Source organism: Nocardia sp. XZ_19_385 (genome assembly GCF_015355755.1).
Classification (GTDB): domain Bacteria; phylum Actinomycetota; class Actinomycetes; order Mycobacteriales; family Mycobacteriaceae; genus Nocardia.
The window spans coordinates 675,519-1,108,175 of record NZ_JACVEE010000003.1; the positions used below are offsets into that span (position 1 = coordinate 675,519).

410 protein-coding genes, 4 pseudogenes and 1 riboswitch (1 of these 415 cut by a window edge) are annotated in these 432,657 nt (G+C 67.1%); of the genes and pseudogenes, 197 read left to right on the top strand and 217 right to left on the bottom strand.

Going from position 1 to position 432,657, the window contains the following annotated elements; translation table 11 throughout:
• From IBX22_RS26865 to IBX22_RS26880, 4 genes are all read right to left on the bottom strand, one after another.
• Positions 1–622: the 5' portion of a hypothetical protein gene (locus tag IBX22_RS26865; protein ID WP_309234804.1), read on the bottom strand. It extends 305 nt beyond the left edge of the window; 622 of the gene's 927 nt are visible here — the first part of the coding sequence; the start codon lies at positions 620–622; its stop codon lies beyond the left edge, outside the window.
• The gene (locus IBX22_RS26870; RefSeq protein WP_194818476.1) at positions 615–1,229 is read right to left on the bottom strand and encodes a hypothetical protein; all 615 of its coding nucleotides are present in this window, start codon (positions 1,227–1,229) and stop codon (positions 615–617) included. Before IBX22_RS26870 ends, IBX22_RS26865 begins: the two co-directional genes overlap by 8 nt.
• Before the next feature lie 200 nt (positions 1,230–1,429).
• Positions 1,430–1,693, bottom strand: a complete 264-nt coding sequence (locus IBX22_RS26875) for a hypothetical protein (RefSeq protein ID WP_228539464.1) — start codon at positions 1,691–1,693, stop codon at positions 1,430–1,432.
• 15 nt (positions 1,694–1,708) lie between these two features.
• Positions 1,709–2,245, bottom strand: coding sequence for a sigma factor (locus IBX22_RS26880; protein ID WP_194818477.1), 537 nt, complete (start codon positions 2,243–2,245; stop codon positions 1,709–1,711).
• A 246-nt stretch (positions 2,246–2,491) separates the two neighbouring features.
• Between IBX22_RS26880 and IBX22_RS26885 the strand changes: the two genes are divergently transcribed.
• A complete protein-coding gene (locus IBX22_RS26885; protein WP_194818905.1) occupies positions 2,492–3,184 on the top strand; it encodes a TetR/AcrR family transcriptional regulator C-terminal domain-containing protein in 693 nt (230 codons plus the stop codon).
• A gap of 9 nt (positions 3,185–3,193) precedes the next feature.
• Here IBX22_RS26885 and IBX22_RS26890 read toward each other — a convergent pair whose 3' ends face one another.
• Entirely contained in the window at positions 3,194–3,934 is a 741-nt protein-coding gene (locus IBX22_RS26890; protein ID WP_194818478.1) for a TetR/AcrR family transcriptional regulator C-terminal domain-containing protein, read from the bottom strand.
• 443 nt (positions 3,935–4,377) lie between these two features.
• On the opposite strand from IBX22_RS26890, the gene IBX22_RS26895 reads away from it, so the two are divergent.
• Both IBX22_RS26895 and IBX22_RS26900 read left to right on the top strand, forming a co-directional pair.
• Positions 4,378–5,676, top strand: coding sequence for an aromatic acid/H+ symport family MFS transporter (locus tag IBX22_RS26895; protein WP_309234805.1), 1,299 nt, complete (start codon positions 4,378–4,380; stop codon positions 5,674–5,676).
• A 75-nt stretch (positions 5,677–5,751) separates the two neighbouring features.
• Positions 5,752–6,603 carry a PaaX family transcriptional regulator C-terminal domain-containing protein gene (locus IBX22_RS26900; RefSeq protein WP_194818480.1) on the top strand — a complete coding sequence of 284 codons (852 nt, stop codon included), beginning with the start codon at positions 5,752–5,754 and terminating at the stop codon, positions 6,601–6,603.
• 49 nt (positions 6,604–6,652) lie between these two features.
• Here IBX22_RS26900 and IBX22_RS26905 read toward each other — a convergent pair whose 3' ends face one another.
• Positions 6,653–7,051 carry a RidA family protein gene (locus IBX22_RS26905; protein WP_194818481.1) on the bottom strand — a complete coding sequence of 133 codons (399 nt, stop codon included), beginning with the start codon at positions 7,049–7,051 and terminating at the stop codon, positions 6,653–6,655.
• Between the two features lie 130 nt (positions 7,052–7,181).
• On the opposite strand from IBX22_RS26905, the gene IBX22_RS26910 reads away from it, so the two are divergent.
• Genes IBX22_RS26910 through IBX22_RS26940 form a run of 7 tightly spaced genes read left to right on the top strand, consistent with a single transcriptional unit; the run spans position 7,182 to position 15,558 of the window.
• Positions 7,182–8,072: a fumarylacetoacetate hydrolase family protein gene (locus tag IBX22_RS26910; protein ID WP_194818482.1), complete on the top strand. Its 891-nt coding sequence runs from the start codon at positions 7,182–7,184 to the stop codon at positions 8,070–8,072.
• A complete protein-coding gene (locus IBX22_RS26915; protein ID WP_194818483.1) occupies positions 8,065–8,499 on the top strand; it encodes a cupin domain-containing protein in 435 nt (144 codons plus the stop codon). The genes IBX22_RS26910 and IBX22_RS26915 overlap by 8 nt, the downstream gene beginning before the upstream one ends.
• 30 nt (positions 8,500–8,529) lie before the next feature.
• Positions 8,530–10,140 carry an AMP-binding protein gene (locus tag IBX22_RS26920; protein WP_194818484.1) on the top strand — a complete coding sequence of 537 codons (1,611 nt, stop codon included), beginning with the start codon at positions 8,530–8,532 and terminating at the stop codon, positions 10,138–10,140.
• On the top strand, positions 10,137–10,586 hold the full coding sequence (locus tag IBX22_RS26925; RefSeq protein WP_194818485.1) for a thioesterase family protein: 450 nt from the start codon (positions 10,137–10,139) through the stop codon (positions 10,584–10,586). Before IBX22_RS26920 ends, IBX22_RS26925 begins: the two co-directional genes overlap by 4 nt.
• 7 nt (positions 10,587–10,593) lie before the next feature.
• The gene (locus IBX22_RS26930) at positions 10,594–12,993 is read left to right on the top strand and encodes a bifunctional salicylyl-CoA 5-hydroxylase/oxidoreductase (protein WP_194818486.1); all 2,400 of its coding nucleotides are present in this window, start codon (positions 10,594–10,596) and stop codon (positions 12,991–12,993) included.
• A complete protein-coding gene (locus IBX22_RS26935) occupies positions 12,990–14,612 on the top strand; it encodes an amidohydrolase (protein WP_194818487.1) in 1,623 nt (540 codons plus the stop codon). The genes IBX22_RS26930 and IBX22_RS26935 overlap by 4 nt, the downstream gene beginning before the upstream one ends.
• Positions 14,613–14,652: 40 nt before the next feature.
• Positions 14,653–15,558, top strand: a complete 906-nt coding sequence (locus IBX22_RS26940; protein ID WP_194818488.1) for an acyl-CoA thioesterase II — start codon at positions 14,653–14,655, stop codon at positions 15,556–15,558.
• A gap of 52 nt (positions 15,559–15,610) precedes the next feature.
• Here IBX22_RS26940 and IBX22_RS26945 read toward each other — a convergent pair whose 3' ends face one another.
• From IBX22_RS26945 to IBX22_RS26965, 6 genes are all read right to left on the bottom strand, one after another.
• A complete protein-coding gene (locus IBX22_RS26945) occupies positions 15,611–16,915 on the bottom strand; it encodes a cytochrome P450 (RefSeq protein ID WP_194818489.1) in 1,305 nt (434 codons plus the stop codon).
• Positions 16,908–17,018 carry an FAD-linked oxidase C-terminal domain-containing protein gene (locus tag IBX22_RS38580; RefSeq protein ID WP_339401802.1) on the bottom strand — a complete coding sequence of 37 codons (111 nt, stop codon included), beginning with the start codon at positions 17,016–17,018 and terminating at the stop codon, positions 16,908–16,910. Before IBX22_RS38580 ends, IBX22_RS26945 begins: the two co-directional genes overlap by 8 nt.
• A complete protein-coding gene (locus IBX22_RS38585) occupies positions 17,015–18,727 on the bottom strand; it encodes a peroxidase family protein (RefSeq protein ID WP_194818906.1) in 1,713 nt (570 codons plus the stop codon). The genes IBX22_RS38580 and IBX22_RS38585 overlap by 4 nt, the downstream gene beginning before the upstream one ends.
• A 2,276-nt stretch (positions 18,728–21,003) precedes the next feature.
• Entirely contained in the window at positions 21,004–21,228 is a 225-nt protein-coding gene (locus tag IBX22_RS26955; RefSeq protein ID WP_194818490.1) for a hypothetical protein, read from the bottom strand.
• 113 nt (positions 21,229–21,341) lie between these two features.
• On the bottom strand, positions 21,342–21,692 hold the full coding sequence (locus tag IBX22_RS26960) for an HNH endonuclease (RefSeq protein ID WP_309234806.1): 351 nt from the start codon (positions 21,690–21,692) through the stop codon (positions 21,342–21,344).
• A 73-nt stretch (positions 21,693–21,765) separates the two neighbouring features.
• Complete coding sequence (locus IBX22_RS26965) at positions 21,766–22,311, bottom strand: hypothetical protein (protein ID WP_194818491.1); 546 nt, start codon at positions 22,309–22,311, stop codon at positions 21,766–21,768.
• 248 nt (positions 22,312–22,559) lie between these two features.
• On the opposite strand from IBX22_RS26965, the gene IBX22_RS26970 reads away from it, so the two are divergent.
• The 3 genes from IBX22_RS26970 to IBX22_RS26980 are packed head-to-tail and all read left to right on the top strand — an operon-like array spanning position 22,560 to position 33,401.
• Positions 22,560–23,750, top strand: coding sequence for a pyridoxal phosphate-dependent aminotransferase family protein (locus IBX22_RS26970; protein WP_194818492.1), 1,191 nt, complete (start codon positions 22,560–22,562; stop codon positions 23,748–23,750).
• 28 nt (positions 23,751–23,778) lie between these two features.
• Positions 23,779–31,866 carry a type I polyketide synthase gene (locus tag IBX22_RS26975; protein ID WP_194818493.1) on the top strand — a complete coding sequence of 2,696 codons (8,088 nt, stop codon included), beginning with the start codon at positions 23,779–23,781 and terminating at the stop codon, positions 31,864–31,866.
• The gene (locus IBX22_RS26980; RefSeq protein WP_194818494.1) at positions 31,863–33,401 is read left to right on the top strand and encodes a PfaD family polyunsaturated fatty acid/polyketide biosynthesis protein; all 1,539 of its coding nucleotides are present in this window, start codon (positions 31,863–31,865) and stop codon (positions 33,399–33,401) included. Before IBX22_RS26975 ends, IBX22_RS26980 begins: the two co-directional genes overlap by 4 nt.
• A 5-nt stretch (positions 33,402–33,406) precedes the next feature.
• Here the strand turns inward: IBX22_RS26980 and IBX22_RS26985 are convergent, their stop codons facing one another.
• The 4 genes from IBX22_RS26985 to IBX22_RS27000 form a co-directional block, all read right to left on the bottom strand.
• Positions 33,407–36,157: a LuxR family transcriptional regulator gene (locus IBX22_RS26985; RefSeq protein ID WP_194818495.1), complete on the bottom strand. Its 2,751-nt coding sequence runs from the start codon at positions 36,155–36,157 to the stop codon at positions 33,407–33,409.
• Positions 36,158–36,193: 36 nt separating this feature from the next.
• On the bottom strand, positions 36,194–37,480 hold the full coding sequence (locus IBX22_RS26990; protein ID WP_194818496.1) for an aminotransferase class I/II-fold pyridoxal phosphate-dependent enzyme: 1,287 nt from the start codon (positions 37,478–37,480) through the stop codon (positions 36,194–36,196).
• A gap of 1 nt (position 37,481) precedes the next feature.
• A complete protein-coding gene (locus tag IBX22_RS26995; protein WP_194818497.1) occupies positions 37,482–43,817 on the bottom strand; it encodes a type I polyketide synthase in 6,336 nt (2,111 codons plus the stop codon).
• Between the two features lie 99 nt (positions 43,818–43,916).
• Positions 43,917–46,571, bottom strand: a complete 2,655-nt coding sequence (locus tag IBX22_RS27000) for an AAA family ATPase (protein WP_228539469.1) — start codon at positions 46,569–46,571, stop codon at positions 43,917–43,919.
• Positions 46,572–46,866: 295 nt separating this feature from the next.
• Here IBX22_RS27000 and IBX22_RS27005 point away from each other — a divergent pair, with 295 nt between their 5' ends.
• A complete protein-coding gene (locus tag IBX22_RS27005) occupies positions 46,867–48,669 on the top strand; it encodes an APC family permease (RefSeq protein ID WP_194818499.1) in 1,803 nt (600 codons plus the stop codon).
• Positions 48,670–48,704: 35 nt separating this feature from the next.
• Here IBX22_RS27005 and IBX22_RS27010 read toward each other — a convergent pair whose 3' ends face one another.
• The 7 genes from IBX22_RS27010 to IBX22_RS27040 all read right to left on the bottom strand — a co-directional run bounded on the left by IBX22_RS27010 (position 48,705) and on the right by IBX22_RS27040 (position 57,302).
• A complete protein-coding gene (locus IBX22_RS27010; protein ID WP_309234807.1) occupies positions 48,705–49,358 on the bottom strand; it encodes a DUF305 domain-containing protein in 654 nt (217 codons plus the stop codon).
• 1 nt (position 49,359) lies between these two features.
• The gene (locus IBX22_RS27015) at positions 49,360–50,934 is read right to left on the bottom strand and encodes an LVIVD repeat-containing protein (protein WP_194818500.1); all 1,575 of its coding nucleotides are present in this window, start codon (positions 50,932–50,934) and stop codon (positions 49,360–49,362) included.
• 101 nt (positions 50,935–51,035) lie between these two features.
• A complete protein-coding gene (locus IBX22_RS27020; protein WP_309234808.1) occupies positions 51,036–52,145 on the bottom strand; it encodes an epoxide hydrolase in 1,110 nt (369 codons plus the stop codon).
• A gap of 76 nt (positions 52,146–52,221) precedes the next feature.
• Entirely contained in the window at positions 52,222–53,079 is an 858-nt protein-coding gene (locus IBX22_RS27025; protein WP_194818501.1) for a 3-methyladenine DNA glycosylase, read from the bottom strand.
• Positions 53,076–54,140, bottom strand: a complete 1,065-nt coding sequence (locus IBX22_RS27030) for a hemolysin family protein (RefSeq protein WP_194818502.1) — start codon at positions 54,138–54,140, stop codon at positions 53,076–53,078. The genes IBX22_RS27025 and IBX22_RS27030 overlap by 4 nt, the downstream gene beginning before the upstream one ends.
• Entirely contained in the window at positions 54,133–55,614 is a 1,482-nt protein-coding gene (locus IBX22_RS27035; RefSeq protein WP_194818503.1) for a hemolysin family protein, read from the bottom strand. The genes IBX22_RS27030 and IBX22_RS27035 overlap by 8 nt, the downstream gene beginning before the upstream one ends.
• A gap of 251 nt (positions 55,615–55,865) precedes the next feature.
• Positions 55,866–57,302: a GuaB1 family IMP dehydrogenase-related protein gene (locus IBX22_RS27040; RefSeq protein WP_194818504.1), complete on the bottom strand. Its 1,437-nt coding sequence runs from the start codon at positions 57,300–57,302 to the stop codon at positions 55,866–55,868.
• 118 nt (positions 57,303–57,420) lie between these two features.
• Here IBX22_RS27040 and IBX22_RS27045 point away from each other — a divergent pair, with 118 nt between their 5' ends.
• Positions 57,421–57,951: a hypothetical protein gene (locus tag IBX22_RS27045; protein WP_194818505.1), complete on the top strand. Its 531-nt coding sequence runs from the start codon at positions 57,421–57,423 to the stop codon at positions 57,949–57,951.
• Positions 57,952–57,955: 4 nt separating this feature from the next.
• Here IBX22_RS27045 and IBX22_RS27050 read toward each other — a convergent pair whose 3' ends face one another.
• Entirely contained in the window at positions 57,956–58,798 is an 843-nt protein-coding gene (locus IBX22_RS27050) for a DMT family transporter (protein WP_194818506.1), read from the bottom strand.
• A 1,258-nt stretch (positions 58,799–60,056) separates the two neighbouring features.
• On the opposite strand from IBX22_RS27050, the gene IBX22_RS27055 reads away from it, so the two are divergent.
• Positions 60,057–60,350 (top strand): hypothetical protein, encoded by a 294-nt coding sequence (locus IBX22_RS27055; RefSeq protein ID WP_194818507.1) that lies wholly within the window; start codon positions 60,057–60,059, stop codon positions 60,348–60,350.
• Positions 60,351–60,990: 640 nt separating this feature from the next.
• On the opposite strand, the pseudogene IBX22_RS27060 reads toward IBX22_RS27055, so the two are convergent.
• The 6 genes and pseudogenes from IBX22_RS27060 to IBX22_RS27085 all read right to left on the bottom strand — a co-directional run.
• Positions 60,991–62,304: pseudogene (locus IBX22_RS27060) on the bottom strand (DEAD/DEAH box helicase); the annotation flags it as partial.
• 161 nt (positions 62,305–62,465) lie between these two features.
• The gene (locus IBX22_RS27065; RefSeq protein ID WP_194818509.1) at positions 62,466–63,404 is read right to left on the bottom strand and encodes a M56 family metallopeptidase; all 939 of its coding nucleotides are present in this window, start codon (positions 63,402–63,404) and stop codon (positions 62,466–62,468) included.
• A gap of 41 nt (positions 63,405–63,445) precedes the next feature.
• Positions 63,446–63,823, bottom strand: coding sequence for a BlaI/MecI/CopY family transcriptional regulator (locus IBX22_RS27070; protein ID WP_194818510.1), 378 nt, complete (start codon positions 63,821–63,823; stop codon positions 63,446–63,448).
• 99 nt (positions 63,824–63,922) lie between these two features.
• Positions 63,923–64,750, bottom strand: a complete 828-nt coding sequence (locus IBX22_RS27075; protein WP_194818511.1) for an ABC transporter ATP-binding protein — start codon at positions 64,748–64,750, stop codon at positions 63,923–63,925.
• Entirely contained in the window at positions 64,747–65,796 is a 1,050-nt protein-coding gene (locus IBX22_RS27080) for an iron chelate uptake ABC transporter family permease subunit (RefSeq protein WP_194818910.1), read from the bottom strand. The genes IBX22_RS27075 and IBX22_RS27080 overlap by 4 nt, the downstream gene beginning before the upstream one ends.
• Positions 65,797–65,996: 200 nt before the next feature.
• Positions 65,997–67,043, bottom strand: a complete 1,047-nt coding sequence (locus IBX22_RS27085; RefSeq protein WP_194818512.1) for an iron ABC transporter permease — start codon at positions 67,041–67,043, stop codon at positions 65,997–65,999.
• A gap of 107 nt (positions 67,044–67,150) precedes the next feature.
• Here IBX22_RS27085 and IBX22_RS27090 point away from each other — a divergent pair, with 107 nt between their 5' ends.
• From IBX22_RS27090 to IBX22_RS27140, 11 genes are all read left to right on the top strand, one after another.
• Positions 67,151–67,867, top strand: coding sequence for a hypothetical protein (locus IBX22_RS27090; protein WP_228539472.1), 717 nt, complete (start codon positions 67,151–67,153; stop codon positions 67,865–67,867).
• A 165-nt stretch (positions 67,868–68,032) separates the two neighbouring features.
• Positions 68,033–68,476 carry a PaaI family thioesterase gene (locus IBX22_RS27095; RefSeq protein WP_194818513.1) on the top strand — a complete coding sequence of 148 codons (444 nt, stop codon included), beginning with the start codon at positions 68,033–68,035 and terminating at the stop codon, positions 68,474–68,476.
• A 56-nt stretch (positions 68,477–68,532) separates the two neighbouring features.
• The gene (locus IBX22_RS27100; RefSeq protein WP_194818514.1) at positions 68,533–68,835 is read left to right on the top strand and encodes an urease subunit gamma; all 303 of its coding nucleotides are present in this window, start codon (positions 68,533–68,535) and stop codon (positions 68,833–68,835) included.
• A gap of 5 nt (positions 68,836–68,840) precedes the next feature.
• Positions 68,841–69,152, top strand: coding sequence for an urease subunit beta (locus IBX22_RS27105; protein WP_194818515.1), 312 nt, complete (start codon positions 68,841–68,843; stop codon positions 69,150–69,152).
• Between the two features lie 23 nt (positions 69,153–69,175).
• Positions 69,176–70,897, top strand: a complete 1,722-nt coding sequence (locus IBX22_RS27110; protein ID WP_194818516.1) for an urease subunit alpha — start codon at positions 69,176–69,178, stop codon at positions 70,895–70,897.
• A 90-nt stretch (positions 70,898–70,987) separates the two neighbouring features.
• Positions 70,988–71,470, top strand: coding sequence for a hypothetical protein (locus IBX22_RS27115; protein ID WP_194818517.1), 483 nt, complete (start codon positions 70,988–70,990; stop codon positions 71,468–71,470).
• A 290-nt stretch (positions 71,471–71,760) separates the two neighbouring features.
• Positions 71,761–71,910, top strand: coding sequence for a hypothetical protein (locus tag IBX22_RS27120; protein ID WP_194818518.1), 150 nt, complete (start codon positions 71,761–71,763; stop codon positions 71,908–71,910).
• 87 nt (positions 71,911–71,997) lie between these two features.
• Positions 71,998–72,540, top strand: coding sequence for a DUF3558 domain-containing protein (locus IBX22_RS27125; RefSeq protein WP_194818519.1), 543 nt, complete (start codon positions 71,998–72,000; stop codon positions 72,538–72,540).
• 16 nt (positions 72,541–72,556) lie between these two features.
• Positions 72,557–72,931 carry a hypothetical protein gene (locus IBX22_RS27130; protein ID WP_194818520.1) on the top strand — a complete coding sequence of 125 codons (375 nt, stop codon included), beginning with the start codon at positions 72,557–72,559 and terminating at the stop codon, positions 72,929–72,931.
• Positions 72,932–72,946: 15 nt separating this feature from the next.
• The gene (locus IBX22_RS27135) at positions 72,947–74,266 is read left to right on the top strand and encodes a hypothetical protein (RefSeq protein WP_194818521.1); all 1,320 of its coding nucleotides are present in this window, start codon (positions 72,947–72,949) and stop codon (positions 74,264–74,266) included.
• Positions 74,263–75,036: an ESX secretion-associated protein EspG gene (locus tag IBX22_RS27140; RefSeq protein ID WP_194818522.1), complete on the top strand. Its 774-nt coding sequence runs from the start codon at positions 74,263–74,265 to the stop codon at positions 75,034–75,036. The genes IBX22_RS27135 and IBX22_RS27140 overlap by 4 nt, the downstream gene beginning before the upstream one ends.
• A 117-nt stretch (positions 75,037–75,153) precedes the next feature.
• On the opposite strand, the gene IBX22_RS27145 is transcribed toward IBX22_RS27140, so the two are convergent.
• Both IBX22_RS27145 and IBX22_RS27150 read right to left on the bottom strand, forming a co-directional pair.
• Complete coding sequence (locus IBX22_RS27145) at positions 75,154–75,999, bottom strand: SGNH/GDSL hydrolase family protein (protein WP_194818523.1); 846 nt, start codon at positions 75,997–75,999, stop codon at positions 75,154–75,156.
• 151 nt (positions 76,000–76,150) lie between these two features.
• The gene (locus IBX22_RS27150; protein ID WP_194818524.1) at positions 76,151–76,543 is read right to left on the bottom strand and encodes a DUF4377 domain-containing protein; all 393 of its coding nucleotides are present in this window, start codon (positions 76,541–76,543) and stop codon (positions 76,151–76,153) included.
• Between the two features lie 130 nt (positions 76,544–76,673).
• On the opposite strand from IBX22_RS27150, the gene IBX22_RS27155 reads away from it, so the two are divergent.
• Complete coding sequence (locus IBX22_RS27155) at positions 76,674–77,339, top strand: O-methyltransferase (RefSeq protein WP_194818525.1); 666 nt, start codon at positions 76,674–76,676, stop codon at positions 77,337–77,339.
• Here the strand turns inward: IBX22_RS27155 and IBX22_RS27160 are convergent.
• Positions 77,336–78,004: a TetR/AcrR family transcriptional regulator gene (locus tag IBX22_RS27160; RefSeq protein ID WP_194818526.1), complete on the bottom strand. Its 669-nt coding sequence runs from the start codon at positions 78,002–78,004 to the stop codon at positions 77,336–77,338. The genes IBX22_RS27155 and IBX22_RS27160 overlap by 4 nt on opposite strands.
• A gap of 92 nt (positions 78,005–78,096) precedes the next feature.
• Between IBX22_RS27160 and IBX22_RS27165 the strand changes: the two genes are divergently transcribed.
• The 5 genes from IBX22_RS27165 (at position 78,097) to IBX22_RS27185 (ending at position 82,661) form a co-directional block, all read left to right on the top strand.
• Positions 78,097–79,575, top strand: a complete 1,479-nt coding sequence (locus tag IBX22_RS27165) for an MFS transporter (protein WP_194818527.1) — start codon at positions 78,097–78,099, stop codon at positions 79,573–79,575.
• 39 nt (positions 79,576–79,614) lie between these two features.
• Positions 79,615–80,493, top strand: coding sequence for an SDR family NAD(P)-dependent oxidoreductase (locus IBX22_RS27170; RefSeq protein ID WP_309234809.1), 879 nt, complete (start codon positions 79,615–79,617; stop codon positions 80,491–80,493).
• Between the two features lie 127 nt (positions 80,494–80,620).
• On the top strand, positions 80,621–81,241 hold the full coding sequence (locus IBX22_RS27175; RefSeq protein ID WP_194818528.1) for an urease accessory protein UreF: 621 nt from the start codon (positions 80,621–80,623) through the stop codon (positions 81,239–81,241).
• A 30-nt stretch (positions 81,242–81,271) separates the two neighbouring features.
• Positions 81,272–81,988, top strand: coding sequence for an urease accessory protein UreG (gene ureG / locus IBX22_RS27180; RefSeq protein ID WP_194818529.1), 717 nt, complete (start codon positions 81,272–81,274; stop codon positions 81,986–81,988).
• A complete protein-coding gene (locus IBX22_RS27185) occupies positions 81,978–82,661 on the top strand; it encodes an urease accessory protein UreD (protein WP_194818530.1) in 684 nt (227 codons plus the stop codon). Before ureG ends, IBX22_RS27185 begins: the two co-directional genes overlap by 11 nt.
• Before the next feature lie 109 nt (positions 82,662–82,770).
• On the opposite strand, the gene IBX22_RS27190 is transcribed toward IBX22_RS27185, so the two are convergent.
• Both IBX22_RS27190 and IBX22_RS27195 read right to left on the bottom strand, forming a co-directional pair.
• Positions 82,771–83,529, bottom strand: coding sequence for a hypothetical protein (locus tag IBX22_RS27190; RefSeq protein ID WP_228539474.1), 759 nt, complete (start codon positions 83,527–83,529; stop codon positions 82,771–82,773).
• Between the two features lie 202 nt (positions 83,530–83,731).
• The gene (locus tag IBX22_RS27195; protein ID WP_194818531.1) at positions 83,732–85,162 is read right to left on the bottom strand and encodes an NAD(P)/FAD-dependent oxidoreductase; all 1,431 of its coding nucleotides are present in this window, start codon (positions 85,160–85,162) and stop codon (positions 83,732–83,734) included.
• A gap of 143 nt (positions 85,163–85,305) precedes the next feature.
• Here IBX22_RS27195 and IBX22_RS27200 point away from each other — a divergent pair, with 143 nt between their 5' ends.
• Entirely contained in the window at positions 85,306–86,757 is a 1,452-nt protein-coding gene (locus tag IBX22_RS27200; RefSeq protein ID WP_194818532.1) for a cytochrome P450, read from the top strand.
• A gap of 138 nt (positions 86,758–86,895) precedes the next feature.
• Here IBX22_RS27200 and IBX22_RS27205 read toward each other — a convergent pair whose 3' ends face one another.
• Together IBX22_RS27205 and IBX22_RS27210 are read right to left on the bottom strand one after the other, a co-directional pair.
• Positions 86,896–87,789: a tat pathway signal sequence gene (locus tag IBX22_RS27205; protein WP_194818533.1), complete on the bottom strand. Its 894-nt coding sequence runs from the start codon at positions 87,787–87,789 to the stop codon at positions 86,896–86,898.
• Positions 87,790–87,888: 99 nt separating this feature from the next.
• Positions 87,889–88,095 carry a hypothetical protein gene (locus tag IBX22_RS27210; protein WP_194818534.1) on the bottom strand — a complete coding sequence of 69 codons (207 nt, stop codon included), beginning with the start codon at positions 88,093–88,095 and terminating at the stop codon, positions 87,889–87,891.
• Positions 88,096–88,271: 176 nt separating this feature from the next.
• Here IBX22_RS27210 and IBX22_RS27215 point away from each other — a divergent pair, with 176 nt between their 5' ends.
• A complete protein-coding gene (locus IBX22_RS27215; RefSeq protein WP_194818535.1) occupies positions 88,272–91,859 on the top strand; it encodes an exodeoxyribonuclease V subunit gamma in 3,588 nt (1,195 codons plus the stop codon).
• A gap of 136 nt (positions 91,860–91,995) precedes the next feature.
• On the opposite strand, the gene IBX22_RS27220 is transcribed toward IBX22_RS27215, so the two are convergent.
• Positions 91,996–92,301 (bottom strand): hypothetical protein, encoded by a 306-nt coding sequence (locus IBX22_RS27220; protein WP_194818536.1) that lies wholly within the window; start codon positions 92,299–92,301, stop codon positions 91,996–91,998.
• Between the two features lie 306 nt (positions 92,302–92,607).
• Between IBX22_RS27220 and IBX22_RS27225 the strand changes: the two genes are divergently transcribed.
• From IBX22_RS27225 to IBX22_RS27235, 3 genes are all read left to right on the top strand, one after another.
• Positions 92,608–96,075: a UvrD-helicase domain-containing protein gene (locus tag IBX22_RS27225; protein WP_194818537.1), complete on the top strand. Its 3,468-nt coding sequence runs from the start codon at positions 92,608–92,610 to the stop codon at positions 96,073–96,075.
• Positions 96,075–97,961 (top strand): exodeoxyribonuclease V subunit alpha, encoded by a 1,887-nt coding sequence (recD, locus tag IBX22_RS27230; protein WP_194818538.1) that lies wholly within the window; start codon positions 96,075–96,077, stop codon positions 97,959–97,961. The genes IBX22_RS27225 and recD overlap by 1 nt, the downstream gene beginning before the upstream one ends.
• Positions 97,962–98,052: 91 nt before the next feature.
• Positions 98,053–98,631, top strand: coding sequence for a pyridoxamine 5'-phosphate oxidase family protein (locus IBX22_RS27235; protein ID WP_194818539.1), 579 nt, complete (start codon positions 98,053–98,055; stop codon positions 98,629–98,631).
• A 6-nt stretch (positions 98,632–98,637) separates the two neighbouring features.
• Here the strand turns inward: IBX22_RS27235 and IBX22_RS27240 are convergent, their stop codons facing one another.
• A complete protein-coding gene (locus tag IBX22_RS27240; protein ID WP_194818540.1) occupies positions 98,638–99,522 on the bottom strand; it encodes an amidohydrolase family protein in 885 nt (294 codons plus the stop codon).
• Positions 99,519–100,580 carry a nucleoside hydrolase gene (locus tag IBX22_RS27245; RefSeq protein WP_194818541.1) on the bottom strand — a complete coding sequence of 354 codons (1,062 nt, stop codon included), beginning with the start codon at positions 100,578–100,580 and terminating at the stop codon, positions 99,519–99,521. The genes IBX22_RS27240 and IBX22_RS27245 overlap by 4 nt, the downstream gene beginning before the upstream one ends.
• A gap of 98 nt (positions 100,581–100,678) precedes the next feature.
• Here IBX22_RS27245 and IBX22_RS27250 point away from each other — a divergent pair, with 98 nt between their 5' ends.
• The gene (locus tag IBX22_RS27250) at positions 100,679–101,254 is read left to right on the top strand and encodes a TetR/AcrR family transcriptional regulator (RefSeq protein ID WP_194818542.1); all 576 of its coding nucleotides are present in this window, start codon (positions 100,679–100,681) and stop codon (positions 101,252–101,254) included.
• Between the two features lie 31 nt (positions 101,255–101,285).
• On the opposite strand, the gene IBX22_RS27255 is transcribed toward IBX22_RS27250, so the two are convergent.
• The 3 genes from IBX22_RS27255 to IBX22_RS27265 all read right to left on the bottom strand — a co-directional run bounded on the left by IBX22_RS27255 (position 101,286) and on the right by IBX22_RS27265 (position 104,755).
• A complete protein-coding gene (locus IBX22_RS27255) occupies positions 101,286–101,639 on the bottom strand; it encodes a nuclear transport factor 2 family protein (RefSeq protein ID WP_194818543.1) in 354 nt (117 codons plus the stop codon).
• Between the two features lie 32 nt (positions 101,640–101,671).
• The gene (locus tag IBX22_RS27260) at positions 101,672–103,213 is read right to left on the bottom strand and encodes an MFS transporter (RefSeq protein ID WP_375540289.1); all 1,542 of its coding nucleotides are present in this window, start codon (positions 103,211–103,213) and stop codon (positions 101,672–101,674) included.
• 195 nt (positions 103,214–103,408) lie between these two features.
• Positions 103,409–104,755 (bottom strand): CoA transferase, encoded by a 1,347-nt coding sequence (locus tag IBX22_RS27265; protein ID WP_309234811.1) that lies wholly within the window; start codon positions 104,753–104,755, stop codon positions 103,409–103,411.
• 84 nt (positions 104,756–104,839) lie between these two features.
• Between IBX22_RS27265 and IBX22_RS27270 the strand changes: the two genes are divergently transcribed.
• The gene (locus IBX22_RS27270; protein WP_309234812.1) at positions 104,840–105,595 is read left to right on the top strand and encodes an alpha/beta fold hydrolase; all 756 of its coding nucleotides are present in this window, start codon (positions 104,840–104,842) and stop codon (positions 105,593–105,595) included.
• Between the two features lie 123 nt (positions 105,596–105,718).
• Here IBX22_RS27270 and IBX22_RS27275 read toward each other — a convergent pair whose 3' ends face one another.
• From IBX22_RS27275 to sigJ, 4 genes are all read right to left on the bottom strand, one after another.
• A complete protein-coding gene (locus tag IBX22_RS27275; RefSeq protein WP_194818546.1) occupies positions 105,719–105,874 on the bottom strand; it encodes a hypothetical protein in 156 nt (51 codons plus the stop codon).
• 73 nt (positions 105,875–105,947) lie between these two features.
• A complete protein-coding gene (locus tag IBX22_RS27280) occupies positions 105,948–106,331 on the bottom strand; it encodes a DUF2784 domain-containing protein (protein WP_194818547.1) in 384 nt (127 codons plus the stop codon).
• 21 nt (positions 106,332–106,352) lie between these two features.
• Complete coding sequence (locus tag IBX22_RS27285; RefSeq protein WP_194818548.1) at positions 106,353–107,783, bottom strand: SDR family NAD(P)-dependent oxidoreductase; 1,431 nt, start codon at positions 107,781–107,783, stop codon at positions 106,353–106,355.
• Positions 107,784–107,959: 176 nt separating this feature from the next.
• Positions 107,960–108,844 carry an RNA polymerase sigma factor SigJ gene (sigJ, locus tag IBX22_RS27290; protein WP_194818549.1) on the bottom strand — a complete coding sequence of 295 codons (885 nt, stop codon included), beginning with the start codon at positions 108,842–108,844 and terminating at the stop codon, positions 107,960–107,962.
• 98 nt (positions 108,845–108,942) lie between these two features.
• Between sigJ and IBX22_RS27295 the strand changes: the two genes are divergently transcribed.
• Both IBX22_RS27295 and IBX22_RS27300 read left to right on the top strand, forming a co-directional pair.
• The gene (locus IBX22_RS27295; RefSeq protein ID WP_194818550.1) at positions 108,943–109,530 is read left to right on the top strand and encodes an NADPH-dependent FMN reductase; all 588 of its coding nucleotides are present in this window, start codon (positions 108,943–108,945) and stop codon (positions 109,528–109,530) included.
• A gap of 10 nt (positions 109,531–109,540) precedes the next feature.
• A complete protein-coding gene (locus tag IBX22_RS27300; protein WP_194818551.1) occupies positions 109,541–110,008 on the top strand; it encodes a nuclear transport factor 2 family protein in 468 nt (155 codons plus the stop codon).
• A gap of 667 nt (positions 110,009–110,675) precedes the next feature.
• Here the strand turns inward: IBX22_RS27300 and IBX22_RS27305 are convergent.
• The 3 genes from IBX22_RS27305 to IBX22_RS27315 all read right to left on the bottom strand — a co-directional run bounded on the left by IBX22_RS27305 (position 110,676) and on the right by IBX22_RS27315 (position 113,984).
• Positions 110,676–112,190 carry a hypothetical protein gene (locus IBX22_RS27305; protein WP_194818552.1) on the bottom strand — a complete coding sequence of 505 codons (1,515 nt, stop codon included), beginning with the start codon at positions 112,188–112,190 and terminating at the stop codon, positions 110,676–110,678.
• Positions 112,187–112,402, bottom strand: a complete 216-nt coding sequence (locus IBX22_RS27310) for a hypothetical protein (protein WP_194818553.1) — start codon at positions 112,400–112,402, stop codon at positions 112,187–112,189. Before IBX22_RS27310 ends, IBX22_RS27305 begins: the two co-directional genes overlap by 4 nt.
• A 661-nt stretch (positions 112,403–113,063) precedes the next feature.
• Positions 113,064–113,984: an alpha/beta fold hydrolase gene (locus tag IBX22_RS27315; protein WP_194818554.1), complete on the bottom strand. Its 921-nt coding sequence runs from the start codon at positions 113,982–113,984 to the stop codon at positions 113,064–113,066.
• A 185-nt stretch (positions 113,985–114,169) separates the two neighbouring features.
• Between IBX22_RS27315 and IBX22_RS27320 the strand changes: the two genes are divergently transcribed.
• From IBX22_RS27320 to IBX22_RS27335, 4 genes are all read left to right on the top strand, one after another.
• A complete protein-coding gene (locus IBX22_RS27320) occupies positions 114,170–114,868 on the top strand; it encodes a TetR/AcrR family transcriptional regulator (RefSeq protein ID WP_194818555.1) in 699 nt (232 codons plus the stop codon).
• Positions 114,869–114,961: 93 nt separating this feature from the next.
• On the top strand, positions 114,962–115,189 hold the full coding sequence (locus IBX22_RS27325) for a hypothetical protein (protein ID WP_194818556.1): 228 nt from the start codon (positions 114,962–114,964) through the stop codon (positions 115,187–115,189).
• Between the two features lie 12 nt (positions 115,190–115,201).
• Entirely contained in the window at positions 115,202–116,308 is a 1,107-nt protein-coding gene (locus IBX22_RS27330; RefSeq protein WP_194818557.1) for a flotillin family protein, read from the top strand.
• 36 nt (positions 116,309–116,344) lie between these two features.
• Positions 116,345–116,737, top strand: a complete 393-nt coding sequence (locus IBX22_RS27335; protein ID WP_375540280.1) for a cold-shock protein — start codon at positions 116,345–116,347, stop codon at positions 116,735–116,737.
• Between the two features lie 29 nt (positions 116,738–116,766).
• Here IBX22_RS27335 and IBX22_RS27340 read toward each other — a convergent pair whose 3' ends face one another.
• Positions 116,767–116,940: a hypothetical protein gene (locus IBX22_RS27340; protein ID WP_194818558.1), complete on the bottom strand. Its 174-nt coding sequence runs from the start codon at positions 116,938–116,940 to the stop codon at positions 116,767–116,769.
• A 257-nt stretch (positions 116,941–117,197) separates the two neighbouring features.
• On the opposite strand from IBX22_RS27340, the gene IBX22_RS27345 reads away from it, so the two are divergent.
• Positions 117,198–118,280 (top strand): ATP-dependent DNA ligase, encoded by a 1,083-nt coding sequence (locus IBX22_RS27345; RefSeq protein ID WP_194818559.1) that lies wholly within the window; start codon positions 117,198–117,200, stop codon positions 118,278–118,280.
• Positions 118,277–119,338 (top strand): DNA polymerase domain-containing protein, encoded by a 1,062-nt coding sequence (locus IBX22_RS27350; RefSeq protein WP_194818560.1) that lies wholly within the window; start codon positions 118,277–118,279, stop codon positions 119,336–119,338. The genes IBX22_RS27345 and IBX22_RS27350 overlap by 4 nt, the downstream gene beginning before the upstream one ends.
• On the opposite strand, the gene IBX22_RS27355 is transcribed toward IBX22_RS27350, so the two are convergent.
• A complete protein-coding gene (locus IBX22_RS27355; protein ID WP_194818561.1) occupies positions 119,335–120,084 on the bottom strand; it encodes a hypothetical protein in 750 nt (249 codons plus the stop codon). The two genes, IBX22_RS27350 and IBX22_RS27355, sit on opposite strands and share 4 nt — an antisense overlap.
• A gap of 178 nt (positions 120,085–120,262) precedes the next feature.
• On the opposite strand from IBX22_RS27355, the gene IBX22_RS27360 reads away from it, so the two are divergent.
• The gene (locus IBX22_RS27360) at positions 120,263–120,634 is read left to right on the top strand and encodes a hypothetical protein (RefSeq protein WP_194818562.1); all 372 of its coding nucleotides are present in this window, start codon (positions 120,263–120,265) and stop codon (positions 120,632–120,634) included.
• A gap of 1 nt (position 120,635) precedes the next feature.
• Here IBX22_RS27360 and IBX22_RS27365 read toward each other — a convergent pair whose 3' ends face one another.
• The 11 genes from IBX22_RS27365 to IBX22_RS27420 form a co-directional block, all read right to left on the bottom strand.
• Positions 120,636–121,265: a TetR/AcrR family transcriptional regulator gene (locus IBX22_RS27365; protein ID WP_194818563.1), complete on the bottom strand. Its 630-nt coding sequence runs from the start codon at positions 121,263–121,265 to the stop codon at positions 120,636–120,638.
• Positions 121,249–122,394 (bottom strand): acyl-CoA dehydrogenase family protein, encoded by a 1,146-nt coding sequence (locus IBX22_RS27370; RefSeq protein WP_194818564.1) that lies wholly within the window; start codon positions 122,392–122,394, stop codon positions 121,249–121,251. The genes IBX22_RS27365 and IBX22_RS27370 overlap by 17 nt, the downstream gene beginning before the upstream one ends.
• Positions 122,395–122,480: 86 nt before the next feature.
• Complete coding sequence (locus IBX22_RS27375) at positions 122,481–123,809, bottom strand: nitrate/sulfonate/bicarbonate ABC transporter ATP-binding protein (protein WP_194818565.1); 1,329 nt, start codon at positions 123,807–123,809, stop codon at positions 122,481–122,483.
• Positions 123,810–123,838: 29 nt separating this feature from the next.
• The gene (locus IBX22_RS27380; RefSeq protein WP_194818566.1) at positions 123,839–125,575 is read right to left on the bottom strand and encodes an ABC transporter permease subunit; all 1,737 of its coding nucleotides are present in this window, start codon (positions 125,573–125,575) and stop codon (positions 123,839–123,841) included.
• A 3-nt stretch (positions 125,576–125,578) separates the two neighbouring features.
• The gene (locus IBX22_RS27385; protein ID WP_194818567.1) at positions 125,579–126,292 is read right to left on the bottom strand and encodes an MgtC/SapB family protein; all 714 of its coding nucleotides are present in this window, start codon (positions 126,290–126,292) and stop codon (positions 125,579–125,581) included.
• 233 nt (positions 126,293–126,525) lie between these two features.
• Positions 126,526–126,697: riboswitch (M-box (ykoK) riboswitch) on the bottom strand.
• 46 nt (positions 126,698–126,743) lie between these two features.
• Positions 126,744–127,367, bottom strand: a complete 624-nt coding sequence (locus tag IBX22_RS27390; RefSeq protein WP_194818568.1) for a TetR/AcrR family transcriptional regulator — start codon at positions 127,365–127,367, stop codon at positions 126,744–126,746.
• 68 nt (positions 127,368–127,435) lie between these two features.
• Entirely contained in the window at positions 127,436–127,792 is a 357-nt protein-coding gene (locus tag IBX22_RS27395; RefSeq protein ID WP_194818569.1) for a hypothetical protein, read from the bottom strand.
• Positions 127,793–128,022: 230 nt separating this feature from the next.
• Positions 128,023–129,345 carry a pyridoxal-phosphate dependent enzyme gene (locus IBX22_RS27400; protein ID WP_194818570.1) on the bottom strand — a complete coding sequence of 441 codons (1,323 nt, stop codon included), beginning with the start codon at positions 129,343–129,345 and terminating at the stop codon, positions 128,023–128,025.
• Positions 129,345–130,979 (bottom strand): decarboxylase, encoded by a 1,635-nt coding sequence (locus IBX22_RS27410; RefSeq protein WP_228539480.1) that lies wholly within the window; start codon positions 130,977–130,979, stop codon positions 129,345–129,347. The genes IBX22_RS27400 and IBX22_RS27410 overlap by 1 nt, the downstream gene beginning before the upstream one ends.
• The gene (locus IBX22_RS27415) at positions 130,976–132,241 is read right to left on the bottom strand and encodes a heavy-metal-associated domain-containing protein (RefSeq protein ID WP_194818571.1); all 1,266 of its coding nucleotides are present in this window, start codon (positions 132,239–132,241) and stop codon (positions 130,976–130,978) included. Before IBX22_RS27415 ends, IBX22_RS27410 begins: the two co-directional genes overlap by 4 nt.
• Positions 132,238–133,488: an aminotransferase class V-fold PLP-dependent enzyme gene (locus IBX22_RS27420; RefSeq protein ID WP_228539482.1), complete on the bottom strand. Its 1,251-nt coding sequence runs from the start codon at positions 133,486–133,488 to the stop codon at positions 132,238–132,240. Before IBX22_RS27420 ends, IBX22_RS27415 begins: the two co-directional genes overlap by 4 nt.
• Positions 133,489–133,600: 112 nt before the next feature.
• On the opposite strand from IBX22_RS27420, the gene IBX22_RS27425 reads away from it, so the two are divergent.
• Positions 133,601–134,032, top strand: coding sequence for a pyridoxamine 5'-phosphate oxidase family protein (locus IBX22_RS27425; protein WP_194818572.1), 432 nt, complete (start codon positions 133,601–133,603; stop codon positions 134,030–134,032).
• Here the strand turns inward: IBX22_RS27425 and IBX22_RS27430 are convergent.
• The 4 genes from IBX22_RS27430 to IBX22_RS27445 form a co-directional block, all read right to left on the bottom strand.
• Positions 134,029–134,463 (bottom strand): CBS domain-containing protein, encoded by a 435-nt coding sequence (locus tag IBX22_RS27430; RefSeq protein WP_194818573.1) that lies wholly within the window; start codon positions 134,461–134,463, stop codon positions 134,029–134,031. The genes IBX22_RS27425 and IBX22_RS27430 overlap by 4 nt on opposite strands.
• A gap of 98 nt (positions 134,464–134,561) precedes the next feature.
• Positions 134,562–135,842, bottom strand: a complete 1,281-nt coding sequence (locus IBX22_RS27435; RefSeq protein ID WP_309234813.1) for a helix-turn-helix domain-containing protein — start codon at positions 135,840–135,842, stop codon at positions 134,562–134,564.
• Positions 135,843–136,011: 169 nt separating this feature from the next.
• The gene (locus IBX22_RS27440) at positions 136,012–136,242 is read right to left on the bottom strand and encodes a hypothetical protein (protein WP_194818947.1); all 231 of its coding nucleotides are present in this window, start codon (positions 136,240–136,242) and stop codon (positions 136,012–136,014) included.
• 220 nt (positions 136,243–136,462) lie between these two features.
• Positions 136,463–137,260 (bottom strand): SAM-dependent methyltransferase, encoded by a 798-nt coding sequence (locus IBX22_RS27445; protein ID WP_194818574.1) that lies wholly within the window; start codon positions 137,258–137,260, stop codon positions 136,463–136,465.
• A gap of 321 nt (positions 137,261–137,581) precedes the next feature.
• On the opposite strand from IBX22_RS27445, the gene IBX22_RS27450 reads away from it, so the two are divergent.
• Together IBX22_RS27450 and IBX22_RS27455 are read left to right on the top strand one after the other, a co-directional pair.
• Entirely contained in the window at positions 137,582–137,806 is a 225-nt protein-coding gene (locus IBX22_RS27450; protein ID WP_194818575.1) for a DUF397 domain-containing protein, read from the top strand.
• A gap of 89 nt (positions 137,807–137,895) precedes the next feature.
• On the top strand, positions 137,896–138,783 hold the full coding sequence (locus tag IBX22_RS27455) for a helix-turn-helix transcriptional regulator (protein WP_194818576.1): 888 nt from the start codon (positions 137,896–137,898) through the stop codon (positions 138,781–138,783).
• A gap of 403 nt (positions 138,784–139,186) precedes the next feature.
• Here the strand turns inward: IBX22_RS27455 and IBX22_RS27460 are convergent, their stop codons facing one another.
• Complete coding sequence (locus IBX22_RS27460) at positions 139,187–139,414, bottom strand: hypothetical protein (RefSeq protein WP_228539484.1); 228 nt, start codon at positions 139,412–139,414, stop codon at positions 139,187–139,189.
• Between the two features lie 478 nt (positions 139,415–139,892).
• A complete protein-coding gene (locus IBX22_RS27465; protein WP_194818578.1) occupies positions 139,893–140,366 on the bottom strand; it encodes a DUF2599 domain-containing protein in 474 nt (157 codons plus the stop codon).
• 104 nt (positions 140,367–140,470) lie between these two features.
• Here IBX22_RS27465 and IBX22_RS27470 point away from each other — a divergent pair, with 104 nt between their 5' ends.
• From IBX22_RS27470 to IBX22_RS27480, 3 genes are all read left to right on the top strand, one after another.
• On the top strand, positions 140,471–141,592 hold the full coding sequence (locus tag IBX22_RS27470) for a lipase family protein (protein WP_228539487.1): 1,122 nt from the start codon (positions 140,471–140,473) through the stop codon (positions 141,590–141,592).
• Positions 141,593–141,719: 127 nt separating this feature from the next.
• The gene (locus tag IBX22_RS27475) at positions 141,720–142,952 is read left to right on the top strand and encodes a lipase family protein (RefSeq protein ID WP_375540281.1); all 1,233 of its coding nucleotides are present in this window, start codon (positions 141,720–141,722) and stop codon (positions 142,950–142,952) included.
• Positions 142,953–143,156: 204 nt separating this feature from the next.
• The gene (locus IBX22_RS27480; protein ID WP_194818579.1) at positions 143,157–144,542 is read left to right on the top strand and encodes a lipase family protein; all 1,386 of its coding nucleotides are present in this window, start codon (positions 143,157–143,159) and stop codon (positions 144,540–144,542) included.
• 19 nt (positions 144,543–144,561) lie between these two features.
• Here IBX22_RS27480 and IBX22_RS27485 read toward each other — a convergent pair whose 3' ends face one another.
• A complete protein-coding gene (locus IBX22_RS27485) occupies positions 144,562–144,774 on the bottom strand; it encodes a hypothetical protein (RefSeq protein WP_194818580.1) in 213 nt (70 codons plus the stop codon).
• Between the two features lie 311 nt (positions 144,775–145,085).
• The gene (locus IBX22_RS27490) at positions 145,086–146,636 is read right to left on the bottom strand and encodes an acyl-CoA carboxylase subunit beta (RefSeq protein WP_194818581.1); all 1,551 of its coding nucleotides are present in this window, start codon (positions 146,634–146,636) and stop codon (positions 145,086–145,088) included.
• A gap of 380 nt (positions 146,637–147,016) precedes the next feature.
• On the opposite strand from IBX22_RS27490, the gene IBX22_RS27495 reads away from it, so the two are divergent.
• Together IBX22_RS27495 and IBX22_RS27500 are read left to right on the top strand one after the other, a co-directional pair.
• Positions 147,017–147,967, top strand: coding sequence for an acyl-ACP desaturase (locus IBX22_RS27495; RefSeq protein ID WP_194818582.1), 951 nt, complete (start codon positions 147,017–147,019; stop codon positions 147,965–147,967).
• A complete protein-coding gene (locus IBX22_RS27500; protein WP_194818583.1) occupies positions 147,964–149,016 on the top strand; it encodes an alpha/beta hydrolase family protein in 1,053 nt (350 codons plus the stop codon). The genes IBX22_RS27495 and IBX22_RS27500 overlap by 4 nt, the downstream gene beginning before the upstream one ends.
• On the opposite strand, the gene IBX22_RS27505 is transcribed toward IBX22_RS27500, so the two are convergent.
• Both IBX22_RS27505 and IBX22_RS27510 read right to left on the bottom strand, forming a co-directional pair.
• Positions 149,011–149,970, bottom strand: coding sequence for a MaoC family dehydratase N-terminal domain-containing protein (locus IBX22_RS27505; protein WP_194818584.1), 960 nt, complete (start codon positions 149,968–149,970; stop codon positions 149,011–149,013). The genes IBX22_RS27500 and IBX22_RS27505 overlap by 6 nt on opposite strands.
• Positions 149,971–149,984: 14 nt before the next feature.
• The gene (locus IBX22_RS27510) at positions 149,985–150,581 is read right to left on the bottom strand and encodes a YdcF family protein (RefSeq protein WP_228539489.1); all 597 of its coding nucleotides are present in this window, start codon (positions 150,579–150,581) and stop codon (positions 149,985–149,987) included.
• Between the two features lie 302 nt (positions 150,582–150,883).
• Here IBX22_RS27510 and IBX22_RS27515 point away from each other — a divergent pair, with 302 nt between their 5' ends.
• Positions 150,884–152,101 (top strand): triacylglycerol lipase, encoded by a 1,218-nt coding sequence (locus IBX22_RS27515; protein ID WP_194818586.1) that lies wholly within the window; start codon positions 150,884–150,886, stop codon positions 152,099–152,101.
• A 213-nt stretch (positions 152,102–152,314) separates the two neighbouring features.
• On the top strand, positions 152,315–153,370 hold the full coding sequence (locus IBX22_RS27520; protein ID WP_194818587.1) for an alpha/beta hydrolase family protein: 1,056 nt from the start codon (positions 152,315–152,317) through the stop codon (positions 153,368–153,370).
• A 1-nt stretch (position 153,371) separates the two neighbouring features.
• Here IBX22_RS27520 and IBX22_RS27525 read toward each other — a convergent pair whose 3' ends face one another.
• From IBX22_RS27525 to IBX22_RS27540, 4 genes are read right to left on the bottom strand one after another with little or no spacing between them, the layout of a single operon-like run.
• Positions 153,372–154,760 carry a condensation domain-containing protein gene (locus IBX22_RS27525; protein WP_194818588.1) on the bottom strand — a complete coding sequence of 463 codons (1,389 nt, stop codon included), beginning with the start codon at positions 154,758–154,760 and terminating at the stop codon, positions 153,372–153,374.
• 34 nt (positions 154,761–154,794) lie between these two features.
• Positions 154,795–156,372, bottom strand: a complete 1,578-nt coding sequence (locus IBX22_RS27530; RefSeq protein WP_194818589.1) for a glycosyltransferase family 39 protein — start codon at positions 156,370–156,372, stop codon at positions 154,795–154,797.
• Positions 156,369–157,817, bottom strand: a complete 1,449-nt coding sequence (locus IBX22_RS27535) for an MFS transporter (protein WP_309234814.1) — start codon at positions 157,815–157,817, stop codon at positions 156,369–156,371. The genes IBX22_RS27530 and IBX22_RS27535 overlap by 4 nt, the downstream gene beginning before the upstream one ends.
• A 16-nt stretch (positions 157,818–157,833) precedes the next feature.
• Positions 157,834–164,220 carry a type I polyketide synthase gene (locus IBX22_RS27540; protein ID WP_194818590.1) on the bottom strand — a complete coding sequence of 2,129 codons (6,387 nt, stop codon included), beginning with the start codon at positions 164,218–164,220 and terminating at the stop codon, positions 157,834–157,836.
• A 415-nt stretch (positions 164,221–164,635) separates the two neighbouring features.
• Between IBX22_RS27540 and IBX22_RS27545 the strand changes: the two genes are divergently transcribed.
• Complete coding sequence (locus IBX22_RS27545) at positions 164,636–166,777, top strand: MMPL family transporter (protein ID WP_228539491.1); 2,142 nt, start codon at positions 164,636–164,638, stop codon at positions 166,775–166,777.
• The gene (locus IBX22_RS27550) at positions 166,774–167,772 is read left to right on the top strand and encodes an alpha/beta hydrolase family protein (protein WP_194818592.1); all 999 of its coding nucleotides are present in this window, start codon (positions 166,774–166,776) and stop codon (positions 167,770–167,772) included. The genes IBX22_RS27545 and IBX22_RS27550 overlap by 4 nt, the downstream gene beginning before the upstream one ends.
• On the opposite strand, the gene IBX22_RS27555 is transcribed toward IBX22_RS27550, so the two are convergent.
• Positions 167,773–168,993: a CdaR family transcriptional regulator gene (locus IBX22_RS27555; RefSeq protein WP_194818593.1), complete on the bottom strand. Its 1,221-nt coding sequence runs from the start codon at positions 168,991–168,993 to the stop codon at positions 167,773–167,775.
• Positions 168,994–169,301: 308 nt separating this feature from the next.
• Between IBX22_RS27555 and IBX22_RS27560 the strand changes: the two genes are divergently transcribed.
• Both IBX22_RS27560 and IBX22_RS27565 read left to right on the top strand, forming a co-directional pair.
• Positions 169,302–169,778, top strand: coding sequence for an HAD-IIIC family phosphatase (locus IBX22_RS27560; protein ID WP_194818594.1), 477 nt, complete (start codon positions 169,302–169,304; stop codon positions 169,776–169,778).
• A 119-nt stretch (positions 169,779–169,897) separates the two neighbouring features.
• On the top strand, positions 169,898–170,248 hold the full coding sequence (locus IBX22_RS27565) for a DoxX family protein (protein ID WP_194818595.1): 351 nt from the start codon (positions 169,898–169,900) through the stop codon (positions 170,246–170,248).
• Between the two features lie 78 nt (positions 170,249–170,326).
• On the opposite strand, the gene IBX22_RS27570 is transcribed toward IBX22_RS27565, so the two are convergent.
• Positions 170,327–171,205 (bottom strand): sigma-70 family RNA polymerase sigma factor, encoded by an 879-nt coding sequence (locus IBX22_RS27570; RefSeq protein WP_194818596.1) that lies wholly within the window; start codon positions 171,203–171,205, stop codon positions 170,327–170,329.
• Positions 171,206–171,306: 101 nt separating this feature from the next.
• Here IBX22_RS27570 and IBX22_RS27575 point away from each other — a divergent pair, with 101 nt between their 5' ends.
• From IBX22_RS27575 to IBX22_RS27590, 4 genes are all read left to right on the top strand, one after another.
• Positions 171,307–171,654, top strand: coding sequence for a DoxX family protein (locus IBX22_RS27575; RefSeq protein WP_194818597.1), 348 nt, complete (start codon positions 171,307–171,309; stop codon positions 171,652–171,654).
• Positions 171,655–172,042: 388 nt separating this feature from the next.
• Positions 172,043–173,626 carry a GMC family oxidoreductase gene (locus IBX22_RS27580; protein WP_194818598.1) on the top strand — a complete coding sequence of 528 codons (1,584 nt, stop codon included), beginning with the start codon at positions 172,043–172,045 and terminating at the stop codon, positions 173,624–173,626.
• A 337-nt stretch (positions 173,627–173,963) separates the two neighbouring features.
• Entirely contained in the window at positions 173,964–174,836 is an 873-nt protein-coding gene (locus IBX22_RS27585) for a DUF559 domain-containing protein (protein WP_194818599.1), read from the top strand.
• A gap of 1,024 nt (positions 174,837–175,860) precedes the next feature.
• Positions 175,861–176,610, top strand: a complete 750-nt coding sequence (locus IBX22_RS27590; RefSeq protein WP_194818600.1) for an SDR family oxidoreductase — start codon at positions 175,861–175,863, stop codon at positions 176,608–176,610.
• A gap of 39 nt (positions 176,611–176,649) precedes the next feature.
• Here IBX22_RS27590 and IBX22_RS27595 read toward each other — a convergent pair whose 3' ends face one another.
• Genes IBX22_RS27595 through IBX22_RS27620 form a run of 6 tightly spaced genes read right to left on the bottom strand, consistent with a single transcriptional unit; the run spans position 176,650 to position 182,295 of the window.
• Positions 176,650–177,243: a TetR/AcrR family transcriptional regulator gene (locus IBX22_RS27595; protein WP_194818601.1), complete on the bottom strand. Its 594-nt coding sequence runs from the start codon at positions 177,241–177,243 to the stop codon at positions 176,650–176,652.
• A gap of 11 nt (positions 177,244–177,254) precedes the next feature.
• Positions 177,255–178,739: an FAD-dependent oxidoreductase gene (locus IBX22_RS27600; RefSeq protein ID WP_194818602.1), complete on the bottom strand. Its 1,485-nt coding sequence runs from the start codon at positions 178,737–178,739 to the stop codon at positions 177,255–177,257.
• A gap of 13 nt (positions 178,740–178,752) precedes the next feature.
• On the bottom strand, positions 178,753–179,160 hold the full coding sequence (locus tag IBX22_RS27605) for a carboxymuconolactone decarboxylase family protein (protein WP_194818603.1): 408 nt from the start codon (positions 179,158–179,160) through the stop codon (positions 178,753–178,755).
• Between the two features lie 31 nt (positions 179,161–179,191).
• On the bottom strand, positions 179,192–180,067 hold the full coding sequence (locus IBX22_RS27610; RefSeq protein WP_194818604.1) for an NAD(P)-dependent oxidoreductase: 876 nt from the start codon (positions 180,065–180,067) through the stop codon (positions 179,192–179,194).
• Complete coding sequence (locus IBX22_RS27615; RefSeq protein WP_194818605.1) at positions 180,064–180,813, bottom strand: SDR family oxidoreductase; 750 nt, start codon at positions 180,811–180,813, stop codon at positions 180,064–180,066. The genes IBX22_RS27610 and IBX22_RS27615 overlap by 4 nt, the downstream gene beginning before the upstream one ends.
• Positions 180,814–180,825: 12 nt before the next feature.
• Positions 180,826–182,295 (bottom strand): aldehyde dehydrogenase, encoded by a 1,470-nt coding sequence (locus IBX22_RS27620; RefSeq protein ID WP_194818606.1) that lies wholly within the window; start codon positions 182,293–182,295, stop codon positions 180,826–180,828.
• 300 nt (positions 182,296–182,595) lie between these two features.
• On the opposite strand from IBX22_RS27620, the gene IBX22_RS27625 reads away from it, so the two are divergent.
• From IBX22_RS27625 to IBX22_RS27660, 8 genes are all read left to right on the top strand, one after another.
• On the top strand, positions 182,596–183,801 hold the full coding sequence (locus tag IBX22_RS27625; RefSeq protein WP_194818607.1) for a cytochrome P450: 1,206 nt from the start codon (positions 182,596–182,598) through the stop codon (positions 183,799–183,801).
• Complete coding sequence (locus IBX22_RS27630) at positions 183,802–184,587, top strand: SDR family oxidoreductase (RefSeq protein ID WP_194818608.1); 786 nt, start codon at positions 183,802–183,804, stop codon at positions 184,585–184,587.
• The gene (locus IBX22_RS27635; RefSeq protein WP_194818609.1) at positions 184,584–184,790 is read left to right on the top strand and encodes a ferredoxin; all 207 of its coding nucleotides are present in this window, start codon (positions 184,584–184,586) and stop codon (positions 184,788–184,790) included. Before IBX22_RS27630 ends, IBX22_RS27635 begins: the two co-directional genes overlap by 4 nt.
• Positions 184,790–185,338: a nuclear transport factor 2 family protein gene (locus IBX22_RS27640; protein ID WP_194818610.1), complete on the top strand. Its 549-nt coding sequence runs from the start codon at positions 184,790–184,792 to the stop codon at positions 185,336–185,338. Before IBX22_RS27635 ends, IBX22_RS27640 begins: the two co-directional genes overlap by 1 nt.
• 73 nt (positions 185,339–185,411) lie before the next feature.
• Complete coding sequence (locus tag IBX22_RS27645) at positions 185,412–186,644, top strand: hypothetical protein (RefSeq protein WP_194818611.1); 1,233 nt, start codon at positions 185,412–185,414, stop codon at positions 186,642–186,644.
• 19 nt (positions 186,645–186,663) lie between these two features.
• Positions 186,664–188,247 (top strand): acyl-CoA synthetase, encoded by a 1,584-nt coding sequence (locus IBX22_RS27650; RefSeq protein ID WP_194818612.1) that lies wholly within the window; start codon positions 186,664–186,666, stop codon positions 188,245–188,247.
• 92 nt (positions 188,248–188,339) lie between these two features.
• A complete protein-coding gene (locus IBX22_RS27655) occupies positions 188,340–189,920 on the top strand; it encodes a succinic semialdehyde dehydrogenase (RefSeq protein ID WP_194818613.1) in 1,581 nt (526 codons plus the stop codon).
• Positions 189,921–189,955: 35 nt separating this feature from the next.
• Positions 189,956–191,182 (top strand): cytochrome P450, encoded by a 1,227-nt coding sequence (locus IBX22_RS27660; protein WP_194818614.1) that lies wholly within the window; start codon positions 189,956–189,958, stop codon positions 191,180–191,182.
• Positions 191,183–191,233: 51 nt separating this feature from the next.
• Here the strand turns inward: IBX22_RS27660 and IBX22_RS27665 are convergent, their stop codons facing one another.
• The 5 genes from IBX22_RS27665 to IBX22_RS27685 all read right to left on the bottom strand — a co-directional run bounded on the left by IBX22_RS27665 (position 191,234) and on the right by IBX22_RS27685 (position 196,887).
• Positions 191,234–192,598, bottom strand: coding sequence for a cytochrome P450 (locus tag IBX22_RS27665; protein WP_194818615.1), 1,365 nt, complete (start codon positions 192,596–192,598; stop codon positions 191,234–191,236).
• 110 nt (positions 192,599–192,708) lie between these two features.
• Positions 192,709–194,145 (bottom strand): MFS transporter, encoded by a 1,437-nt coding sequence (locus tag IBX22_RS27670; RefSeq protein WP_194818616.1) that lies wholly within the window; start codon positions 194,143–194,145, stop codon positions 192,709–192,711.
• A gap of 115 nt (positions 194,146–194,260) precedes the next feature.
• Entirely contained in the window at positions 194,261–195,064 is an 804-nt protein-coding gene (locus IBX22_RS27675; protein ID WP_194818617.1) for a HEAT repeat domain-containing protein, read from the bottom strand.
• Positions 195,065–195,121: 57 nt separating this feature from the next.
• Positions 195,122–195,739 carry a class I SAM-dependent methyltransferase gene (locus IBX22_RS27680; RefSeq protein ID WP_194818618.1) on the bottom strand — a complete coding sequence of 206 codons (618 nt, stop codon included), beginning with the start codon at positions 195,737–195,739 and terminating at the stop codon, positions 195,122–195,124.
• Between the two features lie 38 nt (positions 195,740–195,777).
• Positions 195,778–196,887: an NADH:flavin oxidoreductase gene (locus IBX22_RS27685; protein WP_194818619.1), complete on the bottom strand. Its 1,110-nt coding sequence runs from the start codon at positions 196,885–196,887 to the stop codon at positions 195,778–195,780.
• Between the two features lie 208 nt (positions 196,888–197,095).
• On the opposite strand from IBX22_RS27685, the gene IBX22_RS37645 reads away from it, so the two are divergent.
• The 3 genes from IBX22_RS37645 (at position 197,096) to IBX22_RS27700 (ending at position 198,876) form a co-directional block, all read left to right on the top strand.
• Positions 197,096–197,542, top strand: coding sequence for a MarR family winged helix-turn-helix transcriptional regulator (locus IBX22_RS37645; protein WP_194818620.1), 447 nt, complete (start codon positions 197,096–197,098; stop codon positions 197,540–197,542).
• A 166-nt stretch (positions 197,543–197,708) separates the two neighbouring features.
• Positions 197,709–198,077 carry a hypothetical protein gene (locus IBX22_RS27695; protein WP_194818621.1) on the top strand — a complete coding sequence of 123 codons (369 nt, stop codon included), beginning with the start codon at positions 197,709–197,711 and terminating at the stop codon, positions 198,075–198,077.
• Positions 198,078–198,597: 520 nt separating this feature from the next.
• Positions 198,598–198,876, top strand: coding sequence for a hypothetical protein (locus IBX22_RS27700; RefSeq protein ID WP_194818622.1), 279 nt, complete (start codon positions 198,598–198,600; stop codon positions 198,874–198,876).
• Between the two features lie 5 nt (positions 198,877–198,881).
• Here IBX22_RS27700 and IBX22_RS27705 read toward each other — a convergent pair whose 3' ends face one another.
• Together IBX22_RS27705 and IBX22_RS27710 are read right to left on the bottom strand one after the other, a co-directional pair.
• The gene (locus IBX22_RS27705; protein WP_309234815.1) at positions 198,882–199,487 is read right to left on the bottom strand and encodes an HAD family phosphatase; all 606 of its coding nucleotides are present in this window, start codon (positions 199,485–199,487) and stop codon (positions 198,882–198,884) included.
• A gap of 4 nt (positions 199,488–199,491) precedes the next feature.
• Complete coding sequence (locus tag IBX22_RS27710) at positions 199,492–200,250, bottom strand: DeoR/GlpR family DNA-binding transcription regulator (protein ID WP_194818623.1); 759 nt, start codon at positions 200,248–200,250, stop codon at positions 199,492–199,494.
• Positions 200,251–200,323: 73 nt separating this feature from the next.
• Here IBX22_RS27710 and IBX22_RS27715 point away from each other — a divergent pair, with 73 nt between their 5' ends.
• Positions 200,324–201,487, top strand: a complete 1,164-nt coding sequence (locus tag IBX22_RS27715; protein ID WP_228539494.1) for an MFS transporter — start codon at positions 200,324–200,326, stop codon at positions 201,485–201,487.
• Here the strand turns inward: IBX22_RS27715 and IBX22_RS27720 are convergent.
• The 3 genes from IBX22_RS27720 to IBX22_RS27730 form a co-directional block, all read right to left on the bottom strand.
• Complete coding sequence (locus IBX22_RS27720; RefSeq protein WP_194818625.1) at positions 201,466–201,837, bottom strand: hypothetical protein; 372 nt, start codon at positions 201,835–201,837, stop codon at positions 201,466–201,468. The two genes, IBX22_RS27715 and IBX22_RS27720, sit on opposite strands and share 22 nt — an antisense overlap.
• A 2-nt stretch (positions 201,838–201,839) precedes the next feature.
• Positions 201,840–202,211, bottom strand: coding sequence for a hypothetical protein (locus tag IBX22_RS27725; RefSeq protein WP_194818626.1), 372 nt, complete (start codon positions 202,209–202,211; stop codon positions 201,840–201,842).
• A 137-nt stretch (positions 202,212–202,348) separates the two neighbouring features.
• Positions 202,349–204,466 carry a DUF6461 domain-containing protein gene (locus IBX22_RS27730; protein ID WP_194818627.1) on the bottom strand — a complete coding sequence of 706 codons (2,118 nt, stop codon included), beginning with the start codon at positions 204,464–204,466 and terminating at the stop codon, positions 202,349–202,351.
• Between the two features lie 247 nt (positions 204,467–204,713).
• Between IBX22_RS27730 and IBX22_RS27735 the strand changes: the two genes are divergently transcribed.
• The gene (locus IBX22_RS27735) at positions 204,714–205,634 is read left to right on the top strand and encodes a helix-turn-helix transcriptional regulator (RefSeq protein ID WP_194818628.1); all 921 of its coding nucleotides are present in this window, start codon (positions 204,714–204,716) and stop codon (positions 205,632–205,634) included.
• A 122-nt stretch (positions 205,635–205,756) separates the two neighbouring features.
• Here IBX22_RS27735 and IBX22_RS27740 read toward each other — a convergent pair whose 3' ends face one another.
• Positions 205,757–206,983 carry a lipase family protein gene (locus tag IBX22_RS27740; RefSeq protein WP_194818922.1) on the bottom strand — a complete coding sequence of 409 codons (1,227 nt, stop codon included), beginning with the start codon at positions 206,981–206,983 and terminating at the stop codon, positions 205,757–205,759.
• A gap of 261 nt (positions 206,984–207,244) precedes the next feature.
• On the opposite strand from IBX22_RS27740, the gene IBX22_RS27745 reads away from it, so the two are divergent.
• Both IBX22_RS27745 and IBX22_RS27750 read left to right on the top strand, forming a co-directional pair.
• Complete coding sequence (locus IBX22_RS27745) at positions 207,245–207,772, top strand: hypothetical protein (RefSeq protein WP_194818629.1); 528 nt, start codon at positions 207,245–207,247, stop codon at positions 207,770–207,772.
• Positions 207,773–207,958: 186 nt separating this feature from the next.
• Entirely contained in the window at positions 207,959–208,711 is a 753-nt protein-coding gene (locus IBX22_RS27750) for a hypothetical protein (RefSeq protein WP_194818630.1), read from the top strand.
• A 6-nt stretch (positions 208,712–208,717) separates the two neighbouring features.
• On the opposite strand, the gene IBX22_RS27755 is transcribed toward IBX22_RS27750, so the two are convergent.
• Positions 208,718–209,695 carry a lipopolysaccharide assembly protein LapB gene (locus IBX22_RS27755; protein WP_194818631.1) on the bottom strand — a complete coding sequence of 326 codons (978 nt, stop codon included), beginning with the start codon at positions 209,693–209,695 and terminating at the stop codon, positions 208,718–208,720.
• A gap of 466 nt (positions 209,696–210,161) precedes the next feature.
• Here IBX22_RS27755 and IBX22_RS27760 point away from each other — a divergent pair, with 466 nt between their 5' ends.
• The 3 genes from IBX22_RS27760 to IBX22_RS27770 all read left to right on the top strand — a co-directional run bounded on the left by IBX22_RS27760 (position 210,162) and on the right by IBX22_RS27770 (position 211,520).
• Positions 210,162–210,482 carry a GNAT family N-acetyltransferase gene (locus IBX22_RS27760; RefSeq protein ID WP_255526502.1) on the top strand — a complete coding sequence of 107 codons (321 nt, stop codon included), beginning with the start codon at positions 210,162–210,164 and terminating at the stop codon, positions 210,480–210,482.
• 270 nt (positions 210,483–210,752) lie between these two features.
• Positions 210,753–211,130, top strand: a complete 378-nt coding sequence (locus tag IBX22_RS27765) for a hypothetical protein (protein WP_194818632.1) — start codon at positions 210,753–210,755, stop codon at positions 211,128–211,130.
• A 42-nt stretch (positions 211,131–211,172) separates the two neighbouring features.
• Positions 211,173–211,520, top strand: a complete 348-nt coding sequence (locus tag IBX22_RS27770; RefSeq protein ID WP_194818633.1) for a hypothetical protein — start codon at positions 211,173–211,175, stop codon at positions 211,518–211,520.
• 38 nt (positions 211,521–211,558) lie between these two features.
• Here the strand turns inward: IBX22_RS27770 and IBX22_RS27775 are convergent, their stop codons facing one another.
• Entirely contained in the window at positions 211,559–211,861 is a 303-nt protein-coding gene (locus IBX22_RS27775; RefSeq protein ID WP_194818634.1) for a hypothetical protein, read from the bottom strand.
• 267 nt (positions 211,862–212,128) lie between these two features.
• On the opposite strand from IBX22_RS27775, the gene IBX22_RS27780 reads away from it, so the two are divergent.
• The gene (locus IBX22_RS27780; protein ID WP_194818635.1) at positions 212,129–213,292 is read left to right on the top strand and encodes an IS110 family transposase; all 1,164 of its coding nucleotides are present in this window, start codon (positions 212,129–212,131) and stop codon (positions 213,290–213,292) included.
• Between the two features lie 101 nt (positions 213,293–213,393).
• On the opposite strand, the gene IBX22_RS27785 is transcribed toward IBX22_RS27780, so the two are convergent.
• On the bottom strand, positions 213,394–214,947 hold the full coding sequence (locus tag IBX22_RS27785) for an adenylate/guanylate cyclase domain-containing protein (protein ID WP_194818636.1): 1,554 nt from the start codon (positions 214,945–214,947) through the stop codon (positions 213,394–213,396).
• Between the two features lie 365 nt (positions 214,948–215,312).
• Here IBX22_RS27785 and IBX22_RS27790 point away from each other — a divergent pair, with 365 nt between their 5' ends.
• Together IBX22_RS27790 and IBX22_RS27795 are read left to right on the top strand one after the other, a co-directional pair.
• Complete coding sequence (locus IBX22_RS27790; protein ID WP_194818637.1) at positions 215,313–215,987, top strand: MspA family porin; 675 nt, start codon at positions 215,313–215,315, stop codon at positions 215,985–215,987.
• Positions 215,988–216,044: 57 nt separating this feature from the next.
• A complete protein-coding gene (locus IBX22_RS27795) occupies positions 216,045–216,710 on the top strand; it encodes an MspA family porin (RefSeq protein WP_194818638.1) in 666 nt (221 codons plus the stop codon).
• Positions 216,711–216,779: 69 nt separating this feature from the next.
• Here IBX22_RS27795 and IBX22_RS27800 read toward each other — a convergent pair whose 3' ends face one another.
• The 4 genes from IBX22_RS27800 to IBX22_RS27815 all read right to left on the bottom strand — a co-directional run bounded on the left by IBX22_RS27800 (position 216,780) and on the right by IBX22_RS27815 (position 223,093).
• Complete coding sequence (locus IBX22_RS27800) at positions 216,780–218,129, bottom strand: family 1 glycosylhydrolase (protein WP_194818639.1); 1,350 nt, start codon at positions 218,127–218,129, stop codon at positions 216,780–216,782.
• 181 nt (positions 218,130–218,310) lie between these two features.
• Entirely contained in the window at positions 218,311–220,221 is a 1,911-nt protein-coding gene (locus IBX22_RS27805) for a VWA domain-containing protein (protein WP_194818640.1), read from the bottom strand.
• A gap of 146 nt (positions 220,222–220,367) precedes the next feature.
• Positions 220,368–222,095: a GMC oxidoreductase gene (locus tag IBX22_RS27810; protein WP_194818641.1), complete on the bottom strand. Its 1,728-nt coding sequence runs from the start codon at positions 222,093–222,095 to the stop codon at positions 220,368–220,370.
• Between the two features lie 68 nt (positions 222,096–222,163).
• The gene (locus tag IBX22_RS27815) at positions 222,164–223,093 is read right to left on the bottom strand and encodes an NAD-dependent epimerase/dehydratase family protein (protein WP_194818642.1); all 930 of its coding nucleotides are present in this window, start codon (positions 223,091–223,093) and stop codon (positions 222,164–222,166) included.
• A 154-nt stretch (positions 223,094–223,247) separates the two neighbouring features.
• Here IBX22_RS27815 and IBX22_RS27820 point away from each other — a divergent pair, with 154 nt between their 5' ends.
• A complete protein-coding gene (locus IBX22_RS27820) occupies positions 223,248–223,946 on the top strand; it encodes a TetR/AcrR family transcriptional regulator (RefSeq protein ID WP_194818643.1) in 699 nt (232 codons plus the stop codon).
• Positions 223,947–224,094: 148 nt separating this feature from the next.
• Positions 224,095–226,128: a CocE/NonD family hydrolase gene (locus tag IBX22_RS27825; RefSeq protein WP_194818644.1), complete on the top strand. Its 2,034-nt coding sequence runs from the start codon at positions 224,095–224,097 to the stop codon at positions 226,126–226,128.
• A 46-nt stretch (positions 226,129–226,174) separates the two neighbouring features.
• Here IBX22_RS27825 and IBX22_RS27830 read toward each other — a convergent pair whose 3' ends face one another.
• From IBX22_RS27830 to IBX22_RS27855, 6 genes and pseudogenes are all read right to left on the bottom strand, one after another.
• Complete coding sequence (locus IBX22_RS27830) at positions 226,175–226,513, bottom strand: hypothetical protein (protein ID WP_194818645.1); 339 nt, start codon at positions 226,511–226,513, stop codon at positions 226,175–226,177.
• A 786-nt stretch (positions 226,514–227,299) separates the two neighbouring features.
• The gene (locus IBX22_RS27835; protein ID WP_194818646.1) at positions 227,300–228,625 is read right to left on the bottom strand and encodes a family 1 glycosylhydrolase; all 1,326 of its coding nucleotides are present in this window, start codon (positions 228,623–228,625) and stop codon (positions 227,300–227,302) included.
• Between the two features lie 1,087 nt (positions 228,626–229,712).
• Entirely contained in the window at positions 229,713–230,531 is an 819-nt protein-coding gene (locus IBX22_RS27840; RefSeq protein WP_194818647.1) for a class I SAM-dependent methyltransferase, read from the bottom strand.
• Between the two features lie 182 nt (positions 230,532–230,713).
• Positions 230,714–231,550 carry a hypothetical protein gene (locus IBX22_RS27845; protein WP_194818648.1) on the bottom strand — a complete coding sequence of 279 codons (837 nt, stop codon included), beginning with the start codon at positions 231,548–231,550 and terminating at the stop codon, positions 230,714–230,716.
• Between the two features lie 189 nt (positions 231,551–231,739).
• Positions 231,740–233,890: pseudogene (locus IBX22_RS27850) on the bottom strand (MMPL family transporter); the annotation flags it as partial.
• 349 nt (positions 233,891–234,239) lie between these two features.
• Positions 234,240–234,707, bottom strand: coding sequence for a MarR family winged helix-turn-helix transcriptional regulator (locus IBX22_RS27855; RefSeq protein WP_194818650.1), 468 nt, complete (start codon positions 234,705–234,707; stop codon positions 234,240–234,242).
• Positions 234,708–234,799: 92 nt separating this feature from the next.
• On the opposite strand from IBX22_RS27855, the gene IBX22_RS27860 reads away from it, so the two are divergent.
• Entirely contained in the window at positions 234,800–235,129 is a 330-nt protein-coding gene (locus IBX22_RS27860; RefSeq protein ID WP_194818651.1) for a rhodanese-like domain-containing protein, read from the top strand.
• Between the two features lie 475 nt (positions 235,130–235,604).
• Here IBX22_RS27860 and IBX22_RS27865 read toward each other — a convergent pair whose 3' ends face one another.
• Positions 235,605–236,219 carry a GNAT family N-acetyltransferase gene (locus IBX22_RS27865; protein WP_194818652.1) on the bottom strand — a complete coding sequence of 205 codons (615 nt, stop codon included), beginning with the start codon at positions 236,217–236,219 and terminating at the stop codon, positions 235,605–235,607.
• 93 nt (positions 236,220–236,312) lie between these two features.
• Between IBX22_RS27865 and IBX22_RS27870 the strand changes: the two genes are divergently transcribed.
• The gene (locus IBX22_RS27870; protein WP_194818923.1) at positions 236,313–237,143 is read left to right on the top strand and encodes a TetR/AcrR family transcriptional regulator; all 831 of its coding nucleotides are present in this window, start codon (positions 236,313–236,315) and stop codon (positions 237,141–237,143) included.
• Between the two features lie 363 nt (positions 237,144–237,506).
• On the opposite strand, the gene IBX22_RS27875 is transcribed toward IBX22_RS27870, so the two are convergent.
• From IBX22_RS27875 to IBX22_RS27885, 3 genes are all read right to left on the bottom strand, one after another.
• Positions 237,507–238,013, bottom strand: coding sequence for a GNAT family N-acetyltransferase (locus tag IBX22_RS27875; RefSeq protein WP_194818653.1), 507 nt, complete (start codon positions 238,011–238,013; stop codon positions 237,507–237,509).
• On the bottom strand, positions 238,010–238,513 hold the full coding sequence (locus IBX22_RS27880; protein WP_194818654.1) for an SRPBCC family protein: 504 nt from the start codon (positions 238,511–238,513) through the stop codon (positions 238,010–238,012). Before IBX22_RS27880 ends, IBX22_RS27875 begins: the two co-directional genes overlap by 4 nt.
• 102 nt (positions 238,514–238,615) lie before the next feature.
• Positions 238,616–239,359: an AAA family ATPase gene (locus IBX22_RS27885; protein ID WP_194818655.1), complete on the bottom strand. Its 744-nt coding sequence runs from the start codon at positions 239,357–239,359 to the stop codon at positions 238,616–238,618.
• A 191-nt stretch (positions 239,360–239,550) separates the two neighbouring features.
• Here IBX22_RS27885 and rox point away from each other — a divergent pair, with 191 nt between their 5' ends.
• From rox to IBX22_RS27915, 6 genes are all read left to right on the top strand, one after another.
• Positions 239,551–240,981, top strand: a complete 1,431-nt coding sequence (gene rox / locus IBX22_RS27890) for a rifampin monooxygenase (RefSeq protein ID WP_194818656.1) — start codon at positions 239,551–239,553, stop codon at positions 240,979–240,981.
• A gap of 15 nt (positions 240,982–240,996) precedes the next feature.
• Positions 240,997–241,410, top strand: coding sequence for a VOC family protein (locus IBX22_RS27895; RefSeq protein WP_194818657.1), 414 nt, complete (start codon positions 240,997–240,999; stop codon positions 241,408–241,410).
• A gap of 75 nt (positions 241,411–241,485) precedes the next feature.
• On the top strand, positions 241,486–241,857 hold the full coding sequence (locus IBX22_RS27900) for a DUF5655 domain-containing protein (protein ID WP_228539499.1): 372 nt from the start codon (positions 241,486–241,488) through the stop codon (positions 241,855–241,857).
• Positions 241,858–241,864: 7 nt separating this feature from the next.
• Positions 241,865–242,500, top strand: coding sequence for a hypothetical protein (locus IBX22_RS27905; protein ID WP_194818658.1), 636 nt, complete (start codon positions 241,865–241,867; stop codon positions 242,498–242,500).
• 757 nt (positions 242,501–243,257) lie between these two features.
• A complete protein-coding gene (locus IBX22_RS27910) occupies positions 243,258–244,178 on the top strand; it encodes a hypothetical protein (RefSeq protein WP_194818659.1) in 921 nt (306 codons plus the stop codon).
• 51 nt (positions 244,179–244,229) lie between these two features.
• Positions 244,230–244,829, top strand: a complete 600-nt coding sequence (locus IBX22_RS27915) for a GNAT family N-acetyltransferase (protein WP_309234816.1) — start codon at positions 244,230–244,232, stop codon at positions 244,827–244,829.
• Positions 244,830–245,138: 309 nt separating this feature from the next.
• On the opposite strand, the gene IBX22_RS27920 is transcribed toward IBX22_RS27915, so the two are convergent.
• On the bottom strand, positions 245,139–246,116 hold the full coding sequence (locus IBX22_RS27920) for a glycoside hydrolase (protein ID WP_228539501.1): 978 nt from the start codon (positions 246,114–246,116) through the stop codon (positions 245,139–245,141).
• A 57-nt stretch (positions 246,117–246,173) separates the two neighbouring features.
• Positions 246,174–247,763, bottom strand: coding sequence for a carboxylesterase/lipase family protein (locus IBX22_RS27925; RefSeq protein WP_228539504.1), 1,590 nt, complete (start codon positions 247,761–247,763; stop codon positions 246,174–246,176).
• A gap of 148 nt (positions 247,764–247,911) precedes the next feature.
• On the opposite strand from IBX22_RS27925, the gene IBX22_RS27930 reads away from it, so the two are divergent.
• Positions 247,912–248,697, top strand: coding sequence for an N-acetylmuramoyl-L-alanine amidase (locus IBX22_RS27930; RefSeq protein ID WP_194818661.1), 786 nt, complete (start codon positions 247,912–247,914; stop codon positions 248,695–248,697).
• A 158-nt stretch (positions 248,698–248,855) separates the two neighbouring features.
• Positions 248,856–250,547 (top strand): dihydroxy-acid dehydratase, encoded by a 1,692-nt coding sequence (gene ilvD, locus IBX22_RS27935; protein ID WP_194818662.1) that lies wholly within the window; start codon positions 248,856–248,858, stop codon positions 250,545–250,547.
• A gap of 1 nt (position 250,548) precedes the next feature.
• Here the strand turns inward: ilvD and IBX22_RS27940 are convergent, their stop codons facing one another.
• On the bottom strand, positions 250,549–250,692 hold the full coding sequence (locus IBX22_RS27940; protein WP_194818663.1) for a hypothetical protein: 144 nt from the start codon (positions 250,690–250,692) through the stop codon (positions 250,549–250,551).
• 134 nt (positions 250,693–250,826) lie between these two features.
• On the opposite strand from IBX22_RS27940, the gene IBX22_RS27945 reads away from it, so the two are divergent.
• Positions 250,827–251,441, top strand: coding sequence for a bifunctional 2-polyprenyl-6-hydroxyphenol methylase/3-demethylubiquinol 3-O-methyltransferase UbiG (locus IBX22_RS27945; protein ID WP_194818664.1), 615 nt, complete (start codon positions 250,827–250,829; stop codon positions 251,439–251,441).
• 103 nt (positions 251,442–251,544) lie between these two features.
• On the top strand, positions 251,545–251,985 hold the full coding sequence (locus IBX22_RS27950) for a nitroreductase family deazaflavin-dependent oxidoreductase (protein WP_309234817.1): 441 nt from the start codon (positions 251,545–251,547) through the stop codon (positions 251,983–251,985).
• A gap of 3 nt (positions 251,986–251,988) precedes the next feature.
• Here IBX22_RS27950 and IBX22_RS27955 read toward each other — a convergent pair whose 3' ends face one another.
• The 5 genes from IBX22_RS27955 to IBX22_RS27975 all read right to left on the bottom strand — a co-directional run bounded on the left by IBX22_RS27955 (position 251,989) and on the right by IBX22_RS27975 (position 256,150).
• Entirely contained in the window at positions 251,989–252,300 is a 312-nt protein-coding gene (locus IBX22_RS27955) for a hypothetical protein (RefSeq protein WP_194818666.1), read from the bottom strand.
• Between the two features lie 27 nt (positions 252,301–252,327).
• Positions 252,328–253,047 (bottom strand): M23 family metallopeptidase, encoded by a 720-nt coding sequence (locus IBX22_RS27960; RefSeq protein WP_194818667.1) that lies wholly within the window; start codon positions 253,045–253,047, stop codon positions 252,328–252,330.
• Positions 253,048–253,128: 81 nt separating this feature from the next.
• Positions 253,129–254,319, bottom strand: a complete 1,191-nt coding sequence (locus IBX22_RS27965; RefSeq protein WP_309234818.1) for a site-specific integrase — start codon at positions 254,317–254,319, stop codon at positions 253,129–253,131.
• 36 nt (positions 254,320–254,355) lie between these two features.
• Positions 254,356–254,967: a DUF998 domain-containing protein gene (locus IBX22_RS27970; protein WP_194818669.1), complete on the bottom strand. Its 612-nt coding sequence runs from the start codon at positions 254,965–254,967 to the stop codon at positions 254,356–254,358.
• Positions 254,968–255,268: 301 nt separating this feature from the next.
• Complete coding sequence (locus IBX22_RS27975) at positions 255,269–256,150, bottom strand: SDR family NAD(P)-dependent oxidoreductase (RefSeq protein WP_228539705.1); 882 nt, start codon at positions 256,148–256,150, stop codon at positions 255,269–255,271.
• A gap of 211 nt (positions 256,151–256,361) precedes the next feature.
• Between IBX22_RS27975 and IBX22_RS27980 the strand changes: the two genes are divergently transcribed.
• The gene (locus tag IBX22_RS27980; RefSeq protein WP_194818671.1) at positions 256,362–256,799 is read left to right on the top strand and encodes a hypothetical protein; all 438 of its coding nucleotides are present in this window, start codon (positions 256,362–256,364) and stop codon (positions 256,797–256,799) included.
• 141 nt (positions 256,800–256,940) lie between these two features.
• Entirely contained in the window at positions 256,941–257,318 is a 378-nt protein-coding gene (locus IBX22_RS27985; protein WP_194818672.1) for a hypothetical protein, read from the top strand.
• Here the strand turns inward: IBX22_RS27985 and IBX22_RS27990 are convergent.
• Positions 257,301–258,446 (bottom strand): RNA polymerase sigma factor, encoded by a 1,146-nt coding sequence (locus IBX22_RS27990; RefSeq protein WP_194818673.1) that lies wholly within the window; start codon positions 258,444–258,446, stop codon positions 257,301–257,303. The two genes, IBX22_RS27985 and IBX22_RS27990, sit on opposite strands and share 18 nt — an antisense overlap.
• Before the next feature lie 6 nt (positions 258,447–258,452).
• Positions 258,453–258,860 carry a YciI family protein gene (locus IBX22_RS27995; protein WP_194818674.1) on the bottom strand — a complete coding sequence of 136 codons (408 nt, stop codon included), beginning with the start codon at positions 258,858–258,860 and terminating at the stop codon, positions 258,453–258,455.
• A gap of 135 nt (positions 258,861–258,995) precedes the next feature.
• Between IBX22_RS27995 and IBX22_RS28000 the strand changes: the two genes are divergently transcribed.
• Positions 258,996–260,144: a DUF5925 domain-containing protein gene (locus tag IBX22_RS28000; RefSeq protein WP_194818675.1), complete on the top strand. Its 1,149-nt coding sequence runs from the start codon at positions 258,996–258,998 to the stop codon at positions 260,142–260,144.
• 58 nt (positions 260,145–260,202) lie between these two features.
• On the opposite strand, the gene IBX22_RS28005 is transcribed toward IBX22_RS28000, so the two are convergent.
• A complete protein-coding gene (locus tag IBX22_RS28005; protein ID WP_194818676.1) occupies positions 260,203–260,568 on the bottom strand; it encodes a hypothetical protein in 366 nt (121 codons plus the stop codon).
• Positions 260,569–260,622: 54 nt separating this feature from the next.
• The gene (locus IBX22_RS28010) at positions 260,623–260,823 is read right to left on the bottom strand and encodes a hypothetical protein (RefSeq protein WP_194818677.1); all 201 of its coding nucleotides are present in this window, start codon (positions 260,821–260,823) and stop codon (positions 260,623–260,625) included.
• Positions 260,824–261,389: 566 nt separating this feature from the next.
• Between IBX22_RS28010 and IBX22_RS28015 the strand changes: the two genes are divergently transcribed.
• The 9 genes from IBX22_RS28015 (at position 261,390) to IBX22_RS28055 (ending at position 270,518) form a co-directional block, all read left to right on the top strand.
• Entirely contained in the window at positions 261,390–262,337 is a 948-nt protein-coding gene (locus IBX22_RS28015) for a hypothetical protein (protein ID WP_194818678.1), read from the top strand.
• A gap of 1,089 nt (positions 262,338–263,426) precedes the next feature.
• A complete protein-coding gene (locus tag IBX22_RS28020) occupies positions 263,427–264,020 on the top strand; it encodes a DUF308 domain-containing protein (protein WP_194818679.1) in 594 nt (197 codons plus the stop codon).
• Between the two features lie 90 nt (positions 264,021–264,110).
• Complete coding sequence (locus IBX22_RS28025; protein WP_194818680.1) at positions 264,111–265,499, top strand: S8 family peptidase; 1,389 nt, start codon at positions 264,111–264,113, stop codon at positions 265,497–265,499.
• A gap of 481 nt (positions 265,500–265,980) precedes the next feature.
• Positions 265,981–266,736, top strand: a complete 756-nt coding sequence (locus IBX22_RS28030; protein WP_194818681.1) for a prolipoprotein diacylglyceryl transferase — start codon at positions 265,981–265,983, stop codon at positions 266,734–266,736.
• Positions 266,737–266,828: 92 nt separating this feature from the next.
• Entirely contained in the window at positions 266,829–267,068 is a 240-nt protein-coding gene (locus tag IBX22_RS28035; RefSeq protein ID WP_194818682.1) for a hypothetical protein, read from the top strand.
• Positions 267,069–267,503: 435 nt separating this feature from the next.
• Positions 267,504–267,806, top strand: a complete 303-nt coding sequence (locus IBX22_RS28040) for a hypothetical protein (RefSeq protein WP_309234819.1) — start codon at positions 267,504–267,506, stop codon at positions 267,804–267,806.
• 23 nt (positions 267,807–267,829) lie between these two features.
• Entirely contained in the window at positions 267,830–269,380 is a 1,551-nt protein-coding gene (locus IBX22_RS28045) for a radical SAM protein (protein WP_194818683.1), read from the top strand.
• An 82-nt stretch (positions 269,381–269,462) separates the two neighbouring features.
• Complete coding sequence (locus IBX22_RS28050) at positions 269,463–269,735, top strand: hypothetical protein (protein WP_194818684.1); 273 nt, start codon at positions 269,463–269,465, stop codon at positions 269,733–269,735.
• 45 nt (positions 269,736–269,780) lie between these two features.
• On the top strand, positions 269,781–270,518 hold the full coding sequence (locus tag IBX22_RS28055; RefSeq protein WP_194818685.1) for a VOC family protein: 738 nt from the start codon (positions 269,781–269,783) through the stop codon (positions 270,516–270,518).
• Positions 270,519–270,667: 149 nt separating this feature from the next.
• Here the strand turns inward: IBX22_RS28055 and IBX22_RS38035 are convergent, their stop codons facing one another.
• Entirely contained in the window at positions 270,668–270,796 is a 129-nt protein-coding gene (locus tag IBX22_RS38035) for a hypothetical protein (RefSeq protein ID WP_255526503.1), read from the bottom strand.
• A gap of 212 nt (positions 270,797–271,008) precedes the next feature.
• On the opposite strand from IBX22_RS38035, the gene IBX22_RS28060 reads away from it, so the two are divergent.
• Positions 271,009–271,527 carry an alpha/beta hydrolase gene (locus IBX22_RS28060; protein ID WP_194818686.1) on the top strand — a complete coding sequence of 173 codons (519 nt, stop codon included), beginning with the start codon at positions 271,009–271,011 and terminating at the stop codon, positions 271,525–271,527.
• Between the two features lie 412 nt (positions 271,528–271,939).
• On the opposite strand, the gene IBX22_RS28065 is transcribed toward IBX22_RS28060, so the two are convergent.
• Positions 271,940–272,413 (bottom strand): hypothetical protein, encoded by a 474-nt coding sequence (locus IBX22_RS28065; RefSeq protein WP_194818687.1) that lies wholly within the window; start codon positions 272,411–272,413, stop codon positions 271,940–271,942.
• A 376-nt stretch (positions 272,414–272,789) separates the two neighbouring features.
• On the opposite strand from IBX22_RS28065, the gene IBX22_RS28070 reads away from it, so the two are divergent.
• The 3 genes from IBX22_RS28070 (at position 272,790) to IBX22_RS28080 (ending at position 276,447) form a co-directional block, all read left to right on the top strand.
• Positions 272,790–274,187 (top strand): three-helix bundle dimerization domain-containing protein, encoded by a 1,398-nt coding sequence (locus tag IBX22_RS28070; RefSeq protein ID WP_309234820.1) that lies wholly within the window; start codon positions 272,790–272,792, stop codon positions 274,185–274,187.
• 180 nt (positions 274,188–274,367) lie between these two features.
• Positions 274,368–275,129 carry a hypothetical protein gene (locus tag IBX22_RS28075; protein ID WP_194818688.1) on the top strand — a complete coding sequence of 254 codons (762 nt, stop codon included), beginning with the start codon at positions 274,368–274,370 and terminating at the stop codon, positions 275,127–275,129.
• A 112-nt stretch (positions 275,130–275,241) separates the two neighbouring features.
• Positions 275,242–276,447: a DUF418 domain-containing protein gene (locus IBX22_RS28080; protein ID WP_194818689.1), complete on the top strand. Its 1,206-nt coding sequence runs from the start codon at positions 275,242–275,244 to the stop codon at positions 276,445–276,447.
• A gap of 68 nt (positions 276,448–276,515) precedes the next feature.
• Here IBX22_RS28080 and IBX22_RS28085 read toward each other — a convergent pair whose 3' ends face one another.
• The 3 genes from IBX22_RS28085 to IBX22_RS28095 all read right to left on the bottom strand — a co-directional run bounded on the left by IBX22_RS28085 (position 276,516) and on the right by IBX22_RS28095 (position 280,141).
• Positions 276,516–277,697 carry a cation:proton antiporter gene (locus IBX22_RS28085; RefSeq protein WP_194818690.1) on the bottom strand — a complete coding sequence of 394 codons (1,182 nt, stop codon included), beginning with the start codon at positions 277,695–277,697 and terminating at the stop codon, positions 276,516–276,518.
• Positions 277,698–277,700: 3 nt separating this feature from the next.
• Positions 277,701–278,183, bottom strand: coding sequence for a cation:proton antiporter regulatory subunit (locus IBX22_RS28090; RefSeq protein ID WP_194818691.1), 483 nt, complete (start codon positions 278,181–278,183; stop codon positions 277,701–277,703).
• A 188-nt stretch (positions 278,184–278,371) separates the two neighbouring features.
• The gene (locus IBX22_RS28095) at positions 278,372–280,141 is read right to left on the bottom strand and encodes a hypothetical protein (protein ID WP_309234821.1); all 1,770 of its coding nucleotides are present in this window, start codon (positions 280,139–280,141) and stop codon (positions 278,372–278,374) included.
• Between the two features lie 173 nt (positions 280,142–280,314).
• Here IBX22_RS28095 and IBX22_RS28100 point away from each other — a divergent pair, with 173 nt between their 5' ends.
• From IBX22_RS28100 to IBX22_RS28110, 3 genes are all read left to right on the top strand, one after another.
• Entirely contained in the window at positions 280,315–280,635 is a 321-nt protein-coding gene (locus tag IBX22_RS28100; protein WP_228539506.1) for a GNAT family N-acetyltransferase, read from the top strand.
• 148 nt (positions 280,636–280,783) lie between these two features.
• Positions 280,784–281,521: an SDR family NAD(P)-dependent oxidoreductase gene (locus tag IBX22_RS28105; protein ID WP_194818692.1), complete on the top strand. Its 738-nt coding sequence runs from the start codon at positions 280,784–280,786 to the stop codon at positions 281,519–281,521.
• A gap of 249 nt (positions 281,522–281,770) precedes the next feature.
• On the top strand, positions 281,771–282,283 hold the full coding sequence (locus IBX22_RS28110) for a DUF664 domain-containing protein (RefSeq protein ID WP_194818693.1): 513 nt from the start codon (positions 281,771–281,773) through the stop codon (positions 282,281–282,283).
• A 335-nt stretch (positions 282,284–282,618) separates the two neighbouring features.
• Here the strand turns inward: IBX22_RS28110 and IBX22_RS28115 are convergent, their stop codons facing one another.
• The 3 genes from IBX22_RS28115 to IBX22_RS28125 all read right to left on the bottom strand — a co-directional run bounded on the left by IBX22_RS28115 (position 282,619) and on the right by IBX22_RS28125 (position 285,935).
• A complete protein-coding gene (locus IBX22_RS28115; protein ID WP_194818694.1) occupies positions 282,619–284,091 on the bottom strand; it encodes a HEAT repeat domain-containing protein in 1,473 nt (490 codons plus the stop codon).
• A 19-nt stretch (positions 284,092–284,110) separates the two neighbouring features.
• Positions 284,111–285,268, bottom strand: coding sequence for a pyridoxal-phosphate dependent enzyme (locus tag IBX22_RS28120; RefSeq protein WP_194818695.1), 1,158 nt, complete (start codon positions 285,266–285,268; stop codon positions 284,111–284,113).
• Between the two features lie 70 nt (positions 285,269–285,338).
• Positions 285,339–285,935 carry an NAD(P)H-dependent oxidoreductase gene (locus IBX22_RS28125; protein ID WP_194818696.1) on the bottom strand — a complete coding sequence of 199 codons (597 nt, stop codon included), beginning with the start codon at positions 285,933–285,935 and terminating at the stop codon, positions 285,339–285,341.
• Between the two features lie 113 nt (positions 285,936–286,048).
• On the opposite strand from IBX22_RS28125, the gene IBX22_RS28130 reads away from it, so the two are divergent.
• Entirely contained in the window at positions 286,049–286,804 is a 756-nt protein-coding gene (locus IBX22_RS28130; RefSeq protein WP_194818697.1) for an SDR family oxidoreductase, read from the top strand.
• On the opposite strand, the gene IBX22_RS28135 is transcribed toward IBX22_RS28130, so the two are convergent.
• Positions 286,801–287,448: a pentapeptide repeat-containing protein gene (locus tag IBX22_RS28135; protein WP_194818698.1), complete on the bottom strand. Its 648-nt coding sequence runs from the start codon at positions 287,446–287,448 to the stop codon at positions 286,801–286,803. The genes IBX22_RS28130 and IBX22_RS28135 overlap by 4 nt on opposite strands.
• A gap of 352 nt (positions 287,449–287,800) precedes the next feature.
• On the opposite strand from IBX22_RS28135, the gene IBX22_RS28140 reads away from it, so the two are divergent.
• The 7 genes from IBX22_RS28140 (at position 287,801) to ligD (ending at position 294,391) form a co-directional block, all read left to right on the top strand.
• Positions 287,801–288,364 carry a GNAT family N-acetyltransferase gene (locus IBX22_RS28140; RefSeq protein WP_194818699.1) on the top strand — a complete coding sequence of 188 codons (564 nt, stop codon included), beginning with the start codon at positions 287,801–287,803 and terminating at the stop codon, positions 288,362–288,364.
• The gene (locus tag IBX22_RS38040; protein WP_255526504.1) at positions 288,361–288,492 is read left to right on the top strand and encodes a hypothetical protein; all 132 of its coding nucleotides are present in this window, start codon (positions 288,361–288,363) and stop codon (positions 288,490–288,492) included. The genes IBX22_RS28140 and IBX22_RS38040 overlap by 4 nt, the downstream gene beginning before the upstream one ends.
• Positions 288,493–288,539: 47 nt before the next feature.
• Positions 288,540–288,725, top strand: a complete 186-nt coding sequence (locus tag IBX22_RS28145; RefSeq protein ID WP_194818700.1) for a hypothetical protein — start codon at positions 288,540–288,542, stop codon at positions 288,723–288,725.
• A gap of 93 nt (positions 288,726–288,818) precedes the next feature.
• On the top strand, positions 288,819–289,790 hold the full coding sequence (locus tag IBX22_RS28150) for an aldo/keto reductase (protein WP_194818701.1): 972 nt from the start codon (positions 288,819–288,821) through the stop codon (positions 289,788–289,790).
• Between the two features lie 466 nt (positions 289,791–290,256).
• Positions 290,257–291,495 carry a cysteine--1-D-myo-inosityl 2-amino-2-deoxy-alpha-D-glucopyranoside ligase gene (mshC, locus tag IBX22_RS28155; protein ID WP_194818702.1) on the top strand — a complete coding sequence of 413 codons (1,239 nt, stop codon included), beginning with the start codon at positions 290,257–290,259 and terminating at the stop codon, positions 291,493–291,495.
• A 793-nt stretch (positions 291,496–292,288) separates the two neighbouring features.
• Complete coding sequence (locus tag IBX22_RS28160; protein ID WP_194818703.1) at positions 292,289–293,347, top strand: MBL fold metallo-hydrolase; 1,059 nt, start codon at positions 292,289–292,291, stop codon at positions 293,345–293,347.
• Between the two features lie 72 nt (positions 293,348–293,419).
• Positions 293,420–294,391, top strand: a complete 972-nt coding sequence (ligD, locus tag IBX22_RS28165; RefSeq protein WP_375540282.1) for a non-homologous end-joining DNA ligase — start codon at positions 293,420–293,422, stop codon at positions 294,389–294,391.
• 13 nt (positions 294,392–294,404) lie between these two features.
• Here ligD and IBX22_RS28170 read toward each other — a convergent pair whose 3' ends face one another.
• Both IBX22_RS28170 and IBX22_RS28175 read right to left on the bottom strand, forming a co-directional pair.
• Complete coding sequence (locus IBX22_RS28170) at positions 294,405–294,578, bottom strand: hypothetical protein (protein ID WP_194818704.1); 174 nt, start codon at positions 294,576–294,578, stop codon at positions 294,405–294,407.
• Positions 294,579–294,669: 91 nt separating this feature from the next.
• Positions 294,670–295,221, bottom strand: coding sequence for a TetR/AcrR family transcriptional regulator (locus IBX22_RS28175; protein WP_194818705.1), 552 nt, complete (start codon positions 295,219–295,221; stop codon positions 294,670–294,672).
• A 124-nt stretch (positions 295,222–295,345) separates the two neighbouring features.
• Here IBX22_RS28175 and IBX22_RS28180 point away from each other — a divergent pair, with 124 nt between their 5' ends.
• Entirely contained in the window at positions 295,346–295,888 is a 543-nt protein-coding gene (locus IBX22_RS28180; RefSeq protein ID WP_194818706.1) for a hypothetical protein, read from the top strand.
• A 40-nt stretch (positions 295,889–295,928) separates the two neighbouring features.
• Positions 295,929–297,146, top strand: coding sequence for an NAD(P)/FAD-dependent oxidoreductase (locus tag IBX22_RS28185; RefSeq protein WP_375540283.1), 1,218 nt, complete (start codon positions 295,929–295,931; stop codon positions 297,144–297,146).
• 145 nt (positions 297,147–297,291) lie between these two features.
• Here IBX22_RS28185 and IBX22_RS28190 read toward each other — a convergent pair whose 3' ends face one another.
• Positions 297,292–297,513, bottom strand: a complete 222-nt coding sequence (locus tag IBX22_RS28190; RefSeq protein WP_194818708.1) for a hypothetical protein — start codon at positions 297,511–297,513, stop codon at positions 297,292–297,294.
• Positions 297,514–297,731: 218 nt separating this feature from the next.
• Between IBX22_RS28190 and IBX22_RS28195 the strand changes: the two genes are divergently transcribed.
• Positions 297,732–298,286, top strand: a complete 555-nt coding sequence (locus tag IBX22_RS28195) for a dihydrofolate reductase family protein (protein ID WP_194818709.1) — start codon at positions 297,732–297,734, stop codon at positions 298,284–298,286.
• 586 nt (positions 298,287–298,872) lie between these two features.
• On the opposite strand, the gene IBX22_RS28200 is transcribed toward IBX22_RS28195, so the two are convergent.
• From IBX22_RS28200 to IBX22_RS28210, 3 genes are all read right to left on the bottom strand, one after another.
• Entirely contained in the window at positions 298,873–299,517 is a 645-nt protein-coding gene (locus tag IBX22_RS28200) for a class I SAM-dependent methyltransferase (RefSeq protein ID WP_194818710.1), read from the bottom strand.
• A gap of 260 nt (positions 299,518–299,777) precedes the next feature.
• Positions 299,778–300,377 carry an isoprenylcysteine carboxylmethyltransferase family protein gene (locus tag IBX22_RS28205; protein ID WP_194818711.1) on the bottom strand — a complete coding sequence of 200 codons (600 nt, stop codon included), beginning with the start codon at positions 300,375–300,377 and terminating at the stop codon, positions 299,778–299,780.
• Between the two features lie 390 nt (positions 300,378–300,767).
• Complete coding sequence (locus IBX22_RS28210; protein WP_228539510.1) at positions 300,768–301,982, bottom strand: alpha/beta fold hydrolase; 1,215 nt, start codon at positions 301,980–301,982, stop codon at positions 300,768–300,770.
• 74 nt (positions 301,983–302,056) lie between these two features.
• On the opposite strand from IBX22_RS28210, the gene IBX22_RS28215 reads away from it, so the two are divergent.
• Together IBX22_RS28215 and IBX22_RS28220 are read left to right on the top strand one after the other, a co-directional pair.
• Positions 302,057–302,656: a TetR family transcriptional regulator gene (locus IBX22_RS28215; protein WP_194818712.1), complete on the top strand. Its 600-nt coding sequence runs from the start codon at positions 302,057–302,059 to the stop codon at positions 302,654–302,656.
• A 70-nt stretch (positions 302,657–302,726) separates the two neighbouring features.
• Positions 302,727–303,158, top strand: coding sequence for a hypothetical protein (locus IBX22_RS28220; protein ID WP_194818713.1), 432 nt, complete (start codon positions 302,727–302,729; stop codon positions 303,156–303,158).
• 148 nt (positions 303,159–303,306) lie between these two features.
• On the opposite strand, the gene IBX22_RS28225 is transcribed toward IBX22_RS28220, so the two are convergent.
• A complete protein-coding gene (locus IBX22_RS28225; RefSeq protein WP_194818714.1) occupies positions 303,307–304,281 on the bottom strand; it encodes a YafY family protein in 975 nt (324 codons plus the stop codon).
• Between the two features lie 135 nt (positions 304,282–304,416).
• Between IBX22_RS28225 and IBX22_RS28230 the strand changes: the two genes are divergently transcribed.
• The 5 genes from IBX22_RS28230 to IBX22_RS28250 all read left to right on the top strand — a co-directional run bounded on the left by IBX22_RS28230 (position 304,417) and on the right by IBX22_RS28250 (position 308,918).
• On the top strand, positions 304,417–304,812 hold the full coding sequence (locus IBX22_RS28230; RefSeq protein ID WP_194818932.1) for a RidA family protein: 396 nt from the start codon (positions 304,417–304,419) through the stop codon (positions 304,810–304,812).
• A gap of 58 nt (positions 304,813–304,870) precedes the next feature.
• Complete coding sequence (locus IBX22_RS28235) at positions 304,871–305,356, top strand: DUF488 domain-containing protein (protein ID WP_194818715.1); 486 nt, start codon at positions 304,871–304,873, stop codon at positions 305,354–305,356.
• A gap of 542 nt (positions 305,357–305,898) precedes the next feature.
• Positions 305,899–307,389: a phosphatase PAP2 family protein gene (locus IBX22_RS28240; protein WP_194818716.1), complete on the top strand. Its 1,491-nt coding sequence runs from the start codon at positions 305,899–305,901 to the stop codon at positions 307,387–307,389.
• Between the two features lie 52 nt (positions 307,390–307,441).
• On the top strand, positions 307,442–308,149 hold the full coding sequence (locus IBX22_RS28245; protein ID WP_194818717.1) for a TVP38/TMEM64 family protein: 708 nt from the start codon (positions 307,442–307,444) through the stop codon (positions 308,147–308,149).
• 61 nt (positions 308,150–308,210) lie between these two features.
• Entirely contained in the window at positions 308,211–308,918 is a 708-nt protein-coding gene (locus IBX22_RS28250) for a dienelactone hydrolase family protein (protein WP_194818718.1), read from the top strand.
• 3 nt (positions 308,919–308,921) lie between these two features.
• On the opposite strand, the gene IBX22_RS28255 is transcribed toward IBX22_RS28250, so the two are convergent.
• Positions 308,922–310,784: a Na+/H+ antiporter gene (locus IBX22_RS28255; protein ID WP_228539716.1), complete on the bottom strand. Its 1,863-nt coding sequence runs from the start codon at positions 310,782–310,784 to the stop codon at positions 308,922–308,924.
• Positions 310,785–310,941: 157 nt separating this feature from the next.
• Between IBX22_RS28255 and IBX22_RS28260 the strand changes: the two genes are divergently transcribed.
• From IBX22_RS28260 to IBX22_RS28285, 6 genes are all read left to right on the top strand, one after another.
• Complete coding sequence (locus IBX22_RS28260) at positions 310,942–311,880, top strand: alpha/beta fold hydrolase (protein ID WP_194818720.1); 939 nt, start codon at positions 310,942–310,944, stop codon at positions 311,878–311,880.
• A 101-nt stretch (positions 311,881–311,981) separates the two neighbouring features.
• The gene (locus IBX22_RS28265; protein WP_309234822.1) at positions 311,982–312,590 is read left to right on the top strand and encodes a TetR/AcrR family transcriptional regulator; all 609 of its coding nucleotides are present in this window, start codon (positions 311,982–311,984) and stop codon (positions 312,588–312,590) included.
• Between the two features lie 205 nt (positions 312,591–312,795).
• Positions 312,796–313,602 carry an MBL fold metallo-hydrolase gene (locus IBX22_RS28270; RefSeq protein WP_194818721.1) on the top strand — a complete coding sequence of 269 codons (807 nt, stop codon included), beginning with the start codon at positions 312,796–312,798 and terminating at the stop codon, positions 313,600–313,602.
• 23 nt (positions 313,603–313,625) lie between these two features.
• Positions 313,626–314,045, top strand: coding sequence for a nuclear transport factor 2 family protein (locus IBX22_RS28275; RefSeq protein WP_194818722.1), 420 nt, complete (start codon positions 313,626–313,628; stop codon positions 314,043–314,045).
• 145 nt (positions 314,046–314,190) lie between these two features.
• The gene (locus tag IBX22_RS28280) at positions 314,191–315,009 is read left to right on the top strand and encodes a class I SAM-dependent methyltransferase (protein WP_194818723.1); all 819 of its coding nucleotides are present in this window, start codon (positions 314,191–314,193) and stop codon (positions 315,007–315,009) included.
• Between the two features lie 56 nt (positions 315,010–315,065).
• Positions 315,066–315,464, top strand: coding sequence for a hypothetical protein (locus IBX22_RS28285; RefSeq protein WP_194818724.1), 399 nt, complete (start codon positions 315,066–315,068; stop codon positions 315,462–315,464).
• 149 nt (positions 315,465–315,613) lie between these two features.
• Here IBX22_RS28285 and IBX22_RS28290 read toward each other — a convergent pair whose 3' ends face one another.
• Entirely contained in the window at positions 315,614–316,549 is a 936-nt protein-coding gene (locus IBX22_RS28290; RefSeq protein WP_194818725.1) for an alpha/beta fold hydrolase, read from the bottom strand.
• Positions 316,550–316,669: 120 nt separating this feature from the next.
• Here IBX22_RS28290 and IBX22_RS28295 point away from each other — a divergent pair, with 120 nt between their 5' ends.
• Positions 316,670–317,011, top strand: coding sequence for a helix-turn-helix transcriptional regulator (locus IBX22_RS28295; protein WP_194818726.1), 342 nt, complete (start codon positions 316,670–316,672; stop codon positions 317,009–317,011).
• Between the two features lie 83 nt (positions 317,012–317,094).
• On the opposite strand, the gene IBX22_RS28300 is transcribed toward IBX22_RS28295, so the two are convergent.
• From IBX22_RS28300 to IBX22_RS28310, 3 genes are all read right to left on the bottom strand, one after another.
• On the bottom strand, positions 317,095–319,263 hold the full coding sequence (locus tag IBX22_RS28300; RefSeq protein WP_194818727.1) for a molybdopterin oxidoreductase family protein: 2,169 nt from the start codon (positions 319,261–319,263) through the stop codon (positions 317,095–317,097).
• A 167-nt stretch (positions 319,264–319,430) separates the two neighbouring features.
• Positions 319,431–319,712 (bottom strand): hypothetical protein, encoded by a 282-nt coding sequence (locus IBX22_RS28305; RefSeq protein ID WP_194818728.1) that lies wholly within the window; start codon positions 319,710–319,712, stop codon positions 319,431–319,433.
• Positions 319,713–319,727: 15 nt separating this feature from the next.
• Positions 319,728–320,015: a hypothetical protein gene (locus IBX22_RS28310; protein WP_309234823.1), complete on the bottom strand. Its 288-nt coding sequence runs from the start codon at positions 320,013–320,015 to the stop codon at positions 319,728–319,730.
• Between the two features lie 158 nt (positions 320,016–320,173).
• Here IBX22_RS28310 and IBX22_RS28315 point away from each other — a divergent pair, with 158 nt between their 5' ends.
• Positions 320,174–320,941, top strand: coding sequence for a GNAT family N-acetyltransferase (locus tag IBX22_RS28315; RefSeq protein WP_194818730.1), 768 nt, complete (start codon positions 320,174–320,176; stop codon positions 320,939–320,941).
• 94 nt (positions 320,942–321,035) lie between these two features.
• Here IBX22_RS28315 and IBX22_RS28320 read toward each other — a convergent pair whose 3' ends face one another.
• On the bottom strand, positions 321,036–321,665 hold the full coding sequence (locus IBX22_RS28320; RefSeq protein ID WP_194818731.1) for a hypothetical protein: 630 nt from the start codon (positions 321,663–321,665) through the stop codon (positions 321,036–321,038).
• A 243-nt stretch (positions 321,666–321,908) separates the two neighbouring features.
• Between IBX22_RS28320 and IBX22_RS28325 the strand changes: the two genes are divergently transcribed.
• On the top strand, positions 321,909–322,625 hold the full coding sequence (locus IBX22_RS28325; RefSeq protein ID WP_194818732.1) for a metal-dependent hydrolase: 717 nt from the start codon (positions 321,909–321,911) through the stop codon (positions 322,623–322,625).
• Between the two features lie 603 nt (positions 322,626–323,228).
• Here IBX22_RS28325 and IBX22_RS28330 read toward each other — a convergent pair.
• Positions 323,229–324,323: a hypothetical protein gene (locus tag IBX22_RS28330; protein WP_228539514.1), complete on the bottom strand. Its 1,095-nt coding sequence runs from the start codon at positions 324,321–324,323 to the stop codon at positions 323,229–323,231.
• Between the two features lie 161 nt (positions 324,324–324,484).
• On the opposite strand from IBX22_RS28330, the gene IBX22_RS28335 reads away from it, so the two are divergent.
• Both IBX22_RS28335 and IBX22_RS28340 read left to right on the top strand, forming a co-directional pair.
• Positions 324,485–325,282, top strand: coding sequence for a HugZ family protein (locus IBX22_RS28335; protein ID WP_194818733.1), 798 nt, complete (start codon positions 324,485–324,487; stop codon positions 325,280–325,282).
• 124 nt (positions 325,283–325,406) lie between these two features.
• Entirely contained in the window at positions 325,407–326,279 is an 873-nt protein-coding gene (locus IBX22_RS28340) for a TIGR03619 family F420-dependent LLM class oxidoreductase (RefSeq protein ID WP_194818734.1), read from the top strand.
• A gap of 3 nt (positions 326,280–326,282) precedes the next feature.
• On the opposite strand, the gene IBX22_RS28345 is transcribed toward IBX22_RS28340, so the two are convergent.
• Together IBX22_RS28345 and IBX22_RS28350 are read right to left on the bottom strand one after the other, a co-directional pair.
• Positions 326,283–327,053, bottom strand: coding sequence for a helix-turn-helix domain-containing protein (locus tag IBX22_RS28345; RefSeq protein WP_194818735.1), 771 nt, complete (start codon positions 327,051–327,053; stop codon positions 326,283–326,285).
• A gap of 78 nt (positions 327,054–327,131) precedes the next feature.
• On the bottom strand, positions 327,132–327,764 hold the full coding sequence (locus tag IBX22_RS28350) for a TetR/AcrR family transcriptional regulator (RefSeq protein WP_194818736.1): 633 nt from the start codon (positions 327,762–327,764) through the stop codon (positions 327,132–327,134).
• A 123-nt stretch (positions 327,765–327,887) separates the two neighbouring features.
• Between IBX22_RS28350 and IBX22_RS28355 the strand changes: the two genes are divergently transcribed.
• Together IBX22_RS28355 and IBX22_RS28360 are read left to right on the top strand one after the other, a co-directional pair.
• Positions 327,888–328,676 (top strand): SDR family oxidoreductase, encoded by a 789-nt coding sequence (locus IBX22_RS28355; RefSeq protein ID WP_194818737.1) that lies wholly within the window; start codon positions 327,888–327,890, stop codon positions 328,674–328,676.
• 28 nt (positions 328,677–328,704) lie between these two features.
• On the top strand, positions 328,705–329,769 hold the full coding sequence (locus IBX22_RS28360; RefSeq protein WP_194818738.1) for a diacylglycerol kinase: 1,065 nt from the start codon (positions 328,705–328,707) through the stop codon (positions 329,767–329,769).
• 21 nt (positions 329,770–329,790) lie between these two features.
• Here IBX22_RS28360 and IBX22_RS28365 read toward each other — a convergent pair whose 3' ends face one another.
• A complete protein-coding gene (locus IBX22_RS28365; RefSeq protein ID WP_194818739.1) occupies positions 329,791–330,135 on the bottom strand; it encodes a hypothetical protein in 345 nt (114 codons plus the stop codon).
• Complete coding sequence (locus IBX22_RS28370) at positions 330,132–331,403, bottom strand: hypothetical protein (protein ID WP_194818740.1); 1,272 nt, start codon at positions 331,401–331,403, stop codon at positions 330,132–330,134. The genes IBX22_RS28365 and IBX22_RS28370 overlap by 4 nt, the downstream gene beginning before the upstream one ends.
• A 329-nt stretch (positions 331,404–331,732) precedes the next feature.
• On the opposite strand from IBX22_RS28370, the gene IBX22_RS28375 reads away from it, so the two are divergent.
• On the top strand, positions 331,733–333,466 hold the full coding sequence (locus IBX22_RS28375) for a pyruvate dehydrogenase (RefSeq protein ID WP_194818741.1): 1,734 nt from the start codon (positions 331,733–331,735) through the stop codon (positions 333,464–333,466).
• Positions 333,467–333,472: 6 nt separating this feature from the next.
• Here IBX22_RS28375 and efeB read toward each other — a convergent pair whose 3' ends face one another.
• The 5 genes from efeB to IBX22_RS28400 form a co-directional block, all read right to left on the bottom strand.
• Complete coding sequence (efeB, locus tag IBX22_RS28380) at positions 333,473–334,795, bottom strand: iron uptake transporter deferrochelatase/peroxidase subunit (protein WP_194818742.1); 1,323 nt, start codon at positions 334,793–334,795, stop codon at positions 333,473–333,475.
• 33 nt (positions 334,796–334,828) lie between these two features.
• A complete protein-coding gene (gene efeO, locus IBX22_RS28385) occupies positions 334,829–335,980 on the bottom strand; it encodes an iron uptake system protein EfeO (protein WP_194818935.1) in 1,152 nt (383 codons plus the stop codon).
• Between the two features lie 83 nt (positions 335,981–336,063).
• Positions 336,064–336,954 carry an iron uptake transporter permease EfeU gene (efeU, locus tag IBX22_RS28390; RefSeq protein WP_194818743.1) on the bottom strand — a complete coding sequence of 297 codons (891 nt, stop codon included), beginning with the start codon at positions 336,952–336,954 and terminating at the stop codon, positions 336,064–336,066.
• Between the two features lie 186 nt (positions 336,955–337,140).
• Positions 337,141–338,757, bottom strand: a complete 1,617-nt coding sequence (locus tag IBX22_RS28395) for a molybdopterin-dependent oxidoreductase (RefSeq protein WP_194818744.1) — start codon at positions 338,755–338,757, stop codon at positions 337,141–337,143.
• Positions 338,758–338,768: 11 nt separating this feature from the next.
• Positions 338,769–339,416 carry a fasciclin domain-containing protein gene (locus tag IBX22_RS28400; protein ID WP_194818745.1) on the bottom strand — a complete coding sequence of 216 codons (648 nt, stop codon included), beginning with the start codon at positions 339,414–339,416 and terminating at the stop codon, positions 338,769–338,771.
• A 296-nt stretch (positions 339,417–339,712) separates the two neighbouring features.
• Between IBX22_RS28400 and sigK the strand changes: the two genes are divergently transcribed.
• Together sigK and IBX22_RS28410 are read left to right on the top strand one after the other, a co-directional pair.
• Entirely contained in the window at positions 339,713–340,363 is a 651-nt protein-coding gene (gene sigK / locus IBX22_RS28405; protein ID WP_194818746.1) for an ECF RNA polymerase sigma factor SigK, read from the top strand.
• Complete coding sequence (locus IBX22_RS28410) at positions 340,356–341,072, top strand: anti-sigma factor domain-containing protein (RefSeq protein WP_194818747.1); 717 nt, start codon at positions 340,356–340,358, stop codon at positions 341,070–341,072. Before sigK ends, IBX22_RS28410 begins: the two co-directional genes overlap by 8 nt.
• 1 nt (position 341,073) lies before the next feature.
• Here the strand turns inward: IBX22_RS28410 and IBX22_RS28415 are convergent, their stop codons facing one another.
• Positions 341,074–341,586, bottom strand: a complete 513-nt coding sequence (locus tag IBX22_RS28415; RefSeq protein WP_194818748.1) for a DUF1772 domain-containing protein — start codon at positions 341,584–341,586, stop codon at positions 341,074–341,076.
• A 114-nt stretch (positions 341,587–341,700) separates the two neighbouring features.
• Between IBX22_RS28415 and IBX22_RS28420 the strand changes: the two genes are divergently transcribed.
• On the top strand, positions 341,701–342,291 hold the full coding sequence (locus IBX22_RS28420) for a TetR/AcrR family transcriptional regulator (protein WP_194818749.1): 591 nt from the start codon (positions 341,701–341,703) through the stop codon (positions 342,289–342,291).
• On the opposite strand, the gene IBX22_RS28425 is transcribed toward IBX22_RS28420, so the two are convergent.
• From IBX22_RS28425 to IBX22_RS28435, 3 genes are read right to left on the bottom strand one after another with little or no spacing between them, the layout of a single operon-like run.
• Positions 342,176–343,036 carry a helix-turn-helix domain-containing protein gene (locus IBX22_RS28425; RefSeq protein WP_228539515.1) on the bottom strand — a complete coding sequence of 287 codons (861 nt, stop codon included), beginning with the start codon at positions 343,034–343,036 and terminating at the stop codon, positions 342,176–342,178. The genes IBX22_RS28420 and IBX22_RS28425 overlap by 116 nt on opposite strands.
• Before the next feature lie 25 nt (positions 343,037–343,061).
• Positions 343,062–343,427, bottom strand: a complete 366-nt coding sequence (locus IBX22_RS28430) for a DUF4345 family protein (RefSeq protein ID WP_194818751.1) — start codon at positions 343,425–343,427, stop codon at positions 343,062–343,064.
• Positions 343,424–343,837, bottom strand: a complete 414-nt coding sequence (locus tag IBX22_RS28435) for a hypothetical protein (protein WP_228539517.1) — start codon at positions 343,835–343,837, stop codon at positions 343,424–343,426. The genes IBX22_RS28430 and IBX22_RS28435 overlap by 4 nt, the downstream gene beginning before the upstream one ends.
• 696 nt (positions 343,838–344,533) lie before the next feature.
• Here IBX22_RS28435 and IBX22_RS28440 point away from each other — a divergent pair.
• Positions 344,534–345,916 carry a hypothetical protein gene (locus IBX22_RS28440; protein ID WP_194818753.1) on the top strand — a complete coding sequence of 461 codons (1,383 nt, stop codon included), beginning with the start codon at positions 344,534–344,536 and terminating at the stop codon, positions 345,914–345,916.
• 91 nt (positions 345,917–346,007) lie between these two features.
• A complete protein-coding gene (locus IBX22_RS28445; protein WP_194818754.1) occupies positions 346,008–346,811 on the top strand; it encodes a thioesterase family protein in 804 nt (267 codons plus the stop codon).
• A 22-nt stretch (positions 346,812–346,833) separates the two neighbouring features.
• Here IBX22_RS28445 and IBX22_RS28450 read toward each other — a convergent pair whose 3' ends face one another.
• Together IBX22_RS28450 and IBX22_RS28455 are read right to left on the bottom strand one after the other, a co-directional pair.
• Positions 346,834–347,946, bottom strand: coding sequence for a HAMP domain-containing sensor histidine kinase (locus IBX22_RS28450; RefSeq protein ID WP_194818755.1), 1,113 nt, complete (start codon positions 347,944–347,946; stop codon positions 346,834–346,836).
• Positions 347,943–348,650, bottom strand: coding sequence for a response regulator transcription factor (locus IBX22_RS28455; RefSeq protein ID WP_194818756.1), 708 nt, complete (start codon positions 348,648–348,650; stop codon positions 347,943–347,945). The genes IBX22_RS28450 and IBX22_RS28455 overlap by 4 nt, the downstream gene beginning before the upstream one ends.
• On the opposite strand from IBX22_RS28455, the pseudogene IBX22_RS28460 reads away from it, so the two are divergent.
• Positions 348,649–349,149: pseudogene (locus tag IBX22_RS28460) on the top strand (LLM class flavin-dependent oxidoreductase); the annotation flags it as partial. The gene IBX22_RS28455 and the pseudogene IBX22_RS28460 sit on opposite strands and share 2 nt — an antisense overlap.
• 112 nt (positions 349,150–349,261) lie before the next feature.
• Positions 349,262–349,516 (top strand): DinB family protein, encoded by a 255-nt coding sequence (locus tag IBX22_RS28465; protein WP_339401901.1) that lies wholly within the window; start codon positions 349,262–349,264, stop codon positions 349,514–349,516.
• Positions 349,517–349,534: 18 nt separating this feature from the next.
• Here the strand turns inward: IBX22_RS28465 and IBX22_RS28470 are convergent, their stop codons facing one another.
• The 4 genes from IBX22_RS28470 to IBX22_RS28485 are packed head-to-tail and all read right to left on the bottom strand — an operon-like array spanning position 349,535 to position 352,668.
• Positions 349,535–350,344: an SCO1664 family protein gene (locus IBX22_RS28470; protein WP_194818757.1), complete on the bottom strand. Its 810-nt coding sequence runs from the start codon at positions 350,342–350,344 to the stop codon at positions 349,535–349,537.
• 1 nt (position 350,345) lies between these two features.
• Positions 350,346–350,930 carry a DUF3090 domain-containing protein gene (locus IBX22_RS28475; protein WP_194818758.1) on the bottom strand — a complete coding sequence of 195 codons (585 nt, stop codon included), beginning with the start codon at positions 350,928–350,930 and terminating at the stop codon, positions 350,346–350,348.
• A gap of 60 nt (positions 350,931–350,990) precedes the next feature.
• Positions 350,991–351,713, bottom strand: coding sequence for a histidine phosphatase family protein (locus IBX22_RS28480; protein ID WP_194818759.1), 723 nt, complete (start codon positions 351,711–351,713; stop codon positions 350,991–350,993).
• 13 nt (positions 351,714–351,726) lie between these two features.
• On the bottom strand, positions 351,727–352,668 hold the full coding sequence (locus tag IBX22_RS28485; RefSeq protein WP_375540284.1) for an undecaprenyl-diphosphate phosphatase: 942 nt from the start codon (positions 352,666–352,668) through the stop codon (positions 351,727–351,729).
• 234 nt (positions 352,669–352,902) lie between these two features.
• Between IBX22_RS28485 and IBX22_RS28490 the strand changes: the two genes are divergently transcribed.
• From IBX22_RS28490 to IBX22_RS28510, 5 genes are all read left to right on the top strand, one after another.
• Positions 352,903–353,898, top strand: coding sequence for an aldo/keto reductase (locus tag IBX22_RS28490; protein WP_194818760.1), 996 nt, complete (start codon positions 352,903–352,905; stop codon positions 353,896–353,898).
• Positions 353,899–353,941: 43 nt separating this feature from the next.
• Positions 353,942–354,958, top strand: a complete 1,017-nt coding sequence (locus IBX22_RS28495; RefSeq protein ID WP_194818761.1) for a hemin ABC transporter substrate-binding protein — start codon at positions 353,942–353,944, stop codon at positions 354,956–354,958.
• Positions 354,959–355,368: 410 nt separating this feature from the next.
• Positions 355,369–356,385 (top strand): iron ABC transporter permease, encoded by a 1,017-nt coding sequence (locus tag IBX22_RS28500; RefSeq protein WP_194818938.1) that lies wholly within the window; start codon positions 355,369–355,371, stop codon positions 356,383–356,385.
• A 160-nt stretch (positions 356,386–356,545) separates the two neighbouring features.
• Complete coding sequence (locus tag IBX22_RS28505; RefSeq protein ID WP_194818762.1) at positions 356,546–357,385, top strand: heme ABC transporter ATP-binding protein; 840 nt, start codon at positions 356,546–356,548, stop codon at positions 357,383–357,385.
• Between the two features lie 507 nt (positions 357,386–357,892).
• Positions 357,893–358,390, top strand: a complete 498-nt coding sequence (locus IBX22_RS28510; protein WP_194818763.1) for a hypothetical protein — start codon at positions 357,893–357,895, stop codon at positions 358,388–358,390.
• Positions 358,391–358,394: 4 nt separating this feature from the next.
• Here the strand turns inward: IBX22_RS28510 and IBX22_RS28515 are convergent, their stop codons facing one another.
• From IBX22_RS28515 to IBX22_RS28540, 6 genes are read right to left on the bottom strand one after another with little or no spacing between them, the layout of a single operon-like run.
• Complete coding sequence (locus tag IBX22_RS28515) at positions 358,395–358,778, bottom strand: YrdB family protein (RefSeq protein ID WP_194818764.1); 384 nt, start codon at positions 358,776–358,778, stop codon at positions 358,395–358,397.
• Between the two features lie 11 nt (positions 358,779–358,789).
• Complete coding sequence (locus IBX22_RS28520; RefSeq protein ID WP_194818765.1) at positions 358,790–360,916, bottom strand: MMPL family transporter; 2,127 nt, start codon at positions 360,914–360,916, stop codon at positions 358,790–358,792.
• Between the two features lie 6 nt (positions 360,917–360,922).
• Positions 360,923–361,453, bottom strand: coding sequence for a hypothetical protein (locus IBX22_RS28525; RefSeq protein WP_194818766.1), 531 nt, complete (start codon positions 361,451–361,453; stop codon positions 360,923–360,925).
• Positions 361,454–361,460: 7 nt separating this feature from the next.
• Entirely contained in the window at positions 361,461–361,817 is a 357-nt protein-coding gene (locus tag IBX22_RS28530) for a hypothetical protein (protein ID WP_194818767.1), read from the bottom strand.
• Positions 361,818–361,865: 48 nt separating this feature from the next.
• Positions 361,866–363,548 carry an aspartate-alanine antiporter gene (gene aspT, locus IBX22_RS28535; protein ID WP_194818768.1) on the bottom strand — a complete coding sequence of 561 codons (1,683 nt, stop codon included), beginning with the start codon at positions 363,546–363,548 and terminating at the stop codon, positions 361,866–361,868.
• Positions 363,549–363,577: 29 nt separating this feature from the next.
• On the bottom strand, positions 363,578–365,212 hold the full coding sequence (locus IBX22_RS28540; RefSeq protein ID WP_194818769.1) for a bifunctional aspartate transaminase/aspartate 4-decarboxylase: 1,635 nt from the start codon (positions 365,210–365,212) through the stop codon (positions 363,578–363,580).
• 161 nt (positions 365,213–365,373) lie between these two features.
• Between IBX22_RS28540 and IBX22_RS28545 the strand changes: the two genes are divergently transcribed.
• The 5 genes from IBX22_RS28545 (at position 365,374) to IBX22_RS28565 (ending at position 370,574) form a co-directional block, all read left to right on the top strand.
• Complete coding sequence (locus tag IBX22_RS28545) at positions 365,374–366,528, top strand: asparaginase (RefSeq protein WP_194818770.1); 1,155 nt, start codon at positions 365,374–365,376, stop codon at positions 366,526–366,528.
• Between the two features lie 186 nt (positions 366,529–366,714).
• Positions 366,715–367,713 (top strand): hypothetical protein, encoded by a 999-nt coding sequence (locus tag IBX22_RS28550; RefSeq protein ID WP_194818771.1) that lies wholly within the window; start codon positions 366,715–366,717, stop codon positions 367,711–367,713.
• Between the two features lies 1 nt (position 367,714).
• Positions 367,715–367,963: a DUF5703 family protein gene (locus IBX22_RS28555; RefSeq protein WP_194818772.1), complete on the top strand. Its 249-nt coding sequence runs from the start codon at positions 367,715–367,717 to the stop codon at positions 367,961–367,963.
• 5 nt (positions 367,964–367,968) lie between these two features.
• Positions 367,969–369,045, top strand: coding sequence for a quinone-dependent dihydroorotate dehydrogenase (locus tag IBX22_RS28560; protein WP_194818773.1), 1,077 nt, complete (start codon positions 367,969–367,971; stop codon positions 369,043–369,045).
• 56 nt (positions 369,046–369,101) lie between these two features.
• Positions 369,102–370,574 carry a PfkB family carbohydrate kinase gene (locus IBX22_RS28565; protein WP_194818774.1) on the top strand — a complete coding sequence of 491 codons (1,473 nt, stop codon included), beginning with the start codon at positions 369,102–369,104 and terminating at the stop codon, positions 370,572–370,574.
• Between the two features lie 94 nt (positions 370,575–370,668).
• On the opposite strand, the gene IBX22_RS28570 is transcribed toward IBX22_RS28565, so the two are convergent.
• Positions 370,669–371,028, bottom strand: a complete 360-nt coding sequence (locus IBX22_RS28570) for a hypothetical protein (RefSeq protein WP_194818775.1) — start codon at positions 371,026–371,028, stop codon at positions 370,669–370,671.
• A gap of 17 nt (positions 371,029–371,045) precedes the next feature.
• The gene (locus IBX22_RS28575) at positions 371,046–371,312 is read right to left on the bottom strand and encodes a hypothetical protein (protein ID WP_194818776.1); all 267 of its coding nucleotides are present in this window, start codon (positions 371,310–371,312) and stop codon (positions 371,046–371,048) included.
• Positions 371,313–371,819: 507 nt separating this feature from the next.
• Here IBX22_RS28575 and IBX22_RS28580 point away from each other — a divergent pair.
• From IBX22_RS28580 to IBX22_RS28590, 3 genes are all read left to right on the top strand, one after another.
• A complete protein-coding gene (locus IBX22_RS28580; protein WP_194818777.1) occupies positions 371,820–373,373 on the top strand; it encodes a PfkB family carbohydrate kinase in 1,554 nt (517 codons plus the stop codon).
• 128 nt (positions 373,374–373,501) lie between these two features.
• On the top strand, positions 373,502–374,278 hold the full coding sequence (locus tag IBX22_RS28585) for a GTP cyclohydrolase II (protein WP_194818778.1): 777 nt from the start codon (positions 373,502–373,504) through the stop codon (positions 374,276–374,278).
• 159 nt (positions 374,279–374,437) lie between these two features.
• Positions 374,438–376,270 carry a long-chain fatty acid--CoA ligase gene (locus IBX22_RS28590; RefSeq protein WP_194818779.1) on the top strand — a complete coding sequence of 611 codons (1,833 nt, stop codon included), beginning with the start codon at positions 374,438–374,440 and terminating at the stop codon, positions 376,268–376,270.
• A gap of 60 nt (positions 376,271–376,330) precedes the next feature.
• Here the strand turns inward: IBX22_RS28590 and IBX22_RS28595 are convergent, their stop codons facing one another.
• From IBX22_RS28595 to IBX22_RS28615, 5 genes are all read right to left on the bottom strand, one after another.
• Positions 376,331–376,858: a YbhB/YbcL family Raf kinase inhibitor-like protein gene (locus IBX22_RS28595; RefSeq protein WP_194818780.1), complete on the bottom strand. Its 528-nt coding sequence runs from the start codon at positions 376,856–376,858 to the stop codon at positions 376,331–376,333.
• 24 nt (positions 376,859–376,882) lie between these two features.
• The gene (locus IBX22_RS28600) at positions 376,883–378,244 is read right to left on the bottom strand and encodes a M20/M25/M40 family metallo-hydrolase (protein WP_194818781.1); all 1,362 of its coding nucleotides are present in this window, start codon (positions 378,242–378,244) and stop codon (positions 376,883–376,885) included.
• 110 nt (positions 378,245–378,354) lie between these two features.
• Positions 378,355–378,507, bottom strand: coding sequence for a hypothetical protein (locus IBX22_RS28605; RefSeq protein WP_194818782.1), 153 nt, complete (start codon positions 378,505–378,507; stop codon positions 378,355–378,357).
• A 176-nt stretch (positions 378,508–378,683) separates the two neighbouring features.
• Positions 378,684–379,217, bottom strand: a complete 534-nt coding sequence (locus IBX22_RS28610) for a hypothetical protein (RefSeq protein WP_194818783.1) — start codon at positions 379,215–379,217, stop codon at positions 378,684–378,686.
• Between the two features lie 137 nt (positions 379,218–379,354).
• Positions 379,355–379,828 carry a carboxymuconolactone decarboxylase family protein gene (locus IBX22_RS28615; protein WP_194818784.1) on the bottom strand — a complete coding sequence of 158 codons (474 nt, stop codon included), beginning with the start codon at positions 379,826–379,828 and terminating at the stop codon, positions 379,355–379,357.
• Positions 379,829–379,999: 171 nt separating this feature from the next.
• Between IBX22_RS28615 and IBX22_RS28620 the strand changes: the two genes are divergently transcribed.
• Complete coding sequence (locus IBX22_RS28620; RefSeq protein WP_194818785.1) at positions 380,000–380,452, top strand: nitroreductase/quinone reductase family protein; 453 nt, start codon at positions 380,000–380,002, stop codon at positions 380,450–380,452.
• Between the two features lie 52 nt (positions 380,453–380,504).
• Here the strand turns inward: IBX22_RS28620 and IBX22_RS28625 are convergent, their stop codons facing one another.
• Both IBX22_RS28625 and IBX22_RS28630 read right to left on the bottom strand, forming a co-directional pair.
• Positions 380,505–381,083, bottom strand: a complete 579-nt coding sequence (locus IBX22_RS28625; RefSeq protein ID WP_194818786.1) for a hypothetical protein — start codon at positions 381,081–381,083, stop codon at positions 380,505–380,507.
• A gap of 188 nt (positions 381,084–381,271) precedes the next feature.
• Positions 381,272–382,111, bottom strand: a complete 840-nt coding sequence (locus IBX22_RS28630; protein ID WP_194818787.1) for a phytanoyl-CoA dioxygenase family protein — start codon at positions 382,109–382,111, stop codon at positions 381,272–381,274.
• Between the two features lie 47 nt (positions 382,112–382,158).
• Here IBX22_RS28630 and IBX22_RS28635 point away from each other — a divergent pair, with 47 nt between their 5' ends.
• On the top strand, positions 382,159–382,737 hold the full coding sequence (locus tag IBX22_RS28635; protein WP_194818788.1) for a TetR/AcrR family transcriptional regulator: 579 nt from the start codon (positions 382,159–382,161) through the stop codon (positions 382,735–382,737).
• 7 nt (positions 382,738–382,744) lie between these two features.
• On the opposite strand, the gene IBX22_RS28640 is transcribed toward IBX22_RS28635, so the two are convergent.
• Genes IBX22_RS28640 through IBX22_RS28650 form a run of 3 tightly spaced genes read right to left on the bottom strand, consistent with a single transcriptional unit; the run spans position 382,745 to position 385,264 of the window.
• Positions 382,745–383,911, bottom strand: coding sequence for an oxygenase MpaB family protein (locus tag IBX22_RS28640; RefSeq protein ID WP_194818789.1), 1,167 nt, complete (start codon positions 383,909–383,911; stop codon positions 382,745–382,747).
• 32 nt (positions 383,912–383,943) lie between these two features.
• Positions 383,944–384,993 carry a polyprenyl synthetase family protein gene (locus IBX22_RS28645; protein ID WP_194818790.1) on the bottom strand — a complete coding sequence of 350 codons (1,050 nt, stop codon included), beginning with the start codon at positions 384,991–384,993 and terminating at the stop codon, positions 383,944–383,946.
• On the bottom strand, positions 384,983–385,264 hold the full coding sequence (locus IBX22_RS28650; RefSeq protein ID WP_194818791.1) for a polyprenyl synthetase: 282 nt from the start codon (positions 385,262–385,264) through the stop codon (positions 384,983–384,985). Before IBX22_RS28650 ends, IBX22_RS28645 begins: the two co-directional genes overlap by 11 nt.
• Before the next feature lie 230 nt (positions 385,265–385,494).
• Here IBX22_RS28650 and IBX22_RS28655 point away from each other — a divergent pair, with 230 nt between their 5' ends.
• Together IBX22_RS28655 and IBX22_RS28660 are read left to right on the top strand one after the other, a co-directional pair.
• Positions 385,495–386,295, top strand: a complete 801-nt coding sequence (locus tag IBX22_RS28655) for an alpha/beta fold hydrolase (protein ID WP_194818792.1) — start codon at positions 385,495–385,497, stop codon at positions 386,293–386,295.
• 13 nt (positions 386,296–386,308) lie between these two features.
• Positions 386,309–387,148, top strand: a complete 840-nt coding sequence (locus IBX22_RS28660) for a MerR family transcriptional regulator (protein ID WP_194818793.1) — start codon at positions 386,309–386,311, stop codon at positions 387,146–387,148.
• A 39-nt stretch (positions 387,149–387,187) separates the two neighbouring features.
• Here the strand turns inward: IBX22_RS28660 and IBX22_RS28665 are convergent, their stop codons facing one another.
• Positions 387,188–388,300 carry a helix-turn-helix transcriptional regulator gene (locus tag IBX22_RS28665; protein ID WP_194818794.1) on the bottom strand — a complete coding sequence of 371 codons (1,113 nt, stop codon included), beginning with the start codon at positions 388,298–388,300 and terminating at the stop codon, positions 387,188–387,190.
• A gap of 159 nt (positions 388,301–388,459) precedes the next feature.
• Here IBX22_RS28665 and IBX22_RS28670 point away from each other — a divergent pair, with 159 nt between their 5' ends.
• A complete protein-coding gene (locus tag IBX22_RS28670) occupies positions 388,460–389,923 on the top strand; it encodes an FAD/NAD(P)-binding protein (RefSeq protein ID WP_194818795.1) in 1,464 nt (487 codons plus the stop codon).
• Between the two features lie 72 nt (positions 389,924–389,995).
• On the opposite strand, the pseudogene IBX22_RS28675 reads toward IBX22_RS28670, so the two are convergent.
• A pseudogene (locus IBX22_RS28675) lies at positions 389,996–390,538 on the bottom strand (response regulator); the annotation flags it as partial.
• On the bottom strand, positions 390,502–391,560 hold the full coding sequence (locus IBX22_RS28680) for a sensor histidine kinase (RefSeq protein WP_194818797.1): 1,059 nt from the start codon (positions 391,558–391,560) through the stop codon (positions 390,502–390,504). The gene IBX22_RS28680 and the pseudogene IBX22_RS28675, both read right to left, overlap by 37 nt.
• Before the next feature lie 139 nt (positions 391,561–391,699).
• On the opposite strand from IBX22_RS28680, the gene IBX22_RS28685 reads away from it, so the two are divergent.
• Both IBX22_RS28685 and IBX22_RS28690 read left to right on the top strand, forming a co-directional pair.
• Positions 391,700–392,128, top strand: coding sequence for a DUF6220 domain-containing protein (locus tag IBX22_RS28685; RefSeq protein ID WP_309234824.1), 429 nt, complete (start codon positions 391,700–391,702; stop codon positions 392,126–392,128).
• On the top strand, positions 392,125–394,083 hold the full coding sequence (locus IBX22_RS28690) for a multicopper oxidase family protein (protein ID WP_194818798.1): 1,959 nt from the start codon (positions 392,125–392,127) through the stop codon (positions 394,081–394,083). Before IBX22_RS28685 ends, IBX22_RS28690 begins: the two co-directional genes overlap by 4 nt.
• A 9-nt stretch (positions 394,084–394,092) precedes the next feature.
• Here IBX22_RS28690 and IBX22_RS28695 read toward each other — a convergent pair whose 3' ends face one another.
• The 4 genes from IBX22_RS28695 to IBX22_RS28710 are packed head-to-tail and all read right to left on the bottom strand — an operon-like array spanning position 394,093 to position 399,096.
• Positions 394,093–395,559 carry a GntP family permease gene (locus IBX22_RS28695; protein ID WP_194818799.1) on the bottom strand — a complete coding sequence of 489 codons (1,467 nt, stop codon included), beginning with the start codon at positions 395,557–395,559 and terminating at the stop codon, positions 394,093–394,095.
• A gap of 13 nt (positions 395,560–395,572) precedes the next feature.
• Positions 395,573–396,181 (bottom strand): bifunctional 4-hydroxy-2-oxoglutarate aldolase/2-dehydro-3-deoxy-phosphogluconate aldolase, encoded by a 609-nt coding sequence (locus IBX22_RS28700; protein WP_194818940.1) that lies wholly within the window; start codon positions 396,179–396,181, stop codon positions 395,573–395,575.
• A 14-nt stretch (positions 396,182–396,195) separates the two neighbouring features.
• A complete protein-coding gene (locus tag IBX22_RS28705; RefSeq protein ID WP_194818800.1) occupies positions 396,196–397,809 on the bottom strand; it encodes an amidohydrolase family protein in 1,614 nt (537 codons plus the stop codon).
• A gap of 12 nt (positions 397,810–397,821) precedes the next feature.
• A complete protein-coding gene (locus IBX22_RS28710; RefSeq protein ID WP_194818801.1) occupies positions 397,822–399,096 on the bottom strand; it encodes an amino acid deaminase in 1,275 nt (424 codons plus the stop codon).
• A 178-nt stretch (positions 399,097–399,274) separates the two neighbouring features.
• Between IBX22_RS28710 and IBX22_RS28715 the strand changes: the two genes are divergently transcribed.
• The 3 genes from IBX22_RS28715 to IBX22_RS28725 are packed head-to-tail and all read left to right on the top strand — an operon-like array spanning position 399,275 to position 401,450.
• A complete protein-coding gene (locus IBX22_RS28715; RefSeq protein ID WP_309234825.1) occupies positions 399,275–400,282 on the top strand; it encodes a sugar kinase in 1,008 nt (335 codons plus the stop codon).
• Complete coding sequence (locus tag IBX22_RS28720) at positions 400,279–401,040, top strand: IclR family transcriptional regulator (RefSeq protein ID WP_194818802.1); 762 nt, start codon at positions 400,279–400,281, stop codon at positions 401,038–401,040. The genes IBX22_RS28715 and IBX22_RS28720 overlap by 4 nt, the downstream gene beginning before the upstream one ends.
• A gap of 2 nt (positions 401,041–401,042) precedes the next feature.
• A complete protein-coding gene (locus IBX22_RS28725) occupies positions 401,043–401,450 on the top strand; it encodes a RidA family protein (RefSeq protein WP_194818803.1) in 408 nt (135 codons plus the stop codon).
• Between the two features lie 2 nt (positions 401,451–401,452).
• On the opposite strand, the gene IBX22_RS28730 is transcribed toward IBX22_RS28725, so the two are convergent.
• Complete coding sequence (locus IBX22_RS28730; RefSeq protein WP_194818804.1) at positions 401,453–401,827, bottom strand: hypothetical protein; 375 nt, start codon at positions 401,825–401,827, stop codon at positions 401,453–401,455.
• Positions 401,828–401,830: 3 nt separating this feature from the next.
• Entirely contained in the window at positions 401,831–402,487 is a 657-nt protein-coding gene (locus IBX22_RS28735) for a hypothetical protein (protein WP_194818805.1), read from the bottom strand.
• A gap of 263 nt (positions 402,488–402,750) precedes the next feature.
• On the opposite strand from IBX22_RS28735, the gene IBX22_RS28740 reads away from it, so the two are divergent.
• A complete protein-coding gene (locus tag IBX22_RS28740) occupies positions 402,751–403,632 on the top strand; it encodes an NAD(P)-binding domain-containing protein (protein ID WP_194818806.1) in 882 nt (293 codons plus the stop codon).
• Positions 403,633–403,703: 71 nt separating this feature from the next.
• Here IBX22_RS28740 and IBX22_RS28745 read toward each other — a convergent pair whose 3' ends face one another.
• On the bottom strand, positions 403,704–404,300 hold the full coding sequence (locus IBX22_RS28745; protein WP_194818807.1) for a TetR/AcrR family transcriptional regulator: 597 nt from the start codon (positions 404,298–404,300) through the stop codon (positions 403,704–403,706).
• A gap of 30 nt (positions 404,301–404,330) precedes the next feature.
• On the opposite strand from IBX22_RS28745, the gene IBX22_RS28750 reads away from it, so the two are divergent.
• The 6 genes from IBX22_RS28750 to IBX22_RS28775 all read left to right on the top strand — a co-directional run bounded on the left by IBX22_RS28750 (position 404,331) and on the right by IBX22_RS28775 (position 408,312).
• Entirely contained in the window at positions 404,331–404,714 is a 384-nt protein-coding gene (locus IBX22_RS28750) for a DUF6463 family protein (protein ID WP_228539519.1), read from the top strand.
• A complete protein-coding gene (locus IBX22_RS28755) occupies positions 404,707–405,627 on the top strand; it encodes an alpha/beta fold hydrolase (RefSeq protein ID WP_194818809.1) in 921 nt (306 codons plus the stop codon). Before IBX22_RS28750 ends, IBX22_RS28755 begins: the two co-directional genes overlap by 8 nt.
• 87 nt (positions 405,628–405,714) lie before the next feature.
• Positions 405,715–406,248, top strand: a complete 534-nt coding sequence (locus IBX22_RS28760; RefSeq protein WP_194818810.1) for a DUF4442 domain-containing protein — start codon at positions 405,715–405,717, stop codon at positions 406,246–406,248.
• Positions 406,249–406,528: 280 nt separating this feature from the next.
• Positions 406,529–406,915 carry a hypothetical protein gene (locus IBX22_RS28765; RefSeq protein ID WP_194818811.1) on the top strand — a complete coding sequence of 129 codons (387 nt, stop codon included), beginning with the start codon at positions 406,529–406,531 and terminating at the stop codon, positions 406,913–406,915.
• 208 nt (positions 406,916–407,123) lie between these two features.
• Complete coding sequence (locus IBX22_RS28770; protein ID WP_194818812.1) at positions 407,124–407,708, top strand: HIT family protein; 585 nt, start codon at positions 407,124–407,126, stop codon at positions 407,706–407,708.
• 52 nt (positions 407,709–407,760) lie between these two features.
• Positions 407,761–408,312, top strand: coding sequence for a dihydrofolate reductase family protein (locus IBX22_RS28775; protein WP_194818813.1), 552 nt, complete (start codon positions 407,761–407,763; stop codon positions 408,310–408,312).
• A 228-nt stretch (positions 408,313–408,540) separates the two neighbouring features.
• Here IBX22_RS28775 and IBX22_RS28780 read toward each other — a convergent pair whose 3' ends face one another.
• The 3 genes from IBX22_RS28780 to IBX22_RS28790 all read right to left on the bottom strand — a co-directional run bounded on the left by IBX22_RS28780 (position 408,541) and on the right by IBX22_RS28790 (position 410,003).
• Complete coding sequence (locus IBX22_RS28780) at positions 408,541–409,077, bottom strand: DUF6882 domain-containing protein (protein ID WP_228539522.1); 537 nt, start codon at positions 409,075–409,077, stop codon at positions 408,541–408,543.
• Positions 409,078–409,175: 98 nt separating this feature from the next.
• Complete coding sequence (locus IBX22_RS28785) at positions 409,176–409,388, bottom strand: hypothetical protein (protein ID WP_194818814.1); 213 nt, start codon at positions 409,386–409,388, stop codon at positions 409,176–409,178.
• 198 nt (positions 409,389–409,586) lie between these two features.
• Positions 409,587–410,003: a DUF6892 domain-containing protein gene (locus tag IBX22_RS28790; RefSeq protein ID WP_228539524.1), complete on the bottom strand. Its 417-nt coding sequence runs from the start codon at positions 410,001–410,003 to the stop codon at positions 409,587–409,589.
• 425 nt (positions 410,004–410,428) lie between these two features.
• Here IBX22_RS28790 and IBX22_RS28795 point away from each other — a divergent pair, with 425 nt between their 5' ends.
• Positions 410,429–410,791 carry a hypothetical protein gene (locus tag IBX22_RS28795; protein WP_194818816.1) on the top strand — a complete coding sequence of 121 codons (363 nt, stop codon included), beginning with the start codon at positions 410,429–410,431 and terminating at the stop codon, positions 410,789–410,791.
• Between the two features lie 39 nt (positions 410,792–410,830).
• On the opposite strand, the gene IBX22_RS28800 is transcribed toward IBX22_RS28795, so the two are convergent.
• The 3 genes from IBX22_RS28800 to IBX22_RS28810 form a co-directional block, all read right to left on the bottom strand.
• Positions 410,831–412,204 carry a DoxX family protein gene (locus IBX22_RS28800; protein WP_194818817.1) on the bottom strand — a complete coding sequence of 458 codons (1,374 nt, stop codon included), beginning with the start codon at positions 412,202–412,204 and terminating at the stop codon, positions 410,831–410,833.
• Between the two features lie 456 nt (positions 412,205–412,660).
• Positions 412,661–412,870, bottom strand: coding sequence for a hypothetical protein (locus IBX22_RS28805; RefSeq protein ID WP_194818818.1), 210 nt, complete (start codon positions 412,868–412,870; stop codon positions 412,661–412,663).
• A gap of 543 nt (positions 412,871–413,413) precedes the next feature.
• Complete coding sequence (locus tag IBX22_RS28810) at positions 413,414–414,022, bottom strand: TetR/AcrR family transcriptional regulator (RefSeq protein WP_194818819.1); 609 nt, start codon at positions 414,020–414,022, stop codon at positions 413,414–413,416.
• 186 nt (positions 414,023–414,208) lie between these two features.
• Between IBX22_RS28810 and IBX22_RS28815 the strand changes: the two genes are divergently transcribed.
• Together IBX22_RS28815 and IBX22_RS28820 are read left to right on the top strand one after the other, a co-directional pair.
• Positions 414,209–415,225 (top strand): oxygenase MpaB family protein, encoded by a 1,017-nt coding sequence (locus IBX22_RS28815; protein WP_194818820.1) that lies wholly within the window; start codon positions 414,209–414,211, stop codon positions 415,223–415,225.
• Entirely contained in the window at positions 415,222–415,785 is a 564-nt protein-coding gene (locus tag IBX22_RS28820; RefSeq protein WP_194818821.1) for an AhpC/TSA family protein, read from the top strand. Before IBX22_RS28815 ends, IBX22_RS28820 begins: the two co-directional genes overlap by 4 nt.
• A 48-nt stretch (positions 415,786–415,833) precedes the next feature.
• On the opposite strand, the gene IBX22_RS28825 is transcribed toward IBX22_RS28820, so the two are convergent.
• Positions 415,834–417,579: an ankyrin repeat domain-containing protein gene (locus IBX22_RS28825; protein ID WP_194818822.1), complete on the bottom strand. Its 1,746-nt coding sequence runs from the start codon at positions 417,577–417,579 to the stop codon at positions 415,834–415,836.
• Between the two features lie 360 nt (positions 417,580–417,939).
• Between IBX22_RS28825 and IBX22_RS28830 the strand changes: the two genes are divergently transcribed.
• Entirely contained in the window at positions 417,940–418,845 is a 906-nt protein-coding gene (locus IBX22_RS28830; protein WP_194818823.1) for an alpha/beta hydrolase, read from the top strand.
• Between the two features lie 424 nt (positions 418,846–419,269).
• The gene (locus IBX22_RS28835; protein ID WP_228539526.1) at positions 419,270–420,355 is read left to right on the top strand and encodes an LLM class flavin-dependent oxidoreductase; all 1,086 of its coding nucleotides are present in this window, start codon (positions 419,270–419,272) and stop codon (positions 420,353–420,355) included.
• A 12-nt stretch (positions 420,356–420,367) separates the two neighbouring features.
• Here the strand turns inward: IBX22_RS28835 and IBX22_RS28840 are convergent, their stop codons facing one another.
• From IBX22_RS28840 to IBX22_RS28850, 3 genes are all read right to left on the bottom strand, one after another.
• Complete coding sequence (locus tag IBX22_RS28840; protein ID WP_194818825.1) at positions 420,368–420,796, bottom strand: hypothetical protein; 429 nt, start codon at positions 420,794–420,796, stop codon at positions 420,368–420,370.
• 194 nt (positions 420,797–420,990) lie between these two features.
• The gene (locus IBX22_RS28845; RefSeq protein ID WP_194818826.1) at positions 420,991–421,584 is read right to left on the bottom strand and encodes a hypothetical protein; all 594 of its coding nucleotides are present in this window, start codon (positions 421,582–421,584) and stop codon (positions 420,991–420,993) included.
• Between the two features lie 89 nt (positions 421,585–421,673).
• A complete protein-coding gene (locus tag IBX22_RS28850; protein ID WP_194818827.1) occupies positions 421,674–422,498 on the bottom strand; it encodes a ribosome recycling factor in 825 nt (274 codons plus the stop codon).
• Between the two features lie 205 nt (positions 422,499–422,703).
• On the opposite strand from IBX22_RS28850, the gene IBX22_RS28855 reads away from it, so the two are divergent.
• A complete protein-coding gene (locus IBX22_RS28855) occupies positions 422,704–423,360 on the top strand; it encodes a GNAT family N-acetyltransferase (RefSeq protein ID WP_228539528.1) in 657 nt (218 codons plus the stop codon).
• A 158-nt stretch (positions 423,361–423,518) separates the two neighbouring features.
• Here the strand turns inward: IBX22_RS28855 and IBX22_RS28860 are convergent, their stop codons facing one another.
• From IBX22_RS28860 to IBX22_RS28875, 4 genes are all read right to left on the bottom strand, one after another.
• The gene (locus IBX22_RS28860) at positions 423,519–423,953 is read right to left on the bottom strand and encodes a YdeI/OmpD-associated family protein (RefSeq protein ID WP_194818828.1); all 435 of its coding nucleotides are present in this window, start codon (positions 423,951–423,953) and stop codon (positions 423,519–423,521) included.
• Between the two features lie 168 nt (positions 423,954–424,121).
• A complete protein-coding gene (locus tag IBX22_RS28865; protein ID WP_228539530.1) occupies positions 424,122–424,781 on the bottom strand; it encodes a glyoxalase in 660 nt (219 codons plus the stop codon).
• 169 nt (positions 424,782–424,950) lie between these two features.
• Entirely contained in the window at positions 424,951–425,361 is a 411-nt protein-coding gene (locus IBX22_RS28870) for a hypothetical protein (RefSeq protein ID WP_194818830.1), read from the bottom strand.
• A 208-nt stretch (positions 425,362–425,569) separates the two neighbouring features.
• On the bottom strand, positions 425,570–425,911 hold the full coding sequence (locus IBX22_RS28875) for a DUF5713 family protein (protein ID WP_194818831.1): 342 nt from the start codon (positions 425,909–425,911) through the stop codon (positions 425,570–425,572).
• A 315-nt stretch (positions 425,912–426,226) separates the two neighbouring features.
• Between IBX22_RS28875 and IBX22_RS28880 the strand changes: the two genes are divergently transcribed.
• Entirely contained in the window at positions 426,227–426,601 is a 375-nt protein-coding gene (locus IBX22_RS28880) for a hypothetical protein (protein WP_194818832.1), read from the top strand.
• Positions 426,602–426,723: 122 nt separating this feature from the next.
• On the opposite strand, the gene IBX22_RS28885 is transcribed toward IBX22_RS28880, so the two are convergent.
• The 8 genes from IBX22_RS28885 to IBX22_RS28920 form a co-directional block, all read right to left on the bottom strand.
• Complete coding sequence (locus IBX22_RS28885; protein ID WP_309234826.1) at positions 426,724–428,067, bottom strand: IS110 family transposase; 1,344 nt, start codon at positions 428,065–428,067, stop codon at positions 426,724–426,726.
• 149 nt (positions 428,068–428,216) lie between these two features.
• Positions 428,217–428,888, bottom strand: a complete 672-nt coding sequence (locus IBX22_RS28890; RefSeq protein ID WP_194818833.1) for a hypothetical protein — start codon at positions 428,886–428,888, stop codon at positions 428,217–428,219.
• 187 nt (positions 428,889–429,075) lie between these two features.
• Positions 429,076–429,369, bottom strand: coding sequence for a hypothetical protein (locus tag IBX22_RS28895; protein ID WP_194818834.1), 294 nt, complete (start codon positions 429,367–429,369; stop codon positions 429,076–429,078).
• 148 nt (positions 429,370–429,517) lie between these two features.
• Complete coding sequence (locus IBX22_RS28900) at positions 429,518–429,832, bottom strand: hypothetical protein (protein ID WP_194818835.1); 315 nt, start codon at positions 429,830–429,832, stop codon at positions 429,518–429,520.
• A 192-nt stretch (positions 429,833–430,024) separates the two neighbouring features.
• Positions 430,025–430,474, bottom strand: a complete 450-nt coding sequence (locus IBX22_RS28905; RefSeq protein WP_194818836.1) for a hypothetical protein — start codon at positions 430,472–430,474, stop codon at positions 430,025–430,027.
• A gap of 255 nt (positions 430,475–430,729) precedes the next feature.
• Positions 430,730–431,185 (bottom strand): nitroreductase/quinone reductase family protein, encoded by a 456-nt coding sequence (locus IBX22_RS28910; protein ID WP_194818837.1) that lies wholly within the window; start codon positions 431,183–431,185, stop codon positions 430,730–430,732.
• A 281-nt stretch (positions 431,186–431,466) separates the two neighbouring features.
• Positions 431,467–431,733, bottom strand: coding sequence for a hypothetical protein (locus tag IBX22_RS28915; protein ID WP_194818838.1), 267 nt, complete (start codon positions 431,731–431,733; stop codon positions 431,467–431,469).
• A 343-nt stretch (positions 431,734–432,076) separates the two neighbouring features.
• Entirely contained in the window at positions 432,077–432,448 is a 372-nt protein-coding gene (locus tag IBX22_RS28920; RefSeq protein WP_194818839.1) for a hypothetical protein, read from the bottom strand.
• Between the last annotated feature and the right edge of the window lie 209 nt (positions 432,449–432,657).

The window sequence follows — 432,657 nt, forward strand, 5'->3', positions numbered from 1 at the left end:
CCTTGCCGACCTCCAGGGAGTAGGCCGTCGCGCCCCAGAAGAAGCTGCCGCCGACCAGGAGGAAGATCAGTATCCATTCGAACGGGGCCGGCGTCGGCGGGCGGGCGCCCGCCACCGTGGCCAGATCGGCGCGCCGCGCGCGAACCACACCCCACAGCATCAACAGGCCGATGATCAGGCAGAACGGTGCGACCCCGATCCCGCGATTGAACGGAGTCTGAAACTGTAACTGGGACAAACCATTCAGCAGCAACAAGGTCCCCAGCACGGTGACGGCGATGGTCAGCCAGCGCGGGCGCGGGCGCTCGCGCAGCCGGCGCGGGAGTAACGCCGGCCCCCACATGATCGCCAACGCCACCACCGCGAATGTCGCCAGCGGGATGAACAAGCCGTCCGCGCTGCGCATGACGTAGTCGGTGGTGGTCAGGCCCAGCGATGTCGAGTCCACTCCGAAGTACGCGCAGAAGCCCTTGGCGTGGAAGAACCCCCAGTAGTAGAGCAACCCCGCAAGCGCCGTGGCGGGGGCGACGAATTGCGCGACCAGCTGCGCCCACTGCGAGAGATCGGTCAGCGAGGTACGGGCGCCGGTCTGCCGCTCGGCCGGAGGGGGAGTGTCAGCCACCGGGCTGCGTGGTGGTGGTCGTGGTCGGCTCCGGTGGCGTGGTCGTCTCGGCCTCGGTGGTCGTCGTGGTGGTCGGCGGCGTGGTGCCGGTGTCGGTGTCGATGATCTCGTCGGGTTCGCACTGCTTGGCGTAGATCACAAGCGTTTCCCCCGCGTTGAGCTCGGCCTTCGGCCCCTCACCGCCTGCGGGCAGCGTCTTGCTCATGCCCACATAGGCCAGGAAGGCTCCGGTACGCGGGGCGTCCGGACTCGCAAAGCACGAGGGGGTCGGTGCGGAATTGTCGATTTGCCTCCCGACCTTGACGCAGTCGTCAGCGAGTTTCTCGGCGCGGCACCCGGTGGCGATCCGGGCGCGCATCGCGCCCTCGACGGACTCGACGGGCACCCCTTCGCCGAAATTCTGCGGTCCCAGATCGATCGGGATGCCTTTCGCTCCGCCGCCACCACCGTTGCCTGTGCCGGTGCCATTGCCGGTGCGGGGCTCAGCGGTATCTTCGATCACAGGTCCGGCGGGGTCGCCGGAGCCGGGCGGGGTGGAGGCCGTGTCGCAGGAAGCCAGTGCCCCGAGCATCACAGCCGTGACCAGGATTCTTGCCGCCTTGCGCATAGGAACTCCATCCGAGTCGCGAACGAAACAAACGGCGTCCCTGCAATTCTTCAGCGTCTGCCTCCAGTGCGCACCGGTTTCGGCGTTCCGGTGTGGTTACGGCTCAGCCGTCTCCCGCAGGAGGCCCACACGGGCTCGGATCACGAGCGTGACTGCTTCGAGTTCGCCCTCGTCGGTGAGCGTGGTGTTGTCCCGCCCGATTACTGGCTGGGTTGCGGCACGTTGACGTGGCAGTCGCCGACTTTCGGATTCATCCCGAGGTAGTTCAGGGGCCCGGCGGCGATGGTGGCCGCGATGGTGCCGGTGCTCGCGCAGTTGGTGGGGGCGCTGTCGAAGTAGTCGCGTTGGGCGGCGGCGATGGCGCCGATGATCAGCCAGGCGAATACTACTACCGCGAGCAGACCGCCGATTCTGGACCGGCCGGCCCCGCGCATCCGCCTGCTGTCGTTCTCATACGTTCTCATTGTCGGATCTCCTTGTTAATGGGTTCGATAGGCGTTGCGAGCGACCAGCGCCAGAGTGACGTCGGCTGGATCGGCGCCGAGTTCGCGGGCGATCTGGGTGGCGGTGGGCATTCGGCCCAGCCGTTGCTGCAGCACGGGTATCGCGGGTTCGATTGACTGTTGAATGCCGTTGAGCCGCAGTGGAATCCGTGGAATCCAAATCACCTCGTGGAACAGCCGATGGACCGCATCGGTGATTGCGGGTATCGCGTAGCGCAGAAACGGAGCATCGAAGTCGGGGTCGTACCGGTCTACGGCCGCCACCATGCCGGTTCTGGCGGCCGTCAGCAGGTCGTCGAATGGTAAGGGGCGGGCGGCGAACTTACCGGCGATGTGTTCGGCCAGCGGCAGGCAGCGCGTGATCAGGTCCTCCCGCAGGGCAATTCGGCGGGGGTCGTCGCGGCGCAAGTGGGCCAGCTCGGCGAACAACGGCTCGATGCCGTCGAGAGTGTCGCTGCCGTGGTGCTTGCCGGGCGCCGGACGGGAAAGAGTTGGTGTCGATTGATTGCTCATCGGGGTTGCCTCGGATTCGGCTGAAATCGACGGCGATATCGGATGCTCGCGCACGGGGGTGAACGAGTCTGAACCGAGCGACTCCCGGCATCGGTCGCCGCGCGGGTGTCCAGCGGTCAGCGTGCGAGCGGTGGATTCACTCAGTACACACCGCCCACGGCCTTGTGTCAACAGTGTAGGTCTACACCATCGACAGATGGCTATTCGCGCCGGTGTCAACGATGTAGGTCTACACTCACGGGCGTGATGGCTGAAACTCCGAGACCCCGTGTGAATGCCAAGTCCGGTGCGGTTACCCGAGATAGCGTCCTGACCGCCGCGCTGGAGATCGTCGATCGAGGCGGCGTCGAGGGCCTGTCGATGCGGCGGCTGGCCGAGGCGGTGGGGCGGGATCCGATGGTGGTCTATCGGCACGTGCCGAACAAGGCCGCGGTGCTCGACGGGGTCGCCGAAATGGTGTTCGCACAACTGACCGTGGACCCTACCGATGCGGATTGGGTCACCCAATTACGTACGGTCGCACGCGATTTCCGCCGATTGGCGCTGCGTCATCCCAAAGTGGTGCCGCTGCTGGTGACCCGCCCGTTGTCGACACCGCTGGGGCAGCGTCCGCAGGCGGTGCTGCGCCCACTGGAGGACGTGCTCGCATTGCTCACCCGGGCCGGGTTCCGCGGGCCGGACGCCCTGCACATCTACCGGGCGCTGTTCGGATTCCTCTACGGGCACGTATTGAACGAGCTGCAGGAACTCGTGGAGCGGCCGGAAGAAACCGACGACGTGCTGCGGCTCGGTTTGCACCGCCTACCGCTGGCCGATTTCCCGCTACTGCGCGGTCTCGCCTCGGACCTGGCGGCCTATGACGGCGCGGCCGAACTCGAACGGGGCCTGGACATTCTGCTGGCCGGCTTGGCCGCGATCCTGCCGCACCCCAGCCGGTAGCCGCGCGCCTCAGTCGCTTCGGGCGCCGCCCTCGGATTCCCAATCCTGCTCTGCGGTAGTGGCATTCGAGTCGACGCCGAGCGGTGCCGTCGGAACGGTCGAGGCCAGGCCGGTGAGCAGGGTGTCGAGCCCGCGTTCGAGCTCACCGGCACCGTCATAGGCCGCCAGATCCGCCGCCAGCCCGCGCAGCAGCGGAAATTCGCCGATCGGCAAGCGGTGCAGGCCTAATCGCAGCAGGTCGGTGGATTCCTCAGGGCGTTCGACGATCTCTTGCAACTCATTGAGGACGTGCCCGTAGAGGAATCCGAACAGCGCCCGATAGATGTGCAGCGCGTCGGCGCCGCTGAAATCCGCTCGGGTGAGCAACGTCAGGATGTGCTCCAGCGGCCGCAGGGTGCCCAGTGGCCGAAGCCCGAGCGGGGTGGCCAGTGGGTGAGTCACCAGCAGCGGCACCACATTCGGGTGCGCAACGGCCATTTGCCGGAAGTCGCGTGCAACGAGCCGTAACTGGTGGCGCCAGTCGGGATCGGTGGCGTGCACGGTCAGCTGTTCGAGCACGACTTCCGCAACGCCGTCCAGCACCGCCGCCTTGTTCGCGGCGTGCCGGTACAGCACCATCGGGTCGCGCCCGAGCGCCTCGCCGAGCCGCCGCATCGACAGCCGATCGACGGTGTCGCGGTCGATGATCTCGAGCGCGGCCGCCAGTATCGCGGCGCGGGTGAGTGAATTGTTCCGGACGGATCCAACCATGGTGGCTCCTAGCAGGTTTCGTGCTCGCGGCAATGCTGGTGCCAGAACTCCAGTACACGCCCCTGCGGCCGCTATGTCAACGTTGTAGGTCTACATGTGTTGACAGGCAAACTGCCTTGGAGATGTATGCATCATGAAGGTCGATGGTCACATCAACGATATGTGAATGTGAGACTCAAACGGGATATTCGATCAGGCTAAACACCTCGCCGGACCTCCAAGCCCGCACTCATCTGCCACCAAATATGACGCTTTCTGTTGACGGGCGTCGAGTTTTCGGTATGTTCTGCGACATGTGGTCTGGCTCATACCCGCCGCATCCCGCCCGGGACTTCACCTCGTCTGCCCACGCAGATCGCTAGCTAGGAACAACTATGACGAGATCAACTACACGTCCTCCGCAACGCCGACGCGGTGGGGCAGTGGTCTTCCTCCTGTGTTTCGTGACCATCGTTTTCGATGGCTACGACCTCGTCGTCTACGGATCGACCGTCCCGACGCTGATGGCTTACGAACCGTGGGGCCTGGACTCGGCCGAGGCGGGTTTCATCGGCAGTTTCGCCCTGGTCGGCATGCTGATCGGATCTATGACGGTCGGGTTGATCACCGACCGGTTCGGCCGCCGCCGGATCATGCTCTGGTCGATCGCCTGGTTTTCGACCTGCATGTTGCTCACCACGCTGGCGCCCAACGAGTACGTCTTCGGCGCATTGCGCTTCCTGACCGGAATCGGCCTCGGCGGTGTCGTCCCGACCTGCGTCGCCCTCACCATCGAGTTCGCTCCCAAGAGCCGGCGCAACCTCGCCAATGCCGTGATGTTCAGTGGCTACTCGGTCGGCGGCGTCGGCGCCGCGGTATCGGCGATGGCACTGCTACCCGAGGTCGATTTCCGAGTCCTCTACGCCGTGGGCGCCCTGCCGCTGATCACGCTATTGCCCATCGCGTATCGGTACCTGCCCGAGTCGGTTTCGTATCTGGCGAGGACGGGGCAGGAAGACCTCGCCGCTGATACCGCGCGCCGCTACGGACTGGTCTATAGCGATATCGTGACGACCGACCAGCCTGCTGACGCGGCCGGTCAGCCGCAGTCGAGTATCCGTCAGCTGCTGTCGCCCCGGTGGCGACGTTCGACGGTGCTGTTCGCTGCGGCGAATTTCTGTGGCCTGCTGCTGGTTTACGGCCTCAACACCTGGCTGCCGCAGATCATGCGCACCGCCGGATTCGCTCTCGGCAGCTCCTTGGCCTTCCTGCTCGTCCTCAATCTCGGCGCGATCGTGGGCGCCATCAGCGCCTCGCACATCGCCGACCGGGTCGGGGTGCAGAAGGTGGTCATCGCCTCGTTCTCGATCGCATTCGTCGCGATCTTCCTGATCAGCCTCAACCTGCCCGCGGGAGTGCTCTTCCTCCTGGTGGCGGTCGCGGGCTTCGGTAGCGTCGGAACCCAGATCCTGGTCGGTGGGTTCTGCGCTACCCACTATCCGCAGCATCTCACCGCGACCGCGCTGGCCAGCTCGCTCGGCGTCGGGCGCATCGGCGCGATATGCGGGCCGATCCTGGGCGGCATGATCGCCAGCTGGATGCTCGGTTACCAGGTCAATTTCTATGTGTTCGCGACGGTCGCCGTCCTGGGCGCGCTTGTCGCCGCCTCGGTGCCACGCCAAACCGGTGCCGCCGCAAGCACTTCCGACATCGTGAAGCCCGCGGTGCGCGTCGATGCCGAACTCGTCCGCGACGAGCAGTAGCGCGGGTCAGCTCCGATCCGCGTGCCGATGGCGCCGGATCGGAGCTATCCGGACCTTCCCTTATATTGTTGATTTATGACGGTCGATCTGAGCGAAGCTGACACCACGGTGAGCCGCGGCACCGAACCGCAGCCCCGTCAGCTGATCGTGACGCTGTTCGGCTTGTACGCCCGCGGTGAGCGCAACTGGCTCTCGGTCGCTTCGGTGGTGCGGATGATGGACCACATCGGAGTCGACGGACCGTCGGTGCGTTCGTCGATCTCGCGGCTCAAACGGCGCAACGTCCTGCTGAGCGCGCGGCACGACGGCGTCGCCGGATATTCGCTGTCGCAATCGGTCCTCGACGTCGTCAACGAAGGTGACTCGCGCATCTTCGGCCGCCGCCGAGCCACCCTGGACGACAACTTCCTGGTTCTGGTGTTCTCGGTTCCGGAGTCCGAACGCGACAAGCGGCATGCGCTGCGCGTCGCCCTGACCAAGCTCGGATTCGGCACCGTGGCCCCGGGCGTGTGGATCGCGCCCGCCCATACCGAACGGGAAGCGCGCGAAGCGCTCGAGCGGCGCGGCCTGTCCGGCTATGTCGAAATGTTCGACGGCAGGCATATCGCCTTCGGCGATCTTCGGTCGAAGATCCGGCAGTGGTGGGACCTCGACGAATTGAGTGCGCTGTACTCCGACTTCATCACCACGCACCGGCCGGTGTTGCGCCGCGCCCGCGAGGGACAGCTCTCCGATCAGGCGGCGTTCACCGAATATGTTCCGATGCTCACCACCTGGCGGCGCCTGCCGTACCTGGATCCGGGGCTGCCGATCGCGCTGCTTCCGCACGGCTGGAACGGGGTCCTCGCCGAGGACCTCTTCGCCGATCTGAACGAGGCTCTGGGTGGACCGGCCCGTGAACACGCGCTGAAACTGATTCACCAGTAGTCACAAAGGCGGCGGGGTACCGAAGTACCCCGCCGCCGACGCGCCGCGATTACGCCGCGGGAATCGAAGCGATCCCTTGGATCTCGATCAGGGCCTCCGGCTGCCACAGTGCCGAGACCCCGATCCCCGCCATTGCCGGGTACTCCGAGCCGGCCAGCTCGCGCCAGATCTGGCCGATCGCACGGCCATTCGCCTGATAGTCGGGAATGTCGAGCAAGTAGATCGTCACGTTCACCAGATGTTCCGGGCGGCCACCGGCCTCCGTCAGCGCCGTCAACATGTTGGCGAACGCCTGCCGGAACTGCTCGACGATGCCGCCCGGCACGATCTGGCCCGACTTGTCCAGCGCCGTCTGGCCCGCCAGATAGACCGTGTCCCGATCCCGCACGGCATGGGCGAAGCCCGACGGGCGTGCGAGGGAATCGGGGTTTACGCGGCTGATGCTCATGGTTTTCCTTCGCTGGGAAGAGGCGTCGCGCTGTCGACGACCGGGGACTCCACGATGATATATAGCGTTTGTATTGCTGTCGACATTGATCCGCTATACAGTCGGGAGGACGGCAACGGAGGTCTCCTGCATGCGACTACAAACCATTCGGCTCACCGGCGACCGCACGCAGGCGGTGCTGACCATCGGCGGTCAGTGGCTGCCCCTACCGGCTACCGATGTGGGGGAGCTCGTTCGACGCACCGATTGGCGGGACATCGTCGCCGAGATGCGACGGACCGCGTCCGCCGGCGACTATCTCGACGAGGGCAGTCTGCCGCTCGCGCCGGTCGTTACCGCCCCGCGAAAGATCGTGTGCTGCGGGCACAACTACCGGGCTCACATTCGCGAAATGGGCCGGCCGGAGCCGGAATACCCGACGCTCTTCGCGAAGTTCGCGGACACGCTCGCCGGGCCGCACGACGACATCGCGCTCCCTGACGTCGCACAGCAGGTGGACTGGGAAGCCGAGTTGGCGCTCGTCATCGGAACAACATGCAGGGCGGTCACGCCGGTACAAGCCCGGGATCGCATCGCCGGCTACACCGTCGCCAATGACATATCGGTCCGGGACTGGCAGCGCCGCACCCCACAGTGGTTCCAGGGCAAAGCATTCGACGCCACTACCCCGCTGGGCCCCGCGATGGTCACCGCCGACGAAATAGACCCGGCCGAGGGCCTGCGGATCACATGCACCGTCAACGGCGAACTAGTGCAGAGCGGCTCCACCGACGACCTGGTGTTCGACGCCGCCCACCTGGTTTCCTACGTCTCTCAATTCACCACGCTCGCACCCGGTGACGTGATCTTGACCGGCACCCCCGCCGGCGTGGGCGCGGCAGCCACCCCGCCGCGCTACCTGTCCGAGGGCGACGCCCTCACCGTGGAAATCGAACGGATCGGGCAACTGCGCAACACCATTCGATTCCGCTCGCACGACGCGTACACCGCCCAAGATAAGGAGCTCGCCGCAAATGTCTGACACTGAAACCCGTATCGTCCCGATCGTCACTCGCGAAGGACACGAATACACCGACACCGCACAGTCCGGCGGTGCGATCCGGGTCTCCGGAGTGAGCATTCAGCACACGCCCGCGACCAGGATCTGGTTCGGCAAAGTCACCAATGAGCCGGGCTACCGGTCCCTGCCGCACCATCATGGTGAAGCCGAGACCGGCGGCTACGTCCTCGAAGGGAAGGCTCGAATCTATTTCGGCGAGCACTACTCGGAATTCCTCGACATGGAAACCGGCGATTTCGTTTTCGTGCCGCCGTTCATGCCGCACATCGAGGTGAATATGAGCACGACCGAGAAGCTGGTGTGGCTCACGACCCGCACGCCCGACAACATCGTGGTCAACCTCGACGATGTCGAGGACGCGAGCCTCGACGGGTACCGGCGCGCGTGAACATATAGATACTCCGAAAGAGCCGAACCGATGTTCACACCCTCTGCCCACATCGACACATATTGCCGGGACAACCTGCCCTCCCAGGACGAGTGGCCCGAGCTCGTTTTCGACCTGCCCGAGCTGCACTATCCCGATCGACTAAACTGTGCGAGCGCTCTGCTCGACACGGCGGTGGCCGGATACGGCCGCGACCGACCGTGCCTGATCACCAGCGACGACTCCTGGACCTACGGCGATCTTCTCGACCGCGCGAACCAGATCGCGCGGGTGCTGACCGAGGACTACGGCCTGGTTCCCGGCGGCCGCGTACTGCTGCGCGCACCGAACAACCCCTGGCTGGTGGCCTGCTGGTTCGGCGTGGTGAAGGCGGGCGGGGTCGTGGTGACGACCATGCCCCTGCTGCGGGCGAGCGAGCTGTCGAAGCTGATCGAGTTGACCCGCCCGGCCCTCGCGTTGTGCGGTAGCACGCTGCTCGACGAGCTGGCGCTGGCGGATCCCACGTTGACGACTGTCCCGGTCGGCGGTTCGAGCACCGACGACCTGACGGCCCAGATATCCGCGAAACCCGTGTCCTACAACGACGTTCAGACGGCCGCGGACGATGTCGTGCTGTTGGCGCCGACCTCCGGAACGACGGGCACGCCAAAAGTGACTATGCACTTCCATCGCGATGTGCTCGCCATCGCCGACACGTTTTCCGCACAGGTGGTCCGGCCACGGCCCGACGATGTGTTCGGCGGCACCCCGCCGCTGGCTTTCACCTTCGGCTTGGGCGGGTTGGTCATTTTCCCGCTGCGCGTCGGCGCCTCGGTTGTGCTGCTCGCGAAAGCCGACCCCGACGCGCTGGTCGAGGCCATCGAAAGATTCGCGGTGACGGTGCTTTTCACCGCGCCCACCGCTTATAAGGCCGTGCTCAAACGCGACGACCTGGACCGGGTGAAGTCGCTTCGCCGCTGTGTGTCGGCGGGCGAGCACCTGCCGGAGGCCGTATTCACGGCGTTCCAGGAACGCACCGGATTGCGGATCATCAACGGCATCGGCGGAACCGAGCTGTTGCACGTGTTCATCTCCGCCGACGACGACGATATTCGGCCGGGCGCTACGGGGCGGGCGGTGCCGGGATTCCGTGCCGAGATCCACGATGCGAACGGACGGGCCGTGCCGGACGGTACACCCGGCCTGCTGGCGATCAAAGGCCCGACCGGATGCCGCTACCTCGCCGATCCGCGGCAGCGCGAATACGTGCGCCATGGCTGGAATATGACCGGCGACACCTACACCCGCGACGCGGACGGCTACTTCTGGTACCACGCCCGCAGCGACGACATGATCGTCTCGGCCGGTTACAACATCGGCGCCCCCGAGGTCGAAGGTGTCCTCGACCAGCACCCGGACGTGCTCGAGAGCGCGGTGGTCGGGGTGCCGGACGAGGATCGCGGAATGATCGTGCATGCCGCGATCGTGCTGCAGCCGGGAGTGGCCGGCGATGCGGCGAAAATTCGAGAAATACAGGATTTCGTGAAATATGGTGCCGCGCCGTACAAATACCCCCGCAGCATCGAATTCGTCGAAAGCCTGCCCCGCGGCCCCACCGGAAAACTGCAGCGGTTCAAACTTCGCGGGGATTCCGCACGATGAGCAGCGTCACCATCCAGCGACTGGTTGACTGGCAGGACACCGACGCGGCCGGGCACTATCACCACAGCACCGTCATCCGCTGGGTAGAGGCCGCCGAGGCTGCCCTGCTGGACCGAGTCGATCTGAGTCGACTGTTCGGGCGTATTCCGCGGGTTCGCTACGAGGTCGATTACCTGGACCGGCTGTGGTTCGGCGATACCGCGTCGATCGAGCTGTCCATCGGCAAGATCGGCCGGTCGTCGATCCGTTACGACTTCATCGTCAGCAGGATTCCCGCGCGAGCCGCAGTGCCGTCGCCCGATCGGACCGTCGCGGCTCGCGGCGCCTTGATAGCGACGTACACGCCGAGCACCGAAAAAGGCTCGCGCCCATGGCCGGACGACATCGCCGGTGCACTGCGCGGCCAGCCAACCCATTTACTACCGACCCCGATCCGAGAGGTGTGAGGCCATCGTGCGCATCGCCGTAATCGGCGGAGGACCTGCGGGTCTGTACTTCTCCGCCTTGATGAAACAGCTCGACCCGAACCATGAGATCACGATCTGGGAGCGCAACGCTCCCGACGACACCTTCGGTTTCGGCGTCGTCTTCTCCGACGAGACGCTCGGCGGCATCGAACATGCCGATGAGCAGGTCTACCAGCGGATGAGCGAGCAGTTCGCCCGCTGGAGCGATATCGATGTCAGCTACCGGGGTGAGATCCGCACCTCGGGCGGGCAAGGGTTCGCCGCGATGAGCCGCAAGGAGCTGCTGCATATCCTGCAGGCACGCTGCCTCGAACTCGGCGTGACGATTCACTTTGGCCAGCTGGCGCCGGAGGTGGCCGAACTCGCGGCCACCCATGATCTCGTCCTGGGCGCCGACGGCCTGAATTCCGCTGTGCGCAACCAATACGCCGATGTCTTCGGCCCGTCTCTGGACCTGCGGCACAACAAGTACATGTGGTTGGCCACCGACCGGGCGTTCGAGGCATTCGAGTTCTTCGTCAAGCACACTCCGTATGGCGTGATGCAGGTGCACGGCTATCCGTACAGCGCCACCGAGAGCACCTTCATCGTCGAAATGCACGAATCCGTATGGCGGGAAGCAGGTTTCCACGAATTCGCCGATCGCGAATTCGCGCCGGGCGACAGCGACGAGAAGTCGATCGCGCTGCTGAAGGACATCTTCGCCGACGAGCTGGACGGTAACAGCCTGCTGGCCAACAACTCCCGGTGGATCCAGTTCACCACCGTGCGCAACCGGACCTGGCGGCACGACAATATCGTCCTGGTGGGGGACGCGGCGCACACCGCCCACTTCTCCATCGGCTCCGGTACCAAGCTGGCCATGGAGGATGCGCTCGCGCTCGCCGCGTGCCTGCACGAAAACGATTCGGTCGCAAGCGGACTCGAAGCGTATGAGGCGGAACGCCGGCCGGTTGTCGAGTCCTTGCAGCGGGCCGCGCAAGCCAGTCTGGAATGGTTCGAGTCGATCGCGCGGTACACCGACCAGCAGCCGGACCAGTTCGCGTTCAACCTGCTTACCCGCAGTCGCCGGATCACCTACGACAACCTCAGGTTGCGCGACGACGACTTCGTCGACGCGATCGACGGCTGGTACCTGTCCACGCAGGCCGATACCGTCGCCGAGACGCCTCGGCCGCCGATGTTCTACCCGCTGAAGATCAAGGACGTCGAGCTGCCCAACCGCGTCCTGGTCGCGCCGATGGACATGTACTCGGCGGTTGACGGTGTTCCGGCCGATTTCCACCTGGTGCACCTGGGCAGCAAGGCGCTCGGCGGTGCGGGTCTGGTGATGACCGAAATGGTTTGTGTGTCACCGGAAGGCCGCATCACTCCCGGATGCGCCGGCCTCTACAGCGCGGAGCAGGAGCGTGCGTGGGCGCGCGTCGTCGACTTCGTCCACGGTAATTCGGCATCGAAAATCGGTGTGCAGCTGGGGCATTCCGGGCGCAAGGGCGCCACCAAGGTCATGTGGGAGGGCATCGACGTTCCGCTGGAGACCGGCGGCTGGGAAACCGTTGGCCCGTCGGCCATTCCGTACGGCCCGGGCAGCCGCACCCCGCGGGAACTCACCACCGCCGAGATGGACGAAGTAACCGCCCAGTTCGTCGCGGCCGCACAGGCGGCCGAGCGCGCCGGTTTCGACATCCTCGAATTGCACTGCGCGCACGGGTATCTGCTGTCCTCGTTCCTGTCGCCGCTGGCCAACCAGCGGACCGACGAATTCGGTGGGTCCCTGGCGAACCGGCTGCGTTTCCCGTTGCGGGTCCTCGACGCCGTCCGGGCGGTCTGGCCCTCGGGTCGTCCACTGTCGGTGCGTATTTCGGCGACGGACTGGGCCGAGGGCGGCAATACGATCGATGACGCCGTCGACATCGCCCGCGCCTTCGCCGAACACGGCGTGGATGTGCTGCACGTGTCCTCCGGGCAGGTGGTCGGACACGAGCGTCCTGCCTTCGGACGCAGCTACCAGACTCCGTTCGCGGACCGGATCCGGCACGAGGTCGGGATCCCCTACGGCGTCGCGGTGATCGCGGTCGGCGCGATCTCGTCCTACGACGATGTCAACTCGGTACTGCTCGCCGGTCGTGCCGACCTGGTCGCGGTCGGCCGAACTCATCTGTGGGATCCGCAGTGGACGCTGCATGCCGCGGCCGACCAGGGTTACCAGGGCGAGGGCGCGCAATGGCCCGCGCAGTTCCGCGCCGGTAACCGGAAGCCGCCGACCGGGCGCACCGACGGTCCGGCGCCGCGCCTGCAATTGATCCGCGACACCGCGCGACCCTCCGAAATCCGCCGCCGCTGGCAACCTGCCGCGAGCGTCGCTGCGCAAGAGAGGCTTTCATGACCGAGACTCCTACCGGCGCGGACCTGGTGATCCGGGCCGGTGTCATACACACCCTCGCGGGACTACCGCCGCAGCGGGCCATCGCGGTGCGCGGCGATCGGATAGTCGCCAGCACGGCGGACGACGGCGGGCTCGATCTGTGGATCACGGCCCAGACCAGGGTCATCGATGTCCCCGACGGCGCGGTGCTGCCGAGTTTCGACGACACCCACACCCATCTCATCTACGCGGGGTTCGGTGCGCATGACGTTCCGGTCCATCGGGCAAGGAATATCGCCGAGTTTCTCGAGCTGATCCGGGAACGTGCCGCGATCACACCGCCGGGGGAGTGGATCCGCACGACCACGAACTGGCAGGAGCTCAACCTCGCCGAACGCCGGATGCCCACGGCCGCCGAGCTGGACTCCGCCACCGACAAGCACGCGGTGCTGGTCCGGCGCGGTGGTCACAACGCCGTCGCCAACTACTACGCCCTGAATCTGGCCGGTGTCGACGCCGACACCGCGACACCGCCCGGCGGTCTGATCGGCAGGAATGACGACGGCACCCTCAATGGGCGATTGATCGACTCCGCAATGCATTTGGTCGATCACCTGCTGCCCCGGCCGAGTCTGGAGGAGCGAATCTCCGGTCTCGACCGGGCCTCCCGCGACTACGCCGCCAGCGGTATCGGCACGGTCCGGGATTGTGCGGTGCCGCTGCCGGATCTCGAGGTGCTCGCTCGCGCGCACGAGGCGGGCAGTCTGCACACCAGGGTTCGCGCGCTGGTGATGGCGGGGGGTATGACCGATCCGAAGCAGTTGGACGAGCTGCTCGACGCGATGGAGCCGTGGCGCTACCGTGCGGATCCCTGGCTGCGGGTCTGGGGTGTGAAGTTCGTGCTGGACGGTGGCCTGGAGGCGGGTGCGACCGAGGACCCGTACGTCGGCCACGACGACTTCTGCGGACTGCTGATGTGTGAGCCGGACGCGCTCGTCGGCGCGGTCGAGCAGGTCGTCCGGCGCGGCTGGCGGGTCGGTACCCATGCCTACGGTGACCGCGCGGTCCGGACTCTGCTCGACGTGTATCAGCAGGTCCTGGAACGTAATCCAGGGTTGCCGCCTCGATCGTTGGTTATCGAGCACGGTGGTCTCGCGACCGCGGAGCAGCGGGCGCGTGCGGTCGCTCTCGGGATTCCGGTGACCATTCAGCAGCCGCTGCTGCACGACACCGCCGAGGTCGAGATCGGCTATTGGGGGCAGGAGCGCGTCGCGCAGCTGTTTCCCGCTCGGCAATGGATCGACGCGGGTGCGTTGGTAACCGGTGGCTCCGACTTTCCCGTCGGCCCGTTCGGGGCGATGCAGTCGGTGTGGGGGATGGTGACGCGCGAGACGGTGGCCGGGGTGCTGGGGCCCGAGCACGCCGTCACCCGGGACGAAGCGATCGAAATGCACACGGTCGCGGCGGCTCGACTGCTCGGCGAGAGCGATCTCCGCGGCAGCCTCGTCCCGGGGCGACTGGCCGACCTGACAATCTGGCCCGCCGACCCCCGGACCGCCCCGATCGAGGAGTTGCGCGGCCTATCCCCGCTGGCGACCGTGATCGGCGGTCGCGTCGTGTACGACGCCGGACTCCAGTGACCCCGAAAAATGCGATACACCTGCGAGATTGGCTGAACTGATGACAACCGAGACGCTGGCTACTTCCGAGATCTTCACCGCGGCCATCGATTTGACGCCCGCCGACCCCGAACACTTCGACGTCGCCTTCACCGCGACCACACAGCCGTGCCCTTGGCCCAAGGCCTACGGCGGCGACCTGGTGGCCGCGGCCGCGGCCGCGGCGATGCGCACCGTGACCGACGGCAAAACGATGCACTCGATGCACAGCTACTTCCTGCGCCCGGCCGATATCGGCGCCGACGTCCGCTACGAAGTGGAGTTGCTGCGGGACGGCCGCGGCTACAGCACCCGGCAGGTGCGTGGTTACCAGAACGGCAAGCCGGTTTACGTATGCCTGGCCAACTTCGCCGCGGGCGAGCCGAGCGGAACCTTCCAGACCGAACTCACCGAGGTGGTCCCCGATCCCGAGGGACTGCCCAGTTCGGCGGCATACCTCGCCGATCGCACCAGCGGGTCGATGACCGAAGAGTCCAAGGCCTACTGGTCCGGTGGGCGCAGCTTCGACATGCGGCACGTACCCGGGCCGGTCTACCTCGCCGTCGAAGGCGAACGCGTCCCGCACCAGGCGGTGTGGGTCAAGCCCTTCGACCCGCTGCGGCCGGTCGACGGGCTGAACGAAGCCCAACGGGATCTGGCTGCCCTCACCTATGTCTGCGACTACACGATCCTCGAGCCGGTCTTGCGGGTACTCGACTTACCTTGGGCCAAGCCCACTTTGGTCACCGCGAGCCTCGACCACGCGATGTGGTTCCACCGTCCGGGTCCGGTCGACGACTGGCTGCTCTACGTCCAGCAGGCGGTCGCCGCGGATTCCGGGCGCGGCCTCGGGGCCGGACGCTTCTTCACCCGCGATCACCGGCACTTGGCGACGGTGTTGCAGGAGGGCATGATTCGCGATTCGTAGTGGCCGTCGCAGGGGCGATCAAAGCCGGTAATTCGGTGAGTCCAGCTGCGTGCTAGCGGGAGCTACCGGCGCGCATGCGGACTTGAAGGTCCCTGACTCTGATGGTGTACGGCAACGCCCGCTTCGGATCCAGGCGTGCGGTGGTTCGGTCGAAGCGCCTGCCGCGCAACAGTTCGCCCAGTGCGGCGACGGTCAGGGTGAGGGCAAGGTCGCGACCCGCGCACTCCGCACCACCACGGCTGAACGGCGCGTACCACGGCGGATCGGGCTCCGCGCCGTCGTCCCAGCGCTCCGGAACGAACCGATCAGGATCGGACACGGTGGCAGGATCCCGTCCGTGGAACGGAGTGGGAACCAGCACAGTGCTGCCGGCTGGGACGATCCAGCCGTCCCAGTCGGCGGTCTCCGTCGTTTCGCGCGCGAGCAAGGGCACCGGGGGCCATAGCCGCAGTACCTCCAAGATGCAGGTGCGGCGGAAGGCGGCGTCGGTGGCGGCTCGCTCCTGCCGGGCGGGGTCGCCCGCGAGGAGCGTCAGCGCAGTGAGACTGAGCAGCGGGGGGAGGTCGAACGCCATCAGCCAGTGCGGAATCTGGCCGACGGGAGCGGTATGCGGGCCGCAGGGCGCGGACGCGAAGCTTGCCACCAGGGATTTCTCGTCCGGTCGCGCAGCGTCGGCATAGCGGTGCAGCCGGGCGGTGAATTGATCGGCGATCGCCCGGGTGCGTTCCGCGCGCCACCGGCGCCGGTTCAGCCAATTGCCCTCGGCCCGCAGTGCGCGCATCGCGTCGGTGATCGCGGCGTCATCAGCGGCCGCGTCGCCGAGTATGAAGCGCCGGGCCAGTCGCGCGAAGGCCTCGAAGTAGCTCGCGGCCGGAAAAGCCGAATTCGCGAACAAAGGCGCGAGTTCCTTGATCAATACGTCCTGGAAATGATCGGCGAAAGGGTGTGCGGCCCGGCCGTATCCGAGCACGGCCTCGTTGAACGGCCGACGCTCCGCGCGAATCTCGCCTCTGCTCAACAACAGTGAGTCGGGCTGCACCGGGCCCACCACGGCCCACTTGTCCTCGGTGTCCACCGCATAGGTTTCCACCGGACCGTCGAGAATCCTTGTGACAGTGCCGGCGTCGAGGACGATCAATTGGTCTCCACCCATGCCGTGCACCCACACCGCGGGCGCGCGATAGCGCTCCCGCAGCGCTGCGAGTACTCGGCAGGAATGCCGGGCCATATCCAGCGGCGCGAGCGCCGCGTCCATGCGCGGCCGGGCCAGGATCAGGCCGCGGAGCAGGCGGGGCAGCACGAGTGTGCCGAATACGCGCAGACTCTCGACGCCGGAGGCGTGCGGAAGTTCAGGCATGAGCAGCCGCGATCACTTTGCCGGGGTTGAAGATTCCGGCCGGGTCCAGTTCGCGGGTCAGCCATTCGGCTGTCAAGGTGCCGATGCCGTGTTCGCCGGTCATCGCGCACCGCCGTTGTCGGATCGGCCACGTTGCCAGGGCGCGAACGCGTTTCGGACTCCTGCCAGCGGGGACGCTAATTCTGGATGATGCCGGACCAGGACATCGGCCATGGTGGTCTGGTCGATCCAGTCCAGCCCTTCCGGTGTGTAGACATCGGCGCGATAGTCCTGCGTGAAGAATCGGTCGCTCTTCAGGCGGCGCGACGCCATCAGAATGAAAATGCGAAACGCGGTGTCGGAGAACCCGAATCCCGGTGGCGGGGTTTCGGCGTACATACCGACCATCGGGTCGACGGCGTCGATGTCCCCGGCGTAGACCTCGCGCAGTTCGGCCACCCATCGCGGGTTCGCGCTGAGGTCCTCGAAGCTTTCGAGGCGCGGCCGATGCAGCATTTCGCGGAAGTCGTTGTAGCGCGGGATACCTCGTTCCCGGTCCCGGGTGATGTCGATGGTGCCGAGGTCGAGCCGGTGACCGTCGATGCGCACGTGATTCTGGAGCGCGCGCGGATGGTTGTGCAGTGTCACCGCGCCGGGATTGGCGACGCCGAAGGAGTAGAGCAGGTTTGCCATGCCATATCGGTCCACGGTGTCGCGGGTGCTGCGGCCGTGTAGCGGTTCGAAGTCGATGGTGTCGATGAGCGCGCCGCTGCCGGCCGTGCGAATCTCGTAGTCGTCGGGGATCAACGGGTGCAGGCGGTAGCAGGTGACGAATTCCTCGGTAATGGAGTACGGGGCACTGTGATGGTCGGTTTTGGAGCCCGGGATGCCGGAGAGGATCTCCCCGGAACCCACCCGTCCGACGTGGCGGCGCGCCCATTTGCCCAGCAGCCCATACCAATTGGTGTTCATCGCACGATGCAGCACCGGATGATCGAGGATCCCGGGCGTCCATTCGACGGTATGAATCTTCGCCATCAGCGCGCAGTTGACCAGGCGAGCGGTGCGGAACAGTTGCTCGTCGTCCCACGACGGGTAGGCCTGCGCCAGCCGCTCGCAGATCGCGTTGTGCTCCTTGACGAAAAGTGTGTGCAGCAGCGCCAGCCCGACCCAGTAATTGTCGTCGAATCCGCTCAGATCGAGCCCGCTGAACTGCGGGTGCTCAGGTAGTCGGCCATCGATCACAAGCAGGCGTCCGCCGGCACCCTCCCGCAACATCCGGTTGCGTTCTTCGTTGCTGCCGTAGATCTGCGAGCCGTCCCACCAATGTGACGCCCAATTGATGTGGGTGGGCGGCAGGTCATCGCCCGCGTTCTGGGTGGGATCCGGCCGGGTGCGGCGCACCCGCATGGGGTGCTCGGGCCATGGATCAGCAGCATCCAAGGGAATCTCGATGTGGGAATCGAGCAGGCTGTCGCCGTGGCTGAACCAGTCGTGCACTTGGAACTGGATCCACGCCGCGGCAAGCACATTCAGCGTCGTTGCGGGCTGGAAGGCGTCGCGGGTGAGCAGCCGGCGGCTGACCTCGCGCGGGTTGGGAACCAGTAGCTCGCGGTGTGCCGATGCGGCCGCGAGAGTGAGCGGCGAATTGCGCCCCAGCCGGGTGCCGGACCGGCCCATCTCGAGGTCGGTGCGGTCGTTCCCGGACCCGTCGTAGGTACGGAACATGGGGAGATCGGCGGCAGCCGGGCGCGGGCACCGGGGCCGTTCGACCTCGTAGAGATTGGCCGACCGCAGCTCATCGCGCAGCGCCACCAAGTTCAGGACACCCATGATCGTGGGCAGTTGGTGCCATTCCCATTTGCGCCCGATCCGTGCGAATACCGCCGACAGGGCCCGATCCGCCTTGGAGTGCCGCGCCGGTGTCGCGGCAATCTGCGAAGGCTGGTCAGGCGGGATCGGAATTGCCACGCCCGCAGCCAATTTGGCTTGATAGTCGGTCGCTGAGACGGCTAGGAACGGCCGCGCGGCGTCGAGTCCGAGACGGCGGGCGCGTTCGGCCATCGGATGCGTGCCCTCGACTCGGATCCGTAGCCGCGGCGTAGCGTGCACGCGCTGGCGGCCACGGGTATCGACGATCGACCGCAGCATCTGCTCGGCTCGCGTGGAATAGGTGACGAAGTCCAGCTCGGGGCCGGGCAGCCACGGGCCGAGCCGGCCGTCCAGCGTCAGCGCCGGTGACTCGTCGATGGTCACCGCGGCGGACAGCCGACCACGCCGCAGCCCGACCTCCACCTGCGCCGCGAAAGCGGGATACCCCCAGACGTCGGCGGCGTAGACGGCGCCCGCCGGCGAGCCCACCGCGAGATCGGTTACCCGCAAACCGGATCCGCGACGATCGGCCTTCGTCAGCAGTTCCGGCCACACCAGCACCGGCCGCTGCCGCCACGGATCGTGCACCAGCAGCGCGATCGACACTTCACTGTGCGAACCGATGGAACTGCGGGTGAAGTGCCGCGCCAGCACCATCGCGACCGCGTGCCGCCCGAGCCGGACCGGGCGCAGCCCGGTGCCGCGCAGCTCTGTCTCCGCCGCGGCGGCATCGACCCGGAAGAAGGAGGTGACGGCGGTGCTCTGCGCGCACCGAACCGGCAGTTCGATATCGCCGGCGGAGGTGCTGACGGGCGCTGTCGCGACGGTCAGATAGGGAAATCCCTCCGGTGAGTGCAAGTCATCGAAGATCCGATATGCCTGTCCCCGAACCACTTCCCCGCAGTACGGGGTGAGCGCCGCGTCGATACGCTCGCGCGCCTCGTGCAGGTCGTGGGTCAGATTGTGCAGATACTTCAGCACGTGATGGCAGTCCGGGAACTGGTGGGTGTCGTCGTTGTAATCGACGACATACCAGCGCGGATGCAACTGATCGTGGAAGGGTGAGCCCGCGCCCTGGCCGTCCAGGGTCGGTATGAGATCGTGCTGATTGGTGATGGTCGCGACGAAGGCCGTTTCCGGCGGCTGCTTGAAATCCACCGGAGCCCCGATCGTGATGACATGGGTAATCCGGTAGGACGCTTGGGTTTTGGGATGCTGGGCCAGGTTCATCACCGCCGCGCCGCCCTCGCTGTGCCCCACCAACGCGATCTCGGCCCCGTCCGGAACGCCGAATTCCCGCAGTGACTTGAAAAGTGCATGCGTGTAGGGCGATTCGCATCGCATGGTGTTGCACCAGGCGCCGACCAGATCCTGCGGTGAGTCATTGCGCGGCATGCCGCTGCGCATGCCGGGCGCGTAGAGGACGTAGCGGGTCCGGCCGTCCGCGCCGTCGATCTGCTGCACATAGATTCGACCGTTGTTGCCTAGGGCGGCAAGAGTTTCCAGCATCGAGGTGACGGTGCCTCCGGTGCCCAGGGCGGCGCGCTCCTGCGGGTCGAGATCGACCGGATGAGCGTCCCCGTGGCCGACATCCCAGCGCGAGACCAGCTCGGTGGAGGCGCCCAGAATCGGGATCCGGGTGATCGGCCGCCCGCACGCGATGGCCCATCCGGCCTCGTCGTTGACCGGATTCGGATCCAGCAGGGCGTTGACCGCCAGCACTTCGGTGAACACCGGAGCGATCGTGTGCAGCGTGGTGCCGAGCCCCCACTCCTTCACCAGTTTGCGCAAGGCTCGCAACGCTTCCAGAGAGTGGTCGGCGTTGACGGCGGTCACCAGGTCGGCGACCATCGGCTCGTCGGTGATCTCGGGATGCGAGTGGGTGACCGCCGCGATGCGTAATCGCAGCGACAAGACAGCTACCAGCGTCGCCAGGCTGTCCCGTCCGCGAAAGGCCGACATCAGGTGCGCCACTCCGCCGCGGAATGAGCGGCCCTGCAGGGCGTAGCCGAGTCCGTTCACATTGGTACCCGCGTGCAGCAGTGCGCGCTGTGCGGCCCGCCCGGAATGGTGTATCGATCCCTTGGTCAACTCGCTGTCGATCAGTGTGCTGGTCAGCCGCTCGCCGACCTCCCTGACGACCTCGGCCGCGCGCGCGATCTCGACGGCGGCAGCGCGGATTTCCGTCAGCTCGGCCGCGTAGACGCCGCTGCGAGTGGCGTCCTGGGACACCGTGGTCATGAGTCGCTCCCGACGTGCGCGGTGAGTCTCCGTGCGGCGGTGGTGAGGTCGGCGGCGGCGGTGCGGCAGCGGGCGATGTGGGCGCTGATCTCGCCGTCGAACCATTCCGGGATCCCCTCGCGGCCGATGATCCGGTCGCGGATCTCGCGCAGGCGCTCGGCCTGAGCTGCCATGAGCTCGGCATCTGCCCGGGTGCGTGCGGCCAGGTCCGTGATCGTCATACCACTACCTCCACTGGATGAGCGGATTTCGAAGATGGCGAGTGCAGCTAATTTGCAGCAAACGACGATGCTAACCGAGCGAGTCGGACCTGTGGCGAGATTGGGTTACGCCGCTAGACGAAGCGGGCGGTGAGCTCGGTCGAGATCTCGTAATGGCGCACGAGGAACGAGCGTTCGTCGAGCTTCTTGCGCCGCAGCCAGCCGGTCACCTCGGCGTTGCACTTGCTGGCGTTGCACGACCCGCACGCGGGCACGACGTTGCCGAGCGTGTAGCGGCCACCGCGCGAGATGGCCTGCACGCAGTCCTTCTGCAGCGAGGTGACGGGGGAACGGCAGTAAGCACACCCGCTCCAAGACGTCTTGAGCGCTTCCCACTGCGCATCGCTGAGGTCGTGGACGACGCGCGTCATCCGCTTCTTGCGCTTGCGCGCGGCGCGAATCTGTTTACTACCGCCAGTCGGCACGAGGGGTGAGAATACCGGTCGCGATGGTCAACAGGTTGGAGGCCGGGCAAATCCCGGGGAAGTGCATCGTCGGCTAACCGCTCGCGGTGACCGCTACGACGTCCCACTCCAGCTGTTCCTTGCGAATATCCGTCTCGCTACAGGATGCCCATTCGACCAGATCGGAATTGCGGCTGGTCAGGCTGGTGGTCCAGCAGACCGAGCTTTCAGCCCGGACCTTCGGTTTGGCGAATTCCCACATTCGTCCGGGTTTCTTATTGTTACAGGTCTGTCCGCCTAACAACTCGTGTCGCACGAGGTGGTTTCCGTACACACATTTTTTGTCGAAGTCGTTCTGGAGCTGGGTGGTCAAGGCCTTGACGTCCAGAGGGCGCCAGCGTTGCCGTGGCGGGGCGGGATGCACGCATGGGACGAGATGCAGCCGATTGTCACCCTGCAGTGCCACACAGCTGTTGGGGTGGTCTGGATCCAGGCTTTTGATCTGCACGGTCGCCCCCGGCCAGTCGGCAGACGCCGGGGCCGGAATCAGTTGCGGGGCAGTGACGGCGAGCCCAGTGATGGTGAACGCTGCCAAAATCCGTGCGCGAACTCGGGGCCGCTGCAACTTCGATCTGGCCATGCACCGCACCTTCCAGTAAGAGTTTTGCGAATGAACGGGCCGAGGATCACCTGCCCATCGACCGTAGGCTCTGATAGGTGCCTGAATGATGTCGACACGCACTCCTCGGCTGCCATGCCCAAGCCCTGGATAGTGGCGCTCGCCTGCGTGGCCGGCACCCCAGGCCACCCTGTATTCGGTCAACCGTTCGGCAGACCCAGGGTTTCTCCCGTAGCGACGGTCACCGTGGGAGCGGCAACCTTGGAGCCATGATTTCGCAGGCTTATCAGAAGACGATGTCACCGATGTTGGAGCTGGTGCGGCAGATCAGGGACGGTGGGGTTTATCCGTTCGAGCCGGCCTTCTCCGGCGGGCAGGGCGTGCGCGCCCGGCTCGGGCAGGGCGACGTGCTGATGTTGAGCACCAGCAACTATCTGGGATTGGCGGGGCATCCGGAGATCACCGAGGCGATGAAGGCCGCGATGGACCGATTCGGTTCCGGCAGTTGCGGTTCCCGGTTGATCAATGGGACGACGGTGCTGCATCTCGAGCTGGAGGAGCGGTTGGCCGCCTGGATGGGCACCGAGTCGGCGGTGGCGTTCAGTTCGGGGTATTTGGCCAACCTCGGCACGATCTCGGCGATGTGCGACTCCGAAACGGCGATCGTCACCGATCAGTTCAATCACATGAGCATCGTGGACGCGTGCCGGCTGTCCGGGGGCCGCATCAAGCTCTTCCCGCACAACTCGATGAGCAAGCTGGAGCACATTCTCGAGCGCAATCACGACGCGGCGAAGCGCTTCATCGTGGTCGACGGCGTCTACTCGATGGACGGCGACCTGGCCCCGCTGGACGAGATCAGCAAGCTGGCCGGGAATCACGACGCCGTGCTCATGGTGGACGAGGCGCACGGGATCGGTGTGATGGGCGCCGCCGGCCGGGGTGCGTGCGAACATTTCGGAGTCCGCCCCGACCTGGTCATGGGGACGTTCAGCAAGTCGCTGGCCGGGGTCGGCGCGTTCGTCGCCGGGGACGCCGATGTCATCGAGTACATCAGGCACGCGGCGCGTACCTACACCTTCAACACCAGCCTGCCCGCGGTCACGATCGCGGGTGTGCTGAAGGCGCTGGATCTGGTGCAGCGCGAACCCTGGCGGCTGGAAAAGCTGTGGGACAACACCAATCGGTTCAAAGCCGGGCTGGTCCGTCTCGGATTCGACGTCATGAACAGCGTGACGCCGATCGTGCCCATTCACATCGGTGACGAGATGACCGCGCTGCGCATGGCCAAGGACCTGCTCGACCGCGGGGTCTACGTATTCACCGCGATGTTCCCCGGAGTCCCGAAGGGGAGCTGCCGGTTCCGGGCCACGTTGACGGCGGCGATGCAGCCGGAGGACGTCGACTTCGCGCTCGACGCGCTCCGCGAGGTCGCGGCCGCGCACGACCTGTTCCGCTGAACAACTCATCGCACGAGAGGAGAGACAGATGCCGTCGAAACCGGAATCCGGAAGTACAGCCATCGCGATCGTCGGACTGGGGGCGCTGTACCCGGGCGCGCGCAACGTCCACGAATTCTGGAACAACATTGTCGCCGGCGTCGACTCCGTGACCGATGTCCCGGACACGCACTGGTCGGTGGCCGACCATTACGACCCGGATCCGACGGCGCCGGACAAGACCTACAGCAAGCGCGGCGGATTCATACCCGCCGTCGAGTTCGACCCGCTGGAGTTCGGTCTGCCGCCGAACACCCTCGAGGTCACCGGTGTGCTGCAACTGCTCAGTCTGCTGGTGGCCAAGCAGACACTGGCCGATGCCGGGTGCCTGGACTCCGATCGATTCGACGGCTCGCGCACGGGGGTGATTCTCGGTGTCACCGGAGCGAACTCGCTGATCTATCCGCTGGCGACGCGACTGCAGACTCCGGTTGTCGAGCAGGCGGTCCGCTCGTGCGGGCTGACCCAGCGCGACGCCGAGGCGGTCGCCGCCAAGTTCGCGGCAGCGTTCGCACCCTGGCAGGAGAACTCGTTTCCCGGCCTGCTCGGCAATGTGGTCGCCGGCCGCATCGCCAACCGGTTCGATCTCGGCGGCACCAACTGCACGGTGGACGCCGCCTGCGCCAGCTCGCTGGCCGCGGTCCGGATGGCGGTCGATGAATTGCAATCGGGCAGAGCGGATTTGATGCTCACCGGCGGTTGCGACGCCGACAACACCATTCTCATGTACCTGTGCTTCTCCAAGACACCGGCGTTCTCCAAGCGCGGTCAGGTCCGGCCGTTCGACGAGAGCGGGGACGGCACCCTGATCGGCGAGGGTATCGGGATGCTCGCGCTCAAGCGCCTCGCCGATGCCGAACGCGACGGCGACCGCATCTACGCCGTGCTGCGCGGTATCGGTTCCTCCAGCGACGGCCGGCACAAGAGCATCTACGCACCTCGCGGGGAAGGTCAGATGGTCGCTCTCGGGCGAGCTTACGACGACGCCGGCTTCGGCCCCGGCGAGGTCGGCCTGCTGGAGGCGCATGGCACCGGAACCCCGGTCGGCGATCTGACCGAGGTCACCGCGCTGCGCTCGATCTACGCCGACGCCGGTAGGCGCAGTGTCGCGATCGGCAGCGTGAAGTCCCAGATCGGCCACACCAAGGCGGCGGCGGGCGCGGCCGGGTTGATCAAGCTCGCGTTGAGCCTGCACCACAAGGTGCTGCCGCCCACGATCAATGTGGAAAAGCCAAGGGCGGCATTGCACTTCGACGACGGGCCGTTCTACGTCAACACCGAGAGCAGCCCGTGGATCGCGCAGCCGCAGCGCCCGGTGCGCAGGGCCGGGGTGTCCTCGTTCGGGTTCGGCGGCACGAACTTCCACTGCGTGCTGGAGGAATACGGCGCGGCGCCGGGAGCCGGGCACACGACGGCCCAGATCTACCTGTGGCACGCCCGCAACGCCACCGAACTGCTGTCCGCACTCGACGGTCCTCCGCAGGACGGTCCCGTCCCAGCGGAACACTCGAGGCTGGCGATCGTGGCCCGCGGGCAGAGCGAACTGGCGAAACTGAGGGACGAGGCAAGGGCGAAACTGGCTGCCGAGCCGACGGCCGAGGCATTCGAACTGCCATCGGGGGTGTACTACCGTCACCGCGCACGATCGACCGGCAGAGTCGCGGCGCTGTTCGCGGGGCAGGGCAGTCAGTATGTCGGCATGGGCCGCGCCAGCGCCCTGGCCGTATCGCAGGTGCAGGCGGCGTTCGACCGCGCCGCGGCCGAATTCTCCGGTACCGAACCATTGGGGCCGGTGGTGTTCCCGCCCCCTGCTTTCGACGAGGAGACCCGGGCGGCGCAGTCGAATGCGTTGCGCCGCACCGACTTTGCCCAGCCTGCCATCGCGGCGATATCGGCGGGCCAGTTCCGTTATCTCACCGAGCTCGGCTTCGCTCCCGACGGTGCGCTCGGGCACAGTTTCGGGGAACTGACCGCGCTGTGGGCGGCGGGCGGCCTCGGCGACGCCGATCTGTTCCGGCTGGCCCGGGCGCGGGGCGAAGCCATGGCGCGGCGGCCGGTGGAGCTAACCGATCCGGGCGCGATGGCGGTAGTGCACGCGGATCGGCGGCGGGTCGAGGAGCTGCTCGCGCAGGCCACGAACGTGTCCGTCTGTAATCTGAACGCCCCGAACCAGGTTGTCGTCGGGGGCGGCAGCACTGCGGTGGGGGAGTTCGTCGCGCAGTGTGCCGCCGAAGGTGTTGGCGCCAAGCCATTGCCGGTCGCTGCTGCGTTCCACACCCGGTACGTCGCACACGCTACCGAACAGTTCGCAGCGGCGGTGGCGGACACCGAGATCGGCAAACTCGACATTCCGGTTTACGCCAACACCGAGGGAGCGGAGTACGGCGGCGACCCGGTGCGCGATCGGCGGGTGCTCACCGAGCAACTGCGTAAGCCGGTGGCCTTCGCGCCGCGCCTGGCGCAGATGTATGACGAGGGCTTCCGAATCTTCGTGGAGTTCGGCCCCAAATCCGTCCTGGCGGGACTGGCCAATCAGGCCTTCGCGGACCACACCGATGTCGTCGTGCTCGCCGCGGACCCAGGTCCCGGCCACGACAGCGATCTCGCCCTCAAACGGCTCGCCGCCCGGCTGGCCGTGCTCGGCCTGCCACTGACGGGATTCCGTCCCGCGCTGCCGGATTCGGGCGTTCAGAAAACCAAGAAAGGAATGGTGATCACGTTGACCGGAGTCAATCACGTTCCGCCGCAACGCGAGCGGGCGTATCAGGAAGCGCTGACCGACGGCTACACCGTCGGTGACGCGGGACTGCCGAGCGAGCCGAATTCGGTGCGCAGGATAGCCGTCGAACACATGGCGTCCCATCGCGAATACCTCGCCAGCCAGTCGCGGGTGGCCGAGCAGATCGTGGACATCCTGCGGGAGGAGAGCCGAAATGGCATGCGGGACTCGGTAATCGCCGGCATCAGCGCCATCGCCGAGCACAGCCGGACGATCGGGCGCAGCCACACGCAGGCCGGTGAGGTGCTGCGCAGCATGGTCCACCTCGAAGCAGGTGCCGGGGTGCCGCCGATCGAGTCCGAAGAGGCGTCTCTGACGGCGTACCCCGTCAGAAACGACGTCTACCTTTCGAGGTCGTCTGGCACCCGAATGGTGACTGCGGCTCCAGCAGCGATAGCGCCGGCAGCGGCAGTTCCGGCGGCAGAAGCTCCAATGGCGGTCGCGCAGACAACGCTGCTTCCCGAGGCGGGCGTACCAGGGGCGATCGCGCCGACAGAGATTTCACCGGAGGCCGGCGCTTCGGCAGGGGTTGCTGCGGTCGCCGGAGTTTCGGGTTCTGGCACGAGCGTTTACATGGCACCCCCAGCTAGGACGCCGCATATCGAACCGCTGCCCCGACCTGCCGAGCCGGAGCCTGCCGCGGCCACGATGGACGCCATCATGGTGCGCGGGCAGCTGCTCGAAATCGTCTCCGCGAAAACCGGTTACCCGGTTGACACCCTCGACGGCGATATGGAGATCGAGGCTGATCTCGGCATCGATTCGATCAAGCGGGTCGAGATCATGGGGGCACTGCGGGAACGGTTCCCCGCTGCCGCGATCGCCGATGCCGACGAGCTGGCGGAGCTGCGCGTGCTGGACAACATCGTGGACTTCGTCGTCGGCGGTCAGGAGGCTGATGTCCACCCAAAAGGTGAGAGCGGACTCGGCATCGCGCGTCAGTTCGCGCAGCCGAGCCCGCTTTCCGCGGCGGATCGTGTGTACCGGCCCTACCGGCAGCAGCCGGTGGCACTGCTGGCAGGGGAGGGTTCGGACCTGCTCGCGCGGGTGAGCGCGGCGCTGACCGCGCACGGCTGGGCTGTCCATCGGGGCGAGGAGATTCCCGAGACACTGGATCTCGTCCTCTACGCACCGGGGCGTCCGGCCGATTTCCCCGGGGCCACAAGGCAACTGCGCGAGGCAGTGCTGCTGGCCGCACGCACCCAGCGTGCGCTGGAGTCGGCGGCCCGAGAAGGCAGGGCCGCGTTCGTGACACTCACCGGCGCGCCCGGAACCGACCCTGCCTCGGCCGCGTTGAGCGGCGTGAGTGGGCTGGTGAAGACCCTGGCGATCGAGGCGCCGGCGCTGTTCTGCCGCGCGATCGAACTCGGCGATGGCCTGGAACACGCGGCCGCCGCCGAGCTTGCCGTAGCCGAAATATACGACGCACGAACTGATCTCGCTGTCGTCCGGCACGACGGTTCGGGCGGGCGCTACACGGAGGTCCTGACCGACGAGCCACCTACCGGTCCACCAGTCGCAGAGCTCCAGACCGCCGATCCGCATGTCGCGGAGTTCGGGGTGGATGACTTTCTGGTGGTCACCGGGGGTGGGCGGGGCGTCACTGCGGCGTGCGCGATCGCACTCGCGCGGCGGCACCGGTGCGGGATGCTGCTGCTCGGTCGCTCCGAAAGCGATGGGGCGGATGAGATCTCGGCGACGTTGGCGGACTTGGAGCGGATCGGTGTCGAAGCCCAGTACCTGACGGTCGATGTCACCGATGGCCCGGCGGTCGGGACGGCGCTCGCGCCGTACCGGGCGCGGATTACCGGCATTGTGCACGGTGCCGGTGTTCTCGCCGATCAACTGATCCTGAACAAACGCGCTTCCGACGTCGACCGGGTACTGGGGGCCAAACTGCTCGGTCTGCATTCGGTGCTGGCCGCGACCGATCAGGAACGAATGCGGCACATCGTGCTGTTCTCGTCGGTGGCCGGATTCTTCGGCAACAAAGGCCAAGCCGACTATGCGGTGGCCAACGAGGCGCTGAACGGTATCGCGGCGGCGCTCAAACGGGCGCGGCCCGATTCGAGAGTGACCGCGATCAACTGGGGCGCCTGGAACGGCGGCATGGTCACACCGGAGCTGGCCAAGATGTTCGAAACGCGTGGCGTACCGCTGATTCCGATCGGCCTCGGGGCCAGGATGTTCGCCGAACAGTTCGACCTGGAACGGGGCAACGACACCGTGTGCGTGATCGGCCCGTCCACGCCGCTGTCGGGGTCGCGCCCAAAGCGTATGTCCAGCAAGGAAGTAACGGTGGTGCGGGATCTTGCCACGATCGCGCGGGACCCGGTCGTCGCCGACCATTGCGTGAACGGGAAGCCGGTCCTGCCCGCCACGGCCGCACTGGGGGCGATCCTCGATATCGTCGGCCAGGTCCGTCCGGGCCGGGCAGCGACTCGGCTGACGGAATTCAAGGTCTTCAAGGGCCTGGTGTTCGATGACGACCAGCCGGCCGCCCTCTCCTTCGTGATCTCGGCGGACCAGGTGCGCGTGCTCGATGAGCAGGGGCGGCCTCGGTATCAGGCTGTCATCGGGGAGCAGCCTGCACCGGCACCGCGCAGCACCGACGTGCCGCCGTGGGACAGCGGGCAGCCGATCGATCCGTACACCGGGGGTGAACTGTTCCACGGACCCAGCCTGCGCGGAATCCGACGGCAGCTGACCGACACCGTATTCCTTTGTGCCCTAAGGGATGTGGACCTGGCGGGCGGAGGCTGGTCCACTCCGTCGTACAGTCCCGTACTGGCCGACCTGCTGTTGCAGGTATCTCTGGTGTGGGCGCATCGCAGCCTGGGCATCGCCACCTTGCCGAGTGGGATCGGCGACATCGAGATTCACCGGCCACTGCCCGACGCCTTCGTCGTATCGCTCGGGGACACCCGGCGCACAGAAAGCGGCGCGCGGTGCTCGGTCACCGCCACCGATGCCGACGGCAATGTCCTGCTGGTGTTCCGCGATGTCGAACTGGTGACACGGCCAGCCGGAATTCTCTGGGACAGAGACGATCTGGTCGAGTTCGGCACCGCACGAACGGACCGCCGACTGCGACTGCCCGCCCCGCCCTACCTGATGATCTCCCGGGTCACCGGCCTGCGTGCCGAGCCCGGAAAGCTCGAACCCGCAAGCATCACCGTCGAATACGACGTCCCGGCGGACGCGTGGTTCGCGGTGGACGGCAGGGCATCGTTCGGCCCCACTCTGGAAATCGCGCAGGCCACCTTGTTCCTGCTCGGCTATCAGGGGATCGAGGATCGCATCGGGGGAGAGCGGCGGTTCCGTCTACTGGGAGGCAGTGCCACGTTCTTCGACGGACTGCCCCGGACCGGTGAGACGCTGCGCTACCACGTCGAGATCACCCGATTCGTCTGGCAGGGCGAGATGCCGCTGATCTTCTTCCAGTGCGACGGCTATCGCGGCGACACCCTGTTCCTCCAGATGCGCGACGGCTGCGCGGGCTTGTTCACCGATGCGGAACTGGCCCAGCCGCTGGGCGTCATCGACGACGAACGCATCGAACCGACCAACGCCCCCGCCTTCACGCCCCTCGCGCGTTCCGATCGAACAAGCCTGTCGCACAACGATATCGAGCGTCTGACGGCCGGTGAAGTCGCCGCCGTCTTCGGGGCGGCCTGGGAATCGGACGGTCTCAACCCGTCGATCCGGCTGCCGGGCGGCAACCTCCTTGCGCTGGAGCAGGTCCACGAGATCGATCGGACCGGTGGTCCGGCCGGACTCGGAAGACTCGTTGCGACACAACGTGTTACGCCCGACGCGTGGTACTTCGCCTGCCACTTCCCCGGCGACCCGGTACTCCCGGGCACCATGATGATGGAGGGCGCCGCACAACTGATCCAGATCTACGCCATGTATCTGGGGCTGCACCTGGTGTTCCCGGACGCCGAGTTTCAGCCCGCCCTCGAGCAGCGCCTGCACTGCCGGCTGCGCGGCCAAATCACCCCGGCCGAATGCGAACTCCGCTACGTCGCCGAGATCACCTCGATCACGATGTTGCCCCGGCCCACCGTCACCGCTGACATCACCGTCTTCGACGGCGACAAGCCGATCCTGAGCATGCGCGAGCTGGGCATCCAGGTGCGCGAGAAGCCGGGCACCCCGTACCGGATCGAACGAGACGGCCGGCCGCGTCGATTCCTGGGGCGGCGCAGCCACGACGGCGAACCGACCGTGGCCAACGAACTGCACATGGCCCATCTGGCGCAGGGCGACCTGGGCTTGGCGATGGGGACGGAGTTCGACATCTACCGGGACCGCCGAGCACCGCGAATTCCGAACGGGGACTTCTGCTTTCTGCACCGCCTCGTGGAGTTCACCGGTGCGCACGGCCAGCCGAGCGGCGCGCGGATGGTCACCGAATACGACTCTCCGCCGGATGCCTGGTACTACGCCGAGAATCCGGACCCGGGAATGCCCTACTGCGTGCTGATGGAGACCTCGCTGCAGTCGGCCGTGCTCACCGGCTACTACCTCGGCGCGAGCCTGCTGACTCCGGAGGAGGACCTGGTGATCCGCAATCTCGACGGCCGGGCCGTCCTGCTCGGCCGGCCCGATCTACGGGGCCGGACCATCCGCCAGGAGTCCGAGCTGCTGTCCACGCACCGGACCGCGGGCGCGACTCTGCAGTCCTTCAGCTATCGGCTCTCGGTCGACGGGGAAGTCTTCTACGAGGGGGAATCGCTGTTCGGTTACTTCAACGACCAGGCGCTGGCGAAGCAGTCCGGATTGGACGGTGGCCGGAAAATGTTGCCCTGGTTGGAGACCGAGGCGGCGCAGGCCGAACGGATCACCGTCGGTGGCGACGGCCGATTCGACCTGATCGACGACGTCGAGATCGTCCGGGACGGCGGCCGGCACGGGCTGGGCTACCTGCGGGGTCGTCGCCGGATCGATGCGGGCGACTGGTTCTTCCCGCTGCACTTCCACGGTGATCCCGTCATGCCCGGATCGCTCGGGGTCGAGACGGTCCTGCAAGCGCTGCGAATCTTCTTGCGGCACAGCGAACCCGCCGACGACCTCGAGTCGGGCGAGTTCGTTCTGCCGCTTGATGTCCCGTTCAGCTGGCGCTATCGGGGTCAGATTCTGCCGGCCGACGGCGAACTCGTCTTCGACTTCCATGTCAAGGACATCCGGCGCGAGCAGGGGCGCACCGTGATCGTCGCGGACGCGAACCTGTGGAACAACGGCCTGCGCATCTACGAATTCACCGATATCGCCGTGGGGGCGGAAAGCACATGACCAGAAGCATCGAAATCGATGACGTGCAAAGGATATTGACCGATCTGGAGCACCCCGTCCATGTCGTTCGAGACACCGGCGGCATCGGCGTGACCGCCGCTCTCGAGCCGGGGCAGTGTGTACTCGCCTCGGCCGGGCCGCTGTCGCCGGAGAACCTGGGATCTCACGATTTCCGCAGGGCGCACGGCGTCCGGATGGCCTATATGGCAGGCGGAATGGCGAACGGCATCTCCTCGGTGGAACTGGTCGTCGCCGCGGCCAGGGCCGGATTCCTCGGGGCCTTCGGCGCCGGTGGTCTCGCATCGGATCGGGTCGAGGCCGCACTGCAACGGCTGGCCGCCGAGATCCCCGGACTGCCCTACGCGGTCAACCTGCTCAACACACCTCACGAACCGGCACTCGAGCGCGCGGTCGTGGACCTGTGCCTGCGCTACGGGGTGCGCTGCGTCGAGGCGTCGGCGTACCTCGAACTGACCCCGGAACTGGTGCGCTACCGGCTCAACGGCCTGTACCGGAGTACCGGCGGGCAAGTGCACGCGGCAAACCGGGTGATCGCGAAGGTATCCCGGCCCGAGGTCTGCCGGCAGTTCCTGCTACCCGCCCCCGAGGCGATGGTGGCGGAACTGATCGCACGCGGGCAGGTGACCGCCGAGCAGGCGGACCTGTCCCGGGCGATGCCGATGGCGGACGACATCACGGTCGAGTCCGACTCGGCCGGTCACACCGATCGCCGCCCGTTGTCGGCGCTGCTCCCGGTGCTGCGCCGGCTGCGGGACGACGTGCGCCGGCAGCGACCCGAGCTACCGTCGGTGCGGCTGGGGGCGGCGGGCGGCATCGGTACCCCGCAGGCAGTCGCGGCGGCCTTCGCTCTCGGCGCGGACTATGTGGTGACCGGGTCGGTCAACCAGGCCTGTGTCGAAGCGGGAACCGCCGCGGTGACTCGCCGAATGCTCGCCACCGCCGGAATCAGCGATTTCGACATGGCTCCGTCGGGCTACATGTTCGAGCTCGGTGCGCAGGTGCAGGTGTTGAAGAGCGGCACGATGTTTCCCCAGCGCGCCCGCAAACTGCGGCAGCTCTACGAAACCTGCTCGAGCATCGACGATCTGCCTGATGCGGACCGTATCTGGCTGGAGCGCAAGGTATTCCGCCGTCCGGTCGGCGAGGTCTGGGACGAGGTGGTCGCCTTCTTCACGACTCGCGATCCCGCCCAGATCCAGCAGGCTGTCAACGATCCGAAGCGCCGGATGGCGCTGATGTTCCGCTGGTATCTGGGATTGTCGTCCCGATGGGCGATTACGGGAGATGCCGACCGGCTCGCCGACTATCAGGTGTGGGCCGGGCCCGCGCTGGGCGCCTTCAACGAGTGGGTGCGCGGAACCTACCTCGCGGCGCCGGAGAACCGGAGCGTCACCGACGTGGCGCACCACCTCATGCGCGGCGCCGCGGTCAGTACCCGCATTCATCAGATCGAATGCGCCGGGCCCCGGTTCCCCTCCGAATACTCCGATTACCGGCCGACGCCGCTGTCCTGAGGGACTCACCGAATATGTTGAGCGGGACCGCGTTCGGCGAACCGGCGGGCCAGCTCGGTCCGGGAGCGCACGCCCAGCTTGCGATACACCTGGGTGAGGTGCATCTCCACGGTCTTGGTGCTCAGGAACAGCGCCCCGGCGGTCTCCCGATTGGTCGCCCCGTTCGCCACGGTCAGCGCGACCTGCAACTCCTGCGGGGTCAGCGGCTGCGCATCCGGGGCCGCGGTGGGCAGATTCTTCGCGCCCGTGGCCCGCAATTCGGCGAGCGCGCGAGCGGCCCAGAGCCGGGCGCCCATCGCCTCCAAGGCAATCCAGGCGGCGCGTAACCGGGTGCGGGCGGCGGCCGGTCGGCCGCGCCTGCGCAGCCATTCACCCCAGGAGAGCAGGGTTCTCGCCGAGTCGAATTCCAGTCCGGCGTCGGTGTAGCAGTCGACGGCGTAGCCGAAGAGTTTCGCGCCCTCGTCGATGTCTGCGCAGGACAGCGCATGGAGCCGGGCCAATCCTGCGGTCTGCCCGGGCAATTCGGCCGCGATCTCGGTGGCCAGCGTCCGGTCCAGCGCACCGGCCAGCGCCGGTGGCAGTTCGGCGATTCCCTTCAGATGTGCCTCGGCGATATCCACCGCGACCGGCGAGGTCAGCAGCACCGCCGAGGAGCACTGCTGGAAATCCCCCACGGCCATGGCGTGTTCGAGGGCCGCGTCCACGTTTCCCAGCGAGAACTCCAGGGTCGCAAGGGCTTCGGCGATATAGCGGCCCGGGGTGCTGCCCATGGCTGCGCCCAGCTCGCGGGCGGCAGCGGCAGCCTGGCGGCATTCGGTTTCGTCGCCCCGCAGCGCCCGCACGAAGGCCAGCACGGACGCACCGCGGTAGTGCCACAGCGGATTTCCGGTTTCCAGTCCCAGCCGCGCCGCTTCCTCGGCGGCCGCGTACGCCGCGTCCAACTGCCCGGCCCGGGCTTCGGCCACCGCCGAGACATGCAGCGCGTACGGCAGCGTGCCCAGTTCCGTCTCGGCGCGCATGCGCTCCACGATCGGATCGAGAATCCCCTTGGCGGCCAGCGGAAGTCCGATCCGGACCAGTTCGTGCCCGGCGTGGATCGCATGCCGGCCGTGCAAGCCGGCTCCGCGCATCAGCTCCGGGGTGTCGACGGCGTCGGCGAGCAGCCGCGCACCGTGCTCGGGATCACCGCAGGCGAGCGTACCGACCCCGGCCAGCAGCCGGGCCAGCCCGGTCAGGGCCGGGTGCTCGCAACCCCAGGTCTCGGTCTCCAGCGCCAGCTCGGCGGCGGCCGCGAAGTCGTCGCCGACGTAAGCGGCGAGCACAGCGTCGAGCTGATGCCGCATAGCCACCTCGACATCGACGGGCCGATAGTGCGCCGCCGATTCGGCGAGCAGCCGGCGCGCCCTCGTCGTATGTCCGAGGAACAGTTCGATGCCACCGAGCACACACTTGGTTTCGGCGGTCTCATCGCCCTCTGCCCCAACGATTCCCGCGGGTGAGACCAGGTCCCGGGCCCGGGCGAACTCGCCGGCCAGCCAGGCCGCGCCGGCTGCCTGGAACCGGCAGCGGGCGTATCGGGCCCGATCCGCCGACAGCTCGGCGGCGCGTTCGTAGGTGTGCGAGGCGATGTGGAAGGCGCGCTTGTCGCGCATACCGTTGGCCATGCGCTCGAGTTCATCGGCGACGCGCTCGTCCCGGCCGAGGACCGATTCGGCCAGATGCCAGGCGCGGCGCTCGGGACAGGCCGAGTCGGCCAGCGCCGCCGCCAGCGCGCCGTGCGCGGCGCGGATCTGCGCCGAGGTGGCCTGTTCCACCACCGCCGACCGAATCAGCGGATGGGCGAACACCACTCGGCCCGCGTCGAAGGCGACCAGACCGTCGTGGTCCAGGCCGGCCGCGGCGCTGTCCGCCAGGCCGAGACCGGCCGCGGCCCGCTTGATGACATCAACGTCCGTATCGGTCAGCGCGGCGAGCAGCAGCGCGGTTCTCCCGCCGGGATCGAGTGCGGCCAGCCTGGGCGCGAACAGCGCGGTCGTGGCCCGGCCGACCGGCAGCGGATCCGGCAGCGGCGCAGTCCCGGCCAGCATTGCCGGATCGAGCAGCCGAGCGAGTTCGATCAGCGCCAGCGGATTTCCCGCCGTGCCCGCCACCAGCCGGCCGGCCACCTCGGGCGCGATCGACTGCCCGCTGTGCGCGGCCACCAACTCCGCCGCGGCGGCCGCGTCCAGGCCGGACAGTTCGATGCTCTCCCACTGCGGGATCGGCACCTTGGTGCTCAGGATGATCGCGATGCCCTCGCAGTCGAGCCGGCGGGCCGCGAACAGCACCGCCTCCGCCGAGGCCTCGTCCATCCAGTGAAAGTCGTCCAGCGCGAGCAGGATCGGCTGTCGTTCGGCCACCATGGTCAGCAATCCCAGCGTGGCCGCCGCGATGACGAACCGGTCGCCGGTGACCGCCGGTCCCAGCGCGAGGGAACCCTTCAGCGCCGCCGCCTGCACCGGCGGCAGGTCGTCGATCTCCGATTCCCACGGCCGCAGCAGTGCCGACAGCCCGGCGAAGGACAATCCGCGCTCGGCCTCGGCGGCGCGAACCCGGCGGATACGCAGCCCGCCGCCCTGGCGGAGGGCGAAGTCGATCAGCGCCGTCTTGCCCACCCCGGGTTCCCCCGACACCACCACGACACCGCTGCGCCCCCGCCGCGCCCGCTCGAACAGGGCGAGCAAGCGCGTGGCCTCGGCCGCTCTTCCCAGCAACATGTGTCCCCCAAGCGAATCCGGGCCGAGGCCGGCGGGCTACCGCTCGCCGGCGAGCACGGTCACCAGCTGGTCGATGTGCTCGGCCGTGTGCTCGGCCGACATGAACAACCGAATCCGGGCCGCGCCTTCGGCGACCGACGGATAGCCCAGGGGAGCGGCGTAGATACCCGCCGCGAGCAGGCGCCCCGACGTGGCCATGGCCCGTTCCTCCGCGCCGAGAATCACGGGGATGATCGCGGTTCCGGCACTCAACCCGGTATCCCAGCCGCCGTCGTGCAACGCCGTTGACATCGTCGCGGCGTTGCCGTGCAACCTTGCCAGGCGTTGCGGCTCGGCCACCATCACGTCGAAGGCGGCGATCGCGGCCGCGATCTGGGCCGGTGTCGGCGCCGCCGAGAACAGCGAAACCCCTTGGGCGAGTGTCTTGATCGCCGCGATCAGCTCGGCGTCGCCGGCCAGGAATCCGCCGCAGCTCGCCAGGGATTTCGACAGCGTGCCCATCCACAGGTCCACCGCGTCCGCGGCCAGGCCGAAATGCTCACGCACCCCGAAGCCCTGGCCGCCGAGCACGCCGAACGAGTGCGCCTCGTCCACCATGATCAGGCAGTCGTGTTTGCGCGCGACCGCGATCAACTCCGGGAGCCGGGCCACGTCGCCGTCCATGCTGTAGGCGCCCTCGACCACGACCAGCACCCGCCCGAAACTGCCGCGGGAACGGATCAGCAGCCGATCGAGCGCCTCGGGGTCGTTGTGCGCGAAGGTGGCTCGGCGGCACCCGGCCCAGCGCGTCCCCGACACGATGCTGCTGTGCACCAGCGCGTCACAGGCCGCCAGATCGCCCGGCCCCAGCAGGAACGGGATCACACCGGCGTTGGTGAGGTACCCGCTCGCGGTGATCACCGCGTCGCCGGCTCCGTACGCGCCGGCGAGGCGGCGTTCCAGGTCGGCGTACAGCGGAATCTCACCCGCCACCGCACGACTGGCCGAGGCCGAGGTGCCGTAGCCGTCGATCGCCTGCTTCGCGGCGGAGGTGACCCGCGGATCCCCGGCCAGGCCGAGATAGTTGTATCCCGAGAAGTTCACCACCTCGCCGTCGAGCATGCCGGTCGTGGCACCGTTGACCCCGGTGTGCGGCAGGAAGAACGGGTTCGGCAGACCGCGATCGGAGAACGCGGCGGTCGCCCGGCCGCGCAGTTCGAGGGCCGCACGGATTTCCGGGTGGTCGTCCAATCCCCGGCCCCTCGGACGATGGACCGGCTCCAGCGCCGGCTTGGCGTGTCTGGACAGCAGATCCCGGGCCAGACTTTTCGCGTCGACAACCATTTCAGCTCACCTTCCGTAGGTTCATCGTGTCGCTGGACAGCCCTGCGGCCATCCGGCGTGCGATCGTGGAAATTCCAGTGCCGCGGCTGAATTCGAGTGCCGAGGCCGGTACGCCGAGGGTGGTGACCACCCGGCTGGCCAGCTCCACCGACAGCAAGGAATCCAAGCCCAGATCGGGCAGCGGCACCGACATGTCGACCGCCTCCGCGGATATTCCCAGTACGGCGGCGAGCTGTTCGGCGAGCACGAAGCTCAGCACCGCACCGCGCTGTTCCACCGGCATCGCGAGCAATTCCGCACGCAGCGCATCGGTTCCGGAGACATCCTGGCCAGCCGCCGCCACTTGATCGGCGAAGCGGGTCGACGTCGCGGATGCCGGATTCGCCGCGGCCCAAGCACTCCAGTCGATATCGCCGACGAGGATGCCGCCCGTCCGCGCGTCCAGGCTCAAGCACGCACCGAGCAATTCGGCGGCGGTGTCCATATCGATCGGGCGCATCCCCATCAAGTCGAGATAGCGCTCGATCTCCTCGGTGGAGGCGGCCATACCGCCACCGGCCAGCGCACCCCAGTTCACCGACAGCGCCGCCTTGCCCTGCGACTGCCGCAGCGCTGCGAGCGCGTCGAGAGCGGAATTGGCTGCGGCGTAACCGATTTGCGAAGCGGTTCCGACCAGCGCCGATACCGAGGAGTACAGCACGAACGCGTCCACTGCCACTCCGGCGTCGTCCAGCGCGGTGTGCAGATTCCAGGCGCCGCGCACCTTCGGCTCCACCACCCGGCGCAACGACTCCACCGTGACCGCACCGAGCAGGCGGTCGTCGAGGACGCCCGCGGTATGGAACACCCCGCGTAGCGGCGGCATGGTGTCGCGGATCGTGTGCACCAGCGTCCGCACCCGCTCCGGATCGGCCACATCCATCTGTGCGACAGTGACGTCGATACCGGCGGAGGCCCAGGCCCGCAATTGATCTCGGGCCTCGTCGGTGGTGGCGCCGCGGCGGGCGGCGAGCACCAGGTGGGTGGCGCCGCGGGTCACCAGCCACCGCGCGGTCGCCAGGCCGAAGGCGCCGCACCCACCCGTGATCAGATATGTCGCGCCGGGATGCACGGCGAACTCCGGCCGCCGCGGCCGGATCAGCGGGGCCGCACCGAGATCCACCACCACCCGGCCGGTGTGCCGGGAGCGGGCGACGCTCTCGAACGCCTGCGGCAGCCGCGACACCGGGTACATCGTCGTCGGCAACGCCTCGTACTCACCCTTGTCGAGCCGGGCCAGCACCTCGGCGGTCACCGCGCGGGTCAATTCCGGGCGGGCCTGGAACATCCGGTCCATATCCACCGCGATCAAGGACAGATTGCGGTCGAACGGGCGCAGATCGATCGCCCCGGAGCCGTAGATGTCGGCCTTGCCGATCTCGACGATCCGGCCGAATTCCGCGGCCACCCGCAGGTTCTGCCGCAGCGTCTCACCGGGCGCCGAGGAGAACACGACATCGGCGCCGTGCCCGTCGGTGAGCCGCAAGACGTCATCGACGAAATTCAGCGATCGTGAGTTGACCACCTCGTGCGCGCCGGCCGCGAGCGCGACCGCCCGGCGCTCGTCGGTGCCCGCGCTGCCGATCACCCGGGCGCCCAGGGCTCGGGCCACTTGGATCGCGGCCAGCCCGGTGCCGCCCGCCGCGCCGTGCACGAGCACCGTGTCGCCGGCTCGCACACCCGCCGCCCGGTACAGGCCGTAATGCGCGGTGAACAGCGGCAGCAGCGAACCGGCGTGCTCGGGGCGGGCGCCGGGATACAGCGGGCTCACGACGCCGTGGTCGAGGGACACCGTGACGTACCGGCGGAACATGTCACGCGTGGAGACGAACACCTGGTCGCCGGGGGAGACCTCGGTGACTTCCGGTCCGACCCGGGTGACCTGCCCGAACCCCTCCATGCCCAGTCCGGTGCCGAAGTAGGTGCCGCGCAGGTCCTCCGCGGTGAGCACGCCGAGCACCTTCATCGCGTCCTTGTAGTTCAGGCCGAGGACGTCCATCCGCACCTCGACTTCGCGGTCCTGCGGATCTCGGCGCTCCGCGGCCCGCAACGCCAGGTCGGTGAGCAGCCCCGAGGCGGGGGCTTCGAGTTCGAACGACTCTTCCGGGCCCGGGCTGACGGTGCTTTCGGTGTAGGGCCGCAACCGGTCGGCCAGCGTCCGGCGTCCCCGCGGAACCAGGCGAACACCCTGTCGCAGCGCGACTTCGTCCGCGTCGGCGTTGTCCGGCGTACTGCCGCCACGCAGTTCGGCGACGACCTCCCGCGCGGAGTGGCCGGGTGCGACATCCAGCAGCCGCCAGTGCAGGCCGGGTTGCTCGTTGCGCAGCACGCGCCGGGCGCCGGCGAGCGCTGCCTGCGTGAGATCGGGCTCGTGGCGATCGTCCGGTAGCCGCAGGGCACGTTCGGTCAGCACGACCGCGTGGACGGCGTCGGCCTGTGGTGAATCCGCGGCGAGTTCGTCCAGTGCGCTCTGCACTTCCTTCGCGGCCGCGACCAGGCCGGCCACGGCATCGATGGTGGCGGCCGCGGGTTCGACCGAACCGGCCTGCACCGGAGGCGGCACCACGACGATGGTGACGCGTTCGATTCCGTTGGTGCTCAACGTATCCCGGATGGTCTGCGCGATCCCGCCGGCGGCGACCACCCGGGAACCGGGATACGCCTCGGCGATCGCCAGCGCCCGGGTGGGTTCACCGAGGGCGACCACGATCGCGGTCTCCCGCTCGGAAGGAACCACGGCCAGGTCTTCGGCGGGAGTCTCGCGAGGCTCCCACTCCCATTCGTAGAACAGCCGGTCGAGCCGGTCGATCGGCGCGACCGGCGGAGCGATCCGGGCGAACTCGACGCCGACGAATTCGACGTACACGACACCGTCGGAATCGCAGAGCGCGACATCGGCGCGCAGTACCGAACCCGGCAAGCGTCGCGCCACCGCGAGCACCGATCGCCGGGGCAGCGGCGAAAACCACCGCACAGCATCGACTTTCGCGGGCACGACCGCACCGTCCGGGAGTTCGGCGAGCGCCGCGACCGACTGCAGTGCCGCATCCGTCACGGTGGGATGGGCGAGATGACCGTCCACCGCACCGGTCGGCGGTTCGATCGTCGCGACCACTGTGTCCGCATCGACCCGGGCCTCGGCGATGCGCCGGAAGGCGGGACCATAGGCCAGCCCGCGTTCGGCGAGCCGGGCGTAGAACTCCTCACCGGTGATCAATTGCCTGGCGTCCTCGGGGACGTCGCATTTGCGAGACTCCATGAGCCCGTCCACGATTCGGCCCGTGCAGTTGACCGTCCAGTCCGCCACCGTGGCACTGCGGGAACTCACCGTGAACCGGTTGGTGCTCGCGTCGATCGCCATGCGCAGACGCGGGATGTCGTGCTCGTCCACGACCAGCGGCTTGCGGAAGCGCACCGATTCGATCGTCAGGCTCCGATGGTCGGTGAGCACGTCCGCGGCCGACAGCGCGGCGTCGAGATAGGCCGCGCCGGGCAGCAGGACGACACCGTCGACCACATGCTCGGGCAGCCACGGCAGCCTGCTGCCGGACAGCTCCGTCTCCCACTCCGGGGCCTGGGCGTCGAGCCGTTCGCCGAGGAGTGGACGACTGTCCGGGGTTCCGGTACGCAGTCGCTCGACCGCGGGGTCCTCGTTCCAGAGCCGGGTGCGCTGCCAGGGATAGGCCGGCAGGTCCAGATGGATCGCGGGCCCGGCGCCGCTACCCGGGGTCTCGGTGCCGTCCAGGCAACCCGCCGTGTAGAGCGCACCGACGACCCGGCACAGGCTGTCGGCGTCGTCCTGTTTGCGGTGCAGCGTGGGAATCGCGGTGCCGGATTCCCCCGCCTGCAACAGGATTTCGCGGATATTGCCGCTGAGTACGGGGTGCGGGCCGACCTCGAGGAAGACTCGGTGACCGTCCTCGATCAGGACGCCGATCGTGGCGGCGAACCGCACGGGTTCGCGCACGTTGTCGCGCCAGTAGGCGGCGCCGAACCGGGTGCCGCCGGCCTGGGCCCCGGTCACCGTAGAGTAAAGCGCCGCAGTGGGTTCGGTGCTCCGCACGCCGCTCAGCACCGTCTCCAGCTCGCCGAGGATCGGATCCATCAGGGCGCTGTGGTAGGGCACCTCGACGCGCAGCCGTTTGCCGAAAATGCCTGTCTCCTCCAGGCTTACGCGCAGCGCCTCCAGCGAGTCCACCGGTCCGGCGAGGGTGATCGCGGACGGGCTGTTGACCGCGGCCAGGCACAGGTCGGGCCGGTCCGCGAGCCAGTCCATCGCCTCGGCTTCGGTCAGGCCCACCGCGAGCATGCCGCCGGTACCCGCGGTCCGCGCCTGCAACCGGGAGCGGTGATAGCTCACCAGCAGCGCGTCCCGAAGACTCAGTGCGCCACTGACATACGCCGCGCTCACCTCACCCACGCTGTGCCCGACGATCGCCGCCGGGTGCACGCCCAGCTCTGCCAGTGCGGCGACGAGGCACACCTGGATCAGGAAGTTGGCCGGTTGCGCCACCTCGGTGTGCTCGACCCTCGAATGCTCCTCCTCGCACAGCAGTTCCTCGACGATCGACCAGCCCGCGATGTCGTTGAACACCGCGTCGATCTCCATCGCGGTGCGGCCGAACACGCCGCCCGCGAGCAGCAGGTCGCGGCCCATGCGCCACCATTGCGGCCCCATGCCGCTGAACACGAAAACCGGCTTGGTGCCGGGCGCGACCACGGGCTTACCCAGGGCGCCGGCGCCGGCCGCCACCGCGGCGAGCCGATCGGCGAGATCCTTGCCGTCGGTGTAAGTCACCGCGGTGCGCACCGGATGGTGTGCCCGGCGGGTCCAGGCGGCATCGCAGACCAGGCCGTCGTCGGCGCCGCCGGCCACCAAGGCGCCGAGCCGGCTCGCGACGGCTCGCACCGCCGCTTCGGTGGCGCCGGAAATCGGCAGTACCCGCGCCGGTTTGCGCCGCGGCGTCGCCGGATGGGCCTGCGGGGCCTCCTCCACGAGGACATGTGCGTTCGTTCCGCCGTAACCGAACCCGTTGACCGCCACCAGGGCTCGCGTGCCGTCCGCGGGGAACGGTTCGGTTTCGGTCGGCACTCGCAGATTCAGCTCGGTGAACGGAATGGCCGGATTCAGCGTGCGCAGCCACGCCTGCGGGGCGATGGTGCGATGGAAAACGGTCAGCGCCGCTTTCATGACACCGGCGACACCGGCGGCCGCCTCCATATGCCCGATGCCCGCCTTCAGCGAGCCGACCGGTAGCGCGGACTTCCGTCCCGCGGCGGTGCCGAAAACCGCGCCCAGCGCGGACAATTCGATCGGATCGCCGACCGCGGTACCGGTGCCGTGCGCCTCGACGTAACCGATATGCGCCGGGTCGATCCCCGCCGCGGCGCACACCCGCTCCGCCAGCTCCTGCTGGGCCTGCGGGTTGGGCACGGTGATCCCCGCGGTGCGACCGTCCTGGTTCGCTCCGCTGCCCCGGATCACCGCATAGATCCGGTCACCGTCGCGCAGGGCCGCTCCCGTGGGCTTGAGCACCAGCATCCCGGCGCCCTCACTGCGGCCGTATCCGTCCGCGCCGGCGTCGAAGGATTTGCAGCGACCGTCGGGAGCCAGGAAGCGGCCCTTGCACATGGACACGAACGTTTCCGGATGCAGCATCACGTTGACGCCGCCGGCCAGCGCCACCTCGCACTCGCCGCGGACCAGGGCCTGGGTCGCTTCGTGCACCGCGACCAGCGAGGAGGAGCACGCCGTGTCGATGGTCATGCTCGGGCCGTGCAGATCGAAGACGTAGGACAGCCGATTCGAGATCATCGTCAGCGAACCGCTGGTCGGGGTGTGGTTGTCGATGGCCACCCGGCCGGTGGGGAGGTGGCGGCGGACCAGGTTGTCGACCATGAAGCCGCCGGCGTACACCCCTACCTGCCGGCCGCCCACCCGGCCCGCGATTCCGGCGTCGTCGAGCGCCTCCCACGCCACCTCGAGCAGGAGGCGTTGTTGCGGGTCCATGCTGACCGCTTCCCGGGGCGAGATGCCGAAGAACTCCGGATCGAAATCCCATGGGGATTCCAGGAATCCACCGCGTTTGGTGTACATGCGGCCGGGAGCGTCCGGGTCCGGGTCGTAGAACAGGTCGGTATTCCATCGGTCCGCGGGCATGTCGACGATGCCGTCACCCTTGCTGACCAGAAATTGCCAGAACTCGCCGGGGCCGTTGACGTTTCCAGGAAAACGGCACCCCATTCCCACGATCGCGATATCGGTGACGGAATAGTCCCGATCCTGTCCTCGATGCATGTCAACTCCTCGTTTCGTCGATCCGGCACCACGGAAATCGTCGATCAGAGGAGAGGGTGAGCACATGAGCATGGGCATACTCAAATCCCAGGCCCATACCTATCGGGGCAGCTCACACCGGCCGAGGAGACGGCGGAGCTCGTCGCGCGTGCAGATGCCGAGCTTGCTGTACACCCGCGCCAGATGGTTGTCGATCGTGCGTTTGGAGACCCCGATGTCCGCGGCGATCTCCCGGTTGGTCCGGCCGGACAATGCCCGCACGGCGATCTCGCGTTCCCGGGTGGTGAGGTCGAATTCGTCGGTCTCTCCGGGCATTTGGGACACTCCCGGGCAGCGGTCCCCGACGGCCACGGCGAAGGCCCGGCAGCGCCGAGCCGAATCCGCCTTGCCGCAGTCGCGGTAGCCGCGGGAAGCCTGCCGGTACACCTCGGCGGCTATCGGCAATCGGCCGGACTGTTCGAACTCGGCCGCAACAGCTTCCAGCGCCACGGGGTCCCGCGCGACCAGTGCTTCGGCGTGCCGCAGACAGCGGTGCACCGGATGCCCGGGATCGGGTTCCGCCGCCGCGAGGGTGCGCAACCGGGCCACCGGCACTTCGCCGCCGAGCCGGACCAGATCATGCAGTGCGAGGACTTCCACCGCGTATGCCCCCGACCACCGGGCGCGCTCGGCCACGGCCAGTGCCTGAACCTGCGCCGCCTGCACCGCACCCTGGGCGACCGATACCCACGGCCGCGCGAGTTCGGCCCACAAGGTGAAGACCCGGCCCGGAAGCCACTCGTGGTCCGGGAGCGTGGCCAGTGCGGCGGCCCCCGCCTCGTGGTCGCCCGCCATGGCCGCGACGTATGCCTGTTCCCCGGCCAGCAGACCGTAGAAGATCCGCCCGGCGTTGGAGCTGGGGCTGTAGAGCGCCCGGGCTTCACTCAGCCACCGCCCGGCCTCATCGATCCGGCCCGCGAACCGCGCCACCTGCGCATTGCCCACCGAGGACAGCATGATCGCGAAATCCCAGCCGAGCGCCAGGGCGGCCCGGTGAGCTTGTCCGGCAACCTCGGCCGCAACCTCGAGCCGGCCCTCGAGCAGGCTGCGCTGGGTGCGCAGCAGCGCGACCAGCGGAGTTATCCACGGCAACTCCGCTACCTCCGGAACCCCCCGCGAATCCAGTGTCGCGGCCACATCCCCCGCGAGCCATGCGCCACCGAAGGTGGCCGTCAGCTCGGCGGCCACCCCGAGTTTCGGTGCGGACTCCGGGTCCGCCATGCGCTGCGTGTCCTCGATGATCGCGTCCTGCGCCTCCAGCAGGCCCCCGGCCAAACCGTGCAGCAACGGGTACAGCCCGGCATGCTCCTTGCCGATGAGCACTCCGGCGCACTCCGAGTCCGCGACGCTCCCGAGCTCCTTCATCGCGCCGTCGTAGTCGCCTAAACCCCAGAACAGCGTTTCGGCACGGGCGATCGTCGCACCGGCGCGTTGTTCGGGCTCGTCGGCGCGGGACGCGACGGCATCGATCAGGGCCAGTAGTTCGGCATGCCGCTCGCCGGCGATCAGCACCCGCCACAATGTGACTCCGGCGCGATGCATCTGGTCGAATTGCCCGGCCGCCAATGCGGCGGTCACCGCTTCCCGGGCAAGCCGTTCGGCCAGCGGCAGGTCGAGTATCGACCACGCCCGCTGGGCGGCCTGGCGCAGGACGTCGGTGTCCACCGGGACACCCGCGTCCAGCCGCCAGCGGGCGATCTGCAGCGCGTCGTCCTGACCGTTGGTTCCGGCGGCGGCGAGGGCCTCGCTCAGTTTGCGTTTCGCGTGTCTGGTGCGCAGCGCGGGACAGGCTTCGCGCAGCGCCTCGGCATAGAGGGGATGCGCCAGCCGCACCAGCGTCCGGGGGCCGTCCTGCTGCACATGCAGCAGGCCCTGCCCCTCCAAGCTCAGCAGCATGTCCTCGGTGACCAGCCGGGTCAGCACCTCGAGACTCACCGGTTCGGACAATGCGACGAGCTCCAGCGCCCACTGTTGTTCCTCACCCAGATGACCGATGCGGGATTGGACCAGTTCGGTCAGCCGCGGGGCCGCCAACCATGGCCCGTGCCACGTCCACACCCCATTGACCGGCGAGAGCGCAGCGCTGTCCAATCCGGAAGTGACCAGCTCACGCAGCAACAACGGATTTCCGCCGGTCAGTTCACGCAATCGCTGCACGGTGAGCAGAGCCACCTGGCCGTCCAGCACCTGTTCCAGCAACTCTTCGATCTCGTTGCCGCACAGGGTGGGCAATTCGACGCGGCGTACCAGACCTTCGGTCCACAGCGGAGCGAGATCGCGGGTGCCCGGTTCGCCGGAACGGGTGACGGCGAACAGGAATGCGTGATGGGCGCGCACCAACTGACGCAATACGGCCACCGACGCGAGATCCAGCAGATGCGCGTCGTCCACGATCACCACCGCGCGCCCATTCTCGGGGGCCTCGGCCAGCCGTCTGGCCAGTTCGGTGATCAGTACGCTCTGCCCCGGCGCCGGCGTCGCCCGGCCCTCCAGATACATCGCCAACGCTCCGAACGCGACATCGCTGGTAACCGACGTCGCCGAAACACTGCGGACGACGAACTCGGTGCCGGCCAGCCGGTCGGCGAATTCGCGCGCCAACCGGCTTTTACCCACGCCCGCCGCGCCGGCCACGATGAATCCATTGTTTTCCGGGTCCCGAAGGGCCCCGATAATGCTGTCCAATTCGTCTTGCCTACCGACAAACGGCCACATGGGAGCCCCCGGTGATTCGCATCAGCTGTATGGATGAACCATTTCCACGTCGTGGCGCCGAACAGACATCCTCCGTGCGGAAGATTCCTGCATGTCCACAGCGATGCACCCCAACCCGCATGAGAGCTGCGGATTGTCCCGCTAGGCATATCCGTCCGTGCCGCTGCCGCGTTACTCCCGGGTTCAGCGGTGCAACTCGGGTGGCATGGATATGACCGACATCACCGGTCCCCGGCCGTCAGCATTGCGTTAAGCCCTCTGGTGTGTGGCGGGTGGAGCGCTGAGACTCGCGCAGATGACCGATTTGTTGTCGTCCGCGAAGACCGAACCAAGTAAGCGCGGCTTGACCGTGCCGACCGGTCTGGCCGGACTCTCTCTCGATGCGATGGCCTCGGTGTCCTATGGACCCGAGGCGATCGTGCTGGTGCTGGCCGTCGCGGGCGGTGCGGGGCTGGGGCTTACGGTGCCGGTGACGCTCGCGATCGCGGCGTTGCTCGCGGTGCTGGTGGCCTCCTATCGGCAGGTGATCGCGGCGTTCCCCGACGGCGGTGGTGCCTACGCGGTGGCCAAGGCCTATCTGGGCCGGCGTACCAGCCTCACCGCCGCGGCTTCCTTGATCGTCGACTACGTCCTGAATGTGGCGGTGTCGATCGCGGCCGGTATCGCGGCGCTCACTTCGGCGTTTCCCGCGTTGCACGGGTACACGGTGGAGATCTGCCTGGCGGTGCTGGTGGGCATCACCGCACTGAACCTGTTGGGTATCAACGAAAGTGCGCGAGCGTTCATGGCGCCGACCGCTGTGTTCGTCGCCGGGATCATGCTGGTGATCGTGGCGGGGCTGGTGCGCGGCACGCCTGCGGTCACTGTCGCCGGCGCCGCCGCGGTGCCGTCGGATCTGCAGACTGTCGGTGTCCTGCTGGTGTTGAAAGCGTTCTCCAGTGGATGTGCCGCGCTGACCGGTGTCGAAGCGATTGCCAACGCGGTACCCAGTTTCCGACCGCCGCGGGTGCGCCGGGCCCAGGGTGCGGAGGTGGCGCTGGGTGCGCTGCTGGGCGTCATGCTGGTCGGGCTGGCGGTGTTGATCGAGAAGTTCCAGGTCCATCCGATCGAGGGAACGACCGTCCTGTCTCAGCTCACCTCGGCCGCGCTCGGCGACGGAATCGGTTACTACATAGTGCAATTCGCCACCGTGGTGTTGCTGGCGCTGGCCGCCAACACCTCCTACGGCGGATTGCCCACGCTGACAAGGATTCTGGCCGACGACAACTGCCTGCCGCACCGGTTCGCCGTGAGCTCGCCGCGCCAGGTGTACCGGTACGGCGTGGTGGCGCTGGGCGTCAGTGCGGGTGTGTTGCTGATCGGGGCGAACGGCGAGATGAATGCGCTGGTGCCGTTGTTCGCGATCGGCGTGTTCGTCGGTTTCACCATCGCGCAGGCGGGCATGGTCCGGCACTGGCTGCGTACTCGCGGCCCGGGCTGGCAATGGCGGCTCGCGCTCAACGGTTTCGGTGCGGTACTGACGTTCGCTGCCGCGATCATCACCGCGGGGATGAAGTTCACCGAGGGTGCCTGGCTGGTCGTGGTTGTCCTGCCGATCCTGGTGCTGGCCATGGAACGGGTGCGGCGCGCCTATCATCGGATCGGGGAATCCCGGCGTGCAGTGGATGATTCGCGTCCCGGCATGCCTGCCCGCCCGCAGCCGGGTGCGGCGGCGCTGGTGGTGGTGCCGGTCTCGGAGGTCTCGGAGCTGAGCTGCCAGGCGCTGTCGGCGGCGATGTCGATCGGACGCGACGTCGTCGCGGTGCACGTCTGTCTCGACGGCGGGCCGGCGAAGGCATTCACGAAAGCATGGGAGGCTTGGCATCCTGATGTCCGGCTGGTGTTGCTGGAAGACAGTGACGCCACCGTCGGCGGACCAGTCGCACGCTATGTCCGCGAGACTTTTCCAGGCCGGCGCAAAGTCGTGGTGATCGCCGAGCTCGACCCGCCCGGTGGCTGGCAACGGGTGCTGCCCAGCCACCGCAGCCAGGAACTCGAGAAGCAGCTGCGGCGACAGCCCGGCACTGTGGTGTGTCATCTGCGCGTGCCCGTGGAATGACCAGACGTCAGGCCGGCGAGAGCACCCGTTGCGCCCTACGGCTTCAGTTGGGTCAGGATGACGCTCATGACGCCGATTTCCTGGCTCTGGGCCTGGAACATCGAGCGTGCCGCTTCTTTGACCGGGCCGCTTTGGAGGAGTTCGTCGGCGGCTTTGGTCATAGCCGTTCCGCCCTCGTGGTGGCGAATCATCAACTGCAAGAACAGAATTTCCGCTGCGCGACCCTTGGCGGTGGCGAGGGCGTCGAGTTCGGCCATGGTCGCCATGCCCGGCATGGTGGTTGCCGCGGGTGTGGTGGTGGACGTGGGTTCAGGCGAATGGTGGTGTGACGCAGCCGGTTCGGTGTGCATCCAGGCCATCGGGCGCGAGGACATCGGTGCGGCGTTGGCCAGGCGCAACCATCCGAGCATGGTGCCGATTTCCATGCGCTGGGTGTCGGCGAGCTGCTGGGCCAGGCGACGTACGGGGGCGCCCGCGGCCGGGTCCAGGCGTTGCACCATCTGCAGGGCCTGCTGGTGGTGGGCGGTCATGTCCTGGGCGAAGCCGACCTCGACGGTGTCGAGAATCGGTGCCGCCGTGTGATTCTCGGCGAACATGAGGGGGCGAAGCGCGGCTCCGAGGACCAGCAGGGTGAATCCGGCCGCCGCCAAGGCGGCGATCCGGATCCAGCCCGGGATGTTTCGATCCACGCTACGACCCGACGACGGACTGCTGGTTCTCCGGCGCGGTGTACACGTCGTTGTCCAGTTGCAGGGCCATGAATCCGTTGTCCGAGCAGGAGACGAACAGTTGGTTGCCGCGCCATTCCGGCGGCGAGAGGCACCAGTCGGTGGAGACGTCGCCGAAGGCTACGTGGCCGCTGCGCTGGGTGAGTGCCTGCCAGGGGTTGAACTGGCCTTCCAGGACCGAACGGGCCAGCGGCGGCGCCGACATCAAGGGCATGCCGATGATGGAGGCCAGGGCGTGCGGGGAGTTCCAGAGTTCCAGGTTCCGGCCGGTGCGGGCGGGCGGGTTGAAGTAGGCGATCTCGCGGATGGCGAAGGGGTCGCGGATGTCGAAAACCCGGATGCCCGAGGAGATCCAGCCGCAGGCGAGGGCGGTGGGGTTGTCCGCGCGGTCGGCGGAACAGTAGTGCGATTCGTAGGCGAAGACCGAACCGCCCATCGAGGAGCCGATATTACTGTCGATGTGCTGGGGCAGATTGATCTCCAGCTTCACCTTCGCCGCGACCTTGGGCTTGGTGTCGTTGGAGATGTCGATGAGTTTGACTCCGCCGGAACCGCCTTCGTCGACGGTGTACAGGTACGGCTTGCCGTTGTAGGTGACCGGGACGCTGTGCTGAGTGGCCCAGCCATCGGTCCAGAAGGTGCGGCCGATGTGGTGCACCTGCGGGTTCGGGTCGCGCCGCTGCACCGCGCTGATGTCGAGCACGGTGAAACCGGCGAGCGCGGAGAGGTACATGCGGTTGCCGTCGGGGCTGATGCCGAAGCCGTGCGCTTCGATTCCGGTGAGCCCCTGCCAGATGACGCGCGGGTTGGCGGGGTCGGTCAGGTCGACGGCGCTGACGAAACCGGGTGCGATGCCGGAGGCCCAGTAGGTGCGGCCGTCGGGGGACCAGCCGCCCTCGTGGGTGGTAATCGGCAGCGGCATCATCAGATTGGTGCCGGGGCCGTGGTTGAGCAGGCGCGGGTGCGCGCAATCGGAGATGTCGTAGACCGATAGGTAGCCGACGCCCGTACCGACTGGGACACCGGTGCCGACGAGCAGTTTGCGTTCCACGTTGACCTTGAGACTCTCCCAGGTACCCGCGAGCATGGCCGGTTCGGTCAGAGTGGCGGTCGGACGTGGGTTGGCGGGGTCGGAGACGTCGAGGACCTGCACGCCGCGGCCCTCGCTGATCAGGTCGCCGGGGAAGAACGAGCCCATGTAGGCGCAGTGTTCGAAGCTGGTGGAGGTGATGCCGGCGCCGCGGCCCGCGAACTGGCCCAGCATCGACATATTGCAGCGATAGCCCAGGGTGGAGCGGCCGCTGTTGCGGTCGGCGGCCGGAACGTCGCCTTGCAGACCGGGTTCCGGCATCGAGCCGGGCCCGCAGTCGGCTCGCGGCGCCGCGACGCGGCCGACATCGAGGAGTTCTTGGACGGCTGTACCGATATCGGACTGCAAGTCGGCCGACGCGCTGTTCGGTAGCAGCATGGCGGCGAGTACACCCGCGGTGAGCAGGGCCAATGGCCTGGCCATGCGCGGTCTCGTCAGTGAGCGCATCGTTGCGTCCCCCAAAAACTCTCGGCATCGAACGGTGTCAGTTCCCGCAACCGACCCAGACGGTTGCGGGAACTGACTGAATAGTAGTAACTGTCGGTAACTTAGGAGACGGTTTCGAAGAACTCCCGGATGTCGGTGATCGCCAGCTCGGGCGCTTCCAGGGCGAGGTAGGCGCCGCCGCGGTCGAATTCGGTCCAGCGCGCCACATTCGCGTCCCGCTCGGCCCAGCGCCGGATGGTGACGTCCCCGGCGGAGACCGCGAACGCGGTCGGCACGGTGACTCGCTCCTTCGGGCCCCACGCGGTCGGGTCGTGTGCGACATCGTGGTAGCTCTGCGCGATGGAACCCGAAGTGCCGGTGAACCATTGGATGCTGACATCGGTGAGCATGCGGTCCTTGGCGATAGCCGCCTCGGGCAGCTGCACGCTCGGGTCGGTCCACTCCTTGAACTTCTCCACGACCCAGGCGAGCAGGCCGATGGGGGAGTCGTTGAGGCCGTGCGCGATGGTCTGCGGGCGGGTCGACATCATGATGTTGAATCCGAAACCGTCCTGCATGAACCGCTCGACGGTAGCCATGCGCGCCTGCTCGGCGTCGGTCAGGCCGTCAGCATCTTCGCCGGGCATCGCGACATAGGCGTTGACGTGCAAGCCGATCAGTCGCTCGGGCACCTGGCGGCCCAGTTCCAGCGAGACGTTCGCGCCGCCACCGCCGCCGTGCGCTCCGAAACGCTGGTAGCCGAGCCGGTCCATCAACTCAGCGAAGGCCGACGCGACGCGGGGGACGGTCCAGCCGGTGCTGGTGAGCGGGGTGGAGAAACCGAAGCCCGGCATGAACGGCACGACCAGGTGGAAATCCCGCGACAGCGGTTCGAGGACATCGAGCAGGCCCATCGCGCCGCCCGGGTTGTCGTGCAGCAACAGCAGGGCCTTCGCGTCCGGGCGCTCGCTGCGGATGTGCTTGAAGTGGATCGGCTGGCCCTGGATCTCGGTGATGAACTGCGGGAACTGGTTCAGTTCGGCTTCGACCTTGCGCCAATCGAATTCGTTCGCCCAGTACTGGGCGAGACCCTGCAGGTAATCGACCGGAACGCCCTTGCTCCACTCGGCGCCGGGCAGCGCCGGCGTCCACCGCGCCCGGGTGAGGCGGTCGCGGAGATCGTCGATATCGGTCTGGGCGATGTCGACCTGGAAGGGGCGGATGTCGTTCACGATGATCTCCTTGGAACGGAATGTTTTGTTCTGTTAGAACAGTAGCAGAATGATCCATTCCGTTTCAAGGGGAATTTCAGGGGAGGGCGAGGAGCCCTTCGCAGACCGCGAGCAGGCGGGTCCGCAGGGCCGCGGAGTGCTCCGAGATGGCGCCCTGCCGGCGGACGTATTCGGCACGCCCGGAAGGGATCTCGATGGGGATTGGGTCGTAGCCGTATTCGCTCAGGTCGTAAGGGCTGGCCTGCATGTCGAGTTCGCGTGCGGTGCAGGCGAGTTCGAAGCAGTCCAGGAGTAGGTCGGAGGAGGTGAGCGGGGCCAGCTTGAACGCCCACTTGTAGAGGTCCATGTTGGCGTGCAGGCAGCCGGGCTGTTCGCGCGCGGCCTGGTCGGCGCGGGTGAGTGGTTCGGCGTTGCGCCCGACCGCGTCGGGGGTGAAGAAGCGGAAGGCGTCGTAGTGCGTGCAGCGCAACGACATCGACTCCACCACCGCGTCGGTGTTCGCGTGGCCCAGCCGCAGCGGCACCTGCTGGTGACGGACCTCGTCGGTGCGGTACACCATGGCCCACTCGTGCAGGCCGAAACAGGACAGCTGGGCGGGGCGGGAAGCGGTGGCGCGCAACAGGTTCGCGACGAACTCGATGGTGTCGCGGCGCTTGGCCAGGTAGGCCGGGTCGGCGGTGTAGCCCGCGCCGACCCGGAGATACCCACGCGCGCCGTCGTATTCGCGCGCACCCGCCAGTGTGACGCCGAAACCTGGGTGCCAGCGCCGCAATTGGGCCGGTTTGTGCCCGTAGTAGGTGAACAGGAAGTCGATCACCGGATGGGTGGAGCCCGCGGCCCGCCGTTCGAGGTACGGGCCGACGAGCTTGTCGAGGCGGGCGCGGTGCTCGGTGGCGCGCGCCCGCCAGTCGACTTCTGGAAGCAGCTGGGTCATTCGACTACGCGATGCGTCCCATCGCGCACGGTGCCGACGAACTCTTCCACCAGATCCTCCAGCGCCACGATGCCGATGGTGTTGCCGTGGTTGTCCACGACCCGGCCCAGATGACTACTGGTGCGCCGCAATCGGGCCAGCGCCTCGTACAGCGTGGTCGCCGCACCCATGGTCGGCAGCGGGCGGATATCGGTGCGCGGGATGGGTGTGCTCGGGCCCGCGTTCTCGTCGGCGACCTTGTCCAGCACGTCCTTGATGTGCAGATAGCCGACCAGCGAGCCGTCGTCCGCGCGCACCGGGTAGCGGGAGAACCCGGTCTCGGCCACGGCGGTTTCGATATCGCCGAGGGTGGTTCCGTTGCCGCGCAACGGAACCGAGCGCGTGGTGGCCAGCGGCACCATCACATCGGCGATGGTCCGGTCGGAGGTGCCCAGCGCCTGCGTCAGGCGGCGGTGCTCCTCCTCGTCGAGCAGACCCTCCGAGCGGGACTCGCCGATCATCTCGGCCAGCTCCACGCTGGAGACGGTGGCCTGCAGCTCGTCCTTCGGTTCTATCCGCAGCATCCGCAGCGTCAGGTTCGCGGCGAAGTTGTAGATCGCGATCAACGGCCGGGCCAGCCGCAGCCACGCCAGGTGAATCGGAACCAGCAGCAGCGCACTGCGTTCCGGTCCGGCCAGGGCGATGTTCTTCGGGATCATCTCGCCGAAGAGGATGTGCAAGATCACCACGATGGTGAGCGCACCGGCGAACGCGACCGGATGCAGCAGCCCCTGCGGCAAGCCGAGCAGCTCGAACGGGCCCTCCAGCAGATGCGCCACGGCGGGTTCGCCGACCCGGCCGAGCAGGATCGAGCAGATGGTGATGCCGAGCTGGGCCGCGGCCAGCATCATCGACAGGTTCTCCCCGGCCCGGATCACCGTGTTGGCGTTGCGCTTGCCTTGTGCGGCAAGAGCTTCCAGACGGTCGCGGCGGGCCGAGATCAGCGCGAACTCGGCGGCGACGAAGAACGCGTTGGCCGCCAGCAGCACGATCGTGAGCACGATTCCGAACAGGTCACCCATGACTGTGCTCCGCGTGGTTGTACTCGGTCTGGGTCAATTCGGCCTGGTCCGCCTGGTTCGTGTCGTCGGTGGCGCCGAGTTTGCGCGGGATCTTGCGGTCCGCCTTGCGTTCGCGGGCCTCCAGCACCTCGCCGGTGACCGGGATCAGCCGGATCCGATCGATCCGCCTCCCGTCCATCCGCTCGACCCGGGCGATCCAGCCGCCCTCCTCGGTCTCGTACGGATGACGGTGATGCGCGGGCGAATTCGGCAGCACGACCTCGTCGTTCACCACCGGGATCCGGCCCAGCCGGGTGAGCACCAGACCACCCAGGGTCTCGTACTCGCCTTCGGGCGCGTCGTAGCCGGTCGCCCGGGAGACCTCGTCGATGCGCAGCAGACCCGAGCAGTCCCAGCCGTCGGCGACCCGGCGCACGTCACGTTCCTCTTCGTCGTGCTCGTCGCGGACGTCGCCGAGGATCTCCTCGATCAGGTCCTCCATGGTGACGATGCCCGCGGTGCCGCCGTACTCGTCGACGACCACCGCGACCTGCATGCCGTCGGCGCGGACGCGTTCGAGCACTTCGTCGCCGTCGAGGCTGGCGGGGACGATCGGGACCGGGGCGGCGAGCTGGCGCAGCGGAATGGTGCGGCGGGCGCTCACCGGATGCAGGAACGCCTGCTTGACGTGCACGACGCCCAGGGTGTTGTCCAGGTCGCCGTCGATCACCGGGAACCGGGAGTAGCCGGTGCGGCCGGCCGCTTCGAGCAGGTCGGCGATCGTGTCGTTCTGGTCCAGGGATTCGATCTTGACGCGCGGGGTCATGAGTTCTTCGGCGCTGCGTTCACCGAATTGCAGCGAGCGATCCACCACCTGTGCGGTGCGCTGGTCCAGCGCGCCGCGCAGCGCGGAGGTCCGCACCAGCGAACCCAGTTCCTGCGGGGAACGGGCCGAACGCAGTTCCTCGGCCGGTTCGATGCCCACGCGGCGCACCACCCAGTTGGCGGTGTTGTTGAGGAAATTGATCATCCACTTGAACGCCACCGAGAACGCGACCATCGGGCCCGCGGTGAACCGTGCGGTGGCCAGCGGTTTGGCGATGGCGATGTTCTTGGGTACCAGCTCGCCGTAGATCATCGAGAGCGAGGTCGCCAGGACCAGGGCCAATGCCAGCGAAATGCCTTGCGCGACACCGGCGCTGACGCCCATCGCCCGGAACAGCGGGGAAAGCAGACGGGCCAGGATGGGTTCGGCGATGTAACCGGTGACCAGTGTGGTGATGGTGATGCCGAGCTGGGCGCCGGAGAGCTGGAACGACAGCGTGCGATGGGCTTGGCGGACCATGCGGGCGCGGCGGTCGCCGTCGCGGGCGTGGGATTCGACGGTGCTGCGTTCGAGCGCGGTGAGCGAGAACTCGGCGGCGACGAACAGCGCGGTGCCCGCGGTCAAGGCGATGAACCCGACCAGGCTGAGCACGGTGAGTGCGACGGACACGATCAGCACCACCCGTCGCGGATGGGTTGAGAAGGGTCGTCGGAATCGGCAGGGACTGCTGCGGGATGGAGAGCGCCGGGTTTGTCACCCGGCTCGGTAGAGGAGCCCTCCTTGGTAGCGCCCTTGGACGCGGGTGACAACTTGTTCCTTTCGGCGGGGGAGAGCCGGAAGCTCCGGCTGTGCCAATGATGCTACCGGCCCACGCGCGGCAACGCGTGGGCCGGTAACTCGAATGTGTAGGTGTGTCTGTCTTACCAGCCGCTGGGCAGCGGGCGGCCTTCGGCGAACCCGGCCGCGGACTGCACGCCGAGCACCGCCTTGTCGTGGAACTCGGGCAGGCTGCGGGCGCCGGCGTAAGTGCAGGCGCTGCGCACACCGGAGGTGATGTGGTCGATCAGGTCCTCGACGCCCGGGCGTTCCGGATCCAAGCGCATCCGCGAGCTGGAGATGCCCTCTTCGAACAGCGCCTTGCGGGCCCGGTCGAAACCGCTGTCGGTAGCGGTGCGGGCGGCCACGGCACGCTTGGAGGCCATGCCGAAGCTTTCCTTGTAGCGGTTGCCGTCGCGGTCGGTGCGCAGGTCGCCGGGGGACTCGTAGGTGCCGGCGAACCAGGAGCCGATCATCACGTTGGCGGCGCCGGCGGCCAGCGCCAGAGCCACGTCGCGCGGGTGGCGCACGCCACCGTCGGCCCAGATGTGCACGCCGAGTTCCTTGGCAGCGGCGGCGCATTCGGCGACCGCGGAGAACTGCGGGCGGCCCACGCCGGTCATCATGCGGGTGGTGCACATGGCGCCGGGGCCGACACCGACCTTGATGATGGTGGCGCCGGCGGCGGCGAGATCGCGCACGCCCTGCGCGGAGACCACGTTGCCGGCCACGAGCGGCACACCGAGACCGAGGTCGGCGACGGTGCGCAGCGCTTCCAGCATCTTCTCCTGGTGACCGTGCGCGGTGTCGAGCACCAGCAGGTCGGCGCCCGCGTCGACCAGGGCCTTGGCCTTGGCGGCGACGTCACCGTTGATGCCGACGGCGGCGGCGATGCGCAACTGACCGCCGGCGTCGACGTTGGGCTGGTAGATGCCGGCGCGGACGGTGCCGGTGCGGGTCATCACGCCGGCCAGCGAACCGTCGGCGTTGGTGAGGACCGCGAACTTGGCCCGACCGGCCTCGAGCAGTTCGAAGATCTCGCGCGGCGAGGTGTCGGCCGGGGCGGAGACGAAGTCGGTGTTCATCACGTCATGCAGGCGCGCGAAGCGGTCCACATCGGTGCAGGCCTCTTCGGTGACGACGCCGACCGGCATGGCACCTTCGAGCACCACGACGGCGCCGTGGGCGCGCTTGTGCATGAGAGCGACGGCCTCGGACACCGAACGTTCCGGGTCGAGGGTGACCGGGGTGTCGGCGGTGAGCGAGCGGCTCTTCACGAAGGCGATGGTGTCGGCGGCCGCGCTGATCGGCAGATCCTGCGGTAGCACCACGATGCCGCCGCGACGGGCGACCGTCTCGGCCATCCGGCGGCCCGCGACAGCGGTCATGTTCGCCACGACGATCGGAATGGTGGTACCGGACCCATCTACGGTCGACAGATCTACGTCGAACCGGGACGCCACATCCGTCCGATTCGGGACGAGGAAGAGGTCGTCGTAGGTCAGGTCGTAGGGCGGCTGATGGCCAGGGAGAAACTGCACTTGACCAATACTAACCGGGTTGCCCGCGTTCCGTGCAATCGCCCGGCATACCTGCGGCAACGATAAGGTCTAGCCGTTCGAGTGGTTGCCCGGATATGGGCTGTTGGCGGAGTGTGGCATGCGTGATGGGGCAGTGAGCGGAAACTCTTGGGAGCTGAGCGACCGAGACGGCGGATATCTCGCGGCGCGCTGGTGGCAGTGGGCGCTGTCTGCCCCGGCGGACCGCAGCCCGGTCGCCGATGAGACCGGCGAGCACGCCGCGTGGAAGCAGCCCGCGGAAGTCTGGTTTCTCGCCGGGACTTATGGCGGCCGCGTGGTGCGACGATGTGCGGTGCCTTCGGGCAGGCCGCTGTTCTTCCCGGTGATCAACACCGTGCACCCGATGCGGGTTTCCAAAGAGCCGATGACCATGGAGGTCGTCTCCGCGAAGGCCTACCTCAACGGTGTGCCGCTCGAGTTGCGTGAATTCGTCTCGCCGCCGTTCTGGGCGAAGGTGCAGCCGCTGTGGGCGTCACTGCTGCGCCGCAGGGCCTGGGGTCTGTGGGCGGGCCTAGCTCCGCTGGCGCCCGGGCAGTACGTGCTGGAGATCAAGGCGAGTACCGAAGGCGGCTTCTGGGTCGACACGACCTACCACCTGACGGTCGACTGAACACTCAGGCTTCGGCCTGCGTGCGCGAAAGCCGAATCGTGGTGACGCACATGACGATTACCGCGACAGCGATCGCGAACAGGCCGAAACCGTTGGTGCGCAATCGTTCGTCGAGGACGGTGAGACCGAGGAAGGCCGCGGCGAGCGGTTCGGTGATGGTGACGGCCGGCAGCGAAGCCGCGAGCGGGCCGACATGGAAAGCGCGCTGCTGGAGATAGAGGCCGATCAAGCCCGCGGCGACCAGCGCCCAGGTCTGCCAATTGGTAAGCAGGTGCACGAATCCAAGCGAGAACTGGCCGGCGACGCAGGCGGTAAGGGCCGCGGCCAACCCGTAGAGCGACCCGCCCGCAGTGCCGAACAGCAGAGCGCGGCGAGTCGGATCGCCGCGAAGGCCTATCACCACGGCTAGCGCAATGAAGCCCAGCAGCACCGCCAACGGCCACCCCCAATCCCGCAGCGGCGCATCCGAATTGCCCTCCGTCGGATCACCGATGATCAAGAAACAAGCCAGCGCGCCAACCAAGGCCAGCGCCGTGGCCCACGTGCGTGCGGAGATGCGGCGGCCATTGAGTCGCGCGGACAGCGGCAACGCGAACACCAAGGCGCTCACCAGGATCGGCTGCACCAACAAAACCGGCCCCAACGCCAGCGCAGCCACCTGCATGACATAACCGCCCGCATCACCGACAAGCGCGGCCCACCACCGCGGGTTCCGCACCAGCGACCCCATCAGCGACTCGCCTTCCGGCACTGCCGCCGCAGCCCGCTGCTGAGCGACAGCGGCCACAGCGAACAACAGCGCAGCGACGAGCGCACAGACTATGGCACCTAGCGGATGATGCTGCACCGAGCCAGTGTCCACCGCCGATGCGGCCGGGTGATAGACCTCGAATGCGGTCGGCGCGTCCAGCTGAGGCGCGCTGATGCGGGACCGAGCCAGTGTCCACCGCCGACGCAGCCGAGTGATAGACCTCGAATGCGGTCGGCGCGTCCAGCTGAGGCGCGCTGATGCGGGACGGAGTCAGGGTCCACTACCGATGCAGCTGGGCGATCGACCTCGAATGCGGTCGGCATAACCAGCCGAGGCGAATCGATTCGGCCCTTTGGTGGCCTGCCCTGTTGATGGTGTGGGCCTGTCAGTGGGGGCGCGGCCTTGTCGGTGGCGCGGATCTGCGCTGCGCGAGTCTGTCGATGGTGCGGCCCTGTACCAAGTCAGTGCCCATCGCCGACGTAGCCGCGCGATGACCTCGAATGTGGTCGGTGCGTCCAGACGAGGCACATGACTGCCGCGGCCATGTAGTGCGGCGTTGTCGTGAGGTGATGCCGGGTGGCGTGTGGGTGGGGCCGGCCTTGTGTTGCGTGGCGTTGTCGTGGCGTGGCCCCCGTGCTGCGCGGCCTTGTCGATGGCGTGGCAGGGCGTTGCGTTGCGGGCGTCGTTAGTGGCGGTGTTTCCGGGTGTCCGAACAAGACTCGGTGGCCCGGTGTTGACTGCGCGGCGTGGCATTTATGCTGCACGGCTTTGTCGCTGGCGTGGCGTGGCCCCCTGTGCTGCGCGGCCTTGGGCAGGGCGTTGCGTTGCGGGGCGCCGCCGGTGGCGGTGTTGTCGGTGGCGCGGCGTCGGCTGCGCGGCGTTGTGGGTGGCGTCGCGTGTGTGCCGCGCGGGCGATGGCGGTGTGTTGCGTAGCGCTGCCCTGTGCTGCGCGGCCTTGTCGGTGGCATTGCATTGCATTGCATTGCATTGCGGGGCCGTTGTGTCAGTGGCGTTGTAATGCGCGGTGTTGTCCGTGGGGTGGCTTTGTAGGGGCCGCATTGTCGGGTGCCGAGGGCTTGTCGGTGGCGCGACGGTGTCGGATGGGTGGCGGCGGTATTCCGGAACATGGGGCGGTGCGGGCGGTCCATGACGCCGAAATTCCAGGTTTCGCGGTCGCCTGTGAGGTGGCGGCGGTGACCGGTGCGGCGAAATTCCTCGTGTGTCGCCGTCTCTTTGGTTTCCAAGGCCGTGTGGGCACCCGTCGCACACTCCGGGATTCGATGGTGGCGGGGCCTGTGTTGCGAGGCGTTGTCGGTGGCGCGGTCCTGTCGGTGGGCGTCGGGATACTCTGCGCATGACATACGTTGCGCTCAGTGGGGCCGAGTTGCGTTATGTGCTGATGAATGAGCTGTTCGAGTCGGAGACGCTTACGGTTTCCGAGCTCGGGAAGGCGTTGGAGGAGAAGGGTTTCGCGCCTGCGGGGCGGCCCTCCAAGGCGATCTCCGATGCCTTGCGGTGGGAGACTCGGCGTGGCCGGGTCTACCGGCGAGGGCGAGCGCGGTATGGGCCGGGGGAAATTCCGCAGTCGAGCATGTATTACATCCGTGCACGGTTGCATGCGATCGGCATCCGGCGAACGGCAATCTGAGCAGTCATTGCGGCCAGGCTTTTCGGGGCATATGCGGATGACTCCAACTCTGAGCGACAATCTCGGCGCGCTGCGGGAATTGTCGCTCAGAGTTGGGGAGCTATCTATATGGGTCCCTTTGGTTTACCGCCTGGGGCTAGTTTGCTCCGTGGTTGCGGCGGGCGGGAGAGCCCTGGGGGCGACCGGCGCGTCGGCGGGCGTTTCCGGGCGTGTCAGTGCCGCCCGCGCGCGTCGCGCGACCGGTGGAGGCACCGGCGGAACGGGTGTGTGCGCCTGTGGATTTGGGTGCGGTGGCGGTGCGAGCTCCGGCCGAGTTGCCCGTGCCCTCACCACGAGTGGGAGCGCCGGCACCGCGAGCAGGAGCAGTAGCGCTACGGCCCGATCCTGCGGTGCGACCGGACGGTCCTGCGGCGCCACGGCCTGAGCCGCTTGCACTTTCGCGACCCGAGCCCGCCGCGGAACGGCCCGAGCCCGCCGCGGAACGGCCGGAACTCGCCGCCGAAGGGCCGGAGCCCACTGCCGAACGACCGGAGCCCGCTGCCGATCGACCGGAGCCCGCTGCCGAACGGCTGGAGCCTGCTGCCGAACGACCGGAACTCGCCGCGGAACGACCGGAACCCGCTGCGGCACGGCCGGATCCACCCGAACGCTCCGCCCCACCGTCGGCACGGCGGGGACGCCCACCTCCGGCGGTACGGCGGCCGCCGCCCTGGGGTGCGCTCGCTGCGGGCGCGTGCACCGGTGCGATCGACACGCCCGAAGGCTGCTTGGCGCCGGTGATTTCGATCAGCTTGCGGTCGCCCGGGCGCACGTTGACGCCGACGACGTCGACGCCCGCCTTGCGGGTCATCTTCTCCACCTCGGCGCGCTCGTCGTTGGTGACCAGCGTGACGACGACGCCGTCCTCGCCGGCGCGGGCGGTGCGGCCGGCGCGGTGCAGGTACGCCTTGGACTCGGCGGGCGGATCCACGTGCACGACAAGGGAAATGCCGTCGATGTGGATGCCGCGGGCGGCGACGTCGGTGACGACCAGCACGGGGGTGGTGCCGTCGGCGAACGCGGCCAGGGTGCGTTCGCGGTTGTTCTGGGCCTTGCCGCCGTGCATGGCGCCGGCGTTGACGCCCGCGCCGCGCAGCTGCTTGGCGAGGCGGTCGGCGCCGTGCTTGGTGCGCACGAACATGATGGTCAGGCCGTCGCGGGCGGCGATCTCGGTGGCCACGGCGCGCTTGTCGAACTTGTCGCGCACGAACAGCAGGTGATGCGACATGGTCGAGACCGAGGCCGACGGCGGCGCGGTGGAATGGGTGACGGGGGAGTGCAGGTACTTCTTGACGAGCTTGTCGACGTCACCGTCGAGAGTGGCCGAGAACAGCAGGCGCTGACCGTCTTTCGGCGTCCGGTCGAGCAGCTTGGTGACCTGCGGCAGGAAGCCCATATCGGCCATGTGGTCGGCCTCGTCGAGCGCGGTGATGCGCACGTCGGACAGATCCGCGGAGCGCTGCTTGATCAGATCTTCGAGGCGGCCGGGGGTGGCGATGAGCAGGTCGACGCCGCGCGCGAGCCGGTCGGCCTGGCGCTTGATCGGCGCGCCGCCGACGACGGAGGCGACCCGCAGGCCCAGGGAGAGCGCGAGCTCGTCCAGGGCGCGTTCGATCTGGGTGGCGAGTTCGCGGGTGGGAACCAGCACGAGCCCGCGCGGGCGGCCGGGCTTGGCGCCGGCATTGTTGGCCAGGGTGACCAGCATCGGCAGGCCGAAAGCGAGGGTCTTGCCGGAGCCGGTGGGCCCGCGGCCGAGAACGTCCTTGCCGGCCAGCGCATCGCGGCAGGTGGCGGCTTGGATCGGGAAGGGTGCGTCGATGCCGTTGCGGCGCAACGTCTGGACAAGGACGGCGGGTAAACCCAGCTCCGCGAAGGTCACGGCCGGGGCCGTGGTGGCAGGAGTCGAGGGGGTCAAGTGGTGCCTTTCGTGTTCAGCGCGCAACTCGCACTGTGCGGAGTCGGTGAACACGGGTCGGGGTTCACCGCACGGTGCGCCGTTTTCGGGGCACTCGTGGTCGATAGCGAAGATCGGGTTCGGGCGGCGGTACCGGGGCCGGCCGAACGTGGAGAGCCGTGTCAGCTGGAGAAAAGCCGACCGATCTCGACCAGCCAGGGTACCGCGACAGCGAGCGTCGGCACCACCAGAATCGCGGCGGAGCCCAGGTAGGCGGCCGAGGCGAGACGGAGATCACCGATCTGTCCACTCAAGCGCTGGATCCGGATGAGTGTGGTGGGCCCGCCCGCGGCGAGCGCGCCCTGCGGTGCGGTGGACTTGGCGCACGCGACGAGCGCGCGGGCCAGCGGCTTGGGCCCGGTGACCTTGACAGCGGAGTCGTCGGCAAGCAGCTCGATGAGCAATTTGACCGAACCGAGCGCAGCTTTGGAGCGCACCACCCGCGGGAACGCTTCGTGCACGGCGGTGAACGCCTCGAGCACGAGGTCGTGCCGGGCCCGCAGATGCGAACGCTCGTGGCTCACGATCGCGGTGACCTCGGCATCATCGAGGCTGGTCAGCGTGCCTTCGCTGAGTACCACGCGCTGCCGCAAACCGGGCAGGCAGTAGGCGATGGGTTCGGTCGCGGCGAGCACCCGGATGTCGGCGGCGCGCCGGTGCGGCCCGCTCTGATCGAGCAGGTCGACCAGCATGCGATGCCGGTTGCGCCGCCGCCGGGTATGCACGCCCACTCGAATAACCGAGAAGATGAGCCGCGCGCCGACCAGCAGCGTGAGCGCGAAGACCGTGACGTAGGCCAGCCACAACGGTAGCCCGAGCGCGTCGATCTCCCCGGTGGGCGAGGTGGTCGGCCGTCCGTCGGGTCCGGGTACCAGCAGTTCGGAGGCGATGGCCAAGCCGGAACCGAACGCGGAGAGTACGGCGGCCAGCGCGATGGCCTGCCACAACACGAGCGCCGCGCGTGGAACCCGGTAGGGCCAGGTCGAGCGACTCAGCAGAGCTGGAGCAGGCCCCGCGAGAAGCAATGCGAGTCCGGCGAATACCGGCGCGGTTGCGTTCATCGACTCAGCTCACTGCGTTGTGGGGCCTGGACGCGAGGAGTCTACTTCCCCTCGTTGTCTTCGAGCTTAGCGAGTGCTTCACGCAGGGCGTCGGCTTCGTCACGTCCGACCTGCTCAACGAAGTGCACGAGTGCTGCTGCGCGGCTGCCCTTTTCCTCGGCCTGCTGCAGCGCGTCGAACATCAGGCTCGCCACGAGCTCGTCGCGGGTGTGCACCGGGGCGTACCGATGGGCCCGGTCGTCGCGGCGCTGAACCACCAGATTCTTCTTCGCCAGACGCTGCAGCACCGTCATGATCGTGGTGTAGGCGAGCTCACGACGTGCGGCCAATGCCTCGTGCACCTGCCGTACCGTTTGCGGTTCGTCGCTGGACCACAGCTGGTCCATGACCGCTTTCTCGAGTTCACCAAGTCCTGCCATCCCACAAGTTTACGGACTCAACGACACAATTGCGTACTACACGATGTCGTAACTGCCTGATTGCTGTGTGGGATTCGTCATAGCCGGAGCAAGACTGTATTACTTAGTGGTCGTGGACGCCAAAACATGGCGGGTACCGATCGGCACGATCATCGGGCGCCCGGAGACCGGATCCTCGAGCACCGTCGCGCTGAGCCCGAACACCTCCCGCAACAACTCGGCACTGATGATGTCGGCGGGCGGGCCCTGCGCGATGATCTGCCCCGACCGCATGACGATCAACTGATCGCTGTAGCGGATGGCCAGATTCAGGTCGTGCAGCACCATCACCACGGTGCGGCCCATGTCGTCGTGCAGGCGGTCGACCAGATCGAGCACTTCGATCGAGTGCGCGAGGTCGAGGTAGGTGGTCGGCTCGTCGAGCAACAGGATGTCGGTGCCCTGCGCCAGCGCCATCGAGATCCAGGCCCGCTGGCGCTGACCGCCGGAGAGTTCGTCGAGCGGCCGGTCGGCGAGATCGGCGATGCCGGTCTGTTCGAGCGCGAGCAGCACCTCGGCCTCGTCGGTCGCCGACCACTGCCGGATCCAGGACTGATGCGGATGCCGGCCGCGGGCCACGAGATCGCCGACGGTCAGGCCCTCGGGCGCGACCGGGGTCTGCGGCAGCATGCCGACGACGCGCGCCACATCCTTGGTCTTCATCGACGAGATCGCCTTGCCGTCCAGCACGACCCGGCCCTGATGCGGCTTGAGCAGCCGGCCCAGCGAGCGCAGCAGCGTCGACTTGCCGCAGCCGTTGGGCCCGATGACGGTGGTGACGACGGCGGGGGCGATCTCGAGGGTGAGCCCGTCGACGATGACGCTGTCGCCATAGCCGAGGGTGACATCCTCGGCGGCTAGTCGGTGAGCGGCGTTCGCGGTGGTCATGACAGGGTCGCCTTCCGGTTCATACGCACGAGCAGATACAACAGGAACGGTCCACCACAGGCAGCGGTGACGATGCCGGCGGGCAGATCGACGGGAAACAGCGTCCGGGCCGCCACATCCGCGCCCACCACACCGATGGCGCCGACGAGCGCCGAGCCGATGAGCGGTTCGCCGGGAGTACGTAACAGGCGCCGCGCGATCTGCGGGGCGGCCAGCGCCACGAACGCGATCGGCCCGACCGCGGCGGTCGCCACCGAGGCCGCGACCACGGCCGCACCGATCAGCAGCGCCTGCTGGGATTGGATCCGCACACCGAGCATCCGGGTGGTCTCGGTGCCGAGCCGCAGCGCCGCCAAGGTACGGGCCGAAACTACCGCCACCACAACAACAAGCGCCAGCGCGAGCGCGGTCGGCACCAGCTTCGCCTTGTCGACGGCGTTGAGCGACCCGGTCAGCCACTGCTGCGCCCGCATCGCGTCCAGCAGGGACGCGCGGGCCACCAGCCAGCTCAGTGCGGCGACCATGACCGCGTTCACGCCGATGCCGATGAGCACCAGCCGCAAACCGGTGGCGCCACTTTCGCCGGTGCGACTGCGTCCCCAGGCGAGCAGATAGATCACCGCCGCGGTGAGCAGACCGCAGACGAGCGCCGCCAGCGGCGCACCGACGGTGGCCGCGAAACCCGTTGTCGCGCCGGTCCCCACGATCACGGCGACCGCACCGACACTTGCCCCGGTGGTGATACCGAGCATGTCCGGGCTGGCCAGCGGATTATGCAGAATCGATTGCGTGATCGCGCCCGAAATCCCCAGCGCCGCCCCGACGAGCACCGCGGTGAGCGCGCGCGGCAGACGCGAATCCAAGATGATGAACCGCTGCGAACGCGTTCCGCCGCCGGTGAGCACGTCCAGCACCCGGCTCAGCGGGATCTGCGAATCACCTTGCGCCACATCCCAGCAGAACGCGGCAAACAGCACGACCGCCAAGATCACGACGATCAGGACCATCCCCGGCCGCCACACCAGCGACATCGGGCCCAGGCGCATCGCGGGCCGAACCCGTTCCAGAGTCGCGCCGTCTACCCGCCCGATCTTCCCGCCATCCCGCTTGATCTTCCCGCGATCCCGCTTGATCTCCGCGCGATCCCGCTTGATCTCCGCGCGATCCCGCTTGATCTCCGCGCGATCCCGCCGGATCTCCCCGTCACCCCGGCGAACGCCGGGATCCACGCCTACACGTGAATCGCTCACAGGCTCACCAACTTCCGCCGGCGCACATACGCGATGAAGAATGGTGCCCCGATAGCCGCGAGCATAACGCCGACCTGGAGCTCGCCCGGCCGGTTGACGACCCGCCCCGCGGTATCGGCGACCAGTAACAACAGCCCGCCGAACAGCCCGGAATAAGGAATCAGCCAGCGGAAATCTGGCCCGGTGACCATGCGCGCGAGATGCGGCACGACCAGCCCGAGGAAGATGATCGGCCCCACCGCGGCAGTAGCCGCGCCACACAGCAACACGACCGCCGTGAGCCCCAGCGCCCGGCTGCGCCCGATGTGCACGCCGAGCCCGCGCGCCACCTCGTCACCGAGGGTCAGCAGATTCAGCCCCGGCCCGGCGGCGACCGCCAGCACCAACCCGATCACCAGGAACGGCAGCACCTGCCAGAACACCTGGGCATCGCGCCCGGCGACATCGCCGACCACCCAGAATCGGTAGGTGTCCAGCGCCGCGGGATCCAGCAGCACAACGGCATTCGTCATGGCCTGCAGGAACGCCGCCACGGCCGCTCCGGCCAGCACCAGGCTGAGCGGACCGGCCTTGCCGCCGCCCAGGGACGCCGCCCCGAAGACCACCAGGCCGGCGAGCAGCGCCCCCGCGAACGCGAACGCGATGTACTGCTGCGGAGCGGTGAAGCTGAACACGTAGATGCTCAGCGCTGCGAGAAAGGCCGCGCCCGAGTTCAATCCGAGCAACCCCGCGTCGGAGAGCGGATTACGGGTGTAACCCTGGATCAGCGCGCCGGTGATGCCCAGCGCCATTCCACAGACCAGCGCGAGCGCGGTGCGGGGCAGCCGGAGTTCGCGCACGATCTCTTCCGCCGTCGACTGAGCCGGGCACTGGAACGGCCCGCCCGCGCAGGTCAACGCGTTGTGCAGAGCGTCGTAAACCGCAGCGGGGGACAGCGACCGGGTCCCGATGGCAACGCTCGCGAGCACCGCGATGCAGAGCAGCGCGGCGCTGAGGAGAAGTCCGATAAGGCGACGTCGCCTGATCGTGCCAAGGGCTGTCACTGGGTCGAACTTCTCCTGACTGATTCCACACTCACTCTTGCTAGGTCTGGTAAGGCTAACCTATGTTCGGTGTCGACCCACAACGGAGCCGACACCGAGGAGGTTCGATGCTCGAGCCCATGACCATCCGTTCGCAGCAGCCGTTCGACCGCGCCTGCACCCGATTGCGCGCACTGCAACCGGAGCATCCGCGTGTCTACGCCGTTGCCGACATGGCTGATCAGGGCAAGCGGCGCTGGTGGCAGCTGTCCGCCGGGCTGGTCGAGGGCCGCATCGAGCTGATGTACCGGCGGCACGCCGCGGAGATGATCAGCGCCGACATCGCGGCGGAAGTCGTTGCGACAGCGTTGATTCACGCGGTGATCGGCCGGGTGAGCGCGCTGCTGATGGCCGAGGGCCGGGCCTGGGATCCGGGGCTGGAGAACCTCTGGATCCACAACGACAACGACGGCGGCATCGACTGGGCGGGCTTGGTGGACACCACGATTCGCGTCCTGCCGGGCGATCGGCTGGCGGGCGAACCCGGCGTGGTGACCTTCCCGTGCGAGCAGGCGATGTACGTGTGGCTGGCGCATCGCTGTGCCTCCTCGCTGACGTTGATCCAGCACGCGCTGGGGCGGTGTACCGGTCTGGGTGCGCGCCGGTTCTGGGCGCTGGTCGGTGAATCCATTGTGGGGGCAAGCACTTACGTGCCCGAACTCGCCCGTACCAGCCCTGTCGAGGCGGCCCGGCACGGCCAGGGTCTGCTGATGGCGCTGGAGGAACGCGGGTTGCCGGTGCGGCGCAGCCCGTCCGTGGTTCCTGACGCTTGCCAACTTAGGTAAGCCTGACCTATACTCGATTTCGGCGTTCGGATCGAGCGGGAGTCCCGAGGGCTGCGGTCGACTCCCCGTTCCTTGCCGCGGCGGGCTCCACCTTCGGGTGGTGCCCGCCGCTCTGTATCCATGGGCGCCGCCGTGTCTCAAATGGCCGGGTTTAGGCTTTGCCGCATGACCGATAAACCGCTCGCGCCCACCTCGATCGGCGAACTCACTCCTGAGATGATGACCAAGTACAGCGAGGGCACCTTCACCGATCTGATCGGCTTGCGCTTCACCGAGGTCGGCCCCGACCGGGTCTGTGGTGAATGGGTAGTGAAGCCGCACCTGTACCAGCCCGCGGGTATTCAGAACGGCGGCGTGCTGTGCACCGTCATCGAATCGCTGGCCAGCACGGGCGGGCAGTTCTGGTACGGCGACCAGGGCAACGTCGTCGGCGTCAACAACAACACCGACTTCCTGCGCGCCGCCAGCGACGGCACCCTGCGCGCCGAAGCCACCCCGATCCATCGCGGACGATCGCAGCAGCTGTGGCAGGTCGTGGTCACCGACGAACAGGACCGGCTGATCGCGCGCGGCCAGGTGCGGCTGGCGAATCTGCCCAAGCGCAGCTGAAACGGACGTGCCAGAATGTCCGTCACCCAATCCCTTCCGACCGGCGAGGAGCCCGGATGCGACTGTCACCGCATGAGCAGGAGCGGCTGCTGCTCAGCTACGCGGCCGAACTGGCGCGGCGCAGGCAGGCCCGCGGGCTGAAGCTCAACCATCCCGAAGCGGTCGCGCTGATCACCGATCACGTGCTCGAAGGGGCGCGCGACGGGCGGACGGTCGCCGAACTCATGTCCTCGGGGCGCACGGTGCTCGCGCGGGCCGACGTGATGGTGGGTGTGCCGGAGATGATCCACGACGTGCAGGTCGAGGCCACGTTCCCGGACGGCACCAAGCTCGTCACCGTTCACAATCCGATCGGATAGCCGCAGTGATTCCCGGTGAATACCTCTGTGCCGAAGGCACTATCGAGCTGAACGCGGGCGCCGAACGCATCGCCCTCGAGGTCGTCAACACCGGCGACCGGCCGGTGCAGGTCGGCAGTCACGTGCATTTCCCGCAGTCCAACGCCGCCCTGGAATTCGACCGCGCCGCCGCCTACGGGCATCGCCTCGACATTCCGGCCGGCACCGCCGTTCGCTTCGAACCCGGTCTCGCCCAGCGGGTTTCGCTGGTTCCGCTGGGCGGCACCCGTGAGGTCTACGGCATCAGCGCGAATCCCCCGGGCCGTCTCGATGGGTAGCGGCCCCAACCCCGAGGCAGGCCATGAGTGAATTGACCCGCGCCCGCTACGCCGAACTGTTCGGCCCCACTACGGGCGATCGAATTCGCTTGGCGGACACCGACCTGTTGATCGAGATCACCGAAGACCGTTCCGGCGGACCGGGTCTCGCGGGTGAGGAAGCCGTGTTCGGCGGCGGCAAGGTGCTGCGCGAGTCCATGGGGCAGTCCCGCGCCACGCGCGCCGAGGGCGCCCCGGACACCGTCATCACCGGCGTCGTGATCGTCGATCACTGGGGAATCATCAAGGCAGACCTGGGTATTCGCGACGGCCGCATCTGCGCCATCGGCAAGGCGGGCAACCCCGACACCATGTCCGGCGTGCATCCGGATCTGGTCGTCGGCCCGTCCACGGAGATCATCGCGGGCAATGGTCGCATCGTCACCGCCGGCGCCATCGACTGCCACGTGCACTTCATCTGCCCGCAGCTGATGGAGGAAGCGCTCGGCGGCGGCATCACCACGCTCATCGGCGGCGGCACCGGGCCGGCCGAGGGCAGCAAGGCCACCACCGTCACGCCCGGCTCCTGGCATCTGGCCCGGATGCTCGAGGCGCTGGACGGCTGGCCGATGAACATCGTGTTGCTCGGCAAGGGCAACACTGTCAGCGCCGACTCCATGTGGGAGCAATTGCGCGGCGGCGCAGCGGGTTTCAAATTGCACGAGGACTGGGGTTCCACCCCGGCCGCGATCGATGCGTGCCTGCGCGTGGCCGACGCCAGCGGCGTTCAGGTGGCACTGCACTCCGACACCTTGAACGAGGCCGGGTTCGTCGAGGACACGCTCGGGGCAATCGCCGGCCGCGGCATCCACGCCTATCACACCGAAGGCGCGGGCGGCGGGCACGCACCCGACATCATCACTGTCGCTTCCTATCTCAACGTGCTGCCCAGCTCCACCAACCCGACCCGCCCGCACACCGTCAACACCCTCGACGAGCACCTGGACATGCTCATGGTGTGCCACCACCTCAGCGCCTCCATCCCGGAGGACCTGGCCTTCGCCGAAAGCCGTATCCGCCCTTCGACAATCGCCGCCGAAGACCTGCTGCACGACCTCGGGGCGATCTCCATGATCGGCAGCGACTCCCAGGCCATGGGCCGCATCGGTGAAGTCGTGATGCGCACCTGGCAGACCGCGCACGTCATGAAGAAGCGGCGCGGCGCCCTGCCCGGCGACGGCGCCGCCGACAATGCCCGCGTACAGCGCTACATCGCGAAGTACACGATCGCGCCCGCCGTCGCGCACGGTCTCGACCACGAGGTCGGCTCCATCGAGGTCGGCAAACTCGCCGACCTCGTGCTGTGGGAACCGGCCTTCTTCGGCGTCCGCCCGCACGCGGTCCTCAAGGGCGGCATGATCGCCTGGGCCGCGATGGGCGACGCCAACGCCTCCATCCCCACCCCGCAACCGGTGCTCCCGCGCCCCATGTTCGGCGCCGCCCCGGTCGCCGCGGCCGCCACCTCCCTGCACTTCGTCTCCGAACACGCCATCGACGACGGCCTCGCCGACCGCCTGAACCTGCGCCGGAAACTGGCGCCGGTCAAGAACGTTCGCGGCGTCACCAAAGCCGACATGCCGCACAACGACGCCATGCCCCACATCGAAGTCGACCCCGACACCTTCACCGTCCGCATCGACGGCGAAGTCTGGACCGAACAACCCGCCACCGAACTCCCCATGGCACAGCGGTACTTCTTGTTCTGAACCGCCGGAAAGTCATTGATACGCAACGGCTATCGAGGTAATGTCGCTCTCCTGTTCGAGTTGCGCCTGATCGGCTAGAAGGGGAGACAGATGCCATCCGTTGAAGATCGACTGACCACACTCGAGACGAAGTTCGACCAAGCCGACCTGCCGGGGTTGCGTCGGCGGTTGGACGCTAACCACGACAAAGTGTTAGAAGAGTTCGGCCACGTCCATGCCGACTCGACCGAGATCAAGGACACTCTCGGCGCGCACACGCAGACCTTGGACCGTCTCGAGAAGTCGGTCGGCGCGCACACGCAGACCTTGGACGGTCTCGAGAAGACTGTGGGCGCGCATACGACGAGCTTGGACCGGCTCGAGAAGACTGTGGGCGCGCATACGACGACCTTGGACCGGCTCGAGAAGACTGTCGGCGCGCACTCGACCACGTTGGACTCGCATACCCAGACCCTGGACTCGCATACCAAGACCCTGGACTCGCATACCAAGACGTTGGACTCGCACACGAAGACGTTGGACGAGCACACGAAACTGTTGCACGAGATTTTGGATCGGCTGCCGCCGAAATAGGGCGTATCGGGCGGGTGGGTTGTTGTCGTAGCGCAGGGCGAAACTGCTGGTAGGGCGGGTGCCCTGCGTTGCGGGTGGCGGGGGTTGATCGGTGGCGGAGGTGGCGGCGGGATGGGCCGACCAGCAGATCGCCGAGCCCGCGTCGCAAGCCGCACTGGCCGACGTGCTCAGCAAGGTCAACCTCAAAATGGCCGACGTCGTCGAGGAGTCCGCAACGTCCTCGGTGGAAAATCGCCGCCATCCTGATCGCCTCCGCGGGCACCGCCTCACCCGCCCTCATCGCCCGCGCGATGTTCGGCATCTCCGGCGCCACCCTCACGGTCTCCCGCGTCCTACTGCTGCTGGTCAAGGAACTGGTGTCCATCGGCGCCCTCGCCGACGACGTAACCAAGGCGATCCTCGGCGTCTACCAGGTGCAGAACGAAGCAGCGAAGGCATAGCGCATACTCGCCTGATCAAAGGGGAACCGGAACGGGCCGGGATGCGTCCTAGACTGTGGGGCAAGTATGACGGCCTGGAGTGGAGGCATGGTGGGACGACGGACGACGGCGACGATAGCGGCGCTGGCCGGGGTAGTGCTGGTGGCCTCGGGGTGTGGGTCGAAGACCGACGGGAAGGCTGGGCCGACCACCACGGACACGTCGGCGGCTACGGCGGCACTGTGGGATCCGTGCGTGCAGATCTCGGAGGCCGCGCTGAAGCAGATCGGGGTGGATCCAGCAACGAAGGAATCGGGCGTAGCGGGGGTAGAGGAACCCGGATGGAAGGTATGTAGCTGGAACAACAGCGACTTCAACCTGGGAGTCTTTTCCACAGTCCGAACCGTTGAAGAGTTCAAAAAGAAGCCTGACAACACCGACTTCGCCGACGTCACGATCGGCGGTCGCACCGGATTGCGTTTTCGGCAGACCTTCGACAAGGACGATAAGATCTGCGACCTGCTCTTCTCCACCGCCCAAGGCACGGTTGATATAACGGTGTCCAATCGAGTCTCATCCAAGAACAAGGTTTCGCCGTGCGAACGCGCCGGGACAGCGGCTGAGATCCTAATGCCGGGCGTGCCGCGCTGATCCGGAGGAACAATTCATGACTATTAACGAGGAGAAGACCCGGTGGAGCCATCTCGCCAGTGAGGCGAAGGCTGGCCGACTGTATCTCGATCAAGCGGTAGCGAAGGATTGCCGAGATGCCTGCAACAAACAGATCGCACTGTACGAAGGTCTGATCGACGATCTCGAATTCATGAAGAGGGTCTCCGGTTTCGGAAACTTCGAGTGCGCCGACAAACTTGCAGAAATGTTGGGGCAAAAGGCATTTGGCGGTGATGGCGACGTCTATACCGCACTCAAGGAACACATCAGCGTGATCGAGCTCATCCGCGACACCATCCAGGTCTCCGTCGACAAGTACGAGGCCCAGGACAAAGTCAACGCGGGCGAACAAGACAAGCTGTTGAACTGAACGGGGGGACGACAAGTGGGTCTGCTATTTGCGGGTATCGCCTCCGCGCTGTGGGAGTCGAGCAAGTCCGGTCCGCCGGATGTCGGCAAGGACGAGAGTCCCGAGGCAACGATGGCGCGCAACAGGGTTCAGGAACTGGTGAGCGGTAGCGGCCTCGACTTTCAAGGGTCGAAGGTGCCGGAATCCAGTTATAAGAATCCGGAGGGAATGGACGACCTGTACGCCCGAGTGCAGGCCATGGAGCCTGACACGGTCAAGAGACTGCACGACCGCTGGGAAGGTCTGCGTAACCAGCTCAACGACGGCTTCGTCAATTTCGGGTTGGAGATGACCAAGGCCATCGAAGCCAAATGGCAAGGCGAAGCGGCGAATTCAGCGGCTACGGGCATCACTGACTACGTCAAGAAGTCCAGCACCTTCGTCGATTCGGTCGCACTGGTCTCGGAGAAAGTGAAGCTGGTCCGCTCCGCCATCGACCTCACCAAGCCCAATGTGCAGCAAGCCCCCGACTCCACCCTGACCAGCAACATTGCCAGCTGGGTCCCAGGCCCGACCTGGAAGCTGAACGAGCATCGGGAAGAGTCGTACCAAACCGCGGCCGCGAATATCGTGAAGAACGTCTTCTACCCGGCCGTCAAGGAAGCCGACGACAAGGTTCCGCTGGTCCCCAAGCCGTACAACCCGGTGCAGCAGAACACCGACATCCCAGGCCCTGTGGTGCCCAAGTCGTCCGACGGCGCGCAGCCTCCATCCAGCGCCCCCTCGGCACCCAAGAACACGGAAGAACCGAAGGCCGAGGAAAAGCCGGAAACCACGCAGCCTCCGTCTTCGGATCCCAGCACCGCACCGCAGAATTCGGACGATCCGTCGACGAAACCGGCCACGACCGACATGCCGACCACCCCGGCGTCCACTGTCCCGACCGTCGCCGAGACCCCGAAATCGACTGACCCGAAGCTGAATACGGGTGTACCGGGAACCAGCCCGGGTTCGGGTGTCCCCGGTTCCGGGGTACCCGGTTCGGGCGTCCCGGGCTCCGGCACTCCCGGCTCCGGCACACCCGGCTCCGCGAACCCCGGTGCGGGAAAGACGATCTCGGGCACCCCGGGCACCGCCGCTGCCGCCGCGCAGGGCGCGAATCGCGCCGCCGCGGCCCGCGCCGGTACGTCCGGCATGCCGGGCATGGGCGGCATGGGTGGCGCCCGCGGCCAGGGCGACGACGACAAGGAACACCAGACCAAGGATTATCTGATCAACCAGGAGAACGGCGAGATCCTGACGGGCTTGGATCCGGAGCATCGCGTGAAGACGGTTCCGCCGGTGATCGGCGAATGAGCAAGCGGGAGTGGACGTTCACACCGTTGGCGTTCAAGGTGCTGTGGCGTGCGGCCGATCGGGATGTACTGCCGTATCCGCTGCAGTATCGGTCGACCGCGGACACGATCGCCGACTATGACAAGGCGTGGAAAGCCGAAGCCGCCGCGCTGCATAAGCATTTCGACGAGTCCATGTTCGGGGCGCTGCGGATCCTTGCGGAACCGGAGGCGCGGATCGAGGTCGCGGGCAAGCTGGGCCGCGACAAGCTGCGGGTGCACGCGGCGGTGCACTATCAGCATGCGGTGCTGCTGGTGCAGGAGCCGACCGACGCCCCGGATCGCGGCGGCAAGGTCCGGATGACAATGCTCCCGGCGCACGAGGTTTCGCGCCGGGTGCTGGGTCAGCTGCCGAATACGGCGCGGGGGAGCGGCGAGGGGATCGAGGTGTCGCGCCACGATCTGGACGAGGACGGCCCGTTCCGCGGTTTCCACGACGACGCTCCGGTGTCGCCGCGCAAACTCGCCGCCCGGTTCTTCGAGCGCCCGCGGGGCGCGGTGGTGCATGTCGCGGTTTACGCGGGTCCGGCCTGGGACAATCGGCCCGCGCCGTCGCGTGGTTTCCACATCATGGACTATCCGGATGGCCGCTACGTCGTCCGCAACGGCGGCACCCTCAAGGCGTCACCCGCCGATCGCGCGCTGCTGGCGGCCGACCTGGATCGCATCCTGGCCATCACGGTGGACGCGCACCGGGAGGAGTCCGATCCCGCCTACCGCACCCGGGTGTGACCGAAAGCTCAACCGGGCGTGGTGATCTCAGGAGGCGGGGCAATGAACCCGGTTCAGCATCGTCCCAGGCGCCGGCCGCTCGAGGCAATACTGAAATCCCGTGCGGGCCTTGGGGAATCAGCGCGTGGGCCGGATGGCGTCCAGGACGATGTCGGCGATACCGCGCATGCCGGTGACGGTGGGGTGGTAGGGGATCAGGGTCTCGGTGGCGAGGATCGGGTCGAACCAGCGCACGCCCTCGGGTGCGCACATGTCGTGGCCCGCGGCGCGCGTCCGGGTGTCGATGTAGGTCGCGCCGTTGGCGGCGGCGCCGGCTGCGACCACGGTGTTGAGGCGGTCGAACGCGCGCTGCACGGTCGCGGCGTCGGAGGGGCGCAGCCCGACGAGTTCGGGGCAGCCGCCGTCGCGGACATACAAAGGCCAGCCGTCGACGAACACCTTCGCATTCGGCGCGAGCACCGAAATCTGGCGCAGTGCAGCGGAATACGACTGGGCGATGCCGTCGATATCGCCATCCCAGGCCGGGTCGGCGCACGGCCGCGCGCCGGCGGTGTGACAGTTCAGCACATACTTGGTCATGTTCGTGTCGTTGGCGCCGATATGCACCGTCACCAGCTTGGTGTTCGGCCCGAGCGCATCGAATTGCGGTGCGACACCGGCCCCTTGGGCGGTGCTGAGATCCTTGATCTTGGCCGAACTGCAGGTCCGATCATCCAGCCGCACCCCGAGCCCCTCGGCCACCAGCTTCGGCGTATTCGCCGTCGACCGGATACACATCAGCGGCGCACTCGCATCGAACTTCTGCACCCCGGTTGTCGCCGCACCTGAATCCCCGAGCGCCACGTACTCCGCCCCGCCATCGGCCGGCGCGGCCATTGCCGTCGGCATGGAAGCTGTTGGCGCCAAATACAACAGCCCCGCCGCCACCGCTGCCGAACCCCACAGCTTCCGCCTGCCGCTCATCCTGTTGCTCCACTCCGCATCGAGCGCCCAAAGTGAGACGCATTGGTTCCGCTTTCGGCACCGTACTACTCCGGGCCGCCGCCCGGCACCGATTCGCCCAACTCATGAACCATTCCTCCCCGGCGCGACCGGAAACCGAACCGCGGGCGAGTTATGAGGTGGGCTGTTTGGAGATCACCCGTACGAGGTGCCAGGTGAGGGAGGGAGCGTCGGCGGGCGGGTTGACCCAGGGCCGCTCTTCGACGAGCAAGTGGTAGGTGTAGCCGGGCTGGTAGTCGAAGCCGTCGATGCCGAAGTAGTGCAGCTCCCAAGGGGCATTCGGGTCGGTTCGGACCTGGAGGCACTGCATGGGTGCTACGCCGGTGCAGGGGACTTCCTTGTCGGCGACGTCGATCTCGAATTGCTTGTTCGCGGGGTTGGAAGGGGTGCTGGTAGCCGAAGGGGTGGTGCTGGCCGCGGCATCGCCGGTCGACTGGTCCGCGGTGCAGCCCGCCAGCGGCAGGACGGCGAGTGCGGCGGCGAGAACGAGCATTCCGAGGCGCATGGCCGCGAATATGCCACAGGTTTGCCGATGGACCCGGGATCCCTCGCCCCTGGCGTTGCCGACCATCGGGGCGGGCGGGACAACTGGTCGACACGGCCGAGTGTGACGCCGCGGTGGCAGACTGGCCCTCATGACGAGTGCTGACTGGGCTGAAGTGGACAGCTACCTGGTAGACCAACTGGTGCGAGACCCGGAGACCGCCGCCGTGCTGGCGGAGAACGCGAAGGCCGGACTCCCCGAGATCGATGTGTCCGCGCCCCAAGGCAAGTTCCTGTACCTGCTGGCGCGATCGGCCGGGGCGCGGCGGGTGCTGGAGGTCGGCACGCTCGGCGGATACAGCACGGTGTGGCTGGCCCGGGCGGTCGGGAAGGCCGGGCAGGTGCTGACCCTGGAATACGAGCCGAAGCATGCCGAGGTGGCGCGGCAGAACCTGGACCGGGCCGGCGTCGGCGACCGGGTCGAGATCCGGGTCGGCGCCGCCCTGGACACCCTGCCGATGCTGGCCGAGGAGAATTCGGAGCCGTTCGATCTGGTGTTCCTGGACGCCGACAAGGTCAACAACCCGCACTACGTGCGATGGGCGCTGCGGCTGACCCGCCCCGGCTCGGTGATCATCGTCGACAACGTGGTCCGCCAGGGCGGTCTCGCCGACGCGAACTCGACCGATCCCGCGATCCGCGGCGGCCGCGAGGTCGTCGAATTGCTGTCCGCCGAACCGCGTTTGGACGCCACCGTGGTGCAGACCGTCGGTTCGAAGGGCTGGGACGGGTTCGCCTACGCCCTGGTCGTCGACTAGGACTGCCGGAGCCGCGCCTCGAATCCGTCACAGAGCGTGGACAATCCGGCGTAGAGCAGGTCCTCCTGGGTGAGGTCGCTGACGCCCGCCCCGATCAGATCCGCGAGCGAATCCGGCACCGGGGTGGTCGGGCTCCCCTCCAGCAGGGCGCGCAGCCCGTTGGTTTCCTCGGGTTGAATCTTCTTGCGCTCCAGTAGATCCGAGCTGATGTGGGGGAGTGTCGCGCCGGAGATGAAGTTCCATACCGAGAACGACATCTGCATCGCCTCCCGTGGGGGGACCCCCAGCTCGCGGAAGCCCTCGACCAGCCACGCCAGGCAGGCCAGCCCGTGCGGGCCGAAGCTGTAGCGCGGCATGGCGAAGGTCAGTAGCACCCAGGGATGCTGCTGGTAGAGCGCCCAATCGATCTCGGCGGCGATGCGGACGCGGTCGCGCCAGGTCCAGCCCATGCCCGCGGTGGGCGGGTAGGGGTTGCGCCGGGCGACCTCGTCGGTCATCAGCGCGATCAGTTCGTCCTTGTTGGCCACGTGCCGGTACAGCGACATGGCGCCCACGCCCATCCGCTCGGCGATGCGCCGCATGGACACGGCGTCCAAGCCCTCGGTGTCGGCGATGGTGATCGCGGTGTCCACGATCGCGGCTCGGGTCAGTTTCGGCTCGGTCATCCCATGTCTCGTTGTTCGTTCCGGACCAGCATGCGTACACTGTACCCTTGGTCGTGCGTACGCCGTACGCGAGCAGCGAGAGGAATCCTTCGATGACACAGGTGCAGTCGCCCGCCGGCACGCGGCGGGCGTGGCTCGGATTGGCGGTATTGCTGCTACCGGTGCTGCTGGTGTCGATGGATGTCTCGGTGTTGTTCCTGGCCATGCCCACGCTGACGGTCGACCTGGACCCGTCCGCCACCCAGGCGCTGTGGATCCTCGACATCTACGGCTTCCTGATCGCCGGCCTGCTCATCACCATGGGCAACCTCGGCGACCGGATCGGGCGGCGCAAGATCCTGCTGGTCGGTGCGGCCATGTTCGGAATCGCGTCGGTGCTGGCCGCGCTCGCGCCGAGCGCCCCGGTGCTCATCGTGGCCCGCGCGCTGATGGGTGTCGGCGGCGCGACCCTGCTGCCATCCAGCCTCGCGCTCATCTCCAACCTTTTCCCCGACGCCCGGCAGCGCGCCGCGGCGATCGGTGTGTGGACCGCGTTCTTCGCGGGCGGCTCCGCGGTCGGGCCGATCATCGGCGGACTGCTGCTGCACCACTTCTGGTGGGGTTCGGTGTTTCTGATCAACCTGCCGGTGCTGCTGGTGTTGCTCGCCCTCGGGCCGATCCTGTTGCCCGAGCATCGCTCGAGTGCGCTGGGCCCGCTGGATCTGCCGAGCGTCGCGCTGTCCATCGGCGGCATCCTGCCGCTGATCTACGCGGTCAAACACGCCGCGGCGGAAGGGATCGACGCCGAAGCCCTCGTGCTGGCGCTGGTCGGTGTGGTGGTGCTCACCCTGTTCGTGCGGCGCCAGACCCATTTGACCGAACCGCTGCTGGACCTGCGCTTGTTCACCCGGCCCGCGTTCTGCGTGGCCATCGGCTCCAGCCTCACCGGCATGATGTCGCTGGCCGCCATGGGCTACCTGACCAGCATGTACTTGCAGTCGGTCACCGGGCGCGACCCGCTCGCCGCGGCGCTGCTCGGTATCCCGAGCGCGGTGGCGGTGTTCATCTTCTCGATGACCGGTGCCCGGCTGGCCCGCAAGATCGGCGTGCGGGCGACGTTCGTGCTGGCGCTACTGCTGGCCGCGGTCGGCAACCTGATGCTGCTCGGTATCGGCGTGCACGGCGGAATCGCCTGGTACATCGCGGGATCCACCATCGCGGGCATCGGCTACGGTCTCGCCTTCACCTTGGTGTCCGATGTCGCGGTGTCCTCGGTCCCGGCCGAACGGGCGGGCTCGGCGGTCGGTATCTCCGAAACCAGCTTCGAACTCGGCAACGCCCTCGGTCTGGCGCTGCTGGGATCGCTTGCGGCGCTGGTCTTCCGCAACGGCGGCGACTACGCCGAGACCCTCGGCGAAACCTTGCACAAGGCCGGCAACGACGCCGCGCTGGCCGAGAGTGCCCGCGAATCCTTCGTCGACGGAATGCATCTCGCGACCACGGTGGGCGCGGTCATTCTGCTGGCGATGGCGATCGTGGCCCGGGTGGCGATGCGCAAGAACACCATCCTCTCCGACGCCCCCGCACACTGATCAGCGGCAAAAACACGCGCGGGGCAATACATTTGACGAGTGACTGAGACGCAGCCCACTGCCAACGGGCGACCGCTCGCCGAACGGGTCGCCACCCGTCTGCTGTACCCGACCACGCGACCGCGCGAAAAATCCCTGCGCGACGCGGTTTCCGGGCGGGTCGTGCTGATCACCGGCGCCTCGCACGGCATCGGCAAAGCCAGCGCCCGCAAACTCGGTGCGGCCGGCGCGGTGGTGCTGCTGGTCGCGCGTTCGACGGACGATCTGGAGGCGGTGGCGGCCGATATCCGCGCCGCGGGCGGCACGGCCCACGTCTACCCCGCCGACCTCACCGAATTCGACGCGGTCGAAACCCTCGCCCGCGACCTGCTCACCGAGCACGGCCACATCGATGTCGTCATCAACAACGCGGGCAAATCGATTCGCCGCCCGATCCACGAATCCTACGACCGCTTCCACGATTTCACCCGCACGATGGACATCAACTATCTGGGCCCGGTCCGCCTGCTGCTGACTCTGATCCCGCACATGCGCGACCGGAAGCAGGGCCACATCGTGAACGTGTCCACCTGGGGCGTGCTCATGCCGCCCACTCCACGCTGGTCTGCCTACAGTTCCTCGAAGGGCGCCTTCGACACCTGGCTACGTACGGTCGCCACCGAAATAGCGAGTGACGGCGTAACCACCACCTCCATTTACATGCCGCTGGTCCACACCCGCATGAGCGCTCCCACCGACTTCAGCAATCTTCCCGGCCTCACCGTCGACGAAGCCTCCGATCTCATCTGCCACGCCGTCACCGCCCGCCCCCGCGAAATCGCGCCCTGGTGGCAGGCGCCATTCCTGGCCTGGACCGACCTCAGCCGCAGCCAGGCCGCCCGCTTCATGGAACGAGCTTTCCGCCGCGGGCGGGTGTAGTCCGAACCCGCGGCCGGAACACGCCATATAGCGGGTCGACGAGGCTCACAGTCCGACCGGCGCGCAGTCGCGACACGCCGGAGCATAGGATCGTGCGGTGCACAAGAGTTCCGCGACAAATTTGGCGATGTTATTCGCCCTCGCGGATTCGCGGCTGCCGATCGGCGGCCATGTGCATTCCGGCGGAGTCGAGGAAGCGGTCGCGTCGGGGCTGGTGCGGGACGTGCGCACAGTTGAGCTCTATCTGCGCCGCCGGATCCGGACCTCCGGGTTGGTGGCCGCGTCACTGGCCGCCGCCGTGTGCGCAGGCGAACTCACGGTGCGGCGCGCCGAGCTCGAAGCCGATGCCCGAACGCCTTCGCCTGCCGCGCGCACCGCATCGCGGGCGCAGGGGCGCGGGCTGCTGCGTTTGGCGAAAACCTTGTGGCCGCAACAGGATTGGGCCGACGTGGGTACCCGGCCGCACCTGTCCACGGTCTTCGGGTCGGTCGGCGCGGCCTGCGAAGTCAGCCCGGAGGAGATCGCGGGCGTCGTCGTCTACACCACGCTGACCGGCGCCGCGACCGCCGCGCAACGCCTGCTCGCACTCGACCCGGCCGCCATCGCCCTGTGCACGGTCCGGCTGGCCGACCTCTGCGACCGCACCGCGGCAGCGGCCGTCACCGGCCTCGCAGCCCTGTCGGACCCACTGCAGGACGTGCTCGCCGAGCGCCACCTGCACCGCGACATGCCGCTGTTCGCAAGCTGAATTGTTCACCGAGAGAAGGAGATTGCCACCATGCCCCCGCACCTGATCGACGGCGAACCGCACGATTATTCCCATGATCGTCCGAAGCGGCAGCGCACGCCGGGGGAGGCGCTGCGGATCGGCATCGGCGGCCCGGTCGGCTCCGGGAAGACCGCGCTCACGGCCGCGCTGTGCCGCCAGCTGCGCGAGGAACTATCCATCGCCGTGCTGACCAACGACATCTACACCACCGAGGACGCCGACTTCCTGCGCCGTCACGCGGTGCTTCCGGACGAGCGGATCACCGCGGTGCAGACCGGCGGCTGCCCGCACACCGCCATCCGCGACGACATCACCGCGAACTTGGACGCGATCGACGACCTGATCGCCGCGAACCCGCCGCTGGACCTGATCCTGGTCGAATCCGGCGGCGACAACCTGACCGCGACCTTCTCCTCCGGCCTCATCGACGTGCAGATCTTCGTGGTCGACGTGGCCGGTGGCGACAAGGTGCCGCGCAAAGGCGGCCCCGGCGTGACCTTCTCGGACCTGCTGGTGATCAACAAGACCGACCTCGCGCCGCTGGTCGGCGCCGACCTCGGCGTGATGGAACGCGACGCCGCCAAGGTCCGCGAGAACCGCCCCACCGCGCTCATCTCGCTCACCGACGACCCGGCCGCGACCCCGGTCCTGGCCTGGGTCCGCGAACAGCTCCGGGTGATCGCCCACGCCGACTCGCACGCCGCCGAATCCGCAGTTGCGCACTGAGTTACGCATCGTGGCGGCCGTCGGGTCGCTACCGGAGATCCACGCCGTCGGCGGGCTGAGCGCCCGCCGCACGGCGCCGGATCAGGTGCACATGATCGGCACCGCCGCCACCCCCCTCGGCGGCGACGAACTCGACATCCGCATCGTCGTGGGCGCCGGCGCGCGGCTCACGGTGCGCTCGGTCGCGGCGACCATCGCGCTGCCCAGTGCGGCGACGCCGTTGTCGTCGGCGCACTGGCACTTCGAGATCGGCGAAGACGCGGAACTGGATTTCGATCCGGAGCCGACCATCATCGCCGGGGGCGCGCAGCACCACGCGCTCAGCACGGTGCGATTGGCCTCGAACGCGCGCGTCCGGATCCGGGAACGCGTCCAAATCGGCCGGACCGGCGAGAACAGTGGTGCATGGCGCGGTGATCTGATCGCCGATGTCGGCGACATCCCGCTGCTGCGCCACCGCCTGCACCTCGGAAGCGACTCGGCGACCGACGATCCCATCTCCGCACCGCGCGCCCTCGACAGCGAACTCCGCTATCCGGACGCTCGCACCGCCGAAGCCCACGGCCTCGACGGCGTGCTCCTTCCGCTCGCCGCGGGCGGGAGCCTGTATACCCACATCGCCCACACGCTGGCCGCGGAACGCGCGCCGAACACCGCTGCCGCCGTGCAGTAGCCGCCCGGTAACGAACGATCATGTTCCACAAACACAAAAGGTGGGTACCCGACGCCGTTGTCGGATTCCCACCACTTGTGTTGTCAACACTGCCGGAGGCGAAGCGTGCTCAGTCTCCGACGACCCGGGACGGTGCGTTGTACGCGTTGACCGCGCCGACCACACCGCCGGCCGCGGCACCGACCACCGCTGCGGGAACGGCGATCACGGCCGCGCCCATCGCGGCACCGAGTACCGGTCCGGCGAAGATCCCGACCGGGACGAACGGCGCACCGACCACCAGGCCGACGACTCCGCCGACGAGCGCGGAGGTGAGCGCGACCGGTGCTGCGGCGGAAGCGCCCGCGAGCGCGCCGAGAGCCGCGGTACCGACCGTCTGCCCGGCGATGCGGTCCGACCGGCTGCGTTCCATGCCGACCGAATCGAGGAACGTCGCCAGATTCGCCTCGGCGACCGCCGAGTTGTCGTTGATCTGGATCGCCTGTTCTTCGTTGATCCAGTCCGGCGCGGGCAGCGTGACATCACCGAACCGGAACTGCCCGGGCGGCGGTGCGATCGGCGGCACGGGGGCCACCGGGACCGGCGGGTGCAGCACGCCCACGGGCGCGAGGTACCGCTTGTCCGGGAGCGGGCGCGACCACTGCAGCGAGCTGCGGGTGTTGTCCGGGATGTCGAGGCCCTCATAGGGCGCCGCATTCGGGACATCAGCCGCGGGCCACTGCGCGTTCTGTGTGGTGCCGGCCTCGGTGGGCTCGGCGTTCGCGGTACCGGAACCGACCAGCGCGAGCACCAGCGGAACCGCGCCCGCGGCGACCACCGGGCCGATCTTGGACGGCGGGGCCGGAGCTCTGTGTTTCCCTGTGGGCATCAATCGCCTTTCCTCATAGATGTGCATGTTCGACGTCCCACATTCGGATCCGCTCGGGCTGCGGATTGGTCGATCTAGAAGCTCATTTCCCAACGCTGTATAGCCACGCGTTTGCTGGTGATCTGAAACAACTGCGGCCGGGCCGATTCGCTGATCTCGCGAATCCGGCCCGGCCGCAACAGTTGCCGTGGTGGTAAAGCGCCTAGCTGGCTTGGTGTTCCGCGGTTGCGCGGCCCGGTGCCCGGCCGTTGCCGGGCGGCGCCCCGAGAGCGGCCGCGAGTTCGTCGGCCTCTTCCTCGTCGGAGTTGACCTGCTCCAGCGCCAAGCGTGCGAACACCCACTGCTCGGTGGCCGCCATCTGGCCGCGAGTGCGGCCGAGGAAGGACACGAACCACTGGATGACGGTGATCAGCCGGCTGCGGTAGCCGACCAGGTAGTACAGGTGCAGGCCCAGCCAGGCCAGCCAGGCGAGGAATCCGCCGAACTCCAGCTTGCCGACCTGGCACACGGCGTTGAACCGCGAGATCGTCGCCATCGAGCCCTTGTTGAAGTACTTGAACGGCTTACGGTCTTCGGGCCGTGCGCCCTTGAGTCCGGCGTTGATCGCCTTGGCCGCATAGGTGGCGCCCTGGATCGCGCCCTGCGCCATACCGGGCACGTCGGGCACCGCCATCAGGTCGCCGACGACGAAGACGTTGGGGTGGCCCTTGATGGTGAGGTCGGGCTCGACGATGACCCGCCCGGCGCGGTCGACCTTGGTGCCCTCGGAGCGCTCGGCGAGCATCTTGCCCAGCGGGCTGCCCTGCACACCGGCCGACCACACCTTGGTCGAGGACTCGATGCGCCGGATGGTCCCGTCGGAATCCTTCACCGTCACGCCGTGCGCGTCGACATCGGTGACCATGGCGTTGAGCTGGATCTCCACGCCCATCTTCTCCAGCTTGCGCTGGGCCTGGCCGCCGAGCTTGGGGCCCATCGGGCCGAGCACCGCGCCCGCGCCCTCGACCAGGATCACCCGGGCATCGCGCGGATCGATGTTGCGGAAGGTGCCTTCCAGCGTGCGGTCGGCGAGTTCGGCGATCTGACCGGCCAATTCGACGCCGGTCGGGCCGGCGCCGATCACCGTGAAGGTGAGCAGCCGGTCCCGCATCTCCTGGGTGGTCGCCAGCTCGGCGCCCTCGAACGCGCCGAGGATGCGCCCGCGTAGTTCGAGCGCGTCGTCGATGGTCTTCATGCCGGGCGCGTAGGTGGCGAACTTGTCGTTGCCGAAGTAGGACTGCTGTGCGCCGGTCGCCACGATCAGGCTGTCGAACGGGGTGACCGTCGCCTGGTTCAGCAGATTCGAGGTGACGGTCTTGTTCTGCAGGTCGATATCGACGACATCGCCGAGCAGCACCTGCGCGTTGCGCTGCTTGCGCAGCACCAAGCGGGTGGCGGGGGCGATCTCGCCGACCGACAGGATGCCTGTGGCCACCTGGTACAGCAATGGCTGGAACAGGTGGGTGGAGGTCTTGGAGATCAGGGTCACGTCGACGTCGGCGCGCTTGAGGTGCTTGGTGCCGAACAGGCCACCGAAGCCCGAACCGATCACCACCACCTTGTGACGACGGTTCTCGACAGCTTCTGTGCTCATCGCCGGTGCTCCTCGAAAGACCTGGGGTTCGTCCCCCGCGAACGGTTACTGACCAAGCTCAACCGTAGTCGGTTGTGCGTGAACCCGATCCACTGGGCGCTTGAACAGAATACGATGAACACCCTCGTTCCTGGAGGTTTGGCATGGTGGCCGACGGTCGTGTCTCGGAGAACACCGCACTCATCGACATCCCGGACGAACATTTGATCGACCGCGTGTTGCGCCGTATCCCGGAGCGACCGCGCGTCCTCGCCTCCCCACCGTCCGCCAGCGACGCCACCGCTGTACACGGCGACATCGGACTCCCGTACCTGGGCCGGGCGCTGCAATACCTGCGCTGGGGCCCGGCGGAAATGATGGAACGGCACCGCCGCTACGGCCCCGTGTCGATGTCGCGATCGCTCGGCGTCGAACGGGTGCTGGTCACCGGCCCGGAGGCGATCGACCAGGTCCTGGGCATCCGCCGCCGGGACTTCGGCCAGGGCTGGAACTACTTCATCGAGCCCTTCTTCGGGCGCGGTCTGCTGCTCCTCGAATTCGACGAGCACATGTTCCACCGGCGGATCATGCAACAGGCGTTCACCCGCGACCGCCTCGAAGCCCATCTGAGCGCACTGGTTCCGGCGGCACGGTCCGCGGTACGGCAATGGGTGCCCGCGGATGCGGCGAGCGAGACCGTCAGCCTGTACCCGACGATCAAGAACCTGACCTTGGATATCGCGGGCGAGACATTCATGGCCGCCGACGTCGGCTCCCGGCGCCGCGAACTCATCGATGCTTTCATCGCGTGCACACATGCAGGCCTTGCCACCATCCGGCACTCGGTGCCGGGCGGCCGCTGGCGGGCCGGTCTACGCGGCCGCCAGGTCCTCGAGCAGTACTTCACCGAAATGCTCCCGGAGAAACGACGCGGGAACTCACCAGACTTCTTCTCCGGCCTGTGCCATGCCCGCAGCGAGGACGGCGAGGTCTTCAGCGACGCCGACGTCGTCAACCACATGATCTTCCTGATCATGGCCGCCCACGACACCACCACGACCACAGCCACCGCCGTCGCCTACTACCTGGGCAAACACCCCGAATGGCAGCAGCGAGTCCGCGCCGAGGTGCTGGCGTCGGGCGAAGCCTCGACCATCACCGACCTCGACGGCCTACGCGACCTCGACCTGGTGATCAAGGAAAGCCTCCGCCTGATGCCCCCGGTCCCCGCCTTCGTCCGCCGAGCCGTCCGCGACACCGAGATCCTCGGCCACTACATCCCCGCCGGCACCCCCGTCGACCTGGCCTACCACGTCAACCACCTACTGCCCGACCTGTGGACCCGCCCAGAACAATTCGACCCCGAACGCTTCGCCCCCGACCGGCGCGAGGACAAATCCCACCGTCTGGCCTGGGTCCCCTTCGGAGCCGGGGCACACAAATGCATCGGCATGCACTTCGGAACATTCGAGGTAAAAACCCTCATCGCCGAAATGGTGCGAGCCTACGAATGGACCCTGCCCGCGGACTACCGAATGCCCTGGGGCTTCACCACGATCCCCTTCCCGCGCGACGACGCCCCCGTCACCCTGCGCCGCCGCTCGAACGCCCAATAACCAGTACCTCAGGGCGAACGCCGAGCGCAGCGAGGCAAGCCCGAAGCAGTGCGGCACCGGGGAAGCGAAGCGCCCCCGGTGCCCATCCGGACTCCGTAGTCGGGACGAAAGCCGAGCGCCAGCGAGGTGTCGTCCCGACTACCTACCTTTGAGGAGCATTTCGGCGACCTTGGTGTCGGTATCGGCACCTTCGGTGTAGCCACCGTCCGCGCCTAGCGAACTCATGATCGCAAGCGTGTAGCGCTCCTCCGGCCCGGCGAACCCAACCGAGTTGACCACCCAGCCACCCTGCTCAGCCGACCACCCGTTCTTCAAACCTGGCCGCATCTTCGCCCCCGCGCCCCAAACACCCCAGTGCTGGTTGTAATCCACCGACCGCATCCGATCCAGCAGATACGCGCGATCATCAGGATGCATCCGGGTAAGCACGTAATCCATCAACCGATCGAGATCGGCGACGGTGCACTTCTGGAACGACCAGTCCGGGAACATAGCGGTGGTGGTCGGCTGCGGCACCAGGCCCACCATGCCGTTCGTGCGGAACGCGTTGTTGAACGCCATCCGGTCGAAACCGGAGTACTTCTGCCAGAGGATGTCGGTGGCGGTGTCGTCGGAGGTGGCCAGCATCGATTCCATCAGGCCGCGATCGTCCGGGCCGAGCCCGATCGCGCCGACGCGGGCGCGGTTGAGCAGGTCGACGGCGATGGCGAGTTTGATGGTGGAGGCGGTCCACACCGCGTTCTCCGCATGCTCGTTGGCGTAGACGCCGCCGGTCACGCGGTCCCGGACGATGTAGCCGGTGACGCCGGGGCGGGATTTCAGGTAGGCGTCGACACGATCGATGCGGTTGCTCAGATCGGCGTCGAAACCGGGAATTGTCCGGGTCAGCGCGGGCGGCGCGGCCTGGGCGTCGGGCACCAGCGCGGGCGCTGTGGGGATCAGTACCGCCGCGGCGGCGAGGACACAAGCTGATGCGGCCACGCGGGGAAGTGCACCGGTGCCGGCCAAGGGGTAACGCACGAGGGAACACATTGGCACATCGGCCCGTTGGGCGCACGTCTTGAGCTCGGCGCGGCGGTGTGTTATTCGCGACGCTACCGTTCGGGCAATCCGGTTCGGGCCGAGCCGAATTCAGCGGAAGGCGGCAAGCAGCTCTTCGACGGTGCGGCCGTTGAGGCGATAGCAGTGCTCGAAAGCCTCGGTGTGACGGTCTCGTGGCCAGGTCTGTAGGACTACGGTGCGGCCGAAGAAACGTGAGTTGACCAACTCCCATTGGTCACCGACGCGGCGGACTGTGAATCCGGCTCTCGGAACCAGGGGAATCACCTTCGCTGCCATTGACGCGAACCAGCCTTTCGATCCAGCTTCCCGTCCTCCCCGGTTGAGCACTGTCGCACATCGTTTCGCGCGAGCGGCCGTGACACGGCCGAGAAAACTGTTCGCGTGTGGCTTAATTCACTCGCGTGGCGTGGGCCGGTGTGGTTGCGGAGGAGTCGCTGGCGTATAAACGACCAATGCCGCTGCACATCCACCGTGCCGAGCGCGCCGACATCCTGGCCGATTCGCTCGCCGCGCTGTTGGCGACGCCGTTGCACGATCCGTTCGCCGCGGAAGTGGTGGCGGTGCCCGCCAAAGGCGTGGAACGTTGGGTGACGCAACGACTCTCGACGGTGCTGGGCGTTTCGGGTGGTTCGACCGATGGGGTGGCGGCGAACATTCGGTTCCCCTCACCTGCTGCGCTGGTGGCAGAGGTGCTCGCCGCGGTGGGCGGGGTGCGGCCCGAGGACGATCCGTGGGCGAGCGAGCGTGTGGTGTGGACGCTGCTGGGCGTGATCGATGCGGCGCTGCCGGAACCGTGGTGCGCGGTGCTGGCGCGGCACCTCGGCGCGTCCGAACCGACCGGTCGTGACCATCGGGCGGGCCGGCGCTACGCCACCGCCGCCCGGCTCGCGGCCCTCTTCGACAGCTACGCGGCGCAGCGCCCGGCCCTGATCAACGATTGGGCGGCAGGCGCGGACACCGACGGTGCCGGGCAGCCGGTCCCCGACGATCTGCTGTGGCAGCCGAACCTGTGGCGCCGTCTGCGCGCCGCGGTGGGTGCCCCGAGCCCCGCCGAACGCCTGGAAGCCGCCTGTGCCCGCCTGCGCGCCGAACCGGCTTCCGTCGAACTGCCGCAACGTCTTTCGGTCTTCGGCGCGACGCGCCTGCCCGCCGACCAGCTCGCGGTCCTGTCCGCGCTGGGCGAAGGGCGCGAGGTGCACCTGTGGCTGTCCCACCCCAGCCCCGCCATGTGGTCGACTCTGGCCCAGCTGCCCCCGGCGAACTCCCGCGCCGCCGACACCACTACCACTGCGATCCGCCACCCCCTGTTGTCCGGTCTCGCCGGCGACGTGCGGGAGCTGCAACAGCGCTTGCACACGGTCGCCGACACACACGTGACAACGTCGACCGGAGGGAAGGCTGCACAGACGAATTCGGCTGCGACAGGTCAGCTGCTCGGAGCTAACTCCGCGACGGTGGGCGAGGACTTGCCTGACACCTCCTTTGCGCCTGCGGCATCGGCGCTTGGCGGCGACTCCGCGATGATCGAACGCCATGCGTTCGAACCCGGCGTACTTCTGCCGGAGGGCGTCAGTGGCGGTGTCCTCGAAGATGGCCTCGATGGCGACTCGAACCGCGCTGGTCCGGGATCCGATCCGGTTGACGTGAGCGCTGCCGGGCGGACGTTGCTTGCGTCGATCCAGGCGGGGATTCGGGATGATCGGTGGCCGCCCGCGCCGGGTGCGTATGTGGCGGACGGCAGCATTGAGGTGCACGCGTGTCATGGGCCGACGCGGCAGGTGGAGGTGCTGCGGGAGTGTCTGCTCGGGTTGTTCGCGGCGGATCCGACGTTGGAGCCGCGGGATGTGCTGATCATGTGTCCCGAGGTGGAGGCGTTCGCGCCGCTGGTGCGGGCGGCGTTCGGGGCGACGGGATCGGCTGAGGGAGTGCGGGATTCGGCGCATCCCGCGCATCTGCTGCGGGTGCGGCTGGCGGATCGGGGGCGCGGGGTCACCAATCCGATGCTCGCGGTGATCGCGACCCTGCTGGAGTTGGCCGACGGGCGGGTCACGGTGACCCAGGTGCTGGATCTGGCCGCGTCCGAAACTGTGCGCCGCCGTTGCGGTTTCGACGACGATGCGATCGAACGGTTGCGGGAGTGGGCCGCCGAATCGGGGGCGCGGTGGGGGATCGGGCAGCGGCAGCGCCAGGCGTTCGGGCTCGCCGATTTCGCACAGAACACCCTGAACGCCGCGGTGGACCGGATCCTGCTCGGCGTCACCGCCGACGAATCCGCCGATGACTGGCTGGATTTGGCGTTGCCGCTGGGCGATGTGGACTCCGGCGATGTCGACTTGGCCGGGCGCTTCGCCGAATTCGTCGACCGGCTCGCGGTGTGCCTGCGTGATCTGCGGGGGCCGCGACCGGCCAGCGAATGGGCCGCGGTGCTGGCGCGCGCCCTCGACCTGCTCACCGATGTGCCCGAGCGCGACGCCTGGATTCGCGCGGAAGCCCGCCGCGAACTGACCGCCGCCACCGAGCACGCCGGGGATGTGCAGCTGCGGCTGCCCGATGTCGGTGTGCTGCTGGCGAATCGGCTCGCCGCGCGCCCGACCCGCGCGAACTTCCGCACCGGTGAGCTGACCGTCGCCACCATGACCCCGATGCGGTCGGTGCCGCACCGGGTGGTGGTGCTGCTCGGCCTCGACGACGACGTATTCCCCCGTGCGGGCGGCATCGACGGCGACGACGTGCTGGCCCGCAATCCGTTACTGGGCGAACGGGATCCGCGCAGCGAGGACCGCCAGCTCCTGCTGGACGCGATCATGGCCGCGCAGGACAAGCTGCTGCTGTTCCACACCGGCGCGGACCCTGTGATGGGCACCAAGCGCCCACCCGCGATCCCGGTCGCCGAGGTCCTCGACGCCGTGCGCGGCTACCTGGGTGACGACGCCGACGCGGTGGTGACGAGGCACCCCCTGCAGAGCTTCGATCGCCGGAACTTCCACGCGGACAAGCCGTTCAGTTTCGACACTGTGGCCCTGGCCGGAGCCGTCGCCGTCGCGGCGCCTCCGCGTCCGCGCCCGGCATTCCTGCCGGAACCCTTGCCCACCCCCGAACTCGGCGACGTCGCCCTGACCGACTTGATGGCCTTCGTCGAACACCCCATCCGCGCGTTCCTGTGGCAGCGGCTCGGCCTGCGCGTCCCCGAACACGACGAGGACATCGCCGACCGCCTGCCCATCGAACTCGACGGCCTCGCGAAATGGGAACTGGGCGAACGCATGCTGACCGCCCGCCTCACCGGCGCCGACCCCTCCGGTCTGCGCGCGGCCGAATGGCGTCGCGGCACCCTCCCGCCCTTCGGCCTCGGTGGCGCCGTCCTCGACGAAATCGAGCACACCGTCGACAAACTCGTGCGCGCCTCCCTCCCGGAATACCAAAGCCCCGCCCGCGCAGTGGATATCGCCATCGACCTCGGCGGCGGCCGCCGCCTCACCGGCACCGTCCCGGAGGTGCACGGCGAAACCCTGGTCCGCACCACCTACTCCCGCCTCGCCCCGAAACACCGCGTCGCCGCCTGGGTTTCGCTGCTCGCCCTCGCAGCCACCGAAGACCGCTCCTGGCGCGCCGTCACCACCGGCCGCGGCCAATTCCACCGCCCCGCTTGGCGTTCGGTCCTCACCGCCCCCGACCGCCCCGCCGCCCTCACCGCCTTACGCGACCTCGTCAAACTCCGCGACGCCGGCCTCTGCGAACCCCTCCCCATCACCCCCACCGCCACCGCCACCTACGCCGAACGTCGCCTCCGCGGCTCCTCGGCCGAAGAAGCCTGCACCGCCGCCGAACGCGAATTCAACGGCGGCCCCAACGGCCCAGCCGCTTTCGGCGACCACACCGACCGCCACCTCCGCTACATCTGGGGCCCCACCCCCCGCCTCGACGACCTCATGTCCACCCCCGCCCCCGCCGGCGAACCCGCCGAAACCACCCACTTCGGCGCCCTCGCCCGCCGCCTCTGGACCCCCCTCCTGTCCGCCGAAACCCAGGGCCAACCATGACGCCCCCACTCGTGGCCCCTCACCTTTCGCTCCGTTTCTCGCCCCTTCGCGGCAGCCGCCTGAGCGTGTCGGGAAGCGGCGTTGAGGCGGGATCGCCGACGATGACGTCCGCGTTCCTGATCGACAACCTTTCGCGTCATTCCGCGCCCCTCCGCAGCGGGCGCCTGAGCGTGTCGGGAAGTGGCGACAATGCGGGAGCGCCAACGATGACGTTGTCGATTCTGATCGACCGCCCTTCGAGCCGCTCCTCTCTCCACCGCAGCGGCCGCCCGACCGCGCCTGGAGGCAGCGATACGGCGGGGTCGCCGACGCTGACGACCAGCGCGGCATCGTCGTTGTCGTCGCGCATCTGCATCAGTCGTCCCGGGCTGATGCGAGGGGGTGATGTGGTGCTCGAAGCGCCGATCACGCCGACGCGCAGGGCAAGCGTGTCCGTTAACACCGGTGGACCTCGTGGGCGCCGTCCGTTGCGGTCGGCACGCGCCCGGCGGCGGAGCGGTTCGTGGTGTCGGCGTGTTCGTCGCGATGCTTCACAGCATTGGTTGATGCCTCACAGCGCGTGCAGCCGGTTGGTGGGGCTGCGAGGCGATAACACGGGTTGTGAAGCGGGTTGGGTGGGCATGATCAACAAGGACACGCGGGTGGGGGTGCGGGGTCTGCCGCGTGGTGGGTGGTTCGATCGGGGTGGGTTGTGCGTTGTCGAGCGGGAAGTGGGGTCGCCCATGCGGGGTGCCGGGTGGTGTCGCCGATGACCGTGCAGGATTTGGCGTTTGCGGCGGAGGAGTTGGCGGAGCCGGGGCGGTTCGATGCGTTCGGGGCGTTGCCGAGTGGGACAACTGTGCTGGAAGCCAGTGCGGGGACCGGGAAGACGCATGCCATCGTGGGGTTGGCGGTGCGGTATGTGGCCGAGGTCGGGATCGATGTTTCGCAGTTGCTGCTGGTGACGTTCAGTCGGGCGGCGACGCAGGAGTTGCGGGAGCGGGCGCGGGATCGGTTCGTTGTGGTGGCGGCGGCGCTGGGGGATCCGGAGTTGGCGCGGGCGCACAGTGATGAGTTGGTTCGGCATCTGGCGCAGGCGGATTCGGGGGAGGTGCGGCGTCGGCGGGAGCGGTTGCTGGTAGCGCTGTCGGACTTCGATGCGGGCACGATTGTCACCACGCACAGTTTTTGTCAGCGGATGCTCGATGAGCTGGGGCTGGCGGGGGAGCATGATCCCGGGGCGCGGCTTGTCGAGACTGTCGACGAGGTGGTGCAGACAGTTGCCGACGACCTGTACCTGCATCGGTACGCGCGTGCCGAACCGCCGTTTTCGCTGAAGGAGGCGCATACCCTCGCCTTGGCGGCGGTGCGTGATCGGCATGCGCGGTTGGTGCCCGAGGGTGACGGTGCGGCGGGGCAGCGGGTCGCCTTCGCTGCTGCGGTGCGGACGGAAACCGAACGCCGCAAACGGCTTTCGGGATTGCGTGACTTCGATGATCTGCTGGTCCTGCTGCACGATGTGCTCGCGGACCCGGAGCACGGCCCACGCGCCTGCGCGCGCATCCGCGCCCGCTACCGGGTGGCGCTGGTCGACGAGTTCCAGGACACCGACCCGCTGCAGTGGGACATCCTGCGCCTCGCCTTCCACGGGCACACCACGATGGTGCTGGTCGGCGACCCGAAACAGGCGATCTACGCGTTCCGCGGCGCGGAGGTGCTCAGTTACCTCGACGCTGTCGCGCACGCCGACAGCCGCTGCGAACTCGACACCAACTGGCGCAGTGACGCGGGATTGCTCGCCGCGCTGGACCACCTGCACGGTGGAGCGGCGTTGGGACACAAGGAGATCACCGTCTATCCGGTGGCGGCGACCCGTCCTTGGACGCGCTTGTCCGGCCCGGACGATCTCATCACACCGCTGCGGCTGCGCTGCCTGCCGCGCACCGGCGCGGGTGCGCTCAACAAGTCCGGCTTCCCGGCCGTTGGCCGTCTGCGCGCTAAGGTCGCCGAGGATCTCGCCGCCGATATCGTGCGCGTGCTCGAATCCGGGACCTTGATCGCCGACAATCATCCGGGCGCGCCCGATTCCGGCACCGAGGCACGGGACGACGTCGGCATCGATTCCGGGACCGCGGCATCGGACAGCGCCGGAATCGGCTCCGGCTCAACCGGTATCGCCGACACGAGCGGGATTCCGCGTCGCCTCCTCGGCCCCGGCGACATCGCCGTGCTGGTGCGAACACGCTCCCAAATCGATGTGGTGCGTGCCGCTCTGGACAAGGTCGGCGTCGCCTCCGTGCTGGCGGGCGGCACCAGCGTGTTCGCGACCGCGAGCGCCACCGACTGGCTGTGGGTGCTGCGCGCGCTGGAACAGCCGCACCGTTCCGACCGCGTGCGGCTGGCCGCGTGCACGCCACTGTTCGGCGTCACCGCCGCCGAGATCGATAGTGGTGGAGCGGATCTCGTCGGCCGGGTCAGTGCCCAGCTGCGCGACGCGAGTCGCCTGTTCGTCCGCGCCGGATTCGCCGCCGTCTTCGAAAAGCTCTCGGCGGAAACGAATCTGGCGCAGCGGCTACTGACGGTCGAGAACGGGGAGCGCGAGCTCACCGACCTCCGCCACATCGCCCAGCTGCTGGATCAGGTGTCGCTCACCGAAGGGCTGGGCCTGACCGCGTTGACCCGCTGGCTCACCGACCGGGTGCGCGACCCCGCCTCCGGCTCGGTAGCCGACCGCAGCCGCCGCCTGGACCGCGACGCCGCCGCCGTGCAGATCGCCACCGTGCACGCCAGCAAGGGACTCGAATTCCCGGTCGTATATCTGCCTTTCGCCTGGGACAGCGCGAAGAACCCGTACCCGGCGACGCTGCTGTTCCACGACGACACCGGCGCCCGCGTGCTCGATGTCGGCGGCCAGGAAGCTCCCGGCTACGCGGAACGCAAGCTGCGCAGCGAAGCCGAGGAGGCGGGGGAGGAGCTGCGCCTGCTCTACGTCGCGCTGACCCGCGCCATGTGCCAGGTCGTCGCCTGGTGGGCGCCCGCGATCACCACCGCTTCAGCCCCGCTGCACCGCATGATCCTCGGCCGCCCCGACGGCGGCGACATCGTCCCGAACCGGGCCTCGGTACCCGCCGACGCGGTTGCGGTGCAATCCATTTCGGCCTGGGCGGCATCGGCCCCCGAGGCGATCTCGGTGACCGGAGTCGACACCGCCGAAGCGGTGGAACTCCGCCGCGTCCGCAAGGACCCGATCACCGGCGACCTCGCCGCCGCCTCCTTCGAACGCACCCTGGACCAGCAGTGGCGGCGCACCTCCTACTCCGCCCTCACCGCGGGCGCCCATGACGTCGCTCAGAGCGTCGAGCCCGAGGACGAGCACGGCGCCGCCGACGAGCCCGCCACCCCGCTCCTCGACGACACCGAACTCCCCACCGCCGCACCATCATTGATGAACGCCCTGCCCTACGGCGCGGACTTCGGCACGCTCGTCCACGGTGTCCTGGAAGTGATCGATCGCGACGTCCCCGACCTCGCTACCGAGGTGCACACCCGCAGCCGCGCCGCCATCGATGAACTCCTGGCCGACATCGATCCGTCTCTGCTCGGCGACGCCCTGCTCGCCGTCCTCCGCACCCCGCTCGGATTCGGCACCCTCGCAGACATTTCCGGCCGCGACCAACTCAACGAGCTCGACTTCGAACTCCCACTCTCCGGCGGCGACACCCCCGCCGCCCACACCGCCACCCTGCGCCAAATCGCCGACCTCCTGCGCGAACACCTCCCGCCGGACGACGAATTCCACCCCTACGCCGACCAATTGGCCGCCCTCGACGACATCCCGCTGCGCGGCTACCTCACCGGCAGCATCGACGCCGTCCTGCGCGTCACCGACAACCCCGCCGCCCCACCACGTTTCATCATCGTCGACTACAAAACCAACCGCCTCGGTCTCGGCGACCTCACCGTCGACCACTACACCCGCGACCGGATGTCCGCCGAGATGCAACGCTCCCACTACCCGCTCCAGGCCCTCCTGTACTCCGTCGCCCTGCACCGCTACCTGCGCTGGCGCCTCCCGGACTACAACCCGGCCCACCACCTCGGCGGCTGCGCCTACCTCTTCGTCCGCGGCATGATCGGCCCTGAAACCCCACCCGGCCGCGGCGTCTTCGACTGGACCCCACCGCCCGCCCTGATCCTCGCCCTGTCGGATCTGCTCGCGGGCGAGGTGAGCCGGTAATGACGTCGATTCAACTGGCCCAGCGGGGCACCGGGTTGCTGCGCACCTTCAATGAAGCGGGCGTGTTGTCCGCGGCGGACGTGCATGTCGCGGTCCGGCTGGGGCGGCTCGGGCGGGAGGAATCCGAGCAGGTGCTGTTCGCGGCCGCGCTGGCGGTGCGTGCGGTGCGGTCCGGGTCGGTGTGCCTGGAGCTGGACCGGATGCGGGAGATCGGTGTCGACGCCGACGAAAGCTGGGACGCGGGGACGGGGATCGATCCGGCGACGCTGCCGTGGCCCGATATCGAGGCAGTGGTGGGCGCGCTGACGGCGAGCCCGCTGGTGGTCGGCGGGCAGGCGGGCCCGTTGCGGCCGTTGCGGCTGGTGCCGGGGGATCGGGACGGTGGTCCGCTGCTGTATCTGGATCGGTACTTCCAGCAGGAGCAGACGATCCGGCGGGTGCTGACGGAGCGGTCGGGCGGGCACCCGGTGGTTGATCCGGCGTTGGTGCGGCAGGAACTCGACCGGCTCTTCGATGGCCCGGCCGGTGTCGCGCCGGACCGGCAGCGACTTGCCGCGGCGCTGGCGGCGACGCATTGGACGACCGTGGTGGTGGGTGGTCCCGGCACCGGTAAAACGCATACGATCGCGCGGATTCTGGCGCTGCTCGAAGCGCATCAGAAGGCGCACCCCAAACTGCCCGCGCTGCGTATCGCATTGGCCGCGCCGACCGGTAAGGCGGCAGCCCGGCTGCAGGAAGCGGTGCGCGAGCAGGCCGAGCTGCTGGGGTTGCCCGAACTGACCGCCTCCACCCTGCACCGTCTCCTCGGCTGGCAGCGCAGCCGCAGCAACCGGTTCAAGTTCCACGAGTTCAATCGCCTGCCGTACGACGTGATCGTGGTCGACGAAACCTCCATGGTGTCGCTGACCATGATGAGCAGCCTGCTGGCCGCGCTGCGCCCCGACACCCGTCTGGTGCTGGTCGGCGACCCGGACCAGTTGGCCTCGGTCGACGCGGGCGCGGTGCTCGCGGATCTGGTCGCGGGGCCGGTGGTGGGCGAACCGAATCCGGTGCTCGAGCAGGTGCTCGGCGCGGAACCGGCGGAGCAGCACGCGGAATCGCTGACCGTCCTGGAGCGCACCCGGCTGCGCGGCGGCATCGTCCGCCTCACCCGCGGTCGTCGCTTCGGCGGCAAGATCGCCGACCTCGCGGTCGCGGTCCGAGCCGGTGACGCCGACACCGCGCTGGAACTGCTCCGCGCGGGCGGGCCCGAATTGTCCTTGTGCGCACCGGAAGACACCAAGCCGGTCCGTTCGGATGTGATCACCGCCGCCCGCGCGGTCACCGACGCCGCACTCGAGGGCGACGCCGCCGGCGCACTCACCGCCCTGGAATCGCATCGCTTGCTGTGCGCCCACCGTCAGGGCCCGTTCGGTGTCGAACGCTGGGATCGCATGGCCGCGGACTGGGCCGCGGCCGGGGGAGCGGGACCCGAATCCCACCTCGTCCCCTGGTATGCCGGTCAGCCCCTGCTGGTCACCGCCAACGACCACGAAGCGCGCATCTACAACGGCGACACCGGTGTCATCGTCCGTCTCCCCGACGGCTCCCTGCGCGCCGCCCTGCAGCGCGGCAGCGAACCCTACCTGGTGCACCCCACCCAATTCCCGGCCGTGGTCACGGTTTTCGCGATGACCATCCACCGCAGCCAGGGCAGCCAGTACGACACCGTCTCGGTCGTCCTGCCGGAACCCGAATCCACCCTGCTCACCAGGGAACTCCTTTACACCGCCATCACCCGCGCCCGCCGCCACGTCCGCATCATCGGAACCGACGAATCGATCCGCGCCGCCATCGCCCGCCGCGTCCTGCGCGCCAGCGGCCTGTCCCGGAACCTGGGTTTATGACGGCCACCGCCGTGCGGCGAACGGAGTCCCCACGGCCAGGAGTTACCCTCTAACTGCCCGCTTTCGGGGCAAGAGCAGGGAAAGGACCACTATGGCGAAGGTCTTCACACATCTCGACGACTCGCTGCGCGCGTTCATCGATGCGCAATCGATGTTCTTCGTCGCGACCGCGCCGTCCGAGGGTGGGCACGTCAATGTGTCCCCCAAGGGCTATCGCGATACCTTCGCCGTGATCGACGACAACACCTTCGCCTACCTGGATCTGTACGGTAGCGGCGCGGAAACCATCGCGCATCTGCGGGACAACGGTCGCATCACCATCATGTTCTGCTCCTTCACCCGCACCTCGAAGATCCTGCGACTCTTCGGCACCGGCCGGATGGTCCGCCCGGATTCCGCCGAATTCGATACGCTGCGACCGCATTTCGGCTTACAGCACCCGGGCTTACGCGCCGTCATCGTCGTCACGGTCGACCGGATCGCCGACTCCTGCGGCTACTCGGTGCCCTACCTCGAACTCGTCGACGAGCGCCCGGTGCTCGACGCGCTGCACGCCCGCCGCACCGAGGACGACTTCGCCGAGCGCATCGCGGGTGTCAACGCCGCCAGCATCGACGGGCTCCCCGCGCTCGAATCCGACCATCCACTGCCTTCGATGATCCCGAGGTAGCTCGGCTCAGCCCAGGTCGAACAGCCGGGCTCCGTTGTCGTGCAGGACGTTTCGCAGCCAGTCGTCCCCGAGTTCGAGTCGTTCCAAGGCGTAGACCTGGTGGGCGTAGGGGTAGGGAATGTTGGGGAAGTCGCTGCCGAAGAGGATGCGTTCGCCGAGGTCGAGCACCCGGGGTAGTTCGGAAACCGGGTACGGGTCGGCTTGCTCGCTGAAGTCGGTCCAGACCATGGTGGTGTCGAGGTGCACGCCCTCGTACCGCTGAGCCAGGTCGAGGAATTCGGAGTACTCGTGATTTCCCATGTGCGCGATGATCAAGCGCAGGCGCGGGAAACGTTCCAGCAGTGCGGCGATGGGCTCGGGGCCGGTGAACGAGCCCGCGGCCGGACCGGATCCGCAGTGGATGAGGGCCGGGATCCCCGCCTCTTCGAGCATGCCCCACACCGGGCGCAGCAGCGGATCTCCCGGGTGGAAGTCGCCGACCTGCACATGAACTTTGAAGACGCGCGCACCCGCTTCGATCGCCGCCTCGACGTAGGAGTCCACGCCGTGCTCCGGGTAGAAGGTGGCGGTGTGCAGGCAGTCGGGGGTGCGGGCGGCGAAGTCGGCGGTCCACTCGTTGAGCCAGGCCGCCATGTCCGGCTTGTGCGGGTACACCAGCGAGGTGAACGCGCGAACGCCGAAGCCGCGCAACGTCTTCAACCGCACCTGCTCGTCGTCGCGATAGGTGATCGGCCATTCACGTCCGGTCAGCGGGCCCGCGGAATCGAAGTAGGCCCACACCTTGCGCATGACCTGCTCCGGCATGAAATGCGTGTGCACGTCGACGATTCCGGAGAGTCCGAGGCGGGAGCGGAGCGCGGCGAGGTAGTTGTCTTCGTTGTCGGCGGTCACCGAACCTCCTCTGCGGGGCGGGGCGGCCCGCCGGCTGGGTAGAGCGCCCGGGCGAGATCGCCGACCCGGGTGACGAGACGGTCGAAGAACAACGCCTGAGCGGTGCCGATCACGATGTCGGCGTTGGGTTCCCGGCCCCACATGCCGGACCAGTCGGCGACGGTGGTGGCGCGGGTCAGGGTGCCGGTGAGCTCCACGTCGACGGTCGCGGGCCGGACCACGGCCAGACTCGGATCGAGTGCCACGGCGGCGGCGAAGGGATCGTGCATGTGCGCGAGGTAGCCCTGGTTGTAGAGGCTATGGAATTCGAAGTAGAACCGCACCGCGTCACTGACGTGGCGCACGATCGGATTCGAGGCCGCCGACCGGGTTCCGGCCGGATCGGTCTCGGACACGATTTCCGGCGGTACGCTGCCCGCGCGTTCGGCCAGCAGCGCAAGGTGTTCCGGGCGCATCTCGATGGTTTCGGTGATGTCGAGCGCGCACACGATCGGGCGGGCGGGCGCCGCGCTGAACGCGTCGAACACCTCCTTGGCCGACTCCGGGTCGACGTGCACGTTCCACTCGTTGGTCGGGGTGGTGTTGCCCGGATGGTTGAACGCGCCACCCATGATCACCAGTCGCCGCAGCAGGCGCGGTAGTCCGGGCTCGATGCGCAGTGCGAGTGCGAGATTCGTCAGCGGGCCGGTGCACAGGCCGACGAGCTCTCCGGGATGCGCCCGGGCGAGATCGACCCACAGCTGCGCGGCCGTCCGATCCGACAGGGGCCGTGCGGATTCCGGCAATACGGCATAGCCGATGCCCTGCGGGCCGTGCGTATCCTCGGTGGTGCGCAACGGGATTGCGAGGGGCTCCGCCGCGCCGAGCGCGACCTCGATCTCCGGCGCCCGGCACACATCGAGCCAGGCGAGGTTGTTCGCAGCCACCTGCGCGGCGGTCACATTCCCGGCGGTCGATGCGATCCCGAGGATCTCGGCTTCGGGGGAGCCCAGCAGATACAGCAGTGCCAGCGAATCGTCGATCCCGGTATCGACGTCCACGATGATCTTCTGCCGCACGCCCCGAGCCTAACCAGCTTGCCCCCGCCCACCCGCACGCCACCCCGATAGTACGACCGTCTTGGACGTATGTCTTAGACGTGCTGTAGGGTGGCGGCATGGGAAACCGGGAAGATCTACTGGCGGGCGCTCGCAAGGCGCTCATGGAGCGCGGCGTCGCGAAAACCACCGCCCGAGACATCGCCGCCGCGGCCGGCGTCAGCCTGGCCGCCATCGGTTATCACTTCGGTTCCAAGGAACGCCTGATCACCGAGGCGCTCGCGGAAGCACTGGGCACCGGCATCGGCGACGCCATGGACGTCCTCATCCGGCAGACAGCGGGCAGCCCACTGCCGGAAGCGTTCGCGGCCATGGTCGACGGCCTGCCTGCCGTCTTCGCCGACAACCGCGAAGCCATGCTGGCCAGCCTGGAAAACATGCTGCGCGTCGCCCGTTCCTCGGAGTCCCAAGCCTTCATGGCCGACAACCTGCCCGGCGCCTACCGCGACATCGCCCAATCCCTCACCGAAACCCACCCCGGCCTGACCTCCGACCAAGCAGAAGCCTTGGCCGGCATGTACTTCACCCTGGCCCAAGGCTTGTCGGTGCTGTGGGTCATGAGCGACGGCAAAGCCATGCCCGGCGGCCCCCAACTGGTCGAGGCGATGACCGCCCTCGCCGCCCACCGAAAGTAGCGCACCTCGTGCCCACCGACTGCGTGGGGAGTTAGCGGACCTTGGGTTGGTCGATGGCCCAGAGCCAGTTGCCGTCTGGTTGTCGGCGCGCGATCTCGGCGGTGACGTCGTCGGTCGCCAGGCGCGTCGAGGTCAACGCCAGGTCGCCGGTTCGGAGGGTGGGGCGCGGGTTGCCAGGTTCCAGGGCGGGGCGGTCGGCCAGGGCCTTGGTCAGGAAATCGTGGATGGCCTGGTGCCCGACGGCTTTGCCGCCGTCGGGCAGGGCCATGACCGCGTCGGGTTCGTAGAGGGCGACCAGTCCGTCGATGTCGCCCTGGTTCGCGCGTTCGACGAAGTAGCGTGCGAGATCGCCTGGCTCCCTTGCGGGTTCCCGTTGGTCTGCCATATGTCGAGCATGCCACGGGGGAGCGGCAGGCGTCAGTCTTCGCTGCTGTAATCCCCGGGCGGCAGTGACCGCAGCCGTCGGAATGCGACCACTGCGATTACCAGGGAGGCGATCCCGGCGATTCCGGCAGTAATGTGCACGCCGTGCAGGAATGCGTCCCGTGCCGCTTGGAGAACCGAATCGCCTAGCGCGCCAGGCAATCCGGCCGCTACGTCGACCGCTGCGCCCAGGGTGTCGCGGGCGGAAACGGCCGCATCGGCGGGCACGTCCGCAGGCAATGTCGAAGCTAGGTCGCCGCGATAGATGGCGATGCTGATGCTGCCCAGGATCGAGATGCCCAGCGCACCACCGAGTTCGGCGCCGGTCTCGGAGACACCGGACGCCGCACCGGCCTGTTCTGGCGGCGCGGATCCGACGACGATCTCGGTGGTGATGCCGAACACCGGCGCCAAACCCAGCGAGCAGATCACGGAGGCGGCCAGCGCCATCCCGTAACCGCCGTCGGTGGTCAGCAGCGTCATCATCAGCAAGCCGATTCCGGCCAGCGCCATCCCGCCGCCGATCAGGTAGGCCGGGCGCACCACGCGCACGAGACGCGGAGTCAGCTGCGAACCGATGATGAACCCGATACCCGACGGCGCCATCACCAGACCTGTCGCCAGCGGCGTCATCCCCAGCACCAGCTGGAAATACTGGGCGACGAACAGGAAGTATCCGAACGCGACGAAGATCCCGATCATGTTGATCAGCAACGCGATCCGGAACGTGCTCAACCGGAACAACCGCAGATCCAGCATCGGATCGTCGTGGGTGAGCTGGCGTCGCACGAACAGCGCGCCCACCACCAGGCCACCGACCACCGCGCCGATCGCCGCCCAGCCGATACCGTCCTGCGCGATCGCCTTCATCCCGAAGACCAGCGCGATCATCGTCAGCACGCACATCACCGCGCTCACCGGATCGAGCTTGCCCACTTCCGGATCCCGGAACTCGGGCAGCACTTTCGGCCCTAATACCAGCAACAGCACCATCACCGGCACCGCGAGCAGGAAAACCGAACCCCACCAGAAGTTCTCCAGCAGAAACCCGCCGAAGATCGGACCCACCGCGCCACCGGTCGAATACGCGCCGACCCACACCCCGACCGCGACCGAACGCTGCCGGGCATCCCGAAACATATTGAAGATCAACGACAACGTGGACGGCGCCACCGTCGCCCCCGCGATCCCGAGCAGCGCCCGGCACACGATCAACGTCTCCGCACTGGGCGCGAACGCCGCCACTATCGACACCACCGCGAACAGCGCCGCCCCGAACAACAGCATCCGCCGCCGCCCGATCCGATCGCCGAGCGTACCCATGGTGATCAGCAGCCCCGCCACCATGAACCCGTAGATATCGATGATCCACAGCAACTGCGAACTCGTCGGATGCAGATCCGAACTGAGCATCGGCACCGCCAAATGCAGCACCGTCATGTCCATCGCGTAGACCAGACAGGCCAACGCAAGCACCGCCAACCCAACCCATTCCTTGCGCCCGGCGCGCGGCGAAACCACCGCGTCACCCGAAATGTGATCGCTGGTGGTGGACACGAGGATTCCCTCCGCTGGACTTTTATCGACGAGGCTCACACTTGTTCTGACGAACTCCGAACCACCATCTCATCGCCCACCGACAAGTTCCGCAATGCATTTTCCCGCCCCGCCGACCACCCCCAAGCCGCAACGGCGCGGTTTCAACGCCCCAACCGGCCGTCCTGAGTGAAATCAGCGGCTGTAGACCGGCCAGGTGGCTTCGTCGCCTCCGTATTCGGGGGCAGCCCAGAGGTAGTCCGGGTATTCGGCGAGGGCGGGGGCGGCGGTGATGGTGTTGCCGCGGTAGACGGCCGAGGCGGGGCTCGGTGGGGTGGGGTTCGGATGGTTCGGGGTGCGGTCGGGGGAGGTGAGCAGCCAGGAGGCGGTGCGGGCCAGGGAGACTCGGACGTCTCGGCCGACGCCGTCGAAGACGCGGGCGACGAGGGCGTCGATGATGCCGGCGGCGAGCAGGTAGCCCGAGGCGTGGTCGAGGGCCTGGGCGGGGAGCGAGCCGGGGATCGAGGGGGCGCCCTCGGTGATCGCGATGCCGGTGGCCGCTTGCACGATGCTGTCGAAGCCGCGGCGTTCGGCCCACGGGCCCGATTCGCCCCAGGCGCAGATCCGGCCGTGGATCAGGCCGGGACGGACCTCGGTGTTGAGACCGGCCGCTTCCAGTGCCCCCGGGCGGTAGCCGGTGACCAGGACGTCGGCGGAGCCGAGGAGTTCGTCGAAGGCGGCCCACTGGGAGCGCACGTCGAGCAGGGCCGAGCGCTTGCCCTGCGAGGTATCGAGGAACTGCCAAGGGATTTCGGGCAGCTGCGGGGGATCGATGCGCAGCACTTCCGCGCCGAGCAGCGCCAAGGCCCGGGTCGCGACGGGCCCGGCGATCACTCGCGTCAGATCGAGCACACGCACGCCGCGCAAAGGCTGGAACGGCGTGGGATCCGAGCGGTACCGGGGCGCGGCCCGATCGGTGCGCGGGTCGATCGCTACCAGCGGTCCCTGCGCGGCGGTCTGCGCCTGGGGCTCGACGGCCCATTCCTCTTCCGTGCGCACCCGTACCGCGATCGCGCCGACCGCGGCGGCGTTCTCCTCGATATCGGCGGCCCGGGTCATGGCCAGCATCGCGACGGCGAGGTCTTCCGGTGCTTCGGGCGGCAGGCCGAGAGCGGCCAGCAGGCGGGCGCGGTGGTGCGGATAGTTGGCGTGGGTGCGGACCCAGCCGTCGAAGGTGGGGAAGAAACCGGACAGGTCGCCGAACATCGGTACCTGACGGCCGTCCACCCGCAACAATTGGTCGCTGCGGAAGGCGGCGTTGATCCGCCCCGGATCGATCCGGTGCGACACCGGCGCGAGCCGGTTCGCCTGCCGGTGCCGGTTGGCGGCCGCGGTCAGCGCGGCCACCGATCCGGCGGCGAGGGCCCAGACCGGAAGTGTCGCAGCGAGATTGCTGCCAGGATCGGGGGCGGGAGCGATAGTGGAGCCGGGTACCCCGATTCCGGTTTCGTAGTCGTGGACCAGTCGTGCATGCGCGATCACCTGGTCGACACTAGTCGTGCCGCGCGTCTGTCGGGGGTTGGTGAAATGCTTGCGTGTTACTTTCTTGAACAGGAGGACTGGGACGTGGACAAGGCGATCACCGGCACGGACTGGCTGCGGGTGTTGCGAGCCGATCCGGCACCGCGCCATCAACTGGTTTGCTTTCCGCCCGGCGGCGGTTCGGCAACCGCGTATCGAGAGTTGGCCCGCCACTTCGACTCTGGCGTGACAGTGGTCGCCGTGCAGCCGCCGGGACGCCAGGACCGCGTCGGCGACCCGGCCATCGGCGACCTGCATGACCTCGCCGATCACGTTGCGGCGGAACTGCTTCGGCAGGCGCCCCTCGCGGGCCTGTCGCTGTTCGGGCACAGCATGGGCGCGACGGTGGCGTACGAGACCGCCGTGCGCCTCGAACGCGGCGGGCAACAGATCAGCACCCTCTTCGTATCCGGCCGTCCCGCACCGACTTACGCCGAACCCGGCCGGTTCCATCTGGGCTCCGACGACGAGCTCATCGGCGACCTGGAACGCCTCGCCAACGACCCCGCCTCGGTCGCCATCCTGCGCAGCGAACCAAGCCTCGCGGAACTGATCCTCCCGACCGTGCGCACCGACTACCGGGCCGTGGAAACCTACGTCCACCGCTCGGCCGACCCGCTGAACTGCGATATCGCGGCCCTGATCAGCACTGAAGACCCGACGACGAACCAGGACCAGGCCACCGAGTGGCGCGACCACACCACAGCTGAATTCGGCCTGCACACCTTCCCGGGCGGCCACTTCTACCTCGACGAACAACCGTCCGCAGTCGCCAAGATCATCGCCTCGACGCTGGGATGAGCCCGCAGGCTGTCCGAGGTATGCAGACCGTGCAACTTTCCCTCGAAAGTGGTCGAAATCGGCTCAACTCGAGGGAAATTGCACGGTCTGCATACATCGTTCGCAAGGACTTCCGGAACGGAGTCAACGCACGAGGTCGAATTCGTTCATCGCTTCGGCTTCGTCTTCGGTTTCCCGATCCTGCGGGTCCAGCACGGTCGGTTCGGGCTCGCTGATCCGCCAGGCGGTACCCGACGCGGCGGCCGCGTACTCCGCGACCTGTTCGCTCCATCCCCACATCGCCCGCTCCTCCCCTGAGCCGAAAGTTATGTTCCTCCAGGCTATCTGGGGCAAGCACGCGGGCGCCACGCATTTACCGCCGCGCTGAACCCACCGCTGTCCGGGACCCCCGAAGCCGCCGGACATATCCCACCCACGACACCAGGACGCAGGCCGCGACCAGCGCGCGCACCAAACCGAGCGCCGATTCCGGGTAGATCACGCCCGTCAGATAGTGATCGATGAACCCGCTGGCCGGCAGCCCCTCCTGCCCGGCCTCGCGCCGCGCCCAATTCTCCACATAGGTGAGCGGGCAGTCATATCCGACCAGCACCGTACCGAAACCCCACCCGAACGCGATCAGGTGCAGCCAGATGGTGCGCGGCCACCGCCACGCTAAGAACCCGCCGACCACCACATAGGCCACGAACGCGAAGTGCGCGGCCGCGGTGGCATCGGCCAACAGCCGGTACAGCACAGCACCAGCTTAGGCGGGATCTCACCAGGGGGAGGGCCGGTAATCCTTCAGGAAGACGCCGAAGATGTCGTTGCCGTTCTCGCCCTGCACGATCGGGTCGTACACGCGGGCGGCGCCGTCGACCAGATCCAGCGGCGCGTGGAAGCCCTCCTCGGCCAGGCGCATCTTCGTGAAATGCGGGCGCTCGTCGGTGATCCAGCCGGTGTCGACGGCGGTCATCAGGATGTTGTCCTCGTCGAACATTTCCTTGGCGCTGGTGCGGGTCAGCATGTTCAGCGCGGCCTTGGCCATATTGGTGTGCGGGTGCCCCGGGCCTTTGTAGGCGCGGGAGAACTGACCCTCCATGGCGGAAACGTTGACGATGTATTTGCGCCGCGCCGCCGCGGCCGCCATCGCCGGACGCAGCCGCGAGACCAGGATGAACGGCGCCACCGAGTTGCACAGCTGCACTTCGAGCAGTTCGGTCGGATCGACCTCGGCGACGGTCTGCACCCAGCTGTTGGTGTGCGCCAGGTCCGGCACCAGCCCACCCGCGTCGATCGCGATACCGGCCGAAATGCGTTCCGGCGTAGCCGATCCCGCGACCAGCGCGAGCTCGGCGATATCGGCGGCGGTGAGCGACGGCGCGAGCGAGGCGGTCAGCGCGGTCGGGTGCGCCTGCATGGTTTTGCCGAAGGTCACCATTTCTGGCAGCGCGCCGACCGGCAGCGGACCGTTCTCGGCGTCGACCAGCGCGCTGTAGGCGCCGGGGGAGCGGCGCACGGTCTGCGCGGCGTTGTTGATCAGGATGTCGAGCGGGCCCTGGGCGGCGACGTCGTCGGCGAGCGCCACCACCTGGGCCGGATCGCGCAGGTCGATGCCGACGATGCGCAGCCGGTGCATCCAGTCGCCGCTGTCGTCCATGGCGGCGAAACGGCGGATGGCGTCGTTGGGGAAGCGGGTGGTGATGGTGGTGTGCGCGCCGTCGCGCAACAGCCGCAGCGCGATGTACATGCCGATCTTGGCGCGGCCGCCGGTGAGCAGCGCGCGTTTGCCGGACAGATCGGTGCGGGCGTCGCGTCTGCTGTGGCTGTCGGCCGCGCAGGACGGGCAGAGCTGGTGGTAGAACGCGTCGACCCGGGTGTAGCGGTCCTTGCAGATGTAGCAGGGACGGGCCCGCAAGAGTTCGCCCGCGCTCGCGCCCGCGGCGTTCGAGCTCAGCGGGATACCGGCGGTCTCGTCATCGATCCGCTGCGGCGAGCCGGTCGCGGTGGCGGCGACGACGGCGCGGTCGGCTTCGGACACGGCCGCGCGCGCTTCGGTGCGGCGCCGCTGCTTGAGCTTCTTGAACATGTGCCCGACCGCGCGCTGCACCGCGAGCGAATCCGGATCGTCCTTATCGAGCTGCCCGGCTTGTTCGAGCACCCGCAGACAGGTCGCGAGCTCAGTGGAATCGATACTGCTTTCGGCCATCGCGGGTAGAGGAGTCCTTCGTGAGCTGGGCAATCGACCCCCCATTGTCGCAAACCCGCCGCCATAGCTCCCAGTCCGGGCACCCCGAACCCGCCCGTTGATGACCAAGATCACCAGGACTTGGTGGCGGCATCGGCCGAGAGTGGTCCGCCACCAAGTCCTGATGATCTTGGTGTTCAGGCGGCTGTCCAGAGGCGCAGCTTTTCGGGGTTGCGGATGACCCAGATGCGGGTGATGTGGTTGTCGGCGATGTCGAAGGCGTAGACCGAGACGATGGTGTTGTCGAGTTGGGCGACCAGGCCGGGTTGGCCGTTGACGGTGCGCTCGAGGAGGGTTACCTCGGGGCCTCGGGTGGCGATTTCCAGCCAAGTGCGGGCGATGTTTTCGCTGCCGGTGATGGGGTCGCGGAAGGCCGGGGCGAGGCCGCCGCTGTCCGCGGTCGCGGTTGCGGTCGGGTCGAGCAATTCGATCAGGGCCGGCAGATCGCTTGTCTCCCAGGCGTGTTTGAAGTCCCGGACCACCGCGGCGCGTTGGGCGCTCGACGGGTTGCGCGAGGTATCGATGCGGCGGCGGGCGCTGGAGGCGAGCTGGCGGCAGGCGCCGGGGGTGCGGCCGACGATGTCGGCGATTTCGGCGAAGGAGTAGCGGAAGACGTCGTGCAGGACGAACGCGACTCGCTCGGCCGGGGTCATCGAATCGAGTACGACGAGGAAGGCCATGCTGATCGACTCGTCGAGGGTGACCCGGTCGGCGGGATCGGCGGGGGCACCGAACCATTCGGAATGGCCGGGTATAGGCTCCGGAATCCATTCGCCCACATACTGTTCCCGCCTGGCTCGCGCCGAGCCGAGCAGGTCGAGGCAGATGCGGCCGGCGACCGTGGTCAACCACGCGCCGGGGGACGCCACCTCCTGCCGCTGCCGCTCGGAGAGTGCGTACCAGCGGGCGTAGGTCTCCTGCACCACGTCCTCGGCTTCGGCCAGCGAGCCGATCAGCCGGTAGGCGAGATTGATAAGCTGACGGCGTTCGCCGATCACTGCGCGCAGTTGCGGATCGGTCATGGTGTTCGGCTCCTTCGATCGACGCTTCACCGAATCGACGAAACAGCGACTCGAATTGTCAGGCCTGACATTCCCCAGGGCTACATCGTCGGAAGGGCATGACACTCTCCATCGGCATCATCCTCGGCAGTACCCGCCCCAACCGCAACGGCCCGCAGGTCGCCCAGTGGGTTCTGGACACGGCGTCGGCGCGCGGCGACGCCGAATTCGACCTGATCGACCTGCGCGAGCACCGGCTACCGCATCTGGACGAGCCCGCGCCGCCGATGTTCGGCCCGTCCGCGCACGCGTACACCCGCGCCTGGGCCGAGCGGATCGCCCCGTTTGACGGTTTCATCATCGTGACCCCGGAATACAACGGCGGCATCCCCGGCGTACTGAAGAACGCTATCGACCACCTGTGCGGAGAATGGACCGACAAGGCGGTCGGATTCGTCTCCTACGGCGTGAGCGGCGGCGCCCGTGCGGTCGCGCAGCTGCGGGTGGTGTGCAGCACGCTGGGCATGGCGGATGTGAGCCGCCCGGTGGAGATCTCACTGCTCACCGATTTCGAGAACCACACCACCTTCATGCCGCGCGACCACCATGTCGCCGCCCTGCACAAAACGCTGGATCAGCTCCTCGCCTGGAGCGCCGCGCTCGCACCGCTGCGGACCGGCGCCGAAACCACTCTCGTCAACTCCTGAGGAGCCGATCATGACCGTATCCAACGACTTTCAGGCACGCACCGACCGCATCGAGGCGGACGAAGCCGAGATTCGCAGGCAAATCGACAAGGTGATCGAAGGGCTGCGCGCCAAGGATCTCGCGGCCCTGAAGCAGCTGTACACCACCGACGTCGTTTCCTTCGACGTCGAGCCGCCGCTCCAGCATGTCGGGATCGCGGCGAAACTCGACAACTGGTCGAGAGTGTTCCTGTTCTTCGAGACTCTGACCTACGAGGTTCGCGATCTGACCCTCACCGTCGGCGACGATGTGGCCTTCGGGCACGGCTTCGGTCGTCTGCGCGGCACGCTGCGGAACGGGGCGGCAACGAACGGTATGTGGGTCCGGGTCACCTACGGCATGCGGAAGATCGCCGGCACCTGGTTGATCGCACACGACCAGGTCTCGGTGCCGCTCGACATCGCGAGCGGCAAAGGGGTGATCGACCTCGAACCCTGACGAGCGCGACCGGCGGCCACGAGGAAGCCGTCGGCCTGCACACCGCCGCAGCCGCCGCCATCACTGGCATCGAAGACGCGCGAGCGCGGCAAAGAAGCCGACCCGCACTCTGGCGATGGCAGGTGGCCTGGCAGCGCCGCGGCCTCCGCCATCAGCGACATCGAAATCGCGCGAGCGCGGCAAAGAAGCCGACCCGCACTCTCGCGATGTCAGGCGACCTGCGCACCGCCGCGGTCTCCGCCATCACGGGCATCGAGGACGCGCGAGCGGGGCGAAGTAGCCGACCCGCACTCTCGCGATGTCAGGTGGCCCGCGTACCGCCGTGGCCTCCGCCATCACTGGCATCGAAGACGCGAGCGCGGCAAAGGAGCCGACCCGCAGTCTCGCGATGTCAGGTGGCCTGAGCGGCGCCGTGGTCTCCGCCATCACCGGCATCGAAGATGCGCGAGCGCGGTGAAGTAGCCGACCTGCACTCTTGTGATGTCAGGTGGCGTGCGTACCGCCGTGGCCTCCGCCATCAGCGGCATCGAAGATGCGCGAGCGCGGTGAAGTAGCCGACCTGCACTCTTGTGATGTCAGGTGGCGTGCGTACCGCCGTGGCCTCCGCCTCACCGGCATCGAAGAAGCGCGAGCGTGGCGAGGTAGCCGGCTCGCGCTTTTGGAGAAGTCAGGCTTGCAGCTCGTCGGCGATGCTGTCCTTCCCACAGGCCGCTGCCCGGTGGGCGAGCTGTGCGCGCAGGTCCGCGGGCATCTCGTCGCGGACCTCGACCAGTCCGCGCCACACGACCTCCGGTGTTTCCGGTGTCAGCGCCTCGAGGAATTCGCCGAGATCGTCCATCCCGTCGATGATTTCCAGGACCCGGGCGCGACCTTCCGATTCTTGCGCCAGCGCGATGTCGACGAGGGTGTCGATATCGGCGCTGCGCGCGGCTGCCAGCAGTGCGGCGAGCAGCTGCTCCCGGGTCAGGTCGCCAATACAGGAGGCGAGGATCGGCTTCGCGGACTTCGGCAGCGCGTCTACCAAAGGCAGTCCCTGCGACCACAATTCGTGTTCGGCGATGGTGTCGATGACGGCGCGCAGCACCTCGGGTTCGCGCATCACGGGCAGCCCGGCCATCCGGCGGCGGTCCGCCTCACCCATGGCCAGCGCGATCGGGATCAGCGCCGCCCAGAGCCCGGCGGTGTCGGCCTGGCGGATCAGATCGGCGAGCTCGTCGTCGGGCTTCTCCGCGACCCGAGCGGCCAGGAACGCCAGCGGCGCCTCTGGCAGATGCACCGACAGCGGCAGCAGATCCAGCCACAGTCCGTGATCCAGCGCGACATCCATGATCGGACCGAGCACCGCCTCGGTGTGCACCACCGGCCGGGCCGCCAGCACGCGCAGGCTGTCCTGACTCATCGCGCTGGTCACCGGCAGCAGCGTGGCCCACGCGTCCAGTTCACGGACCGCCTCGATCAGCGCGTCGAGCACGTCGTCGCCGAGGCCCGCCGCGATATCGCCGATCTTGGCGCGGTTCGCCTGGTCGACGGTGTCGAGCAAGTCGATCGCCTCGGCCCACAGGTCCTGCTCGCAGGCAGCGCGGATGACGCCCGGAATCCGGTCCTCGACAATGCCGAGCAGCGTGTCCATCGAGGACTTGTCCTCCAGCAGGAACCCGATCCGCAGCAGGTCGGCGTCGGACGCCTCCGGCAACGCCGCCCGCATCGACGCCTCCGGGACCACACCCACGAACCTGCCCATGGTGACGTGATCACCCCGGGCGAACAGTTCTTTAGCGACCTGAGCCACCAACCGCGGCGGCACCTCGGCGATGACGGCGGCGGTGCGGCGCGGATCCAACTGCACCGCGGTCTCGGCAAGGAACTTCGCGGGCAGCGCTTTCGCGATCGACACCGCCTGCGCCGGCTCCACCGATCCCGCGACCGCCGCACACAACACAGGCCCGAACGCGCGCTCAGCCGCCTTCGCACTGATCGCCGTCGGCACCAACTTGCTTGCGGCCGCAACCCTTTGCAGCCGTTGCGCATCACGGTCGAACAGCAGATCGGTGGCGCGTTCCCGGAACGCCCGGATCGCCGCGGGGGAGAGCCCACTCAGGAACTCCAGCTGCACCGGATCCGAAACATCCAGCAGCCGAGCCAGTTTCGTAGTCTCGGCCCGCACCAGCAGTTGCGTTGTCACAGCCCAAGCACCTTCTTCACAGCCGGGCGCATAAGCCGCGGGATCAATTGCAGGGAGGTCTCAGTGGCCGATTCGAGCCGCGCCGCGCGCCCGGCTAGGGCGCTCCGGAGCAGGCCATCGAGCGCGGCCAGGTCGGCCTCGGTGAGCTGATCGAATTCCTCGGGCAGGGGTGCGCCCAGGGTTTTCGCGAGCGTCTGTGCTGCGTCGGACATACGCAATCGCTTTCTGGTGGTGTGGATCCCGGACAAACACGCCGGATGCCGGGAATGGGTCTGTGCCGGGTTAGCCGGCGAGTCAGTGCCGGATGGCGGGTAGATCTGCGCCCGGTTGGCGGGTGGATCTGCGCCAAGGTGCCGGCTGGGACTGCACCCGGTCGGCCGGGTTGACCTGCGCCGGGTAGCGGGTTGGCGTTGGTGGCGGTTTGGACTGTATGGGTTGCGGGGTGGGACTGTGCCCTGTTGGTGGGGTTGATTTGCGCCAGGGTGGCGGGTTGGCGGTGGCGGTTTGGATCTGTACGGGTTGCCGGGTGGGAGTGCGCCCTGTTGGTGGGGTTGATTTGCGCCAGGGTGGCGGGTTGGCGGTGGCGGTTTGGATCTGTACGGGTTGCCGGGTGGGAGTGCGCCCGGTTGGCGGGGTTGATTTGCGCCAAAGGCGGCGGGTTGGCGTGGGTGGCGGTTTGGATCTGCACGGGTTGCCGGGTGGGACTGCGCCCGGTGGCCGGCTTGATCTGCGCCGGGTAGCGGTTGGAGGGTGAGCGTGGGTCGGGACCGAGTGGGTGGGTGAGCCGGAGGTCGGGGAGGACTGATGGTCTGCACCAGAATGTCGGGGGTCTGGACCAGGGATGTGGAATGGGCCGAGGTTGTGGGCAGGGGTCTAGGAGTGCGAGATTGGCGCGTCGCTGTCGTGCAGGTCCTCGATGAAGTTGGCGAGTGCCTCGGCGACCAGCAGTGGCTCGGTCGAGGGCAGCCAGTGATCGGCGGGAATGCCGAAGCGCCACAGGCGATCCACCCATTGGGCGCTGCCGTAATACAGGAATGGCGGCACGAGGACATCGGTGGTGTCGACGACCAGTTGCACCGGCACTGCGGTCCGGCGCACTCGCGGCCGCAGCAGGTGGTGGGCCAGGTTGGCGCGCGCGATGCGTACGCCCGCAACGAGATCTGAGCGCAGTGTGGGCGCGATCGGGGCGTAGGTGCGGGGGATACCGCCGAGGCGTTCGATCAGCCAGGTTCGTACCCGGGGTGGGTAGGCGAGGCGGCGGGCGGCGGCCTGCGCGGTTGTCGGCCCGTGCCGCCAGAACTTGCGGTCGGTGATCAGTTGTGCGGCGCGCGTTGGCTGAGATATCAACTCCCGCAGCGTCATCCCGACGTGGTCGAGGTTCGGTCCGGAGATCGCGGTGAACGAGGCGATCCGGGTGTTGGCGCGCTCGTCGCACATCGCCTCCCAGGCCTGCACCGCGCCCCAGCCGTGTCCGCAGACGTGCACCGGCCGTCCCGGGCTCACCGCGTCGATCACGGCGAAGAAGTCCGCCGCCAGCCGGTCGAGCCGGTACTCGCGCAGCGCAACGGGTTTCGGTGACTGTCCGTGCCCGCGCACGTCGTAGCTGATGACCCGGAATCCGTCGGCGAGCAGCGTCGCGACTTCGGCCCAGACCTGATGGGTGTCGGAGAGCCCGTGCACGAGAACCAGTGGTTCGCCCGCGGGGTCGCCCCATTCGAAAACGGCGAGCTCGCCGCCCGCCGCGGGCACCAGGGTCTGTCGCTGCGGGCGGTGGGTGCCTTGCGGTTCGGTCATTTTCTTGCCTCGATCGATGAGCCGGTGCGATGTCGTACCGCCGGTACGTTCGTTGATACTGACAGTACGCATTCCCTGGAATCAAGAGAAAACCCGGTCGAGACCTATGACCTGGGTCACGCACCGGACCTGCGGATCCAACACGGCCTGGCGTTGCGTACTGCCGGTACGTGTAAGCTCCGCTCGTGCCCCGCTCCTCCGCCCGATCCGCACCGAGCACCATCACCCGCTCGGAGATCGTCGACGCCGCGATCCGCGTGATCGACCGCGACGGCCCGCGCCCGAGCATGGACGACATCGCCCGCGAGGCCCGCATCACCAAACCCCGCCTGTACCGCCAATTCGCCGACAAGGCCGACCTCTACACCGAAATCGGCAACCGGCTGGCCAAATCCGCCGCCACCGCCGCGGGCAGCGACCTGACCTTGATCCTGCAACCGCCCCGGGTCGCCCTGGGCCGCGTGCTCACCGCCTACGCCGACAGCATCCTGGCTCACCCCAACGTCTTCCGCTTCCTCGGCCAAGCCCAGGTCACCCAGCAGTCCGACGGCTCGGTCCTGCAGTTCGACCTGGGCCGCGCCGCCGCGAGCCGCTTCTCCGCGCAGGCCCGCGAGATCGCCGAATCCCTGGCCATCGATCCTTCGGGCATCGACTATCTCGCGCGCGCCGTCGTCGGTGTCGTCGTGGCGATCACCGACCTGTGGCTCGGCGACGCCGGCCGTCCCGCACCCGAGCGCACGGCCGAATTCGTCGAGCAGGCAGGCGAATTCGTCTGGGGCCTGGTCGACGGATTCCTCCGCCGCCAAGGCATCACGGCCGACCCGGACACCCCGATCCTCAGCGTGCTCAACGCGGTCGACCGCTCCGACCGCACCGCCGGCTGATCCGGTGCCCACGGTTCTCCCGAATCCCGTATCGAAAACCCCTGGGGCGCACGTACGCTGGCATTTTGGTGTCGAGACGAGGAGTTCAGAGCGATGAACGACCCCGTGGCGGGTTTGACGGGTACGCTGACATCGCCGATCCGGGGAGCCGGGATGCTGGGTGAGGTCCTGGTGGCGATTCGCGGGGGGACGGAACTGTATATCGCGCGTGCGACCGAGCCGATTCCGGCGGGGGCCACCGTGCTCATCATTTCGGTCAATCCCGGGCGCATCGTCGATGTGGTGCCCTGGATCGAGTTGGGTTCGAAGCCGGAAATATAAAGGGAGATTTGGGTGCTGGGCTATCACGTGCCGGATCCGGACGAGGCGATGCTGGTCAGCGGCGCCAAGGTCAAGGACAACGCGCCGTTCAGGGTGGTGATCGGACGCGGCATGTGGGTGATTCCGCTGTTCCGCAAGGTGCGCTATCTGTCGCTGGCGATGTTCGAGTCCGAGATCAGGGAGCGCTGCGTCACCAAGCAGGCGATCCAGCTCGACGTGCGCGCGGTGATCGCGTTCAAAGTCGCCAACGACACGCAGTCGATCGTGAATGCGGCGCAACGCTTCCTGTCGGAGCAAGAACAGGAGATGTCGGTGCTCACCGGCCGGATCTTCTCCGGTCATCTGCGCTCCATCGTCGGCTCGATGACGGTCGAGGAGATCATCCGGGAGCGCCAGAAGCTCGCCGACGAGGTACTGGTCGCCTCGAAGGTGGAGATGAGCAACATCGGCCTGTGGGTCGATTCGTTCCAGATCCAGTCCATCGACGACGGCAACCTCGGCTACATCAATGCCCTGGCCGCGCCGCACAACGCGGCCGTGCAACGGGACGCGCAGATCGCCCAGGCGCAGGCCGCGCAGCGAGCGGCGGAGGCCGAGCAGGAGTCGCAGCGCCGGCAGGCGGAGTACGCCCGGGAGACGGCCGTGCTGAAGGCGCAGTACCAGCGCGATATCGACAAGGCGAACGCCGAGACGGCGCAGGCCGGCCCGCTGGCCCAGGCCATTGCGCTGCAGGAGGTGCTCACCGCACAGGCCGCGCAGGCCCGCAAAGAGGCGGAATTGCGCGAGCAGCAGCTGCAGGCCGAAATCGTGAAACCGGCCGAGGCCGAAGCCGAGCGGGTGCGCATTCTGGCGGTGGCCGAGGCCGATCGCACCCGGATCCAGGCCGAGGCGGCGGCGTCCAACAACCGGATCGCGCTGGATCAGTTGCTGATCGAGCAGCTGCCGGAAATTGTGAAGCAGGCGTCAGTCGGACTGTCGAACGCCAATCTCACGGTGCTCAACGGACCGGACGGTGTCAGCGAAATGGTGAATGGAATGGTCGGTCAGGGATTGACCGTCTTCAACTCCTTGCAAAAGGCGCTTTCGAACAACGACGAAGGAAAAACGGAGCTAAAGTGACCGGATAGTTCACGGCGGCGAGGAGCGGGTGTTTTGGTGTCCATCGGGAAATTGGTGTCGTTCGACAGTTCTCGGGGGTTCGGTTTCATCCGGCCGGAAGACGGTGGTCCGGATGTGTTCGTGCACGTGAACGACATCGGCCTCGACGAAGACGAGCTGCGCCAAGGCCGGGTATTCGAATTCGATGTCACCGAGGGCGACCGGGGGCCGAAGGCGGTCAATCTGACTGCGGTCGGCGGCCAGCCGAATACTCCCGCTCCCCGCCATAAGAAAGACCGTACGGTCACCGGGAGTCTGTCTGCCGCCGAACACAAACGCCTGATCACCGAACTTTTGCTGGATGCCAGCCCCGCGTTGACCGCGGGGGAGATCCTCACCATCCGGGATCGATTGACCGCCTTCGCCGAGCAGCACGGCTGGCTGGACTGAGTAGGTCCAGGCCCGCCGTGCGGCCCGGGTCAGTGGGAGGCCGCGGCACCCCGGGTCGAGGCGAGCTTGGAGTATTCCTGTCGTTCCGCGGCGCGGCTGTCCGCTTGCCGCTTCTTGAGGAACTTCGTGGCCGCCGTCGCGATCCCGGTGATCGCGAGGGTGCGTAGCAGCTTGCCGATCATTCCTGACTTGTTGTGCGCCATGCCGAACCGCCTTCCGCGCGTTGCCGCGCTTCTCGAAGTGTTCTGGAGCAATGCCGCAACCCAGGGTAGCCACCTTCTGGCATCGACCTCATTTCTCCTGGTAGATCGCTGTCCGGATCGATTTGCTGCTGCTCGGCCGCGCGTTCCGAGCGCACGTGTCGGACCCGCCACATACGATCGAGCCGAACGCACCGATGAATGTGCGCCGCTCACGACGTCGACATGGGTGATGACGTACCGAACCCGAGGAGGAGCGCGTGGACCTGCCGGTGATGCCACCCGTGAAACCGATGTTGTCCAAGTCGGCGCCGTCGGTGCCGAGCGGCCCGGGCTTCAGTTATGAGCCGAAATGGGACGGGTTCCGCTGCATCGTGTTCCGCGACGGCGACGAGGTCGAACTCGGCTCCCGCAACGATCGCCCGCTCACCCGGTATTTTCCCGAGGTCGCCGAACTGCTGAAGCAGGCGCTGCCGGAGAAATGCGTGGTGGACGGCGAAATCGTGATGGTCACCGAGGACGGCCTGGATTTCGACACCTTGCAGAACCGGCTGCACCCGGCCGCCTCGCGGGTCGCCAAGCTGGCCGTCGAGACGCCCGCCAGCTTCGTCGCCTTCGACCTGCTGGCCCTCGGCGACAAAGACCTGACCGAGGAGCCGTTCACCGAGCGCAGAAGGCTCCTGGAGACGATTCTCGACACCGAACCAGCCCGCGTGCACTTGACGCCGATCACCCAGGATCCGGAGGTGGCGCAGGACTGGTTCACCCGGTTCGAGGGCGCGGGCTTCGACGGGGTGATGGTCAAAGCCAACGACGAGGCCTACTTGCAGGACAAGCGCGTGATGCTGAAGGTCAAGCACGAGCGCACCGCCGACTGCGTAGTGGCCGGGTTCCGCTGGCACAAGGATGGCGAAGGCGTGGGTTCACTGCTGCTCGGCCTGTTCGACGAAGAAGGCATTTTGCACCATGTCGGAGTCGCGAGCAGCTTCACCAAGGCGCGGCGCGCGGAACTGGTCGACGAGCTGAAACCGTTGCGCGAGAACGCGTTGGAGAACCATCCGTGGCGCCAGTGGGCCGATATGGCTGCCCAGGCCAAAGCCGACGGCAAGATGCCGGGCGGGGTGAGCCGCTGGACCGGCGGCAAGGACCTGTCCTGGGAGGCGTTGCGCACGGAGCTGGTGGCCGAGGTCCGCTACGAGCACGTGCAGTCGGGCCGGCTGCGGCACGGCGGCAGGCTGGTGCGCTTCCGCACCGACCGCACGCCCGAATCCTGCACCTACGCCCAGCTCGAAGAGGTCGCACCGGCCGAGCTGAGCGCCATCTTCAGTGAGGCGAGAAAATGAGCGCGTCGGCCGAGATCGAAACCGACGGCCGGATCGTCACCATCAGCAACCCGGACAAGGTGTATTTCACCAAACGCGGTGAGACCAAACTGGATCTGGTGCGCTACTACCAGGCCGTCGCGGAACCGTTCCTCGGCATCGTGCGGGACCGGCCGCTGCTGCTGGAGCGCTATCCCGATGGCGCTTCGGGCAAGTCGTGGTTCCAGAAGCGGGTGCCGAAGACCGCGCCGGACTGGCTGCACACCGTCGAGGTGTCCACGCCGAACGGCACCACCAGTGACGCGCTGGTGGCCCACGATCTCGCGCACATCCTGTGGGCGGTCAACCAGGGCTGCTTGGGTTTTCACGTGTGGCCCACCCATGCGGGCGCGGACGCCGAGAGCACGGCTCCGCCCGTCTTCGATGCCGCCGGGACCGAACTTCCGCCCACCGGCGTCACCGACGAACTGCGCATCGACCTGGATCCCTCGCCCGGCATCACCCTCGACGATCTGAAGTTCGCCGCGTTCCGCACCCGGGACCTGCTCGCCGAACTCGGCATCGACTCCCGGGTCAAGACCTCGGGGTCACGCGGCCTGCACATCTACGCCCTGCTGGAACCGAAGTGGGACGGCTACCAGGTCCGCGCGGCCGCGGTGGCCCTCGCCCGGGAACTGGAACGCCGCCACACCGAGCAGATCACCGCGGCCTGGTGGAAAGAGGAACGCGGCAACCGGGTGTTCGTCGACTTCAACCAGAACGCCCCGCACCGCACGGTTTTCGGCGCCTGGTGCGTGCGGCCCAAGGTCGGCGCGCAGGTCTCCACCCCGATCGCCTGGTCGGAACTGGACGCCGTGGTGCCGGAGGAGCTGACCATCGCCACCGTGCCCGCGCGGCTGGCCGAAGTGGGTGACCCCTGGGCCGATCGCAAGCCGCAGTCCATCGCGCCGCTGCTGGAGATGTCGGAGCGGGATATGGCGGCCGGACTCATGGACGCGCCGTGGCCGCCGGTGTACCCGAAGATGCCGAATGAGCCGCCGCGAGTGCAGCCGAGTAAAGCGAAGAAGGAAACCTCCTAGGAGGTCCAGCGGGCCCAAGTGCCGTCGGCGCCGCCCGCCTCGCAGACCAGGGCGCGGCCTTCGGCGCTGCGCCCGGTCTTGGCGATCGACGGATCGCAGGTCTCGCCCTCGGTGTAGCGGCCGGTGCCCACGTTGTAGGGGCCCGACCACTCGTACTTGCCGGACTTGGACAGGCACAGCAGCGTCCCGCCGTCGGAGCCGGAACCGATCATCCCGGCCTGCGCCTCCGAGCAGGACGCGCCCTTGCGCACCGCTGCCGCCGTGGTCGAGGGAGTGCTCGGAGCTGCCGTGGTGGGCGGTGCGGCGGTCGTCGGAGCCGCCGTGCTCTGCGGGACGGCGCTGCTCTGCGCCGCCGTCATCGACTGGGTGGCTACCGGACTCTCGGTCTTGGATACCAAGTCGTCCAACGCGTTTCCCGACATGAACACAAAACTCGCCACCGCCGCCGCCTCCGCGAACCCGAGCAGCAGCGCGAAGGTCGCCATGCTCTTGCCCTTGGGGTGGGTGAAAGCGATCATGCCGAACACGATCGCCACCGGGAACAACAAGACCAGCGCCGCGACGAGGGCGACGATGGCATAGGGATTGACGACCGGCCGGCGTTCCTCGCCGAACTCGAGATCCTCGGCTTGCACCTGCGGCCAGCGCTGGTCGGCGCGGGCGGCTGCCACGTCGCGCTCCCAGCGGTCCTCTTCGGGTAGCTCCTGTCGTCGCCGCTCGCGCTGCCACTCTTGCGTCCGTGCCATCAAGGTCCCTCTCGCATCAACCATCCGCGCAGGTGCCTCGGGCTAACCGAACCCCGCCCCGATTTCGACCCACAATAGGTGCCCAAGGCAACGACTTCAGCGGAAGCCGGAAATAACGAACTCGATAAGGGCTAGCCTGGTATTGCCACTTGTTTGCCGAATCCCGTAGGAGGATGCCATGTGGGGTGATCGCAGTTATTCGGAAGAAGAACAGCAGCTGAAAGGTCAGCGCTGGCATGCTCAGGCGGGTGATCTGCTGGGCGATAACCACAACGTCCCGGGTGTGGTCCTATGCGCTTTGGGCATCGTGGCCGTCGCGTGCGCGCTCACCGCGGCCGGATACGGCTACGAAGGCTGGGCGGTGATGGGCGCAATCGTCGCGGTCGCCCTGTGGCTCGCCGGGCTCGCCGTCCTCACCTTGGAACACCGCCGCCACGGGCGGATGGAGATCGAGCACGAACGGCTCGGGCACCCGGCCGATTCCCGGTACTCCAGGCGCTATAACGCCGTGCGGGTGCGGTACCAGCAGAACTGGCGCTCCTACCGGTAGTTCAGGCGTTGCCGACCTTGGGCATCGTTTCGGTGACCAGGGTTATCAGCATGTCCGCGAGCAGTTGGTGCACCTGGATGCGATCCAGGGTGCCGCGCACAATCCATTCGCGCCCAGCCACTTTCACCAGCCCACCGTAGGCGCGCACCAGTGCCTGCAACTGTGCACTGTGTGCCGAATCGGCCAGGCCGACCATGATCAGCATGCGTTCGGCGGCCGCGTCGTCGGCCTCGTCCAGGATCTGCTGCACTTCGGGGTCGTTGCCGACGCCCTCCAGGCTGGTCACCTTCACCCAGGTGCTGCCGTGTTCGGAGATGGTGTCCAGCAGCCACTGCACGCTCGCGTCGACCCGTTGGCGCGTGGTTCCGGTGGGCGCGACCAGTGCTTCCGGGCGGGGCAGGGTCACCATCCGGCGCACCACCGCGAGGTAGAGGTCGCGCTTGTTGCCGAAGTAGTGATTGATCAGCCCGCGGGCCACCCCGGCACGCTGGGCCAGTTCCGCGGTCGAGACCGCCGCGTACGGGCGCTCACCGAACATGTCGATGGCGCAGGCCAGGATCTGCGCGCGCCGCTCGTCGGGTTCGAGCCGACGGCGGCGCGACGCAGGGGCCGTGTCAGAGAGCCCGGGCAATGAGATCCTTCATGACCTCGTTGCTACCCGCGAGGATGCGCAGGACGCGGGCGCCGGTGTAGAGCTGCGAAATGGGGTACTCCGTCATGTAGCCGTAGCCGCCGAACAGTTGCAGGCAGCGGTCGACAACGATACCGAGCTGATCGGTCAGCCAGTACTTCGACATGGCGGCGGTCGGGATATCGAGTTCGCCGCGCAGATGCTTGTCGATGCAGTCGTCCAGGAAAACCCGGCTGATCTTGGCGATGGTGGCGCATTCGGCGAGTTCGAACTTGGTGTTCTGCATGGCGAACAGCGGCTTGCCGAAAGCCTCACGGCCCTTGGTGTATTCGACGGTGAGCGCGACGGCTTTCTCCATCATGCAAACCGCGAGGATGCCGGTGACCAGGCGCTCCTGGGCCAGCATCTGCATCATCTGATAGAAGCCCTGGCCCTCGGCCTCGCCGAGCAGGTTCGAGACGGGCACGCGCAGGCCGTCGAAGAACAGCTCGGCGGTGTCCTGGCCCTTGCCGCCGATCTTGCTGAGGATGCGGCCACGCTTGAAGCCGGGGGTGTCGTCGCCGACCTCGGCGAAGATCAGGGAGACGCCGGCCGCGCCCTTGGTCGGATCGGTCTTGACCGCGAGGATGATGCCGTCGCACAGCCAGCCGTTGGAAATGAAGATCTTCGAGCCGGTGATGACGTACTCGTCGCCCTCACGCACGGCGCGCGTTTTGATGGCCTGTAGGTCCGAGCCGGTGCCCGGTTCGGTCATGCCGATGGACAGCACCATCTCGCCGCTGGCGGCCTTGGGCAGCACGCGCCGCTTGAGCTCCTCGGAACCGAAGTGGTGCAGGTAGGGCGCGATGATGCCGCTGTGCACCGACATGCCGAGCGAGCCGTCCCCGGCCGCGGTCTGCGCCTCGATGACGGCCGCCTCGTGCGCGAAGGTGCCGCCACCGCCGCCGTATTCGGCCGGGATGGACGCACACAGCAGACCGAGTTCGCCGGCCCGGTTGTAGAGCTGGCGATCCGGATGACCTTGGGCGACGAACTTCTCTTCGTGCGGGACGACTTCTTTCTCGAAGAACGTCCGAGCGAGTTCCCGTACCGCTTCGACCTCGTCGTCACTCCACACCGCGCGCGCCATTGTGTCCGATCCTCTGCTCGACCCGTCCGGCCCCGATGCCGGTCTACGACAAAGGTTCCACCACTATTGGCAGGCTGTCAACAAACTCAGGCGGACCATTTGCCGCGCACCGCGTGGTACACCTCGGCAGCCGGATCGGCAGTGATCTGGTCGGTGTCCTTCTCGTAGTCGTAGAGCTCGGCGTAGCGGCCCCAATCGATGGCCAGATCGAGCTGGCGGCGGGCGTCGTCGGGGGAGAAGCCGCGGCGCAGCAGATCCAGAAAGAAGCTCGCCTTGAGGGAGCCGTCGCGGCTGCCCGCCAGGCCTTTACAGATGGTGCGGACCAGCGGCGCGCGGTGGCGGGCCTGCTCGGCGAAGATCTGCTTGGACTCCTGGATACCGGCGGTGGTGAAGCGGCTGCCGATCTCGGTCAGCTCGACATCGCCGGATTCGACGGTGGCCAGGCCCAGCATCTCGGCGGCATCGACCAAGGGAAGCAGGTCGTCGAGCTCGAAGTTGAGTTCGTCGGCGACGACCGGCAGATCGGCCCGTCCACCCGCGGCGTAGACGAGTTCGACCAGCCCGGCCAGGCCGCCGGGCGAGGCGTCGGGCAGTGGCCGGGCGGTCGGGGTCGCGGTATCGGGTTCCGGCGCGGCGGGTTCGGTGTCCCGGCCGGTCAGCAGACCGTAGATCTGGTCGACCAGCGCATCGAAACCGGCGGCGCGCTTATCGCGGGGCCGCGGTTGGGTGATCGGGATTTCGGCGATGATGTGCCCCGGGTTGGAGCCGAGCACCAGGACGCGGTCGGCCAGCAGCACGGCCTCCTCGATGTTGTGGGTGACGATACAGACCGCCTTGGACGGAAAGGAGTCGCCCGCCCACAAATTGACGAGTTCGGTGCGCAGGTTCTCGGCGGTCAACACGTCCAGGGCCGAGAACGGTTCGTCCATGAGCAGCAGGTCAGGTTCCAGGACCAACGCGCGGGCGAATCCGACGCGCTGGCGCATACCGCCGGAAAGCTCCTTGGGATAGGCGCTTTCGAAGCCGTCGAGCCCGATCATGTCGATCGCCTCGAGGGCGCGCCTGCTGCGCTCGGCGGGCGCGACGTTGCGGGCGGCCAGGCCGAGTTCGACATTGTCCTGCACGGTCAGCCACGGCATCAGCGCGAAGGACTGAAAGACCAGCGCCGCACCGGGATTCGCGCCGTTGACCGGCTTGCCGCGGTAGCGCACCGCACCGGTGCTGGGCCCGATCAGCCCGGCGATGATGCGCAGCAGCGTGGACTTGCCCGAACCCGAACGCCCCAGCAGCGCAACGACTTCGCCCTCGCGCAGTTGCAGATCGATATTGTCCAGCACGCGCAGTTCGTCGCCCGCGGTGCCGGTGAAGGACTTGCTGACTCCTCGGATGTCCAGTAGGACGTCGTTCTGGGTCATCGGAAGATCTCCTGTCGAAAGATTTTGGGTCACAGTGAGTACCGCCGTTCGGCCAGGGCGTAGAGGCGCCGCCAGAACAGCCGGTTGAGCAGGACCACGTAGATGCTCATGACGAGAATGCCGATGAGCACGCGGGGCGAGTCACCGGCGCTGGTGGCCTGGGCGATGTAGGCGCCCAGGCCCGTGGCGACCAGGGTGGTGGAGCCGTACTCGACGATCTCGGCGACGATGGAGGCATTCCACGCCCCGCCCGCCGCGGTGAGGCCGCCGGTGACGTAGCTGGGGAAGATGGCGGGCAGAATCAGCTTGCGCCACCACAGTTTTCGCGGCAGTTGCAGATTGGCCGCCGCCTCGCGCAGGTCGTTGGGCACGGCGCTGGCGCCGGCGATCACGTTGAACAGGATGTACCACTGGGAGCCGAGCGCCATCAGCAGGATGGCGGCCCAGTTCAGGCTGATCCCGGTGGCGACCAGCGCGGCGGTGACCATGGGGAAGAGGAAGTTGGCCGGGAAGCTGGCCAGCACCTGCACGATCGGCTGGGCGAGCCGGGACACCTTGGGGTTGAGCCCGATCCACACACCGATCGGCACCCAGATCAGCGAGGCGATCACCAGCAGCACCACTACGCGCAGCAGCGTGAGGAACCCGAGCCCGAACGCGTGCGCCACTTCGCCGAAGCCGACCGTGGATTCGATGTACTGCCACACTCGGTACCCGCCATAGGCGACCACCGCGGCCACAACCGCGCCGAACACCCAGTCGCCTGCCCGCCGGCGCGGCACCGAGGTGTGCAGCGGGTATTCGGCCAGCCCGAACACGCTCATGGCGCGGTCCAGCGGCGCGACCAGCGGGCCGAAGATCCGGCCGAGCAGCGCGGGAATGTGCGAGCGCCGCAACAGGTTCAGCACCAGGCTGCGCGGGGCCTCCGCCCCCTTGGAGTCGCCCATCCGGAACCGCTCGGCCCAGGCCGTGATCGGTCGCCAGAACAGGAAGTTCACCCCGATCACCAGGAGCACCATGACCCCGACCGCGATCAGGACCTTCGACAGATCCTGCTCGGCGGTCGCGGCGGCCACATAGGAGCCGATACCGGGCAGCGCGTACTCGCGGTTGTGCACCGAAATCGCCTCGGAGGCCACCAGGAAGAACCAGCTGCCGCCGAAGCTCATCATGCCGTTCCAGACCAGCGGGATCATCCCGCTGGGCACATCCATCCGCCAAAACCGCTGCCAGCGCGTCAGTCTCAGGTTGCGGGCGGCCTCGTCCAGCTCACGCGGCTGCGAGGTGAGGCTGAAGTAGAAGCTGAACGCCATGTTCCAGACCTGCGCGGTGAAGATGGCGAAGATGGACGCGGATTCCAGGCCCAGCTGCGAACCCGGGAACAGGGCGATGAACCCGGTGACGGTGAACGAAAGGAACCCGAGCACCGGGATCGACTGCAGGATGTCCATGGCGGGCAGCAGCACGGCCCGGGCCCGGCGCAGCCGTGCGGCGGCGGTCGCGACGACGAAGGTGAACAGGATCGAGGCCGCCAGCGCGATGAACATGCGCAGCAGCGACCGGGCCGCGTAGTAGGGCAGTTGTCCCGGATCGGTGGAAACCGCGGCGGGAGCGGTGGTTTCGTCGAACGGGACGTTCATGGTGTGCGAGATCCGCAGCAGCGACCAGATCAGGACGGTCGCGCCGACGAAGACCACCGCATCGGCGATCGGGCTGCGCGGCCGTTCCAGCGCCGCGTCCCGGGTGGGGTAGGCGAACACATTCATCGGCTACGACCGTCCCGCCACGTTGTCGACGGTGATCTCCCAGCCCGCGCTGGTGACCGAGGGCTCCAGGCTCAGCCGGCTGACCGCCGATTCCATCTGCCGGTCGTCGCGCTGATCTCCGGTGAGTTCGGCGCGCACCGCCACCCGGCCGGGGATGTCGGTGTTGGCGCTGGAGACGGAGATCAGCCGGAAGTCGGTGCGGGTCAGCGCCTGCACGAGCAGCACGCGGACATGCGCCTCGTGCTCGTCGTCGGTGACCGCCTCGAAGGAATACTTGGCGGGCTGTTCCTCGTGGGCCTCGGGCCGCTTGTCCACCGCGCGGGCGGCGGCGCGCAGCGCCACGTTGACCACGACCACGGCGACGGTGCCGATCGCCGCGGTGTCCAGCATGCCGGCGCCGGCGAGGGCACCGACCGCGGCCGAACACCACAGTGTCGCAGCGGTATTGAGCCCGCGGACATTCAAGCCGTCCCGAATAATGACACCGGCGCCGAGGAAGCCGATGCCGGAGACGATCTGCGCGGCGACCCGGGTGGGGTCGGCGACCGCGCCCTCGAAGCCGTGGGCCGACAGGAGCACGAAGAGGGTGGATCCGGCGGCGACGAGCGCATTGGTGCGCAAGCCCGCTTCCCGGGCCCGGAATTGGCGTTCGAAGCCGATCGCGGCGCCGAGGCCGACGCCGGCGAGTAGCCGGATGATCATCTCTACTGTTGACATCACGCACTCCTGAACTGAGTCGAGCGCACCATCGAACAGCGGTTAGGGCACAGCCCGGGAGGACAGAGCCGCTGCGAAGGTGACGCCGAGCGAATAGCTGGCTATCTGAGATTTCGGACTATTACCGCCGGGCATCCGGCTCACCTCCTTCGGCTGTGTGCGCGCACGAAAAAGCACGCGGCATGACTAATCGTTGCAGAGCGCAGGTGAGGAATCCGGCTAACCCGCCGGTGGGGACCTCTCCTCGTAAGACCTTTGGCACTTCACGGCGTGAACCCGGTAGTACCGGGAGCCAATCGGGATCACCCCTTAAGCCGGGGAGACCTGTCCTGACCCGGGGCGTCTCTCGACGTTCGGGGTCGCTGGCCTATATCCGTGAAGGAGCCTCAGCGAACGATCGGCACCTTGCGGTTGCCAGTTAACCTCGGACTCGGGTCGAATGCAACCCGGATTATTTGTAGACCGACCGGTAGACGGTGATGGTCGCGACGATGTGATCGACGATCTGTTCGCGGGTGGCGCGTAGCGACCCGTTCAACCAGGCCGAGAACATGCCCGCATTACCGCTGGCCATGGTGACCGCGGCGAGGCGGCGGCGCACCGGGTCCTCGATGTAGGCGAACAGGTGGTCCTGGATCAGCCGGGTGAAGGCGGGCATCACCGCGATGGTGGTCTGGCCCAGGCCGGTGCTGGAGTACGGCTCGACCAGGAACAGCCGGGATTTGCGGGGATCTTCGAGCACCTTGTCGACCAGGACGTCGGACAGCTCGCGGTCCCGGGCCGGATCGTTGGCCTCGGCGAAAGTGGTCATCGGACCGAGGAATTCGTCGGCGACCTGGCGGTAGAGGACGTCCAAGAGTTCGTCGCGGCTACCGAAACTCTCGTAGAAATAACGGTCGGTGAGATTGGCGCGGCGGCACACCGCGCGCATCGTCACTCCGGCGGCCCCGGATTCGCCGATCAGGTCCAGCGCGGCCTCCAGCAACGTGGCGCGGCGCGCCTCCCGCCGCTCGTTGAGCGTCGTCCCACCCCAGATGCGGGGGCCGCCGTCAGCTGATTCCTGGCCTGTTTGCACCGCACCACAGTAATGCCCCGGCCGCGCAGGACCCGCATCACCGGGGGAGATGCGGGTCCCGCACCGGGTCAGGAGGTCACCAGGCAGACGTTGCCGAGCTTGAAGCCGGTGCCGACGGTGAGCTGGGTTTGCCGATCGTTGAACGCGCCCCAGGCGATCAAGGTGTGGGTGCCTCTGGTCAGGGGCGTCCACTGTGCGACGGCGGTGCCGGAGCTGCCGACCCAGATGACCCCGGGCGGGTCGAACACGCCGCCGTGGAAGTCCCAGAACAGCACTGCTTCACCGTTGCTCGCGGTGGCGGTGACGGTGTAACTGCAGCCGGTGCCGTAGACGGTGGAGCTGCCGAAGCTGAGCCCCTGTGACACGCTGATGCTGGAGACCAGGGCGGGTGCGGTGGGTGCGGTCAGTACGATTGCCGCCGCCATGGCGCCGAATGTGGTTGCCGCGGCCGCGGCCGATCGCTTGGATCGAAACATCACGGATCATCCCTCTCGCGCCAGCAGGACGGTACCGATCACGGTGGGAATCTGGCGCACACCCCGACGCCGGGATCAGCCCTCGCGGGCCTGGACCGGACGGCAGCGCCGCCGCCGGTACTCATAGTCTGCGCGTATAACCCCGATGACACGCTGGAAACGGTGTGCGAAAGTCCCGCTCACGCCCCACTTTCCAGCGGCAGTCCGGCGTCGCGCCAGGCGGTGATGCCGCCCTCGAGGTTCGCCGCGTCGTAGCCGTCGCGGCAGGCGAGGGCGGCGAAACGACGCGACACCTCACCGACCGGGCACACGAACACCACCGGCCGCGAACGCGGAAACGGAATGCCCTGGGCGAGCATGTCGTCGAGTTGATCGTCGCGAATGTTCAACGCGCCCGGCACATGTCCGATCCGGTAGGCCATGGCGCCGCGGGTATCGACGATGACGGGGCGGCCGGTAGCTTCGAGCTGCGCGAGCTCGGCGGGTGAGAGGGCCGGTGCCGCGGCCAGTTCCGTGGCGGTGGCGGGCGGGCGGCGGTCAGTGCGGCCGAACAGTCCGGGACGGCGCTTCTTGATGTAGGACAGGTACGGCTCGAGGCGGTCGCAGACGATGACGACCGCGACGAGCGGATCGTCACGGCCCGAAAGATCCAGTGCGCCCAGCGTTTCCAGCGCGGCGGCATAGGCCGCGCCGCTGGTCGGACCGGCCAGCACACCGTAGCCGTTGACCAGATCCATGGTCGCGTCCACCGCCCGGCCCGCTTCGACGGTGACGATGTGGTCGTAGAAGTCGGGCTGGAACAGGCCGACATCCCACATCTCGGTCTCCGAGCGGATGCCGGGAATGAAGTCCGAACGCTCGGAAACCACGGCGATCGTGCGCAATTCGGGATTGTGCTTGCGCAGGTAGGTGGCGGCGCCGCGACTGGAGCCGGTGGTGCCGAGGCCGCCGATGAGGTAGTCGACGCGGGTCCTGCCGTCGGCGGCCAGATCGTCGTGGATCTCCCGGCCGGTGCCCTGGCAGTGCGCTTCCACGTTCTTCTCGTTGGTGTACTGCGAGGGATGGTGATAGGTGCCCGGTTCGGCGGCCATGGTCGAGGCGATCACCGAGTAGACATCGTTCGGCGTCGTCGGATCCGGGCATTCGGAAAGCCCGGGCAGCTCCACGATCTCGGTGCCGAGCAGTTGCAGGAGATCACGCACCTCGGCGACCTTGATCCGGTTGGTGACCGCGCGCAGCCCGATGCCGTGCAGCGCGCCGAGGACGCGCAGCGCCTTGGCGGTGTTGCCGCTGGAGGCCTCGATGAGACGCTGTCCGTCCGCGCGGAGTCGGTCCACCTCGTCACGGATCATGGCCCACGCGACTCGATCCTTGACCGAGCCGAAGGGGTTGTGCGACTCCAGTTTCGCGTACAGCTCGACGCCCGCGAGCCGGTGCACAGCGGGGTCCAGGCGCAGCAGTGGCGTGTTACCGATCAGCTCGGTGATGTGGTTGTAGGGCATTACGGGGCACCGGTTGGCCGTCGTGGCGCCTGCCGTCCGCTCGGTGGTTGCGGCACCCGGGGTGCGCGCGGTGGAATCCGGCGTTGCGGCGGTGGGGGTGCGCTGCGGTGCGGTTCGTAGTCGCCGTCGCGGCACACCTGAAAACTGCCCGCCCGCAACACGACCGCGAGTTTGGCGGGCAGCGGGTGCATCGAGGCCGGGGCAGCGGACAGATCGGAGTGGTAGGCGGCGGTATTCGGGAAGATCACCAGGTCGCCGGGGCGAGGGCGCTCGGGCAGCCACACCTTGTGATTGGTGATCATGTCGCGTTCCAGGCACAGCCGGCCCGCGAAATACACACCGACGGGGCCGGATTCGTGCATCGGCGTGAGCACGGGGGAGGTGTCGGAGGACGTGCGCAGCGGGGTGACGGTGGCCCCACCCGGATGTGCCGCACCCGGTCGGTGTGCGTTCGGCCGCGGCGCCGGGCCGCGCTCGTGCGCGCTGCCCGAGAGGATCACCGGATCGACCATGACCTCCTGATCGGCCGGTGTCACCGAGTCCCGGCTCAGGTCGAGGTTCACCAGCACGGTGCCGTCGGCGAGGTCTTTGACGAAAACCACTCGCGCCACCGTGATCCCGGCATGATCGACCAGCGCCTTGCCGGGTTCGATCCAGATGTCGAGCATGTTGTCGGCAGCGATCTGGGCGACGGTGCGCCCGCCGTGCCGCTCCAGCGGTGAGCTCAGTACATCAGCCAGCATGCGGTGTGCTGCAACGGTATTGGCGTACTTGTGGAAGACCGGCGTGCCGTGCACGGCGCCGCCCTCGAGGTGATAGCCGAAGGTATTGTTGGACCAGGTCATCGGTTCGCCGCGACCCAGCAGCGCCTCCCGCAAGGCATGGACGTAGCCGTCGAAAGCGGCCGCGTCGTCGGTGAACACCTGCCGGAAGCCGCCGCCGATATCGAGCACCGTCGGGCTCAAACCGTGGCTGTAGGCCTGCTCGATCAGCGCCAGGCAGGCGTCGATGGCCCGCACCCGCTCCGCGGTCTCCCCGGAGTCGAGGTGAAAGGCGAAGCCCAGCAGGGAAATGCGGCTCCGATTTGCCGAAAGCAGATCGAAGGCGCGGTCCAGGTGCGGCAGCGGCACCCCGAACCGGCTCACCGGGGTTCCGAGGAAGCCCGAGACACGCAGCAGCACAGGAACTCTCGCTCGGTCACCGGCGAGCTCGGCGATGCGGCGCAGCTCCCACAGATTGTCGACATTGATGGTGGCGGCGCAATCGATGAGATCACGCAGGAACACCTCGCCTTTGGGGCCGGTCGCCTCGATCCGCATGGTCCCGAACCCCGCGCCGACGGCGCTGGCGAGTTCCTGCGGCGAGGCGACATCGACGGACGCGCCCGCGTGCTCGGCGGTGCGGACAAAAGCGCGGGACCGATTCACCTTGTGCGCGTAGCAGATTCGATGCCGGGGCACCTGTCGCTCCAGCACCGCGCGCAGGCGCTTGAGGTTCTCGGCATACACCTGCGGGAACACCAGGTGCACGGGGGAGCCGAACCGGACGAGGGTTTCGTCGACGGCGTCGCGGGTGTCGAGGAAAGCGCGGACCAGCGGATGGATCTTCGGCGGTAGCGCGGGCGGACCGGTCATACCGCGGATTCCGTCGGCTGCTGGGCGGGCTTGTCGGCGACCGGGTTGTAGCCGCCGTCCCGGATCGCCTCGAACGCGCGCGCCCGGTTGCGCGGGCTGCGGAACTCGGCCACCACCCGCTTGCTGATCAGATCGATCTCGGCGACCTTGATGCCCATGTTCTCCAGCACCCCGGTGATGGTGCGGACACAGTGCTTGCAGTTCATGTCCGGGATATAGAAGATCTGATCCTCGGCCGAGGCCGGGTCGTCGGCGGTGAGCTCGTCGAATTCGACTGCGACCTCGACGATCTCGCACCGTGACGCGATCCGGCCGAACACCGCCACGAACTGATCCGCGACCAGCGGCAGCAGACTGTAGTGCGCACCGTCGAGCTGATGCGGCATGGCGGCCAGGCAGGCGGGGCGGGTGCCCGCGGGCAGCAGCGCGTACTGGCGGGAGATGAGATCGAGGTCCTCGTGATATTTGGCGATCGCCTCGGCGACCGTGAGCCCCTCGGAGGTGGTGGCGCGACGCATGACCATGTGCGCGTCGTCGATGGTGGCGTCCTTCATCGCCCGCAAGGTGGCCACGGTCTCGGCGGTGTAGCGCACGGTGCCGTCGGGTTGGGAGGCGAGGGTGACCGGGATCATCCCGCGCCGGTAGGTGGAGGCCTGTAGCTCCCAAAACCAGCGCGTCGCCACCGCGGCGAAGATGCCGGATTCGTGCATGCCCTCGGCGAATTCGGCCGGGCTGCGGTAGGGCGTCTGCCGGGCGAGCAGCGCGTGCTGGGCCAGCGCGCGCCCGGTGGCCTCGATACCCACGCGGAAGATCTCGAAGGGTTCGTGATCGGTGGTGGTGCCGTTCAGGACCGCGTGGTCGCGCGGCCCGAGCGCGCTGATACGTTGCGCCAGTTCGGTATTCGCCGCCACCGCGTGCCACAGCACGAGCGCGGCCTCGCGCATGGCGATCGGCATGATCGGGCCCAGCCCGTCGGCCCGATAGTGACCGGTATTAGGGACGCCGTCGCTGTCGGTCCAGGCGATCCGATGCGTGGCGCTGGTGACCTGATACGGCCGGCACGGGCGCATGAACCGCTCCAGATACAGCCGCTGCGAATAGGTGAGATGACTGTTCGGCTCGGTCGCCAGCGCGGTGCTGGTGTATTCGACACGCAGCTTCCCGGGCGACTGCAACGGGGTGTCGAAGAGCCCGGGCTGGGCCAGGCAGGCCAGGACCCGGGACGCGGCCCGCCGGTCATAGCGCGGCACATCGATGGTCACGAAACCTCCTCGGCAATCGTCTCGACGCACGCGGTGAAGCGGTCGATCTCGTCGAAGGTGTTGTAGATATGCGTGCTGACCCGCACGGAGTCGGTGTCGGCACCCTCGGCGGAAGTGCAGTGCAGCCCGGTGCGCACCAGGAATCCGAGTTCACTCAGTACGAAACCCAGATCGGTGGCGGTGATGCCGGGAAGGGTGAACGAGACGATGCCGTAGCCGACCGCGCACGGCGCATACGCCGGGCCCGGCAGGAACTCGCACCCGGGCACCCGGCGCAGCCCGTCGATCAGACGCAGCGTCAGCTCACGATTGTGCGCGGCGACGACCGACATGTCGAAAGATTCGAGCACCTCGAGCGCGCTACCGAGTGCGAGGATGCCAGGGATGTTCTGGGTGCCGCCCTCCAGTAATTCCGGCATACCCGCCTGGATCAGCCCGGCGTCGGTGAGCCGCACCCCGGAGTTACCACCCGGCAGGAACGGCAGCAGCCGATCATGAATCCGGCGGTGGCAGTAGAGGATTCCGGTGCCGGGCGCGCCGAACATCTTGTGCGCGGCGAACACCGCGAAATCCGCGCCGAGTTCGGTGACATCCACGGGCAGGTGCCCACCGCTCTGACTGCAATCGAAACACAACAGCACATCGGGGTCGATCCGGCCGCGCAGTTCCTCCAGGGTGGTCAAACCCCCGAACACGTGATGGAGATGGCTGGTGGTGATCAACCGGGTGCGCGGGGTCAGTTTGGCGAGAATATCGGCGGTGTCGGCTTCACCGGTCTCGGTGATCCGATAGCCGACCAGTTCGATGCGGCGGCCGAAGCGGGCCAGCAGCTGGCGCAGATGATGCCAGGGATAGACGTTGGAAGCGTGATCGCGCGGGTTGAACAGAATCTGGTCGCCATCGGCGAGTTCGGCCAGCCCCCAGGACAACGCGACGGCATTGAGCGCGGCGGTCGCGCCACCGGTGAACACCACCTCGTCGGTGTGCTGGGCCCCGATGAACGCCGCGGCGCGGGCCCGCACCCGGGACAGCCGGGCACTCAGGCCGGTGGCCCACGGGTAGGTGCCGCGGCCGGCATTGGCGGTGCGGGAGGAGTGATAGCGCTGGATGGTGTCGATCACCGGGCGCGGTTTCTGCGTTGTCGCCGCGCTGTCGAGATAGACCTCGCTGGAGTCGGCCAGCGCCGGGAACAACGCGCGTACGGATTCCGGAATGTGGGGCGCTCGGGCGGGCGCGGTTGGGGGCAACGAACGCTCCCTTCACAGGATGCGCTGGGACCTACCCAACGATACGCACTCCCGGCGTGTCGTTCGAAGGTTTCTGGTGGACAAGAACTTTCATGTGACTAGCCTGGTTGGCATGCCGCTGAACCACGTAGAACGACAAGAGTTTCTCGCCCAGCCGCATATCGGGGCGCTGTCGGTGAACGCCGGCCCCGGCCGTGGGCCACTCACCGTGCCGATCTGGTACCAGTACGAGCCGGGAGGCGAACTCTGGTTCGTCACCGGCGCGGAATCACAGAAGATACGGGCACTGCGCGAGGCCGGGCGCTGCACCATGCTGGTGCAGCGGGCCGAGCCGACCGTGCGCTATGTGTCGGTGGAAGGGGCGATCCTGCGCATCGGCGAAATGACCGAAGACGAACACCGCGAGATGGCCGCGCGCTACCTGCCCGCCGACCAGGTCGACGGGTATCTGAAGGTGGCCGAGGCCTTCGGTGCCATGGTCACGGTACGTGTGCGACCCGAGCACTGGCTCTCGGCCGACCTCGGTGGGGGCGAGAACTACTAGTATCTCCCCTGGATGTATTCCGCGAGGTGCTGACGTTCGGTCGCGAGTTCGGAGATCGCGCTCTTGACCACGTCGCCGATGCTCACGATGCCCACCAGGCGGTCCTCCTCGACCACCGGCAGATGCCGGATCCGGTGCTCGGTCATGGTTTTGCGCAGCCCGTCGACATGGTCGGCGGGTGTGCAGGTGCGCACCTCGTGGGTCATGATGGCCGACACCGTGCTGTCGAGTATCTGCGCACCGTACTCGTGCAACCGGCGCACGACATCACGTTCGGAGACGATGCCCGCGATCGTGGAATCGTCGGGTGAGACCACCACCGCCCCGATATTGAGCTGGGCCAGCAGGCCGAGCAGGGTGCGGACCGTGGTGTCGGGTGTAACCGTGGCGACGTCATGACCCTTGCGACTCAAGATCTCCGCTATGCGCATCATTTCCTCCAGATGGCCGGGGGTTTCAGGATCTCGCGTTCGAGCGCCGGATACCTATGGTTCCGCGCATCGACTGCACAACAGATTCGCGCGGAAGCTTAAAGCCGGCGTGCGACGGTGCGATCGAGGTCCCGGGCCAGCAGCGCGATGGAAGCCTGCGAGATGCCCGCGGAGGTCGCGAGATCGATCGACGTGAGCTGGGCGATGCGGCGCAGCCGGTAGTCGACGGTATTGGGGTGCACGTAGAGCTGGCGTGCGGTCAGCTGCCGGTTCATGTCGTTGCCGAGGTAGGCGCGCATGGTGTCGAAGAGTTCGGGGTGTGCGTCCAGCGCGTCCAGGATGGTGGCGATGCGCCGGGTCGCCGGGCCGCCGCGAGTCAGCTGGTATTCCACTGCCAGATCGGCCATTTGGTAGAGGCCGGGGGCGCGGCCCCCGACCCGGACCAGGTTCAGTAGTTCGTGCGCTTGGTCGGCGGCGTCGGGGATCTGATCGGTATCGCTGGTGACCAGGGTGGCGGTGAGCGGGACCTCGGCGGCCTTGGCCAGCTGGTCCAGCGCGTCGGAGTCGAGCGGGGGCGCGTCGTCACCGTTCGGGATGAGCAGGGTGCCGCCCTTGGTGGACAGCAGCGCCAGCGCCCGGGATGCGAACACGGTGGCCAGCGCGGACTGTAGTCGGCGCAGCTTGCGGCGCGCGGCGACCTCGGCGTCGACCCGCGGATCGCGCTCGTCCGGATGCTGCGGAACCGACACGGCCACCACGTGATACGACTCGGCCACCGGCATCCCGGCCTGACGCGCCAGCGCCGAACTGCCGCGCCCGCTGAGCAGGGCCGAGGCCAGAGTCTGGGCGGCGGTCTGATGTTCCCGGGCGACCAGGTGCTGTTCCTCGACGTAGGCGTCGGAGACCGCGACCGTGATGGCTTCGAGCAGTTCCAGCATCAGGTCGGTGGCGACCAGTAGTTCGTCGACATCGTCGGCCTTGGCCTGCGCTGTCACCAAACCCAGTGCGATGCGGATGCCTTCGTGATAGGCGCGCAGGATGGTGCCCAGCGGCACTGCCTCCCGGGCCCATTGGGTGGCCGCCTCGCGCACCTCGGTCAAGCGTTCCTCGTCGGGGACGGCCCGGCGGTCGAACATCTCGGCGGCCAGCGTGAGCACGCTGCGAGTCAATTTGGTGACATCGCCACGCAGTTGCTCGCCCGGCAGCGTGCGGCACGGCGCCATACAGGTGGCGAAGTAGCCGACCATTCGCGAGGCCACCCGATCGGTGTTCTGCAGCGGCACCGAGGCGGGCCGGCCGCCGATTTCCAGTGCCGCAGCGGGTAGTTCGGTGGTCAGGTCCAACGCGGAGAAGGTCATAGGTGTCGCTTCCAATGCCACATCGGACGTAATAGAACTGCGCCCGAATCGTTGCATCACTATACGAAAAAGTTATGAACCTAGGGAAGCTTCAGTGAGATCCATTGCTCCGCAAACCCACTGTGTGGGATGTGAATTCGCTGGATAAGCCCTGGCTATCGGTTGTCAAGGGCACCAGGCGATTTCGGGGCTATTCGTCGTCCAGGCCCGCGGACAGATACGCGGCGGCGGCCAGCCACTGGCGGCACGCCGGGCCGTGTACCTCGTGGACGTAAAGGATTTCGCGGGCCCGCCGGTAGGTGAGACTGCCCGGCTCGACGCCGCATCGGTCACCCACCGCGTCGGCGGCGGGCTGCCGGGTCTGGAGGCCGGTGGCGCTCGCCGTCGCCACCCGGTGGGGAGTTCTGAATGCCTGGTTCATGTCGACCACCCTCGCGTCTGGCGATGGGGAGGCGATTTAGTGGCAACGCCGGCGCGAACTCCCTGCGTGCCTCCCCGGTTAACTGCATTCGATTTTAGGCGTCTGCGCCTTGCAGATGCAAGTACATTTGCACGATCGACCAACTCTGCCAAAGGTTTACTGGGCCATAACAAAAGACAGTTCCGACCGGTTGGTCGGAACTGCCTTTTTCAGTTCGGAATTACGGCTTGCGAGCCACTCCGCCGTAGGCCGAGATCGGCCGGTTCTCGCCGACTTCGGTCGCGCCGGCGCGCCACTCGGTGATCGAGACGAAACCGGGCTCGACCATTTCCAGCCCCTCGAAGGCCGCCTCGATCTGGGCCTGCGGGCGCGGAATGTAGGGCGTGCCGCCGGTTCCGGTGTAGTTCTCGCACAGCGTGACGTAGGCCTTGCTGTCGTCGGTGCCGTCCCACATGACCAGATAACTGCCGGAGGGCACGGCGGACAGGACGGTGTCCACAATGCGCCGCAGATCCTCGTAGGTGCGGGCATGGCCGAGGACGCCCATGAACATGACGCCGATCGGCTCCTCGAAATTCAGCACGTTCTTGGCGGCGGCGATGATCTGCTCGGGGTAGTGGTAGTCGGCATCTATATAGGTGGTGACACCCTCGGCGGTGGTGCTGGTCAGTAGCGCGCGCGCGTGGGTGAGCACCAGCGGGTCGTTGTCGACGTAGACGATTTTGGCTGTGGGCGTGACGCTTTGGGCCACCTCGTGGGTGTTCTGCATGGTCGGCAGGCCGGTGCCGATGTCGAGGAACTGGGTGATCCCCTTCTCGCCGGCCAGGAACTTCACCGCTCTGATGAGGAACTGCCGGGACTGCACGGCCATGGTGCTGATGTCGGGGTCCACTTCGAGACCGGCGTCGCCCGCGATCCGATCGATTTCGTAATAGTCCTTGCCCCCCATCCAGTAGTTCCAGATGCGGGCCGAATGCGGGATATCGGTCCGGATCAATGGGGCGTGGTCTTCAGGCATGGCGGCTGACTCCTCAGCGAGCGGTGTAACCGCGGCACGCCGCGAACGGGTGTCGCGAATGGCTGGTGCATCCGATGTGCACTGTGACAGTACAAGGTTCGGCCTCGCCAAGCGGTGCGGATGGCCGAGCTGAACACGGCTTTTTCGGGCGTGTCGGAAATGGCATCAATAAAGCCGACCAGTAGGTATGAAACTTCTTGTGCGGCATGGTGAACTCCGTGCTACCGTTCGAATGTCGGTGCAAATGCAAGAACATTTGAGAGTGCAGATGCAAAACCGGCCCCAAAGGATCTCTACACTGCGGAACCGAGGAGTGGGGAAATGTCCGACATCACCACACGCAAGATCGAAAGCAACTGGCGTAAGAGCTCGTTCAGCGGCCCCAGTGGCGGCAACTGCGTCGAATTGGCGCAGGCCTCCGGCGGCCTGGTGGCCATGCGTAACTCGCGTGACCCCGAGGGTGCGATGATCTTCTACACCCGTCCGGAGATCGACGCGTTCGTCCGCGGCGCGAAGGCAGGAGAATTCGACGATCTGACTTGCTGAGCGGTAACATTGCGGTCGGTGCGGTGTGTCTCTAGACGGCGCGTTTGTGACACACTGGTGGGCAACCTCGAGTATCGGAGACGAACTCCATGATCGCAGAACCCGATGACGACGGTCGTGTGCAATCGGTTGTCGCGGAACGTGGTCCGACTGTGCTTCGGATCGCGCTCGGCGGGCAGTTACGAAAACTCCGGGAGAGTTGCAACATCACCCGGGAGGCCGCGGGCGACGCGATCCGTGGATCGCACGCCAAGATCAGTCGTCTCGAGTTGGGCCGCACCGGCTTCAAAGAACGAGACATCCGCGATCTGCTGACGCTCTACGGGATCACCGATCCCGAAGAACGCGAGCGGTTCCTGGATCTGGCCAGGCGGGCGAACGAGCCCGGCTGGTGGCATCGCTACAGTGACCTGCTGCCGTCGTGGTTCGGCACCTACCTCGGCTTGGAGCAGGCGGCGAGCAAGATCCGTACCTACGAAGCGCATTTGGTGCCTGGGCTGTTGCAGACGCCCGACTATGCGCGCGCTGTGCTGTCGCTCGGAAGCGACGACGCCGACACCGATCGGCGCGTCGCCGTGCGGCAGCATCGCCAAGAGTTGCTGTACCGCGTGGATCCGCCGGTGCTGTGGGCCGTCATCGATGAGGCCGCACTGCATCGGCCGGTCGGCGGTCCCGGTGTCCATCGCGATCAGATGCGCCACCTGTGCAAGCTCGCGGCACTGCCGAACGTCACCGTCCAGGTGCTGCCGTACGCGGCCGGCGAGCATGCCGCCGCAGGTAGCTCGTTCAGCATCCTGCGCTTCTCCGAGCGCGAGCTGCCCGACATCGTCTACCTCGAACACCTCACCAGCGCTCTGTATCTGGATCGCCGGCAGGATCTCGAGATGTATCTGACGGTGATGGACAGGTTGAGCGTGCAGTCGCTGCCGCCGGACAAGTCCATCGATCTGATCAACGAGTACGCGGCAGGTCTCTAGGCGAGCTGTAGCCTCCCCGCGACCACGCAAACCGTACAAACGCAAGAGTGCGGGCGACCGATCGAGTCGCCCGCACTCTTGTTTTGTGCGATGGGGGAGTAAGGCCGCAGCGCGGCCGAATACCTAAGTGTGACGGGTAGTTCCGCTGAGCGCGTCTGATGGTCACCGGGACCGAAATCGCGGAGCGGGTGAATTGTCCGTTATCCCAAGCGAATCGGCCGCGGCGCCCGCCGGAGCGGGCCGCGTCGCGCTGGATCCGGACCGAGCCGCCGAGCGCACCTGTGGTGCGACCGTGCTTGCGGCGAAGACATCTGTCGGGTGTCATAATGGCGCTGGTGAGCGCTGGTGAACCCGATAGGTACTGCGGCGCAGCGGTATTCGGCCCCGTGCCGCAGTCGGCGTCCTACTGCTTGATGCAGCTGGACGCGATGCGCCAGAACGTCGACGGCTGCAGGACGTTCATATCCCAGTCGTCGGCCATGGCGTGGGCCGTGGAAACGATCCGATCGATATCGAAATCGTTCCTGGTGGCCGCGCCGGTGGACTCGACGGCATGAATGACGAACGCGACTGCGGTATCGCGCGAATATGGTGCTTTTCGGTGGCCGCTACGGGCCGACGATGTACTCATAGTTGTACCGTTCGCTGGCTGGTCGGCCAATGCGGCATCGGCGAAGCCGAGCCGGCCGCCGTAGTGTGGTTGGTTCATTCGAACGCCCCTTTGGTCTGGCGGCAGCAAACCTTTGGCAACAGCACCATCGGCTCGCTCACGCGGCCTCCCCTGGTTGTCCCCTGTAAAGCCCTGCGGGTCTGAGTTTAGGGCTGGCGGCCTTTCAGATGCAAGTACATCTGCACTATCGATTGCATTCGCACTACGGGTTTTTCACGATTCCAGGCACTTTCCCGAATGTCCCGACCGGGTGGTTTTGTTGATCCGCCCGAGACCACGAGACGAATTCGTGACTAGGTCGGCTATGGCCTTGCTGAGCAGGGCGGAATCGGCCGGTCCGGGCAGGTTGTCGATGCCGCTGAACGTGTTCGAGCCCGGTGTTCGAAGAAACTCGTCAATCTGACTTGGCGCCATTCGGTTTGGCTAATTAATAGTTAATTCAACGCTCGGGGCCGCCGGGATTGCACGAGGCATCAACGGTCGCCTGATAACCGACCGCGGGCCGCCACGGCTCGAGATTCCAGCTCGGTTTGTTCGGCTGGACCAGCCGGGCCCAGACCCAGTGGCACACGAATTGATCACGCATGCCCGGGGAATCGGCGTCCGGCGCCGCGGTGACCACTTCCTGCCAGGCGCGTTCGTCCGATCCGGGATAGCTGGTTTTCCGTCCGGCCTGCGCCGGGAAGACCAGCAGGCGTGCGCCGTCCACGGCTTCGGTCCATTCGACGCGATCGATCAGCGCGACACCCGCGTAGGGATCGACGGTGGGGGTTGCGGTGGTACTCGTCGTTGTTGTAGAGGGCGGCACGGGCGTCGTTTCCGGTGCGGAGACCGGCTCCGCCGGCGAGCCGCAACCCGCCAGCGCGAGGGCAGCGGCCAACACCGCGGTACGCGGCCACGGGTGTTTCGGCACAGTCGGCGTCCTCTCTATCGAACACCTGAGCGTAGTCAGCTGTCGCCGCCACTGATTGTGGTGTCTTGATTGGCGCCGCCCAACGTGGCAATAGTCAGTCGGTGATGCGGACTCAGATCATGACGGGTGCGGTGAGCGTCGTGATCGCGCTCGCCGTCGCCTTGGCTCCCCCGGCCGGAGCACAGGCGACAGCGCCGGGCACGGTGACCGACGTGACGGCAGCCCCGGAGCGCGTGCGACTGGCGGCGGCGGCCTCGTCGCAGCGGATCACCTACTGGTCGCGCGGGCCGCGTGGACCGATGCAGAGCACCGGAATGGTGTACCTGCCCCCGGGGCCGCCCCCGCCGGGCGGCTGGCCGGTGGTCGCGTACGCGCACGGCAGCATCGGCATCGCCGACCAATGCGCGTTCACCCTGCAGCCGCGCGACTACTACCTCACCGAGGTGTACCCGGATCTCCTGCGCGCCGGTTTCGCGGTGGTGATCTCCGATTACGTCGGGCTCGGTACGCCGGGCACCCATCCCTACCTGGACGGCCCGTCGCAGGCGCGCAGTGTGATCGACGGCGTGCGCGCGGCCCGCACCGTGACATCGGACCTGAGTAATAGATGGGCGGTGCTCGGGCAATCACAGGGCGGCCAGACCGCGCTGTTCGCCGCGCACCTCGCACCCGCCGACGCACCGGAGCTGCAGCTGCGCGGCGCGGCGGCCACTGGGCCACCGTCGAATCTGGAGCTCATCGCGCCGCTGCTGGGTCCCTGGGTGCCGCGGCTGCCCCTGCGGATGACGACCGCCTACTTCGCGATGATCGTGGCCGGACTGCGGGCGACCGCTCCGGAACTCGATGTGGACAGCTACCTGACCGACACCGGGCGCGCGGTGCTGGACGTGGTCGAGTCGAATTGCGTGACCGAGGCCGACGAACTGGTCCGCGATGTGGCGATCGGGGAGATGCTGAACCAGCCGCTGCAGGATCCGGCGCTGATCGCGGCCGTGCACTCGATGCTGCGGATCCCCGTCGAGGGACATTCCATCCCGCTGTTCATCGGGCAAGGTGTGGCGGACCTGGACGTGCCGGCGCCGCTGAGCGCCAAGCTGATCGCGGAATTGGAGCTGGCCGGGGCGAATCTGCAGGTCGGTGTCTACCCGGGTGATCATCTCGGGGCGGCTCGCCAGGCTTTCCCGGACGCGCTGGCCTTCCTGCATCGCGTGCTCGATCAGCCGTGAGGCCCGCACACAGACTGAATCCGCCAAACTTGTGAATTACCAACATATTCCCGCCATACCCTGCCGCTCGCCCGTGACGTTGACCGAGGATGATCACGAACGTTGAACCTGGGAGAGGCTTATGTCGATGGGGTATTCCCTACGTTCGGAGAAGAGAGCACTGTCGCGGGTGGTGGGCGCGATGGTGCTGGGGATTGTGATGGTGCTCGGCACCGCCGCCGGTAGTCACGGCACACCGCTGTATCCAGAGCCCGATCCGGACCCGTTCTACGCCACACCGGCGGACCTGGCGGCCAAGAAGCCCGGCGACGTGCTGGGCGTGCGCGCCATGCCGCCGCTGCTGATCTTCCCGGACACCACCGTGACACTGGTGCGGTTCCGGTCCACCAACTCCGAGGGCAAGCCGATCGCGGCCACCACCACGGTGCTGACCCCGCGCTCGCATCAGCCGGACGGTCCGCTGCTGTCGTTCCAGCACATCATCAACGGGCTCGGCGCGGAATGCTCGGTGTCGAGGGTGCTCTACACCAGTGACCCGAACCTGCTCGTGCGCGAGGCGCCGGGCTGGAATGTGCTGCTGCAGCGCGGCTGGAGCGTGGCGCTGCCCGACCACCTCGGCCCGAACTTCGCTTACGGCGCGGCCAAATTGGGCGGTCAGATCACCCTGGACGGGATCCGCGCGGTCAAGCGCGTGGACGAACTGCGGGTGGCCAAGAGCCCGACCACCATGATCGGCTACTCCGGTGGCGGCATGGCCACGGCATGGGCGGCGGCCTTGCAGCCCAAGTACGCGCCAGAACTGGAGATCGCCGGCGCCGCCATGGGCGGAGTGCCGATGAATCTGGTGAAGATGATGGAGGGCCTCGGCCTGGGCGCGCACCCGGTATTCGGTCTGGCCCTGGCGGCCGGGCTCGGACTGGAACGCGAATACCCGAAGCGATTCCCGCTCAGCGATCAGCTCAACGACCGCGGCCTCGCCGCCCGCGCGGCAATCGCCAACAGCTGCACCAACGACATCATCGCCACCGGAGCCGGACGCGGCGCCATCGATTTCGCGAAGACCACGTCGATGATCAACGACGCCCAGGCTCGCGCGGTGGTCGAGGAGAACAGCCTCGAACTGTATGACGGCGCGCCGAAAATGCCGGTGTTCGAATGGCATTCACCGATCGATGGGCTGGTACCGGTCGATGCGATCGTGAACACCACCAAGCACTGGTGCGGGGCCGGGGCGAAGGTGCAGGCGGAGCAGATTCCGGTGCCGGATCATTTGACGGCGGCGGTGCTCGGCATCCCCGCGGCGCTGGGGTGGATCGACGCACGCTTCCGAGGAGAGCCTGCGCCATCGAACTGCCCATAATCGATGGGTTAGATTGCGATTTGGCGTCATGAGGTGGGGGACTGGGGTGTAAACGGGTGTCCGGGTATGGGGTTGGGGCTAACCTGAGCTTCCTGTGCCCGGTTCCGCAGGGGCATTTCGGGGGGCTGGCAGTGCGCAGAGATCCGAAGGCCGCGACGTTCCGGGGTGCAGGGACATCGATGTCGCATCCCAGGGGCTTGTGCTATGAGAAGTACGCGCGCACTGCTTTTCGCTGTGCTGTTGTTGTGCCCGTTGTTCGCCGCTCCGGCGGTGGCGCAGCCGCCGGGCCCGCCGATACCTGACCTATCCGGGGGGTTGTTGCCTGGGATTCAGCAGTGGATCGATCAGGTTATTCCGCCGCCGCCGATCAATCCGGTGCCGCATCCGAATGCGCCGGAGTTGGTTGAATCTGCGGGTGGTGCACCGGGACTCGCGGCGCTGTGGCAGGCGACGTTGCCCAGCAATGTGGGGGATGCGATGTTCGACGCGTGGCCTGCCGGTTTGGCTGATTACGCGCCCGGGCAGGTGATCGAGGTTCGTGATGTCACCGCGACCGCTGGTGTGCTGGTGCTGGTTCCGTTTCGGCAGGCGTTGCTGCTGAAGTACCGCACGACCGATGCGCATGGGCGGCCCTCGTTCGCTACTGCGACGCTGGTGATCCCGCATGGCGCTTGGACGGGGCCGGGGGATCGGCCCGTGGTAGTGAACAATCTGCCGATCGACGGGCTCGGGCGGGACTGCACGCCGGGATACAGCTTGGCGCATGGGCTGGCTGCCGAGGTCAGTGGGACCGACTATTTGCCGCCCACAACGCAATTGGCGTTGTTGCGGGGTTACGCGGCGTTGATTCCCGACCATCAGGGTCCGTGGATGGCCTATGCCGAACCTTATGTCGCGGGGCACGCGATTCTCGACGGGATCCGGGCGGTACGCGGGCGGATGCCGAATGAGTTCGGGGACAGCGCATTCGGCTTGCTCGGCTACTCCGGCGGTGCCATCGCCACGCATGGCGCGGTGAAATTGCTGGCCGGCTACGCGCCGGAGCTGACCGGGGTGGTGGCCGGTGCGGCGCTGGGCGGCGTGCCCGCGGATTATCAGATCCTGGCGCGCAGCATGAACGCCAACCTGGCCTCGGCGGTGTTCATCGCCGCCACCTTCGGGGTGGCCCGCGAGCGTCCCGAAATCCTCGGCAAGATGAACAATTTCGCGCAGTGGGTGTCCACCTCCCCCGCGAAAGACCTGTGCGGCAGCATCTTCGGCGCCGCCGGGGTGTTCATGCTCCCGATGGACATCGCGGCCAACTTCCCGGACCCGCTGAACTCGGAGTTCGCCGCCGAGATCTATCGGGTGACGCGCATGGAAGGCATGAAATCCGCTGTGCCGCTCTACATCTACAACGGGGAGCAGGAGTTCTGGATCCCCGCGGAGGGCGCGCGCAACCTGTATCGCGAGCAGTGTGCCCTGGGTGCGTCCGCCGTGTATCGCAGCGTGTTCGGTGAACATGTCGTCGGCGCGGTCCTCGGCTATCCGGAGGCGGTCGGCTGGCTCGACGAGCGCCTGCGCGGCGTGCCCGCCACCAGTGAGTGCTGAAAGCCGGTGCGGCCGTTGGTCACTGCCTGGTCATGACGGTGCGCTGCGCGGGGCCGGACCAGCCGCAGGGTAAGTCGCACGTGGCCGAGATGGTCACCACGATCTCGCCGCTCCGCTTGGTGGACGGGGCGCGAACCTCCGCGGCCCGCGCGGGGTAACCGCAGGCGGGGCACTTGCCGAAGTAGTTCAGAATCTCCTTGACGACCGTGGCCGGCTCGTCTCCTTCACTCATATTTCGACAGTAGGTGACTTTAACCTTCTGTGCTGTGGATCACAGTGGTTTGCGTGGGTGTCACAACGCCGAATCGGGCGAATCGTGAAAGGGAACAACGAGATAGGGGCATGGCGGGTCCGTCCGAGTATTGGGTAGGGAACAAACGCGGCGGACCCGCCACTGGCCCGACCCCTACGCAGCGAACGAGGGACCGAGCTTGGCTACGAAAGTAGGCGACCCGCAACGGATTCGGCGGATCGAGGGCTGGATCTCGGAGATCGCATCACCGCCGTCCCGGCGCCGTTGTGATCCACCACAATCGGTTCGGTTCACATCGGAAACAGATTGTGCTTGCGCGGGTTCGACCGGCGGGTCGCGGTCTTGTCGCGCAGCAGCCGCAACGCCTTGCGAATCTCCAGCCGGGTCTGCGACGGCTCGATGACGGCGTCGATGTATCCGCGCTCGGCCGCTGTCCACGGGGTCGCCACCGTGGCGTTGTAGAAGTCGATCATCTGACCGCGCACCGTCTCGCGCTGATCCGGCGGCGTCACCGCCAGCTGCTTGCGGCCCACGATGCTCACCATGGATTCCGCGCCCATCACCGCCAGTCGTGCGGTGGGCCAGGCGAAGCTGATATCCGCGCCGAGCTGCTTGCAGCCCATCACCGCGTAGCCACCGCCGTAGGCCTTGCGGGTCACGATGGTCACGATCGGCACGGTCGCCTCGATCAGCGCGCGGAACATCCGGCCGCCGCGCTTGATGACGTGGTTGCGTTCCTCGTCGACACCCGGCAGCACGCCCGGAGTGTCGACCACATAGATCAGTGGCACGTGGAAGGCGTCGCACAGCCGGATGAAGTGGGCGGCCTTGTCCGAGCATGCGGCGTCCAGCGCGCCACCGAGCACCAGCGGCTGGTTGGCGACCACGCCGACCGGCCGCCCGTCCACCCGCGCGAAGCCGGTGATGAGGTTCTGTGCGCTGCCGGCGGCGAGTTCGTGGAACGCGCCGTCGTCGAAGATGCGCAGCAGGATGTCGTGCATGTCGTAGCCGACCTTGTCCGAGTCCGGCATGAACCGGTCCAGCTCGCGGTCGGAGTCGGTGAGTTCGGGTTCCAGGCCGGGATTGAGCACCGGCGGCTGCTCCAGGCAGCTGGTCGGCAGGTAGCTGAGGTACTCGCGGGCCCACTCGAAGGCCGCCTGCTCGGTCTGCGCGACATGGTGCACGGTGCCGTTGGTCTGCAGCGCCTCGGCGCCGCCGAGCTCCTCGGCGGTGACCTCGGAGCCGGTGACGGCCTTGATCACCTCCGGGCCGGTCACGAACATATAGGAGTCCTCGGTGGCGACCAGGACGTCCATATTGATGGGCCCGTACACCGAGCCCGCCGCGCATTTGCCGAGCATGATCGCCACCATCGGCACGAAGCCGGACAGGTCCTCCTGCCAGCGGCACATATTGGCGTACCAGGCCAGCGAGGTGACGCCGTCCTGGATGCGGGCCCCGCCGGAGTCGTTGATGCAGACCACCGGGCAGGCGTTGTTGAAGGCGAACTCCATGGCGGCGCCGACCTTGCGGCCGAACATCTCGCTGACCGAGCCGCCGTAGACCGTCTGATCGTGCGAGATCACCACGACCGGGCGGCCGTCGATGTAGCCGCGGCCGGTCACCACGCCGTCGCCGTACATCGCCTCGCCCCCGCCGGGCTTGCGCACCAGCGCGCCCAATTCGATGAACGAACCGGCGTCGAGCAGCATCTGCACCCGCTCGCGGGCGCTGGGTATGCCTTTGGATTTGCGTTTCGCGATGCCGGTCTCGCCCGCGGGTTCGGCGGCGAGCTCCAGGATGTCCCGGAGATGATCCAGCTTGTCTCGCGTAACGCTCACTCTGTCTAGCCCTTCGAAATCTAGGTGGCCGCCTGTGCTGCTGCCGGGGTCGACGGTAGCCCAGGTGCGGCGCTCGATGCTAGCGAACCTCACAGCGTGACGGGCCCGCCGTGAGGGCATGCCACTGATTTCCGCGCACCGCTCGGCGGCGGGCTCAGCCTGGCAGTGACGCAGCGCCGGGGAATTGCGCGGCCGGCGCTGCGTCATCATTCCGCGAAATCGGGAAGCGAATGGCTGTGATCTGCTTGTGATTTCGCCCAATGCAAGGGATAGCGCCTGGTGACATCCCCGATTCCGGCGCCGAAACAGCGGCCGCCGCGGCAATTCGCCCTAACCTCGGACCCACCCTGAAAGCCTGAGGGGGACAAAGGAGTTACTCGGTGCCGACCAGCTTGACCGATCTCGACATCCTGCGGGAACTCGAACCAACCGCCGAAGGCCTGCTCGAGGACCACTTGCGCAAGGCCAAGGCCTGGAACCCGCACGACTATGTACCCTGGGACGACGGGCGCAATTTCGCCGCACTCGGCGGAATCGACTGGGAGCCGGAGCAATCGCAATTATCGGAGGTGGCGCGGGTCGCGATGGTGACAAACCTCCTCACCGAGGACAACCTGCCGTCCTATCACCGGGAGATCTCGGAATCGTTTTCCCTGGACGGTGTCTGGGGCACCTGGGTCGGTCGTTGGACCGCCGAGGAGAATCGGCACGGTATCGTCCTGCGGGACTATCTGGTGGTAACCCGGGCGGTCGATCCGGTAGCGTTGGAGCAGGCTCGCATGGCGCATATGACCACCGGCGTCGCGAAACCTGTGAAAGGGCCGCAGTTTCTGCGTTCGGTGGCCTATGTGACCTTGCAGGAGCTGGCCACTCGGATCAGTCACCGCAATACCGGAATCGCCTGTGCCGAACCCATCGCGGAAGCTATGCTGCAGCGGATCGCGGGGGACGAGAACTTGCATATGATCTTTTATCGGAACCTCAGCGCCGCGGCGCTGGACCTGGCACCGAACGAGATGCTGCGTGCCATCACCGATATCGTCACGCGCTTCCAGATGCCCGGCCTCACCCAGCCCAACTTCCGGCGCAACGCCGTCCTGCTGGCCAAACGCGGCATCTACGATCTGCGCCAGCATCTCGATGTGGTGGTCCGCCCGGTGCTGCGGGCCTGGAATGTCTTCGAGCGCGACGATCTGACCGATGACGGCGAACGGGCGCGCGACGAACTGCACGCCTACCTGGAAGAACTGGACGTGAAGGCCCGCCGGTTCGAGGAGCAGCGCGACCGCGCCGCCGCCAGGGAAAGACAGCGGGCCGCCGCCACCGTATGAACAGACGCGTACCCCAGACAGCCGCGGCGATCCTGGCCATCGCCGCGGTTGCCGCCGCGCCGGTGATCGCGGAAGTCCGTGCGCAGCCGAACAATCCGATCTTGGACCAGATCGCCACGCCGACTCCGCCGCCGCCGGTCGACCCCAAGATGACCCGCACCGGCCTGCTGCGCACCGAACCGGTCGGTCCGCGCCGGGAACGCCTGCACATCGCGTCCGCGGCCATGCGCCGCGTCATCACCGTGGATGTACTGCGCGGCAGCGGCGACGGCCCGCGTCCGGTGCTCTACCTGCTCGACGGCGTCGACGGCGATCCCACCTCCGGCTGGATCACCAAGGGCCGCGCGGCGGAGTTCTTCGCCGACAAGCCCGTCGACGTGGTGCTGACCAGCGGCGGTACCGGCAGCATGTACTCCGACTGGGTGCGCCACGATACGGCGCTGGGGTTGAACCGGTGGGAAACCTTCCTCACCGAAGAGCTCCCGCCCATCGTGGAATCGCTGCTGCGCTCGAACGGGAAACGCGCCATCGCGGGTGTCTCGATGGGCGCGCAGGCCGCGATGATGCTGACCCAGCGCCATCCCGGCCTGTACCGGGCGGTGGCCGGAATGAGCGGCTGCTATTCCACCGCGGATCCGCTCGGCCACGCCGTCACCACGATCACCGTCGCCTCGCGCGGCGGGAACGTGGAAAACCTGTGGGGCCCACCGAGTTCCCCGGAATGGGCGGCACACGACTCCTTGCTGGGCGCCGAAAAGCTGCGGGGCACAGAGATTTACCTCTCGGCTTCCAGTGGCGCGCCGACGGCCGCGGACCTGGTCGCCATCGCGAACGCACCCTCCATCGTCGACGCGCTGCGCATGGCGGGCGGCGGTACGGCGCTGGAAGCCGGTGCGCGCCAGTGCACCGAGCGGTTCGCGGCGCGCCTGTCCGAGCTGGAAATCCCTGCCACCGTGGAGTATTCGCCCCAGGGCATGCACACCTGGCCGGACTTCGAGGCGCAGCTGCCGCGCGCGTGGCGGGTGCTCGCCACGGCGCTCGGCCTATAGCGCCGCACCGGGGAAGCGCATTTCCGCTGCCGCGTAACCGAAGAGCCGGCGCCCCTCGGCGCGGGCGTCGAGGGCCACGGTGGCCTTGCGGCGGCGCGGGTCCTTGGAAGTGATCCGACCGCGGAACTCGATCGGGCACGGCGTGTCCACCGGAATCCGCAGACCATGCGTGTAATGCGCGAACTGGGCGCGGAACCGCAGCACGGCGGAGGGGTCGCCGGACCAGGCGCTCAGATATCCGGCCGCGAGACCGAGTTTGAGCATGCCCGGGGCGATGACGGCCGGGCGATCCGCGGGACCGCCGAGCACTCGCGAGTAGCGATTCAGATCGGTGCGGGTCAGATCGATGACCTGTGCGGGCAGTTCCGAGCCGACCGTCAGCGCGTCGAAATCCACTGTGGTGCGCGGCATTCGAAGCGAAACCGGGCGTGCGAGCGTCGCGGGACGGACCGGATTCAGGGTGGCTTGCCGGGCCGGGCCCGGTGCGCCGTCACCGGTGCGGGCGAGGAGCGCCGTGGAGCCGGTCTGCACCACCGCGCCACGCTGATCGGTGAGTACGGTTTTGATCGCCAGCACGTCATAGGCGGCGAAATGCCGGAACGATTCGAAATAGGCGCGACAGGTCAGCCGGTCACCCGCGACCAAGGGCCGCACCGGATCGAGCACCTGATCGGCGTGCAGAATTCGATCCGGGTCGTAGCCGGGCACCAGGGAATCCAGAATTTCGCGCTGGGCCTGGGTCAGAATTACCGATCCGAAAGTCGGCGGCGCGATCAGTGCCGGGAAACCGAGCGCGGCCGCGGCGCTGTCGCGCCAGTGCGCCGGATGGAAATCATGGACGGCGAGGGCGAATTCGCGAATACGTTCCCGGGTCACCCGGTAGCTGGCGGCCGGAAAGTTCCGCAGGGTCACCGGTGCGCCCGCGTGGGCGAATGCGGCGGCGAGATCACTCATTATTTGCTCCTCTTTCACGCCGGGCCGAAGGGCAGGGCCAGCAGCGGGATCTGCTCCGGGGTCAGGGTGCCGCTCACGGCGACCCCGGCGGCGGTGAAATCACCGTCCGCGCGGTCGATGTGGTCGGCGGAGGTGACCACCACCGCGTCCCGGGCGCCGATCTCGCGCATGATCCGGGCCGAATGCGCGGCGTTCTCCAGGGTGCAGGTGGCGTCGGACTCCAGGTGGATCCGGTCGGCCGGAATGCCGTGGGCGACGAGCCAGCCCGCCATCGCACCCGCCTCGGTCACGCCGTTGCGCGGATTGCCGCCGGTCACGATGATCGGCGCGGCCGGCGCCAGCAGCGCCTGCACGAATCCGGTGTGCAGGCGGGCGATCAGCTCCGGGCGCATCTCGCCGTCGGGCAGCAGGCCGTAGCCGAGGACGACGATCGCGGTTCCGGGTCCACGGAACCCGAGCTGGGTCGAGGTGCTGGGCACGGGATCGGTGATCGCCGAACCGGAGTTCTGGGCGTAGGTGGCCGGGGCACTCAGCAGTACCGCCGTCGCGCCCGCCAGGCCGGCGGCGACGCACAGCGCCGGGTGGTTGCGCAGGGTGAACGAGTCGAGCATGGCAATCTCCATTGATTAGCCACCGAGTGGCCGCGATGGCTGGAATTACTACATCCATGATTGCGCCGGGCGCGCCGATGTGGACCCGGCTTTTTCGGATATGAGGAGAATTCACCGTTGCGGGACAGCGGTTTTGGGACCGGCCGCATATTCGGAGAAACAGTACTTCAGACCGGGAACTGTGCCCGATCCCTGTTTCCGCTCGAGCTCCTTCGTGAGGTGTCCAGATACCGATCTGTCACGTCGTTTTCCGGGTGTCCGAGTTCTAGCGTTTCTCGCAGTCGTTCACAGGAAGGCTAGTTATGAAACGAAGTACCTGCGGCCGCTCGGCCCGTTGGAAAGGGACCGGCGCCGCGGTGGTGATGGGCGTCTCCGTCCTCGCCATGAGCTTTGCCGGCGTTCCGGCGCAAGCGCAGCCGGAACCCGCGCCCACCGAGCAGACTCTGGCCGAATACATCCGGGCGGGCCTGAAGGTGCAGCCCGTCGCCGATTCGGGCAGCGGTCTCGGTTCGTCCTGCAACTCCGGCAGCGGCGCCGGCTCGGGCAACGGCTCCGGCGACTGCTACGGCGGTTCCGGCTCCAGCTCCGGCTCGGCCGGCGGATACGCAAGCGACACGGTCGGTTACGGCCCGCCCATGACGTCCTGGCTGGGCGCGTTCGGCCACGGCCTGCTCAACCCGGACGTCGCGCCGCCGGGCACCAACGATTGGAACTGCAAACCGACCGAGGCGAATCCGCGGCCGGTGATCGCGCTGCACGGCACTTGGATGAACGCCTACAACGGTTTCGCCTACATGGGCCAGCCGATGAAGGACGCCGGCTTCTGTGTGTTCACCTTCAACTACGGCCGCTCGAACCTGCTCGAGGGCGGCGGCCTGGGCTCGGTGCTGCCCGGCGTGATGGGTACCGGCTACATCCAGGATTCGGCGAAACAGGTTGCCACCTTCGTGGATCGGGTGCTGGCCGCGACCGGGGCCGAGGAGGTCGACATCGTCGCGCACTCCCAGGGCGGCTCGATGGCGAACTGGTACACCAAGTTCGAGGGCGGCGCGGCCAAGGTGAAGAACCTCGTCACCTACGGCGCCACCCACCACGGCACCAGCCTGGTCGGCATCGGCGCGCTGGGCCGGGCGATCAACAACCTCGGTATCGACATCCTCGGGTTCATCGAGATCTTCGTCGGGCATGCGGGCATCCAGCAGACCATCGGCTCGGATTTCGTGAACAAGCTCAATGCCGACGGCGACACCGTCCCCGGGGTCGACTACACCATCGTCGCTACCCGCTACGACGAAGTGACCAACCCCTACGATCTGACGTTCCTGAAGCCGGGTCCCGGCGCGCAGGTCAGCAACATCCTGCTGCAGGACGGGTGTGAGCAGGACCTGTCGGACCATCTGACGATCATGTACTCGCCGCGGGCGCTGTCCATCGCGCTGCGGGCTCTGGACCCGGCGGGTCATCCGCAGCTGGCGTGCACGTTCAATCCGTGGCTGATCGGGGGTGGTGGCTCCCTGTAGAGACCGGTGCCCGCCGCGCATCCATCGAACCCTGACTCCCCGAGGGTTGCGCGGCCGGCGCCGATCGCCGGATGCCGCAACCGGACAGGGCTGCCCCTCGCGCCTGTTCCGGAACGCACCACCGGCGGCCTGGCCCACCGAGCGGGATCCGCACACATTCCCCCGCTCGGTGGGTTCCGGCGTTGTTTCGTTCTCTGAGATTAGGAGTAGGCGATGCGAGCCATTGCGGTCGCTGCCGTTTCGATTGCCCTGCTTGTCTGTTCGCCCGGCTCCGGGGTCGCGACGCCCGGTGAGCCCGCCGAACCTGTTCCGGCGCGGGCGTTCTCGGCCGCGCGGCCCGCGCCGAACGGGTCGCATCTGATCGCCGCCGTGCAGGGCGCGGGGCGGGTGGTCGATCTGACCGTGCATTCGGCGGCGATGGCGCGTCCGGTGACGGTGGCGGTGCTGCCCGCGGCGGATCCGTCGCGGCCCGCGCCGGTGCTGTACCTGCTCAACGGCGTCGACGGCGGCAACGACGACCGGCGGTGGACCGAGGGCAGCAACTGGCTCACCAAAACCGATGCCGCACAGTTCTTCTCGGACAAACAGGTCACCGTGGTGATCCTGATGGGCGGGCAGGGCAGTTTCTACGCCGACTGGCTGGCCGACGACCCGGTGCTCGGCCGGCAACGCTGGACGACGTTCCTGACCCGGGAGCTGCCGCCCATCGTGGACACCGCGTTCAGCGGCACGGGCGCGAATGCCGTTGCGGGACTGTCGATGGCCAGCGGCGCCGGGTTCCGGCTCGCGCTGGCCGCGCCGGGGTTGTATCGCGCGATCGGGTCCTACAGCGGTTGCATCCGCACCAGCGATGCGCGGGGTCAGGCGATGGTGGATGCCGTGGTCGCCGCGCGCCTCGGCAACGCACTGAACATGTGGGGGCCGCCCGCCCACCCCGCCTGGGCCGCGAACGACCCCTACCTGCACGCCGAGAAACTGCGTGGCACAACGATCTATGTCACTACCGGCACCGGGCTGCCGGGTCCGCTCGACACCCTGGGCGCGCCCGGAATCGATTTCAACCCGATCAAGCTGGTCGACCAGCTGCTGATCGGCGGTGTGCTGGACGCGGTGACTCAGCGATGTACCGAGCAACTACGGGATCGGTTCGCGGAGTTGGCGATTCCCGCCACCTTCGACTTTCGGCCGAGCGGCACGCACTCCTGGGGCTACTGGCAGCAGGACCTGCACAACTCCTGGCCGCTGTTCGCGGCCGCGATCGGAGCGTGACCTATGCGCCGATGCTGTCCAGGAAGACCGATTTCAGCTTGGCGACATAGCGATTCACCGACTCGTGCGCGATGGGTGTGTCGGGGAAGATCACGCTGAGCGAGGTGCCCGAGGGGAACCGGTTGATCCACATCAGCACCTCCTCGGTAGCGGCGCGGTTGGCGTAGATGCCGCCGCGCGCGATATCGAAGAACTCGTTGCCATCGAAGTCGCGGGCATCGACGTAGGAGATCATCGGGGTGGACCAGTCCGGGCTCAGATCGATTCCGGCTTCCGGCGCCAGTTCCAGGATGCGGTGATGCGACACCGTCAGTAGCCGTAATCCGTTGGTATAGGCGCGTTGTGCCCCGGCGAGAGTGCGTGCGAGCGTCGCGGTGGCGCTTACCGGGAAGGCGATCGGCACGAGCGTGACGTACCAGCCGACCGAGGCGATCTCCGCGACGGAGGTCCGAGTGCTGATCGGGGTCATGCCGAAGTAGTAGTCGCTGCCGGTGAGTTCGCGTTCGGCCAGGGCCGCGGCGGCGAAGATGCCGCCGGGGAATTCGGCGCCGTTCTCCTGGCAGAGGTGCTCGAAGCGCTGGGCGGCGTCCTCGTCGAACAGTGGCACGGTCAGGTGTGCGCTGCGGTTGTAGCCGTCTGTTTGTTTGCCGAGATCCAGTGGGAAGGACGGCAAGTCGCCGTCGTTGCCGCGCAGCAGCTCGAGCCATTTGCGGACCGCGGGTGTGGCCGGGGTCAGGGCGGCGGAGTACTTGCGTTCGCGCGTGCAGTAGTCGAGGTAGCTGGCCGGCGCGGGAAGCTCCGGGATGTCGTCCCAGCCCATCTCGCGGCCGTAGAGGTGCGCGAGGTCGAAACACGAGAGGTATTGGGCGACACCGTCGGTGTGCAGGTGATCGACCGCCAGATAGACCGTGGTCGAGGCCTCGTGCTCGATCGCCCCGAAGGTGAAGCAGTCCCATTGGAACGGGCCCGGGGTGGTCTTCTGCACGTGCTGGCGCAGGGCTTCGGCGTTGTCGGCCTCACCGTGTTCGACGGGGGTGAACTCGACCGCTTCGGGCGGCACCAGATGCCGCTGGACCGTCCCGCCGGACTCGAGGGCGAACCAGGTGCGAAAGGTGTCGTGCCGCAGCAGGAACGCGGTGATCGCGCGTGTCATCGCCGCCCGGTCCAGGCGGTCGGGTACCTCGGCGGTGACCACGCACAGCCCGGAGTAGCGGAAGTCCGCCTCGGCGTGGCGATCGGCCAGCCGGAGGTAGGCCTCCTGCTGGTGCGAAGGCGGCGCCGGGTGCGCCGGGGCCCGCGCGGCCCGGGCCACCGATTCCGGTGACGCGTGCCAGCTGACCAGCCGGCCCGGAGCCGGTTCCCATTCTTCGATCAGGCCGAAACTGACCATGGTGTACCTCGATTCGTCGATGGCGGATCTGGGGTCAGCGCGTGGTGCCGTCGATCAGCGGCAGCCGGCGCATGCCCGGCCACGCCGCCGACCACGGCGTGCTGGGGTTGCGGCATTTCCACACCGAGACATGGCGATTCACGCCCGGGTAGCCGAGCCGGTCGTCGAGCCGGACGAGCTCGGCGGTCTCGGCGAAATCGAGGCCGAGTGCGGTCTCCGGGTGGTCCGTTCCGACGTAGAGGATCGTGGTCACGGAGTCCGGTGGCGGAGCGAAATAGGCGTAGCCGCGGTTCGTGCTGTAGACGGCCGGGAATCCCAGGCGGGGACCGTAGTGGTCGAGAGCTGCTGCCTGCCAATAGTTCTGGGTGAGGAGAACGAGTCCGGGTAGGTGCTCGGTGGGTACTTGCCGGTAGGCGTCGTCGACGCCCTTGACGAGTTCTTTCCATCCACTCGGCCCGTAAAGGCGGCTGCGCCACTCGAATTGGGAATATCGGTCGGTGGGCCGGCGCATCTCGGACTGGGGCAGGGGGAGTGCGATAACGGCGGTGACGCAGAGGGCGGTAGCGGTAGCGGTCAGCACGACCCCGGCCGTCCGCACCCGCCGCGGTACGCGGACATCGGCGAGATAGACCGTCCCCGCGGCGAGCAGGCCGGGAAACGCGGAAACCATGTAGTAGGGCCGCAGTCCGCTGCCGATGACTCCCGCCATCCCGAGAGCGACCACCGGGATCAGGAATCGGTAGGGCTCGATTCGCGGTGACCGGAATCCGGCCCACAGTCCGGCCAGGAGCAGCACGCCGATCGGGCCGGTGAGCAGGACGACCTGCCACGGCATGGTGGTCATGGCACCCGCGGCCAGCTGTTCGTCGCGGATGATCGCGCCCATCGCCAGTTGCGGCCAGTCGTTGGCGTGCTGCCAGAGCGCGGCCGGGACGGTCGAGACGGCGAGCAGTCCGGAGCCGATCCACCAGGCGGGCCTGCGGAAGACCTCGCGGGGCCCGAGCAGCGCGAAGCCGAGGGCGACGGCCGCCCACACGATCGGGATCAGCCATTTCACCTGGAAGTCCAGGGCCGCGACGGCTCCCGCCAGCACCAGCAGGTAGTCGCTGTGCGTCCGCACCCACCGGATGAACAGCCAGCTGACCAGTGCGGTGAGGGTCGCGTCGAGGGCGTAGGTGCTCAGCATTGCCGATTGCAGGACGGCGGCCGGTGTCACCGCGTAGGCCAGGGCGGCCAGCGTCTGCGGGCCCCGGCGGCCGCGGAATTCGCGGGCGATGAGGGCGCTCAACACGATCGCGGCGAGCGTCATCAGGAGGGCGGGCAGGCGCAAGACCATCGTGGATCCCGGCGCGAGGTTGTCCGTGAACGCCGACAGCAGCGGCACCAGCGGGCCTTGATCGGCGTAGCTCACGGCCGGATGATGGCCCGCGCCGATGAAATACAGTTCGTCCCCGCCGAAGTCGTAGCGATCGAGCCGCACGAACAACAGCGCACCCGCGACGAGGGTGATCGCCGAGACCTCCCACCACGCGAACGGCGGCAGCGGGTCGACGGCGCGGTGGCGCCCGGTGGCGAATAATCGCCCCCGCCCGGGGGCAGCCCGTTCCCTCATCGCGGCGCGGCCTTCGCGGGCAATGCGAGGGTGAGCGCGCCCATGGCGAGGGCGACGACCGCGATCGCCGCGAACATGGTGATGCTGCCGGAGAGGGTGTGCGAGCGGAAGAACACCGCGCTGAGCAGAGCGAGCCCGACGCCGTTGCCGATCTGCTCGATCGTCGGCAACAGGCCCGACGCCCCGTCCATCTGGCGTTGACTCAGGCCCGCGAGCATCAGCGGTTGCAGTTGCACACCGAACAGCCCGACACCGAGCCCGGACAGGAAGATCGGACCGGCCGCGAGCCGCAGGTCGACTACCCCGCCGGTGATGTGCAGATAGGCCGCGCCGATGGCGACGCACACACCGTAGGCGGCGATGCCTGCGGCGAGAGTGCGGACACCCCAGCGCTGGACGAGCCAGGGGGAGGCGAGCGCTCCGGCGCCCGCGCCGAGTGCGAACGGTGTCATCGCCAGGCCGGTGCGCAGCGGGGAGAAGTGCAGTTCGTCCTGGAGGGTGATGGAGACGGCGAAGACGAAGGCGGTGAACAGTCCGAAGAACGCGGTCACGAGCACGGAGCCGACGGCGAAACCGCGGTCGGCGAACAGGTCGAGCCGAACCAGGGGGCTGGCACTGCGGCGTTCGTAGCGCAGGAACAGCAGCGCCAGCGCCACAGCCCCCGCGATCACCGCCAAAGGGCCAGGCCGCCAGCCGTTCTGGTGAATGTCGGCCAGGGCGTAGAGCAGTGCGAACAGACTGATCGTGGACAGCGCCACACCGCGCAGGTCGAACGGCTCGCGCTGGGTGGGCTTGCCCAGGCGCAGGAATCGAAAGGCCAACGCGAACGCGACCAGCCCGAGCGGCACATTGATCAAGAACACCGAATGCCAGCCGGTGCCCGCGATATCGGCCGTGACCAGCACGCCGCCGAGAATCGGCCCGAGCATCCCCGCGAACCCGGCCACGCCGCCGTACAGCGCGAACACCAGCGGATGGCGCTCCCGCGGAAAGCTGACGGTGAGGATAGCGATGGTCTGGGCCGCCATCCCCGCACCGGTCACGCCCTGCACCACCCGGGCCGCGACCAGTTCAGTTGCGCTGGTGGACATTCCGCACCACACCGAAGCCGCGGTGAACGCTACGACCGAGGTGAGGAACATCGCGCGCCGGCCCACCCGTTCGCCCAGTCGCGCCGCGGTGAGCAGTGTGCACGCGAACGCCAGGGAGTAACCGGACACCACCAGCAGCTGAGCCGATGGAGAGGCGTGCAAATCCGAGGTGATGCTCGGCAGCGCGGTGTTCACGATCGTCACGTCGATCATCTGCATGAACACCGCGACCAGGCAGCCAGCGAAGGCGAGCCACGCGGCCAGCTCACCGTCTGCCAGCCACGGCAGGTACCGCGAGATCCCAGCGCGGCCGACCTTCTCCGTCATCCCGGCGTGCTTTTGGCCGGGATCCACGACCTCTCCGCTCACATCAGACACCGACCGGCTCAGGCTGCGGTGCCGGTGAATCCTGCTCCACCGCAGCGGCTTCCGGTTCCTCGGCGGCGGGTGGTGCCCCGACCGCAGGATCCGATGCCAGGATCAGCTCGGCGACCTTGGGCCCGGCCTGTTCCAGACTGAACGACCGCCCCATCTGCAAGGACATCAACTCGATCCCGAGCTGTTTGCCCACGCGCGCGCCGAATTCGACGGCCATCAGCGAGTCCAGCCCCAGTTCCGGCACCGGGACGGTGAGGTCGATCGATTCCGGCGCGACACCCATCACCACCGCCAGCTGATCGGCGAGCATGCGTGCCACGGCCTGACCCCGCTTGCTCTCGTCGAGCGCGGCGAGTTCGGCGCGCATCTGCGCGGCGATCGAGTTGTCCTCCACCGACGCCGCGATCAGCGCGGTGAGCCGGCCGGTGCGGGTCAGCGACGGGAACGCTCCGGTGAGCCGGTTCCAGTCGGTCGGGATGATCGCCGCCCGGGTCACACCCAACCGCAGCGCCTGCTCCAAATAGGCGGTGCCGTCGGCCATATCGATGGCTCCGAACCCGGCGACCTCCAGATACTTGGCGACCTTCTCGTCGTTGGCCATGCCGCCGGTCGCGCCGGACATATGGCCCCAGCCGACGCAGAGCACGCGGTCACCTTCGCGGGACCACTGCTCGGCGAGCGCTTCGATCGCGACATTGGCGGCGCAGTAGTTGTACTGCCCGAAGATGCCGAACATCGAACCGCCGGAGGAGTACAGCACGAACATGTCGAGCTGGATGTCGGCCGCGCGTACCGCTGCACGCAGGGCCCGCGCACCGTCTACTTTCGGGCGGTACACCCGGGTCAACTGGTCGAGATCCATTGCGGCGACGCGGTTGTCGGCAACCGCACCCGCCGCGTGGAAGATCCCCCGCAACGGGTACGCAGTGTCGTGTGCGGCGGCCACGACACCGGCTACGGCCTCGGAATCGGCGATGTCGGCCCGCTGCTCGACCACCTCGACGCCGTTGGCCCGCCAGGCCGCGAGCTGCTGCACGGCGGCCTCGGTGCTCGCACCGCTACGCCCGACCAGCACGAGTCGCCGCGCGCCCTTGCTCACCAGCCAGCGCCCGGTGGCCAAACCGAAGCCGCCGAAACCTCCGGTGATCAAATATGTTGCGTCGCCATAGATATGGAGGTCGGGCAACTGGGGCCGGACGGGTGGCGCGGCCTCCTCCATACTGAGCGCCACCCGCCCGACCCGCTGCGACCGGATGACCTCGTCGAAAGCCTTGGCCACCTCATGGGTTTCGAACACCTCGTACGGCAGCGGGCTGTAGACCCCGGCGATGATCTTGTCGTAGACCCGGCGCAGCAGCTCGGCGAGCTGGAGCGGGCGGACCGCGCACATCCGGTCCAGATCGATCGAGAAGTAGGTGAGGTTCTTGTCGAAGTTGGCCAGTTCCAGCAGCCCGCCGGTGTAGACGTCGGCCTTGCCGACCTCGACGATGCGGCCGAATTCCCGGACGGCATGGAAGTTCTGGCGCAGGATCTCGCCCGGTGCGGTGCTGACCACCACGTCGACACCGACCCCGTCGGTCAGTGCCAGCACGTCGTCGGCGAAGTTGAGCGAGCGGGAGTTCAGTGCGTGGTCGGCGCCGAGTTCGAGGATGTGGGCGCGCCGATCATCGGTCCCCGCCGTGCCGATGATCCGCGCACCCGCCGCTTTCGCGACCTGGATCGCGGCCGAGCCGACACCGCCGGCCGCGCCGTGGATCAGCACGGTTTCCCCGGGCCGCAGCTGGGCCAGGTCGGTCAAGGCGTATTCGGCGGTGGCGAAAGCGGTTGTGCTGGTGCAGAGTCCGGGCTCCGCGCCCTCGGGCATCGGCACCAGATACTGCTGCTCGACGACGTGGTAGCGCCGCATCATGCCCTTGGCCGCCACCGCGACGGAGTCGCCGACAGCCAGACCGGTGACGCCGGATCCGAGGCGCACCACCGTGCCGACCCCCTCCATGCCCGGTGAGGTGCCGAAAAATGTTCCGGCGAGCTCTCTTTCACCGAGCAAGCCCATGACCTTGAGCGGATCCTTGTAATTCAGGCCGATGATCTGCATCCGGACCTCGACCTCACCGGGGCCCGGTTCGCGGCGGGTGGCACTGCGCCAGCTGAGCGCGGACAGCAGCCGGGATTTCGGGATCTCCAGAGCGAAATCGGCCTCGGGGTCGGTCAGTGGCTGCGCGGTGTCGAGTTCGTCGATGCGTTCCTGCAGCGGCCGCGTGACCACCGGGACCCAGCGTTTGTCCGCCCGCAGCAGCACCTCGTCGGAGTTGTCGTAGGAGAACGCCCCGGGCACACCGAGTTCCGTGACCAGCTGGCTGGTGGGCGTCGCCGGTTCCACGTCGATCAGCCGCCAGCGCAGCCGAGTCTGTTCGTTGAGCAGGACACGGCGAGCGCCCGCGAGCGCGGCGTGCGGCGGGTTCGGCGCGATCGGGCTGTCGGGCAGCGTGAAAGCGCGTTCGGTGATCAGGGTGATGTGGCAGGAGCCGTCGCCCACACCGGGCAGTTCGTCGGTGCTGGACGCCTCGATGAATTCGGCTACGGCGACCGCGATGCGCTTGAGTGCCCACAGCGCGGCGAGATCGTCACTCTCGCCCGCCACGACACACACGTGCAGGCGGTGGAAGCGGGGCGAAAGGGTCGCGGTGCGCAACACCTCGGTGAGTTCGGCCTCGAGATCCGGGGTGACCGGATGCAGCACCGCACCGGGGATGGCCGCGCCGAGTTCCTGTGCGCGGCTGTCGTTCTCGCCGATCGCCAGGATGACAGTGGTGACGTCGGTTCCGGGCAGCGCGGCCGGGTCGATCGGCTCGCGCTCCTCCATGGTGTCGGCGTAGTAGAAGTCGGCCATCCGGTGCAGCGGGCTCACCCCGGGTGTGAGCGGGCCGACCTGCACGCCCACCAGTTGCAGGCACAGCTTCTGGTCGGCGTCGAGCAGGTCGACATCGGCGCGCAGCCGCTGCGCCGGATCCCGGCGCGCGACCACGGTGACCTGCTCGGGCAGCGGCCCGAACATGCGCACCGCCGACACCGCGACCGGCACCATCGCGCCCTCGGCGAGGGCGGCGTCGGCGAACAGCAGCGCCACGGTCTGCATCGCGGCATCGACGACCGCGGGGTGCGCGAGGTGCCCGGAGTCGGCGGCGATGCTGCCGTCGACCGTCGCGATCGCGGTGTCGGCGCCGGCACGCACCGCGGTCACCCGCCGGAACGCCGGACCGTACTGCAGGCCGCGGGCGCTGAGCGCGGAGTAGAACAGTTCGGGCGAGAACTCGACTTCCGATTCCACCTGCGGGATGGCGACTTTCGTGGACTCGTAGCTGCCGGTCAGCAGTCGCCCGACGGCGTTGACCGTCCACACCGTCCCGGTCGCGGCCCGGGACCGGATCAGGAACCGGCCACTGGACTCCTCGATGCTGAATTCCAGCAGCGGGACATCGGGACCACTCATGATCAGCGGTGCGACGAACCGCACCTGCTCCAGGGCGACGCGCTTGTCGGGCATCCGGCTCGCGGCGGCGCTGAGGGCCGCGTCCAGATACGCCGCGCCGGGCAGGATCCGGACACCGCCCACCACGTGATCGGTGATCCACGGCAGGATTTCGGTGCCGATCTGCAGCAGCCAGCCCGGGCGGCCTTCCAGGTCCGGGTCGCCGAGCATGGCGTAGCCGCCGGGTGTGCCGTGTTTGAGCTGGTCGAAAAGCGGTAGGGGATGGTGCAATCGGGTGCGCTGCCACGGGTAGCGCGGCAACGGCTGGTGCGCGGTCGGCGGCAGGTCGGGTGGGAAGAGCACCTCGAGGTCGAGGACGCCCGCGCTGAAGAGGCCGGCGAGGGTTTTGCGGATGCTCTCGGAGTCGGGCTGTTTGCGATCCAACGTCGCCACTGTGGCGCCGGTTTCGCCGGTGTCCAAGAGGATCTCGCGAATATTGCCCGACAGCACCGGGTGCGGGCCGACCTCGAGGAACACCCGGCTGCCCGCCGCGATCAGCGCGGTGATCGCGTCGGCAAAGCGCACCGGCTGGCGCACATTCGCGCACCAGTAGTCGGCGTCCCAGTCCGCTTCGGTGACGGGTGCGCCGGTGACGGTGGAGTACAACGGGATTCGGGGGCGCTGCGGGGAAAGGTCGGCGAGCGCGGTGCGCAGGTCGTCGAGGATCGGATCCATCAGCGCACTGTGATAGGGCACCTCGACGCGCAGACGCCGCGCGAAAGCACCCTGCTCGGTGAGCTTCTCGGCGATCTCGTCCAGGCGATCGGCGTCACCGGACAGGGTGAGCGCGTTGCCGCTGTTGATCGCGGCGATATCGACCGCGGTGTCCTCGGTGAGGAGGTCGCGGGCCTGATCCAGGCTGAGACCGGCCGCCAGCATGCCACCGGAGCCAGCGGTCGTGGCTTGCAGCCGGGCCCGGTGATATGCCACGCGCACAGCGTCTTTCAGCGACAGCATGCCGGTGACGTAGGCCGCCGAGACCTCGCCGACGCTGTGGCCGACGACCGCGGCCGGATGGATGCCGAATTCGGCCAGCTCGGCGACGAGAGCGACCTGGACCAGGAAGTTGGCGGGCTGGGCGACCTCGGTGGAGCTCACCCGGGAGTCGGCCTCGCCCCGCATCAGGAGTTCTTCGAGGATCGACCAGCCGGCGACCGCCTGGAATTCGGCATCGATCTCGCGTGCTGTCTCGGCGAAAGCGCCCTCGGCGCTGAGCAGTTCGCGTGCCATACCCCACCACTGCGGGCCCATACCGGAGAAGACGAAAACCGGCTCGGCCGTGCGCCGGGCGACGGTGCGGGTGGCATCGCGGCCTTCACCGGAGGCGAAATGCCGCAACTGCCGGACCAATTCGCCGGTGTCGCCGAGGAGCATGCCGGTGCGGAACGGGTGGTGCGCCATCCGCGTCCACGCCGCTTCGGCGAGACGGCCGGGATCCGCGCCCGCGGTGAGCAAGTCGGCGAAACGGTCGGCCATCGCGCGGACCGCGGGTGCGCTGCGGGCGGACAGCGGTAGGACGCCGTAGTGCCGTGGTGGTTCCGCGGCCGCCGCCGATCCCTGATGGTGCTCCTGCAAAATGGCGTGCGCGTTGGTGCCGCCGTAGCCGAAACCGTTGACCGCGATGGTCATTCGATCGACCTCCGTGGCGACCGGTTCCGGCTCGAGCTGAATGTGCATGCCCAGATCCGCGAACGGGATGTCCGGATTGGCTTCGTCGAGCCAGCCCTGCGGCGGGATGGTGCGGTGCTGGATGGCGAGCGCCGACTTGATGACGCTCGCGATGCCGGAGGCCGCTTCGGTATGTCCCAGTGTGGCTTTCAGCGATCCGACGCCCAGCGTGCCCGCGCGCCTGCCGACCGCGCCGTAGGCCCGGCCGAGGGCGCGGATCTCGATGGGGTCGCCGACGGGGGTGCCGGTCCCGTGCGCCTCCACGTAGGTGATGCTGTCGGGGGACAGGCCCGCGCGGGCGCACACCTCCCGGGCGAGGGATTCCTGCGAGACCGCATTGGGCACCGTGATGGCGGTGGTGCGCCCGTCCTGATTGGAACCGGTCGCCTTGACCACCGCGTAGATCCGGTCGCCGTCGCGCACCGCGTCGTCGAGCTTCTTCAGCACGACCATGCCGCCGCCCTCGCCACGGCCGTACCCGTCACCGGCCGCGTCGAAGGATTTGCAGCGGCCGTCGGTGGCGAGGAAGCCGCCCTTGCACATCATGACGAACGTCTCCGGTTGCAGCATGACGTTCACGCCGCCGGCCAGCGCCACCGAGCAGTCGCCGTTGTCCAGCGCCTGGCAGGCCAGATGCATGGCGACCAACGAGGACGAGCAGGCCGTGTCGACGGTGATGGCGGGCCCGGTCAGGTTGAGCGCGTAGGCGATCCGGTTCGACAGCATCGTGTAGGACGCACTGGCGGCGGTGTGCATGTCGACGTGCGCGAGGGCGGGGCCGACGACGCCGACCACCGACTGATCGACCACGAAGCCACCGACGTAGACACCCACCGGTGCACCTGCGGCGGCACCGGCGATGCCCGCGTCGTCGAGTGCCTCCCAGGTGATTTCCAGCAGCAGCCGCTGTTGCGGGTCGAGTCCGGTCGCCTCGCGGGCGGAGATGCCGAAGAAATCGGGATCGAATTCCCACGGATCGGTCGTCAGGAAGGCGCCACGCTTGGTGTAGGCGCGGCCCGGGGTGCGCCGGTCGGGGTCGTAGTAGCGCCGATAATCCCAGCGATCCGCCGGAATTTCGACGACCGCGTCCTGTTTGCCGACGACGAACTGCCAGAAACTCTCCGGTGAATCGATGCCACCGGCAAAACGGCAGCCGATACCGACAATAGCGATGTCCGACACGAAGTTCCTTCCGAACTCGGGCAAGGGAAATTCAGCAACGCTGCGCTGACGTTGAGACCGGGTAAATGGCTGCCCGCCTTTCGCGGGACCGCCGGATCTCGATCACGGTACTCACGGCCGGTTGGCCCGAGAATGCCTGTGCCGCAAGATTTTGGCAGTGCACAGCGGTGCCCGGGCGGGACTGTGAATCGCACCAAATTGCCGGATGTTCGCGTTCCTGCAGCGCCATACGCTGCCGATAGTGGTAGTTCACAGCTCGGCGGCGGTCGGGCTTGTGCGCCCGGAGAAGGTTCGAGTAGATCACCGGTAAATGGCCGCTATATCGGTACTGTCGGGCGCGCCGGCCGTTGCCGGAATTTTTCGTGCAATGCACAACGGCCGACCTGGCTCGGCATCAGCGAAAAGAGGAGCCCGGTTGTTCGCCGGATTCACGTCCTGGGGAGATCTCGTCGTCCGGCAGCGTTTCGCCGTGATCGGGGTGGTGCTGACGGCATTGCTCGGACTCGGGCTCTACGGATTGGGTTTGGGGGATCGGCTCAGCGCCGACGGGTGGGACGATCCGGGCTCGGAATCGGTGCGGGCGGCAGTGCTGCACGATGCGGCGTTCGGACGCGATCACTCCAGTGATGTGCTGCTGCTGTTCCACGCGCCCGACGGGAAGACCATCGACGATCTGGAGTTCGGCCGCCGGGTCGCCCAGCATCTGGACAGCCTGCCGCGGCGGTTCCCCGGAGAGATCAGCAAGATCAACGGCAGTTACTGGAAGACCGAAACCGGTGTGGCGCAGCCCTTCTTCGGCACCTCCGACAAGAAGCACGCCTTCGCCGCCGTCGCCATCCGAGGCGCGGACAGCACCGAGATGGCCCGCAACTTCCGCAAGGTCGAGGATGTTTTCGAGGTCCAGGGCCTGGCCGTGGAGGTGGCGGGGGGCCAGGCCGTCGGGGGAGCGCTGAGCAACACCATGGCCGAGGACCAGCAGCGTATGGAGCTGCTCGCGATCCCGGCGGTGGCGATTCTGCTGTTCTTCGTCTTCGGCGGGGTGGTCGCCGCGGCGCTACCGCTGGTCGCAGGCGGGCTGACCGTGCTCGCCGCCTGGGGCGTGGTGCGCGTGCTCACCCACTTCAGCGCGGTGAATTCATTTGTCGCACCCGTCGTTTCGATGATCGGGCTGGGGCTGGCCATCGATTACGGGCTGTTCATGGTGAGCCGGTTCCGGGAGGAACTCGAGGACGGCCGGGACGTGCCCGACGCGGTGCGGCGCACGGTGCGCACCGCAGGACACACGGTGGTGGTGTCGGCGATCATCGTGGTCGCTGCCAGCAGCGCGATGTTGCTGTTCCCGCACGGGTTTCTGCGGTCGTTCGCCTTCGGGACGATCGCCACCGTCACGCTGGCCGCGTTGATCGCGGTCACGCTGTTGCCCGCGACCTTATGCATTCTCGGTCGGCGCGTGGACATGCTGGGGTTCACCCGGTTCCGCAGGGTGGGGTCGAGTGACTTCTGGGGCCGAACCTGCGACTGGGTGCTGAAACATCCGCTGCGGGTCGCGATTCCGGTGTGCGGGGTGCTGCTGTTGCTCATCCTCCCGGTGGGCGATCTCGCCTTCGGCGCCATCAGCGAGCGGTATCTGCCGCCGGACCATCCGACCCGGTTGGCGCAGCAGCACTTCGACGAGCTGTTTCCACTGCGCGGAGCGGACCCGATCCAGCTGCTGATCGTCTCGGAGAACCCTCTCGACGTGGGAGCTGTTCGCGCGCAGGTGGATCGGGCACCAGGCCTGACCGGTCCCTTCAGCGTGCCCTCGCGCGGGAACGGAAATGTCTTCGTCACCCAGGCCGCGGTCTCCGAAAATGCCCGCCCGGCAATCGAATACCTGCGGGCGATGCCGCTACCGCAGGGGACAACGGTGCTGGTCGGCGGGCAGCCCGCGATCGGGCAGGACAGCATCGACGCGCTGGTCCGCCGGATGCCGCTGATGATCGTGCTGGTTCTCCTCGGAACCACCGCACTCCTGGCGTTTGCCTTCCGGTCCCTGGTTCTGCCGTTGAAAGCCGCTGTGCTCAATGCGCTGGGCCTCGGCTCGACACTGGGCATCCTGACCTGGATCTTCGTCGAGGGCCACGGCGCGGGCCTGCTGAACTTCACCCCGCAGCCGATCATGGCGCTGGTTCTCGTGCTGATCATCGCCCTGGTCTACGGACTGTCCACCGACTACGAGGTCTTCCTGTTGTCACGCATGGTGGAGGCGCGCGAGGCCGGCGCGTCCACCGCCGAAGCGGTGCGGATCGGCACCGCGCGGACCGGGCGCATCATCACCGCCGCCGCGCTCATCCTCATGGCGGTCACCGGCGCTTTCGCGTTCTCCGATCTGCTGATGATGCAGTACATCGCCTACGGGATGCTCGCCGCGCTGTTCATCGACGCCGTCGTCCTGCGGATGCTGCTCGTGCCCGCCGCCATGCGCCTGCTGGGCGAGGCGTGCTGGTGGGCGCCTGCCTGGCTGAAGCCCACTCCCACAACACATTCCGAGGCAGACCTCGTAAGGAGTATCCGATGAAACTACGCACCTGGGTGCAGGTCCTGGCGGCGGTCGCCGCATCGGTGGTTGTGGCGCCACCCGCCGTCGCCGCACCGGATCAAGCCACCATCACCGGCTCCTGGCCCAAGGACGAGCGCACCGTGCAGCTGCGCGTCTATTCGGCCGCCATGCGCCAGGACATCATGGTCGACGTGCTGCGCCCCGCCGACCGCTCCGTGCCCAGCCCCACGCTGTATCTGCTGAACGGCGGTGGCGGCGGCCAGGATTCGGCCACCTGGCAGAAGAACACCGACGTGCTCGGCTTCCTGTCCGGCAAGCAGGTGAACGTCGTGCAGCCGGTCGGCGGCAAGTGGAGCTACTACACCGACTGGCGGTCGCCGGACCCGAGACTCGGTCTCTACAAATGGAAGACCTTCCTCACCGAGGAGCTGCCGCCGCTCATCGACGCCGAACTCGGCACCACCGGCGCGAACGCCATTGCCGGACTGTCCACGTCGGGGACCTCGGTCCTGCAGCTGCCGATCGCGAAACCCGGGCTGTACGGGGCGGTCGCCGCCTACAGCGGCTGCGCGCAGACCAGCGACCCGGTCGGGCGCGAATTCATCAAGCTGGCCGTGGAGAGCTGGGGCGGCGGCAACACCGTGAACATGTATGGTCCACCGGACGATCCGATGTGGGCGGCCAACGACCCGTACCTGCACGCCGAGCAGCTGCGCGGGACGGAACTGTACGTCTCCACCGGCACCGGCGTGCCCGGCATGTACGACGTCTACAACGGCACCCACATGCAGCCGGGGCCCCGCGGTTTCGTCAACCAGGTGCTACTGGGCGGGGTGATCGAAGCCGCGGTCAACTGGTGCACGCACAACCTGCGCGACAAACTCGACCGCCTCGCCATCCCCGCCACCTTCGACTTCCAGCCCACGGGCTCGCACTCCTGGGGCTATTGGCAAGAGGCGCTGAAGAATTCGTGGCCGGTGCTGGCCCGCGGACTCGGCCTGCCCGAGCGGTGATCAGGCCGCGCGGTAGGAGCGGGCCACCAAAGCCGAACGCAGATACCACAACCCGGAGGGCTGGGCCGGATCGAAGCCGGTGAGCTGGGCGATGCGCTTGAGCCGATAGTCGACGGTGTTGGTGTGCACGTGCAGAACTCGGGCCGTGCGCTGGCGGTTGAGATTGTTGGCGATGTGGCGTTGCAGGGTCTCCAGCAATTCGGGGTGCTCGTCCAGCGGGTTCAGGAGCGAGCCGAGGTATTCGCGGCCCGGGCCCGGGCGGGTGAGCTGGTATTCCAGCGCGAGCTCGTCGAACCGGTAGAGGCCCGGCACCGCTTGCAGGCGCTGCACCATGTCGAGCAGTTCATGCGCCTGATCCGCGGCGTCCGGGATCAGGTCCGGCGTCGCCTGCACCAGGGTCGCGGTGATACCGACCTGCGCGGCCTGGGCGAGCTGCACGATCAGCGCGTCCAACTCGGCGCTCTCGAACATGCCCGCCGGAATCAGTACCGTCCCGCCGTCCACGCTGAGCAGCGACAGCGCGTTGTTGGCACAGCGCGTGGCCAGCTCGGCCTGCACCCGCCGCAGCTTGCGCCGCGCCACCACCTGCCTGTCCACCGCCGGGTTGGCTTCCTCGCGATGCGGCGGAATCGCCACCGCCACAACGTCATAGGAGGCGGCGACGGAGATGCCGCACTCCCGGGCCATGGTCGAGGTGCTGTGCCCGCCGAGCAGCGCCGAGGTCAGGGTGTGCACGGCGGTGTGGTGTTCGCTCACCACCGACCGCAACTCCCGCACATAGGCGACCGAGATGGCGGAAGTGATCTGGTCCAGCATCTCCAGCACCATCTTGGCGCCGCCGACGAGGTTGTCATAGTCCTTGATGTCGGCGGTGGACACCACCAGATCCAGCCCGATCTTGAAACCCTCGTGGATCGAATGGTGGATGGTGTCGATCGGCACGCCCTCGCGCGCCCAGGCCGCCGCCGCCTCCTGCAGCCGGGCGAGTTTGGCGGGAATGTCGTTCCCGTCCAGCATGCTGACCGCGAACTCCAGGCAGACCCGGGTAATGGTGGTGACGTCGCCGGTGATCGCGTCGCCGGGCAGCGTTCCGCACGGCGCCACGTTTTCCACGAAATGACCGACCATCTGCCGGGAGAGCGAGCGAACGTCCTTGAGTGAGGACGACATCGGTTTGCCGGACAAAGTCAGGCTCGGTCGAGCCGAACTGTCGACGGTCATTGGCGACTTCCTTCCACCCCCGAAATTGCTGTGTGGAGCATTCACACTAACCGCAGTATGCCCGGCACGGATCGAATCCGTGGGCAATGTGCGATCGAATAGCGGCCCACCAGGCGAATTGTGATCTTGCACAGGTTGTAATCAATCCGCCGGGGTAGCGCGAGATTTCGAATCGACCGCGGGGCTGCCGGTACCGGTAGTATCGCCCACGATGGGCCGGCACCCCGAAAACCGGGGGCTTGCCGGAGATGTGCTGGGCGCGCAAGGTGGGAAGCGGAGTGGTGCGACGAACGGATAGGGGCAGGCGGATGCGACCGGCTCTGAGATGTCTTGTCTGGGAACTGGACAACACCCTGTGGGACGGCGTCGTCTGCGACGCCACCGGCACCACGCCGAAACCGGACGCGCTGCGCACCCTGCGCGCACTCAGCGACCGCGGCATCTGGCACGCCGTCGCCAGCCGCAGCGACCGCGCCCGCACCCTCGACGCCCTCTACCGGCACGGCCTCTACGACATGTTCTCCGCCGTCGAAATCGGCTGGGGCCGAAAGTCTTCCGCGATCACCCGGATCGCCCACACGCTCGGACTCCCGTTGGACGCCATCGCCTTCGTCGACGCCGAACCCATCGAACGCGCCGAAGTCGCCCAGGCCCTGCCGCGGGTCCGTTGCTACGCGGCCCGCAACGTGGACGTTCTCACCGCACTGCCCGACTTCCGGCCCGTGCTGCACTCGCGTCCGACACCGACGCCGCCCATCGGCTTCGATCGGGTACCAGCGCTGTAGCGGCGGGGTGACGCCGGAACCCGTTGTCACCGCGCGTCATTCCGCCTCGAACTGTTCCCCCGTCCGCCGCTTGGCTCTACATTGGAACGGTCAACGGGGGTGGCACTCGAGGAGACGCTATGTTCGTCGCAACCGTCATCATCACTGTTCTGCTGGCCGTAGGTCTCATTCCCTCGGCCTACTTTAAATTCTCCCGCAAACCGGAGTTCGTCGAGGGCTACAAGACCCTCGGCGTCCCCGACACCTGGCTCAACCCGTTGGCCGCCGCCCTGCTGGCCGGCTCCGTGGGCCTGCTCATCGGCCTCTGGTGGCCCCCGATCGGCATCGCCGCCGCCATCGGCCTGATCCTGTACTTCCTCGGCGCCCTGGGCTTCCACGTCAAAGCCAAGGACTACAAGAACATGGGCGTCCCAGCCGCAATCCTGGCCCTCGCCATCGCCGCCCTGGTCCTGCGCCTGCTCACCATGTGAGTCCTTACCAAGATCACCAGGCACAGTGGGCGGGGCCTACTCGGGCGATGCCGCCCGCAGTGCCTGATGATCTTGGTGCTACGCAGCGGGGTCGGGGAGCACGGCGATGGTGAGGTCCCGGAGGCGGGCGGGGTCGGCGATCACCTCGTAGGCGGCGATGCGGTCGCCGGTGACGGTGATGCGCAGGGCCAGTAGGAGTTTTCCGCTCGGTGCGACGATGATGCCGACAGCGCCGTCGATCAGGGCGAGCGCGGCGACCTGCGAACGACGTTGCAGGACAACGGTTTCCTTCGCAACCGCTTGCGCTCCGCGGACCACGACCGCCATGCCGGCGGGCAGGGCCGCGGGATCGGCGGAGCGGATGACATCGGGCGCCAATACCTCGAGCAAGGCCACGAGGTCGCCGTCGCGGGCGGCGGCGAGGAACGCGTCGACGACCTGTCGCTGGTGCTGGAGGTCGGGGCTCGGGGTGGCGGAGTCGCCGCGAGCACGGAGCCGGGCGCGGCTCGCCAGTTTCTTGGTGGTTGCGGTGGTGCGGCCCACGATCGGCGCGATCTCGTCGAAGGGGACCGCGAACATGTCGTGCAGGACGAAGGCGACCCGCTCGTCGGGGCCGAGGGTATCCAGTACAACGAGCAGAGCTCGCCCTACCGAATCGATCAGCACCGCTTCATGTTCCGGATCGCTGTCGTCGGCGACCGCACCGATCCCATCCAGCGGATCTTCTCGGCGCGACGCCCGCGAGCGCAGCATGTCCAGGCAGATCCGCGAAACCACCGTCGTCAGCCAGCCGCCGAGATTCTCGATCGCCCCGGCGTCGACCTTGGCGAGCCGGAACCAGGCCTCCTGGACCGCGTCATCGGCTTCGGCCGACGACCCCAGCATGCGGTAGGCGACGGTGCGCAAGTGCTCGCGCTGTCCCTCGAAGCGCCGCGCCAGTAATTCCTGCCCGCCCACCTGTCACCTATCGCCGTCGGCATCCGTCATCCCTATAGCGGCCCACGTGCCGGCCGCCTTCACCATCCCAGACGCCAGGCACACCGACCAAGGAGGGTCTCATGCACACCGCCTACCTCATTTTCACCGTCCTAGCCGCCCTGTCCGCCGCGGTCGCCGCACTCATCGATGTCTTTCGCGCCCAATGGGTCCGCGAGAATATGAAGCAGTACGGAGTCCCCGAATGGACCCTCTACCCCCTCGCCGTCATCAAGGCCGCAGGCGCCATCGGCCTACTCGTCGGCCTCGCCGTGCCCCCACTGGCCCTGGCCGCGGCACTCGGCCTCACCCTCTACTTCCTCCTGGCCGTAGCCACCATCCTCCGCGCCCGCTTCTACTCCCACCTCGGCTACCCGATGCCCTACCTCCTCACCGCGGCCGCCTCCGCCGCCTTGTTCGCCGCCGCCTGAAACAAGATCACCAGGAATTGGTGGCGGGGCCACTCGGCCGATGCCGCCACTAAAGCCTGGTGATCATGGTGCCTCCGGACCATCCTCGGCGGGCGGCGTCGGCTCGAAGCACGGGCCAGATTGCAGAACACCTTCTACGCGATGATCGCGGGCGGGATAGCGGAGAGCTGGTGCGCCACGTGCCGTCTAAGGCGCGATCAACAAGATCACCAGGAATTGGTGGCGGGACTACTCGGCCGACGCCGCCACCAAGTCCTGGTGATCTTGATGGCGCCGAGCGGAAGTCCTGTGCGCCACGCGCTGTCTCCAGTTGTTTTGGAGAAACCCGGCTGTACGCGGGAGGGGGCTCGTATGTTTGGAAGGCGCGGGTGCGGATTGGAGTCAGGCTATGACCACGGAGCTAGCTGCGGATTACGTGATCGTGGGGGCCGGGTCGGCGGGGGCGGTGCTCGCGAACCGGCTCAGCGCGGACGGGGGCACGAAGGTGGTGCTGCTGGAGGCGGGGCCACCGGATAAGAACAAATTCACGCATATTCCGGCGGCGTTCTCGAAACTGTTTCGCTCCGAAGTGGATTGGGATTACCTGACCGAACCGCAGCCTGAGCTGGACCACCGGCAGATCTATTGGCCGCGCGGCAAGATGTTCGGCGGCTCGTCCTCGATGAACGCGATGATGTGGGTGCGCGGGTTCCGGGCCGACTACGACGAGTGGGGGTTGCTCGCTGGCGACGAATGGGGATTTGCCGCGGCGATCGAGCAGTTCCGGCGGATCGAGAACGTGCAGGACGCACAGTATCCGGATGAGGGAGCGACGGGCCCGCTGTATGTTTCGAAACAGCGCAGTCCGCGGGCCTCGACGGCGGCGTATCTGACGGCGGTGCAGGAGGCCGGGTATTCGGTCGAGTCGCCGAACCGCCCGCAGCCCGACGGATTCAGTCAGACCATGGTGACCCAGCGTCGCGGCCGCCGCTGGAGCACCGCCGACGCCTATCTGAAACCGGCCATGCGTCGGCCCAATCTCACAGTGCTCCCCGAAGCCCTGGCGACACGGGTGATCTTCGACGGGAAACGGGCGGTGGGCGTCGAATACCGCCAAGGCCCGGAGACTTTCACGGTGACCGCGCGTCGCGAAGTGGTGCTGTGCGGCGGCGCGATCAACAGCCCGCAGTTGCTGATGCTGTCGGGTGTCGGGGACATGGTGGAACTCGGCCGCCACGGCATCGCGACCGTGCAACACAATTCCGAGGTAGGCGCGAACCTGCAAGACCACCTGGTCGCGGGCATCGGTTACGGCGTCCCGTCCGATTCCCTCTTCGATGCCGAAAAGCCCAGGCAGCTCATCGATTACCTGATCCGCCACCGCGGCATGCTCACCTCCAACGTCGGCGAGGCCTACGGCTTCGTGCGGTCCCGGCCGGATCTCGAACTCCCCGACCTCGAGCTGATCTACGCGCCCGCACCATTCTTCTACGAAGGACTACAGGACCCGACCGAGCACGGAGTCATCCTGGCGACCGTCCTGCTCCGCCCGCACAGCCGCGGCCGAATCAGTTTGGCCGCAGCCGATCCCACCACCAAACCGGTGATCGATCCCGGCTACCTCTCCGACAGCGAAGGCGCCGACCGCGCCGCCATCATGTCGGGCCTGCGCGTCTGCGCGAACCTCGCCGCCACCCCGGCGCTGAAACCTGTCCTCGGCCCCCTCATCTACCCGCCGAAGGCGCCCCCCGAACTCGAAGCCACCCTCGAACTCGCCCTCAACGCCTACTCCCACACCCTCTACCACCCAATCGGCACCTGCCGCATGGGCACCGACCCCGCCAGCGTCGTCGACCCCCACCTGAAAGTCCGCGGCACCGAAGCCCTCCGAGTAGCCGACGCCTCGGTAATGCCCCTCCTCATCCGCGGCCACACCCACGCCCCCGCCGTCTTCATCGGCGAACAAGCCGCCAAATTCATCCTCACCACCTAACCTCCTTCACCCATCAAGATCAACAGGCATTGAGGGCGGCATCGGCCGAGTAGCTCGCGCCACCAGTTCCTGTTGATCATGATGAGTTGGGGCCGTGGGAACCAAGCATGTTGTGAGTCAGATTGATTGGGACTGGCAGCGTGGCGCGTTGAGATGGATACGTATCGGTGGCGCATCCAGTGCGCTCGCCACGAGCGCCTGATGTTGGATTGGCGAGTCGGGGAACTTCAAGATCAACAGGCTTGGGTGGCGGCATCGGGCGAGGGGTGGCCGCCATGAGTGCCTGATGATCTTGGTGCGGCGGGGTTGTCGGTGGGGTGGGGGATAGTGCTGCGGCATGGGCGCATTGGATGAGGCGTTTTCGGGGTCGTGGGCGGTGGCGGCGGGGCTGCTTTCGCGGTGGGAATTGCGGCACAACTTCATGCGGGTTTACCCGGGGGTTTATCTGCCCAAGGGGCGGGAGCTCGATGCGGTGGGTCGGGCTCGGGCCGCCGGGTATTGGGCGAAGGGGGATGGAGTGTTGGTCGGGTACTCCGCCGCTGCGATGCACGGGACACGGTGGCTGGATTCGGGTCTGCCGGCTGAAGTTGCTCGTCCGCGGCACTGTAGAGCGCCGGCGGGGATTCGTGCGACGCAGCAGATCTTTGCCGCACATGAGGTTTGCGATATCGGCGGGTTCACGGTCACTACGCCGGCGCGCACCGCCTTCGACCTGGGGTGCCGGTTGTCGCGTGATCGCGCGGTGCCGATTCTGGATGCCCTCAGTGCCGCAACGGGGGTCGCGATCGGTGATGTCGCCAAGGTTTTCGCGGAGCACCCCGGGTATCGCGGGTTGGACCGGTTGCCTGAAGCGCTGTGGCTGATGGATGGGGGAGCCGAGTCGCCACAGGAGTCACGGCTTCGACTGTTGCTCATCGACAACGGCTTCCATGGGCCGAGGACGCAGCTGGTCGCCCGCGACAATTCGGATCGCTTCGTGGCGCGGCTCGACATGGGCTGGGAAAAGTTGAAGATCGCCGTCGAATACGACGGCGCCCAGCATTGGCTGGATCCCGAACAGCGCGCGAAAGACATCGACCGCTGGGAAATGCTGAAAGCCCTGGGCTGGATCATCATCCGCGTCAGCGCCGACCATCTGCGCAACCGCACCTACATCATCGTCGACCGCGTCCGAGCTGCCCGCCACGCTCGCGGGGTCCTGCTCCCCTGATCAACAGGCACTCGTGGCGGCATAGGTCGGGAACAGTCGCCGCCGAGGATCCTGCATGCGCTCGGCCCGCTTAATGAGCCGCTGAATTTCAGAGTCTGGTGATGGCCGGCCGTCAGTCGCGTCCGCTCCGTTCGCGATCACCCGTGGCCAGAGCTGATCAAGATCAACAGGCATTGGTGGCGGCATTTCGCGAGAAGGCCCCGCCATGAGCGCCTGTTGATCTTGATCGCTCGGCTGTGAATTGTGTGTTGGGTGCCCTGTTCGGCGGCGGCATCCGTTTGATTCAGTACGTCTGACACGGTCGTTGGTGGCGCTCGCTCGTCGTGCTGGATCCAGCTGATCGTGCCCGGGTAATCCTCGACGCGGGTGGTGGCCTCTGATCGGTTCCCAGATCAGCCAGTCCCTGCTGCGTGCGATGAAACCAGCGTTAGCAAGATCATCAGGACCTAGTGGCGGCATCGGCCAGGAGTGAGCGCTGTGGGTGCCTGTTGATCTTGATTGCGGGGGAGGATGCGTCGGCAGGGGAGCGCTTCATTCATCGGGTGAGGCAATCGAATTGGGTGTTCGTGGCATCGATGTGGGCAGGGAGGGCTCATCGGAAGGCCTGGACTCGTTGCTGGCGGCGGTCGGGGGAGTGTGTGAGGTGCTGCGGCTTCCTTCGTTGTGACCGCATCGTCTGACCATTGCTGCTGCTCGGCTGGTGCCTGCACGTCCGTTGAGGGCCTAGCGATCCGGGAAGCGGCGATAAGCGGCGACAAACATCCCCGATTGTAGATATGCGCATCTAACTATGTGAACTGTTCATGCTGGACCGGGGTGAACGCACCAGGTCCACTTTTAAAGACAGCAAGTACAGGCACGGAAGGCATCGGATGCACGGGCGGATCCGACAGGAGTGGAGGCGGATCTGACAGGAGTGGAGGTCGAAGAAAGAGGGGGCTTGGGTTCGAGAAGAAACGGGCTTGGGCCGGAGGGGCGGCGGTAGCGTGGCCAGCGACTTGGAAGTTGGAGTGGGAGGTGCGCTGTGGGTTCGGGGTGTGTGGTGGTTACCGGTGGGAGCCGGGGGATTGGGGCGGCGGTGGCTTTGGAGTTGGGGCGGCGGGGGGAGTTGGTTTGTGTGACGTATCGGCGGGACGTGGGGGCGGCGGAGGAGGTTTGCAGGGAGATTGTCGAGGGTGGGGGTGTGGCGTTGGCGGTGCGGGCGGATATGGGGGAGGCGGAGGATATCGAGGGGTTGTTCGCGACTGTTGATGCGGAGTTCGGGGGGTTGCGGGGGTTGGTGAACAATGCCGCGATACTCGAGAAGCAGTGCCGGGCTGAGGAACTCGACGTCGAACGGCTGCGGCGGGTGATGGCGGTGAATGTGATCGGGCCGATGCTGTGTGCGCGGAACGCGGTGCGGCGGATGTCGACGAAGCACGGCGGGCGCGGGGGTGCGATCGTGAATGTGTCGTCGGCGGCGGCGCGGCTGGGATCGCCGGGGGAGTATGTCGATTACGCGGCCAGTAAGGGGGCGCTGGATACGTTTACGCGTGGGCTGGCGTTGGAGGTCGCGGGGGAAGGGATTCGGGTGAACTCGGTGCGGCCGGGGTTCATCTATACCGAGATGCATGCCGACGGTGGGGAGCCGGGGCGTGTCGATCGGGTCGCGCCCACGCTGCCGATGGGCCGGGGCGGCCGGCCGGAGGAAGTGGCCGAGGCCATCGTGTGGTTGCTGTCGGAACAAGCGTCGTACGTGACGGGCGCATTCATAGACGCCGCAGGTGGGCGTTAGCGGAGACGGCCGGACCGGTATCGGTCCCGACGCGCGTATCTACCGCAGGACCCGCAGCGCGGATTTCTCGATGAGATCGGCGATTTCGGAGTACGAGGCATAGCCCATGCCAGCGCGAACGAGGGCCCCGGCGTAGATGAGTTCGAGGGATTCGACGATTTCCAGGTCCGGGTCGGGGCCGAGTGCGCGGATGAGGCGTTTGCGGATTTCGGCCCCGATGCGGGTGCGAAGGTGCTCGACGTCGGGGTCGCGGCCGAGCAGGGCGCTTGTGACGGCGCCGGAGAGTTCTTGCTCGTCGGCGACGAGCATGGCGATGGTGCGCAGTTCCGCGACGACCCGGACGGTGGGGTCCGGGTCCTCGCTGGCGGGGGACGGGTTGGAAACCAGTCGGCGCCAGAAGATTTCGGCGACCAGGTGTTCCTTTGAGGAGAAGTAGGTGTAGGCCGTCGCCGTGCCGACGCCGGCGGCGGCCGCTACCAGACGGATGGTCATGCCCGCGAAGCCTTCGCGGGCAAGCACTTCCACGGCCGAGCGAGTCAGTTTGTCGACGGTGTCGGCCTGCTTGCCGGTGAGGCGGCGGCGGGTGGCCTCCATGATGATGGGGGTACCGTCGATGGACTGCGCTTCGGACATGTGTCTGGATCCTACTCGGTCGCGTTTTCGGAAATAGCGGCGGCGATGCCCGCACGCCGCCCGTAGAAGCTGCCGTCGCCGAGCGAGGCGCCACTCACGTAGCCGCCGGTGCAGATGCCCGAAGTGCAGCGGCCGGCCGCGAACAATCCGGCAATGGGTTCGCCGGAGACGTGCAGCACCCGGGCGTCGAGATCGGTGCGCAGGCCGCCGAGGGTGAATCCGGCGGTGAATCCCCGCATATCCCACGCGGCGAACGAACCGGTCAGCGGCCGAACCCATTCCGGCTTCTTGCCGAGTAGCGGATCGGAACCCTTGGCCGCGTGCAGGTTGTAGGTGTCGATGGTCGTTTGCAGTGCCTGCTCCGGCAACCCGATCTCGGTTTCGAGTTCGGCGATGGACTCGGCGGCCCACTTGGGCGGCTGCCGGAAGAAAGGGGTGGCGGTGACGGTCGAAAGCGCTTCCTCGTAACCGGTTTCGTCCATGATCAGATAGGCCTGGTTGTCCTGCTGCATCAGGGTGCGCTGGCCGATATGGCCGCCGTAGGTGTCCTCGGCGGTATAGCGTTGCCCGCGGCCGTTGACCAGGACGCCGCGCGCCAGCATCTGGGGGTCGCCGAAGAAGGCGACCTCGGTGGCGTCCAGATGCGCGACGTCCGCGCCGAGCGCCTGGGCCAGCCGGATGCCGATGCCGTCGTGCTCCTCGATGGCGGCGGCCGGGCGTCCGATCAGCCGTGGGGCATGATTTTCGATCATCTGCTGCTGGTAGGCGAAGCTGCCGGTGGCCAGCACGACACCGCGTTCGGCGCGGACGGTGACGTCCTCGCCGAATCGGGTGGCACGGACGCCCACGACGCGGCCGGTCTCGTCGACGACGAGCCGCCGGAGCCGAAGGTCGTATTCGGCTCGGACGCCGAGCTTTTCGGCCGTTTCGGACAGCGGTTTCATCAGCATGTAGCCGCCGCTGCGCTGCCCGACCTTCTTGTCCGTCATCTGGGGGACGTGACCGCGCGGGGCGGGGGTGGCGATGGCGTTGAACGGGGCGGAGTTTTCCCCACCGGAGTAGTTCAGTCCCTCGTCATGCGGCGGTTCCCAACCCGGCTCACCCCAGAATTCCTCCTTGAACGGAACTCCGGACTCGACGAGCCAGTTGAAATGATCCACGCTGCCCCGGCAGTAGTCGGCGATTCTGGCCTTGTCCGCGCCCGCCCCGACCGCGGCGAGCAGGAATTTCTCCATGTTCTCGGGTGTGTCCTCGAAACCGAGGGCGTGCTGCAGCGGCGTCCCGCCGCCCAGGTAGATGTGCCCGCCCGCCATCGCGGCCGCACCACCCCAGCCGCCGGTGCGCTCCAGGATCAGCACTTGCGCACCGGCTCTGGCCGCTTCGATGGCGGCGCAGACCCCGGCGATGCCGTAGCCGGCGATCACCACGTCGGCGCGCAGATCCCACTCGGTGACCTCGGCGGCAGGTAGTGGGCGAATGGTGGTGGAGTCGGCCATGTTCGGTGGATCCTTACTTCTCGGACTGCTCTTGGCGGGCGGCCTTCTTCTGCTGCGCCACAATGGTGCCTATCAGAATGTCGAGCTTGGTGCCGCTGGGCCAGCCCACGTAATGACAAAGGAACAACGCGATCTCGTGCAACTCGGCTTCGGAGAGTTCCTTGTTGCGCAGCGCCGCGCCGATCTGGATGCCGGCGGTGTCCATCAGGTTCTGCGCGGTCAGGGCGCCGAGCAGCAGGAGGCGGCGGTCGCGGATGCTGAGGCCTTCGCGGGACCACACGTCGGCGAAGAGGTGGTCGGCGGTCATCGCGAAGTGGTCGCCGGGGTAATTCTGGAACTCGGTGCCGTAGACCTCGGCCATCTTTGCCAGGCCGCGTTCGCGGACGGAGTCGGAAGCGCCGTTGGCGGTGTTGTCGCTCATGGCTGTTCGCCTTTCGAGGGATTCGTGGTGGTCACGGTGACTTCCGTTCGGCGGCGGGACCGATGCCGACGCCCAGTCCGGGGCCGAGGCGCCCGAGCGCGAGTTCGGCCAGTGGCAGCTCCACTTCGCGGCGGGCGGCCAAGTCCAGAGCCAGGGAAAGGTCCTTCTCGCCGAGGTCACGAACGTGCTGGAGGATCGGCAGCCAGAAATCACCCTGCTCGATAGGGGCGGTGGTGTCACGCAACATGATCGCCCCCGGACCGCCGGTGACAGCGTCGGAATGCCGCACCACCTTGCCGAGCGCGGTGATATCCAGCCCGGATGCCTCGGCCAGGCGCTGCGCCTCGGTGGTGGCGGTGAACGCGATGAAGTGCAAAAGGTTGCGCGCCAGCTTCATTCGGGTGCCCGCGCCCACCGGTCCGGCGTGCACGATCAGATCGGCGAACGCGCCGAACGGTTCCCGGATCCGCTGGAAGGCCGCCTCGCTGCCACCGACCATCACCGCGAGCCTGCCGCTGGCCGCCCCGGGGGCGCCACCACTGATCGGTGCGTCCACGAATTCGACACTGTGCGAAGCACATTCGACGGCGAGTTCCTCGGCGGTCCGGTCGCTGATCGTGGAGTGCACAGCGACGACGCTGCCCGGTTTCGCAGTCTCGAGCACACCGTCGGGCCCGGTGAGCACCGCACGTACCTGGGCATCGTCGACCACGGCGATGCAGACGATCTCGCATTGTTCGGCGAGTTGGGCGGCCGAACCGGCTGCGGCAGCACCGGATTCGGCGTACTTCTGCATCGCGTCGGGGCGCATATCGCTGACGGTGAGTCCACCCGGCCAGCTCAGCAGCCGTTCGGCCATGGGCGCGCCCATATTGCCGAGTCCGATGAATCCAACCCTGTCGGTCATGCCCGGAACACCTGTCCACCATCGATATTGAAGATCTGCCCCGTCACCCAGCTCGCGTCGTCGGAGAGCAGGTACAGGCATGCCCCGACGAGATCCTGGGGCGTCCCCATCCGCTTGAGCGGCAACCGGCTCACCATGTCGGTCACGATCTGTTCCGGCGTCACGGCTTTGGTGGCCTCGGTGTCGATCGGCCCGGGCGCGATGGCGTTGATCCGGATGTTGTTGCCACCGAGTTCGAAGGCCAGCTGCTGAGTCAGCCCGTTCACCCCTACCTTGGCGAGGCCGTAGAAACTCGAATAAGTCCATGCAGCCGTGGAGGATTGGTTGACGATCGACCCACCCTTCTTACGCATGTGCGGCCATACCGCGCGGGTGACGTTCAGCGCGCCGTCCATGTTCACCGACATGAACTTCTTGTAGTAGTCCCAGTCCACGGTCAGCAGCAGATTGAGCTTCATATCGCCGTAGATGGCGGCGTTGTTGACCAGATGGTCGATGCCGCCGAACTCGGCGACGGTGAACTCCGCCAGCTCCTTGGCGGAGCCGGGATCGGCGACGTCGCAGCGTGCGAATACCGCGGTCCCGCCGTCGGCGGTGATCTTCTCGGCCACCGCCTGCCCGAGCTCGGTATTCAAGTCGGCGATAACGACTTTCGCGCCCTCGGCCGCCAGAGCGGCGGCATAGGCCGCGCCGATGCCCTGCGCGGCGCCGGTGACGATGGCGGATTTTCCGGTGAAACGGGCCATGTAATGCTCCTCTTATCCTGCGGTCGAGATCAGCTTGGTTTCCAGGTATTCCTCGAACCCGGCGACGCCCATTTCCCGCCCGATGCCCGACTGCTTGTATCCGCCGAACGGCGCGTCGGCGGAGTACCAGACGCCGCCGTTGACGCTCAGCGTCCCGGTGCGTACCCGGTCCGTAACGTGCCGGATGCGTGCGGGATCGGTGCCCCAGATCGAGCCGGACAGGCCGTAGGGGGAGTCGTTGGCGATGCGGATGGCGTCGTCGTCGCCATCGTGCGGGATGATCACCAGCACCGGCCCGAAGATCTCCTCGCGCGCGACCGTCGCGCTGTTCGGGACGTCGGCGATGAGCGTGGGCTCGATGAAGTAGCCGCGCTCGTGCTCGGCGGGCCGACCGCCGCCCACCACGATCCGTCCGCCTTCGGTGCGAGCGATCTGCAGATAGCGCTCCACGCGGGCGCGCTGCCGTTCGGAGATGAGCGGCCCGCACACCGTGCCTGGGGAGCTCGGATCACCAGGTCGGATGCCGCGCAACGTCTTAGCGGCCACCTCGATCGCCTCGTCGTACATCGCGCGCGGCACCAGTAGCCGGGTGCTGAGCGCACATCCCTGTCCGGCGTGCACGCTCACCGAGAACGCCGTAACCCCGACGGCGGCACCGAGATTCGCATCATCCAGGACGATGGCCGCCGACTTGCCCCCGAGTTCGAGGAACGCCTTCTTCAGGTTCGCCGCCGCGCCGCGCATGACGGCCCGCCCGGTCTGGGTGGACCCGGTGAAGCTGATCATGTCGACCCGCGCGTCCTCGGTGAGAATCGACCCCAGCGCGTGGTTGGCCGAGGTCACGATGTTCACCACGCCGGCCGGGATATCGGTGTGCTCGGCGATGATCGCGCCGACCGCCGCCGCGCACCACGGCGTATCGGGTGCGGGCTTGAGCACCAGCGTGTTTCCGGCCGCGAGCGCGGGACCGAGCTTGGCGAAATTGATCTGATGCGGGAAGTTCCACGGCGTGATCGCGCCGACCACCCCGATCGCCTCCCGGCGCACCACCCGGTGGCTCTTGATGCCCATCGGAGTGGCGGTGCCGAGATCGGTTTCCCAGCTGTAGGTTTCGGCGAGACCGGCCGCGTACTCCAGGTCCGCGATCGGCCCTTCCAGCTGCGGGCCGCGGGTGAACATCAGCGGAGCGCCCGCCTCGGCCACCGTAATCGACCGCAGCTCCTCGATATTCGCCTCCAGCGCGGTGCGCAGTTGGCGCAGGCAGTGCGCGCGGAAGGCGTGATCGCGAGACCAGTCGGTGTCGTCGAAGGCGGTCCGCGCCGCGGCGATGGCGGCGGCGAGGTCGGCGGCGTTCCCGTCGGCGGCCTGACCGAGAACCTCCTCGGTGGCGGGGTTGATGGTGGCGAAAACGCCGTTGCCGCCGTCGATCAGCTTGCCGCCGACCAGCATTGGCGCACCATCAGCGGGCAGAAGGCTGCTCATGCAAACTCCGATCCTGTCTGGACACGTGTACGGAATATAGTCCGGACTGCGGAAATGACGCAAGAACGAGTTACAGGAAACGCAACCGGGTCACGGGGTCGGTGGTGTGCCGCAACAGGGTTGACCGAATTCCTCCGCATTCCTGGTTCGGCTGCGAATTCTCGTGATAATCCGATCGAATCGTTGTCGAAGCCGCGAGCCGCTGGTACCGTCCAGACACATGTCCAGCTATGTGTCTCCCACTGACGGCGAGCACCTGTCGATCAGCGAGAACCTGTTCTCGAAAGAGGGGTACGTGCGATGACTACCGCGTCGGTGGAGCCGCTGATCTTCGACCCGTACGACTACCGCTTCCACGAGGATCCCTACCCGACCTATCAGCGGCTGCGCACCGAAGCGCCGCTGTATCACAACCCTGAACTCGGGTTCTGGGCATTGTCGCGGCATGTGGATGTCACGAACGGTTTCCGGGATGCGACCCGGTTGTCGAGCGCCAACGGCGTCTCCTTGGACCCGGCCGCCTACGGCCCGCACGCGCACCGGGTGATGTCGTTCCTCGCGATGGACGATCCCCGGCATCTGCGCCTGCGCCGGCTGGTCTTCAAAGGCTTCACCCCCAAGCGTGTCGCCGAAATGGAAGACCGCATCGAAGAACTCACGCTGTCCTACCTGGAACCCGCTCTCGACCGCGGGTCCTTCGACTGGATCGACGAGGTCGCGGGCAAGCTGCCGATGGACGTGATCTCCGAACTGATGGGCGTGCCCGCCGCCGACCGCGCCGAAATCCGCCGCTTGGCCGACCTGGTCGTGCACCGTGAGGACGGCGTCCTCGACATCCCGATGGCCGCCGCCAAGGCCTCCATGACCCTGATCGGCTACTACGCCGACATGGTCGCCGAACGCCGCCGCGCTCCCGCCGACGACCTGACCTCCGCCCTGCTGAACGTCGAAACCGACGGCGACCGGCTCACCGAGGAGGAGATCATCGGCTTCATGTTCCTGATGGTCGTCGCGGGCAACGAGACCACCACGAAACTCCTGGGCAACGCGCTGTATTGGGGCGCGAAGAACCCGGGGGAGTACGCCAAGGTCGCCGCCGACGACCACCTGGTCTCGGACTGGGTCGAGGAGACGCTGCGCTACGACACCTCCAGCCAGATCCTGGCCCGCACCGCCACCACCGACATCGACTACCCGTACGGCACGATCCCGGCCGGGTCGAAGGTGCTGCTGCTGATCGGCTCGGCCAACCGTGATCCCGACGTCTTCGCCGACGGCGACGACTTCCACATCGAACGCACCGACAAGTCCGCGCTCGCGAGTTTCGGTGCGGGCGTGCACTTCTGCCTCGGCGCGCACCTGGCCCGACTGGAAACCAACGTCGCCCTGCGCGAATTCGCCTCGCGGGTCCGCGAATACGACGTGGTCGACGCCGGGATCGAGCGCGTGCACTCCAGCAATGTTCGCGGATTCGCGAAACTCCCCATCACCGTGGAGGTCCGGTAAATGCCCCGTTTCGAACCCAACCCGGACCGCAGGCCCGCGATAGTCGCCGGAGCCTCCTCCGGAATCGGCGCGGCCACCGCGATCGCGCTGGCCGGCCTGGGCCACCCGGTCGCCCTCGGCGCCCGCCGGGTCGACAAGTGCCAGGAACTGGCGGAGAAGATCAAGGCCGACGGCGGAACAGCTTTCGCGCACCGCCTCGATGTCACCGACGCCGACTCGGTCGAGGAATTCGTCAGCGCCGCCGAGAACGAGCTGGGCCCCACCGAGATCCTGGTCTCCGGCGCGGGCGATATCGAATTCGGCCCGGTCCACGAAATGGACCCGGAGCGCTTCCTACATCAGATCGCCGTGCACCTGGGTGGCGCGCACCGCCTCGCCAACCGGGTCCTGCCCGGCATGATCGCAAGGCAGCGTGGCGATTTCGTGCTGATCAGTTCCGACTGCGCCCCTGAACCTCGGCCGCAAACCGGTGCCTACAGCGCCGCGAAAGCCGGCCTCGAAGCGATGGCCCTGCAGTTGCGCATGGAACTCGAAGGCACCGGCGTCCGCGCCTCTCTGGTGCGTCCGGGCCCGACACTCACCGGCATGGGCATGAATTCGACCCCCGAGGTGGTCGGCCCGATGCTGCAGGCCTGGAAGGACTGGGGTTTCGCCCGCCACCCGTACATGCTGCGCGCCGAGGACCTGGCCGCCGCCGTGGTCGCGGTCGTCAGCGTGCCACGCGGCGCGCACCTGGTGCTGGTCGAAGTCCAGCCCGAAGCGCCGTTGCGCAAGGAGGACGCATGAAAATCGTCGCTGACCTGGATCTGTGCCAAGGGCATGCGGTGTGCCAGGACGAGGCGCCGGACGTCTTCAGCGTCCCCAAACGCGGCAAGGTCGAAATCGCCGACCCCGCAGCGGATTCCGCCGACGTGCAGCGCGCCGTCCGCTACTGCCCGACCCAAGCCCTCTCGATCCTGACCGAGAACCGAACCGAAGGAGCCCGGTGATGACCGGTTACCCCCGCACCGAACTCGACGAGATGGTGCAACGCTGGCTGGTGGAGAACCAGCGCTGCGAGGAGAAGGGCGACTGGAAGCCCCTCGCCGACATGTACACCGAGGACGCGACCTACGGCTGGAATTACGGCCCCACCCAGGAGTTCATGGCGGTCGGCCGCGAGGAGATCCGCGAACTCGCACTCGGGCAGGAGATGTTCGGCCTGGAAGGCTGGACCTACCCGTACCAGGAGTTCGTCATCGACGAGCGCAGCGGCACCGTCATCGGATTCTGGAAGCAGATCAGCGAACGCACCCGCGCGGACGGCTCGCACTACTCACCGCAGGGCATCGGCGGCAGCTGGTTCCGCTACGGCGGCGACTTCCAATGGTCCTGGCAGCGTGACTTCTTCGACTTCGGCAACGTCTCGGCCATGTTCCTGGAGATGATCCAGAACAATGCCCTGTCCGACGGCATGCAGCAACGCATCCAGCGTTCGGTCGCCGGCCCGCTGCCCGGCTGGTACCAGATCGGCGAAGCACCGGCCTCGCTGTGGTGAGCGAGCCTGCGAGCGAATCATGTGCCAGCGCGCAATTGCGCACGACGGAGCCGAGCGCTAGTGAGGCGGAGTCGTGAGCAATTTCGACGAGCTCGACCGGGCCACCCTCGCGCGGTTGCTCCCGGAGCTGCTGCTGTGCGGGCACCTCATCGACCGCTCCGGCATGGCGCACTGCATCGCCGCGTTCGGCCGCCCGGGCATGACCGCGGTCGCGATCGAGGAATGGCAGGTGGCCAGCCCGGTCTACACCCGCCGGATGCGCCAGGCGCTCGCCATCGAAGGCGACGGCGTCGACACCATCTTCAAGGGCTTGCAGCTCGACATCGGCGCGCCACCGCAGTTCATGGACTTCCGGTATCGCGTCGACGACCACGATCACGGCGAATTCTGGCTCGACCACTGCGGTGCGCTGCTGGACGTGGAACCGATGGGCCCGGAGTTCGTGGTCGCCATGTGCCACGACATGGAGGACCCGACCTTCGACGCGACCGCCCTTGCCACCAACCCGCACGCCCAGGTCCGGCCCATCCACCGCCCGCCGCGCACCCCCGCCGACCGGCATCCGATGTGCGCCTGGAAGGTCACCATCGACCCGGCCCACGAACCGCCGCCGATACCGCCGAACTCCGACGTGGTCGCGAATTCCTTTGCGGCGCAACTCGAACTCCCGGACATCGACCCGGGCGACGACGGCCGATCCGACTACGCGGGCGCACTGCTGAGCGACCTGCGCTTCGACGAGTTCTCCAGATCGGCGCTGATCCGCCTGGCCGACGAGGTCTGCCTGCAACACCACCTGCTGACCCTGGGCTTCCTCATCGCGGTCCGCGCCCGCACCGACCAGGCCACCGAGATCGGCCGCAAACAGTTCACCGGCATCGCCGGGATCACGTCCGAACGTCTGCGCGCGGCACTGGATCTCGGCGACGACACCGCCGCGCTGGCCACGGTACTGCGGCTGCATCCGGCCTGGAACCCGCTGTCCTACACCGGCATCCAGATCACCGAGACCGCGGACTCGGTGAGTATCCGGCTGCCGCGCAGAAGCGGCGCGCAGTCCGACGGCGTCTGGCCCGCCCTGCTCGACGCCGGCAACCTCGCACCACTCGAGGCGATGGCGCGCGGGGTGAACCCGCGTTCCTATATCCGGGCCGTCGAAGCCGACCAGTTCGGCTGGAGTGCCGAAATCGCCCTCGCGGCAGAACCTTTCCGGGAAGCTACAGAAGTGGCGATCACCCGATTCAGCAAGGGCGCCGCCTTCACCTTCACCGACCGCGGCATACCGCTGCCGTTCACCGTGGTGTAACGCACGACAAGGAAGAACCATGGCCAACAATTTCGCCGACCTGTACGAGCACTCCGCCGACGCGATGCCGGACCGGGTGGCCGTGGTCGAAGGCGACCAGCAGGTCACCTTCGCCGAACTCGACGCCAACGCCAACCGCCTGGCCCACTACCTGGCATCGGTGGGTGTGCGGGCGGGCACGCACGTCGGCTTCCAGATGCACAACGGCATCGCCACCATGGAAACGCTGATCGCCTGTTTCAAGATCCGCGCGGTCCCGATCAACATCAACTACCGCTACCGCGCCGACGAACTGCGCTACGTCTACGACAACGCCGACCTCGAGGTGCTCGTCTACCACGACACCTACGAGGCCGCGGTGCGCGAGGCGGCGCCCCAAGTGGCCTCACTGCGCGAGCTGATCGTCGTCGGCGAAAACCATGGCGGCGCAACGCCGTACGCCGACGCCGTCGCCGCCGGGGCCCCGGATCGCGACTTCGGCCCGCGCAGCGCCGACGACCTGTTCATGATGTACACCGGCGGCACCACCGGCCTGCCCAAGGGCGTGATGTGGCGCCAGGAGGACATGTGGCGCGTGCTGGGCGGCGGCATCGACTTCTACACCAACGAACCCGTCGCCGACGAATTCCAGCAGTCCCGCGTCGGTTCCGGTAACCCCCAAGCAACCTGGTTCGTGCTGCCGCCGCTGATCCACGCCGCCGCCATGATGCCCACCTTCACCGCGCTCTGGTCCGGCAACGCGGTGGTCTTCGAGCCGAAGTTCGATCCGCAGCGGATCTGGGAGGTGGTCGAGCGGCGCAAACCGCAGGTGCTCGTCATCACCGGTGACGCCATGGCCCGGCCGCTGATCGACGCCTACCGGGTGCGCCCGGTGGAATCCTCGCTGCTGGCCATCGGATCCGGGGCGGCGCTGCTGTCGCAGTCGGTGAAGAACACGCTGCTGGAGATGTTCCCCTCGACGGTGGTCACCGATTCCATCGGCTCCTCCGAAACCGGTTTCGGCGGAATCGGTTTCGCGCAGAAGGACGACAACCCGAGCCGCGGCCCGCGGGTGCAGACCGGGCGCGGCGCGGTCGTCGTCGACGATGACGGCAAGCCGGTCGGACCGGAGGAGGAAGGCTGGGTGGCCAAGACCGGCGCGGTGCCGCTGGGCTACTACAAGGACCCGGTGAAGACCGAGAAGCTGTTCAAGACCGTCGACGGCGCCCGCATGGTCATCACCGACGACCGGGCCCGCAAGGAATCCGACGGCTCCATCACCCTGCTCGGGCGCGGCAACATGGTCGTCAACACCGGCGGGGAGAAGGTGTTCGTCGAAGAGGTCGAGGCCGTGGTGAAGGCGCACGACGCGATCTACGACGCCGTGGTGATCGGGGTACCGCACGAGCGGTGGGGTCAGCAGGTCGCGGCGGTTATCTCGGCTTCGGGGAAGGTCGAATTCGCCGACTTGGAAGCCCACGTCCGGAAACATCTCGCGGGATACAAGATCCCGCGCCAGATCTGGGTGGCCGATCAGGTGCTGCGTTCGCCGAGCGGCAAACCCGACTACCGCTGGGCCAAAGACTATGCCGTGCAGCAGAAGCCGACCTATCAGGTGGATTGACCGATCTCGGACCACTGGTCGGCATAATGAGAACGTGTTCTAATTTGGCCGACCGCGCCCGACTTCCGCGCATCTGATGGAGGCAGGATCCTATGAGCACCACCGAAACCAAGGCCACCCTACCGGCTCGCGTCACGCCCGAGCTGATCAATCGGCTGACCGCCATGGTCGCCGCGAGCGACGCCGAGCCGTACGAGATGATCGAGGCCTACACCGGCGCGGCAGTCGGCCCATTGCCGCAGTCCAAGCCCGAGGACATCACCGCCGCCTACGCCAAGGCCCGTGCGGCGCAGAAGGAATGGGCGTCCTGGCCGCTGAAGCGCCGCCTGGAAGTGTTCGCACGCGCCCACGAACTGATGCTCGCCGAATGCGAGACCACCGCCGACCTGATCCAGATCGGCTGCGGCAAGGCCCGCCGCATGGCCGTCGAGGAATCGTGCGACGTGCCGATGGTCATCAGCCACTACCTCAAGACCGCGCGAAAGGTGCTGCGCCCCAAGCGTCGCGGCGGCCCGATGCCGGTGGTCACCAGCTCCACCGAGGAGCACCGGCCCAAGGGCGTGGTCGCGGTGATCGCGCCATGGAACTTCCCGTTCGCTATCGCGCTCTCGGATTCGATCCCCGCGCTGATCGCCGGCAACGGGGTAGTCCTCAAGCCGGACAACAAGACCGCGCTGTGCGCGCTGTTCGGCGTGGAGCTGCTCTACCGTGCGGGCCTGCCCGAAGGCCTGTTCCAGGTGGTGTGCGGTGAAGGCCCCGAGGTCGGGCCGACGCTGATCGACAACGCCGACTTCGTCATGTTCACCGGTTCCACCGCCACCGGCCGCATCGTCGGCGAAGGCGCGGGCCGCAACCTCATCGGGTGCAGCCTCGAACTCGGCGGCAAGAACCCCTTGATCGTGTGTGCCGACGCCAAGCTCGACGAGGTGATCCCGGGCGCCACCTTCGCGGTGTTCGCCAACTCCGGTCAGGCCTGCATGCACATCGAGCGGATCTACGTCCACGAGAGCCGCTACGACGAGTTCGTGCGGCGATTCGTCTCGGCGGCAGAGGATTTGAACGCCAAGATCGGCGCGACCTACGACTACACCCCGGAATTCGGGTCGCTGGTGTCGGTGCAGCACATGGAACGCGTCGCCGCCCACATCGAGGACGCCCGCGCGAAGGGCGCCACCGTACTGACCGGCGGCAAGCCGCGCCCCGATATCGGGCCCGCGTTCTACGAGGCCACGGTGCTGGCCGACGTGACGCCCGAGATGACGCACGCGATCCAGGAGACCTTCGGCCCGGTCGCCGCCGTCTACAAGTTCAGCGACGACGCGGAAGCGATCCGCCTCGCCAACGACACCGACTATGGCCTCAACGCCAGCGTGTGGAGCGGAAATCTGGCCCACGCCAAGCAGATCGCTGCCCAGCTCGAAGCCGGGAACATCAACGTCAACGACGGCTTCGTCACCACCTACGCGTCCAAAGCCACCCCGTCGGGCGGAGTGAAGAACTCCGGCGTCGGCGCCCGGCACGGCGATCACGGCCTCCTCAAATACACCGACACCATCAATGTCGGCGTGCAGAAACGCCAGGTAATGGCGGCACGCGACGGCATGCCCTACCAGAAGCAGTTGAAGATCACCCTGGCGTCGCTGCGGCTCATGCGTCGAACTCGCTTGCGCTGAGCCCTAGTGCGCCAGGCCATATAAGGGAGGCAGCCATGGCGGCTCCGTCTTTTCCGGCCGGTTTCGATTTCACCGACCCCGAATTGTGGGAACAGAGAAGTCCCGTCGAAGAATTCGCGTTGCTGCGCCGCACCGCTCCGGTGTGGTGGAACGCGCAACCCGATGCGACCTCGGGTGGTTTCCGGGACGGCGGCTACTGGGTGGTCAGCCGGCACGAGGACGTGAAAGAGATCTCCCGGAACTCGGAGCTGTATTCCGCGCAGCGCAAAGGCGCGATCATCCGGCTGCCGAACGACACCACCCCCGAACAGATGGAGCTCACCGGCGCGCTGCTGGTGAATATGGATCCGCCGAAGCATTCCAAGACCCGGCGGATCGTCTCCAAAGGATTCACCCCGCGCGCGGTGGAGGGCCTGCGGGCGGCGCTGACCGAACGCGCCGCCCGCATCGTGCACGAGGCGAAACGTTCCGGCGGCGGCGATTTCGTGCAGCAGGTGGCGTGCGAACTGCCGTTGCAGGCGATCGCGGAGCTGCTCGGGGTGCCCGATGTGGATCGGCGCAAGCTGTTCGACTGGTCGAATTCCACCCTGAACTACGACGACCCGGAGTACGGCGACGCGAATATGGCATTCGCTGAAATCATCGGCTACGCCTGGAACATGGCCGAGCAGCGCCGGGCCTGCCCAGTCGGGGATATCGTCAGCACGCTGGTACATGCGGGGCTGGACGGGGAGGCGCTCGGGTCCGACGAATTCGGGTTCTTCGTGGTGCTGCTGGTGATTGCAGGCAATGAAACGACACGCAATGCCATCACGCACGGAATGAAAGCCTTCATCGATCACCCCGAGCAATGGGAGCTCTACAAGGAGCAGCGGCCCAAGACCGCCGCCGATGAGATCGTGCGCTGGGCCACGCCGGTGAACGCCTTCCAGCGGACCGCGACCGCGGACGTGGAACTGGGCGGAGCGCGGATCAAGGCGGGGGAGCGGCTCGGGTTGTTCTACAGCTCGGCGAATTTCGACGAGCACGCCTTCGCGGACCCGTTCACCTTCGATGTCCTGCGCGACCCCAATCCGCACGTGGGCTTCGGCGGCACCGGTGCGCACTACTGCGTCGGCGCGAATCTCGCCCGCCTGGAAATCGATCTGATGTTCAACGCCATCGCCGACGCCATGCCCGACATCACCGAAGTCGCGGAGCCGGTGCGGCTGCGCTCCGGGTGGATCAACGGCATCAAGAGCTGGCAAGTCCGCTACGAGTAGCCGCTCGGACGCTCAGGATGACAAGGACCTTGTCATCCTGAGCGAAGCGCGTTATTTCCGTCGGCGATAGCGCACGGTGCAAGGTTGCTGCAACTGCACCACCATCTTCGAGTGATCGTTGCGGTAGCTCTCCGACGGCTGTGCCATCTCGAACTCCCAGTCCCGCAGCAGGATCGAGAAGATCGCCTTCAACTGCATGAGCGCGAACGCGGCCCCCACACACCGGTGCCGGCCGGCGCCGAACGGAATCCAGGTCCACCGATTGACCAGATCCGCCTGATTGGGGTCGATGTAGCGGCCCGGGTCGAAGGCGTCGGGAGCCGGGAAGTCCTCGGCGAGCCGATTCGACACCGCGGGAGTGGCTGCGACCAGGTCGCCCTCCTCGATGCGATGCCCGCACACCTCGAAGTCCCCGCGCGCCACCCGCATCAGGATGATCAACGGCGGATGCAGCCGCAGCGTCTCCTTCAGCGTCGCTTCCAGGTTCGGAATCTGGCGGAGCGCACCGAAACTGATGTCGGAGCCGTCGGCGTAGAGGTCGTCGAGCTCGGTGACCACCGTGCGCATCAACTCCGGGTGGCGCAGCAGTTCGATCACCGTCCAGGCGGCGGTGCCGGAGGTGGTGTGGTGGCCGGCGAACATCATGGAGATGAAGATGCCGGTGATCTCGCTGGCGCTGAACCGGGGTTCGCCGTCGTCGCCGGGCACCGAGACGAGCACGTCGAGCATGTCCCGATCGTCCTTGCCCGCCGGCGGATTGGCCTTGCGGCCGTCCATGATCTCCTGAACGAGAGCGACGAGTTCGACCCGCGCGGCATCGCGCCGCTGGAAGCTCTCGATCGGCGCGTACGGGTCCACGTAGGCGAGGGCGTCGGTGCCGCGTTCCAGATCGTGGTAGAGCCGGGCGAAGCGGCCGTCGAGCTGGTTGCGGAACTTCTTGCCGATCAGGCAGGCCGAGGACGTGTAGATGGTCAACTCGGCGAAGAAATCGAGCAGATCGATTTCACCGGCGTCACCCCAGCTTTCGAGCATCTGCTCGACCTCGCGGGCAATAGTCGCCGCGTGCCCGCGCATCTGCTCCGCCCGCAGCGCCGAGTTGTGCAGCATTTCCTTCCGGCGTTCCGGAGGCGCGTCGAAAACCACGCCGTCGCCGAAAATCGGCTTCATGAACGGATAAGCCGCCCCCTGATCCAGATCCTCGTCGCCGGACCGGAAGAAGAATTCGTTCGCCTCGGCCCCGGAGAGCAGAATTACGCGTTTCCCGGCGAGGTCGAAAGCACCGACATTGCCGCACTCCTCGCGCACGCGGCGCATGAGACCGATGGGATCCTCGCGGAATTCGTCGAGGTGGCCGTGCTCCGGCTCCGGCCCGGACGCGTCACGCAAGGAAACACGGCGGGGTTTGACCAGGGTCATGGGAAATCCTCCCGATAAGACTGCCCGAAACGACAGATGGACACCTGTCTGGACAGTACTATGGGTCCGATTGGCGGGCAAGGTGATTCACCAAGGTCTTCCAGCTCGCGTCAGCGTGCGGCGCGAGCTCCCAAGGCTGCCGCGATCAGCACCGTGATCCCCTCGGCGATCGCCGTCCCGCCGAGCGCGTGCGCCGCCGACAACGTGGTGGTTCCGGCCAAGCCCAGGAACACCGTCCCGAACACCGCGATCCCGACCACGACCCCGAGCTGCACATTGGTCACCAGAATCCCGCTGGCATCGGCGGCCAACTCCATCGGCACCTTGGCCAGCGTCCGCGTCATCAGCGGACTGAACGCCAGCCCGTTACCGACACCCATGAGCCCGAACAGCATCCAGCCCACCGGACCGAAATCCGACCCGTCCCGCAGCAGCATCCCCAACGTCACCATCGACGCCGCGGCCAGCACCAGTCCGCCGGGAATCATCGACGCGTGGAACCGCGCCGGGATCCGGTCCCACCGCAGACTCGCCACCGCGAAGGTCAACCCCATCGGAATGAACAACAGCCCCGCGTGCAGCGCGCTGTATCCGAGCGTGCTCTGCAGGTGGATCGCCATCACGAACATCCAGCCACCGAACGTCGCCATGATCACGAACAACGTTGCGGCCGTGAGCAACAGCCCCGGCGCCCGCAACGCCCGCTGCGCGAACAGCGGAGCCCCGCCGCGCGCCGCGACCCATCGCTCGATCAGCACGAATCCGGCGAACCCGAACACGCTGGCGCCCAGCAGAATCCACGACCACAGCGGCCAATCCTGTTCGTGACCCAGCACCAGCGGCAGCACCAGCAGCAGCACCGACGCCGTCAGCGTCACCAGGCCGGGCACGTCGACCTTGCGCTGGAAACGCGGCCCACCGGCGGGCAGGACGCGCGGCGCGAGCACCAGCAGGGCCACACCGATCGGGACGTTCACCAGAAACACTCCGCGCCAGCTGGTTTCGAACAGGTCCAGGTTCACGATCAGCCCGCCGAGCACCTGCCCGGCCACCACACCGCCGGAGATGATCGCCGAGTACATGCTCAGTGCCTTGGTCCGGGCGTTGCCGGTGAATTCGCGCTGAATCAACGTCATCACCTGCGGCACCATGGCCGCCGCACCCACGCCCTGTACGAACCGAAACACGATGAGCGAGGTCTCGTTCCAGGCCAGACCGCAGGCCAGCGAGGCAATCGTGAACAGGATGAGCCCGGCGATGAACGCCCGGCGTTGCGAGAACCGGTCACCGAGGCGCGCGCCGGTCACCAGCAGCACGGCATAGGCGATGACATACCCGGCCACGATCAACTGCAACGCGGAACCGCTGGTGTTCAGATCGCTGCGAATGGAAGGAATCGCGACATTGACGATGGACGAGTCGAGCACCGCCATGAACTGACCGGTGAGGATGACGGCGAGAATGGCGAAGGTGCGCCGGGGATCCAGCGCGGGCGCTGCCGCCGGGGCTGGCAGCGGCGGGGTCTGCGCCGGCAAAGTCTGTGTCATGTATTGAATGGTGCGCCGGTCTCGACACCAGTAACAGGAGCCCAGTAAAACTAGTACTGGCAGCACCTGGATAACGCCCCGGGTTCGGGCGAGTGTTCCGGCGGCGCGGGCACTCTCAGGACTCGCGGGCTGCGATCGCAGCCTGAATTCGTCGTAGCGTGCGCAGGCCCTTCTTCGCGGCGACGTTGACCATGCCGTCGAAAACCGTTGAACCCCGGTCGTGGGCCATCAGCCGTTCCAGGGTCGGTACGGCACGATCGTCGCCGGTCGAACCGAGCGCGACAGCCGCCCAGTAGCGCTGGTCGGCGTCGGCGCTGTCGGCGGCCTCGCACAGCCGCGGGATGATGTCCGGAGTGAAGGTGGACAACGCGCTGGCGATATAGCCGATGCGGTAATACCGGCGGTTCTCGAATTCGTCCCACAGTGCGGCCAGGGCCGCGTCCCCGCCGATCATGCCCAGTGCCTCGGCGGCCCGCTCGCGCATTCCCGCGATCGGGTCCCCCAACAGGGGAGTAAGCGCCGGCACGACCGATTCGTCACCGAGCTCGCCCAGCGCGATCACCGCCTGTTCGCGAGCCATCTCCTGCGAGTGATCCAGCATCGCGACCAGGCCGGGAACCGCGTCACGGAAGCCGAGCTCCGCGCAGCCCATCGCCGCCCACGCCTGGCAGTTGTACCGAGTGTCGGCGAGTGCGGCGAGCAGCGGTGCCCGCAACGTGTCGTCGCCGAAGACGTCGGCCCGGTTCAACGCCCGGCTGTACAGCGCCCGGTGGTAGTCGGGGTAGTCGCGGACCAGCGCGCGCAGTGCTTCCTTGGCGGCTGTGTCGCCGTCCTCGGCCTGCGCGAGCAGGCGCCGCAGGTTCTCCTCGCGGGTCGCGAGATCGCCGTCTTTGAGGAGTCGCGCATCAGCTGGGTTCACCGCACAACGGTACCTGGCGGTGATCTTGTACCCCGCCCGCGTGAACGGGCGAGAGATTCACTCGTTGACCCAGCGCCACTGGATAGCCGACCAGGGCTGCGCTCGTGGCAGCAGTTCGTCTACCGCGGCGACGACGCCCGGCCATGCGGAGGGAATGTAGTCGTCACCCGACAACCAGCCCCCAGGCCGGATTTTCGGCTGCCAGGCCGCGATGTCGGCCTTCACGCTGTCGTAGTCGTGCCGGGCGTCGATGTGCACCCACGTCAACGAGGCATCGGCGAACAAGGCCGCGGTGGACTCGGAATCGCCGACCACGATCAGGACCTGGTCGGCGAAGCCGCACGCGATGAGGTTGCGATGGAGCAGCCCGGCGAAGGTGCCGCCGCCGGCGGAAACCGCGGGGCCGTGCGCGTTGACGCCACGCTCGCCCTCCGGTCCACTACCGCGACAAGTGTCGACGCCCACGACAGTGCAGGTTTTACCGCTGTCGGCAACGACTTCCGCCAGGGAGCACAGGCTGCGGCCGAGATAGTTGCCGACTTCGACGAAAGTACTCCCCGCGGGAAAATGTGCGACCGCTTCTTCCTGAGCATCTCGCCAGGTGAACCAGCCGGGTATGTCCTGCCAACGCTGTACGGGGACATCGGTTTCGGGTTCGCCCGGATTCGACAGCATGTCCCGACGTTACGGCATGTCGCCGTCCCTCCGCCGGGTCAGTGCAGGGACTTCAGCACCGCACGGTCGAAGGCGATCGTCTCGTCGAGACGGCCCTGCAGCGCCTTGGTGACCCAGTCGGGATTGGCCAGCAGCGCCCGGCCGACGGCGACGAAGTCGAACTCGTCGCGTTCGAGGCGATCGAGCAACTGATCGATGCTCGCCACACCGGCCTGCTTCTGCCAGCCGGCGGCGCCGACGAACTCCTGGTCCAGCCCGACCGAGCCGACGGTCACCGTCGCCTTGCCGGTGAGTTTCTTGACCCAACCGGCCAAATTGAGGTCGCTGCCGTCGAATTCGGGCAGCCAGTACCGGCGGGTGGAGGCGTGGAAGGCGTCGACGCCCGCCTCGACCAGCGGTGTCAGGATCTGATCCAGCTCACCCGCGCTGTCCGCGATCTTGGCCTGGTAGTTGCCCGACTTCCACTGGGAGAGGCGGAAGAAGACGGGGAAACCGGGGGACACGGCGGCCCGCACGGCCTCCACGATCTCCACGGCGAACCGCGCCCTCGACGCGGGGTCGCCGCCGTAGCCATCGGTGCGCTGGTTGGTGCCGCTCCAGAGGAAGCTGTCGATCAAATAGCCGTGTGCGCCATGCAGTTCGACACCGTCGAAGCCGAGGCGCTCCGCGGCGGCCGCCGCTTCGGCGAACGCGGCGACCGTGTCGTCGATATCGCGCTGCGTCATGGCTTTTCCGGTCGGTTCGCCGCTCAGCCCGACCGCGGACGGGCTTTCGGCGGGCGGCTCGGTTGCGGTGCGCGCCACGCCCGTGTGCCACAGCTGCGGAATGATCCGGCCGCCGGCGAGGTGGACCTGCTCGGCCACCTGCGCCCAACCGGCTAGGGCCTGCTCACCGTAGAAGAGCGGCACGTTGTCGTAAGCCCCGGCCGCGGCCCGGTTGATGTAGGTGCCCTCGGTGACGATGAGACCCACGTTGTTGGCTGCCCGGCGGGCGTAGTACTCGGCGACGTTGGGCCCCGGAACGCCCTCCGGCGACATATTGCGAGTCATCGGCGCCATCACGACCCGGTTCGAAACGGTCAGATCGCCGACCGTGAACGGCCGATCCAGCAACCGCCGGATCCGGGTGGTGTCTACTACCGAGGTCATAGGGTCTCCAAAGTCGGCGCCGAGCCGATAGTCGGCCGGGTGTGCGGAAATGCAGGTTACGCGCGGTGCTCGTGCCTTGAAATAGTTGAGCAACTCAAGCGACTCCCCGACAGTACAACCGCAAGTGCTTGAATTTGTCAACCATTCGGCTGACCGGCACGAGCCAGAGAAGCTTGAGTTCTTCAAGTATTCGGCCTACCGTTGCACTGTGCCGCACTCCTCGCCCTCGGCCTCACCGACCGCCACCGACGTCATGGCGACCCTCGCGGAGTTCTGCCGCGTCTACCAACAGGACTTCCTGGCCGCGGCCCAGCGCTTGGACCTGACCTTCAGCCAAGCCAAGCTCGTCTGCCTGCTCGCCGAACCGCGGCCGATGCGCGATCTGGCCGAAGACCTGTCCTGTGACGCATCGAATATCACCCTGCTCATCGACCGGCTGGAGCAACGTGGACTCGTAGAGCGCCACATCGACCAGGCCGACCGCCGGGTGAAAAAGGTCGTCGCCACCACCGAGGGCACCGCCATCGCCCAGCAGCTGCGCGACCAGATGCACGGCGTCCGTGCGGCACTGGAATCCTTGAGCCCGGCGCGCCGGCGCAGCCTGCAGGGCATCCTCGAACAGCTGCATGCGCATCTGATGAGCAGTCCGAACTAACGGCCCCCGCACCAGTGTCGTTGTGCTCTTGCTCCGACCGCGTCTGTCGTGGGTCCGTAATACGGTGCAGCAGTGGCAGATATCTATGAGTTCCTGATGTCCATCGACCTCCGCGCCGACCTATCTAGCGAGGACGTCGCAGAGCTGCGCTGGCAAATAGGACAAGGTGAACCACCCCGCTGATGAGCGTCGCCTCTCCCGTGGGTACGTCGGTGTCATCGAAGAGGAGGACGGGGAGCTCGCCTTCACCGAGCCGCAACCGCTTCTCGACCAAACCGGACCGGCGTGGAAGATCGAAGGAACTCTCCGCGCGAGCCTCGAGCAGACCTCGACCGGCTGGCATCTCGAAGCACGGCAAGAGATTCATCCTGAAGACTTCGAACAGTTGGAACCACTGCTGACCTGGCTGTATCAACACGTGGATCTCGGCATGGTTGCACCAGATGGTTCCGTCGAGCTTGCACGACTCCGATGGTACGAAGACGCCGATTTCCGACCGCTTGTCGTGCGAGACGACACTATCTTCTGGCCGTGAAAGTTGGCCTGTGCCAGTCAAATTGGCCGGATGAACCCCCCTGATGGTCCATCACTCTACTCGGACGCGAACGAACTACATTGCGTCAATGCGCGGCTCACCGAACTCCAGCCTGTGATGGCCGCATACACCTGACTGCGCTCCGCCACAGACGACCTGGTCGCGGCCCGTGAATTAGCCACGGAGGACGCATCATTCGCCATCGAGATCGGGGATGATTGGCAGTCCCAGTACGTGCCGAAAATCGGCGCTGCGCGCGGCGCGGAGAGGCTACAGTTGGGTGCATTCTTCCCGGCTTCTGTTGCCCGGAGCGAGATTTGGGCTTGGCGCCAGGGAAATGCGGCGCGCAATGACACCGCCCGGGGCGGATGGCGACGATGTGCCTGATTCGATATCGCTGGAGGTCGACATGGAGTACTTCGAGGTCCCGCGTCCGCGCACCGGCCCTGATGGAATTTGTTCAGATAACGCGTGTCCGTGCGGATTTCCCGGTACCCCGATCCCGCGGGGCTCGGGGTACATGTATGTCGATAAGGCCGTGGTCGAATTTCGCCGCGACGCCCGCACGACGAGTGAGGCGGCGCAGAAGGCCGCCCGGATCCGGGAGCAGCGGGATGGGCTCGTCGCGTTCGGGCAGGACGTCACCACTCCCACCTTGATGTGTGAGCAGGGCGCCCGGCAACGGGGCCTCGATTTGGCGGTGGCCGCGGCAGATGCCGCGCATTGGTGGGAAACAGGATCGGTGCCGCTGCGAGCCACGCCGTCGGCGCGCAGACCGTGGTGGCGGTTCGGCCGGTAATGGAATCATTGCCGCAAGGCCTCGCGAAGCGCGACCGAACCCCGGAAAAGGTGCCCGTGCATGCCGATCGCCTCGGCGGCCGCGACGTTTTCCTGGCGATCGTCGACGAAGAGGATTTGGTCCGGGGTGCGGGCGAGGGAGTCTGTGCACCAAAGATAGGCCGCCGGATCGGGTTTGGTGTGGCCGATTCGGCAGGAGAAGGCGCGGATTCGGAAGAGTTGGAGCCAGCTGTGCTGTCGTTCGTAGTGTGCCGCTAGATCTTCGGGGATGTTCGAGAGCAGGGCGATGGGGCGACCGGCGGCGGTGAGGTCTTCAAGCAACTCGACCATGGCATCGTCGACTTCGCTCCAACTGAAGAGGTCGGCTTCGATGAGGTCGGCGGTCTGGCGGGGATCGAAGGTGGTGCTCAGGGTGCCGGCGACGCGTTGCCAGTAGGAGGAGCCGGTGATTTCGCCACGATCGTAGGGCGGGCGGTGGGCCCAGTAGGTGGGCCAGAACTCGGAGGGGTGTACCCGCCCGGCGGCTTCGAGGAGTCGGTGTTTGCCTGCTTCGGATTGGTCGCGGGCGATTACGCCGAACAGGTCGAAGAGCACTACTTGCGGGATGGTCACCAGTTCACACCTTCCGTACCGTGACACCAGCTGCGGCAAGGGCTTCCGTCGCTGCCTCCGGTGCGTCCTCGTCCGTGACGACAGCGTGCAGCGCGGTGGCGGGGGCGACGAAAGCCAAGGCGGTTCGCGAGAACTTGGCGCCCTCGGCGACCGCGATGACGCGGCGGGCCGAAGCGATGGCCGCACGCTTGACCGCGGCGTCACCCAGGTCGTGGGCGGTCATCCCGTCGCCCGCGGAAAGTCCGCAGCATCCGAGCACGGCGGTGTCGAAGCGTAGAGCGGCCAGTGACGCCTCGGTCAGTGGGCCGGTCAAGGCGAGTTCGGCGGGGCGCGGCTGGCCTCCGGGAACCAGCAGCGTTACCTGGGAAGCCCCGGTCAGCGCGTTTACGGCGTGCAGGGACAGCGGCATGACGGTGAGTCGGCGGTCGGTGAGCGCGCGGGCTACTTCCAGGCAGGTGGTGCCGCTGTCCAGAACGACGGACTCACCGTCGGAGATCAGCGCGGCGACTTCGGCGGCGATCCGTCGTTTCGACTCGATGCCTTCGCGGACGCGGAGGCCGAAAGGTGGTTCCTCGCCGCGCAACAGCAGGCTGCGGGCGCCGCCGCGAAAGCGTTCGAGGACGCCCTGCTCGGCCAGTGCCTCCAGGTCGCGGCGAACGGTCATCTCCGAGGCGCCGGTGATTTCGGCTAGGTCCGCGACGCCCAATCGACCCGCCTCGCGGACGGCTTCGGTGATCTGCCTGAGTCGGTCTGCGCTCGCCATGCCTCCATCTAACATTATCTGTGTTCGAAGAACAACCTTTCAAACATTGAATCTGTTGTTTATGTTCGTATCTATGCTTCGAGACACGGCCGCTCGGTCGGCCACCTTCGCGTACTTCGGGCTCAACGGCTTCCTCATGGGGATGTGGATCGTGCACATTCCGGCGGTTACGCACCAGGCCGGGGTCAGTCATGCCGTGCTCGGGTATTTACTGCTGATGCTCGGCGCGGGCGCCTTTGCCGGGATGCAGGTGATCGGTCCGCTGACCGACCGGTTCGGGGCGCGCACAGTCGTTCCGGTCAGCGCGGCATTATTCAGCGCGTCCCTGATCCTGCCCGGACTGGCAACCGACGCTTGGACTTTGGGCGCGGCTCTGCTGTTGCTCGGCTGCGGCAACGGCGCGTTGGATGTCAGCATGAATGTGCATGCCGTGCAGGTGGAACGGGCTTATGGCCGGCCGGACATGTCCGCGTTCCACGCGGCCTTTTCCATCGGTGGTGTTCTGGCCGCGCTGGTCGGCGCGGTGACGCTGAGCCTGGAGTGGAGTCCGGCGTTCAGTCTCGGCCTGGCGGCGATCTTCGGGCTGGTGGTGTCGGTTGCGGCCGCTCCCGTGCTGCTCGAGCCGGAACCGAAGACGGCGACCGACACCGAGACGGCTGCCGCGCCCACTCCGCGCCGCATCTGGATCCTGGCGGCGCTCGCCTTGATGCTCATGCTGTGTGAAGGCGTCGCGAACGATTGGAGTGCGCTGCATCTGCGGGACGTTCTGGACGCCGCACCCGCCACCGCCGCCTTCGCCTACGGCGCGTTCGCGACGGCGATGACCATCGGACGCTTCCTCGCGGATCGGTTCTCCGCAAGGTTCGGGGCGATGGCGATCCTGCGCTACGGCGCGGCGGTGGCCGGGATCGGGCTGGCGACGGCGGCGCTGTCGCCGTGGATTCCGCTGGCGCTGATCGGCTGGACGATCGCGGGGATCGGCCTCTCCGGTTGCGTGCCCCAGTTGTTCAGCGCGGCAGGACATTTCGACCGCGCCGCCGCCGGAGCCAACGTTGCCCGGGTCGCCGGGATCGGCTATCTGGGGGTGCTGGCGGGTCCCGCCATCATCGGGCCCATGACGCACTTCGTGCCGTTGAACACCGTACTTCTGCTACCGGTGGCGTTCTGTGTGATCGCCGCGGGCACGGCAGGCGTGCTGCGGGAAACGAAGGAGGTTCAGTCGGTAGGGAATCGGTAGACCATCGCGCTGACACCGGCGATTGCCGCGGCACCCAGACCGAGGCACATCACGATATTGCCGACCACGGTTCCCGGATCGCCCGAGGTCAAGTTCTGGGTCAGGTCTTCGCCGAGTATGCCGCCGACCAGGATCCAGGCCGCGACCAGCGGCGCGAAAATCGGCGACCACCAGCGCCTGCCGAAGGCGACCAGTGCCGCGCACACCGCGATCACGATGATTCCGGGCGGAAACAGAGGAAATTTCGACGGATCCACGATCCATTGAATGAGGAGTCCCAGAATTCCGACGCCCAATCCGTAGAGGGCGAACTTGGTGGACTTCGGTAGCGCGCGCATGCGGGTGTTCATGGTCAGGCCCTTTCGCGTACGGCGGCGATGCCACAGAAGATCGTCGCGGCAAAACTGATCGTCTGCAGCCAAGCCGCCAGGAACTCGACGGTCTTGGCAGGCGTGACGAGCCGGTTCGGGAAGTCGGCGTCGGCGAATCCGCCGACCAGGAACAAAGCCGCCATCGCCACCGCGAACAGCGGGACATACCGCCACCGAACCGTCGCCACCAACACCGCGAAGGCCAGATAGATCAGCGGACCGGGTCCGTCGTAACCCGCTAGGATACTGCGGGATTCGACAATCTCCGGACCGGCGTCGCCTATCGCGGCGAGGACGAGCGCTACGCAGGTCGCGGTCCGCCAGGGGCGTTGCCGCTGTGCCGTTGTGATCATAGGACCAGCCTCGCGCAGCCGGCACCGCCGCCACATCCGTCGCGCAACGGACCGGGACCATACGCCTCGGCGCGTAATCAACGCGCCGAATCGTCATGCGCAGCAGGACATTCCCCGGTTGCGTGCCGAACGCCGGTCTACTTCGCCGGCAGGCGGGCGCGGGCACTGTCGACGAAATCGGCAGCTGCCGCGCCATAGGCATAGGTCGCGGCCTCGAGCGCGCCGATCGCCGCGGCGAGTGGGTCTGGATTGGTTGCCCGATGCAGCGTGGCCCAGGCCCAATAGTTTTCGCGGCCGCCGATCGACGACTTACGCGCGCGCAGCTCGGCCTCCGGCGTCAGTGCGCGGTCTGCCATGCTCGCCGCCACCTCGGGATCGTCGTGCAGGTGCACATGTTCGACTGCTCGGCGCGCGGCCCACCACGCTATTTCCCGCTGCTGCTCGGCGGAGATGTCGTCCAGGATGTCGGTGTCCGGGCCCAGTGGTCCGTGCCCGAACCGCGCCCGCGACCCGTCGGACTGCCGTGGCACCGGGTAGAGCTCGCCTAGCAGCGGTATCACGGCGAATCCGATCCGGGCGGTTTCCATGCGTGCGAGGTCCGCTTCGGTGAATCCGCAGCCGGTGAAACGTTCAACGGCGACAAGCCCTTTGGCTATGTGGTCTCGGTAGTCGGCGAAATCCAGGTCGCGCAGCAGGGGTTCCAGAACAGGATCGGTCTGTGCCGTACCGAGCTCGACAGCGGCGAGGACGCGGCCGTCGGTGGCGAACGAGAGTCGAGTGTGTCCGTTGACGTTCCAATACAGCGATGCGGCACGCGTACCCCGGGACAGCGCTCGCAACTCCGGGCCTAGGCTGCCCTGATATCCGTTGTACTCGACCGCGATCACCGCCCCCGGGACGCCCACCACCGCAACCCACGGGTCATTTGCGCGGTCCGCGAACACGTCCATCGGCTCGGGGTGCGCGGGGTTCGCACCGAAAGCTTCGAGCACGGCGCTCGCGTCCGCGCCGGCGACGACCGTAATCGTGGCCGCGTCTGCGAGCGCCGAATTCCGGATCCAGCGATATGCGTCCTCCGGCTTGACGACTCGGGGCGGTTCGGGTTCCCCGCGTAAACGGTGACCGAGACGATCGGTGTGTTTGTGTACGACGGTGTCGGTGCTCGGTGACTTCCATACGATCAGCTGGTAGGTCTCCCGGGTACCGGCGTCGTCGCGGTTCGTGGCGTGGACCCGGACGCGGTAGTTACCCGGCCACGGAGGTGTCTGTTCGGTCAGTGACGCGTGCCGATGCCACGTTGTGGGTTCCGGCGCGCCCAGCACCGACGCGAGGCCTCGGTTCGCGGTCCACCCGACCTCCACCACCTCATCCCAGGCGACCGTATCGACTTCGGCCGGGGGGTTTTCGAGCACATGGACCACTATGTGGACCGCGGCATCGGCGGACCCTGTCCGCACCGCTATGCCACCCGGGACAACCGCGACCAGACCGTTCTCGCTGAAATCGACGGTCTCGGGAAACTCCGCCTCGGTCAGCGCGAACCGATGATCCCTGGCTACCACCGATCCCGCCGAGCGCAGCGGGTAGAGATAGTCCGCACGGATCCGAGCGAGCTGCGCGTCGGCGTACTCGGGCGGCATCGGAGCGGCACGCAGCAGTGGCCCGGCCGCGACCAGGGCAGCGCCGATCACCGCCGCCGGATCGTCTCCCTCGCCGAGACTGCGCAGCACGATTGCCGCGGCCGCGACGCACATCGCCAGATAGGCCCTGCCGTGTGCCGCGGCGACCCCGGTCTCGTCGAGGGCAGCCGGCGATTCACGCAGCAGGGCAACGACGGCAGGCTTTTCGCTCAGACGGGCGGCGAACGCGGCGACGAGGGCCAATGCGCCCGGGCGGAACGCTTCGAGTTTATCGATGGCCCTTCTTGTGTCACCGGTTCCGGACACGGTCCCGTACATCACCATCGCGTCAGGTCGCTGTGGCAACAGCGCTGAAAGGCTCGCTACCGGAGGCACAGTCAGTTCGCCGACCCACAGTTCGAGAGCTCCGAGCAGCCGCTCCGGCAGCTGCGGCCCGAAGCGATCCAATTCCGAATGCAGCCCGGAGCCGGAGGCGTGAAAGTCGTCCTCCGCGCCGGGTAATCCCGTGCGGCCCAACGCTGCCGCGGGTGACAGCGGAATACGAGTCGCAGCCGATCGCATCATCTCGATCACTGTCGAAACGAGCTCGTCGGCGACCTCATCCGGAATATTCACTACGCCCCCACCTCGTTTGCTCGGACCGCTCGAACTCTACCTGCGAGTTCGCGGGGGAGGCGACGAGCTTGCCTTTGCTGTCCCAGGTTCGGGCCGTCTCGCGTCTGTGTTTGCCACGGTGGCGTGCTGACGGCGGAGGCATTGCCCGGATGGTGAACGTTGGTTCCCGACACCAGTAACAGGAGCTCGGTAAAACTAGTATTGGCAATACCTGGATAAGCCGGTGACTTTCGGCGACTATCGGAGCGTGACGACAGTGACGGACGCGCGAGCCCTGGGCAAGGCACAGCGAAACGAGTTGGGCGCCTTCCTGAAATCCCGCCGCGCCCGGATCACCCCGGAGGACGTCGGTCTGCCACCCGGTCCGCGCAGGCGCACCCCCGGGCTGCGCCGCGAGGAGGTCGCTCAACTCTCCGGAGTCGGTGTCACCTGGTACACCTGGCTGGAGCAGGGCCGCGAAATCAATGTCAGCGTGCAGGTTCTCGACGCGGTCTCCCGCACCCTGGGCCTGGACGCCGCCGAACGGTCCCATGTCTATCGCCTCGCTGGTGTCCCCACGGTGCCGAGCCCGCACACCGGCACCGGTCTCCCGGAAGAACTCCAGGTCATCCTCGACCATTTGGCACCGTTGCCCGCGGTGCTGCTCAGCGCCCGCTACGATATCCTGGCGCACAACGACTCCTACGAGTCGTTGTGCCCTGTCCGCGCCCTCGGTGATCAGGTGCTGGATGTCAATATCGCCAGGCGCGTCTTCCTCACCCCGCAATGCTGCAACGCCTACCACCACAGCTGGGACGATCTGCGCCGCATGGTCGCCTACCTGCGCGGCGCCTATGCCAAGAACCTCGACGACCCGACCTGGCAGTCCTTCATCGACGAACTGTGCACCGAGAGCGAGCATTTCGCGACCCTGTGGGCCCGCAACGATGTCGCGGTCCCGATCAGCCGCGTGAAAACCGTCCGGAATCTGGCCGTCGGCGACCTCGACATGTTCGTGACATCGATGTCCCTGCCGGCCGTCCCCGGATCCTGGGTGCAGATCTACACCCCGACCGACGAATCAGCGTGGACGAAACTGCGCACGCTGCTCGCGATGGCGGAGGAAGACCGCCGCGAACCCTGGCTGGAACACCGCCGCGTCAACCACCCCGACCTTCTCGCCGGTTGACGCAGTGGGCTACAAGTTTGATGAATCGCGGCGCTCGAGCCGTTCGGCATCGGATTGCGTTCGCGGCGTATCGGGTCGAATTCCGGTCTAGTTGCTGTAGTCATGACCGAGCCCCTCGATCCTCAACAATTGCTGGGCGCGGGCTCCCCCCGAAAGCGCGCGTCGATCCAGTTGACCGCCGCCGGTGCGCCGAGCACGGCAGTGCTCATGTGGTCGGGACTGGGGAACAGGTCCGAGAGCACCGTCACTCCTGCCGTGCAGTAGCGTCGCATGGTGTTGTCGATGGAATCGACCGGAATCAGCATGTCCTGCGGGGAATGCCATTCATACACCGGCGCCATCGGAGTCTCGTCGAACAGTTCGAGGCTGTTCTCTTCCACGACCCGCCGCGCGTCCGGATCGTTGATCAGCGACGTCGATGTGGCGACGTCGCTGACACTGCGACCGGCGCCGGCCAGCAAAACTTCGTTGGTGCAACCGTTGGCGATCTCGGCGCGCATCGCGAGCCCGGCGGCGTTCATATGTGCACTGATCGGCAGACGCTGCGGGTATTCGCGTTCGAGGCCGACCGCGGCTGCCAGCGCCAGCCCGAAGGCAGGGTGCCGCTGGAGGCCAAGCGCTTCGATCATCTTCACCAGGTTCATCGGTACCCCACCCTGGGCTGCCCCGACCAGACGCAGTTCCGGGGCGTACTCGCGCTGCAGTGCAGCCGCCCACCCGGTGGCCATTCCGCCGCCGGAATAGCCCAGCATCGCGACGGGACTGCTCTCCAGCCCGAGTTCGGAGACGCGCTGCGCGGCGCGAATACCGTCGAGGGTGATCAGGCCGCCGAGCCGGGCGGCGCCGTAGGCGGCGTTCGGGCCGAGATGATCAGGCAGCGCGATCGACCAGCCCCGTAGCAGGATGGCGTTGAGTAGGGGCGCTTCCTTGACGAAGAGATTCGGGTCCTGGGTGTAGAGCACGTGGGAGACAGCGCATTTGACGCCCAGGCCATTGATGATGTGCTGATAGGACAGCAGCGGCGCACCCGGTCGATGGTTGAACGGGGTCAATACCGTCGTCGTGGCGGCGATCGGCGCACCGGCGGAGTCGGTCGACCTGAACTTGATCATGGTGACGCGCGCGCCGGGGAAGTACAGGAGCGGCGGCATCTGGCGCGTCGCCAGCACGTCACCAGGCGCCGCGGACTCGAGGTCGCTCGGCGCGGAATAGAACGGATCGGGATCCGGTATCGGATAGAGCGGCTCGGCCGCGGCGGTAGCGGAGGTCAGTATCAGCGCGGCGACAGTGCCGACCGCGGCGAGGAAGTTGAATGAGCGGACCGAGACCGGGTGGCCAACGACGAACATGCGCATGACAGGCGACCCCTCCAGAACAAGCATGGTTGCTACTGATTTGCCGATCATTATCCCGCGGCTCCGTCGCGGTCCGCGAAGAACACGCCGGTGCCTCACAAAGGGAATTACAGCACTGCGTTTCCGCAGCTGGACGAACGGTTCCCGACAGGGCGAAGTCTTCGATCGCACCCCCCGAAATGCAGGCCTACGATGGATTTGTCGTTCGTTGCTGCCATCGAGATGCAACCGTGCATCACGGCGAAAGGTACTCGAATGCGATTCCAACGCTCTGCAACAGTTTTGCTCGGTGCGACTCTCACCCTTCCTTTGCTGGTGGGTTTCCCCGCCACCGCCACGGCCGATCCGGTCGTCGGCGGTTGCTACGGCGGCCAGCTCACCACCACCAACGTCCCAGGTAGTGGCAGTGGCGGGATGGACACGAACGTGACCGGCGGACTCACCGACTGTGGCAGCCCGCAGCTCCCCGAGGTCGATGGCGGCATGCTGAATATCAGCTATCCGTTCAACATCGTCACCGGCAGCAATTCCGGCACCGGCGCGGGCGGCAACCCGGCCGGCGGGACCATCGTTTGGTCCGACGGATCGGTCAGCGTCGTGTCGGGCAACTGGGTGACCTCACCTGTAGGCCAGAACGCAGTCAGCACGCTCGGCGTCCTCAGCGGCCCCGGTGCCGGTCAGCAAATAGTGTTCGGCACTCGCCAGATCGCCAACTCCGGATCAGTGGGCGGCGGCAGCGGCGGAGCCGGCTCGGTGATGGTCATCGACGCACTTTTCCACTGACCGCAGCGCATTACTGGACACTGCGTGCGCGTCCAGAACTGCGATCGCCGCCCGGATCGTCACCTGCGCCTAATGCGGGTCCCGGAAAAATTCGATAATACAAGCGCAGCTCGTCGACAGCCTTTCGGCACGAATGGAGTCTCGATGGGTAGACACGACGCACCAGGGGCGAATCCAGTCGAGCCGGTGCCCAAGCCGGAGGCCAGTAACCGATGGTCTCGCGGTAAGAAGGTCGGTGCAGTGCTGGGAGGGATTGCCCTGGCAACTGTTACCGCGGTGGTGACCACTTATGCGGCGCGCTTAATTAGTGGTATCGAAGAAAGGGTCACAGATCCGGTAGAAGTTGCCGTCGAAGATCTGTCCATGGATCGATGCCCCTCAACCTTCATGTTGCCGGGCAAACCGCAGGACTATCCACCGGTGCCCAGCCAAGAGCAAACGCTTGACTGGGCACGTGGCAACGGCGCTATCGAGGGGCTGCGGAACTTGGTGCGAGTCACGATAACGGGTAGCCGGGCCGATCAGCCGGTTGTTCTCGACAGACTCAGGATCGAGGTGCTTCGCAGGGAGTCGCCGGTTGCGGGCTTCGTGACAGGCTCGCAATGCGGCGGTCCGCTCGACAGGAGATATTTCCAAGCCGACATCGATCAAGCTCCAGTCGTCCTCGAGAGCGAACCTGCGAAAGCTGGCCTGAATCCGGAGCAAGCAAAAGACTTTCCGTATTTCGTCAGTGGATCGGAGGTCGAGCAGTTCTACCTGAGGCTGACCGCAGAAACGTGCAATTGTGATTGGAGGGCTGTGCTGGAGTGGACTTCGGGAGCACGCGAAGGCGAAATCGTCATCGATAATGATGGTAAGCCATTTCGAATCCACGGTACGCAGGGTTACCCTAGGTATCAATTCGGGAATGGTCCGAGCAATTTGGTTCGCGTCAACTAGATAGCGTCAGACATCGGTTCTGCCACGAGCCTCCCGCAGCGAACGAAGCTTGCCGCGGGCAATGCCGCCGACTGAAATCTCACCGCCTGAGGGATCGAGAGCGGCGACCTGCTCGCAGAGCTCGATGGCTTCGACGACCTGTCCGCACTTGGCGAGTTCGTCGGCCAGGGCGAGCATGGCGCCAGCGTTACCTCGGTTGGCCAATTGGCGGAACGCGGCAATGGCTGCTTCCCGTTGACCGAGATCCCGCAACACCACACCGAGGTTCTCCAGCGCCAACCAGGCGAACTCCGGGTGCCCGGTGTCCAAGGTCCGACGCAGCATCGACGCTGCCTCCTGCAGGCGACCACTTTCCTTCAGATGCGTCCCGAAGTTGAACATGGCCATCGGAACGAAATCGGGATGACCGCTGGCGATCACCTCACGCAGTGCAGCTTCGGATTCCGCGAAGTGCTTGCCCAGCAAGCTGGCCAGGTTCGTCAGTGCTGCGTGACGGATCGCCTCGTGGTCGTTGCGAGCGGCGGCTCGGTACGCGATCGCCGCCTCATCCATCCGTCCGAACTGCTTGCGCAGGACGTTGCCCCACCCCATCGCGGCAACGCCGGCAACCTGTGCATTGGGAGCCTCCATCGCGAACAGGAAAAACTCCTCCGCTTCGCCGGGCCTGCCCATATCGGCAAGGAGCTGCGCCAAATTCGCTGCTGCGGACGGAGACTGCTCAGGATCGCCGCTTTTTACGACGGCCCGGAACGCCTGCTCGGCTTCGTCGAACCGTCCGAACTCGGTCAAGATGAGGCCGAGGTCTCGGCGTGCTGCATGAGCGTTGGGATGGTCGCTCTCGGCCACGAACCGGCACACCGGCTCCGCCTCGGCGAGTCGTCCGTCCGCGATGAGCAGCCCCGCAAGGTCGACCGCCGCAGCGATCCGCTTTCGGCGCCACCGGCCGTTCATTGCTGCTCGAAGAGCTGCCTCCGTATGATCCATCGCAGCTGCGCTCCCCTCGGATCGATGCCAGTTCGACGCTACCGTGGGTCCAGCGCACACGAGGCACCACTGTTCAAAGAACCACCCGAAAATCCAACCCGGACATGGCTAGCTGCTCCGCCTGAACCCGCAGGCATGTGCGGATGTCCTGAGCCACAACGGCTCTGGCCCGCCGGCCGACTCCGTATGGCCTCTTCGCTCAGCGCGCGCAGCGGCAGAATAGTGCGTTCACTTGTGAGAGAGTGGCTGCCATGGCAGCTGGAGTGTCGCCGGGCCGCGAGGTCGTACTCGAGACGACTCGTCTACTGCTCAGGCCGTGGCGGGTAGCCGAGGCTGTCATCCAGCGTGAGCTGTGGACCGAACTGATCCACGAGTACCGCCACACCGCCGAATCGACGCAGACGGACACCCCACGATCGCAGAGCTCGAGGATTCGATCCGTACCAGTCAGCCATCGTCGGTCGGCTTGCTGGCGGTCGAGCGCAGGGCCACCCGTGACGTCATCGGCTACTGCGGCCTGGTCGACAGCGGACGCGGCGCGAAAGGGCAACCGGAGCTGGCATTCGAACTGCTTCGCCGCGTCTGGTGTCAGGGCTACGCGACCGAGGCCGCGCTGGCGGTTGTGGACTGGGCGAGATCGTCCGGGTATGAACGTTTATGGGCCACGGTCTGGGACTGGAACATCGCTTCTCGCCGTGTGCTGGCGAAGGTCGGGTTCGAGGAGACCGAACGGACTGAAGTGCACGCAGTGCACGGGACCACCTTGTTCACCACGAGACGGCTCTGACACGCCCCAAAATTCCTTCCACCGCCGCCCGATGTATCGATCACCCACTAAGTCGAAGCTCGCGCTACACGGATATCGGCGCGGTGATCGGCAGATGCGGACGTTCAGAACCGCTCTGTAGGCGGCAGTAGCGGATGTCGGCCGAGGTGATCTAATCAGGCAGCTACCGTCGGGGCGGGGCAGAATGTGCACGGTGAGTTTGGACCTGGATATCCCGCGGTGGCTTTCCGGGCATCGGACACCGATCTTGACCACGATGGCTCGATTGCCATGGATATCGGGGCCAGCGCCACGATCATAGTCGCGGCCGGGGTGGTCGGGCTGATCCTGGTGATCGCGAAACACTGGTGGTGGCAAGCGGTTACGATCGCCGTTTCGGTCGTGGCGGCGATCGCAGCCGTTGCTCTCGAGTACATGATTCAGCGAGCACGCCCGCCGGAGGATCTCGCGGTCGTTGCGGCCGGTGGGTTTTCGATGCCGTCGACTGTGGTTGCCATGACGGCCGCAGTCGCGGTTGCCGCCTATCTGGTCCTGCCCTGGCCGGCGCGGCACCGGCGCGGTACCGCCATTCGACTTGCAGTGCTCGTCGTGGCACGAGTCGTCCGTCGCAGGCCGATTCGGTGGTGGCCACATCCCTCAGCGAACTAGATCGCAGCATCAGCCATCGCCCAGAGCCGAGCGTGACAGACCATGCGACAGACTGCCGTCATGCGCTTTCACGGCAGTCTCCCGTTCCGCGGTCGGATCGTGTGGCTCACCTCAGATCAAGGCGGCCGCTCATCGGGACCACCACCCACACCACCCGACCATGACTACGCCGCAACAGCATTCGTCCCGCCACACAGTCTGGCGGAGGGAACGGCATCGTTCGCTCTGCGAGTCGCCGACCGAACCGCGTGGTGCTCACCGGCCAGCGCAGGATGGCTGATCGTCGAGAACACCGGTGTCTACACGGTCCAGGTCGGCTCGGTTGTCGTCATCACCGAAGGTCCCCGGATTGTTGGCTACTTTCACGTCAGCGAACTGATCAAGACCTAGGGATCTCGTGACTAGCAACAACTTTCAAGAGCGACGGGTCAGTGAACCTTCTGGCCGATTGCCCGCAATACCTCCGAGAGCCACACCAGGTGGTATCCGATCGCTCGATCAGGTTCGGCCAGCAGATCCGTCAAATGCTCCCACGACCACGAGAGTTGGCCGAGCGTCAGATCGGCCGGAGTGTTGGTGAAGTCGTACAACTGATCCTGCGGAATCGACCAGAAGTAGTCCTGATCCAAGTGAAGGGTGTCTCCGTCAGTGGCAGCCTCGACGTGATCCATGAGCAAGTCGATGGACCTGCGCAGGTCAGTCAGCGATACGTGCAGTTGCCATTCGGTCATGAGCACGATCATCCCTGGCCCCAGACACCGCCCTGAAATCGGCTACTTAATACTGGTGCCAGGGCCTGATCCCGGCCAGGATCGGGTCCAGGTGCCCGGTGAGAAGCTCCCTAATCGGCTGCCCACCCGCATCATTGGTGTGGCTCTCTATTGGCTTGCAGCTCACCGGGTGCCGTGCCGGGAATGGCTGAAGAGGGGTTTGCCCAGCTCGAAGTAGCGGTGCCTTCCCGCACGGACCTCACACGCCGATTCGGGAAGGACGCGCCGGTGTCAGTCATCATCGGGATGGATCCACACAAACGCTCAGCCACGATCGAGATTATCGACCTCAACGGCGAGATACTGGCCACGGGACGATACGGCACCGACAACGCCGGATACAACGAAATGCTCACCACTGCACAGCGATACAACGAACGGGTGTGGGCGATCGAGGGCTGCAATGGCATCGGCCGTCATATCGCGCATCGCCTGGTCCACGATCGGGAAACAGTGATCGATGTGCCGGCGAAATTGTCGGCGCAGATTCGGGTGTTCGCGACCGGCAACGGTCGCAAGACCGATCCCGTGGATGCGCATTCGGTGGCATTGGCGGCGTTGCGGGTACCGGACCTGCGTCGCGTCCAGGCGGATTCGGAGCTGATCGCGTTGGGGATGCTCGCCGATCGCCGCGACGAGCTCGGCCGCGCCCGCACCGACACCGTCAACCGGCTGCACCGACTGCTGCTGGAGTTGCTGCCTGGCGGAGCGAAGAAGTTCCTTACCGCAATGCAGGCCCGGAAGCTGGTCGCGACCGTCAAACCCCGCGATCCGGCGGGCAAGGTCCGGCGCCGCCTGGTCGTCGAGTTGATCGGCGAACTGGAAACGATCGACCGAAAGATCAAGGCCGCGAACAAAGAACTACGCCAGCTCGTCAACGAGCGCGGCTCCAGCCTGACCGACCTCAACGGCATCGGACCAGCCGGCGCGGCGCGGTTGCTCGCCGATGTCGGAGATATTCACCGATTCCGAGACCGGAACCGATTCGCGTCCTGGAACGGCACCGCCCCTTTGGACGCATCCTCAGGCCAGCAGCAACGCCATCGGCTCTCGCGCGCCGGGAACCGGAAGATCAACCGGGTCTTGCACACCATGGCCATCGTTCAACTGCGCAATCCCAGCGCTGGCCGCACCTACTATGACCGCCGCAGAGCCGCGGGCAAGACGTCGATGGAAGCAATGCGGGCATTGAAACGACGGCTGTCGAATGTCGTCTACAGGCGCATGCTCGCCGACCAGCGCAGAGGTGAAACGGCAAGCCCGGGAGGGCAATCGGGGACGACTATCGACTCCAGCGCGACCGGCTCAACCCCGCATACCGGCACTTCGGACAAGCCACAACCCGGACTTACCACCAACCAGAATAGCCCCGACCTGCAAACCGCGTCTTGACACGAGAGGGGAGCCAATACAGTGCGTTTTATGAGCGCGCGTGGTACGCGGCGCCGCTTTGAAATGCTCAGCGCTTCCCAGGCGCTGAAACACGTTGGTGGCTAGGGCGTTGGCCGGGCAAGGCGAGTGGGAGCCAGACGGCCGCGCAGCTCTACCGATTCGCCGAGCCGCCAGTGGCGGGCTTCTTCGGGGGCCGCCGCGGTGACTGTTTTGTCCGAGGTGAGCAGCAATGAATCTTGTTTTGCCAGTTCGCACAACCGCGCGGCTTCGTTGACCGCGTCACCGATCACCGTGAACTCGTAGCGCTGCCGAGCCCCGACATTGCCGGCGACGACCCGCCCTTCGGCGATCCCGATCGCCGCCACGAAATCCGCGCCGACGGTATCGAGCCGCGCGCGGATCGCACGTCCACACGCCAGGGCGGCCCCGGCCGAGTCGGGAAGTGGTGCGGGCGTGCCGAATACGGCCAGCGCCGCGTCCCCCTCGAACTTGTTCAGCAAACCGCCGTGGCGTTCCACCTCGTCCACCACCACGTCGAAGAAGCGATTGAGGATCGCGACCATCTCGGTCGCCGGCAGCGAGGCGGCCATGGTGGTGGATCCGACGATGTCGATGAACAATGCTGCTGCTTGGACTTCGACGCCGCCGAGGCTCGGCGTGCCGGTCAGCGCGGCGTTGGCCACCTCGCGCCCGACATGCCTGCCGAACAGGTCCCTGATCTCCTCGCGTTCCCGCAGTCCCTCGACCATATTGTTGAAACCGCTTTGCAGTTCGCCCAATTCGGTACCGTCGTAGACCGCGAGTCGCAGATCGAGTTCGCCCTTCTCCACCTCGCGCATCGCCCGGCGCACGCCATTGATCGGGGCGACGGTCGCGGCCAGCGTCTGGGTCATGAGCAGCAGGCCGATCAGCAGTGTCGCACCGCCCAGCGACAGCACGCACACCGCCAACCGCGCCGTGCTGACGTAGTCGGTGCACAGGGCCACTACGGCCAGCACCATCAGTCCCGCCACGGGCAGACCCGAACCGACCAGCCACATCAGCAGCGATCGCCCGAAAACGCCGATTCCGCTGGGGGAGCGCGTTGTTCGATCCGACAGGAACCGTGAGGTCACCGGCCGTAGCGCGAATTCGATGATCAGATAGGTACTGGCGCACACGACGACGGCGCTGAAGGTGATGCCGAACGCGACCTTGGCGATCAACCCGGGGTCGGCGAGTCCGGCCAGCAGTGTGAGCACAGTGACGCCGCCGAACCACAGCACCGCCTGCATCCGCACCAGTCGGCGTGGCACCGCCGCGGCCGCGGCCTGTTGCTGCTCGGTCGGTATCGCGTCGGGGTCCTTGGCCCAGCCCAGCGCGCCCAACCCACGGGCCGTGCCCCACGAGACGCCGACCAACATTGCGATCACGGCGTAGGCCGGGGCGGCGACGGCGTCGACCAGGAGGAGCTTCTCGGTGAAGACCGACGGTCCGGGAAGTACGAAACCGATCAGCGTGACCGACAGGAACAGGCCCGCCAGGTTGGCAAGCACGATCGGCACCGTCAGCAGCACCTGGATGCGCAGCCGCCGGGTGCCGGCGCCTTCGTCCTCGCGTCCGAGGAGTCGCGACCCCCATGGCGCCGCCGCGAGTGTGTTGTCGCTCCGCGGCATGTTCTGCCCGCCCTTTCCCGATCCAGGTCGCTGCGAATGCCAGGGGCGCCCGAGGTACTCCTACCGGCGCCCGATTGAGTGTACAAGCGTTCACTGACATGCCGGCTGCAACACCGCCGCGTGAGGCATCCCGAACTCCTCGCCGGATAGGGCCTCGACCTCCGGTCCCGAAAGGCCGTGTGAGGTGCAGTAACTCGGCGAGCCGCGCACACGGAAGAACCGGGTCTTATTGTGCACCTGGCACACTCACTACCAATCGGGTTAGGTTAACGTCTCCTAACGTGTGATCAGCGTGACTCCCGCTGATCACACGTACTGATGGACCCCACTGCCTCGGGGCATACCCCGAGAGAAGTCAGGAAGAGATGAACACTAATCCGAGCACCGGATCCGGCGTGCTCAAGCGATCATTCGGCATTGTGGGCACGACGGTCGCGGCCGTCGGACTGTTCGCACCCGGAGCAGCCAATGCCGATGTCTTCGTACCACTGCCGGACGGCCAGAAGGCAGCCCCGGGCGCGCTTATCACCCGCACCGGTGAGCGGGCCCTGGTGTCTCCGTCGCTGTCGGCCAATGGTGCAGGTCGCGTCGTGTGGGTTTCGGGCATGGTCGTCGCCGAAGTAACCGAAACCCCGGAGGGCAAGGTCGGGCCCGACTCCGGCCCCTCGAACGATCCGGGCAGCAACAACTCCGCCACCTTCGGTGCGTCCCAGCTCAACACCGGGTACATCATCGGCTGCCAGGTCAGCATCGGCGACGACGCGATCTCGCTGGGCGCGAAGGCCGGCGCGACCCTCAAGTCGGCCAGCATCAGCGGCTCGATCGGGCTGAAGATCGCGCCCGGTGAGGTGCGGTGGGTGCAGCTCGAGCGGGCCGACATCCCCAAGCCCGGAACGTATTTCGTGGACTACACCGACGTCGAGATGTCGATCGAGGGTTGCGCCGGTTACGCGCAGGCCCGCGCGTACACCAACCTCGAAATCATCGGTAACACCCACACGAAAACGACCCTCTACGGGCAGCCGTTCAGCATCGGCTGAGCGGGCACCGAAATCAGCACGTCAATCCGCACCGAACCCTCGAAGGGTTATATCTTCATGCGCAACCACAGAAATCGCGTGGCCGTCTCCGGACTGGCTGCCGCCGTCACCGCTATCGGTTTGTTGTCGGCCGGAGCCGCCAACGCCGACACCTTCATCCCGCTGCCGGGCGGCGAACTCACCCGCGAGCTGCCGCACGGCATGACCATCACCGTCCGATTGGCCGGTGAGTCGGCCACCATCAACCCGTCCCTGGGCAACACTCCGTTGAGTCGCAACACCTGGGTGTCCGGTACCGCGCACGTCGAACTCACCGGAGGCGACCGCAAGAGCGTCGGTGCGAAGATCGCACCGGGCTACATCGTGGGCTGCCAGGTCGACATCGGTGGCGGCCGGATCAACGGCACGGGCAAGGTCGGTCAGAGCGGCGACAACCTGTCCGCTTCCACGTCTGCCGGCGGCAGGCTCACCCTGGGCCCGGGACAGGCCGGGCGGCACATGATCCTGGATCTGGAAGCTCCCGACGACTACGGCAACGAGGAGCACAGTAAGGCCAATTCCTTCCGCGGCCCCACCGGCAGCGTCACGTGGGCCGATGCGACCCTCGCACTGGACGGATGCGCCGGCTACGCCCAGGCGCGCGCCTTCGTGATCGTGAAAGTCCGTGGAGCAGAAGGTGTTTCCGTGGTGACCCTGTGGGGTCAGCCCTTCAGCCTCGGCTGATAACCAACTGCGGGCTCGGTGACCAGGCACTATGGGACACCGAGCCCGTACCTCGTTGCGCAGGGCAGGTCAGGGGGCCGCGACCGGGGTGAGGCAGCTGTTGGGTGGGTCGACGAAGATGCAGAGGGCTGGGCTGCGGGTGGGGCGGTAGTCCGCGGGGACGCCGCCGGCGTGGACGAGTTGGGTGTAGGTGCCGACCGCGTCGGTGGGGCGGCGGACGAGGGCTGGGTCGGTGCGCACGTCGACGGTGTAGAGGCCGAAACGGGGTGTGTAGCTGCCCCATTCGTAGTTGTCGGTGATGCTCCAGTAGTTGTAGCCCATGACGTTCATGCCGTCGGCCTTGGCGCGCTGGATCCAGTAGACGGTGTCGCGCAGATGATCGCTGCGCGAGTAGCCGTCGCCGCGGGGGCGGCCGTTGTCGGTGGGCATGCCGTTTTCGACGATGTAGAGCGGCTTGCCCGGGTAGCGACGCGAATAGTGTTGCAGCGCATAGTAGATGCCCTCTGTGCGCAAGGGGAGGTCCCAGATGTTCTGGCCGGGCATGGCCGGAAGCGAGGATCCGAGGGCTCTGGTGATGGATCCGAGCAGTGACTGCGCCGGGTCGTAGCCGAAGTAGTAGTCGACGCCGACATAGTCGAGCCGGTGCCCGACGCGGTCGAGGAAGCCGCCGTTGACCTCCGCCTCCGCGCCTGCGACGTAGCCGACGTTGCTGGTCACCTGCGCGCCCGGCTGGACGTGGTGGATGTAGTCGTAGATGGCGTTGTGCGCCTGGGCGATCCGATCCTGCATCTCGCCCGCGTCGGCGGCGCCGCGGCGGACCTCATGCGAGATATACGCCGCGGGTTCGTTCACCGCGACCCACAGCGGATTACGGGACGCGTAGCGGTCGACCACCGCACGCATATTGGTCAGCCAATCCTCGACCATCCCCGGATTGCGCCAGCCGCCGCGATCCACCGCCCAGCCCGGGTACACCCAGTGGTCGAGGGTGATCATCGGACGCATCCCCGCCCGCACGATATTCGCGATGACCGCGTCGTAGAAGCGGAATGCACCCTCATCCCAGTTTCCCGGCGCGGGCTGCAACCGCGCCCACTCGATCCCGATCCGGAAAACCCCTACGCCGAGTGCGGCCGCCAAGTCCACGTCCGAGGCGTTGCGGTTGTAGAAGTCGACCGAATCGCCGAGTGCGTCGTAGTCGGGGTGCGATGGGATGTACCGCGTCCAATTGCTGTCTGGCGCATGGCCTTCGGACTGGAATCCCGAGGCGGCGACACCCCAGAGGAAGCCGGGATCCACCGGCGCTATGGCAGCGACCGGCTGAATCGGCGGTAACGCCTGAGAGTGTGTGGTCAGCAGCAGAGTCGAGGCGGCGGCGGCGAGTACAGCCAGGGCATGCCGAGGAAACTGGAATCGCATCACCTCAGGGTAACCAGGCGGCACCGTCGCCGTGCCGTTTGCGTGGAGCCCAACACTGGTTCCGCGAAGTCGTCTAGAGTGCGCAGATTTACCAGGGACACAGAAGGTTTCGTCCGTTACGTCGAGACGACTGGGTCCTTCGCGGTTGCGAGGGACCCAGCCTGTTTCGACCGACCCCTGGCTAGCGGGTACCGCGCCGCCGCAGCACCACGGTGAGCACAAGACCACCCACTAGCAGCACCAGCACCGCACCACCGGCGGCAAAGGCCAACGGCGAGATACCCTTCGGCTTCTTGGCCGGGGCGGCTTTCGTCCCAGGCTTTCCGGCATCGGGTTTGCCGTTGTCGCCGAAGGTTCCGGCGGGGGTGCCGGTGGACCGGTAGGTGGGCCCGGATTCCGGCGAACCGACCACGCTCACCTCCAATTCGATCGGCACCGGAACACCGCGCGCCTTCTCCAGCTCGACGCCCGGGCTCAGCTTGACCGCGATGTAGTACCACCCCGGTACCGACTGCTCCCGCAGCTTCACCACATCGGCATCCCGGTTCTGGTAGCGGATCGGGATGGTGGCTATGGCGGGATCATTGGTCGGCAGCACCTGGTCGCGACTGGCGTAAACGGTGGTGTCGTCGTCGATCTCGGTCCGGAACGGCGTGTACAGCGTGGTGCTGATGTTGGAGGTGTACCCGCTGCCGCGCACGTCCGTCGCGCCGAAGTGGACCCGGTAGGCCAGGCCCTGACCCCACTCCAATTTCACCTTGTAGAACACGAATTCACCGCGCTGCATGGTGTCGGAGTACAGCCCTGATCCGTCGAGGGTGGTGGCCACATTGAACGAACCGCCACCGACCACCGGCTGGACCGGCCCGGCCGGAGTCGTGAATTCGACAGGGATGGTGGCGGCCGGCGGCGGACCCGCGTCCGAAACCGGCGACTCCAGGCCGACATTCATTTCCAGCGTGAGTTTCTCGGGCGAATTCTCGCCGACGTGCGCCCATTCGAGGGTGAAGTAGTAGCGACCGCCGCCCCGGCATCGGTCGGTGCTTGGGCTGCCGGTTTTCGGTTCGGCCGCCTTCGTGAACATCTGGCCGACGGTCAGGGCCACGCCGTCGCTGGAACGGGTCTGCAATTCGTGCTCGTAGACGTGGCAGTCGTCCCCGTCTCGTCCGTAGACGCGCATGTCGAGCCGGTTGTTCGAGGACGCCGAACCGGAGGTGCGGCGCGGGAAGGACACGGTGCCGCTGAAGTAAGCGGTCGACCCCTCGGGGATGTCGACGGCGTAATACCGCTTGCTCTTCTGGCCGAGCACGTCGAGGTATTGGCCCGGCGTGACGACCGGTGCGTCGCGATAGCGCTCGGTGCCCTGGACCCGGGTCCCCGCCGGCGCGTAATTCCGGAGCGCGGTGGCGCTGACCCGGGGGAGTACCTGCTCCAGCGTGCTGCCGTCGGCGGCGTCGGTGTAGGTGCCGCCGGTGGACTGTGCGATGCAGGACAGCTGCGCGCGCGAGGCATCGTCGACGCCGAAACCGATGGCGTGCATGACAATTTGATGCCCCTGCTTGCCCAGCTCCTTGGCGACCTCGCACGGGTCAGGCGGCGAACAGGTGTCGAGACCGTCGGAGACGAGAACGATCGAGCTCCGCCCTTCCTTGGGCAGGGACTCGGCCGCCTTGCGCAGCGACGCGCCGATCGGGGTGAATCCGCTCGGCACGATGCCGTCGACCGCGGTGGTGAGCGCGGCCTTGTCGATGGTTTCCGGCGCGCGCAACGTCGTGACATCCTTGCAGCCCGCGGCCTTCTCGGCATCCGAGGACCCGGTTCCGGTGCCGTACACCGTGAGCCCGACCTTCGACGCCGTGGGCGCGGCCGTCACGAAATTGCGGACCGCGGTCTTGGCCGCGTCCATTTTGGTGCCGCCGCTCGGGTCGGCCGCCAGCATCGACCCGGACGCGTCCAGCACCAGCATGGTGGGCGCGTACTCCGGATTGTTCTGGCCCCCAGGTGATTCCTGTGCCAAGGCGGGTGCGGCCCCCGGGAGCAGGCCGATCACCCCCGCCGCGGCGAGACCGATGACCTTCGCAAGACGCGACACGCTATCCACACTCCGTTCCGCCGCATTCGGACTTATACGGCGTAACGGACCCTACGCAACAGCAGTTGCAATAGCCACTCGAATTATGGAAGACAGCAAAACGGGGATAGCAAACTGAATGCTATCCCCGAATTTGCCTGCGGCGCTTAGGCGGTCGCGTTCTCCCCGCTGCGGCGGATCTCGACGATCGGCAACGTCAACGCGGCGGGTGAGCTGGCGGGCACCACCGGCTGCTTCGGCGCCACGGGCGAAATCCGCTGGTAGCCCGCCTCTTGCGTGGGCCGGGTGTCCTGCTCGCCCTTGTTCGGCCAGTAGGCCGCGGCGCGCTCGGCCTGCGCGGTGATGGTCAGCGACGGATTCACGCCGAGGTTGGCCGAAACCGCCGCGCCGTCCACGACACTGAGCGTCGGATACCCGTACACCCGGTGGTAGCCGTCGATCACGCCGTGCTCGGGGTCCGCGCCGATCGCCGCGCCACCGAGGAAGTGCGCGGTCAGCGGGATGTTGAAGATCTCGCCCCAACTGCCGCCCGCGATACCGCCGATCTCCTCGGCGACCTTGCGGGTCACCGCGTTGCCCATCGGGATCCAGGTCGGATTCGGTTCGCCGTGGCCCTGTTTCGAGGTCAGCTTGCGCCCGAACACGCCACGCTTGGTGTAGGTGGTGATCGAGTTGTCCAGATGCTGCATCACCAGCGAGATGATGGTGCGCTCGCTCCAGTTCTTGGTCTGCAACATGCTCAGCAGGTTGATCGGGTGACGCAGCACCAAGCCGAGGAAGCGCAGCCAGCGGGGAATACGGCCGCCACCGTCGACCATGAGGGTCTGTAGCAGACCCATCGCGTTGGAGCCCTTGCCGTAACGAACCGGCTCGATGTGAGTGTCGGGGGTCGGGTGGATCGAGGAGGTGATCGCGACGCCCTTGGTGAAATCGACGCCGGGCGTAACCTTCTTGGTGGCAGCGCCGACGATCGACTCGGAATTGGTGCGGGTCAGCACGCCGAGCCGGTCCGACAGGTTCGGCAGCATGCCCTTGTCACGCATGGCGAACAGCAACTGCTGGGTGCCGCGAGTGCCGGCGGCCAGGACCACGTGCTTGGCGGTAAAGGTCTTGGGCTGCTTGCGAACCCAGGCGCCGGTGCGGCGGGTGTCGACATCCCAGGTGCCGTCGGGCAGCGGGCGGATCCCGGACACGGTGGTCATCGGAATCACCTCCGCGCCGGACTTTTCCGCGAGATACAGGTAGTTCTTCACCAGGGTGTTCTTGGAGCCGTACTTACAGCCGACCATGCAGTCACCGCATTCGATACAGCCGGTGCGCTCGGGGCCCACGCCGCCGAAGTAGGGATCGGCCACCGTCTTGCCGGGCTCACCGAAGAAGACGCCGACCGGAGTCTGGACGAAGGTGTCGCCGACGCCCATGTCGTCGGCGACCTTCTTGAAGATCTCGTCCGCCGGAGTCATGTGCGGGTTGCGCACCACGCCGAGCATCTTCTGCGCCTGCTCGTAGTACGGGGTGAGCTCGTCGCGCCAGTCGGTGATGTCGCGCCACTGCGCATCCTTGAAGAACGGCTCCGGCGGCACGTACAGCGTGTTCGCGTAGTTCAGCGAGCCGCCGCCGACGCCCGCGCCGCCGAGGATCAGCACATCGCGCAGCAGGTGGATGCGCTGGATGCCGTAGCAGCCCAGCGCGGGCGCCCACAGGAACTTGCGCAGCTCCCAGCTGGTCTTGGGCAGTTCGTCGTCGGCGAAGCGCTGACCGGCTTCCAGGACGCCGACCTTGTAGCCCTTTTCGACCAACCGCAGTGCGGTCACGCTGCCGCCGAATCCGGAACCGACGATGAGTACGTCGAAATCCGTCGCCCGCTGGTCCATAGTGCAGAACTCCTCGATGCCGGTCTTCTGTGACTGCCGGTAACACTACTCTCCAGTAGTGGCGCGGCTCACGCCTGGGTTTTCCACCAGTCGACGGTGCTGGCGACAGCCTTGTCAAGAGGCGTGGGGTGCAGGCCGAGGCGCTGTTCGCTGGCGCTGGAGTCGAGCACGAACGGCGCGGCGCCCTGGTAGCTCATCTCGGCCAGCTCACGCATGGCCGGGCTGATCAAGCCGATCGTCTTCAGCATCCACGGGCTCAGGGCCAGCACCTGAGGTTCGGCAACGCCGGCCGCCTGCCCGATCAGGTCGATCAGTTCGCGCTGGGTGACGGGCGGTGCGGTCGGTGCGTGCAGGAAGCTGTTCCACAGCGACTCGTCGGCGGCCGCGCGGATCATGGCAGCGGCGAGGTCGGGAATGTAGGTGAACGAGTGCGGCATATCCAGGCGGCCGAGAGCCTTGGCCTTCTTGCCGGCCAGGATCGGGGCGAAGATCTGCTCGCCGGACAGGGAGTTGCGCACGTATGGGCCGACGAAGTCGGCGGCGCCGACGCTGATCGTCGGGGTGGCGTGGGCTTCGCGGGCGCGCACCAGCTCGGTCCGGACGCCGGGCTTGCCGAAGTCGGCGGTACGCGGCATGTCTTCGGTGATGGGGCGGTCGACGCGGCCGTAGGAGTAGAGGTTCTCCGCGCAGACGACAACGGTGCCGGTCTTGCCCGCCTCGTCCAGCACGGCCTGCTGGGCGGGGATCAGTTCCGCGCGCCAGGCTTTGGCGGCGTATGCGGAGGCGCCCGCGCAGTGGTAAACGGCTGCGGCGCCCTCGAATTCACCGGACAGTTGGCCCGGATTGCCGACATCGATCTTGCGGCGCTCGACGAGCGGGTGCTCCGGGCCGCTGCCGGAGCGGGTCAGCACCCGGACCTGCTTTCCGGCGGCCGCCAGCTGCTCGGCAATGGTGACACCGACGGGGCCGGCTCCGGTGACGATGTGCAGGTCGGACATGATGATCCTTTCGAGGGGCGAACGCGCCCTGGGGTTTTCAGTTGTTGAGAGCAGTGCTCTCTGATGTGTTCAGCATGCCCCGCTGCGGCGGCTGTGTCAAGAGCGGTGCTCGCAATTGTTGACAATGCTCTCGCCCTGTTGCACGGTGTCTGGTATGCCCACGACACCCCGTGCCCGCGCTCGCGCCCAGACCATGCAGGACATCGTCCGGATCGGCCGCGAACATCTGGCCACCGATGGCGCGGCCGCACTGTCGCTGCGAGCGGTGGCGCGGGATCTGGGTGTGGTGTCCTCGGCGGTCTATCGCTACGTGCGCAGCCGCGACGAACTGCTGACCTTGCTCGTGGTCGATGGGTACAACGCGCTCGGCGACGCCGTGGATGCCGCCCTCGCGGACGCGCCCGACGATCCGAAAGAACAGTTGCTGATCCTGGCGCGCACGGTGCGGGCCTGGGCGCATGCCGAACCCGCCCGGTACGGACTGCTTTTCGGCACCCCGGTGCCCGGCTACGACGCGCCCGCCGACCAGACCACCACGCCGGGCACCCGGGTCATCACCACCATGCAGTTCTTGTTCGCGCGCGCCTACGAGCGCGGGATGCTCACCGCCCCCGATCCGCTGCCGCGCGTATCCAGCGCGCTGTCGGGCAGTTTCGAGGAAATCCGTGGTCAATTCGAGCTGGACCTCCCTGATTGGCTGATCGCGCGGGGCGTCACGCTGTGGGCGTCGCTGTTCGGGCTGGTCAGCGGCGACGTGTTCGACATCTACGGCACCGACACCTTCGCCGATCGCGGCGAACTGTTCGAGCTGCAGGTCGAGGCGCTGCTCGACATGCTCGGATTCTCCCGCTGAATTGCGCTGGGGCCCACCAGTGCTGACCGCTCACAACTCGATTGTGCTGTGGCACAAGGCACTATTGCCCGGCTTTGTGCCGACCGTTACTGTTACCCGCTGGTAAGACAGTGGCGTTGTCTGGGACGCCAAAATCGAGCGGGGATGTATGACCAAGCGACGACGCTTATTCCGGACCTTGACCGCGCTGGGGGCAGTCATCGTGGTGAGCACCGGTCTGGTGTCCGCGCAGGCCGGGCAGGCGACGCCCGACGGCGGCGCGCTCGGCGCCTCCTGGACCGCGACACACGACGGCCCACGGACCTATCCGCAGGTGCACATCGATTGGGATGTGCCGATCACCATGAGCGACGGCACCGTGCTCAAAGGCAACGTGTACCGGCCCGCGGACGCTGCGGGCGTGCCCATCGCGGAGCAGACGCCGACCGTCGTCAACCTCACCCCGTACACGAAACTCGTCGCCAACCTGGCAGATTCGGCCCAGAGCATCCCGATCCTCAGCGACCTGCTGGTCGAGGCGCTGAAGGGTTTCGACCTGTCCGCGTTCGGCCTGGGCGGTCTCACCGAGACGACCCGAGTGCTGCCCGCCGGCCTCGGCCGAGTCTTCAGCGTGGACCGCAAACTCGTGCAGAGCGGCTACACGCAGGTGGTCGTCGACGTGCGTGGAACCGGGTTCTCTCAAGGCCTGTGGCAGGTCTTCGGTGAGCGTGAGCAGCAGGACGGCGTCGAGGTCGTGGAGTGGGCGGCCCGCCAGCCCTGGTCCACCGGGTCCGTCGGCATGAACGGCGTCTCCTACTCGGCGATCAATCAGATGCACACCGCCGAGCGCAAACCCGAAGCGCTGAAAGCGGTCTTCCCCGTGGTGCCCGGCAGTGACCTGCTCCGCGATATCGCCGCCACCGGTGGCGGGGTCGGCATCGGGTTCCTGCCGGTGTGGTTGATGGCCGTGAACGGGACCAAGCTGGTGCCGAACGTGCAGTCCATGCTGAACGGCGGCTTCGACTGGAAATGGCTGGCCGACCGCGCCGCGGATCCGTTGACCTTCTTCAACTATCTGCTTGCCGCACTGACGATTCCGAGCATCGCCGAGGTGCCCGACTACCTGCTGAATCTGCTCCAGGACGATTCGCTGATTCGCACCGCCTGGCTCGGGCATCCGGAAAAGATCGAGATCCCGACCTTCGTCTACGGCGGCTGGCACGACATCTTCACCTACTCCTCGCCGCGCGCCTTCCAAGCGGTGAATGTGCCTGCGGGGCAGAAGAAACTGATCATGGGCGACACCTACCACCTGACCTCCGGCAGCGGTCTCGGCCTGCCCGGCGGGCCACCGCGGCTGGACGTGCTGCAGCGCGCGTGGTTCGACAAGTGGCTCAAGGGCATCGACAACGGCATCGACGACTACGCCGATGTGACGGTGTGGCAGCAGGGTGGCGGCTGGACCAGCACCACCGAATTTCCGCGTCCCGGAATGGATTACCGGCGCATGTATCTGAGCCCGGCAGTGTCGGGGACCGCGCGCAGTGTGCACGACGGCAGTCTCACCGCCGAGCCCGGGGGAGCGGCGCGGCTGACCGTCGCACCCGGGCTCACCGGCGTGTGCTCCCGCGATTCCGCCACCGGCACAGCGGGTTTGACCGCCATTCTGGATATCTGCGCCAAGGACGACCGCATCAACGAAACCAACGGGCTGACCTTCACCAGCGCGCCGGTCGCCGAACCCACCCAGATCTCGGGGCCGATTGCCGTGCACCTGAATACGGTGCTCGACTCCACCGACGGCTACTGGGCGGTCACCGTCAACGACGTCGCACCGGACGGCCGCTCCACCGTGTGGACCAGCGGCCAGCTGCAAGCCTCCCTGCGAAAAGTGAACGAGGCCAAGTCGACTCGCTCACCCAGCGGCGACTACACCGACCCGTACCCGATTCTCACCCTGGCGGACCGGCTGCCGCTGGTCCCCGGCGAACCGACGATCCTCGACATCGGACTGCCCGCGACCGACGGCATTCTGCAACCCGGCCATCGGCTGCGCATCGATGTGTACGCGCTGAACTTCCCTCGCGGACTTCCGTTGCGGCCCTTGCTGAACGAGAGCGAACTGCTGCCGCAGCACCTGGAACTCGACCCGAATCGGCCGAGCTGGGTGAATATTCCGGTCAGCGGTAGCCCCGGGTGGTAGCAGTTGTGCGCCGGTCCGGAGTCGCGTCCGGACCGGCGCGACCGCGCTACCCGCCGACCGAAACCCGCCGCTGCCCAGCCAGCGCGCCACCGTAGGTCACCGCGCCGATCCCGGTCAGGGCGATCGCCAACGGTAGGTGCTGCTCGCCTTGCTCCTTACCGTCACGTTGATCAGCGAGTTTCGATTCATAGGTGTAGCTGTCGCTGCCACCTCCATAGACGATGCACCGGTCACCGGGCACCATCTTCTTTCCATCGCATTCCGGGGTCGCCCCTGGATCCGCGTTGGCCGCGAAAATCGAAATCCCGAGCCAGATAGCTCCTGCTATGAAGGCCAGTCCACCGACTTGTCGAATCACCCCGAGTGGGCCGTTTGTGCTTGCCATCTATCCTCCCCAGGTAGATGCGCTGAGACTAACAGCACGGAAGCGTCTGGGGCACTCGGAATTACGTCGGTCCGGGGGATCGTGACCGGGTTGACGCCAGCCTGCGTGACGGTGGCTTGGCTGCGCGCAGGCTCGGACCCATCAGGTTCGGACAGCACTGTCCGGGCCCAGCTAGGCGACCGGCCGGTTCTTCGGCGGCCAGCGTGGTGGCGCGCCTACCGGACGGTGTGTAGGCGCGCACACGCGAATCGCGGTCAGGCGCTGCAGCCACCGCCACATTGGCACGGACCACCGGATTGGCAGCCGCACTGGCAGCCGGGCTCCGGCCGAATGATGTTGTCGAGCATGATGATCGAACCTTTCTCCGAGGTCGAGCGATGTCACCTCGAGGCCTACGCCGGAGGCCTCCAGCGAGGTGCTGTGATCAGAGAACAAGCGCTGCCCAGCGGGCGAATGCCGACCCGGACCGCGGCGCAACCACGCGATCCGGCGCGAATCACCGAATGAACTTGTCGAACAACATGATCAGGCGGAATCGGTCTGATCGATGTCGAAGAATCCTACGCCGTCGACGGAGTGGGCGGCAGTGCGCGTAGATGGACATTTTCGTCCACTTTCACGCCGCAGATCTGTCCCAGGAGCGTTCAATTGCGGGGGAAGCGCTTGGAAAAGCCCTCTTCCACCTACCTCTGGACTGGTGGAGGGTTGAGGTCGAGAGGTCCTCGCAGCGAACGTGCGTAGCGCGAATGGGGTGTGCAGGCCGCGGATTTTGACCTCCGATCCCGGCTACTTCGGGATCGTCACCGGGTCGAGGCAGCTGGCGAGAGCATCGACGAACGAGCAGGTTTTCGGGGCGCGGGTCGGGCGGTACCGGGCCGGCACGCCGCCGGCCCGGGTGATCGCGGCGTAGGCGGGGACGGCGTCGGTGGGCTTGCGGGTCAGTGCCGGATCGGTCAGGACGTCGACGGTGTACAGGCCGAAACGTGGAGTGTAGGAACCCCATTCGTAGTTGTCGGTGAGGCTCCAGTAGTTGTAGCCGATGAGGTTGATGCCGTCGGCTTTGGCGCGCTGCAACCAGTAGACGGTGTCACGCAGCAGGTCGGCGCGGGTGTAGCCGTCGGCTCGCGGATGGCCGTTCTCGGTCGGCATGCCGTTCTCCACGATGTAGAGCGGTTTCCCGGGGAAGGCGCGTGCGTAGTGCTGGAGCGCGTAATAGATGCCCTCGGGTTGCAGAGAGTTCTTCCAGAGCTCGGAGAAGCTGAACCCGCTGGTGAGGGTGTCGGGGGAGATGCCGTAGTAGTAGTCGATGCCGATGTAGTCCAGCTTGTGGGCGATGCGCGACATCATCGCGCCGCTGACGAGATCGTCCGCGGCCGGGATGTAGGCGACGTTGCTGGTCACCATGGCGCCGGGCTGTACCTGGTGGATGTAGTCGTAGATCCCGTTGTGCGACTGCGCGAGCCGCTCGTTCATCGCGGGCGCGTCCGTCACCGAGATTCCGCCGTGCCGGGTCTCGTTGATGACGTACATCGCGGGCTCGTTGAACGTCACCCACAGCGGGTCGGTCGGCGCGTACCGGTCGACTACCTTGCGCGCGTTCGTCAGCCAATCCTCGACCATGCCCGGATTGGCCCAGCCTCCGCGATCGACCTCCCACCCCGGGTACACCCAATGGTCGAGGGTCAACATCGGCCGCATCCCCGCCGCCTTGATCGTGGCGATCACGGTGTCGTAGAAGCGGAATCCGTTCTCATCCCACTCACCCGGCCTGGGTTGCACCCGCGCCCACTCGATCCCCATCCGATACACCTTGACGCCGAGGTCAGCGGCCAACTGAATGTCGGAGCGATACCGGCTGAAGAAGTCGATCGACTCCAGATACGGATCCTCGGTCTTCCCCGCCGCCACGTACCGAGCCCAATTGCTGTCCGGCGCATGCCCCTCGGCCTGATATCCGGACGCCGCGACACCCCACAGGAAATCAGCACCCAACGGTGCCACCTCCGCGGGCGCCGCCGGTCGAGCCTGCACGGGCGCGGCGGACCCCACCATCAGCGCGACGGCGGACGTGGACATTGCAGCCAGGGCCTGACGGCGACTGAGGGATCGCATGAGTCTCCTGCGGGAATTCGTTGATCGGCCGCACTGCCCGGCAGCCCGGATTCACTTGTCCGGCAGCCTAACTGGTCGAGCGTCCGAATTGGGCGGGGATCGATGGGTCAATTGTGCATTCCGCCAACGCCGATCCACCCGCACCGATCGCGGCGGGTTGCACACGAATCCGCGTTGACGTCCCGCGCGAATTTATTTGCCGCGTACTGGCAGGCAGTGAGGACGGCAAAGGTTCCATCGCTCCGCCTGGCATTGCTGCCCGCACGCATCGACGGTTGCCCTGGCCGGGATTGCAACCGCCGGAGTCAGCGCCTGGATAGTCGGTCAAGATCATCAGGAACTGGTGGTGGGGGCTACTCGGGCGATGCCGCCACCAGTTCCTGATGATCTTGATCAGCGCATGATCTCCGGCGGTCTTCTGCTCAGTGTGCGGGGCGAGGGATGCGGAGGCCGGTGCGCTGGAAGGGGAGTGGGCATTTGGGGCAATGGGGACGAAGGAGGGTGGGGGAGGGGCGACACGGCCTGCGTGCAGTCTCAGCCCGCGGGTCGAGAGATTCGGGGAGGGGCGATGGAAAGCATTCTGATTGGCGGGGATTGGACAGCCTGGTGGCCTGATCGAACTGTATTCCACATCCCTGTAGGTAGATATGCGCATCTAACTATGTATGATCCCTCATCAAAGATCAGGCCACGGGGTACGTCCGCAGCGAACTTTCATTACGTCTATAGCAACCACAGCCATGAAGGAAGGGGGCCTGTTTTGGGCGGAGGAGTGCTGGGTTCGACCTGACTGATGAGCGGCTCGAAGCCTTTGCCGCACAGGGCGTCACGCGCGTCGTCGTCAGTGCTACATCGATGGATCCGGGGGGTCCGCCGCACCGAATCGCTAGCGCCACCAGCGCGGCGGTGACGATCCGGAGGGCGGTGGATCCGGTGCGGCTCCGTGGTGGAGGGGCGGCGGGTTGGTGGCGGCGGGAGCCCTTGACGACTCCCTCGCGGTCACGCTGGTGCAGGCCGTTGGGTCGGTCCGGGATGGTGGCCGTGGGGACGAATCCGGCGCGGCCGTCGTGGTCCCGGGGCCGGCGGGTTAGTCCGGGATGGTGGCGGTGGCGACGAGGTAGCCCTTGGGGTCGCGCCAGGCTTGGCCGGGGTGGTAGGTGAACCAGTCTTCGATGTCGGCTGTGAGGTCGGTGAGGATGGCGGCGCGGTGCGGGTTGTCGGGGGCGATGCCGTCGAAGGTGAAGAGGGAGGCAGCGAAGTGGATGAGGGGTTCGGGGGAGTCGAAGACGAGGGCGTTGTCGCGGCGCAGCAGGGTCGCGGTGCCGAAGGCTTCGTTCATCAGGGGTGGGAGGGTTTCGGCGTTGACCGTGTACGGGAGCGCGTCGGCGGGGTCGATGCCGTAGGTGGCGGCGTGTGCCGTGATGAGTTCGCGGAGACGCGGGCAGCTCTTGGGACGGTTGACCACGACGCTGACGATGCCGCCGGGTTTGGTGGTGCGGCGGAATTCGGCCAGGGCCGCGGCGGGTTCGGGGACGTGGTACAGCATGTGGCGGGCGGTGAGCACGTCGAAGGTGTTGTCGTCGAACGGCATGCGGGTGGCGTCGGCGAGGATGCCGCGCACGCCGGGGATGACGTCGGCGGCGGCGACCATGGTGGCGGAGGTGTCGACGCCGACCAGCGGGCCCTGGTGGCCGGCGGCGGCGAGGCTCGCCAGGAAGCGCGCGTCGCCGCAGCCGATGTCGGCGAGATACTCGGTGCCGGTGAGATTTATCGCGGCTAGCACGTCGGCCTGGGGGTCGTCGGCTTTCTCAGAGAAGCGCCGGTGGGTGTCGATCCGCACTTGCAAGGCGGTGGGATCGGAGTATTCGGCGTCGAGGTGGCTGAGCGCGCCCGTTGAAGATTTCATCGGTGGTCCTTCGGTCCAGTGGCCGTGGTGACTCCGCGTGTTATCTGGCGCGAGCGTACCCCGCACTGCGGCTATGGAAACCGTTTTCGGCCGTCGCGGGATCGTCGAGCGGGCGGCGAAACGGAAACCGCGGACGTCCACCCGGGCCACGCCTGACTCGTGCGCACAACAGCGCCGTCTTCCTAGTCGGCGGACGCCAGTTCCACGACGATTCCACCGAACCGCCCCTCCCGCATGGTCGCCGGATGTCCGTCGATGAAACACACACCGGTTCGGGTGACCTCGACAGATTCTTCCTGGTGGGGTCCGGAGCCGTCCGGGTGTTCGAGTGCGTCGGCGTAGTAGGCGATCATTCCGCCGAAGGCATCGGTGTTGAAACCGACAACTCGGCGCCCGGCCCGGTCGGTAGTGCGGTCCCTGCAGTGATAGCAGACCATGCGCGGGTACCGCCCCTCGTAGACCGCCGGCCGCTCGCAGAGCGGGCAGGGTTGAGTGTATCGACGCCCAGGGGTCGGGGATTGCAGCAGGAAATCGCTGCGGGCCAGGATTTTACGCCCGGAAACCGTCGGCCCGCCGCTGCTCCGCAGGATGAGCAGAACGAATTCGGCATAGTCGACCGTCTCGGGATCGATCCCACCGGCTACCTCATCGATGCGAGTCAAGCCGGCGTCGTAAGCCTCGAGCGCCAGCCGTTGCGCCACACCGAGTTCGCTGTCGGAGATATCCCGGTTGGCATGCGCGGCCTGGGCCAGGTGTTCGGCGATCACCGTGTCGATGGTGCGTCCGGCCTCGGACAGGAGCCCCGAGGCGCACCCGACCGTGCTCACCAGAACATAGGCATCCAGATCACCGCGGTCGGACCGGATCGTCTCCAGGAAGGCGAACCCTCGACCATAGCTGGCGTTTTCGAGGCTCTGATGGCTGTAATAGACGACACTGCCGGGATCCCGCGCCTGATCGCGCGCGATTCGAACCGCGTCGTCGTAGGTCAGCGAAGAGCTCGGATCCAGCCGTTTCATGACCCAAGCCTAACCATCCAGCCGCATCGGACTGAATCTGCTGCGGCACAGCGATATTCACATGAATCAACGGCGCGGAATTCCGGTATCGAGGCATTGTTTTCCGCAGAATCCGACGCTACCCCTGCGGACTCTTTCGGGCTATCTCCTCGACTCGGCAAGAGCGCTGGAATGGGCTGGACCAGGGTGTTCGTTGTCGAGAATGGGTTCGCCGAGACCGATTCGGCGTTGTATCCGCTGCATCCACGCGGGCGCCCACCAGCAGCGGTCGCCGAGCAACTGCATGACGGCGGGTACGAGCAGCATGCGCAGCAGGGTGGCGTCGATGAACAGGGCCGCGATCATGCCGAAGGCGATGTACTGCATCATCACCAGATCCGAGAACGCGAACGCGCCGGTGACGACGAGCAGGATGAGTGCGGCCGCGGTGATGATGTTTCCGGTCTGTGCGGTGCCGATGCGGATCGCGTCGCTGGTGCTGGCGCCGAGGGCGCGGGCTTCGACCATGCGGGAGATGAGGAAGACCTCGTAGTCGGTGGACAGGCCGTAGATGATCGCGATGATCAGCACGAGCATGTTCGATTGGATCGGTTGCGGGGTGAAGTTGAGCAGGCCCGCGAGGTGGCCGTCGACGAAGATCCAGGTGAGGATGCCGAGGGTGGAGCCGAGGCCGAGGGCGCTCATCAGTGCGGCTTTGATCGGCAGGATCAGGGAGCCGAAGGTGAGGAACATCAGCACTGTGGTGACGAACAGGACGAGCGCGACCATGATCGGAATGCGGTACAGGAGTGCGTCGATACTGTCCTTCTGCATGGCCGGCATGCCGCCGACCAGCATGGTCACATCGTCGGGTACGTCCATCCGGCGCAGATAGTCGATGGTTTTGCCCGCTTGCGCGGAGTCGACGAGGAGGGTGCTGGTGCGGTAGACGCCTTTTTGAATCGTCGAGTGCGACGGGATTTTGAAATCCTCGGACAGGCCCGGTGCTTCGTTGGCTTGCTTCACGACCGTGCCGATGGCCGCGGTATTGCCGGATACGAAGATGAGTTCGAGTGGGTCGGCGCGTTTCTTGGCGAAGCTGTCGTCGATTGCCTCCTGCGCGAGGCGGGTCGGGTTGTCCGGTGGGAGATAGCGTTCGCTGAACCCGCCGAAGATCAGGTTGCCGATCGGTACGGTCAGGAACAGCAGCAGTAGGCACAGCGGTACCGCGAGCTTGCGTGGATGGCGCATCACCCACGCGGTGGATCGGTCCCACATGCCGTTGTCGGACTTGCGGTTCTTGCGGAATCGCTTCAGCCCCAGCATGTCCACGCGCGGACCCAGGATGGCCAGCATGGCGGGCAGAATGGTGATGGCGGTGAGTGCAGCCAGTGACACGGTGGCGATCGCCCCATACGCCATCGATTTCAGGAAGGCTTGCGGAAACAGCAGCATGCCGCCGAGGCTCGCGATGATCATCGTTGCGGAAAACACCACGGTTCGCCCGGCCGTCATTACGGTCCGTCGCACCGCGTCCGGGGTGGTGTGGCCCGCGGCGAGTTCCTCCCGGAATCGGCTGACGATGAACAATCCGTAGTCGATGGCCAGCCCGAGCCCGATCATCGTGACGATCGGCTGGACAAAGGAATTCACCTCGGCGAAATTCGTCACGAATCGCACGACGCCGTTCGCGCTGATCATGGTGAGCCCGCCGACGATCAACGGCAGCGCCGCCGCGACGACCCCGCCGAAGATGAAGAACAACAGTAACGCCACCGCGGGCAGCGCGAGGATCTCGACGCGATGGATATCCTCGGCCATCTTGTCGTTGAGCGTTCCCGCCAGCGGCTGGAGCCCGCCGACCTGCACGTCGACACCGGGAATTGTGAAGGCGTCCTTCACCTCCCGGTAGTTGCGCATGATGTCGGTGTCGTTCTCGCCGCGCAGCGCGATCAGCGCAATGGTTTTGGTCTTGTCGGGGGTAACGGCTACGGCTCCGGTGACTCTGGCGGTGACGGCCGGCCAGTACGCGGCGTTGATGCCGCCGATCTCGCCGGGATGTTTCCGCGACAACCCATTGAGGCTTTCGATGACCGCACGGCTGAATTCCGGGTCGTCGACGGTCTTTCCGGCGGGCGCGGTGTAGAGCACCGCGACATCGAATTCGTGACTGCGGCCGAAGGCTTGGTCGGCGATCCGCGCCGCCTCACTGGACTCCGAACCGGGATCGAACATTCCCCCGGAGCTGAGATGATCAGCCAGCCCGGACCCGTACCCGCCGAGCGCCAGCAGCGCGGCAGTGACGATCCCGAGGACGAGAAACCGCACTCGCGATACGAGCGCACCCCACCGCGCGAACATCAGCGCACTCCGAGGATGGTCGGGGGAACTTCCGTGCCGAATCTCGCGGAACCACTCTGCATCCCACCAAAGGTACCGATCTTGCCCGGCGCCGCACCGAACACCGTCGAGGCTCACTCGGTGCGCAACTACCAACCTCCGTCGACGGGAGTCATATCGGTGCATGTCAAGATCAAATGGCCCCGATATGACTCCCGTCGATGTCCATCCTGCGCGAGCGCGGCGCGGCAGGTGGGACAGGGCTTGTCGGCTTGTGCCGAGGCTGGGCACCCGCCGATACGCTCAGGCGGGCGGAGTTGCTCGCTGTACGGCTGTAGCTCGCGCGATCACACCGCTGGGCTGGCTGCGTTCAGGTTCTCGCGATTCGGGGCGTCGGAAGTTCGACGGGGCCGAGGAGTTTGGTGAGGGTGCGGGCCAGGGCGTCGAGTTCGGGCGGGTCGAGGCGGTCGAAGTGTGCCGCGATTGCGGCGTGATAGTGCGGGGCCGCTTGGTGGAGGCGTTGGTGTCCGAGGTCGGTGCAGGTGACGAAGGCGGAGCGGGCGTCGCCCGGGTTGTTGTGGCGGGCAACGAGTCCCGCGTTTTCCATTTCGGTGACCAGGCGGCTTACTCGGGTGCGGCTCAGTACTACGCGGTTGCCGAGGTCGGTCATGCGTAGTGGGTCGGTGCCGTCTAGTTCGAGGAGCACGTCGTACCAGGCCAGCGGCAGGCCGAAGCGGCGCCGTAGGTCGGCGTCGATCTGCGGGACCAGTTGGGCGTGCACTCGCAGCAGCGCTGACCAGGCGTGTTGCGCGGCGCGGGGCTGCTCCAATTCGGCCATGCGGCAATAGTACTCGACTTATGTGCGCCCGCACGCATATAGTTTGCGTGCGCACGCACATAAAATCGGCGTGCTCTCTGGAAGGAATTCGCATGACCACAGTCATCACCCGCACCGAACTGGCCGAGGCGATCGAGTCCGGCTCGGTGACCGTGCTGGACACCCTCGGTCCGGGCTACTACGAGAAGGCGCACCTGCCCGGTGCGCTGGTCCTGGTCGAAGCCGACGTGGAATCCCGAGCGGCCCAATTGCTTCCGGACCGGGAGGCGACGATCGTCACCTACTGCTCGAACGAGAGGTGCCGCAACAGCGAAAACGTCGCGGTGAAACTGCATGCCCTCGGCTACGGCAACGTCCGGGCTTACCGCGCCGGGATCGAGGATTGGGCGGCGGCGGGCCTGCCGGTCGAATCCGGCGCCTGACACCGGCGGAGTAATCGACCTGCGCGGTGACGCGCAGGTCGGCTGCTGGCCGGTTGGCCGAAGGGGCTCATGCAAGTAGCCCGGGTTACCGTCGGGATGTTCCGGCGCTTGAGCTCGGGGTGCTGCCGCCGTTGCCCCAGCTGACCGCGTTGCTCGCGGTGGCGCAGCCGAGCAGTCTGAGGATCGCCAGGATGGCGGGCAGTTACTCGCTTGGTCCAGTGCCTCGACATGGGTCTTCACCGAATCCGTCCGGCCGGCACCGTGCGCGTTGCCGGCGGCGATGAGCACGGATCCGACCACCTACCTTGTGCCGCAACCGATTCCGCGCGAGATGTTCATCAGCGCTGGCCCACGAAATCGCTGCGCAATACTCCGGCCCCCGACGGTGCCGTGCGGATGTGATCGGTCGGGTGGGCGCTGGGCGTGTTGAACTCCCTGCGCCGCACCCGGCCGTGTCGATGCCGCAGCGGTGAACTCAGCCGCGGAACCACATGGGTCGCAGGATCGGACCGTCTTCGGGCAGCGGGATCAGATCGCCTTCGATGACGAATCCGCAGCGCGCGTACAGGCGTGACGAGCGCTCGGTGCTGGCCTCGAGGTAGGCAGGGAGACCGGCGTCGGAGGCGGCTTTGGCGCGGTCTGTGACGATGGCGGCGCCGGCGCCTTTGCCGCGATGCTGGGGCAGGGTCACGATCAACTGCAGGTAGCGGTGCGGGACCTCGGCGGGATGGGTTTGTTCGAGGAGGGCGGTCAGTGCCCGCAGCCGCCGGAAGGGCGGGAGCGGGACCTGTTCGTAGACGGCGCGCATCTCGGCGGCCTCGCGTTCGAGGCGATCGCGGTCCCGCACGGTCTGCCACAGTGACACCGCCCAGATGTCGGTGCCGTCGCCGGCGACCCAGACCTCGTCTTCACGCATCGCCTTCTCCACCATCCCGGGCGCGTGCTGGGTGCGGTACTGCTCGGCGACCTCGGGGTGGTCTTTCATGATCCAGCTGAGCACTTCCTCGTCGACGCTCGCTTCGGCGAGTACCCGCGCCACGGTGTCGAGCTCGTCGAGTTCGGCGCGGTGGACCCTCACTGGCGTAGTCATCTCTGCAACCTCCCGTTGTGAACAGTGTCTTCGAAAGCCAAGGTATGGCTGTGCCGACGTGCTTACGACAATTTCGTCACACTGGTAGGTGTGATGAAATCCGAGGCGCCGGCGTGCGCGGTATGTGGTGCGGAGTTCGCGCATCCGGCGCGGGGCCGGCGGCGCCGGTACTGCTCGCGGTCCTGTCAGGCCCGCGCCTACCGGGCCCGCCGCCAACCCGAGTCCGCGCCGCAGCGCCGCACCCCTCCGCGCCGGTTGACGACCATCGCCATCGTGCGCGCCGCCGTGGCGCTCGCCGACCGGGAGGGTGTGGAAGGCGTGTCCATGCGCCGCCTGGCCACCGAGTTGGGCGTGGCGACCGCCGGGCTGTATCGGCATTTCCCCGACCGTGACACCCTGTTCGCCGAAATGGCGGAACTGACGCTCGCCGAAATTCCGCCGCCGCCAACCACATTGGGAGGCTGGCGCGAGAGTCTCGCCTACGAAGCGCGCGGTGAATGGCAGCTCTACCGGCGCCACCCGTGGATGTTGGCGGTGCTCGCCCAGACTCGCCCGCCCTTGGGCCCGACACTGCTCGACTCCCTGGAACGCCCCTTCGCCGCGCTGTACCGGCCGGGCATGACCAGGGATGCCCTGCTCACAGCGTGCCTTTCGGTGTCGAGCCTGGTCCAGGGGCTGGCGCTGCTGGTCACCTCCGAACGCCGCCCGCTCGGACTACAGGCCACTGCCGAGCAGGTGGCGGCGCTGGTCGCCCCGGAGACGCACCCGATGCTGGTGCGTGTCTTCGACCCCGATACCACCGGACTCGAACTCGACCTCGACAAACTTCTCGAGGACAGCCTGGCGCTGCTTCTCGACGGGATCGCGGCGCGGCACTTCCCTGGGGAAATCGCGGGTGCGAATCCGCGCGTGACATCTGGGTGACGATTCTGCGCCGCAGTGGCGGCCTGCCAACTTCCGGGCTGATCACGGTCCAGGGCAATGCGTCTGCTCATCGTCGGCGATTTGAACGACGCCGGGGCACCTGGTCGGCGGCGGCGGTTGTGACGCCGAGACCGTGCTGACGATCGCGAACCAGCGGGCCGCCACCGCACTGAAACTTCGTTGAGATCGCCGACGGCGGCCACTACGTCCCCGAGGAACAGCCGGCCCCGGTTTGGGTGAAGGAGTGTGGGCTCGGGGTGCTCCGGCGGGCCCGAACAACCTGGGTTCGAAGGGGCTCCGCCGCGCCGAATATCGCGTTTGGCGGGGAACTCATGGTCTCAGCTTGGGTGCTGGCACCGCCAGCTACCGGGTCCCCGGGAGCTCGAGCCGCATTTCGAATTCCAGGCGCGGGTCCTCGGGGGAGATCGGGCCCGTGACGCCGGTGCGACGGAAACCGTGGCGGTGGTAGAGCCGTTCGGCGGGGGCGTTGCCCTCGGAGACTTCCAGGCCGATGGCGGGCAGGCGGTTGGCGGTGGCCCACTCGATGACGGCGCGGACCAGCAGGTCGGCGACGCCGGTGCCGCGAGCTTCCGGGGCCACCCACATCGACACCACGTGGGCCGCACCGGATTCCGGGGCGATGCCAACGGTGCCGAGCTCCTGGCCGTCGGCGCTCGCGACGAATTGGGTGCGGGCGGCGAGGATTTCGCGCCACAGCTGATCGGTGCGGGACTGCGCCTCGGCGAGGGTGGAGCCGAAAGCGTGAGGCGCTTCGGCCAATGCCAGTAGCCGGATGCTGCGGAAACGGGCCCAGTCCTCGGGGGTGAGCTGGTGGATCCGGACCGATTCGATGTCGACGGCGGCCATCATCCGGCCTGTTCGAGTTGTTTCTTCAGATTGCGCAGTGTGCGCGCGATGTTCTTGGCTTGGAACTGAGCGAAAGTGTCTCCGCCGGTGACGATCCGGTCGAACACCTGGACCGCCGCGTTCGGCCACCGCCTGCGGTCGTCGGTCCAGGTCTCGGTGACCCGTGTCCCGCCGTCTTCCTGCGTGAACCGGTATTCCCAGCTGGCGATCCCCGCCCGAATCCAGGGCTCACGCGCCCCGATCGCTTGCACCTGGAACGCGAACCGCTCGCCCGGGTCCGCCGCGGTCACCACGCACCGAGTCACCCACTTGGTCAGGCCCCGCTTGTTGACCCCGTCGAATTCCATACCCGCATAACTGGATTCCCGCGGTTCGCGAATGGTGGCCCCGAGATTCTCGGGACTCCACCGCCCCATCAGCCGGGGATCGCTGATCTGCTCATAGACATCCAAGGGCTTCGCCGCAACAAGGATGCTGTCGGAAACCGTCGTAACGCGGCGCACGGTGAGCCCCTTCGGTGACTGATCATCTGATGCCCGAGCCTATCCGACCCCGAGCTGCGATTGTCAGGGCCAGTCGCCGTCCGGGAGCAGCGCCCGCAGGAGTCAATCCAATAGCTCGTCGAGGTACTTGGCGGGGTTGTTGAGGAAAGCGCGCGTGATGCGATAGTGCTCGGTGTCTTCGTAGTCGACGAGTTCGTAACCGTCCTCGCCGATTTGGTAAATCCAGGCATCCGGGTACGACATGAGGATCGGGGAGTGGGTGGCGATCAGGAACTGGGATCGCGTGCCGACGAGCTCGTGCATGCGGGCGATCATCGCCAGTTGACGGCTCGGTGACAACGCGGCTTCCGGCTCGTCCAGGACATAGAATCCGTGCCCGCCGAAGCGGTGCATCATCAGCGCCAGGAATGATTCTCCATGTGATTGTTCGTGCAACGAGACGCCGCCGTAGGAGTTGATCAGCGGAGGTCCGGAGCCGGGTTGCTTGTCCAGGTCCTCGATGTTGGTGGCGACGTTGAAGAAGCTCTCCGCGCGCAGGAAGAACCCGTCACGCGGCTTGTGCACGGACTTCACCAGCCGCAGATGCTCGTTGAGGCCCGAGTGGGAACCGCGGGTCGAAAAGTTGAAGTTCTTCGTGCCGCCTTCGGGGTTGAAGCCCCAGGCGGTGGCGACGGCTTCCAGCAGCGTCGACTTGCCGCTGCCGTTCTCGCCCACGAGGAAGGTCACCCGTGGATGCAGCTCCAATTCGGACAGGCCACGCACCACGGGCAAGGAGAATGGATACTCCTCGAATGACGGCACACTGTGCCGGTCCAGAATCGCTCGCCGGACGTAGGGAGCGCTCATCAGCGGCCAGCCACAGTAACCATGCTGCAATTATCTGACGAACGACGGAATGCACTCGTGCGGGGTTGCTCCTCGACATATATCGCTTGCGGCAAGACTCAGGGGTGCCGCAGAATGGGCGGCCGAAGCCAGGACCTGCGGAAATCCAGTGCGACGCGTGGGTGGGAGAAATTCGGCGAACGGGTGGTTCATTGTTCGATGTGATCATTGCCGGGTGCGGGCCGACCGGTGCGATGCTGGCCGCCGAACTGCGGTTGCACGATGTGCGGGTCCTCGTTGTGGAGAAGGACCACGAGCCCGGGTCGTTCGTGCGCATAGTCAGTCTGCACATGCGCAGTCTCGAGCTGATGGCGATGCGCGGACTGCTGGATCGCATGCTCGAACGTGGACGACAGCGTCCGGTCGGCGGTATCTTCGCCGCCATCGCCAAACCCGCGCCCGAGGGTTTGGATTCGCAGTACGCCTATCTGCTGGGTATCCCGCAGCCGGTCATCGATCAGCTGCTCGAAGAACATGCGATCGAACTGGGCGCACAGGTCCGGAACGGTTGTGCGGTAACCGGTTTCGAGCAGGACGCCGAGGGTGTGACCGTCGAATTGGCCGACGGGGAGCGGCTGCGGGCGCGTTACCTCGTCGGCTGTGACGGCGCGCGCAGCACGGTGCGCAAACTGCTCGGTGTCGGGTTTCCCGGCGAACCCTCGCGGACCGAGACGCTGATGGGGGAGCTGGCACTGGGTCTGCCGCCAGAGGAGATCGCCGCCAAGGTGGCCGAAATCAGCGCCACCAATAGGCAATTCAGTCTCCGGCCCTTCGGCGAAGGAATCTATAGCGTCGTGGTCCCCGCCGCGGGAGTCACCGATCGCGCGGAACCGCCCACCCTCGAGGATTTCCGGCAACAGTTGCGCGCCCTCGCCGGAACCGATTTCGGCGCGCATTCCCCGCGCTGGCTGTCCCGTTTCGGCGACGCCACCCGGCTGGCCGAACGCTACCGGGTCGATCGGGTGCTGCTGGCCGGCGACGCGGCCCACATCCACCCGCCCATCGGCGGGCAGGGCCTGAACTTGGGCGTTCAAGACGCAGTCAACCTCGGCTGGAAACTGGCCGCGCAGATCCACGGCTGGGCGCCGGAAACATTGCTCGACAGCTACCAGGCCGAACGCCATCCGGTCGCCGCGGACGTCCTGGACAACACCCGCGCCCAGACGCAACTGTTATCCACCGAACCCGGCCCGCAGGCCGTGCGCCGGCTGCTCACCGAACTGATGGACTTCAACGAGGTCAACCGCTACCTGATCGAGAAGATCACCGCGATCGACATCCGCTACGACTTCGGCCCCCGCCCCGACCTGCTCGGTCGCCGCCTGCGCGACATCGACCTGCAACAGGGCCACCTCTACGACCGGCTACATCGCGGGCGCGGCCTGGTACTCGACCGCACCGAACGCCTGACCATCGAAGGCTGGTCCGATCGCGTCGATCTCATCGCGGATCCCACTGTGGCGCTGGATGTTCCGGCCATCCTGCTGCGGCCCGACGGCCATGTCGCCTGGATCGGTGAGGACCAGCACGACCTCGACGACCACCTTTCCCGCTGGTTCGGCGAGCCCGCCAACCTGAACTAGGGGTAGGAGAACCAGTTGCCGACTATCGCACGCCTTTTCGCCGTCACCATCGATTGCCCGGACCCAATCCGGCTTGCCCGGTTCTACCAGGAGTTTCTCGGCGGGCATTTGCGTTCCTCCAACCCGGACTTCGTCGTACTCACCAGCAACGACAACGTCCGGCTGGACTTTCAACGCGTCACCAACCACCAGCCACACCAATGGCCCGACCCCGCCGCCCCACGCCGACTCCACCTCGACTTCAGCGTCGAAGATCTCCACCAGGCCGAACAACACCTACTCGCCCTCGGCGCGACGCTCGCCACCCACCAACCCGGCGGCCGGCACTTCCGCGTCCTTCTCGACCCCGCCGGACATCCTTTTTGCCTGGCCTCGACCACCACCGCAGGTACCCCGACCCAAGAACCAGCCCTGGACAACGGACGATAATGGGCTGCGCCTCAGGCGGCGGATAGCCGCGGTGCCCGCACCGCAACCGACGAACCTCGAAACAGGAGCTCGCACATGACAGACGCGCCCCGCACCCCCGAGGAATACCTCGACGGACACCCCGACGCCCTACCCATCTACCGGAAACTATGCACCCTGCTGGACTCGCTGGGCCCCTACGACGTTCGCGTCTCCAAAAGCCAAATCGCCTTCCGCCGCAACCGCGGCTTCGCCTACCTGTGGCTGCCCGGCCAACACCTGAAAAACCCGGACGCCGAAGTCGCGCTGTCGTTCGTGCTCGACCACAAGGAAAGCTCCCAGCGCTTCAAGGAGATCGCCCACCCCACCCCCAACCGGTGGACCCACCATCTCGAAATCCACCACCCCGACGACCTCGACGAAGAAGTCCGCACGTGGTTACGAGCGGCCGCGGATTCGGCGCAGTGAGGCGATCATGGAGTTCCGGCCCGATATTGCGGTGGTTTCCCCAGATCGGCGCTGGTGGTTCATCGATGGCGAGTTACGTTCGGACACAGCGACATACCAGCCCCACCAGATGTATTGCTTCGAGCGCTGGACCTATGCGCGATTTCCGCGAGACGGCGTGTTCGTCCTGGGATTCGAGACCGACTATCAATGGGACGACGCCGCGCAGGACGTGACCGGTCCCCAGCACGGTGGTTTGCTCGTTCTCACTCTCGATCACGCGAATTGCTGGCAGCTGGTGGAATTCGACCACGACGAGCGCTACGGCGAGCAGTTCGCGCCCTCCGCTGTGGTCTGGCATCCACGGGGTGTGCTGGCCTGGCTCGACAACGGTGAGCTCGCAGGCCGTGCGCTGCGCAGGCCTCGCATCCTGGACTCGCGAAACCTGCAAGGCCTCAACTACTGCGACGATTTCGAACTGGTACGTCTGGAGTTCGAGGTCCCCGGAGCGTGGGAGACGCTCGAAATATCCGCCGACGGTGCGATCCTCACCGTGGGCGGACAGGCCGGAGTCGATCGCTTCGACCTGGACAACAACCGGGTCTCCCGTGCCGGTGCGCCTTGGCAAGAGGCGGTGTCGAGTTCCGAGGACCCGCTCTACTGATACGTCACGATTTCCGAGGCCAAGGCCGATTCCGGAGCCATCACGTAGTGGAGGCGAGACCCAGTTTCACGGAGTGATCGGGCGGCACTCCGCATTGTCCGAGCTAGGACTCTCCCTGGCCGCCTGATGCACACCGACTGCACACACACTTTTCGCCCTTGCAGGTACCGGTGCCGCAATTCTTGTTCTTACACGCCGCGGTGCATGCCTTTTCGGCTGTCGACTTCTGTATCGGGGTCTTTGAGTTCTGGCAAGGCGCGCGACGCTGTTGCCCGGGTGCGAATTCTTGATAGATGGGGTCGTCGCACGGAATGCTCATTGTCGGTTGCGATGTCGGGTCGTCGAGCTCCGCCGCTGTAGCTATAGGCGCCCCAGCAAGGCCCAGGGCGGCGATAGCTACCGCTGCTGCGTACGTCGCCGATCCAATGAAACGAAGTGGTTGATGGACCATACGGATCCCTCCCTCTGCAATGGGTTAGATCGTCATGGCCATCAGTAAACCCGGCCGTTGAAGGGTGGTTGCGGGACCTGTCGGCGCGGCTGCGTGCCCCATTGCGAGGCATCACTGACCCGTCCGGCTTCTTGACACTCGGGGGCACGCGACCACCGCACGGTCTGGCACAGTTCGATTGGATCGCCGAAGCCACCTGCCCGCGCGACGAACCAGAGCTGTGTCGCTAGAGTCCAGGCAAGCTACTACTGCCGGGGGACTGGTTTGAAACTGCGCAGACTTGTTGTCGTACTTACTGTCTTGATATTGGCAGCATCGGTGTCGAGCTGCTTCATTGCGCCGGATCGCAGCAAAGAGATAGATGAGTTGAAAGCGGCAATTGCCGCGATGCCCGGTGTAGACAGCATCACGGCCGAATCCTCTCGAGCCTTCGCCGGTACCTTCCTCGCTTTGTCCGTGGCGATGAAACGGGCATCGGAGCAACAGGTTTCCGACGTCGCGGCGCGGATCACTGTGGTGAAAGGTGACCACTTCACCGACTACCAGCAGTCGACAACCTTCACGATCGGTGACCGAGCAGACCTCATGTATGGAAGGAAGCTGTATCCGGAGCAAGTTCTGGAAGACGTTCGAAAGATTCGAGGAATCGAAGCGGGCCTTCCTGCCGCGAAGATCTACGCGCACCGAAACCCGATCAGCGGGCTGTTCAGTATCAGAGTCACGAGTAGCGAGCACATCAGGGCCGTGGTAGATGCGACCCGGTCGGCGATCGGTTCCGACTCGGCGACGCTGACAGCGGATGCCACAGCCGACGACGCGGTGCCCGAATGGGAGATCGTGTTTCCTTACACCCCTGCCCAAGAACAGGCCGTTCACGACAAGCTGGATCACCTCCCGCCGGATTTCGCATTCGAGATCGAAGTCAAGGACGGCTCGGTCAGCAAGATTTGGGTAGTCACACCGGACAGAGCGTCGACCGAAACCAGGCTCCGGGCGGTGATAGCGGCCGTGCAGCCCACTACCGCTCACCCGCTGGCCTTGGGCTGGACCGACGGAGCCGGTGGGTGGGTGAAGCCAGGTGGGGCAGTGTCTTCGGATTTCCACGGAATGGTGATCGTCGGCGGCTGCTATTACAAATCGGTGGGCGAGGGTGGGCAAACTCCCACGGAAGAGGCCGACGCTCTGGAATCGAAGCTGCGCACAGAACTCGACACTTGCCCGAGGTAGCAACGTCGGTTGCGTTCGGGTCTCAGGTTTCTTGAAGGGTGTGATCGGTGCGTGCGACCATCGCGTATGGCCCTCTACCTCGAAACCGACCGGTTGTTACTGCGTCACTTCACCGAGAACGACGCCGAGTTGCTCATCGAACTCGACAGTGACCCCGAGGTCATGCGGTACCTCTCCGGTGGTGTCCCGACACCGCCGGAGAAGATCCGCCGGGAGGTGCTGCCCCGGCTGCTGGACCAGTACGAGAAGTGGGATGACATGTTCGGCACGTTCGCGGCGCACGAGAAGGCCGGTGGCGAGTTCATCGGCTGGTTCATTTTGCGACCCAAGGCCGAAGGCCCCACGGACGAGGTCGAACTCGGCTACCGGTTCCGCAAGGCGGCCTGGGGTGAGGGTTACGCGGCCGAAGGCTCGACGGCGTTGCTGCACAAAGCATTTACCGAGCTCGGGATGCGGATGGTCTGGGCGGAGACGATGTTCGTCAACCGCGGTTCGCGCAACGTCATGAAGAAAATCGGGATGACCCACGTGCAGACGTACTGGCCCGATCTGCCCCCGATCGAAGGTGCCGAGCAGGGGGAGGTCCGCTACGAGATCACCCGCGACGAGTGGGAACTCGGCGGCGCGAGCGGGAGCCGCGCCGTTGGGTGATCGGCTGGATCAAGCTATCCCGGAATGCGATACCGTCCGCGGGACGTCTACCGAGCGCGTTGTCGCGCTGCCCCGTCGAAGGTCACGCATCTGCCACCAGTACGTGGCGGCTACGGTGACATGGCAGGCGATGACTGCGATCGCTAGCACCGATATCCCAAGCAACGCGACGACCGTCACCGACACGATTCCTTCTTTCTCCTGAGTTTGTCCGCATGCGCGGATCGCACTGCAACGCATACCCGGGAACCGGCCGCTGCAACGGCCCCAACCCGGGCAAGTTTGTGATCCACCTCACTGTGGTGGGTGCTATCGGAGCTCCGCCAATACGGTGCCGTGCCGGATGGTGCCCGAGACTGCGGGCAGTGGTTGGGGGAGTGTCCATTCGGTGAAATCATCGATGCTGTCGCTGTACAGGTATCGGCCACTGCGCGGGTCGTCGAGGTTGTAGGCGTCGAGGTAGATACGCCAGCCGCCGTGGGGTAAGCGGATCACGCACTGGCCTTCTCGTGGGCTTCCCCATCCGGCCCAATCGCCGGTCCATTCAACGGTGTAGGGCCCGGCGAGCTGGTCGGCGACCGCGAGCTCCACGAATTTGGTGAGCTCGTTCTTGACGAAGGCGTAATAGCGTCCGTGATGATGCACCACGGTGGTATCGATATAGCCGTTCTCGGAGCCCGGGCTTGGTGCGAGCCCGTCCAGGGGGGTCGGTGGCGTCCACACACTCAATTGGGTGTCGGTGGCTGTCATCAGATGGGGGGTGAAGCCCGCGCCGGTGTTCAACGAAACCAGCACATTGACCTGACCGCTGGGGTCCAGGAACCATTCCGGAGCCCACGCATGCCGCACATCGGACACCGGCACCCGGTAGTCGTACATGTGAGTCCAATTGCTCAGGTCGTCGCTGCAGGCGAATCCGAGCGTGTCCCCATCCCAAGCGGTCGTGTAGACGAGGTAGTAACGGCCGTTCGCGCTCCGGAACAGGCTCGGATCTCGCAGCAACGGACCCATCTCGGTCGGATCGGTGGCCGGAGTCGCCGGATCCGCGCCAGGTGGTTGATACGCCGATGCCTTCAGTAGCTGAAATGTCGTGGCATCAGCGGACTCGTAGACGTACAAGTCGATCTGGCTGTTGTTGGTGAACGCCACCATCGTGTACCGGAGAGCGGGGGTGGTCGCCGGCGCCACCATCGGCGCACCCGTCGCGCGACCGCAGAGCAGCGCGTGCAGGGGCAGGCCTGCTGCCAGAGCCATCAGCGATCGCCGGTTCAGTTCCACGCGCAGCATTATCCGACGAAAGTTTGCTAAAAGGTTGCCGACACTCTTTGGCGGGAGGGTGAAAGGTCAGGCGTTCAGAGATTTCCAGAACTCGTAGTGGTGATCAGCCGCGAAGTCGGTGCCGCGGATGCCGTCGTGGCCCGACGCCAGCGATTGCACGTACCGCCGGTCGTCGAAGGATGGCCAGGCGGGGCGAGCATCACCGTCCGGAATTGCGGTGCGGGCGAATCGAGTCCAGTAGGCGATCATGCTGTCGCTCAGATCCTGTTGCGTGGCGCGTTCCATATAGTCGACGGTGAACAGGTAGGGCAGTTCGTGCATGTGGTTGGCGCCCACCGGGAAACTGGGCCGCGATATTCCCGGGAAGTAGGGGGTCTGCTGTTCGGCGAATTCGTAGGCGTAGGTCGGCACCTGCGCGGCGAGCAGCGCGAGGGTGTCCAGCGTCGGGACCGAGTAGCCGTGATCGGTCAGGACCGCCGCCAAAGCCGCACTCGGTGAGCCGAAATCGGCCACCGGATAGGTGCTGAGCACCTGGTCGGCGTGCGCACCGAACTTCGCCCGCACCTGCTGGGCGTAGTCATCGGCGGTGAGCGGCGCTGCCCCCGGGATCGCCTCCATGCCACCGAGCTGGCCGCGCACTTCGTCGCGATTGCTGCCGAGCAGGACCGGCACTTTGTTGAATCGGCCGGTGGCGAACGCTTCGCGTGGCGCGAGCGGCAGCAGATCGCCGTCGATGACCGGCCGATAGTCGTCGTGGCCGCCGCCGGCCGCGGCCAGCAGTTCGGTGGCCGACTTCGTGCGCAGGCAATCGGCGGCGGTCGCGAGATCCGGACAGCCGGCCCGGGTTGCCAGTCCGATGCCCTGCTGCTCGGCTTCCTGCCGGGACCGGGAGCCGTCCCCGGCACAGGGGGCGCTCTGGATGATCGCTCGATGGAACAGGCCTGCCGACGCGGGTGCGGCGAGGTGGGCGCACACGCTGTAACCACCCCCGGATTGCCCCATCAACGTCACGTTGCGGGGATCGCCGCCGAACGCCGCGGCGTTGCGCTGGACCCATTGCAGCGCCGCACGCTGATCCTGCAGACCGAGATTGCCTGAATCATTGTTCAGGGCTGGGTAATTGAGGAATCCGAATGCGCCGAGCCGGTAGTTGATCGTCACGACGACGACCTCGCCCGCGGCTGCCATCGTCGCCGCGTCGTACTGGCTGCCCGCCCCGTAGGTGAAGCTGCCGCCGTGAATCCAGACCAGCACCGGCAACGCCCGGCCCGCGGTGGACTTCGGTGTGACGACGTCCAGGTTCAAACAGTCCTCGTCTTGCCGCGCGACAGAGATGGGCAGGTCGGCGGGCTGTGCGCACGCGTTGCCCGGGGTCGTCGCGGCCCGGGGATCGCGCCACGGGACAGCCGGTTGTGGTGCGCTCCAGCGGAGTTCGCCGGTGGGTGCGGCGGCGAAGGGGATCCCGCGAAACGACCGGTAGTCGTCGGCGACGGTGCCGCGCACCGGACCGCGGTCGGTGCTGACGGTGGCGGTGTCCGGCGCGGGCTCGTCCGAGCATGCGGCAGTCGTCATCGCGGCCAGCCCGAAGACGGTGAGGCTCGAGGCGATCCGGCGCAGGCCGAGTGACGCCTTCGTCGTGCGGTCGTTGTCGGTCATGCCGCCGACAGTACCGAGGACTCACACATTTGTGCAATACGTATGTCTAAGACATTCGATCAAGTGTTGACGGGAGGAACGCCATCCATCGCGCGGCATCGAATGCACTGCGCCTCGGAAAATCTGGGGCGCATGTGAGGAGGCAAGCGTGAGTGATCCGCTCTGGTTGGCCGACGTCCTACGCGCCGAAGGCTTGCGCGTGCTCGAACACGACGGATGGCGGGAGCGCGGGCACGGAGATTTCGCCGACGTCCGCGGCGTGCTCTGTCATCACACCGCCGGCGGTGGCGAAAACGACTGGCGCATCGTCCAGTACGGCCGCCCCGATCTGGCCGGGCCGTTGGCGCAACTGGTCCTCGAACGGAACGGCATGTATCGGGTGATCGCCGCCGGGGTGTGCTGGCATGCCGGGCGCGGCTCGCATCCCGGCTGGCCCACCGACAACGCCAATTTCCACGTCATCGGCATCGAAGCGGTGTCCCGCGGCGACGGAACCGACTGGACCCCGGTGCAACTCGACGCCTACAAGCGGGGCTGTGCCGCGATCCTGCGCCACCTCGGCCGCGACGCCGGCGACTGCGTCGCCCACCGCGAGTACAGCAGCGAAGGAAAGATCGACCCGACCGGCATCGACATGGACGCATTCCGGTTCGAGGTGCAAGCACTCATCGATCGCTCACCCATCCCAGGAGGCAAAACCATGGCCGCGCTCGAAGAGACCTTCGTCAACTTCCGAGGCGAAACCGTCACCCTCGGCACCGCGATTCGCTTCATCGACGAATACGTCAACGATCTGCGCGAACAGATCGGCGGCCCGATCCCCTTGAAAGGCTGGCCGCAACTGGGGGACCGGACCCTCGTCGACGCCGTCGCCGCGATCGGCGCGGAACTGGGCGTCGACGGTTTCACCGACCTGACGAAGGTGCAGAAGTGATCACCGGAAGCTTGATCTGAACAAACTCTGGAGGCCGCGGTCGGCACCTCGTTGCTGACCGTGAGCATCGCAGCACTCGGGTGCGCAGCAGCACATCCCGAATGCAGGTTGCGTGGTGGTGATCCGGGAGCGGGATGCACCGGTCGTAGACTTGCGCCATGGCACACGACTCCGATCAGTCGGTCGATATCAAACCCCGCTCCCGCGACGTCACCGACGGCCTCGAGAAGACCGCCGCCCGCGGCATGCTGCGCGCTGTCGGGATGGGCGACGAGGACTGGGCCAAGCCGCAGATCGGTGTCGCCTCCAGCTGGAACGAGATCACCCCCTGCAACCTCTCGCTCGACCGCCTGGCCAAGGCGGTCAAACGCGGCGTCCACGCCGGGGGCGGCTACCCGCTCGAGTTCGGCACGATCTCGGTGTCCGACGGCATCTCGATGGGCCACGAGGGCATGCACTTCTCCCTGGTCAGTCGCGAGATCATCGCCGACTCCGTCGAGACCGTCATGATGGCCGAGCGACTGGACGGTTCGGTCCTGCTCGCCGGATGCGACAAGAGCCTGCCGGGCATGCTGATGGCCGCCGCGCGCCTGGACCTGTCGAGTGTCTTCCTCTACGCGGGTTCGACGCTGCCGGGCAACGTCGACGGCAAGGACGTCACGATCATCGACGCGTTCGAAGCGGTCGGCGCCTGCATCAAGGGCCTGATCACCCGCGAGGAGGTCGACCGCATCGAACGCGCGATCTGCCCCGGCGAAGGCGCCTGCGGCGGCATGTACACCGCCAACACCATGGCCTCAGCCGCCGAGGCGCTCGGGATGAGCCTGCCCGGATCGGCCGCCCCGCCCGCCCCCGACCGTCGCCGCGACGACTATGCCGTGAAGTCCGGTGAGGCCGTGGTCGAGTTGCTGCGCCGGGGCATCACCGCGCGCGACATCATGACCTTGGAGGCGTTCGAGAACGCCATCACCGTGGTGATGGCGCTCGGCGGATCCACCAACGCCGTCCTGCATCTGCTGGCCATCGCCCGCGAGGCCGGTGTCAGCCTGACCCTCGCCGACTTCAACCGGGTCGGTGACAAGGTGCCGCACCTGGGCGATCTCAAGCCGTTCGGGCGCTACGTCATGAACGACGTCGACAAGGTCGGCGGCATCCCCGTGGTGATGAAGGCTCTGCTCGACGCGGGGCTCATGCACGGCGATGTCATGACCGTCACCGGAAAGACCATGGCCGAGAACCTGTCCGGCATCGAACTCGGCCTCGACGGTGATGTCATCCGGCGCCTCGATCAGCCGATCCACAAGACGGGCGGGCTCACCATCCTGCACGGCTCCCTCGCACCCGAAGGCGCCGTGGTCAAGAGCGCCGGCTTCGACTCCGATGTCTTCCGCGGGACGGCCCGCGTGTTCAACGGCGAACGCGCGGCGATGGACGCGCTCGAAGACGGCACCATCGCGGCCGGGGACGTGGTCGTCATCCGCTACGAAGGCCCCAAGGGCGGCCCGGGTATGCGCGAGATGCTCGCCATTACCGGCGCGATCAAAGGCGCCGGCCTGGGCAAGGACGTGCTGCTGCTCACCGATGGCCGATTCTCCGGCGGCACAACGGGTTTGTGTGTCGGACATGTCGCTCCCGAAGCGGTCGACGGCGGCCCGATCGCCTTCGTGCGCGACGGTGACCCGATCGTGCTCGACGTCGCCAACCGCCGCCTCGACGTGGAGATCGACGAGAGCGAACTCGACGCCCGCAAGGCCGGCTGGGAGCCGCTCCCGCCCAAATACACCTCGGGCGTGCTCGCCAAGTACCGCAAGCTCGTCAGCTCGGCGGCGCACGGAGCGGTCACCGGCTGACTCACAGGATGGTCAGCAGCGCGGCGATGACGATGACCAGCGCTATCCACACCGCCAGCACACCCCAGCCCGACCGGGCGCTGCCGTAGCACTCGGCGACACGGATCCTGGTGTGGCGTCGCGGATTTGCGTGCGAGATATTCATCGTTCCGCCTTTCTCGAACCGGACCTGTCCTTCAGCTAGTAACCGAAAAGGCGGAGCCGCAACAGATTCGATGCTGTCGATTGTGTGTTGATGATCATGTTTCCCGGCGCGGCCCGAGCGAGGAGAAAGACACGATGAGCGGACGTACACCCAGCCAATGGGAGGAGCTCACCGCGGCCGACCCCGCGCATTCGACGTGGTACGTGGAGCGGTTCCGGGCATTGGCGGCCGACGGCGCCGACATCGTCGGGGAGGCCCGGCTGATCGACGCGATGCTCGCGCGCGGCAGCCGGGTCCTGGATGCGGGGTGCGGCCCGGGCCGCACCGGCGGCTACCTGCATCGCGTCGGCCACGTCGTGGTCGGCGTCGACGTCGATCCGGTGCTGATCGCCGCGGCCGAACAGGACCACCCCGGTCCGACCTGGATCGTCGAGGACCTCGCGGAACTGGATTTCCCCGGCCGTGGCATCGCCGCCGACTTCGATGCCATCGTGTGCGCGGGCAACGTGATGACCTTCCTGGCACCCTCCACCCGGGTGGCGGTGCTGACCGGGTTTGCCCGCAATCTCGCCCCGAACGGCCGGGTGGTGGTCGGGTTCGGGGCCGGGCGCGGATACGACTTCCGCGACTTCTTTGCCGACGCCGAGACGGCCGGACTTACAGTGGATTTGCGGCTTTCGACGTGGGACTTTCGCCCCTTCACCGACGACTCCGACTTCCTGGTCGCGGTGTTTTCGCGCGCGGACTGAGGCGCATTCCACAGTGCGGTGATCTCGGCGCGGCAGGTGTGGAACGACGCTGGCGGGTAACTCGGTGTGCATGCGGAATCCATTAGCCAGAGTTGCTCGCCGGGTGGCCCAGCGTCCCTGGGTCATGCGCGCCAAGCCCGCGATCCTGCGGCTGGAACGTGGAGTACGGCGAATCAGTAAGGGACGCAGAGGAATACTGGATGTGGCGGGGCTGCCGTCGGTGCAGATCACGGTGCCGGGACGCAAGACCGGTCTGCCGCGCACCACCTCACTGCTCGCGGTGCCCGAGGACGAGCGGTTCCTGGTGCTGGGCTCGAATTGGGGGAGCCCGAAGCATCCGGTGTGGTCGGCGAATCTGCGGGCCGCCGACATCGCCGAGATGTGTTATCGCGGCGAGTGCGGTTCGGCCACCGTCACCGAGATCACCGGCGTGGACCGTAAGCGGGCCTGGGATCTGGCCGTGGAGTTCTGGCCCGGATACGAGATGGAATCCGAACTCGCCGGCGGGCGGCAATTCCGGATCTTCGAATTGCGCCCGCGCTGAACGTTATTCGCCGGACACCTCGCCGCGCGACCAGAACTCGGGTGTGATGCCCAGGCTTTCCAGCCACGATTTCTCCCCCTGCCGCACGATCGACTCGGCATTCGCCGCAAGCAGGTCGAGCACATCCGCCTCGGGTTTGCCGCCGAGCGCCTGCAGGACGTACACCACCTTCTCGGGGGCGACGGTGATCGCGTACTCGTATTCCCCGCCGCGGCTCAAATGCTGCCCCTCGATGACGAGCGCCCCCGAATCTCGCAGGCTCGCAGTGATATACAGGCCGCCTCGACTCCAGAGCGAGACCGAACGTGTGGTCATGGGGCCAGAGTAGGCCGATTCGGCGGGTCAGGCCGAAGTGTCCTCGGCGCCGGGAACATCGAGACGTTCGGCGATGGCGGCGGCGAGATCGTTGAGCGAACGGCCCCCGTTCTGCGGCCAGCCCCGCCACTGCTGGGCGGCGCGGTCCCGGATGCCGCGGCCCGCGCCCGGCCCCAGCAGCTGATCCAGGATCGCCATCAGCATCACCTCGTTCTGATAGGTGCGGCGATCGATCCAGTGCAGGGCGGTCGCGGCATCGACCGTCTTGCCCTCGAAATTGACGAACGTCAGTGCCATGAGTTCCTCGTCTCCAGCCAGGGGATCCTGTGCCCCGGCAAACCATTCGACCGGGTCGATGGCGCGGCCACCGACGCGCCCCGGCGCGGTCCACACCTCGACATGGGCGTGCGGGCCGGTCGAATCACCGTGGGAGTTCACATATCCGATGAGTTCGCCCGCCATCACCGCGTCCCCGCCGCGCACGAGCGGGTCGCCGTGGCCGATCACGAAATCCGTGCCGACCGCGGGCTGACAGTCCAGCCACACCCAGCGCCCGAAACCTTCGACATCGGCGCGCTCCGCCCCTTCTACGCAGACACCGTCGGCGGGTGCGTAGAAGGGTGTGCCCAGCGGGGCCGCGAAGTCCAGTCCGTAGTGGAAACCGCCGGTGCGGGCTCCGAAACCGGAGGTGAGGGTGTAGGTTCCGGCGGCGAGCGGCCAGAACCGGGGCGGTAGCGCTTCTGTCACACGGCGGTTATGCCCGCAATGGGGTCGGCTGTAACCGGATTCGGTAGTGATTTCTGTTGCCGGCGTGGCAGTTTCGGAAGACTACAGGCCGAGTTTGGTGACCGCGTTGTCTTCCAGCGGGTTGGCGGTGCGGATGTAGTTGTGCACGGTGCGGGGATTGGTCCAGCGGCCCTGGCGCATGATCTCGCGGTCGGAGGCGCCGCCGAGCGCGGCCTGGGTGGCGAAACCGGCGCGCAGGGAGTGGCCGGAGAACAGGTCCGGGTCCAGGCCCGCGCGGGCGGCGTAGCGTTTGACCAATTCCGCGACCGCACGGCCGGACATGGCGTCCGCGCCCAGCCCGCCGTGCCGGTTGATGGTGGGAAACAGTGGCAGATCAGGGTTTTCGGCCAACACTGTGCCGGTGAATCCGTGACAGCGATGGATCGTGCTGTCGGTGCCGGGAGCTTCGGCGAGCCAGGCGCGCACCCCCGGCTCGCCGGTGCCGGTGTGGACTTCCAGCAGCCGGATCCAGTCGGCAAACGCGCAGACCGGGCAGGTGTGCGGATGTTGACCGCGGGGGAGCGCGACACGTTGTTCGGCGACACCGGTCGGGTCGGTCTTGGTGGTCGGAAGATGCACCAGCAGCAGCGGTTCGCCGGTGCCGTGATCGACGTTGACGCGGACATCGGCGATGCGCAGACCGGCGAGTTCGCTGCGGCGCAGCGCGCCCGCGAAACCGATGAGCAAGGCCAGCGCGTCACGTCGGCGGGCGGGTTCGGTGGGCCAGCCCGGCTCGGGAAGCCCGGCCAGCAGCTGGTCGAGGGTGTGTAGCAGGACCGGGCGTTTGCGGGTCGGCGGGGTGCGGCGGGTGCGGCGGATACCGCGCAGGGTCAGCCGGACGACATCGGAACGGGTCGGCGAGGGCAACCCGTTGGCGGCGTGCACCGCGGCGATCGCGGCCGACTTGCGTTCCAAAGTGGCCGGGCTGAACGCCCATTCGCCGTTCTCGCGGCGGGCGTCGGCGGCGGCGGCCAGATACACCGCCACATCCAGCGGGTCGGCCGGCAGCGCCTGGCGCTGCTCGGTGGCACACCATCCGGCCCACGCGATCCAGTCGGTGCGGTACGCGCGCAACGTATTCGCCGACTGCGACGCCTCCAGATACCGGCGCAGCGACCCGGCCTGCACCTCGTCGAAGCGTTCCCGCACCAGCCGCAGCGCGGCCGCGTCCACCAGCACGCTGCGCACACCCCGGCGCAGCTCGTTGCGCACCAGCTCGGGTACCGCCTCCACCGCACCACCTTCCACGTCTCCGGTTGCGGTCCCACACTATGCGCTCGACAGCTCCTTCGACAGGAACGCCAGCACCGTCAGCCACGTCCAGCCGACCACGATCGCGATCCGCTGCCACAGGCCGCCGATGTCGACCAGATTCGGGGCCTGCGCGAAACCGCTGCCCGCCACCATGAACGCCACCCCGAAGACCAGCCCGGAGGCCAGCGAATAGCCCATCCACAGCCAACCCCGCTCCCCGGCGAAGACGAAGCAGGCCGCGGTGAGGCCGAGCAGCACCAGGATCGAGAACAGGTTGTGCAGGGTGCTGTGGAAGGTGGTGTCGGGTGGGACCGGTTGGCCGGGTGGGAAGCCGCTGACCGGGTCGGTGTCGAACAGTCCCAGCCCGAGCAGGCCGATTGCCCACAGTCCCACCAGTATTGCGGCGACCATACCGCCCGCCCGCCACAATCCGGCTGCGAAGATCAGGCCGAGCGTCCCGCACACGCCGAATGCGAGGCTCGCCGTCCATCCCCACGGGCCGAGGGAGAGGGCGCTGACCGGATGCCGCATCGGGTTGTAGTTGTCTCGGACCGCACCCAGGACGAAAAACGCTGCGATGAACAGCGGCCCGGTGAGCAGCCCGCACCAGCGGCTGACCTTCATCATGTCGTCCACTATGGGATCGAGCCGGGGATAGCTGGTGGTGTTTCGCGAGTTTCGAGGCGTAGGAGTGTGCCGTGCACCGCTTTTCGGGCACCTTCGGGTACTCCTGCGATTCGTCACTGTGAGGATTCGGCGGTCAGCTCGCAGGCTCCTCGCTGTGTCGCGCACCGCGCAACCTGTGCGACGGCTACCCGGGTCGGCAGTCGGGCCACGGCCGGTATGGGCACACGGCCGACTATCGAAAGGCGGGCCATCGCCGGTATCCGGCGCGCGGTTGACTGTCGAAGTCGGAACCGGCGCGTCGTTAGTCCGGAAAGTCGACGAGGCGGGCGCTGTCGTTCCAGAGTGTCTGGGCGAGTTTGTCGTCGCGTGCCTGGACCGACAGTTCGATCCACGTGAGATTTCCACGGCGCAGGGCGGCGTAGGTGTGGCCGTCCGGGGGTGTTTGGAGGCCGAAGACCAAGTCGGCCAAGGTATTTCCGGCCGCGGAGCGGGTGTTGAGGGTGGGGCTGAGGCGGCGTACCGGCCAGCCTGCGGGGGTGCCCATCACTTTCCAGGCGATCCGCAGGGGAAGTGCGAGGTCTTTGGCCAGGCCGGTGCCGAACACTTGACCGGGGTCGTAGGCGAGGGCTGTCAGGTTGGGGTGGCGCTCGGCCACTGCCCGCGCCGTCAGCACCGCACACAGTTTGGAGGCGGTGTAGGCATGCTGGCCGGCTTTGCTCGCCTTGGGCTCCCGGTCGGGGTCGCGATCCGGGTGGGCGAGCAGTTCCGCGTCGGCGTGCCGGGGCGTGACCAGGCTGGCTTTCGTTGCGGGATCGTGGGTTCCGCTGGTGGTCAGCGTGACGACGGCGTCCTCGGCCAGCACCGGCAGCAGCAGCCGCAGCAGCAGATAGTGCGCCAGGTGGTTCACAGCGAAGGTCGTCTCGAACCCGTCGACGGTCCGGCTGTCGGCGTCGGGGCTGATGAGCCCGGCGTTGAGCACCAACGCGTCGATCGGTGTCTCACCCAGATCGTCCCGGACCGCCGCGGCGAACCCGCGCACCGAGTCCAGCTCGGCCAGATCCAGGGGAAAGGTATCGACGTCGGACTCCGGCCGTCGTGCACCCAGGATCACCCGGGCACTGCCACCTTTGAGCCGCTCCGCCACGATCGCGCCGAATCCGGAAGTCCCGCCGGTCATCACCATGGTGGTCACGAGTGCCCCCTTCGGAGCTGGTCCATCGAGTTCCATTTCAAGCTACGCCCGCGACCGTGCTCGCGGACCCGCTCATACGAACGGACATGGATTCCGGATGAACGGACATCAGCCGTCATGTCCGATATCGATCAATCGTCTCCGCGTCCCGTGCGACAGTAGTAGCGTCGCGAATGTCGTTATGCGGGAAGGACATCCACAGATGATGATTCGGCAGATGGCAGCAGGGCTGATGGCGGCAGCGGGCGCCGGCGCATTGGTCTTCGGCGCACAGCCTGCCCAGGCGGACCCGCTTCCCCAATTCAGCCCCTTCGGCACCACCCTGTTCAACTTCGGCAACGCCAACTTCTGCGCGGGCGCGATCAACATCGCGGTCGAAGCCACACCGCAGCGCCCCGGCTTCGTGCGCGCCCACGTGCGCCCCTTGGGCTATCAGCGCGGCCCCTGCGGCAACCAGGTCTCGCTGGGCTGGGTCGGTTCGGCGGGCGCCCGCCACCACAACGTCTACGTCCACACCGGCGCCACCCCGGGCGAAACCGTCAGCGTCGACCTGTGGGTAGGCATGGGCCCGGCCAAGATCATGGCCGCCAGCTGGCCGATGCAGGGCACGTTCGCGGAGTGGTACCTGTACGTTCCCTAAAGAGCTGTTCGCATCCGGTGGCGGTGAGCGCGTCGTGCTGGGCTGCCCGCGCCGTAGAGTTCGGTGCGGGGATCGCCGAGCGCGGATCAGGCGTTCGGTCACGGTCGTCGAGATGAGGAGGCCTCGATCGAAACCTCACGTGTGCGTGATCGGCAGACCGAGGGCGGGCGTGACACTGCCACCGCGCCGGGTTCCGCGGTCCTGACGGGGACAATTCTCGGTGTCGTGGTTCTGATGTGCGTCCACCTCGACTGGGCTCCGTTCGTTAGGAATCCGACCGGTCCCGATCAGCTTGTTGCCCTGGTGGTCGGTGGGATTGTGCTGGGAGTGTCCCTGCTGGTGTGGGCGATCAAGTCGCTGTACCTGCTGGGCAGAGAAAACCGGTGGTCCTGGAAGGTCGCCGCGGCGCCGGTGGTTGTGCTCGCGGGGCTCGTCGCCGGCTTGGTCCTTCAGCCTGTGACCGGGGTGAGCCTCACGACCGGGGCGGGGCGAGGTGCCTGGTCAGCCGTGGAGCTTTGAATTCAGGCGGGCGGCTTGGCGGGTGAGGTGGTGGCGTTCAGGGAGGTTGGGGGCTGACTGGGCGGCTTCGGTGTAGAGGTGGGCGGCGGTGACCAGGTCGCCGTCGCGCTCGTGCAGGTAGGCTGCTGCGGCGGTGTATCTCGGCAGTGTCGGGTCGAGTTCGGAGAGCGCGGCCAGACCTGCGCGCGGGCCGTCGGCCTCGCCGAGCGCGACGGCGCGGTTGAGGCGGGCCACCGGGTTGGCGGTGAAGCGCAGTAGTTCGTCGTACCACTCGACGATCTGTACCCAGTCGGTTTCCTCCGCGGTGTGGGCGTCGGCGTGCAAGGCGGCGATGGCGGCCTGGGATTGGAACTCGCCCAATCGATCTCGGGCCAGGGCCGCTTGGAGGATGTCGACGCCCTCGGCGATCATGCGGGTGTTCCAGAGGCTGCGGTCCTGCTCGGCGAGCGGTACCAGGCTGCCGTCGGCGCGGGTTCGGGCCGGGCGGCGGGCGTGGTGCAGCAGCATGAGGGCCAGCAGGCCCGCCACTTCCTCGTGTTTGATCGCGGTCGCGAGCTGGCGGGTGAGGCGGATGGCTTCGGCGGCGAGGTCGATTTCGCCGGAGTAGCCCTCGTTGAAGACCAGGTAGAGCACGCGAAGCACGGTGGCGACGTCGCCGGGTTGGTCGAGCCGGACGCCCGCGACGGTGCGTTTGGCGCGGCTGATGCGCTGGGCCATGGTCGCTTCGGGCACCAGGTAGGCCTGCGCGATCTGTTTGGTGGTCAGGCCGCCGACCGCGCGCAGGGTGAGTGCGACCGCCGATGCCGGTGTCAGCGCGGGGTGGGCGCACAGGAAGTACAGCTGGAGGGTGTCGTCCACCGCCTGTGCGGGACCGGGTTCCGGCTCGATCTCGACGAGTTCCTCACGCTGCCGCCGGGAGGTGTCGGCGCGGGCGACGTCGAGAAACTTGCGCCAGGCCACGATGACCAGCCAGCCCTTGGGGTCGCGCGGTGGATCATCGGGCCAGACCCGCACCGCTTCGAGCAGCGCCTCCTGGACGGCGTCCTCGGCCGTCGCGAAATCCGCTCCGCGACGGCCGAGGATCCCGATCACCGTGGGGGTGAGGGTCCGCAGCAGGGCCTCATCCACTGCCGGTCACTCCGTGATGGTCGGCGCCGTGGCATAGAACGGGCGCAGCTCGAGCCACTCGTGGATCGGCTTGCCGCCCGCGCCCGGCGCCGCGGACAGCTCGGCGGCCAGCTCCAGCGCCCGGTCGTAGGTGTCGACGTCGATCACCATCCAGCCGGCGATCAGATCCTTGGTTTCGGCGAACGGGCCGTCGGTGACCGGCGGATTCCCCTCGCCGTCGTAGCGGACGAAAGTGCCCTGCGGGGACAGCGCCTGGCCGTCGACGTATTCGCCGGTGACCTTGAGCCGGGCGGCGAAGTCCTCCATGTATCGCACGTGGGCCGAGATCTCCTCCGGCGTCCACTGATCCATCGGCACGTCGTTGACCGCCGCCGGTGCGCCGCGGTAGTGCTTGAGCAACAGGTACTTCGCCATGATGTTCTCCTCGATGCGGTGCGGCCCATTCTGGCCGCATTCATCCCTGGGACGGAGCCGACTTCAGGATCTCGACATCTGCCGGAAAAGAATATTGGGTGGACCGGCGTCCGCGATAACCGGATGATCATCGAAATGACATCGACACCACAGGAACGCCTTCGGCTCGTCGGCCGCGAGGAGCCGGCCGCGCCCGCGCTCTCGTGGGTGATGAACCTCGACGATTCGGACTCCCCGCGCGACATCATCGACGCGCTCTTCCTCGCGCCCTACCTCAGCGGTGAACAGCCGCACGCGGTGGCCGTCGAGCTCGAGGGCGTGAAGCCGGACGCGCCGCTACAACCCCAGGACGCCCGGGTGGTGCGCGCCAGTGACGACGAGAGCACGAAGGCCACACTGTCGGTCGGGGACGGCTGGACGCTGCGCGTCGTGCGCCGGACCAACGGCAACGCGATGGTGGATGTCTGCGCGGTCACCGACGAGCTGGCGCGCACCGTACTCGAGATGTGCAGCGCCGACGCCACCGTGGAACCCGAGGTCGACGACAGTCAGGTGTCGATGGGCTTCTGGCACAACAGCGCTCATGGTCCGCAGCGGCGCGAACGCACCATCAGCGCCGACGCCTGGGCGCAGGTCGAGGGCAATTACGGCACCGATGTCGGTGCGGCGATACGGAAGCTGATGGCGTTGCGCGCCGAGGACGTGAGCGGACGGCTGCTGCTGTTGCACGGCCCGCCGGGCACCGGCAAGACGTCGGCGCTGCGGGCACTCGCCCGGGAATGGTCGCAGTGGTGTCAGGTCGACTGTGTGCTCGACCCGGAGGTGCTGTTCGCCACCCCCGGCTACCTCATGGAGGTCGCCATCGGTGTCGACACCTACGACCAGAACAAGCGGCGCTGGCGGCTGCTCGTGCTCGAAGACTGTGACGAATTGATTCGCGGGTCCGCGAAGGAATCGACCGGGCAAGGGCTTTCGCGTCTGCTCAACCTCACCGACGGAATGCTGGGTCAGGGCCGGGACGTCCTGGTGGCGATCACGACCAACGAGAATCTGTCGCGGTTGCATCCGGCTGTGGTCCGGCCCGGGCGCTGCCTCGCGCAGCTCGAAGTCGGCCCGCTCGCGCCCGCCGAGGCGAGCGCCTGGCTGGAGCGTGAGCTGGGGGACCGGCCCAAACCGGCGGTGGGCCCGGACGGGATGACCCTCGCGGAACTCATCGAGGCGCGGGAGGAGCGCACTCGGATTCAGTCGACGCCGGTCGAGTTCAGCAACGCCGGTTACCTGTAAGCCGAGAACGACGGTCAGTCTGTTGAGCGTTTCGTCGAGCAGGGTGCGGACCGATGGACTATCGGTCCGCCTCTGAGCTGCGGCGTGCCAATTCGGTGCGGGCGGCGGCGAACCATGCCTGGGTGTCGACGAGGCCGGACTCGATCTCCTTGCGTGCGCCGTGGAAGCCGTAAAGGGCCCCGGCGAATCGGGTCAGTACCGAACCCTCGTGCTCGTCGAGTTCCTCTAGGAGCGCCGAATCCTGCAGCAGGTATGCGACCCCTGCCAGCTCACCGGGTGTCCATGCCTCGCGATAGTTGTCCCAGCCGTGCTGTTTCACCGCCAGAGCCCGCTCGACCAGCGTCTCGCGCAGAGCCGCTCGGTCGGTGTCACTGGGGCGCCGTGTCTTCAGGTGGTCCCAGTTGATCGGTTCTGCGTCTGCCACGTCGAGCTCCGTCTCTGGGTGTGCGGGGTCCTGCGCAATCTATCGCCTCGTGGATTACCGAGGAGAGGGACCACCCGCAAGCGCATAGGAGACGACCGGCAGTGGCGTAGGCGTCGAGTACGGCGGCACCCCCGCGAGGGTCGTTCGACCTCCGCCGAGCTGCTCGAGTTCGGTCCCCCCGTCGGGGACGGCCAAGGCGACCGGTTCGGCGGTCTTGTTGATCAGCAGGAGTTTGCGGCGACCGGCGGCGGTCACGAACGCCTTGGAATGGATGCGGGGTCCGGGAAGCCGAACGCGCCGGTTGAGCTGGTCGCCAGGGCGTCGACTTTGCAAGTAGCTACGCAACCGTATCTACCTGGATTCGCATCGTGCTCAGTGGCCGGATCGGCGGCGAACTCACCTCGATTCCAGCCTTCTGCGAGGTGCACAGTTTTCGAGGGGTTCTGTCGCGGTTTTGTTTCGTTGGTGACAACCAAACGTAAACGAAATAGAGACAAGGTCATTGGATGAAAGAAGGATCGGCTGACCGCCGATAATGTTCACTTATCGGAGGTCAGAACGGGGTGGTTGGCGGTTGGGTTCAATTGGGGCGACACGGGTTTCGTTTCGTGTGAATACGTTGGATATGACGAAAGTGACGCTACGATTTCCCGGTGTCCAGCGTATGCAACTATCCGGGATGTGTCCGACCCATCACGCGCGGCGGCGGCCCCGGCCGACCGTCCGAATACTGTGATCACCCCGACCACACGCGATGGCGCGCTTGGCGGGAACGTCAACGGCAACAACAGGAGTCGGAGGCACCCGCCTCTTCCGTCACTGTGACGGCACAGGGTCCGGTCACGGCAGCTCGTCTTCGCGCCGACGAGTTGCTCAGCCAATTCCGGCTCCTCGCCGACCAACTGGGCAACAACCTCAACGCCGCTGTCGCGGAACTGTCCACCCTGGCCGATCCCTCGGTCGCCGAAGCGCAGGTCCAGGCTGTTCAGGCCGACGCGGGCCGGCGAATCGCGGAAGCGGAGATCGCCACGGCCGCCGCCGATCAGGCGCGCCGGGAAGCCGACGAGGCGCGCGCCCTGGCCGAAGCGGCCGCCGAGGACGCGGCCAACGCCGCCGAACAGGCCGAAACGCTGGTATCCGAAGCGAACACCGCCCGCGACGACGCTTTGCGCGAGATCGAACGAGTCACCAAGCAGGCCGCCGACGATGTCTTCGCCGCCCGCAGCGAGGCCGAAGCCGAAATCCGCACCGTCCGCCGCGAAGCCGCCGAGGACGTCGCACGCGCCCGCGAACAGGCCGAAGAGGAAATCGACAAGGCCCGCCGCAAAGCCGCCGCCGACATCGAACAGATCCGGCGCGAATCAGCCCAGCAGATCACCGCCGCCGGTGCCGAACGCGACCTCGCCGTCCAACGCGCCGCCGACGCCGAACGCGCCATCGATCGCGCCGAACAGGCCGCCGCCGAACGCGCCGAAGCCGCCAACGAGGCCCGCGAGGAATGGCGCCGAGTCCGCGCCGAACTCGACTCCGTCCGAAGCGAACTCACCGAAGCCCGCCGCACCGCCGCCGCCGACCTCACCGCCGTCCGCGCCGAAGCCGCAACCACCATCGACCAGGTCCGCACCGAAGCCACCCACCGCATCCAAGCCCTCGACCAAGCCCGCGCCCAAACCCAGGCCCGCGCCGAACGCGCCGAAGCCCAACTCGACGAACTCCTCGCCACCACCCGCCGCCCCCCAACCCAAGACCCAACCCGCTCCGCGGGCTGACCACCAAGATCACCAGGCCCTGCGGGCGGATCCCACTCGACCGATGCCGCCCTCAGGTCCTGGTGATCTTGACAGCAGGCGTGGACGTGCATGGCGGAGGGCGGATTCCATTCGGCCGATGCCGCCCCCATGTCCTGGTGATCTTGACAGCGGCGTGGAAAAGCCTGGCGGAGTTGGCCTTTGGATTGCATATGCATGGCCCGAGGGCGTCCGGTGCGGGCACATTAGTCAACTCGCTTCGTGGGGCAGGCGCCGCGACCCGGATGCAGCCCGCCAGTGCGGGAACGATCGACCGTCCGGTGGCAGGACCGCCGGGGAACGCACCGCAATGTAGGTCCAGCTTGCGGTGCTGGTCGCGGCGAAGCGGTAGAGCTGGGATCGTTCGGCGGCCCAGGCGACGTCGCCAGATCGGTCCGAGCCCTGCCTCGGGTAACTGTCCAAGATCATCAGGCACTGGTGGCGGCAGCCACTCGGCCGATCCCGCCACCAGTGCCTGATGATCTTGATGTGGGGTCAGTACTGGGGTGTGCTGCCGCCACGCCCCAGTGGCGCGCCTTCAAGATCATCAGGACCTGGTGGCGGGCGGTGTCGGCTGATGCCGCCACCAGGTCCTGATGATCTTGTTCGGTCGGTGGCGGGAGTGGCGGTGCGGCTGGTCGGCCCGGTGTTCGACTCGCGGCTTGATCCATGGATGACGCGGAGCCAGTGCAAGATCATCAGGACCTGGTGGCGGGCGGTGTCGGGTGATGCCGCCACCGAAGCCTGGTGATCTTGTTCGGGCGGTGGCCGGCTGTGGGGTGTGGCCGGAACGCATACGCCGCCAGCCGAGCTCAGGCCTACCCATGGCAGGACCCCGGTGTTGCCGTGGGTGCTGCGACGCTCTTCGGCGCGGCCGGGCAAGCTGTCGCCGACGGGCGACTTTGGGGTTTGATCCAGGCGCGGCGGAGGGGAGGGCTGGGTGATCCGGAGCTGGCGTCGGTCAGTGAGTGTTCCTGATGATCTTGTGGGGGACACACGGAAGAATGCCGACGCACCGGGAATGCGGGCAAACTGCGGGTTATTGAGAACTAGCGCTCATATCATGGATGCATGCCCGAAAACGGTGGTGTGGGGCGTGTGGAACCGAGGGTGCTGGGTGGTCGGCAGGCGGTGCTCGCTGCCGGGGTAGCGACGGTGATTCTCGGTGTGGTGATCGCGGTTTGGCCGGAGAAGACGGTCGCGGTCGCGGAACTGCTGTTCGGTTTGTATCTACTGATCAACGCTTTGCTACAGATGTGGATCGCCATCGGTGCGAAGTTTGCTGTGGCGTTGCGTTCTCTCGTGTTCGTGAGTGGGGCGATTTCGATGCTGCTGGCGGGGCTGTGTCTCTACAGCGGCAATTCGGTGCTGCTGCTGGCGATGTGGCTGGGGATCGCGTGGTCGGTGCGCGGGATCACGCATGCCACCGTCGCCGCCTGGGATGATCGCCTGCCCGATGGTGTGCGCCATGAACTGTTCGGACTGTTCACCATGGTGCTCGGCATCGCGGTGCTGGCCTTGCCGTTCGAAACGCTGGAATCGCTGGCGCTGGTCAGTGGTGGCGCACTGATCGTGCTGGGGATCTTGGAGCTGCTTCTCGCGGGTGTCGGTGCGGTGGTGGGTATTCCGGGTTCGGCGCGGGTCCCCGCGACGCGCGGTGGATGACTGGCGGCGGATTCGCGCAGCGGGTTCACTGTTCTTATGGCACCTACTGATCAACGTCGGAGTTCGGCACGCCCGCAGGAACCGGCGACGATGCGGTCACCGGCGGAACTGATCGTCGTCACCCGCGGTGCGGGCGCGCCGATCCAGCCGATCGCGTTGCGCGACAACCTCGCCACCGAGGAGCATCTGACCACGCTGCTGCCGCTGGGCGCGCGGCTGCGCCGGATCTTCGGTCCGCCCAACCGGTTACCGGGCCGGTTGGCGGGCACCGATCAGGAACCGGTCGGCGCGGATTACCTGAACTACTTCACGGTCGAGGGCGCCGTCTATGACCTCGAAGCGATCGCCGAACGGCTGCGCGCCGATGATTCGGTCGACGGGGCCTACGTCAAACCCGGCGCGGAACCACCCATCGCGCCGTTGCAGGCCGCTGCCCGCTCCTATACGGACGCGCCGCCGGTGACCCCGGATTTCCAAGCGCGGCAAGGATATTTGGACGCCGCACCGGTCGGGGTCGACGCGCGCTGGGCTTGGACCAAGCCCGGTGGGCGCGGCACGGGCGTGCGGGTGATCGATATCGAGGGCGCCTGGCAGTTCAGCCACGAGGATCTCACCCAGAATCAGGGCGGGGTGATCGGCGGCCAATCCACCGAGGACGAGGGCTGGCGCAATCACGGCACCGCGGTGGCGGGCGAGATCAGCGGCGACGTCAACGCCTTCGGAATCACCGGTATCGCACCGGATTCGGTGATTCGCGCGGTCTCGATCTTCGGTGCGGGCTCGGCGGCGGCGATCCGCACGGCCGCCGATGCTCTCAGCGCCGGTGACATCATCCTGCTCGAACTGCACCGCCCCGGCCCCCGCCACAATTACGCCGACCGCCCCGACCAGGCGGGCTACATCGCCATCGAATGGTGGCCCGACGACTTGGCCGCGATCCGCTACGCCAACACTCGCGGGGTGATCGTGGTGGAAGCGGCGGGCAACGGCGGGGAGAACCTCGACGCCACCCTGTACGACACCCGCCCCACCGGTTTCCCGTCCACGTGGCGCAACCCGTTCCGCGCCGAGGACTCCGGAGCGATCATCGTCGGCGCCGGCGCCCCACCCCCGGGCACCCACGGCCGCGACCACGGGCCCGCCCGCTCCCGCCTCGCGTTCTCCAACTACGGCAGCCGCGTCGACACCCAAGGCTGGGGCCGAGAGGTCACTACCACCGGCTACGGCGACCTCCAAGGCGGTGGCGACGAAGACTACTGGTACACCGACACTTTCAGCGGCACCTCCAGCGCCTCCCCGATCGTCGTCGGTGCCCTTGCCTGCTACCAAGGCATCCGCGCCGCAGGCCCGGGCCGCCTGACCCCCGCCGACATCCGCACCCGCCTGCGCGCCACCGGTTCACCCCAAACCGCGGCCCCCGACCGCCCCGCCACCCAGCGCATCGGCAACCTCCCCGATCTGCGTACCCTCACCCCCTGACCGTCGCCCTCTCCTACGACTCGACATACAGACCGAAATCAAACCCGCCGAACGCTTGATCGGCCACCACGGACCGAGCGAAACCGACAGCCTCTGACGCAGATTCTGTGCTCCACGTCCAATGTGGCCGCGACGCCGTGTCTGTCGTCCCGCCAGCCTGATCGGCCCTACCGTGCGGGACCGCGATGGTGCGGCGGCGGATATTCTCGCTGACCTCAGCGGGGTCAGGCAGCCGCTCGCGGTACAGCACACCACCGCGCGCACCGCTGGGGCCAGTGACGCTGAGCTGCGGGTCATGCCGGCCTCGAGGCAGAGGGCTGCTCCGTAAACACCTGGTAGCGCGACCGGTTTAGCCCGCGCGATCGCTATCGCGCTCACGGGTGTGGCCGGCATCGACCTCGCGGCAGGCCGCGCGCGACTGTCGCCCCGGAAGGTAGTTTCACTCATCCCGTGGGCGGCGCGCGGCCGTTAGGCTCGCCAGATGGTGCCGCACCTGATCTTCGGGATTCCGACGCATGGGTTCTTCGTGGCGCTCGGGGTGGTCGCGGCGTCGGTGGTGTTCGTGCTGGAGTGCCGGCGGCGTAACGCGCTGGGGGAGGAATCGCTGGTTGCCGTGACCGGGGCGCTGGTGGGTGGGGCGATCGGGATGCGGTTGTCGAGTCTCGTGGAAACTCTTGACCCGTATGAGAGTTGGATGTTCGGGGCGCGCAGTGTGCTCGGCGGGCTGCTCGGGGCGTATGCCGGGGTGCTGGTCGCGAAGAAGATCATCGGGTACAAGGAGCGGACCGGGGATTTGTTCGCGCCGGCGGTGGCGTTGGGGATGGCGGTGGGGCGGATCGGGTGTCATCTCACCGAGGCGCCCGGGCGGCCGACGGAGCTGCCGTGGGGGATACACGCGCCGGGCACGGTGCCGAGTTGTCCGGGGTGTGCGAGCGGGGCGGCGATGCATCCGAGTTTCCTCTACGAGATCGCCTTCCAGTTGGCTGCTTTCGGAGCGCTGCTGTGGTTGCGGAACCGGGTCAGCGCGCCCGGGGAACTGTTCACGCTGTATGTGAGCGCGTACGCGATCTTCCGGTTCCTGGTCGAGTTCACCCGCGCCAACGAGACGGTGTGGCTGGATCTGACGCGCCCGCAATGGTTTCTGCTGCCGGGGCTGGTGCTGGTCGCGGTGCGGCTCGGCGTCGGGTATCGGCGTGGGCACTACGACATGATCCTCGGGCGGAAGGTCGCGGCATGACGGCGACGCCACCGGAGCAGCCCCCGGAACCGGGCGAGCGGCAACCGTCTCGGTCTCATACCCATGTCCCGTTGCTCGTGGGAATGGTTGTCGTGGGTGCGATCGGGTTCGTCGCGACGAGTGTGGCCGCGGTGGTTTTCCTGGTCGGTGAGGTGTTGAGCATCGGCGTGTTCCTCATCCTCAGCATTGTGATCGCCTTCGGTGGCGGCTTCGCCCTGCTTCTTACGGGCAAGACCTGGGCTCGTGGGCTCGGGTTCGGTTTGATGATCGGCTGGGCGCTGGTCGTGTTGTTCACCGCGGGGCTGTGTGTCGCTGTCCTGCAGAGCTATTGATGACGTCCCTCGACGAAAGGCTGTGTGCATGAGCGAGCGAATATTCGACACAGCGACATGTGTGGTCACGGCGGAGCCGAGCATCAGCGGGGTGGAGGCGTGAGTACATCTGAGCCGCCTGACGGCTGGGAGCCGACGCAGTACCCGCCCGAGTCGCCGCCACCGGGATCGCAGCCGCCGCACGGCTCGCATCCGGGGTCGCAGCCACCGGGCTGGCATCCAGAGTCACAGTATCCGCCCGGGTCCCAGCCGCCCGGCCGGCATCCAGAGTCGCAAAACCCGCCGGGGTCGTCGCAGCCGCCGGGCTGGCCTCCAGGGTCGCAAAGCCCGCCGGGATCGCCGCCTCCGCCCGGTTGGCCTGCGGGGTCGCAGCCCCCAACCGGCTGGCCTCCGCAGGGTCCTCCACCACCCCCGAAGTCGAACGACACCACGGTCGTGGTGCTCACCGCGCTGGCCGGTGTGAGCCTGTTCGTCGCACTCAATGTGGTGGTCGGGTTCATCGCCTTCGCGGCCAGCTACCAGGGCAGCAGCGCTGACACCGTCCCGATCGCTGTCGCCGCGGTCGCGGCGGTGCTGTTCGCGTTCGGCGGCGGCACCGCCCTGATCATGTTGCGCAAACCGTGGTCCAAAGGGCTCGGCATGGGCTTGATGATCGGGTGGGCGCTGGTGACCGTATGTACGGTCGGGTTCTGCACCGGCGTGAATCCGACGCTTTACAGCTCGCTGGGCGTTCAGTGAGCAAAGGGGGAGTTGTGCACGGCATGCCGCTGCGTGGGGACCGAATCCTGCGCTATGTGAACGCCTTCTGCCCGCAGTGCCACGAAGAAGCACCGGAGACGCCGCTCTCGCAGGTGCCGCGGTTGTCGGGTTGGCTGGCCGACCGCGGTGGCCAGGTGCTGCTGGAACGGGGGTGCCCGAGTCACGGCATGGTCCGCACGCTCTACGACGAGGACCCGGAGATCCTGGAGTACCTGGAGCAGTGGACCGCGCCCACCAAAGCGCACCTGCCCGACGTGCCCGGCAACTTCGACCCGGTGCCGTCGGCGTATCTACGTGGCTTGCCGGAAATGCAGACCCAGCACACCTGCATCCTGCTCGAAGACATCATCGACAGCTGTAATCTGCGCTGCCCCACCTGTTTCGCCGACTCGTCCCCGGACCTGCGCGGCGTCGTCGCGGTCGAGGACGTGCTCGCCAATGTCGATCAGCGGTTGTCCCGCGAGAACGGCAAACTCGATGTGCTGATGCTCAGCGGCGGCGAACCCACCCTGCATCCGGACCTGCCCCGCCTACTCGACGAACTGACCGCACGCCCGATCACCCGAATCCTGATCAACACCAACGGGTTGCGCATCGCCCGCGACGATTCCCTGATCGAACTGCTGGCCCGGCATCGGGAACGGGTGGAGGTGTATTTGCAATACGACGGCAGTTCCGCGGCGGCCTCCCGCCACCACCGCGGCGGCGACCTGCGCGCGCGCAAGGCCGAAGCGCTGCAACGGCTCTCCACCCACGGCATCTTCACCACCTTGGTGATGACGATCGCCCTCGGCGTCAACGACGACGAAATCGGCGACGTGGTCCGCGTCGCCCTCGACACCCCGTTCGTCGGCGGTGTGTCGCTGCAACCCCAATTCAGTTCCGGCCGTTCCGGTGTCATCGATCCGATGCACCGCCTCACCCACACCGGCGTCCTGCGCCGCCTGGGCCCGCAAACCGGCAACCAGGTCACCTGGCGCGACCTCACCGCCCTGCCCTGCTCACACCCGCATTGCTGCTCGGTCGGCTACCTGCTGCGCGACGATGCCGGCCAGTGGCGTTCGCTGGTCTCCCTCATCGGCCACGACCGGCTCAAAGACCAACTGGGCCTGGTCTCCAACCGCATCGCCGACACCAGCATCCCCGCCGAACTGCGCACCGCCGTCCAGGAATCCCTGCTGGGGCTGCTGTCGGAACAGTCCTCCCTGTCGCACCCGGAGATCGGCAAAGTCTGGCAGAACATCTGCGAGAACTGCGATCTCGGCATGTCCACCCTGCTCACCCTCGCCTCCTCCGCCCTGCCCGGCCGCCGCAAACGCCTGCGCACCTTGCTCGGCGAACGCGTCGTCCGCATCACCGTCAAACCGTTCATGGACATGTCGACCATGATCGAAGAACGCCTCACCCAATGCTGCGTCCACGTCGGCACCCGCTCCGACGCCGACCAATGCGCCCCCTTCTGCGCCGTCCAAGCCTGGCCCGCCCTGTCCCGACAACGCCTGTCGGCCGCCGCTCCGGCGGGTCGCGAACTCCTGCCGATGGAGGCCAATTGACTTCCGCCGCAGATTGGCTGCCAGACGGGCTTGTCCGCGACGTCGTTGGCGGTGTGGCGACTGCGTCCTGGCGGGGTGTGCGATGACCGAGCAGCGCGGCGTCTACTACGACGAAGCCACTCGCCAACCCCCATCTGACCCGCTCAACCTCTGCATCTTCGCCACCGTCGCGCTCCTCACCTGGCTGATCGGTCCCTGGGCGCTAACGGGTTTCGCCCTCCTCGCTTTCACCGGCTACTGGCGTGCCTGGCGCCAGGGCCTGCGCCGCAGTAAATGCTGGCTCCGCGACACTCGCCTGGTCCTGCTGTATCTGGCGGTGCTGGCCGCGCTCGGCGTTTTCGCTGCGCTGCGGTAGCTCGATCGCGCTGGCCGACAAGCGTTTCCGGAATAGGGTGGCGCTATGGCGCTGCAATTGGTTCAGGTGAATTTCAAGGCCCGCGACGATGCGGCGCTCGGACGGTTCTGGGCGCAGGCCCTCGGCTGGGGTGTTTCCAGCGAGGGTCCCGGGGTGACCAACGTGGAGCCGGTGGGTTTCACCTGGCCGGATCCCAGTGCCGTCTGCATCGATGTCGTCACCGTTCCGGACCCCGAAACAGTGCACTACCGCGTGTATCTCGATCTCGCCACCACCTCCACGTCCCATCAAGCGGAGTTGGTGGCGCGCCTGCGAGAGCTCGGTGCGACGCCGGCCGATCTGGGCCAGGGTGAGGTGCCGTGGCAGGTGCTGGCCGACCCGGAGGGCAACGTGTTCCGCGTGCTGGAGCCACGGGAGATCTATCGCGACACCGGACCGATCGCCGCGGTGGTCGCCGACTGTGCCGACCCGCGGGCCATGGCCGGGTTCTGGGGCGAGGCGATCGACTGGCCTGTGCACGATCTCGCCGATGACCGCGCGCTGCTGCGCTCGGCCGAAGGAGTAGGGCCGTATCTGGAGTTCCGTCGCGCGCCTAACGGGAAGGCCGCGGTGAGCCGGGTCCATCTTGACGTGCTGCCCTGCCGCGGTGACGATCAAGCGACGGAGGTGGCGCGGTTGCAGGCCCTCGGCGCGAGGTCGTCCGATGTGGGTCAGGGCGAGGTGTCGTGGCGGGTGCTGGCCGACCCGGAGGGCCATGATTTCTGCGTCCTCGCCCGGTCTTGACGCCCCCCGCACGGGATTTCGTGGTTGAGAGGGGATTGTGGAGGCCGATAGCCGGGTGCCGACCGCGGGGAGCTGCCTCGAAGGTGACGACGCCGTTGGCTCGACGGATGGCATGGACGCTCCGCGTGACCCCGCTGGGGTCTATCGGGTCACCGGGGGGCTGCTCCGGCCGGCACCAGCGCCGACCCGTACGCGCTGCCCTGCACCGTCACGCCACCGAATTCGCCGAGGGGCTTGATGTCGGTGGTGTACAGCCGCACCGCATCGGTCATCGTCACCTCGATGCTGTCCGATCCGGCCCGGAACCGATCAGCCCAACAGCACTCGCCGGCGCGCTCAGCCGCCGAAGAGCAGGTAGAGGCCGGTGAAGGTGAGTGGTCGTGTCGCCCTGCCCGAATCGACGCACGTGCACAGGTTTCTCGCGGCCACCGATACCACCGGACTGCCGCTCGTTCTGCTGCATGGTTCAGACGGTGGCGAATCCGATCTGATGCCGCTGGCCGGCGAATTGGCGCCCGGGGCCGCGAAGCTCGGCATCCGCGGAGCTGTGGCGACGAACGAGGGCTATGCCTTCTTCCGTCGTTTTCCGGATCGGCGGGTGGACGAGGAAGATATTGCGGCCAGGGTGCCGGTGCTGGCGGAATTCATTGAAAGGTGCTGGGGTGCTTACGAACTCACCCGGCGACCGGTGGCGATCGGTTTCTCCAACGGTGCGATCATGGCCGCCGCGCTATTGCTGACCCATCCCCGCCTGCTCGCAGGGGCGATCCTGTTCCGACCACTCTCGCCGTTCGGCCAGGATCCGCCCACCCAGCTGGACGGCACGCCGGTCCTGATCATCGACGGCGCGAACGACAGCCGCAGATCACCCGGGGACGGTCTACAACTGGCCGACCGCCTGCGTCACGCCGGAGCGCTGGTGACCCATCAGGTGCTGCCGGTCGGCCACTCGATCACCGCCGAGGACAGCGCGACCGCCCACACCTGGCTCCAGGCGCTGCAGCTTTGAACCCGATATCGCTTGCGGCGTAGTCGTTTGCGCGTGAACGCCGGAAGGGTCGGTGCAATCCACGGGAGTCATATCGGGGCCATGTGATCTTGAAAGACCCCGATATGACTCCCGTGGAATCAGCGACAGCCGAGCGCGATGACCACGACTCTGCGGTTGTGTAGCGCGACGGTGTAGCCGTTGCGAGCGAGGTTCCGGGCGATAACCGGGTGCGGCACCGCTGGGTCAGGCGCGCAGGTTCGGGAGTTCCTTGTCGTGCAGTTTGAGGATCTCGCGGGCGTAGCGGTCGACTTCCTCGGCGTTGGACAGCAGTTTCGCCATGTCGTGGCCGCGCTCGGAGTGGTTGGTCTTCTCTTGTTCGCGGTGGCGTCGGACGTGCAGTTCGTGCGTTGCCGATTGAAGCCTGACGTGATCAGTAGGGCGCGGGTACGTCGATGACGAGTTCGGGTGGGCTGGGGTTGGTGCTGACCTGGACGGCGACGCGGCCGGAGCCGTTGAGGGTGAAGAAGGCGGCGTGCCAGCCGTAGTGGCCGTCGTATTGGGTGGTGCGGGTTTCGGTGAGGGTGGCGCCGGTGTCGAGGTTGGTCATGGTGACCGTGGTGGAGACCTCGCAGCTGTTTGCCGAGAGTGAGGTCAGCGGGTTGGGGTCGGGTTTGAAGTTCACCGTGACCCGGGTGGAGCTGTCGATGAAGTTGGCGAAGTCGCGGGCTTGCTGGCCCTGGTTGGCCGTGATTTCGGCGTTGACGGTGCCCGCGCATCCCGGTGTGGTGCCGGTGGCGTGGGCGGAGTCGAAGTACAGGGGGTTCGCGGCGGCTGGACCGGCGGAGATGATGGCCGCGAAGATCGGCAGGGTCGACACTGCCGCGATTTTCAGAACGCCTCGCATGATGGGCTCCCGTCGTTGCGCAGGCACTGCGGACAAGCAATTGGTTGGCGAATTTTCACGCTAGCAGAGCGAATCGGGGGCCTTCAACGGCGGGAGCGGTGAACTCGGGGACAACGGATGGTGGCGGGTGGTGGTGGGGGTGTTGAATTTTCCGGGCGCGAGGGCGGGGCCGCGAGGCGGGACCGCGGGGCTCGAGCCGGGCGGCTCGGCGGCGTTGACCTGCGGGGTAGCGCCGGACAGCGCGGTTCGAGAGCGATTCTGGCGCAGTCGATTACGCGGCACGTGCGCGGAAACGGCGGCTGTCGGGGGTGCCGATTGCCGGTAGGGTTCGGCCCGGTTCGATCATGTGGCGGGGCTGTGTGCGCGAGGAGAAACGGTGGCTGTCGATACTGTCCGTGAAGAACAGGCGATGCGCCGGTTGACCGACAGTCTGCTCGAGGATTACAGCGAGACCCATTCCGCGGAGGAGATCCACGGCGTGCTGGCCGCGGTGCGGAAGCGGTTCGAGGGGCATCCGGTGCGCGAGTTCGTGCCGATTCTGGTGGAGCGGATCGTGCACCGGGAGCTGGCGCCGCCGGCGCAGGGCAGCGTCATCGAAGAAGCGGCCGCCGCGGTGGAACAGTCGAATGCGGTGTCGCGGGCAGATCGCCGGCGGGCGGCGCGCGCGGGGTTCGCGATCAACCGGCGCACCGTGAGTCTGGCCGGTGCCGTCGTGGTGGTCGCGGTCGCGGTCGTGGCGGTGGCGCTGGTCGCCCGCCAGCCCGATCCCGCCCCGGCCGCCGGGCCCGTGGTGCCGGCGTTGACGGTGGTGCGCGGTGTGGTCGGGTCGGAGAAGATGTCGTTCTTCGAGGACTCGCGCGTGATCGACGCCTTGGCCAAGCACGGGCTGAAGGTCAGCGCCGAACCCGCGGGCTCACGTCAGATCGCCACCTCCGTCGACCTGGGCAAGTACGACTTCGCGTTCCCGTCGAGCAGCCCGGCGGCGGAACGAATTCAGCGCGCCCGCAACATCAATACGAAATACACCCCGTTCTCCTCGCCGATGGCGATCGCGACCTTCCAGCCGATCGCGGACCTGCTGACCGCCGCGCGGGTGCTGCAACCGGGCCCGGTGCCGACCTTCGATGTCGCGCGCTACCTGGAATTGGTGAACACCAACACCGAGTGGGCGCATCTGCCCGGCAACACCGTCTACCCGGTGCGCAAGAACATCCTGGTCTCCACCACCGACCCGCGGACCTCCAATTCGGCGGCCATGTACGCGGCGATCGCGAGCTTCGTCGCCAACGATCGCGCGGTCGTGCAGGGCGATCCCGCCGAACAGGCGGTGCTGCCGACCTTACAGCGGCTGTTCGCGGGCCAGGGCTACACCGAGAACTCCACCCAGGGCCCGTTCCAGGAGTACCTGGCCGCGGGCATGGGTCCCTCGCCGCTGGTGCTGATCTATGAGGCGCAGTTCGTCGAGGCGGCCGCGCAGGGCAAGATCCAGCCCGGCATGGTGCTGACCTACCCCTCGCCGACGGTGTTGTCGCGCCACACTCTGGTCCCGCTGGGCGGCAGCGGCGATCAGCTCGGACGGCTGCTCTCCAGCGACCCCGAACTGCAGCGCCTGGCCGCCGAGCACGGGTTCCGCACCGGCGATGCCGCGCAGTTCGCGAAGGTCACCGCCGAGCATCGGGTGCCGGTGCAGACAGATCTGATCGATGTGGTCGACACCCCGACCTATGACACCCTCGAGCATCTGCTGGACGCGGTCGCCAAGTCCTACAACTGACCTACCGGTCGACCCACCCCATCAGTGGTGGGGTCTTGCCCGCTGAGCAGTATCGATGGATCCTGAATGGTTCTGCCGAGTACCCCATGATGTCCGATTCGAGTAGCCGGGCACTCGCGGTTTCGACCCGATTTCGTGACACGGTTCGTGGGTAGGGGCTGGACAGGAAGGAGCCTCCGCATGAACGGGATTCACACCCAGGCACCCGAGCGGACGTGCGGCCCGTCGAGCACGATCGGCACCCACGCCATGCTGGTGTTCGGTACCGGAGTCGACTGTTATTTCTCGAATCTGCCGAAGTTCTCGGCGCCGCACAATTTCCAGGTGATCCTCTCCATCGAGCTCGACGAACGCGGCAAACGCGCGCTCGGCGCCGACCGGCGGACCGGCTATGACGGGTTGCACACCTTCGTGCCCGACGCGTTCGCGATGAGCGAGCTGGATCCGCGACGGGAGCGTCCACGAGAGACGTTGCGGGGCACGCTGTTCCGTGGCCACGTGCACCGAGGCGGAGAGGCGGTCGTCGGTGACGTGGCGGCCGAGATCCGTCAGGTGGTGTACTTCGAGGAGCTCGGCCAGGGTGCGCGGCGCGCGCACGAACGGCTCACCCATCTGTGTTTCGGCCGGCCGGGGCGGCTGTATCTGGCGCACCGGATCTGCCGGCGGCCCAGTTTCGACCAGGTCGTGGCGATCCGGCTGATCCCGGGCACGGTGACCGACATGCTCGGCGAGCACGATCCGGACCGCACCACCGACGTCGACCAGCTCGGATTCGGTGCGGCGCAGTCGATCATCCTGGGTCAGCGCGAGTTCACCGGTCAGCGGTTGCGGGCGGGGGAGATCGCGGTGGCGGCGTTCCGCTCCACCGAGGATGGACTCGGCTTCCTCGCCGAACTGGCGGTGCAGCGGCAGATCTATCTGGAAGTCGCCGACCTGGGATGAACGTCAATACCCCGCAGGTCGCGTCGAGGGGTGCAGAACCCCGGCCCGGCTTGCGGGGATATCACCCCGGGGAGGGACGCGTGCTCGGGGCGGGTCCCCCTACCGTCTGAGTATGTCCGGCACGATCGAATCCAGCGCCCCCGCAACCAGATCCGGGCGGCGGATCGCCGAGATCGATATTCTGCGCGGGTTCGCGCTCTTCGGCATCCTCGTCACCAATGTCATTGTCGCGACGACGCTGTTCAGCTTCAACGGCACCCGGGAACATCTGCAACGCCAATACGACGGTCCCGCCGATCATTTCGTGCACGCCGTCATCGCGGCGCTGTTCGAGGGGCGGTTCTATCTGCTGTTCGCGTTCCTGTTCGGCTATTCGTTCACCTTGCAGATCGCGGCGGCCCAGCGTGCGGGAGTCTCGGAGAAGGCGCGGCTGCTGCGCCGATGCGCGGCGCTGATGGCGATCGGGTTGGCGCACGTCTACCTGCTGTGGATCGGCGACATCCTCACGCTCTACGCGTTCTTGTGCCTGATCCTGATCGCGTTGCGCAAGCTGCGCCCGCGCACCGCGGTGATCACCGGTGTCGTCCTGTACGTCACGTGGACGGCGCTGATGTTCCTGCCCGGCGGTGATGGCAGCGACATGTACACGGCGCTGGCGATGTTCATCGACCTGCCCGGATTGCACGCCGACTATGTGGGCAGTCCCGCCGACACCTTCGATGTGCAGACCTCCCTGTTTCCCGGGTTCCTGCTGGTCATCTGGCTCGGTCAGGGCGTGACCAGTCTGGCGATGTTCCTGTTCGGGATGGCGGCGGGTAAACGCGGGCTGTTCGAGGATCCGCAGACAGTGCGGCGCTGGACACCGCGCGTGCTGGTGGCCGGGTTCGGGCTCGGACTGCCGGTGTCGGCGGTGACCTTCGCCGGTGCGATGAACTGGTTCGAGCCGCCGAGCTGGTGGGGTGGGCTCCAGATGCTGGTGGCTCCGCTGATGACGTTCGCCTATATCGCCGCCGTGCTGGTGGCGGCCCGATCGTTGCGTACCGCCCGGTTCGCGGCGTGGCTGGCGCCAGCTGGGCGGATGGCGGCCTCGAACTACATCGTGCAGTCGGTGGTGGTGATGGTGCTCTACACCGGGTACGGGTTCGCGCTCGCCGACAAGGTGCCGCCCGCCGGGGTCGTCGGCCTGGCGCTGCTCACCTTCGCCGCCCAACTGGTGCTGAGCAGCTGGTGGTTGCGCCACCACCCGTACGGTCCAGTCGAATGGGCGCTACGCGCGGCGACCTATCTCTCGCTGCCGCCGTGGCGAAAAGTACGCTGATCGTGCAATTTCCGGGCGGATCCGGCCGATTTCGGCCCGATCCGCCCGATTTTGCACGGTCTGCATACCTATCCGGCGGGTACGCGCTTGCGGTCCCACCACACCAGCAGCGGTTCGACCACGCGGGCCGCGACCGGTCCGGCGATCGCCATCAACAGCACATAGGTCGTCGCCATCGCGGCAAATTCGTCCGGTACCGCACCGTAGGCGACCGCGAGCCCGGCGATGACGATCGAGAACTCGCCGTGCGCGACCAGTGCTGTTCCCGCCCGGGCCCGCCCATACCGGGAGGCCCCCGCGCGTTTGGCGGCCCACCAGCCGGTGCCGATCTTAGTCGCGATGGTGACCACCGCCAGCAGCAGCGCCCACCCCAGCACCGGCGGAATACTCGACGGATCGGTACTCAACCCGAACAGCACGAAGAACAGCGCCGCGAACAGATCCCGCAGCGGTTCCAGGATTTTGGTGGCCGCGTGCGCGGTCGAATCCGAGATCGCGATACCCAGCAGGAACGCCCCGACCGCGGCCGAGACCTGCACCGCCGAGGCGACCCCGGCCACCAGCAGTGCCGAGCCGAGCAGCTTGAGCAGGAAGATCTCGCGGTCCTCGCTGTCGACGATCATCGACACGTAGCGGCCGTAGCGCAGCGCGATGACCAGCACCACGGTGATCGCGAGCAGCGCGATACCCAGGGTTTTCATGCCGGCCATGAACCCGGCCCCGGCCAGGACCGCGGTGAGCACCGGCAGATAGCCGGCCATCACCAGGTCTTCGAACACCAGGATCGACAGCACGGTCGGGGTTTCGCGGTTGCCGAGGCGGCCCAGATCGTTGAGCACTTTCGCGATGATCCCGGAGGAGGAGATGTAGGTGACGCCGGCCATCGCGATCGCGCCGGCCAGTCCCCACCCGAGCACCAGTGCCACGACCACGCCGGGCGTGGCGTTGAGCACCACATCGACCAGGCCCGCCGCCCAGGAGCGGCGCATTCCGGTGACGAGTTCGCTGGCGCTGTATTCCAATCCGAGCAGCAGCAGAAGCAGCACGACGCCGATTTCGCTGGCCAGGTGGATGAAGTCGTCGGCGGCTTGGAGTTCGATCAAGCCGCCGGTGCCGAAGATGAGGCCGCCGATGAGATAGAGCGGGATCGGGGACATGCCGATGCGGGCGGCGACTCGGCCGAGCAGTCCCAGGCCGAAGATCACCGCGCCCAGCTGGATCAAAGCAAGGGCGGTGTTGTGTGCGACCATCGATCAGCCGTCGGTCAGGATGGCCGCCGCGGCGTCCAGACCCTGGGTCGTGCCGACAACGATGAGTAGATCACCGGCGGTGAACAAGAACTCCGGGCCCGGAGACGGGATCGGGTTGCCCGCGCGCATCACCGCGACGATGGAGGTCTTGGTGCGGGTGCGCATTTCGGTGTCGCGCAGCGGGCGGCCGTCGAAGGGCGAGCCCTTGCGGATCTGCAGTTGCCGGGTGGTGACGCCGTCGAACTCGCGGTGTTCCTCGCGCAGTTGCGCCACTAGTTGCGGGGCGCCGAGCAGGTTTGCCAGCACCGCGGCTTCGTGCGCGGAGAGCGGAATCTGTTCGGTGACATCGGGATTGTCGGACTTGGAGAGTATGAGGTCTATCGATCCGTCTTTGTGATCGATGATGCCGATCCGGCGGCGACCGCGCGCGACCGAGAACTCCTTGCGTACACCGATGCCGGGCAGGGGGGTCACCTCAACGTTCACCTCACCAGGTTAGCCTGCCCTGAGGAACCGCCCCGCCCCCAGGTGTCCGATTTGTCTGATTGTATCCGCGAGTTTGCTCACGTCCAGGTGATTCGGGCAACAAAGAACCGGCCGGCGGCACCCCCTGCGTGCCACCGGCCGGTGCCGATGATTATCCGGGTAAGCGGAAGCCGTTACCCGGCAATCGGTTACGTCAGCCCGCGAATGAACTCCGCCAGCAGCTGACCGCTGTAATCGGGCTTGCCGTTGTTCTGCACCGCGGCCGCGCCGATGGTGTCGATGTGGGTGTAGCCCGGCAACTGCTCGACCTGCGCGGTCGGCGGGGCCGGGATCCAGGTGCCGACCCCGTACTGCACGACGCTGTCCCCGGCGTAGGCGACGAAATTCGGCTTGGTGCGAGACATGTTGGCGTAGCGCAGGTTCACCATGTCGCCGGTGCGGGCGCCGGCCAGACCGGCGGCGATGTCGACGACCACGCGCAGCGGGAAGTAGGTCTCCCAGTAGGCGGTCGGCGCGCCGGTGCCCAGTTGGCGGGCGACCTCGTGGATATCGGCGGTCTCCCGGTTGGGCGCGGTCCACGGCACGCCCACCACATCGTTGTAGTTGCGCCAGGTGTAGAGCACGGTGCGGTCGGTCGGGGCGACGCGCACCTGCGGGCCCGCGCTCATCCGCAAATAGTTGCCGAGCACCGGGATCTGGGTGGCCAGCGCGGGATTCGGGAAGGTCTTCTCGGCCACCGGTCCACCGGCCAGCGCGCCCACACCCTGTTGCAGCAGGGCGAAGTTGCCGGAGTTGTTGTCGATGAAGGTGCCCAGCAGTGCCGCGTTGGTGAAGCGGTAATCGCGGATCGTGCCTTCGCCGTTGGCGCCGCCGCTGCCGATCGCCGCCCAGCTCTGCCCGAACATGAACGCCAGTGTCGCTTCGATTTCCGGGTCCCGGGGCAGGTGCGCCAGCAACTGGCTCTCCTGGTCCGGGGCCAGATGCGCGGCCAAGCCCGCCAGCCGGTAGAGCATGAACGCCTTGGTGCCGGTGATCGGGGACGGCCCGAAGGTGCGCAACGGCAGGGCGCCGGAGTCGAAGCCCGCCTTCAACACCGTGTTGGTCGGGCTGATGATCGCGTTCATGACGTCATGGAAGAACGGGGTGTTCTGGATGGCCGCCGGATCCGAGGACACCATGGTGTCCTGCGCGGCGAACGCGGCGCACTGGTTGAAACCCGCGTCGGCCCGGGTGGCGGGGTTGCCGTCGAAATCCCAGTCCGAGAACAGGCCGGTCACCATGCCGCCCATGGAGATTCCGGTGCAGACGAACTTGCGCTGGCGCTGCGCCTGATCGGGCACCTCGTGCACCATGATCTCGTACTGGTCGCGGATCACCCGCTCCAGGCCCATCACATCCAGGATCGGCAGATCGTGGGAGGCCTTGAAGCCCGGAAAGACGTGGCCGTCGATCGATTTGCCGTTGAAGTAGTAGTCGACGGCGTCCAGATAGTTCCCGCTCGCCAGCGCGGCGTCGAAACCGAACATCTCGTCCAGGCAGGCGCTGCGCCGCGCCATCGCCCAGAACTCGACATCGCGATCCAGGGTCTTGGCCGAGCGCACCGTATTGGCCGCGACGCCATCGGAATTCACCGCGCCGCCGTTGAGACCCTGCTGCTGCACCACGATCGCGTCGGCGTCGGCGGAGTGCACCGGACCGTCGGCGGGCCGGTAGCGCAGGAACCCGGTCCGGTCACAGTTGTCCGGATGGGCCGGAGCATTGGCGGGCAGCGGCAACCGGAAACTCACATACGACACCGCGATCCCGTCCCGCACCGCGATCGGCTGCTCCTGCCGATCAGCCGCCACCGACACCGGCGGGAGGTCCTGCGCCCCGGCCGTGCCCGGCGCGAACAACCCACCCGCGACCACCGTCGCCACCAACCCGCACCGAATTACATGCAGCACCGTATGTTTCACTCCGTGCACGTTGCCACGCACGGTGGTCCAGGTCACTGGGCTATATGTCAGCAGCGGGGGCGCCGGGTCATGCAACTTGCCAACGCCGGAGGATTCGGCCGACGATCACGGGGAGGGTTCAACGGTGGAACTGCGTTTGCGACCGGTCCGGATCGCCGCCGAGCGGGAGTTCCGTGCCGCACGAGGTGATGTCGGACGAGGGATTCGGGTTCGGCTGGGCGTTCAGCCCGGACCTACGCTGGCCAAAATACCTGGCGCTGCTCGCTTCGAGCGTGCCGTGCCGCCTGGCCAGGTACCGGCAACCTACCTTGGTGGGTGGCCGGATCGTCGGGCGCAGCTCGATCCGGCACCAGCTCGACGACAATCTGCTGCGTGAGGGCGGGCATATCGGCTACTGCGTGCTGCCGAGGTTTCGACGCCGGGGCCATGCGAGGACGATCCTGCGCAGAGCCTGGTGCTGGCCCGCGCCCTCGGCATCGATTCGGTCCTGGTGACCTGCAACACCGCCTCGGCCAAGGTGATCGAATCCTGCGGTGGGCGTTTGGAGAACGTCGAATCGATTGGCCCGGGGCGGCCACCGAAACGGCGCTATTGGATCGACTGAGGTCTCGGCATCGGAAGCGGGCGTGGCAGGGTGGGGTGATGAGTCGTGGTGTTTTGGTGACAGGGGCTTCCAGGGGGATCGGGCGGGCGATCGCGACGGCGTTCGCTGAAGCGGGGGACCGAGTGGTGGTGCATTACGCTTCGCGGCGCGAGGAGGCGGAGAAGACCCTCGCTGCTTTGCCGGGCGAGGGGCACGCGCTCGTCGGTGGGGATGTGGGTTCTCCGGAGGGTGCTGCCGCGGTGGTGGACACGGCGATCGAGGCCGTTGGCCGAGTGCAGGTGCTGGTCAATAATGCGGCGGTGAATCTGCCGCATCCGCTGGCCGAGACGTCTTATGCGGACTGGCAACAGGTTTGGCAGCAGACGGTGAATGTCAATCTGCTCGGGACCGCCAACGTCAGCTACGGGGTGGCCCGCCACATGATCGAGCACGGTATCGCCGGGCGCATCGTGAACATCGGCTCGCGTGGAGCGTTCCGCGGCGAGCCCGACCATCCGGCCTATGGTGCGACCAAAGCGGCGGTCCATGCGCTCGGTCAATCACTCGCGGTGTCGCTCGCCCCGCACGGGATCGCCGTCGCTTCGGTGGCACCGGGATTCGTGGCCACCGAGCGTGTCGCGGACCGGGTGACCGAGGTGGTCAAAGCCCAGAGCCCCTTCGGCCGGGTCGGCGCTCCGGAGGAAATCGCCTCAGCGGTGCTGTATCTCGCCTCACCCGCGGCCACCTGGACCTCCGGGGCAGTGCTGGACGTCAACGGGGCCTCGCACCTGCGCTGAGAAGTATGCAGAGCGTGCAATTTCCGCGCCGACCCGGCTGAAATCGCCTGGACATCGCGAGAATTGCACGCTCTGCATACCTAATTCCCCTTTGCGATGAACTCGAGGGCGGAACCTTGTTCGGTCGGCGACCTGCTCAGCCGACGCGGGCTGCGAGCACCGTCGCCCTCCAGTAGCCGCCAGCCGTTCGGGTCGCAGAGTTCTGGTAAATGCGGGAATAACCTGCCTCGCATCGAGTTGGATCAGCACATGACCAGTGCTGATTTGCTGACCGATGCGTTCGGACGGGTGCAGGAGAACGTGCACGGTGCGGTCGCCGACCTCACCACCGACGAACTGTCCACTCGCCTGGAACCCGGCGCCAACTCCATCGCCTGGCTGCTGTGGCACCTGACCCGCGTCCAAGACGACCACGTCGCCGATGTGGCGGGCCTGCAACAGGTGTGGACCGCGTCCGGCTGGGCGAAACGCTTCGACCTGCCCTTCGACGAGGCCGCGACCGGTTACGGACACGACAGCGCCGACGTCGACGGACTCAACGGAATCACCGCGGAGCTGCTCCTGGGCTACTACGACGCCGTCCACGCCCAAACCCTCGACTACATCGGCGGCCTCACCGACACCGACCTGCCCCGCATCGTCGACACCCGCTGGAACCCACCGGTCACCCTCGGCGTCCGACTGATCAGCGTCATCGACGACGACATCCAGCACTCCGGCCAAGCCGCCTTCATCCGCGGGGTTCTGCTGCGCTGCCGCTGAGCCCGGCGTTTGGAGCGCACCCTGGTCTCAGCCTCGGGCGTGGAGATCGGCCGCAGGGTTCTGCTGCGCCGCCGCTGAGCCCGGTGTTTAGAGCGCCTGGTCAGCCTCGGGTGAGGAGATCGGCCGCGGGGTTCTGCTGCGCTGCCGCTGAGCCCGGCGTTTGGAGCGCACCCTGGTCTCAGCCTCGGGAGAGCAGATCGGCCGCAGGGTTCTGCTGCGCCGCCGCAGAGCCCGGTGTTCAGAGCGCGCCCTGGTTTCTAGCCTCGGGCGTGGAGATCGGCCGCGGGGATCTGCTGCGCCGCCGCTGAGCCCGGTGTTTAGAGCGCGCCCGGGGTTCAGCCTCGGGCGTGGAGATCGGCGAGGGCGGACTGGAGGTGGAGGTTGTCGACTTCGGTGAGGTGGTGCAGCGGGGGCGTGGGCAGGTCGAGTTCGTCGATCGCACGCAGTAGCGCCAGGTGGACCGCCCAGGTGACTCCGGGCGGCTCTTGCAGGAGTGGGAGGAGGCTGCGGATCTTCTCGGTCGCTTCCAGCTTGGCGAGTTGGTGGATGGCGGTGTGGCGCAGCGCTTCGCGGGGGTCCGAGTGGGCCAGTTCGCGAAGCCGGGCCGGGGGTTGGCCGACCGGGGCGTGTACGAGATAGGTGCACAGCGCTTCATTGGCCATGGTGCCGGTCAGGCCGGGCAGGTGCTGCCAGGCGTAGTCGGCGACGGCTGGGTCGGCGGGCACCAGGGACAGGGAGTACATGGCCGACTTGCGGACCATCCGGTGGCGGTCGCGGGTAAGTTCCAGCAGCTCATCGGTTTTCGCCCAGGCGGTGAACGCCGTGCAGGCGATCTCGCGGACCAGCGGGTCGGGATGGGTGGCCAGGTGCGGGGTCAGTCGCGTGCGAGCCGGTCGATCGTAGGCGGCCCAATAGTTGCCGCGCAGGCCTGTTTCGACGGCCGCGGCGTCGGAGGCATCGATCAGGTCCAGCAGGTCGTCCTCGGGGATGGCCGGGCGGGGTGTCTCGAGGCGGGGTCGGCCTGGTTCCTGTGGGGCGCGGTCGGTCCACTGTACGAGGTCGGCGACCGGGCGCATCCAGTCACGAAGCCGCGCAACGGCCTTCGGGTCGCCGCTGCTGGCGAAGTCCTCGAAACCCGAGGCGATGTCGTCGAAACACAGTGCCGCCGCGGTCCGTATCCGTGCGTTGAAGCTGTTGCGCAGGTCGGACATGGCTCGTAGTACCCGCTGGCTAGGGTAGTAGTGCAGGGTGTTCATCGCTTCCTCGGCGACCTCGATCGACTCCTCGTGCGCCGCGTCGAGCAGTCCCACTTCGGCGGCGACCGGTTCCTCCCACAGCAGCACGAACGCCGCGGTCTTGCGCACCTTCGCGTCGTGGTGGTGCAGGGCTCGAACCAGCACTGGCACGAATTCGGCCTCGCCGAACCCGATTTCCATGGCGGCCAGGGCGTCTATTTGCAGTGGATGGTCGTTGTCGGCGGCGATGGGCACCACGATGTCGGCCTCAGATCGCCGCATCGATCGGAGGGCGCGGCGCATCACGAGGGGATCGCCGGTGGCCCACCATGCTCGACGGATTTCGCCGGTGGAGGTGTCGTCGACGTCGGCGACCACCTCCGCGGCACGCCGGCGCACCTCCTCGGGGAGTGTGGTGTCGAGCATCATCGCGGTCAGCGGTTCGATGGATCGGTAGTCGTCCAACCGCCCTAGCTCGTCGAAAGCTTTGTCTCGTTCGACCTCGGATGTGTGTGCGTCGGTGACGCGTTGGAGGAGCGGGAAGGTCCGCCGCCGATCCCGCTCGATGGTCATGCGGTTCAGGGTTGCATGGTTATCCGGCCGATCCCAGCGAATATTCGGGGCCGAAGACGTCGGCCATCGTCTCCGAGGACTTGACTCCGGCGCCGGTGAGGACGACGACGGTGGTTTCGGCGGCACCGATGATGCCCTCGGTGAGGAAGTGGTCCAGTGCGGCGACGGCGACGCAGCTGGTGGGTTCGGCGTAAAGGCCGCGGGAGGCGAGTTTGCGGACCGCTGCCCGGATCGCGGGCTCGGGGACGGCGACGGCGGCGCCGCCGGAGCGGCGTATCGCCGCGACAGCCTCGGACAGGCGGGGCGGGTGGGCGATCGAGGCGCCCTCGGCGATCGTGGGCACGCGCGGTCCGCGGGCGTCCGGGTCGAGACCGTTGACCGTGTCGGCGATGGCGGACCAGTGCTCGGGTTGCCCGACCAGCAGCCGCGGCAGGTGCGGGATCCGGCCGGCGGCGAGCAGTTCGCTGAAGGCGATGTCGCAGCCCAGGACGTTGCTTCCGGCGCCGGCGACGAGAACCACATTGTCGGGAGCGCGGAACCCGAGGTCTTCCCACATCTCGTAGGCCACGGTCTTGGTGCCCTGCAAGAAGAACGGATGCCAGTTGTGGCTGGCATACCGGATGTGTTCGGACTGGCGGATCGCCTCCTGTGACACCTGCTCGCGGGTGCCCCCGACCAGCTCGATCTGCGCGCCGTACGCCCGGGCCTGCAGAATTTTCGCCGCCGAGGTCAGCTCGGGCACGATGATCTTGGCTCGGATCCCTGCGGCGGCACTGTAGGCGGCGACCGAGGAGCCGCCGTTGCCGGAGCTGTCCTCGAGGACGTACTCGACGCCTTGGCTGAGCAGGTGCGAGACCATCACCGACACCCCGCGGTCCTTGAAACTCGAGGTGGGGTTGAACCATTCGAGTTTGAAATGCACCCGCCGGCCGTCCCACTGCAGCGGAATCATCGGGGTGCAGCCCTCGCCGAGGCTGACCCGGTATCGCGGGTCGACTGGGATCGCCGCCTGATAGCGCCACAGCGACCGTTCCGAGGTGACGATCTGCTCGGCAGCGATACCGGGCATCGCGCTCAGCGCCAGCGGGGTGCCGTCCGCGCCGCGCCAGCGCGGGTCGGTGATCTCGTAGCGGTGACCGGACTGGTCATACAGAAACAGGTCGGCGGTAGTCGACACAGGCTCCACCCTTCTGGAATGACTTGCAGTGCTTGCATACTCGCCGATAGTGCCATCCGCAGCGGTTGATTCAGGCGTCCGCGGCGAGGGCGGCGGCGAGGTGGCGGGCTTCGCGGAGCCAGGTGGTGCGGGTTTCGGCGGTGGAGTCGGTGACCGTGCGGAAGACGGTGCGGCGGATGTCCTCGACGCCGATGTAGGGCAGGACGCAGGCGGCCCAGATCTGTTGCAGGGGGTCACCGAAGACGTCGTGTTCCCGGTCGGCGGGGGTGTCGGAGGTGTTGAGGATCAGGGCGCGTCCGGCGCGCAGCAGCCCGACGGGTTCGCCTCCCGCCTCGTCGAGTTTGTAGGCGACGGCGGGGGTGAGGACTCGTTGGATCCAGCCGGTCAGGATCGCGGGCGGCATGCCCCACCAGTTCGGATGGATGAACACCAGGGCGTCGAGTGCGGGAAGTTCGTCCTGGTAGCGGCGGACGAGTTCATCGGTGGCCGCTACCCCCGCGACGGTCCCGGTTTCGGCGGGGGCCAGCATCGGGTCGAAACCTTCGGCGTACAGGTCGTGCGCGATGACATCGACTGCCATTCCCCGCAATTCGTCGATCACCGCGTCGAAGAGGGCCCTGTTGAAACTGCCGGGGCCGGGATGGGCCAGATATACCGCGATACGCATGAGAGCCACTGTGCCGGACGCGGGATCAGACGGTCGCGCTGCCGAGTGATGTCACACTGGCCGCGGTTGCGTCGTCTACTCCTCGACAGACCGAAACTCATAGGAGGCTGATAATGCGGATCGCGGTAGTCGGAGCGAGCGGGCGGATCGGCCGCGAGGTCGCCGACGTGCTGAAGAACCAGGGTCACGAGGTCGTGGCGATCACCCGCTCGGCCGGAGTCGATGTGTACAGCGGTGTCGGTCTGGGGCAGGCGCTGGACGGGGTCGAGGTGGTCGTCGACGCGGCCAACACCGCCACCACCGAGACCGCCGCGGTGCGCGACTACTTCCGCACCATCGCCCGCAACATCCAGCAGGAGTCGGTGGACGCGGGTGTGCGGCGGATCGTGGTCGTGTCGATCATCGGCATCGACGCGTTCACGGCCGGGCATTACGCCGGGAAACTGGCCCAGGAGCAGGCCTACCTGGAAGGTCCGGTGCCGGTGCGGATTCTGCGGGCCGCGCAGTTCCACGAGTTCACCGAGATGATGCTGGACTGGACGACCCAGGGTGACACCGCCTATGTCCCGCAGACGCGGACCCAGTTGGTCGCGGCGCGCACCGTCGCCGAACAGCTCGCCGAACTGGCTGTGGCCGAGGACGCCCCCGACCGGCTCGACATCGCCGGACCCGAGCAGCTCGACCTCGCGGTCGCCACCGCGAAACTGGCTGCGCGGCGCGGCACTCCGCTGCACGTCCAGGAGATCCTCGACACCGCCGATCCCAACCATCAGGCGCAGGCCGGCGGTGCGCTGCTGGCCGGGGACGGTGCGGTCATCGCCGGACCGACCTTCGAGCAATGGCTGGACCGGAACTATCCGGTGCGCTAGTCCTCGCGCACGATGATGCCCGCGGCCTGCGCGAACGCCGGAGCGAGATCCATCAGCTGCCCGTAGTTGATGGTGGCGCCGCGCAGGGCGTCCAGGCCGCTGGCGATGTCGATGGACCGGGCGCCGCGCAGGTCCACATCCTGCAGCCGGGCCCGGTCCAGGGCGATACGCATCAGGGTCGAGCCGGGAAAGGTGATCTGGCGCAGCGCCGCCTCGGCGAAGTCGACATCGCGCAGGACGCAGTCGACGAACTCGACTTCGCGCAGGTTCGAGTTGCGGAAGTTGACCGACTCGAACTTGCAGCCCTCGAAACGGATCCGCCGCAGCCCGGCGCTGACGATCTCGACCCCCGACCACGCGGAATCGACCAGTTCCGCGTCCTGCCAATCGGATTGGCCGAGATTGGTGCCGACCAGGCGGACCCCGCGCATCCACACATCGGCGAAGCGGGTGAAACGCAGGCTGCCCCGCAGCACGGTCAGCTCCGTCAACGCGGATTCGATGAATCGCGAACCCCGGCAATCGGGCTCCTCGAGCTGCTGGTCGGCCACATGCGCGTTGTCGTATTCCTGATCGGACTCCAGCTCGCCGTCGAAGGGCGTCAAGCGGCGGGCGAAGGGGAGATCGGTCAGTGCGCGCGACATGGCTTCGAGCCTAATCACCCGGGTGGACCGGTGAACGCCTGCCATGAGGGCGAGCGCGGTGTTGGCGACCGCTGGTTCGGGGTGCGGCATCCGATCGTGCTGGCGCCCATGGGTGGAACGGCCGGTGCGGCGCTGGCGGCGGCGGTCTCCAACGGTGGCGGGCTGGGCTCCGGAAATGCTCTGTCGGGCTGGGCGACACGAACCGCTGAGCGTTCGAAGCGGCGTTCAGCATCCTGCTGCCGAGCGCGGATCCTGCTGCTGAACGGTGCCCGCCGCCTACGAGGACCGCTTTGGGCGCTCCGCTGCCGGTTGCACCGGCACCGACCGGTGCCTGTCTGCGACGATGTCGAATGTGATCTGGCCGGTTCGCCTACCTCCCGCCGACCTCGTCGACGGTGCTCTGTCCCTGCGGGAGTACGGCTCCGCCGACGCCGAGGGCTTGTTCGAGGCGCTGCGCGATGAGCGGGTATGGGAACACATTCCGCGCGCGGTTCCGCTCGACGCCGCCGCACTCGACTCGATGATGCAAGCCGCCTCGCAGCGGCTGAGATTCACTGTGCGCCACCATGAGACGATCGTGGGGACAACCGCGATCAGCTTCGACCCGTCCGAACCGGTAGGCGTGGAGATCGGTGCGACGATGTTCGATCCGGCGGTGTGGGGGACGGGCATCAATTCGCGGGTGAAGCAGTTGCTGATACCGGCGCTCTTCGCTCGGGAAGTGGCGTGGATCCAGTTCCGGACCGACGAACGCAATGGTCGTTCGGCCGCCGCGATCCGTAAGCTCGGCGTGACCGATCTCGGTGTCCGCCAAGACGATCTCGTCCGCCGCGACGGCAGCGTGCGGCGCAGCCGGTTCTTCCGTCTCGAACGCTCGCAGGCCGTCACCGAAGCGCCCACTGGTAGCGCGCGATGACGAAAGAACAACGCCGTCGGGTGCTCGCGGTGAGTGCGGCGCGGTACCTCTGGAAGACCTACCACCAGCATGTAGACGGCTGCGAGGAAGTTCTGCGGCTGCGCCGACTCGGGTCGGTGGCGGGCTGACACTGGTCGTCCGCCTTGACGGGGAGCGCCACATCCCCGACGGCGGGGTGTCCGCAGCCGGTGTCATCTGGGTGGGCGACCGATCGCTGAATCTGAACAAACCGGGTGTCGTCCGCGCGTTCATCAACGCCGCGGTCGATGCGGGCTGGATGTTCGAGGCACGCACTGTCGGCCGCCGAAACGGCTGGGACCTGCTCGACGCGGCGTCCGCCATCGGCTCATCGGCGCCATAAGACCGAACACGGGTGTCCGGGGATGACTGTTACTCCTATGGTGGCCCTGACAGGGTCTCCCTACGGGGGCGCGGGCTGCAGCAAACTAGGCGTATGCGCTATCGACTCTTCGGCTCCACCGGATTACGGATCTCGGAAATCATCTTGGGCACCATGGGTTTTCGTGATCCCGCCCAGGCGCGGGCGCTGCTCGAGGCCTATGCCGACGCGGGCGGGAATGTGCTCGACACCGCATCGGCGTATGGCACCAGTGAGGAGGTGCTCGGTGCGGTCATCGAGGGCCGGGATCGGTTCGTGCTCGGCAGTAAATACACGCTGACCCGGGATGCGGCGGATCCGAATGCGGCGGGTAATCACCGTAAGAACCTGACGTTGTCGCTGGAGCAGAGTTTGCGGCGGTTGCGCACCGACTATCTCGACATCTACTGGGTGCACGTGTGGGACCGGCACACTCCGCTGGAGGAGACGATGCGCGCCCTCGACGATGCGGTCCGCTCCGGCAAGGTCCTGTATCTGGGTGTTTCCGACGCCCCTTCCTGGGTGGTCGCGCGCGCCAACACCCTGGCCGAATGGCGTGGGTGGACACCGTTTTCCGGGTTGCAGGTGCCCTACAACCTGCTCTCCCGCGACATCGAACGCGAACTGCTGCCCATGGCGGAAGCGTTGGGTCTCAGCGTCACCGCCTGGGCGCCTTTGGCCGCCGGCAAGCTCACCGTGAGCGCGTCGAGCCAGCGCGTGGATCCGGCCGAGCTCACCGAAACCGAACGTGCGGCCGCCGCGGCTGTCGCCAAGGTCGCCGCCGAGCTGGGTGCCACCCCGGCCCAGGTCGCTCTCGCCTGGATCCGGCACCGCTCGACCGCGGTGCTGCCGATCATCGGCCCGCGCACCGTCGCTCAACTCCAGGAAAATCTCGGCGCGCTCGACCTCGAGCTGCCCGCCGAAGCGATCACCGACCTGGAATCGGCGGCTCCCTTCGCCCGCGGCTTCCCCGCTGACTTCATCGCCGAATGTGACGAGTCGGAATTCGTGTACGGCGGCGCCGCCACCTCGGTGCTCCCGCGCTAGCGATCGCCACGGGGCTCCTACGCTAGCGATCGCCGCGCTGGGGTCAGGTCGGTGACTGTCGCGCTGTTCGAGCTATGTTGTCGAACGCTTCTCGGCGCCCGCACTGCGCGGAGACCAGAAGTCGGGCAGAATGCACGCCCGGGGACCTAGCGCAGTACATCTGAACCGGGTGCTCGGCGTTATCAGGCATGCTCGCCAGTCCTCGATGCTCGCCGGTTCTCGTCGTGTGGGAGATCTGCTGAGCGCGGAGCTGCCCTGGTCATCAGCTCACTGGCCCGGTGCTCGATTCGAACGTGATCCCTGTCATGCGCCGGTTTCGGCGTCCTTGGATTCCGCCTGAGCGAAACCATTGACATTCCCTCAGAGCCCGATATGCGCAGCTCGACGGCGGGGTCGGCGGCCCGGGGGAGACTCGCTCGGCGAGCCCCGAACGCAGGGGACTCGACCACACCTTTACCCTCGAATCATGCAGTCCTGGTCCGATACCGCCCTACCCACCGTCCCCGGAGCAGGGCCGCCGTTGCGGTTGTTCGACACCGCCGACCGGCAGGTGCGGCCGGTCACCCCCGGGCCCACGGCCACCATGTACGTCTGCGGCATCACCCCCTATGACGCCACCCACCTCGGGCACGCCGCGACCTATCTGACCTTCGACCTGGTCAACCGGTTGTGGCGCGACGCCGGTCACGACGTGAACTATGTGCAGAACGTCACCGACGTCGACGATCCGCTGTTCGAGCGCGCCGCCCGCGACGGCATCGACTGGCGCGACCTGGGGACCCGGGAGATCAACCTGTTCCGGGAGGACATGACCGCGCTGCGCATCGTCCCGCCGCGCGACTACATCGGCGCCATCGAATCGGTCGACGAGGTGGTGGAGCTGGTGGAGAAGCTGCTCGCCGCCGGCGCCGCCTACACCGTCGAGGACGCCGAGTACCCCGACATCTACTTCCGCGCCGACGCCACCGAGCAGTTCGGCTACGAATCCGGCTACGACCGCGCCACCATGGAGCGTTTCTTCGCCGAACGCGGCGGCGACCCCGACCGCCCCGGCAAACGCGACACCATCGACGCCCTGCTGTGGCGTGCCGCCCGCCCGGACGAGCCGTCCTGGCCCGCCCCCTTCGGCGCCGGACGTCCCGGCTGGCACATCGAGTGTGCCGCGATCGCCCTGAACCGCCTCGGCCCCGAATTCGACGTCCAGGGCGGCGGCAGCGACCTGATCTACCCGCACCACGAATACTCCGCCGCGCACGTCGAAGCCCTCGGCGACACCCGCCGCTTCGCCCGCCACTACGTCCACGCCGGACTGATCGGCCTGGACGGGGAGAAGATGTCGAAGTCCAAGGGCAACCTGGTCCTGGTCTCCGAGCTGCGCCGCGCCGGCACCGACCCCGCCGCCATCCGCCTGGGCCTGCTCGCCGGTCACTACCGCGCCGACCGCATGTGGACCGGCGAGGTCCTCGCCGACGCCGAACGCCGACTCGACCTGTGGCGCCGCGCCGCCGCCCTGCCCACCGGCCCCGCGGCCACCGACACCGTCGCCCGCCTGCGCCAGCACCTCGCCGACGACCTCGACACCCCCAAAGCCTTGGCCGCAGTAGACAACTGGGCCGAACAAGCACTGTCCTACGGCGGCCCCGACCAGGACGCCCCGGCCCTGATCAGCACCGCCGTCGACGCCCTCCTCGGCGTCCAGCTGTAACCCGCGGAGGCACCGCTCACATCCGGTACCGGCTTCGCATCCGCGCCCTTCAAACGGCGCAGGTGCAGTACAGCCGGGTGCACAGATCGGGTTCGCGCCCCACGCCGACATCGCCTGCCGCCGTTCGGTCGCGTGTCCGAGATGATCACGGCCCTGATCCAGGGAAACAGGCCCGCGAATCGCTCCTCGGAGTAACTCGCCGAAAGTGTCGAAATGAGCGGCTGATCTGAGGATCGCCTCCTGTGACACCGGCTCGCGGTGCTGTTCTAGTGGCGACGAGGTGCATTGCGCGAACGGTCGAGGCCGGGCAAGAAGGGCTATCGCGGTCGTAGGCCGGCGCGGCGAGGGAGTTCCGCGGCTCGGTCTCCGCGCACCCGAAGCAGCCCATCGCGGCGCGTTTTTGTGGCTGCTGGTAGTCGGCGGCTGTGCTGCGGGGGATCGGCGTGGATGGCCGGCTGCGGCGGTCCGGCCCTTGTCGCCGGAAGTGGGAGTGGGTCGCGGGCGGCACCGCCGTGATCGGCAGGCGGCGCGCAGGGGTGTGGCTGGGGAAGAGCTGCGGCCTTACTGTTCGGCCGCGTCGAACCCTGACAGTCGAGTGCCGAATACGGCCGGGTGGCAGCTGGGGTGAGGCTCGGCAGGCTCTTGTCGTGGATCGTGGGCGTGGGTGGCACCGGAGTGCTCGGCGGGCAGGGGTAGTCGGTGCAGCGGTCCGGGCCTTGTCGCGGAATGGAATTCGTGGTGGGCTGCACGCGTGTGCAATCTTCATCCTCGGCGGTTGATCGGGCGGCGGACAATGTTGGGTGGGGTGTTGGGGGCGGGGGTGTTGCTGGCGGCGGGCCGGTTGCAGGCCTCGGCCGGGCCGGGGGATCCGCGGACGGTGGGTGCGCGGCAGCGGTTTTTCGGGGCCGAGAATGTCGATGCCGAGATCGGGGCGGTGCGGGCCGACCGGGTGGTGCTGTCGTGGGTCGGATGTGCCACTTACGCAGTGGCTTTCGCGGGTTCGGTGCTGTTGCTCGATGCGTGGGTGCCGCGGCTGACCAGTTCGGGGTATACGCCGGCGACTCCGCAGGATCTTGCCGATCTGCGTCCCGAGGCGATCTTCATCGGGCACGGGCATTTCGATCACGCGGCCGATGCGGGGCGGATCGCGCAGGCCTGCGGGGCGGTCGTGCACGGGACGGCCGAGCATTGCGCCGCGATCCGCGCGCAGGTGGTGGATCCGACGTTTCCGACGGTGGCCCTCGGTGATGTGAACACCCCGATCGGGCAGCGGCACGACTTCACCGTCGGCGCGGTGGAGGTCACCGCTGTCCGCCACATTCATTCCGGGCCGACCGCGCCGGACCGCGACGACCCGGCGTCGGCGGTGTTCCCGGCGCCGGAGTTGTGTGCGCTGGTGCAGCATCCGCCGTCGCTCGCGGGTGTGCTGCAAAGTCTGCCCCGCTTGCTCGACGCCGAGAACGGGGTGCTGCTCTATCAGTTCCGGGTTCCCGGTTTCTCGCTGGTCTGGCACGACTCCGCGGGTCCGCTGACCGAGAAGGCTCCGCAGGTTTTCGATGTGCTGGCCGGTCTTCCCGGCACCGACCTGCATGTCGGCACCATTCAGGGTTTCAACCAGTTCACCAACGGCCTGCGCGACCCGCGCACCTACATCGAGGCGCTGGGCCCGGCGCTGTTCGTCCCGACCCATCACGACAACTGGCTGCCCGGTATCACCTCCAGCGCGGCCGCCTACGACCCGCCGCTGCAGGCCGAACTGGCGCGCATCCCCTCGGGTTCCCGCCCGGAATTGCGTTCGCTGCACGATCCGGTCGACTATCTCAACCCCGCTCGGCTCACCTTCCGGCTCTGATCGCTGCTCACCGTTGCCGAACCGTGTCTGAAACACCTGCGCATCAAAGTTTGCTGAACATACGCTGGCGCGGTGGCATCGGTACCGTCTCCCATGCTGGCGACCGCAGGACGGCCGCCCGATCAGCCCGACCGATGGGCGATCGAGATGAAGTGGGACGGCATCCGGGCCGTGGTCCGATGTGACGGGGATTCGTGCCGGTTCTTCAGCCGTAACAGCCGCGACATCACCCGCTCGTTTCCCGAATTGGCCAGTGCGTTAACGGAATTGGCGGCGGGACGCAGCTGGGTACTCGACGGTGAGATCACCGCGCCCGAACCCGCCTCCGGCGCACCGTCCTTCGCGCGGCTGCAACGCCGGATGCATGTGCACAAACCCGCGCCGGCGCTGCTGCGCGAGGTGCCGGTCGAATACTTCGCTTTCGATTTGCTGGAACTCGAAGGAGAGTCACTGATGAGCTTGCCGTACCAGGAACGCCGCGACCGTCTCGCCACCCTGGACCTCGAGGGGCCCGGCGTGCGTACCTCGCCGTACTGGGTCGACGTCGACGTCGACACCATGCTGGCCCTGGCCCACGAACATCACCTGGAAGGCATCGTCAGCAAACTGCTCACCTCGCCCTACCGTCCCGGCACCCGCTCACCGGCGTGGATCAAGACCCCGTTCCGGCGCACCACCGAAGCCGTCGTCGCCGGCTGGCTGCCCGGCAACGGACGCTTCTCCACCACCTTCGGCTCCCTGGTGCTCGGCGCCTACGACGACGCCGAGCGCCTGGTCCACATCGGCAATGTCGGCACCGGCTGGACCCTGCCCGCCCGCCGCGCCCTGCAAACCGACCTCGACCGTCTCGCCCGCCCCGACAGTCCCTTCGACATCGACCCTCCGGCCGCGATCGCCCGCACCGCGCACTGGGTCGACCCGACCATCGTCGCCGACGTGGAATACCGCGAGGCCAGCCTGGACGGTTTGCGTCATCCGAGCTGGCGCGGCATCCGCATCGACAAGACCCCGCACGAGGTGCGATTGCCCGCGTCGGACGGGTGAGGGCACTCAGGCGCTAGCCACCGTAGAGGCGAGTGAACTCCTGGCCCGGGTCGACGGCGGGCACCGTGTAACTCGACGAATTGCCCTCGACGGGCGTTTCCGCCACGTAGCGGGCGGGTTCCGCGGGCAGGCGGCGCCACCGGGCGCGTGGATCATCGACCTGCTCTTGATGACTGTTCGACGACATGATGTCCCCCTCCGGAATCGTCACCACATGCTACCGGAATTGCGCCTCCGGGACGGGAGGCGTTGCGGCAGAGCCCAATCCGGGACTGCGTTCAGTCACCCAGGATCAGGCGGGAGGCGCTCTGGATGATTTCGGTGCGCGTGCCCGTTCGATGCCCGGCGGCAATGAGATAGTCGGCGATCATCAAGGAGAAGGCGAGCATGCTGCGCGCCTCGACCTCCCGCGGGTCGCTGTGCAGCGTTCCGATGAGCTCACGGAGATAGTCCATCCGGCTGTTGTCGACGCGCTCGAGCCGGGCGGCGACGGCAGGTTCGCGGCGGGCCCATTCCCGTACGGCCATATCGATGGGCAGTAGTTCCTTGGAGAGGGTCAGCCTGCCCGCCTTGCGGACTTTGCTCTTGGCGTCGCCGCCTTCTTCGTCGAGGCGCTGGAGGACCTCGTCGATGCTGCGATGCTCCCAGCTGTCGAGGACGGCATCGAGCAATTCCTGGCGGCTGGCGAACTGTCGATAGAACCCGCCCCTGGTGACACCCAGTTCCGCGGCCAGGGTTTCGACGCGGACAGCCTCCGGCCCGGAGGCGGCCAAGATCGCCAGAGCGGCATCGATCCAAGCCTGACGGGGAGTGCGCACCGGAGGGGCCATCGGCAGTCAACCAATCAGTTGTGGGGCTATTGATTACATCATCAACGATAGATACAGTACCGTGCTGTATCCATTGGTAGACCGGCAGCCGGTCACCGACGAGAACGATCGATGGGGATTACCTATGACGCACCTCAGCGCGAGTGCGAAGCATGCCGAGTGGTCGAGTGTCGACGCAGTAGACGTCGACACCGAAATGCTTGCCTTCGCCACATTGGCCGACATCGGTCACAGCGACGCACACCTGTTGCGCACCAACCGCTCTGCCGATCGTTCGGCAGAGCAATGGGCCCGGGCAATCCTGGAGGACGTGCCCGGCGAGGTGCGGGCGGCGCTCGAGCGGGCCTGGAAGGTCATCGCACTGGGCTTGGCCCCGGTCGGCACCGAGCGCACCGTCGCGGGGTGGTCGATCGCGCACGCCAGCCCTGATTACGTCCTGTTGCAGACGGAGTCCACCTTCGGTTTCGCAGGGCAATTGCTGGTCCGGCGCAGCGAAAAGGGTGTTCTTCTGGCGACTTTCGTGCAGTTTCACGACCCGGCCGCGCGAGCTGTCTGGGATCGGGTGCTGCCGACACACCTGGGGTTCGTGCAATCGCTGCTCGAGGCTCTGGCCGATCGGCTCGAGCAAACCTCGCGAGAACCCATAGCCGGACCAGACCCGCGGTGACACCCACGCACTGTCACGGAGCTCGGACACGCCGTGTCTTATGCCCGAACTTCATGAAACGAAGGAGCACACCTTGACCATAAACACCGATGTGGTCGTTATCGGCGGCGGATACGCAGGCGTGATGGCCGCCAACCGCCTGAGCCGCCGCGACAACGTCAGCGTGACGCTGATCAACCCGCGCGCCACCTTCGTCGAGCGAATCCGCTTGCACCAGTTGGTAGTCGGCAACGACGACGCGGTCGTGGACTACCAGGATGTTTTGGCGCCGAGCGTGCGCCTTGTCGTCGACATGGTCATCGAAATCGACCCCGACAACCGGCGCTTGACCTTGGCGGCACACCACGCCGTCGACTACGACTACCTGATCTACGCGGTAGGCAGCGGCAGCGCCGACCCGCAGGTTCCCGGAGCGGCCGAGTTCGCTTACCCGATCGCCACTATCGAGGAGGCGCAGCGCCTGCGCCCGGTCCTCGACACCACCCCGGCGACAGCGGCGGTCACTGTCGTCGGATCGGGTCCGACCGGCATCGAAGCCGCTGCCGAGCTGGCCGAGGCGGGCCGCTCCGTGACCCTGATCTGCGGCGACATCCTCGGCCCCTACCTGCACCCGAAGGGCCGCCGCTCGGTGGTCAAGCGGATGAACAAACTCGGTGTGAGCTTGGTGGAGGGCCCTGCGGCGAAGGTGACCGCGGTGACTCGCGACGCCGTGCACCTCGCCGACGGCACCTCGTTGCCGAGCGCGTTGACCATCTGGTCCGTGGGCTTCGGGGTGCCCGACCTGGCTGCCCGCAGCGGACTGCGCACCGACGCGCTGGGCCGCCTGCTCACCGACGAGACCCTGACCAGCATCGACGATCAACGCATCCTTGCCGCGGGCGACTCGGCCGCCCCGTCCAACCTGCCCTTTCGGATGAGCTGCCAGGCCGCGGGCCCCTTGGGCGCGCACGCCGCCGACACCATCCTCAGCCGGATGGCCGAGGAAGAACCCGCACCGATCAGCCTCGGCTTCGCCGGCCAGTGCATCAGCCTGGGCCGCCAAGCCGGGATCTTCCAATTCGCCACCAAAGACGACACGGCGAAGAAGATGTACCTGGGTGGACGGCCCGGGGCGAAGCTGAAGGAATTCATCTGCAAGCACACCGTCAAAGCGCTGACGGACGAGGCGCACAAGCCGGGCTCATATTCTTGGGCCAAAGATGACCAGCGCGCAGTGACACTGCAAGACCGTCCCGAAAAGTCGCTGACCACCCGCTGACACCAGCGTCTGCTGGCCATGCCCGTTGCCCCTGGGTGACACAGGCACAGAACATCCGGAAACGCCGCTGATCGTGTTGCCCGGCAGGCCAATCGCTGCCGGGCATTGTCCGGTGATACCACGGTCCGAGACGGTCCGCGAACGATCAACGGGCCGAACCCATCACAGCCGTCGACGTCGAGCGGGTCTGGCGGGTCGGCAGGCGTACGTCGGGATCGAGGGCGGCGAGTCGTTCCGGAGTGGATTTCTCCCATTGCTCAACCGCATGCCGGCATTCCTCATGTGTCCACTCGCCGTAGCCGCCGTCCACCTCGTGCGACAGGTTTCCCGGTGTTCCGTACTCGAACGGATCGCCGTCGACTCCCACGTCGCGGAATCCGCGGGGGCGACCTCCGATAGCCAATCCCCTCGGTAAGGACCGTGGCCCGAGGACCACACGGCGAATGCTGACAGCATCTGGCTGCAGGAGTACGGCCTGGCCTCGTTCACCGAGGTGGAGGCGGAGCTGGCGGCGTGAATCACCGATCAGGCGCGGCGCGCCAGTCGCCGTTGTGGGCGCTTCTGATCGGTGATAGAACGGGTGCCATGCGCCGGTTGCTGGTCACCGAGAACATCACCGCCGACGGGCGGATCGAGATAATCGACGAGTGGTTCGGCCCGACTCCTGACGCGGGCATCGAGGACTGGCTGCACGCGACGAAGCGCGTCGGCGCGTCCTCCGACGCGGTGCTGCTGGGCCGGCAGACCTTCGAGGACTTCCGCGGCTACTGGCCTCAGCACACCGACGAGCCGGCAGGTGCGTACCTGGACGAAGTGCAGAAGTACGTCGTCTCTTCATCGATGACGGATCCGCAGTGGCGCAACTCGACGATCCTCTCCGGTGACCCGGTCGAAGAGGTGCGTCGACTCAAGGAGTCCGACGGCGGCGACATCACGTTGAGCGGCAGCCTGACCTTGGCGCACGCCGTGCTGGCAGCCGGGCTCGTGGACGAGATCCGGCTGCTCGTCTTCCCCGCCGTCCAGGGCCGTGGAAAGAGTCTGGTCGCTGAGGGCACCTCGTTCTCCCAACTCGAACTGCTCGAATCACGGGCGTTGCCTTCCGGCGTGGCTCTGCTCCGATACGCCGTGACCAACGGCTGAGCTGCCCGGGGCCTCGATCGGGGATATGGAAGAAGAATCCGGTCGAGGACGTGCACGGTAGGTCGGGTCTAGTGGAAGGAGCCTGACTTGGTGGCCTTGATGGGTGTGGTGAATTACCTCGAACTCGGTGACGGTGCCGATGGTCGGCCACTGCTCCGGAGAGTCTGGAAGGTGGAGTACATCCACGAATCCCCTTGGTGGCGTGCCCAAGTCGACAAACAACCCTACGGTCCCTGGTCTGGGGATCTGGGCGACCACGCCGGTCATGTGTTGGCCGATCGGGTAGATCTTGCGGGCGATTTCCAGGTTCAGTTCGGTCGGGTCATGGTCGGTCATCGTCCGCCCATTTCAACCAGTTGAGCGTCAGTCGTCAACCACGACTGCTGTTCCCTGGGGTTCCGGTAGTAACCGCCGAAAAACCAACGGATATGCCGTGGCTGGTCGCGGGTGCGAGCGCGTTTGGCGGCGGTGGGCTGCTTCTTCGGTGACATGCGTACTCCAGGTCTCGGCGGTACCCACGCTTCACGCCGGGCGGTGTACGTCGGGGACCCGCGGTTCCGAATGGCGAGCCCGACATATGCAGAAGTTAGGACTTACTGCGTGCGAAAAGAATCGCTTGCTGAGCTTTCGCATCCGGGTCGAGCAGCATCTGGGCCTCGACCACGAATCCGGCATCGTGCAGCCAGGATGCCACCTGGTCAGGCTGACGGCGGTGGACATGGACCTTCATCGGGTGACCGCCGTAGCCCTCCGTCTTCAACCGCGACTCGTCGCCGATGTGAAACAGGAGTTGCAACGGTCCGCCGGGACGCAATGCTCGGTGGAAGCGTCCGAATACAGTCGGCACCTCGTCGTCTGGGATGTGGATCAACGACTGCCAGGCGAGCAGGCCGGCCACCGAAGCGACGGGCAGGTTCAGTTCCGTCATCGAGCCCACCTCGAACCGCAGGCCGGGGTGGTCGCGCCGGGCCACGTCGATCATCGCCGGGGAGAGGTCGATACCGAAGGCGTCGACACCGAGCTCATGCAGATGGGCGGTGACTTCACCGGGGCCGCAGCCAACGTCCGCGACCGGTCCGCCGCCAGCGGTCCGCACGCTGTCGGCGAACAACGCCAGAGCCGCGCGAAGGTACTGGTGTCCGGCGAGGGCGCCGCGCACTTGGTCGGCATAGCTGACCGCGACCGTGTCATAAGAGGTTCGGGTGTCGGCCAACCAGTCATCCGTGGTCATGACCGGCACGATATTCCATGATCGCGGCGGACTCGGCGCTACCCGAGAACGACGAAGGTGCCTCCACCCGGCCGGGTGGAGGCACCGGTAGGCAGGACGGCATTGCTCATTGCGCGGGCCCGGGAGCCGAACGCCGACGCTGACCAGCAGCTACGCCATATCCGTTGATTTTTCGGCGGTTACTACCGGAACCCCTCCCTCCGCCCTTCGGCTCCGGCCAATCGGGGCAGTCTCGGAACATCGCGTAGTGCACCGAGCGGTCAGCGGAGACGACCCAGCCAGGGCACGAAGCGACCGGTGCGTGCTGCGTAGTCGATGTAGTCGCGCCCGAGGGTTTGGCGCAGATACGGCTCCTCGACGCCTCGCACCTGGATCTGGATGCCTGCCACGGTGCAGGCCAATGCCGCAAGGGCGATTGGATTGGGTGTCGTGAGCGTCAGGCCGGCAAAAGTGGTCATCACGCCGGTGAGGACCGGATTGCGGACCCAGCGGAATGGCCCGGAAGTGATCAGGGGGGTGCGGGCGTCCGGATCTACATCTGCGCGCCATGAGGTTCCCATTGCGAACTGGGCGATCACGCTGAGCGCTGTACCTAGGATCGTGAGTCCCACGCCTGCGACGGCGATCTGGATTCGGTCGAGTATCGGCAATGGAGGCAGGCCGAGCAGTCCTGCGATCGCTGCGGCGACGATCGCCAGGAACCCGGCACTGCTGACGGCTTTCGCCCACCACTGGGTGCTGCCGGGCCGGTCGCGGAACCGGATGTCGGCCCCCTCTGTCCGGCGGAAGTGGACCACGGCGCGCAGCCCGACGACCACCGCGAGCCACAGGCCGATGAGGATCAGAGTCAGCGCCGCCATGGCCGCCTCCTGGATAGCAACTGGTACCAGGCCTGGTCCTTCCACGGTATCGGAGAATGCTCGATCTCCCTTCGGCCGCAGGCGATTCGGATCGTCGGTCTCGTCGTGTTCGGAGAGCCGCTCTATTGCCTCGCAGCGCCGCCGACGCGCCGCCAGCCCCGTTGAGCAGATCCCGCCGACTCACGATTCGGACTGCTGCGGGTCCGGCAGCACTTACCGGAGCGCTTAGCCGGCGAGAGCACGCGCCGCTCCCTGCTGCGGGTTAGGTAGCGCTCATCGGCGCGCTTGTCAGGCGAGAGCACACGCCTCCTGCTGCGGGCTAGGTAGCGCTCATCAGAGCGCTTCGTCGGCGAGAGCACGCGCCGCCTCCTGCTACGGGTCCGGCGGCGCTCACTGGAGCGCCTTGTCGGTGAGGGCACGTGTCGCCTCCTGCGGCGCGTAGGTCGCCAGCGCGGCGATCAGTTTCCGGAGGTCGTCTCGAACTGTTGCGGGCAAGGGTGCGTGGCGGGCGACGTCGAGTTCGTTGGCGATCGTCAGGACGGCGAAGTCGCGCAGTTCGGTTCCCTGGATCGCTCTGGACGTGCCGGTGAATCGGTCGAATACGGGCAGTGGTCGGCGACCGAGCTCTCGGTAGGTTCGGGTGCGGTCGCAGGCGCTGTAGAGATAGACCAGTGCCTCTGCGTCGGGTCCGATCGTGTGTTCGAGGCGGCTGCGGTCGGTGGTCTCCAGCAGGGCGTGTGCGAAACCGTCGGTGCCGTAGGACGCGTGCGAGATCGCGGCCAGCCGGGTTCGTGGGGCGGCGTTCCATTCGACGGTGATCGCGTGGACCCGCAGCAGGTGCTCGTGCAGGGTGCCGCCCGGGTGCTCGAGGTGTTCGGCGCCGAGGGTGTGCTGCAATTCGAACGCGCGGCGCACGACGTCGTCGGATCCGAGCCAGGTGGTGGCGTGGTTGGTCACCAGGCGCGCGAGTTCGGCCGGGGCGTCACGGGCGATGAGGTGGCCGGCCTCTGGCACGTGGGCGAGTGCGACACGGGGGTTGGTGGCGCGGAAGCGGTCCACGTCGGCGTCGCTGAGGGGTGATTGTTTTCCGGCGCGGATCAGCAGGATCGGCAGGTCCAGCGTCGCGGCTCCCGAAAGAAGGTTCGCGCCCGGGCCGAGGATGTCGGCCACCAGTTCGGTGAAGTGCTCGCGCAGTCCGTGGTCGTCGCGCCAGCGGCGGATCCGATCGGGGTCGGCGTCGGGCACGACGTCCACGAGTACCAGCCCGGTGACGCGTTGGGCGACAGCGGGTTCGGCGAGTGCGGCGATAGCGGCGAGCCCGCCGAGGGAGGCGCCCACCACGACGATCGGCGCCTGCTCACGGATCACCATTTCGATGACATCGTCGGCGACCGCGCGCAAGGTTGTTGCCCGCCCTGAGCTTTCCCCGTGGCCGCGCAGATCGAAGGCCACCGTCCGCAGTCCGCGCAGGGCCATGCGTGCCGCGACCGGCGCCCAGACCCCGCGGCGTTCGCCACCAGCGTGCAGCAGCAGCACCGTTGGGCCGGTGCCCGTCACGGTGGCGTGCAGCGTGACGTCGTCCAGGGCGAACTCGATCATCGGCATTTCCGACTCCCCTCAAACCTTGAGATCTCAAGGTAAGTCGGTCGACCTTGGCATGTCAAGGTAAGGTGTCGATCGTGAGCAGAACGCGAAGGGCCCCGGACGAGGCGCGCCGGTTGATCCTCGACGCCGCGGCCGCGCTCCTCGCCGAGGGTGGTGTCGCGGCTGTGCAGGTGCGGGCGGTGGCCGCGCGGGTGGGCATGACCGATGCGGGCGTCACCCATCACTTCGGCAATCGTGAGACGCTGCTCGCCGAACTGCTGCGGCATGGTGGACGCCGGCTTCGGGCCGGACTCGAAGACGTCCTGGCGGAATGGCTGGACCGCGGTGCCGATCTCCTCGAACTCGTCGAGTCCCTCGAACGCCTCTACCGGGGCGGCTACGGCGAACTCGCGGTGGCATTGCACGCGGCGGGCTGGCGCGACCCGGGCAGCGGCATGCTCGATCCGGTCGTCGATGCCCTGCAGCGGCTTCGGCCGTCCGGCAGCGCCATCGACGACACCCGGCACGCGGTCGCGGCCCTGCATCAAGCGATGGCGACAGAAGCGTTGTACGGCAGTGCTTTCCGGCGCAGTGCCGGTCTCACCGGCGCCGCCGCGAACGACTCGGCCCCGCATGTGCACTGGTGGGCCCGTCAACTCCACCTCGCGCTCGGACCACTGGAGCAGACTTCCTGAAGCCTGGCCTGGCCTGGGCAGGCGATACCCGTTCTTCATTGCGGGGTGGAGCAGGGTCAGGGGTTGCTGGGTGATGCAGTACCAGAGCACCGCCATCGTCCCGACGACGAACAGCGGTGACAGCACCCAGGTTTCCACCTTGTTCCCGGTGCGCTCGCGAATCGACTACCGCGGAGGCCCGGCGCGCCTGACGCAGCTTGTTGCGGATGTGGAACAGGGGAGCAGCACATCGAGATCCGCTGCCGGGCCGGGCGCGCTTGCTGCCCTGAGTGACGGCCTGGACTTCGTCAGGTTGCGTCGCTTCCAGGGCTGCGGTGTTTGCGGGCCATCACAGCGCCCCGGTGAGGTCAGCTACTGCGGGTCATCGCACGGCGGCCTGAAACCCGCACCCCGACACCAAGATCATCAGGCACTGATGGCGGGCTTTATCCGCACGATGCCGCCATCAGTGCCTGATGATCTTGATCCCGCGCCAACCTGGTATATGTCGCCCACCTGGTAGGTGTGGCCGCCTGGTGCTTGTCGCCCGTCTGCTCATGTCGCCCGCCTGGTGCTTGTCGAGGTCTGGTGCTTATCGACGAGTCTGGAGCATGTCGACGGTGACGCCGTCGGCATCGTCGGCGACCATCCTGCGTGCGGCTCGGCCATGCTCAGGTCTGCTCTTCGTAGCGAGCGACGAGTGTGGCGGCGCGGTCGTGCAGGGCGGTGCGTAACCATTGCGGGGAAAGAACTTCGGCGTTGGTGGCCAGCTGCCACAGCGCCCACACCGCGTGCCTGCGATCTTGGAAGCTCACTTCCAGCTGTAGTCGGCCGTCTGCGTCGGTCTCCTCGGTGTGCACGGCCAGCGCGGTACCCACCAGCTCCTCCCGCAGTGCCGGGTCCAGCCCGACCAGCACGGTGACCTGGTCGCCGCCGGTACGGAACCGGGTGCTGCGTTCCTGCCAGATCCGGTCCAAATCGACCTGGTCCGGTCGCTCGGCGGGTTCGTCGAGTGCCTCGGCGGCCGCGATCCGCGACAGCCGGTAGGTGCGGTCCGCGCCGGACTTGATGGCCAGCAGGTAGCCCAGGCCGCGGACGGTGACCAGCCCGATGGGGTCCACGGTGCGCCAGGTCGGGTCCTGGTCCTTGGCCGCGTAGTGGATGCGCAGCTTGTGTCCGGCGAACACCGCGCGCCGGACCGCGGCCACCACGGCCACGGGCACCTCCTCGGCGACCAGCCGGCGCGACAGCAGGTCGGTTTCGGGGTCGATGAGCAGTCGCTGGGCGGCGCCGGCCGCGGTGGTCCGATAGCTTTCGGGCAGCGCGTCGACCACTTTGCGCATGCCCGAGGCGAGCGCCGAGCCGAGGCCGAATGCCTGTGCGCCGTCGCGTGATCCGGCGACCAGCAGGGCCAGTGCTTCCTCATGGTTGAGGCCGGTGAGCTCGGTCTGGAAACCGGGCAGCAAGGTGAAGCCGCCGTGGCGGCCGCGGTCGGCGTAGACCGGGATACCCGCGGCCGAGAGCGCCTCGATATCGCGCAGCACGGTGCGGGTGGACACCTCGAGCTCGCGGGCAAGCGCGGTTGCCGACAGTCGGCCGCGCTGGCGCAGCAGCAGCACCAGCGAAACCAATCGGTCAGCGCGCATTGGAAAATTATGTCAGGAATACACGACACAAGGTGTCATGTATTGCTTGAGAAGCTGATCAACATGACAAACGAAATGGCTACCGAAGCGACAAATGATTCGACTCTCGAGGATTCGACCGGGTCGAATGGGGCAGTGCAGCGGGCGGCGGTCAACCCGTGGCCGTGGTCGGTGGCGATGGGGTACAACCAGGGCGAGATCGTTTCCGGGCACACCCGAACCCTGTTCTGCTCCGGGCAAACCGCGATGAGCGCCGAGGGCACACCCCAGCACGACGGTGATATGGCCGCGCAATTGGCGCTGACTCTCGACAACCTGGAGGCCGTCCTCAGCGAGGCCGGTATGTCCCTGGCGAACCTGGTCCGGCTCAACGTCTACACCACCGATGTCGACCTGCTTTTCCAGCACTACGGGGTGCTGGCAGGGCGTTTGGGCGCTGCCGGGGTGGCACCGACCACGACGATGCTCGGGGTGACTCGGCTGGCGATCCCCAGCCTGATGGTCGAGCTCGAAGCGACCGCCGTCGCGTGATGCGACCTCGCCCTCGCCGGTGGGCCGGCCCGAGTAGCAGGCAGATCGGGGATTTCCGATGCGCGAAATAGTGACAATCGGCGTCTACGGATTCACCTCCGAAGCCTTCCTCGGCAAGCTCACCGGCGCGGGCGTGGGGTTGCTGCTCGACCTGCGTCAACGCCGCGGCGTGCGCGGACCCGACTACGCGTGGGCGAACTCGGTGCGACTCCAGCGGATGCTCGCCGCCGCGGGCATCGGCTACCGGCATGTGAAGGAGCTGGCACCGACCACCGACCTGCGTCAACTCCAGTACCGCGAGGACGACCGCCAGGGTGTGGGCAAACGCAACCGCCTGGCCCTGGCGGCGGAGTACACGGAGCGCTACACCCGGGAAATCCTCGACCCCTTCGACCTCGCCACGCTCATGACCGAACTGCCCGTCGACTCGGTCACCGCCGTCCTCTGCGTGGAACGCGATCCACAAGCCTGCCACCGCTCGCTCGTGGTCACGCGTCTGCACACCGAGCACGGCGTGCCGGTCACTCACCTCGGACCGAGCTGAGCGGCGCCCCGGCGTTGGCGGGCCGCCAGCGCCGGGGCGGGGCCGCAAATGCCATCGCCTGTCGGTGCGTCCGAATCACGTTGTGCACGAGCTGATCCGAACCGGTGACCCACGCGGCCCAACAGCTCGACACTGTGCACTTGGGCTTTGGGCTGCGGCCTGATGCAAACCGGTGCGGCGAGCAGGCGAGCGCAGGCGGACAGGATGTCGCGCACGGGTTTGCACGCGCCCAGGCCGCGACGGTGGTGGTGCTGGTGGAGACGAACGCGGTACAGGACGACACCATCGCCCTTGCCGGACATGTCGCCGTGACCGCGGTGTTTCTACGTCGCGACCGCACCGTCGCCTCGGATACCGTTCCCTCGGACGGGAGAACCGGCCGCAACCTCCGCCCGTTCCCTCGGCCGCGAGAACGGGCGGAGGGTTGCCGCCGGGCGGGTGGGGTGTGCGGTGGCGGGGTGATTGTGATCGCTCGTTGTGGGAAACCGTGGACAACGAAGGACACCCGCGGTGGGTGTCGGATGATCGCGGGAGGTGTTGCATTGTCTGTCGACCGGCAGGAGAGCGATGCCGCGACGGGCATTGACAGCCCCGGCGGCCTGACAGATACCGGTGAGCACGCGGCCACCGAACGGTTCGTAATCCATAGTGCGGCGGCGCTGTTGGGTGCGGTGGCCGTCGGTTTGGGGTTCGGGGTGCTCACCGCGCTGGTGCGGGGGCGGTGGGAACCGTTGCAGGCGGCGGATCAAGCCGTGTCCGACAGCGTGGTCGCCGTGGTGGCCGAGAACCCGATGCTGAAGCAGATCCTGACCGTGGTCACCGGGTTCGGGGCGACCGCCATGCTGATCTCGGTGCTCACGGTCGGCGCGCTGTGGCTGGTGTTGCGCGGTCTGCCGCGCCTGGCGGTGTATGTGATCCTCACCGGCGCAGGCGGTTTGATCCTCAACGCGGTGGTCAAGCAGCTCGTCGAACGGTTGCGGCCGGTGGTGGAAACTCCGGTCCACAGCGTCGCCGGATGGAGTTTTCCCAGCGGGCATGCGATGAGTTCGCTGGTCTGTTATGGCGTGGTGGTGCTGGTTTTCGTCCCGATCCAGCGGGCGGGGGTGCGGCGCGCGGTAACGAGTGTGGCGGTGGTGCTGGTGACGGTCATCGGGTTGAGCCGGATCGCACTCGGCGTGCACTACCTCACCGATGTGCTCGCGGGCTGGCTGCTGGGCGCGTTGTGGCTGATGCTGACCGCTGTCGCTTTCGATCGGTGGCGCCGGGACTCCGGCATCGAGGACGCCGGGCCGCTGCCGGGCGACGTGGCGCCGGACTCGGCGGCGGATCTGCGGCCGGTCCCGGTGCGGCATGCGCCCACGATGCCCCATCCGTGGCGCGGGGCCGGCGAGCTCGCGGTGGCGTGGGTGCTACTCGTCGGAGTGCTGCTGGGTATCGGCTTGGCGGTGCGGGAGCTGGCGGCGAATACTTCTGTCCTGCACTGGGATCACCGCGTCGTGGCGATGTTGGCCGAGCACCGCAACGCTACGTTCACCTCCTTGATCGGTGTGTTCGGTGAAATCGGCAACACGGTGGCGATCATCGCGGTCGCGGTGATCGTGGTCGTGCTGGCGGTGGCGGTGCTGCGCAGTTGGCGACCGGTGGTGTTCCTCGGTGTCGCGCTGCTCGGTGAGATCACCGCGTTTCTGACCATCGCCGCGATCGTGGATCGGGATCGGCCCCGGGTCGCCCATCTCAATCCCGACCTGCCGCCCACCGCCAGTTTCCCGTCCGGGCATGTCGCTGCTTCGGTGACGCTGTACGCGGGCACGGCGGCGCTGGTGTGGGCGACGACCCGGCGTTGGCAGTTCCGATTTCTCGCCGCCGCCGCGTTGCTGATTCCTGTGCTGGTCGGGATCCAGCGGCTCTATGCCGGCGCCCATCACCCCACCGACGTCATGGGCGCGGTCCTGCTGGCCTCGGTGTGGACCGCGGTCGCGTGGTGGGTGGTCGACCCGGTCCCGGAGTCTGGTCGATCGCCGGAAACGCGGTAGCGCCGGGCTCGATTCGCGGGCCCGGCGGGGTGTGCGGCAGGGTTGGGCCACCATGACAGACAACGACGACCACGCCCCGACCGGTCGCTGGCGCCACGGCGCGCGGCTCGCGGTGTATGCCGGGTTCCTGCTGGCGATGTTCTATCTCGTTGCCGTCGCGCGGATCATCGACATCGACGGCGTGCGCGCGGCGATCGCGGCCACGGGTCCGGCGGCGCCGCTGGTGTATGTGGCGGCGTCGGCTCTGCTGGGTGCGGTGCTCGTCCCGGGCCCCATTCTGGCCGGGGGCAGTGGACTGTTGTTCGGTCCGCTGCTCGGGACTTTCGTGACTCTCGGCGCCACCGTCGGCACGGCGGTGATCTGCGCTTTTCTCGGACGGCGCGCCGGGCGGGGCAGTGCGCGCGGGATGCTCGGCACCGAACGCGCCGATCGCCTCGACGCACAGATCGCGCGCCGCGGCCTGTGGGCGGTAGTCGGGCAGCGTTTCGTTCCCGGCGCCCCGGATGCGCTGGCCTCCTACACCTTCGGCGCGTTCGGTATTCCGCTGTGGCAGATGGCGGCCGGTGCGTTCATCGGGTCGGCGCCGCGCGCGTTCGTCTACACCGCGCTCGGTGCCTCGATCGGTGATCTGTCGGCGCCGCTGGCCTACACCGCGATCGCGGTGTGGTGCGTCGTCGCGATCATCGGCGCGTTCGCCGCGCACCGTGGAATTCGGAGCTGGCGTCGCCGGGACCGCGATGCGAAATCCGCGCAGCCCTAGCCCGTTCGGCGCACCGAACGGTCTTGTCAATGTCTGAGACACTGCCCTAGATTCGGTGTTCATGGAGTACATCGAGGTGGACGCCCCCGACGGCCCGATCGAGGCGGTCATGGCCCGGCCCGAGGGGGAGGGGCCGTGGCCGGGGGTCGTGATCCTGCACGACATCACCGGTTACAGCTCGGATCTGCGCCACCATGTGCAGATGCTGGCCGACCACGGCTATCTGGCGCTGGGCCCGAACCTGTTCTCCCGCGGCCGCACCCGGTGCATGCGCTCGGTGATGCGGGCGCTGTGGTTCACCGGCGGCACCACCGACGCCGACCGCGAACCGATGCGCGACATCCTGGCCGCCCGCGCCCGCCTGCTCGCCGACCCGGACTGCACCGGGCGCACCGCGATCAGCGGGTTCTGCATGGGCGGCGGGTTCTCCCTGCTGTGCGCACCTGAGGGCTTCGACGCTTCGGCACCGTTCTACGGCGGCCTCTACGGTGACTACCGCACGTTGCTCGACGGCGCCTGCCCGATCGTGGCCAGCTACGCCGGGATGGATCCGACGCTGCCCGGCGCCGCGGCGAAACTAGACCGTGCGCTGACCGATCTCGGTGTGCCGCACGACATCAAGACCTATCCGCGCACCACCCACGGGTTCGCCAACACCTTCCCCGGTGATCAGTTGTTGCGGGTCACCGGGTTCGGGCACAACGCGGCGGCGACCGCCGATGCCTGGCAGCGGGTGTTCGCGTTCTTCGACCAGCATCTGCGCACCTGAGCCTCAGCCGAGCAGTTCGTCGACATAGCACCAGCGCCACGCCTCACCGGGCTCGATACTGCGGATGACCGGATGCTGGGTCTGGTTGTAGTGCTTGGTGGCGTGGTTGCCCGGGGAGGAGTCGCAACAGCCGATCTGCCCGCACGACAGGCACATCCGCAAATGCACCCAGGTCAAGCCTTCGGCCAAACATTGCGCACATTCCGCGGGCCCGGCGGGTTCGGGTGCCAGCGGCGCGGCCCGCAGATGCGCGCAGTCGTCGGCGGAGCTGGGACCCGCCAGCATCTCGACGCGGTCGTCCTCGGTTTCGTCGAAACGGTCGATCATCGATTCCTCGAGATCGAGCCGGGCCAGCACATGCTGGAGGATCTCGTAGTCCATGCCGCCGGCATCACGCACCCGCAGCACCGTCTCGCGTTCGGCCGCCAGCATCGCCAAGCGCAGGCGCCGGTATTCGGCGGTGGGTGTGGCCTGTTCGGCTTCGGAACGGCCGAGGCGTTCCCAGGCGGCGTTGGTTTTCCAGGCGACCCGCTCACGCAGCGAGGCCACCACCGCTTCGGGCGTCTGGGCGGTGACCTCGGCGTCGAGTACCGCCAACCCCGCCGAGGTCGCCTGCGACAGCAGACTCGCCTTCTGCAGCGCGTCCTCGGCGCGACTGGGTCCGCGCAGCTTCAACATGCGCACCAGCCACGGCAGCGATGTGCCTTGCAGCAGCAGCGTTCCCGCGACCACCACCAGCGCCAGCAGTTTGAGCACCGCCAGCTGCGGGGTGTCCTCGGGCAGCAACAGCACCGCGGCCAGGGTGACGACCCCGCGCATCCCGGCCCATGACACTACCGTCGCGTGTTTGGCCATCGACTGATCCGAAGGCACCGTGGTCATGCCGAGCTTGTCGAACAACAGCGCCCACGGGAACACCCACAGCGGCCGCGCCACCATCACTGCCGCCAGCACGGCCAACGCCGCAAACACCAAGGTGCGGTGGTCCAGGCCGCTGTCCCAGGCGCCTTCGACGATGCCGCGCACCTGCAACCCGATGATCAGGAACACCGCGCTCTCCAGAATGAACTGGATGGTGCGCCAGTTGGTGCGTTCGGCGATGCGGGAGGCGGCACTCTGCCAGGCCGGGGCGTTGTGGCCCAGGATCATCCCGCACACCACCACCGCGATCACGCCGGAGGCGTGCACCTCTTCGGCGGGCAGATACGCCACGAACGGCGCCAGGAACGACAGGGTGGTGTCGAGCACCGGGTCGCTGATCCGGCGCCGCAGGAACGCCAGCAGATAGGCGACCACGACTCCGACGAGCGCGCCCCCGCCCGCGGCGAGCAGGAAGTCACCGCCGGCGTTCCACACCGACACCGTGCCGGCCGAGGCGGCGATCGCGGTCCGCAACGCCACCAGCGCGGTCGCGTCGTTGAACAGCGACTCGTCTTCGAGGATCGTCACGATCCGGCGCGGCATCCCGATCCGGCGGGCCACCGCGGTCGCGGCGACCGCGTCCGGCGGGGCGACCACCGCACCGAGAGCGACCGCGACGGCGAACGGCACCGGCAGCAACCACCACACCACCGCCGCGACCGCGAAGGTGGTGAACAGCACCAGCCCCACCGACAGCAGCGCGATGGTCCGCAGGTTCGCCCGGAAATCCACCAGCGAAGTCCGGATCGCGGCGGTGTAGAGCAGCGGCGGCAGCAACCCCAGCAGTACGACTTCCGGTTCCAGATGCACCGTGGGCACGAACGGCAGATACGACGCCGCCACCCCCGCCAGCGTCAGCACCAGCGGTTCGGAAATCCCGAACCGCCGCGCCAAGGCCGTGAGGCTGGCCGCGGACGCTACGAGAACCACCAGGCCGATCGCCATATGCACCGCAGCATTCTCGCAGAGCGTGCGCGTCGGCCCGCGCATCCGCTACCCCGGGGCGAATCGCGGCGCCGGTAGTTGACACGTACCGGAGTGCCGCAAAGCGCGGGTGCGAGTACCGTTCGCGCGCAATGCTGGTCGGCACAAGGAGGTAGATGTGGAAGAGGAGTTCGCGGACTGGCGCGCCAACGGCCGCCGGTTCACCCATCGCGGCCATCAGATCTTCTGGCGCGACAGCGCTTTCACCGGAACATTACCGACCGGAGACGGCGGAGCGGCGGCTCGGCCCGGACCCGAGCGCGCACTGCTGTGCATCCACGGGTTCCCCACCGCGTCCTGGGATTGGCATGCGATCTGGGCGGGCCTGGGCACCGAATTCACCCGGGTGCTGGCCCCGGACATGATCGGCTTCGGCTGGTCGGCCAAACCCCGCGACTACGAGTACTCGATCTTCGACCAGGCCGACCTGCACGAACAGCTGCTGCGTGAGCAAGGGCTGAGCCGGGTGCACATCCTGGCCCACGATTACGGCGACACCGTCACCCAGGAATTGCTCGCCCGCGACACCGAACGCAAACAGGCCGGTGACGACTCGCTGGTCATCGAATCGGTGTGCCTGCTCAACGGCGGATTGTTCCCCGAAGCCCACCGGGCCCGCCCGATCCAGAAACTGCTCGCCGGCCCGCTGGGTCCGATGGTCAGCATGCTGGCCACCGAATCGGCCTTCCAGGCCAGTCTGGCCGGAGTCTTCGGCCCCGACACCAAACCCTCACCCACCGAACTCGACCAGTTCTGGCTGATGTGGTGCGGCAAACACGGAAAACGCAACGGCCACAAACTGATCCGCTACATGGCCGAGCGGCGCACGCATCGGGAACGCTGGGTCGGGGCACTGATCGGCACCGAGGTGCCGGTCCGGCTCGTCAACGGGCTGCTCGACCCGGTCTCCGGCGGTCATATGGTGGCGCGCTACCGCGAACTGATCCCCGACGCCGATGTGGTCGAGCTGGCGAAGGTCGGGCACTATCCCCAACTCGAAGCACCGCAGGAAACCCTCGCCGCTTTCCTCGACTTCCACAGCACCCGCGTGAAATGAGCACCGGCGACCCGAGCGCCCAACAGATAACTGGTGGTTACCACCGGTGGCGTTCGGGTCGGGCTTTTCCGGCCTTATGGAGGGAACCATAGACTGACGTCGTGGCCAGCACCCGCCGAGCACGCTCCGACACCGCCCGCCCGCGCCTACCCGACGCGCGCCGGCGGATGATCGAGGGCGCCATCGACTCGCTGCGCGTGCACGGAGCCAGCGGCACCAGCGTCGACCGTGTACTTGCCGCCACCGGCGCACCCCGCGGCTCGGTGTATCACCATTTCCCCGGCGGGCGCACCCAGCTCATCGCCGACGCGGTCACCACCGCGGGCGCGGTGATGAGCGAACTCATCGAACACCTCACCCGCAGCAACACCCCCGCCCAAGCCCTCGACCAATTCGCCACCCTCTGGCGGCATACCTTGCGCGAGAGCGACTTCCGCGCCGGCTGCCCCGTCTTCGCCGTCGCCGTCGAAACCAACGATGACGCCCCCGAACTCGCCCGCGCCGCCACCGAGATCTTCACCCGCTGGCACACCGCCCTGACCGGGCTGCTCATCGGCCACGACATCCCCGCCGCCCGCGCCGGCCGTCTGGCCACCCTCACCGTGGCCGCCATCGAAGGCGCGATCGCCCTGTGCCGGATTCAGCGCAGCACCGAGCCTCTCGATGACGCTGTCGAAGAACTGCGCGCCTTCTACGCCGGCACCGACTGAGCACTCCACGTCCACGCCGAGCCCTGGAACCACCGCGAACCGACACGGTGGCCCCTCGATAGGGCAGTCGCGGTCCCGTCGAATTCCACCTAGAAAATACCGATGAGTCGGTTACCGTTGTCCCAGGTAGATGACCTAAGGGCACGACCGGGAGGCGCAGTCCTCCCCACTCCGCTCCGCCACCGACCGCTGCGAGAGGATCCTTATGAGCACCCTCGACTTCAAGGTCATCGACGGGGATTTCCCCGTCGGCTCCAAGAACAAAACCGCCACCCTGATCACCGGCCAGGAGCAGGCGTTGTTGATCGATGCCGGGTTCACCCGCGCCGACGGGCACCGTCTGGTCGCCGAAATCCTCGACTCCGGCAAAACCCTGACCACGGTCTTCATCAGCCACGCCGACCCCGACTACTACTGGGGCGCCGAGGTCATCGCCGACGCCTTCCCCGAAGCCGACCTGGTCGCCACCCCGCTGGTGATCGAGCACATCAGGACGGCGCACGAAAACAAGCTGGCGGCATGGGAGGCGGTCGGCGCCAACCGCCCCACCCGCCTCGTCGAGTTGGCCGAACTGACCGGTGATCTCACCTTCGAGGGGCACGTGTTCGAGCTCAAGGGCGGTCACCCGGGCTTGCCCGACCGGCACTACCTGTGGCAGGCCGAGCAGCGGGCGATCGTCGGCGGGGTGCTGCTGTTCCAGAACGAGCACGTGTGGGTCGCCGACACCGGCAAGCCCGAAGACCGTGCTGTCTGGGTCGAGCTGCTCGATGAGATGACAGCCCTGAACCCTGCCTTCGCCGTCCCGGGCCACCGCTTGCCCACCGACACCTTGGATGCGAGCCCGATCGCCTACACCCGCGACTACCTCACCGTCTTCGAGGACGAACTCGGCAAGGCCGACACCGGTGCGGCCCTGACCGACGCGATGGTCGCACGCTACCCGGACTCCGGAATGCTCATCGCCGCCCAACTCGGCGCCAAGGTCGCCAAGGGCGAAATGAGCTGGGGATAACCCATCCCAGAGAGGCTGTCGCCATGAGCGAGTGCCCCGACTTCCACACCTCCACCGCGCCCGCCGATGTGGTGCGGCGTCAGTACCTCGCCTCCGCGCACGGCGACCTCGAAGCCCTGCGGGCCACGCTGGCCGACGATGTGGAGTGGACCGAGATGGCGGGGTTCCCCCTGGCCGGCACCTACCGCACCCCCGACGGCGTCACCGCCGCTGTCATGGAGAACCTGGGCAAGGACTGGGACAACTGGACCGCCCACGACGACACCTACGTCGTCGACGGCGAGAACGTCGTGGTCTTGGCCCGCTACACCGCCACCAACAAAGCCACCGGCAAGGACCTCGATGTCCGGGTCGCCCACCATTTCGTCGTCCGCGGCGGCCGCATCGTCCGCTTCGAACAGTTCGTCGACACCGCCAAGGTTCGGGATGCCATGACGGCCTGAGGGGGGCGAGTCAGCTGTCGTCTGATCGAGCTCGTCACGCTCACGGTGCGAATTGGGCTGGTGCCGTTGTGTATTCGATCACTTGGCTTTCGGAAACGAGCTGATCCCTACTCCAGCCCACATCGCTGCGGCCTAGCGTTTCAGCATGACCGAGACTGCGCCGATCTCCTCCCCACGAGATCCGCACTACACGCTGACCAACGCATGGGAATTCGCCGACGAACGCCTCACACTGCTGGGCGCAGCCTACGACCCGGACAGTATCGCCCTCGCTCAGCGACTGGGCGTCGGTGCGGGATGGCGGTGCCTGGACGCGGGCGCCGGCGGCGGATCGTTCGCGCGCTGGCTGTGCGATGCCACATTGCCCGGCGGTCGAGTACTCGCGGTCGACGCGGACCCACGCCACCTGACGGACCTGCCCGATCGTGGCGGCGAAGTAGCCCAGATCGACCTCGTCACCGGCGACCTCCCCGAATGCGCCTTCGATTTCGTCCACACCCGATTCGTGCTGCTGCACATCGCCCGCAGAGACATTGTTTTGGAACGTCTGGCGCGAGCACTGGCGCCGGGGGGAGTACTCATGCTCGAGGAAGGCGACGGGCTCGGCGTGCACGAGGAAATGCCGGGCGCATTCGGGGAGGTCTGGCGTGCCTTCGCACGTTCGACCGAGACCGCGGGCGCGGATCAAGCCTGGGCCCGCAACTTGCCCGCGCACCTGGAGGCGCTCGGTCTCGTCGATGTCCGAGCCGCTGTGGAGATCCCGGTGTTCCGGGGCGGTTCACCGATGGCGCGCATGTGGGACCTCACCTGGATGCAGGCCCACGAAACCCTGATAGCGCACGGGGTTGCGCCCACGGTCACCGCGACCGCGCAGGCCGAGTTGCGGGACGAGCAGCGTTGGTTCTATGCCCCGCCCACGGTCCGCGCATGGGGCCGAGCCCGGTCACCCAGTGACGCGTCCTGACCGCAGCCGCTAGTTGATACCGCGACAGGCCGAGAGGGTCGCCGTAGAGTCTGCACATGGCGGTCCAGTTGGAACTGCAGTCCGCGCCAGCGTTGCGGCTGAGCCCGGAGTGCCTGGTGTATACCGGCACTGCCCGGTTGTTCCGGACAGGTGTGGTGATGATCCAGTCCTCCGGCGCACCGGGCGAGCAGTTCGGGTTCTTTCTGCCCGATGTGCCACCGCTCACCGAGCACGCTGCCGAGCCGGGGCTGTGGGCCGAGGTGTCGCTGATGACGGCCATCGCCACCTCGACCTCGGGCAGCTTTCCGTTCGGGGTGGAGAAGGTGCACGCCGCCTACGTGCCCGACCCGCGTGGCGGCGGCAACCGGTGGCTCAACCTGTCCGGCACCGCCCATATCGGCCGTGAGATCCGGATCGGCTATCGGGTCACCGTGCAGACGGCCGGAGATCGGTAGCCGGCGTCATGCCGTCCGATTGGGTAACACTTCTGGCAAACGGTCTCCGGATGCCTCCCTGACACGTGTGACGTTCGCTCGGCTCGGGCGTTCAACCGGTTTTCGCTCCGAGGCCCGGCGGCCGCCGCCCTTCAGGGCGGGAGTATCGATCAGCCGAGGAACGCGGTCAGGGCCTCGACCACGGCATGCGGCTGTTCCTCGGGGATGTAGTGGCCACAGTCGGCGATCTCGACCACCGTCACCTCGGTCCCCTTGGCGGGCATCAGGTTTCGCAGATACTCGTAGTTGCTCTGGGCGCCGCCGAGCGCCAGCAGCGGTGCCGCGATCCGGCCGTAGCCGCGTTGGTCGGCGATGTCCTGGTTGAAGGTGCGGTACCAGCCGTTACCGGCGCGGATGGCATCGGCGGTGGAGTAGGCGTGGGCGTAGACCTGGCGTGCGCGCTCGTCGATGGCGGCCGGATCCTCGGCCTGGCGACCGAACAGCCAGTCGAGCAGCAACCGGATGCGCCCGTCGGCGAGCAGCAGTTCGGGCAGGCCCTGTACCTGGTTGAACGCGAACCACCACAGGTAGGAGCGGTCTCCGGCCTCGATCACCGAGTCCACGTGCTGATCCGGTTCGGGCAGCAGCCCGAATCCCGCCCAGCCTTCGTCGGGGTGCGGCACGTCCAGCAGTGCGATCTTGTCGGTGGCGTCGGGATAGTTGGCGGCGTACGCGTAGGCCACCATCGCGCCGATGTCGTGCCCGGCGATGCTCACCGACTCCCAGCCCAGATGCGCGACCAGGGCACGGATATCGGCGGCCATGGTCCTCTTGTCATAGCCCTCGACCGGCTGGTCCGAGCCGCCCATGCCGCGCAGGTCGACCGCGATCACCCGGTAGCGGCGCGCCAAGGCGGGCATCACCTTGTGCCACTGCCACCAGGTCTGCGGCCAGCCACCCAGCAACAGCAGCGGTGTGCCCGCCCCGCCGTCGACGTAGTGCAGCCGGACTCCGTTGACCTCGGCGACATGACTCGTGAATTCTCCCTCCAGCGAGGCGGCCAGGGCGGCGTCGGACAACAATTCGGGCGCGATCGTGCTGGTCATTCGGATTTCCTCACTCACCGTTCGACCGTACGAATCTCTCGTACGTTTAACGGTACGAAACATTCGTACAATCGAGCGGGAATGTCAAATGACCGTACGAAGATCGCGTACAGTGAGGGTATGGCCGACCTGTACCACCCCGATCCGGCCGCCATCCGGCTCGTCGACGTACTCGCCGCGCTCGGGCACCCGGTGCGCATGGAAATCGTCCACGCCCTGGCAGGCGGCGAGGAACGCTTCTGCGGCGAAATCCTGCCCACCGCACCGAAATCCAGCCTCACCCACCACTGGCGGGCACTACGCGAAGCCGGGATCATCCACCAGCGCCGCGTCGGCCGCAAGTTCTACCTGACCTTGCGCCGCGCCGACCTCGACGCACGCTTCCCCGGCCTGCTCGACCTCGCCTTCAGCGAACCGGCCGAGCTCGGCGAACCCGACCGAGGATCCGCCACCGCCGGGTAGTCGGGGCTCCCGAACTCATCGCGGCGCGACTGGCGCTTGCCTAGCACCGACCGAGGAGTCTCCCGGCGCGCTCTGGCCGACTCTCAGCCGACCGCCACCGTGTCCGTCGATTCCGCGGCCCGCACACGCACCCAGGTGCTGTTGACGGCGGCCGCGCCGGTAAAGGTGTCGGTCAATGCCGGGTCGTGCAAAGCGTTGACGTTCTTGCCCGGCAGGGAAGCGGCAACCTGCCAGCCGACGCCCGGCTCCTGATGGCCCCAGCCGTGCGGGACGGCGATGGTGCCAGGGCGGATGTCGTCGCTGACCTCCACCGGGACCACGATTGATCCGGTTTTCGAGGTGACCGTGACCGGTACGCCGTCGGTGAGACCGCGAGCGGCGGCGTCATCAGGATGCATCAGGGCGGTGCAGCGGTCCTTGCCCTTCACCATCGAAGGCACGTTGTGCAGCCAGGAGTTGTTGCTGCGCAAGTGACGGCGCCCGATCAAGCGCAGATCGAAACCATCATCGCGGGCTTGGACGCCCTGGTGGACATCATCGAGCAAACCACGCGCGGCGGTCACGAAGTCCGAGGGCGCCAGCTGTACCTTGCGATCCTTGGTGCCGATCAGCTGACGGAGCCGGGGACGCAGCGGACCCAAATCGATACCGCCCGCACTCTCACGCACCTTGCCGACCGTCAAACCCTTCAAACCGCGACGCAGGACCCCATAGGGCCCGGCCGCGATACCCAACGCCGACAACCGCATCGGACTGAACTGTTCGAAAAGCCCACGGATCGCGCCCGTGGTCAGTCTGCGGGCGGGCAGCGGGAGCAACTCGGTCACCAAGCGCGCCATGATCTCCCAGTCCTCGAGACCATCGGCGGGCGGATCGAACACGCGGGCGTTGTAGCGCAGATTGTTGCGCACGCTGAACAGGGGGAGCAGCACATCGAGATCCTCGCGTTCCAGCGGGGAGATCGGCGGCAGAATGATGTCGGCGTGACGAGTGGTTTCGGTGACGTACATGTCCACGGCGACATAGAAATCCAGGCCCTCCAGCGCCGCGTCGAGCTCACCGCGGTTAGGGGTCGACAGCACCGGGTTACCGGCGTAGGTGACCATCGCACGGATCGTGCCGTTGCGGATCTCGTCGGTGAGCACCGCCACCGGCAGCTCGGTGCGGAACGCTTTGAACTGCCCCGAACTGTCGGTCCACGCACCATGACCCATCGGCAGATACTTGCCGAAACGCGCCGCATCGATCGGCGGAGTCGCGAACATGTGCCCGCCAGGACGGTCCAGATTCCCGGTGGCAGCGTTGATGATGTTGACCAGCCAATGGGTGAGCGTGCCCGTCACCTGCAGGCACACCCCCAGCCGGGCATACAGCACCGCCGACTCCGCGGCCGCGTGCTCACGCGCCAGCCGGCGGATCACCTCCGCCTCCACCCCCGCCAACGGCGCAGCCTGTTCCGGAGTGAAATCGGCGACCAGCGCACGAATCTCACCCCACCCCGAGCACTGCTTCGCGATCGCGCTCTCATCACACAACTTCTCGGTGACCAGCACATGCAGCATCCCCAGCAGCAGATACGGATCCCCGCCCGGAGTGACCGCGACATGCTCATCGGCCAAGCGCGCGGTCTCGGTGCGACGCGGATCGATCACCACGACCTTCCCGCCACGTGCACGCACATCCTTGATGCGCAGCTTGGCCCCCGGCATCGTGGTGATCGAACCATTGGACACCGCCGGATTCGCCCCCAGCACCACCAGTCGATCCGTGCGATCGATATCGACCACCGGCATCAGCAGATTCGACCCGAACATCCGCCACGCCACAAACTCCTGCGGGAACTGATCGATCGAGGACGCGGTGAAAAAATTCTTGGTCAGCAGCACCGCCCGCAACAGCGCGCCATAGATCACCGAGGAACTGTGTGCGGCCGGATTACCGAGATACATGCCGATCGCGCTCGGCCCGTGCGCGCCCCGCACCGCGCGCAACCGCAGCCCGATCTCACGGAAGGCTTCATCCCAGCCGATCGGCTCGAACTCGGCACCCACCCGACGCACCGGCGTGCGCAAGCGATCCGGGTCGTGGTGCAGCCCGCCCATCGCCGTCGCCTTCGGGCAGATATAGCCCTTGGACAACACGTCGTCGGGATTGCCCTCGATCCTGGTCACCTGCTTGTCCTCGACAGTGACCAGAATTCCGCAGTGGGCCTCACACAGCGTGCACTGGCGGGCAATAGTCGTGGCGCTCACGGCATTCACCTTCCCCTCGGTGACCACAGGCTACCTTGAGTGGCTCAGACGGTTGATCCACCCGTGGGCGGATCTCTCACTATCCACCGATACCCACCCAAACCGTCACTGTGACGTTTTACGTTGGGGGACAAGGAGATACGGGGGAGCGGACGTACCCAACCCCGCTAACGACCCAGCACCGCCAGCACACTGCGCGCCTGATGATCAGCACCCAGCTGATTCGGATGAAACGGCACCCCGGGACCGACCGGATTACTCGTCAACGGCACCAAACCCTCACCCCAGCGCACACCCGGCGGCTGACACGCATCATGTCCATGACTCCCGGCATAGGTATCGACATGCTCGACACCCGTCGCCCGAGCCACCCGCGCCAGCATCGCATTCAACTCGATCAGCCGATGCCCCAACCAGATCGCATCCGTTCTCGAACCGATAATCAACATTATGTCATGTAAGCCTTATCGCGGCGTCAGCGTGATGGAGCCGATCACTACTCCACCGAAATACGCCGGGCCCGCGTACCCGCCACGTCCGTCACTGATCAGCTCGACTCGGTGGCCGGGAAATAGGTCCACGTAACCACCGGCGGGCGTCGAATGAATCGGGTAACGCCCGATCAAGACCAGGTCCCCGCCCTCGACGCGCGCATCGCGTTGCAGGAGCACGATGCCACCCGACAACGTCGTGGATGTGTAGGCGCCGGGTTCGACGTCAGCGACCGCTTGCCCGACCCCGCCGAAGAGCATGGCGGCCCCCACGGCCCCAGCGATTGCAGCACTCCGAATTATCGCTGGTCTGGTGCGTATAGACATTGTCAACTCCCTGTCGCCTCGGGTGATCAACTCTACGCCTGCCAACTCCGGCTGATCCGGCCGAATTGCACGAAATCGAATATCGTTCGCGCATGTTCCCGACCTGGCGAATCACCTCCGCCATATCGACAATTCGGCGCGGCCCCCTGCAAGCCGCTCTTGACCTGGCGAGCTGGATCGCAGTTCTCGGACTTCCGGCAGCACTTATCGGCCTTGTGGTGACGGCCGGATCACCTTCCGCCGCGACCGAACCGATCGTTGGGCTACTGCTCTTGGTGGCTCCGGTCCTTATCGCGGTGTGGCTCTGGGTTTGGCGCGTCAGCCAACTCGCCGGCAAGGGCTTCGACGCGCTGCAGGACATCGAAACCTCGCGGCTGATCCTGCGCCGACCGGAGCCGAAGGACGCGCCCTCGCTCGAAGCCACGATGGACGATGCGATGCTCTCCGGCAGCGGTTGGACGGAACGAGACGGCTCGGCACTGATCAAGGCGATCGGCCGCAGCCACCCCACTCCAGGGCTTTTCGTGATCGAGGTGCGGTCGTCGACAACAGTGATCGGTGGCGCAACTGTGCACCGCACCGGTGACAAGACGTCGTGTTCCATCGGTTGGTGGATCGGCCCCGAACACCGGAGAGCCGGTTACGCGAGCGAAGCGGTGTCCGCACTTGTCAACGCGATCCACGACGCCGGATACCCCAGCGTCTACATCGGCACGAAGGAGTCGAATCTCGCGGTGCTACGCATCTGCGACAAGATCGGAGCAACGGAAATGGACCGGCGGCCGCAGCCGTTGCCGGACGGATCGACCGTCCCTGGAATCTGGTATGTGCACGAACGAGTGGTCACAGGATCAACGTGAATCAGGCGCTCTCCCCCACAACCTTTCCCTGTAAACGCGAACTGCCGCATGGGGATCCATGCGGCAGTTCGCGACTACGTCGGCGAGGTCGAGGTCAGTTGTAAACCGCGCCGAACGACGGGATCGAGATGGTGGCGAGCTGGTACTGGAAGCCATCGGGATGCTCTTCCGACACCGGAACCGACCAGCGGTGCCACAGCGAGCCGTATACGGCGGCCACGATCATGCCGGGGCCGGTATCGAGCATCTTGGTCCGGATGGTGGTGTCGACCGGGATGTCCTCGTGTTCGATCAGCAGGTCGGTGGCGCTGCGGCCATTGGAGACGTTGTACCAGATGACCTCGAGCTTCGCGCCCGTCTGGTTCGGCGAGATGGTGCCCGGCCCGCCGAAGAATCCGAAGCGGAAGCCGTCGACTCCGAGCGCGACACCGGAGCCGTAGACACCGGGGCCACTACCCCGCCCGATATCGGACTGTGCGGGAATCTGGAACGGCTGGGCGGGCAGTGCCGCCTTCCGCTCCGTGGGCAGCTGCTTGGAGGCAATGAGCCGCTCCATCGCCTGGGTGGCGGCGGGATTGCCCTCGGCCGCCTTACGCAGCTGCTGGACGGCGGAGGCCCAGTCGACCGCTACCGGCTTATCAGCGACAGCGGGGCCACCACCGAGCACGACGAGGGCGGCGACGGCCGCAGCGGCGGCGAGACGTATCGAACGCACACGATGCATAGCCGAGTTCTCCTCTAGGCAAATCGAACGGAACGCGCGAATTGCCGAAAGCATGCCAGCCACAGCGCACTACCCCGCCACCGACACGCCGGACGCGGGGGCGCAACGAAGCACCGGCGTATACAGCACCTGATACGGCCCTGAAAGTGATCTTGATAACTTCGCCCTATCCCCTTGCGCCGCAGCGTTATTGCGCTGATCAGGCGACTTCGCGTTGGTCGTCGGTTCAACTAGCGTTGTCGGGTGCTTGGACATTCTCACGCGACCAGTGGTGCGCTGGCTTGGTCGGGGGCTGCGGCGTTGCTGCCCGTAACGGTATTGAGTTATCCCGCCCTGCAAGACGCCAGCGGACATATCGGGACGGTGGAGTTGGTGCTCGGCGTCTTCCTGACCGCCGGCGCGGCACTGCTCCCCGACGCCGACCACCCGAAGAGCTCGATAGCGCATGTGCTGGGGCCGGTTTCGTACTTCCTGTGCGTACTCATCAGCAAACTCTCCGGCGGACACCGGCGCGGTACGCACTCCCTGCTGTTCGTGGCCGTGGCGACCTACGCGACGTGGGCCGGTGCGCACTGGATCGGCCGGCCCTTCACGCTGGCGCTCGTGTTCTTCTTGCTGGCCTTGGCCGTTCGCGCCCTGCACCTGTGCCCGCCCGGTGACAGCTTCCGGACCTACGGCACCGTCATCGTGCTCGCGGCGTCCGGCACGTTCGTCATGGATCACTACATCGCCGACAAGCCCGCGTGGCTGCCGTTCTGTGTAGGCCTGGGCGCTCTGGCCCACATCCTCGGCGACTGCCTGACCGACCGCGGCTGCCGGCTGTTCTGGCCGTTCGACCTCCGGGTGCGCTTCCCCATCATCGAGCGCACCGGCAACAAGGTGGAAACCTGGGTGCTGTCACCGCTGTTCGTTGTCGGGACGATGGTGGTGCTCTGGTACTGCATCACCCAGCAACCCTGACCCTGCTCCCCCGCCACGCAGCCTCCTGCGATCAAAGCTGTTCGTTGAACTCGAGCTGTTGGCTCGCTGCGTGGCGCGGTAGGTCAGTTTATGCATTAGTACGCATAGCCCAATTTGGGCATCTAGTTTCAAAAGGCCAACCGCACTGGGCCATTCGGCTGACTCTCGGCCAACCGGAACTGAATATCCGGCTTGTCACGCCGCTCCAGCACCCCCGCTTCAGCGAAGCTCCGAGCGTCCGATGCCGCCCCTCCCCTAACGAATCGTCCGTCCACCTTCCGCGCATGCGCCGCACGTCACCCACCCCCCCCGTCCCCTCGACTCGTGTGGGCGGCAGGCATTTTCGCCCCTCCCCTTCAAAGAGGTCTTTTCAAGAAGTCTCGCGGCACTGTGGTGACCGTACCTAGGATAGGGCATCACATAGTTAGATGCGCATATCTCCACATGGGGATGTCTTTGTCCAATCATTCTTTGGGACTTAGCGGTGATGGTTTCGACCTGCCTACACTGGGACGACGGGTGTCGGGATAGGAGGACGCGGGGCTGCTACTCCCCTGCGTCCCGCGAAACCGCCTGTGTCACACCGCGCTCCCCCGCTCTCGGTCAGAACAGCTGGTCAGAGTGCGCGTCGGCCTCGGCACGGACATCGTCGGCGAACTGCTCCTCGAGGTCGGCATCGTCGCCGGCGCTGTGGGCGGTGTAGAGCAGGAGGCAGCCGCGGATGCCGTCGAGAAGGTCCTCCAGGAGGTCGAGGGCGGGGCGGACGGGGTCCAGGCGGCTGATGCGGAATTCGGCGAGGAGGGCGGCGCGGGTGGCGCTGTCGACCTCGTATTTCCTTGCCTGCTCCTCGATTTCGGCGACGCGGGCGACGACGGCCCACGGGGCGGGTACGTGGCCTTCGGAGACCGCCATGGCTTCGGCGATGAGGTCGGCGACGACTTCGGTGGGGGTCTCCCCCGCTACCAGGCGTTCCAGCACCATGGTCGGCGTATCGACCTGGAGGGCTTCGAGTTCGTCGGCTTCCACGACGACGTCGGCGGTCGGGATGCCCGCGAGTTCACCGGCGACTTCCGCTGCGGCGTAGAGCCAGTGGGCGGCGGCGACGGAGGCCGAGGCGGGGTCGAGTTCGGTGAAGAGCTCCAGAGTGCCGAGGGGGTCGGCTCGCAAGAGTTGGTCGGCGGCCTGGACCTGGGCGGGTGAGACGTCGGGGCGGGACAGTTCGACGGCTTGGCGGGCCCGGCCGGACAGGGCGCCGAGTTCGGCGTATTCGATGGCGCGTTGTTCGCGATCGACTTCGGCGACAATAGTTTCCGTCAGGTGTTCGACGTCGATGCTGTGCAGGGCGCGGCCGACGCGGTGCGCGGATTCGACGACGCCGCTGTAGGAGACGACCAGGCCCTGTTCGGTGGGCAGGTTCGGGTGGCGTAGCCCGGCTTCGACGTCCTTGAAGTTGCGGCGTTCCTCGGCGCGGCGCCAGGCCTCGCTGTTGGGGACGTCGGGATCGCCTGCGGCGCTGGCGGGATGGGTGTAGGTGCGCCACTGGAAGCGGGACAGGGTCGTAAGATTCGATGCCAAACCCGTTGCCTGGTCCGGACTTATCGGCGGCAGCACGGCCACAGTCTCGGTCAAGTCGCCGCGCCCGGTCGCCCAGATGGCGACGAGAGCGTTGCGGTCGGCGTCGAATGCATATCGGGTCACGCCGCACAGTGTCGCCCATCGGCTGCTGCCGCGCCTGCGCAATGGGGTCCTTTGGCGTTCGCACAGCGGCGATTCCGGGTGCAGCGGGTGGGTGCGCCGAGTGCCGGGCGTTCGCGGTGGAAGAATCGGTGGCGGTATATCCACTGGCTGAAGGACTGCAGATGACTCTCGATCATGGTGACCCGGGCGATGCGCCGTCGATTCCGCAGCCGACCGGGCCGGTGGTGAATGCCACACGTCCCTCGGCGGCGGAGGAGGCGAGGACCGTTGCGGCGTCGGGGAATACGGCGACGCTGGCGAGTCTGAGCGAGGACGGAACGCCGTGGGCGTCGTTTGTGACCTATGGGCTGCTGGCGGGTCAGCCGGTGCTGTGTGTGTCCCGGATGGCCGAGCACGGACGGAATCTGGCGGCGGATCCGCGGGCGAGTATTTCGGTGGTGGCGCCGGATATGCCGTCGGATCCGCTGGCGGGGACGCGGATCACGCTTGCGGGTGTGGTGGAGCGGCCGGAGGGTGCGGAGGCGGTTGCTGCGCGGGAGGCGCATCTGGCGGCGGTGCCGGCGGCGAAGTACTACATCGATTACAGCGATTTCTCGGTGTGGGTGTTGCGGGTGAATCGGGTTCGGTGGGTCGGCGGGTATGGGCGGATGGATTCGGCGTCGGCTGAGCAGTATGGGGCGGCTGCGCCGGATCCGGTGATTCCGGTGGCGGCGCGGGCGATCACGCATCTCAACGATGATCATGCCGATGCGTTGCTGTCGATGGCGCAGGTGCTCGGCGGCTACCCCGATGCCACAGAGGCCAGTTGTGAGCGCGCGGACCGCTACGGTCTCGACCTCCGCGTCGTCACGCCGCGTGGCATCGCCCGGACCCGTGTGGGGTACGCCGAGCCGATCGACGCCGTCGACGAACTCCGCGCCGCCACGGTCGAACTGGCGCGCCGGTCCAGGGAAGGCTGAAGCCCTGTCGCATAATCGCGGCAATCTCTTGACGTGTGCAGGCGGTGGGTGGTTTGTTGAGTGTGTGGAGTTAGAACACGTTCCAGTCGTGCTCTGACAGCCCACCCACCAGAGAGGCTGCACATTGCGATTCACCTATGCCGAGGCGATGACGAACCCGGAGTACTACGTGCCGTTGGCGCAGGCGGCCGAGGCGGCCGGGTACTCCTCGATCACGGTGGCCGACAGCATCGCCTACCCGAAGGAGTCCGACGCCACTTATCCCTATACGCCGGACGGGAATCGGGAGTTCCTGGAGGACAAGCCGTTCATCGAGGCGTTCGTGCTGTCGGCGGCGATTCTGGCGGCGACCAAGACGTTGCGGGTGACGCCGTTCGTGGTGAAGCTGCCGATCCGCCCGCCGGTGCTGGTGGCCAAGCAGGCGGCCTCGCTGGCGGCGTTGAGCGGTAACCGGTTCGGGTTCGGGGTGGGGATCAGCCCATGGCCGGATGACTTCGAGATTTTGGATGTGCCGTTCGAGAAGCGGGGCGCGCGGATGGACGAGTGCATCGATATCGTGCGCGGGTTGTGTGCGGGCGGGTATTTCGAGTACCACGGGGAGTTCTACGATCTGCCCCCGATCAAGATCAGCCCGGTGCCTACCGAGCCGATCCCGATCCTGATCGGCGGCCACAGTGCTCCGGCTTTGCGCCGGGCCGCCCGCTGTGACGGTTGGATGCACGCCGGCGGTGACGGCGAGGAGTTGGACCGGCTGCTGGTCAAGCTGGACAAGCTGCGGGAGGAGCACGGGACCCGCAAGGATTTCGAGGTGCACGTGATCTCGCTGGACGCGTACACGGTCGACGGGATCAAGCGGCTCGAGGACAAGGGCGTCACCGATGTCATCGTCGGCTTCCGCAGTCCCTACACCCGTGAGCACGACACCGAGCCGCTGGACACCAAGATCACGCATCTGTCCAAGTTCGCCGAACGGGTCATCGCGAAGGTCAACTCCTGAGCCTCAGGGGTTGAGGGCGGCGCGGGTGGCCGCGTCGGCCGGGAAGAACGATTCGATGGCCAGTTCGGCGACCGTGACGTTCATGGGTGTGCCGAAGACGGTGGTCACGCTGAGGAAGGATAGGTCCTGGCCGTCGTGGCGCAGGCGCAGTGGGACCACCACCTGATCGGGTTCGGGGAGTACGAGTTCGGTCTCCCCGCCCGGGTATTCGCGGAGCTCGGTCAGCAGCTCGGCCAGTTCCGTGGAGCCGGTGACTTCGATCTGGCGGGTGAGGCGGGCCAGGACGTGGCCGCGCCATTCGGGCAGGTTCAGGATGCGTCCGGCCAGGCCGTCGGGGTGCAGGCTCAGCCGTAGCGCGTTCACCGGTGGTGTCAGCAGGTCCGGATCGATACCGGCGAGCAGCAGTGCTACTCCGGCGTTGGCGTCGACCATGTTCCAGGACTGGTCGATCGCCAGCGCGGGATACGGCTGATGGCCCTCCAGAATCTGGCCGACCGCCGCGCGCACGGGCGCCATCTCCGGGGTGTCGAGTGCGGGCTCGGCGAAGGCGGGGGCGTATCCCGCGGCCAGCAGCAGGCGGTTGCGTTCCCGCAGCGGGACCTGCAGGTGCTCGCACAGGTTGGCCAGCATGGCGCGGCTCGGGGTGGCGCGGCCGGTTTCGAGGAAACTCAGGTGCCGGGCGGAGGTTTCGGCCCGGCCGGCCAATTCGAGTTGGCTGAGCCGGCGTTCGAGTCGCCAGTGCCGGAGCAGGTCACCGGCTGTCAGGGTGCGCACGGTTGCACCCTACGAAGTTTCCGGTGGCAGGACCATTACCCGGGAGGTAATGGACATCGGTGTGGTGCTGCCTGGCCCTTACCTGATCGGTGCGGACTCGCTGACGGACGCGGTGAGTAGACCCGCGAGCATGTCGATGATCTCGTTCCACTGCTGGTCGTCGTCGGCGCGAACCCGGCCTGCTTCCACGGCCCGCTCGTGGTCGGCGAGCAGGGCGAACAGTGTGATCGACAGGGCGCGTAGGCGGCGTACCCGCAGGCGCGGCGGGAGGGCGGTGAGTTCGTGGTCGAGCCGTCGCATGATGAGGCGTACCGAGGTGCGGCGGTCGCTGCCGAGATTGGCGGCGTCGGTGACTGCGGCGTGGCCTTGGATCTGTTCGAGGAATCGGGCGTAGTGGCTGACTCCGTGCTGGGCGGTGAGTTCGAGCATCGGGATGACCAGGGCCTGCACCAGGGTGTGCACGGTCTCCGGGTGGTCGGACATCGACTGTTCGGCCAGTAGTTCCAGTCGGCGTATTTCCAGTGCCGCCAAGCGGTATTCGACGATCGCTTCGATGAGGCCGTCGCGGGAGCCGAAGTGGTACTGGATGACCGAGTTGTTGCGCTGTGCTGCCGCGAGGACGATGTCGCGTTGCGGGACGCCCTGTCCGCGTTCGGCGATCAGGCGTTCCGCCGCGACGATGATCCGCTCGCGCACCGATGTCACTTCCACGTGTGCACAGTAGCCGCCGAACGGAACATTGAAGAAGTCTCTCTTGACAGTTAAGTAATAGTTCTTAAGACTGCGTGTGACCGTCGTCATGACCGTTGGCGATGTGGGAGAGGACCTTTCGGCATGATCCTGGACGCATTTCGACTCGACGGCCGGGTTGCCGTCGTCACCGGCGCGGGCCGCGGCATCGGCGCCGCCACCGCGCTGGCCCTCGCCGAAGCCGGGGCCGATGTCGCCATCGCCGCCCGCACGGCGGAGCAGTTGGAGGAGGTCGCGGGCAAGATCCGCGCTCTGGGCCGGCGCGCCCTCACCGTGCCCTGCGATCTGTCCGATCTGGACGCGGTGCGCACCTTCGCCGACCGCGCGGCCGACGAGCTGGGCCGCATCGACATCGTGGTCAACAATGTGGGCGGCACCATGCCCAACACCTTCCTCACCACGACCCCCGACTTCCTGGAGCAGGCGTTCCGCTTCAATGTCTCCACCGCGCACGCGCTGACCCAGGCCGCGGTGCCGCATATCCTCGCCGCGGGCGGCGGCTCGGTAGTGAATGTCTCGTCGGTGATGGGCCGCACGGCCGGGCGCGGTTTCCTCGCCTACGGCACCGCCAAGGCCGCGCTCGCGCATTGGACGCGCCTGGCCGCCACCGATCTGTCGCCGAAGGTCCGGGTCAACGCCATCGCGGTGGGCTCGGTGCTCACCTCCGCGCTGGAAGTCGTTGCGCAGCAACCAGAAATCAAGAGCCAGATGGAGCAGGCCACCCCGCTGGGCCGGCTCGGGCAGCCGTGGGAGATCGCCGCCGGCATCGTGTACCTGTGCTCCCCCGCGGGCGCCTACATCACCGGCAAGATCCTCGAAATCGACGGCGGCATCGAGGCGCCCAACCTCGACCTGCCCATCCCGGATCTGTGATCATCGCGCAAGCATCAGGAGCGTTCTCATGAAATATCGTGTCGTCCAGTGGAGTACCGGCAATGTCGGGCATTACGCGCTGCGCTCCATCCTCGCCCGGCCCGAACTCGAGCTGGTCGGCGTCTGGGTGTCCGGGCCCGAGAAGGTGGGCAAGGACGCCGGTGAGCTCGCCGGGCTCGATCGCGAAATCGGTGTCACCGCAACCAATGACGCTCAGGCCCTGCTCGATTTGCGGCCCGACTGCATCGTCTACACCGCCATGGCCGACGACCGGCTCCTGGAAGCCGTCGAAGACCTGAAGTCCTTCCTGCGGGCGGGCATCAACGTCGTCTCCAGCAGTCCGGTGTTTCTCCAGTTCCCCTACGGCACCCTCCCCGATGACGCCATCGAACCCATCGTCGAGGCCGCACGCGAGGGCGGAGCCTCGCTGTGGGTCAACGGCATCGATCCCGGCTGGGCCAACGACTGGCTGCCGCTGCTGCTGTCCAGCGGAGCCCAGCGCATCGACGCGCTCGTCTGCTCGGAGATCATGGACTACTCCACCTACGACAATCCGAAGGTCCTGTTCGACATCATGGGGTTCGGCGGAGCGCTCGAGGAACTGCCGCTGCTGCTGCAACCGGGAGTGCTGACCCTCGCCTGGGGCAGCGTCGTCCGTCAGCTCGCCGCTGCTCTCGATGTCGAACTCGACGCCGTCACACAGGATTTCGAACGACTTCCGGCCACCGAGGAGCTCACTGTGTGCGGTCGCACCGTCGCCGCGGGTACGGCGGCGGCGCTGCGGTTCCAGATCACCGGGCGGCGGGGTGATCGCTCGTTGATCACTTTGGAGCATGTCACCCGGCTGCACCCCGACCTCGCCCCCGAGTGGCCGCAACCGGCGGGTAAAGGCTGCTACCGGGTCGAGATCAAAGGCAGCCCCGACTATCTGCTCGACCTGCAACTCTATGCCGATGGTGACCATGCCGAGGCCGGAGTCATCGGCACTGCCGCGCGCCTTGTGAGCGCCGTCGCGGCGGTGGTGCAAGCGCGCTCCGGACTGCTCACGGCCACCGATCTGCCGCTGACCACTGGTCGTGGTCTGTTCTCCTAAGACGCTGATGGCGGCCCCCGGTCAGATCTGAGCGTCTTGGCCGGTCGCCGCCGCCGGCGCCCGCCCCTGTCCCCCTCGACTCGATTGGGCGGCAGGCAGTTTGCCCGGCTGGTCGGGGTCGGCCAGGAAGTGTGTCAGCGCGTAGACCACCACGCGGTAGGTGAGGACAGCCGGAACTACAACCAGCAGCACGAAACGCAGCGTCAGCAGTGCGAGGGTGACGGTCAGGTAGACCGGGCTCACGCCGTCGGGTGAGCCGAACCCGTGTCGCGCCGACAGGGCCGCCGCGATCGGATGCAGTGCGAGGTACAAGGCGAGCGGAATCAAGGGCAGGCGGAGCAGCCGCCAGGCGGTACGCGGTTTCATCGCGCCAGTTCCGGTCCGGAGGTGAGGAAGGCGAGCAGCAGGGCGTTGCCGATCACCCCGCCGGTGGCGAAACGCAGTCGGGTGCCTTCGCGCAGTGGCAGGCCGAACAGGTCGGTGGTGCGGTACAGGCGGGTGAAGACCTCACGGTGCCCGAAGGCGCGCGCCGGGGCGAGAGCGAAACCGGTCGCCGAGACCGAGACACCGGCCAGTACCGGGCCGCTGTCCATGTCGCCGGGGCCGTCGTAGCCCTCGCCGTATTCGTGGATGCCGCTGAAGCCCAGAACGCGGCGCTCCTGGCGGAACAGGGCGCTCGCCAGTTCCTCGGCGAGCGCGCGGTCGGCGAAGCCGGTGAAGTAGGCCGCCAGTCCGGTGCCCGAGGCGCGAGGGGCGTCGTGCGGGCGTCCGTCGACGGCCATGCGCTGGATGACCAGTCCGGTGGGGCGATCGATTTGTGTCGTGCGGACCTGGCGTGCCCAGTGGGTGAGGACCGCGGTGTGGTCGGTGCCGGTCACACGGCCGTGGACCGCGATCGCAGCGGCGACCGCTGCCACGTCCGTCGGATAGGCCTCACCGGGAAAGGTGTCGAGCAGACCGGTCGGTGCGGCGAGCAGGCGCCGCGCGTAGGCGGCGATCAGAGTGTCGTGCTGGACGGCGAGATCGGGCGGAAAGGCCGGATCGAGCAGGCGCGCCATCCCGAGTGCGAGAGCGGGATAGGAGAGGTAGGCATGCCCGTTCGGGCTGTCGGGTACCGCCAAGCCGTCCTCGCCGTGCCACGCCGAGGTGAACTCCGCGCGCATGGCGGGCAGCAGACTCTTCGCTGCCGCGCGAGTCACGATGGGGGCGTATCGCTCTCGCCATTCCGGGTACGCGAGACTCACTTGCGCCAGGCCCAGCGCCGTCATCTGGTGTTCGAGCAACCCCCACATGCCGGTGAGCCCCGCCGAGCCTGCGGCGCGCCGGCGATCGTCCTCGGCTTCGAACGCCACCAGTTCCTCGGCGAGGGCCTGCACCCGCGCCGGATCCCCGCGAAACCATGCGTCCGCATCACGGCCGCACCACCAGTTCGGCACCAGACCCGCGACCAGGGCCGCCACCACGAGGCCGATCCCGATCGCCAGCCGTCGGCGCAACCTGGTGTTCGATACACCCGCCGCGCGGGCGGTACCGCGATCGGCGGGCACACCGGGCTCGCCGGGGCTCGTGGCATCGGGGCCGACGGCGACAGCCCCACGCGAGTTCGCCTCGACGGCTGCCGAACCAGCATGCATGGCAGATTCTGCCGAACCCGAACCTTCATCCATGCCTCACCCTACATATGCAGAATGCTCAACTTGCCTGCACGCCAGCAACATTCACAGACAGCGCACACGATGCACACAACTCGGACGTCATACACGCGACTGATGGGCGACGATCAGAGTCGGTCCGGCGCTGTGGCCGATGGTGCCGCGGCGTCGACAGCGGCTCCCCCGCATGGGCCAGTCCCCGATCTGCGCGAATCGCCCGGCCGACGGGTTGACCTGCACGGTCACAGGTGTCCGAGTCCTACCCTGATGCCGGTCCCGTCCAGCAGTTTTCCAGCGAAAGCAGGTAGACCATGGCGACACTGGCCGACATGCTCGTGCGCGATCTGGTCGCGCTCGGGGTCACCCGTATCTACGGGATCGTGGGCGACAGTCTCAATCCGGTGGTGGACGCGGTGCGCCGCACCGAGGGCATCGACTGGATCCATGTCCGGCACGAGGAGGCGGCGGCGTTCGCGGCGGCGGCCGAGGCGCAGTTGACCGGGCGGCTGGCAGTGTGTGCGGGGAGTTGCGGGCCGGGCAACCTGCATCTGATCAATGGGCTCTACGACGCGCACCGGACGGGTGCGCCGGTGCTGGCGATCGCCTCGCACCTGCCGCTGACCCAGATCGGTACGGGCTTCTTCCAGGAGACCCATCCCGAGAAGCTGTTCGACGAATGCAGTCATTACAGCGAACTCGTCTCCGCGCCCGAGCAGCTACCGCGACTGCTGCGCATCGCCGTGCAGACCGCGCTCGGCGCGGGCGGGGTTTCGGTGCTGACCATTCCCGGTGATGTCAGCTCGCAGAAGGCGCCCGCGCAGCGATCGCAGGGCACCGCGCCGGCGCAGCGTTCGCCGGTGGTGCCGACCGCCGACCGGATCGACGAGCTGGCCCGGATGCTCGAGGGCGCCGAGAAGGTCATGCTGTTCTGCGGTGACGGTGTGCGCGAGGCGCATGCCGAGGTGATGGCGCTGGCCGCGGCGCTCGGGGCGCCGGTGGGTCACAGCCTGCGTGGCAAGCAGTGGATCCAGTACGACAATCCGTTCGATGTCGGCATGAGCGGGCTGCTCGGTTACGGCGCCTGCTATGAGGCGATGCACGAAGCGGACTGTGTTGTGCTGCTGGGCACCGACTTTCCCTACGACACCTTCCTGCCCCAGCAGAACACGGTGCAGATCGACCACGACCTGACCCGCTTCGCCCGGCGCACCCCGCTGGAGCTGGCAGTGCACGGCGACGTACGTGAGACTCTGGCGCTGCTGCTCGCACGACTGCGTCCACGCACGGATCGCGCCTTCCTGGACCGGATGCTGCGCCAGCACGCCAAACTGCTGGACAAGGTCGTCGAGGCCTACACCACCGACATCGCCGACCGCACCCCCATCCACCCGGAATACGCTGCCGCCCTGCTGGATTCGCACGCCACCGATGACGCCGTGTTCACCGTCGACACCGGGATGGGCAATGTCTGGGCCGCCCGCTATCTCACCCCCAACGGCCGCCGCCGGGTGATCGGCTCGTTCCTGCACGGCTCCATGGCCAACGCGCTGCCGCACGCGATCGGCGCGCAACTCGCCTACCCGGACCGTCAGGTGGTCGCGATCTGCGGGGACGGCGGCCTGAGCATGCTGCTCGGAGAACTGCTGACCTTGCGCACCTACGACATCCCGGTCAAGGTCGTCGTGTTCAACAACGCCAGCCTCGGCATGGTGAAACTGGAGATGATGGTCGAGGGCTACCCGTCCTTCGGCACCGACCACCCCACCGTCGACTTCACCGCGATCGCTCGCGCCTGCGGCCTGCCCGCGGTCCGGGTGGATCAGCCCAGCGGCATCGCCGAAGGTTTACGGGTCACCTTCGCCACCCCTGGTCCCGCCGTTCTGGAATTGGTCACCGACCCGAACGCGCTGTCGATCCCGCCCAAGATCACCGGCGAGATGCTGCGCGGCTTCGCCCTCAGTGCGGGTCGCACCGTCCTGGGCGGTGGTGTCGGCACGATGGTCGAGCTGGCCCGCGGCAATCTGCGCAACATTCCGCGGCCCTGACAGGGCTCAGGATTCGAACAGGCGCTGGCCCCACCATTCGCCGGCGGCGAGGCCAGGCGGGCAGGCGAACAAGGCCGTGCCGGTGTGGGTGAGGTATTCCATCATCGCGTCCTTGGTGGACAGGGCGCGTTGCATCGGAACGAATTGGGTATGGGCGTTACGGCAGTAGGCCAGGAAGAACAGGCCGGCGTCGAGGTGGCCGAAACCGTCGGAGCCATCGGTGAAGTTGTAGCCGCGGCGCAGTAGTTGCACGCCGTCGAGGTTGTCTGGGTGCGCCAGGCGTACGTGAGCGTCCTCGGCGATCACCGGGGTCCGGCTCACGGTCATCTGGAAATCCGGGTCGTCGAACTCGGCGTGCTTGCCCAGCGGCGCGCCTTCGCCCTTGCTGCGGCCGACGATCTGTTCCTGCTCGAGGAGCGCGGCGCGGTCCCAGGCCTCGATATCCATCCGGATCCGCCGGGCGACCAGATAGCTTCCGCCGGTGAGCCATTGCGCTTCGGCAGGGTTGTCCTGGCCGGCGACCCACACGAACTTGTCGAGCAGGTCGGTCTGGTCGGCGGTGAGGTTGCGGGTGCCGTCCTTGAAGCCGAACATGTTGCGCGGGGTGTGCTGGCCGCGGGTCGTGCTCGAGGTGCGGCCGAATCCCAGTTGCGACCAGCGCACGCTGACCACTCCGAAACCCATGCGCGCCAGGTTGCGGATCGCGTGCACCGCCACCTGCGGGTCGTCCGCGCAGGCCTGCACGCAGATGTCGCCGTAACTGCGCGAGGATTCGATGGCGTCCTTGGCGAAGATCGGCAGTTCCGCCAGCGCGGCGGGCCGGTGCGCGGCCAGTCCGAACCGGTCCCCCCGCGCGGGGGCGCTCGCGCTGGGCCCGAACAGGCCCGGACCGAAGCCGATGGTCAGGGTCAATGACGCCGGGGACAGACCGAGCGCTTCGCCGGTGTCGGGGGGCGGCAGATACTTGCCGTGGCCGATCGCGCCGCCCTCGACGGTCTCCTGCCCGCGCGTCATACGTTCGGCGGCCAGCGTCCACCGTTGGAGCAGATCGATGAGTTCGGCGCGGGAATCGGTGATGACGTCGAAGGCGGCGAAATGCAATCGGTCCTGCACCGCGGTGACGATCCCCGCCTGCCGGTCCCCGCGGAACGCGACGATGCGGTCCCCGGGGCTGTCCGCGCTCCGGTGCGCCGCGTTGCTGATCGCGGCGCCTGCCGCCGCGGCACCGGCCACGACCCCCGCACCCGCCGCCGCGCCCCCCAGCAGGGCGCGCCGGGACACTCCACGCTGTGGCTGGTCGTGGGAATCGGCTGCGGGTCGGTCGGTCATGATCGGTCTTCCTTGCTTCGAAACTTTCGAAAACTACTGTCCGAGAACCAGATCCGGAACCTGGCTCAGGGTCGCCGACAGTGCGTCGATTTTGTCGGACAGTTCCTTGCGCTGTGCTGCGGTGACGGTGTCGTAGGAGACGTAGCCATCACCCTGCCGGTACTTGCCGATGGCGTCGCGCACCGCCTGGAACTGGCCGGTGATCTTGTCCATCAGCGGGGCGTTCTTCGCGGTGATCATCGGCTGCAATTCGGCGATCAAGGTTTCCGAACCGTCGATGTTGGCGGCGAAGTCCCACAGGTCGGTGCGCGAGTAGCGGTCTTCCTCGCCACCGACCTTGGTGGCGGCGATCTCGTCGACCAGCGCTTGGGGGCCCTTCACGAACGACTGGGTCTCGAAGGCGAAGTCGGACTTGCGAACCTCGTCGCGCAGCGCGGTGACATTGCCCAGCAGTGCCTCGGCCTCGACGTTGACCAGCGCCGCGGTGTCGGTTTTGGCGTTGTCGAGATCGGCCTGACTGATGTCGTCGCCGTCCTCACCGACCTGGCTCTGCTGCGGCGGCCAGAGGAATCGCTCGATGCGATGGAATCCGGTGAAGGGCTGTTTGCCGTCCTCGGTGTCGTCCCAGCGCATATCGATCGCCGGGTCGAGGTCGGCGAAGGACTCCGCGACCGGTTCCACCCGCTCATAGAAGGTGCGGGTCAGGCCGAACTGAGCGCGGGCGGCGGCCAGGTCACCGGACTTCACCGCCGCGACGAATGTCGTGGTCTGGGCGACCAGTCCGTCGAGCTGGCCGCGCACGTAATCCAGGTAGCGAGCTTTGGCCTGTTCCACGTCGGCGGGCACATCGGACTTGGACTTCTGCTCGCCGGTGACCTCGAGGGTGCCGCGAATACCGTTGCCCACCATGCCCGGTTTGCACGCGGTCTCGTAGGTGCCGGGCTCGGTGATCTCCACGACGAGCTTGCCGGTGACGCCGGGGCCGATGTTCTCGACCTCGCCCAGGACCCGGTTGTGCTTGCCGAAGACATAGAACTCGGTGACCTTGGACCCGTTGTTGGCGACGGCGAAGGTCACCGTCCCGGTCGAGGCGCTGCTGGAGCTGAGCTCACATGCCGAGTCGGTGGAGGTGACCGCGATGTCACCGGTCCCGGAGGACTTGGCGGTGCACGCCGAGAGCACCATCGGCACCGTCACCAGCAAGCTCACGGCGGCCGCCGTGTGCCGCGACACGTTCGGTTTCACTGTTTTCCTTTCGCTGCCGGCCCTCACGAGGCCGGAGTTCTATCGACCGCTACCGCGGGAGTCGAGGACGCGACCGCACGACGGCGGGGACGCAGGAACAGCGTCAGCACCACGGCCAGGTATGCCGCCCAGGCGATCACCTGCAGCACGGTCGGGTCCGGGCGCAGATTGAACAAGCCCGCCAATGTCGTTCCATACCAGGAGGATTGGTCGTAGTGCGCGCTCACGTCGAAGGCCACGTTGCCGATCCCGGGCAGCCAGCCGACCACCTGCAGTGCCCGTACTCCGTAGGCCAGGATGCCCGCAGCCACCACGACCAGCAGAGCACCGGTGTAGGTGAAGAACTTGACCAGGCTGATCCGCACCGCACCCAGGTACAGCGCAACGGTCAGGGCCACGGCTACCGCGATGCCCAGCAGCAGGCCCAGCAGCGGCCAGTCGCTGCCCGAGGTGTTCTCGGCGTAGCCGACCATCAGCAGCGCGGTCTCCAGACCTTCGCGTCCGACGGCGAAGAACGCCAGGCTCGCCACCGCGATCCCGCCGATCTCGACTGCCGCGGACAGCTCGGCACGCAGGTCGGCGGAGATGTGAGTGGCGGCGCTGCGCATCCACAGCACCATGGCGGTGACGATGGCGGCCGCGATGAGCGAGGAGACTCCGGCGACCGCTTCGGCGGCCAGGCCGCTGATCGTCGAGGTGCCGTAATGGATGCCGGCGAAGACGACGACCACCATCGCGACCGCGGCGCCGACGCCGAGCCACAACCATTTGAGGTGTTCGCGGCGATCGGACTTGACGAGGAACGCCGTCAGGATCATCACCACGATCCCGGCTTCCAAACCCTCACGCAGCCCGATCAATCCGCTGCCGAACAGCTGGGTGGCCACCGTGGGCGTCGACAGAGCGAGGTCCATGCTTGCTTCACCTCGTTCTCCTGAGCACCGCCACCGCGCTTAGGGTAGGCAGCCCTGATTATAGGACCGCGCCAGCGTACACCCCGGCGTGTTCGGGGAACTCGGCCGAGCTTCCGGGCAGGTGTCAGGCGCTGCGACGGTGCCGCTTCGGCCCGGCCACGGAGCGCCTCCGCTGCTGCGGTCCAGTCAGCGGACGGTGACCAGGCGGCTGTGCCAGCCGGTGGATCCGTCCGGGAAGGGTGTGGCGCGCTGGTCGGTTTGCGGTGCGCCGGTGGCGTCGGTGGCTCGCACGCGCAGGGTGTGGGTGCCGGGGGTCGCTTGCCAGCGCCAAGTCCATTGCCGCCAGGTGTCGGTGGAGTACTCCGCTGCGAGATCGGCGGGCTGCCAGGGCTGGTCGTCGACCTGTATTTCGACGGCGGTGATGCCGCGGCGCTGGGCCCAGGCGACGCCCGCGACCATCACCTCTCCCGCGTCGACGGTGGCGAAGGCGGCGGGGACGTCGATTCGCGAGGCCGTTTTGATGGGGGCGCGGTCGGACCAGCCGCGCTGGGTCCAGTAGGCGGCGGCGCGGTCGAAGCGGGTTACCTCCAGGTCGATGACCCACTTGGTGGCCGAGACGTAGCCGTAGAGGCCGGGGACGATCAGCCGGGCGGGATAGCCGTGTTCGATCGGTAACGGCTCGCCGTTCATGCCGACCGCAAGCAGGGCGTCCCGGCCGTCGGTGACGGCCGACAGCGGTGTGCTGGCGGTGAATCCGTCGGTGCTGCGCGACAGCAGCATGTCCGCGCCGGGGCGCACTCCGGCTTCGGCGAGCAGTTCGGCGAGCGGATAGCCCAGCCAGCTCGCGGTGCCGACGAGGTCGCCGCCCACCTCGTTGGAGACGCAGGTGAGGGTGATGATCCGCTCGACAGCAGCGCGCCGGCGCAGCCCTGGGAAGTCGAAGACCAGGGGCCGATCCACCATGCCGTGAATTCGGAGCCGCCAATCGTCGCTGGTCGTCGCGGGCAGCTGCAAGGCGGTGTCGACCCGATAGAAGCGGTGGTTCGGGGTCACGAACGCACTGAGCCCAGGGACCAGTGGCTGGGTCTGCGGGGATATCGCGGCGGCCGGGTTCGTCGCACGCGGCAACAGGAAGCGGGCACGATCGGCCACCACATCGTGCAGGCGGCTCGACACCGCCCGCCCGAGGGTCGCCGTCAGCACCGCCACCGTGCCCACGCTCGCAGCTGTGATCAGAAACCTGCGCCGCGACTGCCCCGTATCCGATGTCAGCAAGGTCGGCCGACCAGCTGTGATCAGAAACCTGCGTCGCGACGACCCGGTATCCGGTGTAACCAAAGTCGGCCGTCCCGCCGTGAGCAGTCGCAACGCCACGATGCCCGCGAGCACACCCATCACTGTCGGCAGGATGAACCATGGTGTGGCAGTGGGCCGTTGCAGCGCAGCCGCCACCGTGACCCCACCGAGCACGAGCAGCAACCCGCTGCCCAGCGGCCGCCGCCGTTCCAGTAGGCCCGCGGCGGCCGCACCCAGCAGCATCACCGCCGCCATCGACGCGAACAGCGCCTGCTTGTCGCGCTCGCCGAAGCGGCGGATGGCGGCATCCTTCAGCTCGTGCGGCGTGTGGTCGACCATGGTGGCGCCGAGCACGAAGAACGGCGAGGACGCGGGGTCGACCAGTGCGGCGACCAGGTGACCGACACCCAGCACGGTGGCCGCGGCGAGCACACCCGCCACCGCCGCGGACACCCGGCCGACGCGCCGTGGCGAATCGTGTTCGGGTGCCGCGGGTTCGGCGTCCATCACCGGTCCGCTCAGGCCGGCGGCATGAGCACGGAGTCGATCATGTAAACCGTCGCGTTGGCGGTCTGCACACCGCCACAGATCACCGACGCCTCAGCGACCTTGATGCTGTCCCCGGCCCGGGTCACCGTCACCTGCTCGCCCTGCACGGTCTTGTGCGAACCGGCGATCTTGTCGGGCGCGATGCGACCCGGAACCACGTGGTAGGTCAGGATTTTGGTGAGGGTGGCCGAATCGGTCTTCAGCGCGTCGACCGTGGCCGGCGGGATCTTCGCGAAGGCCGCGTCGACCGGCGCGAAGACGGTGAACTCGCCGCCGTTGAGCGTGTCCACCAGATTCACCTGCGGGTTCAGCTTGCCCGACACCGCCGACACCAGCGTGGTCAGCATCGGATTGTTGGAGGCGGCCACCGCCACCGGATCCTGCGCCATACCGCTGACCGAACCCGCACCGGTGGGCACCTGCCGCGCATAGTCCGTGCAGCCCGCCCCGACCAGAGCGGAATCCGCGGCCGCCGGCATCGAGGTGGCTGCGGTGGCCGAGGTGGCCGAGGACCCCGACACCGGATTCGACTCGGCGTCACTGGAGCAGGCACTCGCACCCGCGACAGCAGCCGCCACAGCCATCGCGACCGCGGCAGAGCGTGGGAAAAGCTTCATGATCGTTCCTCCGATTGATGGGGTGGACCGGTTTCGAGGACGCCACCGGCCGGGCTCGGGCAGATGGCCCGGCCGGTAACGTCCTGCTATGGGGCGGCTCAGCCCCTGGGGCGCTTCCGTATCCGATGGGCGCCGAAAGGGTTTCGCTCCGCACACCGCACCGGTTTGGTCCGGCGGGAAAACAATCGAAGGTCCGAAGAATCCGGCTGCACCACCAAACCGGACCGGGTGGCGTATCGAAGTCGAGGTGAACGCCGTATCACCGCACGACCCCCCAACCTACGGAGACACAGCGCATGGCGGACGAACGCCGCATCCTGTCGCTCGCCGATGAGCGCGCAGCGGGGCAGGATTCCTGCCCGGCACACCGACCGACCCCCGATCCCGAAGTCACCCGCCGGCTCGCGGAGCTGCTGCACCGCGTCGCCGACGGTGACCGGGACGCCTTCACCCAGTTCTATCGCCGCACCCACGACCGCGTCTTCGGTCTGGCATTGCGCGTGCTGCGGCGGCCCGCCACCGCCGAGGAGATCACCCAGGAGGTCTACCTCTACGTCTGGAACACCGCCGAGCAGTACGACATCCGGCTGGCCAGCCCGATCGGATGGCTGATGATGCTCACCCATCGCCGCGCCGTCGACCGGGTGCGCACCGAATCCTCGGCCACCACCCGCGATCTCGCCTACGGGCACCGCCAGCTCGGGCGCGACCACGACATCGTCGCCGAAACCGTCGGCCAGAGATCCGAGGAACGCGCCGTCGTCGCCTGTCTGGGTACCCTCACCGACACCCAGCGCGAGACCGTCGCCCTCGCCTACTACGGCGGGCGCACCTATTCCGAAGTGGCCAAGCATCTGGGTATTTCGCTCAACACCGTCAAAACGCGGATCCGCGACGGCCTCAAAAGACTCCAGACCTGCCTGACAGAAACGATGCGCGATGCCTGACATCCACCCCCACACCGACCTGCCCGACCTCGCCTACCCCTACGCGCTGGACGCCTTGACCGCCGCGGAGCGCCGCGCCGTCGAGCACATGCTGGACCGGGCCGACGAAGCCACCGCCGCCGCTTTCCGTGCCACCGTCTACGACCTGCGCGAAACGCTCGCCGCCATGACCGTGGTCGATGCCGTGCCCGCCCCGCCGAGCGTCGAGCAAGCGCTGCTGCGCGCGCTGGACGCACAACTCGGCGAAGAATCGAAGCATCGCCCGGCCGGACGGCGGTGGCTCGCGCTCGCGGCCGCGGTGGCGGTCGCCATCGGGATCGGCGCGGGAATCACGGTGTACCGCAGCCAATCCCCCGACATCGGGCCAGTGACGGCACAGCAGGTTGCCACCCATGGCGACGCCCGAGAGCAGACCGTTCCGGTCACCGGCGGCGGCACCATCACCGTCACCGCCTCCCGTGAGCTGGGCGCGGCGATCGTTTCCTTCGCCGGCGTCGCGGCCCCGCCGCCGCAGCACACCTACCAGGTGTGGCTGGTCGGCGATACCGGTGCGGCCGATTCGGTGGGTGTGCTCGACGCCTTGCCCACCAGCCGCGCACCGATGCTCATGCGCTTCGGCGACGCGGGACAGCTCGCCGTCTCGGTCGAACCGGCGGGTGGCTCGCTCGCGCCCACCACCCGACCGGTCGTCGACGTGCCGCTGCGGTGAGTTACGCCGGAACTCGGAGGTCGCCGACGGCGCTCGTACCGTGGTGCTGCCGACCGGACAGGGCAGGCCACAGGGCCAGTGCGATCATCAGCGCGAACGCCAACAGCGCTGTGCCGGTGCGCATTCCGTGGAAAATGTCCCAGCGGGTGAGGATTTCGGGATAGTCCGCGGGCGCACCGGCCGTCACCCAGCGGTTGATCTGATGATTGATCGGCACATTGCCCAGTCGTGTAATCGCGAACGAGGCTACGACCAGGGCGGCGGCCGCACCTGCCAGCTGGCGCGCCCGCCCGCTGCTCAGAACTGACAGGGCCAGGCAGCTCACGGCGGCCGCGGCCATGGTGAGCTGCATGCTGATGCTGTTGTTCTTCATGAGTTCGGTGTGGAACTCCAGCCGCATTTGCAGCGGCACCCGATGGAAGGTCGGCGCGAGATTGGCTGCGCCGTAACCGAATGCGCCGGCGAGCAGTCCGGTGGTGAGTACCGCGGTGGCTTGCGTGAGACGAGTGCGCACGAGAACTCCTGATACGAGGGGCCGACGGAAGGATCCAGCCGAGGGCTGCCGTAAAATTCTTACAACGCCGTAAAGGTTAGGATCGATCGACAACTTTGACAAGGGTGTAAGAATTTGACCGCTTCCAAGGAACCCCGTCGACGCGCCGACGCCGAGCGCAGCAGGGCGGCCATTCTCGATGCCGCCATCCGTCTACTGGCCGAAGGCGTCGACACCGGCGGTCTGGCGGCGGTCGCGGAAGCAGCAGGCGTCACGCGGCAAACCGTCTACGCCCACTTCGCCAACCGCGAAGAACTGTTCGCGGCCGTCGGTGACCGCATCAGATCCGACACGGTCACCGCACTGGAAGCGGCCGACCTCGACACCGGCCCCGCACCGGACGCCCTACTGCGAATCCTCGACCTCAGTTGGCGTGCCGTCGACCTGGGCCCGCTGAAACGACGCGTGTCCCCCGGCGAACCCAGCCGGGGGACACAAACCCCGGCCCCCGTCTACGACAATCTGTTGCGCCTGCTCCGGCGTGGGCAGGACACCGGCGAGTTCGACAGCGCCACCACACCGCAATGGCTCGCGGCCACCCTCATCGCAGTTACCCGAGCTGCCCGCGCGGAGGTCGAAGCCGGCCGGATGACCCGGGCACAGGCCGAGAAGTCCCTGCACGAGAGCGCTCTTCGGCTGGTCGGTGCGCCGGCTCGGTCGCGATGACGATGTCGATGCCCTGCGCGAGGACCTCGGTGGCGGTGAGCCCGAACAGGATTCGGAAGGTGTCGCTGAAATGGCTGGCCGAGGCGAAGCCCGCGTCGGCCGCGGCGCGGGTGAGGTCGGCGCCGGCGCCGACAGCGGCCGCCACCGCGAGCAACCGCGCCCACAAGCGGTAGCGGCGGAAGCTCGTCCCGGCGTTGGCCGAAAACAGGTGCAGGAAACGGGACGTGGAGAGGCCCAAGCCCGCGGCGAGATCATCGGCCCGCAGTTCCTCCGCGGGCTCCTCGACAATCGTGTTCATCACCGCGCGGATCCGTTCGTCGATCACCGCTTCCGCTTCGCCGCCGGCGATGATCCGGCGCAGCTCTCGCGGATCCGGCAGCTCGGGACGGGTCAGGTGGGCGATCAGTGCCGCCTCGTCCCGGTGCGTCGTCGCGATGGGTGCGGGTGGCTCGCTCATCGCGGCGCGCAGGTGGGCGGCGGCGGCCGAGCGAGGATCGAGATAGTAGAACAGCACCCGGCCGCTGGTTTCGAGGTGATGAGTGGTGCGCGCCGGAATCAGCGCGCTGCGCCGCTGCCACCGGCCACCGTCGGGAGTGCAGACGGTGATCGGCTCGTCGACGCCGAGCACGAAACACTGCACCGGTGTCGAATGGTCGCCCAACTGGAAAGACGGGCCCAGATAAGCCGCATGCCCCTGCCAGAGCCACAGCGTGCGCTCGCCCACGCGGCGGGAGGTGACCGTCATAGTCGTCATCATCGCAGGGGACACGTCAGGCGACACCGAGCACGAGGGCCGCGCCGAGGAGTTCGACCAGGCAGTAGAACCAGATCGGATAGAAACCGAACCCGCCGTCGACCAGACGCGACACGATCCGCCCGACCGCCATACCGACCAATGCGAACCCCACCGTCAACGCCGCCCCGGTCCGCAACTCACCGCTACCGAAGGCCGACCAGAACAACACCCCGGCCACGGCCACACCGAAACCGCCGTACACCGCGCGAATCTCGGCCCGGCTCACCGCCGTCGGCGCCGACAACCCGAACGGCCGGGCCAGCGCCGCCGGAGCCACCAATGCATACATTCCCATCCCCGCGAACAACACACCGACCGCGGCGAGCACGACGGTTCTCATCGGCGCTCCGAAACCAACGGGCCCGGCTCGACAGCACGCTCCGCGCGCAACAGCACGGCGCTGGCACCGAGCGCCACCAACGCCGCAACATCGATTGCCGCCACCCGCACCAATCCCGGGCCGACCGGCCCCCCGACAAGCACCAGAACCACAAAGCCGCCGATGCTGATCGCATTGGCGCCCACCGCGAACGGCCGCCACGCCGGACGAAAAACCGCCACCAGCAACCCGGCCCCGAGCACCGCGAACAGCATGGCTCGATGCCGCAGCACCACCTCGAGATCCCGGCCCGCCGGCGCAATCCCATAGGCCGCATACATTCCCTGCGGCGCCACCGCCCCCACAGCGGGCACGACATTGAGCAGCCCCGTGACGGCCAGCAAAGCCCGGCCGACAAGTCGTCGCATCATTCTCCTCCGATAGATGTCCTGCGATCCTCGTACCCGGCGCAGCCCTCGCGCTTCCGAAAACCTGCTACCGCAGGACTCTTGCCCCGGGCAACTGAGCGCTGAACACCCCTGCCCGAGGAGCACACCCGCAAAAATTCACGCAATGCGGAGAAATGCGCGCCACCGACGCCACGGCGCTCGCAACCCCTGGCGGGGTGTCGCTTCAACACCCATGGGCGAGCGAGGCGCTGACCGCAGCGTTATGCCGCCCCGGACTTTCGGATGGGCCAGTTGCCGCTGCCGCCGTCGCATTGATCCGCCGCCTGCTTGGACTAGTTCTCCGGATTGCTAGTAACGGCAGGGATCGTGCTCGTCCCAGAGGCGGACCCTCGGCATGACGCGCGCTATTGCCACCGCCGAGCTGGTGTGAGTAGAGAGATCAACATCTGCTATTGCCGCGCCGTCCGTCACACGCCGAAATCGTTGCGTCGTAATCGGACGAGCGCGGGCGTGGGATCAAGACCACCAGGAACTGGTGGCGGCATTGTGCGGGTAAAGCCCGCCATCAGTGCCTGATGATCTTGGTGTCAGGGGTTCGTCGACGCGAAGTAGCTCCGGTCGCGTGACGGCCTGGGAATGTCGGTGGGGCCGAATACGATCGGGCGAATCGACTGCCGAACCTTCCGGCGAGGCGAAGTCTGGTGTCAGGAGTTGGGTGTGGAGTCGATCGGGGCTTTCGATATCGAGGCTGCGCTCGCAGTGCTGGGTGCGGGTACGGGAGGCGCCGAATGGACTCGGGCCGAGTCGGTTTTGCGGCACGCCGGACCGGTGGCGTGGCTGGCTTTGGCCGAAGAGGTTGTCATCGGTGCCGAGGAGAGCGCTCAACGTGCGGGGGTGTTGCTCGGATTCACGCATGTCACCGAGGAAATCCAAATCCGGGTGGCAGGCCTGTTGGATGAGGACCCGCGCGAACGATGCAGGAGTGTATTCGTCCTCGGCTTGGGCGGCAGTGTGATGGCGCCGTTCGCGCGGGTGCTGGCTACGGCGCTCGACGATCCGGACCCGCGAGTGGTGGCTGCGGCCGTGGGAGCCTTCGCGGGGATCGGTCGCGCAACGCTGCCGGTCCTGCGACAGGTAAGGCGCGCGCGGCCGGGTTCGCGAGCGGTGCTGGCGGCGCTCGCTGAAATAGGTTGGGACACACTCGATCCGCGTGACGTGCAGGTGCTGACCCGGCTGATCGCCGCCAAGTCCCGGATCGAGACTCCGCAACCGTTCCACGCCGACGCCGAGTGGTACGCGCTGCGCACCACCGACCGCGACGCGGTATTGCGCGCGTTCGATCTCTCGGATCCGGTTCCGGTCACGATGCGCGCCGGATTCGAGCGGTGGTTCACGCGGCGCACGACCCCGCCCGGCCAGTGGCTCCTCGACAGCTCCGCTGAGCACCGTCAGTGCGGCCAGATGTTCGTCACACCGGTCCTCGACGGTTGGACACTGGTCCTCGGCAAACCGAAAGAGCTCTACCACGACGATGACAATGACGAGGATGACTACGAGCACGAGGCCCAGCAACGCCGCTGTGTGGATTTGAGCCGTCAGTTCGGCACGGTCTACTGGTATGTGCAGATCGGCAACGGGGGCTGCGGCGACTGGACCGGCTGGTGTGCGGCCGAGCAGGGCACGCTGAGGCGCTATTACCACCACGATTTCGACGAGGGCGCTGTCGAAGTCGGCGAGCCCTTGGCGGCCGAGGCAGGTCTGCGAGACCCCGATGGCGCCGGGCTGTCCGGGCTGATGCACAACCATCTGTCTCGCGAGCGAATGCGGTCGCTGCTCGATACCCAGCCCGACTACGACGATCCGGACCTCGACGACGGGGCCTTCGCTGCGGCGCAGCAGATCTGGGCCGACCGGGTCAAGGCGGCGCTCGCCGAGGCCGGTGTGGAAGTTCTCCCCACTCGAAGCGCCTCGCTCATCGCGGGACGTACGACCGTGGGCCTCGACGAGCTCGGACCCGGCACTCAGGTCGAAGGCCGCGGCGTCTTAGCCCTCACCGAGTGTGGAAGACAGTGGGGTCACCGCGGCGCATTCCCGCTGTAGTGCCGGGATCGTTGAACGATTACCTCCTGAGTAATCGACAACGGCGCGGCCGCCGGGGAAGATCGTGAGCGAGCGAAAGGATCTTCTGCGGATGACCACGACTACGCCCTCGGCCTTCGACACCGATACGGCCAGCACCCGTGTCGGCGCGCACGAGTTCGCCCTGGATTTGTCCGAGCGGTGGACCACCTTCGGCGGCAATGCCAACGGCGGGTACCTGCTGGCCACCTGTTTGCAGGCGCTGCGGCAGGAGATTCCGCAGCCGGATCTGCTGTCGGCGTCGGCGCACTATCTGCGGCCGGGGGTGCTGGGGCCCGCGCGGATCAAGACCGAGGTGGCGCGGATCGGACGGCGCACCGCGACCGGGGCGGCGGTGCTGACGCGCGACGATCGGGAGATCATCCGGGTACTGGCGACCTTCACCGATCTGGCGCAGGCCGAGGGTAAGACCGTGGTGCGCGCGGACGCCCCGGAGTTGCCCGCGCCCGAGGAGTGCGTCAATCCGCTGGAAGGTCTGGGGGCGGTCGGGGCCGCGACCATCGCCGAGCGGGTGGAGTTCCGGATGCCGGAGCTGCCCGGGTTCTGGACGGGCACACCGGGCGGGACCAGCGCGGCCGAGTTCTGGTGCCGGTTCACCGATGGACGCGACGCCGACCCGATCGCGCTGGCGCTACTGGTGGACGCCGCCGCACCGGTGGTGATGGACCTCGGCGTGCCCGGGTCCTCCACCGTCGAACTGACCGTGCACATTCGCCGCCGGCCCGCGCCGGGCTGGTTGCGCTGCCGGGTCCGCACCAACTATCTGATCGACGGCTTCCACGAAGAGGACTTCGACATCTGGGACAGCACCGGCACGCTGGTGGCGCAGTCCCGGCAGCTGGCGCTGATCCCCTAGTTCACGGCGCTGATCCCCTAATTCATGGCGCGGGCAGCGTGATCCGGATCCGTGAGCCCGGGTCGGCGACCGCGATGGTGCCGTCGTGCAGTTCGATGATCCAGCGCGCGATGGCCAGTCCCAGGCCGGTGCCGCCGCCGTCGGTGCGCCCGCCGCGCGTAAATCGGTCGAAGACGCGGGCGCGTTCGGTGCTCGGGATACCCGGTCCGTCGTCGTCGACCTCGATCACCACCGCACCGGACTCGGCGCGGGCGTGGATGCGGACCTCCCCGCCCGCGGGTCCGTGACGTGCGGCGTTGTCCAGAAGGTTGAGCAGCACCTGATGCAAACGTGCACGGTCTGCGTGTATGCGCACCATGCTGGGCAGCACGTCGGTCCGGAAAGTGACGCCGCGGCCCAAAACCGCGGTCATCACCTCGGCTTCGGCGACCACATCGTCCAATAGTGGCGCCAGCGCGAGGTCTTCGCGGTCCAGCGCCAACGCTCCGGCTTCGATGCTGGACAGGTCGAGCAGTTCCGAGACCAGCAACCCGAGCCGTTCGGTCTGGGCCAGGGCGGTGCGCAGGGTCGCCGGGTCCGGTTCGGAGATGCCGTCGACGAGGTTCTCCAGCACCGCGCTCAACGCGGTGATGGGGGTGCGCAGTTCGTGCGACACATTGGCGATGAGGTCGCGGCGCTGCTGATCGGCGGCGGCCAGGTCGGCGGCCATCTGATTGAACGCCTCGGCGAGCTGGCCCACCTCGTCGCGCGAACTCGCCCGCACCCGGCGGGTGTAGTCGCCGTGGGCCATGCGTTTGGCCGCCGCCGTCATCTCCCGCAGTGGGCGGGTGATGCCGTGCGCCAGGAACTGGGAGGTGATCAACGCGATGACGAACGCGGCGACGGTGGTGCGCGGTGGCAGCCAGCCGATCTGGAAACGGAAGAACCCGAACGCCACGCCACCGGAGACCAGCATCAGGATCGCCAGTTTCACCTTGATCGAGCGCACCGGGTCCAGCGGGCGCGGCAGGATCTCGGCCAGCCGATCGGCCGCGCGCGACAGCGCCCGGAACACCGACGAACCCCACGGCAGCGCGATCGCCGCGGACTTCGGCCGGGGATCCTCCTCCGGACGTCCGGGGCGCTGGTCGTTCATCGTGCTTCCAACGCGTAGCCGACGCCGTGCACCGTGCGGATCAGATCGGCGCCGAGTTTGCGGCGCAGCGCCTTGATGTGGCTGTCGACCGCGCGGGTGCCCGCCGCGTCGGCCCAGTCCCACACCTCTTCGAGGAGCCGTTCGCGGGCCAGCACCACGCGCGGGCGGCGCGCCAGCCGGGCGAGCAGCTCGAATTCCAGTGGGGTGAGCTGGGCTTCGAGCTCACCGCGCCACACCCGGCGCTCGTCGAGGTCGATGCGCAGGTCACCGACGACGATGGTGGCGCTGTCGCGTTCGGCGTTGCGTTCCATGCGGCGCAGCAGCGCGTGCACACGTGCAGTCAGTACTCGCAGCGAGAACGGTTTCGTCAGATAGTCGTCGGCGCCGACGCCGAGACCGATGAGCTGATCGGTCTCGTCGGTGCGGGCGGTGAGCATGAGCACCGGCAGCGAGCGGCCCGCCTGGATCCGGCGGCAGACCTCCAGGCCGTCGAAGCCGGGCAGCATCACATCGAGCACGACCAGATCGGGTTCGCGCGCCTCCACCGCGACCACCGCCGACGGGCCGTCGTGCGCCATCTCGACGGTGAAGCCTTCCGCCCGCAGCCGGGCCGCCACGGATTCGGCGATGGTGACCTCGTCGTCGACTACCAGGATCCGGCGGGCGGTATGCCCGTTGCCGCCACTCGTCCCCTTGGATTCCATGAGCGAACTGTATCCATCGCTTGTGCATGCCTGTCGCGGCAATTGTGGAGATCCTGTGCGCGCCGGGCCCACCACAAGGGTCGGTAAAGACGCTGCGCGACCCCTGCGGCCGGGATACGTTGGGCCGGTGACTGTTCTAGGTGCTGTGTGTCTGCCGCAGGTCCCGCCCGAACGACTCGCCGAAGTGGCCGCCGCCGCCGATGACAGCGGCCTCGACGAAGTGTGGGTGTGGGAGGACTGCTTCTGGAGCGGCAGCGCCGTGAGCGCCGCCACGATCCTCGCGCGCACAGAGCGAGTCCGGGTCGGCATCGGCGTGATGCCGGTCCCGCTGCGCAATGTGGCCTTGACCGCCATGGAAGTCGCCGCGCTCGCGCGCATGTATCCCGGTCGCCTCATCCCCGGATTCGGCCACGGCGTGCAGGAGTGGATGGGGCAGGCCGGGGCGCGCGTCGAATCGCCGCTGACGCTGTTGCGTGAGCACCTGACCGCGCTGCGCGCCCTGCTCAACGGTGAAAAGGTCACAGTGACAGGGCGCTACGTGCACCTCGACGAGGTCGCCCTCGACTTTTGTCCTGGCAGCGCGGCGTTCGGAAACCCCGGAGGCCACTCCGATGGGTCGCGACGAACGCGTCGAGCACGACGGTTACGCGGATCAACAGCCTGCCGATGTGGGCAGGCAGATCACCGACGCCGCGCAACTGTTCGCCAATGTGCTCGACCGTCTCGACGATGTGGACTGGGCGCGCACCCTGATCTACAGCTTCCCTGCGCGAGAAGAACGTTCGCTGCGCTGGCTCGCGGTGCACACCCTGCACGAACTGCGCCACCACCTGCTCGATATGCGTGCGCAGTTGGCAGCCGACTAGTCCTCGGGCCGCCTGGAGTCAGAAGGCCGGCCAGGGTATCGGGCGCGAGGTGCGTGGCACCGGCATCACCGGCTGGGCCAGGAGTTCCTTGGCGCGGTGCCCGAGGGCTTCGATCTCTTCGTCGGTGATGTGGGGTGCGAGGCGGTCGGCGATCTCGCCGGGGAGTGCCTTCACGAATTTCTCGATGTCGGTGAGCAATTCGTCGTCGACGGGGCGGCCCGCCCAGCCCCACAGCACAGTGCGCAGTTTGTGTTCGACGTGCAGGCAGATGCCGTGGTCGACGCCGTAGATCTGGCCGTCGGTGGCTTCCAGGGCGTGCCCGCCTTTGCGGTCGGCGTTGTTGAGCAGCACGTCCAGGACCGCCATGCGCTGCAGGCGGGGGTCGTCGGCGTGGATCAGCGAGACTTCGTTGCCGAGATCGTCCTGGGCGCGCAGCACCTCACAGAATCCTTCGGGGACCGCGCCCACCGGGCACAGGTCGATCAGGTCCAGGCGGTCACCGCGGTCGGTGTGGTTGTCGACCGATTCCACCCAGCGCTGCACCATCCCGGGACCGTAGGGGCCCTCGCGCAGGATCGTTTCGGGGATAACGCCCCAGCCGAGCGCGTCGGAGATCAGGTACGAGGCGACTTCGCGGCCGGCGAGGGTGCCGTCGGGAAAGTCCCACAGCGGGCGTTCGCCGCGGACGGGCTTGTAGACCACCCGCGGCCCGTCGGCGACCTCGCAGACCAGCGTCACGTTGGAGGCGGTGGTGATCCGCCCGACGACGCTCAATTCCCCGGCGCCGAACCCGTCGTCGGCTGTGCTGGTCCCCTGCCCGCCGCTCAACTCACTCCTCTAGCTCGGCCGGACCGAAGGTGTCGCTGCGCTTGTAGCCGTTGGTGCGCACGCACATGTGCCCGCGGGTGGACAGCGGTTCCCCGCACAGCGGGCACGGCGGGCGCCCCGCCGCGATCACCCGGGTCGACCGCAGCGCGAATTCGCGTGCCTGCACCGGGGTCAGGAACACGCGCACCGCGTCGGGCCCCTCCTCGGTGTCGTCGAGCACCACCGATTCGTCGACCTCGGTTTCGGTGATCGCGAGCAACTCCACCACCACCGCATTGGCGTCGGCGTCCCAGCCCAAACCCATGGTGCCGACCCGGAATTCGGCATCGATCGGGGTGACCAGCGGCGCCACGTCGGCGACATCGTCGGCCTGCGGCGGCACGGGCGCGCCGAAGCGCCGCGCGACCTCGTCCAGCAGCAGACCCATCCGATCCGCGAGCACCTTGACCTGCTGCTTTTCCAGCAGCACGCTGACTACCCGGGGCTCCTGGACGGCCTGCAGATAGAACGCACGATCGCCCGGCTCACCGACGGTCCCGGCGACAAACCGATCGGGGGTGCGAAATACATGGATTGCTCGTGCCACCTGCACCTCCTGCTACGTAACCCTGATCGACCATCCGCGGCGCGTGCGCCGCCTACCCGTTTACAAGGAATCTCGGCGCTCCGCATTCCCATTATCCGCACCCGGGGTATTCCCCGGCTCGCCGCCGGGAACCGGTCCCCGGTCCAGGGCACCGGCCGGGGCCAGCCCCGACAGGTCCGCGCCGGTGTCGTTGAGCCGCCACACATAGGGCGCGGTCGGGGTGTAGCGGATGACGCTGAGCGAGGCCGGTTCCACCACGATGCGCTGGAAACCGTCGAGGTGGATCCCGAACGCGTCCGCCAGAATCGACTTGATCACATCACCGTGGGTGCAGGCCACCCACAGCACGTCAGCACCGTTTTTCTCGGCCAGCACCCGGTCGTGATCACGCATCGCGGCGACCGCCCGGGCCTGCACCTGAGCCAAGCCCTCACCGCCCGGGAACACCGCGCCCGAGGCGTGCCGCTGCACCACTTTCCACAGCGGTTCGGTGACGAGTTCGCCCAGCGGTTTGCCCGTCCAGTCGCCGTAGTCGACCTCCAGCAACCGCTCGTCGAATTCCGGTTCCAGCCCCAGCTTTTCCGCCAGCGGCGAAATTGTTCGCTGACAGCGCAACAGCGGCGAGGACACGATGTGGGCGATCGGCAGGGCGGCGAGCCGGTCGACGAGGCCGCGGGCTTGGTCGGCGCCGCGTTCGGTCAGGTCGACTCCGGCGCTGCGACCGGCCAGGGTGCCCGCGGTGTTGGACGTGGATTGGCCGTGCCGCAACAGGATCACCGTCATGGAGTCACCTTACTCATGTCGCCGACACCACCCCGGTCGCCAGCAGCGCCATCACGACCAGTCCGAGCACGATCCGGTAGCCGACGAACCAATTCAGCGAATGCTTGGACACGAACTTCAGCAGCCACGCCACCGAGGCGTAACCGACGAGGAACGCGACGATCGTCGCGACCAGCAACTGCGGGCCGCTGGCATTGAGGCCCTCCCCGGCGGGGGCGAACGCGTCCGGCAGACTGAACAGGCCCGAGGCGGTGACCGCCGGGATGGCGAGCAGGAACGAGAACCGCACCGCCGCTTCCCGTTCCAGCCCGAGGAACAGGCCCGCGGTGGAGGTGGCGCCCGAGCGCGACACACCCGGCACCAGCGCCAGGCACTGGGCCAGGCCCATCACCAGACCGTCGCGGGTGGTGAGCTGCTCGATCGGGCGAATCTTGCGGCCGTAGTGCTCACCGGCGGCGATCACCAGCGCGAACGCGATCAGCATGAACGAGACCAGCCACAGATTCCGTGCGCCGGTGCGGATCTCGTCCTTGAACAGGTAGCCCAGGATGCCGATCGGGATGGTGGCGATGATCACGTACCAGCCGACGCGGTAATCCAGATCCCGTTGCGCCCGCGCGTCGTGCGCGGCCAGGCGGTCGGCGGTCATCACCGGCAACTTGGTGGTCACCTGATCGGTGATCGGCACCGTCTCCCGGTTGCGCTGGGTCAGCTTCTCCCAGTTCACCCCGAACCAGGCCTGCACGATCCGCCCGATGTCCTTCGCGAAATACACCAGCACCGCCGCCTCGGTCCCCAGCTGGGTGACCGCGGTGAACGACGCGCCGGCGTCCTTGTCCCAGAACACCGCCGACACGATCCGCAGATGCGCCGAGGAGGAGATCGGCAAGAATTCCGTGAGTCCCTGGACCAGACCGAGTATCAATGCCTGCACCCAGGTCATCGACTCACCCACGCGCCCATCCTCCTGTCGTCACTGCCTGAATTGCCCGTTCGCACTGGGCAATTGGTGTGCGGCGGGTCACCCGAGGTACGGACCGCCGCAATCTCGCAGCGACAGTACAGGCTCCGGGCGCGCCGCAACCGTCCGGCCGGTTCCAGTCTGCACGGCAAGGCCCGCGCCTGTCGGCAGAGCGTCGGCGCCGGCGCCGTTTAGGCTTGGCGCCGTGACGAATGCGTGGACGTGGTGATGGAACAGCGGACGGTCGGCCGCAGCGGCCTACGGGTGTCCCGGATCGGACTGGCCACCCACACCTGGGGTGGGCATACCGATGCCGAGGCCGCGGCCGTGCAACTGGTCGCGTTCGCCGAGGCGGGCGGCACCCTGGTCGACACCTCCCCCGCTTACACCGGCGGTGCGGCGCAGCACATCCTCGCCGGACTGCTCGGCGACCTGGTCTCCCGCGACGATCTGGTGATCAGCGGCTGCGCGGGTGTCATTCCCGCGGTCGATCCCCCGCACGCCGACCCCGAGCTGCCGACGCCGGAACCGTTGCAGCCCGCGCCGGAAGCCTTGCGGCCCACCATCGATGCGTCGCGCCGCATGCTGCTGCGCCAGCTCGATCGGACCCTGCTCGAATTGGGCACCGACTACCTCGACATCTGGAACATCGGGGCCTGGGATCCGTCGACGCCGCTGGACGAGGTCGCCGCGACCCTGGACTACGCGGTGCGCTCGGGCAAGGTCCGCTACGGCGGGGTGCGCGGGTTCAATGCCTGGCAGCTGGCCAGTCTCGCTGCGATCGCGCCGGTGTGCGCGGCGCAGACCCAGTATTCGCTGCTCGCCCGCGAGCCGGAAGCCGACGTGGTGCCCGCCGCGCAGCACCACGGGCTCGGGATGATCGCCTCGGCGCCGCTGGCCGGGGGCATCCTGACCGGAAAGTACCGTGACGGCGTCCCCGCCGATTCGCGCGGCGCGGACGAGGCGACCGCCGAGGAGATCACCAACCGGCTCGACGAGCGCGCCACCCGGGTGGTCGACGCGCTGGTCACCGCCGCCGACGGCCTGGGCACCTCGCCGCTGGCGGTCGCGCTGGCCTGGATCCGGGACCGCCCCGGCATCACCTCCCTGATCGTCGGCGCCCGCGACATCGGGCAGCTGACCGGGGTGCTGGCGGCCGAGACGCTCGAGCTGCCCCGGGCCATCGCGGCCGCGCTCGACGACGTCAGCGCAACGACCCGGTGATGGGGTCGACGGTACGGCGGCGCGTGGGCTTAGGCTTGCCTACATGAGTCGTACCGTTCGCGTCCTCTTCGCCGTGCTCGCGCTGCTCCTGGTCGCCGGGACCGCCGCCTGTGGCACCGACAGCGGCGCGACGACCGGGCAGCAGGGCCTGTCCACCGCGACACTGCCCGACATCACCCCCGAGCCGATCGGGCCGCCGCCCACCCCGGCCATGCCGGTGACCGTCCGTTCCTTCGACGGCACCGAGGTCACGGTGAATTCCGCGGACCGCATCCTCGCCGCCGACCGCTACGGCACCCTGATGCAGACCGTGTACGCGCTCGGCCTGGGCCAGAACCTGGTGGGGCGCAGCACCTCCGGTGTTTTTCCCGCCGTCGAGAGCCTGCCGGTCGTCACCGGCGGCAACGGCTCCCTGAACGTGGAATCCATTCTGATGCTGCGGCCCACGGTGTTCCTCACCGACTCCACCAGCGCCGCGCCCGCCGTGCGGGAACAGCTGCGCGCGGCCGGTGTCACCGTCGTCTACTTCGACCCGCAGCGCAGCATGGCCGGAGTCGTCCCGCAGATCGAGGCCGTCGCCCAGGCCCTCGGTGTGCCCGATCGCGGCCAGGCCTTGGCCAAGCGCACCCGGGACGAGATCGCCGCCGCCGAAGCCACCGTGCCCAAGCTCGACAAACCGCTGTCCATCGCGTTCCTCTACCTGCGCAGCTCCGCCATCACCATGCTGGCCGGTCCCGGCTCCGGCGCGGACGCCCTGATCGCCTCCCTCGGCGGCCAAGACGCCGGCACCGCCGCAGGCTTGAAAGAACCTTTCACCACCATCACCAGCGAAGCCATGATCAGCGCCGCCCCCGACGTCCTGCTGGTGATGACCGATGGCCTGAAATCCCTCGGCGGCATCGACGGACTCCTGAAGGTCCCCGGCATCGCCCAAACCCCCGCCGGCCGCAACAAACGCGTCGTCGACATGTCGGACTCGGCCCTGCTCAGCTTCGGCCCCAACACCGGCCGCGTCATCGCCGCGCTCAGCAAAGCTGTCTACGACCCCGCTCACGCATGACAGAACCGCTAGGCGCAGGGGCTGATTCAGGTGCTGCGGATCGCAGGAAAGGCGTCGAGAACCCGACGTCGCCGGGTAGCCCGGCAGCAGTCGACGGCGACTTTGCCCGCGGTCATCCGCCGACTAGGCAGAACCGAGCTGAGCAGCGCTTACCCGAACCGCCAGCTGGGCAGACCGATCCGGCTGCTGCGGACCGAGCACGCGAGGCAGATACCGGGACGGCCGATGCCAATCCGACACAGCCGGACCAAGCCAAACCGCTGCCCGCACAAGCCGAGGCGGCTCCGGTCGGTCGATCTGACGAGGCGGCCCGCGCCGCCGAGCCGCAGGGTCGTGACGTAAATCCGACGCAGCTCGGCGGCTCGGATCGCGCGGAGCTGCCGAAATCTCGGGAGCGGTCGAGGACCACTCTGGTGTTCGCGCTTGCGATCGCCGCGCTGATCGTGCTGGCGTTGGTGTCGGCGGCGGTCGGGCAGGTGCCGACCACGCCCGGTGAGGTCGCGGGCAGTATCGCGCACCGGATCGGGCTGGATTGGGGGTCGATGCCCGCGCATCCCGCTGGTGAGGTGACGTTGTGGGAGGTGCGGTTCCCGCGGGTCGTACTGGCGATACTCGTCGGTGCCGCGCTGGCCACGGCTGGTGCGCTGTTGCAAGGGGTGTTCGCCAATCCGCTCGCTGAACCCGGCGTGATCGGTGTGTCGGCTGGTGCCGCGGTCGGGGCGGGCACGGTGATCGTGGTCGGGGGTGCGTTCGTCGCGGCCTGGTCGATTGCGGCGGCCGCGTTCGTCGGGGGGTTGATCACCACGTTGATGGTGTATCTGCTGTCGCGCTCCAACGGCCGGACCGAGGTTGTCACGCTGGTGCTGACCGGTGTCGCGATCAATGCGTTCGCGGGCGGGTTGATCGCGTTCCTGTTGTTCATCGCCACTCCCGCGGCGCGCGATCAGATCGTGTTCTGGCAGTTGGGCAGTCTCAACGGTGCGACCTGGGACGCGGTCCGGGTGGTCGCGCCGCTCACCCTGATCGGTGTGGCAGCCGCGATCCTGATCGCAGCGCGCCTGGACCTGCTGGCGCTCGGCGAATCCGCCGCCCGGCACCTCGGCGTCGACGTGGAACGCTTGCGCCGCAACGTGATTGTCATCGTCGCGGTACTCGCGACCGCGGGCGTGGCGTTCTCCGGCATCATCCTGTTCGTCGGCCTGATCGTGCCGCACCTGGTCCGCATGCTGGTCGGGCCCGCACACCGGATACTGATCCCGCTGAGCGCGATCCTGGGCGCGGTGGTCCTACTCGCCTCCGACGTCGGAGCCCGCTCACTCGTCGACAACGCCGATCTGCCCCTGGGCATGCTCACCTCACTGATCGGCGGGCCCTTCTTCTTCTGGCTACTCCGTCGCACCCGTGCCCGTGCCGGAGGTTGGGGATGAGCGGACCTGAGCCCAGCCCTGAGCGCCCGGCCGGTACGGTCCGGTCGACCAGTACCGTCCGCTTCACCCGGTCGTCCTGCTCGGCCCGGTCGGCCAGTACGGCCTGCGCGGCCTCGAAACTGGTTGCGGGACTGCCGCATCCAGTGCGGGGAGGTTGGGGATGAGTGGGTTGGATTCGGTCTTCACCCGGACGCATGAGTTGCCTGGCAGGCCGGAGCGCGGAACAGTCACGATGCGCGCCACGGGGTTGAGTGTGGACCGGCGTGGAGCTGCCCGCCGAGTCCTCGAAGCCGTCGACTTCGAGGTTGCCGCTGGTGAAGTGGTGGCGCTGGTCGGTCCTAATGGCGCGGGCAAGTCGACGCTGCTCGCGGCGCTGGCTGGGGAGCTCGAGGCGAGTGAAGGCACCGTGGAGCTCGACGGTCGTTCGCTGACGCACTGGACTCCGCTCGATATGGCGCGCCGCCGGGCGGTGCTGCCGCAGACCCACACGGTGGGCTTCCCGTTCACCGTTCACGAGGTTGTCGCGATGGGCCGCGCGCCGTGGGTGCGCACCGAACGCCGCAACGAGGACGATAAGGTCATCGCCGCCGCCCTGGCTGCCGCCGACGTGGAACACCTTGCGCCGCGGGCTTTCCCGACCCTGTCCGGGGGTGAACGTGCCCGCGTCGCCCTGGCCCGCGTCCTCGCTCAGGACACCCCGACACTGCTGCTCGACGAACCCACCGCCGCCCTCGACCTCGGCCACCAGGAAGCCGTCCTGCGATTGGCTGCCGACCGCGCCGCAGCCGGTGCCGCCGTCGTGGTCGTCCTGCACGACCTGGGTTTGGCCGCCGCTTACGCCGATCGTGTCGCCGTTCTAGAGTCCGGCCGCATCGCCGCCGACGGACCGCCCCGCGAAATCCTCACCACCGAGCTGCTGACCCGCGTCTACCAACATCCGATCGAGGTCCTCGATCACCCGGTCACCGGCGCACAACTGGTCCTCCCAATCCGCCGCTGAGCACGAACCTCGGCCCACCGCAAATTCGGACCCACCGCGAACCCCAGTCCGGCGCAAACCACGGTCGATCGCGAACCCGGGCCCGCCGCGACCCACGGCCCATCGCGAACCCCGGTCCGTCGTCAACCACGGGCGAATTGCAAACCCGGCCTACCGCGAACCCCGATCCATTGCGAACCTCGATTGATCGCACCGGCTGGGCCCTTTCATGCCTCACCACTGCACAGCCGGAAGTTTGCTGAAATGCGCTCCGCTCCCGAGGAAGCATTTACGTCACTCCATCTCTGAGCGACAACCCGCGATCTCATCAGGAGTTGTCGCTCAGAGTTGGATGACAGACACATACACCCTTCGGAGGTGCGCAACTCTTCAGCATCCTTCGTCGATCAATACCGATTTCGGCGAGGAGTTCGGGCTAGGGTCGGATTCGATACCGATCGGTCTGCTCGATGTCCCTCCACGGAAGCGAGGAACGCTGTGCCCAGCTCAGTGCAAGTCGTTCTCGCAATGGCACTTTCGGCCGGCGTCGGCGTCGCCGCGGTGGCCACCGCACCTACCGCAGCGGCGCACTCCCCCATCGGCAGCTGCTACGGCGGCGAGTTCCGCTGGACGGCGGTCGAGGGCGGCATCACGATGACGCCGCAGCTGCTCACTTTCGGCTCGGCGGGCCGGCTTTGGGGTTGCGAGGGCGTTTCCGGCATCACCCACGGCAAGTTCACCGGCGTCCATGTGGCCTGGTCGGATTGCATGCATCCAGCCGACGGCCCGCTCACCGTCGACATCGTCTGGTCCAACGGCGAAGCCAGCAAGCTGTGGGGCCCGTGGCCGGTGGGCATGATGCAGCCGACCGTTGGTCAGCTCCAGGTGGTGGACGGCGTGGGCGAAGGCAGCCGGGTCCAGGTCAACGCCTGGTACGAGATGATGACGCCGGAGCAGATCAACGGCTGCATGGGTCCGGGCATCAGCACCGGCGTCGGCCGGATGACGGCCGAAATCGTGGAATGACCGATCAGCCCTGCGCGGCACGAGGTTTCGGAACCTCGACCTGCAGCGTGCCGTCACCGAGGAAGCGGATCAGGGCGTTGATCGCCCACAGCGCGAAGAACAGCACCCCGAGCACCGGTCCCGCCGCGGCGCCCCAGGCGACCGCGCCACCACCGAACCAGATGAGCTCCAACGCGATTCGCCACGGACCGCGCAACCGGAAACGCGCGTCCCCGGCCGCTCCGAACAGCGCCCACATGGCGATGAACAGCAGCGGCGCGATCACCCCGGCGACGACCCGCAGCACCGTCGATCCGTCCAGGGTGAACCCCCACGCGGCAGCGCCCGCGATGACACCGAGCTCCAGCAGGAGCATCAGTAAAAGATTGGCGCCCTTGACAATTCGCATGGTCGGCTCCCTCAGCGCCAGATCAGCTTGAGTACCGCCGGAGTCAGCAGCATGCGGATCACCGTGGCGTCGAGGATCAGCGCGGCGATCATGCCATAGGCGATGTATTTCATCAGCACCAGGTCGGAGAAACCGAACGCCCCGGTGACGACGATGAGAATCGCTGCGGCGGAAGTGATCACGCCGCCGGTGTGGGCGATGCCGTAGCGGATCGACTCCTCGGCGTCGGCGCCGGATTGGCGCGCCTCGGAGACCCGCGACAGCAGGAACACCTCGTAATCGGTGGACAGACCGAAGACCACGGTCACGATCAGCGCCAGCACCGCGAACATCAGCGGGCCCGGGGTGAAGTTGAACCACTCCGCACCGTGACCCTCGACAAAGATCCAGGTCAGCACACCGAGGGTGGCGACCAGACTCAGCGCGCTCATCGCAACGGCCTTGAGCGCCAGCACGATCGAGCGGAACGCCACATACATCAGTGCCAGCGCGGCGAGCGCCAGAATCGCCACCAGCAGCGGTAGCCCCTGCAGCAACCCGTTGATACTGTCGCGCTCCAAAGCGGGCACGCCCGCGACCATCACCCGCACGCCATCGGGTTCCGGCAACGCGCGCAGCTTCCCGATCACCTCATCGGCGTCGCGCTTGTCGGCGAGCCCGGCATTGAGCACGTTCACGCCGTCCTTGGTCGCCGCACTCGGTTCGAACCGCCCGGTGAGCCCGGAAACCTGGTTGGCCTCGTAGCGGATATCGCTGAGCTGCTGCGGATTCGCGCCCACCACAACAAGTTTCAGCGGTTCGGTGCGGAAACTGGGGAACAGCTCGTCGAAGCGCTCCTGGGCCACCCGCGCCGGATTCTGCGCGGACAGATACTTCTCGCTGATGCCGCCGAATTCGATATTGCGGAACGGAATCGCCAGCGCCAGCAAGGCCAGCACGATCGGCACCGCCACCGCCCACGGCCGCCACTTGCGTTCGCGCGTCCCGTCGGCCGCCGTGCCCATGGCCCACATCGCCAGCCGCGAGAAGAACCCCGCATCGATCTGCGCCTCGGTCTTGCTGCGGGAGAACCGCTTCCAGCCCCACAGATCGATCCGCCGCCCGGCGATACCCAGCGCCGCCGGCAGCGCGGTCACCGACAGCAGCGCGGCCAGCAGCACCGAACTGATCCCGCCGTAGGGCACCGAGCGCAGCACCCCGTTCGGGAAGATGAACAACGCCGCCAGGCTGACCGCGATGATCGCCGCCGAGAACAGCACGGTGCGGCCCGCGGTGGCGACGGTGCGCGCGGTCGCCTCCTCCACGGTCTGGCCCGCCGCCAGCTCCTCCCGGAACCGGGTGACGGTGAACAACCCGTAGTCGATCGCCAGCCCGAGGCTGACCAGGGTCATCACGATGCTGGCGAAGACGTTCACGTCGATCACGCCGGTCAGCCCGCGCATGATGCCCGCGGTACCCATGATCGTCATGCCGCCGATCAGCACCGGCAGCAGCGCGCCGATCACCCCGCCGAACACGAAATACAGCAGGATCGCCACCAGCGGCAGGGCGATGATCTCGGCGCGCTGGATGTCGTCCTGCATACCGGTATTGAGCCCGGACAGGATCGGCTGCAACCCGGCCAGCTGCACCGTGGTCCCGCCCGGCCCGCCCCCGGGCGTCCCCGCGCCGAGGTGGTCGACGATCGCCTGATAGTTCTCGACGGTGGCGGTGCCTTCCCCGCGCAACCCGACACTGGCGAAGGCGTGGGTCTTCGACGCGTCGGTGGCGTTGGCGGCGAACGGGCTGTCCCAATAGCTGTCGATCTTCTGGATGCGGTCCGGGAACTGTTCCAGCAGCCCGCGCAGCGCACCGGTGACCGGGCCGCGCACGGCTGGATCGTCGACGGACGCCCCGGCGGGCACGGTGTAGAGCAGGATCAGGTCACTGTCGGTGTCGCGGCCGAAGGTCCCGTCGGCGATCTTGGAGGCGGCCACCGATTCGCTGGATTCGTCGAACCAGCCCTCCTGGGTCATCCGGTCGGCCAGGCTGCGCCCGTAGAAGCCCGACACCAGCACCGCGAACACGGCTAGGGCCAGCACCAGATAGCGATGCCGGTAGACGAACCTGCCCCAGCGCAACGAACCAGAGTGCAGCATCGAGGATTAGCCGCAGGCCGGGGTGCGGTAGTCGGCCGAACGCAGGATGCCGCACAGGTCGGTGCGCGAGATCTTCCACTTGCCGTCGTGCCACACGAAATGCACGACCGTGGTGCGCACCGCGGTGCCGGTGCCGTCCTTGTCCAGGCGCATGGTGGCGGTGAGGGTGCCGTCGCGGTTGTCGAACACCGGATCGGTCACCCCGTAGACGGCGCGCGGATTGTCCTGCAGCGCCCGGTACATATCGGGGATCGCGTCCTTGAACGCGTCGCCGTCCTCGATCAGCGCGGTCCGCTCACTGTCGGGCAGCGACGGATCCAGCGCGCGCTTGATCTGCGCGTCGAGTTCGGCTGCGGTGGGCAGTGGCCGGTTCGCGGCGACCGAGGCAGAGGTGGCCACCGACGCGGACAGCGAGGCGTTGGCCGAAGATCGCGCTGCCGCGACCGAGTCGTCGTCGGGTCCGGAACCTCCGCAGGCCGCAGTGGCGCCCGTGACCAGCAGGGCAGCGGCTAGGACAGTCAGTCGTGTGGAGAGCATCAATTCCCTACATACCATCGATGACGGAACTGATCCGCCCCAGCAGGGCCCGCACGGTCGTGACGTCCCGGTCCGCGACGGCCTCGACCGGCACGGCGTCCGGGATCATATCCCGCACCAGCGCCACCACACTGCGCTCGTCGCCGAGATCCACATCGGTCACCCGCACCGCCGCCACCGCGACCACGTCTTCCGGTGCGGGCACAGCGGTATCGAGGTCGGCGCGGTAGATCTCCAATGTCAGCGTCGGACCGACCGTGCGAAACGCGTACGGCCGACCGTCGGCGGTCGTGCCGAACCCGTGAGCGAACGAACCAACGGTGATGTCATCAATGACAAACCCCGATGGATGGTCGGCTTTCAATGGACACTCCCTGAGTCGGACGCTGGTTACCACCCAAGATAATCCACGTCAGGAAAGAGCCTCGGTCATGGCCACGGCTATGGGTCCCAGCAGCGGCAGGGCGACGTTGGAGAGTGCATAGACGATCGTGTACGACATGAGCGGCGTCGCGTTGCCGGCGACCTGCTGCACCGCGGTGATACCGGGCGTCGAACACTGTTGTCCGGTAATCGCTCCCAACGCCAAGGGCGCCGGTAGCTTCATGACCTTCCACGCGACCGCGAGCGAAATGCAGGCGGGGACAGCGGTCATGAGCACACCGGCGATCGGCAGGCCCCACCCGAATTTGCGGACCAGGTCCACCGCCTGCGGGCCGGACGTCAGCCCGACGACCGCGATGAACACCGACAGGCCCAATGTTTTGATGACATCGGCCGCCGCTGGCGCGTACTGCCCGATCTCGGGATTGCGCGAGCGGAACCAGCCGAACATCAATCCCGACAGCAAGCAGCCGCCACCGGTGCCGAGGGTCATCGGGATACTGCCCACCGGCACGACGATCTTGCCGATGAGGAAGCCGAGCGCGACACCGAGCGAGATGTAGATGATGTCGGCTTTGACGGTGGGGTCGAGCCGATAGCCCAGGGCCGGAACGGTTTTGGCCAGGTCGCTCTTGGCGCCGGTCAACCGGAGCGTGTCGCCGCGCTGCACCGGCATGCTGGGTCGCAGCGGGAGTTCCTTGTCCTCGCGGACCACGCCGGTGACGTAGAGGCGGTTGCCCAGCTTCCGCTCGAGGTCGCCGAGGGTGCTGGATTTGTCCTGGCGGTGATCGAGCACCACCTGGTCGACCTCGAGGGTGGTCTCGAGGTCCTTGCCCGGCACGATCTCGGGACCGATCGCGCCTTCCGCGGGCACCATGGCCGCGCGCGGTCCGACCACCAGCACTTGGTCGCCGGCCCGCAGCGTCAGATCGTCCGCGACGGCAATAACCTTGCCGCCGCGCAGGATTCGCTCGACGGTCAGATGACCACCGAGATCCGCCGTCACCGCGGCGACGGTGCGCCCGGCCACCCGTTCCACCTGGAAGGCGCGTCCGATGAGATCGGGTGCCGCGGGCACCTGCCCCTCGGCGTCGTCGGAACCGCCACCGAGTTGCTTCCACAGCTTTTCGGCCTCGTCACGCAGATTGACGCGCATGATGATCGGAAAGACCTGGCTCGACAGCAGCACCACCACGATCAGCCCGCAGATGTAGGAGATCGAGTAGGCCGTACCGACATTGGCCTGCAGTTCGCTGATCTCGTGCGCCGGTCGATCCAATCGGGCGATGGCGTCGGTCGCGGTACCGACGGCCGCGGACTCGGTGGCGCCGCCGGCCAGCAGACCGGCGGCGGTGCCCGGGTCGAGTTTCATGATCACGGTCGCGGCCGCGGTGATCGCCAGCACGCTCGCGACCTCCACCACGGTGAAAGTGCCGTATTTCAGGCTCTTCCGGTTGAGGCTGGCGAAGAAGGTCGGGCCGGAGATATAGCCGAGCGTGAAGATGAACAACGCGAAGGCGATGTTCTTCACCTGCTCGTTCACCGTGATGTGGCCGGCCATGCCGACGAAGATCGCCACGATCAAGGTTCCGGCGACGCCGCCGAGCGACAGCTTCCAGATCCGTATCTTGCCGATCGCGTATCCCAGTGCCAGGCACAGGAACAGCGCGGCCTCGGGGGTGTCCTGCAGGAACGATTTGATCGCATGCATGGAGTCGTCCTCCGTGAGAGCGGGCCGGGTCAGCGCGTGGTGGTGCGGCTCTGGAACTCGCGGTGGTACTCATCCATGATTTCGCGCAGCCAGTGCCCGATCTCGGCGTAGCTGTCCTGCCGGAGATTCGCCAGCGAAACCCGCACCGACCATTCCGGTCCATCGAATCCGCCGCCGTTGAGCAGCACGATCGAGCCCTGTTCGGCCAGCCGGAACACCGGGTCCACCGGTTCGTGCTCGGCGGCGAGCCACTGGGCGAATTCGTGGCTCCAGTGCTGTTTCACCCACATCATCAGGTCGAGTTCGACGTAATAGTTGGCGGCGTTCGGGTCCTGCGGCTCCGGAACCTGCAGGCTCTCGCACAGGGTCCGCAGGCGGCGGGCGATGATCGCCTCACAGTCCTGCTTGTGCCGCGCGTCTTTGTCCAGCAGATCCGACAGCGCGAACAACGCCATCTGAACCTGTTGCGGCGTAGACAATCCGGCGGTGTGGTTGAGCGCCACGTCGCGGGAATCGGCGACCATGCGGTCGATGAACTTGAGCTTCGCCGGTTCGAGCGCGATGGTGGAATACCGCTTGTTGAGGCGATCCCGCTCCGCGGCGGGCAATTTCGCGATCCGCGCGTCGAAGGCATTGTCCTTGGCCACCGCGATGACGCCCAAACGCCAACCGGTGCAACCGAAATACTTGCTGAAGGAATAGACGCCGATGGTGTTGGCCGCCGCGGCCGACATCAGCGATTGGAAGCCGTCGACGAAGGTGCCGTACACGTCGTCGGTGATGATCGTGAGGTTCGGGTTCTCTTTCGACGCGATCTGCGCGATCCGCTCGAGCGTCGCGGAATCCAGCATCACCGAGGGCGGATTCGAAGGATTGACCAGGAACAACGCCTTGACGCTCGGGTCGGTGAGCTTCTCGATCTCGGTGTCGGGGTACTGCCAGGTGTGCATGCCGTCGGGGGCGGTTTTCGAGGCCCGCACCTCGACCACGTCGAATTGATAGCGCTCCAGATGCGGAATCTCCAGATACGGAGTGAAGATCGGAGTCATGATCGCGATGCGGTCACCGGGCGCGAGAATCCCATTCACCACACAGCTGTCGAATAGATAGCACATGGCGGCGGTGCCGCCTTCGGTGGCGAACAGGTCCCAGCCGCCCGCCGGCGCGCCGCCCATCGCGAGGTCGAGATAGGCGTGCACGACCTGTTCGATGTGGGTCAGCATGCGGTCCGGCACCGGGTAGTGGTCGCCGTGGATCGCATCGGCCAGCTCGCCCACCCAGTCGTCAGGGGCGAAACCCAGCGTGCGGGTGCCGTAGTCGACAGCGTCGCGCAGCAGCTTCACCTCGTCACCTTCGGGCTCCGCGGTGAGGAATGCGTCGAATCGCGCCGCGATGCCTTTGGGCTGGGGCATGCCCGCCAACCCCGGGAATTCGTCCCAGTCCCGTTTGGCCTCGGCGACGGCGAAGCGGCCGAGCAGGTAGAAAGCCGACCGAGCGACGACCGACGTCCAATTCGGGTTACCGCGGCCCGCGTTGATCATCGCGTGCGCGGTCTTTTTCATATGCTCATCGGCCAGCTCGATGAGCTCGTCTTTCAGTTCGAACGGGCTGAGCCGCTCCCACTTCTTCTCAGTCCTGCGATCGACCTCGTTTTCGACGCTCATCGTCCACCCTCCGTATATCGAAGTCCGGTCGATCCCGTGTCCAGCGGATACCAGGATGCCCCGATTCTGGACGAATCGCGTGCATTTGCTGAAAATTTGCCACTAAGCTGTTGCCGCTACCGAGTGTGACCTGTGTGCTGCCAGTACCGAAGGAGATCACGATGGCGCGAAAGACCATTCTCCGTGTCGCCGGCCTCGCGGCCTGCTCGGCAATCCTGGTCGCGGGATGCGCGAGCGATTCCGGCGATCCCGCCCCGGCTGCCGCGCCCTCCTCCGCCGCCGCAACTCAGCCCACTGACGGAAAGACCAGCGAGGCACCGGTTCCCGCCAACCTCCCCCGCATCACCATCCTGGCGACCGGAGGCACCATCGCCGGCAAGGCCAACGCCAACTCCGCGGTCGGCTACACGGCGGGCCAGGCGACCGCACAGGACCTCATCGACGCCGTACCCGGTCTCGACAAGATCGCGAAGCTGGACGCCGTGCAGGTCTCCAATATCGGTAGCCAGGACATGAACGACGAGGTCTGGCTGGCCCTGGCCACCAAGATCAACCAGATCTTCGCCGACGACAAGGCCGACGGCGTGGTGGTCACCCACGGCACCGACACCATCGAGGAAACCGCGTTCTTCCTCGATCACGTGGTCGCCAGCGACAAGCCGGTCGTGCTGGTCGGATCGATGCGTCCGTCGACCGCGCTGAGCGCCGACGGTCCGGCCAACCTGCGCTCGGCCGTTCAGGTCGCGGCCGTCCCGGAAGCCCGCGGTCGCGGCACCATGGTCGTGCTCAACGACACCATCCATGCCGCCGACGACGTGACCAAGACCAACACCACCAGCGTGCAAACCTTCGCCTCACCCAACCGCGGGCCGATCGGTCATGTCGACGCCGCCGCGGTCCAATTCTCCGGGCCCGCCGCCCAGCAGCCGCGCCTGACCTTCCCGGTCCCGGGCAAATCCCCGCTGCCCCGCGTCGACATCGTCTACTCGCACGCGGGCATGGACGCCACCCAGGTCAACGACTCCCTCGGCCACGGCGCGCAGGGCATCGTCCTGGCAGGCGTCGGCGACGGCAACACCGCGAAACCGGTCGTCGACGCGCTCAGCGGCGCCGCCAAGAAGGGCGTGCTCGTAGTGCGTTCCAGCCGAGTCGGTTCCGGCAGCGTCGTCCGCAACGCCGAACTCAACGACGATCAACTCGGCACCGTCTCCGCCCTCGGCCTGAACCCGGCCAAGTCCCGAATCCTGTTGCAACTACTGCTCGTCAACGGAATCACCGACCCGGCGAAAGTCCAGCAGAACTTCGCCGACAGCTGAACCGATCCCGCCGGCATAGGCCGACACCCGCACGGCGATCGCTGACGCGGACTTCCGCAGTCGCCCGACTCCTGCGCGGTGACCCCGATCACGCGGGTTCCGCCGCGCCGCACCCCGGTCGGTGGTATAGGTGCGCCACCATGGTCAGATAGTGGGGTTGACCCCGGTTGTGTAAAGGAGTTCGGTGTGCGCGTCCCGTTGGCGCTTGCGAGTGCGGCGACGCTGCTGTTGCTGACCGGGTGTTCCTCCAGCGACGAGAAGCCGAATACGCCGACCCGCGAACCCGCTACTGCCGCAGTCGCTCCCGCGCCGACCATCGCCCCTGCCGGACAGGTTGTTCCGCTCGGCCGCGCGATTTCCGCGCTCGTCGCCGAGCCCGGCACCGGACAGCTCGCCGCGCTCGACGGCGCCACCCTGCTGCTGATCGACCCCGCCACCGATGCGGTGCGCACCGTCGCACTCCCCGCGCCGGGCGCGAGCCTGGCCGCGGGCAAGTCCGGGGAAATCCTCGTCGCCGCGCCGCAGCGGATCGTGCGCGTCGATGTGGCGAGCGCGAAGACCAGCGAGATCCCGGTCGAGGGCGATGTGCGCTCGGTGCACCACAACCCCGACGGCAATATCCTCGCGGGCACCGCGGACGGCCGGGTACGCACCTTGGCCGCCGATGGCGCGCTCGTGCGCACCGTGTCCGGTCTCGTCTCGGCCGACGTGCTCGCCCAGACCCCGAATCGCATCACGGTCCTGGACCGGCGGCAGTCCTCGCTCACCGAGATCGACCCGTCCGAAGACACCCTCGGCCTGGCCCAGCGCGCGGGCGACGGCGCCACCAACATGATCACCGACCACTTCGGCCGCGTGCTGGTCATCGACTCCGCCGATAACGAATTGCTGGTCTACAGCACCGGACCGCTGCTCCTGCGGCAGCGGTTCCCGGTAGGATCGTCGCCTTACGCACTTGCATACGATCGGCGGTCGGAGACCGTGTGGGTGACGTGTACGCAGAGCAACGAAGTTGTGGGATTCGATCTCTCGACGGGTATACCGGTGGAGGTGGGCCGCTACCCGGCGGTACGCCAGCCCAACTCGGTGACCGTCGACGAGCGCACCGGCGACCTGTTCGTCGGTTCCGCGACCGGTGACGGGCTGCAGCGGATCCGGGCGGATCAGCGGAAGAGAGGGCAGTGAATTGGCGCCGACACACTCCCGCGCTTTACCGGCGAGCTGGGCGGAAAACACCAGCGACGACTACGAGTATGTGCCGTTGCGACTACCTAAGGATATGAATCGGGTGACCGCCTCCATGCGCCTGGCGATCCAGGCCGAGTTCGGTGGCTGGGAGCTGTCGCGCGTGCGCGCCTACACCGACGGCAGCCGCCGCGTGCTGCTGCGCCGCCGCAAATCCGCGCTGCTACCCCAGCCCGAGCCGGGGATGTGACGCCGATGTACGCAACGTTGCTGCGCCTGATGTTCCTGTTCGATACGGAACGCATCCATCACTGGGCTTTCGTCGCCATGCAATGGGCCACGCGGTTCGCGCCGGCCCGGGTCGTCATGCGCAAAGTGCTGGTGGCCGACGACCCGATCCTGCGCAACCGGGTCTTTGGCGTCGACTTCCCGGCGCCGCTGGGTCTGGCCGCCGGGTTCGACAAGAACGCCGACGGTGCCGACGCGTGGGGCCCGCTCGGCTTCGGCTACGCCGAGATCGGCACCGTCACCGCGCAGGCGCAGCCGGGTAATCCGGCGCCGCGACTGTTCCGGCTGCCCGCCGACCGCGCCCTGATCAATCGCATGGGTTTCAACAACTTCGGCGCCGCCGCGGCCGCCGACCAGTTGCGTGCGCGTCCGTCGACGGTGCCGATCGGCGCCAACATCGGCAAGACCAAGATCGTGGAACCGGCCGATGCCGCCGCCGACTACGCGGTCAGCGCCGCCCTGCTGGGCCCGCTCGCCGATTTCGTCGTCGTCAACGTCAGCTCCCCCAACACCCCCGGCCTGCGCGACCTGCAGGCCGTCGAATCGCTGCGCCCGGTGCTGCAAGCGGTGCTCGACACCGTGCAGGTCCCGGTGCTGGTCAAGATCGCCCCCGACCTGTCCGACGACGACATCGATGCGGTCGCCGACCTGGCCCTCGAACTGGGCCTGGCCGGCATCGTCGCCACCAACACCACCATCCGCCGCGACGGACTGCGTACCGACGCCGCCGAGGTCGCCGCCATGGGCGCGGGCGGCCTGTCCGGTCCCCCGGTCGCCGACCGCTCGCTCGAAGTACTGCGCCGGCTCTACGGCCGCGTCGGCGACCAGGTGGTGCTGATCTCGGTCGGCGGCATCGAAACCGCCGACCAGGCCTTCGAACGAATCCTGGCCGGCGCCAGCCTCCTGCAAGGCTTCACCGGCTTCATCTACGGCGGCCCGTTCTGGGCCCGCACCATCCACCGCGGCATCGCCGAACGCCTGCGCCGGCACGGCTACACCTCCCTGGCCGAGGCGGTCGGCGCGGAGAACGTCGCTCGCACCTGAGCGGTGTGCAATCCTGGTGTGGCGCAACATAAAAGCACCGCACCCGGGAGTAGTCGATGGCCGAGCAGGACGTGGCGACCGCGGTGCTGTGCGGGGTGTTCACACGGCTGGGTAAACGCAGCGGCCTGAACCCGGATCGCCTGCGCACTACCGAAGTCGATGTGGCACCGCTACTTTCGCTGCCGGTGGTGCGTCATCACGCGCAGCGCACCGGCGCCCCAGCGGAGGAAGTCGTGCTGGCCGTGGTGCGCGCGGCCGCGCGCGGATTGCGCTCGACCGACCGGTTGATCGTCGACGCGGTGCTGTGCCTGGGCCTGCTCCGCAAGAACCCGCCCGAGGGCGTCGATCTGGACGGCCTGTACGCGCCGGGGCTCAGCGCCCGGCGTGAGTCGCTGACCGCGCATTGGGCGCTGCTACACGAGGTCACGCGGGCCCCGCGCACCCCGCCGGCGCCGGCGGTGCGCACGCTGCGAGCCCAGGGTGAACCGCGGGCGTTGACGGCGCTGTCGCACCTGCTGGTTACCACGCCCTCCGGCGTCCCGGCCGACAAAGCCTCGGAAAACGGTGCGGCACAGCCTGGTTCGCGCCACGACCGGGGTGTCGTCATCGTGGTCGGCGATGCGGTGCTCGACCACATCTACCGCATCGATCACGTCCCGCCGGTCGGGTCGTCGACGCCCGGCAGCTTTCGAGCCCATCCCGGCGGCAAGGGGCTCAACCGTGCCGTCGCCGCGGCGCGGCTGGGGCTCGAGGTCCAACTGGTTGCCGCGGTCGGCGACGATGACGCCGGCCGCTGGATCCGCGACTATCTGCGCTCGGAGAACGTGGGCACCGATCTGGTCCGGGTCGTCCCCCGGGCCCGCACGCCGGTGACCGCTTTCATGATCACCGGAACCGGCGCCTCCAGTGCCATCGGCTGCCGCGACGAACGCATCCGGCCCAGCATCCAGCAGCTCGGGGGCGACGCGTTCACCGACACCGTCGCCGGCTCGGACGCAGTGCTGTTGACCTTCGAGCAGCCGATGGTCGTGCTCGAACAGGTGTTGACCATCCTGCGCGAACTGAAGTCCCCGCCGGTGGTCGTACTGCATCCCTCGCCGCAGATCGAGACGCCGCAGTACTTGTACCGGTTCCTCGGCAGTGTCGACTACCTGATCGGGTCGCCGCAGCAATTGGCCCGGATGCTGCCCGAAGTGGAACTGCACGCCGGCACCGATCCCGCGCAGCGGTTGCGGGCGCTGGGTGTGCGGGCGGTGTGCGAGATCGCGGACTTCGGCTGCACGGTGCACTCCGAGGCGGTCAGTACGGAGATCACACCGTTCCCGGCGGCACTGCAGGACTCCCCCGGCGCGCACTCCGCGTTCGGTGCTGCCCTGGTCCATCGCGTCATCGCCGCCGGCCGGCCCGCGACCGAAGCCGATTACCGCTGGGCCACCGCGGCCATGGTCGCGACCCAGTCCTTCGGTGATGTGCCGGGCGCGATGCCGCTGGCCGGGCAGATCGACCGAATCGTCCGCCTGGCCGAATAATTCGCGCACTCGGCACACGACCGCCGGGCTCGACCCCGCCCCGAGCCCGGCGACCGCCATTTCCGCATCGGATGCACCGATGCAGAGTCTGCGGTTATCCGACCAGATGCGGCCGGTGCCGGTATCTCTCGGTGACCGGCGGATCGTCGGGTTCGAGCTGCTCGACCTGCAGACGGGCGATCATCAACTTGGACAACATGATCACCGCCTGTTCCCAGAGCAGACCGAGTTCCGCGGCGCAGTCGGCGGCGCGCGCCTGAGCGATCCGGTTGTGCACGGAGTCGATGTCGCTGAGGATTTCGTCGAGTTCCATTCCGGCCCGCGCCTGTTCGCGGGTCAGCAGTCGGTCGGGCAACCAGCTCAGCCGCCATATTCGCTCGCCGTCGCCGGTCGACCGATACGCCGTCTCGGGCGTGATATCGCTGGTCATGGTCCATTCGGTGGTGCGGATCATTGCGCTCTCTCCGGGTGCTACAGCTCAGTGATGAGCTGTTCTAACGGAATTCCGAGTTGTCCAGCGCAGTGGACGGCTCGAAGATGTGCCATCCGGTCGTGCCGGAATGCCTGGGTGCTGACGATCTCGGCGAGATCCATCCCCGCAATTGCCTGTTCACGTGTGAGCAGTCGGTCTGGCAACCAGCTCAACCGCCAAGATCTGGTCCACTTCTCGGCCACCCGCTGGGCCGATTCTGTGGTGATATCGCTGGTCACGGACCATTCGGTTACATAGAGGGTCACGACTGTCTCCCGAGAGGCGGTGCCGCCAACCGGTGTGCTGCCGTGTTTTTGGGTGCGCGAGACCCGGCCGACGGGCGGAGCCGAGTCGGTCGGTGAATGTCGCGATATCTGTTGATCGTGCGATATCTACACAGAAGCGTTAGGGCGACGACGGGACTGGTTGTCAGAGGAACGGGGGCGAATCTTCGCCTAGCCGGCGAAGTTCGGCTCCAGCTCCGTATCGGGCCGGTGCTGCCGGCGCCGGCGGATACGCCGTTTCACGAGAACCACTCTCATCACCAGACCCTCCCGAAGTTCCTGGTGGGGCGATGTATCGCCTGGGACTCAAGTGTGGCTGGTCAGGCGCTTCATCGCTACTATTTCTTTGACAAATGCCGCCGGTTGACGTCAATTGTCATGACTTAGAAGGAATTCACCGCGCGAAGACTGGCTAAACCCGCAATTGCCGCCTATCGTGAGCGCGGTACAACCCTGGAACAATGACCACCTCGAGGAGTGGATCGCGCCATGGTGCCGCAGGATTCGGCTACCGCCGCTGTGCGAAACATCCTCACCCGCCTGGGCAAACACCGCGGCCTGGTGGACAGTGAAGGCCGTTTGCGGCGCACCGTGGTCGATGTCGAGCCGTTGCTGGGCCAGCAGGCGGTACGTGATCGAGCCTACCGCGAAGGTGCCGAGCCCGAGCAGGTCGTACCAACCGTGGTCCGGGACCTCGCCCGGCAATTGCCGCCCACCGAACGCCTGATCGCCGATGCCGCACTGTCATTGGGACTGCTGCGCGACAACCCGCCCGCAGGCGCCGATCTCGACGGCTTCTACGGTGCCGACCTCGGTCAGCGCCGCGAGTTCCTGACCGAGAACTGGCAGCTGCTGCACACCCACCTCCGCGTCGACCCGATTCCGGAACCGCCGACGGTGCGCTCACTGCGATCCACGCACGAACATCGCGCGGTCACAATGCTCGCCGGACTGTTGACCAGTCAATCCGGCTATCGTGGCACGGCGACCTCGGCCGCGATGCTGGAAACGGTTGCCAAACGGCGGCATACGCGCACGGAGATGGGCGTGGTCACGGTCATCGGCGACGCCGTCATCGACCATATCTACCGCACCGATCTGATGCCCTCGGCCGAAGGCCCGCCCGCGCGTGGACGTTTCGAGGAACAGATCGGCGGCAAGGGACTCAATCGCGCCATCGCCGCCGCGCGGCTGGGCTACCAGGTCCGTCTGCTCGCCGCGGTCGGAGACGATCTGGCCGGTCAGCGCATTCTGCACAAACTCGACGAGGAGCATGTCGACACCGAACTGGTGAAAACCGTGCGCGGCGAGCCCACCCCGATAGCAGCGGTCATCATCGACGCCGCCGGCGGCATGGGGACGATCGGTCGCGTCGATGATGCAGTCCGGTTGAGCCGGGAAGATTTGAAGCAACCCTCGGCCCGGCAGGCGATCCTCGAATCCGACGCGCTGCTCATGACCTTCGAGCAGCCTCTCGCCGTCATCGAGCAGGTGCTGGAGATGGTGCGGCTCGCCTCGGACCCGCCGTGGGTACTGGTGCAGCCCACCCCTCCATTGGATGTGCCGCAGTACCTCTACCGGCATTTGAGCCAAATCGATTACCTGATCGGCACCCGCCGCGAGCTGGCCAGCTTGCTGACACCGGGCGATCGGACCGGCCGGTCGGCGCTCGGCACCCGCGCGTCCGAGGCCGGCAACGGCGGCACCGAGACGGTGCAGCAGTTGCTGGCGATGGGTGTCGCCACGGTGTGCACGGCAGAGGGCTTCCGATGCCAGGTGCGATCGGCGGGCCTGGACATCGATATCGCCCGCCCGATGGCCGCACAGCTCGACGAATCGCCCGGCGCGCGTGCGGCATTCACCGCGGCCCTGGCCGCGCGGCTGGTCACCAATGACCGTGAGGCCGAGCGCGCAGATTTCGAATGGGCCACCGCCGCCATGGCCGCCACCCAATCCTTCGGCGCGGTCGCCGGAACGATGCCGCTGATGGACGAGATCGATCGGATCGCCAACTATCCCGGCACCGGGACCGCTGGTGGTTGATTTGAAACCGCCGCGTTCCCGCGCCAGACCCGCTGTCACGCGCCGTTAGGCGCTCAGTATCGTCTCGCCATCGTCTCTGCCTGCTCTGCCCTCGAGATCCACTGCCACTGTCCTGTTTCGGAGGAACTTTGATCAGAACCGCGTCGAGCCTTGCCGAAACCGCTCACCGGTTGACGCGTAAGGGTCGCGAACTGCACGTACAGGTGCTGGAATTAGCCGACGTCCGGGACGGCGGCTACGTGCTCGTCTTCGGCGAGATCGCCGACGACTGTCTGGTCCGGATCCATTCGCGATGTCTCTACGGTGACGCGCTGCGCTCCGACGACTGCGATTGCGGCCCCGAGTTGGACAAGGCCATGGATCTGATCCAGGAGGAAGGCTCCGGCGTACTGGTCTACCTGGAGCAGGAGGGCCGGGGCGCCGGGCTGATCGCGAAGGCGCGCGGGCTGCGCGACGGGGACCTGACCGGCGCCGACACCTTCACCAGCTACCGCACGCTGGGCTTCCCCGAGGATTCCCGCTCATACGAGCTGGCCGCGAAAACCCTTGCCGCACTGGGCTTGAGCGCGGTGCGACTGCTCACCAACAACCCGGAGAAGGCGCACGCGCTGCGGGCCGCCAATATCGCCGTCACCGCGGTGCCGCTGCTCACCCGGGCCCGCAGCGCCCGGGCCCGGCAGTACCTGGAGGCCAAGCGCAAACGACGACGGCACTGGATTCCGGTCGAGGCCGAGGCGCCCTGGGCGATCGAGGCATCCATCGCGATCGAGGACACCGCGATTCTTCCCGCACTGCCCGATGACCCGCGCAAGCGCCGTATCCACTGGTTGTGGTTCTCCCGCGAGGGCGGTTTCACCGCCCGCCGACGGGCGCGAAAGGCCGGTTTGGTCGCGACCTCGGGGTAACGACCGCCACTTTACTGTTTCTTTGGTTACGATAAGTGAGCCGCGCCACTCGATGACGCGCCGAACCGTGAGTTGATGACACAACCTTCTGCACACTGTGTCAGCGACGGCGAGGCGGATCGAGGTCGGTTCTCAGACAGAGCTATCGGGAACAGGAAAATGAGCACAACAGAAATCGGTTTCGCGCACGAGTCCGGCAAGACGGTCTATACCGTTCCCGAGGCGTTCCAGGAGACGATCAAGCTGCGGCCCGACGCCATCGCGTTGCGGACGGTCGGCGGCACCACCGAGTTCAGCTGGCAGCAGTACGGCGACCGGGTCCGGGTTATCGCCGCGGGTCTGGCGAAGCTGGGTATCGGCCACGGCGACACCGTCGGCATCATGCTCACCAACCGGCCGGAGTTCAACCTGGTCGACACCGCCGCGTTGCACCTGGGCGCCACGCCGTTCTCCATCTACAACACCAGCTCGCCCGAGCAGATCACGCACCTGTTCACCAACGCCGAGAACAAGGTCGTGATCACCGAGCGCGCCTTCCTGGACACCATCCGGGCGGCGGGCGTCGAGCTCGAGCACATCGTGGTCGTCGACGGCCCGGCCGAGGGCGCGCTCGACCTGACGGCCGTGGAGGCGGATCCGCTGCTGGACTTCGACTTCGACGAGTCCTGGAAAGCCGTCAACCCCGGCGACCTGGCCACCCTGATCTACACCTCAGGCACCACCGGCCCGTCCAAGGGCGTGGAGATCACCCACCGCAACGTGCTGGCCCAGATCATCGCGCTGGTCAACGGCCCGCTGCGGGTCGGCTATGACGATCGCGCCATCTCCTACCTGCCGGCCGCGCATGTCGCCGACCGCATCTCCGGGCACGCCATCAGCCTGCTCACCGGCATGCTCGTCACCTGCGTGCCGGACCCGCGGGAGATCGCCGCCGCACTGCCCGACGCCCGCCCGACCGTGTTCTTCGGTGTGCCGCGGGTGTGGCAGAAGATCAAGGCCGGTATCGACGGCAAGCTGTCCACCGAGCCGAGCCCGGTGAAGAAGAAGCTGGCGAACTGGGCGATCGAGACCGGCATCGCGGCGGCCCGCGCCGACCTGGCCGGCAAGGGCCGTGGCCCGGTGCTCGGCCTGCAGTACAAGCTCGCGGACACGCTCGTGCTGTCGAAGCTGCGCGCCGCGCTGGGCATGGACAACCTGAAGGTGGCCGCCTCCGGTGCGGCCGCGATCCCGCCGGAGACCCTCGAGTACTACCTCGGTCTCGGGTTCACCGTCACCGAGGTGTGGGGCATGTCCGAGACCTGCGGTGTCGGCACCTACACCGAGCTGGACAAGCCGCGCCCGGGTTCGGTCGGCCGCGCGGTCGACGGCCTGGAACTGCGCCTGGGCGAGGACGGCGAACTGCTGTGCCGCGGCCCGATCGTCACCCCCGGATACCGCAAGCAGGCCGACAAGACCAAAGAGGCGATCGACGACGACGGCTGGCTGCACACAGGTGACGTCGCCACCATCGACGCCGACGGTTACGTGCGCATCGTGGACCGTAAGAAGGAACTGATCATCAACGAGGCGGGGAAGAACATCTCCCCCACCAATATCGAGAACTCGGTGAAGTCGGCGTCCTCGCTGATCGGCCAGGTGGTGGCGATCGGTGAGGCCAAGCCTTACATCGGCGCGCTGATCACCCTCGATCCCGACACCGCCGCCCTGCGCGCCAAGGCGCTGGATGTCCCCGGCGACGACCTCGCCGCGCTGTCCACCCGTAAGGAGATCCTCGACGAGGTGCGTGCCGCCGTCGAGTCGGGCAACCGGAAGCTGTCCCGGGTCGAGCAGATCAAGCGCTTCACCGTGGTCCCGCAGCCGTGGGAGCCGGGCGGCGAGGAGCTCACCCCGACCATGAAGCTCAAGCGCAACCCGATCGCCGCCAAGTACGGCGCGGAGATCGCTTCGCTCTACGAGAAGGACGCCCCGGCGACCGTCATCGACCTCAAGTAGTTCTCTGAAAACGACGGTGGCCCCGGGCATTTCGCCCGGGGCCACCGTCGTGTCAGGACCTCACTCGATCTCGTACTTGCCGATCAGGGTGGCGCGGCCCAGGGTGTGGAAGAACAGGTTGAATCCGAGCACCGCGGGCGCGACGTTCTCATCGATGTCGAGCTTCTCCACGTCGACGGCGTGCACGACGACGAAATAGCGGTGCGGGCCGTGGCCCTGCGGCGGGGCAGCGCCGACGAAACCGGGGAACCCGGCGTCGTTGCGCAGGTTCAGCGCGCCCGCGGGCAGGCTGCCGCCCTTGCTGCCCGCGCCGGTCGGCAGCGAGGTGGTGCTCACCGGGATGTTCGCCACGGCCCAGTGCCAGAAACCGGAGGCGGTAGGGGCGTCCGGGTCGTAGACGGTGACCGCGAAACTCTTTGTCTCCGCGGGGAATCCGGACCAGGACAGCTGCGGGGAGATGTCCTTGCCGCCGGCGCCCAGGACATCGCTGACCTGATCGTTGCCCAGGGTCTGGCCGTCCTCGATATCGGCGGAGGTGACGGTGAAGCTCGGTACCTGCGGAAGCGCGTCGTACGGGTTGTAGGTCATGGTTCCCCTTCTACTTCGATGAGATCAGCTGTGCAACAGGAAGTGTTCCAGCACTCGGGTGCCGAATTCGAGTGCCTCCACCGGAACCCGTTCGTCCACGCCGTGGAACAGGGCAGTGAAATCCAGGTCCGGCGGCAGTTGCAGCGGCGCGAATCCGAAGCAGCGAATACCCAAGCGGGCGAAGGCTTTCGCGTCGGTGCCGCCGGAGAGCATGTACGGCACGGTGCGGCCCTGCGGATCGTGGGCCAGGATCGCGTCGTTCATGGCATCGACGAGGTGCCCGTCGAACGTGGTTTCGTAGGAGTCGAGTTTGGTGATCCACTCGCGTTCCACGTCGGGGCCGATCAGCTCGTCGACCTCACGTTCGAACTCGGCCTGGCGGCCCGGAACCACCCGGCAGTCGACCACCGCTTCGGCGGTCTGCGGGATGACATTGGCCTTGTACCCGGCGTTGAGCATGGTCGGGTTGGCCGTGTCGCGCAGGGTGGCGCCGATGATGCGGGAAATGGTGCCGAGTTTGGCGAGCTGGCCTTCGATATCGGGGCTGTGCGGATCGAATTGCAGGCCCGTCTCCTCGGCGACCGCGGCCAGGAACTCCGCCACCGAATCCGAGAGCACCAGCGGGAAGGTGTGCTTACCGAGGCGCGCGACCGCGTCGGCGAGAATGGTGACCGCGTTGTCCTCGTGCAGGAACGAGCCGTGCCCGGCCCGGGCCTTGGCGCGCAACCGCATCCAGCCCAGGCCTTTCTCGGCCGTCTCGACCAGATACAGGCGGCGTTCGGTGCCGTCCGGGCGCGGCACGGTCAGCGAGAACCCGCCGACCTCCCCCACGGCCTCGGTGACGCCTTCGAACAGGTCGGGCCGGTTGTCCACCAGCCACTGCGATCCCCACTTGCCACCGGCCTCCTCGTCGGCCAGGAACGCGAAGACGATATCGCGCGGCGGGACGGTGCCCTCGGCCTTGAACTGGCGGGCCAGGGCCAGCATCATGCCGACCATGTCCTTCATGTCGATCGCGCCGCGGCCCCACACATAGCCGTCGCGGACAGCGCCGGAGAACGGGTGCACGCTCCAATCGGAGGCCTCAGCGGGTACCACGTCGAGGTGGCCGTGCATGAGCAGCGCACCGCGGCTGGAATCGGCGCCTGGCAAGCGCGCGAACACATTTCCGCGCCCCGGCTGCCCGGACTCGACGTACTCGGTGGTGTAACCCACCTGATGCAACTGGTCGGCGACCCACTGCGCACACTCGCGCTCGCCCTTGGTGGTTTCCAGCTCGCCGGTGTTGGAGGTGTCGAATCTGATCAGCGCGCTGACCAGCTCTACTACCTCGGCTTCCGCGCGAGACCTGCCGTGGGGATCGGGACGTTCACCGTTTGCGGACACGCCCCTTTCCTACCATCCTGGGCGGACGCGCCGCAGCGAGGACCGGAGGTGGAGTTCCGATCCGCTCGAGCGGAACTCTCGCCTCCGGGCCGGCGCGCGGAATTACTCGCTCAGCGCGCCAATTCGTGCTGCGGGCACGCAATGGCGGCCGGACAGTTCTGCTCGGAAATAGGTGCGGCCTCGGCCTCGGCGAGTGCGAGACCGATTGCCGTCATCAGAACAGAAACCACACCAGTAATCGCGAATGTCCGTGCGTAACGCATGCCACTCCTTTTCGGTGTATGTGTTCGTCCTGGCCGGAATATTAAGTCCGCGGGCGAGGCATACCGGGGATGGTCGCGGCGTTTCCCCGGCCTCGACTCGGTATCGGTCGGGAAATACGCGAGGCCCCCGATCTGGCGGGATCGGGGGCCTCGTACCAGCGCAATTTCGGGCCGGATTAGTTTCCGGCGCTACCGGTGTGTGCTCTAGCGCTCGCCTCGGCCTCTTCTTCGTCGTCTCCCGCTTCCCCGCCGTTCTCGGTGGAGTCGCCGGTGCTTGACTCCTCGGGCTTGGGCTCCACGTCCTCGTCCTCCTCAGGCACCACGCCTTGCTCGGACTTCGGGCCCCGCGTGTCCTTCGGGGTCTGCTCAGGGCTTGTACCCTGTTCAGCCTCCGTGCCCTGCTCGACCTTCGGGGCCTGCTCAGCCTCCGCGCCCTCCTCGGCCTTCGGCGCCTGCTCGTCCTTCGGGGCCTGCTGACCCTCTGCGCCTTCCTCCGCCGGCGCGCCTTCCTCCTCCGGCTCTGCGTCGTCCGGTGCGCCGGTGAGCTTGTTGATCAACGTCTCGAGAGCCGTCATATCGTCGTCGGCGGCGGCCAGCACCACCGAAGACGCCGGAACTTCAGCGGCGGCTTCCCCTGCGGGCAGAGCTACAAAACCGGCCGTCGCGGCCGCAAACACTCCAGTTATCGAGAACAATCCTGCGATGCGCATTCAAATCCCTTTCTGGTTGGTTCGGTTCGCTCGGGAATGCTAATAGATCGGTGTACGCGCCCTTGGGACCCGAAATTGCGGCGTTTCCGATTTTCTCTTTATTAGGCATTACGAATGCTGCGACAAAGTTAGGCCTTTCAGTGCAGCATGCCGGGCTCGTAGCCACCGGCGGGCATCCGCGCGATCACATTCATCCGGTTGAAGGCGTTGATCAGGGCGACCGCCGAGATCAAAGCGGCGATCTGCTCGTCGTCGTAGTGCTTGCGCACCAGCGCCCAGGTGTTGTCGCTGACACCCTGGTGAGTGTCGGCCAGCCGAGTGCCTTCCTCGGCCAGGGCGAGCGCGGCCCGCTCGGCGTCGGTGAAGACGGTCGCCTCGCGCCACGCGGCGATCAGGTTCAGGCGCACCGAGGTCTCGCCCTCGGCGGCAGCGTCTTTGGTGTGCATATCGACGCAGAACCCGCAGCCGTTGATCTGGCTGGCCCGGATCTCGAGCAGATGCATGGTGGAGTTCGGCACCGGGCCGTTCAGGTAGACCTGGCTGGCATTGACGATGCGCTTGCCGAACTTCATGGCGAGCTCGCTGGCGAAGAGGTTGATGCGTGGTTCCATTGTCCTGTCCCTACTTTCGGCGCCGCCTTCTCCGGCGGCAGCTGTCCATGAGACAAACGGGAGTCCCGGAATGTGACAGCTGCTGGATGTGAGGACCGCCACCCGCATCTCAGGGTGCGAATCCGGGGTCGCCCCGATGCGCGCGGCCGCGCACCGGCGGACAGTGATCCCATGTCGCGCAAGCCTTATGTCCCGCCCCGCTGGTTCATCGTTCTCGCCTGGTACACCCACCGTGGGCTCTATCGCGTTACCGGCGGCCGGGTCGGGTTGGGTCACCCCAAGGACCGCAACCACTGGGGGACGATGCGGCTCACCACTGTTGGGCGGCGCACCGGTCAGCAGCGCAGCGTGATGCTCGGCTATTTCGAGGACGGCCCGAATCTGGTCACCCTGGCGATGAACGGGTGGGGCGAGGGGGAACCGGCGTGGTGGCTCAACCTGCAGGCGCAGCCGGAGGTGACCGTGCGGCTGAAGGGCAGTTCGCGGGCGGTGCACGGGCGCGCGGCCGTGGGCGAGGAGCGAGTGCGGTTGTGGGACAGGTGGCGTGAGATCGACACCGATCTCGATGGATTCGCCGCGCGGCGATCATCGGAAACCGCCGTCGTGGTACTCGAACCGCGTTGAACGACGCTGGGCCGGCCCGGATGATCCGGACCGGCCCAGGTGCTGCGTGGAGCTATTTCGTGGTTGTCGGTGCGGGCGACGACGTGGTCTCCGTCGTCGGTGCCGCGGAGGACGTGGTCACTGTGGCCTCCGGCGGGTTCGTCGGCGAGCTGGTGGTGGTGGCCTTGATCGGCCACGGGCACCTGCCGTCCTTCTCCAGCGCGTTGATCTCGTCGGCCGAGCGCGGGTCACCGGTGTAATCGAGCCGGTCCGTGCACTTCTGCCATTCACCGCAGACGATGATCCCGCATTCGTCGGTGCCGCCACCGGGCGGCGTCGTCGGGACCGGATTACCGCAGGTCCCGGGACCGCAGTTGTCGGTGCCGGGCGCAGTCGTCACCTGCTGCGGCGCGGGCGCTCGCGCACCCGGAGTGTTCGGCTCGACGGCCGGATCCTCAGCCGCCGCAGGCGGTTTCGCCGGTGTCGTCGTCGTGGTCTTGGTCGCCGAGACCGAGGTCTTGGTCACCGAACTCGACTCCGGGCCGGCCGAGCCGGATTCCGTCGACGTGCACGCCGTTGCCGTCAGCACCATGACTATCAGGGCCAGTATCACGCCCAGCGTCGCCCGTAATCGAGGACCTCTTCGCATCATCCACCTCTTCCTCGCTGCCACCGGCAGCCCAACCCGACCCATCCAAACAGCAAGTGCTCCTTGCTATTCGGAGCTACCGACACTTTGTTACAGCCTGGAAGTATCGGGGTCCGACCGGCGGGCCGATGCGCTCCCCTGGTCTGCACGTCCCCGCGCTGCCATATTGGGAGGACTCGAGCTGAATTGCTCTACTCCAGAAGGCGTTTGGGGTGCATGCCGTCGACCTGCCCGATGAACGGCGGATGGATGCTGTAGCCCAGCATGCGGCGAATGTCCTCGCTGACGACGCGCACCACCTCGCGCGGTGTGGAGAGCGTGAACGCTTCCTGCGGGCGCAGCCACGGTTCGCAGTACTGGGCTGTGAGCGCCAGGCGCGGATCGGGCGAGCGGTTCTCGCCGCCGCCGTGCCAGAGGGTGCCCACAAAGAACACACAGGACCCGGTGGGCATGACCACCGGGATGCGCTCCGCGTCGGCCGGAGGCAGCTGATCACCCCACTCGTGACTGCCCGCCACGACGTCGGTGGCGCCGTTGTCGGCCGTGAAATCGTCGATGGCCCAGATGGTTGCGGCGCCCAGCGCCGGACGCGGGCGCGGCAGCGGATAGAAGCCGTCGTCGGTGTGCAGCATCTGCGCGGACTCCCCCGGCAGGATATTGATCACCTGCAGCATCGACAGCAGATAGTTCGGCAGGAACAATCGGTCCAGCAACGCCAGCACCCGTGGATGATCGACGATGCGATCACAGCTGCGCGTCTTGTTCAGCACGCTGTAGATCCGTTGCGTGGCATGGCCTTCGAAGTTGTTGCGCCCGGTCCGGTCCAATATCGGCCGCACCTCACGACGAATCTCCTGTAGCTGCTCGGGGCCCAGCAGGTTCTCCAGAATCACATAGCCGTCCCGGCGCACCGCGGCCAGATCCGCGTCCACCACGGCCGGATCCACTGTGCTGCCACTGCTTTCGGTGCGCCGATATTTCCCGGCCAGATCACCGGCCAGGTCGACGACGGACGAAACCTCGGCGTCCATGACGCCCTCCGATCCAAAACATAACCGAGTTCTGTTATCGTCCGACTGTGGCACGCGCACCCCTGGGACGTCAACAGTTGCTCGACGCCGCCCGCGCCGAACTCCTCGACGGCAACGGCCACGTCGACCTGCACTCGCTCAAACGCCGCTCCGGCCTCAGCACCGGCGCCCTCTATCACCACTTCGGCTCCAAAGCCGGTCTGCTGGTAGCGGTTTACGAGCAGTTCCACGCGGGATTGGTCGCGGCGATCGCCGACGACACCCTGCCCACCGGTGTGGCCTGGGGCGAGCGCGAACGCGTCCGCACCCACCACTTCGTCGACTACCACTTCGCCGACCCCCTGGCCGAACTCCTGCTCACCCGGATCGTCCGGGAACCCGAACTCGCCGAGCTCGAATCCGGCGCCCTGGACCGCCTCGCCACCGCCGCCGCCCACAACATCCGCCGCGGCCAGCGCGATGGCGACATCTCCCCCACCATCGACGCCGACCTGGCCGGCGCCTGCATCATCGGCGCCCTCCGCTACGGCATCGACGACCAACTCCGCCGCAACCCCCGCCCGACCACCGACGACGCGGCGGCACGGCTGTGGGACGTCATCGCCGGTGCGCTGACGATCCGATAGTTCGCCCCTAAGCGGTGGCGATGGTGGGTTCCGGCGGGGTCCAGCGGTGGGCGCGTGCCGCCGCCGAGGAGATGCCGAAATCATGCTTGAGCTCTTCCGGGATGGCGTACTGCATGACGCGGCCGCGGGTCAGCGAACTGAGTTCGAACCAGGTGGTGAGGTGGCCGAAGCGATCCAGCGCCCATTCGCCCAAGGGTGAACTGTCCTCGATGGTTTCGAGGATGCCGAGCACGGCAGGGACGGTCTTGATGGCGGTGTCCCAGCCCGTGCGCGGCACCTCGAGCCAGTCGGCGCAGGTGTCGCCGATGAGGTAGCGGATCAGCGCGCCCACCATCGGGTCGAAGAACGTGCCCGGAACGACCTCCTCGTAGAGGTCGATCAGTTGCCGGGTGAGCTGCACCCCTTCCGAGCTCGGACCCATGTGCCGAATCATGTAGAGGTCGAGGAACTGCCGCGCGGACTCCAAGTCCTTCGGCGCGTGCTCTTGGTCGACGCCGAGCATCGCACCGACCACCCGCCAGGCGTAGAAGTACGCCTCGGCGCCGTCCACGCTCATGTGGATGTTCAGCCGGTGCAGGCTGTCCAGGACCAGGATCGAGAACAGCATCTGGCCGCCGATCATGTCTTCTTGGCAGATCGGGAAGCCGAACGTGCCGATGTCCCAGCGGTTTTCGCGGGCCAGATGGTGCCGGATGGCCGCATGCAGCAGCCGCACCTTCTGGACGGCGGGAATGAACCGGCTACCGGCTTCGAAGGCGTCGGGCTGCATGAGATAGACGGTGAACTGCCCTGTCTCGGCCATCCGTTTGGACGGATATTCCAGCGAATGGGTAGCCGAGAGCAGTTTCGCGACCTGCGGCAGCACATAGCACGCGGGCATGGCGGCGAAGGACAAAGCGGTGGAGATGTGCACGTTGTTGTCGATGAAGAACAGCCGGGCCTTCTCCATCTCGTCCCAGTCCACCCAGGCCGGCGGGCTCGCGGTGGCGTGCAGATACTCGCGGGCGACCTCGGGCAGTCCGTCGGGCAGCGGCGAGCCCGCGGTGGAGACGTAGCGCATGAGCGTGTTGAACTTGCCCACCTCGCCCCGCTCGAACAGGGTGGCCACGGTGGCATCGGCGAGTTCGTCGCCGTGCCCGCGCAGCGCGTCCATGGCGGCTTGGGTGTAGGTCATCGAGACTCCCTGTGTCGGTGACGCATTGGTGTTCAGTAGCGGCGCGCGGTGGCCGCGTGCGCGAGCTCGGTCAGCGCGTGAGCGGCGGGAGCGGGCACCTCGGCCAAGGCCTGGGTGGCCGTTTCCACTCGGTCGGTGATCATCTGCTCGATCCGGGTGGGCGCGCCGACCCGGGTCATCAGATCGCGTAGTTCGGCCAGGGTCGCCTCGTCGGGAACGCTGCGGTCCAGCAGCCAGGTCAGCCTTTCCCGCTCGGCAGGATCGGCGGCCCGCCAGGTTTCGGCGAGCAGGGCGGTGGGGCGGCGGCCGCGGAGGTCGTCGAGATTGGCCTTGCCGGTGCGAGCTCGGTCACCGAAGAGGCCGAGCAGATCGTCGCGCAGCTGGAAGGCCTCGCCCAGCGGTAATCCGTACCCGGAGAAAGCTTTCCGCAGCCGGTCGTCCGCGCCGCCCAGCGCGCCTCCGATGAGCAGCGGCTGTTCGACGGTGTATTTGGCCGTCTTGTACCGGACCACCTTCAGCGATTCGGCCACATCCGGCACGGCGCCCGTGCACAGGATCTCGAGGCACTCCCCGGCGATCAGTTCGCGGGCCAGCACCGCCCACAGCGGACGCGCCCGCGACAGGTAGGCCGCGGGCAGCCCACTGGTCACGAACAATTGGCCCGCCAATGCCATCAGCAGATCCCCGACCAGCATGGCGAGCGCTTTCCCGGTCTGCCCGGATTCGGAGGCGCGGTGCGGCGGGGCGTGCAGGGCGATGTGCGCGGTCGGTAAGCCGTGCCGGAGCGGACTGTCATCGATGATGTCGTCGTGCACGCTCGCTGCCGCGTGCACCAATTCCAAAGCCGCTGCGGCCCTTACGAAGGCGTCACTGTCCGGCTGCCCGGCCGCGCGCCAGCCCCAATAGCAGAATGCCGCCCGGAACCGTTTCCCCTGACCGCTGGCCGCCACGAGCTGCTCGGCCACCGGCGCCAGGCGCGGATCGATGTCGAGCAGCTGGTCACGTTCCCGCCCGACGAACGCACCGAGCACCTCGTCGACACGAGCCTTGAAAACGCAGGCGTCATATCGGTCAGCCGGCACCGGAACCGGCTTCCCGGGCCACTACATGCTGCGCCAGGATCTCCATGTGTGCCGGCGGAATCAGCGTGCTGCGGTCCAGCGCCAGCCGCCCGCGGGCCTTCAGGTCGCTCTCCGCTTCTCCCGCCAGCCCCGGCAGATCCGACCGCCGCAGCAGGCCGAGTGCGCGCTCCAGCACCGGGCCCACGCGACTGAGTGCTACATCCGCTAGCCCGGCCGCCAGGAGCACCGCCTCCTCGCTCCGGGATCCCCGCTGATTCGGCTGCTGCGACATGCGATCACGCTCCTGTCGACGATCGGCCTGCGCTGCCGCTCCGGGTGGAATGGTGCGGCATCGCCAGTGTGACAGCGGCTTTCCGTGGACACGCCGAAGATTTGCCGGACAAGGAGGCGTCCACCGAATGCGTTATCCACCGGTGATGGGATCGGATTCATGTCGAACCCATCCGAATGGAACGGACCGGGCTTGACCCTGACGCAGGGGAAGGGCCGCAGCATGGGGACATGACTACGAATAGCTATGCGGTCCGGCAGTTTACGGTCCGCCACGAGGGCGTCACGATCCCGGTGTCCCGCGGCGGACAGGGACGAACGCTGGTGCTGTGCCCCGGCCTGACATCGTCGCAAGGCGAGTTGCACGAGCTCATCGACTTGTTGCGGCGTGACTTCGAGGTGGTGTCCTTCGACCTACGGGGACATGGGCTGTCCTCGGCTGCCGATCGGTACTCCTTCGAGGCGTTCCTCGGTGATCTCGGAGCCGTGCTGGCGGAGCTCGGACGATCCGAGTCGCCGCCCGTACTCGCGGGCCATTCGTATGGCGCGGATCTGATCGTGCATTACGCCGCTGCGCACCCCGATGCCGTGGCGGAACTGATGCTCATCGACGGGGCGAATCCGCTGCCGGAACCGTTCATCACCGAGGCCGATCTGCCGGAGTTCCAAGCGATGTGGGAGTCCCTGGCGCCGTGGCACGAGACGAACAAGGGCACCCCGCGCCAAATGTTGCTGACCCCAACACAAATCCTGGAGCTGAATGTAGAGCTCGATGGGATCCGGGCCGGACTTCTCGACCAGTACCGGAAAATCGAGTGCGCGATCAGCATGATCATGGCGAGCGCCATGGCCGGTGACAGCGCTGAGAGGCGGACTCCGCGGCACAACCAACTCTGGCGGGAGGGGATGAACCGGCTGATCCAGGAGCAGCCGCACATCAGGGCGCATTGGCTCGAGGCAAGCCACGGGCTGGTCGTCACGCATGCCGCTGACGTCGCCCGGATCATCCGCGCCCAAAGCGTGAACAACTAGGAAGACTGGTCTGATGATGACCATCGGTGAGCTGGCGTCCTACGCCGGGGTGACGGTGCGCGCGATCCGGCACTATCACGCCAAAGGCCTACTGCCGGAACCGGAACGCGACCACTCCGGCTATCGGCGCTACGACGCTGCCGCCGTGGTCGAGCTGATCAAGATCCGGACCCTCGCCGCGGCGGGCGTCCCGCTCGCCCGCGTGCGGGATCTGCTCCGCGCCGACCCGCAGGAGTTCGCCACGGCGATCTCCGAGATCGACCAGCGCCTCTGCGCCGAGATCGAAGAACGCCGCCGGCATCGCGAGCGCATCGCCCACCTCGCCGCCGGCGACAGCCTCGCCCTCCCCACAGCAGTCGTCGACTTCCTCGACCACCTCCGCTCCCTCGGAGTCGACGAGCGCATCGTCGAAGTCGAACGCGACGGCTGGATCCCCCTCGCCGCCCACGCCCCCGACCGGATCCCGGAATTGATCGCCCGCAAACGGGAACAAATCACCCACCCCCAACTCATCGACTTCTACCGCACCCTCAGCCACGCCATCAACCAAACCGATGACACCGCAACCCTCATCGCGCTGGCCGACAAAACCGCCGCCTACCTCACGCAGCTAGCCGACGGGCAGGCCGAGGACTACCTCGGTGGCGGCATCGAACCTGCGCTGGCCACGCTCTTGGACGCGCTGGCCTTCGACACTTGGCCCTCAGCCCGCCACCTCGTCGATCTCCTCCACACCCGCGGCTGGACCGGCTGGACCAAACTCGAGCGCGTGGCCGCGCCCGCTCCGGAGCAGCCGCGGCGCGAAGTGGTGACCGAGATATCGCGGTCAGCGACGCAGGACGGCGTCGCGTAAGGCGCTCGACGCGTTGCCCGTGCCTTGTTTCAGCACGGTCTAGTTCCGTTCGACGCGGACGGTGTGGCGGGCGGCGAAGGGTTGCTGGAATTCGGTGAAGAGCCGCGCGACGAGTTCACCGCGGCTGGTGACGCCGACCTTGTCGAAGATGGCCTTGACGTGGTCGCGGATCGTGTGCGGGGAGAGGTGCAGCTGGGTAGCGATGTCGCGGGTCGGCAGGCCGCGCGCGATGAGTTCGATGACGTCGAGTTCGCGGCGGGTCAATTCGAAGGCGGCGGTCACCAGGGCGGCGACCTCGGAGGGCTTAGCGGGTTCGATGACCAGGGCGGTCGAACTGCCGCGGCCGTCGGCGGCGCGCAGGCAGGAGGCGTGGCAGACCAGCCAGTGGCCGGTGCCGGCGCGGATCCGGATGCGGGCGCTGCCGCCGGTGAGCCGGGCGCGCCCGGCGGTGCTGAGAATCCAGACTGGCAGCGGTATTTCGATGCCGAGCGGTGTGGTGGTGGATGGGCCCGGGGGCATCTGGTCGAGCAGGTGCCGGGCTTCGTCGTTGAGCGACACCAGGTTTCCGTCGGCGTCGAAGAGCAGCATGCCCGGGGCGCGGGCGGTGTCCTCGGGCGTCGGCGCGGCGGCGGGCTGGACGAAGGACCGTAGCCGCTGGGCGAGTGGCGCGGACAGCGCTTGGACGAGTGCGATATCGGAGGCGTCGAATTCGGCGCGTCCGCGCTCCCGGAACAGACTGAGCTGACCCCAGGGCTGGCCGTCGACGCGGAAGACGGCACGCAGTTCGTCCTCGAAACCGCGGGGGCGCATGAAGTTCCGGTAGAGCGGGCTGCGGCCCGGGTTGCCTTCGGTCGCGGCGCGCAGGCCCGCGACCGGGACCGTGGCGTGCGCCAAGTCCCGGAAGCGATTGACGTGCTCGGCGAACAGTTCGGATTCCCAATAGGTTCCGCAGCCGCCCTCGTGCAGGTTCTCCACCCGCACCGGGGCGGTGGTCAAGCCGTTGATCGGGTCGGTGGCCACCCACACCGCGGCGTCGAAGGGCGCGATGCGGCGCAGGCGAGTGGAGGCGTCGGCGAACAGCGTGTGCGGATCAGGTGCGGCCGCGATGTCTGTCAGCAGTGCCTCGACCGCATTGCGGGTCGGCGTGGTCATGATGGCGATCCTGCTGGATGCACCGCGTGTCCGCCATCCCTCATATGAGGGGGAACTCGGGCGCGCCCAGGAGAATTCCCCTCATTCGAGGGATGGGACCGGGAGCCGGAACCGATGACTCTGGTCGACGCACCACACGGTGCCTCGGAAGGAGTTGTCATGCATATCGGAATCATCGGGGCCGGAGCGGCCGGAGTAGGACTGCTCGACGCACTCGCGGCAGCGGGCGGCACACCGGGAACCATCACGGTTTTCGACGGTTCGCCCGCGGTGTGGCGAGGCCGGCCCTATCAGCCGGATGTCGCGGCGGTGCGGGTGAACGCCGCGCCGATGACCATGTCGATCAGGGCCGGTGACCAGGCGCACTACCTGCGGTGGTTGGAGTCACGAACCGATGTCGCGGAGTATCGCGACGAGGCGATGGGACAGATCCTGGTGCCGCGTGCGCGCTACGGCGAATACCTCGAGGACACGGCGCGCGCCGCGATCGGCGAACTGCGCGGGGCCGGTTGGCAGGTGAGTGTCGTCAATGCCCGCGTCACCGGGATCTCGCGGGCCGAAACCACGGTGCTGCACACCGAGGACGGCAGCCGGGTGCCGGTGGACCGTGCGGTACTGGCGGTCGGAAACGGTCGCCCGCGCGACCATTACGGCCTGACCGGCGCACCCGGGTACGTGAACGAGCCCTATCCCCTGGCGCACACACTCGCCGATATCGCGCCCGAAGCGCACGTCGGAGTGATCGGCAGTGGGCTGACCGCCGTCGATATCGCGGCCGCCTTGACGGCGAACGGGCACACCGGCCCGATCAGTTTCGTATCCCGCAGCGGCACACTGCCGTTCGTGCAGAAGCGCCCGCTCCGCCTGGAGCTGCGACACCTCACACCCGAGACCATCCGCGCCGCGGCCACCCGAGGCAGTCTCACCCTCGACCATCTCGTCGCCCTGATGCGCGCCGAACTCACCGACCTGGGCCAGGATTTCGACACTTTCGCCACCGAAATCCTGGCCACCGAATCCGAACCGCCGGTCGACCGCCTGCGCCGCCAGCTCGCCGAGGTCGATTCCCCGCACTACGGATCGCGGCTACTGGTCATGGCCATCCGCGTGATCGGCCCGATGGCTTGGCCGCTGCTGCCGGAATCCGATCGGGCTCTGTTGCGGGGCAAGCACTTCCGCACCATCAACAGCCTCAGCTCACCGATGGTCCCGCACAACGCGAAGATCGTGCTGCGCCTGCTGGATTCGGGGCAACTCCGGCTGCGATCCGGGGTCTCGAAGATCGAGGCGCGTCCCGGTGCCGGCTTCACGATCCTCGACGACACCGACTGGGTCGCCGACGTCGTCGTCAATGCCGTCAATCCGCCCGCGTATACGACGCCGACCGACACCGAACCGCTGGTGAGCGCACTGCTCGCCGCTGGTGCCGCCGAACTCCATCCGGCGGGCGGCTTGGCCGTCGACCGCGCCACCCGTGCCGCGCTGGTACACGGCCGCCCCGACCCGACCTGGCACGTGCTCGGCAACCTGGCCGCCGACTCCATGTTCATCGCCACCAACCCGGCGGGCCTGGCTGCCGAGGCCAAGCGGCTGGCACATATCCTGACCGAAATCGCGAAATGACTGGCAGCATCTGCTAACGCACACGCCAGCTGGTAGCAGGTCGACAGCACGTCGTCGATGGGCTGGTCCGAATTACGGGGTGAAGTGACTGAGCCCGGTTTGGTAGGCGATGACTACCAACTGTGCGCGGTCGCGCGCGCCAAGTTTCAGCATCGCGCGGCTGACATGCGTGCGTGCGGTGGCCGGGCTGAGGTACAACGCGGCGCCGATCTCGTGGTTGTTCATGCCCTGTCCCACCAACGCGACAACTTCACGTTCGCGGTCGGTGAGCACCGCGAGCCTCTCCTCGGCGGACTTGGCGGCCCGGCGCTGCGCGGTGAACTGACTGATGAGGCGACGGGTGATCCGCGGTGCGAGCAGCGCGTCCCCGGCCGCGATCACCCGGATGGCGTGCAGGAGTTCGGCGGGGCCCGCGTCCTTGAGCAGGAAGCCGCTCGCGCCCGCCTCCAACGCCTCGAAGACGTTCTCTTCGGTGTCGTAAGTGGTAAGAATCAGGACTTTGACCTGCTCCAGCCCGTTCATTTCGGCGATCTGGCGGGTCGCGCGTATGCCGTCCAGATGTGGCATGCGGATGTCCATCAGGACGACAGCGGGGCGGGTGGCGCGAGCCAGTTCCGTATCCGCAAGATGTCGATGCCGGGCTCGAGTGCCACCGTCACCCGGGTCGGGCCGACGTGGCGGAGCACGTTCGTGATCGATTCCTGCACAATGCGATACGCGGCACTGCCGACCGCGCTCGGGATCGGCGTCACCGGCGTGGTCTGCTCCACATCGATGTCGAGCCCGGCGTCGCGCGCTTTGCCGGCGAGTTCGGAAATCCGGTCGAGACCCGGCGCGGGTTCACGGCCGTCCCCGTCGCGCAGCACACCGAGGATGGCGCGCATCTCGTGCAATGCCCGCGAGCTGGTCTGCTCGATGATGCGCAACGCTTCCCGCGCCTGTTCCGGCCGCCTGTCCAGGACATGCGCGGTGACACCGGCCTGCACATTGATGACGGCGATCGCGTGGGCGACGGTGTCGTGCACCTCCCGGGCGATCCGCAGCCGCTCGGCGTCGACCCGCGCCCTGGCCGCCTCGTCGCGCGATCGCTCCGCCAGATCTGCCCGCACCTGCGCATCGGCGGCAATAACCCGGCGCGACCGAGCGGACTCACCGAGGGTCGTACTGATCACGGACGCACCGATCCGGAACAACACCCAGCCGATGGCCGGGCTTGGCTCGATATCCGCCGCGGCGATCAGCCAGCCGATGGCCAGCACCGTGGTTCCCGCGCCGGCGATCCGCAGCGATCGATGCCCGTCGCCGTGGGCGGAGAGGGTGTAGAGAGCGACAAAGAGTCCGAGGCAGGAAAGCCCCTCTGGGAAGTCGAGACCGAAATAGATCAGGCAGGCTACCGCGATGATCGCGAAGACCAGCACGGGCTGCCGGCGGCGGGCGACGACGGCCATGCCACTCACGATCAGCAGGGCATATCCGATGCCCGATATCGGATTCGAGACCGGCGCGAGCGGCATCGCGATGGCCGCACTCTGCACCTGAACCGCTGTGACGAACAGTGCTAACGCTACATCCGGCAACCAGGTAGGCCGCCGCGCGAACAAGGCAACCGGACCACGCGCCACTGCCCGCAGAAACATGATGTGACAGTACAACGTTCAGCTATCCCCCGATTTCCCGCGAATGCGCGGACTGCTACGACCATCGGCGTAGCCGATCGCGCGGCGTCTACGTCGACCGGCGTAGGTGCCCGCACTTGTCGCCGGACGCGGAGCGACCGTGGCCGCCGCGACGATCGACGGCATGAAAAAGGTCTTCGCCGGTTTGGCGGCCCTGCTGCTGTTTGCCGTTGTCACGCAGTTCTATCTGGCCGCCAGCGGCGCCTTCGACACCGCGCCCGCGGAGGAATCCTTCCAACCGCATCGCGCGCTCGGAAACGCAATCCTGCTATTCGCGGTCGTGCTCACCGTCGCCGCCGCCATCGCCCGGGTGCGGGGACGGCTCATCGGACTGTCGGGCTTGGTCGCCGGGCTGGTGCTACTCCAGTCGGTGATCCGGGAAGTTGCCACAGTGGCCGGTGCCGGCTCGCGGGCCGGTCATTTCATTTTCGGCCTGCACGCGGTCAACGGGCTGGTCATCGCCGGGGTGATCGGGATGATCGTGCGGGAGTCGTGGAGGGTGGCCCGAGTCGGCCGGACAGCATCATGACGACAGCGCACTGGATCCTCGTGGACCATGCCGTCGCGTTGCTGTGTGCCGCAGCGTGGTTCGCGGCAGGCATCACCATGTCGTTGCGACGCATCGGGATTGCCCTCGCGTTCCTTGCGGTTGCGTTGTTGCTGACAGTGGCGCGGACGGCATCGGTGGTGGTGCTGGCCGGTCGGGGCTGGTGGTTCGTCCAGGAGAAGGTTCTGCTCGGGCTGCCTCTGCTCGCGGTGGCCGGCCTTGCCGCGGCGGTGATCACCGGAACTCGGCTGCGTGCACAGGTCACGGGTGCTCGTCGCCCCGAAAGCAGGGATGGCACAAGCGTTGTCGCGTTGCTTACCGCTGCTTACGCCGCACTGGCGGGTTTCGTGGTGACCTTCTTCGTCGGGTACCCCCTGACGCTGGGTACCGCGCTCATCGCGGTCGCTGTGGTGCTGGCCGGAATTCTGCTGACCATGCGAGTGCTCGCGGCACCGGAGGTGGGCGCGGCCGGCAAACAAGACGCCGATCCGGATCGGTCCAAGGTTTCGCGCCGCCGCTTCTTCGGCGTTGCCAGTGGTGTTATCGCCCTCGGCACGGGTGGGGCCGGTCTCTCGGCACGACCGGTCGCGTCGATGGCCGGTGGAGGAGATCGCAGTCCGATGGCGCGTACTGCCCTATCGATGCGCGATCTGCGGGGCGCCGACACACCGGCACCGGGCTGCGTCCGGCGCGAGTACGTGTTGACTGCCCGGAAATCCACCGTGCGCCTGGGGACCGGGCGTGACATCGATGCGTTGACCTTCAACGGCACCGTGCCTGGCCCACCGATCACGGCCGACCAAGGCGATCTGATCGAAGTGACCTTGGTCAACGCCGATATCGACGACGGGGTGACGCTGCACTGGCACGGCTACGACGTGCCGTGCGGAGAGGACGGGGCGGCGGGCGTGACTCAGGATGTCGTGCGGCCCGGGGACGAGTTCGTGTACCGGTTCCGCGCCGATCAGGCCGGAACCTACTGGTACCACACCCATCACGCGTCTCACATCGGTGTGCGCCGAGGTCTTTACGGCACCCTGGTCGTGAAACCCCGCACGGTCCTCGACGCCGGACAACTGGATCTGACACTGCCCGTGCACACCTTCGACGGCACCGCCACCATCGGAGGCGGCGCCGAATACCTCGCACCGGCAGGTACCTCCGTCCGGCTGCGGCTGATCAACACCGACTCCGAACCGCACCGATTCACGTTGGCAGGCACCAGCTTCCGGGTCGCGGCTGTCGACGGCCGCGACCTTCACGGCCCAGGCGAGATCAGCCTGACCGCGCTGCGCCTGGCCGCGGGCGGACGCTACGACCTCGTGTTCGTCATGCCGAGCACCTCCGTGACGCTGACCCTCGACAACCGCGCCGCCACCGTGCGGTTACGGCCCGAGACCGACGCCCCGGACAGCGAACCGACCGACATCACACAGTGGTCCGACCTCGACCTGCTGTCCTATGGATCCCCCGCCCCTGTCGCGTTGCGCACCGCCACCGCCGATCGGCACTTCACCCTGGTCCTCGACCGCGGGCTGGCCATGGTCGACGGCACACCGGCGTACGCGCACACCGTCAACGGCCGTGGCCATCCCTCGATCCCCGACCAGCTCGTCACCGAAGGCGACGTCGTCCGATTCACCATCGTCAACCGAAGCCTCGAAATCCATCCGTGGCATCTGCACGGCCATCCGGTGCTGATCCTGTCCAGGGACGGGATCCCGTCCTCGGGCAGCCCACTGTGGGTCGACACCTTCGACGTCGAACCAGGCCAGGTCTGGGAAGTCACCTTCCGAGCCTCGAACCCGGGAATCTGGATGAACCACTGCCATAACCTTCCCCACGCCCACCAGGGGATGATGCTGCGACTGCGCTACCACGGAGTCACCACCCCGTTCGGTGGTGAACACACCCGCGGCATGAGTCACGGCCACTGAGCAACTGACTCAACTAACGATCGCGAACAGCACCGCCGCGACCGCGAAACTCACCACCGACAGGATGGTTTCGAGCACCGTCCAGGTCTGCAAGGTCTGCTTCACCGTGAGGTTGAAGTACTTGGCGATGATCCAGAAGCCGCCGTCGTTCACGTGGCTGAGGATGATCGACCCGGCCGCGATCGCCATGGCGATCAACGCGATCGACATCTGTGAATAGTCGTGCCCGGCGACCAGGGGTGCGACGATGCCGCCGGTGGTGACGATGGCGACGGTGGCCGAACCCTGGGCGATGCGCAGACCACAGCTGATGATGTAGGCCAGCACGATCACGGGCAGGCCCGCGGCCGACATGGTGTCGGCGAGTGCGGTGCCGATGCCGGTGGCCGAGATGACCTTTCCGAAGAACGCGCCCGCACCGACGACCAGCAGCAGCATGCCGACCGGCCGCAGCGATTCCGCGGTCAGCGTGCTGAGTTCCTGCACGCTCGAGCCACGCCGGATGCCGAGCACGTAGAACGCGATGAGCACCGCGATCAGCAGCGCGACGGCGGGCGTGCCCAGGAACGTCAGCACCTGCAGCAGCTGCGAATCCTTGTCCAGCATTTGGGTTCCGAAGGTGGCGCCGAGAATGAGGATCAGCGGGATCGCGATGATCGCACCGATCAGCCCGACCGACGGCCGCTTGGTCTCCGTGGTGACCGACTCTGGATCCGTCGCGGTACCGGGTCCGTCGCCGGTCTTGGCGGCCTGCTCCCCAACCGGCGAACCGTCCGCCCGCACCAGGAACTCATCTGGCACCTCGACGATGATCCGCTTACCGATGTAGGAACCCCAGACCAGGCCCGCGGCGATGAAACCCGGGATACCGCAAACGAATCCGATGAGGATCAGCCAGCCGAGGCTCACCCCGAGCAGGCCGCCCAGCGCGACCGGACCGGGATGCGGCGGCAGGAACGCGTGCGTCATCGACAGACCGGCCAGCATCGGCATCGCGTACAGCACCAGCGACCGCCCGCCGCGCTTGGCGGCGACGTAGATCAACGGCGCCAGCACGAAGATGCCGATATCGAAGAAGACCGGGATACCGAAGATGAGCCCGAGCAGGCCCATGGCCACCGGAGCGCCCTTGTCGCCGAAGATCTTCAGCAGTTTGCCGGTCAAAACGTCTGCGCCACCGGACTGTTCGAGGATCGCGCCGAGCACGGTCCCGAGTCCGATGATCACAGCGATGTGGCCGAGGATGCCGCCGAATCCGGTTTCCAATAGGGAATCACCGGCCTTGATCGCCGTGCCGACGATCTTCGACACCGGCAGGCCCGCGGCCAGCGCCAGCCCGAGCCCGGTGAGCAGCAACGCGATAAATGGTTCGAGTTTGACCTTGATGATGGCAAATAGCAGCAGGGCGATCGCGAGACCGCAGAGCACCAGAAGCCCCGGGGTGGTAGTGCGAAGCCAGTCGACAGTGGCAGTCATGACCGGGTACCTCTCAATTCATGGATCGAACGAATGACGCCGCGCGCGAGGCGATGTCGGACCATCGGCCCGCGGCGACGTCGGAAGGAGCAACAACATCGGTGCCGGCGGTGACCGCGACGGCCCCGGCGGCAAGAAATTCCGCGGCGTTGCCCGCGTTGACGCCCCCCGAAGGGATGAGCGCCACGTCGGGGAAGGGGCCGCGCAGATCTTTCAGATAGCCCGGGCCCAAGGCCCGGGCCGGAAAGATCTTCACCGCGGCGGCACCGAGGTCGAGTGCGGTGAGCACCTCGGTGGGCGTGAACGCGCCCATCACCACCGGGATGCCGCGCTCGGCCGCGACGGCGGCGACCTCGGCGCGGACTCCGGGGGTCACCAGGAACCGCGCGCCGTGATCGATGGCGGCCCTGGCCTGGTCGGCGTGCAGGACAGTGCCGACACCGACCACCGCGCCCTCGGCCGTGGCGGCCGCGCGCAGGTAGCCGAGCACACCCGGGGTCGTGAAAGTGAGCTCCAGTGCGCGAATCCCGGAGCGCGCCAAGGCATCCGCCAGAGCCGCCGGATCCGGAATCTCCGGCGCGCGGACCACGCTGAGCACGCGATCGGCCCGGATGACCTCCATCGCGCTGGTGTCGTTCACACTGTCTCCTTTCGCGAGGTGTCCATCCGCAATGCGCCGCCGGCGAGCGTGCCGGTCGGCTTTCCGTCCTGGATGACGAACTCGCCGTTGACCAGCACGTGCTGGATGCCGCGTGCCTGCTGCTTGGGCTGCTCGAAGGTGGCGGTATCGGTGATCGTGGCCGGATCGAACAACACGAGGTCGGCGGCGTAGCCGGGGAAGATGTGGCCGCGATCGCTGAGCCGCAAACGGGCGGCGGGGCGGCCGGTGAGGTGGTGGACGCAGTCCTCGAGCCCGAGCACACCGAGATCGCGGACGTAATGGCCGAGGTAACGCGGGAACGTGCCCCAGGCGCGCGGATGCGGCCGGTCACCGACGAGCAGAGCGTCGCTGCCGCCCATATGGCCCGGGTGCGCCATGATCGCGCGCACGTTCTCCTCATGGCCCACGTGCTGCAGAATCGTGGTGGCCAGCTGGTCGCGCCGCAGTAGATCGAAGAACACCTCGACCGGTGGCGTGCCGCCCTCGGCCGCGATCTGCTGAACCGTCTTGCCGACATAGCGATCCAGTGCCGCATTCGCGACGCCGCTGATCTGGATGGTCTCCCATTCCACCGTGACGCCGTGACAGCCGTCGGAGCCGTTCACGTTGACGTCCAGCGCGATTCGCGCGCGCTGCGCCGGATCGTCGATGCGTTCCAGCGCCGCGTCCGGGCCGCCGGACATCGCCCAGCTCGGCAGCAGCGCCGACAACGTGGTCGAACCGGGCAGGTACGGGTAGGTGTCCAGGGTGATGTCGCAGCCCTCGGCGCGGGCGGCGTCGATCAACGCCAGGAATTCTGGTGCGCGGCCGCGGTTTACGCCGAAGTTCATGGTGGCGTGGGTGAGGTGCAGGGCGCAGCCGGTGCTGCGCGCCAGCTCGATCATCTCGGCGTATGCCTCGAGCGCACCCTTGCCGTAGGAGCGGGTGTGGGGTGCGAAGTAGCCGCCGTACTCGGCGACGACCGCGCACAGCGCCGCCAATTCGCTGGTGTCCGCATACATTCCGGGCGTGTAGGTGAGTCCGCTGGACATGCCGACCGCGCCCTCGCTGAGCCCCTGGGCGAGCAGTTCCCGCATGCGGCGGATCTCCGGCACCGTCGCCGGGCGCTGCTCGCTCCCGACGACCAGCAGCCGCAGCGTGCCCTGCGGCACCAGGTAGGCCGCGTTGGGCGTGATGCCCTGATCGAGCCGGTCCAGGTACTGCCCGACGCTGCGCCAGGAGAAGTCCAGATCGACGGGATTGCCGTTCCAGCCGGCGATCTGGCGGCGCAGCACCGCCAGGCTCGGATCATCGATCGGGGCGTAGGACAGCCCGTCCTGACCGATCACCTCGGTGGTGATGCCCTGGCTCACCTTCGGGAAGTGCCCCGGATCGGTGAGCAGATGCAGATCCGAGTGGGCATGCATGTCGATGAAGCCGGGCGCCAAGACCGAACCGGGCGCGGTGTCTACGACTTTCGCATCGCCGGTATAGGTGCCGGGCGCGGTGACCCTGCTGATGCGTCCGCGCTCGATGCGGACATCACCGCGGGACCGGGGCGCGCCCGTGCCGTCGATGATGTCGATGTCTCGAAAAACCAAGTCGGTCATGTCGCCTGCTCGTCAGAAGAAGGTGTGCAAGAGGTCGACGACGCGCGGGCATTCCGCGTCGGCGTCGTCGATCACGGGGATGAGCCGCCATTTGTCGAAGGCGGTGCACGGATGGGACAGGCCGAGCCGCACCACCGTGCCGACGGGCAGATCGGCGGCCGTCGCGCCGGGGAGCCGCAGGAAGGCGTGCTGATCGTTGAGCGCCGAGACCGTTCCCTCCAGGTTTTGCGGGACCGGTAGTCCCTCATCGAAGGGCAGGTCGCGTTTGCCCGCATCCAGTAACGCGAGTTCGGGTTCCGGGCGGGAGACGGTGCGCGCCCAGCCGTGCATGGCCGACCGCAGGGGACGTTCGCTGCGCGGGGCGGCCAACGGCGAGATACCGGCGTAGAAGCCGTCGTCGTGGATGATGTACGCGCCGGAGCGCAGGATAACGGTGGTCGGAACCCCTTGTGCGCCTTGCTCATCCGCCAGGTCGGCCAGGCGTTCGACGACCAGGTCCGGATAGGCGCTGCCGCCGGCGGTAACGATCGCGTCGCCGGAATAGGCGCCGGCGGTGGCGAGTTCACGATGCAGGCGCGCCACCTCGTCGAGGTACCGGCGCACCGCGGCGAGGGCTTCGGGCGACCGGTCGTGGGCGAGCGCGCCCTCGTAGCCGCCGACACCGGCCAAGATCAGCCGGTCGGACTGCCCGACCGCCGCGGCGATCGCATGCGCCTGATCGACTGTGCGGGCGCCGGTACGGCCATGCGGCCCACCGAGTTCCACGATCACCCGGATGCGCGCAGCGCCCGGCTCGCCACGCAGATGCTCGTCCATGAGCGCGACCGTCTCGACACTGTCGACCCAGCAGACGAACTCGAAAGCCGGATCCTGCGCCGATTCGGCTGCGACCCAGCGCAATCCGACCGGATCGACCAACGCGTTGGCCAGCATGATGCGCCCGACACCGAAGGACCGCGCGACCTGCACCTGCCAGATGGTGGCGAAGGTCAGGCCCCAGCTGCCCGCGGCCAGCTGCCGCGCCCACAACTGCGGCGACATCGTGGTCTTGCCGTGCGGCGCGAGCCGGACACCGGACGCGGCCGCCCAGTCGGCCAGCACCGCGATGTTCGACGCGACGGCGGATCGGTCGATGGTGAGCACCGGGGTTTCGAACCCGTCGAGCGCGGGTTCGGAGTCCAGGAACTGCCGGACGGTCCGGCCCCAGGCCGCGGGCGGAAGACCTTTGTGCTCGGGACCGAGCGTCCGGTCTTCCAGTGCGGCAACGGCTTTCTCGTCGATCGCCATGTCGCTCCTTCCCGCGGATTTCAACTCCGCCAGTTATGCATTTCATGCATTGCATATTTTGCAACGCTTGTTGCACATCGTGTTTGGTGTGGTTATTCTGCACAGGATGGCCGGTGGCCGCAAGGGCAGAAGGGAGATTGCAGTGACGTGGCCTACTACGTCGCCCCGCCCAAGGGCAGTGACTATCGGTGAGGGGCTCGCGGTACTGGTGGCGCGCCCCGGCCCGCTCGAGGAGTCGGAGACCTTCGAGCGCACAGCGGGCGGCGCCGAGGCGAATGTGGCGACGGTGCTCACCCAACTGGGCGTCGACGCCACCTGGATCTCCCGAGTCGGCGACGACGGCTTCGGCCGATATTTGACCGGGCATCTCGCGGCCCGCGGCGTCGACATCTCCGCCGTGGTCACCGACCCCGGTCGGCCTACCGCGGTCTATGTCAAGGAACGCGGCAGCGGGTCGGGCAAAGCGACCGACCTGGGCGAGCGCGACAGCCGAATGCTGTACTACCGCACCGGATCCGCGGCGAGCGCACTGTCCACCGCGGATCTCGCGGCCGCGGCGGAGTTGCTGGAGCGCTGTCAGCTGGTGCACTTCACCGGGATAACCACCGCGCTCTCGGAATCCGCGACCGGACTCACCGAGGCGCTGATCGCACTCCCCCGGCGCGGGCGGCTGGTCAGCTTCGACCTGAACTTCCGTCCGGCACTCTGGGCCGGGCGCAGCGAGCAGGCCGCCGAAGTCCTGGCCCGCCACGTGCGCGGCTGCGATGTGGTCTTTCTCGGCGCCGACGAGGCCGGGGCGGTGTTCGGCACCGAGGACGCCGACCGGCTGCGGGCGCTGTTCCCCGAACCCGAACATCTCGTAGTCAAGAACAACGAGCACTCGGTCACCGGATTCTCCGGCGCGCACCGCGTCGAGATGCCCGCGCTCGCCCTCGAAGTCACCGAGCGGATCGGCGCCGGTGACGCCTTCGCCGGTGGCTACCTCGCGGCGCTGCTGCACGAGCGCCCGCTCGACCAACGCTTGCGATTCGGACACCTCTGCGCCGCCGCCGCATTGACTGGAACCGGCGACGTCGCCGAACTTCCGGCGCCGGAAAGGCTTGCGGCCCTTGCCTCGAGCACCGAGTCCGAGTGGGCCCGGGTGCATTACGCCGACGCCGTCGTAGCCGAGAATGTGGCGTTATGAGCCAGAGTCTGTTGCGCGCGTTGACGATCCTTCTCTCCCTCGGTGACGACGGGCGGTCGCTGGATCAGCTGGCGGGCGAACTCGGCGTGCACAAGTCGACCGTGCTGCGGCTGTTGCAGACCATGGAATCGCAGCGCTTCGTCACCCACGACAGTGACCACCGCTACGTGCTCGGCTCCCGACTGTTCGAACTGGCCAATCAGGCGCTGGAACAACGCGATGTCCGCACCCTGGCGCGCCCGCATCTCAGCGCGCTGAATTCCGCTACCGGACAGACGATCCACCTCGCCACCTACGAGGCGGGCGAGGCGATCTACATCGACAAGTTCGACGCGACCCAGAGCGTGCGCATGTACTCCCGGATCGGGCGGCCCGCACCCCTGCACTGCACCGCGGTCGGCAAGGTGCTCGTCTGCGCCCAACCGCGGGCGGAATGGCGGGCGGTCGCCGAACGAATCGAATACCGGAAGTTCACCGAACGCACCATCCAGACCCCCGACCAGTACCTCGCGGAGCTGGAACTCGTTGCCGCGCAAGGGTATGCCGAAGACCACGAAGAGCACGAAACCTTCGTCAACTGCATCGGCGTCCCGGTGCGCAACGGCACCGGCGCGGTTGTCGCCGCGGTGTCCATGTCGGTGCCGGACATGCTGCTCGATCACGACCAGGTGCTGGCCCGGCTGCCGCAGGTGCGGGCCGCCGCCGACGCCGTCTCCACCGAACTCGGCTGGACCCCCGGCCGCAACCCGAAAGGCTGACCATGAGCGAAAAGATCGCCGTCCGCACCACCGATGCCCCCGCCCCGGCCCACACCTTCTCTCAGGGCGTGCGCAAAGGCCCGTTCGTCCAGGTTTCCGGGCAGGGCCCGGTCGACCCCGCCACCAGCGAGTACCTCTACCCCGGTGATGTCGCGGCCCAGACCACCCGCACCCTGCAGAACGTCAAGGCGATCATCGACGCCAGCGGCGCCACCTTCGACGACGTCGTCATGCTGCGGGTGTATCTCACCAAGCGGGAAGACTTCGCCATCATGAACGACGCCTACGGCGCATTCGTCACCGCCAACACCACCGGTGACGTACTCCCCAGCCGCACTACGGTTTTCACCGGCCTGCCGCGGGAAGAGATGCTGGTGGAGATCGACGCGATCGCCATCGTCTCGGAGTAGCCCTAGAGCGGCGGGTACTCGCGGCAGTCTTCGGGCACGCTGTCCCGTGGAGATCGCGCCCGTTGAGCGAGGGCGACCAGCAGAATCAGCGCCGTCAGGATCACGACGTGCGCGGTGAACAGCGCCAGCATCGGAAGGGCGAAGCCCTCGTTGGTAAGAGCGCCACGGTCACCCACGCAGTACAGGGTGTAGTTGGTCGAGGTTCCTTCGGAGTCGTGCCAGGTGTCCGAGACGACCACAGGCTCCGTGGCCGGCGCCGAACAGAACAGGGGCGCAGTGAGTTTCGCTTCGCCCGGCCAGATGGCCACCGGAATCAGTGTGCTGAGGAAACCGGCGCTGACACCCGCCGAAACCGCTGTCACCAGCAAACGAGGCATCGGCTACACCTGTCGCATTCGAAGGAACGCGCCGGTGCGGTCGAATTCGGCGATTATCTCCGAACGCGCCGACAGCACGTTAGCGACGATCCGGATGTCGCTGCCGAAGCGACTCACCACGATGACGGTGACCTGCCCGTCCGGCAGCGCGCTCTGAGCGCGGGCGGTGTCGACGATGTCCTCGATCCGCGCCAGGGCAGGCACCTCGCTGACCGTGAAGTTCTCGCTGTCGAGATCATCGAAGGCCGAAACCCGCACCGGCCGTGCCGAACTGAGGTCACCAAGGGTGAACGAATAGTCGTCCAGCTGCCGAGCCCGGTCCGGTGGCCGCACCCGCATCCGCACGGTGGGCTCGCGCCCGGTCAGCTCGTCCCCCGCCGCCAGAAACCTCGTGACCTGCTCCGGTTGGTCATTCAACACCAACCGAAACTGCGTCGAATTCGGCGCAGTCATAACGATGAGGTTCACCTCGAGATCAGCGGCCTTGATCCGCTGCGAAACCGCGGCGATCGCCTCCTGCGGCAACGAACTCACCAATCCCCCACCGCGAGCCCGCATCTGGTCCTCGAAATCCGCACGATCCACCGCGCCGATACATCCACTGGAGACGACGACCACCGCCAGGCACACAAGACCTCGAAACCACCTGCCACGGCGCATATCCCGAATGCTAACGCCTGCACGTCGATCCCGTCGTCCACGTAGATCCGCACACGTCCCGCCTGGGCTCGCACGCCGCCACCAAGATCAACAGGCACTGGTGGCGGGCCATACTCGCGCGATGCCGCCACCAGTGCCTGTTGATCATGATCCGCACCGGGGTGTGGGGAGACATGTTGCGGCTCTACGCAACCCGCGCGCCGGGTATCGGAGCGCATTCACAACTTGACCTGAAGATAAGTTGAGCTTCTAGGGTTCGTGATGTGAGTGAGAACGCAGAAAAAGTGGCAGTCGCGGTTCTAGGCTTGGGCGAGATGGGGTCGGCGCTGGCCGGTGCTCTGTTGGACGCCGGCTATCAGGTCACGGTGTGGAACAGGTCGAAAGACAAGGCCGAGCCGCTGGTTGCCAAGGGGGCGCATCAGGCCGCGACTCCCGAGGCGGCAGTAGGCGCGGCCGAGGTAGTGATCGTCAATGTCAAAGGTGGTGCGGCGGCGACGGAGTTGCTCGGTACCGCCGGATCGGTATTGCCGGGGCGGACGGTGGTCGATCTGACCGACGGCACCTCCGAACAGTCCAGAGCCACTGGGCAATTGGTGACCGCGCACGGTGCGGACTACCTGCACGGCCAGATCATGACCATCGCCCCCGCCATCGGCTCACCGGACGCGGTGGTCTTCTACGGCGGCTCCACTCCCGCCTTCGACCGGCACCAAGCCCTGCTCCGAGTCCTCGGCGGGCGCGCCACCCTGGTCTCCCCCGACCCCGGCGAATCAGTGCTCTACGGAATGGCCGTCCACGACATCATGTGGGGCCTACTGAACGGCTTCCTCCACGCCGCAGCACTTCTCGGCAACGCGGGTATCCAGATCGGCGACTTCACTAAGCATGCCGAACCGTCACTGGCGGCACTGCCGTCGCTGTTCCCGATGCTCGCCGACGAAATCGACCGCGCAGAGTTCGCCACCCCCTACGGCGCCCTCGAACACCATCTGCCCTCCATCGATGATCTGATCACAGAGAGCCGAGCCCGCGGCATCGACACCAACCTGCCCAACCACACCAGAGCCCTTGTCGCTGAAGCGATCAACGCAGGTCACAGCCATGACAGTTACGCGCGGCTGGTGCAACGCTTCAGCCGCGGATAGACCCGATCCGTGCGGCAAAAACCGTGCACGCGAGGCAAGTGCGCTGTGCAATCGCTTGCCGCGCCGCAGAGCTACTGCACCATTTGCGAGCGTGTGTGGAGCAGCACGGCGGCCGTCGCGGTGGCGGTGATCTCGTCGACCCAGTCCGGAATCGGCGCCGCGGCCGCGATGTATTCGCGGACGAGCCCGTAGGGAATGGCTTTGACGGCGGCGGTCGCGATCGCCATGCGGTGCTCGTCGTCATCGCCGAATTCGGTGATGACGGCGGCACGTAGCGCCTCGTTCATTCGGTCGTTGACCGTGGCGATCTCGGCGCGCAGGTCTTCGGGGCCCACGTCGAGCAGTTCGTCGCGCCGGAACATCTTCATCGCGCGGGCTTCGGTGGGGTGCGCACGGCAGTACCCCGTCAGGTAGGTGGCGGCGGTGAGCAGCGGGTCGGGACCGGACAGAGCGGCGATCAACCCGATATGGAAACGCCGGATCGAGCGCAGCCACAGCCGGGCGAGCAACTCTTCGCGGGAGGCGAAGCGCACGTAGATCGACCCGATGTGGATGCCGGACGCGGCGCTGATCGCGGCGATGCCCGGCCGGGTCGTCGCGGGATCGGCGAGCAGCTCGCGGGCCGCGTCGAGGACCTGGTCATCGGTGAACCGCCGGGGTCTTGCCACGGGAGTCAGCTTAGGGCAAGGTTTATGAATATGGATTCAAGAAATAGGTTTCCGCTCGCGGGCGCGCTGCTCACCTTCATCGGATCGGCGCACACCGCCCTCGGCGTGTTCATCTGGGTGGCCGGTAAAGAGGAAGCCGAGCTCTCGTTCTGGTTCACCGCGTTCGGCGTTGCCGCAGTCTGCTTCGGAATCGCCGTGATCGATGTGGAGCGGACCCGCGGCTACGTGCCGGCGCCAATCCTCGCCGCCACCGCTGTGCTCACCGCGTTCGGTCTCGCTGTCGAGCCCGTGTCCGGGTTCCTCACCCTCCTGGTGCCCCTGGCCATCGGTATCCGCGGTTGGCTGCGCCACGGCCGAGTCGCCGCAGCCCCGGCCGAAGATCCGAGCACTGCCTACTCTGTCACTCATGACTGACGCGGGAACATTGCCCGACAGCGCACCAGTTGCGCCGCAACCCGAGGGCATCAGCTGCTTCCGGACCGCCGCCGGGCGGGCGCAATTCACCGATGCATACCGCGCCGGTATGCAGTCACTGCCACCGGCGGAGGAAATCCGGACGGTAGCAACCACATTCGGCACCACGACCGCCTACCGGTTCGGCCCGCCTTCCCCGGAGCCGATCCTGCTGCTGTCCGGCCGGCAGGCCTCAACCCCGATGTGGCGGGCCAACATAGCCACGCTGCGCGAGATCGGCACGGTGTGGTCGATCGACAGCATCGGCGAGCCGGGCGCGTCGGCCCAGACCAAGGCGATGAGCGGCCCGCACGATCAAGCGGCCTGGGTCGACGAAGCGATCGCCCAGCTCGGCGTCGAGCGTGTGCATCTGCTCGGCGTCAGCATCGGCGGTTGGCTCGCCGCCCAATGCGCTATCCACAAACCACAGCGGCTCGCCTCGGCGATCCTGCTGGATCCGGCCGTCACCTTCGCACCGATCACCTGGAAAATGATCGTCGTGTCCCTCGGCAGCGTAGTGCCGGGCATGCCCCGGCCGCTCCGGCATCGCCTCCTGAGCTGGATCTCCGGTGGGGTGAAAGTCGACGACAACATCCCCGAGGCCCGCCTGATAGCTTCGGGCATGCGCGATTTCCAGCTGCACCAGCCACGACCCGCGCAACCGACAGCCGACGAACTCCGCGCCATCACCACCCCGATGCTGGTGATCATCGCGGGAGCGAGCATCATTCACAACCCCGAACGGGCCGCCGAACAGGCGCGCACGATCCCGACAGCACAGGTCGAGCTCTGGCCCGGTCGTTCGCACGCGATCAACGGCGAAGCACCCGAGGCCATCGCCACCCGAACCGCCGAATTCCTCCACGCACTGTGAGTTCGAAGACTTCGCGATATCCGTCGACCCAGACGGGGTATTCCGCGGCTGGGTTTGCACGGCATCGCCGATGGATAGGGTAGCGAAATGCGCTTCAAGCCAGGGGGATTCGAAGACCGCACGCTTCCATCATCGCTCGTGTCGCCGCAGCGGCTGCGAATGCTGATGAACGTGGCCCCACCACTCCTGTTCCTCGGCGTCCGCGTCGAACAATTCGCCGACGACTGGACCTCCACCGAGGTGAGTCTGCGGGTGCGCCGCTGGAACTCCAACCACAACGGAGCCGCCCCGGGTTGGTCATTGCTCGCGATGACCGATCCGTTCTTCGGGATGATGGCCTACGGACAGCTCGGAAAAGGCTACCGAGTCTGGAACACGACCGCCGAAATCGAATTCCTGGCGCCGGGACGCGGAACAGTACGGTCGACAATGCTGATTCCGCGCGACCTCGTGGAGCAAATCCGCCACACCACCGCCGATGGCGCGAAGTCTGTTACCAACCATGAAGCGCAGATCCTCGATGCCGACGGTGGGCTGGTCGCCCGCGCACACCAGCAACTCTATGTACGGCGAAGTCACCAGCATCTCGATCCGGCACCTGAGTCCGCGCACGCACCATAAGTTCTCGGCGGTGGAGCCGACCGGTCAATTGCCCCGCGATATACCGGTCGACCTTCAGGGTCGGCCCCGCGACAATTGCCGACGTGGAAGCCCAGGCGATGCGAGACCGAGCTCGTGCCGCGCAGCACGCATTCTGGCGGACGATAACCGTTAGCGGCAAGTCGATCTCGTGAACAGTCGAGAGTGCCGAATGCAGCCTCTTCGGCGACCGGACGCACAAGATTGCCGATTATGTGATGTCGGATAGGTCCTCCCGAGACGGGAGTTCTAGGGTCTGAAGATGGCCCTCGATGCTCGATACCAGGCAATTCCTTATGATTCGTTGCTAGCACGTGCGGCGCGCGATCGCGCGGCCGCCGAGGACGCGATCGCGAGCTTCAGGATCTTGGCAACCGTGGATCTAGCCAACTCTCGCTTCGGGGATGATCCGATCTGGCAAGAGCTGGCTCCCGTTGCTCGTCAGATCGTGACGGAGCGACCTGGCATCTTCGACCGGACACTGGCAACCCGAGCATGGGACGCTGCCTACTGGTTGCTCGCACCGAACCGCCGAGCAGGTGAGGAGCGAAATCCCCACGGGTTGGCCGAGATCACAGTATTCGGGGCCGAGCCGTTCGCCTCGGGCGCAAAAGGGGCACAAGGGATTACGCTGCGATTTGTCCGGTGAATGGGATCGCGACTACCTTCTCGATCTGCTGACCCAGTACGCCAACTTGTATCGCCTGGCAGCCGACCTGGATGAATGCCTTCTGGTAGAGCTCGACTGAAAGAACGATCACTCGAGCACCCCTCATTCGCACCGAGCGAAGTCCACCGCGTGGCGGGTGGTGTGCAGCAGTGGCCGCGGCGGTGCTGTGTCGGCAGACTCCCCTGGTATGCAACGTATTCCGTTCGATGTGGAAGCTTATGCGCAGCGAGTTCGGTCGAGCTCTTGTTTCATCTGCGAGGTGATTGCCGCCCCGGGGAGCGATGGATGGCATGAGGTTGTCGCAGAGGACGCGGACAACATCGCGTTCCTCTGCAAGTACCCGACCTTGCTGGGCCATGTGCTGGTCGCTCCGAAAATTCACCACGAGCACGTCGTGGGCGATCTCACCGAGGACGCCTACCTCCGGTTGATGACTTTGGTGTACCGGGTAGCCCGGGCCGTGGAGGCGACGGTCGAGGTAGAACGCACTTACCTGTTGAGCCTGGGCAGCCAGCAAGGCAACTCCCATGTGCATTGGCACATCTCGCCGCTGCCTCCGGGCGTCCCCTACCGCGAGCAGCAATTCCACGCGCTGATGGCAGAGAACGGAGTTCTGCCGTGGACACCCGAGCAAGCCGGCGCGCTGGGCCAACGGTTACGGGCCGCCCTGGCGGGTCGAGAGCTGGGCGATCCCCATACTCCGTTGCCGGAAATCGAGTCACCGATTGGTGAGATCCCCGGAAAACCAACGGATAGGCGTGACACTTGGTGAGCTTTCCGATGAGCACCGATGAGTTTCGAGCGCACAGGAGGTCTAACCGGTCATGAGGAAACTGATCTACGGGTTCAGTGTGTCCCTGGACGGCTACATCAACGACCGCGTCGGCAGCATCGACTGGACCGACCCGGACGACGAGCTGCACCAGTTCCACAACGACCGCTACCGCGCGATCGAGATCTCGCTGCACGGCCGCCGGCTGTACGAGCTGATGGCCGAGTTCTGGCCGCACGTGCCCGCAGACGCGCCACCCATCCAGCGCGAGTTCAGCGGGCTCTGGACGGAGAAGCCCAAGGTCGTCTTCTCCCGGACGCTCACCGAGGTCCATTGGAACAGCACCCTGGTCAGTGCGAACGCGGTCGAGGAGGTCCGCAAGCTGAAGGAGGGAGGCGATGGCGTTATGGAGGTCGGTGGCGCGAATCTCGCGGCCTCCCTGCTGCCGCATGGGCTCGTCGACGAGTACCAGGTGTTCCTCGTGCCCGTGGTGCTCGGCGGCGGCACACCGTTCCTCCCATCGCTGGACAAGCGCATCAAGCTTCGACTGGTCGAGACGAGGCACTTCAACACCGTGGTGATGCTGCGCTATCTCGTCGACTGAGGTCCGCCAACGGTGGGCTGTGTTCTCTTCTCGCACAGCAGTTCACCTGCGGATACTGGGCGATCAGCGCCCGCGCGGTATCGAGGAGGTCCTGCGGCGTGACCGACCAACACCACGTCGAATCGGCGATCTCGTAGAGGAATCGGGATACCGGATTGAGCCGGGCGTCAGGCGCGCGACCGTTCTCCAGAAACAGTGCCGGAGGCAATTACACCGGCGGACAACGCTTTAGGTCGAGACCTCGATCGCGAAAGTCGACGTCTGACCATCCCGCGAGGTCAGGGTGACCGGGCCGAAGGTGATAAACGGTATCGATGCGGTGCCAGTGCCTCTGTAGAAGCCGGTCGCTTCGGTCACCCGAAGGACGAGTGCGGCGAGCGTGGCTGCCATCTCATCGTCGGCTTCGACGACAGCTTCAGCCAAACCCGCATATCCATGGGCATTCGCCCAATCGCAGACGATTTCGGAGTCGCGGCTCATTTCGGGAAGGATGCTCTTGTTGGCCCAGGCCCACATCCACGTGCCGGCCGATGGGTTGTAACTGCCGATGATCTGCGCCGGAGCTGTCGCGGTCTGGTCCGGAAAAGTCCAGGAGATCAAACCTGTGCGCTGGTCGAGATCCCACCGATCCGCCGAGCCCAGCCCCCAAGACATGTGCGCGTTCGCCAGCTGCCCGATCATGTCCTCACCCTGCGCCAGCAAGGCCGCCAGGTCAGGCTCCCCGAACCCCTCACCGGACTTCCTTCTCCGCTTGAACAACCCCACCAAACCTCCTCGAGCAGAACCGAACCGGCGAACTATTCCCTACTGCTGGATACAGCGCAAGTGCTGACGCGCCACACGCCATGCCTCCGATCGCGCATCTACTGGCCAATCGTGCAGGCGAACGGCGCGCAGTTGCGCGTCGTGGTGACGGTCGGAGACGGCGGGGCGGTGGGTCCGGAGTTGGTCAGCAGCAGCACCGCGCCGAACAGCCCGACCAGCATTGCCACGACGAGGAACAGAACCAGCACGGGCGCACCGGCGATGATGCGCCCGACAGCGCGGAACAAGGAGCCGAAGAAGGATCTGGGCATTGCGGTCTCGCTTCAGGGATTTCGGATCGGAGGAAGGGCCGTTCAGCCCATGGCGGTATCGACAGCACACACGTACCGCGGTCGCTGTACCACCGTCGGCCGCCCGCCGCCTCGGCATGCACCGTCAGGTGAGAACTGTTTCGCGCCACCCAGAGGTGTTGCGGCTCAGCAGGTTCGGTCGTGTCGATTGCGATGAGGCTAGTCGATCAACTCGACGCCTCGGGCACGCAGATCCGCCTGAAGCTGGGGCGCAAGCCATTCCGCACCTAGAACCCGCTTCAAATTCGGAAGGAGTTCAAGGTCGTCGAGACTGGCGACGTCGAACTGCTCACCCTCGCCATCCCAGTGTGGGCAGCATTCCGCGTAGACCTGACAGCCTCCATCGAAGATGAGTTGTTCAACCCCACTGAGCAGTTCGGTCGAAAGCTCGAGACCCTCGAAGTAGGCCTGCGCTTCCGGCATGACCTGGTCGAAATAATTGTCGGCGGAGTACTCCCAGAGATCACCATCGAATCCCTGGGCTTCCAGCGTGTCCTCGAGGGACCAGGGCGCAAGTTTCGCCGACTCCCCGTACATGAGTTCTTCGATAACTGCCAGTTTGAGATTGAAGTCCACGAACCTAGTCACACGCCCAAACTAACGTCGGCCTACGACAACCATGTCGAAGCACCGGCAACACACTCCCGTACCGATGATCGTGTGCGTCGAACTCCGTGGTGCTGATCACCCTATGTGGGAGGGGTTCGGCCATCTGCGCGCGTTGAGCAGGTTTCCCCGCCACGGGTGGGAGGCGAAACTCTCTGCCGTGTAGCAAATTTGGACATTCGACCGATAGGGACTCGGGTGCGGCGAGCGCGCCTGTCTCGAGTTGGAGGTCAACGATGTCTCAGTGGAGGAGAAGTCCACGCACGGGTCGGCAGTCGATCTTGCTGGCCGCAGTCGCCGGGACGGTGGTTCTTGCTCCGGCCGCGCTGGTCATACCAGCATTCGCAACCCCTGATCAACCCCCGGCTACAACCGCACCCGTCACCATCGCGCCCGTGACGACCGCGCCGCCGGTCACCACCGTGCCGCCCGTGACCACTACCCCGCCGGTCACGACGAAACCGCCGGTCACGACCAATCCGCCCGTCACGCCTCCGTCGCTTCCGAAACCTGTTGAGCCGGAAGACCCCTACGGCCCCGACGGCTTCGACGTCTGGGGCTACGACCGGTGGGGTTATGACCGCTGGGGCTACGACCGCTGGGGCTACGACCGCTGGGGCTACGACCGGCAGGGCTACAACGCCCAGGGCTACACCTCGAAGGGCTGCGCCCGTTCCGGCGAGGACCGGCCCGACGCCGACAAGCTGGCCTGCGAACAACGCAGGACGCGACCTTTCACCGGCAGTGCGGGCGGCTGACCCCCGAACAGTCCCCCGCGCCAGGACCAGCAGCGGACATCACCTCGTCGACGATTCCGACGGTGTGGGACATGCCGGTCGGCCCGAAACACAATTGTTGTTGGGGAATTCGGTGACCCAATGAAATCCGCTCTGCCGCAGCGTGAAATGGTCTGCCTCGTAGCGGGTCAGTTCCACCGTGACCGGATGTCCATCCAGTTCACCATTGAGCCGCAGCCGATTCGGCGCGGGACCCTCGACGGTGAAGCTGGCCCACGGTGCGGCGGAGTCGGATTCATTCCAAGAACGCAGCATGAGCCGCTGTGCATCATCGCTGATTTCCGCCCGTATGCGCTGGAACCGATCATCCATTGTCTGGATATCCGCGGTGGCGCGCTGTTCGAACACCACTCGACGCCAACGTGTTCCATCGCCGAGCAAGGCCGGTACCGACTGCCCGTCCCGGGTGAACGCGCTGACCTCCCAAATCCCGTATAACTCCGATCTGGACTCGCGCTGCTGCCAGGACACCACGCCATTGACCGTCCCTACCACTATCAGCCATACCAGCAGCCCCACCTGAATCCTCGCGACGACCCGCCGTCCGCAGGAGGTCCGGAAGGGTTGCGGCGCGGTCGACGGTCCGGCGGCGTTGCCTAGCAATACCGCCGTGATTCGGTACGCCTCGGGGGCCACCAGTACCAGCGCCATGAGCAATACATGGAACGACAAAATCTTCACCGGCACGTCGTAGGTCATGTTCAGAATCCACACCTGCGCCGCACTGACTACGGTCAGCAGCGCCCCGGCCACCGCGGTGCGCGGCACGAGAAGCAGTACGCCGCACAGTATTTCCGCGATTCCGAGCAGGCTCTCGTATACCGGCGACACCCCGACCTGGCTCCACAGCACGCCCATCGGCGTGAGATCACCGAACGGCTCCAGCAACCGGGTCAGCGACGGCGACGGCATTTGGAGCGGGAAGGCTTTGACGAAGCCGTAACTCAGCATCGTCCCCGCCAGGCACACCCGCACGAACACCAGCAACCAGCCCGCCGCCGTGCGGTATTCGGTGCGCTTGCGGTCCAGGACGCTCCACGCCGCCGTGACGGTCACCGCTATCACGAGAATGCAGAACGACAGCACCCAGTCATAGGCAGTATCGCCGCTGCCCGAGTCCCGGCGCACAACCGCAGTACCGAAAACCGTGCGCCCCACCCATTCGACCACCGGCTGCGGCCATTCCACGGCGATCGGCCGCCACCACACCACCAGTCCAGGAAATTCCAGGATGACCTGAGACAGCAACGCTAACAGGCCGAAATACATCAGACCGAATCGAACCAGAATCCTAGTGATCAGCTTCCAACGCTCGGCTTCCGGCCGCTCCGGCTCCTCGGCATCGAGGCCCGGCTCGACGGTTCGAACGCTCATTCACAATCCCTTTCCCCACAAGGGCACTGCGTCAGATTAGCCAGCGCGGTGAGCACAGATGTGGAGAGGTTGTGGAGGTGTAGTTCTGATCCCGAGCGCTCCGCCGCGGAGGGTGGAGGATGATCGACCATGGTGACGCGTTCTGTTTCTCCCCAACCAGTTTCAGCGGCTTGGAGATCGGGGATGGTAGTAGTCACCACGCTCGGAGCCGCCTGCTGCCTGTGGGTGCTTTGGATACTCCTGACCCGAGATCAGAGCCCCGAAGTCACCTATTGGAGCAGCGCGGCGAGCTTGGCACCGGGTGTGCCGTAGCTGATCCTCGCCATATCCGCTCGCGCCAACCGTCGCACATGGCGGTTCGCTGTCGCACTACCCGCGATCATTGTGGCCTCGGCGGTAGTGGGCTTGTCCGGGGCTCCCGAAAAGATCGCTCGTCTCCAGTGTGGCTAAACGCCATCAAGCACCTCCAGGGTAGAAGAGGCGTTGTGCTTCCAGGAGGACTGCGGCGGCGGCGATTTCGCGGTCGTCGCCGTCCAGCAAGGGCAGGACATCCTCGGCGTGGAATATCGGCAAGTGCAACGCGCCGCGTTGGTGTGCTTCGACCAGTCCCACGATCAGAGACCCGGGCAGTCGGGGTGGGCGTACTCGAGGGTCGGGCGCACTCATGCTGGGAAGTCTCCTCGGGCGTACTGACAACTAGCCGCGACCCGCGCGGCCAAAGCGGTCAGCGTGGGTTTGCGGGAGATCATTGGGCGAATACATCACGCCGCGAGTGAACAATGTGGCCGAACACCAAACCGTCTGCGGTTCAGGATATTCGGGATGCATTGACGGCGGCCGGCGATGTCGAGTGGCCCGCTAGTATGGGTCTCGGCATCTCATCCCTGTAGGGGATGCGCCGACAACGCGCGCCGAATGGCCACTCCACTAGCGGGTGAGCCCTACGGTCAGTCGATCCACTTTCGGATCTACCCAGTAAGAGGGCGGAGTCGGTGCCGCGGTTCTCGAATCGTTGGCGCCCTGGCTTGGATGCAGCGCTCGCCCCGTTTCCGGGGAAGGCTGGGGTGGCGGCTCGATTGCATCGGGCCGCCACCCTCTACTCGGTTATCTGCGCGAAACAAGTCGGCGTGGTCAGCAAGAACATCCGCCGGAGGCCCGTCGCTCAGGACGAGTCGGCTCGCTATCGGATGTCGGCTTATAACTGACGGATTAGACGCGCTGAATCCACGTGCGCACGTTCTCGATGAAGGCGGTTGTCGCGACTTCGCGAGGGACAGCGCCCAATGCTTGGCCCACAGCCAGCCCGATACCAGTTGCGAGCAGCGCCGCTATCGCCTGCTCGACGAGTGCAGGGTCGGTGATCGTCACGCCCTCAGCGTCGGCTTGGGAGTACAGCAGCGCTTGGAGACCAGCGGTGAAAATGTCGATGGTCGCTCGGTTGGCTTGCTCGTGCTCCAGGCTGTTGCGGGTGGCCATGACGAAATCCGCTGCCAGACTGATCCATTCGGGTTGTTCCAGCAGTTGTGCCCACTGCTGCTGCATCACTTCCAGCTTCGCCTCGGTCCCGTCGACGGCCAGAACAGCCTGGGATAGGTCTGCCAGGACTTGTTCGAAATGCGCTTGCAGCAGCGCAAGGCACAGGTCCTCTTTGCCGGTGAAGTTACTGTAGATCGCACCGTGCGAGCGCCCGGCCTGGGCAGCGACCTGACCCATCGTGGTGGAGTGGTATCCACGGGTGCGAAACACGACTTCCGCCGCCGCGAGGATCTGCTCGCGCGTGCGCGCTTGTAACTCCTCCCGGGTCAGAGCCTTGGGCATTCGCTCGCCTCTCTACTTCGCCTGCCGTACATGTGATTCCAGCAGACCACGCCACCCGCTCGCAGCATGGGCCCGCGCCCGGCAACTGTCCCAGACAAACCCTTGCCATCTCCGCCGAGTTGAGATTACGCTCTAATTCGAATTACGACGTCATGTCAGATGGCGTGGCGGGTCGAGGGAGATTCCATGGACACACTGGTGGGCCTGCAGGGTGAGCAAGGCCGAAAAGCGCTCGCGATCGCCAATGCACCACGGCGTGACGACGGATTCTTCGGCCCCGGTTCGGTGAGCTGGCGGATCTATGAGAACCCGGTGGTCATCGCCATGGCCGGGCTGGCCGGCTCGGTCGCGGCGATGCTCGATCCGGTCGGTGCGGCAGGAGTCGGCCAACACAGCACCTATATGAGCGATGTGTATGGGCGGGTGCGGCGCAGCAACGCCATGTTCATGGCAATGGTCTACGGCGACACCACAACCGCGCTGAAAACCGGCCGGGACCTGTTCCGGCGCCATTCCCACGTCAACGGAGTGGAGCCCGCAACCGGTCAGCCTTACCGCGCGAACCAGATCGAGGCGCTGCTGTTCACCTATCTGGCGGGATTTCCCTGCCTGATCGAGTCCTACCGCAAGTACAGCGGCGAGATCCTGACCGAGCAGGACGAACGCGAATTCTGGGGCGAACAGCACGTGCTGGTCGAACTACTAGGTATACCCCGCGACGCCGTTCCGCGCACACCGGAGCAGGTGTATGCCTGGCTCGACGATGCCGAACAACACACGATGGCCTACACCAGGCCAGCACAGGAACTGGTCGAGTTCTTCATGAATCCGCCTGCCGCCCCGGCGATCATGGGATTGGTCGGCACGACCCGCATCAACAAAATCGTCGGCACCGCGGTCTTCTCGACGCTGCGCCCGGGCATGCGCGCAGTCTGCGGAATCCCCGAGCAGCCACGACGATTCGCTGTCGCCGACGCGCTCGTGCGCCGCGCGGCCACCCTCGCCCGAACCGCGCCGGTGGATCGCACCATCGTGCCGTTCTTCGGGTACGAGGGCTGGGGATACAAGGCCAACGGCTTGCGCCACAGTCCCGGTACCGGCCGTCAATCCTTGGATCCGAACTGGGCCATAGATCTTCAGCACGGCAAAGGCGGCACCCTCGGACCGAACGCGGATCGGCCCGGCAAGGCGGCCACCAAGTGACCCGCTTCGATGTCGTGGCCAACGAGGTCCTCTTCGACCACCGCCACCGCCGTCACCGTCTCGGCACCTTCTGGCAGGAGTCCCCCGCCCTGATCGTCCTGCTACCTCAACTCACCCACCACGCCGCTCACCGCCAGATCGCAGAGCTCACAACAACTCTCGACGCCCTCACCGCCACGGGAGTCTCGGCGCTTACCATCGGCATGGGCACCCCACGCGACGGCGTGCACTTCCACACCAGCGCGCGCAGCAGAGTTCCGATCCTGCTCGATCCCGACCGCGTCCTATATCAACGACTCGGGCTCTACCGCAACACATTCCGTCGCCCGCGAACGGCGGTGCAGGCGCGCTATCTGCTCGGATCGGCATTCGCGCGAACACCCAAACCTGTTCGCCGGCAATCCGGAGGGGCGTTCCTGGTACTGCCCGGCGGCCGCGTCATCGCTGAGACACGAAACCCCCACCTGGCCGCGTTCATCACCAACCAAGCGATCAACACGATGCTGCAACAACTCCGAACCGCACGCTCTCAACACCCCGCATCGCAAGCACACGAGTAGGGGATCTGACATCCGCTCTGGTCGAGCGCGACCAACGATCTCGGACGACTATCCAGCGGGAGGGCCGACGCGACGAAGACGACCATCGAATGTCGCGACGAGCAGGCCAGTGTGCGGAGCGCAGGCCAGACCTGTGACTGCGTCGACGGTAGTATCCGTGCCTGCCGAAACGCCGGTTTCTGCGTGCAGCCAGACAATTCCGGTGTCCAGGCCGATTGCGAGCCAGGAACCGTCGGCAGTGAAGCACAACGACGCGCTGTATGCCTCACCGGGCGCACCAGCGCTCTCGTCGTCGATGACGCGATGCCAAACAGGCTCGCCGGTCGCGCAGTCGCGCAGTATCACCGCGCCGCGGCAACCGTTGGGTTCGCTACGGCCGTAATCGGGACGTCGCCAGGTCGCGAAACTACGACCGTCCGGGGTGAAGACCACAGCCGAAACAACCACGCTGTAGCCGAGCGTGGGGTCGTCCGGATGCTCCTCGACATCGATTCCGGATTCGATGGTGCCGTCGGCGGCGAGGTCGAGTACGGCATCCCAAGGATGGCCCTGCCCAGAGTTGCCGACCACCAGTTTCCGGCCGTCCGGCGAGAACTGCGGCACGAAGGCCCAATCCCCGTAAGCGTTGTCACAGTCGTCGGACTGGCGGTGTCCGATCATGTGCTCGACATCGATGACCACCACCTCTTCGCCTCCGACGACGGCAAGCAAGCGGCCATCCGGAGACCAGGCAGCCTGCACTGAAGAGGATTGCGGCAACAGGTCGGCGGGGATCTTGGCGAGCCGGTCGAGTTCTCGCCAGTGTGTGAGCTCGATGGCACCGTCGACGGCGAAAGCAAGTGCCTCGCCGACAGTCGAACCGATCGGACCGCGACGCACTACCCGGCCCGGCCGCAGCCAGTGGTATCGGACCGGCTCGATGTTCGGCTCGAGTTGCCACTCGACGACGACGTTTCCGCTATACATCGCGGTGAGCGCCCGGCACTCGTACGGATGGATGGCAAGTCCCTGCTGGTCACCCGCCACGGTTTTGACCGACTTCAGGTCGATGGACTGTTCTGTCGTCCCTGATGCCGCTTCGAGTTTCAGACGCAGCTCCTGGGGTGCGTCCGGCTCGAGAGCTTCGAGCGCGGTCTCCCCGTACGTGTCCAGTCCGAGAGGGTCGGCGCCGTAGTACAGCAGCAGATCGACAACGGGAAACCACGCGGCATCCTTCGAGACCGCCAAACACGCGGTGTGCAAGGGGGGCTTGGGTATACGGGTGTGCACCGATGCTCCCGCAGCCAGCAGCAGGCGAACGATTGCCGGGTCGGCGGCCATGTCCAGCGGCGTGATCGGGTACCGGGAATCAGCGAAGGTCCGCGCGATCGGGGACGGGTCGGCTCCCCAGCCGAGCAGCACGCGCACCACCTCGACCCGTCCCCTGCGCACCGCGACATGCAGGGGCGTGTGCTCGAAACTGTCGCGCGCGGTCAAGCCCTTCCCGCCGGCCGCGGCGACCAACAGTTCAGCGACCGCTGCACTGCGCACGAGGTGCAGCGCCGTTTCCGACATGCTGGTCGGGTGCGTGACGGCGTGCGGGTCAGCGCCCCGCTCCAGCAGAAGTCGCACAGCCACAACCGAATCCACAGCAGTGGCCGCGATCAGCAGCGTTCTGCCACCCGCCACCTTCTGATCAGAGACCAGCTGTGGATGAGCATCGAGCAGCTGAATCAACTGATCACGATCGCTCTGCTCCGCCGCGACTACGAACGCCTCCCACGGTGACGTCGAACCCTTCACTCCCCTACCCATGATGGATCACTCTAGGACAATGTGATGAAGCCCCCACCGGATGGGTGAAGCTGTTGCGCTGCAGGAAAAGTGGATGCCTCGGCTGGAAGAATCCGCTGGTGTAGTGCCGCCGAGGACGAATAGCATCGCTGCGGTGCGGCGTTGGTTGAAGGGCAAGAGCCAGACACGGGAGTCCGATCGTGACTTTGATCGACAGGGCAGCCCTCGACGACTCGGCCGCTCGGGTTGTAGCTGACCTGGTACAGCTCCCGTTCATCAGAAGCGATCGACTCCATGTGGTGTCGATGGCCGGATCGACGGCCAGCGGTTTCCCACAGCCTGACCAGCCCGGCCTCATTCCAGTGGGTACGGTCGGTGACCATGGAACTCGGACTGACCGCGCTGATCGACCCTCGCCTGTGGCCCCTCGTCGACGAGTCCCGTGCCTTCTATGAAAAGCGAGCGGCCGGTCGGGGTCCGAACGGTGTGGCAGAGCTGCACGCCTTCCGAGCCGCTGCCGCCGATACCGCTCCGGCGGATCCACCGGCCGTCGAAGAACTCGCCACGGTCGGCGGGCGGAGCGTCCCGCTGCGGATCCACACGCCCGCGGGAAGGGCGAAGGGTGTGTTCTTGGAGATCCATGGTGGCGGCTTCTATATGGGGTCCGCCGCGGGCAGCGACCTCCGCAACCGCCGGCTCGCCGACGCGCTCGGCGTCGCGGTGGTGAGCGTGGACTATCGGCTCGCGCCCGAAAATCCGTGGCCGGCCGCACCGGACGATTGTGAGACCGCCGCACTCTGGCTCATCGAGCACGCCGCGCAGCGCTTCGGTACAACCATGCTTGCTGTCGGTGGCTTCTCGGCCGGCGCGACGCTGGCGATGACGACACTGCTGCGTCTGCGGGATCGCGGAGTCAACGAATTCGCCTGTGCAGTACTGGAATTCGGAACCTACGACCTGAGCGCGCGAACCCCGGCCGGACGTCTGATCGCCGACGAATACTTCCTCGAAGCCTACGCCGAGACGGCGTCGGACCGCACCGACCCGGACCTCTCCCCGATCTACGCCGAACTCGACGACCTGCCTGCAATCCTGATCGTCGTCGGCGCCGCGGACATCCTGCTTCAGGACAACCTGGCTATGGCCGCTCGACTTGCAGCCTTCGGCGCGGAAGTCTCACTCCAGGTCTACCCCGACGCGCCACATGGATTCACCGGACACCCGACCCCGATGGCACGGGCCGCTCTCGACGACATCCAAACCTGGCTCACCGGTCAGCTCGAGTGATTGCCGCCGGATCCATGCCGGGGGTCGCCAGAGCATCTCGGCGACTCCCGGATTGGCGTGTGGGCGGGAAGCGCTGAAGCACCCGATGCCACTCCCCTGCCTGCCAAATCGCGACGCCGCCGATGCGCGGGCAGCCTCGCGGACACGACATTCGACAATTGAAGGAATCGTGAATTCCCTTGCGTCCCAACGGTTCGCGGCGGACAGATCCCCGTAATACACCCAGGGTCCGACAAGTTGACCCGAGCACCCGTTCGCCCGTTTCCGGGTCAGGAGTCCTAGCTTCTTGCTATAAATCGAGCAGGATTCCTCTCGGGGGGTGGCGATGGACCGGCATGAAAGTCCGTACAAGGTTCGACCGCAGGGTGATCGGGTGCGGATCGGGTCCTTGATCGAGCCTGTTGCTCCCGTGTGGGCGATCAAAATGAATATGCGGACCGCGAGTCTGCTGGGGGTCGATGATGTGTGGTTTTCCGACCACACCAAGTCCGCGTTTCCCGCTGCCGCGTGGAACATTCGGTTCTCGCCGATGGCGCGCTTCGTTTCCTCGCTGGACGCCTACCTGGATCCGACAGTCGCGCTGGCCCGCTGGGCTCGTCCGCGCGGGCCGGTGATGGGGGTCGCGGTCACCGATGTGGTGCGGCGCAGTCCGGCCGATCTGGCGCGGGCGTGGATGTCGTTGCATCATCTGTCGCGCGGCAAGGTCGTGCTGGGAATCGGGTCCGGCGAATACGAGAACACCGTCCCCTACGGGTTGACGCTCGAGCCGCGCGCCGGGCGGCTCGCCGACGCGTTGACCGCGTTGCACGCCGCGTGGGCCTCCCCCGACGAACTGCTCACGCACACAGGGCCGTTCCACGACTGGCGCGAGGCCAGATTCGGGCTGCCGCCGCTCAATGGCACGACTCCCCCGGTGTGGGTGGCCGCGCAAGGCCCACGCGCATGCCGGATCGCCGGGCAGCATGGCGACGGCTGGATGTTCATCCTCAACGACACCACCACTTCCTGGCACACCGCCGCGACCCATTTCGTGCGCGGCGCCCAGGACTCCGGGCGCGACCCGGAAACGTTGCACCGCAGCGCCCTACTGGCCCCGCTGCTGGCGCCAGACCAGCGTGTCCTCGATGAACTGTGCCGCGCGCCCTTCGTCCAAGCCATGGCGCTGGTCATGCCGGGAGCAAGCTGGACCGCGGCCGGAGCGACGCACCCGCTCGGAGCGGACAATCCCGGCTATTCGCACGTGGATCCCGCCGTCTTCGAGGGCGAGCGCTTCGCCGAATACAGCAAGCACGTCACACCCGAGTTGGTGCGCGCCCTGATGCCCTCCGGCACCGCCGCCGACGTCGAGCGCTGGCTGGACCCTTACCTCGACGCGGGCCTGAATCACATCCTCTTCTACGCCTTCGCCTCCGCGGTCAAACCGACGTTGGCCGCGGCCGGACTCCGGGAACAACGTCGGCTGATCAGCAAGCTGCGGAAACGGCGACCAGGTCCGCTCGCGGTGGCGTGACGCGCCGGTCGACTACTTCACGCGCACTGTGGCTTTCCACGGATGCATGACGGAGGGGCATTTGCGGTCCGGATCGGGGTGGCAGCTCCGTTCTGCGCTGATCACGTTGTCGCCGAGTACGTTTGCAGGGAAAACGGCTACGGCGTTGCCGGCGGGAGTCACGCTGGCGGAGGTGCGCGGCAGGGTCGTCTCGTCGCTGGATACCGGAAGCTGCCACGTGTAAGTGATTCCGTTCTCACGGTAGTTGGTGAGCCGGACCTCGATGTCGTGGCCGAGCGTTGTCTCTACCGACCTGGCAGAGTCCGCGTTGGTGAGCACGACCTTCCCGGCCGCCGACGCCGGGACGGGAACAGCCATTGGCGTCAACGCCAATGCCAAAACCAGGATGCCGAGCTGGCCGAAGGATCGGTGGCGGATACGGTTCATGCGGACATCCAACATGCAGCCTGCGATACCGAAGGCCAGCACGCCGTCGGACCGGTGTGTCGTCGCGCGAACCGGCCTCGGAAGGTCAACCGGCGGTGGGCATCTGACGCCGATCGGATTGCCGTGTGCGGTCGGTGGGGACGCGGACCACGGCGAGTTGAGTGGCGGATCCGACGAGATTGCCTTTGGCGTCCCAGGTTTCGGCTGTCTCAGTTGATGTAAAAGGTGTTGGATATCGGCAGGAGCTCCTTGGAAATGTCACCGTCGTCGATGACATCCACCTGCATCTTGTCGATCGTCATGCGCAAGTCTCCTTTGGCCCACGGATGCCAGGTTGTGCGACACGATTTGGTGAGGTTCGAGCCGTAATTCTCGGTGTTCCATCTGTCCGAGAACTTGCAGGATGCATTCTTCTCACGACCCCCGGGCAGCCGGTAGGTAAAGGCCATTTCAACATTCCGCATGCTCAGGGATGCCCTTTTCATCGTCGCGTCGATGGGACACCCGGCCCCGACCTGCGGCGGGAGGCCGACCGACAATGAACAATTGGTGGGCCAGTCGACCTGGAACTGCACAACTGCGCGAATCTCGCGCTTCGAATTCTCTTCGTAGCAGACTCTTTCACGTGCTCGTGCCCAGCGCAGGCTGGTCTGCCATAGTTGCTCGTTGGTATATGCGCTGCATGCCCCGGTTATCTCCTCGCGGTTGTCCGCATTAGCGGCAGGAGGCAACAAGGATGCTGAACCGAATGCGAGCGTGACGGCCGCGAGCGGTACGAGGATTCGGGGAAGTTTCTTGAACATGCAGTAAGGGTAGAGTGGCGCTATTGAGGAATTCTTCAAAGTTCCTGCCGCACCCCAGGATGGCTGAGCGGTTGTGCGGATCCATTCCGCTACAGGGCATTCCACGACACCATGCCGTCTGAAACATCTCTGATCCGGGCCACCAAGGCTCGGATGAATGGCTGACCGTTCAAACCGCGACGGCGATGTGCTTTCGCTTCGAGGAAAAGGCAGGTACGCAACAGATCTAGATCGTTCGGTAACTCGCCGGCCCGATCCCACGACTGCCGCGTCTGCTGGACTGCCCGACCGAGCTCGATCAGGTTGTCGTCGAATGCCGCGTAGCCGTCGTAGGTGTTGGCGAACCGGAGGAGGTCCCAGTCCGGGGCGTCATCCGGTGGCACCGGATGGAGCCCTGTCGCTATGGCCTTGTACAGCACCGCGGCACTGTCGATGTGGCCGATAGCTTCATCGGTGAAGCGTTGGACCGCCGACCGAGTATGCCGTTCCTCGTCCTCGCTGAAGGCCCCTTCGGCCAACCGCGTGCGGCATTGATCATTGAGGTCGCGATGCACGTCGCGGACCCGGGCACGCGCCTGTTCGGCTTGCTCGTCGATTACCGCGCTCAGTTCTTGCGGGTTCGGCTGTAGCGCAGCGACTTTGATCATTCTTCCGGAGACGCGCACCCGAAACCCGGCCCGCACGATAGCCTGCCGAATCGCGTCACCGCTCGCAGTCTCGAAGGCAGCGACCGAGGATGTCGGGCCCTTGGTGCTCACGTGCGCCACCTCCGGAAGCGGCACTTTCGATCCGTAGTAGTCCACGAGGATGTTGTCGAGCGGACCCGTCCCCAGCAATTCCGCCATCGCATTCGAAAACGCGGAGTAGGGCTCACCCGTGCGTAGGACGGCATCCTTGTGCACATCGTTGATCATGTGGGGACCTCGCGACCTCGGCATGGGGACAGGCTGGTAGCGAGTGACGCTGTTCCCCATGATCTTTCACCCGCCCGACAGCAAGCGTAGCGCGCGAGTCCGGAATGGAGTGAGATGTGCCGACCGTACGCTGCTGCCGCGGATCGGGGCCGTGCGCGCCAAATTCGTTGGCGGGGAATGGTGTTCGCTCGTCATGATGTGCGGCATGAGCTTGATGTCATATTGGCCGCTGCCCGGATTGCGGGTGCGTACGCCGCGGCTGGAGTTGCGGATGCCCGGCATGGAGGACCTGGGTGCACTTGCCGGGTTGGCGGCTGAGGGAGTGCATGATCCGGCGGTACAGCCGTTCACGGCGGCGTGGACGGATGTGGGACCGGATGAACGTGCGCGTGGATTACTGCAGTGGCACTGGCGGTGCTGGGCCGACTGGCAGGTCGCGGCGTGGACGCTCAACTTCGTCGTGCTCCGCGACGGCGAAGTGGTCGGTACCCAGTCGATCAGCGCGCGGGACTTCGCGGTGTGCGCGGAGGTGAACACCGGATCCTGGCTCGGCTTGAAATATCACGGTCAAGGGATGGGGACGGAGATGCGGGCCGCGGTGCTGGAGTTGGCCTTTGCCTGGCTCGGGGCCGATTCGGCGGTGTCGGGTGCGTTCGAGGACAATTTTGCGTCGCACGCGGTTTCCCGCAAACTCGGGTACGAGAAGGACGGGGTCGAGATGCACGCGGTCCGGGGGAAGCCGGCGGTGCTGCGCCGCTTACGCCTGACGCGCGCGCGGTGGGAAGCCGCTCCACGCGTCCCGGTGGAAGTGACCGGATTGGCGGAGTGCCTACCGCTTTTCGGGGTTCCGACAAAACCGTGACGATGCCGCACGCACGCTCATGCCGCGTGCGCGCCCGGCTGGCGGGTGAAATCCGCTGCGGCTCAAGACATCGTCTATGTAGCATCCGCAGATCATTGAGAGCTGTTGTCGGTGTTCCGAAGTTGCCATGCGGGCGCCGCTGCCTTTGCCTTCGATGGTCATCCCCGCAGGGCGGCGATGGCCTTCTCGATGCGTCGTTGGCGCGTTTCAGGCTTCTTCGCGCTCTCGATGGCGTGCACGTGTTCGCGCTTGCGGCTGTGGGCAAGGTTGTCGTAGGCGGCGCGGGCGATGGGGTCGTCGTCCAGGGCTCGGGTGAGGTCTGGAGGCTCGACGATGGCGCGCGGCTCGGTGTCGAGCTCCAACTCGATCTCGACCTCCTCGCCGATCGTGACACCCGCGGCCCGCCGGTTAGCGTTGCTGAGGCCGAGCAGGTGTCGGCCTCGCAGGATCGCGACCCGGCTCTTCCAGGAATGCCCGTTGATTGTGATCGTTACCGGCGGCCGCGCGCCCCCGCCGAGCGCCGCTACCACCTCGGGCGGAACTTCCAGGCCCCGCATGGGCTCGGGTGGCTCGACGTGGGCCCGGAACTTCATGATCTTCTCCTGTTGTTGTGCCGGTTCACCGCGGATCCGGCGTAGGGCTGGTCGTTTCCCGGAGGCCCTGTAGCTGAGACTCCAGATATATTGCCGGACATCCGGGCCTGGACCCGGCTGTCACATCAGCGCGTTTTCACCGGTCAATCGGTGTGATGGGGCCGGGAATCAGGACGGTGTGGGAGCGAGCGACGCGGCAGCCTCCCAGACGAACCCGTCCGAGTCGGTGACGGCGTCGGCGGTGCTGCCGAGAACGATGCGGTGCGAGCCGGTGCCGTCGGCGGAGACGCCGACTTCCTTGGCCAGGGCACGGCGTTTGTACAGCGCCAGCTTGATGGGGCTGGACTGACCGGGGGCAAACTCGGCGTACTTGCCGCCGAAGCTCTTGGCCACGGTAAGGCCCCGGCCGACGTAGAACTGCTTGGTGGCCTTCACGCTCTCGACGCCGATCAGCAGGACGACCTCGTCGATCTCGCGGGTGGCGGGGCCGGTGTCCTTCTTCGCCGAGGTCGCGATCTTCCAGATCGTCCCGTCGGGGGCCTGGACGACGCCGCTGTAGCCCCACAGCGACTTCGCGGCGGGCTTCAGCACCGTGGCGCCGGCGTCCACGGCTGCGCCGATAAAGCTGTCGACGGTGGCCGGCCCGGACACGGTGAGTGCCAGGGTGAAGCCGCGGAATCCGGTGGACTGCGCCTGGGATGCCCGCAGGCTGATGTAGGTGTCCACGCCGAAGGCGCTGTAGAAGCGGTGAGCGGCCTCGAGGTCGGCCACCTCGAGGGTAACGGAGGTGAGGGCGGTGTCGGCTGCGGTGGAAGTCGTTGTTGTCATGATCATTACGCTAGGGGCAGCGCGGCGGCGGGGGCTTCTCGATTCCTGATCGGTAGCACGGCGTATTGGCCCTAATGACCCCACGACGCTCGGTACACACGCGAGCGTGTTCGCCGCTCGCTCGGGAACACCGCGGGCTCGGTCATTCCGCTTTTGTCGATGCCGAGATTCACGAACTCGCGCGCCGCATTTTCGTGAAATACACCGCCGGTTCCCGTGTGATCAGTCCGTACCCGCCGTCCGGAGTCGCCGCGAACGGCGCGGGCAGGTGCAGCACCGGCAGCACCTCACCGATCAACGGCCGCTTCTCCCGCGTAATCCGATAACCGATCTCGACCGCCTCGGGCACATCATCATCCACAACCGCACCGCCGTCACGCCGGACGCACCGATGCGGTTCGAGCCGCATCGTCCGAATCGCCGTCCGCACCCACCGGAACAGCACGCACTCACTCGCCCCCGGCCGCGCGTACTCCACCAACCCCACACCATCACCCCAGAAGACGAACTGCTCATCCTCCATCGAGCTGTGATACCCGGCCTCCACACTCCACTGACCGATGATCTCGTCACCACGCATCGAGCGATTGAACCATCACGCCACCACACCCGCGAGCACGTCCGCGAATGCCGCTGGTCCGGCTGGGCGTGCCGACCCGCGCGAGACGTCGGAAGATCAACTGGCGGTTGGCATTTGGTGCTGATCGAAGGCACCGCCATGCCGGATTGAGCGGGTTCGACGTGACCGTCAGAGGGCGGCGGACCGATACACGATCACCTGCCGCCGCTCACCAATCTCGGGTGGCGATCAGCTCCTCGGCGTCCGCCTCCGCGAACCCGTAGGCCGAGGCGACGAACCAGAAGTCCTCGGCGATCTCCTCCCGCGCCGCCGTCTCGATCTCACTGCCGGCCGCTTCGAACTCCGCTTCAAGGAGGTTGAACTCTTCCGTCGCCGCCCAGGTGAGGGCGTACAGGGCCGTCAGATCCGACGGCTTCTCTGTTTCGATCCGCTCGCACAGACGCTGCAGAATCGCCGCACCTTTGTCGAGAACGTGGTCGGGGAAGTACGGGTCCGAGTACAAGGGCTGCAAGAACCTACGCTCGGCAACCTGCTGGTTCGTGATCGGCATGACACTCCATCGGCGAGAACTGTTGTCGTTGAGGACTTTGTGCCGATCATGCAGGAGCCCACCGACATCGAGCCACCGCAACCAACCGCTGCCAGGTCAAAACCTCCGCAGTTGACTGTGTAGAGCAGATCCCAGGTGCATGTCCCAGCGGCTGAGCCTTGGTGCCCTGTGACGAAATGCCCTGCATCGACGACGGGTTCGGCTTCGATTTCCGACAGGTCGGGAACCAGGCGGAGCATGCCGAGAACGCACACACATGCCGAATATCGTGCGTGTTCTTTGGACGTTCCGGTGTGGGTAGTTCACCCTTAGCGGGTGGAACCAGGTGACCTTGTAGAGATTGAACTAACGACCGACGAGCGCCGACTGCTGTGGTGGGGTTTAGGCGAGTGGTCTGGCCCGGCTAACTGTAGTGAGGCGCTGGCGATCGCGATGGACTTCGAAAGCGTGGCCGATCTGCTCGAGCAGGAGCAGCGGTTGCGTTCGGCGTTGGAGGCGAGAGAGATGCTGGGTGCGCGAGATTGGCGGCGCGCGTTGTTGGCAACCGAGTTCGTCTTCGCCAGCGATGTTTTCGGTTCGGGCGTGGAGTGGTCGATCACCACAGGACTCGGGGACGAGGAGACTGTTCGTACGCTGCGCCGGTTACAACGCAAGTTCGCCCGCGCCGGTGTGTCGTTTGGCCGTCGCTGATATAGATGCCCGCACATGCCGCTGTGCGCGCTGAGCGAGTCGGCCACACGCCACGCCCGAAGATCAACGGGCAGAGATCATCTCGCAGCTCGGTAATGCACTGTATTGGCTCCCCTCTCGTGTCAACACATGGGTTGCAGGTCGGGGCTATTCTGGTTGGCGGTAAGTCCGGGTTGTGGCTTGTCCGAAGTGCCGGTGTGCGGGGTTGAGCCGGTCGCGTTGGAGTCAGTAGTCGCCCCCGATTGCCCTCCCGGGCTTGCCGTTTCCCGTCTGCGCTGGTCATCGAGCATCCGTGCGTAGACGACATTCGACAGGCGCCGTTTCAGCGCCCGCATCGCTTCCATCGAGGTCTTGCCCTGGGCTCTGCGGCGGTCGAAGTAGGTGCGCCCGGTGCTGGGACGGCGTAGTTGAACGATGGCCATGGTGTGCAAGACCCGGTTGATTTTTCGGTTTCCGGCGCGGGAGAGCCGGTGGCGTTGTTGCTGGCCAGAGGAAGCGTCCAAGGGGGCGGTGCCGTTCCAGGAGGCGAACCGGTCCCGGTCTCGGAATCGATGGATGTCACCGACATCCGCGAGCAGCCGGGCCGCGCCGACCGCGTCTATGCCGTTGAGTTCGGTCAGCGTCGAACCCCGTTCGGCGACGAGTTGGCGCAGTTCTTTGTCCGCGGCCTTGGTTTTTCTGTCGATGGCTTCCAGCTCGCCGATCAACTCGACCACCAGACGGCGCCGGACCTTGCCTGCCGGATCGCGGGGTTTGACGCTGGCGACCAGCTTGCGGGCTTGCATCGCAGTCAGAAATTTCTTCGCTCCACCAGGGAGTAGTTCGAGCAGCAGCCGGTGGAGCCGGTTGACGGTGTCGGTGCGGGCGCGGCCCAGTTCGTCGCGGCGATCGGCGAGCATGCCCAGCGCGATCAGCTCTGAATCCGCGTGGACCCGGCGCAGGTTCGGTGACCGCAATGCCGCTAACGCCACCGAATGCGCGTCGACGGGGTCGGTTTTGCGGCCGTTGCCGGTGGCGAATACGCGGATCTGTGCCGAGAGTTTGGCCGGCACGTCGATCACGGTTTCACCGTCATGGACCAGGCGGTGGGCGATATGGCGGCCGATGCCGTTGCAGCCCTCGATCGCCCAGACTCGATCTCCGTATTGCATTGCAGCGGTGAGCATTGCGGCATAGCCGGTGTTGTCGGTGTCGTATCGGCCCGTGGCCAGTATCTTGCCGGTGGGGTCGAGGATCTCGATCGTGGCTGAGCGTTTGTGTGGGTCCATTCCGATGATGACTGCCACCAGCGTGGTCCTTCCCGTCTCGGGCGTGTGAGGTCCGTGCGGGAAGGCACCGCTACTTCGAGCTTTGGGCAAACCCCTCTTCAGCCATTCCCGGCACGGCACCCGGTGAGAGGCAAGCCAATAGAGAGCCACACCAATGACGCAGGCGGGCAGCCGATTAGGGAGCTTCTCGCCGGGCACCTGGACCCGATCCTGGCCGGGATCAGGTCCTAGCACCAGTGTTAAGTAGCCGAATGGCGTGCTATCGACGCTGGAAATATTCGCGATGTCGGTGTTCCGGCGGGCCGCCGGTTGTGAGCGCCGACCGGGCGCATCCCGAACGATCTCGGCTACGCGTCGGCTTTGACGCCACCGTGCAGCCCCCACTTATCAAGGCCCGAGTAGATCAGCGCAACACGTGCCCTGGGGAAATCGAGGCCCTCGGCCTCTCCGGTGTACAGCGCCGCCAGCGAGTCCGAACCTCGCCACCAGGTGTCCGCGAGACCCACCACCTCGCGCACCGGTTCGTAGTTGTCGAAGTCGATACCGTCGAGCTCATCGCCGACGAGCCTGGTGATTTGGCGCGCCCACGTCGATGCATGGTGGGCCAAGGCGAGTGATTCCACCCAGCCCTCGATGCTCGAATGCAGAGGCACCCACCCAGCTCTATCAGCTTGGATTCCGAACTCACCGGACGGGCCGATCATGAACATGAACGGCACCGCGGTCCGTTGCGTACCGGCTTCGAACCACCATCCCGCATTGTCTGTTTCGGGGGAATCCGGATAGAAAAAGCGTGGGCCGCCGTCGTACTGCGGCGCGGGTGGCAAATGCAGGCCGCCCCACTTCTTCTGGTAGGCCGTCATGCGGTCGACCAAGCCCGCAGGAATACCTCGCTCCAGCCACCATTGCCGGTGGTCCTCCGCAGGCTGGACCTCGAGCTTGACACCGTGAGTGCCGACATACGATCGCGCTCGCGAGGTCAGGCCATCGGGTACACCATCGTCAGGACGGAGAATCACCGGGGCGAGTCTATTCGGTGGAGCAAAACAGTGCGCTCGTGCGCGGCGAACGCACTCATCTGCCGCGACCCGCGCGGCCTGAGGGGGCCAGCGCGGGCCTACAGGGGATCAATGGGCACAGATCATCTCAGCGTCAGCAACACGCCATCATGCCGATGTGCGTGCACCTAAAGCGATTTGGATTCGGCTATCCGGCGTGGCCGAAGGTGACCTCGGTTCGGTGCGGATGAGCGGTGCGGACATGAGCTGTCGCCGGATGGTGGGCAACGAGCGACAGGAAATGTTCGGTCCGCTCGGGATGGGGACACCACTGACTGCCGTTTCCGATGTTGCGGGCCGTCGGCGTCACCGGATAGTGCAGGGTGAGTGAGAGCTGCCGAATATTGTCATCGTCTCCGTGGTCAGTGATCACTTGGCGCGTGATGTCGTAAACAAATTCTTGCTGGTCGTCGCCATAAATGCCCCACTGGAACAGCAGCATGTCGCCGTCGTTGTCGAGGTCGACACTGCCATGCGGTGATGGGTAAGGGCAGAAATCATCTCAGAGCCAGGGACGCACTGAAATGCCGATTCAGTGCGGACTGCGGCGTCCGTGCCAGACGGACCATGGCGCTTCGAACGATGATCTTTCAGGGAAGTGTTTCACCAGACTGCCAAGTGATCGGAGAGGGCACCCTCGATTTTGCCGCGATCTGCGCATCTTCAACTGAACGGTGCGGCCCGGAATCAGGCCAGAAAGACGCATTGTTGCGGAGGGCTTCGAACGCCAGGTAGTAGGCGTGCCCGGCCGAATCAAGGAACGGCTCCTCGCCCGCCTCGAGTGTGCCCTCTTCTCGGGCCACCTCGTACCAGAAGTCGTAGTCGAGGCGGACAACGAACACTGGCATGAGAACGACGTCGGCATACAGCCACGAACCCGTAGCTACGATTTCTCGCCTGTTCATGATGACCAGATGCTACGCAGGGGCTGAGAAACCCTCGCTTCGATGCCTGGCCAACGTCCTACATTGCCGCGACCCGCGTGGTCCCAAGCGATCAGCGCGGGCCTGCGGAAGATCAACGGGCAGGGATCATCCCAGCATCGGTAACGCACCATCATGCCGATTTCAGTGCACCCACCGGTGATCTGGATTCGGCTATCCGGCGTGGTCGAAGGTGACCTCGGTACGGTGCGGGTGAGCGGTGAGGACATGAGATGTCGCCGGGTGGTGGGCAACCACCGACAGGAAATGTTCGGTCTGCTCGGGGTGAGAACACCATTGACTGCCGTTTCCGATGGTGGGGGACGTCGGCGTCATCGGATAGTGCAGGGTGAGTGAGAGCTGCCGGATATTGTCATCGTCCCCGTGATCAGTGATTACTTGGCGCGTGATGTCGTAAACAAATTCTTGCTGGTCGGGGCCATAAATGCCCCACTGGAACAGCAGCATGTCGCCGTCGCTGTCGAGGTCGACATCTGTCACGCGGTGATGGACATAGAACATGGTCATAGCGTCGATCGCGGTGGTCGCGTCGAGGTCGTCGAGGGCGCGGCCGTGGCTGTCCAGGTACCGGCGGAATGCAATTTCTAGGTCGGCGACTCGCACCAGCGTTATTGTGCCGGACCGGGGTCGAAGGCGAGATGCGAGTGAACGTCTGGATTCTCGAGCCATCCGCACATGCCGCGATCCGCGCGGCCCGAAGTAGCCAGTGGGTCTTCGGAGGATCAACGGGCAGAGATCATCTCAGCGTCAGCAACGCACGCACATAGCCGATTTCAGTGCACCGTGCGGTCCAGATGTAGCGGGTTGGCGGCCCGGTCGGAATCATTGATCAGGTGGCTGTTGTGGTCGGTGCCGCTGTCATGCCGGTTCGCAGATGACGACCGGGATATCCCGCGGAGTGCTGCGCTGATATCCGTCGTACGGGTTGCCGAATCCGCGGGTGATCTCGGGCCAGAGCTCGGCCTTTTCCTCCGTGGAAGCGGTGCGCGCGATGTACGGCTTGGTCTCACCGCGCACGGTGATCTCGACATTGGGATGGCCGACGAGATTCAGATACCAGGCGGGGTTGTGCGAAGCGCCTCCGAGCGAGGCGATCAGGACGATCCGCTCTGGAGTGAAAATGGGCGAGCTCAACAACGTGGAGCGCCGCTGACCGGTCTTGCGACCGATAGTGTGCAGCTCCAACGCCTGCATCGAGCCGAGCCTGTGCGGCCAGCGACCGCCGGTCAGCTTCAACAAGCTTCGGTGGCCGTTTTCCAGCATCCACGCGCCGCTTTCCGCAACCCAGTCGGGGGTCTTCTGCTTGTCGCCCATGGCCTCTCCTCTTCAGTTGGCCGGCATCTGTCGACACCTTCGCGAGCTTTCGTGACTGCATCATGTGTGGCCGCCCTGAGTCAATGACTGGAGCTGGCATGAGGCAAAAACACCCTGTCATGCCGATTTCAGTGCGGACTACGGCGCGCGTGCCAGACGGATCGTGCCGCTTCAACGTTGATCTTCAAACTCCAAACCGCTGCGGCTGAACACGAAACGGCCGCAGCACCAGATCGGTGCGGCGGCCGTTGTGTGCGGATGGCGCTACTTCGCCCAGAGCCTCAGGACACCTTCGATCCGCCGCTGAGGCTGGACGATCCGGTATGAAGCAGTTCCAGAAGGACATGAAAGGGGTTGAAGTCGGGCGGCAGGGCAACCGGTTCGGCTGCGGCGGGGGTGGCCGCAGCCTTTGCGGGGGTTGGGGCAGCCTTTGCGGGGGTTGGGGCAGCCTTTGCGGGGGTTGGGGCAGAGGACTGTGCGTTCGCGGTGGCCATCGGGGCCAGCAACAGCGCGCCGGCCAGAGTGACCGCGGCGAGTGATCGTTTCATCGAAAGATTCCTTCTGCTCTAGTTTTCGACCTGCTCAACTACCCGAAAGCAGCCAAGATCACGCTATGCGCGCACCGCCCCCAGTCCACAGACCTAGGTTCCGTCGCCCCTGACATCAGGGGCGCTCGCGCGATTTTGTGCCCTGCACAAGGCCAGATTATTGCGTCTGTTTTCCGCAGGTCGCCGAGGCCCTGATCGTCCCACGTCCGAGCACAGGCACCGGGCCGGGCGCGGAGTCGTGGGTAATCGAACACACTGTATTGCCGCGAGCCGCGCGTTGGTCAGTCTTCCAAACCGGCTCGCTGGCAGCACTTCCCAAACGCACGCACATGCCGATGTGCGGTTAGTCCTCGTCAAGACGCTGAAGAACGTTTGTGAGGGCGTTTTCGTCATCGTGGAGGCCGATGAGGACCGCGGTCATGGAGCTGACGCCGGGTTCGCGGACGATGACGCCGTCCCCGCACCAGAAGTAGGAGCCGCTTACGCACTCTCCGGTCTCCGACCAGCGTGCCATGAGCCGTACGATCTCTGCGACGGTGAACATTGTTGCGCTCCAACGGGAGCCATCCGGTAACCGCACCTCGACGTCGACGTTCTCTACGGTTTCGGGTTCTTCGTCAGTGCTGATGATGTACTGGACATCAAACGACGTCGTCTGGATGCGGTAGAAGATTCCATCGAAACTGTGGGATAGCACCGTTGTAGAGCTGGACATCGTGGCAATGCTACGGCCGAACGCACATGCCTCAGAGCGCGCGAGCTACCAGGCCGCGGCGCCGGTCGGCGAACGCACTCAACTGCCGCTACCCGCGCGGCCCGAGTCGGTCAGCGCGGGTCTGCGGACGGAACGACTCCCGACTCCCGGCAATGAGCGCTCATCCGAGTTGGGGTGTCGCTGACCGGAACCATGTCCAGCGGTCCACT

Coding starts and splice junctions, on each gene's coding strand:
- IBX22_RS26870 (WP_194818476.1), bottom strand. CDS start 1,229: ATGCGCAAGGCGGCAAGAATCCTGGTCACGGCTGTGATGCTCGGGGCA.
- IBX22_RS26875 (WP_228539464.1), bottom strand. CDS start 1,693: ATGAGAACGTATGAGAACGACAGCAGGCGGATGCGCGGGGCCGGCCGG.
- IBX22_RS26880 (WP_194818477.1), bottom strand. CDS start 2,245: ATGAGCAATCAATCGACACCAACTCTTTCCCGTCCGGCGCCCGGCAAG.
- IBX22_RS26885 (WP_194818905.1), top strand. CDS start 2,492: ATGGCTGAAACTCCGAGACCCCGTGTGAATGCCAAGTCCGGTGCGGTT.
- IBX22_RS26890 (WP_194818478.1), bottom strand. CDS start 3,934: ATGGTTGGATCCGTCCGGAACAATTCACTCACCCGCGCCGCGATACTG.
- IBX22_RS26900 (WP_194818480.1), top strand. CDS start 5,752: ATGACGGTCGATCTGAGCGAAGCTGACACCACGGTGAGCCGCGGCACC.
- IBX22_RS26905 (WP_194818481.1), bottom strand. CDS start 7,051: ATGAGCATCAGCCGCGTAAACCCCGATTCCCTCGCACGCCCGTCGGGC.
- IBX22_RS26910 (WP_194818482.1), top strand. CDS start 7,182: ATGCGACTACAAACCATTCGGCTCACCGGCGACCGCACGCAGGCGGTG.
- IBX22_RS26915 (WP_194818483.1), top strand. CDS start 8,065: ATGTCTGACACTGAAACCCGTATCGTCCCGATCGTCACTCGCGAAGGA.
- IBX22_RS26920 (WP_194818484.1), top strand. CDS start 8,530: ATGTTCACACCCTCTGCCCACATCGACACATATTGCCGGGACAACCTG.
- IBX22_RS26925 (WP_194818485.1), top strand. CDS start 10,137: ATGAGCAGCGTCACCATCCAGCGACTGGTTGACTGGCAGGACACCGAC.
- IBX22_RS26935 (WP_194818487.1), top strand. CDS start 12,990: ATGACCGAGACTCCTACCGGCGCGGACCTGGTGATCCGGGCCGGTGTC.
- IBX22_RS26940 (WP_194818488.1), top strand. CDS start 14,653: ATGACAACCGAGACGCTGGCTACTTCCGAGATCTTCACCGCGGCCATC.
- IBX22_RS26945 (WP_194818489.1), bottom strand. CDS start 16,915: ATGCCTGAACTTCCGCACGCCTCCGGCGTCGAGAGTCTGCGCGTATTC.
- IBX22_RS38580 (WP_339401802.1), bottom strand. CDS start 17,018: ATGACCGGCGAACACGGCATCGGCACCTTGACAGCCGAATGGCTGACC.
- IBX22_RS38585 (WP_194818906.1), bottom strand. CDS start 18,727: ATGGGTGTCCTGAACTTGGTGGCGCTGCGCGATGAGCTGCGGTCGGCC.
- IBX22_RS26955 (WP_194818490.1), bottom strand. CDS start 21,228: ATGACGATCACGGACCTGGCCGCACGCACCCGGGCAGATGCCGAGCTC.
- IBX22_RS26965 (WP_194818491.1), bottom strand. CDS start 22,311: ATGGCCAGATCGAAGTTGCAGCGGCCCCGAGTTCGCGCACGGATTTTG.
- IBX22_RS26970 (WP_194818492.1), top strand. CDS start 22,560: ATGATTTCGCAGGCTTATCAGAAGACGATGTCACCGATGTTGGAGCTG.
- IBX22_RS26975 (WP_194818493.1), top strand. CDS start 23,779: ATGCCGTCGAAACCGGAATCCGGAAGTACAGCCATCGCGATCGTCGGA.
- IBX22_RS26980 (WP_194818494.1), top strand. CDS start 31,863: ATGACCAGAAGCATCGAAATCGATGACGTGCAAAGGATATTGACCGAT.
- IBX22_RS26985 (WP_194818495.1), bottom strand. CDS start 36,157: ATGTTGCTGGGAAGAGCGGCCGAGGCCACGCGCTTGCTCGCCCTGTTC.
- IBX22_RS26990 (WP_194818496.1), bottom strand. CDS start 37,480: ATGGTTGTCGACGCGAAAAGTCTGGCCCGGGATCTGCTGTCCAGACAC.
- IBX22_RS26995 (WP_194818497.1), bottom strand. CDS start 43,817: ATGCATCGAGGACAGGATCGGGACTATTCCGTCACCGATATCGCGATC.
- IBX22_RS27000 (WP_228539469.1), bottom strand. CDS start 46,571: ATGTGGCCGTTTGTCGGTAGGCAAGACGAATTGGACAGCATTATCGGG.
- IBX22_RS27005 (WP_194818499.1), top strand. CDS start 46,867: ATGACCGATTTGTTGTCGTCCGCGAAGACCGAACCAAGTAAGCGCGGC.
- IBX22_RS27015 (WP_194818500.1), bottom strand. CDS start 50,934: ATGCGCTCACTGACGAGACCGCGCATGGCCAGGCCATTGGCCCTGCTC.
- IBX22_RS27025 (WP_194818501.1), bottom strand. CDS start 53,079: ATGACCCAGCTGCTTCCAGAAGTCGACTGGCGGGCGCGCGCCACCGAG.
- IBX22_RS27030 (WP_194818502.1), bottom strand. CDS start 54,140: ATGGGTGACCTGTTCGGAATCGTGCTCACGATCGTGCTGCTGGCGGCC.
- IBX22_RS27045 (WP_194818505.1), top strand. CDS start 57,421: ATGCGTGATGGGGCAGTGAGCGGAAACTCTTGGGAGCTGAGCGACCGA.
- IBX22_RS27055 (WP_194818507.1), top strand. CDS start 60,057: ATGACATACGTTGCGCTCAGTGGGGCCGAGTTGCGTTATGTGCTGATG.
- IBX22_RS27065 (WP_194818509.1), bottom strand. CDS start 63,404: ATGAACGCAACCGCGCCGGTATTCGCCGGACTCGCATTGCTTCTCGCG.
- IBX22_RS27070 (WP_194818510.1), bottom strand. CDS start 63,823: ATGGCAGGACTTGGTGAACTCGAGAAAGCGGTCATGGACCAGCTGTGG.
- IBX22_RS27075 (WP_194818511.1), bottom strand. CDS start 64,750: ATGACCACCGCGAACGCCGCTCACCGACTAGCCGCCGAGGATGTCACC.
- IBX22_RS27080 (WP_194818910.1), bottom strand. CDS start 65,796: ATGCGCCTGGGCCCGATGTCGCTGGTGTGGCGGCCGGGGATGGTCCTG.
- IBX22_RS27090 (WP_228539472.1), top strand. CDS start 67,151: ATGCTCGAGCCCATGACCATCCGTTCGCAGCAGCCGTTCGACCGCGCC.
- IBX22_RS27095 (WP_194818513.1), top strand. CDS start 68,033: ATGACCGATAAACCGCTCGCGCCCACCTCGATCGGCGAACTCACTCCT.
- IBX22_RS27100 (WP_194818514.1), top strand. CDS start 68,533: ATGCGACTGTCACCGCATGAGCAGGAGCGGCTGCTGCTCAGCTACGCG.
- IBX22_RS27110 (WP_194818516.1), top strand. CDS start 69,176: ATGAGTGAATTGACCCGCGCCCGCTACGCCGAACTGTTCGGCCCCACT.
- IBX22_RS27115 (WP_194818517.1), top strand. CDS start 70,988: ATGCCATCCGTTGAAGATCGACTGACCACACTCGAGACGAAGTTCGAC.
- IBX22_RS27120 (WP_194818518.1), top strand. CDS start 71,761: ATGTTCGGCATCTCCGGCGCCACCCTCACGGTCTCCCGCGTCCTACTG.
- IBX22_RS27125 (WP_194818519.1), top strand. CDS start 71,998: ATGGTGGGACGACGGACGACGGCGACGATAGCGGCGCTGGCCGGGGTA.
- IBX22_RS27130 (WP_194818520.1), top strand. CDS start 72,557: ATGACTATTAACGAGGAGAAGACCCGGTGGAGCCATCTCGCCAGTGAG.
- IBX22_RS27140 (WP_194818522.1), top strand. CDS start 74,263: ATGAGCAAGCGGGAGTGGACGTTCACACCGTTGGCGTTCAAGGTGCTG.
- IBX22_RS27145 (WP_194818523.1), bottom strand. CDS start 75,999: ATGAGCGGCAGGCGGAAGCTGTGGGGTTCGGCAGCGGTGGCGGCGGGG.
- IBX22_RS27150 (WP_194818524.1), bottom strand. CDS start 76,543: ATGCGCCTCGGAATGCTCGTTCTCGCCGCCGCACTCGCCGTCCTGCCG.
- IBX22_RS27155 (WP_194818525.1), top strand. CDS start 76,674: ATGACGAGTGCTGACTGGGCTGAAGTGGACAGCTACCTGGTAGACCAA.
- IBX22_RS27160 (WP_194818526.1), bottom strand. CDS start 78,004: ATGACCGAGCCGAAACTGACCCGAGCCGCGATCGTGGACACCGCGATC.
- IBX22_RS27165 (WP_194818527.1), top strand. CDS start 78,097: ATGACACAGGTGCAGTCGCCCGCCGGCACGCGGCGGGCGTGGCTCGGA.
- IBX22_RS27175 (WP_194818528.1), top strand. CDS start 80,621: ATGTTATTCGCCCTCGCGGATTCGCGGCTGCCGATCGGCGGCCATGTG.
- ureG (WP_194818529.1), top strand. CDS start 81,272: ATGCCCCCGCACCTGATCGACGGCGAACCGCACGATTATTCCCATGAT.
- IBX22_RS27190 (WP_228539474.1), bottom strand. CDS start 83,529: ATGCCCACAGGGAAACACAGAGCTCCGGCCCCGCCGTCCAAGATCGGC.
- IBX22_RS27195 (WP_194818531.1), bottom strand. CDS start 85,162: ATGAGCACAGAAGCTGTCGAGAACCGTCGTCACAAGGTGGTGGTGATC.
- IBX22_RS27200 (WP_194818532.1), top strand. CDS start 85,306: ATGGTGGCCGACGGTCGTGTCTCGGAGAACACCGCACTCATCGACATC.
- IBX22_RS27205 (WP_194818533.1), bottom strand. CDS start 87,789: ATGTGTTCCCTCGTGCGTTACCCCTTGGCCGGCACCGGTGCACTTCCC.
- IBX22_RS27210 (WP_194818534.1), bottom strand. CDS start 88,095: ATGGCAGCGAAGGTGATTCCCCTGGTTCCGAGAGCCGGATTCACAGTC.
- IBX22_RS27215 (WP_194818535.1), top strand. CDS start 88,272: ATGCCGCTGCACATCCACCGTGCCGAGCGCGCCGACATCCTGGCCGAT.
- IBX22_RS27225 (WP_194818537.1), top strand. CDS start 92,608: ATGACCGTGCAGGATTTGGCGTTTGCGGCGGAGGAGTTGGCGGAGCCG.
- recD (WP_194818538.1), top strand. CDS start 96,075: ATGACGTCGATTCAACTGGCCCAGCGGGGCACCGGGTTGCTGCGCACC.
- IBX22_RS27235 (WP_194818539.1), top strand. CDS start 98,053: ATGGCGAAGGTCTTCACACATCTCGACGACTCGCTGCGCGCGTTCATC.
- IBX22_RS27250 (WP_194818542.1), top strand. CDS start 100,679: ATGGGAAACCGGGAAGATCTACTGGCGGGCGCTCGCAAGGCGCTCATG.
- IBX22_RS27255 (WP_194818543.1), bottom strand. CDS start 101,639: ATGGCAGACCAACGGGAACCCGCAAGGGAGCCAGGCGATCTCGCACGC.
- IBX22_RS27275 (WP_194818546.1), bottom strand. CDS start 105,874: ATGTGGGGATGGAGCGAACAGGTCGCGGAGTACGCGGCCGCCGCGTCG.
- IBX22_RS27285 (WP_194818548.1), bottom strand. CDS start 107,783: ATGGCCGAAAGCAGTATCGATTCCACTGAGCTCGCGACCTGTCTGCGG.
- sigJ (WP_194818549.1), bottom strand. CDS start 108,844: ATGACCGATCCGCAACTGCGCGCAGTGATCGGCGAACGCCGTCAGCTT.
- IBX22_RS27295 (WP_194818550.1), top strand. CDS start 108,943: ATGACACTCTCCATCGGCATCATCCTCGGCAGTACCCGCCCCAACCGC.
- IBX22_RS27300 (WP_194818551.1), top strand. CDS start 109,541: ATGACCGTATCCAACGACTTTCAGGCACGCACCGACCGCATCGAGGCG.
- IBX22_RS27310 (WP_194818553.1), bottom strand. CDS start 112,402: ATGTCCGACGCAGCACAGACGCTCGCGAAAACCCTGGGCGCACCCCTG.
- IBX22_RS27315 (WP_194818554.1), bottom strand. CDS start 113,984: ATGACCGAACCGCAAGGCACCCACCGCCCGCAGCGACAGACCCTGGTG.
- IBX22_RS27325 (WP_194818556.1), top strand. CDS start 114,962: ATGAACGACCCCGTGGCGGGTTTGACGGGTACGCTGACATCGCCGATC.
- IBX22_RS27340 (WP_194818558.1), bottom strand. CDS start 116,940: ATGGCGCACAACAAGTCAGGAATGATCGGCAAGCTGCTACGCACCCTC.
- IBX22_RS27350 (WP_194818560.1), top strand. CDS start 118,277: ATGAGCGCGTCGGCCGAGATCGAAACCGACGGCCGGATCGTCACCATC.
- IBX22_RS27355 (WP_194818561.1), bottom strand. CDS start 120,084: ATGGCACGGACGCAAGAGTGGCAGCGCGAGCGGCGACGACAGGAGCTA.
- IBX22_RS27360 (WP_194818562.1), top strand. CDS start 120,263: ATGTGGGGTGATCGCAGTTATTCGGAAGAAGAACAGCAGCTGAAAGGT.
- IBX22_RS27370 (WP_194818564.1), bottom strand. CDS start 122,394: ATGGCGCGCGCGGTGTGGAGTGACGACGAGGTCGAAGCGGTACGGGAA.
- IBX22_RS27375 (WP_194818565.1), bottom strand. CDS start 123,809: ATGACCCAGAACGACGTCCTACTGGACATCCGAGGAGTCAGCAAGTCC.
- IBX22_RS27380 (WP_194818566.1), bottom strand. CDS start 125,575: ATGAATGTGTTCGCCTACCCCACCCGGGACGCGGCGCTGGAACGGCCG.
- IBX22_RS27385 (WP_194818567.1), bottom strand. CDS start 126,292: ATGTCAACAGTAGAGATGATCATCCGGCTACTCGCCGGCGTCGGCCTC.
- IBX22_RS27395 (WP_194818569.1), bottom strand. CDS start 127,792: ATGGCGGCGGCAATCGTACTGACCGCACCCACCGCACCCGCCCTGGTC.
- IBX22_RS27400 (WP_194818570.1), bottom strand. CDS start 129,345: ATGCCCTACAACCACATCACCGAGCTGATCGGTAACACGCCACTGCTG.
- IBX22_RS27410 (WP_228539480.1), bottom strand. CDS start 130,979: ATGACCGGTCCGCCCGCGCTACCGCCGAAGATCCATCCGCTGGTCCGC.
- IBX22_RS27425 (WP_194818572.1), top strand. CDS start 133,601: ATGCCGCTGAACCACGTAGAACGACAAGAGTTTCTCGCCCAGCCGCAT.
- IBX22_RS27430 (WP_194818573.1), bottom strand. CDS start 134,463: ATGCGCATAGCGGAGATCTTGAGTCGCAAGGGTCATGACGTCGCCACG.
- IBX22_RS27440 (WP_194818947.1), bottom strand. CDS start 136,242: ATGAACCAGGCATTCAGAACTCCCCACCGGGTGGCGACGGCGAGCGCC.
- IBX22_RS27445 (WP_194818574.1), bottom strand. CDS start 137,260: ATGCCTGAAGACCACGCCCCATTGATCCGGACCGATATCCCGCATTCG.
- IBX22_RS27450 (WP_194818575.1), top strand. CDS start 137,582: ATGTCCGACATCACCACACGCAAGATCGAAAGCAACTGGCGTAAGAGC.
- IBX22_RS27455 (WP_194818576.1), top strand. CDS start 137,896: ATGATCGCAGAACCCGATGACGACGGTCGTGTGCAATCGGTTGTCGCG.
- IBX22_RS27460 (WP_228539484.1), bottom strand. CDS start 139,414: ATGAGTACATCGTCGGCCCGTAGCGGCCACCGAAAAGCACCATATTCG.
- IBX22_RS27470 (WP_228539487.1), top strand. CDS start 140,471: ATGCGGACTCAGATCATGACGGGTGCGGTGAGCGTCGTGATCGCGCTC.
- IBX22_RS27475 (WP_375540281.1), top strand. CDS start 141,720: ATGGGGTATTCCCTACGTTCGGAGAAGAGAGCACTGTCGCGGGTGGTG.
- IBX22_RS27480 (WP_194818579.1), top strand. CDS start 143,157: ATGAGAAGTACGCGCGCACTGCTTTTCGCTGTGCTGTTGTTGTGCCCG.
- IBX22_RS27485 (WP_194818580.1), bottom strand. CDS start 144,774: ATGAGTGAAGGAGACGAGCCGGCCACGGTCGTCAAGGAGATTCTGAAC.
- IBX22_RS27500 (WP_194818583.1), top strand. CDS start 147,964: ATGAACAGACGCGTACCCCAGACAGCCGCGGCGATCCTGGCCATCGCC.
- IBX22_RS27505 (WP_194818584.1), bottom strand. CDS start 149,970: ATGAGTGATCTCGCCGCCGCATTCGCCCACGCGGGCGCACCGGTGACC.
- IBX22_RS27510 (WP_228539489.1), bottom strand. CDS start 150,581: ATGCTCGACTCGTTCACCCTGCGCAACCACCCGGCGCTGTGCGTCGCC.
- IBX22_RS27515 (WP_194818586.1), top strand. CDS start 150,884: ATGAAACGAAGTACCTGCGGCCGCTCGGCCCGTTGGAAAGGGACCGGC.
- IBX22_RS27520 (WP_194818587.1), top strand. CDS start 152,315: ATGCGAGCCATTGCGGTCGCTGCCGTTTCGATTGCCCTGCTTGTCTGT.
- IBX22_RS27525 (WP_194818588.1), bottom strand. CDS start 154,760: ATGGTCAGTTTCGGCCTGATCGAAGAATGGGAACCGGCTCCGGGCCGG.
- IBX22_RS27530 (WP_194818589.1), bottom strand. CDS start 156,372: ATGAGGGAACGGGCTGCCCCCGGGCGGGGGCGATTATTCGCCACCGGG.
- IBX22_RS27550 (WP_194818592.1), top strand. CDS start 166,774: ATGAAACTACGCACCTGGGTGCAGGTCCTGGCGGCGGTCGCCGCATCG.
- IBX22_RS27555 (WP_194818593.1), bottom strand. CDS start 168,993: ATGACCGTCGACAGTTCGGCTCGACCGAGCCTGACTTTGTCCGGCAAA.
- IBX22_RS27560 (WP_194818594.1), top strand. CDS start 169,302: ATGCGACCGGCTCTGAGATGTCTTGTCTGGGAACTGGACAACACCCTG.
- IBX22_RS27565 (WP_194818595.1), top strand. CDS start 169,898: ATGTTCGTCGCAACCGTCATCATCACTGTTCTGCTGGCCGTAGGTCTC.
- IBX22_RS27575 (WP_194818597.1), top strand. CDS start 171,307: ATGCACACCGCCTACCTCATTTTCACCGTCCTAGCCGCCCTGTCCGCC.
- IBX22_RS27580 (WP_194818598.1), top strand. CDS start 172,043: ATGACCACGGAGCTAGCTGCGGATTACGTGATCGTGGGGGCCGGGTCG.
- IBX22_RS27585 (WP_194818599.1), top strand. CDS start 173,964: ATGGGCGCATTGGATGAGGCGTTTTCGGGGTCGTGGGCGGTGGCGGCG.
- IBX22_RS27595 (WP_194818601.1), bottom strand. CDS start 177,243: ATGTCCGAAGCGCAGTCCATCGACGGTACCCCCATCATCATGGAGGCC.
- IBX22_RS27600 (WP_194818602.1), bottom strand. CDS start 178,739: ATGGCCGACTCCACCACCATTCGCCCACTACCTGCCGCCGAGGTCACC.
- IBX22_RS27605 (WP_194818603.1), bottom strand. CDS start 179,160: ATGAGCGACAACACCGCCAACGGCGCTTCCGACTCCGTCCGCGAACGC.
- IBX22_RS27610 (WP_194818604.1), bottom strand. CDS start 180,067: ATGACCGACAGGGTTGGATTCATCGGACTCGGCAATATGGGCGCGCCC.
- IBX22_RS27615 (WP_194818605.1), bottom strand. CDS start 180,813: ATGGCCCGTTTCACCGGAAAATCCGCCATCGTCACCGGCGCCGCGCAG.
- IBX22_RS27620 (WP_194818606.1), bottom strand. CDS start 182,295: ATGAGCAGCCTTCTGCCCGCTGATGGTGCGCCAATGCTGGTCGGCGGC.
- IBX22_RS27625 (WP_194818607.1), top strand. CDS start 182,596: ATGACTACCGCGTCGGTGGAGCCGCTGATCTTCGACCCGTACGACTAC.
- IBX22_RS27630 (WP_194818608.1), top strand. CDS start 183,802: ATGCCCCGTTTCGAACCCAACCCGGACCGCAGGCCCGCGATAGTCGCC.
- IBX22_RS27635 (WP_194818609.1), top strand. CDS start 184,584: ATGAAAATCGTCGCTGACCTGGATCTGTGCCAAGGGCATGCGGTGTGC.
- IBX22_RS27640 (WP_194818610.1), top strand. CDS start 184,790: ATGACCGGTTACCCCCGCACCGAACTCGACGAGATGGTGCAACGCTGG.
- IBX22_RS27650 (WP_194818612.1), top strand. CDS start 186,664: ATGGCCAACAATTTCGCCGACCTGTACGAGCACTCCGCCGACGCGATG.
- IBX22_RS27655 (WP_194818613.1), top strand. CDS start 188,340: ATGAGCACCACCGAAACCAAGGCCACCCTACCGGCTCGCGTCACGCCC.
- IBX22_RS27660 (WP_194818614.1), top strand. CDS start 189,956: ATGGCGGCTCCGTCTTTTCCGGCCGGTTTCGATTTCACCGACCCCGAA.
- IBX22_RS27665 (WP_194818615.1), bottom strand. CDS start 192,598: ATGACCCTGGTCAAACCCCGCCGTGTTTCCTTGCGTGACGCGTCCGGG.
- IBX22_RS27670 (WP_194818616.1), bottom strand. CDS start 194,145: ATGACACAGACTTTGCCGGCGCAGACCCCGCCGCTGCCAGCCCCGGCG.
- IBX22_RS27680 (WP_194818618.1), bottom strand. CDS start 195,739: ATGCTGTCGAATCCGGGCGAACCCGAAACCGATGTCCCCGTACAGCGT.
- IBX22_RS27685 (WP_194818619.1), bottom strand. CDS start 196,887: ATGACCTCGGTAGTAGACACCACCCGGATCCGGCGGTTGCTGGATCGG.
- IBX22_RS27700 (WP_194818622.1), top strand. CDS start 198,598: ATGTATGTCGATAAGGCCGTGGTCGAATTTCGCCGCGACGCCCGCACG.
- IBX22_RS27710 (WP_194818623.1), bottom strand. CDS start 200,250: ATGGCGAGCGCAGACCGACTCAGGCAGATCACCGAAGCCGTCCGCGAG.
- IBX22_RS27715 (WP_228539494.1), top strand. CDS start 200,324: ATGCTTCGAGACACGGCCGCTCGGTCGGCCACCTTCGCGTACTTCGGG.
- IBX22_RS27720 (WP_194818625.1), bottom strand. CDS start 201,837: ATGAACACCCGCATGCGCGCGCTACCGAAGTCCACCAAGTTCGCCCTC.
- IBX22_RS27725 (WP_194818626.1), bottom strand. CDS start 202,211: ATGATCACAACGGCACAGCGGCAACGCCCCTGGCGGACCGCGACCTGC.
- IBX22_RS27740 (WP_194818922.1), bottom strand. CDS start 206,983: ATGTTCGTCGTTGGCCACCCGGTCTCGGTCCGCTCATTCAACTTCCTC.
- IBX22_RS27745 (WP_194818629.1), top strand. CDS start 207,245: ATGCGATTCCAACGCTCTGCAACAGTTTTGCTCGGTGCGACTCTCACC.
- IBX22_RS27755 (WP_194818631.1), bottom strand. CDS start 209,695: ATGGATCATACGGAGGCAGCTCTTCGAGCAGCAATGAACGGCCGGTGG.
- IBX22_RS27765 (WP_194818632.1), top strand. CDS start 210,753: ATGGATATCGGGGCCAGCGCCACGATCATAGTCGCGGCCGGGGTGGTC.
- IBX22_RS27770 (WP_194818633.1), top strand. CDS start 211,173: ATGCGACAGACTGCCGTCATGCGCTTTCACGGCAGTCTCCCGTTCCGC.
- IBX22_RS27775 (WP_194818634.1), bottom strand. CDS start 211,861: ATGACCGAATGGCAACTGCACGTATCGCTGACTGACCTGCGCAGGTCC.
- IBX22_RS27785 (WP_194818636.1), bottom strand. CDS start 214,947: ATGCCGCGGAGCGACAACACACTCGCGGCGGCGCCATGGGGGTCGCGA.
- IBX22_RS27790 (WP_194818637.1), top strand. CDS start 215,313: ATGAACACTAATCCGAGCACCGGATCCGGCGTGCTCAAGCGATCATTC.
- IBX22_RS27795 (WP_194818638.1), top strand. CDS start 216,045: ATGCGCAACCACAGAAATCGCGTGGCCGTCTCCGGACTGGCTGCCGCC.
- IBX22_RS27800 (WP_194818639.1), bottom strand. CDS start 218,129: ATGCGATTCCAGTTTCCTCGGCATGCCCTGGCTGTACTCGCCGCCGCC.
- IBX22_RS27810 (WP_194818641.1), bottom strand. CDS start 222,095: ATGGACCAGCGGGCGACGGATTTCGACGTACTCATCGTCGGTTCCGGA.
- IBX22_RS27815 (WP_194818642.1), bottom strand. CDS start 223,093: ATGTCCGACCTGCACATCGTCACCGGAGCCGGCCCCGTCGGTGTCACC.
- IBX22_RS27820 (WP_194818643.1), top strand. CDS start 223,248: ATGCCCACGACACCCCGTGCCCGCGCTCGCGCCCAGACCATGCAGGAC.
- IBX22_RS27825 (WP_194818644.1), top strand. CDS start 224,095: ATGACCAAGCGACGACGCTTATTCCGGACCTTGACCGCGCTGGGGGCA.
- IBX22_RS27830 (WP_194818645.1), bottom strand. CDS start 226,513: ATGGCAAGCACAAACGGCCCACTCGGGGTGATTCGACAAGTCGGTGGA.
- IBX22_RS27835 (WP_194818646.1), bottom strand. CDS start 228,625: ATGCGATCCCTCAGTCGCCGTCAGGCCCTGGCTGCAATGTCCACGTCC.
- IBX22_RS27840 (WP_194818647.1), bottom strand. CDS start 230,531: ATGAAATCTTCAACGGGCGCGCTCAGCCACCTCGACGCCGAATACTCC.
- IBX22_RS27845 (WP_194818648.1), bottom strand. CDS start 231,550: ATGAAACGGCTGGATCCGAGCTCTTCGCTGACCTACGACGACGCGGTT.
- IBX22_RS27855 (WP_194818650.1), bottom strand. CDS start 234,707: ATGGCCGAATTGGAGCAGCCCCGCGCCGCGCAACACGCCTGGTCAGCG.
- IBX22_RS27860 (WP_194818651.1), top strand. CDS start 234,800: ATGACCACAGTCATCACCCGCACCGAACTGGCCGAGGCGATCGAGTCC.
- IBX22_RS27865 (WP_194818652.1), bottom strand. CDS start 236,219: ATGACTACGCCAGTGAGGGTCCACCGCGCCGAACTCGACGAGCTCGAC.
- IBX22_RS27870 (WP_194818923.1), top strand. CDS start 236,313: ATGAAATCCGAGGCGCCGGCGTGCGCGGTATGTGGTGCGGAGTTCGCG.
- IBX22_RS27875 (WP_194818653.1), bottom strand. CDS start 238,013: ATGATGGCCGCCGTCGACATCGAATCGGTCCGGATCCACCAGCTCACC.
- IBX22_RS27885 (WP_194818655.1), bottom strand. CDS start 239,359: ATGAGCGCTCCCTACGTCCGGCGAGCGATTCTGGACCGGCACAGTGTG.
- IBX22_RS27900 (WP_228539499.1), top strand. CDS start 241,486: ATGACAGACGCGCCCCGCACCCCCGAGGAATACCTCGACGGACACCCC.
- IBX22_RS27905 (WP_194818658.1), top strand. CDS start 241,865: ATGGAGTTCCGGCCCGATATTGCGGTGGTTTCCCCAGATCGGCGCTGG.
- IBX22_RS27920 (WP_228539501.1), bottom strand. CDS start 246,116: ATGCTGCGCGTGGAACTGAACCGGCGATCGCTGATGGCTCTGGCAGCA.
- IBX22_RS27925 (WP_228539504.1), bottom strand. CDS start 247,763: ATGACCGACAACGACCGCACGACGAAGGCGTCACTCGGCCTGCGCCGG.
- ilvD (WP_194818662.1), top strand. CDS start 248,856: ATGGCACACGACTCCGATCAGTCGGTCGATATCAAACCCCGCTCCCGC.
- IBX22_RS27940 (WP_194818663.1), bottom strand. CDS start 250,692: ATGAATATCTCGCACGCAAATCCGCGACGCCACACCAGGATCCGTGTC.
- IBX22_RS27945 (WP_194818664.1), top strand. CDS start 250,827: ATGAGCGGACGTACACCCAGCCAATGGGAGGAGCTCACCGCGGCCGAC.
- IBX22_RS27955 (WP_194818666.1), bottom strand. CDS start 252,300: ATGACCACACGTTCGGTCTCGCTCTGGAGTCGAGGCGGCCTGTATATC.
- IBX22_RS27970 (WP_194818669.1), bottom strand. CDS start 254,967: ATGATGAAGGTCAGCCGCTGGTGCGGGCTGCTCACCGGGCCGCTGTTC.
- IBX22_RS27975 (WP_228539705.1), bottom strand. CDS start 256,150: ATGGTGATGACCGGCGGGACTTCCGGATTCGGCGCGATCGTGGCGGAG.
- IBX22_RS27980 (WP_194818671.1), top strand. CDS start 256,362: ATGATGATTCGGCAGATGGCAGCAGGGCTGATGGCGGCAGCGGGCGCC.
- IBX22_RS27995 (WP_194818674.1), bottom strand. CDS start 258,860: ATGGCGAAGTACCTGTTGCTCAAGCACTACCGCGGCGCACCGGCGGCG.
- IBX22_RS28000 (WP_194818675.1), top strand. CDS start 258,996: ATGACATCGACACCACAGGAACGCCTTCGGCTCGTCGGCCGCGAGGAG.
- IBX22_RS28020 (WP_194818679.1), top strand. CDS start 263,427: ATGCCCGAAAACGGTGGTGTGGGGCGTGTGGAACCGAGGGTGCTGGGT.
- IBX22_RS28025 (WP_194818680.1), top strand. CDS start 264,111: ATGCGGTCACCGGCGGAACTGATCGTCGTCACCCGCGGTGCGGGCGCG.
- IBX22_RS28030 (WP_194818681.1), top strand. CDS start 265,981: ATGGTGCCGCACCTGATCTTCGGGATTCCGACGCATGGGTTCTTCGTG.
- IBX22_RS28045 (WP_194818683.1), top strand. CDS start 267,830: ATGCCGCTGCGTGGGGACCGAATCCTGCGCTATGTGAACGCCTTCTGC.
- IBX22_RS28050 (WP_194818684.1), top strand. CDS start 269,463: ATGACCGAGCAGCGCGGCGTCTACTACGACGAAGCCACTCGCCAACCC.
- IBX22_RS28055 (WP_194818685.1), top strand. CDS start 269,781: ATGGCGCTGCAATTGGTTCAGGTGAATTTCAAGGCCCGCGACGATGCG.
- IBX22_RS28060 (WP_194818686.1), top strand. CDS start 271,009: ATGCCGCTGGCCGGCGAATTGGCGCCCGGGGCCGCGAAGCTCGGCATC.
- IBX22_RS28065 (WP_194818687.1), bottom strand. CDS start 272,413: ATGCGAGGCGTTCTGAAAATCGCGGCAGTGTCGACCCTGCCGATCTTC.
- IBX22_RS28075 (WP_194818688.1), top strand. CDS start 274,368: ATGAACGGGATTCACACCCAGGCACCCGAGCGGACGTGCGGCCCGTCG.
- IBX22_RS28080 (WP_194818689.1), top strand. CDS start 275,242: ATGTCCGGCACGATCGAATCCAGCGCCCCCGCAACCAGATCCGGGCGG.
- IBX22_RS28085 (WP_194818690.1), bottom strand. CDS start 277,697: ATGGTCGCACACAACACCGCCCTTGCTTTGATCCAGCTGGGCGCGGTG.
- IBX22_RS28105 (WP_194818692.1), top strand. CDS start 280,784: ATGAGTCGTGGTGTTTTGGTGACAGGGGCTTCCAGGGGGATCGGGCGG.
- IBX22_RS28110 (WP_194818693.1), top strand. CDS start 281,771: ATGACCAGTGCTGATTTGCTGACCGATGCGTTCGGACGGGTGCAGGAG.
- IBX22_RS28115 (WP_194818694.1), bottom strand. CDS start 284,091: ATGACCATCGAGCGGGATCGGCGGCGGACCTTCCCGCTCCTCCAACGC.
- IBX22_RS28125 (WP_194818696.1), bottom strand. CDS start 285,935: ATGCGTATCGCGGTATATCTGGCCCATCCCGGCCCCGGCAGTTTCAAC.
- IBX22_RS28130 (WP_194818697.1), top strand. CDS start 286,049: ATGCGGATCGCGGTAGTCGGAGCGAGCGGGCGGATCGGCCGCGAGGTC.
- IBX22_RS28135 (WP_194818698.1), bottom strand. CDS start 287,448: ATGTCGCGCGCACTGACCGATCTCCCCTTCGCCCGCCGCTTGACGCCC.
- IBX22_RS38040 (WP_255526504.1), top strand. CDS start 288,361: ATGACGAAAGAACAACGCCGTCGGGTGCTCGCGGTGAGTGCGGCGCGG.
- IBX22_RS28150 (WP_194818701.1), top strand. CDS start 288,819: ATGCGCTATCGACTCTTCGGCTCCACCGGATTACGGATCTCGGAAATC.
- mshC (WP_194818702.1), top strand. CDS start 290,257: ATGCAGTCCTGGTCCGATACCGCCCTACCCACCGTCCCCGGAGCAGGG.
- IBX22_RS28160 (WP_194818703.1), top strand. CDS start 292,289: ATGTTGGGTGGGGTGTTGGGGGCGGGGGTGTTGCTGGCGGCGGGCCGG.
- IBX22_RS28170 (WP_194818704.1), bottom strand. CDS start 294,578: ATGTCGTCGAACAGTCATCAAGAGCAGGTCGATGATCCACGCGCCCGG.
- IBX22_RS28175 (WP_194818705.1), bottom strand. CDS start 295,221: ATGGCCCCTCCGGTGCGCACTCCCCGTCAGGCTTGGATCGATGCCGCT.
- IBX22_RS28180 (WP_194818706.1), top strand. CDS start 295,346: ATGACGCACCTCAGCGCGAGTGCGAAGCATGCCGAGTGGTCGAGTGTC.
- IBX22_RS28185 (WP_375540283.1), top strand. CDS start 295,929: ATGCCCGAACTTCATGAAACGAAGGAGCACACCTTGACCATAAACACC.
- IBX22_RS28195 (WP_194818709.1), top strand. CDS start 297,732: ATGCGCCGGTTGCTGGTCACCGAGAACATCACCGCCGACGGGCGGATC.
- IBX22_RS28200 (WP_194818710.1), bottom strand. CDS start 299,517: ATGACCACGGATGACTGGTTGGCCGACACCCGAACCTCTTATGACACG.
- IBX22_RS28205 (WP_194818711.1), bottom strand. CDS start 300,377: ATGGCGGCGCTGACTCTGATCCTCATCGGCCTGTGGCTCGCGGTGGTC.
- IBX22_RS28210 (WP_228539510.1), bottom strand. CDS start 301,982: ATGCCGATGATCGAGTTCGCCCTGGACGACGTCACGCTGCACGCCACC.
- IBX22_RS28225 (WP_194818714.1), bottom strand. CDS start 304,281: ATGCGCGCTGACCGATTGGTTTCGCTGGTGCTGCTGCTGCGCCAGCGC.
- IBX22_RS28235 (WP_194818715.1), top strand. CDS start 304,871: ATGCGCGAAATAGTGACAATCGGCGTCTACGGATTCACCTCCGAAGCC.
- IBX22_RS28245 (WP_194818717.1), top strand. CDS start 307,442: ATGACAGACAACGACGACCACGCCCCGACCGGTCGCTGGCGCCACGGC.
- IBX22_RS28250 (WP_194818718.1), top strand. CDS start 308,211: ATGGAGTACATCGAGGTGGACGCCCCCGACGGCCCGATCGAGGCGGTC.
- IBX22_RS28255 (WP_228539716.1), bottom strand. CDS start 310,784: ATGGCGATCGGCCTGGTGGTTCTCGTAGCGTCCGCGGCCAGCCTCACG.
- IBX22_RS28270 (WP_194818721.1), top strand. CDS start 312,796: ATGAGCACCCTCGACTTCAAGGTCATCGACGGGGATTTCCCCGTCGGC.
- IBX22_RS28275 (WP_194818722.1), top strand. CDS start 313,626: ATGAGCGAGTGCCCCGACTTCCACACCTCCACCGCGCCCGCCGATGTG.
- IBX22_RS28280 (WP_194818723.1), top strand. CDS start 314,191: ATGACCGAGACTGCGCCGATCTCCTCCCCACGAGATCCGCACTACACG.
- IBX22_RS28285 (WP_194818724.1), top strand. CDS start 315,066: ATGGCGGTCCAGTTGGAACTGCAGTCCGCGCCAGCGTTGCGGCTGAGC.
- IBX22_RS28290 (WP_194818725.1), bottom strand. CDS start 316,549: ATGACCAGCACGATCGCGCCCGAATTGTTGTCCGACGCCGCCCTGGCC.
- IBX22_RS28295 (WP_194818726.1), top strand. CDS start 316,670: ATGGCCGACCTGTACCACCCCGATCCGGCCGCCATCCGGCTCGTCGAC.
- IBX22_RS28305 (WP_194818728.1), bottom strand. CDS start 319,712: ATGTTGATTATCGGTTCGAGAACGGATGCGATCTGGTTGGGGCATCGG.
- IBX22_RS28310 (WP_309234823.1), bottom strand. CDS start 320,015: ATGCTCTTCGGCGGGGTCGGGCAAGCGGTCGCTGACGTCGAACCCGGC.
- IBX22_RS28315 (WP_194818730.1), top strand. CDS start 320,174: ATGTTCCCGACCTGGCGAATCACCTCCGCCATATCGACAATTCGGCGC.
- IBX22_RS28320 (WP_194818731.1), bottom strand. CDS start 321,665: ATGCATCGTGTGCGTTCGATACGTCTCGCCGCCGCTGCGGCCGTCGCC.
- IBX22_RS28335 (WP_194818733.1), top strand. CDS start 324,485: ATGACTCTCGATCATGGTGACCCGGGCGATGCGCCGTCGATTCCGCAG.
- IBX22_RS28355 (WP_194818737.1), top strand. CDS start 327,888: ATGATCCTGGACGCATTTCGACTCGACGGCCGGGTTGCCGTCGTCACC.
- IBX22_RS28360 (WP_194818738.1), top strand. CDS start 328,705: ATGAAATATCGTGTCGTCCAGTGGAGTACCGGCAATGTCGGGCATTAC.
- IBX22_RS28365 (WP_194818739.1), bottom strand. CDS start 330,135: ATGAAACCGCGTACCGCCTGGCGGCTGCTCCGCCTGCCCTTGATTCCG.
- IBX22_RS28370 (WP_194818740.1), bottom strand. CDS start 331,403: ATGCATGCTGGTTCGGCAGCCGTCGAGGCGAACTCGCGTGGGGCTGTC.
- IBX22_RS28375 (WP_194818741.1), top strand. CDS start 331,733: ATGGCGACACTGGCCGACATGCTCGTGCGCGATCTGGTCGCGCTCGGG.
- efeB (WP_194818742.1), bottom strand. CDS start 334,795: ATGACCGACCGACCCGCAGCCGATTCCCACGACCAGCCACAGCGTGGA.
- efeO (WP_194818935.1), bottom strand. CDS start 335,980: ATGGTGCTCTCGGCGTGCACCGCCAAGTCCTCCGGGACCGGTGACATC.
- efeU (WP_194818743.1), bottom strand. CDS start 336,954: ATGGACCTCGCTCTGTCGACGCCCACGGTGGCCACCCAGCTGTTCGGC.
- IBX22_RS28395 (WP_194818744.1), bottom strand. CDS start 338,757: ATGGACGCCGAACCCGCGGCACCCGAACACGATTCGCCACGGCGCGTC.
- IBX22_RS28400 (WP_194818745.1), bottom strand. CDS start 339,416: ATGAAGCTTTTCCCACGCTCTGCCGCGGTCGCGATGGCTGTGGCGGCT.
- sigK (WP_194818746.1), top strand. CDS start 339,713: ATGGCGGACGAACGCCGCATCCTGTCGCTCGCCGATGAGCGCGCAGCG.
- IBX22_RS28410 (WP_194818747.1), top strand. CDS start 340,356: ATGCCTGACATCCACCCCCACACCGACCTGCCCGACCTCGCCTACCCC.
- IBX22_RS28425 (WP_228539515.1), bottom strand. CDS start 343,036: ATGACGGTCACCTCCCGCCGCGTGGGCGAGCGCACGCTGTGGCTCTGG.
- IBX22_RS28430 (WP_194818751.1), bottom strand. CDS start 343,427: ATGAGAACCGTCGTGCTCGCCGCGGTCGGTGTGTTGTTCGCGGGGATG.
- IBX22_RS28435 (WP_228539517.1), bottom strand. CDS start 343,837: ATGATGCGACGACTTGTCGGCCGGGCTTTGCTGGCCGTCACGGGGCTG.
- IBX22_RS28445 (WP_194818754.1), top strand. CDS start 346,008: ATGACCACGACTACGCCCTCGGCCTTCGACACCGATACGGCCAGCACC.
- IBX22_RS28450 (WP_194818755.1), bottom strand. CDS start 347,946: ATGAACGACCAGCGCCCCGGACGTCCGGAGGAGGATCCCCGGCCGAAG.
- IBX22_RS28455 (WP_194818756.1), bottom strand. CDS start 348,650: ATGGAATCCAAGGGGACGAGTGGCGGCAACGGGCATACCGCCCGCCGG.
- IBX22_RS28465 (WP_339401901.1), top strand. CDS start 349,262: ATGGGTCGCGACGAACGCGTCGAGCACGACGGTTACGCGGATCAACAG.
- IBX22_RS28480 (WP_194818759.1), bottom strand. CDS start 351,713: ATGACGGTGATCCTGTTGCGGCACGGCCAATCCACGTCCAACACCGCG.
- IBX22_RS28490 (WP_194818760.1), top strand. CDS start 352,903: ATGGAACAGCGGACGGTCGGCCGCAGCGGCCTACGGGTGTCCCGGATC.
- IBX22_RS28495 (WP_194818761.1), top strand. CDS start 353,942: ATGAGTCGTACCGTTCGCGTCCTCTTCGCCGTGCTCGCGCTGCTCCTG.
- IBX22_RS28505 (WP_194818762.1), top strand. CDS start 356,546: ATGAGTGGGTTGGATTCGGTCTTCACCCGGACGCATGAGTTGCCTGGC.
- IBX22_RS28510 (WP_194818763.1), top strand. CDS start 357,893: ATGGCACTTTCGGCCGGCGTCGGCGTCGCCGCGGTGGCCACCGCACCT.
- IBX22_RS28515 (WP_194818764.1), bottom strand. CDS start 358,778: ATGCGAATTGTCAAGGGCGCCAATCTTTTACTGATGCTCCTGCTGGAG.
- IBX22_RS28520 (WP_194818765.1), bottom strand. CDS start 360,916: ATGCTGCACTCTGGTTCGTTGCGCTGGGGCAGGTTCGTCTACCGGCAT.
- IBX22_RS28525 (WP_194818766.1), bottom strand. CDS start 361,453: ATGCTCTCCACACGACTGACTGTCCTAGCCGCTGCCCTGCTGGTCACG.
- aspT (WP_194818768.1), bottom strand. CDS start 363,548: ATGCATGCGATCAAATCGTTCCTGCAGGACACCCCCGAGGCCGCGCTG.
- IBX22_RS28540 (WP_194818769.1), bottom strand. CDS start 365,212: ATGAGCGTCGAAAACGAGGTCGATCGCAGGACTGAGAAGAAGTGGGAG.
- IBX22_RS28545 (WP_194818770.1), top strand. CDS start 365,374: ATGGCGCGAAAGACCATTCTCCGTGTCGCCGGCCTCGCGGCCTGCTCG.
- IBX22_RS28560 (WP_194818773.1), top strand. CDS start 367,969: ATGTACGCAACGTTGCTGCGCCTGATGTTCCTGTTCGATACGGAACGC.
- IBX22_RS28565 (WP_194818774.1), top strand. CDS start 369,102: ATGGCCGAGCAGGACGTGGCGACCGCGGTGCTGTGCGGGGTGTTCACA.
- IBX22_RS28570 (WP_194818775.1), bottom strand. CDS start 371,028: ATGATCCGCACCACCGAATGGACCATGACCAGCGATATCACGCCCGAG.
- IBX22_RS28580 (WP_194818777.1), top strand. CDS start 371,820: ATGGTGCCGCAGGATTCGGCTACCGCCGCTGTGCGAAACATCCTCACC.
- IBX22_RS28590 (WP_194818779.1), top strand. CDS start 374,438: ATGAGCACAACAGAAATCGGTTTCGCGCACGAGTCCGGCAAGACGGTC.
- IBX22_RS28595 (WP_194818780.1), bottom strand. CDS start 376,858: ATGACCTACAACCCGTACGACGCGCTTCCGCAGGTACCGAGCTTCACC.
- IBX22_RS28605 (WP_194818782.1), bottom strand. CDS start 378,507: ATGCGTTACGCACGGACATTCGCGATTACTGGTGTGGTTTCTGTTCTG.
- IBX22_RS28610 (WP_194818783.1), bottom strand. CDS start 379,217: ATGCGCATCGCAGGATTGTTCTCGATAACTGGAGTGTTTGCGGCCGCG.
- IBX22_RS28615 (WP_194818784.1), bottom strand. CDS start 379,828: ATGGAACCACGCATCAACCTCTTCGCCAGCGAGCTCGCCATGAAGTTC.
- IBX22_RS28620 (WP_194818785.1), top strand. CDS start 380,000: ATGTCGCGCAAGCCTTATGTCCCGCCCCGCTGGTTCATCGTTCTCGCC.
- IBX22_RS28625 (WP_194818786.1), bottom strand. CDS start 381,083: ATGATGCGAAGAGGTCCTCGATTACGGGCGACGCTGGGCGTGATACTG.
- IBX22_RS28630 (WP_194818787.1), bottom strand. CDS start 382,111: ATGGACGCCGAGGTTTCGTCCGTCGTCGACCTGGCCGGTGATCTGGCC.
- IBX22_RS28640 (WP_194818789.1), bottom strand. CDS start 383,911: ATGACCTACACCCAAGCCGCCATGGACGCGCTGCGCGGGCACGGCGAC.
- IBX22_RS28650 (WP_194818791.1), bottom strand. CDS start 385,264: ATGTCGCAGCAGCCGAATCAGCGGGGATCCCGGAGCGAGGAGGCGGTG.
- IBX22_RS28655 (WP_194818792.1), top strand. CDS start 385,495: ATGACTACGAATAGCTATGCGGTCCGGCAGTTTACGGTCCGCCACGAG.
- IBX22_RS28660 (WP_194818793.1), top strand. CDS start 386,309: ATGATGACCATCGGTGAGCTGGCGTCCTACGCCGGGGTGACGGTGCGC.
- IBX22_RS28665 (WP_194818794.1), bottom strand. CDS start 388,300: ATGACCACGCCGACCCGCAATGCGGTCGAGGCACTGCTGACAGACATC.
- IBX22_RS28670 (WP_194818795.1), top strand. CDS start 388,460: ATGCATATCGGAATCATCGGGGCCGGAGCGGCCGGAGTAGGACTGCTC.
- IBX22_RS28680 (WP_194818797.1), bottom strand. CDS start 391,560: ATGTTTCTGCGGGCAGTGGCGCGTGGTCCGGTTGCCTTGTTCGCGCGG.
- IBX22_RS28690 (WP_194818798.1), top strand. CDS start 392,125: ATGACGACAGCGCACTGGATCCTCGTGGACCATGCCGTCGCGTTGCTG.
- IBX22_RS28695 (WP_194818799.1), bottom strand. CDS start 395,559: ATGACTGCCACTGTCGACTGGCTTCGCACTACCACCCCGGGGCTTCTG.
- IBX22_RS28700 (WP_194818940.1), bottom strand. CDS start 396,181: ATGGAGGTCATCCGGGCCGATCGCGTGCTCAGCGTGGTCCGCGCGCCG.
- IBX22_RS28705 (WP_194818800.1), bottom strand. CDS start 397,809: ATGACCGACTTGGTTTTTCGAGACATCGACATCATCGACGGCACGGGC.
- IBX22_RS28710 (WP_194818801.1), bottom strand. CDS start 399,096: ATGGCGATCGACGAGAAAGCCGTTGCCGCACTGGAAGACCGGACGCTC.
- IBX22_RS28720 (WP_194818802.1), top strand. CDS start 400,279: ATGAGCCAGAGTCTGTTGCGCGCGTTGACGATCCTTCTCTCCCTCGGT.
- IBX22_RS28725 (WP_194818803.1), top strand. CDS start 401,043: ATGAGCGAAAAGATCGCCGTCCGCACCACCGATGCCCCCGCCCCGGCC.
- IBX22_RS28730 (WP_194818804.1), bottom strand. CDS start 401,827: ATGCCTCGTTTGCTGGTGACAGCGGTTTCGGCGGGTGTCAGCGCCGGT.
- IBX22_RS28735 (WP_194818805.1), bottom strand. CDS start 402,487: ATGCGCCGTGGCAGGTGGTTTCGAGGTCTTGTGTGCCTGGCGGTGGTC.
- IBX22_RS28750 (WP_228539519.1), top strand. CDS start 404,331: ATGGATTCAAGAAATAGGTTTCCGCTCGCGGGCGCGCTGCTCACCTTC.
- IBX22_RS28755 (WP_194818809.1), top strand. CDS start 404,707: ATGACTGACGCGGGAACATTGCCCGACAGCGCACCAGTTGCGCCGCAA.
- IBX22_RS28760 (WP_194818810.1), top strand. CDS start 405,715: ATGCGCTTCAAGCCAGGGGGATTCGAAGACCGCACGCTTCCATCATCG.
- IBX22_RS28765 (WP_194818811.1), top strand. CDS start 406,529: ATGGCCCTCGATGCTCGATACCAGGCAATTCCTTATGATTCGTTGCTA.
- IBX22_RS28770 (WP_194818812.1), top strand. CDS start 407,124: ATGCAACGTATTCCGTTCGATGTGGAAGCTTATGCGCAGCGAGTTCGG.
- IBX22_RS28775 (WP_194818813.1), top strand. CDS start 407,761: ATGAGGAAACTGATCTACGGGTTCAGTGTGTCCCTGGACGGCTACATC.
- IBX22_RS28785 (WP_194818814.1), bottom strand. CDS start 409,388: ATGCCCAGATCCTTCTTCGGCTCCTTGTTCCGCGCTGTCGGGCGCATC.
- IBX22_RS28800 (WP_194818817.1), bottom strand. CDS start 412,204: ATGAGCGTTCGAACCGTCGAGCCGGGCCTCGATGCCGAGGAGCCGGAG.
- IBX22_RS28805 (WP_194818818.1), bottom strand. CDS start 412,870: ATGAGTGCGCCCGACCCTCGAGTACGCCCACCCCGACTGCCCGGGTCT.
- IBX22_RS28810 (WP_194818819.1), bottom strand. CDS start 414,022: ATGCCCAAGGCTCTGACCCGGGAGGAGTTACAAGCGCGCACGCGCGAG.
- IBX22_RS28815 (WP_194818820.1), top strand. CDS start 414,209: ATGGACACACTGGTGGGCCTGCAGGGTGAGCAAGGCCGAAAAGCGCTC.
- IBX22_RS28825 (WP_194818822.1), bottom strand. CDS start 417,579: ATGGGTAGGGGAGTGAAGGGTTCGACGTCACCGTGGGAGGCGTTCGTA.
- IBX22_RS28830 (WP_194818823.1), top strand. CDS start 417,940: ATGGAACTCGGACTGACCGCGCTGATCGACCCTCGCCTGTGGCCCCTC.
- IBX22_RS28835 (WP_228539526.1), top strand. CDS start 419,270: ATGAATATGCGGACCGCGAGTCTGCTGGGGGTCGATGATGTGTGGTTT.
- IBX22_RS28840 (WP_194818825.1), bottom strand. CDS start 420,796: ATGTTGGATGTCCGCATGAACCGTATCCGCCACCGATCCTTCGGCCAG.
- IBX22_RS28845 (WP_194818826.1), bottom strand. CDS start 421,584: ATGTTCAAGAAACTTCCCCGAATCCTCGTACCGCTCGCGGCCGTCACG.
- IBX22_RS28850 (WP_194818827.1), bottom strand. CDS start 422,498: ATGATCAACGATGTGCACAAGGATGCCGTCCTACGCACGGGTGAGCCC.
- IBX22_RS28855 (WP_228539528.1), top strand. CDS start 422,704: ATGAGCTTGATGTCATATTGGCCGCTGCCCGGATTGCGGGTGCGTACG.
- IBX22_RS28860 (WP_194818828.1), bottom strand. CDS start 423,953: ATGAAGTTCCGGGCCCACGTCGAGCCACCCGAGCCCATGCGGGGCCTG.
- IBX22_RS28865 (WP_228539530.1), bottom strand. CDS start 424,781: ATGACAACAACGACTTCCACCGCAGCCGACACCGCCCTCACCTCCGTT.
- IBX22_RS28870 (WP_194818830.1), bottom strand. CDS start 425,361: ATGCGTGGTGACGAGATCATCGGTCAGTGGAGTGTGGAGGCCGGGTAT.
- IBX22_RS28875 (WP_194818831.1), bottom strand. CDS start 425,911: ATGCCGATCACGAACCAGCAGGTTGCCGAGCGTAGGTTCTTGCAGCCC.
- IBX22_RS28895 (WP_194818834.1), bottom strand. CDS start 429,369: ATGCTGCTGTTCCAGTGGGGCATTTATGGCGACGACCAGCAAGAATTT.
- IBX22_RS28900 (WP_194818835.1), bottom strand. CDS start 429,832: ATGAACAGGCGAGAAATCGTAGCTACGGGTTCGTGGCTGTATGCCGAC.
- IBX22_RS28910 (WP_194818837.1), bottom strand. CDS start 431,185: ATGGGCGACAAGCAGAAGACCCCCGACTGGGTTGCGGAAAGCGGCGCG.
- IBX22_RS28915 (WP_194818838.1), bottom strand. CDS start 431,733: ATGAAACGATCACTCGCCGCGGTCACTCTGGCCGGCGCGCTGTTGCTG.
- IBX22_RS28920 (WP_194818839.1), bottom strand. CDS start 432,448: ATGTCCAGCTCTACAACGGTGCTATCCCACAGTTTCGATGGAATCTTC.